Below are 461,373 nucleotides of genomic sequence, written 5' to 3'. Positions count from 1 at the left end.
ACGCTGAACTTTTCTACATCATGAGCCTGTTCTCTTTCTATACCTGATGAACTGAAGGTCGAAAGGTTAAAGTAGGCGAACATCGAGGAGTTGATCAAGCCAGCAATTGCGTACAAAATGTTCAAATCCTTCTTTTTGTGCGCCTTAATAGCCGTAAGCGCGTGTTTGAACACAACATCACACTCGCAAACAGCCGAAACTGATTTTAGTGTATTTGTTACGCCAGTGGTTACCAATAGCATCGGAGCTTGATAGAGTAGTGGATTCCTTGGTCTATGCACCGTTGCAAACTGCCAAGTCTCATTCGGTTGTGGATTAACCCAAAAAGCGGAAATATCCCTTCTTGAATTTAGGAAGGGTTTACCCATCAAATGAGTCGCATCATTTTCATCTCCACCTCCAACCATGGCACCTTGTCCAATCAAAAACTCACTATCATCAGAGATTACCTCACCAATAGATTGAAATGCTTCCTTTAATCTTCGAATCAAATTGAAATCTAAATAGCTTCCGTAAACAAGAACCTTCCATAAGTAATCAAAGTCCTTGAGTTGTCTTTGATTTACCTGTTTATAGTCATTGCGCTGAATGGTAAATACCTTGAACAGAGAAAAGAATCTGCTTGGTTTTAGAGCAATATGCTCAACGACATTAGAATCTGTATCAGATTTCCCGCACAATTGATAAAACAGCACAGTAGCTGGCCCTACCGCCCTATCGTTCGATCTGTCAAAAACTTCCTTCCGAACAGGAGCCAGCTCAAAGACTTTATTTATAATGAAACGATCAAGCAGGTATTGACGGAAGCCCTTGGCATTCAGGTTATACAATATCTTACTGGTTGCAATGAGCGCAATTTTTGTAGTGTTAGCACAAAAATCACTTACACGGAAAACGAAGGCTTGTGCTATTTCCCGATTACTGATTTCTATTTCGATTTCTCCCCCACCCTTTTCTTTCCGCTTTCGATCGGTAATGTATTGAACAAACAAGGGGTTGTTCCCTTCACCTTGTCCCCGTTTCCAAGGTGGGTTACCCAAAATAAAGTCAAATTCAAATTGACTGAATAAAGTATTATAACCAGCTTCGGTATCAAAAAAGTCGGCAGCAAAGAAGTTTTTCTCCAAAAGTGGTGGAAACTTAAACGTTTCAATGTCAGAGGGATTTTGGTAATCGAGCAAAGTGAGGTAGATGGAAAAAATAGCCACATTTACCGCGCTTGGGTCTTTATCTACACCATATATATTTTCGCAAGCCAGTGTTCTTAAATTCTCCTTGTATAATTCAGGATTGGCATTGAAACCGGGGTTGTTTTTCTGAAACTGCTCGATGATCTTTCGTAGTGTCTCTACCAGGAAAATTCCCGAACCACATGCAGGATCGAGCACCTTGCAGGTGGTGGTTTCGGGGAACTGACGAAATCTATTTTCTACCGTTTCAGCTAATATGTAATCGACCAAGAACAACGGAGTGTAATATGCTCCCTGTTCTTCCTGCTCATTCTGACCTATGAACAGTTCGTACACGTTGCTGATAAACTCCACCGGGATAATGGAGAAATCATACAGGTTGAAAAGAGAACGTTGCCCTGTTCCAACCTGATTTCCGGAAAGCAGGTCAATGATGACTGAAAAACAACGATCGGGAATCAGGTCCATTTCATCCTCGCTAATTGGGAAAAGGTCTCCGTTAAACTTCGCCTTTAAGTAGTTGAAAAATGCCTGGACCTGCACTTTGTCATTGAGTAGAGTACAAAACTCATCGTTTGTCCAAGTCCGCGAATTTCCTTTTTGCTCAAAGTCAATTCCGATTTCGCGGTCAATGAGATAACGAACAAAAATGACCTTTCCAATTAAGGAATTTGCCAATTCTTTAGTGATCGGTTCCGAGCCGGATAGGAGCAGGTTTCGGGCTGCCTTTATGTTCTCCAGCAGGTGAAAGTCAATACGCTTATCGTAGCTAAAATCGGCCTGGTGTCGTTCCCAGGTTTTACCAGTTACAAGCTCAAAGTAGCTAAAGTCGGATAGTTGGTCTTCTGCCCCGAACTGCTGTAATGTTTCTTCGCTGTAAATGTAATTATAGCCGTTATAGATTTCAACCGTATCCGCTTGGGTAATAATCACAACTGGGGATTCATTGAAGTTCCAAATCTCCCTTAGCTTTTCTTGCTTGCTTTCAATCCCCTCGAAAAAAAGAATGAAAGGCTTTTTGTCAATGCAAAAAAGCGCATCAGGTTTTATCACGTTGGTAATTAGTCGTTCAACCCGATTTGAAAAGAGCCCTCTCCATTTACCATTTGCGGTAATGTACAGACCATTTTCCTCAGAAAGGCCGAGCCTTTCAAATATTTGGGTTAAGTGATTCAATAGCTACAAAGTGACTTTACAATTTCAAGAATTGGCATAATAACCTATTTACGTTCTTATATCAAGGACATTCGTTCCTTAGTTGGTACTAACAGCTCTCTAATGTCTACATCAAGTGCCAAGGCTATTTCTCTAAGAAGTTTCAAGGTGGGTTGGCTATCATTATTACAAATACGCGTGATGGTGTTTGGTGCTTTGTTTACCATTTCAGCTAATTGCTTTTGCGAAACCTCTTTCTCCGCTAAAACTACTTTCAGCCTATTGATTTTGATTTTATCACTCATAAGGTTGATAATCTAACATATAATGAATTACATATGTAAAAATATGTATTTATCTCTTGATTTTTGAAATCAAAATAAATTCAACATTATATGTATTATTTAATACATATTTTGTATCTTTATTTACAAATATTAAAAGATATGAAAACATACACCAAAGCAGACCTAGAGCAGATCGTTTATACCCAATTGGAGAACCTTAATGCCATGCATGACCTTTTAACAATTATGAAAACCCAAAATGAGTTATTGGAAAAGGCCAATCAAAAACTCAGCAGGGAGATTTCTGATTTCAAGAGTCGCTGCTATAGAACCGGTAAGATGGTTAAGTCAGAATAATTGTTACTCCAATACTGAGAGCCCTGGATCATGAGCTTATAGACATCAAATCAGGCGCTTATTTCGAAAGGCTATACCAGAACCAGATTTAATATACTTTTCAAAGGCAAAAGCTCTGTACTTGTCTTTAAATACAATGTAGGTTTCAAGCTCCAAGGGTCGCCTGTAGCTGGTAGATTTTACTTCCCCATTGCGATGTCTCTTCAATCTGGCCTCCAAATTTGAAGTGCATCCGGTGTAGAACTGGCCATCGGAGCAACGCAATATGTAAACGGTGTGCATACCCCAATCTAGAGAAGCTTTGTGAAGAACTTTCACGGAAGCCCGTTAAAAGACATATTATTCAAGAAAACCTAATGAAGATTCTCCATACGCTGTCGCTGAAGCCTTATGTGATAACTATCGAATAAAGTAAATCGATGCAGATCAACCTGTGGAGATTCTCCACCGAAGCCTGTTGGAAGAAACAACAAAAGTCAGGTAAGTATAAAAACAAGAAAGCCCTCCTACGATAAAGCTTCGGAGGGCGGAGTGGAGCCGGAGGGATTCGAACCCTCGTCCAGCTAAGGAACACTAAGTGCCTTCTACATGCTTATTTGCTGATTAGTTTTCGAGCTCGTTAAGGACAGCAACCATCCTGATCCGAACCTTATCCGCGGTTAATCTTATGCCGGCATCACGACCCTACCAGCACCAGTCCTGCATGATGATGTCTCGGTTCCCTCCCGGCAGGACGTGGGGAGAGAGAGACACATTGCTATCTAATTATTGATTAGGCAGCAAGGGCGTATTGTCTTTCGCCAATTAAAAGGATGAAAGTTTTATTTAAGGGAAATACTAACAACTCCCTGCATGCTTACACTTGCATTACACCTACTGTCAATTCCAGTCGGCCCCTATTCAAGCTCCGTAGCTTCAGCGAAGGAGCTTCAGCGAAGGAGCTTGAGATTTTGCCATCTGCAAAAGGATTACAAAGGTAAAGGCTTTTTTGTTCCGTACTAACGTCCGTTGAAAGTTATCCTTAGCTCAGGTCGATCTTTCGACTGCTCTCAAGATGGAAAAACAGAGCCCTGACTTAGAACCCGCCTCCACTCAATTGATTAATATATTGTATTTTACTCCTTCATTCGATCATTAAGACCCCGTCATGAATAAAAGATCTAACCTCCTCATCGCTCTGATCGTCTTCGCTCTATTCCTCCTGGCTGCCATTATCTACACCATCACCTATTCGGGTTGATGCCGCAAGAACTGACTGACTCAATTCTTTTCACTCATTTTTTTCAAAATTAAAGCAAGAGCTTCCAACATCTGGCTCAAGTTTATATCTTGCGGCAATGGAAAAATTCGTTGTCTCGGCCCGAAAATACAGACCCGTTGGTTTTGAGGAGGTTGTAGGCCAGGAACATATTACCACTACACTGAAGAATGCTATTGACAACCAGCAACTGGCTCAGGCACTTCTTTTTTGTGGACCAAGAGGGGTTGGTAAAACTACCTGTGCCAGAATTGTGGCACGCCTCATCAACGAACAATCCATTGACAATCCGCTACTGGGCAATGATTCCTTCAACATCTACGAGTTGGATGCTGCATCGAATAACTCAGTAGATGATATCAGAAACCTGATCGATCAGGTACGCTACCCTCCTCAGCAAGGTAAGTTTAAGGTGTACATCATAGATGAGGTGCACATGCTCTCTAACCAGGCCTTCAACGCTTTTTTGAAGACCCTGGAAGAGCCACCATCTTATGCAGTGTTTATTCTCGCTACTACTGAGAAACACAAAGTAATCCCTACCATCCTTTCCAGATGTCAAATCTTCGACTTCAACAGAATTGAAGTTTCTGACATTTCAGGGCAGCTTAAAATGATTGCCCAAAAGGAAGGCATTGAGGCAGAAGATGAGGCGCTTAACCTGATTGCTCAGAAAGCAGACGGTGCCATGAGGGACGCTCTTTCCCTCTTCGATTTGATCGTCACTTTCTCCCATGGCAAGAAAGTGACCTATAAGGCCACTATCGACAACCTGCATATTCTGGACTATGACTATTACTTCAGAATGACAGAGGCCCTGGTGAGCCAGAATACTTCTGAAACCCTTCTGATTTTCGATGAGATTCTGAAGAAAGGTTTCGATGGTCATAACTTCATCGTAGGCCTCAGCAGTCATTTCAGAGATCTGATGGTTTGTAAAGACAATGCCACCATCCAGCTACTCCAGGTATCTGATGTGGTGAAAGCTAAATACCAAACCCAGGCCAACGAAGTACCCATGTCTTTCCTGTTGACTGCATTGAACATTGCCAATCAATGTGACATTCAGTACAAGGGAAGCAAAAACCAGAGACTCCATGTAGAATTGGCTCTGTTGAAGATGGCTCACCTGAGCAGTGCCTTACAATTGGCCGATGTGAACGTTTCAGACGATTCATCAAAAAAAAAATTCTAACGCAGCCTGAAGAACAACCTAAAGCTACTGAGCATCAGGAAACACCCCCTACTCCTTCGCCTGAAAAACCCGAACCAGAAGTTGAGGTAAAAGAAACTCCCCCTGTACAGGAAGAAAAAAATACCGTTAGCCGGCCTAAACTGAGGAAACCACTTGGCGGCAAAACCATGGCTATCCCCACAGACCTTGGTGCCCTGAAGCAGGAAATCAATAAGCCCAAGGAGGAAGAGAAGAGTGACGAGAGCGAGACCAATATTCAGCTCAGATCAAAGCAATACAGCGAAGAGTCACTGCTCGAAGTATGGCAGGAATTTACAGCCGGATTCAAAGCGAAAAGCCAGCACCATGAGGTATTGATTCTGGAAGAGAAATTCAGAAGGAATGAGCATCAGATTATTGTAAACATTCCGAATGAAGCGCTGGAATCTACCTTCGAGAAATTCAGAGCCGACCTACTGAAGTTTTTGAGAGACAAGCTGGAGAATGACCACATTACCCTGGCCTCAGAAGTGGTGGAAATTAAGCGTGAGAAAATGCGCTACACAGACAGAGAAAAATTCGAATACCTGAAAGAGAAATATCCAGCCTTGAGAGACTTACAGGAAAAACTGGGCTTAGATCCGGAGTTCTAGAATTTCAGCACGAAACCCACCGTAATCACATTCTTAAGCTGTACGTCCCTGCCCCGTGAGCCATCCGATCGGGTCACTTTCACATCATCATCATAGATTAGCTGAGAGTTGATTTTCGACTGAATAAAGTCATTGACTTTGAGGTTGAGTCCGGCTTCAATATTGACTACCGTATTCGGGAATTTCTCATAGTTGGAGAAGAAGTTATATGCCGTTTTCAGCTCCACATTCTTCATCAAAGTGCGCTCAAAAGTCCCCGTTAAGGAAATACCTGCTTCTGATCTGATTCTCTCTCCGGCCAAAACCCCGAAAGATCCGGCCGTAGCCAAAGAGTCATTCAGCACGAAGGTAAATCTACCGGTAAAGGGAGCCAGAGTGGCCGTCAGCCCAAGGTTGTCTGGTCTATAGGTTAAACCCAGCGAAGCCTGTAAATAACCTGGTGCCATAAAGTCAGAGATCAGTACCCTCCGTTTTTCAGTTTGTCCCTGTACGTTTTCCAGTTTAAAACCCTCATCCATCTGGGTACGGAAGTTAATGGCTGCTGTCATTAGAATTTGCTCACTAAACTTCTGGCTGTATTTGGAGGTAAGGATAACGGCATCATCGGTCTTCTCGAATCGGTTGGTATTGTCTCCGTTTCGAATCACACCATATCCGATTTTCGCCCGGTTCTCCCATACTACTTCTTCTCGTTCGTAATTGGTAAAACCTTCAACAATCGCGCCCAGGGCTAGAGAAGACTCACCCCCTGCTGCCCAGTTGGTAAGGCCTACCTGTTGTACATTCAGGTTAAAAGAACCACCGTTTTTCCAATATTGAATGGTATCAGCCGCATTCACATTGGATGAGTCAGCTGATTGAGACCAACCCCATTGAAAACATAAAATGAATGAAAGAAGTAGAAGAGTCTTTTGAGTCATTCCGGAAATTCTGGTGCAAATGTAAGGGACTCATCCCAAGCCTTGAAAAATAGTGTCAGCTTTTTGCTCTTGATTTCGCACAACCTACTTTGGTTTGCGAATTATCAACTTTTCACCAAGAGACAATGAGTTATCGGATTTGTTATTCCACGATCTTAAATCTTCGATAGCAACGCCATATTTTCTCGATATTGCCCACATGGTCTCACCTTTTTGTACTTCATGAGTAATTACCTCCACTACCGGCTCTAGCTTGGCAAACCTGGTCTTGGAGACCAGAACTTTCACTTCCTGACCTATTTGAAGCCCATCGCTCAGGTTGAGCTGATTCCACTCCAGTATTTCATCAATTTCAACACTGTATTCTCTGGAAATGGCAAAAAAGGTTTCCTGGTAACCCACACGGTGGGTGATTACGGTATCGGTAGCTGTATTTTCAAGGGCTCTGTACTGCACCGGCTCTATAAATAGCTCAGTGTCTTCTCTAAGGGGAAGCTCAACCGTACGCGGTTTGTCCAGCTTTTCCTTCACAGTCTTTTCCGGTTTGGCCGAATGGTCAACCACCAACACTTCCTGGGTCTGTGGTTGATTGAGGTTACTGAATTCAACAGGTATGTCTTTAGGTCGAATAAACCTTAGCCAGAGTACTCTACCTACTTTCAGTTGTTCATTGTCACGCATCCTGTTCTTATGCATCAGCTTTTTCAGCTTGATTCCATAGTCCTGCGAAATGCCCCAAAGGGTTTCGCCAGGCTGCACAATATGATAATGGACTTTACCTTTATTCTTTTTACGCTTAAGGTAATAGTACTGATGAGCCCTGACATTACCCCGATCTCCAATATCATTGAACCTCCTCAGTTTGGCCATTTTCACTCCGGTTCTTGTGGCAAGCGACTGTAGGGTCTCCGTATTCTTAGCGCGAATGGCAGGAATACCGTTCAACTCGATCTGATCCGGCTCATAGGCCTTTGAGGTATTTCCACTAATTCGAGGGAAGGCTCCCACATTACCGGCTATAGGCTTAAACCGCATACGTCTGGTTTCCGCTTTGCTTACCGTTTTGGTATTGCTGGTGCGGGTAGTGGTCGAAGTATTACCCTTAGATCCTGAGCCACCTTCATTCCTCGCTACGACAGGCTGATGATTTCGCTTCTGATCTGGGTAGAACACCAGATAAGACTTGTCATCAGGAATCTTAGACTGGTTAAGCCATTTATTGTAGCTCCTGAGCTGATCATATTCCACTCCGGTAGCACTACTCACCTGTCGAAGGGTTTTGCCCCTGCCTTCATAGTCGTGCAGACTCATATCATCGCGGTACTTTCCACTTCCTACAAAGTCCTGAAAGGCCAGATAGTGCGCCAGAAATTTCTTGATATACCAATGCGTCTTGCTGTTAATGACCATGGTTTTGGCGCCATACAACTTATCATCAACCGACCTTTGTGTACCGGTAAGCCCCTGTAAGTAGGATTGAAGTGATAACACCCAGTTATCGAAGACGAAATTGCTACGCTTAAAGTATTTGGTAGCCCCTACTGTGGCGGCTATGATGTGCTTACGTTCATCAACAATATTATCTACCCGTAAACCCAGCTCCTGAGCCGAGGCTTTTTTGAACTGCCAGAAACCCACAGCATTGGAAGAGGAAACGGTATCAGATACAAACTGACTTTCCTGAATGGGGAGGTATTTAAAATCTTCGGGAATGCCTTCCTGCTTCAACACCTGTTCTACATAAGGCATATAGAGTCTGGACCTGTCTACCAGTCTTTGGAAGTGGTATTGACTGCGGGTAAGCAGGTCAAGGGTCTGCTCAATTTCTTTGCGCGCATCAGCATGAATTTTCAGTTTCACACCAGCAAACTCCATTTCATTGGGGACAGTGATTGGAGCTTGCGCTAACGAGCGTAACGAAGCTAGCAGGAGAATGAGTAGTGCGGTGAAAGTCTTTCTCACTGTTTTCTTCTAACTACCATCAGGCCATCTCTGATGGGTAATAGTACATTTTCAACTCGATCATCATCCTGTACAGAACGATTAAAATCAAGTATGGCTTGCGTATCGGTGTCAATTTTCTTGGCGGTTTGAACCACTTTACCACTCCACAACACATTGTCGGCAATGATAAAACCTCCGATTCGTACTTTTTCAAGTACTAAGTTAAAGTAATTCAGGTAATTTTTCTTATCGGCATCGATGAAAACTAAATCGAAAGGTCCCTCAATATCAGGGATTAAGCTCATGGCATCTCCAATTCGGTAGTCGATCTTATCGGTCAGACCGGCCTCATTGAAATACCCGCGGACCATTTCTTCTACTTCTTCATTTTTATCCAGCGTAATCAAAACACCATCTTCTGCCAGGCCTTCTGCCAGACAAATGGCAGAATACCCTGTATAGGTACCAATTTCCAGAATCCGTTGAGGTCTCATCATATGAGTAATCATAGACAGTACCCTGCCCTGTAAGTGACCCGAAAGCATTCTCGGCATCAATACCTTCTGATGTGTCTCTCGATTCAGTTTAGACAGCAATGCCGATTCCTGATCTGAATGTTCTTCAACGTACTGCTGTATATCTTCCGGTATAAATTCCATTAGTCCTGGGGTAAAAAGGTGAGGTAACTCAGTCGCTCTTCGGCAAACATCTCATTTGCAATATCTAAAAGCTCTGCACTGCTGACATTTCGGATTCGATCGAAAACCTCTTCCAGGGTATCCACTCTGTCCATGTCAAGAATGCTCTTGCCAAGCATCAGCATTAAGCTGGTATTGTTCTCTTCGGCCATGGCCAACTGACCAATAAGCTGCTCCTTGGCTTTGTGCAGTTGCATTACGCCCAGATGTTTCTCCTTCAGGAGCTTCAGTTCCCTGGCAATGATTCGATGGCTTCTGTCTACCTGACTTTTCTCCGTGCCAAAATAAATCGCAAACAGCCCTGTATCGGCAAATGGATGATAGTTGGCTTCTACATTATACACGAAACCATATCGCTCACGCAAAGCCAGGTTCAGTCTGGAGTTCATTCCCGGACCACCAAGAATATTGATCAACATAAAGAATGGAAGCCTCCTGGTATCTGTAAGCGAATAGGCCGTACCACCAATAGCGCAATGAGCCTGAGAAATATTTCTATGGATAATCTCCCGGTTCGGCACATACTCACCAAAGGGTTTGCGGTTGCGCTGCGCAGACGTAGCGGGAATATGGCCGAAGTATTTCTCAGCCAGTCGCTGCACCTTCTTAAAAGGCACATTACCCACACAGGAGAAAATCACTCTCTCTGTATTCAGATTCTCTTTGAGGAAATTCTGGAAGTCTTCTCTATGAAAGGATCGTACACTCTTCTGTGTACCCAGGATGTTTTGCCCTAATGGGTGCTCTTTAAAAACCACCCTGTCGAACTCATCCTGTATCGCATCTTCCGGGCTATCGTGATAAAGAGCCATCTCTTCCAGAATAACTCCTCTTTCATTTTCAATCTGCTTTTCAGGGAAAATAGAGTCGAAGGTTATATCCTGAAGCAATTCGAAAGCACTCTCCATATGCTTATCCAGCGCGGACGCATAGAAACAGATTTTCTCTTTGGTAGTATAGGCATTGAGCTCTCCTCCAACGGAGTCCAGCTTATTCAGAATATGGAAGGCCTTTCGCTTCTTCGTGCCTTTAAAAGCCATATGTTCCCAGAAGTGGGCAATTCCCAGCTGCTCCTCTCTTTCATCGCGACTTCCTATATCGAGTATAAACCCACAGTGCACAATTTTGGTACTGGGCACCTCTTTGTGAATCACTCTGATACCATTGGGTAATGAAATAAGATTATAGTCTACCATCGCCTTCCGTCAAACGGCTGCAAAGTTAAGGCTTTATTAGGCAGAATAAGAACTGTTTACGTTTAAGATATCGGCTGATTTACACCTCTTTGCGAACTCAGCGAACTCAGCGGTGAATTGTAACCGCAAAGGCCGCTGAGAACGCAAAGCTTGAACTTAAAGAATCGACAGACTCCTGTTTTCTCAGGAATGACGAAATGGATTGTTTCTCCTATCTTTGAGCGCTCATGTCAAGGCCCTTTCAGAAAATACTGGTAATTCAGACTGCCTTTATTGGTGATGTCATTCTGGCGACCGGAGTCCTGGAAAAACTGAACCAGCACTACCCAAAGGCACAGTTAGATTTTCTGGTCCGAAAAGGAAACGAGGGTCTGCTGAAAAACCATCCCTTTCTTCATCAAACACTTGTTTGGGACAAGAAAGCGGGCAAGTACAAGAACCTGCTGAAGATGCTCAGGGCCATCAGGAGCGAACGCTATGACCTGGTTATTAATATTCAGCGCTTTGCCAACTCGGGATTTCTTACTGCATTCTCCAAAGCCAAAATCAAGGTTGGTTTTGATAAGAATCCCTTCAGTTGGGCCTTTGATAAAAAGGTACCGCATGAAATCAATAATGGCAAGCATGAGGTTGAACGCAATCATGAGCTGATCGCAGAATACACTGACACCGTAGCGGCCAAACCGAAACTCTACCCCTCAGGTGCCGACTTCGACAAAGTGAGCTCCCTAAAAACGACTCCTTTTATCTGTTTTGCTCCGGCTTCAGTTTGGTTCACCAAACAATTCCCGAAAGAGAAATGGACTGAGTTTCTGGCAAACATCCAGTTCAAGGGGAAGATTTATGCATTAGGTGCCCCCACTGACCAGGCTCTATGCGATGAAATCATTCAGCAAAGCGGCAATACCTCAGCCGAAAACCTCTGTGGAAAGCTAAACCTGCTGGAATCTGCTGCTTTGATGAAGGATGCTCAAATGAATTATGTGAATGACAGTGCTCCCATGCACCTGGCCAGCGCTATGAATGCACCGACTGCCGCCATTTTCTGTTCCACCATCCCGGAGTTTGGGTTTGGCCCGCTGGCGGATCAATCAACAGTCATTCAAATCCAGGAACCCCTGTCTTGCCGGCCTTGCGGATTACATGGTAAGAAAGCTTGCCCGGAAGGACACTTTAAGTGTGGATTGAGAATAAGCATAGACACCATTGTAGATACTGTTGATAATAGCCTCTAACATCTGGTTTCGTTGAAGTCATTTATTAAATTGATGCCATGGATATTCAATCTGAAAAGCTCGATTTGATTCAATGGATAGCAGGGTTAGATGATCTTAGCTTGATCAAGCTGGTAAGCTCAATCAAGCTCAGTGATGAACTCGGTAAGGAAGACTTATCCGATGAATTAAAGTCAGCGCTTGATGAATCCTTAGTTGACATCAAAGAAGGCAAAACACTTTCTCAAGAACACGTGAAAAACCAAACCAGAGAAAAATTCCCCCACTTATTCAAGTAAATCATACAGTTTGTTTTAAATGAAAAAGCAATCTATGCCCCCCTCTATAACAGTTTGAATGTAATTTCTTACAGTCGCTAATACTCCGATTCTCTTAAGCTATTCCAAGATTTAATCAACTCCTCACACTTCACTTTATTTTCTCAATGATTCCTGCTTACTTCGTTGCAAACGAAAATGAGCTTATGAGATACGAACACATCGGGAAAGACCTTTTCATCAAAAACAGAGAGAAACTAAAGGCCAGACTGAAGCCTAATTCCATAGTAATTGTCTGTTCTAATGATATCATGCCTACCAATGCCGATGGCACCATGCCGTTGAGACAAAACAGTAACATGCTTTATTTATCCGGTATAGATCAGGAAGAATCGACCTTGATCATTGCACCGGATTTTCCTGATGATAGATTTAAGGAAGTACTCTTTCTTCGCGAAACGAACGAGCACATTGCAGTCTGGGAAGGACATAAATACACGGAAGCAGAAGCCCAGGATACTTCAGGTGTAAAGACCATTCTCTGGAATGATAAGTTCGAGTTGACATTAAAGACCATATTGGCTGAAACTGAGCACATCTACCTTTACCAAAATGAGCATATCAGAAATGCTACGGAAGTAGAAACAAGAAGCGACCGATTCAATAAGTGGATGCGCAATGCTTATCCTAATTATGAATATGAGCGACTGGCTCCTCTGGTATATGACCTGAGAACAGTGAAGGAAGCCAGAGAAATTGAGCTGATGCAAACGGCATGCAACATCACTGAAAAAGGCTTTAGAAGATCACTCGACTTCATTAAGCCCGGTGTATGGGAATTCGAAATTGAAGCTGAAATCCTCCATGAGTTTGTCAGAAACCGTTCCAAAGGCTTTGCCTATACTCCTATTATTGCCGGAGGTGGTAATGCCTGTGTACTACACTATATAGAGAACAAAGAACAGGTAAAGGACGGTGATCTTATCCTGATGGATGTCGGGGCCGAATATGCCAACTACAACTCTGACTTAACACGGACTGTCCCTGTCAATGGAAAATTCACTAAGAGACAAAGGGAAGTTTATGATGCCGTACTGCGCGTTAAAAATGAAGCAACCAAAATGCTGATCCCTGGCAATAAAATACCTGAGTACCACAAAGAAGTGGGCAAACTCATGACTAGTGAACTCATTGGTTTAGGCCTTTTAGACCAGACGGATGTTAAAAACGAAGATCCGAACTGGCCAGCCTACAAGAAATACTTCATGCATGGCACTTCTCACCACATCGGGCTAGATGTGCATGATGTCGCCAGTATCTATACCGAGTTTAAGCCGGGTATGGTGTTTACGGTAGAACCAGGTATTTACATCCCAGATGAAGGCATTGGTATCAGGCTGGAAGATGATATTCAGATTACGAATGACGGACAGTTTAACCTCATGCGTAATATTCCAATTGAAGCCGATGAGATTGAGGAAATCATGAATTCCTGAAAATGAAAATAACAGAGGGCAGTTTTTCAGAAGCTTTGGAAGTTCTCAGAGGACTGCCCGAGTTTGATCCACTCCTACCGACTGATCATTACCTCGATAGAATGACCGGACGCAAAAAGCTGATTGTGGTGGCCAGGGTTAATGATGAGCCTGCCGGATGCAAAATCGCCTACGACCGATTTGAAGACGGCACCTTGTACAGTTGGTTAGGTGGAGTCATTCCACAATACAGAAAAATAGGACTTGCCAGAAAAATGGCAGATTTTCAGGAAGCTTGGGCATTAGACAATGGCTTTTCTGCCATTCGATTCAAGACATTGAACAGGCACAAAGCCATGCTCACATTTGCGATTAACAACGGTTTTCAGCTTTTCAATGTGAAACCAAAAGACGAAATAGAGAACTATAGAATTGAACTGATAAAAGACTTAAAATGAGCGAAGCCTTTAACAGCAATGAAGCCCCGGAACCAGTAGGTTTGTATCCGCATTCCAGAAAAGTGGGCAACCTTTTGTTTCTCTCAGGTGTAGGCCCAAGAGAAAGAGGAACCAAGAAGATTCCGGGAGTTGAATTATCCGAAGAAGGTGAAATTCTCTCCTACGACATTGCTGAACAGTGTCACTCGGTCTTTAAGAATGTAAGACTGATACTGGAAGCATCTGGCAGCAGTTGGGATCAGCTCATCGATGTAACAGTCTTCCTAACTAATATGAAAGAAGACTTTTCCACCTATAATAAGATTTACGCGGAGTACTTTAAGGACAATCAGCCTTGCAGAACTACGGTGGAAATCAGCTCACTCCCCACACCAATTGCCATTGAGCTAAAGTGCATCGCCACTATTTAATATTCTATTGACTATATTCAGGGAGTACATTCAACCAACTCCTCATGAACTTAGGTCGAAACTACCTTGCTCTGGCAGTCAAAGACATCGCTGTTTCTTATGCATTCTATCAGCAAATGGGATTCGAAGCAGTCCCTGATTGCGGTAGCGTTGAAGAGAAATGGCTCATCATCCGAAACGGAGACATTCAACTCGGGCTATATCAAGACATGTTCCCCACGAATATCATCACCTTCAATCCTCCTGATGTAAGATATATTCAGAAAAGCTTGAAAGCTTCCGGCATTCAGCTGGATCAGGAGTGTGATGAAAGCACCAATGGCCCTGCCTATATTATGCTGAAAGACCCCGATGGTAACTCCATCCTGATAGACCAACACTAAACTCAACCCAAAAAAACCAACCATGAAACGATTCTTCAACAAAGTATGGACCTGGATCAAACGCTTTGTCCAAAAAATCACTCCCGGGCCTGTAGCACAAAAGGGGGCTTTTAAAGCCATCGCAACTACAGCCATTGTCTTCTGGATCATTGCCTCATTAGTGGTTTTCGTTATTGAACCAGGTACTTATTTCGGGTTGATCCCTGTGGTTCTGGGTCCAATTATTGGATTTTTGGTGAGTGCAGGAACGGTCCTAGCGATTGGTCTCATTAAGAAATTACCGAAAAAGTTCTTCTGGTATGTCCCGGGAGCCTTTTTCCTCAGCACCTTCATTTTCAATGCCGGTCAACTGGGCACTCAGTTTCCATTATTCATGGTGGTTTTTTCCGGCTTATCTGGAGCTGGTCTTTATACATTATTAAAGCGAAACAGAGCCCTAAACACCCTGGCCCATAAAATCACAGCCGGACTCGGCTTGTTGATTGGTTTGGCCGGATTAGTCTGGGGAATTACCTGGTTAGCAGACACTGGTTTTGAGCCTGACCCTGAACACATCAATGCAGCGCTCAAATCAGAATACCGACCTGAAAAAATTGACCTGCCCAACCCCGGAGAGCCCGGCCCATACAAGGTCATGTCTCTCTCCTATGGAAGCGGGAAAGATAAGCACAGACCCGAATTTGGAGAAGAGGTCGACATAGTGACTGACTCTGTAGATGGTTCCCGGTTAATTGACAACTGGAAAAAGCTTTCCGGAAAAATCAGAACCTGGTACTGGGGACATGATGACAAGGCACTCCCCCTCAATGGACGTGTCTGGTATCCTGAAGGAGATGGCCCTTTTCCATTGGCACTAATTGTCCACGGTAATCATTCTATGTATGACTACTCCGATGGTGGTTATGAATACCTGGGGGAGTTATTGGCAAGCCATGGCATCATCATGGTCAGCGTTGACGAGAACTTCATCAACAGCGGCTGGTCAGATCTATTTGGTGATGGCTTGAGCGAAGAGAATGATGCCCGAGGTTGGCTGTTACTGGAACATCTAAGGGTTTGGCGCCAATGGAATGAAGAAAATGACAATGCATTCTTCTCCAAAGTCGATATGGATAACATTGCCGTTATGGGGCATTCCCGGGGTGGAGAGGCAGCTGCAGTAGCAGGCTTCTTCAATAAGCTCAAATACTATCCAGACAACGCCAAACAAGAGTTTGATTTTGGCTTCAATATTAAATCAGTTGTGGCCATAGCCCCGGTTGATGGCCAGTACGATCCGGGAGAAAGCGAAACACCATTGGAAGACCTTAACTATCTGGTGATTCATGGTGCCAATGATGGTGATGTTCAGTCCTTTGCCGGCTTAAGGCAATACGAAAGAGTCAAATTCTCCGACAGTACAGACTTCTTTAAGTCCGCAGTATATGTTTATGGCGCCAATCACGGACAGTTCAACACCAGTTGGGGAAATCGTGATGCAGGCATGCCCTATGGTTCTTTACTCAATGTAGACGCCTTGATGCCTATGGAAGAACAGCTTCAGGTAGGCAAAACCTATATCAGTGCATTTCTTCAGGCCACACTTCAATCGAAAACGGATTACCGTCATTTATTCGAAGATTATCGCTCCGGCATAGATTGGCTTCCCGAAACCATATACCTCAATCAGTTCGAGGCCAGTAACTGGCAATACCTGGCCGACTTTGAAGAAGACCTTGACTTAACTACCACTTCTCATGGAGACAGCATCAGTGGAGAAAACTTGACGGTATGGAGAGAACAATTGGTGAGCATGAAATGGGGGAATAAAGGAACCCGGGCAGCATACCTGGGCTGGGACAGCCTGGCATACGAGGCAGACACTGCCAGATATACCTTCCATTTCAAAGAACCCCTCAATGCTGAATCATTATCTACTCTGAGCTTTGAGCTTTCGGAGTCAAAAGAAGGCACCTATCCTGACAAGGAGCGAGACGAAGAAGCCCAAAAGAACAATAATGGAGAGAACAACAGTAATGTTGAAAATGAAGACGTTGATTCTGCAAATGAAGAAGAGGAAGAGAAAAGTGAGGAAGAGGAGGAAGAAGATGATGATAAACCTAAAGCCAAAGAACCTCTGGACTTCAGAATAGAACTAACTGATGAATCAGGCCATAAGACCTCATTCCTATTGAGCGACTATAGCTATCTGCAAAGACAAATCACAGTAGATGTACTCAAGAACCCTGAACTTCAGGACACTAAAACATCCGAAGCCATTTATAATACATTCATGTTTAATCTACGAAACCTCATTGACTCCAACACAGACTTCGATTTAAAAGCGATCAGATCCCTTAGCTTCGTGTTCGATCAAAGCCCCAAGGGAGTTATTATTTTAGATAAGCTGAGTATGCATTAATCTCAACCAAACATCTTCATTTAAGACGTTTTTCCCATATCGGGATTATAATTTGTCGTTCAAATATTTTTTTTCGCTGTTGGTAGGGTTTTATAGGCGAAACACGTAGATGGTATGTGGATTGAAGGAAAGTCCTTAAATCAACCTAGCAATCATGGGTCAGACAGCACTAAGAATAAAGAAAGCCACCTATCCCGCTTTCAACCTGCTCAGCGGGCTGTTCATTCGATTATTTAATCCATTCAAGAAAGGTGATTTCATCGAAATCAACGGACACCTCGGCTCCGTTGAACACAAAGGCTTAAAAAGCACTACACTAAAGAACATTGAAGGCGAAGAAATTCAGATATCTAATACCCTGTTTTATACAAAGCATTTACACAACCTGACTTTAGAAAACATTGTCAATATTGAGTTCAGACTCGATGTGAGTTTCTCAGAAGACATGGCTCAGGTGAAAAAGCACATAGTCGGCTTCCTCGAAGACAACATCAACATACTTAGCAGTCCTTCCCCCAGAATATTTGTGAGCAAGATCAAAAACACCCATGTAGAACTGGGAGTGAAAGCATGGTGCTCCATTGAAAAATACCTGGAGGTAGATGCTGAAACTGAAGTGCACTTAAAAGAGCACTTGAGAGGTAAAGGAGTCAGCCTCGAAATAAAAGACTCTGAAGTAGATCAACTGATGATGGCCTAGGGATGCGTAAGGCTTATATTTGTGCCAAACGAATTTACGCATGGAAATAATCTGGCTTTTATCAGGGACATTATTAGGAGTAATCATAGGATGGTTGGTTGCCAAAACAAAGTTCAACCAGCCTGACGAAGAGAAAGAACAACTAAAGAATCAGCTACAAATAGCTGAGGAAAGACATAAAATGCTATTGCAAGAGATTCAAGACTTAAAACCAGCGCTATCTCAGGAAAGAGAGAAGGGTCTTGAACTGAGCAATCAACTCACCGCTGTTCAAACTGAACACAAAAATCTTCAGCAAAAGCTGGCTGATCAGAAACTTGAAATGGAAAAACTCAATGAGCGTTTCTCCATTGAGTTTAAGAATCTGGCCAATGAAATCCTTGAAGAGAAAAGCAAGAAATTCACAGAGCAGAATAAAGTAAACCTGAGCGAGATCCTTAGTCCGCTGAGAGAACGGATAGGTGAATTCCAGAAAAAGGTAGAAGAAAGCAACAAGGAAGATGCAGAAAGAAATGCCTCTCTGGTGCAACAGATCAAACACCTGAGTGATTTGAATAAACAAATCACCAAAGAAGCCGAAAACCTAACTAAGGCCCTTAAGGGAGATAGTAAAACGCAAGGTAACTGGGGAGAGGTCATCCTCGAGAGAATCCTGGAGAAATCAGGTCTGGAAAAAGGCAGAGAGTATGAAACTCAGGTTTCCGAGGTAGGCGAAGATGGCAGAAGGTATCAGCCCGATGTAGTGGTAAAACTTCCCGACAACAAGCATATCATTATCGACTCCAAGGTGAGTTTAACCTCCTATGAAAGATATGTTTCAGGAGAAAGCGAAGAAGAAAAGCTAACTCACCTCAAAGCCCACATTAGCTCTATAAAGAATCATGTGAAAGGGCTTGGAGATAAAAATTACCAAAACCTGTATGGTTTTGAAGGGCTGGACTTTGTCTTGCTCTTTATCCCGGTTGAACCAGCCTTTACGCTAGCCGTTCAACACGACCCGGAGTTGTTCAATGAAGCCTACAGCAAAAACATAGTCATTGTCAGTCCAACGACATTGATTGCTACGCTTCGAACCATTTCGAGCATTTGGAAACAAGAATACCAGAATAAAAACGCGATAGAAATAGCCAACCAGAGCGGTGCGCTATATGACAAATTCCAGTTGTTTACTGAAGATTTAATCAATATCGGTAAGCACCTGGCAGGTACTCAAAAAGCTTATCAGGATTCAATGAAGAAGCTTTCTGAGGGTAACGGCAATCTTGTAAGGAGAGCCGAGAAGCTTAAGAAACTAGGAGCCAAGGCGAGTAAACAAATAGATAATCGACTCATAGACCGCTCGGAGCTCTAGTTTCAGACTCCTGTTTTGTGTCAGGTTCGCTTAACCTATTTGATTTTCAGTGCCTTGTGTGAAAATAAACAGCATTAAACTGTATATGAAATGCAGTTTTTTATATATTTGCAGACCTTTCACACAAATCCTATCACCTAAACCTCGTTTTAGATTCACGCGTGCATGTGGTCTACAATTGGGTGTAGTAACAATCTGAAATCAGTTTAGGTGGAATAAGCTAACTACATCTTTGACCAAAACACGAGAGTGATGAAACAACCTATGAGCAGGCTTGGCAGAGCATTGCTTCTTATTTTTTTGTGCACAGGGGCCTTAACTAATTGGAGTCATCAGGCGATGGCTCAAGATCAAACCCTCTATCTGAATGCTGATGGAGAGGCCACTTTAGATATGAGCCAATTCAACTTCGATTGTTTCGAAGATGATGGCGCTTGTACACCTGTTGCTGCTGAAGGAGATGGCCACGCCATGTGGTTAAGTGTTAACCCCTTCCCTGGAAGTTCTACAGATTTTATTTACGAAGATGGTGCCCAATTCGATGAGTTCGAAGATGGAAGCGCTATGCTATCAGGCACGCTAATCAATACCAACAATAGTTCAGATAAATGGGAGGTTGTAGTTTATCTGTCAAACAAAATGAGTTGGTCAGAGTGGAGTGCACTCGGAAGAAGCTATAAAGACGAAAAAGGCCTGACAGGCAGCAATTACAATGACTGGAACTATTACATTATAGATCCCAATCAAACCAGTCAAATCATCGGTTTAGCTGATAATACTGGTAAAAGCATAGAGCTGAGCCATATGCCATCCAACTACCATTATGGTTTCCAGGTGGGCAATGCAGCCAACAACAAAAACACTAAATACGGCCTTTCAGGTTGGTTCTCTTATTCATGGGATGGTGTTAATTTCCATCAGGGTGACTTCAACCTTGATTTAACCAATTGCGGCCCCGAAGATATTGCAGACTGTCAGTGTAATGGTAAAATGCAGAACTTCTCCTTTACCTATGAAGGTGAGTCTGGAGTGACTGTGAATGCCTACGATGAAAACAACAATCTGATCGAATCATTTACCAATGTTCAGAATGGACAGTCCATCACTGTAGAGGGTTTTGATTTCAAAGGCCGACTAGGCCCTAAAACTTACATTCAACTGAATGATGGTGAATTGTACAATGTACACACCTCTTGCTCCGAGCAAATCATCGGCAATGTCTATGGTGCATTTACTGTAACCAGCTATACAGATGGTGAAGGTAATTTCTGTGGAGAGAAATCTGAACTGCCTGTTGGCCAGGTTACTTATTCTGCAAGCCAGGTAGACTTTAGCTGTGCTGATTTGGGAACTAACACCGTAATCATTACAGCTACCGATGAAGAAGGCAACACTTGTACTCAGGAAATTTCCGTGACAGTAGAAGACAACATTGCCCCTGTTGTTGCTACTAAAAACATCACCAAGGTGATTACCTCAGGTGGTGCGGTCACTATTACACCTCAGGACATTTTGATCATGAACTGTAGTTCAACAGGGATTTCAGTTCCGGAACCAGTTCCAGGTATTGGTGATGAATCTATCTTCTTTGAAGCCAATTGTACTTATGATAACTGCTCGATTGTCAATTATGAACTTGACAAGGCAACATTCACTTGTAGCGAGGTAGGAGAAAATACAGTAACCATTACAGTGACTGATCAAAGCGGTAACTCTACTACTGCTACCGCTGTAGTGACTATAGTTGATTACTCAGCTCCAACAGCTGAAACCAAAAACATTACTGCTTATCTCGATGCAGATGGTCAGGTAGTGATTACTCCTGAAATGATCGACAACGGCTCTTCCGACTCATGTGGCGATATCGAAATGGAGCTTTCTAAAACGACATTCAATTGCTCTGATATCGGCAATAACACGGTTACTTTAATTGTAAGAGATCAGGCTGGTAATACTGACACTGAAACTGCTGTAGTTACTGTAATAGATAACCTTGGTCCTGCTGTTCAACCGCAGAACATCATGGTTTATCTGGATGAGAATGGTAATGCTAAAATCCACGATAAAGATGTGCTCTATATCTGTGAAGACGCTGTTATCGAAACTGGTGGTTCTACCGGTGGAGGTGGTTTAGGTGGAGGCCTGACTGGTGGACTTGGTGGTACAACTACTACTTCCACTTCCGTACCTGTTGATTACTCTGACTTTGTGGTAACCAGTGACGTCTCTCAGTTCACCTCTTGTACTAAAGACAACTGTAAGATCACTTCCATTGTCACTTCTAAAACTACTTTCAACTGCTCTAACATTGGTGACAACACAGTGACCATTACTGTCAAAGATGCCAAGGGTAATGCTACTACAGCTACTGCCATTGTAACTGTGGTGGACAACAGAGCTCCTGAAGTAGAAGTACAGAATGTGGCTCTTAATCTTGATGCTTCCGGTAATGCTACTCTTACCCTGTCTCAGGTTGAGGTTTCAAGCTCTGACAACTGTAATATCCAGTCTAAAGTGTTGAGCAAAACCAACTTCGACTGTTCTGATATCGGTGAAAATAATATTACCCTTACCGTCACTGACGTGAACGGTAACGTTACTGAAAAGTCTTTTGTAGTCACTATCGCTGACAATGCTGCTCCTTCTGTCATTGCTCAGGATGCTACAGTATACCTCGATGAAAACGGTAATGCTTCCATTACCATTCAAGACATTGACAATGGTTCTTCTGACAACTGCTCTCTTACCCTGAGCCTTGACCAGCTGAGCTTCGACTGTTCTATGGTCGGTGAAAATACGGTGACGCTTACCGGTACTGATGCCAGTGGCAACACGGCCTCTGCTACTGCTACCGTGACTGTGGTGGATAACATCCTCCCTACTGTTGTAGCCAAAGACCTTACAGCTTACATCGATGAGAATGGTGAGCTTTCTATCTCTCAGGAACAGATCATTGAGTCTTTCTCTGATAACTGTGGTATTGCCTCTGTTGAGCTCAGCCAGACTGAGTTTGGTTGTGGTGATTTGGGTGATAATACAGTGACCATCACGGTGACCGATACCAATGGTAATGTTTCGACTGCTACTTCTACAGTTACTGTTGTCGATAACATCGCTCCTACTGTGGTGACTAAGAATGTTACCAAGATCATTTCTGGTGGATCAGTAACCATTACTCCTAATGATGTATTGGTATTGAACTGTTCTTCTACTGGTATCTCTATGCCTCAGCCTGTTCCGGGTGAAGGTGATGAGGAGATGATCTTTGAGGCTAACTGTACTTCTGATAACTGTACCATCACCAACATCACTTTGAGCAAGACTACTTTCTCTTGTGATGATGCAGGACAGAACACCATCACCATTACTGTAACTGACCAGAGTGGTAACTCTACTACGGCTACAACAGTAGTAACCATCGTTGACAACACTAAGCCTGTTGCTCAGACTAAAACAGCCAACCTTTACCTCGATGCTAACGGTAACGCTGTCCTGACTCCTGAAATGGTTAACAACAACTCTTATGATGCTTGTGGTACCATTACACTGGATGTCTCTAAAAAGAACTTCGATTGCTCTAACATTGGAGCTAACACTGTGACCCTTATCGTTACTGACGGTGCTGGTAACGTAGCGACCAAGACTGCTACTGTTAATGTTTATGACAACCTGGCTCCTGTAGTCCAGCCTCAGAACATTACAGTGTATCTGGATGAGAATGGTAATGCTAAAATCCACGATAAAGATGTGCTCTATATCTGTGAAGACGCTGTTATCGAAACTGGTGGTTCTACCGGTGGAGGTGGTTTAGGTGGAGGTGGTTTAGGTGGAGGCCTGGGCGGTGGCTTAGGTGGTGGCCTGACTGGTGGACTTGGTGGTACAACCACTACTACTACTTCTACTCCTGTTGAGTATTCTGACTTTGTGGTAACCAGTGATGTCTCTCAGTTCACCTCTTGTACTAAAGACAACTGTAAGATCACTTCCATTGTCACTTCTAAAACTACTTTCAACTGTTCTAACATTGGTGACAACACAGTGACCATCACTGTCAAAGATGCCAAGGGTAATGCTACTACGGCTACTGCCATTGTAACTGTGGTGGACAACAGAGCTCCTGAAGTAGAAGTACAGAATGTGGCTCTTAATCTTGATGCTTCCGGTAATGCTACTCTTACCCTGTCTCAGGTTGAGGTTTCAAGCTCTGACAACTGTAATATCCAGTCTAAAGTGTTGAGCAAAACCAGCTTCGACTGTTCTGATATCGGTGAAAATAATATTACCCTTACCGTCACTGACGTGAACGGTAACGTTACTGAAAAGTCTTTTGTAGTCACTATCGCTGACAATGCTGCTCCTTCTGTCATTGCTCAGGATGCTACAGTATACCTCGATGAAAACGGTAATGCTTCCATTACCATTCAAGACATTGACAATGGTTCTTCTGACAACTGCTCTCTTACCCTGAGCCTTGACCAGCTGAGCTTCGACTGTTCTATGGTCGGTGAAAATACGGTGACGCTTACCGGTACTGATGCCAGTGGCAACACGGCCTCTGCTACTGCTACCGTGACTGTGGTGGATAACATCCTCCCTACTGTTGTAGCCAAAGACCTTACAGCTTACATCGATGAGAATGGTGAGCTTTCTATCTCTCAGGAACAGATCATTGAGTCTTTCTCTGATAACTGTGGTATTGCCTCTGTTGAGCTCAGCCAGACTGAGTTTGGTTGTGGTGATTTGGGTGATAATACAGTGACCATCACGGTGACCGATACCAATGGTAATGTTTCGACTGCTACTTCTACAGTTACTGTTGTCGATAACATCGCTCCTACTGTGGTGACTAAGAATGTTACCAAGATCATTTCTGGTGGATCAGTAACCATTACTCCTAATGATGTATTGGTATTGAACTGTTCTTCTACTGGTATCTCTATGCCTCAGCCTGTTCCGGGTGAAGGTGATGAGGAGATGATCTTTGAGGCTAACTGTACTTCTGATAACTGTACCATCACCAACATCACTTTGAGCAAGATTACTTTCTCTTGTGATGATGCAGGACAGAACACCATCACCATTACTGTAACTGACCAGAGTGGTAACTCTACTACGGCTACAACAGTAGTAACCATCGTTGACAACACTAAGCCTGTTGCTCAGACTAAAACAGCCAACCTTTACCTCGATGCTAACGGTAACGCTGTCCTGACTCCTGAAATGGTTAACAACAACTCTTATGATGCTTGTGGTACCATTACACTGGATGTCTCTAAAAAGAACTTCGATTGCTCTAACATTGGAGCTAACACTGTGACCCTTATCGTTACTGACGGTGCTGGTAACGTAGCGACCAAGACTGCTACTGTTAATGTTTATGACAACCTGGCTCCTGTAGTCCAGCCTCAGAACATTACAGTGTATCTGGATGAGAATGGTAATGCTAAAATCCACGATAAAGATGTGCTCTATATCTGTGAAGACGCTGTTATCGAAACTGGTGGTTCTACCGGTGGAGGTGGTTTAGGTGGAGGTGGTTTAGGTGGAGGCCTGGGCGGTGGCTTAGGTGGTGGCCTGACTGGTGGACTTGGTGGTACAACTACTACTTCCACTTCCGTACCTGTTGATTACTCTGACTTTGTGGTAACCAGTGATGTCTCTCAGTTCACTTCTTGTACCAAAGACAACTGTAAGATCACTTCCATTGTCACTTCTAAAACTACTTTCAACTGTTCTAACATTGGTGACAACACAGTGACCATCACTGTCAAAGATGCCAAGGGTAATGCTACTACAGCTACTGCCATTGTAACTGTGGTGGATAACAGAGCTCCTGAAGTAGAAGTACAGGATGTGGCCCTTGATCTTGATGCTTCCGGTAATGCTACTCTTACCCTGTCTCAGGCTGAGGTTTCAAGCTCTGACAACTGTAACATCCAGTCTAAAGTGTTGAGCAAAACCAGCTTCGACTGTTCTGATATCGGTGAAAACAATGTTACCCTTACCGTCACTGACGTGAACGGTAACTTTACTGAAAAGACTTTTGTAGTAACTATCGCTGACAATGCTGCTCCTACTGTCATTGCTCAGGATGCTACAGTGTACCTCGATGAAAACGGTAATGCTTCCATTACCATTCAAGACATTGACAATGGTTCTTCTGATAACTGCTCTCTTACCCTGAGCCTTGATCAACTGAGCTTCGACTGTTCTATGGTCGGTGAAAATACGGTGACGCTTACCGGTACTGATAACAGTGGCAACACGGCCTCTGCTACCGCTACCGTGACTGTGGTGGATAACATCCTCCCTACTGTTGTAGCTAAAGACCTTACGGCTTACATCGATGAGAATGGTGAGCTTTCTATCTCTCAGGAACAGATCATTGAGTCTTTCTCTGACAACTGCGGTATTGCCTCTGTTGAGCTCAGCCAGACTGAGTTCGGTTGTGGTGATTTGGGTGATAATACGGTGACCATCACGGTGACTGATACCAATGGTAATGTTTCGACTGCTACTTCTACAGTTACTGTTGTAGACAATGCAGCTCCGATAGCTGTTGGACAAAACATCAGCATCAGTCTTGATGCTAATGGAGAAGCTTCCATCAATGCAGATCAAATCAATAATGGAAGCTATGACAACTGCGGCATCAGTTCTATTCAAATTGATAAAGACCAATTCGATTGTGCTGACCTTGGAGAAAACACTGTAACACTGACTGTAACCGATGCTTCTGGAAATACCTCAAGCACTTCAGTTATAGTGACTGTAAATGATGTGATTACCCCAACCGTGATCACTCAGAACACCACCGTTTATCTTGATCAGAACGGTAATGCATCCATCACTATCGCAGACATTGACAATGGTTCTTCTGATAACTGCTCACTTACACTGAGCCTTAATCAGCTGAGCTTCGATTGCTCAATGGTCGGTGAAAATACGGTAACGCTTACCGGTACTGATAACAGTGGCAATACGGCCTCTGCAACGGCAGTCGTAACAGTAATTGACAATATTGCTCCTGTAATTGAGACCGTTGAAACACTCAATGTAGAATTGGGAGAAGATGGAACTATCAGCATTACTCAATCGCAGATTGTAACCAGCATCACCGGAGAAAATTGCGGTAATGTTAACATAGACATCAGTCAGACAGACTTCGATTGTAGCTCCCTCGGAAGCAACACCATTACGGTGACAGCAACAGACACCAATGGAAATCAAACTACTTCTGAGGTCGAAGTATTCATTATTGACCCATCGGTTCCTGTATGGACCAACCCTGTAACCTCAACCGGCACGGGTTCTAATGGTATTGGAAATCCAACAGCTCCGGCTATGGGCTTCAATGTCTTCATCAAAGAAGATGTTACTTTCAAGAGTAATGAAACTGAAGGTGCTGTCGCACTAGGAGGAAACCTGACAATCGATGGTAACTATCAGGTATCTGTCAATAGTATCGGAAGCTTTGAAGTAAATAATGTACCTGTTACACTTGTAGTAGGTGGCCAGGTAAACTATACAGGTGGTAATGCTCTTCAGATTAACCAAAACGGTTATGTGAAAATTGGAGAAGCTAACAACTCTAAAGTCTGGTATCAGGATATGAACGGAGCCTACTCTCCCATCCGTGTAACTAAAGACAACAATTACAACAGTACACCAAGACTTCACCTGCAGGCCAATGCACAGCAGCTTGGAGTGGATGCTCAGAATAACCCGATATTCGAATCAAACCTGATCGACTTCCAGTCTGCCTTTAGTCAAATGGAAGCCAATGCTCAGGCCATGAGTCAACTGGCCAACAATGCCGATCTGACAGATCCTAATGGCAATCCAATCAGCAATACCAACCTGCCAAATCAGGTGAAGATTAACCTGCATGATGGATTGAATGTGTTGAATGTGAGTGGAAGCGACCTGAACAATGTTTCTGTCTTTACTTTCAACAACCAGCCAAGTGCTGACAAGGTGTTAATCATCAATGTTGATCAACCAGGCAACTTTAATTGGAATGTATTTAATACGGGCGGAATCGGAGAACATGTATCCCCATACATCCTCTACAACTTCTATAATACTACCTACCTGCAAATTCAGGGCAATGGTTCTGTGATCGGTACCCTGTTTGCACCTTACGCTCATTTGAATAAAGTGAGCAGCAATAACCTGGCAGGTCAGGTAATCGGTAAATCCATGGTTCAGGAATCTGGTGAAAACCACTGGTTTGGCTTCGATGCCACTATTGGCTCGGGAGGTGGCAACAATGAAACCACTGAAATCACCAATGGTAGTACTGTGGTGAAATATACAGATGACAATTGCAGCTACACCGTTCAGGGTAATGAATTCAATCCGGGTGTATCTGATACCTTCTGTTCAGAAGTAACCCTGAGCTATGCGCTTAGCGGAGCAACAACCGGAACCGGTAGCGACCTTTCAGGAGTATCCTTCAACATAGGAACTACCCAGGTAACATGGACAGCAACTGATGGACAAAACATAACCACATTCAGCTTTACTGTTGAAGTAGAAGACAATGTAGCACCAACAGCCATCGGTCAGGATATCACAGTTCATGTGGATGCCAATGGCAATGCTTCAATTTCAGCCAACCAGGTAGATGGCGGAAGCTATGACAATTGTGGCACCCCAACACTCAGCGTAGACAAGTTTAACTTTGATTGTTCTGATTTGGGTGAAAACGAAGTAACCCTGACAGTGACTGATGCCGCTGGAAACACTTCAAGCACTACGGTTACTGTAACAGTTGCAGACAACATCGCTCCAACAGTGATGGCCAAGGATGCCACGGTTTACCTCGATGCAAATGGACAAGCCTCTATCAGCATTAATGATATTAATAACGGTTCTTACGATAACTGCTCACTTAACTTAAGCCTGAGCCCGTTGAACTTTGACTGTAATGATCTGGGTGAAAACACAGTTACCCTAACAGGTACTGATGCTTCAGGAAATACGGCTACCGCAACAGCCATTGTTACTGTAGTTGATGTCATTGCTCCGGTCATTACCAATGTACCTCAGGACATTGTTTACCAGGCTACAGATGGTAACTGTGATGCACCTATTATCTGGACAGTCCCTACAGCTAATGACAACTGTTCTGTGACATTGACAAGCTCACACCAGCCAGGAAGCTCCTTCCCTGTTGGTACAACAGAAGTGACTTATACGGCTACAGATGCAGCTGGAAATACGGTAACCGCTTCGTTCGATGTAACTGTCGAAGCGACACCAATCAGCATTGACCTCGATGCTTTGGTTTACAACCAGATAGACAATTACAACATTACCTGTAATGGTGCAGCGGATGGTGAAATCACTGCCACTGTCGAAGGTGGTTGTGGTAACCTGAGCTTCAAATGGAGTAATGGTGAAACCGGCACAAGCATTACAGGTCTTACTGCCGGAACTTACACCCTAACGGTTACGGATGAAAAAGGTAATTCAGCCTCAGAAACTGTTACGCTGACAGAGCCTGCACCACTTGCTTTGGAAACTGCTATTACTCCTCAAATCCCTGGTGGTCAGGGTGGAGAAGAGCACACCATCTATCTGGGTTATGGCCAGCAGACAGTAACACTGACAGCTAATGCTACAGGTGGAAATGGTGACTATACTTATACCTGGTTACCAGAAACCGAAATTGCCTGTTCTTCCCTCAACTCAGTAGTCGTAGCTCCTATGGTTACCACTACTTATGAAGTCATCGTAACTGATGCTGCCGGATGTTCAGTAAGCGAAACCTTTACGGTCTACGTAATTGATGTGCGCTGCGAAAACAACAATGGCGGAGGCAACTCTAATGGTGGTGGAAATAACGGTGGCGGAAACAATGGCGGTGGCGACAATGGAGGCGATGAGTCTTGCCAGTGTGAAGGCAAAATGAAGAACTTCACTGTGGTTTACAATGGCTTCTCAGGAGCAACCATTAAAGCCTACAGAAAAAATAAATCAGACAAGATTGAAACATTCTACAATGTTCAGAATGGAGATGTGCTGAAAGTTGAAGGATTTGACCATAAAGGAAGACTTGACTCTAAGACATTCCTGAAAGTAGGAAGCGCCTACTATGAGATCCATACCTCATGCTCTATCGATATCATGGGCATGGAAGTAGGACCTTTCAAAGTCATCGAATACACAGATGGTGAAGGTAGTACCTGTACTATGGACAATTTTGAAGGAACTGGTGACGATATCACATCTGATGATGACGATAGTGCCGGAGGCGGATATTCCGATGACGATGATGACGACAACAACTACGGTGGTGGTTACTCAGACGATGATGACGATGATGATCATGGCAATGACTCTGATGACGATGACGATGATAAGGGCAAGGGTAATGGCAAAGGTTACAAAGGCTTCAATAGCTCCTGGTCTTCATACTGGTCTTCAGGAGGAACTGCCAGTGGCTTTACCTGGGGATCCGGCTCCAATAACTATGATGATGACGATGACGATGATGATGATTCTGGCTCAGGTTCATCAGGTAGTGGAAACTGCCAGTGCGAAGGCCGAATGATGAACTTCACCGTGATTTATAACGGACCGGCTGGTGCCACGGTAAAAGCCTACAATAAGAAAATGAACTATAAGTTCGATGAGTTTGAAAACGTGCAGCCGGGTGATGAGCTATTCATTGAAGGTTTCGATAAGCATGACAGACTGGAAGCTAAGACTTACCTGAAAGTAAATGGATTTGCCTATGAGATTCATACCTCATGTTCCATTAATATCCTGGGTGAAACCTACGGACCATTCACGGTAATTGCCTATACAGATGGTGCCGGAAGCTCATGCTCTGTAGTAACAGGTGAGCCTCCTGTAGTTGAAGTAGAATCAAGCTGTGAAGCTACTGCGGCCGCCAATGGAGGACATGCCATGTGGTTGAGCAACTACTTCCACAATGGTGGAAATGCCAACTATGTATTCGATGGTGATGCCGGAGACTTCGTGAGATATGACGATGGTACGGCTACTTTGAGCGGTCTCCTGGTGAACAAGAATAATGCAAATGACCAGTGGGAGATTGACTTCATCCTTGAAAATTCAATGGATTGGACAGAATGGTCTTCATTCGGCAGAAGCTATAAAGACGAAAAGAACCTTGCTGGCAATAATTATCAGGACTGGACTTATTTCACATTAAGTGGTGAAAGCAGACTGAAAGGAAAAGGTAGCAACCAAGGTAAGATTGTTCAGGTTAGCCACATGCCTTCAGACATGGAGTTTGGTTTCCAACTGGGTGATGCAGCCAATAATAAGAATGGCAGCTATGGATTATCAGGATGGTTCTACTATAAGAACTACTGCAGCGAATGGGAACAAGGCGATATCAATATCGACCTGACTAATTGCTCAAATGATGATCCGGGAACTCCGGGTGGTTGCGACATTCAGGTTGTAGAGTGGGATGGCAATGTCACCATATGCAATAACGGAGTATCACTTTGTGTAAGTAAAGAAGAAGCAGAAGTATTACTTGCCCAGGGAGCTACTCTTGGAAGTTGCAGCGGAATCACTACAAGCAGTGACGACACAGTCGGTGGTCAGGCTCACGATGCCTCTGACGATAGTAAACTGATTGAAGCAGCACCTGAGCTGGTGAAGGTCAGCGCCTACCCTAACCCAACCAGGGGTAATACCACCATTACCTTTGAAGTAAAGCAGGCCGGTCCTGTGAGAGTAGGCATCTACACTTCACAAGGTATCAGCGTAGGACAACTCTTCGAAGATGTGGCTGAAGCAGATAGAACTTACAGCATAGACTTTGATGGATCAAGCTTACTGGATGGTGTTTACCTCATCCGTGTTAACACAATGGATGTGATAGAAACCAAGAAGCTGATTATTAAGAAATAATTGAATACCCGGCTGGTTGAAATATCTACTGACCGTCACCCTGAACTCGTTTCAGGGTCTCCATTAAACCGAGATGCTGAAATAAATTCAGCATGACGAGCATTAGCTGTCTCAACCAGCTGTTTTTATATAGCCATTTCGTCAAACCCCTCCCCTTCAAATCAAATAGAAACAAAAGCCTCAGATAGCCTTTGAGCATTGATGAAGGTTTATCACTATATTTGTCATCATTTTCATTATGGAGCTAACAGCAGACAACAGACTGAGAAAGCTAATTGTGGTTGGAGATCGGTTACTGATCAGACCCAAAAAACAGCCGGATAAAACAGATAGTGGTTTGTATCTCCCTCCTGGTGTTCAGGAGAAAGAGAAAGTACAAACGGGTTTTGTGCTGAAAGTGGGGCCGGGTTACCCGATTCCTATGCCAACCGATGAAGATGAGCCATGGAAGGAAAGTGATGAAAGGATCAAGTATGTTCCTCTTCAGGCGCAGGAAGGTGATCTTGCTATTTTCCTCCAAAAGGGAGCGGTTGAAGTGGTCTATCAGGGTGAAAAACTCTTTATTGTACCACAATCCTCTGTATTAATGCTTGAGCGTGAGCAGGATTTATAACACTAATTCTGATCAGCCGTTTAAGTAAAAACTTGAAATAAATTTCAAATGCTAAGATTCGATAAGATATCTTGCTAAAAGAATACCTACGGAATGCAATACAAAACAATACGATTCTCAAAAACTAATCAGGCGGAGTTCATCGCTGATTTGAGAAAACAAGTCAAATCTTATTTCGAAACCAATAACATTTCTACTTATGGAAACTATAAGATGGTCATTAAGACAATCTTTATGTTTTCACTTTACTTTCTCCCGTATCTATTGATGCTTACCGGTGTTGTCACTAACATCTGGGTAGTTCTACTGATGTGGACATTAATGGGCTTCGGAAAAAGTGGTATTGGTTTATCGGTTATGCACGATGCTAATCATGGTGCTTATTCCCGCAACAAGCATGTCAATAAGTACCTCAGCTATGTCATGAACATGATTGGGGCCAATTCTTACATCTGGAAGATTCAACATAATGTATTGCACCATACCTTCACCAATATCGATGGTATGGACGAAGATATTGATCCGGGGAAATTGATGCGACTTTCGCCTCATGCACCTAAGCTGAAAGCCCACAAGCATCAGCACATTTATGGCTGGTTCTTGTATGGTATGATGACTTTCCTTTGGTTAACCACCAAAGACTTCAAGCAGCTGGTTCGCTATAAGAAAATGGGACTCATGAAAACCCAGAAGAGGTCATTCGGTGGTGTATTGACTGAAGCCATCATCTCTAAGGTATTGTACTATGCTTATGCGCTGGTACTTCCATTGATTTTCATTCAGGCGCCCTGGTATATCATTCTGATCGGTTTCTTTATCATGCATTTCATCACAGGCTTGATGCTTGGCTTGATCTTCCAGCCTGCTCACGTGATGCCAACTTCAGAATTCCCTATTCCGGATAATACAGGTAGTGTAGAAAATAACTGGGCAGTACATCAGCTCTTTACAACTACCAACTTTGCTCCGGATAGTAAAATATTCTCATGGTTCGTAGGTGGTCTGAACTATCAGATTGAACATCACCTATTCCCAAATATCTGCCACGTACACTACAAGAAAATCTCAAAGATTGTACAGGCCAAAGCCAAGGAATATGGATTGCCTTATAATTCGCAGAGAACCTTTATGGCTGCGGTGTACCAACACGCCAGAATGTTAAAGCAATTAGGTAAAGGAGAAATGGTCGCCTAATCAGCGGCCATTCAGTTGAGCAAACTCCTTAGCATGATAGGTAAGGATAATATCTGCACCTGCTCTTTTAATACTCAGTAAGCTTTCCTGCATCACACGCTCATAGTCGAGCCAACCCTTTTCACCGGCAGCCTTGAGCATGGAATACTCACCACTCACATTGTATGCTGCAATGGGCAGACTATAGTGGTCCTTTAAAAGCTTAATTACATCGAGGTAAGCCAGAGCCGGTTTCACCATCAGGAAATCAGCACCCTCATCAGTATCTAAATCAGCTTCAATTAAGGCCTCTTGCTGATTAGCCGGATTCATCTGGTAAGTCTTTTTATCTCCACTTTTAGGAGCAGAATCCAAAGCATCTCTGAATGGCCCGTAAAAAGCACTGGCATACTTAGCCGTGTAAGACATAATAGAAACATCTGTATATCCATTTTCATCCAGCACTTCACGGATGTAGCCAACTCTCCCATCCATCATATCGGAAGGGCCAATAATATCGATACCGCATGCGGCTTGAGATAGGGCCTGTTTACCCAGCACTTCCAGCGTTCGGTCATTGACAATTTTTCCATCGACCACGATACCATCATGACCATCAGAGCTGTATGGATCAAGCGCTACATCGGTCATAATACAGGCTTCAGGAAACTCCTGTTTAATTCGCTTCAACGCCTTCTGATAGAAGAAACCCTCATCATAGCACCTGGTGGCTGTCTGATCCTTATAATGCTCCGGCACCACAGGAAACACATCAAAAGCCTTGATCCCCAACTTCAGACAGGTTTCAATTTCCTTCAGCATCACCTCGATGCCCAACCTGTAAATACCGGGCATAGAATCAACCTCCACTTTGGCATCGGTACCCTCTAAAAGAAAGAGGGGAAAGATAAAGTCATCGGTAGTCACCTGCGTTTCCTGAACTAAATCACGAATGGCAGCTGATTTTCTATTTCTTCTTGGACGGATATTCATTTCTCTAAATTCTCTATATCGTTAATATCTTTAGGCCTCCCGGAAGCTGTTTTCGCTCTAATTAAATCTTCAAAATCGAGGAAGCGTATAGTCACTCCTTCAAATGTACGCTTTAGCGCTTTTGAATAACATTGAGAAAAGTCAACACCAGCAAGCTCCGTTATAATATCAATAGCAACTGGTGGTCTTCCAAATCGGAATACATCAAACTGATCAATGTCTAAAAATGCATCTTCCGTCATATCAAAAACGGGTAACCTAAACATATCAAAAGCACTTAAAAGTTTTTTGTAATTGTCTCGGTCGCGCCTCACCCAAATATCTAAGTCACCCGTGGTTCTGGGGTATCCATGCAATATCACTGAGTAACCTCCAACTAAGATATACTCTACGTCAGATTTATTGAGGCTTTCACAAAACTCTAAGAAATCAGGATTGAAAATATTATTCATTGCCTCTTATACATTTCGAAAGATGATTTATCCATCTTAGGAAAATCGGTTGGTTCAATATTGTAAGCTGAGCATATCAAATAAAATGCAGCCTGTAATCTTTCGTTGGAATTTTTCTTTGACCAATATGCCAAGTCATTCGACTTTTCCTCAGCCTTGAAAGCCTCAAAACCAGTTCTATCAAACCTGTATTCCGACATCAATACAAAAATAAGACAATGTTAGCGGGATTCAGAACTATACTCTAGTATATCCCCGGGTTGACAGTCCAAAGCCTCACAAATAGCCTCCAGCGTACTGAATCTTATCGCCTTCGCCTTGCCTGTTTTTAGAATGGAAAGGTTGGCCAGGGTAATTCCGACTATCTCTGCCAATTCTTTGCTCTGCATTTTGCGTTTGGCCAACATCACATCAAGGTTTACAACAATTGCCATGATTCAAATAGTTAACTCCTGTTCTTCTTTCAAACCCAACCCATGTGAAAAAGCTTGTGCCAGAATCAGGTTGAATAAACCAAAGAGAAACATGCTACCAAACCAACCCGGAGTTAAACTGAAATGGCTAGCTCCATTAATCAGATGGTCCACTTCAAAGTACTTCTGCATCATCCCCAGTTTAAACCAGTCGATAATACCAGTAGAAACAGACATGATGATGAATGCTATACCGATAATTCTCAGTCGTTTGACATTCTCTCTAATGAAGAACTCTCCTGCCTCTGCCGATCGAACTAATTGACCAAAAATATTGGCCAGGTAAACATATATGGCTACGGCAACGATCATCAGTCCATAACCAAGTTTCATGAGCCAGCCTCCAAGTGTCACCTGAATGGCATAACCATTGGGACTTGCAGTGACAGCCGTAAAATAGTTTGAATATTCTGGCCTCACTTTCACATCAGGGTCTTGATTGAAGCTAATAGCACCTTCCTGCAAATTCAGAGTAATAGTAAAATCTGCTCCTGTCACTATGTAATAGATCATAAAAAGGACGGCAATAACGGCCAACCCTATACTGATATCGACAATCCATTTACAGATTGTATAAAGTATCTTGTTCCAGTTCATTGCTTTAAATTTTTCGAAGTATAATAATTATTTATTGTTTTTCAATAAATAATAACTGTAAAACGAAAACCCAGTACTGAATTAAACCTTAAATGCCATCTAAAGTCTAAAGTGCACGATGAAACTCAAGGTCATATCCATTTCGGTGATGCTGCTACTAGGTAGCTTTTCTGCCACCGCACAGTTCTGGGTTGTTAAAGGCACGGTTGTCGATAGCACGGAACAATTGGCTTTACAATCCGCTACAGTCGTACTTACCCAACTGGCAGACTCCTCTAAAAGGGCCTTCTCTACCAATGAACTGGGTGAATTCAGAATCACTGGAGTTACCAATGGCCAATATCAGCTTCAGGTTAGCTTTGTCGGCTTCAAAACCTTTAATCAACAGCTCACTGTGGCCGATGCTTCGACTGACTTGGGGCAAATTGTTCTGACTCTCGACACCAAGTCATTAGGAGATGTTACTGTCGAAGGCCTTGCTGAACGAGTCATCCAAAATGGCGACACGACAGAATTTAATGCAGCAGCTTACAAAGTAAACCCCGATGCTACTGCAGAAACCTTATTGGAAAAATTACCTGGCGTGGTTATTCAAAATGGTCAGGTTCAGGCTCAAGGGGAAACAGTAAGAAGAGTACTGGTGGATGGGCGCGAATTCTTTGGCGATGATCCCAATGCAGCTCTGCGAAATCTTCCGGCAGAGATCATCGAAAGAATTCAGGTCTATGATCAGGCCAGCGATCAGGCACAGTTTACAGGCTTTATGGATGGAGAAACCTCGAAAGTGTTGAACATCATTACCCGAGCCAGCATGCGGAATGGGGAGTTCGGTAATGTATATGCAGGAGCAGGAACCGATGAAACCTATAATGTTGGTGGTAGCATCAACCTCTTCCGGGAAAAATCTAGAACCACTATACTGGGCCAAATGAACAATGTGAACATCCAGAACTTCTCCACCAGTGATCTGCTGGGCATTACTGCCGGAGGTGGTCGCAGAGGAGGTGGTGGTGGCCGTGGTGGAGCCCGAGGCGGTGGCGGTGGATTTGCTGGAGGTGGGTTTGCCGGGGCGGCTGGTGGCAGTTTTGCCAACGGAGGTAATGCTTCCAACTTTCTCGTAGGCCAGCAGGGAGGTATCTCAGAGACCAAGGCCTTTGGTATTAACTATTCTTACCAGGATCAGGGAGCCTTGAAGTTTAGCGGCAGCTATTTCTTCAACCAAACGGATAATAACGCCAACGAATCAATCTTCAGACAATATACCCTTCCCAGAAATGAAGGACAGACATATAGCGAGATCAGTAGTGCACCAAGTCGCAATATCAATCACCGTTTTAGTGGTGAATTAGAATATACCATCGATGATCGTAATTCAATCATCATGAGACCTCGGTTCACTTTTCAGGATAACTCCGGTTCCGGAATCGTTAACGGTGAAACCAGATTAGACGCTGACCTGATTAACTCGGCTTATACTCAAAATACTTCTTATCTGGAGGCATTCAGTTTCAGCAACAACCTCCTCTACCGACATGCCTTTGAGAAAAGAGGAAGGACTTTCTCCATTAACCTCAATACTGGTCATAATGAGAATTCAGGAGACAGCTATTTACTATCAGAAAACATCTTCTATACCGGCATAGCACAGGATATCACATTAAATCAGTTCGGAGACCAGAAAACGACCGGCTTTAGCCTGAACACTAATGCCACCTATACAGAACCTCTGACTGATCGCAGCCAGTTATCTGCCAGCTACCAGTACGCCTATCAGTTCAATGATTCAGGTCGTGAAACCTTCGACTTCAATGAAGGGCAAGGCGATTTTACCGACCTGAATATTCCATTGAGCAACACTTTTGAAAACGATTATATTTCCCATAACGCTACTTTGGGCTATAACCTCAGAGGCGATAAAGGCACACTTACTTTCAGAGGGAGCTATCAATGGGCCATTTTAGACAATGATCAGACTTTCCCTTTCGAAGACAGAGTAGACAGAACATTCGAAAACTTTATTCCCTCAGTAGTCTATCGCTATCGCATGGAGAATGGGAAAAGCCTCAACTTTACATACAGAGCCAACACGGATGCTCCCAGTGTGAGCCAATTACAAAACGTAATTAACAATACCGATCCGTTGAACATCTCTGCAGGTAACCCTTTGTTAGACCAGAGCTATCAACACTCAGCCACCATCCGTTTCAACCAGATTAATCGTGAAACCAGCCAGGTGTTCTTTGTGCTATTGAGTGGTAGCTTCTCTGACAATAGAATCAGCAGCAGCTCTTTTGTAGCGGGAAATAATGGAGCCACTGTTGATGGTATTACCTTACAACCTGGGGCCAGATATTCCAAACCAGTCAACCTTGACGGCTACTGGAATCTCAGAAGCTTTATATCCTATGGCCTCCCCCTGGGCTTTTTGGAATCTAACCTGAACTTCACGGCTACTCTGGCCTATTCTCAGTCTCCGGAGTTAATCAATCAGGAACTCAATTACGCCAAAACTCCAACAGCAGGACTGGGACTGGTACTGAGTAGCAACATCAGCGAAAAAATCGACTTTACACTATCCAGCAATTCAAGCTTCAGCTCAGTGAGTAATAGTTTGCAATCTCAGAACACGACCAACTACTTCAACCAATCTACCCGCCTCCGCCTCAACTGGATTTTCGGAGAAGGCTTTGTATTCAGAAGTACCGTCAATCATACCGCCAACTCAGGACTTTCCGATGGTTTCAACCAAAGCTTTGTGCTTTGGAATATGGAAGTGGGCAAAAAGCTATTGCAGCAAAAGGCTGAAGTCAAATTCTCGGTTTTCGATTTATTGAAACAAAACCAGAGCATTACCAGAAGTGTAACAGGCTCTTACATTGAAGACAATGAAACACAACTGCTCACACAATACTTTATGCTCTCCTTTGTTTTTAATATCAGAAGTTTTGGAGAAGGGCAAACCATACCGAATGACAGAATGGAAAGATTCCAGCAAATACGTCAGAGATTTGGCAGAGGAGACTAGATTGGCACATTTAGTGAGGAATTGTGAAGCCTAGGATTTAAGATTATTTCACAACTATTTATTTAGGTAAAAGGAGAGTTTACCTATCTTGATAAAAAACACACATGCGATACTTACTCTTTCTTCTCCTTTTCATTAGCAGCCTTCAGCTCGGTTTCGGGCAGGCCTTCAGCGTGAAGGGAGAAGTAAGAGATAGTACTTCCAAAACCCCTCTTCCTTACGCCAATGTAGTCTTACAGTCTACTGCTGACTCTGCAATATATTCGGCAGTTACTGACACTCTGGGCATTTTTCAGATTAATCAGGTTACCCAGGGTCAGTATAAGCTTAACATCAGTTTTATAGGATTTGAAGCTTATACTGACACCCTGGACATTAAGGGTAATATAGACCTGAAACAGCTATTTCTTCGAGAAAGCCTGACCACCCTCGATGATCTGACCATTGAAGGGGAAGCGGTGGACATGATTATCAAAGAAGACACCATAGAATACAATGCTGCGGCCTATCCCATTCCCGAAGGTTCTGAACTGGAAGAGCTGCTGAAGAAAATGCCGGGCGTAGAAGTAGTCGATGGCAGTATTACGGTGAATGGTAAGAAAATCGAAAAAATGATAGTTGATGGAAAGCCTTTCTTCAACCTCCCCATTCAAACACTACTCAAGGAGCTGCCTGCTGACTTTGTCAAAAAAATTCAGGTGATCGATGAAAAGTCAGAAGACGCTCAATTTACCGGACATGATGATGGTGAAAGAACTCCTGTCATTAATGTGGTGAGTAAACCCGAAAAGAAAAAGGGATATTTCGGAAGTATAAGAGCGACCATGAGCCCTCCCAATAGATACAACACCAGTGCCTCTACCAGTTTTCTTAGTGGTAAGCATCGCTACAGCATCAATGGGGATTGGAATAATATGAGTAGCTCTTCAGGGCCTGCAATACCAATTGAGCTTAGTGCCTCAGAAGCAGGAAGAATGATGGCTTTACAAGCAAGCGATGCAGGTACTATAGGCAGTCATCAGGGTCTGGGAGGCTCTTACTCTATAGAAGTGAATGATAAACTGAATATCAGCAGTTCTTTCAGGTGGAGCAATGACAACTCATTTGCCCAGTCCGATATCAGCAGGGAATACATACAGTCGTCAGATCAAGGGCGTATTTACAATGAGCAATCGGAACGGGAGCGCGACAACACCAATATTTACGGCTCGGTCAATGTGAGGTATAATCCATCTGACAAAGATCAATACACCTTCAGCCAGTCTTTGAGTAGTGCTTCTATGTTTACCTCTAACTGGCGAAACGGAGAGACTCTGCTTGGCGGGGAACTACTGAACTCCAGTAGTAACCGGACATATATGGAGAACGAACGCAGGAGTAGTGATACCCGGCTTGGCTGGAGACACAAGTTTGCCAAAGAAGGAAGAACGCTTTCCCTGAGTTTCTCCAATTCCTATAACCGGGCTGAAGGTACTGATACTGTTAAGTCTGTCAACCTGTTCACGGGTGGAACCATCGAAGAACAGGTCTTTGACCAACTATCTAATCCTGATGACATTGGAATCAATCGCAACTTCAGCCTGGCCCTGACGGAAAAAACCGGTGAAAACTCCAGTCTTTCCCTTAGTTATACCAATGAACTGGAGGAGTCGAGAACCGAACAGCTGCTTTATGATTTTAATGAACAAAGTCAGCAGTACACCGACTTAGATCCCTTGCGATCCAGTCAATATGTGCTCAAGAACAAGGATAATAGTATCAGAATGAACTACTCGTTCAAGATCAAAGGCATTAATATAGCTCCACGGCTTACGCTAAAAAGTACCCGAATTCAGAATGATCAGGAATTCCCAAGAGTTTCCGATACTGACAATACATTCACAGGTATCAATCCGGGGCTCTCCTTTTATCGATACTCTGACAAGGGTTCTCAACTTCAATTGAGTATCAGCAGGTCCATGACCGTACCCCGGGCAGAACAGTTGCAGGATGTACTGGACAATTCGAATCCCCTCTTTCTCAGGCAAGGCAATCCTGACCTCAGCTCTGGATTTCGAAACTCAGTGTCTCTCTTTTTCTATAAAACCTATAATGAAGAAAAATCCAGACGGATTAATATCCAGGCAATGGCCAGCAGCTCCGAAAATGCCACAACTAATTATACCATTGTGGGTGATGGCACCAATGGCCCTGACGGCATTGACCTTCCTGTAGGGGTTCGCTATTCCAGACCTGTCAACATCTCAGGTGCTAAGAATTTCAACATCAATGTCTCCTTATCCAGTAAGGTCCTAAAAGACAAATTGAATGTCAGCTATGGTGCCACAGTCGATTACTCCTTTTACCCTCAGTATCTCAACGAACAGATCCAATCTTCTGAAAACCTGACTTATGGTTTGGGAATAGGGTTTAGAAGTGACTTTTCAGAGAAGCTTAATCTCAACCTGAATCTGCTTCCCAGATACTCGATTATTCAAAACTCCAGTCCTGAAGAAGAGGGAAGCGAATACTTTGCATGGACCGGTAGCATGGGTGGTAAGTGGGTGATAGCCGAAGACTTCTACATTACCACCAATATGGCTTACACCTACAATGGTGGAGTCAGTAGCCTGGGCAGCTTCGACCGGTTCATTATGTCAGCTTCTGTAGGCAAGAAAATTCTAAAGAAGAAGCTGGATTTAAATATTCACGCCAATGATATATTGCGACAAGCTTCTGATCAGAATCGTTCTTTAAATGCTGAATACATAGAAAACTCATCTACCACCCTATTGAGGCAGGTGGTGAGAATTACCGTCAGCTACCGCATTAACAAGTTCGGTAAATAAGCAACCTCATATTTTCATCTTGAATAAAAAAGCAACTCCCGGAGCTGGCAGGATCCGGGAGTCAGATGAAGCAACCTAAAAGGGTAAATCAATGACAGTAAAAGAACCTCATTGTATGCACCTTAAATCAAACGTCATGCTTACCCTTTAGATTATCTTAATTTCCTGACTTGCTTATATCTTCTGCGAGTTGTCTCACCTGATTTGTAGGGACTATTTCTGCCGGGATCACCGTCAGATCTTTTGCTTCTGCAAACCCTTTGAATCTATACGCTGTAAGCACCCCGGTCTCAGTGGTATGGAATCGTACCAAATCTCCCTGATAATTGTAGGACTTGGCATTTTCATCCCTTACCAATTCTCCTTTAGCCACCAGATTGAAAGATTTATCACCAATCTTAATCAGATAGGCTGCTTCATCATTCTTTGGAAGCTTAAGGGTCTTCAGTACTTTAAAAGTACTGTCGTTGGGATACTCAAACTGATAGGTATCTCCACTCAGCTCATCGTAGATAAGTTCTTTCCATACCGCATCACTGGCATTCTGAGTAACATACGCACGGTGTACATTATTTCTGAATTCACCATTAACTGCCAACATGGCTCTGTTATTTCCCCAATGAATGACTGCATCCTCCTGATCACTGATGAGCACTCTCACCTTACCATTCTGAATAATCTCCTTGGTCTTATACCCGGTCATTTCATATAGAAAATGACTAACCGAGTCATAAGCCATCATATGATCTGTATCAAAACTGCTAAACCAGCTAAGTCTATTCTGGATATAAGTACCGTTGGCATCGGTCAGGTAAAACACCTGTGTAGACTTGTTATACTCAAGACGGCCGAGGTCTACTGCATCATCGTCTTTCTCAATCTTGAGGTCACGATTTATACCCAGTTCCGTTAGCATTTCATTAATTTCCTTAACCTGGAGGTGGTTGGCATAAATAAAACTACCCGGCTCAACTTCATCAAAATGAGGGAATTGGTAGGCCCTGATTTTTCCTTCTTCATCTTTATAAAAGTGAACTACCTCTTGATTATCGTTTCGCAGTTTGCTGAAATCATAGTTATCAAGTTTCTCTCCTTTTCTGAATATTACCCAACGATTAGCTTCCAGCTTAAGTAAGTATACATTATCGGTGGCGTAAGGCAGCTTTCTCATCTCTCCCATAGTGGCAGGTTGATCGAGGTCATAACGCATACCATAACTTCTGTTTTCGAGTGAATCATAGACCAAAGCACCATAGACATTTCTATTATTATCTAGCTTATGTGCATCGAACTGCTGTTTGGTAATTCGTTCACCCGGCTTATAAAACACTATGCTTTTGCCTTCATTGTACATGTAGTAGGCATAAGCAGCACTGTCTATTAATACCGTCACATTCTGACTGAGATGTTCCTTTCCCTTTTCCAGCTGATAGAAACTGTCCATTCTCAGGTACTGTCTGGTAAGGGGGAAATACACCAGCAATTGATCATCGGGTGTCTTAACTGACTTGGAAGCAATGGTTGTAATGGTCTGTCCATCTTTAGATTTCAATCTATAATTGCCATTGGCCAGCTTATCATACTGGTAAGCACTTAGATCAATATCGATTAGTCTCTTCTCCTTTATTTCCTTTGCCGGATCAATGAGATAGTCGGCTGGAAATATATCTGAAGGCTGACCTTCATTAAAACGCTTTCTGAATTCGGGTAGAGCATACCAATAATACACTCCTCCTGTGTAGTTGTAAGTGAGCTTATTCCCGCTCTTATCCTCAAATTGCTTTTCTATACCAACCGAACGTCCAAAGGCAGTAAGTACATAGGTAGAATCAGTAGCCTTACCCCAGTAATAGGACTCCCCTGTGAGCTCTGCAATAGCTACTCCATCTTCCAGCTTATCTACATGCTCAGCCACAAAGGTTTTATTATCATTACCCCTTACATAGGCTACAGAGCTGGTACCAATATCATAGCTCGAGTAGTTACTATAAGTAGTAGTTCCTGATGTGAGTTTTATGCCATTTCTATAGACATTGATCCCTCCTGAGCTTCCGGCCGATGTATAAACAATCGCATTGGGTTCAGCAGTAACCAATTCCGCTTCACCCCACGAAGTCATATTACTGTTATCATCATAACCTTTTAGCAGATACCAGCTTTTGGTCGATGCTACATAAGTAAGTCTGTCTTTAGAATTAGGAATATCATAAGCAGCTCCATTACTGGCGATTTTGCCGTTAACCGCCAATTGCATCTGCGCATACTTTCTGATAAACTGCCCCCGGTCGTCTTTGGCACTCTCCATTCCTGTTCTCCCCGTCTCAGTGCCATCAGCATAAATAATCTTTCTGATGACCAACCTTGATCGGCCAAACTGCTCATCTATCACTTCTGCTTTGATCCAGTTACCTCGCTCATCATCTACAAAAAGTTGGTTTTGGTGTCCCTTCTGACCCGTACTCACCTTTTTGGTCTCTTCCAATAAATCACGCTCGTTGCTCAGGTCGGTATATTTGGTGATCTCAAACTCACCCTGATCAGTATTTCGTTTTTCAGTTGTAATGCGCTGACCATCTTTAATCTCATAACTATAGGTCGAAATGACACTGGCATTCTCCTCATCAGGCATTTTTCTACTCAGCTGGGTTCTTCTTCCTTCCTCGTCTACTTCATAGTATTCGGTAAGTTGGAGCGTTCCATTCTGCTTCACCTCCACAGAAATAAGATGATCCTTGTTGTCATACTCATAGACCTTTTCCACTGTATTAGGTCCCTGCACCTGCGTGGTCTTTTCAACCAGACCTTTCTTATAGTCATAAGTAGTGGTTTGAAGCGCCAGATTATTGGACGGATTCACAATTTTCATTTCAGTGAGTAAGCCCTTTTTATCCAAAGTGTATACATACTTGTACTGCTGATTATTGGAAACATTGAAGCTCATGATACTACTCAGCCTTCCTTCATCATCATATTGCTCAACATCTTTCTTGACATAAGTCAGTCCCTGATTGTTGACAAACTGATATTGGTACCACTCAATACTTTTCACTTTACCCTGAATTCCTTTCGATTCAAGCGTGGGTACTTCTAAATCCTGTGCCACCACATGAAGCCCTATACACAGTAGAAAAATTACCAGTCTTGCTTTCATGGTTTACTTGTTAAAGTGACTAAATACTTCTTCTGGAATGATCCCTTCGAGAATCATCTTCATACCTTTATCATAGTCCAGCACACGCCAGCCCTCAAAGTCATTTCGCGATACAGCAAACATTTCTCGTTTGGCCTTTACCATGACTAGGTCTCCTTCCATGGTTGCCTCACCAAATTGGGATTTCATACCGTTGTAAAAGATGGGTTTGCTCGCTTCGGGCATCTCGGATACATCATAGTTCAAGGCAAATTTGTAATTCACCAGAGCATAGTCACCCTTTTCTTTTGAGGTGTATATACTACTGACCGAATCAATCTCCATTTGACCAAATGAGGCCTTTTTGAGCATTTCTTCGTATTGCATCAAAAACATCTCTTTTCCGATCATACCGATCAGGTCTGGATGTACCCAATCCAGGGCTTCTGATATTTTTTCTTCCTGCAGCAAACTGAAATAGGTTGCTATGTCTTTTTTAATCTCCTCCTTTTTGTCCTGTGCCTGTAGTGTAAAGGCCATTAACATTAAAAGAAGAATTACTGAGGTTCTTATACTTTTCATATGAGTTGATTTTTGTTGAAAGGTCGAAGAATTAGAGCCTGTATATTATCCCTCATAGCCAGTAATTCTCTATCCGTGCCAGCACGTAGAAGCGTACTGTAATCAGTACTCAATCAAGCAGTTAAGCACCCCTCTGAGTCCGGAAAACTCAAAGCAGGCACTTAACCAAACAGACTGTATTTTGGTATAGCTACCAGCTAATATTGAGGCTCCATTTTAGGGTAAAGGAGTCGGTATCATCAGCCTCATTGACCATGGTAAGAGACTGAAGGTCAGAGCTCAATATGCCATCGGTGATGTCGACATCTACCGTCACTCCGGACTCTGAAATGTAATTCTTCTCTTCTCTGGCATGGCCGGTATTCAGGAAGAACGTCTGATAAAGGTTCAGCTCTCCACTGTTAATGGTAAAGCGATCATCAGTAAATGTAAATGTTCCTGTTTCAGTGGGGCGTGATTCAAAAGCGAAGCCAATGGCAAATGTGCTGGCGGCTCCTCCATCATTGTTGTTTTGGTCCAGCTGATCGCGTGAAGCAAAGTTGATCTGATACCTGAAAGGTCCCGAACCAGCCGGCAATGCTGTTCTGGAAACTATAAAAAATGAATCTGAATTAACCAGCACCCAACTGTCAGGGGCTTCTGTAGTCTCTTCCTGTTCTTCTTCCTCTTCGGGAATTGTTCCATCGTCTTCACCACAGCTGGCTAAAGCAAACAGCACTAGCATGGCGACAAAGAGCATTAGTAATTCTTTTCTTTTCATGGCATTGTTTTTTGAACACTAATGTCCACGCATTCCTGCTGCTAAAACATCCCCATGACGCAGTAATCTGTCGTCAGTGCTGGCACTGACTGAGTGCAAATAATACCCACCAGCACGGATGTTTTACCATCGAAAGACTACTGATTTTTACATACGTTAAGGCTGTGATCAAACCATTCTTTAGCTGAGGAAGGTAAAAAAAGAAAAGACAAAAGGTCTTCGATAGTCTTAAGATAAAACTGAGTAGTGTCAGTTCATTAGTTGATTTGGGAGGCCGCTTTGCAAAAGGTGGCCTTCTGAATTTTGTGGAGATAACTGAACTAGGCCAGGAAAATAAGGGAGAGCACTACCGCAGCAACGAACCCCAACATGGAAGTAATAAAGTAAACAAGGCCCTTTCTAGAAATCTGTTTCTTATTACTCTCAGGCATCAATTCAAAACGAGCAATCAATCGATCATAAGTGCTTTGACGTCCAATAGTGAATTGAACCAGGGGAAGGAATATCAGAAAAGGAATCAGGGCAATGAGCTTACCCACAGTTCTGCTCTGTCTTCTCCCAAAAATATCTCTAACCATATCGCTGAACGCATCAGTAAAGTCTGGAGAGGCTAGCATGGTAAGTATTACCAGTAAGATAAAGTTGAAAGCCAGTGCGATGCCCAGCAGCCGATTACCATTGACCCTGGCTGCCGCTTCCTTGCCTTTGGGTTTGAGTTCATAGTACTGGTTACAGTACAAAGCCTGCAAGATGTTCATATCAGGTTATTAGCATAAGCAAACTTGATGAGGCCTACAATGGAGTTAGTCCTGGTCTTTCTGAAGATGTTTTTTCGATGCGTTTCAACCGTTCTCTCGCTGATAAACAATTCCTCAGCAATATCCCTGTTGGAATATTCCTTAGCAATCAGGTGGAGTATCTCCCGCTCTCTTGAAGTCAATAGCTTGCCCTCATCAGGTTCATACAGGCTTTTCACCAGCATGGCGTTGATGTCATATGACAAATACATCTTGCCTGCCCTTACGGAATAAATAGCTTCGAGCAATTCTTCCTTGGTATCCTTTTTCAGTACATAGCCATTCACTCCTTCTTTCAGAATCTCCTTAACCAAATGAGACTCATCGTGCATACTGAGCACAATGAACTTGGTTTCGGGAAGAATACGCTTCACTTTTTGAACCAGGCTTAATCCATCATCTTCACCCAGGTTATAGTCGGTAATAACCAGGTCGGGTTTGTGCTTATCGATGGTGCGGATGGCATCCGGCAAATTATCTGAAGCAGCCACCACCTCGAGCATATCATCTTCTTCGATCAGCTTTTTTAGCCCATCGAGTAAAATGGAGTGATCATCAACAAGGACTATCTTCATTTGCTCTAATAACTCAACCTTGCCAGAGAAATTCCTAAGCCATTTCATACCAGCAAGATATACTCACTAAACTATCAAAAATATCCGATTAAGACGTCAATTCCTTGTCCGTACTGGTGGGTATTCGCTTACCTAAGGCAGCCGTATTAACCACAACCGTCATCATGGTGCCGTTGACTCCCGGACGGGAATCCAGATCGAATTCTCCTTTGATTTGGTTCAGTCGGGTTTGAATATTCTTCCAGCCATTCCCTGTGCCTTTAAAGAATAGCTGAGGGTCGAAACCTTTACCATTATCTTCTACAGTAAGAGTAGCTTCTCCGTCTTCATGGATCAACTGAATGGTAATATGATCAGCCTCAGCATATTTCAGGATATTGTTAACCCATTCCTGGGTAATTCTAAAAAGTGAAATCTCAACCAACTCAATCAGTCTCTCATTATTGGCAAAGACCAATACTTCGCAACTCACTTTATCCGTTTGATTGACTCTTGCCCCAAATTCTTTCAGTGCAGGCATCAGACCACGCTTAACCAAGGTCTGCGGCATTAAATCGAAGCAAATATTCCGAAGTTCAGCATACATTTCGTTAATCACTGACTCCCCATTTTTATAAACTTCAAAACGCTTCTCTGCCTCTTTAGATGAAATCTCTCCCAACTGAGCGAGGTTAAGTTTAAGCACTGAAATCAACTGACCGAAACCATCATGGAGATCGCGGGCAAATCGGTTTCGCTCTTTCTCCTGCGATGAAATAATGGCATTGATTTCGGCTTCTCTTAATTTCAACTGAGCCTCCTGTCTTTCCAGCTCAATGGCCTTTTCAGTTCTATTCTTCCAAAGCAGGAAGACTATCACAGCCAGCAGTACAATAACGATCAGGGCAATAACCAGTATCTGATTTCTTTGAAGTCTTACTTCCTGAGCAGCCAGCTCAGACAGCTGTAATTCAATCTGCTGCTCCTTTTCCCTGGTCTGAAACTCTTCACGCAGGCGATTAATGGATTCAATATTCTCAGTATTGAGAATATCTTCACTTGTTTCCACATAGCGCCCCAGGTATTGATAAGCCTGATTAAAGCGTCCTCGTTCTGCATTAAACTCTGCTAACTCTAAAAGACTGTTTTTCTTCACTTCATTGGCATCAGAGGCTTCTGCCAGTCGTAGAGCCTCTTCAGCATATCTGATCGCCTCATCTATTCTGGAGCGGTTATAGGCCATATCGGCACGGGCCAGGCTGAGTTCTGCCAATCGTTGATTATCGGAGACGTCTTCGTAAACCTGCTGCGCCTTATCAAAGTAAAGGGATGCCTTAGTGTATTCACCCTGCTCAGAAAACAGCTCTCCCAGGTTATAGTAAGAGGTGCCTATATTTCCCAGAAAGTCGAGCCTCTCTTTCAGCTGAACGGCTCGTTCCAGGTAATAAAGTGCCGAATCCAGTTGATTCAGTTCCTGAAAAGCCGCACCCAGATTACTCAGACTTGACGATATTTCTACACTATCACCCGACTCCAGCGAAGTATTGAGGTATTCTCTGAAATATCGTTTAGCCTCTTCATAATCTTGCTGGAAATAATAGGACTGGCCCAGAATGTTTTGTACCCTGGCCATTCCTCTCAGGTCGCCCAGGCTCTGAAAGCGCTCCAAAGCCATCAGGCTCTGTTCTACACTTTTCTCATAATCAGCTACGGCATTATAATAAGTGGCTATGTTAATCCGGGCCTTCCCAATTTCCAAAGGATCGTTCAGTTCTTCAAAGAGACCGAGACTTTGCTCATAGAACATAAGGGCAGAATCTGCCCTACCGGAATAGTAATAACCAATGCCTTTAAATTTGTAGCCGGATGCCAGACCAAAAGTGTAAGAAGAAACCTCAGAGCGTTCAATGATCTCATCAGAGATTTCCACCGTGAGATAAGGATCACGCAGATTTCTTGAGGCGCTGTCTATGAGTGCATCAATGGTTTCATTGTTCTGAGCAATGGCCCAGTTTGTCAGCAACAGTAACCAACAGAAAAATATTCCAGCCTTCAATGTCAATTTTGGTGTATGCCCTCTAAAATAGGAAAAAATCAAGCATGATGAATACTTGCTTATGTACAGGATACAGTCAGGTAATCGAAATCATCAGGAAAACAGGTCAACAAAAAAGGGCCAATATCGTGGCCCTTTTTTGTTATTTGTCTTTCGTCAGTCAGTCTGGATCTGACAATCTGGACTCTTGCTCTACTTCGAGACCCTGAGTCTTAACATTTTTTACGAGTTCAGATTTTTGTACCGCTTTCACTGCAGCTCCATCATCATGAGCATACTTGAGGAAAAGACCGTATCCAAATACGATCAACGCCAGTGTTACGCTGATGAAATGTAAAATTCTGCGACTCTTGGTTGAAGACAACATACTACACGCTTGTATACAAAGAACGTTTTAGCTGAAGATTACCCTAAATTTTTAGGCGACTTTTTCTGAAAACGTTTGTAAAAACCTTGTATTAGTCAGGGCTCTCTTTGTAAAGTCTAATTAGCTTCTTTCTTTTTCGAAGGCACTAATAGTTCTTTCAATGATATCGCAACAGTCGTGTAATTGCTCTTCTGTCATAACCAAAGGCGGTGCAAAACGAATAATATTACCATGAGTTGGTTTAGCCAACAGACCATTTTCCTTCAGCTTAACGCATATATCCCAGGCCGTGGAACTAGATGGATCGTCATTAATGACAATGGCATTTAACAGGCCTCTTCCTCTCACCAAAGAAACCAACTCGGTAGTTTCAATGAACCTGTTCATTCTCTCCCTGAAAATATCACCCAGCTTTCTGGCATTCTGAGTAAGCTTTTCATCTCTTATTACTTCCAAGGCAGCCATGGCCACAGCTCCGGCTACAGGATTACCACCAAATGTTGAACCATGTGTTCCCGGGGTGATAACGTCCATTATCTCATCATCAGCCAAAACAGCTGAAACCGGGTATACACCACCTGAAATAGCTTTACCAAGAATAAGCATATCAGGCTTCACGTAGGTAGATTGTTTCTCGCAGTGACCTGCACAGTTACAGTTTCCACAAACAGCCAACAGGCCACCGGTTCTACCAATTCCTGTCTGAATTTCATCAGCCATGAACAGCACCTCATACTTTTTACATAGAGCCGCTACTTGTTGCATAAAGTCATCAGCTGGCACATTTACCCCTGCTTCACCCTGAATCGGTTCAATCAACACTCCTACAATATTGTCTAGTTGAAGTGCTTCTTCCAGTGCCTCCTCATCGTTGTACTGAATTTTGATGAAGCCGTTGGTGAACGGCCCAAAGTTTCTTCTGGCATCCTGATCGCTGGAGAAGGAAATAATAGTGGTTGTTCTACCATGGAAATTCTGATCGAACACGATGATTTTACCTTCATTCTCTTCGACACCCTTTTTTTCATATCCCCATTTACGGGCGATTTTAATAGCAGTCTCCACAGCCTCAGCTCCGGTATTCATGGGCAATACCTTGTCGAACCCGAAATATTCAGTCACATATTTTTCATAAGGCCCAAGTACGTCATTATAAAAAGCACGTGAGGTGAGTGTAAGCTGCTCGGCCTGATTCTTCATGGCACCTATAATGCGCGGATGACAATGCCCCTGATTCACGGCACTATAAGCCGAAAGGAAATCATAGTACTTCTTTCCTTCCACATCCCACATAAAAACACCTTCACCTTTAGACAGTACAACAGGTAACGGATGGTAGTTATGGGCGCCATGCTTATTTTCTAAAGCAATCGCTTCTTTACTAGATTGTATTAATTCCATGGTAGTTTACTTTAAATTTGTTCCTCCAAACAATTGTAATCAACCAAAGGTATCAAAATCATTTCAGCCTGAAAACATGAGTAAACGTTCAAAGCAACAATCCTCTTTTGAAACTAAAACTGAAGATTACTACCTTGACGAAAATGGTCTTTTGGTTTTTACAGCACATTACCTGAAAAAACGTGGCTATTGTTGTAAAAACGGTTGCAGACATTGCCCTTACGGTTTTAAAAAATGACAGAAACCTTTCAAAACCTTTCAGTAAACCCGGCAGATTTACCAGAGGTAAAGCATTCAGAATTCCACAGGATTGAACAAAAATACCTGAGGGTAAGCCTGATCAGCAGATCTATTCTCTTCATTGTACTTATCGCGGCTGCGGTATGCATTATTGTGCTGAGCGATGAAATAGAGCCTGGCCTGTTTGAATTTGGGGTGAGCATTGGCCCTTTACTGGCCATTTGGGTTTTTAGTTTGGTTTTTGGCATAAAGGCTTTCCCTAAAAAGCAATACAGCTTGCGAGAAAGAGATATTGTCTACTGCAAAGGGCTCTTATGGCAAAGCCGAACCGCTATTCCTTTTAATAGAATACAACATGCAGAAGTCAAGCAGGGTCCGATTGAGCGGATTTTTGGTTTACACAGCCTGAAGGTATTCACCGCGGGTGGTGATAGCAGCGACCTTGTCATTCCGGGGCTATCTGAGGAGAATGCCTCTCGCATCAAAGAGTTCATCATGGGAAAAACCGCCTTGGATGGAGTCAATCAGTAAAAAGTATGCTGCACCCAGTCGCCAGTCTAAGGTAGCTATCGGTATTATCCTGATCAAGTTCATCAGGTTTACCATCAGAAGTTTCTGGCCCATTCTTTTAAGTTTCTTCATTGGAAGAAAGGTGGGTAACTCCTTCGAAAACATTATTGGGTACATAGCACTAGGGGTTGCCGCACTTAACCTGATAGGTTCTGTACTCACCTACTTCAGATTTTATTTTCATCTGGAAGAGGGTGCCATTGTTATTGATAAGGGCGTATTGAAAAGATCGAAGACAAATATTCCCTTTGAACGAATCCAGACCATCAACCTGCAGCAAAACCTGCTACATCAGATTTTCAATGTAGTGAGCCTGGAAATCGATACGGCAGGAGCCAAAAAATCAGAACTCACTATTGATGCTCTGGATAAAGAAGACGCTGAAGCCTTGAGGAAATTTATCCTTGAGGAAAAAGACCAATTGCTGGAAGAAACAGAAAGCACTACTTCCGAGGTAAGCACTCAGGAGGTAGAAGAAGAAACTCTATTGGAATTGGGCGTAGGAGACCTGATTAAAGTTGGAGTAAGTCAAAACCACCTGCGGTCTATGGCCATACTCTTTGCTTTTGTCTTTTCGACCCTCAATGAGATTACCGATGATGTGAGTGATATGGTACAGGAAGAACTCTCAGGTTATCAAGAAGCCATACTGAATAATGGATGGATTCTCTTTGCTGGTTCTGTCATCATTGTTGCTATTATCTCTTTTGTCTATTCGCTGATCAATACAGTACTCAAGAACTTTGAGCTGAAACTCACCAGTAAGAAAAGCGGACTTAAACTCGTCCGGGGTTTGTTGAACAGGGAAGAGATTTCAATTAATAAATCGAAGGTTCAGACCATCTCCTGGTCGGATAATCCGTTGCGGATGATGTTCAAGATGTTCACCATACAGATTGAGCAGGCCAGCAGTGCCCAGGCCGATCAGTTGAAGTCTAAAATTCGGATACCAGGGGGATATAAAGATCAGGTAAAGAGTGTACTCAAAATTGCCTTTGCGCAAGACCGTATCGAATCAGATATTAAGTATAGGGTAAGCATACTTCTGAAATACCGGATCATAATCTTCTCTGGCCTCCTACCCGCTCTGATAGCCACTGCCATTGGCTATTTCCAAATAGGCTATCAGGGACTATGGTTTTTAGCCTGGATTCCACTGGTTTGGCTTTCTACCACACTTTATTACAAAAAGCGATCTTTCGAACTTGATGACCACCTACTCCAAAACAATCGGGGTACTTTCGGACATCATTTTGAAGTCATACCATTATATAAGGTACAAGCTGTTAGCATTAAGCAAAGCTGGTATCAGCGTAGAAAAGAGCTGGCCACAGTTAAGATTCATACGGCTGCCGGATCGCTCAATATTCCATTTATACCTGTAGAGCAGGCAGAAGCACTTGAGAACCTGATTTTATATAAGGTAGAAAGTGACCAAAGAAAGTGGATGTAGGCCATATTTACCGATATTTGGCTTTTCAGAATTTAAGGCTGATATTTTTAAAAGAATATTGGCAGGTTCAATTTTAATTCAGATATTTGCAGTCCGTTTGAGAAAAGCGGCAAATTTTAAGAGCTATGTCAAGAGTTTGTGATTTAACAGGAAAGAGAGTTCAGGTGGGTAACAATGTTTCTCACGCCAACAATAAAGTGAAGAGAAAATTCTATCCAAATCTTCAGAAGAAGAGATTTTATATCCCTGAAGAAGATAAGTGGATCACTCTGAAAGTTTCTACTTCAGCAATCAGAACCATCAATAAAAATGGTATCTCCGCTGTTCTAAAAAAAGCAAGACAAAACGGTAACATTTTAGTATAATAGCGTCTCAGAACGTTATTATGCTATGATAAAACCAAGTAAAATATATGCAATCCTGATAGTGTTTCTGTCAGGATTTTTTGTTTCTCAGGCTCAGGAAAGAAGGGATGATTATCTGTCTGCAGACTTTCATCAGGACAGAAGGGAGCAACTCAGAAACATTATGCCCGATAACTCTGTGGCAGTCTTCTTTGCCAACCCGGTACGCAACAGGGCCAACGATGTAGACTATGTTTATCATCAGGACCCGAACCTCTACTACTTAACGGGATATAAAGAACCACACGCTGTTCTTCTGATCTTCAAAGACAATCAAACCGATGAAGATGGGCAGACCTACAACGAAATCTTCTTTGTTCAGGAAAAGAATCCTATGGCTGAAATGTGGACCGGCCGAAGAATGGGTGATCAGGGTGTTAAAGAGACCCTGAAAATCAACAATGCCTATAACGGCTCCACCTTCAAGGATTATAACATCGACTTCAGCCAATTCGATAAGGTAATGTTCTACGACTTCAAAAATGATGTGCGCGACAATGCCAGCGATCAGGCTGACCTGTACAGTCTTCAGGAACAGTTTAAGCAGAAGGTGGGCTATGTTACCGATGGTAACACACTGGGAAAGGAGCTTCCTTCAAGAAATATCGACCTGAGTGAACTCAACACCCTCATGGCTTCACTAAGAGGCATCAAAACCCCTGAAGAAATTGACCTGCTGAGAAAAGCGGTATTCATCTCAACCGTAGGACAGGTAGAGGTAATGAAAGCCATGAAGCCTGGCATGTCGGAGTTTGAAATTCAGGGAATTCATGAGTATGTATTCAAAAAATATGGTTCTGAATATGAAGGCTACCCTTCTATTGTAGGTGCCGGTAATAACGGATGTATCCTCCACTACATTGAGAATGAAAAACCAATGATTGAAAGCAAGGAAATGATTCTGATGGATCTTGGTGCCGAATATCACGGCTATACGGCTGATGTAACTCGTACCATCCCGGTTGACGGTGAATTTTCTCCGGAGGAAAAAGCGATTTACGATCTTGTCTACAAGGCCCAGGAAGAAGCTATCCAGATGTGCAGACCGGGAGCCACTTTTGGAGAGATCAGTGCCAAAGCACGTCAGATCATTAACGAAGGCTTGGCTGAACTGGGAATTATTGAGAACCCAGACTCACGCCACATGTATTACCCTCACGGGCTTTCACACCACATTGGCCTGGATGTTCATGACCTGGGACCATATGACATGCTGCGAGAAAATATGGCCATCACTATTGAACCAGGTATTTACATTCCCAGTGGTTCTAAATGCGACCCTAAATGGTGGGGTATTGCTGTAAGAATCGAAGATGACATTTTGATTACCAAAGACGGCTTTGAGTTACTTTCTTCCTTTGCACCTAGAACGACCGAGGAGATTGAAAAAATGATGAAGCAACCTAGCCCGTTAGACGACTTCCAGTTGCCAGACCTCAAGGGTGGGAAATAAATTGATTTGATGATTCAACAACCTTAGATTGAATAGATACAAAAGAAGGAAGCTCGAAAGGGTTTCCTTTTTTCATTCACAACCTTACTTTCATAATACCTTCTACTTGAAAACCAATATTTCAAAGTAAGAGCGCTATTTAGAAATCCTCATTCTTTAACTTCAAGCCTGAAGCACAAAAGTGATCTTGACTTTAAGTTTTCGCTTCAACCTGAACCTTTAGAGGATATTGAAGACTGTTGTTAAGAGAAAGCATGAGCAGTGAGGAGATAGTAAATAAGCTGGGAGAAAAATACAGCCCATTATCCGGTGAATGTCAAAGGGATTTCATCTCTCATTTCAATTACCTCAAAATCAGAAAAGGCGAGGTCGTAGTTCGAGAAGGTCAATATTCAGATAAGGCCTACCTCATACTAGCGGGCTGCTCAAGAGCATATTATATCAAGGATGGCAAAGATATCTCAGATTGGTTTGCTTTTGAAGGTGAGTTTATGAGCTCTATAGTCAGCTTCTTCCAACATGAGCCCAGCCCTCATTATGTTGAGTTTGTCGAAGATTCGACTGTACTTGAATTTACAAGAGACACCATCGACAGCCTCTCTGAAAAACACCATGACTTCGAACGCTTAATTAGTAAAGTAGTCACCCAAACCATGCTCGGCCTTCGTGAACGATTATCCTCTATATTATTCAATAGTGCTGAAGAGCGTTATAATCAACTACTGAGCATTAGACCTGACATCACCAATAGAATGCCTTTGACTCATATCGCCTCCTATATAGGTATCACCCTGGAAACATTAAGTAGAATCAGAAACCACAAAAAGCGAATTTGATATAGATCAAATGAATCTTCCTGAATGCGCTTGAGATTTGCGGATATCAAAACCAACAAACATGAGGAAATTAGGAATCATTGCCATTGCGGTCATTGTATTGAGCTGCAACCCTAACTCAAAACAAGTAACAGAAACGGGTGAGCTTGCTCGTCAAAGTGATGTTAAAACGGACACCCTAACCAAGCATTTAAAGCCCTTTAAACCTGAACTTCCAACCATTGGTCTCCTCATCTTTAGTGGTGTTTTGCAGGGAGAAGTCATAGCCACATCAGATGTCTTCGGAAAGCCAAATCCAAACATGGAGCAGCTGTTCAATGTGGTAACCATAGGAGAAACCATGGCCCCTATCACCACTGAGGAAGGCATGCACTTTGTTCCGGATTACACTTTTGAAAACTGTCCGAAGCTAACGGCTCTCTTTGTCCCCAGCGGCTATGACATGTACGCCCATGTCCGCAACAAGGAGCTGATTGAGTTCATCAGAGAGAAGAATAAAGAAACAGACTATGTCGTGAGTAACTGTGCAGGAGCTCAACTGATAGGAGAATCAGGCATTGCCGATGGCCATAAAATTGTGACCTACATTGGTGGTGGCAAGCAGTTACAAGAAGATTATCCCAACCTGAAAGTCCAGGATGACAGCCTGGTTACTTTCGTAGAAGACGGTAAATTCAGCTCATCTAACGGAAACATGACCAGTTACATTTCTGCCCTCAACCTGCTGGAAAAAATGGCAGGACCCGGGCAAAGAGAATTCGTTGAAGAGTATCTGTACATCGACAGGCTCAAAACCTGGAAAAAAGAATAACCCATTAATTTTCAGTTCTACACAAGGAAGACAGGGCCTTCGGTTGATTTAACCGGGGCCCTGTTTGATTTTATAAGCCCCGACTCTCGTCCTAAATCTCAACTAATGAAATCACAAACTGCCTGAAACCGTCTGTTTCAGGCCCTATCTCCCATCAAAAAAGTCCGGATTTTCATAATGGACGTCCCAATCTAACATGTCGGACATTTAAGCCTTTGGCTCCCCACATCTTTGTCTCATCAACAATTTGAAACAACAAGTAAAACCCATTGATTATGACAAAGAAACTTTTAACACTCGCATTGATCTTAATGGCAAATGCAGCATTTGCCCAAAAGACTTACCTCGATCTTTTAGTGAACTACTCTCCTTCTACTTTTTACTATGGAGATGCCAATGATGACTTAAAGGATTACAGAGAAAACCTTAAGGGATTACAGGCAGGTCTGTCTTTTCAGGCCGGTATTACAGAGCGCTTTACTGCAGTTGCTGAGCTATACTACATGCAAAAAGGAAGTCAGTTTAAGTCAGACAATCCTATCAATCATGCCAAGACTAAGACCAGATTACACATGATTGAAATGCCGGTAATGGCCCGGGTTCATTTTGGCAGGGTTTATCTGAATGCAGGACCTAGTTTGGCCTATCAGTTAGCCGGAAAAGTAAAAGTAGAAGCTACAGAAACTACCCCTAAAACAGAAACCAAAATCAACTTTGGAAGTGGTGCCGATGAATTCAAAAGGTGGGATGCCGGCATGGAAGTAGGTGGCGGATATGAACTACCCTTCAAAAAGACCATGCGTATCACTTTCGATGTACGCTACCATGTTGGCTTGGTGAATATCTCCAATGTATCGGAAATCTATAATCGCAGCTTCCTCTTCAACATTATGATCTCTAAGCCCTGGAAGAAAAACCCTTTAGCCAGAACCAGATAAATCAGAGTCCCGAAGCAACAAAACTCAAAAACAAACAACGATGAAACACTTTATACAACTATTGAGCCTTATGATGGTCACCATGATGGTTGGTTGCAGTAATGATGACAGTACTCCTACAAGCGCATATACCGATGCAGAATCATTCTTCACTGAACTCGATTATCAGGGTACAGTTATCATCAAAAAAGGCGATACTGAAATTCTAAGCCGTGGATTTGGACTGGCCAACCAAACCACTGGAGAAAGTAATGGTCTGAACACTAAATTCAGACTCGCTTCAGTCAGTAAGACACTCACAGCCATGGCGGTAGTACAACTGAAACGCGATGGACTGATCGACAACTTTGACCAAACCATCAGTGAATTTGATGATGACTTCCCGAATGGAGATCAAATTACCCTCAAACAGCTATTGATGCATCAAAGTGGCCTTCCTGATTATGTGGGAGCTATAGAGCCTCTGGCAAAATCGGGGACCTCCATAACATCTGAAGATATTTATGAGGTAATTCAGGAAGAGGTAGCAGAAAATGGTCTATTATTCAGCCCTGGTACCTCAGTAGCTTATAGCAACTCGAACTTCCTTATAACCGCGCTTTTGATTGAAGCATTATCAGAGCAATCATACACTGATTATGTAATGGAGAAAATACTCTCTCCACTGGGCATGGATGCAACAGAGCCAGGCCAGCCTGCCATTGATGGACAGGGTTATGCCCGGGGTTATCAAGGAACCGAGGATGTTTCATCTTACCCCATTCATATTGCCCTCGGTGCTGGCAACTGGACTTCCACCGCTACAGACATGTTACTCTGGTGCGAGGCCATCATGGGTGATTGGCTAACGTCTGAGGAGAAGGCGTTCGTCTTTCCAGGAGATGTGCCTTTAGAAAGCACACTTCTCGGCATGGGTTGGTTCAAAAGTAATATTGGAGGAACTCTATATTACTGGCACGGAGGTGATATTGATGGATTTTCAACCATGATCGGTTTTATTCCAGAGCAACAAGGAATTATCATTACCCTCAGTAATCAGGAAGATCCAACGGGTATGCAAAGAGAGCAAATCATAGAAACATTGCTGAGGAAAGAATTCTAAATTGGCAACTACTATGTCCATATTTGCCAAACAAACAGTATCCAAAGTACGCCTGTTACAGGCACTTTGGATATTTACAGCCCTCTTTCAAATACTGATCCTTCTTGGATTAATAGACTATCGGTTTATCGCGGGAGGAAGACTGGAATCATTGGAACAGGCTCGGCAGCATTTAATACTAGCGATTACCGTGCTATTGGGTTTCATCCTGATCATAGAAAGGTTTTATCAAAGCATTGTCACGAAGGGATGGACAAAGGGTTGGCTGCGAGCAGTAATATTCCTGATCGGACTGTTTTTCATACTCAATACTATTGGAAATTTATTGGCAAAAACAATATTGGAAACCCTCCTATTTACCCCAATCACTTTAATTTCAGCATTTTTCTGTATTCAGTTAGCATCAAAATCTAAAAAGGCATGAAACAAGGACCTAACCCAAATGAAAAATTCCCATTAGAAGGTTACAACAAGCTTTGCTTTCTAAAGAATATCGTGGACCACCCTCAAATAGAAATTGGTGATTACACCTATTATGATGACCATGAAGATGTCAACAATTTCCTGAAGTCTGTTAAGTACAACTTCGACTTTATAGATGATAAGCTTATTATTGGCAAATTCTGTAGCATCGCTTCAGGGGTACAGTTTTTACTGAACGGTGGCAACCACCTGACTTCAGGCATCTCTTCTTTTCCCTTCGCCATTTTCGGAAATGGTTGGGAAGGAGCAATGGAGGGCAAAGAATATCCGGTAAGAGGAAATATTGAGATCGGAAACGATGTCTGGATCGGTCATGAAGCGGTTATTCTACCCGGGGTGAAGGTTGGTGACGGCTGTATCATTGGAGCTCAATCGGTGGTGAGTAAAGACATGGAACCTTATACCATTGCCGCAGGTAATCCTGCTAAAACCATCAGAAAGCGCTTCAGTGAATCAGAAATAGAAAGCCTGCTGGAAATTCAGTGGTGGAACTGGCCTATTGAAACGATCACTGCCAATATTCAGAACCTTACCGCATATAATATCGATGCCCTGAAGGCCATTCACAACCAGTTCAAATAACCAACACATGAAATCACTCAAGAAATTAGCTGCCTATTCAGCACTCATAGAAGCAGCCCTATACATCTTCGGCTTCGCCATATTATTAGGGCCACTGAATCCAGGAGATGTCACCCTAACCCTACCCGAAAGGTTAAGCTTTTACAACGAACACAAGGCCCTCTATCAACTCTGGATCTTGCTCATTTATGTGGTCTTTGGAGTTACTTTGGTTTTCCTAAGCTTCGCTTTAAATGGCCTGATGAAGGAAAAGAACCCCATCCTTTCAGGGATAGCAGCCATCTTTGGCTATATCTGGTCGGTGCTGGTTATTGCCAGTGGTATGCTGACCAATATTGGATTAAGTGCAGCACTCAAGCATCAATCAGAAAATACAGAACAGGCTAATCAGCTATGGTTAACTATAGAAACTATCCAAAACGGACTGGGAGGTGGTGTTGAGGTAGTTGGAGGAATTTGGGTGTTGCTTGTGACCCTTGCCGGCCATAAGGCCAACCTGTTTCGAAAGGCATTCCTGATTTTGGGATGTCTGGTAGGTCTGGCCGGCATACTCACCGCCATTCCCGGTCTAAGCGACTTAGGAGCAGTCTTTGGCCTGCTTCAGATTGTCTGGTTCATTTGGATTGGGTTGAAACTAGTCAGGAATAAAGACTAAAGATCATCACAAAAACAGCAATTAAGTAATATGAAAGCCTGCCAAGTGGTAGATTGCAGACATCATTATGAGTCAGGCCCTTTTCAATCATATCAATCAATTTACTAGCCTTAATAAGGAATCTTTCGAACAAATGATGCTTCGCTTTGATTTGTTGCAAGTTGATAAGAAAGAAATTCTTAGCTCAGCAGGCAGCAAGTGCGATCAGATCTACTTTGTAGTTAAGGGCTGCCTTCACTCCTATTTTGTAGATGACAGCGGGGTTGAAAAGACAGTAAAGTTTGCTCTTGAGGATTGGTGGGTAACAGACTTTCTGGCTTTCCATCATCAAACCACCACGGAGTTTTATATCCAGGCAGTAGAACCGTCAATAGTTTTAAGGATCAATTATTCAGACCTTGAAGAGTTACGGCAAAAATACCCTCAGCTCGAGAGCTACTTCAGAAACGTCTATGAAATAGGTTATGGAGCCGCAATGATGCGCTTCAAATATATTTTCAACTACTCTAAAGAAGAGATTTTTACGCGCTTCTGCGAGCAGTTTCCCGAGTTTGTCAATCGAATCCCTCAATATATGCTGGCTACTTATCTGGGGCTAACACCTGAATATCTCAGTAAAATCAGAGCCAAGAAGCTTTCTTAAACCAGTTTAAGATTTTTCCATTAGGCGGCAGTTACCTTTGCTCACATCAACAACAAAAAGCAAATGGAAAAGAGAATTCAAATTGACGAAATTGAGCCTAAGAGCTTTCAGGGCATGTTTTCACTGGAAAAATATCTCTCAGAAACTCAGCTATCCAAAAGCCAGATGGAACTGATAAAGATGAGGGCTTCTCAAATCAATGGCTGTGCATTCTGTCTGGATATGCATTCAAAAGACGCCATAAACCATGGCGAATCAGCGAAACGGCTCCTCCTCCTCGATGCCTGGAGAGAGTCAGGACTCTTCTCTCAGGAAGAACAGATCATTCTAAAGGTAACAGAAGAAGTTACCCTCATTCATGTGCAGGGCTTAAGTTCATCTACCTATGAGGAAGCGATGGAAGTACTGGGAGAATCACTCCTGGCTCAAACCATCATGGCAGCTACCACAATCAATGCCTGGAACAGGATTGCTATCAGCACCCACAAGCCAATTCCTGAGTAATAGCCGTAAGGAATTTGAATTTGTGCTAAGGTATATGAAACCAGCAAGTTACATTTGCTCTTGAATTAGAAAACGGAAGATTTATTTTCAATAAATTTTAAAGCAAGGGTTTTCATATCACAATGACTTCCGTATATTTGCAGTCCGAATTTTGAAAGCATAGAGAAATGGCTAAGAAAGGCAACAGAGTTCAGGTAATTTTAGAGTGTACAGAGCACAAGGATAGCGGCATGCCTGGTACTTCAAGATATATTACCACTAAGAACAGAAAGAACACAACAGAAAGATTGGAGTTGAAGAAATACAACCCAATCATGAAGAAATATACCGTTCACAAAGAAATTAAATAATCATGGCTAAGAAAGTAGTTGCAACCCTAAAGAAAGAAGGTGGTGTAAAATACGCCAAAGTGATTAAGGCAGTAAAATCTCCAAAAACAGGTGCATATACCTTTAAAGAAGAAATGGTTACTGAAGAAATGGTTAAATCTGTTTTAGCCGATAAATAAGAAATTACCTAATATCATATATATTAAAGTCCCGTTGAGGGACTTTTTTATTACCTGACCTTTACAGGTTATAATGAACTTGTTTCACAAACTAATTGTATCAACAATCAGGGCGTTGAAATAAATTCGGTCAAACGAAATTCAAAGGTCATCACTTACAATTCATTTTGGCTCAAAATTTAAGGCTATGGCACTATTCGGTTTATTTTCTAAAGAGAAAAAAGAGAAGCTGGATCAGGGTTTGGAAAAGACCAAAGAGAACTTTTTCAGTAAACTTGGTCGTGCTGTGTCCGGAAAATCTAAAGTAGATGATGAGGTACTCGATGAGCTCGAAGAAATACTCATCACCTCCGATGTTGGAGTAGACACCACTGTTAAAATCATCGGAAGGATCGAAGAGAGAGTAGCTCGTGACAAGTACATGAATACTACTGAGCTCGACAAAATCCTTCGTGATGAAATAGCCGAACTCTTAGCCGAAAACAATACCGAAGACCTGGCCGACTTCAAACTTCCCGAAGGCCATAAACCACATGTCATTCTGGTAGTGGGCGTTAACGGTGTAGGTAAAACTACCACCATTGGTAAGCTGGCTGCACAATTCAAGAACAAAGGTAAGTCGGTAGTACTCGGTGCGGCCGATACCTTCAGGGCTGCTGCTGTAGATCAGTTAAAACTTTGGGGCGAGCGCGTAGGTGTACCTGTAGTGGCTCATGGCATGAACACTGACCCAAGTGCTGTTGCCTTCGATGCCGTTAAACAAGGTGTGGAAACCAATGCCGATTTGGTGATTGTGGACACAGCCGGAAGACTTCATACCAAAGTAAACCTGATGAACGAGCTCACCAAAATCAAACGTGTGATGCAGAAGTTCATTCCAGAAGCACCGCACGAAATCCTTTTGGTGCTGGACGGTTCAACCGGTCAGAACGCCTTCATCCAGGCCAGGGAATTCACCAAGGCCACTGAGGTTTCTGCTTTGGCCATCACCAAACTCGATGGCACGGCCAAGGGGGGTGTTGTAATTGGCATCTCAGACCAGTTCAAAATTCCGGTGAAATACATTGGGGTAGGTGAAAAAGTAGAAGACCTGCAAGTCTTCAATAAGGCTGAGTTTGTGGACTCATTGTTCAAGAAATAACCGCCCTTCACCAGTTTTAGACGCTTCAATACATTTCGTTTGATGCTTATTCCTTTATCTTTGATTATAGTAGAATTAAGCATTTGCCTTGTTCAAAAAGTCGATAGTAATCTTCTTACTTCCCCTCTACTTCCTGACCTCACTAGGTTCGTTGGCTCCTTATTGGACCATGCTGCACCAGTCTACTTATAGGTTAAGGGTAAGAAGGGGTGAATTCGAAAAGCTAACCACTTTTAAGTTCACCAAACAGGAATACGATCAGCTGGAATGGGAAAGAAAGGGTGAAGAATTCGAATATGGAGGCAAAATGTATGATGTGGCATCCATTGAAAAGACTGATGAAGGCTATACTGTAAAATGTAAGCACGATCAGGCGGAAAGTCTCATCAGAAGGCTTCTCGAAGGCAAAAAGGACAAACAGAAGAACTCCAATTCAAAAAAACGGCCATCGCTTAAATACACCAGCCAGTTTATCGATGGGTCGGCCGGTTTGAAGCCGGCCATCCTCTCCAGCCTGAAAAGGCAGTTTATAGGACCTCTCCGGTTCTACAAAAACATCTATCAAAACATAGAATCCCCGCCACCGGAATTGGGATAATTGATTCGTCCCAAGAAACCCTGGTGCATTGTTTTTCTAGTCGTCATAAGCCAGGGTTTCAACATCAAAACTATTCTAACCATAGCGATAATGGATAGCTCCATCGTGTGCTCTCCATTGTCCGAATGTTAAACCCGATTCTATGAAAAAAATATTTCTAGCGATACTGGGGCTATGCCTGGTATCTACCGTTTTCGCTCAAAATGAGCGAATTAATGGGCGTGTAACAGACGCTTCAACTAACGAACCGCTCATGGCAGCCAATGTGAGAGTAGCCGGTATTGGTGGTACCTCCACCAATGCAGACGGTGAATTCAGTATTCCTTGCTCAGAGGGTGCCGAACTCATTGTTTCCTATGTGGGCTATAAAACCTACAGAGTGAAAATTGAAGACTGTGGCAGCACAATGAAGATATCACTAATGCCTGCCAACCAATTACTGGATGAAGTGCAGATCAGCGCTATTTCCAATACCAATCCATCACAGCTTTATCAACCCACATCAATCTCCAAGCTCAGTCCAAAAGAACTGGAAAGAAGCACAGGATTGTTTTTAGATGATGCTATCAACATGAACGTAACAGGCGTTTATATGACCCGCAGGGCCGTTTCTTCTGGCCAGCAGTTCAACATCAGAGGCTATGGCAACGGTGTGGGTTTCAGAGGCGCCAGCAACAACTTCGATGGACAAGGTTACAAAGTCTACCTGAACGGAATTCCAGTAACTGATGCCGAAGGCGTAACCCTGATGGATGACATGGACTTCGGTTCTATTGGCAATGTAGAGGTAATTAAAGGCCCTGCCGGAACACTTTATGGGCTAGCTATTGCCGGGGCAATCAACCTGGAAACCAAAAAGCCAACTCCGGGACAGGCTTCAATTGGCCAGAACATCATGGTTGGTAATTATGGTTTGAGCAGGTTAACTACTCAACTTCAATTAGGCTTGGAGAAGTCTTCGATCTTGTTGAATTATGGAAGTCAGCATTCTGATGGATTTATGCCTCACAATGCTTCAGACAAAGACTTCGTGAACTTTATGGGCACTTTCAACCCTAATGAAAAGCAGGAAATCTCAACTTATCTGGCTTACAGTAACAGCTACGATCAACGGGCTGGTGAGCTCACTATCGACCAATTTGAGACTGGAGACTACTCAGGAAATGCCCGATACATTAAAAACGATGCCCATTCAGAAGTCATCAGCTTTAGAGCTGGCTTGAACCATACTTATCATTTTTCAAACCAGGTATCTAATACCACTACCATTTTCGGCTCAGGTTCCAGTCTGAATAACAGTTCTGCCGGTGGCTGGACGGACAAGAATCCGACCAATTACGGCTTTCGTTCAACGCTCGATCTGAGTTTCGATACCGGAAGCGGAAGCACCATTAGCGGAATAGTTGGAATGGAAGCCCAACGTCAGCATGCCATGATTGTGGGCTACAGCATGGTAACCAATACAGCCGATCCGAACGGCTACAATGTCATTGGCAACCAAAGAAGCAATCAGGTTACCAATACTTCAACCTCGTCTTACTTTACCGAATGGACACTTTCCTTACCAAGTGACTTGTCGTTCACCGCAGGTATAGGCATCAGCAATATGGATATAGACCTGATGAACAGAGTTTATGATTCCAACAATGGTACTCCCGGTCCAAGATATCAGACTGATTACACCGGCCTGGTTTCACCACATTTTGCCGTTAACAAAGTTTTTAACGATCAGATTTCAGCCTATGTGTCTTACAGCAAAGGCTACAAAGCCCCGGTAAGCTCTAACATTGTCATCTCCACCACCGGAGAATTGAATACCGGTCTTAAGCCTGAAGAAGGCACTCAGTTTGAAATCGGTACCAAGGGCTCCTTGCTCGACAGCAGACTGAACTATCAATTAGCAGCCTTCAGCACTAAATTCGATAATAAAATGACCTCAGTGGCAGTTCCTTTAGATGCCAACACCACCGCTTACACTTACATTGCCAATGGTGGCGGACAGATCAATAAGGGACTTGAAATCGCAGTGAATTATGCCATGTATCAGTCTACTTCCGGTTTCTTCAGTGCGGTTCGGCCATTCGCCAACCTGACTTATTCAGACTTCACTTATGACAACTTCAGCTATGAGTCATCTAACGGGGTATCGAATTATGATGGTAACGATGTGGCGGGCGTTTCTCCAATTGTAGCCAATCTGGGTGTAGATGCCTCTGCCAACAATGGGCTTTACGGAAATCTGAATTTCTCCTATAAAGACTCCATGCCGATAACTTCTGATGGCAATAATGCATCGGCCGATTACAGATTGTGGAATACCAAAATCGGTTACCACAAAATGCTGTCATCGCACTTCGATATGGACTTATACTTCGGTGTGAATAACATCTTCGGAGAGAAATATTATTACATGGTTTTCATCAATCAGTTGGCCGATGCCTACATTCCGGCACCCAAAGAAGCTAACTATTTCGGTGGAGTAAACCTGAAATACATATTCTAAAACATTAGAGGCTAAGGGCATGTCGGGGAAGTCACCCTATTCCGAAAATAATTGATTTTCCCTGGTAACAGTTCAGAAGCGCTTGTCGTACGGATTCACTTCTGAACCTTGCCCACCTCTTTTTCAACCAAAAACCATGAAAAAATTCATTCTACTACTGACTATACTGGCCACTCTTTCTGCTTGCGGGAGATTCTCCAATCAGGACGAAAAAGAAGCCAATTCCGAGCGAATTGTGTGTCTGGCTAAACAGTATAACGAAATTATCTTCGCCCTGAATGCACAGCAGAATCTGGTAGCGGTAGATCTTTCCAGCACCTACCCTCCTGCCATTAAGGAATTGCCAACTGTTGGCTATCACCGGGCACTAAGTACAGAAGGCATTCTATCTATGAAGCCCACCATCATTATTCATGACAATAATGTGGGGCCTGAGCAGGTGATGCAGCAAATGGAAAAGCTAGAAATACCCATGAAGGTGTTCGAAGCTCCGGGCAATGACATCCCGACTACCAAAGCACTCATCACCGAAATGGGGCAGTACTTCGACAGAGCGGAAGAAGCCGTTTCACTCAATGCAAAAATTGACCGCGAGATGGCACAGGCCATGGAAAGCCTGAAAAATTACCCGACCCGACCAAAAGTGGCCATTATCCATTACGGAAGAGCCAGCAACATTTACCTGACCATGACCAGCGGAAGCAATGCCGGTAAATTGATTGAATGGGCCGGGGGTGAAATGGCAATTGATGGAGAAAGAGGCATGATGCAGCTTTCTGCAGAAGTCATTGCTCAGTCCAACCCCGATATCATCTTACTGACCGACTTTGGCTACGACCGATTGAATGGAATGCAGGAAGTGAAGAATCTGCCTGGAGTTTCTACCACCAAAGCCGCTCAAAACAACAGAATATTCAGGGTTGAAGAACACGATATGGTATATTTCGGCCCGAGAACCGGAGAGATTGTAATGAATCTTCAGGAGCTAATTCACAAGAATGAAGGGCTTCAGTAACCAAAGCAAACCCTGGCTCATGACCATGCTCCTACTCATGGTCATCACATTTATTTTCTCCATGAAGCTGGGGGCTGTTTCCATTTCATGGGATGAAATCCAGTCGGCCTTATCTAAATGGGTGGGCGGAGAAGAAATGAATCTGCAGGAAAGGATTTTCTTTCAGATCAGGCTTCCTCGCGCACTGGCGGGTGTTTTGGTGGGAGCGAGCCTGGCCATTGCCGGAGTGCTGATGCAAGCCCTCTTCCGTAACCCCATTGTAGAACCCGGCTTAATCGGCACATCGAGCGGAGCGGCATTTGGAGCCTCTCTCTACTTTGTTTTAGGAGCAGTAATGAAATTCAATGCCGGAGAATGGACCTTACCCCTGGCTGCCTGTTTGGGAGGAACACTTTCAACCGTTCTGGTCTTTCTCCTGTCGCAAAACAGGTCCTCCGGCAAAAGCTCGGTTGTGGCTCTTTTGCTGACGGGAATAGCCATTAATGCGCTCTTTTTAAGTGGAGTAGGCTTTCTCTCCTACCTGGCCCGCGATCCTCAGGCCAGAAGTATTATTTTCTGGAATCTGGGTACACTTTCGGGTGCCAACTGGATTTCCATTTCAATCATAGGCTTTGTTACCGTTGTATGCCTCATCATTTCTTTGCGCTATGCCAAACCGCTCAATGCCCTCATGATGGGTGAAGATGAAGCCGTATTTCTTGGAGTGAATCTCAAGCGACTGCAGATTACCATAATTGCACTGAATGTGCTATTGGTGGCTGTTGCCACTGCCTTTGTGGGAGTCATCAGCTTTGTAGGTCTGGTGGTTCCTCATTTGCTTAGACTCATGAAGGGTTCAGACAACAGGTTCCTTTTGTTAGGAAGTGCCTTGATGGGAGCCATTTTGCTCAGTCTGGCCGATTTGGCTTCCCGACTTTTGTTAGCCCCTGCAGAACTGCCAATCGGTATAGTTACTTCTTTGGTGGGTGTACCTGTATTCATAGCCTTACTTCGTAAAAAACAGTACTTCTTCTAATATGCTTGAAGCCAAAAACATATCCGTACAAATTGGTGAGAAAACCTTGCTCAATGATGTCTCTGTACGCTTTGAGCCGGGTAAACTGAACCTGATTATCGGACCCAATGGAGCAGGAAAATCCACCTTGATCAAGGTCATCAGCCAGCAGATGAGAAAGCATGAGGGGGAAGTCTTCTATAATGGAGAAAATGCCCAGGGCTTATCAGAGCGAAAAATGGCCCAAATGAGGGCGGTACTCTCCCAGAATATAGACCTCGCCTTTCCCATGAAAGTATGGGAGGTGGTGATGATGGGCCGTTACCCTCATTTTGTGGAATCGCCAAGGCAAATCGATCAGCAAGCTGTAGAAGAAGCCATGTCTTTCTTCAACATTACCGATATGGCAGAAAGAGACTACCTCACGCTCAGTGGTGGTGAAAAGCAAAGGGTTCATTTTGCTCGCGTGTTGACTCAGATCTGGTATCCGAAAGAAGGACAGAATCGATTCTTATTGCTCGATGAACCTCTCACTTTCCTGGATGTGCAGTACCAGTTTCAGTTCATGCATAAGATCAGAGATTTGCTGAAAAGTGATGATCTGGTGGTCATTGGTGTCGTACACGACCTGAATTTGGCCGCCAGGTTTGGAGACCTGATTTGCCTGCTACATCAGGGTAAATTGCTGGCTTCGGGAGCTAAATTCGATGTGCTTTCCAAAGAGAATATCAGAACAGTTTTTCAGCTGGAACCTGTGCTTTATAAAGATGAGGAAAGGGATTTGGTGCACTTATTCTTTGAATAGCTGATTCAAAATCGATTTAATATCGTACCGGAAAAGAGCTTCCTGTTCTGCTGATCCGGCATACAGGAACCCTTTCTCTTCATCTACTGAGATACTCCAGATATGGTCAGGGCATGCCAGCTCAGCTCTAAGATTTCCATCCCAATCAAAGACGCGGATAGTGGATGGATGGAACTCCTTGTCCTCATCAAATGTCGCATTATAGTAAAGGGTAAATATGAACTCTTGAGTTACCCAAGAATCTATGTAATAATTCTTCAGGGTACCCATGAAGTACATTTTTGAGTCATAAATTTCACCGTAATCAAACAACCTATATCTATCGTTATCAATATATGAGGCCACTTTATTCCCCACATTGTTAAATATATCCAAACGGTCATAATGCCTCATTGCAACTGCAAAACGAGATTGATCGGGTCTCATGGATAAATTGATGTTATTAAAATTGGCACCGTTTCTCCATTGCTCTGGATTCTGGACATTGGTTACTTCAGGATACTCCCCATAAAGCTGAAATTCACCGTTTCTTAACATCACCAAAGGAGCCATATTTGTACCATTCTGATAACCCGGCTGATGACCTACTAAACCCACTGAGTCAACTACGAAAAGTGCATTCATAAAGTCATATTCAGGTTTATGTGTCACCCTTCTTTCAATCACAGTCCTTCCCTCTTGAAGGCTTTTGGTAATATTGATAAGACTTATCCTAAATCTTGGGGGGTCATTCACCCAAATCAAATACTCTCCTTCTCGCTCGATATGCTGGCCCCAATAACTGGCCCCATAAAAAGTATCTGGTCCTTCTCTTCCTCTTTCACCTAGGCTACCCAGATAACTCAAATCCTTTGAATTGTAAACAGAGAAAACTACCCTATCTACTCTATTCTGATTCTGCTTAATTAGTAAATATGGGCCAACTATATATGGAGCCATACCTATTTCTTGTTCAAGAAACTGTTCAGCAACCAGGCTTTCTTTAATAATACCCGGCTCAACTTCCACATCATTTACGGGAGAACCTGAACAGCCTGCCAAGACGGAGACAATAACGAGGCAGCCCGCTACCTTTAGCTTGTGTATGATCATTTTGAAATTTATAAAAATCCTGAACGTTTACGTACATTTTACTGCTCCTTATCGGTCAGAATTTGTTACTTTAAATATTTAAATAACTGAAAAACAACCACTTACATTAATGGCACCCATCTTGTTCCAAAGAATGTGGATAGAAAACATTTGTACACTAACGAACAACCTATGAGTGCTATAGCTATACAAATTCCGCAAATATCTGGCGAACAGGATATTGAAGTAGAAGTAAAAATCAATGGCCAGAAGCGTTCCTACAATTACAGGGTAGAAGTATTCTACTGGGCCGATTGTGAGAACCCTAGCGATGACCGCGTTGACTGTATTCGTCAGATACTCTCGAAATACGATTCTGACTGGGAACTCTACCAAATCGGTCTTCCAACTGACGAATTAGTACCTATTACTTTCAGAAAGAGAAGAGGATAGTATAAAGTTTTATACCTCTAGAACCGACCATTGAAATTCGTACAACATCCATTGCGGAGGGAGGGGATCCAACATCAGCGTGACCATCGACCGATGTGGTAACCAAAAAGCACCTTGTTTCCCCGGTGGTTTTGATGCCTGCCTGCGCGTAGCTGCTTCGGCAAAGGCAGGTTGGTCGCTTTTTCTTTTGGAGAATCAAAAGAAAAGTAAATCCATTTGATTCAAGGGATATAGATAATCTGAATGAATAAGGAGATTGCCACGTCACAAGTTTGATTCTTATCAAACTTTCTCCTCGCAATGACGGAATCCAACCTCTTAATTATTTGTAACTTGCGCCCTCAAATTTCAATGCATGAAGGTTAAAGGGCTGAAAAAGGATAAAGTCAACATTGTAACACTGGGTTGCTCAAAAAACCTGGTAGACTCTGAAGTAATGTTGACCCAACTGAAGGGTAACGGGATAAAGACCACCCATGAGTCAAAAAAGGATGATGCCAACATAGTCATCATCAATACTTGTGGCTTCATTGACAATGCCAAGCAGGAATCTATCGATACCATTCTGAGATATGTAGATGCTAAGGAAGAAGGTATGGTAGACAAAGTCTATGTCACCGGTTGCCTATCGCATCGCTACAAGGACGATCTGGAAAAAGAAATCCCTCAGGTTGATGCTTTCTTCGGCACCATGGAATTACCTGCCTTGCTGAAGAAATTCAAAGCAGACTACAAACATGAGCTTTTAGGTGATAGAATCACAACTACCTCTAAGCATTATGCCTATCTCAAGATTGCTGAAGGTTGCGACAGACCTTGTTCCTTTTGTGCCATTCCGCTCATGCGTGGTGGGCACAAATCCAGACCAATTGAAGAACTGGTAACCGAAGCTAAAAACCTGGCCAAAAACGGCACTAAAGAGCTTTTACTGATTGCTCAGGATTCTACCTATTACGGTCTCGACCTGTACAAAAAGAGAAACCTGGCAGAGCTGATGAAGCACCTTTCGGATGTTGAAGGCATCGACTGGATCAGGTTACACTATGCCTTCCCAACAGGCTTCCCTTCAGATGTTCTCGATGTCATGGCAGAAAGGCCAAACATCTGCAACTATCTGGACATTCCTCTTCAACATGGTTCAACTAAAATGTTGAAATTGATGAGAAGAGGTACTACTCGTGAAAAGACAGAAGCATTACTCGCTGAGATGAGAGCCAAAGTTCCTGACATCGCGATTAGAACCACCCTAATTGCCGGGCATCCTGGAGAAACTGAGGAAGACTTTGCCGATATGGTAGACTTTGTAGAAAAGTCACGTTTCGACCGGTTAGGCATCTTCACCTACTCACATGAAGAAAACACCCATTCCTATAGTTTTGAAGACGATGTTCCTGATGAGGTGAAACAAGAAAGAGCTAACCACGTAATGCAAATTCAGGAAGAAATTTCTAATGAGATCAATCAGGCCAAAATTGGTAAGACGTTTAAGGTGCTGATTGACAGAAAAGAAAGCGGAAGTTTTATTGGCAGAACCGAGCATGACTCACCAGAAGTAGACAATGAAGTCTATGTGGATGCCAGCAAGCATTACCTGAGAGTGGGAGACTTTGCCGAAATCAAAATAACTGATGCTACTGAATTCGACCTTTATGGTGAACCTGTAGTATAATTAAACGCTTTGTTTTAAACCCAAAGTTATTGAAGGTTGTTACCTTCCACATAAACGAAATATATGAGCACCTTAACTGAGACTGACTGTTTACTATCGAAAGTAGAATTTAATCAAACCAACAGTTTTTCGTCCTTCTTCCTGGACTATATCTCAGATAAAGAGGTACTGAAGCCATTTCATAACGGTATCCCTACCATTGAATCGCTTAAAAGGCAACTAGATGAGCGTAATTTTCCACAGCAGCACAGACAAGTTGTAGCTCAAGTATTGAGTAGTCAATATGAGGGAATTGAGACCTCAGACCTTACTTCAAAGCATATTGGTCTCCTTAAAGAGTCCAACACTTTTACCATTACCACAGGACATCAGCTCAATATCTTCACAGGTCCGCTTTACTTTATTTACAAGATTGTCACGGTTATCAATGCCTGTAAGGAATTAAAAGCCGCATACCCTGACTACAATTTTGTTCCTGTATACTGGATGGCTTCAGAAGATCATGACTTTGATGAAATCTGCCACTTCAGAATGAATGGAAAGAAACTGGTTTGGGAAACAGAGCAAACCGGAGCAGTAGGCCGATTCAACCTGAAAGGCATCAACAAGATCTTTGAACAGGTCATTGGTATGCCCGAGTTCTTTGTTCAGGCTTACCAAAAAAAGAATCTGGCTCAGGCAGTCCTACATTATGTGAATGCCTTATTCGGTGAAGAAGGTTTAGTGGTGATTGATGCAGACCATCATGAGTTAAAGTCACTATTTAAGCCGGTTATAGAGTCGGATATCTTTGAAAACCAACCTCAACAGATCGCCCAGAAAACAACTGATGCACTCGAAGCTGCCGGCTACAGCACTCAGGTATTTCCACGGGAAATCAATTTCTTCTATTTGAAAGATGATCTCCGATCGAGAATTATTGCTACTGACACTGGTTATGAAGTACTCGACACGGAGCTCCATTTTACCAAAGATGAACTTAAACAGGAAATAGATCAATACCCCGAAAGGTTCAGTCCCAACGTATTACTCAGGCCATTATATCAGGAGTTTCTCCTGCCTAACCTGGCTTATGTTGGAGGACCTTCTGAATTAGTCTATTGGCTTCAGCTCAAAGGTATATTCGATCATTTCGAAACTACCTTCCCTATGTTAATGCCAAGGAATTTTGCTGCAGTACTCGACAAAAACACATTGCGCAAAATTGAACAGGTCCAAATGACCTGGGAAGACATTTTCAAGAATGACCATGAATTAGTTAATGAGAAGGTTAGAGATCAAACTACTTTCCAACTAGATCTGGCTAGTCAAAAAGCACAGCTGGAGACAATCTTCCAACAAGCACTTCAGCAAGCAGTAGAGGTTGACACCACTCTGGAGAGAATGGTAAAAGGCGAACACAGAAGAGCTGAAAAGACACTGGAAAAAGTAGAACAGAAGATACTTAAGGCTGAAAGAAAAAATCAGGAAGTACTGGTCAACAGAATCTATGCTATCAAAGAAGCACTCTTCCCCGGAGGCTCACCTCAGGAGAGAAAAGACAATTTCCTTAACTTTTACATGACAGACCCTAACTTTGTACAAGGCTGTCTGGATTCATTCGATCCATTCGACTATAGATTCCACTTGCTTAAAACGAATGAATAAAAAAGTACTTCGCTCCATGTTTCTGGAAAAGAGAATGACGCTCAAGTCAGCGGAATTGTCTGAAAGGAACAGGCGATTACTTGAAAACTGCAAGACGTTCGTCAACGAACAGAGTTCACTGAAACACGTACACATTTTTGTTTCTATGGCTGAACATCATGAGCCAGATACTTTCAAACTTATTGACTGGCTGGCAGCAACCAAAAAGATACAGGTGTACAGCTCAAAAACATTCTACAAAGAAAGAAAGCTCACTCATCACAGAATACTCCACTCAAAAGACTTTACACCGGGAAGAAAAGGAATTCCTGAGCCGAACAGTCTTGATATTGTTGATCCCAGGTTATTCGACCTGGTTTTTATTCCGCTTATTTCCTTCGATGAGTCTGGCAACCGGATTGGCTATGGGGCTGGTTTATACGACCGCTTCTTAAAAGAAGTGAGGAGTGACTGCCTGAAAGTTGGTCTGGCCATCACTCCTCCTCTTAATTTCATTGACTATACCGATACGCATGATATTGCCCTGGATTACTGCATTAACCACCTGGGCATATATCAGTTCTAGCGTGTTCTCTTCAGTAGTTTTACTGTTGCTTTTCTATCACCATTAACGGCCTCGAAGATATATACACCATCAGCCTGGCTAGAAATATCAATCTGGAGATCATCCAGCGGTTGATAGTTCCCAACACTACCCACAGACACACTTAGTCCATTAGAAGTCACAATACTATACTCTACCGGACCAATAAATCCGTCAGGTAAGTACAGGTTAAAGATTCCCGAAGAAGGGTTGGCATCAACCAGAATATCCTTCAGGCTTCTGTTACCAATTTCTTCGCCTGCAACCACATTCTGAATAGTATAGGTCTCCGATGACGTAACGGTACCATCGAATGCATTTCCTGCACCATCGACAATATCCTGCCCGCTGGCAAAGGCCAGCTCCACTGTTCCATCAGAAACGATTTGAGAAATTTCTACTGAGTATGATTTATTATCCTGAACAGCCAATACTCCAACAATTTCTGCATTGGCTAATGCATTCGGAAGAGTAAAGTCTGTTTCATCGACATTATTTACATTTTCAGAAAAAGTCACCAGGAATGTTACTTCGAACTGATCGGTTACTTCGGAAGTAGGATTAGCTCTGGTAATTGCGGCAGTAGGAGCTGTATTGTCAGTCACTGTATACGTTTCAGAGCTTTGTATGGCGCCCTCAAACACATTTCCCGCCAGGTCTGTAATATCAGTTGAGGCTGAAGCAACCAGCCCTAAAGTTCCGCTTCCTCCAATACCAGTCACCGTTACATCGTAAATTGTACCTTCTGTTACCAGGGCTATGCTTTCTACAGTTCCAGAAGCGGTACCGGTTGTAACAAAGTCATCCGGACCAACATTCACTACATCTTCATCGAAGGTAACCTGGAAAGTCGCTTCACTGGCCGACAATGCCTCTGTTGATGGGTTGAACCGCTCAATGGATGTAATGACAGGTGCCTGTCCATCCAGATTGATCGACACTGTATTGGATACGCCACTACCTTCTACTGATTGAATTGAAATTCTCACTTGATAATCACCTCCGTCAGTAACAACTAATGTCTCTTCTGTAGCACCATCAATCTCAACTCCATCCTTTAACCATTGATAAGCTATTGGAAAGTTCGAGTTATAAGAGAGATTAGCTCTCATAGTAACAGAGCGCTGATCATTAGCAAAAGAGTAGTTAATATTTGGAACAACCCCGGTATCATAATATCCGAAGAAAGTACCATTACCATGGGTAGAAACCATGATCATACCTTCTATAGGTCTCGCCATGATATTCGATACCACCACATTACCAATGGCCTGAGAAGCTTGTTGTACCCAGGTAGTATTGTCTCCATCAAGTGTCTGAGTCATAAATAGCCCCACAGATGTTCCTATAAAGTAATAGTTCTGACCACTACCATCAGGCATAATAGCAGCTGACCTTACAGATGGCCCGGCACCCGAACCATTAGCATTTTCTTCCAGGTTACCAGAAATGGAGTTCCAGCTATTACCTCCGTCTTCAGAATACCATACACTCACCACTCCATAATTAGAGAAAGTCACGATCACCTTATCTGCATCGGTTGGATCAACTGCAATACTGGATACGTTACCTATAGGCATACCGGTGGTCGTCAATTGTGTTGCCTGAATATCTCCTTCAATATCTTCCGTACCGGTTACTTTAAAAAGTCTACCAAAGCGGGTACCGAAGTAAACCACACCTTCAGGGTCAACGGACATTCCAAAGGCAGAAACTTGCTGTCCTGTCAGGTTACCGTGAGTAATTTCGTTCCATTCATCTACACCCGGGTTGGTTCTGACATCGTTGGTATAGAATACTCTACCACGAGCTGCAACAAACAACTGGTCTTGTTTAACCGGGTTGATGATATATGGATTAATAAACAAATAGTCATTGTCTTCAGAAGTAGGACTAATATTACCAGCAAAGTTGTATTCGTTGCCTTCCAGTGCAAACCTGATCAAATTACCACGCTGCGAACTGGCATATAGACTATTGTAGGATATTCCAGAGAAGGCGCCATCGCCACCAAATACTTCAGTCCAAACCTCATCTTGTGCTGTGGTAAACTTAGCCCATGTGCCATTGTCTTGCATTCCTCCAACCAATTGTGGGTCACCCAAATCGAACTGATGAATACTGGCTTGATAAAATTGCGAAGTGATATAACCATTATTCAATGGAGTCCACGAGATAGGGTTGACCGTATTGGTATTGGTTGTTACGTTTTCTGCAAGGTGCAAACCACCATCAGTTGCGGTAATCATTCTATTACCATCTGACGGGAAGAATGCGTAAGCATGGTTATCCGGGTGATGGTTAGGGTAACGAGGAAAGCTATTGGGATTGTTGTCATTATTATACCCTCCTACCTGTTGAGTAGCTGCAGAAGTTGCAAAACGGTTCGTAGTTCTCATCAGGTTAACTCCACCTAAAAAGACTATATCTTCATTGGTTGGATGAACCGCAACATAAAGGTCATAACCTCCCTGGGAGCCGTGACCCGAGCCTACATCGGAGGCAGATACCTTAATGTTGGCAGACAAGTCTGTCCATGTATTAGTCGATTCAGAGTAGACAAATAAGCGATCGTCTCCAACAAAATAAACTCTGTTTTCATCATTCGGATCAATGGCTATTTCAAAGCGGCTAAAACTTGAAGGGAAGTTGGTGGCTGGTTCAATTTGAGTCCAACTGATACCATCAGTTGACTTGAACAAACCATCAACACCATTGGCACCATTAAAGCTGGAATTGGCAATTGAGGCATATACCATTCCGGAAGACGAAACGGCAACATCACACCAGTTAGAGCCGGTATTGGTTTCTCCCAATACTACTTCAAAAGTCTGGAAGCCATCAGTACTTCGAATGATTTCACTTAAACCTGCCGCATAAATTTCTGTTCCAGACGCCTCTGAATAGTCAATCGCCAACTGATCAATGATGGTAAATCTTTCAGCATCTGTAATAACGTCTGTGCCAGAAGTCCCAGGCTGGGCTGTTGAGCTAATCAATTGCCATGAGTCTCCATTGTCTACTGATTTGTAAATTCCATTACCAAGGTAGAACGCTCCTGACCCTGAAGCTGAGTTGCCTGAAAACTCACCTGTAGAGTAATACCACTCACTGGTTTTTCCACTTCTCTTATCCTGAACAATACTTGATACTGCCGGATGATGCTCTAAAGCACTGGTTCTTGTCCAGCTGGCACCCTGATCGGAGCTTTTCCATACACCTCCGGAAATACCTCCTGCAATAAGCACATCTTCATCGGCCACATCTATAACAATGGCACGTGTTCTACCACCAATGTTATAGGGCCCCATGTTGAAGAAGTTATCACTATTCTGATTGGTAGCTGTAGGTTGGCTTCCCAAAGTAAAAGGACTCACACCAGAAGGCACTACATTAGTTACATTGAGATTTTGTCTGGCATACTCCAGTTCCTCTTGTAAAATGTTTCTGGGTACTATACCCGTGCCGGGTACAACCAACTGATCCCTTTCAAATTCCAGTCTTTCGATTGGATTTTCACTCTTTGGATCCTCCTCCTCTTCATCCCTCATCATTTCTTCAGGAATTGAAGCAAGGTTAATACTCTTTTCAGATTTGAAATACTTGGCTTTTTGCTGAGGCCTCAGGAAGAGTACTCCACATATAACGAAAGCGACAAAAAGACCAATTGCTACTTTAAATTTGCTCATAACCTAGTTATTCTACCACCATATTTAATTCTAAAATCTCTCCTCTGTTAATTGGAGTCAGTGCGTCAATCAGCACTTCAGCGTTCTTTTTGAACTTAACATCAGCAGGAGTATATAAAGTCGCCATTTCTGCAGTGCGGGGCTCTGCACGGGCAAAGGTATCTCCATGATCTATCACTTCCATTACCTGAATCGTATAGCTGTTCCTGTCACCAACAGACTTATTTCGGCTAATGATCCTGGCCTTTAACCTGACCGCATCTTTGTTCATAGTTTCTTGTTGAGCTTGTATAACACCGCTCTCACTGACGGGAAATTGTGACGAAGCACAATTGACCATCATAAAGCCAATTAATAGAAAAAACAGATATCGCATAGAATTGGAAAATTTCCTTTTCATAAATAGAAATTTAGTATGGAAATATACAATTTAATTAACGAGTGTCAGGAAAATAGCAACTCAATTTATTTAGTTATTGAGTCTTGTTAGCCCTTACCATTTCTTTCTTACCCGGAGGTCCATCCAACGTTTCTACGCTTAAACCCAACTGAGCTAGATTTCTCTTGAACTGACCCTGCGCACAATAGGTCACCAATGTAGAAAGTGAATCCATTACATTATTAATACTACCAAGTGAATCAATATCCCACATCTCCGATTGCTTACTTGGCGCAAAGGCATCATAAAATACGAGATTGAATAGCTGATCAGATTTAAACTCTAATAATGGAGTCTTATGCCGGACAAAGGAAAAATTCGACTCGAGCACAAGATTTTCACTCCAACCGGACTGGTGCATTTTGAGAAAATCAGCATGGGCAAGGCTGGTCTCAAAAGCCTCTACATAATTGAGCTGCTCAAATAAGTCGCTCGTGAGGGGAAAAGGCTCCAGGGTTTCGAAATGAATGGTTATCCCGGGGTTTTTCCTACAGTAGTCCCATACTAACAGAGCATTGAGCCCTGTACCAAAACCTACCTCCAGTATGGAAAAATCTTTAACACCCCGGGCTCTCAGGTAGTCTATCCCTTCTTTAATAAAAACATGTAACGACTCTGTAAGTGCTCCATGAGTTGAGTGATAGGTTTCCCTTAACTCTTCATTATACAAAGAATGAGAGCCATCAGAAGTAGTGATTATTCTGATTGGGGAGTCACTCATGGTTTTTGAATGAGTACGGTGGCATAGGCAGCAACTCCTTCCTCCTTACCCACAAATCCGAGCTTTTCAGTGGTAGTTGCTTTAATGGAGATATCCTCTTCAGGAATATTCATGACTTCTGCCAGGCAGGTTTTCATTTCGGGAATATGTGGATTAACCTTTGGCCTTTGCAAACAAATAGTAGAATCGATATTCGATACTTCATAACCGGCATCTCTTATGAGCATCATCACCTTCCGAAGCAATATCTTACTATCAATTCCTTTGTAGGCAGGATCTGTATCAGCAAAATGATATCCAATATCACGCATGTTGGCTGCCCCTAAGAGTGCGTCACAGATAACATGTATCAAAACATCGGCATCTGAATGACCTACGGCCCCATGGGTATGAGGCACCTTGATACCTCCCAACCAAAAGTCCTGGCCTTCATCTAAGCGATGTACATCATAACCAAAGCCTACTCTTATTTTCATTTAATCTCTTTTTGACTTATACCTTAGTACCGAAGCATTTTCTTTTCGCAGTATCTTCTTCGCCTGATCTGAAATATCAGCTGCTGTCACCCTTCTTATCTTGTCCACTTCTTCATTCACCAAAGAAGCATTACCCATCATTTCTGCATAGGCTAACCCCATGGCTCTATTTAGCAATTCCATCTCCGAAAAAACCAGTGTAGACTCAGCCTTGTTTTTAACTTTCTCTATTTCCGATTCAGCTAACTCTTCTGATTTAAAGTTTTCTATCAATTTCCAGATAGCCTCTTCTCCTTCCTCTATACTTCTTCCCGAGTTCAATTTTCCTTCAATCACAAAGAGTCCCGGGTCTAATGAGCCGGTAACATGTGCTGAAATTGAGTTGAAAATCCGCTGCTTCTCCAACAGTTCATTGTAAAGACGGGAAGATTTTCCTCTACCCAATATATCACTCAATAGGTCAGTCGTATGATAGGCTTCGTCAATTCTCGAGGGCATATGAAAAACCATATAGAGTGCATCCACCGGCACATTTTCCTCCATCTCCAGAAGTCTGTATTCCTTCTGCTCTGGCTCAACGGTCAAATCTCTTTCAACCGGTAAGCCAGCAGGAATAGGACCGAACCACTTTTCTGCGAGAGTTTTGACCGATTCCAGCGTAACATCTCCGGCTACCACCAAAATGGCATTGTTCGGAAGATAATATCTAAAGAAGAAGTCTTTCACATCTTCCATGGTAGCCTTTTCAATATGACTGATATCCTTACCAATAGTAGCCCAGCGATATGGGTGTTTCTGATAAGCCAGCGGTCTCAGCTTCAACCATGCATCGCCATAGGGCTGATTCAGGTAACGCTGCTTAAATTCTTCAATCACCACTGAACGCTGAACTTCCAGTACTTTCGGGTCAAAAGACAGGCTTAACATTCGATCAGACTCCAGCCAGAAGGCTGTCTCTAAATTAGCCGAGGGTAAGGTGATATAGTAGTTGGTAATATCGTTCGAGGTGAAGGCATTATTGTCGCCCCCCACCTTTTGCAGAGGTTCATCATACTCGGGTACATGTCTGGAACCTCCAAACATGAGGTGCTCAAACAAATGTGCGAATCCTGTTTTTTCCTCATTTTCATCCCTGGCTCCTACCTGATACAGGAGGTTCACGGCAGCAATCGGTGCACTATGATCTTCGTGCACGATCACTTTCAGCCCATTACTCAGCGTAAATCTTTCGTAGCTAATCATGTCGGGGCGCCAAGTTAAAAATAATGGCCCTTAATTTTTGCAATTGCCCCTTTACTTTAATTTTGCTCTCTACATCACCACCTATGAGATTTAGTAAAACCGGTTACAAAGAAGAAGAGCTCCTTCACCTCTACAAGGAGCTGATTACACCAAGACTTATTGAAGAGAAAATGCTGATCCTGCTAAGACAGGGAAAAATCAGCAAATGGTTCTCAGGCATTGGCCAGGAAGCTATCTCAGTAGGCGCAGTTCAGGCACTGGAAAAAGATGAGTACATCTTGCCTATGCATAGAAACCTGGGGGTATTTACAGGAAGAAAACTTCCTCTTAACCGTCTGTTTGCTCAATTTCAGGGAAAACTAAGTGGCTTCACCAAGGGAAGAGATCGTTCATTTCATTTCGGTACAAAGGAGCACCATGTAGTTGGTATGATCTCTCATCTTGGACCACAAATGGCACTGGCCGATGGCATAGCCCTGGCCAACACTTTGAAACGGGAACAAAAGGCAACCCTTGTATTTACAGGTGATGGAGCCAGCTCGGAAGGTGATTTTCATGAAGCATTGAACGTAGCTGCTGTCTGGGACCTGCCGGTTATCTTCGTGATTGAGAATAATGGCTATGGTCTTTCCACCCCAAGTCATGAACAGTTCCGATTCAATAGTTTCTTAGACAAAGGTCCTGCCTACGGCATTGAAGCCGTTCAGGTTGACGGGAATAATATCCTGGAAGTCCACCGAACAATTACAAAACTGGCCAAAGAGATTAGAAAAAACCCGAAACCGGTGATTGTTGAAGCGCTCACTTTCAGAATGAGAGGCCATGAAGAAGCCAGCGGTACTAAATATGTCCCTAAAGAATTGATGGAACATTGGGCAAAAAAAGATCCGGTTGAAAACTACGAGCAGTATCTGCTGAAGAATAAAGTACTTACTCCGGACCGTATTGCTCAATACAAAGGTGAAATTAAAGCTGAAATTGAAGCCGGGCTGGAAGCCGCCTATGCAGAAGAACTTCCTGAATTCAATCTGGATACAGAAGTAACCGATTTGTTCGAAGCTTATCAGCAAACCGTAATTCCTCCCGCTACAGAGACTAAAAGCGATAAACGTTTTGTAGACGCGATTTCAGATGGACTCAAACAAAGCCTGGAGAAATACGATCAATTAGTAGTGATGGGGCAGGACATCGGAGACTATGGTGGGGTCTTTAAAATCACCGAGGGCTTTTTGGAAAAGTTTGGAAGGGACAGAATCCGAAACACGCCACTTTGTGAGTCGGCTATTATAGGAGCTGGCCTGGGTCTGTGTATTAATGGTTATAAAGCTGTGGTGGAAATGCAGTTTGCAGACTTTGTTACCTGTGGCTTCAATCAAATCGTTAACAACCTGGCCAAAATCCACTACCGTTGGGATCAGAATGCTGATGTGGTAGTGAGAATGCCTACAGGTGCAGGAGTTGGTGCCGGACCATTTCACTCTCAATCTAACGAAGCCTGGTTCTTCCATACTCCTGGATTAAAGATTGTATATCCATCCAACCCGTATGATGCCAAGGGCCTGCTCAATGCAGCCATTGAAGACCCTAATCCTTACATGTATTTTGAGCACAAGGCCCTTTACCGTTCTTTGACTGAAGCAATCCCTGATGATTATTATACTGTAGAAGTCGGCAAGGCGGCAATTCCATTAACAGGAGATGATATATCTGTCGTTACTTACGGCATGGGAGTACATTGGGCAAAAGCTCTGGCCGAAGAGTTGAAGGAAATATCTATGGAGATAATCGACTTAAGAACTTTGAGCCCTTGGGATCAGGAAACCGTGGGTGAGTCAGTCAAGAAAACCAACAAAGTACTAATCCTCCATGAGGATACACTCATTGGCGGAATTGGTGCCGAAATAGCCGCATGGATTTCCGAACATTTGTTCGAACATCTGGATGCCCCGGTGGCAAGAATAGCCAGTTTAGACACACCCGTTCCATTTACTAAAACACTGGAAGAGAACTTTTTACCGGTAAAAAGGTTGAAAGACAAAATATTGGAATTACACGATTATTAACATGCTCTGGAAAAAGGGAAATAAAGCACCGAAAGAGGGAATGAACTGGCAAGAGTTGAACAACATAGAACAACTCGATACAATTCAGGAAGAAAGCCATCAGCAGCCCGTCTTGATCTACAAGCACAGCACCCGATGTGGCATTTCAGGAATGGCCCTCAGTAGATTGGAAAGAGAATGGACAGGTGAGCTTAATCACATTAAAACCTACTTTTTGGATCTTATTGCTCATAGAGATATTTCCAATGCCGTACAAAACAAGTTTGGAGTTTATCATGAGTCACCCCAGGTAATTCTTCTAGAAAATGGTAATGTGGTGTATAATGATTCTCACATGGGTGTTTCTGCCGAACCTTTAAAACGTATGACCATAAAAAACTCCGACCATTCCTGATCGGAGTCTATATTAACCAACGGTCCAACATCCTTCAATCCAAACTCTCACACCGTTAAAAACTCTATAGTGACCTGGCATCCATCGGTGTTGAGATAGCCTGAGTGACCAATGGCCATCAATCCAGATATCTCTTCTCAGCCTTCTATCATAGTGCCAGTAACCTGAAACCCAGATATGTCTATTGCTGGGCCTGTATCCACGGTTTACTTTTACTCTTCTTCCTCTTTTAAAGTCATAATCGTAGTAAACCCTTGAATTTCTGGTATAGTAGCCTCTATCATTGAAACGCCTTCCGTTGTTTCTGTTCCTAAAGTCTCTGCCATTATCGCGATAAACTCTTCTGTCTACCACTTTAACAGTTCTGCCATACCTGTCTTTGCGACCATCACGATCGTCTCTTCCACGATCATTCCTTCTTACATCTTCCTTTCTGTCGCGTCTTCCGCGATTGTCCTGCCTTCCTCTCTGTGCCAATATATCGGCTGAGAAAAACATGATCAATATTCCTGATAATAGTATTACTCTTTTCATAACCTTGACTTTAAAGTTTCTGACTTATTTCCAAGGTCCGGACCATTTTCTTTAATGCATTGGCTACAGGTATTCCATTACCGTGCCAAAAATGGTCGAGTAAGATGACTACAAGAGTATCTCCTGCCTATTATTGCCGTGTCCAGATTTCTTTGATTGGGCTTCCTGATGAACTCAATCCACTATGCTCCCACTTATTCCCATCTACCTTATAATTGAAGCTCAGGGATGCCCCTACCCTTTCAGAGTTACGTGAAAAGAATTCGATATGCTCAGTGTAGTTACCATTCTCTACAGTTACCGTTCCACCACCCGTACCTGAAAACTGCTTAGTAGCGGGGTTAAATGCAGCCCATTGAAAACGTGAACCTGTGATCATTTTAATGGTCTTCCGATCTCCCTGAGGCATGGCTCGCATTTCATCGTTTTGCATGCGATCGGTAATTCTCCAGGCACCGGCCAGATCACCGGTACCATTATCAATCCTGTCAAAAACCAACGTGGTAGTCTCGCCTTCATTAGTGTAATGGAGTGTAAGCTCATTAGCCTTTAATTCCGCAGTCATCTCCATTTTCACTCCTACCTGATTGCTATCCCAGGTATTGAATTCAGTAGTATAGAAAAGTTTGTTGGCAATGATTTCTACAGCCCCGCCCTGAGAACCCACAAAAGTTTTTTGGTCTACATCAAACTCTGTATAGAAAACATAAGGAGACTCTATCAATAGCACCGCCCTTGAATCTGGGCTTCTTCCATTAACGGCCTTCATTTCCCATGCACCCTCCAGGGCATTGGACGGAAATGCTTCATCAAACCTTTTTACTTCTGGCAGAAAGGTGATGGACAAAATCATAAGTGTTAACAAATACTTCATAGTCAGCTGATTACAATTAAAAGTTAATCATTTTCAACTTGAAAACACGATAAAGTATTGGCTAATCGTAAGATTCTGACCTAACTTTGGCCAGGTCAATTTCGAAGTCACAAGAAGGAATTCCGAAATTTATCTTCAATGCTTTGCAAATAATTGAATTAGACCTATCTTTGCATCCCAATTCAGAAAGCAGAAATATAAATGGCAAATCACAAGTCAGCACTTAAGAGAATCAGATCAAACGAAGCAAAGCGTTTGAGAAACAGATATCAGCACAAAACGACTCGTACTTTTGTGAAGAGGTTGAGAAATACAACTGACAAAGCCGAAGCCCAAGAGCTTTTGAAGAAAGTAATCGGTATGTTGGACAAATTGGCTAAGAAAAACATTATCCATAAGAATAAGGCATCTAACCAGAAGTCTAAGTTGACTAAATTGGTTAACGCGCTTTAATTCTAAAGACTTTAAGTGAAGCCGAACCTGCTAAGGTTCGGTTTTTTTATGTCTCTACTTTATTAATCACATGAATTATTTATATCTTTTCTCCAAATTAAACCATGGAGAAAGCTCTCAAAATATTAAACTGGGCTGTTGAAGACAGGCCCAGGGAAAAGCTACTCTTTAAAGGACGTACAGCTTTATCTGATGCGGAGCTCGTGGCCATCCTCATCGGATCCGGCACTGCAGACCTCAGTGCTGTAGAATTATCGAAAAAAATACTCCTCCATGTAGGCAATGACCTGAATGAATTAGCCAAACTCACCGTAAAAGACCTTACCCACTTTAAAGGTATTGGCCAGGCAAAAGCCATCAGTATTGTAAGTGCCCTTGAGTTGGGGCGAAGAAGAAAGAAAACTGAGATTAAAAGCCGGCTTAAAATCAATAAAGCCAAAGATGCCTATGAAGCTATCGCTCCCGAATTGCTAGACCAACCTGTAGAACAATTCTGGGTCATAATGCTGAACAGAAGTAATCACGTCATCAAAAAACGATTAATTAGCCAGGGAGGGGTTAGCGGAACCATAGCCGACCCTAAGATTATCTTTAAATCAGCGCTGGAAGATCTGGCCAGCGGAGTGATCTTAGTCCATAACCACCCCAGCGGTAACCTCAAGCCCAGTCAGGCAGATATAAAGCTGACTAAAAAACTGGTTGATGCCGGCTCACTTCTGGAAATACCCGTTCTGGACCATATTATTTTCGCTGATGCCGGTTTCTATAGTTTCGCTGATGAAGGCAGACTCTAAAATCTTCTTATTCAAAGCCCTCATTACTCGCATTTTAACATCGCTCAATGTAATTTCACACCATGAAAAAGAGCAACCTGTTCATTATCTTAATCGTGGCCATTGTGGCCGTCACTATTTTCAATTTTCTGACTATTGGGGAAAGTTCAGAAGACTACATTGAAAGAATAGAACAAGAGAGAAAAGATAAGAACGGATTCATGCTCTCGTCCAGTTCTCCACTACTCGAGGAAGAAAAACCTGAATTTAAAGGACTCAATTACTTCCCGGTAAATCCCGACTATAAAGTCACTGCCCGATTGGAAAAAACCGCAAATAAACAACCTATCTTTATTGAGTCCACAACAGGTGAACAATTGAAGTATATTCCATTTGCCAGGGCCACATTTGAATTGCAGGGAAGTGAACACACTGTGATGCTTTACCAGGACTGGGAAGAAAACGACCCCAACAAGCTATCACTAATGTTTGCCGATGAAACCAGCGCAGGAGAAACTTATGGCGGGGGCCGATATATTGACGTGATGTACAGAAACACTAATTCCGTGGTAATCGACTTTAATAATGCCTATAACCCCTACTGTCATTACAATCCGGAATACAGCTGTCCAATCCCCCCCAGACAAAACATGCTAGACATACCCATTGAAGCTGGAGAAAAAAATTACAAAAACTATTAAGCCTGCCAATAGCAGCAATTAATCACTAATTTTGCCCATTCTTTGACAAAGGTTCATCAGTTAATATGAAAATATCACTCAACTGGCTTAAGCAATACATCAATCTCACTGAGAGTCCGGAAGAAATTTCGAAAATCCTTACCGATACAGGACTTGAAGTTGAGGGTCTGGAAGAAGTAGAAAGTGTAAAAGGAGGCTTGAAAGGCCTGGTAGTAGGAGAAGTGCTCACTGCTACACCGCACCCAAATGCCGACAGATTAAAAGTAACAACTGTCGATATTGGTACTGATGAACCCTCTCCTATTGTATGCGGAGCGCCTAATGTAGCCGCAGGACAAAAGGTGATAGTGGCAACAGTTGGAACAACACTTTATCCGAAAGGAGGAGATAGTTTCACGATTAAAAAAGCTAAAATCAGAGGAGAAGTTTCTGAAGGTATGATTTGCGCTGAAGATGAAATCGGACTCGGCACCTCTCATGATGGTATTATGGTACTGGATACCGATTTACCCAATGGTACCCCTGCCGCTGAATACTTCAACCTGGAATCAGACTATGTCATTGAAATCGGGCTTACGCCTAACCGTGCCGATGCTGCCTCTCACCTTGGAGTGGCCCGTGATCTGAGAGCCGCTTTGGGCAAAGCCATTAAACTACCCGAAATCAAAGAAATCGAGTCAGACAGCTCTCAGGAGGGAATAAAACTGACCATTGAAAATACCGAGGCCTGCCCAAGATATTCTGGTCTGACAATAAAAAACGTTAAGGTTCAGGACTCTCCCAAGTGGCTGCAAACCAGGCTAAAAGCTATTGGTATTAACCCTACCAACAATGTGGTAGACGTGACCAACTATGTGCTTCATAGCCTCGGACAACCTATGCATGCTTTCGATGCAGCAGCCATTGAAGGCAATCAGGTGATTGTCCGAACCATGGCTGAGGGCACCAAATTCACCACCCTTGATGAGAAAGAAAGAAAGCTTTTTGCTGAGGACCTCATGATCTGCAATGCCACTAATGGTATGTGCATCGCTGGTGTTTTCGGTGGTATTAAATCAGGGGTAACTGAAAAAACCACATCTGTCTTTCTGGAAAGTGCCTATTTTTCTCCAGACAGTATTCGTAAAACTGCGCAGAAACACCAACTGAAGACTGATGCTTCTTTCCGCTATGAAAGAGGCACCGATCCAAACATGACTATGCTGGCCCTAAAGTATGCCACTCAGCTCATTCAGGAAGTTGCCGGAGGAGAGGTCATTGGAGAAGTTTATGATATTTATCCTGAACCCATTCAAGACTTCAGCATTGAAGTTACCTACCATAGAATCAACCAGTTGATTGGTAAGGAACTGACCAAAGAGCAAATAGAAAGCATTCTGAATGGATTAGACATTCAATTAGAGAATAAAACAGAAGAAGGATTTACAGCCATTGTACCTCCTTACAGAGTTGATGTTCAACGCGAGGCTGACATTGTTGAGGAAGTATTGAGAATATATGGCTACAACAATGTTGAACTGAACCCTCATCTAAGCTCAAGCTTTCTTTCAGAGTTTCCGAAAAAAGATAGTGACTCACTGCAGTTAGAAGTTTCCAGAATTCTTTCTGGCGCGGGTTACAATGAGATAGTTACAAACTCTCTTACCAAGCATCAATATGCTGAGGCTTCTGAATCAATCAATTCAGAGCATGATGTGAAAATACTCAACTACCTGAGTGAAGAACTTGATGTAATGCGTCAATCACTGCTCTTCTCAGGATTAGAAGTCATCGACAGGAATGTAAAGCGTAGGCAAACCAACCTAAAGGTTTATGAATTCGGAACTACTTATCACCTCAAAAAAGAAGGTAAGTACACTGAATTAAGTCGCCTTGGGATCTTTTTAACCGGTGAGAATCAGTCTGAATCATGGTTGGACCAAAGCAGACCAGTAAGATTTCACGATCTGGCACAACTGGTTTATCAGATGCTCAACAAGTTTGGAATGCACAGATTGGAAATCAGTGAAGCAGGCTCTGATCTTTGGAGTTATGCCATTGAAATCAGCTACAACAAGAAGACAGTTGTAACCCTTGGAAAGGTAAATCCGAAGATGGCCGCACAATGCGAAGTAAAGCAGGAAGTATTCTATGCTGATCTTGATTGGCAGATGCTCAAAGAAAACTATCCATTGATCGTTGATTTCCAGCCACTTTCAAAATACCCGGAAGTCAAAAGAGACTTGTCATTGGTTATTGACAAATCAGTAAAATTTGAGGACATTAGAAGGCTGTCTGAAAGAAATGCATCAAAGCTCCTTACTGGTTTAAGAGTTTTTGATGTTTATGAAGGAGACAAAATAGGGGCTAATGAAAAGGCTTATGCTATTAGTTTCTTCCTGCAAGATCAAAGTCAGACCTTAACTGATAAGGTAATTGACAAGACTATGCAGAGATTGATGACGGCTTTTGAAAAAGATTTGGGAGCAACCATCAGAAAATAATGACCAACCATCCGATTGATCAAAAGCTAGTAGGGCTTGAAAAACGTATTCAGGAACTGATAAAAGCCTATCAGTCGGAAAGGTCCAGGAATAATCAGTTAGAACAAACCAACCAAAGCCTTAAAGCAGAGGTTGAAGGCTTACAGGCTAAGCTAACTGATTTTCAAAATCAGTACAAAATCGCTAAAATTGTATCTAGCACAACAGTGGAGAAAGACGAGGCTGTTGAGTTGAAAAATAAGTTAAACGAGTATATAAAAGAGATTGATCGTTGTATAGCTCATTTGAGCTAATTTTAGATAAATGGATCTTCTATCAATAAAACTTAAAATAGGAGACCGCGAGTATCCGATGAAGGTGAAACCGGAAGAGGAAGCCCGGGTACGAAGCGCAGGTAAGTTCATCAATGAAAAACTTAAATCTTACAGAGAAAAGTTTGGAATTGATGACAAAGAAGATTTGCTGGCAATGGTAGCATTCGACAGTATGGTAGCTAAGCTAAAAACTGATGAAGAGTCGACTGCAATCGATAGCACAGCAGAAAGCACTATTGAAAACCTGGATAAACTGATACGCGACACCCTCTCTTAATCATACATCAACTCACAGAATTGTTGGCCTCCTCATAGATTATAAATACTTATGGGAGATACGCTAACTATATTGTTGGTAGCCATCGGAGCGCTGGCTATTGGCTTTTTGCTTGGAAGGTTCCTGCTTCAAAAGCTGAACAAAAAAGCAGCCTTAGAACTGGAAGAAAAGGGAAAACTCATTATCAAGGAGGCTGAACTAACAGCCGAAAATATCAAGAAAGACAAAATTCTCGAAGCTAAAGAAAAGTACTTTAAGCTCAAGGCAGACTTTGAAGAAGAGGCAAACCGAAAGAAAAATCAGATCATTTCTAACGAGAATAAGCTCAAACAACGTGAGTCTAAACTCAACCAGCAACAGTCTGAAATCAATAGAAAAGATGCTGAACTGGAGAGCCTTAAAGAGAATGTAGAAGCCCAGCTTGAGATTGTCAGAAAAAGAAAAGAAGAACTTGAGGGCAAAGTAGAGGAGAAAGTGAAAGAGCTTGAAAAGCTTGCTAACCTTTCTGCCGATGAAGCTCGGGAACAACTGATAGAAACGTTAAAAGACGAGGCCGAAAGCAAAGCTTCAGCACTGGTAAAAGACATCATTGATGAAGCCAAACTATCGGGAGCCAAAGAAGCCAAGAAGATCGTAATAGAATCAATTCAGAGAACGGCAACTGAGCATGCCATTGAAAACTGTGTCTCTATTTTCAATATCGAAAGTGATGAGATTAAAGGTAAAATCATTGGCCGCGAAGGAAGAAATATCAGAGCCCTTGAAGCAGCTACCGGTGTAGAGATCATTGTAGATGATACGCCAGAAGCCATCATTATCTCCGGCTTCGACCCGGTGAGACGGGAAATCGCCAGACTCTCATTGCATCGCCTGGTAACGGACGGAAGAATCCACCCCGCTCGTATCGAAGAAGTGGTCAATAAAACTACTAAGAACATTGAAGAGGAAATTTCCGAGATAGGAGAAAGAACTGTCATTGATTTGGGCATTCACGGTTTACACCCGGAACTGATCAAGCTTGTGGGTAGAATGAGATTTAGATCGTCCTATGGTCAGAATTTACTTCAACACTCAAGAGAAGTAGCGAACCTCTGTGCTACTATGGCTTCTGAGTTGGGCCTAAATCCAAAACGGGCCAAGAGAGCAGGACTGCTTCATGACATTGGTAAAGTATGGCCCGAGGAACCAGAAATGCCACACGCAGTTCTGGGCTTTGAACTGGCAAAGAAATACAAAGAACATCCAGAAGTATGTAATGCTATTGGCGCCCACCACGATGAAATGGAAATGACCTCAATGATCTCTCCTTTAGTGCAGGCCTGTGATGCCATATCCGGTGCCCGACCAGGAGCAAGACGAGAGGTGATGGAATCCTACATTAAGCGCCTGAAAGAACTGGAAACACTGGCTCTCAATTTTGAAGGTGTCAATAAGTGTTATGCGATTCAGGCCGGTAGAGAACTGAGAGTAATGGTAGATGCTGAGTCCGTGACTGATAACCAGGCAGCACAACTCTCCTTCGATATCTCCCAGAAGATTGAAAAGGAAATGCAGTACCCGGGACAAATTAAGGTCACTGTGATCAGGGAAATGAGAGCAGTGAATTATGCGAAATAGTATTGAGCTATTCCAAGATAACTAACTGAGGGGCTGTATTTTAGCCCCTTTTTCTTTTAATACTCAGATAAAAACAACTCAATAACCCTTCAATATACTTGTGTAAATACTCACTTCCCTATATTTTGCCACTGCGTGTGTGTTTCCAGAATTACCCTAATACTACTCCTGGTATGTAGCTCCCTGCTACATGCTCAACGAGACTTTCAAGACCTTAAGTCTGACATTTTACAGGCTGAGACTGAATTGAAACGCCTGGAGGGACTTATTACTCTAGGTAGTGTTTATAATCGCACACAGGTAGACAGTATTTATTTCTATGCCGACTCTCTGGCTAACTCAGATTATCAAAACCCAGACCTTGCTTTAGCAGGTAAGCAATTTCTCGAAGCCATTGCATCCTATCACCAGGGAGACCTGAACAGAGCTATCGGTGAACTTGAAATCAGCAGAAGGGCCTTTCAGGACCTCGGTTTCAAAAGTCTGCAGGTTAGGGCCATGAACTTCCTGGGTATTGCCTACACCAGAACAAATGAACTGGAACAGGCACTGGACATACAAAACGAAATGATTGCTCTCTGCGGAGATGATCCCGAATATACCTCGGCAAAACGATCGGCCTATGGAAATCAGGCCAATGTCTATAAAAGATTAGGTGAATTCTCCAGAGCTATCTACAGTCTCGAAAAGACCATAGAGCTTTCAGAGGGAGACACCATCGGCCCTATCAGTATGAGCTACTTAAGCCTTGGCCAGATGCTCACCAGTCTAAGACTTTATGAAAGGTCTTTAGATGCTTATAGAAATATAAAGGTAGAATATGTACCCTCGGAGTCTGTTGCGGGAGCTGTCTATGCGGGAATGGGGCAGGTCTTTATGGAAATGGACAACCTTGACTCCTCCTATTATTATTTTAACAAAACCTATGAAGTCACAAGTGCTTCCGGCCATTGGCAACAAACACTTAGACCTCAACTCGAAATGGCCAAGATAGCTGTCCTTTGGGAAAAACCCGAACTGGCCCAAAAGCACATTGAAACAGGCACTTCCCTCCTTGCCCAATACAGGTTTCCGCCTCCAGCCAGAATTGACCTTTATCTGGCAAAGATTCAGTTGAAAATGCTCACAGGTGAGCTGGAAGAAGCCAGAGCCTTTGCTGTTGAATTTGAAGAATTCATTAACAGGAATTCAATTGTCCATCTCTCCAAGAATGGTTTCCGCATTATGTCTGAACTATATCAGCAACTGGACGACACCGAGACAGCCCTAAAATATGAAAAGCTTTACAGTGACCTTGAAATCTCTCCTCAGCGAATTTCCGAGAATGCCAGAATTGCTGAGCAAAGATCTCAATTAGCTCTGCTGGAAAAAGATGACATCATAGAGCAAGAGTCTGCTCAAAAAGCCTTTTATCAGGGATTAACTTTCCAAATCGTGGCAGTAACAGTTCTTTTATTGGGAGCTACTATCTTTCTTTTTAGATATTATCGAAAGGAGAAGTCCGAAAACATCAGTAAGGAAAGTCAATTGACAGAAATCAAAAGTGAACTCGATAAACTCGCGAAAGAGAATAATCAGGACATTGAGCATATTACACTAAAAAGCAAAGCACTCATCAGATTGAATGATCTGAATTACATTTCCTCAGATGGCCCCTATCTGGAATTACACCTCATTTCAAAAGAGAAGCCCGAAGTAGACAGGAATACGCTCAAAAATATCATTAGCGAATTACCTTCCAAACGCTTCATTCAGGTTCATCGAAGCCACATCGTTAATATCGACTATGTCAAATCTGTATACTCCAGTAAAGTGGTAATGCAGGACGGCACGGAACTAAGTGTCAGCCGGAGTTTCAGGGAGAAACTTGACTCAATTCTTAATAACAGAGCCTAACCATTCATACCATATTTATTGTCATTCGTGACAATAAATTAGTCAGTGGTGTCTAAAAAGACCATTACCCCCATGTCGTTCATGACAAGGAACAGGTTGATCATAACATTAATCTGAATCTGAGTTTTTCAATCACCAAATTTAGTAACAAGAATAAGTACTCTAATTAGGGTACTTCACCACTGACAATGACCAACAGAATTCAGACTAGAAAGAAGGAAATTCTCGATTCTCTTTCTGCAAGAGAATTAGAGATCCTTGAGCAAATGGCAAATGGCCATTCGCGGAGTGAAATAGCTACAACCTTGTCTATTTCTGTTCTCACTTATGATGAGCATAGAAAAAACATAAGAAACAAGTTGGGACTACAGTCTCATGCAGATTGGGCCCTGGTCATTATGGCAGTCATGTCATAAACTCACTCAAAAGATATTGAAAGCAACACTGACGCAATCATTAATAAGAAATAATAGTCGGTTTAGTTGAGTCTCAAGTCGGGGCCACGAACGGTGGCCCTGACTACTTTACAGCCGAATAGAATAACATCAACAATAGTATCTAGTCACAACCAAAATAAAACGTAATGAAAAAACATCTACTCTTTGTTTCAGCATTGATGCTCTTGCTAGGGCTCAATCCCACCCTGGCTACTCCCTTTCAGGAGGGTGCAGCCACAGTTGCCCCGGAAGGCAAACAAATGAACTTCCAGGGTACTCTATATGAAAATGGAGCCCCGGTTACAGGGGAAAGATCATTTACCTTCTCTATTGACTTAGGAGATGGTAACTCCTGGACGGAGACACAAGCCAATGTACAGGTAATTGAAGGACTTTATGCCGTAATTCTGGGTTCTATCAACCCCATACCGGAAGATCTCTTCTATGATGTACAAGGTAGAACCATGACTGTTAGCATTGGTAATACTGTACTGGGAAGTACCGAGCTTCTTGCTCCCTTCTCTCCCAAGCCAATTGGTCCGACAGACGATCTCCCAAGAAGAATCGACATTGATAATACCACAACAGATTCTGATACTATATTCTTTTATAATATCAGTTCAGACAATATTGGACCCGGTTCACAAAGAGGCTTGCAGATTGATATGACCGGAGCAGGCTTCAAAATGGCCCTGAGAGGTAACGTTAAGTCACAGGCTGGTGATGGCCATGGAGGTATAGCCATTATTGGTAGTGCCATTGGTGAAGGCTCAGGCAACCATGAAGGCGTTAGAGGCCAGGCATTTGGCGCAGGCCAAAGCAATGCCGGTGTACTAGGTCTTGCAGGTGGCCCTGGAAACGGAGCAACAGGATACGAAGAAGGATCATACAACACCGGTGTAGTTGGATACGGACAGAGTAACCCTTGGGGTAATACTGGTGTCACCGGTTACGCAGTTGGTAATCAAGGGGTAGATAATATTGGAGTTGTAGGTATTTCCAGTGTTGGTGCCGAAGGAGATACTGAGGTAGAAAATAAAGGTGTACTAGGCCGCGCAGAAGGCTTAGGCGTTAACAAAGCCATTTGGGGTCGTGCCATGAATGGTGTTGAAAACTGGGCTGGCTGGTTCGAAGGAGATGTAGCCGTTCAGGGAGGAAGTAATCTGAATGTTTACGGCCCTAATCCAGATGACAGTATCAAAGTACAGTTGAACTATTTTGAGCCAAACCATTCAGGTTCGGTACTCACTTTTGGACATAACAAAACAAGAAGATCACTCATTGGTAGTGATGGAGACAGAACTGGTGGACTGTTACACCTGTATGACTCTCTCGATCGCGGAGTAGCACAACTTAGAGCCACCAGAAGAGCAGGCGACTGGGTTACCGATCAAAGACCTCATGGTCAACTTTCACTATGGGGACCAGAAAGTCAGAACTTCTATCTGGGTGCCAGAGTGTGGGAAGAAGACGGTGCCGATGCCGGAACTATGCAGTTATTTGGCAAACCAGTGGAAGACCCTAACAACCCTGGCGTATTCAATCCAGTAGAAGGAATTTTCATGACTGTACAAGACTTTGGTGACGGTCAGCAAGGTATGCTCCAACTCGGTAAAGAAGGTGAAGGCTCTGCGATATTAAACAGAGACAACCTGCTTCAACTGACTGACCTTGTCAGTGGTCAATCCAAGCATAGATTTGAAGTAAACGGACAAAACTCTGGTGTAATCAAATTAATGAGTGCTGTAGACTCTGTTAATGTACTTATTGATTCAAACGGAGAAAAAGCAGGTCTTATTCACCTGAATGACTCCCTTGGCAGAGTGAATGTAGGTTTAAGAGCACATGCTGGAGGCGCAGGTTATATGTACCACTCAGCAGGTGTCGAAGGTATCGGAGAAACCCGTGTGACTGCACAGTACTGGGGTGGTGTTGCACCTTACATTAATCTGATTGGCAGAGACGAAGCAGGAAATGCTACAGGAAGAGCCCAGATGGGTAGCTTAGAAGGTTTCGCAGGTTCAGGCTTCAGAATTACAGATAGTAACTTCAGATGGTTGGCCACTGTACAAGGCGATGCCACCAACGGTGGTTCAATTACGCTGGAAGGCCCTAATTCCTCTAACTTCTGGTTAGGTCAGAAAAACTGGCAAGACAGCAATCTGCCATTCATGGGTATGCGAGGCGGATATTCAGAAGATGATGGTAACGGAGGCAGCTATAACCCAGACCTGCTTCAACTGGAAGTTAACAGAGATGATAGCAATGGTATTGAATGGGGGCAAATCAACTTTGGTAAAGTAACAGAGGCTGGAGTACAAATGCTTTCACTCAGCTATGATGATGTTCAGAGAATCGTAAACCCTGATCAACTCTTTGTAAATGGACCATCTGGGAACGAAGTGGCCGCTTTAAGAAGAAGAGGTGGTGGAGATTTCGGTATGGCCGAATTCAAAAATGGCAACGGTCAGCTAAAAGCAGAAATCGGTTCGTTCGGTGATGATTCAGGTTTCATGCAGCTATACGCACCTAATGGAAGCAAGAACATCCAAATGGGCGGAACTGATGGTAACAGAGACAGAGGTATGCTAAGAATTTCAGGTACTACAGAAAATAATCTGGTAAACCTGGAAGTAGTGGCAGATGAAGCAGGAACTGAGTATGGTGCATTCTATGTACAAAACACCAGTGGTGGCGGATTCGAAACAGGCTCAAGATCATGGGAAAATAATGGCCTGGGAGGTCTTCGCTCATATGCAGCACTTAAAGGAACTCAGGACGTAGACGATGGCAACGGTGGTACTTACCGTCCTTGGTTGGTAGCTCAGGAAGTTCATGACGATGGCAATGGAGAGTATGCTACTTTAAATGTAAACTCAACCAACGGAAGCAATATTAGCCTGAATGGTGCCAATGGAGATATCTATATCTCAGGTGTATTAAATCAGTCATCAGATGCTCGTTTGAAGAAGAATGTGCACACCCTCACCTCAGGTCTTGCCATTGTAAACAAACTGAGAGGCGTAAGATATAACTGGAAAGATGAAGCAAGAACAGAGAATAAGATTGGATTCATCGCTCAGGAAGTGGAGCAGGTTCTTCCGGAACTGGTACAAACCAGAGAAGACGGTTTCAAAGGTGTAAACTATGCAGAAATGACTGCAGTACTGGTTGAAGCTGTCAAAGAACTTACCGCGCAGGTAGAAGCACTTAAGGCCGAAAATGGTCAATTGAAAGCAGAAGCATCGAAAGTTGAAGCCATGGAAGAGCGCTTAGCTAAAATCGAAGCTTTGCTATTGAATAATTCAAAAGTTAACGCTGATCAAAAGTAATCTCAGATGATTAGCCTAAAACGAATTTTTAACCTCAGATACCTGACAGCCACATTGCTGTTGTTCGTCCTGGCATTCCATGCACAAGGGCAAGACAACAATGATGCAGCTAAAAATGAGCGCATGGCCACAACCAGTGGTGGATGGGTGTCAGGGGGTATTTATACCAGCTTTATCTCGGTAGGGCACAATGGTATAAGTTCCTTGATCTCAGTCAGTGAAGGCGACACGAAATACGAAGGAAACTTCGGGTTCATAGTCCCTCTCATTGAGAAGGTCGATCCGAATCAGGCTCCGGTAGCAGTGACTGCCAAGAAGTCCATATTCTATAACCTGGGTGATGTACTCAGATTGAATGGCTTCGATCCTGATGGAGACGAAATAGAGTTTATCATAACCAAAGCACCGGAGAAAGGTGAATTAGCCAGCACAGGTATCAACCCTGGCCGATATACCTTCACCCCTGGCAGTGATTTGCTTCCAGGCAACGGATATAAAGACACCGTCTGGTTCAAAGTAGCCGAAGTAAGTGGTGATATGCTAGAGTCGAATGTTGGTTACTTCCCGTTCATTTTCAATGTTCAGGATGAAGCCCATGAAATCACTAACATGGTTGTGGGTAGCAGTTCAGAGTCGGCCAAAACCTTCGACCTGGAGCTAACCGATAACAGATTCAATGCGAACTATAATGTTAGCGTTAGCTATCTGGACCTGTCGAACCCTACAGCTCCTCAGTCTGTTTCAATTGTTGATGAGACCTTTGCCCTGGCCAATTTCACAGCCGATGGAAATAAGTTAACCACCAGCATTGGAGTTACACAAGCTGAGTATCCATACTTGTTCAGTGCGGAGCAGGTGGTTTTGATCACTCAGGTTTCTACTGCATCAGGATTTGATGATGATGAAGTATTTGTACTGGAGAACACAGGAGAAAGTGGTTCAGGTGGTGCTATCAGAAACCTGGATACAGATGCCAGCTTCTTTACAGATAGTGGAGATGATCCAAAACCATTAGAAAACACTACTTCAGCCGATGGACTTTTCTTTAGTTATGCTTCAGAAAAACAAACGCCAGAGAACACTTCAGTTCTACTGAATCTGTATGCCCTTGAATTAGGTGATTTCGACCTGAGTAATGCCAGCATTGCCATTACGAAAGATCCAAAAACAGGGACAGCAACTTCTCCGGTTTTAGTCAAGTCGAGTGAAAGCCTTGCTCAATGGACTGTGTCTTACAATCCGGTAGGTGAAATAGGTTACCTCGACTCTCTTGAGTTTACCGTAACCAGTGCCGACCGCGATTTTTCAGTAAGCTCTTATGCCAAAGTGCAGGTAGTAGATGTGAATGATGCTCCTACCCTTTCATCAGTGGCAGATCAGTTAATTGACGAGGACGAGGCAGGAACGGTAGATCTTACTTTCGCTGATGTTGATAGTGAATTATCTCTAACAGCTACTTCTTCTGATCCAACCAATGTTGCCGTATCGGTTAATGGAAGCCAGCTCACGTTGACTCCTGCCAGCAACTACACCGGAACAGTAAGCATTACTGTGCTGGTGGAAGAAGTTGAAACGGACGAAGGCTACTCCAAACTGGAAACATTTGAAGTAGAAGTGGCTCCTGTTAATGATTCACCAATCATGGCAGCCATTACAGATCAGACCATCGATGAAGACAATGTATTTACTTACACCTTGTCCGCTTCAGATGTAGATGCTGCGGTGCCGTTATTCACGTTCAAAGCCACACCAGATGTACAGGGAGCTGCTACAGTTGCTATTAATGGAAACATTATGACTGTCACTCCGGCAGCTAACTATAATGGTATCATCAACTTCAGCGTAACAGCTGATGACAGGCTGGGTACTAATACCTCTGTTTCAGAAGTAGAAAACTTTGCCTTGAACATCAATGCTGTTAATGATGCCCCTGTAGCAACGGCTACCATTCCGGCTCAGACTATGCTTGATGAACTACCTGCCTATATCATTGATATGGGAAGTTACTTCGAGGATGTTGAAACGGCCGATGCGGACCTGATCATTACCAATGATGCCAGTGGAACACTGTTTACCCTATCAGCCAATGGCAAAAACGTAACGGTAAGTCCTATCTCAGGACAATCAGGTTCTGAAGACGTTACCTTTACCGTAAGTGATGGAGAGTTGACAGTAACTCAAACAGTAACATTTACTGTGGAGACTAATAATACAGACATCACCACTACTGGTATTCAGGACGTGGCAGTTGATGAAGACTTCACCACATATACAGTTGATCTCAGTGGAGCATTTACTGATACCGGTGATGCTAATGCTGTCTTTACTTATACGGTTGGTGGACTAAGTAATCTCTCTGCTACTGTAAGCGGAACAGACCTTATCCTGACGACTACTGAGGATTTCAATGGAACAGAAAACCTATTCCTGATCGCCTCAGCCAACGGTAAGTCATCTTACACTTCATTCGACATTGTGGTGAACCCTGTCAATGATGCTCCAAGCCTTGGAACAGCAAGCAATCAGAGTATTCAGGAAGATGGTCAACTGAGCGGAGTGTTCATGACCTTTGACGATATAGATACTGATGCAGCTAACCTGACATTCTCGGCTACTTCGTCCGATGAATCAGTGATTGCTACTTCAGACATCTCCATTGTTGAAAGTGCTTCAGGAATAACCCTGTCAGCCAACACTATTGCTAACGCCTCAGGAAATACTACCATTAATGTGGAAGTAAGTGATGGAGAGTTTACTGCAAGCCAGTCATTCAGCATTACTGTTCTTTCGGTCAATGATGCGCCAACAGTTGTAGGCACCACCATTGCCGGAGCTACTGAAGATGCAGCTTATACACAAGACCTGAACGGATTATTCGATGATGTTGATGGTGACAACCTCAGCTTCAGCCTAGAGAATAATCCTGATTGGCTAAGTGTAGCGAATGGTAGCCTTAGTGGAACTCCTGCCAACGAAGATGTAGGAAGCAACAGTTTCTTCATTACGGCAAGTGACGGTTCAGGAGGAACAGTAAGACAGGAATATACTATTAGTGTAACCAATACCAATGATGCGCCTGTGGTAGCCTCTCCGGCAGCGGATATTACTGCTACAGAAGATGTGCTACTCAGCTCATTAATTGCCTCATCAGTATTTAATGATGTAGATGGAGACGATCTTACCCTTAGTGCCAGCTTTAGCGGTGCAGACTGGTTAAGCTTCGATGCTGTTAATAACAGATTCACGGGAACACCAACTAATGATGATGTGGGCACCGTGAATATTACCATCACCGCCTCTGACCCTGATGGCGAAACGGTTTCAGATGATATTGTATTGACAGTTGTCAATGTCAATGATTCGCCAACTGATGTAGCCATTTCAGGACTGAGTGTCGATGAGAACAGTAATATAGGAACCGTAATTGGTGCCTTAACAACCTCTGACGTTGATGCCGGAGATAGCTTCACTTACGAATTAGTTGACGGAAGCGGTTCTGACAATAACGATTCATTTACCATCAGCAATGAAGAACTGGTTTCTAATGCTGATATCGATTTCGAAGCAGCCGCCACCTTGAGCATCAGGTTGAAAACTACTGATGCTGCCGGAGCAACATTTGAGAAAACATTTACAGTTACTGTAAATAATGTCAATGAAGCACCAACAGCACTCGATATCGATAATGTAAGTATCGAAGAGAATGCAGGAGCCAATGCGGCCATTGGTGCACTCAGTTCTACTGACGAAGATAGCGGTGAAACCTTCACCTACTCTTTGGTAACAGGAACAGGTGATACTGACAATGCCAGCTTCGATATCAGCAATGGAGAATTGGTTGCGAAAAACAGCTTCAACTTTGAAACTAAGGCTTCTTACTCCGTAAGGCTGAAGACTGAAGATGCCGGTGGCCTGTCATTTGAGAAAGCCATAAGTATTTCTGTAACCAACGTCAACGAGGCTCCAACTGCCATCGACATCAATGCTACATCAATTGATGAGAATTCAACAGTTGGAAGTGTCATTGGCTCATTGTCTACAACCGATGAAGACAATGGTGATACATTCACCTACTCTTTAGCCTCTGGTGCAAGCGATAACGATGCCTTTGGTATAGACGGTGCTAACCTGATAACAGGAGCTGAGCTCGACTTCGAAGCCAAATCTTCCTATGCCGTAGAAGTAACTTCTACTGATGCCGGAGGAGCAAGCTTTACTAAGTCCATCACCATCAATGTAAACAATGTGGCTGAGCCATCCATTGCTGCCATTGACGGATTGGTATTCGAGCAGATTGATATTGCTGAGACTTCTTCTAAAACCTTCACTGTTGAAAACACAGGTGATACTGAGATTGAAGTGACCAGCATAAACTTACCGGATGGTTATTCTGCCAATACTACGGCATTCACTGTAGCTGTTGGAAGCTCCACCAATGTAGAAGTAACCTTCGCTCCATCTGAAGCAAGGACTTATGCAGGAGATATCGTTATGCAGTCAACAGTTGGTGAAACCAGAATCAGTGTAACTGGTGAAGGAACCATTGTGACTGGCATTGATGACGATATCATCGATAGTGAGGAAGTAGGACTTTATCCGAACCCTGCACAGCATATCGTAACCATAGATTTAAGTGAAATACCACAAATGCTTCAGCCTGACCTGGCCATTGTTGACCTAAGCGGTACTGCCGTTTGGAAGAAAGATGATGTACAGGAGAGAAAAGTTGAAGTTGACGTAAGTCGCTACCCTGCCGGTACCTACCTGGTAAGAGTGGCTACTGAAAGAGGTAGTGTAGTGAAAAAGCTGATTATCATTAAATAGTTATGACAATGAAGAACATAAAAATCAGCCAATCGGTACGCAGTGCCTTTAAACTGATATTTGGATTGCTCATAGTGTTAACCATCGCCTCTTGTGGAGGCGGTGGTGATGACACTCCCACTCCACCAGAAGAAACACCTCAGGAAATTGCTCAGGCTTTACTTGAGAATAACTGGACAGTGGCCAGTGGCGGATCAATCAGTTTAGACGGATCAGATGTTTCCAATCGCTATGATGGATTCAGCCTTGATATTGAAAACGGAACCTTTACCACTACCAATGCTGGAGATCTTTTTCCGGCTACCGGTACATGGCAATGGGTAGGAACAACAGATAATCAGGTGACGACAGGTAATGGAAAAAGTATAACCATTACTGAGCTCAGCACCACGCGATTTGTTTTCAGTTTTCTGAAAACCGATCAGAACGTGGCGGCCGGAGTGCCTGGTAATTATGTAGTTACATTAACCAGATAATACTTCTTCAACCAAGATGTATAAGAAGGCTCAGCAATCAAATTTCAAAAATACCAAGATTACGGTATTGAGACTGGGACTGCCAAATGTGACCTTTATATCGTCAGTAAAGATTCATATAGTAGTCTGATTTAGTTGAGTCTCTTGGAAATGGGAACCGCAGATGGCGGTTCCCGTTACCTCTTCCCTGAAAGCCATGACAGAAAAAGCAATCAATACCATTTCCAAACTAGCCACCAAGATTTCCAACTCTTTCGAAGTGTTGATTCTAATTGCGGTGATCATCTTCATCATCTTTTTTTGAGCATAAAAAAAGGGACCTAAAGTCCCTTCTCAATATCTATTTACAGGAATTACCCTTTTAATACTTTAGCCATTGTTTCACCAATGTCTGCAGGAGATTTCACCACGTGGATTCCACACTCTCCCATAATTCTCATTTTGGCTTCTGCAGTATCTTCAGCTCCACCGATGATAGCACCGGCATGTCCCATTCTTCTACCAGGAGGCGCTGTTTGACCGGCAATAAACCCAACGACAGGCTTCTTGTTACCAGTGCTCTTAATATATTCTGCAGCCTGAGCCTCATAATTACCACCAATTTCACCAATCATTACGATGGCATCAGTTTCAGGATCTTCCATCAACAACTGAACAGCATCCTTAGTAGGTGTACCAATGATAGGGTCACCACCAATACCAATGGCAGTAGAAATACCCAAACCAGCTTTCACCAATTGATCGGCAGCCTCATAAGTCAAAGTACCTGACTTAGACACCAAACCAACTCTACCCTTCTTAAATACAAAACCAGGCATGATACCCACTTTTGCCTCATCCGGAGTGATTACTCCCGGACAGTTAGGTCCAATCAGAACTACATCCTTGCTCTTGATGTATTCTTTAGCTGTAACCATGTCTTTCACCGGAATACCTTCCGTAATGGCAATGATCACTTTTATACCTGCATCGGCAGCCTCCATAATGGCATCAGCGGCAAATGCTGGTGGTACAAATATGATAGACACATTAGCACCAGCTTCTTTTACAGCATCTTCTACTGTATTGAAAACAGGTCTGTCCAGGTGAGTTTGACCTCCCTTACCAGGGGTAACTCCGCCTACGACATTGGTACCATATTCTATCATCTGACTGGCGTGGAATGTACCTTCAGAGCCGGTAAATCCCTGCACAATCACCTTTGAATCTTTATTCACTAAAACGCTCATTGCAACGGGTTTAAATTTGTGGCAAAAATAGAACATAAAATGGGTTGACCAAAGGGAATATTAAGTATCAGGCCTGTTCCATCATGGTAAATAGCCGTTTATAAGTTGAATAAATTCTTTAACACATTTTAACCGAAAATTTTTATTCACAATGAAACTATTCGGTCCATCGGGACGTCTAATAAGCAGAAGTTAATTCTGAAATAAATAAGCAAGTCAGTAATCCACAGAATTAAATTCTAAGAGAAGACGTTTAAAACATAGTTAGTTAGTTTTTAGTATTTTAAGGTTGAAGATGAGAAAAGCCCCACTCCGGGGCTTTTTTCTATTATGGCCAAATGGTCATCTTCATGGCAGTCTGATGAAATATGCTATTTTCGAATTTCATCAAGAATGACCAAAGCTTTGAACCAGCCACAGTTCAATGGAGCAAAACTGTTCGGGCTAATAACCGGACCACTCCTGTTTACCATATTCATGTTCTTTCAACCGGAAGGTGTGCTCAATGAGAATGCCTGGAAGGTCATCGGTGCAGCTTTGTGGATGGTGGTTTGGTGGATTACAGAAGCCGCCCCCATTCCGGTAACTGCCCTGCTTCCCATTATTCTCTTTCCGCTAACTGGCGTATTTACAATAGACGAAGCCACTGCACCTTATGCCAATAAAATCATCTTCCTTTTTATGGGAGGTTTCATGTTAGGACTCGGTATGGAAAGACATAACCTCCATAAACGCATTGCCCTTACCCTGATTAAGAAAACCGGCACCAACCCCAACGGCATCATTCTGGGCTTTATGCTTACAACTGCTTTCATTTCCATGTGGATCAGCAATACGGCTACGGCAGTCATGATGCTTCCCATTGCCCTTTCCATCACCCAGCTGTTGGATATTGATGAACATGCCAGCCAGGGTAAAAGACGCTTCGCCTTAGGCTTAATGTTAGGCATTGCCTATTCAGCCAACATTGGTGGTACAGCCACCATTATCGGAACACCTCCCAATGTAGCGTGGGTGGGGTTCATGAACGATATGCTTGGTTTTGAGGTCACCTTTGCCAAATACCTCATCATAGGTCTACCCATTTGCATCATCATGCTGGTAATTACATATCTGATGATCACTAAAGTCATGTATCCCAGCAAACTAAAGAGCTTGTCAGAATCTGCTCAGGTAATTGATGATCAGCTGAAAGCCCTGGGTAAGGTATCTAAACCCGAAAAGTATGTAGCCATCATCTTTGTTGGTACAGCCCTGACATGGATTCTGAGAGGCTCCATCAATAACTGGCTGGATACTAACCTGCTCAACGACTCCATTATTGCCATAACAGGCGGCATACTGATGTTCATCACCCCGGTAAAACTAAGAGAAAACCAGTTTTTGATGGAGTGGGAATATACCCGAAAGTTACCCTGGGGAATTCTGCTCCTATTTGGTGGTGGGCTGACATTGGCTAAAGCCATGGAAAAGTCAGCTATAGTAGAGTTTGTGGGAGAAAGCATAGCCGGTGGTGGCGACATTAACCTACTGCTACTGACAGCAGCCTTAACCGCCTTCATGCTGTTTATGACCGAAATTATGAGTAATGTCGCCCTGACAGTCATTTTTGTACCCGTTGTTATTGGGGTCTCACAATCGCTGGGGCTTAATGCTATGTACCTAACCATACCGGTTACGCTGGCGGCCAGCTATGCCTTTATGATGCCTATTTCTACACCACCTAATGCCATTGTATTCTCCAGCGGAATGATCAGAATGAAAGACATGATTCGGGCAGGTATACTGCTGAACGTCATTGCCATAATTCTATTAGTGATATTAAGCAAGACCTTAGTTCCTCTGATTTACTGACATGAAAGAAACAGCCAAAGTATTTGACCAACTCATCCGGGAAAGAAGGTCTGTAAGAATCTACGACCCTGAGGCTGAGTTCGATCACGATGCAGTTCAAAGGAGTTTAGAAAGAGCAGTGCTGGCTCCCAACAGCAGCAACATGCAACTTTGGGAATTCTATAGAATTCGGTCTGAAGAAGCTAAAAAAAGTGTTGCCTGGATGTGTATGAATCAGAAGGCAGCCAAAACCGCCCATGAGTTAGTCGTCATAGTCGCGAGAAGAGACCTCTGGAAAAAGAGACAAAAGGCCTTGGTTCAGGAAATGAAACGGGTGTATCCCGATACTCAATCCAAACAGGCCAAAAGAGCCATGAACTATTACCAAAACCTGATACCCAAATACTATTGGAGCGACTGGTTCGATATCTGGGGCCTGATCAAAAAAGGAATTTACTTTTTTGTGGGACTCAAACGCCCTATGGTACGCCATGGAAACAGAACGGATATTAAAATATCTGTCCACAAAAGTGCCGCTTTGGCTGCTCAGAACTTTATGATGAGCATGAAAGCTGAAGGCTATGACACCTGCCCAATGGAGGGAATGGATTCATTGAGAATCAAACGTTATTTAAAGCTCCCTTCGAAAGCTGAGGTGGTGATGGTAATTGGTTGCGGCCCCGCTGCTGAAGAAGGAATCTATTCCGATCGCTTCAGAGTACCGAATAAAGAAGTGATATTTGAAGTATAAATGAAGTCTATGAAAACGAAGTTCTTTATCAAAACATTGGTCATTGTTTGCCTGTTGAGCACTACATCCTGTGTCAGCTTCTGGGAAAAAGTCTTCCTGAAAGCAGATGGCAGCGGCACCTATACCTTTTCTGTAGATATGAGCAACATCATTGGTATGCTAGCCGGCACAGAAGAAGAAATGGATACTGACAACTTGCTGGAAGAACTCAACATGGATGAGGCGGGCACCAAGGCCAGGCTTGAAGCCATTAATGGCGTCAGCAATGTAAGACCGGAGTTCAACAAAGAGACAAATATGCTTTCTATGGTATTTGATTTCGATAATATCGATGCGTTGAATGAAGGCATTAGTACTTACCTACACGATAGTACTCAGACTGAGGTAATCCAATACGAAATCTACAGCATGAATGGCAAGTCGATTGAAAGGTCGGGCATTAACCTATTGATGGATACCTTCCAGAAATCCCTACAGGAGACTTCTGAAGAGGAAGGTGAAGAACTGAGTGAAGAGCTATTGAAGATGATGTTTAGTGATATGTACTTTGCTACTGAACTTCAACTTGAAAAGAAAATCAAATCCTTCTCAAATGAAGAATACGAGCAGGAAGGTGAACACAAACTCGTATGGAAGACATACCCCTTCAATGAGTTGAACAACAAAACCGAAATAGCAGTGAAGGTAAAGGTTAAGTAATTGACCTGTTTCATTAAAAAAGCCCACTGCCTTAACAGGACAGTGGGCTTTTTGCTTTATAACTCTCTATTTATTTCTTCTTCATACTCATATCAGAGTCACGCTTAGCCTTGAACTCTGAACCTTCATTCCATTGAGGCCAATAAGTTTCATTCGCCAGTCGATAGCCAACATTAAAGAGTAGTTTGGCATCCTGAGCTATACCTTTTAAATCCCACTCTTCCGGCTCATAATTATCTTGTGGCTGGTGGTATTTAACAGCCAGATATTCCTTGGTCTTCTCGTCAATAAACTCAATTCCCTTTTCTTTCGACTCGTAGGAACCAGAAGCATACAGTGCAGGAATTCCCACCTTGGCAAAATTGAAGTGATCGGAACGGAAGAAATATCCCTTTCCCGGATCAGGATCGGGGATAACATACCTGCCCTGCTTCTTAGCCTCAGCTGTTGCATAGTTATCCAACTCCGACTGTCCATAACCTGTAATGGTCAAATCCTTCATCTCACCATATGCAGGTAAACCATCGATATTGATATTAGCCACTGATTGGTTGGGTGGGAAGATTGGGTTCTGCGCATAGTAGGCTGAACCTAAAAGCCCCTGCTCCTCAGCAGTAACAAAGAGAAAGACAAATGATCGTTCAGGCTTTGTCTCCAACTTGGCAAAAGCTTCAGCAATGGCCAATAGCCCTGTACTACCTGAAGCATTATCATGTGCTCCATTATAAATTGAATCACCATCAATTGGTTCACCGACACCAAGGTGATCCCAGTGAGCAGAGTAGATAACATATTCGTCAGGTCGGGTTGAACCCTTTAGCAATCCAACCACATTTCTGGAGAGATCCCTTTTCACTTCATTCTTCACGCTAACCGTAGCAGTTAAACCCATGGCAATCGGTTTGAAATCCCTGCTTTTGGCTATACCAGAGTAATCCTTAATGCCTGCTGCTCTGAAAAGCTCAACAGCTGTACTTCGGGTTATCCAACCCTGAATAGCACATTTATACCCTGCATTGGCATCATCAAGGTTCAACTTGGCACCAGTCCAGGAGCTTTGAACCACCAACCAGGGATAACCGGCCGGAACAGTTTCATGAACGATTAACACTCCTGCCGCACCCTGCCGAGCAGCCTCCTCATATTTATAAGTCCAGCGACCATAGTAAGTCATTTCCTCTCCTTTAAAGAAGGTAGAATCGCCTGAACTAAATCCAGGATCATTCACCAATACTACCACTGTTTTCCCTTTGACATCCAAGCCTTCATAGTCGTTCCATCCGTATTCAGGAGCTACAATTCCATAGCCTGCATAGACCAGCTCTGAGTTCTCTATACCTACTTCAGCATCGGTTTGTTCAGTGTAAACCACCACATCCTTATTCGTTTGGAACGTCATGATCTGCCCGGCACCCTTCACAATCATTTCCGGAGATTGAGTACCGGTAATTTCAACCAAAGGCACATCCTGGAAGTAAGAATCCCCATTGCCGGGAGCAACTCCCATAGCCTTTAACTCTGATTCCAAATAGTGAATAGTCTTTTCCTCTCCTTCCGTGAAAGGCTTTCTGCCCATAAAATCATCGGAGGCCAATACCTGCATATGCCTGTCGATAGAAAGTGTATCGATTACAACTTGAGGTTCTGAAGTTTCGGAAGTTCCTCCACAGGCACTAAGTAGTACTAAACTACCGAACAGTATTGAATGCTTAAGGTTTTTCATAAATCTCATGATGCATTGAAGTTATGGAAAATTAAATCCTAAATAAATTGATCTCATTTAACTAAATAATTAGTTTTATTTAATGAGAGCACTTATCAGCCTGAGCTTAATATGTATTTGCCTTAACTCATTTGCCCAAAATGACCTTTTAGGTCTCTGGGAGGTGAACGAAGTCACTGTTGGTGATCGCCAATTGACTCCCACTGCCAAGTGGTTTCTATTTGAGAAAGACGGCACTCTCACCTCGGGAAATGGCAACATCGAAAACTTTGGAGGTACTTTCGAATACAATTCTTCCAACAAAGAGCTGATGCACAGCAATGGGAAAGAACCCGACCCCTATGGGCCATTTAAGACACGGCTCACCGATTCTCAAATGACCTGGGAGCGTATGGAAGATGGAATTAAGGTGGTGGTACAACTATCCAGGGTTGACAAAAAGCCAAAAGCGCCTTGGGACTTACTTCAGGGCGGTTGGCAAATTAGCAAGAGTGAGGGAGTCGATCCGGAAACCGGGAAAGTAAAATCCCTCTATGACATTGACAAAGAACGCTATTTCTTCATGTGGGACCGGGCCTACCGAAAGTTTAACAGCACAGGTCAAATGATAGAAACGGGAGTCTGGCACATAGGCGGCCACTCCAATGAAGTATGGACCATCAGCAATGCAGATAATACCAAAACCAAATGGCAGCTAAGCTTTGAGGATAATGTCATGATTTGGTCTCAGAAAAGAGGAAATGAGATGATCAAGGTTCATTTTGAGAGGAATGAGGATTAAAGCTTCTCACTACCCGCGCCCATGCTGCGAAATGGTCACCGCAGAGTTCGCTAAGAACGCAAAGAATAGAGTAATCATCTAACTCATTTTCAAATCAACTTATTACCAAATTTTCAAATTACTCAATACCCATACTTCTCCTTCCACATGGCTTTAAGACGCTTGCGCATTTCTTCCTCTCTGGCATTAGCTCCCGGATCATAAAGCTTAGTCCCCTTGATTTCTTCAGGTAGGAATTCCTGTTGTACGAAATTGCCCGGATAGTCATGGCTGTACTTGTAACCCTGTCCATAACCCTCTTCTTTCATAAGTTTGGTCGGTGCGTTACGGATGGGCATGGGAACTGACAGATCTCCCGTTTTTCTGACCAATTCCTGAGCCTTACCAATCGCCAGATAAGCCGCATTACTTTTTGGAGATGAGGCGAGATAAGTCACCGCCTGCGAAAGAATAATTCTTCCTTCCGGATAGCCGATCATGTTCACCGCTTGAAAAGCATTGGTAGCAATCACCAATGCGGTGGGGTTGGCATTGCCGATGTCTTCCGAAGCCAGAATCACCAGCCTGCGGGCAATAAACTTAATATCCTCTCCTCCTTCAATCATACGGGCCAGGTAGTAGACTGCAGCATTCGGATCACTTCCCCGAATTGACTTGATAAAAGCGGAAATCACATCATAGTGCATATCGCCCGTCTTATCATAGGTAGCCACCCGTTGTTGGGCAATTTCTTTCACCAGGTCGTCAGTCACGACTGCCGGATCTCCTTCAATATTTTCTACCACCAGATCGAGCAGGTTGAGCAGTTTTCTCGCGTCACCACCCGAAATATTGAAGAGTGCCTGAGTTTCTTTCAGTTCTACCTGGCGCTTGCTCAAAAACTCATCCTTTTGCAGCGCCAATTCCACCAATCTCAGCAGGTCTTCCTTAGACAAGGACTTCAGGGTATATACCTGGCTTCTGGAAAGCAAAGCAGAGTTCACCTCAAACGATGGATTTTCAGTGGTGGCGCCAATCAGGGTAATATCCCCCTTCTCTACTGCCCCAAGTAAAGCGTCTTGCTGAGACTTGTTAAAGCGATGAATTTCATCTATGAATAAGATGGTATTGGATTGGAATCTTGCCCGCTGAATTACTTCCCGCACCTCTTTTACTCCCGAACTGATGGCACTCAGAGTGAAGAAAGGCGCCTCTACAGAGTTAGCGATGATATTCGCAATAGTGGTTTTACCCACTCCCGGAGGTCCCCAGAGAATCATGGATGGTACCTTACCCGCTTTGATCGCTCGTCTTAGCACCCCGTTTTCACCTACCAGATGTTCCTGACCGATCAGGTCATCCAGCGATTGTGGTCTAATTCTTTCGGCCAGTGGTTTGCGGGTAAAATCCATACCGAAAATTAGGAATGTCAGCCGAGACCATCCACATCAGACCAAAGAATTTCTCAAGCTTTCTTGTCACCTGCTCTCTCCCATACCGTCTCTGTTTGCTGTTGATGAGGGCACCACAAAATTTATAGTCATTTCATCAATAAGAAACCGATTTTCAGGAACACCTCGTCCCGTTTATGGGTTAGTTCAGTGTAACAAATGTTACTTCCTTTCAATTGTCACCGCTTACCTTTGAAGGAAACATTGAACATCACAACTGTCAGTTATGGATGTAGAAATCTTAGCCCGAATTCAGTTTGCCTTCACAGTGGCATTTCACTACATCTATCCTCCCCTCAGTATCGGATTGGGTTTGGTGATGGTTTTCATGGAAGGTCAATACCTGCGAACCAAAGACAAAACCTACGAAGTACTGGCCAAGTTCTGGACTAAGATTTTTGCTTTAACCTTCGGTATTGGAGTAGCTACCGGTATTGTGATGGAGTTTGAATTTGGCACCAACTGGGCTACCTATTCCCGTTATGTCGGAGATATATTTGGAAGTGCCCTGGCGGCTGAAGGCATTTTTGCCTTCGCTCTGGAGAGCGGCTTCCTGGGAGTTTTGCTTTTTGGCTGGAACCGGGTAAGTCCGAAAGTTCACTTTATCTCCACCATTGGAGTATGGCTAGGTAGTATGTTTTCGGCCATATGGATTGTAGTGGCCAACAGCTGGCAGCAAACCCCTGCTGGTTATCATGTAGTGGGTGAAGGCATCAATGCCCGAGCTGAAGTGACTGACTTCTGGGCCATGGTTTTCAACCCTTCCAGTGTGGAGAGAATTCTTCACGTTTGGATTGGTGCTTTCCTGGCCGGAGCTTTCCTTATCATTTCGGTTCATGCCTATTACCTGCTAAAAGGAAGACATATTGAGTTGTCCAAGAAGGCCATTAAGATCGCCCTGAGCGTTGCGCTGGTCGCGTCCCTGGCACAGTTGGTTACAGGTCATGCCTCAGCCGAGGTAGTGGCAGAACATCAACCCGCCAAACTGGCTGCCATGGAAGGTCACTACGAAGAGAATGCTCCGGCCGATCTGTACCTGTTTGGCTGGGTAGATCAGGAGAGTAAAGAAGTAACCGGTCTGGCCATTCCTGGTGGACTGAGTTTTTTGACACATCAGGATTTTGATGCCCCTATTCAGGGACTTGATGGTTTCCCTTCAGATGAAATCCCCGGACAAGTCAATGCTGTTTTTCAGTTCTATCACATCATGATTGCCATCGGCATGGCATTGATAGGCCTGACCATATTTGCGGCCTTTCTATGGTGGAGAGGTAAACTCTTTGATCATAAATGGATGCTCAGAATTCTGGTGATCTCGGTACTCTTACCTCAAATTGCCAATCAGGTCGGATGGTTTACGGCTGAAATGGGAAGACAACCCTGGGTAGTATATGGTTTGCTAAAAACCTCTGATGCACTTTCGGAGGTGGTCACTGCCAACCAGGTACTCTTTTCACTCATCTTGTTCTTCCTTATTTATGCCTTACTCTTCACATTATTCATTTATCTATTGAATAAGAAGATTAAAAAGGGTCCTGATGAGTCGCCAATGATTGACCAACGACCCAGACAAAGAGATTTAAGTAACGCATTTACCAGTTAAGTATGGGAGCATTTTTAGGAGTTGACTATGCCACCTGGTGGTTTTTAATTGTAGGAGCCTTATTCTCAGGCTATGCCATCCTCGATGGTTTCGATCTGGGAGCTGGTGCCTGGCATCTGTTTCTTAAAAAAGAAGAAAGCAGACGAATTGCCCTCAATGCCATAGGTCCGGTTTGGGATGGTAACGAAGTATGGCTGGTAATTGGCGGAGGAGCACTTTTTGCCGGTTTCCCTGTGGTTTATGCCAACATGTTTTCCGCCATGTACATCCCCTTTATGCTCTTTCTGGCCGCATTGATCTTCAGAGCTGTCGCCATTGAGTTCCGCTCAAAAGAACCCATGCTCTGGTGGAGAAGGATGTGGGATGTCAGCTACAGTGTAAGTAGCATTCTGCTGGCTGTACTATTAGGTGTGGTACTGGGTAATATTCTGATCGGAATACCGCTGGATGAAAACAAACAGTTTACCGGAAGCTGGCTAGACTTCCTGAACCCTTATGCCATCATGGTTGGCATTACTACCCTGGCTGCCTTTATGATGCACGGTGCTATATACCTGGGACTAAAAACGAAAGGCAAGCTCTATGAGCAGGTATATCAGTTTCTGAAAAGAGCGATTATCTTCTTTATCATAAGTTTCGCTCTGGTTACGGTTTACACACTGATATACATTCCTCACCTGACCGATAAGATTAGCAGAAATCAGTGGATGTTTATTATTCCCGTAATCGCCTTCTTGTCTATTGCCAATATTCCAAGACTGGTTACGAAACGAAAATTTCTGCATGCCTTTTTGTTCTCGGCACTAACATTGGCCATGTTACTGGTGATTGTAGCATTGGAGCTCTACCCGGTGATTATCTTCAACCCTGCCGATCCGGCCAATCACATCACGGTTCATAATTCAGCATCATCATCTAAATCACTAAAGATTATGCTGACCATGGCTGCTATTGGTATCCCTCTTATTGCCACCTACACCTACTTTGTTTATAAAACCTTTTGGGGCAAAGTGGAGCTGGATGAACATAGTTATTAATCAGAAGCCCGAAGATGGCATTATCTTAAAGTGGACCGTATTATCTGCTTTCAGAAACGTTCTGAAAATTAATTATTAGGCTTTCAGCAAGCTCACTTCCACTCCCGAGAGATTTCTTCCGCTCCCTTAAAAGCTAAAAAAGATCAGGCATCAGCATTCTACTTTTGAGCAACACAAAAACTCAAAGTATTATGAAAAAGATAGCCATAACCCTTATGATCACCATAGTCACCATGAGTGCTCTGATGATGATCACACACCATGCCCATGCCTCTACCAATCCTCAGCTTAAGGTGCGTGTCATTGGCAAAGGTCAGCCAATGATTATGATACCCGGACTTACTTGTGATGGAGCAGTTTGGGATACTACCATTGAAGCCTTAGGCGACAAATACGAATATCATGTTTTCACCCTGCCTGGTTTTGCCGGTCAGCCTCCACTGCAAGATTTGGACGCAGGTTTCTTCGCTCAGATCAAAGCCATGCTCTATGACTACATAGAAGAGAATAACATTGAGAACCCAATCATTATGGGACATAGCCTGGGTGGTTTCCTGGCACTTCAAATAGGCATTGAAAAACCTGACTTGGCTCAAAAACTGGTAGTAGTAGATGCATTGCCTTTTATGACAGCTATTCAGATGCCTACCGCTACAGAGGAGAGTGCAAAGCCCTTTGCTCAGAATATGAAAGCGCAAATGCAAGCCGCAGCTAATCAAACCGATGAGCAGAAAAGAGCCTATCAGCAAGCCTCTCTGCAAAGCCTTATCCGTAACAAGGATTACATCAACCTCGCCACAGATTGGGGTGTGAGCAGTGACATGAACACTGTAGCTCAGGCCATGTATGAAATGTACACGACTGACATCCGTGGTAAACTTTCCACCATCAAAACCCCAACTTTGGTACTCGGAGCCTGGGCGGCTTACGAAGCATATGGTTCAACCAAAGAGAGTGTCATGAATATGTATAAAGCCCAGTACGCCAAACATGAACATCTCGATCTCGATATTTCAGACACTGGTTATCACTTCATTATGTGGGATGATCCTGAATTCTTCCACAATTGGCTTAACAAATTCCTTTAAGCACAATCATGAAATTCTCAGCTAAATTGCAGCTTTTCAATGCAGGCCTTTGTGGCCTGCTTGGATTGTTGTCTTCCTTTCTTCCCCAGGAAATACTCACAGAACTGCAATTAGAGCATTCTGATAATAGTGTATTTCTCATCAAAGCATTGGGAGCCTTTTATATCAGCTGGGCATTACTGAATTACATGATCAGAAATCTAACTTTCGGAGGAGTCTATGGAAGACCAATTACCGCTGCCAACCTGACTCATTATGGCATTGGAGCCATTCTATTGATCAAAGAAGCATTAAATTCAGGTGGTCGTAATACATACTTATTCCTGTTCATAGCCCTATATTGCCTGATGAGCCTGGCCTATTTGAAACTCCTGCAACATGACCCTACGAAAACCCACCAAGTATAGACTTACCCTTTACTGGATTCTCCAACTGGGCGGCTGGGGGCTATACACAGTCTTCCTGATTGCCATGATGGGACTTTTTGGTGGGGAAGAGGCCATTAATACTTCCACCATCATTCTTCAGTTGATTGTCTTTGTAGGCCTGGTGGTTTTTTCTCACCTCTTCAGACTGTATATCAAAAAACACAAATGGCTGGAATTGAGTATTGGTCAGTTAATCCCCAGAGCCCTGGTTGGCCTGCTGATTACCTCGCTGATCGTGCAGACCTTCATTCATCTGATCATTTATCACCTTGTACCACTTTCAGGTCTAACCCCATTCAGCTGGGCCGGCTTCGTAGCCTATGTATTCAATGTTTTTGTAGTCCTCATTCTATGGGCTGCCATTTACTTCATCTTCAAATTTGTGGAAAAGAGCAGAAAGAACGAGTTGGAAAAACTGGAGCTCAAAGCAGCCCTCCAGGAAGCGGAACTCATGATTCTGAAAAATCAGGTAAATCCTCACTTTCTCTTCAATGCACTCAATAACATTCGGTCGCTCATTTTGATTGAACCTGAAAAAGCACGAAAAATGGTTACCCATATCTCAGACCTGCTCCGATACTCTATCCAGTTCAACGCCTCTGAGAAAGTAGCACTCCGAGATGAAATAGAGATTGTAAAAGACTATTTGCAATTAGAATCCATTCAGTTCAATGATCGACTCCACTACAGTTTCGACATAAGTCCTGAAACAGAAAAGATTGAAATCCCTCCGATGGCCATTCAACTTTTAGTTGAAAATGCCATTAAACATGGGCTGTCTATTCAAAAATCAGGAGGCGAAATTCAAATCAAAACAAGCATTACCGACCGTGCGCTTCTAATCGAAGTAATCAACACAGGACAGTTAACCCCTCAGAAGAAGAGAGAAGGTATTGGACTGAATAACCTGCTGGAACGCATGAAGATACTCTTCGGCACCTTTGCTGAATTCAAGCTTGAAAACAGCTCGGAAAATACCGTAAAGGCTACTTTAAAAATACCTCAACTATGAAAGCCCTGATTATTGACGATTCTCAACTGGCCCGACAAGAGCTAAAGCATTTACTCAAAACATTCGATCAGGTACAAGTGATTGGTGAGGCAGAAAATGCAGAGCAGGCCTTAACCATGATTGAAGATTTGCAGCCGGAACTACTTTTCCTTGATATTCAGATGCCGGACAAGAATGGTTTTGAATTGCTGGAAGACCTGATTGATGTACCCGAAGTCATCTTTACCACCGCCTTCAATGAATACGCTATGAAGGCATTCGATCACAATGCACTGGACTACCTGCAAAAGCCCATCAAAGAAGAACGATTGGGACTGGCCATTGAGAAAGCTGCCGAAAAGATCAGGCTGAGACAGGAAAGGGAAGCTAAGGTCAAACTACTGGGTATTAACAACCAGGTTTTTGTGAAGGATGGAGAGCAATGCTGGTTTGTTACCCTGGCAGATGTCAGGGTATTAGAAATCATGGGCAGCTATACCAGAATCTACTTTAATGATCAGAAGCCCATGATTCCACGATCACTGAATTATATGGAAACCCGGCTCGATCCGGAGGTATTCTTCAGGGCCAATCGTCAACAGATTATCAATCTGAAGTTTATTGAACGCATTGAACCATGGTTCAGTGGAACACTCAAACTCTATCTCAAAGGAGGAGAAGAGGTAGAGGTAAGTCGCAGACAAAGTATTCGCTTCAGAGAAATTATGAGCTTCTAACCCCAGGAACATGACAACCAAATCATTTCAGGAAATGCGCACCGAAATAATTCTGCGCAACAAGAACGGCATTAACTTCATTCTGGCCGCCAGTATCTGCTGGCTGGGTATCTCGTTTCTATGGACCAGTCATCTGTCTTCAGGTGAACTGGTACTTTACTCCTTTATGGCTACCATGCCTCTGTTACCCCTGGCCTGGCTACTCGGTAAAGTATTTAAAACAGAGTGGAAAATTGCCAACAACCCATTGAACGACCTGGGACTCTGGCTCAACTTTGCACAGTTATTCTATTTCCCATTACTCTTCTTTGTTTTGATGCGAGATAACTACGACATGCCTATGGCTTTAGCCATTATAACAGGTGCCCACTTTTTCCCTTATGCCTGGTTTTATCAAACCAAATCATACGCAGTGATGGCAGGAGTGATCTCTGTTGGTTCAGCCTATATCGGTTATCAGGGTAATGAGCATGCAGGTCATTGGATCGGGGCCTTTGTAGCCGTTTGTTTATGGATACTTGGAATATGGCTTTATGCAGACTACAAGCGCTTTAAGTCAGCAAAGCGCTAAACGATTGAATTCAATTTTCAGATTCTCTTTTGCCTTCCATCGAAAACCACCTAATTTTCCGTCATGAATAAGGTGGAGATTAAGGCCAGGCTGGAAGATTCATATGAGCATTTTCACAAGTTCATCGGAACACTTTCCGAAGATGAATTTGAATATGCTCCTGAAGGCAAATGGAATGCAGGACAGCAGGCAGAACACCTGATTAAGAGTACCAGACCACTAATTCAAGGCCTCGCTCTCCCAAAATTCATGATTAAGTTCAAGTTCGGTAAAGCCAACAGGCCTTCTAAAACTTATCCCGAACTGGTGGAGCGCTACAAGCAGCGACTCACCACTATGGAAGGAGATCCTCCCGGAGCATATGTCCCTAAAAAAGTCAGGTATTCCGATTATAGTAAGCTCTCGAAAACTCAAAAAGAGATTATCGGCAAAATCCAGGACAAGCTCAAAAACTGGACAGAGGATGAGATGGATACTTACATTTTTCCTCACCCTGTATTAGGTAAAGTAACAGTACGGGAAATGCTTTACTTCACCATCTACCATGCAGAACACCATCAGAATGTGGTGAAGATTTATCTAAAGGGGATATAATACTCTACACTCTCCTTCTATAACAAGAACACAAAAGCCCAAACCTTTATAAAACACCATCAATCCATAACCTGACAGACTCCTTCTATTCGAAGAACAAACGTATCGTCTGCAATCCTATCAAAACAGCCATGAGCCGCCAGTTGTGGTGTCCTCACCACGACCTGCACTTTGCATCAGCCCATCCAGCAAAATCTACATCACCAGTCTCTCAGATAAATACTGAGGCCTTACTACGCAATCGGTGAGGACACCGATTGAGGCGGCCCATACTTACTATCAAACAGATAACACAAAACCAGAAACTGATTCTCGGCTTCTTATAATAAACTGAACCATGACCCTCTGATGAAATATGTGATTAAGCAATGAGTTGAGAGACGTGTAATTTTTAAGACTAAGGGGTGAGATTAAGCGAGCTTATAGTAAATTCCTCTATGAAACGCATCCTCACCCTCTTGATGGCCTTAATTTCAATATTCAGCATGAAGGCACAACAACAAAACCCACCTGTTAAAGTAGCCGTCATTGGATTGACACATACTCACGTCCATTGGATATTGGGAAGAGAAGATCGTGGGGATATTGAGCTGGTAGGTATAGTTGAATCGAACAGAGACCTGGCCGAGCGATACACCCAACAACATGGCCTTTCAATGGACATGGTTTACCCCACTATGGAGGCCTTGATGCAGAATGTTCAGCCCGAAGCAGTAACAGCTTTCGGAACCATCTACGACCACCTGGAAGTGGTCGAATTTTTCGCTCCCAGGGGTATTCATGTGATGGTGGAAAAACCACTGGCGGTTTCCCTTGATCATGCCAGAAAAATGCAGGCGCTCGCCAGAAAGCACAACATCCACCTGCTAACCAATTACGAAACCACCTGGTATGGAAGTAATCTCAAGGCCTGGCAAATGGTACATCAGGACAATATGATTGGGGATATCCGTAAGATCGTAGTACATGACGGACACCCGGGGCCAAAGGAGATTGGCGTTAACGAAGAATTTCTGGAGTGGCTGACAGACCCCAGGTTCAATGGTGCGGGAGCACTGACAGACTTTGGTTGCTATGGAGCTAATCTGGCTACCTGGCTGATGAAGGGCGAAAAGCCTCAGTCCGTTTTCGCCATGACGGCAACCAATAAACCGGATATATATCCCAAGGTAGATGATGAAGCCACCATTGTACTTCAGTATCCCAAAACTCAGGTGATTATTCAGGCATCATGGAACTGGCCGGTCTCCCGAAAAGACATGGAAGTTTATGGCGTAACCGGACAAATCTTTGCCGACAATGGTAGCACTCTTCGATACCGACTAGGGGACAATGCGGAAGAAAAGAAGCTCACTAATCTGAAGAAAGAAAGCCCTAATGATGATCCTTTTACCCTATTGGCAGCAGTAGTCAGAGGTGAAATCACACCTCAGGAAGCTGACCTGTCAGCTCTTGAAAATAATATGGTAGTAATGGAAATTCTGGATGCGGCTATGAGGAGTGCTAAGAGCGGGAAATTAGTAAGGCTAAAGCAATGATTCCCACACCCTAGCCTCCGCCAGAGGTCGATAGCTGAGTCCGAACGGCTGCGGATGGCACGAATATCCTCTTGGTGAAGGAAAACAATAATTACAATAAGAACTTAATACAAACCGGAGTAGGCACTTCTTCGATATAGCCGGTATCAATCAATTCACCAGTTTCCTGATTGATCTCATAAGTCATGATAGTGTTGCTGTCCTGATTGGCTACCAGCATAAACTTTCCCGAAGGATCTATCTCAAAGTCTCGTGGTGTTAACCCCTTGGAAGAATAAGCTCCTACCTTAATGAGTTCACCATTATCACCAATTCTAAAAGCTACTACTTCATTGATTTCGCCACGGTTAGAGGCATAAAGGAATTCACCATTAGGATGGATTTTAATAGCAGCGCCTGATGGCTCTCTCTTATCTCCCGGTTCCTGCAGTGAAATCATTTGCACCTTTTGCTGAAAGCGCAGGCTATCAGTGAAAGTAGCCACTTCAATGGTTCCTATTAACTCATTCAGTACATAGGCAATGTCTTTTTCAGGATGGAAAACCATGTGTCTTGGGCCCGCAGTCCTTGGCGGATTAATGAAGTCTCTCAGGTAATTCAGGGTCTGACTCAGGGTATCCAACTCATAGGCATAGATTTTATCGGCCCCTAAATCTACTGCAGCAACCAATCCAGATTTGGGATGCTGAAATATCTGGTGAGCATGAGGTGCATCCTGCCTCGGATGACTTGAACCTCCCTCATGTTTCTTATAGGAGCTGTAAGACCCTAACATGCCATCTTCAATAATCGGAAGTAACACCACACTGCCACCAACATAGTTAGCAGCCATGACAAACTTACCTGTATTGTCAATACTGAGAAAACAGGGATATTGACCAACACTGCTCACTTCATTCAAATAAGTGAGGCTGTGGTCTTCAGGATTGTAATCAAAGGCCGTTACAGCTGCATAGCTATCTTCTCCCCCGTCATATTCATTCACAGCGTAAACATGTTGGCCATCGGGGTGAACCGCCAGGTAAGACGGACTGATCACCACATCACTGGTTGCCTTATAGCTAATGGCTCCAGTATTCTTATTCATGGAGTAAACGTAGACACCTTCACCCTGCCCATCGACATGACCTTCTTTTTTGGTGTAGGTCCCCACAAAGAATATGGCTTCATTAGACTCTTGCTTGGCCACTGACTGTTCTGTTTTCTTTGATCCACAGGCCGTGAAAAGCACCAGTAAACCAAGGAGGCTTATCTTTTTCATTTATAGTTTTTTCAACACCTCAATAGTTTCATTCAGGTGATCATCTGTAAAATCATAGTGAGTCACAAAACGAATCAACTGCGGGCCAAATCCAAAAGCAAGGATATTGTGCTCAGCCAGTTTCTTCAGAAATGCATCATTGGTGTATTTGTCGCTGAGTTTGAAAATCAGAATGTTCGTCTCACAAGGCAAAACCTCTTCTACATAATCCAGTCCTTCCAATACGCTACCAATGGCTTTCGCCTTGTTATGGTCTTCAGCCAATCGGTCGATATGATGATCAAGTGCATAAAGTCCGGCCGCTGCAATATATCCGGCCTGACGCCAGGCACCTCCCATCACTTTCCTGATCCGTTTCGCTCTTTTGATATCGTCATGACCACCCAACAGCAATGAACCAACCGGTGCACCCAGTCCTTTGCTCAGGCAAATGGAAATGGTGTCGAACACTTCTCCGTACTGCTTAGTAGTTTGCCCTGTCGCCACCAATGCATTGAACAAACGAGCACCATCTAAATGCAGTGCTAATCCATGTTCGTGACAGGTTTCCCTAATGGCCCAGATTTCTTCAAAGTCGTAACAGCTTCCTCCCCCTTTGTTCATGGTATTCTCCAGTGAAACCAATCGGGACACGGGTGAATGGATATCATCGGCCTGAATAGCTGCCTCCACATCTTTGGCAGTGATCATACCCCTGGGCCCATCGAGTAAACGCACTGATGCCCCTGCATTAGACATAATTCCTCCCGACTCATAGAGATAGATATGAGAGTATTTATGGCAGATGACTTCATCCTGCAAATTACAGTGGAGCCTGATTCCAATCTGGTTGGTCATGGTACCGGATGCACAATAGATAGCCGCATCCATTCCAAACATTTTAGCCGCTCTGGATTCCAGTGCCGCTACGGTTGGGTCTTCACCAAACATATCATCTCCCACCTCTGCAGACATCATTGCCTCATGCATACCCGGGGTAGGCTTCGTTAACGTATCGCTCCTAAGATCAATAGCCATAAAAATATTCTTGTTTCTTACTCGTCTGAATTAATGATTGAATAGCATCGAAGGCCTCTAATGGCCTGTCTGTTGCCAGTATATCTGCACCACGTTGAATATAGCCCAAATATGTGGAATCTCCTTGTGTTTCGGCCTTACGGTCGAGGTTCCCTAAAACGCCCAGAATGCAGTAAATACCTTTGGCATGCAGGAACTCATACAGCTCTTGTTCCGGTTCCGACACGCCCACGAAGGCAATCATGTTCTCATCAGGTACACCCATATCATGATGTGCCTGGTATGACTCCTCGGAACCAAGACTTACTGAGATCATCAGGTCTGGATCGAGTTGATATACCTGAGCCGCGTCTCTGGCATTATAGGTAATGATGGCCGCATAGTCTTGAGCTTTGGCTGCCTGAACCGCTTCAACTACTTTTTGAAATGGTACTCCGCGCTTCACGTCTAAGGTCAGTATCGCTTTGTCCTTCGCCCACTCCAAAACTTCGTCTAATGTAGGAATGGAATAATCTGTTACAGTTCCATTATTGTCAACCAGATTTAGGCCTTTGATGTACCCGTATGTTACCTCCGCAACCTGACCCGCCCCTGTTGTGGTACGATCAAGGGCATTGTCATGCATCATTATCAAGACCGAATCACTAGTCATGGCGATATCGCACTCTATCACCGTGGGAACCTGAGAAGCCACATGGGTAAAAGTCTCCAATGCATTTTCGGGATAACCGGAATATGGTCCTCCTCTGTGTGCACTGACCATGGGTATCCGATCGGGTGTCCAGCTAAAGAACGTTTTGCCTTCACCTGCAGGAATACGAATCCCCCTTTCTCCGGAAACATCAACATCAGTCTGCTCAGAAGTAGCGGTAGACGGAGAAGAACACTGGGTAAAAAGGAAGAAACCTAAGAAGAGGTTTACGATGTAAGTCCTGGACGACATTTTTTTTCGTGAATGTACAGTGTGTGAGAGGAAAGCACAAGGGGAATTTGAAAGTCATTTCCGAGGCAGCAAATCTTATATTTACTGCCTCGGTAATCATCTCCGTTTCAACCTAAACATATGAAGAGATCAAGGTACTGGGTCTAGCACCTGAAATGACCGGACCGTCTGTCACTTTATGGGTGTGTAATCTCCTAATTGACTTCTCAATTGAAGTAACTCGTTTTTTATCCCATCACGAAATTGTTTGGGTACCTCATTCAGGAACCCACTGAAGTGATTATCGAAAGCAATAATCATTTCATTTTTACTTTTTCTACCCTTCTCGGTCAATTGCACATGAAAAGAGCGACCATCATCCTCATTTTCGACTCTCTCGATCCACCCGTTCTTTTCCATCCGTACCAACATGCGCGAAATGGAGGGTAGATCCTGGAGCGTAACCCTACTGATCTCAGTTGGGGTCACGCTCCCATGGTTCCAAAGAATTATCAATACCTGCCATTGTTCTGGCGTAACAGCATACGCTTTTAAGGCACGAATCAACTCTCTATGAAAGAGTAAATAAGCGCGATACAGATTATAGCCGAGATTGTTATTAAGGTGAAAGAGAGCCTTACTGAAATCCATAAGGTTGTAAGTCAGGTGGAATATTAGCAATAAATACTTGTCTAGACAAGTATTTTGATATATAAATTCCAGACACAACCAATATTTTAATATTACATCATTGAGAATGACTTAAATAAAGCGCAAGACACCTGCAGAATTGGCGTCCTATTTCACACTATTATCTGGTAGACATGAAGAATTACTACTGAATGACACATCCATCGCCAATCAGTGAAAGTATTAAACAAAGGACCTATTAGACTTAAGAAGGGGTGTTTTCTTCCAGATCTTTCAATTCCAGGTTAATAGCTCTTGTGCTGATTTGCGTCTCAACAAATGAAATGAGCAGAGAGCCCAGGAGTAAAAACAGGCTGGCTCCGAAGATATAATCTGCAATTACTTGTCTGCCCAAGTACATGAGCACCATACAGAGTACACAGCAGAAAAAGCTGGCTATTCCAAGGGCCTGCATATTACGGATCAGAAGTAACCGAAGCCTGAGATTCTTGATTTGCCCAAAAAGGGTCTTCCGCATTTCGGGAGATTCCTTATAGCGAACTCTCAGACCTCTTACCAAATTAGCCAGTGCGACAAAGCGGTTGGTGAAGGCCAGAAGCAAAAGTGTAATGGCAGGGAAGAGTAAGGCGGGGGTGGTGATATCAATGTTCATCTTTCTGACTTTTCTTTGAACTGATTTTTCTATCCAGTGTCAATTTCCAGGCTCCGCGGATCGCAACCAGACCAAAAAGATAGAGTAATGAACGTACGACATAATCAGCACTCTCCGGATTCTGAAATCCTTCCAAACCAGTTACATAGATCATAACCAATGCTATTGAACTGATAACCAGCGCTATAATCAGGAGAATGCGTTCGTTTTTAAGACTCATGGCTCAAAGTTGAGGACTCAGACTCAGAAAGATGAAAAAAAAGATAATTTTTTTTTCGTTGGCCTAGATCCAGACCCAATCCGCACTTCGTATATACTTCACCTTTTAGGGAACTCACCTAAACAGAGTGATTAAAGCTCGACTAAATCCACACAGAAAACAACTGCTGTACATACAGCAGAGAAGATAACAATCAAGTCCCAATTCTACTTTGGTTGAGGTGTCGGAGTCTACCGGATGGGTAGACTCCTCTTTTTAACCAGACACTGGACTTCCCCTTTCTGACAACGCTACTATAAAGATTTTAAAGGAAACTTAACTGGAGTAACAGTTTACTTAGGTTGAGGTCTCATAGAGGCTGTCTCAAAAATAGCTGTACGTTATTTTTGAGGCAGCCTCTTCCTTTTAGCCGAGCTCAATGAAAGCACCTCCTTAAAATCCCGGGCACAAAAAAAGCCGGAATATCCGGCTTCACTCATATTTTCAAAAGGCAAGGACTAAACACCTCCGTACACCTGCATTGACTCAAGTGTTGGATTTTCACTGCCTCCTCGCGGCTCGATAGTCACCGCAAAGGCTACCGACTGAGCCATGTTTTTCATACGTACCAGGCCATCTGCATTCCAGTCGAATACACCTGCATCTACCGGCTTACCATCTACAATTGCCCAAAGCTGATATTGCTCGTTTTGAGCCAGTTCCTTTAAGTTTCTGATATCCAGGTAAAGCTCCTGAGAGGTTTGATTCCAATAAACACTGGCAAATGCTTCTTTGGCATTATCTGTTCCCGGCATTTCAATTCTCATGAACTCAGGGTTAGACAGAATATTCAGATCATTTTCCAGTTCATCCAGCTTTTGGTTTACTCTGTTGTATTGCTCAGCCATTTGAGAATTACTGGCCAGTAACTGATCATAGGCCAGTCTGGAATTTTTCCATTTAGACCTGTAATCCATGGCAAGATATCCGCAAAGCAGTGCAATGGTTACTGATGCCGCTACAGCAAACTTCCAAATTGGAGATGGCTGCATGGTTACCACTCTGGCTTCACTCTTCAGGTCTTGCTTAGCAATTTCTTCAGGCTTCTCCTCTACTTCTTCAATCGCATCGAGAATACTTTGCTTCAGGTCTACCGCAGGTTTAACCTGAGCGGCCATAGCCATACCTTCTAAGGTAAGCTCAATTGCCTCGAGCTCATCTCTTAGTTCAGGATACTTTTCAAGCATAGTCTCAACTTCCCTCATCTCTTGTTCAGAGAGGGTGTTGAGGGCATATGCCTCAAGTATTCCGGACGATATGTATTCTTCTATGTTCACTATGCCAATTTCTTTCTCATATGCTTCAATGCAGAACGTAGCCTTGACTTGACAGTACCTAAAGGTATATCATATTCTTCGGCTATTTCCGTATGGGTGAAACCTTCAAAGTAAATTTTATGAAGTACGAATTTCTGATCATCTACGAGGTCATCCATCAGCGATTTCACACCAATCGCATCTGTGCTCATTTCTGTGCTATTTTCGCGATCGAATGTATATACGTAGTCATCAATCGAATCGGTTTTAGACGATCGAGAGAATTCTTTTGACCTCAATTTATCGATAGAAGCATTGCGTGTCAGGTTCATCATCCAGGTAAAGAATCTACCCTTGGCGGCATCGTACTGATCGATCTTATTCCAGATCTTGACGAAAACATCCTGAAGAACCTCTTGCGTGATATCTTCATTCTTAATCACTCTGGAGGCTACCCCATAGAGCGCAGCACTGTACTTATCGTAGAGATAAGACAGCGCAGCCTTGTCCTTATTTTTTAGTCTAAGAACGAGTTCGCTTTCTTCTATATGGATGCCTCCAGGTGCTATAACTCTTTATTAAAGATGTATTACTTCATCGTAAGCTGCTGCTGCTGCTTCCATAACAGCCTCAGACATGGTTGGGTGTGGGTGTACTGTTTTGATGATTTCGTGACCAGTAGTTTCCAGTTTTCTGGCAGCTACTACCTCAGCAATCATTTCAGTTACATTGGCACCAATCATATGGGCACCCAGCCACTCACCGTATTTTGCATCGAAAATCACTTTCACAAAGCCATCGCTTACGCCACCGGCTTTTGCTTTCCCTGATGCAGAGAATGGGAATTTACCCACCTTAATTTCATATCCTGCCTCCTTGGCTGCCTTTTCAGTATAACCCACTGAAGCAATTTCAGGCTGACAATAAGTACAACCCGGGATGTTATTATAATCTAAAGGCTCAACATGCTGTCCGGCAATTTTCTCTACACAGATAATACCTTCCGCTGATGCTACGTGCGCCAGTGCAGGTCCGTGTACGATATCACCTATGGCATAAACACCAGGGATATTGGTTTTGTAGTAGTCATCTACGATCACCTTACCTTTATCGGTAGCTACACCAACATCTTCAAGACCGATACCTTCCAGGTTGGTAGAAACACCCACTGCAGATAGTACTACATCGCACTCCAGTGTTTCATCTCCCTTCTTCGTTTTTACGGTCACTTTACAGCCTTTACCTTTTGTATCTACAGCAGTAACTTCAGCATTGGTCATAATGTTCATGCCTGCTTTCTTGTAGATTCTTTCCAACTGCTTGGACACTTCTTCATCTTCAACAGGAACGATTTTGTCCATGTATTCAACAATGGTTACTTCTGTTCCGATTGAATTATAGAAATAGGCAAACTCAACACCTATGGCTCCTGAACCTACAACCACCATTGACTTAGGTTGCTTGTCTAATACCATGGCCTGACGGTAGCCAATAATTTTTTCGCCATCGATAGGCATATGAGGAAGCTCTCTTGATCTACCTCCAGTCGCTACGATGATATGATCAGCAGAATAGTCAGTTACTGAACCGTCTTCAGCTTTCACTTCTACTTTCTTACCTGCCTTGAGTTTACCAAAGCCGGCAATATGATCGATTTTGTTTTTCTTGAACAGGAACTGAATCCCTTTGCTCATTCCGTTGGCAACATCACGGCTTCTTTTCACCATCGCGCCAAAGTCAGCCGAAGCTTTATCTACCTTCACGCCATAGTCTGCAGCATGCTGGATATATTCAAATACCTGTGCACTTTTCAACAAGGCTTTGGTTGGGATACATCCCCAGTTAAGACAAATACCGCCTAACTCAGCCTTTTCAACCACACCTACCTTCATTCCGAGTTGTGACGCTCTGATGGCTGCCACATAACCACCCGGACCACTACCAATTACAATTAAGTCGTATTTCGTTGCCATATTTTTACTTTACCTGTTTTTGGGAAGGGCAAAGTTAACCCAAATCCGATCACTTCAAAACACGGAAATTGGAGGAGTTGCGGGTTTTGGTTTTATTTGAAGGGTCAAAGCTCAAGGGCTTCATTCGACCTTAAAAAGATAAATAACTGAATATGGGTTTATTAACTGGAAAAACCGCTCTGGTAACCGGAGCATCAAAAGGAATAGGAAAAGCAATTGCTACTAAATTTGCTCAGGAAGGAGCCAATGTAGCCTTTACCTATTTATCTAGTGTAGAAAAAGGACAGGCACTGGAAAAAGAACTGGCAGAATTTGGTACAACCGTGAAAGGTTTCCGTTCCAATGCAGCTGAATTTGCTGCTGCAGAACAACTTGTCAATGACATTGTAGCCGAATTTGGCAGCCTGGATATCATTGTAAACAATGCAGGTATTACAAGAGACAACCTTTTGATGCGTATGACTGAAGAGATGTGGGATGAGGTGATGAACGTTAACCTCAAATCTTGCTTCAACACAGTGAAAGCGGCTACCAGAACCATGATGAAGCAAAGAGCAGGTTCTATTATTAACATCACTTCCGTAGTAGGTATTAAAGGAAATGCCGGACAAGCCAACTATGCAGCTTCCAAAGCGGGTATCATAGGTTTCACTAAATCTGTAGCCCTGGAATTGGGGTCGAGAGGTGTTAGATCTAATGCAGTAGCTCCTGGTTTTATAGAAACCGAAATGACGGATGCTTTAGACGAAAAAACTGTTCAGGGCTGGAGAGATGCTATTCCATTGAAAAGAGGTGGCTCTCCTGATGATGTGGCTAATGCCTGTGTTTTCCTGGCTTCTGATATGTCGAGCTATGTCACCGGGCAGACCATTGTGGTTGACGGTGGTATGCTTACTTAAGCACCGCTCATCAAAACATTATAATTTTCAGTATCGGTTGATGTCCAACTTTCGTAGTAATGCGTTAATATGGCATCAACCGATTTTCATTTCAGATTGAAAAGCATTGCGTAGCCTACCAGCACTACTTGCGAAAATCTCCTTACAGACAGACTTCTCACCATGGTTTATCCCATTGTGTTTGGTGGTCGGTATTGGCTATGCATTTCTACTCTACTCTAAGAAGGCTCCGTGGGGTAAATCTACCAACGGACTACTCTTTGGACTAAGGGCCTTGCTGGTCTCACTGCTCTGTTTTTTCCTGTTAGGCCCACTTCTCAATCAGATCAATTTCTTTGAGGAGGACCCTATAGTAGTGTTAGCCATAGACGATTCGGCTTCTATTGAAGATGCTTATGACTCCATTCGCTTTGAGCAGATTAAAAATACGCTGAACCAACTTGAGTCCGAACTGAGTGAGGCTAATTATGAGTTGAGAATCCGGGGCATCAACCAATACTATGATCGTGTAGATGAGATCAATTTCTCCTCTCAGTCTACCGACCTGCACAAGGTACTTCAAAGTATCAGGCAGGACTTTGAACAGCAAAACCTTGCGGCCACGCTATTGGCCAGTGATGGCATAGACAACTATGGCAGCTCTCCCCAGTTCCTGACATTGAATTACCCTGTTTACAGTTTAGCCATGGGTGATACCGTCCCGGCTCAGGATCTCAGCATCAGCAAAATCAACTATAATAAGATTGTTTATGAGGGGAATCAATTCCCATTAGTGGTAGATATTTTCAACAATGGATATGTAGGCGAAGAAGTATTTGTAGATGTATTGAAATCAGGCACAGTATTACAAACACAGTCCATCAGACTGAATGGAGATCAGGAGGTCAATAGCTTTGAGTTTATACTTGATGCAGAAGTAATTGGTGTAGACACCTATCAGGTAAGGATTAGACCGAAGCAAGGGGAAAGCTCTACCAACAACAATACTCGAACGGCTTTCATAGAGGTAGTAGACAGTAAACAAAAAATATTGATCGCTGCGGCAGCACCTCATCCCGATATCAAAGCATTGCGCGAGGTAATCGAAAGTAAGGAGGGAGTCGAGGTATCATTGTATCTGGATGGCATCACCGATGAAAACCCGGAGGGCCCTTTCGATCTTATCATCCTTCATCAACTACCTGGGCTTACCGATCTGCCAGCCTGGTTAAATTCGGGTATTGAAAACACTAACACCTGGTTTATCAGTGGCATTAATGACTTGAATAATATCAACAGAATCAACCCTGTATTAACTTATAGCAGCTTTGGGCAGTCAGACGCGGTACTCCCCAACCTGAACCCCAACTTCGAGCTATTCCAGATTGATGAAGACCTGAAGTACAGAGCAGCCAACTACCCTCCTGTCAGAGCACCCTACGGCACATTTGAGCTTAAGAATAATGCGGACATCTACCTCTATCAGAAAATTGGAAGTGCGGAAACCAATCGCCCTCTATTGAGCATTTACAATGGCGATGAAAGAAAATCTGCCGTATTCTCAGGTTCAGGTCTTTGGCAATGGAGACTACAGGAGTTCGGCCAGTACGATGATGCCAAACTTTTCGATGAAATCTTCGGAAAGCTTATTCAGTACCTGGCTACAAAAGATGACAAAAGAAACTTTAGGGTAAGCACCACTCAGGAGAGCTACTTCGACAGTGAGTCTGTTGAGTTTATCACAGAAGTATATAATGAACTCTTTGAGAAAGTGTATGACTATAATGTTGACCTGACCATTACTAATGCGCAGGGTGAGACAGAGGAATACAACTATGTAAACTCCCCTACTGAAAACTTTAAGATCAATGGATTGGCTCCAGGCGTGTACAACTTTAGAGCCTCCACCAGTCTGTCAGGCAAGAGAGAAATCGCTGAAGGTAGTTTCTCAGTTCAGGAACTGGCTTTGGAAGACATCAATCTAACGGCTAATCATCAATTGCTAAGAAATATTTCTAATAACTCAGGCGGTGACTTCTACCTGTTGGAAGATTATGCAGAAGCCTTAGCTGCTATTCAGGCGCTCAACCCGAAACCAATCACCCGTTCCAATGAACGCCTCAGCCCTATCATTAATAATCCTCTTTGGCTTATTCTGCTGATTGGACTACTGGCAGCCGAATGGTTCCTAAGAAAATATCACGGTAGCTATTAAAAATCACCGAATCTTTTGGTTATTAAACTAATCAATTAGTTTATTTGTGTATGCGCACAAGGTTTCTCTTATTCAGCTTGTTAACAGCAGTTCTTCTTTCTGCCTGCGATATGTCTGCCACTCGTGAAGAGGCCGATCAGTTTCTGAAAGAAGGCGATTATGAAGCAGCGGTTGCCGCTTATGACCGTGTCATTAAGCTGGAACCCAACGATGCTTTCTCCATTTTCAATCGAGCTAGTGCCAAAGAGAAACTAGGGCTGTATGAAGAGGCCTATGACGACTATGATATTCTGGTGAAGAGAAAGGAGAATGTCAGACTATCTATGTTGGGTCGCTCCCGCTGTCTATTTGAAATGGAGAAATATGAGTATGTAATTCTGGACATGAATTCTTTACTCTATATGGACCCTGACAACATTGAAGGACTGGAACTGAGAGGTCGGTCATATACCAAGACCGGAGATAATGTAAAAGCTGTCCTTGACCTCAACAAGGTATTGAGAGTGGATGACCGCAATGTACAGGCACTAATAAGTCGAGGTGCCGCCTATGCCCGTGGTGGTTTGGGTCCAAAGGCGGTAGACGACTTTAAAGCAGCACTTCGCATTGAACCCAATTTACCAGTGGCTTACTTCAATATGGGGATGGTTTACTTCCTCTATGAGAACTATACTGAAGCGGCTGAGACTTTTGATAAAGCTATAAAATTAGACCCCGAATATGCGGAAGCTTATACCCGCAGAGGAATGTCAAGATTTCAGTCAAAGTGGTTCTCGGAAGAACAAGGTTGTGCTGACTTCAAAAAAGCATCTGACCTCGATGACGAGATTGCGACCGAATATGTAAAGAAGTATTGTAAATGATTGGATAGCCCGTTAAATAGAAGCAAAACCACCACCATGTTAAAAAAGCTTCTAAAAACAGGTAAACATTCTTCCAATATCAACTTCGGTTTACTGATCTTCAGAGTAGGCGTTTCAGCCATGATGATGACACACGGCTGGGGTAAGTTTCAGAAAGTCCTCAACGGAGATTTCACCTTTGGCGACCCACTGGGTATTGGTGTAGAAGCTTCCCTGATTCTGGCTGCCTTTGCCGAATTTATCTGCTCAATCCTGATCATTCTGGGACTCACTACAAGATACGCAGCTGTGCCTTTGATGATTACCATGATAGTGGCCTGGAGAATTGCTCACGGAGATGATCCTTTTGGCACCCAGGAGAAGTCAGTATTCTATCTGCTTTCTTACCTGATGATCTTCATCACCGGTCCGGGGAAATACTCTCTTGATCAGAAGCTTTTTGGGAAGTAGATAGCTCCTGATTGATCAGTTCAATTGTCTCTCTGATGTCTTTAAGTACGGCTTCAAAATAAGCCCTTGTGCTGCTTTTGTATGAAAGCCCAAACTGCACAAGGTGCTTGAATTCATCTTGCTGAACCTGACTGATAAATTCTCGCTGTATCGCCCGGCTGGCCTGGCTGTATTGTAAACCTACTGTAAATGGGAAGTTTTCCTCGACATGAGGAATCAGCCTTCCCCGAACATGTTCGGCATCAATCTGGGTCCAGGTAGTTAATATTTCAAAATCATTTTCATAGAGCCCGATAATTCTGGAAGCCAGTGAATCATTCTTTATCAGGCTGACTGTACCCGTTCCTCTCATTTGTTGATAGGTAATGTCATTACTATTGAAGGGCACATAATTGAGTAGTGAAATCACAGGTATGAGAAGACTATCCAAAGGCGTATTACCATCGCTCAGTAATACCTTCTGTGCATTTTCAACCTGGGTTTTCAGCTGCTTTGAACCACTAAAAAGAGTAAGACTGTCTATGGCCAGATTAGCTTTGAAGTTTTCGAGGAGTTCAACTTCCTGACGGCTTTCCTGCCTTTCAATGCGCCATTCATTCAGGGCAAAGGAGGCAGAAATACCCACAACCAGAATAAGGAGCTCAGCCAGGAAATAGCCAAGACCCCGCGATTTTCTTTCTCTTCTCATTTTGTAAATCGTTGAAAATAAAGCTAGTAAACATTGTTGATACTTGCTTATTTTAGTAGCGGTCGGTTAAATTATATCGTCAAATATATCTTGATTGGCTCAAACTCAAGCAACTATGTATCAACAACACTCATGGTCCACCAGTCAGAAGATTGGTTTCAGGTTCATTTTTATTCTATTCCTATTATTCATTCTACCCTTCCCCTTTTCGATCATCGAAATGGTGTTCAACAGCTATCAGCTTTCTTCCGCTCTGGCAGATTTCTGGAACTGGATAGTGAAGGGGATAGCCAGTGGCATACTGGGTATCGAAGAGCTTTTTATGGGTCCAACCGGTAGTGGTGATACTACAGCCGACTGGATCAGAACGGCACTTTTCCTGACACTCGCCATTGCAGGTAGTGGCTTATGGACTGTGCTCGATAGGAAAAGAGACAACTACTATCGGTTGTGGCGAATCTTCGTCATGATAGTGGTTTACTACCTTGTCTACTTCATGGCCATTTATGGTTTCATTAAGGTCTTCTGGCTACAGATGCCAGAACTGAGCATTCACCGCCTGCTCAATACTTATGGGCAGTCTTCACCTATGGGACTCCTCTGGACTTTTATGGGGGCCTCCAAAACATACTCAGTCTATGCCGGTATGAGTGAAGTCATTGCCGGAGTACTGCTCATTTTCAGAAGAACCAGAACGCTTGGTGGTCTGGTTACTTTCGGGGTAATGTTCAATGTATTTATGCTGAACATGGCCTATGATGTTCCTGTAAAACTCTTCTCAGCTCAATTGATGCTAATGGGTCTGTACATTGCTCTGATCGACTATAAAGCGATCATTGGTCTGTTCCTTACTCAAAAGCCGAAGGAAATTACCCCCTGGCCTCCATTCTTCAAGAAGCCAAGTCACAACTACATTCTATTGGCGCTGGAAGCAGTATTCATTATATATATCTTTTATGTGCGTATTGATGCCGGCCTTTCCGGAAGGAAACAATACGGTGAATTACGACCAAGGGCTGCCCTTTTCGGATTATATGATGTGGAACACTTTGTGAAAAATGGTGACACCATTCCTCCCTTATTGACCGATGATGAGAGGTGGCAAAGGGTCATTTTCGATAGTCCTACCTTAACTAGGGTAGTCTCTATGGATGATCGACTGGTAGTCTATCAATCAGAGATTGACACTACTTCTCAAATAGTCACTTTCACTATTGGTAGAGACTCATTGCAGAAGACTTACAATATGGATTATGAGAAGCTGGAAGATGGTTTGAAGCTTTCAGGAGTTTTCAGGGAAGACACCCTTCAGCTTAAACTCAAGACTTATGATATTGAGAAATTCTACCTGAGAAACAGAGGTTTCCATTGGATCAATGAAACACCATTCCACAGGTATGATCCGAAACCAAAAGAAAACTGGTAACGCTTAATGGGGATTGAGCCTGACAGAGGTTCGGCTCAGTCCTCATTTAATTTTCATTGCCAAAAATCACTAGAACGGCAGCTTGTAAGACTTTTTGATTTCAGACATCACAAAAGAGCTCTGTACATTTCCGATGTTGTCGAGCTCGGCCAGCTTCTGAGCAACAAAATCTCTATAGGCTTCCATATTACTGACTGCCACCTTCAATAGATAGTCAAAACGACCACCAATGTGATAACATTCGGTTACTTCATCCAGCGCCACCACATCACGCTCAAATTGCTCAATGAACTCCTTCTGATGGTCTTTGAGTGAAACACTGCAAAACACCTCTAGCCCAAGATCTACTTTCTGTGGATTGACTATGGCCGAGTAATGACTGATAAAGCCCTCTCTCTCCAGCTTCTTTATTCTTTCATGAACAGGTGTAATGGTTAAGCCTAACATGGCTGCCAGCTCCTTGTTGGTGAGCTTGGCATTTTCCTGCAAAGCGCGAAGTATCTGCTTATCTGTTTTATCCATAAGATAATTTTTCTCTTAACCCAGCCTCAAAGGCGACTGAAAAGATAAATATACTAATTAACAAACTTCAAAAAGATCATTTTCCTACACTGTTGACTATGACCAGACTAATGATCTAAATTGAGTAAAACTTATGGAAATGGACGATAAGAAAAATTTTATGCAGCCCGAGAGTCTCATGATGTCTTATGGCTATAAACCTGAGCTTTCAGAGGGGGCGGTAAAGTGCCCTATCTTTCAGACAAGCACATTTGTATTTAAGACTGCCGAAGAAGGAAAAGCATTCTTTGAAGTCGCTTATGGTATACGCGAAAAGCAGGAATCAGAAGAGCTAGGCCTCATCTACAGCCGACTCAACAACCCTGATCTTGAGATATTGGAAAACCGCCTTACCCTTTGGGATGGAGCCGAAGACTGTGCCGTGTTTGAAAGCGGTATGTCGGCCATTACCACCGTGTTGCTGGAGTTCCTGAACCCTGGCGACTGCCTGCTCTATAGCCAGCCCGTTTATGGTGGTACGAGTCATTTTATTGAGCAGATTATTACCCGTTACGGGATTCATGTCATCGACTTTGACGCTTCTGACTCCAAGGCTGATATTCAAGCCAGAGTAGAAGCCGCAGGCTTGAGTGATCAGGTGACATTGGTTTATGTTGAAACCCCGGCTAACCCTACCAACTCCCTGATCGATTTGGTCATGTGTCGTGAACTGGCCGATGAATATAGCCGTGAAGACAGACCTACACTTGTGGCAGTAGATAACACGTACATGGGGCCTTTATGGCAGCATCCTCTCAAGCATGGCGCTGACCTGGTACTCTATTCCGCTACCAAATACATTGGTGGACATAGCGATCTGATTGCAGGAGCCTGCCTGGGGGCTAAGGACATTATGGCCAGGGTAAAAGGAATGAGAACTTTCCTGGGCAATATGGCTGGTCCATGGACAGGCTGGTTACTGATGCGAAGTTTGGAAACACTCAAAGCCAGAATGAATATTCAGGAATTCAATGCTACCCGGGTAGCAGAATTTCTTCTCAATCACCCGAAAGTAGAGAAGGTTCATTATCTCGGTCATATTGAGGATGAAGAGCAAAAACGCATCTTCGATCAACAGTGTGAGGGTACAGGAGCCATGGTTTCCTTTGACATTAAAGGAGGCGAAAAAGAAGCTTTCCAGTTCCTGAATAACCTCAAGTTGATGAAACTGGCAGTGAGCCTCGGAAGTACCGAATCTCTTGCCGAGCACCCGGCTTCCATGACGCATGCCGGTGTGCCGGAAGAAGACAGAGTGAAATACAAGATTACGCCAAATCTGGTCAGGCTCTCAATTGGTGTTGAAAATGAAAAGGACATTATCTGGGATATTTCCCAGGCACTGGAAAGTGTAAGGTAAATTAGACTTCAGATTTTAGACTTCAGATTTTAGACTTCAGATTTCAGACTTCAGATTTCCGATTTCCGATTTCCGATTTCCGATTTCCGATTTCCGATTTCCGATTTCCGATTTCCGATTTCCGATTTCCGATTTCCGATTTCCGATTTCCGATTTCCGATTTCCGATAAGGCAAACTGATTCTGGTCAGAAGGGTTCTACCTTTTGAGTAATCACTTATTCCAAAGTCCGCTAAGCCATTGAGCCATTAGTCCGGGCCATTGTTGAAGGGAAGGATTTCCCGTACCCAGGCCAAAACCATGTCCGCCAGATGGAAAAACATGCATTTCTACAGGCACCTTATGCTCTTTTAGGGTGCTGTAGAATGCCAAACTGTTTTCTACTTTCACTACGTCATCATCTATAGCATGGAGCAAAAAAGTAGGTGGAGTAAAGGCATCTACCTGCTTTTCATTGGAGAACAAATCCGTGAGCATCTGATCGGCACCCTCACCAATCAGGTTATTCCTTGACCCCTGATGCGTGAGATCTGGCTGCATGGAGATGACCGGATAAATCAACATGAGAAAATCAGGTCTGGCACTCACCTGTTCAATGGCATCATTCATAAATGGGATCTTCTGATTGTAGTGTGTTCCTAAAGTAGACGCGAGGTGTCCACCAGCCGAAAAACCCATGACTCCGATTTTAGCCGGATCGATATTAAACTCTTCAGCTCTTGATCGAATGGTTCTTAGTGCTCGTTGTGCATCCTGAAGAGGCACCCATTCCTTATTTTCCACAGATTCAGATAGCGGAACTCTGTACTTTAATACAAAAGCCGCCACCCCGATACTATTCAACCACTTGGCTACATCGGTTCCCTCCCAGTCATAGGCTAGCCCCGCATAACCTCCGCCCGGCAGTATCATTACAGCGGAGCCATTATTCTTTCTGTTAGGTGGAAGATAAATTTCCAGCTCCGGCTCCTGGATTTTCATAATCCAGAGTATGTCATTGTTGGTTTGGGTTTCCTTTTCGCCAGATTCTATTCTGTTGGGAATTTCATCGGGCCAGACGGGAATTTTGGTTTGTGACTGAAGTCCGTTGAATAATACGGACATCAAAGCCAGGCTCAGTAGTAGAATTCTTGGTTTCATGAGTTAGCGCGTTAGCTAATCAAGTTAATACTTTCTCTTTATTCTGACGTTCATGACAATTTCCTGAGGGTTGATTCAAACTATTTTGATTTTTTAAACATCTGTTAACTATATTGCCTTTCTATTTTATTAACAAATACTAATAATATGAGCGAATACTCATTAGGCACATTGGAAGAAACCATCCTGATCATCCTCTTAATGCAGGAAAAAACCTATGGTGTTGAAATTGCCAAAGTGTATGAACAACACATGAGTCAAAGTATTTCATTGCCTGCCATTCATATTGTTTTAAAGCGTATGGAGAAAAAAGGGCTGGTGAAATCTGATTTCGGGGACCCTACTCCCGAGCGGGGAGGTAAGCGCAAAAGAATCTATCAGGCTACCCAGACCGGATTTAAAGTAGCCAGTGAAATTCAGGAAAGGAGAACCCAGATGTGGTCTAAAGTTCCTAAAGCAACATTCAACTATGGCCTCTCCTAATCACCCTCCCGGCTGGGCCATCAAGCTGCTTCAGCGTATTTGTCCTGACGACCTCATAGAAGAGGTGGAAGGGGATTTACATGAGGCATTTCTCTGGAGATCTGAGGAGAAGGGGCACTTCTATGCCCGCACTCAATATATATGGGAAGTTTTCAGCAGCTTCCAACTTTTCAAAATCAAGGTCAATATTCAAAACTCAAGCATCATGTTACTTCAAAACTATTTTAAAACAGGCTTCCGCTTCTTGTGGAAGACCAGAGGCTATTCAAGCCTCAACATTCTGGGACTGGCCATAGGTATAGCCATCTGCTGGATGGCTTACATCTTCGTGACAGACGAATATTCTTATGACAGCTTCTACGAAAAAGCCGACAGGACCTATCGCATTAAAGCATCTATGACATTTGGCGATCAGGGTGAGCTTTTTGCCGGCTCCTCTTACATTATGGGCGAAGAACTCCCCAAACAGGTTCCCGGCATTGAATTCTCTAGCCGATACAAGAGTGGATTCTTTCTGGGTAAAGTAAATGAGGAGTTTGTCAATGAAGTTACCCATTATGCCGACAAGGGCTTCTTCGATATTTTCGATGTCGAATTCCTTATCGGGTCGGCCGGGGACTTCAACAACACCTCAGGCCTCGTAATCTCCGAAACAACTGCTGCCCGTTACGGCCTTCCTGCCGATCTGAGTGAGCGTGAGATTGTACTGATGGCCGGAACGGAAGAACTCACCTTCAATGTCACCGGTATTTACAAAGACTTTCCAACCAACACGTCAATCAGACCCAACATATTGATGCCCTTTGAATACTGGGCTCAGGCTAATCAGAGAAGAACAACCATTTGGTTCGACATCAATATGAACTGCTTCTTCACACTGAACCCCGGTACTTCTCCTGATCTGGTTTCCGATCAAATGACTGAAATCCTACTACAGAATGAAGAGTTTCAGGCAGAGGTCAGTTTAGGACTTCAGCCCTTGACAGATATTCACCTGAATCCGGAATTACATACCGGTAATGGAATTAACGCACGTGGAGATAATGAGATGATCATGATTACGGCCATCATCGGTGCCTTTTGCCTGCTGATCTCCTGTGTGAATTACGCCAACTTTGCCGTTGGTAATTATCTGGTCAGACTGAAAGAAGTGGCCTTAAGAAAAGTCTTCGGTGCCGAAAAAGGAGGCGTCTTCAAGCAGTTTGTAACTGAGGCCTTTATATCGGCCATGCTGGCCCTTATTCTCTCAGTAGGCATTATTTACATACTGCTTCCGGCTTTTGCCAGTTATGCCAATAAGAGTTATACACTCTCGACCGTCTTCTCTCAAAATGTATTATTAGGTGGTGTTGCCATCCTGGCTCTAAGCACTCTCCTGGCCGGAGTTTATCCCGCTCTCCTTTTATCGAGGTTTAAAACGGTTTATGGACTGAAGGGTAAGGCCAAACTTGGCGGAAAGAACCTTCTGTCCAAATCATTAATTACCCTGCAATTCTGCATAGCGGTATTTCTGCTGGTTGGTATGCTCACATTGGATAAGCAGCTCAACTTTATGCTGAACTATGACATCGGCTACAGCGGAGATAACCTGATCAATATCTTCAGGCCGATAGAAAGTGAACAGGACAGGACTACGTTCAAAAGCAGACTTTTAAGCGTTCCGGGTGTTCAAAGCGTATCCATCAGTTCCGGGTTTAATGGCACAGACTTCCATAATGATGAGGGAGAAAGAGTCATAGTGCGTCATGCCAGAATCGATGAAGACTACATCAAGACCATGGGCATGGAATTGGTTTCCGGACGGGATTTTGACTCGAAAGTTCCTACCGACCTGACCAAAGCCTGTATCGTTAATGAGGCTTTTGTGCGAGAGCAGGGCATGGAGAACCCGGTAGGCACTACCATCAACTTCGACTATGGCGACTTCGAAAAACCAACGATTATCGGTGTGGTAAAAGACTTCAACTTCGAATCGCTTCACACCAAAGTTGAGCCTTTGGTGCTCTATATGGGTGGCTACCTCACGCTGTATGACACACATGTCAAGGCTGATGCCATGAGTCAGTCCATGATCGGTCAAATTGAGAACATCCATACGGACATGTTCTCGCCATACCCTTTGAGCTACACATTTGCTGAAAACAATATTGCCGATCAGTACGAACTGGAAGCCAATATTCAGAAAATCTCGAGAGGTGGTTCTTTAATTGCCATCATCCTCTCCTGTATGGGATTGATGGGCTTTGTGGGGACACAAATCAGGCAGAAACTCAAAGAAGTGAGTATCAGAAAAGTAGTGGGTGCCCAGTCGGCACACCTCTTTAAATTATACCTCGGTAAATACCTGATACTCCTGGTGGTGGGAACAGCGGTAGGTATCTCACTGGCAGTCTGGCTGATGAACAACTGGCTGAGTAACTATCCCGAACATATCAGCCTGGGCATAGGCATTATAGCCGTTTCTATAAGCTGTGTATTTGTGGTGGCTATATTGACGATCTACACCCAACTTCATAGAGCGATTACCCTGAACCCGATTAAGTATTTGAAAGAGGAGTAATAGCTTGAGGTTCAGATATGACTACTGATCCGTCATATCTGAACCTCCCTATTGGAATACAGAGCCATGCATTAGACTTCACCACCTCTAAACTTCCAAACCTCAACTCATCCTCTTAACTTTGCAGCATGCAGAATGATCCTGAGTTGAATGGCAAATACCTCGGCACCATCACAAAAGATTTTGTGGTAGTGGCCGACACCCTGAAAGAAGCAGCTTATCAGGTAAAGAAAAGGGGCTTTTCTGAGTTTCCCATCTTCCCCATTTCAAAAGTGGATATCCCCATTGGCCAAAAGCTGATTGGCAAGGAAGATCTGGCTACCAACTGGAATTACTACATCACCTATATCGATGAATTCGTTCAGCGTAAACTGATTGAGGATGCCGATGCCTTTAAAAGTGCCTACAAAGACCCTGATGAGTTTTGCTGTCTCTTTGTGGTAGAACCTGATTTTACCAACTTCCTTTTTGTACCATATCCTGAAGACGACTAGTAATCCGGACAACCACCGGCATAAAATTTCTCAAACCAATTCTGGCTACCAGCGTTCTCTTATTATATTGTGCAAACGATTACCTTATGATTCAGCTATTTCACGAGAAAAAAGAGACCGTCAGAAGCCTGCTGAACAAGTTGGTGGAGATTGGTAACAACGTGACCTGGCGAATCAACAACACCTACAGCAACGGCATTGACCAGACCATTCTGGAGATTCAAATCTTCGAAAACAGAATGCAAACCGGAAGAATTGCCTTTCAACTGGAAGACGGACATGTCATCAACTATCGCTACAAAGAAATGGAGAAACGCATCCCCGTTCAGATAGTAGATATGTTACTCGATGTCATCGGCTACGAGATTCAGGCGGCCTAAGCCTTCGATAGCTCTGCTTCTATATATTGATCGAAAATTTCAATCATTTGGCGGGTGCTCTTCCCCGGCCTACCATCTCCAATCTGCCTTTCATCTAACTTTACAATCGGCATCACCTTTTTGCTGGTACTGGTGATAAATACCTCATCAGCGGAAAAGAGTTCTTCCAGAGTAATTGGACCAATGGAGATGTCGAAATGCGATTCAGCCGCTTTCAGTACGTGCATCCGGGTAATCCCTGCCAAAACTCCGGCTTCATTGGTTTTGAGCTTACCATCTTTGAAGAGGAAAACATTGCTTCTGGAAACCTCAGAAATCTGCTGACCATCGTGATATAATACATCTACATGCCCCTTCCCTTTCCACTCTGCCTGAAGTGCCACAGTGGTTACATAGTAGAGGGACTTGATGTGAGGAAAATCTCTGTGATACTGGTACATCATCAGACTGGCGCCCCGCTCATAAACCGAGGCTGGCTGATCAGCAAAAGGGGCATTCAATACAATCATCTCCGGTTTACCAGGAGTGAAGCCATCAGAGGAATTACCTCCGCTTACAATGATTTTGATGGAAGAATAGGGCATCTGATTCTTCCCGATCAGTTGAGTCACCACTGCTTTGATCTCTTCTCTCGATAGCGGCACCTCCAGGTTAATTCCACCAGCCGACCTGAAAAGCCTTTCCAGGTGATCGTCCATAAACAAAGGCTTGTTTCCATGTACCTTAAAGAATTCAAACACTCCATAGCCTCTTAGAAAACCTACATTGTCAACCGAGATATGAATCTGGTCCTTTTCAACAAATTGGCCATTGAAGTATTGAATTGGGTTCATGATTTAAGATTTAATATTTTCACTTTTGCAATGAGCTAAACAGCCTGGCGAACCAAAGATATGCCGAAAGACTATTACGCGATACTGGGTATAGAAAAAACTGCTTCCGAAGAAGAAGTGAAGTTTGCCTTCAGGCAAAAAGCCAAGCATCTGCACCCTGACGTGAATAGTGGAGCCGATGCACAATCAGCGTTTCAGGAGCTGAATGAGGCTTATAGCATATTGAGTGACCCCACAACGCGGGTCCAATATGACCGGGGCGATCTGGAAGAACCAGAAGTTACTTTTACCTGGGAAGAAGTAGAGCAGATTTTACGGGAACGCGAATGGAAAAGGCAGCAGGCGAATAGTGGTAACAGACACTTTTACAATGAGTCTGAAGTCCAATACCCACCCATGAACTTCAAGGCCAATGAGAGAGCATCGCAACTGGTTAATCTGGCCATTATGCTCTTTACATTTACTCTTATTCTTGATTTCTTCATTTTCAGTGAGCCATTCAATGACCGGGTCATTGAAAAAAGAGCGCTGGTTGAAGAAAACAGTGGCGTAATTAAAAAGCTGGTTGAAGTCAAAACTACCCACACCAAATTCTATGTCTCGCAGTTTGGCTACGTCCCTGACCTCAACGAAGAAGTGGAGCTAAAAAGCAGCCTATTCTATAAAAGCCACCAATTTAGAACAGCAGGTGATGTGGCATTCAGAAGAGCTTATGACAAACCCATTATTCTCTATGTTCTGGGAGCTCTGGCCTTTATCATTTCCTGGTTAGGCACCACCAAATACCTGAATGCTGAACAGAAGTTCAATGCAGGAGTAATTGCAGGCTTCACGTGCCTGCCCATCATTATCCTAATACTTCACTCAAGATGAGAGATGGTCCCAACCCTGGGCCTTCAATGGCACATGATTACCATTCTTGGTAATGAGCACATTTCCTTTGTCTAAAGTCTGCGCATGGCCGATAAAGTGTATATCTCTATGCTTCTCCAGCTTAGGATGATCTTCCTGTTTGATAGTGAAGAGTAGTTCATAATCTTCCCCCCCATTCAATACAGCAGTAATAGGATCAAGGTTGAATTCTACCGCTGTATCGTAGGTCTGCTTATCAATGGGCAGTTGATCTTCATAAACCGCAAAACCTACCTGAGAGTGTTTAGACAGGTGGAATACCTCTGAAGCCAGTCCATCGGAAATATCCATCATACTGGTAGGCACAATGTCCAGTTCCTTCAGTTCATGGATAATATCCATTCTGGCAGAGGGCTTTAATTGTCTTTGAACTATGTATTGATATTTATCGAGCTGAGGCTGCATATCTGGATTGGCCAGGAAAGTCTGTTTCTCTCTTTCCAATACCTGCAGGCCAATAAAGGCACCACCAAGGTCTCCTGTAGCACAGAGGATATCATTTTGGCCCGAGCCTTTACGGTAGGTGATTTTATTCTTGGCTACCTGTCCTAAAACGGAAACGGAAATCACCAGTCCACTTTTAGAAGCAGTGGTATCGCCACCTACAATATCGACATTGTAGTCATTGGCAGCGGCTTTCATACCAGAGTACAAGGCCTCAATGGCTTCCAGTGAAAAGCGATTGCTTAGAGCCATTGATACGGTAATTTGCTCCGGCTTACCATTCATGGCAGCGATGTCTGAGACATTAACGGCCACGGCTTTATAACCGAGGTGGGGTAACGGACAATAGGACAAGTCGAAGTGAATACCTTCTACCAACATATCGGTTGAGAGTAGAGCGAAATGCTCATCCTTCTCGACTACTGCGGCATCATCACCAATGCCTTTTACAGTACTGCTGTTGTTCAGGCTAATGCCTTCTGCCAGTTTGTCGATCAATCCAAATTCTCCTAAATCTGATAACTCCGTACGCTTCTCTGCCATAAAACTTATTTCAGATGGCAAAGATACGTTCATGTATTGAGGTTTCTAAGCCTGGACGTATTGAAGTTGGATACCACAGGCTAATCAGCTATTACGAATGCCTTCAACCAGCATCCTGGCAAAGCTCAATCAAAACACCATTGGTCGTTTTGGGATGCAGAAAACAGACCAGCTTGTTATCAGCTCCTTTTTTGGGCTCCTCATTGAGCAGAGTGAAGCCTTCTTCCTGCAGGCGTTTCATTTCGGCACGGATGTCATCGACATCAAAGGCGATATGATGAATACCTTCACCCTTCTTTTCTATGAATTTAGCAATGGGACTGTCGGGATTGGTGGACTCCAATAATTCGATCTTGTTAGGACCTATATGAAAGAAGCTGGTATTCACTCCTTCCGAAGCTACTTCTTCGATTTTGTAATGGGCTCTACCGAATAGCTTCTCAAATAACACATTGGAGTTTTCAATACTTTTGACTGCAATTCCGATGTGTTCTATTTTTCTCATTTCGTGGTTTTTAATCAATTGATTTTCATTGGTTATCTTTGCAACATACTTGAACTTAATAGGTAGCTTGCCTGTTAAGTAAATCGCTTCAATATAAGGAAAGAAGCGCTTTAACCCGATAACAAACATGACAACAGGAACGGATATACACGTAGAAAGTGTAAAGCTCCAGAGAAAGATCGAGAGCTACCTGGGCATACAGGGCAGTGAGTTAAGTTTTGAATTCCAAACCGTTGAAGGCAAGATAAAACTCGACCTGATTACCATTAACCCAAGGCACAATCAGTCTTTCCTGTTTCAGTCAGAAATAGGGGTCGATAAGCTCGATGCGCTGAAGAAGATGTATGAATATGTGCAGTCTTACAAAGACAAGTATAATTCTTACACCATTCAGTGGATCGCCAAAGGTGACAATGAACTGCATACTTCATATTTCCGAGCCAGCAACATGTATGATGCACTCGATAAGTTGTACTATGGCAGAGACATAAACACCATTACAGTATTTAGTGTAGTATTAAATCCGGTAGCCTAATGATAACAGTTACAGATACAGCCAAAAACAAGATTGTAGAGCTACGCTCTAAAGAAGGAATGACTGACAACCACAATATTCGCGTGGCAGTACAGGGGGGCGGTTGCTCTGGTTTAATGTATGACCTTGAATTTGATGCAGAGGTCAGAGAAAAAGATGAAGTCTTTGAAGACAAAGGGGTAAAAATCCTGGTGGATAGAAAAAGCTTATTGTACCTCCTGGGTACTACGCTTGACTTCTCAGACGGACTGAATGGCAAAGGCTTTCAGTTCATTAACCCGAATGCTTCCAGAACCTGTGGTTGTGGAGAAAGTTTCTCGGTATAAGAAGACATTAGAAATGAATAAGGAAGCCACTCAATGAGTGGCTTTTTTTTATTGCATATCTGCCGGGATAGGATAATTAGGATTTTCAACCGGAAAGTAATTGTAAACTGCGGGTATGGGTGGGCAGCGGTGTTCATGAATTTCCTTCAGTAATTCATCCAGGCTCATATCATATCCCTCATTGTAAAAAGCCTTTTCCTCCTCTGTAAAAACTCCGGCAGTGTCATATTTTAGAATTTCTGCCATCCAGAAGCGTCTCAGATCTAACCAATGAAGGTCCTGGGCTTCATCTGCCTTTACCGCCTCATAAGGCCTGGCCTCCACGTATATGGTCCGCCTGGCTCCGGGTGACCTCTTCGGTTCCGACCCATGCAGAACCATCATCTCCTGTAGGACAATATCTCCAGCCCTGGCGGGCACCTGGATTACTCCGGGTGGATTCCAACCGTGTTCCCTCTCTACCTCGGCAATGTCCTGCAACTCATGCTGGGTACCTGGCACGTAGCGCAGACAACCATCATCCAAATCGGCATTATCGAGGTAAATACCAATGTTCAGGTAATGTGAATCATGATTTGAAGGAGCTCCCTGATGCCACTTGACCACAGGGTGCGGATGCTGATGCTTGTAAAGAATGTCGGCCTGAAGAGGAACTACTTGAGAACCGCACAAATCTTTCATCAGTTGAAGCAGTTCAGGATGAGCCAGCATCTGGTTAAGCTGTTCTGCATAGTTCAGGAAGAGATCGTCATAGCGCATTAACCGCGGCCCCACCGGATCTTCCAGCACACAAGCACCATGTAAGGGCTGGTCTTTCGCATAGGCTTCCAGTGCCTCCTTTTCTATGGCTTCCGCAATTTCCCTGAATTGCTGAAGGTGATTTTCCGGTAGAGTGATTCCTGTGAGCAGATAACCCTGCTCCTTAAAAAGTGCTAAATCCATGAGTAGAAACTGTGTTTATTTGAAATCCTAATCTAATAAAAAAGGCTTCTCATTGGAAGCCTTAAATTTTATGATTTGACGTGCAGATTCTTTGGTCGTTTCTCTCTATACATAATAGCCTCACCCGAGTGAGAATGACGCTTTTAACAGTTCAGTATGAGTATTCAGATGCAGCAGTCTCAATACTCAATACCCAATACCCAATACCCAATACCCAATACCCAATACCCAATACCCAATACTAGTACGCTCTTACCGTCTTGCCCTCCATAAAGTTCACGAAAGCCTTGTTCACTACTTTCATTCCTCCCTGGGTTGGGTAGTTTCCGGTAAAATACCAGTCGCCTAAATTGTTCGGACAGGCTTTGTGCAGGTTATCCACTGTCTGGTAAACTACTTCCAGTTCAGCCTTCAGGTCATCAGGACGAACAATCTCAGTGATCTTAGCTGAAATCTCTTCATCCGTAAACTCAGCGTAGAGTTTCTGAACGTAGTTCGGCTGGTTATTCGATTCCATGTTTGCCAGTACTTCATGGTAAACATCTTCCAGCAAGTTCTCTTTGTATTTGTCTTTGAGCAATTGCAGCATAGCTCTAAAGGCCACAAACTCACGGATCTTACTCATATCGATACCATAACAGTCAGGATATCTGATCTGAGGTGCTGATGATACCACCACAATCTTTTTAGGCTCCAGTTTATCGAGCATTTTGAGAATACTCTTTTCGAGCGTGGTACCTCTCACGATGGAATCATCGATTACCACCAATGTGTCTACGTTTTTCCTGATCACTTCATAGGTGGTATCGTAGACATTGGCTACCATATCATCTCTGCTGGCATCGTCAGCGATAAAGGTTCTCAGCTTGGCATCTTTAATAACCAGTTTCTCAACCCTTGGCCTGAAGCTTAACATCTGCTCAATATCATCGAGCGATGGTTTCTTATCGATAATGACTTCCTTCTGCTTTTGCATCAGATAGTCATCCAGTCCCTGCATCATACCAAGGAAGGCTACTTCTGCTGAGTTGGGTATGTATGAGAAGACGGTATTCTTCAGGTCGAAATTGATGGCCTTCAGAATCTGAGGCACCAGTAAACGACCGAGTTGTTTTCTTTCCTGATAGATTTCCGGATCATTACCGCGAGAGAAGTAAATGCGCTCGAAAGAGCATGAGGTTCTTTCTCTTTGCTTCATGATGGGCACTTCATCCCACTCACCGCTCTTATGAACGATCAGGGCATGACCTGGCTCTACATCAGTAATCTCGTCATAGTTGACATTGAAGGCTGCTTTGATGGCCTGCTTTTCGGAAGCCACTACAATCACTTCGTCATCAATGTATTTGAAAGCAGGACGGATACCATTCGGATCTCTCACCACAAATGATGCTCCATGACCTAATAGTCCAACCATGGCATATCCACCATCAAAGTCCTTGAACGAACGCTTCAGCACACGCTGAAGGTCCATCTCGGTTTCGATGATGTCGGTGATTTCGAAGTTCTCCTTCTTCTTTTTGTATTTATCGAAAATGCGCTGATTTTCTTCATCGATAAAGTGACCGATCTTTTCCATTACCGTCACTGTATCTGTCTTTTCTTTGGGGTGCTGACCCAGATCGATGAGAATATCGAATAACTCATCTACGTTGGTCATGTTGAAGTTACCGGCCATTACCAGGTTACGGCTTCTCCAGTTGTTTTGTCTTAAGAAGGGATGACAGCTTTCAATATTGTTGATACCGTGTGTTCCGTATCGCAGGTGACCGAGCCACACTTCTCCGGTAAATCCGAGGTTATTCTTGAGCCACTTTGAATTCTTGGGATTATAGCCGTCTTTCTTTTTTGCCTTGGAGAACTTTCTGGCAATTTTGGAGAAAATTTCCTCTACAGGTTCGGAGTTAATGGTTCTATATCGGCTGATATATCGTTGCCCAGGGTCTACTCCCATCTTGATATTCGCAACTCCGACACCATCCTGGCCCCGGTTAGATTGCTTTTTCATCATGATGTACAGCTTATTTACTGCGTAGGTAGCCGAACCATATTTGTCTATATAGTACTGTAGTGGCTTTCTAAGGCGAATGTGGGCTATACCACACTCATGTTTTATAGGCTCAAGCATGTCAAGTTCTCAAAACACAAAATTAATACTATTCAATAGGTCAACAAACCAATCGGACCTAAAGAATAAGAGGAACAAGGGCAAAACTAATAAAGTGCCCCAGACCACCTGCCATTTAAACTGCGGCCTGTCCTGAATAGTTTGTTCGGTGTGTTTGAAGAAAAGCAGGTATGGAATCCTGATATAGTAAAAAAGGGCCACTACCGTATTGAGAAGGCCGATTACCAGAACCCAAAAGAGTATAGTCTGATTGGAAGCTGAGTAGCTTTCATACACTGCTGAAAAAAGATAAAGCTTAGCATTGAAGCCAGCCAGTGGTGGCAGGCCGGTAAGCGAGATCATGGTAACTAGCAGTAAAACAGAAGTATAGGGCATCACCTTTCCCAAACCATTAAAGGTCTCATAACTGACAGAGCCTGTTTTATTTTCGAAAACCTGCACCAGGTAAAACACTGCCAGATTCATTATCAGGTAAACCAGGGCATAGAAGACGGTGGCTTCCAGACCTGCCTGATCGGCCAGTAAAATACCGGAAAGCAAAAAGGCCGCGTGGGCAATAGATGAATAGGCCAGCATTCGCTTGGCATCTCTTTGCCAAAGTGCAGAGAAGTTTCCTACCGTCATCCCGCCAATGGCGATGATTCCCAACCACAATTGCCAGTCAAGTTCAGCTACCTGTGTCGCGGCCACTAACCTGAAAAGGACAAAAACTGCAGCCAACTTGGGCACAATAGAGAAGACGGTTACTGTAGGAAGAGGCGTAGCTTCATAGACATCGGGCGACCAGATATGTAATGGAAATGCGCCCAACTTGAACAAGACTCCCGCCAGCATCATCAAAATAGCCAGAGTGACAGTAGCCGGTTGAGCTGCCGCCAACCCTACGAGAAATGTATCGGTCGATAAATCCAGCGAACCGGTGAGGCCATAGAGCCAACTCATGCCATAGAGCATTACGGCAGAGGCTGCCGCTCCATAAAGGAGGTACTTTAAGGCTGCTTCAGATTTTCTTTTCCCTCTGCCCAATCCTGTAAGCAGGTAAGAGCTAATGGACACTACTTCAATAGAAATGTAGATCATCAGCAAATTGGAGCTGGCAGTCATGAGAAAGGCTCCTAATAGCAGTGCGAAGAGACCAATGAGCCACTCACTGGAACTGAAGTATTCCTGATAGTGCTTTTTAGAATGAACCGCCATCACCAGGGCCACCAGAGCGGTGAGTGTAAAGCCAATTTTGATTAGAGCTGCTCCGGGAGAAACCGTTAAGAGCCCTTCGAAAAGGTCTTTTACTTCGATATCCACCCTGTACAAAATTAGCTGGGCTACCAGTAAAAATGAGGTCACCGAAATTGATATGGTGGCTAATCCAATGTCTTTCCTTTGCTTGAATAGCAAGTCGAATAAGAGTACCAATAGCAGGCCTGCTACCAAAATAATTTCAGGCCATAGATATGCTACCCCTTCCGTCAGGCGCTGCAGCTGCTGACTGAGTTCATCGGCTCTTTGCATATCAGCTCCTGGCATTAGATGGAGGCAGTTAAATGATTAATGAAAGATTCTACTCCTGAATTGATCAGGTCGAGTAACAAGGCCGGGTAAACACCAAAAGCGATTATGAGTATCACCAGTGGCACCAGCATCAGGTATTCATGTAGGGTCAGGTCTTTCAAAGCAGGAAGCCATTTCTTCTCCTTCACCCAGAACTTACCCAGGAACATCTTCTGGAATGTCCAGAGATAGTAACCTGCCGCCAGCACTAAACCCAAAGTCGAAACTACAGCCATCCAGGCAGGAATAGCACCAATCACAGAGGCTGATTTAAAGGCACCGAGGAATACGAATAGTTCAGCCACAAAACCACTGAATCCGGGCAGACCCAGGGAGGCAAAGAAGGCAATACCCACAAAGGCAGTATACCTGGGCAGTTGATGTGCCAGTCCTCCGTAATTTTCAATCATACGGTCATGGGTTCTGTCATAGATCACTCCCGCAATGAGGAAGAGCATCGATGAAATCAAACCATGTGAGAACATCTGGTAAATCGCACCACTCAATCCCTCACTGGTCATTGCTGCCAATCCCAATAGCACAAAACCCATGTGGGATACTGAACTATAGGCAATCAGCTTTTTAAGATCTTTTTGGGCCAGTGCATTCAATGCTCCATAAATAATAGAGAACATACCGATGAAACCTATAAGCCAGGCATAATGAAAAGCGGCATCAGGGAACATGGCATAAGCGGTTCGGATAAGTCCATAGCCTCCTACCTTCAGGAGAATTCCGGCCAAGACCACTGAAATAGGGGTTGGTGCTTCCACGTGAGCATCGGGCAACCAGGTATGGAAAGGGAAAGCCGGAAGCTTAATGGCAAAGCCTATGAGGATGGCCAGAAAGGCAATCCATCGGGCCGGTTGTCCCAGTATGGTAGCCACTGGGCCGTATTTATCGAGCAATGAGCCGGGAATATAATTCGCTGCATCAGCCATATGCAGCATATTGAATGTCTTGACCAAAGCATCTTTTTCAATTTCACCCTCACTCACCATTGACTGAATATCTGAGACAGAGTAGTCGCTTAGGCTAAGGCCTGCTACTTCGGCTGTTTTCACCGGATCGTACACTGAATTGTACAGTCCGATCATTACGATCAGGATCAGAATAGATCCGGCCAATGTGTAGAGGAAGAATTTGATGGCAGCATATTCTCTTCTCGGACCTCCCCAAATACCAATGAGAAAATACATCGGTAAGAGCATAAACTCGAAGAAGAGATAGAAGAGGAAGAAGTCGAGTGCTACAAAACAGCCTAAAACGGATGTACTCAGCAGCAGGTAAAGGCTGAAGTATGCCTTTTGCTTTTCTTTAATATTCCAGCAGGCAATGGCCCCAATAAACAATACAATTGAAGCCAATAAGAGCATGCTGATATTCAGTCCATCGACCCCCATCAAGTAATCGACCGAGAGTGTCCCCAGGTTACCCAGTGAGAGGTTAAACCATTCTGACTTCACCACCATCTGGAGGTTATCTTCCCCACTGATCTGAGGGCTCAGACTTCCATTGAAGCTACTGATGGCATAAAGCGTAAGTAACAGGGTTAAGCCGGTTGAACCTATAGCCAATACTCTGTACAAATGCTGATAAGCTTTTGGCGTCAACAGAATAAGAGCAGCACCAAGCAGCGGAATAAAAACGATATATGACAGTAGATGCTCCATGGGCTAAATTACAAGCAGCAAAATTAAGGTTATTAAGAATACAAAAGTGATCAGTACCTGGGCCTGAATATTTCCCGACTGAATACTTCGGGTCAACTGGCCCACTTTTCCGACTGAAGCAGCGGTAAGGTTGACCAGACCATCTATAAAAACCCGATCGAACCAACCGGTAAGATGAGCAATCACCACATTGATGCGGGCCAGTAAGTTGACCGCACCATCCAGTATGTGCAGATCGAACCAGGCCAGCGCTCTGGACTTAGCCAGAATGCCCTTGAGAATAATATTCTGGTACAGGGAATTCTGATACCAATGATAGAATGAAATCTGCCCCAGTACCCCCACTGGTTCTCTTCTCTCCACAAATGTTCTCTGCAATTTGGCTCCGGGCTTATAAGATATCCAGGCAATGACCAAACCGGCCAGGGCCAGTAGAATGGAAACGGTGTTGACCGTAGCATGCAAGGCATGGAAAGTTTCTTCAGGTACATCTACCAAACTGTAGGCAGCGTAAGCCTGCGGCACCAGATAGATCGGTGTCTGAATGGCCTGCATCACCCAGGTATCATCGGCATTCAATGTGAGGCCGAAGGGGAATCCGATAGAAAGGATGGCAAAGATTACTGCCGGAATGGTTAACCAGAGGTTGCCTTCTTTCAATTTAGCGGCTACTGACTGATCTCCCAGAATGGTTGGCAATCTGAAATCTCCAAAGAACACGAGGAAGATCATTCTGAAAGTATAGAAGGCTGTAAAGACAACCGTCATAAAGGCCAGTACTTCAGGAATATAAAAACCTCCGCCTTTAATATCAGCCCAAACGGCAAGGTCTAAGAGAATGGCATCCTTTGATAAGAAGCCGGAAAAACCCGGTAAGCCGACAAGGGCCAAAGAACAAATGAGAAAGGCGAAGAAGGTAACGGGCATTTTGTTTCTTAAGCCTCCCATGACCCGCATATCTTGCGGATCGAATTTCTGTCCTTCCTTTTCCAGGTGATGTAACTGGTGGATGATAATACCTGCACTGAGGAATAGTCCTGCTTTAAAGAAGGCATGAGTAATCAGGTGGAAGAGTCCTGCGCTGAAAGCTCCTACTCCCATGGCCAGCACCATGTAGCCTAATTGAGAAATGGTACTGTAAGCCAGCACCTTTTTAATATCGAATTGTGAAAGGGCCGCTATAGCCGCCATAAATGCCGTAACAGCTCCTACAATAGCCACTACTTCCAATGCCTGAGCATCTAGCAGCACAAATATTCTGGCCAGCATATATACACCTGCTGCCACCATGGTAGCAGCATGAATCAATGCAGAAACAGGGGTAGGTCCCTCCATGGCATCGGGCAACCATACCTGCAATGGGAATTGTGCCGACTTACCCACAGCTCCACAGAACAGGGCAATTCCTGCAGCACTTAACCATCTGCCGTCAAGGCTATTGATCACTTCCCGGCCACCCTGCATAAAGGCTACCACCCAGTTACCGTCTTCTATTTCAGACATAACCATCAGGCTCTTGACAGCCTGTAGGTCAAGCGAATGAAACTGGGTGAACAGAATCATGAGCCCGGTAATAAAACCCAGGTCACCAATCCTGTTGAGAATAAATGCTTTGTTGGCAGCCATTGAGGCTGATTTCTTTTCAAACCAAAAACCGATAAGCAGGTAGGAAGAAAGCCCCACCAATTCCCAGAAAATAAAGATGAAGAGCAAATCGTGGAAGAGGACGATCCCCATCATGGAGAAGGTAAACAAACCCAGATAGGCAAAATAACGCGGTTTATGCGCATCCTTCCTCATGTATTCTACTGAGAAAATATGCACGAGCAGCGCCACAAAATTGACAATCAATGTCATCAGCAGGCTCAGCTTATCCAGATAGAATGAATAGGTAAACTGATGCTCTCCCAGCTTAAACCAGTTCCCCCTCACCGTTACAGTCTGATTCCATAGCTGGCTGGCCAGGTAGGCTCCAATAGCCAAACTAAGGGTCATAAGCATAGATGACCAGTATGGGGCTCTTTCTTTGAGAAACCCTGTCGTGAGGAAGGAAAAGAGTGGCAACAGCAGCAAGGCCATTATCCAGGGCAGATAAGCTGATGTCTGGGGCGATATGATCTCCTGTAAATTGATCATCCGCGCATGGAGTTGATTTTATCCAGATCGGCCGTTTTGAAGTATTTATACACCTTCACCACAATAGCCAAAGCTACAGCTGCTTCCGCAGCAGCAATGGTAATGACAAAGAGGCTGAATATCTGACCTTGTAGGGCCTGAGGATCGAATCGGCTGAAGGTGACCAGATTGAGATTGGCTGCATTGAGCATGAGTTCAATTCCAATCAATACCATAATCGCATTCTTCTTGGTCAGCACCACAAACAGTCCTGAGCAAAAGAGCAAAGCGCCTAAAAAGAGCATGGTGTTAAGCAGCATCTTCTCCCTCCTTTCTGGCATTGCCTGCAATTCTTACCGCACCAATCAGTGCGACCAACAAGAGAATACCAATCACTTCAAAAGCCAAAACATAGTCCGTCATCAGGCTAAGACCGAACGACTTCAATTCTACTTCCTGCGTGTGCTCCTGATCTATCCAGGGTAAATTAGAAAAGGCCCCTGAATGAATGGACTTAATCATCAGGGCAAAGATTCCGGCTGAAACCAGGAATCCAAGGAACAGCTGATTTCTCCCTGATTTAAGTTTTTGACCCTTTAACCGCTGGGTCAACATAATACCGAATACTAATAGCACTAAGACCCCGCCAACATAGACCAGAATCTGTGTAATAGCAATGAATTCAGCCCCCATGAAAACGAACAATCCCGCCACACCAATAAAAGTGAGAATCAGTGCAAAAGCTGCATAGAGGATGTTTCGGGTAAAGACAATGAACAACACCGAAAGGCCGGTAATGGCAGCAAAGAAATAAAACAGTATAGCTTCCAGTTCCATATTAGTCCTTCTTATCGTTGTCTGTGTCTTTAGGTTTGATTTTCGGTCTCATCACTGGACGAGCCGGCTTTTTGGGTACTTCTTCTTTCTTTTCTTCCGATCCTTCTGTTTTCTGTTTTGGGTGAATCTTTGGTTTGAATACAGGCCTTGGCTTCGGTTTAGCCTCTTCCGCTTTAGGCTTATTGTCCTCCACATCGTCCTTCTTAGGAACCTGTGGCTTCACTGCTACTTTCGGTTTGGCTCCGGGCACTCTTGGCTTGAACACAGGCTTTCCGGAAGCTGATTTGGGCTCCACCGCCACAGCAGGCTTTTCTTTCGGAACTATCTCTTCTTTCCTCACAGCCTTTGCTGCTTCCTTCTGCTTGTTGTACTCTTCCAGTTCCTTTCTTTTCTCAAGAATTTCCAGAGGAGTCATATTAGCGAAAGGCACATTATGCTCTTCAAAGTCATAAGCGCTGAAGTCGTACTCATCGGTCATGGTCAGACACTCCGTAGGGCATACCGTAGTACACAATCCACAGAAGCAACATTTGGCCATATCGATGTTGAACTTCTCGGCATATAGTCTTTTAGGGGTGCCATCGCTGGTTTTTCCGATTTCTTCGACCGCTCTCAGAGGAATAATCTCAATACAATCCACCGGGCATATTTTGGCGCACTTGTCGCAAACTATACAGTCGTCAATTTCATTGTGGAGCTTATAGCGACCGTGTTCCGGTACCGGTAATTTCTCCTTGGGATACTGAACTGTGAAGATGGCATTCTGCTTCTCAAAGTAATTATCAGCAGCAGGCACAATGGCAGTACGCTGTGTACGCGCATCCTTCATATGCTTTGCGGTTACCTTCAACCCTGTTTTCAGGGTGGTTACAGCTGTTCTGATATTTCTCCAATAGCCCTTCATATCATGAGCAGCCTCCATACTGCACTTAGAAGTACCAGAATAATTGATGCGGGAGTCAGGTATTTCCAGCTCAGGTTCATGAGCTGATCAAGTCTTAACCTCGGGTAGGTCCAGCGTACCCACATTTGAACGATCACCAGCAATAATGCCTTGGAAATCATCCAGAATGCTCCCCAGGCATGACCGGCAATGGTTCCCGGCTCACCACTGGTCCATTCAGCCAGCTTCACCGAACCTATGTTTGGCAATATGGAGTTCCATCCTCCAAGGAACAGGATAACGGCCAGGAAAGAAACCAATAGCATCATGCCATATTCTGATAGCATAATCATGGCCCATCTGAAGCCTGAATATTCTGTGTGAAAACCAGCTACCAGCTCCGACTCCGCCTCGGGAATATCGAAGGGGGCACGGTTACTTTCGGCCAGTGATGCGATAAAGAAGATGAGGAAGGCCACCAGCATAATCGGTGACCTGAGTATGTTCCAGGTAAGAATTCCTCCTACATGGGTGGTTTCGATACCCAGGGCTTTAATGCCGAAAAGATAGTTGGCTGCGTCTGAGTCTACAGCAGGCCACCAAACTCCCTGTTGAAAAGAAATCTCCTGCAGGTTAAGCGTTTGTGAGATCATCACCACACAAACCACCATCAGTCCCAGAGGAATTTCATAGGAGATGATTTGTGCTACAGAACGCATGGCTCCCCAAAGGGCATATTTATTATTACTTCCCCAACCTGCCATGAGGATACCCACAACGTCTAGCGAAACTATGGCGAGGAGGTAAAAGATACCTATCTGAGCTGAAGACCCGGCAAAGCCTGAGGTCAGAGGTAACACGGCAAACCCTGCAAAGACGGCCACAAAGATGATAACCGGAGCGGGTTTGAATAATCTCTTGTCTGCCTTAAAGGGAACAATATCTTCTTTTTGAATCAGCTTGAGCAGGTCAGCAACTGTCTGAAGCAGACCATAATAGCCGGTTTCCATGGGACCGTATCTATCCTGAATGAATGCGGATATTTTACGTTCTGCGTAGACAGCAAAAACCGTATAGATGAGTAAAAAATTAAGGAAAAATAAAAATGCGTACACGCTGTTGCTTGCCCTTATTTAATGCAAATTAAACACTTAATTTTTGGATGTGATAATCCTTAGTCTACTGTTCTAATAGACTACTAATCTCACTCACCCAAATTTAGTTCAGAACTTGCTAAAAGAACTTACTCCCAGAGGATATGTTTTTGCAGGGGCACCTTTCTTCCAAAGAACAATTCAGCTGCTTTTTCAAAAGAGGGTGTAATGTCCGAAACCAGGAATTCATGGTCGGCAGCAAGGTTTTCTGCAGAAAGCCCCTCTTCTTCCAGATACTTCTCCAATGCTTCGGCAACAATCACTGAGGAATCAATGACTTCAATCTTTCCCTGATAATAATTATTGATCTCATCTTTAATGAGCGGATAATGCGTACAGCCCAGTATCAATGTATCAATTCCCTGGAGTATCGGATCGCTCAAATATTGCTCAATAATGGCTTCTGAAATATTGTTATTGTGGAAGCCTTCTTCAATCATCGGCACCAGCAAGGGAGTAGCAAGTGCGGAAAAGCGAATGGTCGGATCTTTCAGCTTGAGCTGATACTCATAAACTCCTGAACCTACGGTTTGCTTGGTTCCGATGAGCCCTACATGTTTTCCGGTATATTTATCGGCTACATAGTTCACCACAGGATCAATTACATTGAGCACTTTGGCCTTGGAGCCCACATAGGCCTTCACCAGCTCAAAGGCGGCTGCCGAAGCTGAGTTACAGGCAATCAAAATGAGCTTGCAGCCTTTCTGAAGCAATACATCGCAGATCTTTACAGAGTAAGCCTGAATAGTAGCGGCCGATTTATCACCATAGGGCAGGTGAGCAGAATCACCAAAATAGATCAACTGCTCTTTAGATAATTTTCTATATACCGCATTGGCTACTGTCAGACCTCCCAGTCCGCTATCGAAAATTCCTATTGGCCGCTGTTTGCTCATTGGTACGAAAGTATTTGAAAGAATTCAGAATACTAACGCCAATTACCTAAATTATTCTCTACTCACTCCGCAGCCATTTGACTGGGTTTGACCTGGCAAACCGCATGGCCTGAGAGCAAATGGTGATCACAGCAATAGCGAATGTGACAAGCCCTGCAAGGGAAATAATCCCCGCACCAATGTCGATATGATAAGCAAATGAGTCTAACCAATTCTGAAGCGCATAAACAGATAGCGGTAAGGCAGCGAAAAACGCAATCAGTATGGTTTTGGAATAGCTTTTATTGATCATCAGTAAAATGCTCAGGATGGTTGCCCCAAGTACTTTTCTGACACTGATTTCCTTAGCCCTGAGTTCAAGCGTATAGCTTACCAAGCCCATTAGACCGATACAGGCAATGAAAATAGCCAGGGTGGAAAATACCTTCGAGACCCTGCTCATTTGATTTTCCGGCTCGTATTGACGGTCAAAGCTATCGGTCAAAAAGGAACCATCGAAGCTTCGGTCCGGATTATAAACCTTATAGTTATCCTCTAGAAAACCCAAAGTAGCCGATGTGTTCTCCTTCGCTATTTTCACCGATACAGTCCACTCCATTTCTGGCGAGTTATAAAAAATTATGGGTTCGATAGGGGAATGAAAGGACTCAAAGTGGAAGTCTTTGACCACTCCGGTAATGAATCCTCTCTTGCTCCCATATTGCAACCTTCGGTTTAGGGCTGCTTCCGGAGAGGAAAAGCCCAGCTTTTTTACAGCCGTCTCATTGATCAGAAATGATTGATTACTATCGGAAGGTATAGTGGTCTGAAGTTCCTTTCCGGTTAACAATTCAATACCATAGAGTTCTAAAAAGTCGTCATCTATTCTAATGTATGGAAGCCTGAAGGTAATATCTTTCACTCCGTCAGGGTCGAGAAATGCAGCATCTTGTGAATCTGCTAATCTACCAGTCGGCACTCTGGTTGAAAAGGAAGCTTTAAGCACCTTAGGGTCCGACAATAGTTTGTTTTTGAAGACCTCTCTCTGCTCATTCATATTAGAATTAGCCGAAAAAGTAACCACCATTTCTTTATCGAAGCCAGGGTCTTTATCGCGAATAAAATTCAATTGCTTATCCACTACAATGACCCCGACAATCAGGCAGGTAGTCAGTATAAATTGGAACACTACCATGGAGGTGCGGAACAAAGACCTTTTACCAATATTGAGCTTACCGTTTCTTAGGGCATTAATTGTCTTGAATCTGGACATGAAAAATGCAGGGTAACTACCAGCCAACAAGCCCACAAAAACCGCCATGACCAACAGGAAGACATACAGACTCATATTAGAAAAGAAATCCATCTTTAAAGACTTGTCGGCAAAGCTGTTCAGGTATGGCAAACTTAAGACGGCAAAGAATACACTTAAGCATAGGGAAATGAGCGTATAAACTAAAGACTCGACCAGGAACTGCTGAGCTATACTTCCAGAACCAGCTCCCATGACCTTCCTCACTCCAATTTCTTTCAACCTATTGGCATATTTGGCAGTAGCCAGGTTCATGTAATTGATGCAAGCGATGAGTAAGACCATCAAGCCAATGGCAAAAAACAGATTTACATAGAAAATGCGTTTGGCCCCATCTGTAAGCGGTGTCCCTTTTAGGCGAATCTCTGTAAGCGGTTGAAAAATCATACCATATCGCTTACTCGCCTTTATTCCCTGAAACTCTGCTACGTATTGGTCTATCAACCCTGGAATCTGGGATTCTACGTTTTCAATCTTAGCATCATCTGCCAGCTTGATGTAAGTGGGATAGTTATAATTGCCAAAGTAGTAGGTTCTGCCACTCACATCTTCCCAGGCCGCCACTGTTGCCCATGAGCCCAGAAAGTTATAATTCATGTGAGACTGCTCCGGAAAGTCCTTTACCACTCCGGTGACTTTGAAGAGAAAGTCTCCTCCGTCTATGATCTTCAATGTTTTACCCAGGGCCCTTTCTGCCCCAAAATACTTCTCTGCGGTGGACTGGGTAATGACTACCGAGAAAGGTTCATCAAGAGCTCCCTTAGCTTGCCCTTCGATCCATTCAAAGGAAAAGATATCGAAAATGCTGGGCTCCACCAGGTTGAAGAATCCCTCTTCAAACTTCTTGTCTCCGTATTCAATGACAGGAAAATTATATGGGTTAAACCGAACGACCGATTCGATCTGCGGGAAGTTTCCCCTCAGCAATTCTGCTGTTCTGAAAGAAGCATTACCGAATACTTCTCCCAGTTCACCATCTGAGTTGTAGGTCGGAATCACTACGCGATAAATATCATCTGCATCGGCATGGTACTTATCATAACTGAGCTCATCCTGTATATAGAGGAAAATGAGCATGAAGCAGGTGATCCCAATAGACAACCCCACCAGGTTGATGAGCGCATAGACCTTATGCCGGAGCATATTCCTGAATGATATTTTGAAGTAATTTCTGAACATGATTGTTGATTTGAGTTTATGTTTTCCTTTGGGCCTTTTTAATGCAAATGGACGAAGCATATCAAAAGCATCTATGATAAAATGGAGCCTGGCCCTGACCCGACCTTTTTGCTCCAGACGGAGTTGATACAGTTCTTCCAGATCACCCAGAATCATATCCAGGTGTTCCTCAGCACATAGCCATTCGAGCATTCGAACCGGCCATTTAGGAAGGCCTATGTTTTTACCCATCTTAAATGGAAGTGAATGAGAGATTAGGGATGAGGTCGAACATTTCGTTGCGCAGCTCTTTTGACTTAATCAGCGCCTTTTTTCCTGCCATGGAAATTCTATAAAAGCGCTTTCGTCTGCCACCCCGTTCTTTCGTGGCACCCCCTTCATGCGATTCGATAAACCCTTTTTCCTCCAGGCGATTTAAGGCAGAATGAAGAGCTCCAATGCTTGGTGTTCTCCTGGTTCTCTCTTCGATTTCAAGTTTAATGGCTACTCCATAGGCCTCTTCTCCCAAGATCCCGACCGCGAGAAGCACTATTTCTTCAAACTCTCCCAGGTACGTTCCTTTCATAGTTTTAAATTAGTTTCCTAAATGTAGAGTAAGGAAAATATAATTCCTAATTGTAGAACTAATAAGTAATATCAGGAGGCTATAAAAAATAATCCCACCGCCAGATTGCACTTTGGCGGTGGGAAGTAAACTTAAACGATTGCAAACTTTAGTACCCTTTTCGGGCACGAATGTCTTTATGCTATAGACTCATATTGACCCCGATAATGGTTTGTCTGAAGCCACCCGGAAAAATTCCCGAATTAGCTCTGTTGAGTCTTGAACTTCTGTATATCTGATTGGTGAAATTCTTGGTATTGAGAAATAGCCTGAAGCTATTAAATCCTCTCACTTGCAAGGCATAGCTCAGGTGAGCATCCATGTTGAAGAAAGATGGAAGCTTACCAATAGCACCGTCTGCTGATTCATTCTCAAAATTGGCGAACTCCGCATATTGCTCTCCCACATAATTGAAGGTGAAACCTGCCTCGAACTGGCCAATGCTATAATTGAGTCTACCATTAATGTTAAACTTCGGGGTATAAGGCACCTGAGTATCTTCGATAAAACCATCGCCCATTCTGTAAATGGCCTTGGTAATGTTGCCAAAGTCCGAAGTGCCAATGGTCTGATCGGTTAGTAGTACCTCTCCTCCCTGACCGTCACCTACATAGATATCATAGGCTGCTCTATTGGTATTCACCTTATCAATGAATTCATTTTGAGTAGCCTGAGAATGCACCACCGGACCGAAAAGGTCTCTGTCTTCCACCGCTCCTGCCATTACTTTGGTCCACATCATGGTAGCATTGACATCGAGTTTAAGTTGTGAGCGGCTCGATACCGGCAGCAGCGAAGCAGCCATGGCCGCCTCAATTCCCTGAATATTAACTTCTCCCGGCTGTCTGAAGAGTTCGTTTTCTCCGGCAGCCACAAAATTATCTACCGAAGTATTGAAGTAGGTAACCTGACTCGATAGTGCGTCAGGCAAAAAATTACCCCTCCAACCTACTTCTACATTCGTACTCAACTCAGGGTCAATATTCAGATCCTCTCCCAGGTTAGGGCTGGTGAGTACCCCATTGCGCTCTACAAAAAATCCGAACACTTTTGACGGTGCTATAAAGCCTCTGTAGACACTGGTAAAGAAAGTACCTCTTCCCATTTCGTATTCTACAGTAGCTCCGGGCAGAGCAATGGTGTAATTATTCTTCAGTTTATAGTCATCAGGACCTTGAATATTCGGGTCAGCAGAAAGTGCTAAGAGGTCTTGTCTAGACATTTCCACATGTTCTATCCGCAGAATCGGAGTGATCTTCCATTGATCGAGATTGAACTGATTTCTTACATACCCGGAAGCTGACCACATCTCAAATTCCTGATCTGTAGCAGGGTTTCCACTCCTGGACCAACGTGAGTTGTTAGCTACCAGGAACCTATTATTGTAAGCTTCCTGATGCAGTTTGAAGCTGGCTTCCAGCTCATGCGGACGGGCAACATCTCCCCATTTGGCTTCCAGCAATTCTCTAAACCCACTGACGGTGAAAATCCATCGGCTGTCGGTAGTGCTTTCCATACCATTGATGACACGGCCTACCCTGACAAAATCATCGACACCGATATCGGCCTCGTCCAGATAGCTGTATCTCTCTCTGTAAATCTGATCTCCTACATAGCTCTGCACCTGTGAAGCCTGAATTACAGTATTCACTTGTCTCCACCAGTCTCTTTCAAAGTCGGTAGCAAATATTTTAGAGGTCAGGCTCAGGTTGGCATTTGGCAACCACTTATGGATGATGTCCAGGCCATATCTGCGCATGGTAAACTGATCTGCATCAAATGGATTTTGCGTGGGATCTGTTTCAAAAGTGAATGGCGTAATGGCACTCAATGAGGCCTGATTATCTTCATACTGGCCACTGACTTTAAAGTAAAGACTTTGATTATCTGACAGTTCGGCAAATATCTTAGCATTCAGATTCAGCACCTGTACGGAAGAATTATCGGTGAAGCCGCCAAACTCTTTGTAAACAGCTTCTACCAGGGCTCCCAGTTTGTTCCAGGTTCCTCCATAGGAGAAAAGCCCTGTTCTGTATCCTCTGTCACCGCCTACCAGCTTCAAACGAAGTTCTGGCTTCTGTGGCGGAAGGGCAGTAATATAGTTGACAGCACCATACATATTGTTGGGGCCATACCGGAGCATGTCGGCTCCTTTGTACACTTCAATGGACTGGACTCTATCACTTACCGGATTGTAATAAGCTCCGGGAGCAATGTAGGGTGCCGGTGCGGCTGGCGTACCGTCTTCCATGAGAAGGATCTTCTTGGATCTTCTTCCCCATGATCCTCTGATGCTGATGTTTGGCCGGTTAGACAAGCCCATATCGCCCACGATATTAACTCCGGGAACAATTCTCAGCATCTCTTCAGTATTCAGTGGGTTGCTTAGTTCCAATGATTTCTTGTCCAGAGAAAAATTAGACCCCTTGAATTCGTCATTATAGGTTTGGGAACTACCGGTAACGACTATTTCACTTAGACTGGTGGGATTAAGTTTCAGGTAAATCTCACCCAAGTCAGCATCCTCACCGTTCAGCTCAATAACTTGTTTGAAGTATCCCAGATATGATACAGTAATGGTCTGCACCTGACTGCTGAGGTCCAGCAAAAAATACCCTTGGTCATCGGCCAGGGTGCCCTTACCTTCAGAAGTCAGGATAAGAGCCTTGGGCAAAGGCTCCTTGTCATTTTCAGCCAGAATTTGCCCTCGCACATTAAATGTGTTTTGGGCTCTCAACTGAATTGACAGCAGAACAAAACTGATCAGTATCAAATAAACTTTATTACTCATTACTATTCTTCTTAGTTAGCCCCATCACTCTGCGCTCTGGCTAATGTATAGTTCGCTACATCTATACCCTGGTCAGTACCCACAGTAGCATCGAATGTCCAGTGAATACCTCCATACACTCTTGAAATGGCGGCTTCTTCTGCCCAGGCACGAAACTTTGTGGCTTCGGGAGGAAATACATATGCCAATATCTCTGCAGCGGCAGCTGAGAACACACTATGACCGGAAGTATATGATGGAAAATTGGGTGTACCGGCTATGGTTTCAAAGCCTTCAATCTGCTGAATCGGTCTCGGGTAGTGATAATAGTATTTGGAATCCCAGCAACTGATACCGGCATCCATCATAGCCATATTCAGGTAAGCATAAATTCGGGCAGTCCGTAAAGGGTTTTGGCGATATCCCACCAGGTATCTGTTGGCTATATCATTCCAGTGACCCGGAGGTGTGTAGGTACCCAAACCATCTTGCCAGAAATTGGCAATGGCTCTCCACTCTTCCGTCATGTTATCGGCATAGTACTTCAATAGCTCTATATCCTGAAGGTATTCATCTGATCCTATCGCTGGTGGCGGTGCTACCCTGGTGAGTTCTACATCGGGCACACTCCACATTTCCAATTCACCGTAAAGTGGTGTTAATCCTACCGGTCTTTGTGGCAACTCCTGGTTAATCCACATCCAGCCAAATCTTTCCATGGCCGCATTGGCTATTGAGTCGGAAACACGCTTTGGTGTTTGTGCCTTACTCATACCATCCTGGGCCGCGCGGTTAAGTGCGAGTGTGGCCACTTCCTCACCAATCAACTGGCCGGCTTCAATATCGCTGCTCACATAGCCTCCGGAAAGTAAGATACTGTTCAGGTGTTCATCCGCTTTCTCTTGCAGGTACTCGGCTTCCAGTGGAAACATGGCGGTCAATACTCTTCTCGATGACTCAGCGATAACAGCACCTTCAGAAGGATAGGCCGGAATATTATTATCTGTATAAGCATAATCTATCGATTGGCTCTGGGTAAATGCTGCCGGACGGTTGTAGTTGAATTTATGATGCCATGCCGAGATCATTCCATCGAACTGAGCTACCGACATATAGGCCAAAGCTCTTACAGCATAGGGAGGGTGTGCAAATGGAAATGGTGGCGGGCCGTCAGGGTTATTCGGATTAGGCAAGGTGTATGAGCCATCGTCATTTGGACCAGGAATCAGATTGTACTTAGCGATAAGCTCAAGTGCAATCTCATTCCAACGAATGCCCGGATTGTCCGTCCAGTAGGCCAATGCTTCTCTTTCGGAGTCAGTCATTTCACTGATTTGCATTTCAACATCGGCCAGCTCGGCCAGATAAGCCGCTGAGCTCACATCAGCAGGGGCAGGAATAGCTATATCGGAACCCGCATTGAGTAAAACAGGTGTCCAAGTACCTCCATTAGCATCCATGGTGCTGTACTCAAAGCTTTCATAGGGTAGATAAGTAGGTAGTTCTTTGTCACAGGCTCCAAGAGCCAGTAGTATCAGGAATATTGGGATGAGTTTCAGTTTCTTGATCATGATTTAGGCTTTAGGAAGTTGAAAAAATAGGTAACACCAACACCGACAGTGCTCATCTTGGGTGCATTGCGTCCGCTGATGTTCTGGTTGTAATAGGCCACAAAGCCAAGACCTTCCACACTTTTGATATAGTAGTGAGCCAATACTCCTACCCGACCCCAGTTCACTTTATTGGTAGGTTGAGCCGCATTATAGGCTCTGATATCATCTCCACTCAGGGAATTGCTACTCAGGTAACTTACTTCTACCTGAAGTGCATTTTGCATAAACCATGAGCCAAGAACGGTCTCTATGGTAAATGCATTGGGTACATCCATCCAGGTGGTATAATAGCTACCATTATTATAGTAGTATTCCCTTTCCGCCTCAGAATAGCCTCTCCACAGGTACGCTCCGGCTACCCTTGCATACATTCCTTTATTGTGCTTGTACTGAAAAATTCCCCGGTAACTCAACTCAGGGGCACCGTTTCCGATAGAATACGGTTTATAGTCGGCCAGATAATTAGTGGCAGGAGCAGAAAACCCGATGGTTCCCAAAATTCTCAGCTCGCCATTCATCATTTCCTTTTGAAAGGCCTTATACTTCACCGCAACAGTAAAGTCCTGAAAGCCGCTTACTCCGGCAAATTTTCCTCCATTGGGGGTTGAAGATTCTGTTTTAACATGAGGCAGACCTACATATACATTCAGGTCGTTAGTGATGCCTATGGCTGCCATAGCCAGTATTGACCTTCTGCTTACTTCGGCAATAGTTTGATTTTCTCTTAAGGATGAGCCTTCCCAATATTGATCGAAATTGCCCTGACGATAGTCGAGCAGAATACAGATCATGCGTGACCCCATCATGACAGCGTCACTTGGTGTTTGTGCCTGAAGGCCGGAAGTCAGTAACAAACCGACCAGCAAGCCAATGACTCTTTGTTTTTGTTTTTTCATGGTTAAAGTTGATTCAATGGTTTACCCCATCATCCATTCAAAAAAATCCTGGAAAAAATTCGAGTGTTTGACTGCAAGCAGTCTCCATTCGACCAGGTTGATTCACATTTTCAAAACGGAATACGAGTTTCAGTTTTAGCCCACTCGCTTTTGGCTTGCGGACTCAGTTAAAAAATTCAATGATTAGGTTAACCCGGACAAGGCTTATAAGCACTTTGACCGAATTCAGCCGATTCGACTAAACATTCGAATTGAGGGTGATCAGCGTGTATCAGTTAACGCCCGAAAAAAATCGGATCAGGGCAGGTTAAATGATACCTGTTTACCTTATTTCAAGAAATATCAGTGAAATCAGCAAACGTGAGGGTAAGCACTCTTCTGTAAGAGCGACCTCAGTTTCTTCCAGAGGCCTGATTAAACCTGTTGTGGCGGTTCTGTAGGAACTTCGAGACGTGGGTTAGTGTAGAACTGCTCTAGCTCGAAGTGAGTAAATTCATCAAGTAAACCGAACGATGCACTTCTTTCGATTACGATTTTTGAGATATTAAATTCTTTGGAAAAGACTTTTACCTGTAGTTTACCCATGGTACCGGACTGAAGGTCATTGCCCATAGTAGCCACCCAATCTTTAATGACAGTTTCTAATGAAATTTTGTAGCTATCTGCCACTACCTTCATTTCCAACGTATCATTTCGATAACGCTGCTCCAGCACTCTGTAGAAACGACCATCCTTTTCGTAAGAGGTGTTTACCACTTTAAACTCCTTATCATCGGGCATGTAAGGAACTGTAATGGGTACTTTAATCAATTCGATATTGCTGTGATCAAGGGTCTCAGCATAGATTTGATCTGACCATTTCTTCTCGATATGCTTGCCCACCCAAAAGTCTGCAGCAAAGTATCCGAACTGGTATACTGCCAGGCAAACGAGGAGCGATATGGCGGTTAATTTCTTCAAGAGAAATGTTAATAATCGCTAAATCTAAGTAAAACTGATTAACTAAAAAATAATCGTCCGGTTAATCCTTCGTAGTTTGTCGAAAATTGACCGCTCAAAAAACAAATGGCGAAATGCGCAATGCTCAACAGAAAAGAGCTTCCTTAATCACAAAAAATATTATAGATAGCGGGTGCTTTACGAAAAATAAGGCACAAAAAAACCTCAGAAACATTCTGAGGTTTTGGGAAGTGATCTGGCTGGGGCTCGAACCCAGGACCCTCTCCTTAAAAGGGAGATGCTCTACCAACTGAGCTACCAGATCAAGAAGTTTTAATTGGGTAATTAAGGCCGTTTTCCTTAATTGCGAGTGCAAAGGTAAGACCTTAGAAATAAAATGCAAAACAGGACTTTCAAATTTATAAATTTAATATTCATAGGAATTGTTTTTTCTTTTCAAACAGCTGTATGCCAGTCAGTTACAGAAGATATTAATAATGCAGATTCTTTGTTTTCTGCCAGAAGGTACACGCAATCCCTAAGAATTTATGAGCAGATCTATGAAGAGCAACAGGAAGCTACACCTGCCATGTTACTCAAGATGGCTTATAGTAATGAGGCCATGGAAAACCTGGGTAAGACATTTCTTTACCTCAGCGATTATTACAGACTCACTGGGGATGAGGAAGTTCTGAAGAAAATGGAACAATTGGCCAGTGTCAATGGACTGGAAGGTTATGACATGTCTCAGTTCGATCAGGCCAGGAAAGTAGTTGAAGATTACAAGCTTCAAATACTGGGAGTACTCTTTGCCTTTGCCTTGCTTATACTGGCTATGATTTTTAGAAAATTAAAGAAACACCAGACGAAATCTCCAAGCCTGGCAATTAGTCTAATTATTATTCTGGCGCTCATCTTCTATACTGTTAACCTCAATTCGAACAAGACCAAGGCGCTGATTATACAGAGCAATGCCTATCTCATGAGCGGACCTTCTGCGGCAGCTGAATTGATAGAGGTAGTCGGGCAAGGGCATAGAGTGGAAGTGATTGGCAAGAAAGACATTTGGTACGAAATCAAATGGAAAGGTCGCAGGGCTTATGTCAGAGAGAACAATCTGAGAGAATTACTTTAACGATCTACCTCTCCCAAGACAATATCAATTGACCCAATAACTGCGATCAGGTCAGCAATTTGACCTCCTTTCGCCAACTCATTGATAATAGACAGGTTCACAAAACTGGCTCCCCTCGCTTTACAACGGAAAGGTATATCTGAACGACCATCAGCTCTAAAGTAGAAACCGGTCTCTCCTTTCGGATTCTCAGCACGTACATAAAGATCTTGAGCTTTAGGCCTGATTTTCTTAGGTACCATGGCTCTGGGATCAAAGTCTCTGTCGCGTTTGTGTTCTTTAGTGAGTCTTTCCAGTGACTGTTCAATGATACGAAGTGACTCATAGCATTCCTGTACGCGTACCCAGGTTCTGTCCCAGCAATCCCCCAGCTGACCCATTTCACCCTTGCCAACAGGGATATCGAAATCTATCTCAGGATAAACGGAATATGCATCCACTTTCCTCAAGTCGAATTTTAGCCCGGAACCTCGAAGCATGGGTCCGGTAATTCCATAATTGATAGCTAAATCTTTAGGGAGCACCCCAACATTGGCGGTTCGATTCACAAATATGGTGTTGTCAATCACCACATTTTCCAACTCTTTCAACTTGGGCTTAAGGTACTGAACGAACTCGAGACATCTTTCTTCAAAACCAACAGGAAGGTCATAGAATAAACCACCGACCCAGATATAGTTGTAGAGCATTCTGGCACCGGAAACCCATTCTAATAATCTGAGAATATGCTCACGGTCACGCATCATCCAGAAAAAGGCGGTAACTGCTCCCAGGTCCATACCGTAGCTCCCCAAAGCCACAAAGTGCGAAGCCAGTCGGTTGAGTTCTGCCACGACTACCCTGATATACTCTACCCGCTTAGGTATTTCCTTTTCAATTCCCAGCATACGCTCAACGCCCATCGCAAAGGCCAGCTCATTGTTCATCGCGGCCAGATAGTCCATACGGTCAGTGAAGGGTAGGGTCTGATTGTAAGGCAGGTTTTCTGCATGCTTTTCGAAACAGCGGTGCAGATAGCCGAGATGGGGAACGACCTCTACAATTTGCTCTCCCGAGGTAATGACTTCCAGGCGCAATACGCCATGAGTAGATGGGTGCTGAGGACCAATATTGACAATCATCTCATCGTGCTTCATATCTTCCTGACGGAATTTCTGAGGCTCTGATTTATTCAGATTTTCGTTGTCGAATATGTATTGAACCTGATTTGCCACTAATATTTTACTTTCATTCCTCTGTAATAGGTCTGCTCCTGATAGTCCTTTCTCAGGGGATATCCCTCCCAGTCGGCAGGCATTAAGATTCTTCTCAAATCCGGATGTCCTTTGAAGTCAATGCCATACATATCATAAACTTCTCGTTCCTGCCAATCGGCTGTTTTCCAAATATTCGTGAGTGTACTTACTGCCGGTTTCTCACGATCGAGTATCACCTTAACCATGAGATGGAAGTCATGGGGTATGGAATAGAGATTATAGATTACCTCCATAGTATTAACCTCTGGACCGTTATCGAGTCCGGTGATGCAAGAAAGCATATCGAAGTAGAGCCTGCTGTCAGAATGGAGCCACTGCATGATGGCGATCAGTTGATCTGATGGCACCACCAAACCCTGCGGACTGGCATTTTCAACCAACCCGAATTCAGCTCCACTGAACTCTTTCTCCAGCCATATTTTGATTTCCTCAGCCTTCACTTGCTGCCAATATTTTTTCAACCGCCTTTGGAGCAACTATCGATTCACTTCTGATTTTGTCCTGTAGCTTGATGAGCCCTCCGATCAACGCTTCGGGTCTTGGAGGACATCCGGGCACATATACATCTACAGGAATAATTCTGTCGACTCCCTTTACCACATGATAGCCATGCTCCCAGTATGGCCCGCCACAATTAGAGCAGGAGCCCATGGAAATAACATAGCGTGGCTCGGCCATTTGCTCATAGAGTCTTCTTACCCGATCGGCCATTTTGAAAGTTACCGTTCCGGCCACAATCATAACATCGGACTGCCGGGGACTTGCTCTGGGAATTACACCAAAGCGGTCAAGGTCGTATGGAGTAGACTGGGCGCTCATGAATTCAATGGCACAACAGGCGGTACCGAAGCCCATAGGCCACATAGATGAAAGTCTGGCCCAATTGATCAGGTCTTCCAGTTTGGAGATAATAATACCTCCCTGTCCCAGTTTTTGATCTAACAATCCCATTAATCCATATACTTTTTATAGGCTTCTGAAGGAATTTTGGAAACGAAATCAGCAGGCTTTTGCTGTGGCTTCACCCAATCGAGATATCCCTTTCTCCAGGCATAAACCAATCCGAGCGCCAAAACCACAATAAAAATCACCATTTCTGCCAATGCAAACCATGCCCATTGCCAGTCGGTTCCCTCAATCATGGCCTTATCTCCGAAGATAATGGCCCATGGGAAAAGATATATGATTTCTACTTCAAAGAGCAGAAAGATTAGAGCAACGATATAGAATTTCAGGTTGAACTGCCCCCAGGCTGAGCCAACGGTATCTTCACCAGATTCGTAGGTCGTGAGCTTTTCGAAGTTGGGCCTGTTGGGTCTAAGCAATTTGGCCACAAAAAGCATAGTAAGGGCGAAGACCAGTGCACCCAGAATGAAAAGTAAAATTGTACCGAATTCTGAAAGATTACTTTCGATCATATTTAAAAATTCAGCGGATCGTGATGCTGAAAATGGCCGTTCATCTTAATCTTCTCTTTGGCTCTTTCCATTTCTGTTACCAATGGCAAAGCCCTTTTCAGGTGATTGATCATGTAAGTCTGCCTTTGCGACTCACGAACCATTTGAAGCATATCGTACTCCTGTTCCAAAGATAAGCCTAATTTATGTGCCAACTCAAAGGAATTCTTCACGAGCTCCACATCAAACTTGGCTTCCATTTTGAGCACTTCCATTAAACGGTGTGCCAGTTGCTTCAGTTCAATCCATTGGTTGGGCTGTTGATCATCTACATTTTTGATGCTTTCCACCTCTCCGCCTGAATAAAGCTTAGTGCCCAGCTTATCATTAAATGAAAAAATCTGAACTGCATTAAGACAGCGAGTAATGACATCCATTTCCCCAGTCGGATATCTTTTCACCAGTTCAACTACTTTCATCTCACTACCAAAGTCCATGACATGTTCATTGAACAATGGAATGACGAAGGTCTGGTCATTTTCCAGACATTCATTGATCAATTGTTTATAGCGGGGTTCAAAAATATGGAGGTTCACCTGCTCTCCGGGAAAGGCAACCAGCTTGAGAGGAAAAAATGGAACGACTCTTTTAGACATGGAAAAACTGTTTATTAAAAAAGCCCCTTGACGGGGCTTTTGTTTACATGTTTTTCACAATTTCTTCTCCAAACTCTGAGCATTTGAGCAAGGTTGCTCCCTCCATCAATCTTTCGAAATCGTAGGTAACTCGTTTTGAAGCAATGGCTTTTTCCAGTCCGCTGTAAATCAGATCTGCAGCTTCCTGCCATCCAAAGTACTCCAACATCATAGCTCCTGAAAGAATCACCGAACCAGGGTTTACTTTGTCCTGACCTGCATACTTAGGTGCTGTACCGTGAGTAGCTTCGAAGATGGCGTTACCAGTGAGGTAGTTAATGTTCGCTCCGGGAGCAATACCAATTCCACCTACCATAGCAGCCAAAGCATCTGATACATAGTCACCATTCAGGTTCAATGTAGCGATCACAGAATACTCAGCAGGTCTTAATAAGATTTGCTGAAGGAAAGCATCGGCAATAACATCTTTAATGATTACCTGATGACCATCCTTTTCGATGATTTGCCATGGACCACCTTCATAGTCCTGAGCGCCATACTGATTTTTAGCCAGTTCATAGCCCCATGATTTGAAAGCACCTTCGGTGAACTTCATGATGTTACCCTTGTGAACCAGGGTTACAGAATCTCTCTTCTGAGCAAAAGCATAGTCGATAGCTGCTTTCACCAGTCTATGTGTACCCTCTTCAGATACCGGCTTGATACCATATCCGGCAGTGTCAGGGAATCTAACTTTCTTATATCTGGCAGGGAAGTTCTCTTTCAGCAGAGCAGCAAACTTAGTAGCGTCTTCCGTTCCCTTTTCAAACTCGATACCAGCATAAATATCTTCAGTATTCTCTCTGAAAATAACCATATCACAAAGACCCGGCTCTTTCACTGGTGAAGGAGTTCCTTCGAACCAACGCACAGGACGAACACAGGCATACAAATCAAGCTCCTGACGGAGGGCTACATTCAGCGACCTGATACCACCACCTACAGGTGTGGTCAATGGCCCTTTAATACCCACCAAATACTCTCTGAAAGCATCAAGAGTAGCTGCCGGCATCCATTCTCCGGTTTCGTTAAATGCCTTTTCACCAGCAAGAACTTCTTTCCACTGAATCTGCCTGGCACCATTATAGGCCTTAACAACAGCACTGTCCAAAACATGTTTCGCAGCAGGCCAAATGTCAACACCCGTTCCATCACCTTCTATAAAAGGTACGGTTGGATTGTCGGGAACATTCAGCACACCATTATTGATGGTTATCTTTTGTTCACTCATGATTAAGCTTTTGAATTTTCTTTATTAAAAATTTAGGACGCGCAATGTAATAAAATCTAGCATTTTGGTAGGCTAATAGCTTTCCTTTTCATTGGGGAAGCTACCTGATTTCACGTCCTTCACATAATTCTGAACAGCTTCATTGATCATATCGCCCACCTGGGCATATTGCCGCAGAAATCTTGGTTTGAACTCAGCGGTGATTCCGAGCATATCGTGCATAACTAATACTTGCCCATCGGTATAAGGTCCGGCTCCAATTCCAATGGTCGGAATCTTGATTTCCTCTGATACTCTTTTGGCCAGTTCTGCCGGAATTTTCTCCAGTACAATTCCGAAGCATCCACAGGCTTCCAGTATTTTAGCATCCTCAATTAGTTTTTCAGCCTCTTCTTCTTCCTTCGCTCTAACCGCGTAGGTTCCAAACTTATAAATAGACTGTGGAGTAAGACCGAGATGCCCCATAACAGGTACGCCTGCGCTCAGTACTCTGGTGATAGATTCCTTGATTTCGGCACCACCTTCCATTTTGACAGCATGGGCACCAGACTCTTTCATGATTCTGATTGCAGACCTCAAGGCTTCTGAGGAGTTACCCTGATAAGATCCGAAGGGTATATCTACCACCACAAAAGCTCTGTTGACTGCCCGAATCACTGAACTGGCATGATAGATCATTTGGTCGAGCGTAATTGGTAAGGTCGTCTCATGACCTGCCATCACATTCGAAGCGGAATCACCTACCAGCAGAATATCAATCCCCGCACTGTCAATCAGTTTTGCCATGGAGAAGTCATAGGCGGTTAGCATGGAGATCTTCTCTCCCCGCTCTTTCATAGCCTGTAATTGGTGAGTGGTAATCTTTTTTATATCTGATTTATGAATAGACATGCCGTAAAAGTTAAAGGGGTAAATATAAGCATTTACCCCTTTAACTAAATGACCTACTCTGGCGCTCAAATTTGTACTTGCGAATAGTATTAGGCATCAAGAATGTATTGCACATGGTTAAAACCCGAAGCTTTGAAGAAATGTAGTTTTAAACTATCTATTGACCTTAATTCTTTGATTGGTAAAGAAGCTCAGACTATCCGTGTCTCCATCAATGTTTTGAACAATATAAATATCAACAACCCTGAGAGCCTCATCGGTAATCATAAAGAAGGGCGTGGGAATGAAACTGAAGTTGTCGTGCAAATAATCTCCCTGATCAATGTAGATACGATCTTTAAAGTCATAATAAATCTGATCCTGACCAATATTCGTTTGAAAAGCAATCGGAATAGTAGAAACACCCGCTTCGGATAAATTTCTGATAATTTCAAAGCCCTTCTGAACACAATTGCCACAATCATAGCCTGAATAGTAAAAGTATAAACCATTCTCCTGGAGCTGTTGAGAGTCAATAATCTTACCTAAGAACTTAGCCTGTTTATTTACAATGTTTTTCTTCACTCCTGAGAATTCCCTTGGCGACTTTTCAGGAAAAGATAATTCTTCCTTATTCCTGGTAGTCTTGCCACTGCAATTGATCAAACAAAAAAAGACCAGGCCTAGCACACTAATCCTGAAAAGCAAACTCATGTAACTCATTGGTAAGCGCATCAAAGGCAAACATTCTTTCATTGGAAATGGGAAGAATTTGTTCATACCATCCCCCTCCATTCGACAAGTCAATTATTCTACCTATTTCCATTTCCTCCTTTATGGAGTCGTAGTCTATTCTAATCACTTTATTCAGCAGCCTTTTAAAGCGAATCCCTGAATTGTAATCATCAACTCTGAAATCCTGATAAGTGGCCAAATAGATGGATTGATCAAGACAGAAAACGTCCGCAAAAAGCATCAGAATTGTTGAGTTGTTGTTGAGGTAAATATCCTCAGATCGAAGAATTGAGTTTTTCAATAAATCTAAATCAGTCAAGTCTAGCACTGATAAAAGCTCAAAATTATTGTCCAAGAGCCTTATTTGGGGTTCAGTTGGAAAAACCTGGACAAAAGAACCACCTACTTTAAAAATGTAACCTTCACTTCTAATCCTCCTCTGCCATTTGTTTTCAATTTCGGATAGGAACTCTCCATGATATCTAAAAGTCTCATCTATCAAATCAAATTCAACAATTGGTGCCTCGACTGTGTCATGTGAAGTAGAGTAGTATATTTTATTTTTAAAGCTGGAAAGGTTATAGATATATTCTCCGCTAGTATTTATCCTAATACTTCTAATCAACTCAAACTCTTGGTTATACAACCTCAGTACACTGTGACCCGGATCATGAACATAAATACCCTCATCCGATGGGGCTATAATTCCAATATCACTGAACTCATTTGGACCATCACCAAATCGACCAACAATGGTATCGATGGATAATTCATTTCCCAGTATAAGAACCCTGTTTCTCTCTCTTTCGGATAATACAATAGCGGAATCAAAGAGATTAATATCTGCTATATCTGAAATATAGACGGAGTCCGACTCGGTAAAGTAGGATTCTACTTTGTTCATCTTTAAAGTCAAAGGGTAATCAGTAGACTTTACAGAACATGAGAACAAAGTGAAAAGGGAACACACAGAAATAACAATAGTTAGTTTCAACTCTACCGTTGTCTGCATCAGCTCGTATGATTAAAAGAATCTCCTATTCCGGTGTTGGTCCTTCACAGTAGGTCTTTACTCCATCACACATAACCCAACTGTCACCAGGAAATAATTTGTTCTTTTTTCTCTTGCAACCACTTCCCGAACATTCAATAAAATCATTTTCATTAGACCCACATGAAACGCGCACTGTACAGGTAGCATTCAGCTGGGGAACCCCAGAAATCAGCAATGACAGGGCCAAAACAAACCGTAGTACTTTTTTCATTTTTATTTTAAGTTTAAATCGTTATAACAATTTAATACTAAAACTCAAATGAGAAAGTCTTAAATAGAAAATTTAAATTATTGAAGTATTCGTATGAGTATTCAGCCCAAAAGAAAAAAGCAAAACTCAACACCTGAATGCATGGTTTTGCTTTTCCCTTATGAGTAATTACTTGGTATAAACTAATGATTGTAGACGTGTACGTCTCTTTGAGGAAACGGAATGGAGATACCTTGTTTATCGAATTCTTTCTTCACTTTTTCGATCATATCCCAGTTCAGGTTCCAGTATTCTGCAGTATCTACCCAGGCTCTTACGGTAATATCTACACTACTGTCTCCCAGATTTCCAACTCTTACAAAGGGAGCAGGATCTTTATGTACTCTTTCATCGGCTTCAAGAAAATCCATGATGATTTTCTTTGCCTTGTCGAAATCATCTTCATAACCTATTCCAAAAACCTTATCCCACCTTCTTTTAGGCTCAAGGGTAAAGTTGGTGATGTTAGCACCAGCAACTGATCCATTGGCCAGATAAATTGTTTTGTTATCGGGAGTCTTGAGAATGGTATTGATAATTGTAACCGAGTGCACTGTACCCGATTCACCATTCACTTCCACAAAATCGCCCGCTTTAAAAGGTTTGAGGGTAAGAATAAGAATTCCACCGGCAAAGTTTGATAGTGAGCCCTGCAGTGCCAAACCAATGGCCAGACCTGCCGCACCAAACACGGCTATAAAACCGGAAGTCGGGATTCCAACAATGCCTATTACCGCGAAAATCAATGCAGCCATAAGTGCTACATTAACAACTCCCCTGATGGTTGGAATAATCGTTGGGTCGACCTCTCTCTTCTGTAGGGTCTTCGTGAATTTCTTAACGATTGCCTTTACTATGATTCGTCCAACGACTAATACAGCAATAGCTCCGACAATCTTCAAACCGTATTGGTAAACCATGTCAGATATGCTATTCCATAAATCTTGTAATTGTTCCTTGTCCATAAAGTATGTTTTGGTTTGTTAGTTAGTATAGATAAACTGAATATTCTTCTTCATCCAGCTTAACATGAATGTGCTCTTCAATGGTGGTGCCCAATTCAAACCCCTTATAATCTACAGCTATGGGAAAACGCTTATGAGTTCTATTAACTAAGACCGCTGTCTGAATGTTTCTCACAGGCATTTTTAGAAAAGGATCAAGTGCATACACCATTGTTCTGCCAGAGTTCAGCACATCATCTACTACCACCATAGTGAAATTAGGAACATCGGGCTCTTTGGAGAAGCTTACTACAGGCTGACTCTGCGCATCCTTATCAATATCTATTCTGATCAGCTCTACCTGAATGTCTGAAATGGCATTGACTTCCTTTTTAATCATTTCGGAAATCTTTACTCCATTACTATCGATTCCTGCAAGGAATATCTTTTTGACATCGTAGTTATTTTCATAGATCTCATAGGCCATTCTTCGAATGATCTGATCAATCTGAGCTTTTTCCAGAATTCTTTTTTGGGTGTTTTGCATACAATCTATTCAGGGATTGGCATCACTTTGCTATCCTTAAATGTAGAGAGGATGACCATAGACTGCAAGTTGTCTACCACAGAAATATCACTTACTTTTTCAAGCATCAATTGCTGATATGAGGCAATGTCTTTCGCTATGATTTTCAGCACAAAGTCGCCTGAGCCAGTCACGTGATGACACTCAATGACTTCATCAATTTTGTTAATGGCATCGAGGAAGATCTCAATATTGTGTTTGTTGTGACCTTTCAGTGTGGCATACACAAAAGTGCTCACTCCCATACCAATCTTATCGGTATCTAATTTGGCGTGGTAACTCTTAATGATACCTGAATTTTCCAATTTCTTAACCCTTTCCAGAGTTGGGGCAGGTGAGAGCCCGATTTCTTTAGAAAGCTGCGCATTCGTGATTTTCGCATTCGACTGTAAGATGTCGAGGATCTTTCTATCAATCTTATCTAGTTTGAGATTCACAGTATAAAAGTTAGTGACAAAATATAATTCGGTACAAATGTATAAATATCGAAGAATATTTTAGAAAAGAAAACAAAGAAACCTTCAGCAGAATTATGTCCGTTTTCGAATCACCTTCTTCAGCTCCCTGGCCTTTTCATTGAGACTATCTCTCCTACGGGTATTATCGCGAATAATGTCGATGCGATCAAGGGCCTGATCATACAATCCTTCCTCCACTTCATACTCAGCTAAGTACATCTGAGAATAGAGATAATAGCCTGAATCTTCTTCATCAATCAGGCTTTCCGTATAATCAATTACCTGACGGAAATATTTCCTGGCTTCTTCCTGATTACCTCTCAGCTTACTCATATGACCGAGGTAGAAACTGGCGTATCGGCCACTGACCTCTTCATAGCCGGTCTCTCCTGCTTCAATCCTTTTCAAAATTTCGGCTGACTGCTTAGCCGCAGCATCATACTGACCTGTGGTGTAGAGCATTCGCGCGTAGAATCGATGGAAGTATGGGTTATCGGGATATTTCTTGTGCATATCTTCTCCCAGCCTTAGTGCATCGTAGGTTTCATCCCTCTCGAAAGCCTTAATCCTCATCAGGAAATAAATGGCTTCGATTCTGGTGTAAAAGGCATTTTTGGAAACTTCATCGAGCTGCTTCAGGCCCAGCTCCTTGTCTCCTTTGGGAAAGAAGAAAAGTACCGGCCTTAACATGGGGTAATTCTCTCGAATCCAAATAGAGTAATAGTTGAAAAGTGCATCTCCAAACAGTACTTCAGGACTAAAGCTTTCATTGCCCTGAGTGATTTCGAGATATTTCAGGGCATTCTTTCCTGCCCCAGCTGCCCTCATCCAGTTTTTCTTTTCTGAGTGATACCTTCCTTCGAAGCCATAAGCACCGGCCAAAAAGAAAGCGGCCTCAATATTATCTTCATCCCGATCGTACATAGCTTCTGCCTTCATAATGGTAGAATCCATATAGGCCAAAAACTCTTCGCCTAATGGAGACTCCTTATCAAGATTAGGCATCATTTGCCACCAGGTACTAATGCCGTATAGAAAGTATCCTAGGGGATGTTCGGGGTAGTTGTATTTAATCCAGTTGAATTCAACTTCTGCTTCCCGAAATTTGAAGTTGTACATATTGTCTACTGCATCGGTGATCTGCAACTGCAAAGCCATGTTGAGCAGCAAGTAATTTGTTGAATCGCCCGGGGTCTGAGCAGCCACAGCTTTGGGTGCTTTAAAGGCAAGCACTCCGAATATCAACAGACCTATGTAAATTAATTTCTTCATTATCAGTATTCAGGCAAAATTACAGCCGCTTAATCCAATAGCCATGCACTGACACAAATTTCTTACAGGCTTCGTCCTTAAATCGTACTTTTACCCTAAATAGTTTCGAATGCCAAGAGAATATAGTCCACTGGAACTGAAAGTTAGAGAGTTAACCAGCTTCAACAAGTTTTTCTTTTTTGTTGCGCTATGCCTCATCTACTTCCTGCTGGTCTATGTACAACAGACTGCCATAGTTAACGAAATCGCGGCATTTAAATTTCTGGAAGGTCCGCAAGCTTTGATATTCAGAATCATTGCCGGATTTAAAATGTTGAGCATTCCGGTTGTCTACGGACTCAAATTTACCATTGTAGGTTTTATCTTATGGGTGGGCTGTTTTATGTGGGGCTATAATGTCTCTTACAAAAAGTGCTGGAGCATTGCCATGATAGCCGAGGTAGTCTTTTTTGTACCTACACTCATCAAAATTTTCTGGTTCCTGTTTATAGAAACTGACCCGACTTACTGGGACTATACTGCATTCTACCCACTTTCTTATATGAACTTCTTCGATCACAATGAGGTACGGGACCAATTCTGGTATGCCAATCAACAGCTGAATGTATTCGAAATTATTTATTGGGTAGTACTCAGTTATGGTGTTGACTTTGCCGCCCGTAAGAAAAAATCAGTAGCCAATGCCATAGTCGCCACTTCTTACGTTCCACTCTTTCTACTGTGGCTTTGGTTCTACATTAGCGTTTATTAATAATTGAAGGCAAATTTCAATTTGACCCCGATTAATAATTTTTAACCTGAGCCCTATCATATTTTTACTATTTTCACGCCTTAAATAGGTTTTAAATGACAGATTTCAAGAAGATTAATAATCTCACAGGCTGGGCAGTTTTTGTGATATCAATGATTGCCTATGTGCTTACCGTTGAAAGGACCGCCAGCTTCTGGGATTGTGGGGAGTTTATTGCCATAGCCTACAAATTAGAGGTATCTCACCCTCCTGGTGCTCCACTGTTTATGTTAATTGGTCGATTATTCTCCTTTCTGTCATTTGGAGACGTCACCAAAGTAGCCTACTGGGTGAATATGGCCAGTGTCATGGCTTCAGCATTCACCATTCTCTTTCTCTACTGGTCTATCGTTCTTCTGGGTAGAAAAATACTGAAGGCGAAGCTGGGAGAAGAAACCTCTTTGCAAACCCTATTACTAACCGGTGCTGGTGCAGTTGGTGCACTGGCATTTGCTTTTACCGACTCTTTCTGGTTCTCAGCAGTTGAAGGCGAGGTTTATGCCATGTCTTCCTTCTTTACCGCAGTAGTATTCTGGGCCATCCTCAAATGGGAATTGGTAGAAGATGAGAGCAGGGCTAACAAATGGCTTCTGTTCATTGCCTATATGATTGGTCTTTCGACCGGTGTGCACCTTCAGGTATTAGTAACCTTACCCGCTCTGGGCCTCATCTATTACTTCAAGAAATTCAAAGAGCCCACCTGGTTGGGAGGTATTGCAGCCCTGGGCTTCAGTCTATTCCTGGTACTCTTTATCAACTCATTCATTATTCCCGGTCTGCCAAGTATTGCCGGTAAGTTTGAAATCACCTTTGTGAATACTTTTGGGTTACCATTCGGTTCAGGCGCTTTGTTTCTGACTTTACTGGTGATTGCAGCCATTATCTGGGGACTCCGATTCACTGTAAAACGTGATATGGTGAATCTTAATACCCTCATTCTTTCCATGGCTTTTGTACTAATAGGTTACACCTGTTATGCACTGATCCTAATCAGATCAAGAGCTGATCCACCGATTGACCAGAATAACCCTGAGGATGTAATGACCTTTGTATCCTACCTTAAGCGTGAACAGTATGGAAGCCGTCCTTTGGTGTATGGTCAATACTTTAATGCTCCGGTGAAGGACTATATCGAAGGTGCTCCTGTTTATTACAAAGCCGAAGATTCTTACAAGGTAGCCGACCACAAGTTGGACTATGAATACGATTCACGCTACACCACCTTCCTGCCAAGGATGTGGAGCTCAGCTCCGGGTCATGCGGAAAAATACATGCAGGTCACTGGAGTTCGTCCGAATGAGATTCCAAGTTTTGGAGACAACATTCGCTTCATGTTCTCACATCAAATTGGACATATGTACCTCAGGTATTTCCTTTTCAATTTCTCAGGACGTGAAAGTGACATTCAGGATGCAGACTGGTTAAGCCCGGTCTCTAGCAATAAAGGAGTACCCGATGTAATCCTGAATAACAAGGGAAGGAATCAGTACTATATGATTCCGTTGATCCTCGGGCTGATTGGTTTCTTCTTCCAATTCAACCGGGACCCTAAAGGCTTTAGTGCAACGCTGATGTTGTTTATTCTTACCGGTGTGGCACTGGTAATTTATCTGAATTCCCCGCCAGTTGAACCAAGGGAGCGGGATTATATCTATGCCGGTTCTTACTATGCCTTTGCCATTTGGATTGGTCTGTCAATGATTGCCATTGGTAGCGCCCTAGCCAAACGAGGCAAATCACTGGTCATAGGAACCCTGGCACTTGGGTCTTTAGCACCTATCATTCTGGTTGCCGAAAACTGGGACGATCATGACCGCTCCAACAGATATTTCTCTGTAGACTCTGCCAGAAACTTCCTGGCCTCATGTGCTCCGAATGCCATACTCTTTACCGGTGGTGATAATGACACTTTCCCGCTTTGGTATATTCAGGAGGTTGAAGGATTCCGTACAGATGTGCGCGTGGTCGTGTTGAGTTATTATGCCACTGACTGGTATATCTCTCAGACTGCCACCAAGATGAACGACTCCGAAGCATTTCCTTACTCATTGACTATCGACAATTACAGACAGGGCACTAATGATTTTCTTTATGTACTCGAACAGCCTCAATTCGAAGGTCAGTCAATTGATCTTGAGGACTACATTGACGTAGTAAAAAGAGATGTTCCGCAATTCAAGAGGTCATCTGGTGCGGGAGATGAATTTATGATCATTCCAGCCGAATCACTTAACATGCCTGTAGATACAGCAAGCATACTTGCGAAGGGCTTGGTGCCAGATCACCTGAAGCCCTATCTGACTGATCGTATGTTCTTCGAGTTCAAGAGAAACTCTCAGGGCGAGGTAATGTCCAGAACCGTAGACAAGGGTCAAATGATGTTGTTCGACCTGATTGTGCAGAACAATTGGGAGAGACCTATTTACTTCAACTATACTTCTGTAAACAGCTTAAACTGGAATGCAGACCCTTACCTGGTTCAGGAGGGTATGGCCTACAGACTGTTACCTATCAGAAAACCTCAGGGAATGCGCGAAATGGTGAATACCGATGTCATGTATGATAACCTGATGAACAAGATGCAATTCAGAGGTCTCGATGATCCATCAGCCAACCTCAATGAAGATTACAGAGGTTTTGTTCAAAACCATAGATCAGCAGTAAGCTCCTTAGCAGAAGCACTGATTATGCAAGGTGACACCATTAGGGCCAAGGAGGTCCTTGACTTCGGAATGGAGAAAATGCCTGTTGAGGCTGTTCCATACGATGTGTCGATGGTAGGTTTTGTTGAAGGATATTTCGGTATTGGTGAGATTGACAAAGCAACAGAGATGGCCATGGAAATGGCTGAGCAGTTCAATGATGAGCTCACCTACCAGCAGAATAAGATGCGCTATGATATTAACTTCCGAAATAAGTCAAGAGGACTTAGATATATTCAAATCTTACTGGAAGAGCGGGGCAAAACAGAAGAAGCCAACCGTGTTGGTGAAATGTTGACCGAACAACAGGTTAGGATGAATATTGACAGAAGTGATTTCTAAGAATTCAAATCACCACAAAAAAAGAGAAGGCCTTTCCAATCGGATTGGCCTTCCCATAACACACACACAATAATGTCCAGTTTAATTGAGTCTGATGGAATCCCGCATTAGCTATTCAGTAAATACATGGGTCTTCCAGTAAATGGCAGCATAGCATTGTGTATGCAACAGTCGGTCATAGTTATTTCTCTGAAAAAGTAGAGCAGCTGCATAGGTAGGGCTACTCACTCTCTTATCTCGCATTAATTGCTGAATCAGATTCCAGGCCCTTTCCATTTGTATACCCGCCTTCACATCACCTAAATCAGAGATCAGGCGATCATAACAGTCTTTCATCAAATGAAAAGTAATCCTAGATTCGAAAGTAGACCTGGAAACAAGTGAGTCTCCCTGGGACTGTCCATTAAGCTTTTCCACCGGAAAAATTTTAATGTTCCTTTAAGGTCTATAAGACCTTACCTCTTCTTAAGCCCCAATGACTCCAAACCAGATTGAAATACAAGTCTTGCATACTCAGATGAAGACTTAGGTTGAAGTCCATCGTTTACCAGAGCCTTGTTTTCTTCTTTCATCAGGTGCTCCAGTAATTCGCGTTGTTCCTGATATAGCCTGATCACCAAAGGTTTACCAAGCTTGGCTTTGTTTTCGTCTTTATTGTTTTCCATACCTGATTCTAATAGCACAAGTCTATCCTCATTTCAGAATGAATAGTTTTCCAAGCCAATTTTGTATCATTGTATTCGTGTATTCACACTACAAATATATAGATATTAATCTATAAAATAAACAATTTATTAGTTTTTATTCTAAATAAATTTCAATGTCCTCTATTGTTCAGAGACTCAGTGATTTTATAAAGCATAAAGGGATTTCTGTCAGAAAGTTTGAAATCGCTGTGGGGATGTCGAATGGTGCCATGGGAAAGGCCATTAAAAACGACTCTGACCTTTACATGAAGTACCTGGACAAAATCTTTGTTCAATACCCGGATATCAACCCCTACTGGTTGCTCAAGGGAGAAGGCGAAATGTTAGTGGGTGAAAACTATGTGAATGAACCCCTGGCCAACTACTACAGTCCTGCAGAACTTAAGCAAAGACTTCTCGAAATTCTGACCAGCCCCAGCAAAACGGAAGAAGAACAAATATTGAAACAAGAAGTCCTTCGCTTACAACAGTCGATAGAAGAAATAAGAGAACTCCATGAGAAAAAATTGATGGAAGTACTCAACAATATTGCCGGCAAACAGGATTAAGTCCAATCTACTTTTCCAGAATAAGGAACAAATCAAGTCCTTCCTCTCCTGTTTCGGTTAATACATAATCATCATGTACAATCTCAGCTACCAATCCTGAATTGGCTGTGTTGAGCTTATTTCTATTCACCCGGTTCAGAATATCATAGGGAATCCTCAGTAAAGAGGCAGGTAACCTGTATTGCAGATTGAAAATATCGAAGCGGGTAATCTTCTCAACTGACTTCTTATTCTGCTCATAGTAGGCCATTACCTTTTCATTCCCTCCCACTCCTTTCATCGTCACTTTAGAGAAGTATTTGGAAGCTAGTTGCGTGAGCTCACCAGCTGTATACTCGCGCACATGCCAGGGATTCCGGGTCAGTGTCATTTTAATATTAGGAGTGGTAAGCACTGCAACACCGCCAGGTTTAAGCACACGGTGTATTTCCTTCAGAAAACCAGCATCATCTTTCACATGCTCAATCACCTGAAAACTGACTATTGAGTCAAAGCTGTTGTCCTTGAGCTTACTAAATGGTGGAAAAACTGCCTGTTCAAAAGAGACATCAGGGTATTTCTGTCTTAGCCGATCGATCACTTCCTGAATCTTATCGAGGGCCAGGTAACTATCTGCCAACGGGCTTAGCAGCTCCACCCCACGGCCTTCGCCACAGCCTAACTCCAGTAAATCTCCCTTCACATAGGGTTTAGCCAAATAATACGCCTGCAACAAACGCTGATGTATTGGGTTATCTGAAGGAATAGTATCTGATGCAATTTCTGTGGTGTACGTAGCCATATTGAAAATTTGGCCAAAATTAGGGGATTCTGCCGAATTCACTCAAATTTGTTCCCCGGAAGCTCATTTCTCTTAAATTTGACGGAAAGGCTGGTTATGAAATATCTACTCTCGCTCAGTTTATTATTAACCTCTACCCTACTCAGTGCTCAACAACGCATGAGTTCGGCAGAACTGAGCTATTTATATGATCAGGAGCATGAATTTCTAACCAGGTATAAAGTAGCTGCACTGGGCAACCATTATAAGGTATATTTCAATTTTATGCTCAATAATGGCAACGTGAGGATTTCAGACTATCAGTTGAGCTATGATATCAGAAACAGCTACATCGATGAAAAGCCCGTTTCTGGCAGTGTCAAAATTGATACTACACAGGTGGTCGATGTAGCCTTCCGGCAATTCACCTATGAACTGGAATTCTTCAAGGAAGAAAATGATAAACTGATGGTTATAGACATTTATAATGTCGTAAGAGACGAACATTTCTACCTTGATGTCCCTCTTGTAGAAGGCAATATCAAGCCCACCCCCTTTCTGATTTTCGAAAAAGACAAAGACATACCATTCTTCTCCAAATACATTAACAGAAACTATCAGGTAAGACTGATGAGTCCATTTGATGAGTCGCTGAATTACGAGATTTCAGGTGTTGAAAATAATCGCGGCATTGCTCCTCCACCTTTTGATGAGGTGAACAGGAATGAACCGAGTCTGACTGCACTTGATACCCTCTATGGTACTACCGAAGGAGAAGTTTTTGAATTCTACAATGAAGGCTTCTATACCATTAATGCTTCGGACTATCCTGACCTGAGCTACAAAGTGCTGGTAGCCGATGAGTACTATCCGTACTTTGGGGAATATCCGGAATTAATCCAGCCTCTTATCTATGTAAGCACCAACGATGAGTACAAAGACATGAGGGAATCTGACGATGTCCGCTCCGCATTCGAAGAATTTGTCAACAACACCATCTCCGCCAACGAACGCATTTCAAAAGACTTTATTAAATACTACTTCAGGCGCATCAGAAAATCAGCAAGACTATTCACAGAAGATCGTGAAGGCTGGAAAACCGATAGGGGTATGGTATACCAGGTTTTTGGAAATCCTATCCAGGTTTTCCGCAACGAAAAAACCGAGCTATGGGTCTTCCCTTCAGAAGAAGGAGGCCGTATCAGGTTCATCTTCGATATAGTTTATGAAGATGGTATCACCCGTTATAAACTGATCCGTGGTAAGCGCTACAGAGAAAGCTGGATGTTGGCTGTCTCTCAATGGAGAACCGGAAGAATAATTGAATGAATTCAAATAAACCAACTGACTTCATCTATGGCACAAGAGCCGTCATAGAGGCCATAGAAGCCGGCAAAGAAGTCGATAAGATCCTGCTTCAGAAAGACATTAAAAATGAGCTGATTCTGGAACTCCAGAGTATGGCCAGGGCACATTCCATTCCGGTACAGAAAGTACCTCTGGAAAAGCTTAATAAGGTTACCCGAAAGAACCATCAGGGAGTTGTGGCCTATTTGTCTTCTGTGGTTTATGCTTCGCTGGACAATGTAATTACCGAGGCATACAACAAAGGAGAAAATCCTCTGCTCATTATCCTCGACAGAATAACCGATGTGCGCAATATTGGGGCAATTGCCAGAACAGCAGAATGTGCCGGAGCGCATGCCATTATAGTTCCGAGTAGAAATACTGCTCAGCTGGGTGCCGATGCTATGAAAACTTCGGCAGGTGCATTAAATCACATTGCGGTTTGTCGGGTTGAAAACCTCAAAACCACCATCCAGGAAATTCAATCGAATGGTATCCAGGTATTGGCCTGTTCTGAAAAGGCAGATGATCTGGTTTATCAGGCAGACTTCTCAGGACCTATTGCCATTATGATGGGCTCTGAAGAGGATGGAATTTCACCTGAATACCTGAAATTGTCAGATGCTCATGTGAAACTGCCGATTCATGGACAAATTGAGTCACTCAACGTATCTGTTGCTACCGGAGTCATTATCTATGAAGCTTTAAGACAAAGAGGCTGACCTGGTAGATATACAACCTCTATCCCGGCCATAAAGGATGAGTGAATCAACTTAAACTATTCGTGCGACTAAGTCCACTTTAGGGAATTCAGAGGTCAGCTGAACTGAGCTCCCTTTTCCTTTGCATCGTTGAGAAACTCTCTGAATTTCTTCTCAGCATCCTTCTTACAGATGAGAATCACATTATCTGACTGAGTCACCAGATAACCATCCAGATCCTGAGCTACGATCAGTGTTTCTTTTGGTCCTTTGACATAGCAGTTAGAAGAGTCATACAAGAGAGCATTACCATCGACCACATTGCCATGAGCATCCTTATCCTTGATTTCATGCAGTGAATCCCAGCTACCCAGATCGGACCAGTCAAACTCACCTTTTACCATGTAGACATCTTCCGCCTTTTCCATCACACCATAGTCAATAGAAATACTCTTACACTGGGTGTAAGCCTCATCTATAAAGTCCTGCTCAGCATTCGTGTAGTACTTGTCTTGCCCTTCTTCAAAGATGACTGCAATATCCTTCAGGTATTTGTTGAAGGCGTTGGTAATGGTTTCGATAGACCAGATGAATATACCTGCATTCCACACAAAGTCACCGCTTTCGACAAATTTCTGTGCCAGCTCAAGCTCAGGCTTTTCGGTGAAGGTCTTTACCCGCTTCACCTTTTCCTGAGGGCTTGAATGGTACTGAATGTAGCCATAGCCTGTTTCAGGTCTGCTTGGTACAATACCCAATGTGATCAGCTTCTCACTGCCACGAGCGGCATTAATGGCCGTACTGAGGTTCTCCTCAAAAATATTCTCTTTGAAGACTACATGGTCTGAAGGTGCTACAATCATTACTCCTTCAGGGTCCTTCTGCTTGATTTTAAAAGCCGGATAGGCTACCGCTGCTGCAGTGTTTCTGCCAATTGGCTCCAACAAAATCTGATCATCGCTAAGATCGGGAAGTTGCTCCTTCACCAGGTCGTAGTAACTCTTATTGGTAATTACGTAGATATTATCGCTTGGGCAGATATTCAAAAACCGATCATAAGTCATTTGGATTAATGACCTGCCGGTACCTAATACATCTAAAAACTGCTTGGGTTTATTCGCACGGCTATAAGGCCAGAATCTGCTTCCGATTCCGCCAGCCATGATTACTACATAGTTCTGTGCCATTTTTATACTATTCCTTCGTTGAGAAGATCACTGATGTGCAGAAAGCCAGCTACTTGTTTTTGCTGATCAACAACAATCAATTGATTGATGTCGTGTTGACGCATTTTGTTGAGTGCCCTGATGGCATACTCACCCTTGTTAATAGTTTTAGGATTGCTGGTCATTACCTCACCAATCTTAATCGATGAGAAATCATCATGCTTTTCCAGCATTCTGCGGAGGTCGCCATCGGTAAAAATGCCAACCAGTTCGTTTTGGGTATTCACCACTGCGGCTGCACCTAAACGCTTCTTTGAAATTACTAAAATACTGTCTTTTACCAAGTCAGTTTCCTGAACAATGGGTAATTCATTCTTCGGATAGATATCATCTACTCTCAAATACAACTGTTTTCCAAGTGACCCACCCGGGTGATATTTGGCAAAATCTTCTGAGGTAAATCCTCTCGCCCACAACAGACTTACAGCCAGAGCATCGCCCACAGCCATGTGAACTGTGGTGCTTGTGGTTGGCGCCAGGTTATTAGGATCAGCCTCCTCTCCAATGATCGCCCTAATGACAAAATCGGCATGCCTGGCCACATAGCAATCAGGGTTACTGACCATTCCTATAATTCTGGCCCCGGTTCTTTTGAGCAGAGGCAGCAATACTTTAATCTCTTCGGTGTTACCACTTTTCGATATACACATCACCAAATCCTCTTCTCTGATCATCCCTAAATCGCCATGAATGGCATCGGCAGCATGCATGAAAATGGCTGGTGTTCCGGTCGAATTCAGCGTTGCAACTATCTTATTGGCGATAATTGCACTTTTGCCGACACCGGTTATCACAAGCCTGCCCTTCATGCTCAGAATTTCATTAACTATCAGCTCGAATTCTTCGTCTATATAGTCAATCACGTTTTTAATGGCATCCGCCTCTTTGAGCAGAGTTTCTTTGGCTATTGTTTGAATATTTTTGCTTAAATTCAATTGAAACGCAGGTTACATTTGTGCGACAAATATAAGTAATGGTCTCATTCCAAATGGGTTTAGACAGATTAATATGGTAAGTGTAGACGTCTTAAGGTCAAAGCTCAAAGAAGTATTCGGCTTCGATCAATTCAGGGGAAATCAGGAAAAAATCATTCTGAACATATTAGCTGGCAAAAACACTTTTGTCATTATGCCTACGGGTGCAGGGAAATCCATGTGCTACCAAATGCCTGCGATTGTGCAGGAAGGTACTGCCATAGTGATCTCTCCGCTCATCGCTCTGATGAAAAACCAGGTAGACCAGATGAACGCAGTTGGGGTAAGTGCCAGATTCCTCAATTCAACCCTATCCAAATCTGAAGTCAACAAAATCAAAAAAGCAACTTTGGCAGGTGAGCTTAAACTGCTCTATATAGCACCTGAATCACTGACCAAAGAAGAAAATGTAGACTTTCTCAGACAGGCGAAAGTATCATTTGCAGCCATCGATGAAGCCCACTGTATCTCAGAATGGGGTCATGACTTTAGACCTGAATACAGAAGAATTAAGTCTATTATCAATCAACTGGGAGATATTCCTATCATAGCCCTGACTGCAACGGCCACTCCAAAAGTTCAGCTGGACATTCAGCGCAACTTACAGATGGAGGGTGCAGACTTATTCAAATCATCCTTTAACCGCGAAAACCTTTATTATGAGGTAAGGCCTAAGAAGGGAATCAAGAAACAACTGATCAAATTCATCAGGGAAAACCAGGGCAAATCAGGTATCATCTATTGTCTCAGCCGAAAAAAGGTAGAAGAAATAGCCCAGTTCCTGCAGGTCAATGGCTTTAAGGCCGCACCATATCATGCCGGATTCGACCCCTCTGTTCGAATGAAAAACCAGGATGACTTCCTCAATGAAGAGGTTGATGTTATCGTAGCTACTATTGCCTTCGGTATGGGAATTGACAAGCCTGATGTGCGTTTCGTTATCCATTACGATGTACCTAAATCGCTGGAGGGCTATTATCAGGAAACAGGAAGAGCGGGCCGCGATGGCCTCGAAGGTCAGTGTGTCATGTTCTACAGCTACAATGATATTCTGAAGCTCGAGAAATTCAACAAAGACAAGCCTGTCACTGAGAAAGAAAACGCCAAGATTCTATTGGAAGAAATGTCTTCTTATGCAGAATCGGCCGTCTGTCGAAGGAAGCAACTCCTCCATTACTTTGGAGAAGAATATGACGACACTGCCTGTAAGGAATCAGGCATGTGCGACAACTGCAAATACGAAAGAGAGAAATTCGATGGCCAGGAATATGTAAAGACCACAGTCGAGGCCGTTCAACAAACCGAAGAAAGATTCGGCATGGGACACCTGGTTAGTGTCATCAGAGGTTCGGCCAACCAGTATGTCAAAAGCTATGGCCACGACAAACTACCTGTTTATGGAACCGGTAAGTCTGAAGATGATGCTTTATGGAAATCCGTGATTCGTCAGACCTTGCTGAATGAATTTGTTGAAAAAGACATTGAGAACATCGGTACGCTCAAGTTGACCGATAAGGGCAGGAACTTCCTGAAAAACCCTCATTATGTAGAATTCACTAAAGACCTAGACTTTAGTGATGTAGACGATACTGAAGAAGAGAATAATGAAACTCCTGCCTCACCAAATCTGGGCAATTCATTCGATAAGACACTTTTCGACCTACTGAAAGCTGAGCGAAAGAAAATCGCCAAAGAGAGAAACCTCCCTCCATATGTCATTATTCAGGACCCTTCTCTTCAGGAGATGGCCACCACCTACCCTACTACCGATGAGGCACTGGCCAATGTAAATGGCATCGGGATGGGGAAAGTCCAAAAGTTTGGACAGTCATTTCTTCGACTGATCAAGCAGTATGTCAAAGACAATGAGATTGATATTGAAGATGTGGTGGTGATCAAATCTTCAGGGAACAAGTCGAAAAACAAAATCTATATCATCCAGCAGGTGGATAGAAAAATTGACCTTGAAGAAGTGGCAGAACAAAAAGGCTGGTCAATGGCAGAGCTCATTGACGAAATGGAAATTATCTGCTTTGCCGGAACCAGACTGAACCTGGACTACTACCTCGAACACATCGTTGATGAGGACTTACAGGATGAAATAATGGACTACTTCCTTGATGCTGACTCCGATAATATCCAGGATGCCATGGACGAATTCGATGGAGAAGACATTACCGAGGATGATATGCGCCTGATGCGTATCAAATTCCTGTCAGAACATGCTAACTAATCCAAGCACCTGTTTCTGACCTTTCGAATTTTTCATCATTTAAGCCAAGTTGATTTCTTAGCTTCGGGACGGATTAATTACCTTTGACATCTTTAATAAAAAAGCTTTATCCATGAGAATTCTTGTTTTGGGAAGTGGCGGCAGAGAACACGCCTTCAGCTGGAAAATTGCGCAAAGCCCCAGATGTGAAGCCCTGTTTATTGCCCCCGGCAATGCAGGTACTGCAGCAGTCGGCACCAATGTTAATCTGGCTGTCAATGATTTTGAGGGAATAGGCAGCTTCGTAAAGCAGGAGAATATTGACCTGGTAGTTGTGGGGCCGGAAGATCCATTGGTCAATGGCATTTCCAATTACTTTAAGGCTGACCCCCAACTGGCGGAAATCGGACTGGTAGGCCCTTCCAAAGAAGGTGCTCAGTTAGAGGGCAGCAAAGACTTCTCTAAACAGTTCATGGAGAGACATCAGGTGCCCACTGCACGTTCACGCACCTTTACCAAAGCTACCCTTGAAGAAGGTTTGAACTATGTATCAAGCCATCCGCTTCCTGTTGTATTAAAGGCCGATGGACTGGCTGCCGGTAAAGGGGTAATCATTGCCGAATCTCATGAACAGGCTAGAGAAACGTTGAAAGAAATGTTGGTCGATGCCAAATTCGGAGAAGCTTCCAGCAGAGTAGTTATTGAACAATATCTCGATGGAATCGAGCTTTCTGTCTTTGTATTAACCGATGGAGAAAACTATAAAATCTTACCTGAAGCCAAAGATTACAAACGGATTGGTGAAGGTGATACCGGACTGAATACGGGGGGTATGGGAGCTGTAACACCAGTGCCTTTTGCAAATGCCAGCTTTCTTCAAAAGGTGGAAGACAGGGTAGTCAAACCAACAGTGAATGGACTAAAATCGGAAGGTATAGACTACAAAGGGTTCATTTTCATTGGGTTGATGAATGTAAACGGTGACCCTTATGTCATTGAGTACAACGTGCGTATGGGTGACCCGGAAACACAGGTAGTGTTACCTAAAATCAAATCTGATCTCCTCGATCTACTCCTGGCCACTACCGATGGCACCCTGGGACAAACCGAATATACCACTCACGATGAAGCCTTCACCACTGTTGTGATGGTGTCTGGTGGATATCCTGGTAGCTACCCTAAAGGCTATGCCATTAGGGGCATTGATGAGGTGAATGAAGCGACTGTCTTCCATGCAGGTACCAAAAGCGGAGATGACAAGGCAGTGCTTACCAGTGGCGGACGTGTGCTCGCTGTAACCGGAAAAGGTGATTCAGTAGAAAAAGCACTGGAAAATGCTTATAATGGTGTCAGCAAAATTTCCTGGCAAGATGAATATCATAGAAGAGATATTGGTCAGGATATATTGAAATTAATCAATCAGTAAGTAATAAGGCCTTTTGGCGATATTATATGAGTTGTAGCAGTTGTGGAACAGGTGTCGAAGGAAAAACAGCAGGTTGTAATAACAATGGTGGCTGCGCTACCGGAGGCTGCAATAAACTCAATGTTTTCGACTGGTTGTCTGATATGGATCAACCCTCTCACGAGAAGTTCAACATTGTTGAAGTCAGGTTCAAAAACGGTCGCAAAGAATTCTTCAAGAACGAAAATCACCTCGAACTGGTCACTGGCGAAGCCGTCATTGTCGATGTTCCCGGTGGACATCACCTGGGGCATGTTTCCATGCAAGGTGAATTAGTTCGTCTTCAAATGAAGAAGAAGAACATAGAAGACAATGAAGAAGTCCGCCAGATCTATCGCAAGGCTACACTGAAAGACCTGGAGAAATTCGATCAGGTAAGAAACCGCGAAATGCCGGCTTTATATCGCACCAGAAACATCATTCTGGAGCAAAAGCTGAATATGAAACTTACCGACATTGAGTTTCAGGCAGACAATACCAAAGCCACTTTCTACTACTCAGCTGACGATCGTGTTGACTTCAGAGAACTCATTAAAGTACTGGCTGCTGAGTTTAAAATCAGGGTAGAAATGAGGCAAATCAGTCTCAGACAAGAAGCCAGCCGCCTGGGCGGAATTGGTTCTTGTGGACGGGAACTGTGCTGCTCTACATGGCTCACTGATTTCAAGAGTGTCTCTACCTCGGCAGCGCGATACCAAAACCTCAGCCTCAATCCAAGCAAGCTGTCCGGCCAATGTGGTCGCCTGAAATGCTGCCTCAATTATGAGCTGGATACCTACATGGAAGCTTTGGAAGATATTCCGGAAGTCACCAAAATTAAAACCAGCAATGGTGAAGCCAGGCTTCAGAAAACTGACATCTTCCGCAAGATCATGTGGTTCAACTATGGTGAAGAAAACACCTGGCACCCTATTTCCACACAAAGGGTAAAAGAGATTATCGAGCTCAACAAGAAGGGTGAGGTACCTGATACCCTAACTGAAGATCGTCTCAATATTGAACCGGCTGAAAACAGTATCAATAGCGATCTGGAGCGAATGGATGAGCGCTTCAAAAAGAAAGACGCTAAAAAGAGAAATAATAAACGAAAAGGAAAGGGTAACCCACGCAAGAAGGGACCTAACCCACAAGGGCAAAAGCACCCTCAACAACCCAAGGCACAAGCCAAAGGTGAAAACCAGGGGCACGGGAAACCTCAACAGAAAAGGAAGAAGAGAAACTTCAGAAAGAAGAATAAACCCAACAATGACCAAAAATCTTAAGTACCTTTTCTTCAGCTTCTTTCTGCTGATCTGGTCTTGCGACTCAAGCCGAGTATTTGAAGATGATTCCAGCTTTGGATCTAAAACATGGCATATGGATGTAATGCCTGAGTTCGTCTTTCAAATTAATGACACGGACCCCAAAGACATTATCTTTAAACTAAGAAACGACCTTAACTACCCCAACCAGAACCTCTACATTACTTACTTTCTTGTCAATCAAAATGGTGAAGAGTTAGCTACAGAGTTAGTAAACATTCCATTATTCGATGAGATTACGGGTAAGCCCCTGGGCAAAGGCAATAGTATCTACCAATCGTCAACTACTATCCTGGAAAACTACTCTTTTCCTCAACCTGGTGAATACACTTTTAAAGTTGCGCAGTATATGCGTAGTGAGTCGCTGGCCGGTGTTCATTCTATTGGACTAAGAATAGAAGAGGCTAATTAAAGGGCCTTCTTCATAATCATTTCGCTACTATGAAGCCGTTGCAACGCAACCTCATGTCTAAAATGATCATCTGAAATCAGTACTTGGTAGCTCCGTAGAAGCGGTATGAACCTCTTGTATGATTAGACCTACCCCTCAACCAACTCTATGAATCTGCTGATTTTATCCTTCACATTGACACCATTCTGCCAGTAATCGCGTGAATGCATCATTCGAAAGGGCCATGATTTGTCATTGAGCAAAGCAGGACGGTAAACAAAGGTTTCCTTTACAGAAGCGCTATTGTAGAATGAACTGTCATCCGTGAAAATCAGTCCGAGATACTTATTTCTTCGAGTCAGGGCAATGTCTGCATAAACCGAGTCTGTTTGCATTTTCACAGGTAAGTCTCCTTCAAAAGCTGACAGCTTCTTCTTGAGATACCATTCCGGCTCGAAAGCCTTATCTGACACAGTGGTCAAGCTGAAATCTTTATCCGATACTGCCTTGGCGTACTTGAGGTATGCCTTCAGTAATTTGGGACCCTCATTCTTCGTATCTTCCACTTTCAGTTGTGAAGGTAAGATTGAGGTTACAATTACTACTTTCTGTCGGGCCCTGGTAATGGCCACATTGAGCCTATTCTCTCCCCCTGCCTGATTCAGGCTTCCAAACTGAACATGAAATTTACCCCTGGCATCTGGTGCATAAGCCGTACTGAATATGATGACGTCTCTTTCATCGCCCTGCACATTCTCAATATTCTTCACAAAGAGGCTGGCCTCATTCATTAAGCCTTCTTCTTCAAGTAAGTCAATGATGAGTCCCTGCTGAACGGCATTAAAAGTAACTACACCCAAGCTGTAGGAAGTTTTCTTTCTTAGATAAGCTTTCACCACCTCTGCTACTTCACGCGCTTCTACCAGATTGCTTTGCTTCTCCCACTCTCCTTTTACCTTGATGTACTCTATGGCAGGTTCATTTCCATTGGCTACCTCAAAGTGCGGTAGCATATTCAATTTATTATCATAGAAATGCTCATTGGAAAACTGAATCAGCTCATTGGATTGACTTCGATAATGTCCTCTCAGGTGCACCTGCATCAGAAAATTTCTACTTAACTCAAGTAAAGACTCTACCTCTAAAGCCATGTCTTCACTTTCATCTTCCCACCTTACCCTATATAAATCATTGGGTTTAAGCTGCTGATCGTCTCCGGCAATCACCACTTGCTTACCTCTGTAAATTGCCGGTATTCCCTTCTCAGCAAAGCATTGGCTGGCCTCATCAAAAATGACCAGATCGAAAACCGGCTCCATGGGAAAAATAGCGGAAACTGACTCTGGAGAAGCCAACCAGCAAGGCACCAGGTTGAACAACTCCTGATAAAAATGATTGATCACCCTCCTGATTGGCCATATTCTTCGCTTCTTGGTTACCTGATGCAAGAGGTCGCGATAGGTCACCATATTATTGAGCCTGTTGAACTCAATCCCTTCATAGGTTCTCTCTCTCGCCTTTTGAAGCAAAATCTGGTTACTGGCTTCTGCTTTCAATTCTACGGCCTGCTGAAGCTCCGCAATCATCTTATCGAACTTAAGGGTGGAAACAGCTCTTAAAACGGGGCTTTTACTTTCAAGGTGATCGATCCAGGCGAGACGTAAGCTATTGTCGAACACTTCCAGGAGTTCCTTCTTTGAATCAAGTTGCAAATCGGTAAGTCGATCTACTATGGCCAATTCGTTGGTGGTGAAAGAATCTCTCAGTTTATCCAGCTCACAAAGTGTTTCGAAGTCTCGTTTAACTGTTCTTCTCAGAGCCTTAAGAAAATCTTCATCCGCGAGCATTCTGTCAATCTGTGGAGGCTCAATGTATTTATTCCATCGCTTACGTTTACCCGGCAGGGATTCCAGAGCCTCTCTCAACTCCTTGATCTTAGACCTGAATTCCTTAGCACTAAGCTTATTGAGTTTGAAGTATTCATTGAAGTTGGCAAAGGAGTTAAAGCGGAGCTTGCCATTCACGGCCATTTCGAGTTGATCGATCCAATGGTTAATCTCTTCCTGCGAAAGTGTCTTGGGCACAGAATCAATCCAGCCAACACTGCGGAGTTTAGTGAGTTGGTGTTGCAGGTTGAGTCGGTTATCAATCCGCTCAGTCAGGACCTGGAGAGCAGCCTTATCATCGCGAAGGCCGTTGGCTACCAGAATTCTGGCCAGCCGCAGTTTCTCCTTGGAAAACCTCCATTTGAATGACTTCCAGGCAGAGGTTTTAGCGTCAGATCTTTGTTTCAAAATCTGCTGAACCTCCCCAATTTCTTTGGGCGAAATAGATTGCTCTACTCCATTCCCTTCAAAACACTTGTTGAGCAGGTTTCGGGTATTCTTCAACCAAAGCAACTCCGTCTGTGCATTGGGGAATGCGGTCATCGGACGAAAGAGCTTATAGATTTCTTCATTCTTCAGGTAGGCATTGATCTCCCTCAACCTTTCCAGGCTTTCACTGATAGTTCGACAGGCATCATAATCAACCCCCTCACCTATGATTTTTGAAACCTCTTTAGTAATGGCACTGGCTTCTTTTGGAATTTCATCAAGGCAGGCCAGAATTTCCTGCAAATCGCTGGCCTTAAAACCGGCAAAACTAACCCTGTCAGACCAGGGATGACCAGCAACATCTAACTCGTTCGCATAATCGAAATATAGGTCAAGCTTTCGGTTGAACTTCTCCAGTTGATTAAAGTGAAAGTCTGCATATTCCTGCACCATGCTGATATGCGCGGCTTCAGGGTTGCTGGTCAGGTAAAGTTCTTTGGCCGACAATCCACATTCCGAATTATCAAACAAAGCAGCTTTGTACTCTTCAAAATGTTCGACATGTTCTTCAATGGTCAAACTGGACTGCCTGAATTGCCTGTCTAACTGAAGGGCATCGAGGTTGTTATTACTGCGTTTGTAATCCTGCAAGCGCTCTATTTGACGAGCTATTTTATCATAGATTTCCTTCCTGTCTGCTTTGAAATCGTGAACCAGCGCAGCAAATTCATGGATTTCATTATGCTTCAGTCTATTGTAGACAACATCTAGTGCAGCTCGTTTCTGACTGACCACCAAAACCTTCTTCCCTCTGGCGATAAAGTCTGCTACCAGATTACAAATTAGTTGTGATTTGCCGGTACCGGGAGGGCCTTGAACCACTATTGAGTTCCCCTTCTTTACAGCTTTCAGTGCATTCTCCTGATGAGCATCGAGCGGATAAGGGGTAAATGTCTCGTCTTCCTTCACCGAATGAAGAAAGAAGCTTTGAGGGTCAAAATTGGCATTGGCAGGTGCCTGACTACCCATTACCTTCTCTTCAAAAAATGCATCGAGAGAATCGTACTGCTCTCTGTCCAAAAGAAAGTCGTAGTCTGGTACCAGATACGAGTCAGCCTGAGGGAAAATACCCAGAACTGCCTGCATTTTCAGGCTCAGCTCTCCTACATCATAGTTCTGTTCCAGCTGGTCTTTAACCATATTAGGAAATGATTCCAGCTGTTCGGCATAAAACTCTCTGCTAAAGGGAATGTCGATACTGCTTTCTGAGATCCGCTCATAGAGCTGATTCTTAAAAGTAGTTGCGTGTTTATCGTAGTCATCGAATGTATGTTCTACCAGATCTTCTTCCAGTTGAATTTCATTGTAATGACTGAAAGCCAGCAGCAGACTCTTGTTGAAACTGATGTTTACCTCTTTTTTCAGGCAGAGTGTCCAGTGTTCCTTTTCCAGTTGTAGCTCAACAGGAAAAAAACAGAGTGGTGCTCTGAAAAAAGTGCCGTCATTGAATTTACCTTCTACGAAGGGCCAGCCCACATACATATCTCTGGCACCGGACTCTTCAAATAGGAATCGCTCCCTTCTGTTGAGTTTCCTTAATCGAGAGGCAATTTTATTCGATAACTCATCTCTGGCATCGGATTGAGGCACCAATTTCACCTGGCTCTTTTTTGTAATCAACTGCTCCATGATTTGCCAGGATGGAGCACCGGTTACATGGTCCAGATCATGCAGATCAATAAACTGCTCCACATTCAACTTCAGTAAAAGCAATGACCTGTTGTTACCTGAAAGGTTGGTGAGTCGCTTGAGGTATGACTGGAGTATGTCCTTCATTGGTGCTGTTACAGACTTATCCGAAAATAGGGAAAAGTTATTAGTGTATCAGTGATCAGTTAATCGGAAAACAGAAATCAACTAGTTAGGGCACCCAGTTCTCTACCGCAGTTCTTAACTTCAATTCCTCAGTGTTTGTTGAAATATAGAACTCATGATTATGTATTCGATTTTCACTGCTAAACTGGATAAAATTTCTTCCTCCAGTCTTATAGCTTCGCTTTCCATATACAGGTTTACCATCGTTTTCATTCAATGATAAATGAAAAGCTTTAATACTGCTCCAAGAAAATTGCTCTCCTTTAATATTCACGCCATCTTTCGAAATAATAATCTTACCTTTTCGATAGTCGTAATACCCAATAATAAATGAAAATATAAGTAATAAAATTCCCACAAATCCGATTACTAAACCGAAACCAATAGGTAGTCCAAGATAATCCAATATGCTGATAGATTCAGTACCAGCACTTCTACTACTAACATTCAACAATACAAATACAAAACCTACCCAATACCCAATCATTGATAAAAAATGCCTTCTCCTCCACTCTTTAGAATCACATAGATTAGAGATAAAAGCATATTCATTTAGATTGTCATTATTAAATGGATTCATATTGGAAACCTACTACCCAATTTACAAATCAACTACTTCCCAAAGGGAGAATCAGGTTCTTTCGCGAAAACATTGAAGACAATCTTGTCCATTCGTCCCGGCATCCATTTGTTGAGGAATACTGCAAGTTTGCCTTGTGTAGTGAACACAATATCTCTTTTGCGCCTTTGAATGGCTTTGATAATACCGTCAGCCACTTCTTCGGCTGTCATCATTTTACCTTCATCGCGAGGAGATTCACCCTGAGATGTACCATTAGCAGTCAGGGCGGCATTGCGGATATTGGTTCCGGTAAAACCGGGGCAGGCTACCAGAACGTGTACACCTCTATGCATCACCTCGGTCCGTAGCGACTCGAAGAAACCATTCATGGCATACTTCGAAGCTGTATAAGCGGTTCTGGCTGGGGTTCCACGATATCCATTAATGGATGATATACCTACGATCGAGCCTTTGGATTTGAGGATATACGGCAAGGCATATTTGGTCGCATATAAAGTCCCATAGAAATTGATATCCATCACCTTTTTAAAGACATCGAGTTCAATCTCTTCGAACAGTGCCCGCATACTGATACCAGCATTGTTGATGAGGATATCGAGACCTCCAAAGACTTTGACAGTCTCTTCAATCAGGTGCTTATTGTCTGCTTCTGATGCCACATCGAGCTTTAGGCAAAGGTTTGGTGCTTGGAGTTGGTCGAGTTCTTCTGCTACTTCATTGAGCCTGGCCTCGTTCCTTCCGGTGATGACCACTTTGCTACCCATTTTGGCAAATGTGATAGCCAGTGCCTTTCCTATTCCTGATGATCCACCAGTGATGATGACTACTTTGTCTTTCATTTTTTAAAGATAAAGCAATCGTCAGATTAAGCCTCTGCAGACTTATATTTATTGAAGTTGTCGATCGCCACAAAGTAATCCGGATCTTCAAGAACGTTCACATCGCAAATCTCTTCTGCCTTTTTTATCAGTCTTAAGCAATCTTTACTAAGATGCCGTAGGTGAATAGTCTTTCCCTCTCTTTGATATCGTTCAGCCAATTTATTGATCGCCTCGATAGCAGACTGATCCATGATCCTGGACTCTTTAAAATCAATAATAACTTCATTAGGGTCTCCCTCTAAATCAAACTTTGTATTAAAAAGACTTACAGAACCGAAGAAAAGAGGTCCAAAGATTTCGTAATGTTTAATACCATGATCATCAAGAAATTTTCTAGCCCTAATTCTCAAAGCATTTTGCCATGCGAATACTAAAGCTGAGACAATAACCCCGATTAAAACTGCCTTTGCAAGATCAAGAAATACAGTGAGCACCGTTACAAGTAAAATAACCACTACATCTGTAATTGGCACTTTATTGACAATCTTGAAGGTACTCCAGGCAAAGGTTCCAATCACCACCATAAACATTACGCCTACCAACGCGGCAATGGGCACCATTTCTATATATTCTGAGCCAAAGAGGATAAAGGCTAACAGGGCCACAGCCGCTACTACTCCAGACAGTCTTCCTCTTCCTCCAGACTTCACATTAATAATACTCTGACCAATCATAGCACAACCTCCCATTCCTCCAAAAAATCCGTTGGTGAGATTCGCCAGTCCCTGAGCAATACATTCTCTGTTACCGCTGCCTCTGGTTTCGGTGAGCTCATCCAATAGGTTGAGGGTCATCAAAGACTCAATCAAACCAATAGCAGCCAGAATAAAGGCATAGGGAAATATAAACTCCAGCGTCTCCCAGTTCAGCGATATCAAAGGCACATTAAATGATGGTAGCCCTGCCTTGATGCCATCACCGCCACCATCCTGTATAAAACTCTTTACCGTGGCGGTTTCTACACCGCCAAAAATAACAATGGCTGACACCACCAAAATAGCTACTAAAGCAGCCGGTATCCCTTTGTTAATTCTAGGTAAGATGATCATAATGGCCATGGTAAGCAGTACCAGACCTAGCATAACGAACAAATCAGCTCCTGCCAACCATTCTCCTCCCGACTTAAACATGCCCAACTGAGACATGAAAATCACAATAGCCAAACCATTCACGAAACCCATCATAACTGGGTGCGGCACCATTCTGATGAACTTACCAAGTTTGAGAAAACCTGCAGCCATTTGAATGATCCCCGTCAGAATAAGAGTGGCGAAAAGGAATTGTAAGCCAAAACCTTCTCCCATCTGTTCACCCTCAGACACCAAGTCTACCATTACTACTGCGAGGGCACCTGTAGCTCCTGAAATCATTCCGGGCCTTCCTCCAAAAATAGAAGTAATCAATCCCATCATAAAGGCTCCGTAGAGGCCAATAATAGGAGAAATTCCTGCTACAAAGGCAAAAGCCACAGCTTCGGGAACCAGGGCCAAAGCCACGGTTAATCCTGAGAAAATATCGCTTTTGGCACTAACTCTGTTTTTATCAATAATGGAAAAGGCTTCTCTGAAAGTCATGCTTTTAGAATTAAGCCCGCAAAGGTAGGACTTCTGCTTAGAATGACATGCCTGAGTGCTAAGACTTTATGAAAACGATTGGCTCATCCGAACTATTGGCAAAAAAAAGAGCCTCCAAAATGAAGGCTCCTTTTTTCTATTACTATCTATCTACTAATTCGGTGTAATAATGGTTTGACCCGTCCAGAACACTGAACCATCGGCCCTAAAGAAGGTATAGTCCAGATTAATCGTCTGTGTGGTCTCATCGTATGTACCTTCGGCCTCATATTCATAGGCCGTTGCACAGCAGTCATACAGACCTTTTGGTGCCTCTATGGTTCCATTTGAAGCTCCCTCTGTCGATGGAGTCAGGTAGAAAGTAATCGGTGCGGAAGCTCCACCACCAATCAAGTCTCCTTCAATTACCAATACATCACAATCACCATTGCTGTTGGCACTACCAACACCAGGGTTTGTACTAAACCCAACATCCACCATGGTAAGGTTGCCCCACCAGATGTTAGATTTAGAAGGGCAGTCATCATTTACAATGTTTACTTCTGCTGATTCATTGACCTGTACCCCTATGTCATTACTAACGGAGGTTATGGTAAAAGTCACCTTTCTGGCTTCTGTTTCAAAGTCAGTATTATCGATTGGCTCGATCATAATCGGCACTTCAAACTGACCAGCAGGAATAGTTACAGGGCTTGTAGTAAGGACATTGTAATCCTGACCAGCCACTGCACCTTCAGCATTCACTTCAAAAGAAACCTGTACATCAAAGTCTCTTTTCTGCGAGATCTGCACAACGGCTCCTACCGGAGCACCAGCATTCTCACTCAATGAAATGGATGACTGAGTAAACGAAACGAAGTGAGGTCCATCGAACAAGAAGTCTTGTTCCTCACATCCTGAGAAGCCGATTACTCCGGCCATCAGGATACCGACAAATATTTTCTTCATTAAATTTTTCATCGCGTTTCTTTTTAATAGTTAGGGTTTTGCTGATCCGCTATGCTTGGATTGGCGTCAATTTCATCTTGTGGAATTGGCCAAACAAACCTGAAGTTACCTGCCGGAATAGACTGAGTTACAGCAGGAGCAGCAAAGTCTGGTCCTCTGTTAATTCCATCGCCATATCTTCTTACATCAAACCAGCGATGTCCTTCCATAAACAACTCTTTACGTCTTTCTACCTTAATAGCGTTCATTAAGGCAGCTCCCGTAAGGTTTTCATTTACATATCCATCGATTCTGGCAGCGCGCAAAGTATTCAGGTCGGCAGACGCTTCTGTATTCATATTCTGATTAGCATAAGCCTCCGCTCTGATCAGATACATTTCGCTAAGTCTCAAAGCTTTGAAGCTTAAGAAACCATCGTTTGACTCATATTTGCTAGGGATGATAGCTCCTCCTCTTCTGGAGTCAGCTCTAACGTATGCACCGTAACGAGCATCATCAGATGGTGTAGCACCGAACAGGTCTAACCAAAGGGTTGAAGGCCTGAATGCTACCCTGTTATTAGGCACGAAGTAAATTGGTGAACCAATTCTTGAATCCTGACCGAAAGTGAAAGCAATTTCGAAAACCACTTCTGAGTCTACAGAAGATCCATCCACTTTTTCCTGAGTCCAGACAAGACCATAGTTAGCTCTGGAAACCAACCCGGTTCTTGAGCTATTAATTACTTGTGTTGCATAGTTCACTGCATCTGAATCCAGACCGGCATACAATGAAATTCTTGCCAGTAAAGCCTGAGCAGCCAACTTACTAAAGAAGGTGGTCGGAATATCTGCATCGGCAATATCCATGTTATCATAGAGACCTAAGGCATCATTCAAATCAGCAAAGATTTGATCATAAGTGGCCTGAACAGTGGCTCTGTCCGGTAAACTGATCTCAATGTCTGTCTTAACAGGAACACCAAGTTCTGTAGAGTTTCTGTCGTAAGACTGTCCGAAAGCTCTCAACAAATCAAAGTGAGCATAGGCTCTTAGGGCCAATGCCTGGGCTTTCAATCTGTTCTTTCTTCCGGCTACATCTTCCTCCACATCATCGATTCCATTAATTACCGTATTGGCTCTCAGAATCACCTGATACATTCTTAACCAGGCACCAGAAATGGTACCGTTAGCCGATGTATAAATCCAGTCGGTCATATTTCGACTGTTACCTAGTGACTCTGGTGTTTCATACAGGTCTTCACCCATCATATCCATCAGAGAGCCATAGGTTGAACCATAATAGGCATTCGCCCTCATGGCTGAAAGAATACCGATTGTGGCTCCTTCGTAATCTTCTATGTCAACCAAACCGTTGGAAATCTCTTCCTGATATTGCGGTTCAATGTCAACAAAGTCCTGGCAGGCTGTTGAAACAAACAACAGTGCTGCTATAAATAATATATGCTTTCTCATTGTCCTCATAATTTAAAATCCAACATTCAGACCCACAGTGTATGTTCTAAGAGCCGGATACACCGCACCTACAAAGGCACCGTTCGCTGTCTCAGGATCGGCTCCGGTGAACTTGGTTGAAGTCCACAGGTTTTGACCCTGCACATAAATTCTAACCGTTTTTAAGCTCCAGTTCTGAACCAATGCACTTGGCAGGTTGTAGCCTACGGTTACGTTTCTCAATCTGAGATAAGAACCATCTTCGATATATCTGGTAGTGGCCGATTGGAAAGGACTGGTTGTTAAACCATTCACTGTTTGAATTCTTGGAACATCAGTGATTTGTCCAGGAGTCTGCCATGCATTCAGCAATGAAGCTGCCATACCATCAACAAAATAGGTTGGGTTTTCAATGTTGGTTCTCTCGTTGTTATACACTTCGTTACCATAAACCCAGTTAAAGAAGGCTGAAACTGAGAAGCCTTTGTAACGGAAAGTGTTGGTGAATCCACCAAAGTAAGGTGCCTGTCTTGGCTTACCTACTCTTCTATCGTCCGGATCATATTGGTTTGTGATATTGCCATCAATATCCAGATACAAGGCGTCACCATTGGCAGGATTTACACCTACATAAGGCACTACGAAAGTACTGTTGATAGGCTCTCCTTCTCTGATGATGCTGGTACCACCGATGATATCCTGACCATCGGCTAATTTCACCACTTCATTCCTGATATAAGAGAAGTTGGCCTGAGTTTCCCAGGTGAAATCACCTGACTGAATATTGGTTGTCTTAATCGCAATCTCCACCCCTGAGTTTCTGATCTGTCCAACGTTTTGCAGTTGAGAAGTGAAACCGGTCGTTCTTGAAAGCTGAGCACTCATTAACAGGTCTTTGGTATCATCAATAAAGTAATCGACACTACCACTGATTCTATTGGCAAGAATACCGAAGTCAATACCTACGTTGAATGATTGCTTAGTCTCCCATTTCAGGTTCGGGTTAGGCACATTAGCTAAAGTCTTACCTGGCAGGCCGTCATAAGGGTTACCAGTAAAGGTATTTACCAAAGCAATGTACCCGAAGTCACCAATATTCTGGTTACCTGCTGTACCGAAAGAAGCACGAAGCTTCAGGTTATCGATGGTAGAATTGCCGCTTAGGAAGTCCTCATCAGACACTGACCATGAACCACCAATAGAATAGAAGGTAGCGAACTTGTTGTTATCTCCGAATCTTGATGAGCCATCTCTTCTTACAGAGGCACTAAGGAAATACTTATCCTTAAATCCATAATCAGCCAACATGAAGAATGAAGCCAATGAACTCTGTACTCCATTACCTCCTACCGTAGGAATAAATCCGTTGGTGTTGGTACCGGCTGTAATTGAGTTTTCATTTTCCAATCTCCCTACAAGGCCGAAACCTGTAAAGTTGAATGAACTGAAATCGGTGTAGTTGATCTCCTGATAGAGACCTACGTTCAATTCATGATCATCACCGAAAGTAGTCTCATAGTTCAATGAGTTAGTCCCTACAAAAGAGGCAGTTCTGCTGTTTCCTCTTCCAAGGCTACCCTGATTACCCGTACTTTGCTGGCCTGAGTAAGTAAGCGGATCGATAAAGGTTCTTGATTCAGCATCTCTGAAGTCTACACCCCAGTTGGTATTCAGCGACAGGCCAGGCATGAAAGGGAAATCATAACCCATGTTCACATTGGCCACAACTCTTACCGTGTTATTGGTTCTTGGATTTTCCAACAACTCCTGTACAGCATTCGGCTGACCTGTTCTGATTTGGGTATAATCGCCATTCGCGTCATATGGCGTCTCGTAAGGGTTAGCCCAATAAATGGCGTTCAATGGAGAACCAATGAATGCATCACCTTCTCTGGTGGTTTGCTGCTCGGTATAACCTAAAGAGAAGTTAGTACCGAAGTTGAAATTACCTGAGGTATTCTTCAGGTTGGCTCTCAGCGTATATCGGTCAAGACCTGTATTGATTACGTGCCCTTCCTGATTGAAATAGTTACCTGAGATATAATAAGTAGTGTTTTCATTACCTCCTGAAGCAGTGATCTCATGAGATTGGAGTTGACCAACTCTGAAGATCTCCTGTACCCAGTCAGTATCCACATTTCTCAATTGGTTGAGTACTTCAGTAGAAAGACCATCCAATGGACCTCCTCCGGTGAGCAATTCAAAATCTACCTTTTCTCTACCATTCATTACGGGAAGGAAGTCATCTCTCGTCAGCTGCTTATTCCAGCCATATTGGTAGCTGTAAGTGAAAGCAGTTGTTCCCGGCTTACCTTTCTTAGTGGTGATCACCACTACCCCGTTAGCCCCTCTTGAACCATACATGGCAGTAGCCGAAGCATCTTTCAGGATACTGGTAGATTCAAAATCATTAGGATTCATTGAAGCAAACTGAGCAGCAGAAACAGGCACACCATCCACCACAAATAGTGGCGTTGTGTTGGAACTGATACTGTTGACTCCACGGATAGTAATGGCTGCAGCACTACCTGGCTGACCACTGCTACTTTGTACCAACAGCCCCGGAGCCTGTCCTTGCAGAATTTGCTCGAAGTTAGACATGGGAACATCCTTGACAGATTCTGAAGTAACCTGTGCAGCTGAACCGGCAAACTTCTTCTTGTCATACTCACCATATCCCGTTACTACTACCTCCCCCAAGGACTCTATGTCTGGAACCAAGACTACATTGATAACAGTCTTGTCTCCAACCGTAACTTCCTGAGTGACATAACCCAAATACCTGAATACCAAAACGGCATCGCCTGATGGTACAGTGAGACGGTAATTACCTTCCAGGTCGGTTGGAATACCATTGTTTGTTCCTTTGACAAACACGGACACCTGCGGAAGCGGTAGTCCGTCATCAGATCCGGTCACCTTTCCTGTGATGACCCTATTTTGCGCGGCTAAAGTCGATGCATAGAATAGCATGACTACCACGCTTAAGCATGATAAAATTTTCCTCATAACAGATTAGTTTTTAAATGTAAATGCGCCCTCAACAGACAGGGCTATATTAGATAGTAGATAGTCGGGATGAACGTAGGCCTTAGTCCATTTCGTTAATAAGACAATCAAAGTTCACAATTCCCCTTAATTTAAACATGTCGAAAGTTGTTATTTTTTGCACTTTTCTAGCTCAACAAGTGAGTTTCAAAGACTTATAAACCCAATAAAAATCTACCTAAAGGGTAAATTCGGAGCGATTATTTAATATTCAAATCAATTACCTTTGCCCCATGGCAAAATACAGGGGTAAAAGGAAAGTGCTGGAAAGTATAGTGGTTGAAGGCATCGCTGCCGAGGGTAAATGTATCGCCCGGGTAGACGATCAGGTGGTCTTTATTGAGAAGGCCGCTCCGGGTGATGTGGTTGATGTACTGATCACCAGAAAGAAGCCCAACTTTATGGAGGGAACCCCTGTGAAATTCCATTCTTATTCGAAGGATAGGGTTGAACCATTCTGCGAGCATTTTGGCACTTGCGGTGGATGTAAATGGCAGCATATTCCTTACGAGCTGCAACTGAAATACAAGCATCAACAAGTGGTAGATAACCTGGAAAGAATTGCCAAGGTGGAGTTACCGGAAATCACGCCCATTCTGGGTTCAACTCATACCAAACACTATCGCAACAAGCTGGAATATACCTTTACCAATTGGAAGTGGTTGACACAGTCTGAAATTGAAAGCGGAGAAGAGATTGACCGCAGAGCCTTAGGCTTTCATATTCCTGGCAGATTTGACAAAATATTACAGATCAGGAATTGTTACCATCAGCCCGATCCCTCCAATGCTATTCGACTCGCCACGGAAGCCTTCTGTAAAGAGAATGACATCCCCTTTTATGATCTGGTCAAGAAAACAGGCAATGTCAGGAACCTGATCATCCGAAACTCAGTGAAAGATGAGTGGATGGTGATTGTACAATTTGCCTATGAGGATGATAAAAACCAGTTGCTGCTTGAGTTTCTGAAATCTGAGTTTCCTCAGATCACTTCGCTGCAATATGTGATCAATGACAAACCCAATGAAACCTTCCATGATTTACCGGTTGTAGTTTATCATGGCCTGCCTTATATCACAGAAGTGATGGAGGGTATTGAGTTCAGGGTAGGACCAAAATCGTTCTACCAGACCAATGCTGAGCAGGCTTATGAGCTCTACAAAGTAGCCCGGGTATTTGCAGGGCTTACAGGGAATGAAGTAGTATATGACCTTTATACCGGCACGGGAACCATAGCCAACTTTGTGGCCAATTCGGCAAAACAGGTGGTTGGAATCGAGTATGTTGAGGCAGCCATTGAGGATGCTAAAGTGAACTCCGAAATCAATAACATTACCAATACACTCTTCTATGCCGGAGATATGAAAGACATGCTTAACGATGAGTTTATGTCGAATCATGACAGACCCGATGTAATCATTACTGATCCTCCGAGAGCAGGTATGCATCAGGATGTAGTGGACATGCTGCTGAAAATTGAGGCTAAGAAAATCGTTTATGTCAGCTGCAATCCTGCTACCCAAGCCCGGGATTTATCTCTCCTTGATGCCAAATATAAAGTAACCCGAGTACAGCCGGTAGATATGTTCCCTCAGACTCATCATGTGGAATGCGTCTGCTTGTTAGAGTTAGTAGGCTGAACGGCTAGAATTTGGCCACAACACTATATCTGAAAATCATCGAAAGGGCTTTGTACTAAAAGCAGGCTCTGTTCTGCTACATGCGTATAAATCATAGTTATTTTAATACTGTTGTGTCCACCTCCAGAAAGTATAGTCTCAAAGCATTAACCAATTGCTTTTGAGCCGACCTTGAGACTTTCTTATTGTGGATTTGATTATACACATAACTATGGAGATCGGTTTCAGAGAGTTCTATTATGGGTTGGTTAAGATCACCTTCAACTTTTTTGATAAACGAACAATATATAGCTATGGTATTATCACTATAGCGTTTAACCTCCATATTAGATGGTTAAAAAGTATTATTTAGCTAAGTTGTTTATATATAAACGTTGCCTGCCATTTGGACGACACAACATGCGCTAATCAATTGAAATAGAATGAACATTGACACAGACTTCAAAATGGACGACTTGACACTTATCAAACACTTGAAAAGTATTGACAGTCCTTTTCTTCCTAAGATTCAAGAAGTCTATGAACAAGTCAAAGACATTTTAAATAGTAGGGTGCAACATGTTTTCCCACACTACACACTTCACAACACGGGACACTCTTTCAGGATAATGGAGTATATGAGCAAGTTGGTTGGCGACATCGCCACGCTAAGCGAACTTGAAATTACTCTAATGATTTATTCTGCTCTCCTTCATGACATCGGAATGGCAGTAAGTGAAGAAGATATAAATTCTATAAAGGCAGATTCATTTCCCTTCTGCGAAGTGAAGTTTTCAGCAATGAAAAAAATCATGGGAGGCAATGAAGTATTGGCATTACAGGAATATGTAAGGAGAATCCATGCTTCTTTGTCTGGCAGATATATTCGTGAAAATTTAAAAGACAAATTAGTAATCCCAAAGCTGACCTCACTTGATTTTACCAAAGAACTTGCTTTAATCTGCGAAGCCCATACAGAGGATTATGACTGGATAAAAGCCAATTTGAGGACAAATGAAGTTAGGGGCGACTATTCATTTAATCCGCAGTTCATTGCCGCTATACTTCGTTTGGCAGACATTCTTGACATTGACGGAAACCGAACGCCTTACAATTTATACAAACTGATTTCTCCGAAAGGAGTAAGCGATGAAGAATGGAAACAACATTTCGTAATCTCCAACAATGAGAAAATAGTCATCAACGAAAAAACACAACAGAAAAAAGTTGTCTTTCATGGCAAGGCAACTAATGCAAGTATACACAGAAAAATCCTTGTCTATATTGGCTGGGTAAAAAATGAATTAACTAATGCTACCGCATTAGTTAATGGTATGCCAGCTCAATATAATTTGGTTTATGACACTATTCCCGAAGTCAATATTCAGACAGAAGGTTACACCTTTTCAGATTACAAAATGACTTTGGAGTTCAGGGCAATAAGCTCTTTGCTCATGGGAGAGAAAATTTACGGTAGTAAATCATTAGGGCTCAGAGAACTCATTCAAAACTCTCTTGACTCTTGTAGGATAAGACAAGAAACAGAGGAACAAAAGAAGGAGTTTGGACAAGATGCCTATCAGCCGAAAATCAAAGTCATTTTAGACCAAGAGAGAAATTTAGCCGTAATCAAGGATAACGGTACAGGCATGTCAATGGACATAATCAAGAAGCATTTCTTGAACATTGGTGTTTCCTATTACAACTCTACAGACTTCTTGCTAAAAGATTTTGACTACAAGCCAATCGGAAACTTTGGAATTGGTTTTCTTTCGTGTTTTATGTTGTCTGATGAAGTGAAAGTTTTAACCAGACATTATAAGTCAAAACATAAATACCTGGTTGAACTTGAAAAGGGAAATGAGTGGACATCATTAACAGAAACAGAAGATGTAGAATTTGACGGCACAGAGGTTATTTTAAATTACACAAACTTCATTGAGGTTTTTGATAACAAGCCGCAAAACGTAAAAGCATTTTTAGACAGTTACTTTCTTACAGACGGAATTGACTTCGAATTGATAGACAAGTCCGCAAAGCAAATTGCTAAGATTAACAATCCTATTATTCTATCAACTCCTCTCGCCAAAGGGATTGTAAAAATTGAACTTCAAGACTATCTCAAGGACATTGAAGGTTATGCTTTGATTAAAAACAAAAGTGCCTTTATTAAAAAGTTTGAGGAAATTGATTTTCCAGGAACTCTTTACCGTTATAATGACGAAGAAGGATTTTTAGAAGTTGATGATTTTTCCATGCTCAACATTGACGATTATATTAACGAGAAAGAGATAAAGTACCTTTCAATTCCTTTGGTAGAATCCCAATCAGAGGACGACTTTATTAGCGGAATGAAATTTACAAATGATGACGTTGACGAAGTAATTGAAAAAATGGATAGAGAACTAACTTGGATTTCTGTCATTGTTCCGAAGGAGTATCAAGGTTCTCTTTCTAATGAAACCCTCAACAGGAACGAAAGCATTTTTGACAAGTTCGGATTTGAGCAGTTAGAGGAAATCGGACATTCAGAATCTTGCACTACAAAGGTGTTTGTAAAAACAATCACACTCTTTGAGGGAAGGAAGAATGATTTGTATTTACCTTTTGACAAAACAGACCGTGACAGCAGTTTTTATTGGTGGAGGACACCCGAAAAAAGAAAAGAACTTTTTATGCGAAGTGTGCTTATAAAGGATTTCCGTTTCAACATCCCTGTTTCAGCTTCAATTTTTGAGACAAATATTATTATATCTAATATCAATTCCAGAAAATTCATTCCAGATATTTCAAGGAACAATGTTGACCCCAAAGCAAAGGACTTAATAAACTACATGATTGGGAAAGCTATTCATATTGGTGCTTGTAATGTATTGACATTGGGAACTGATGAGAAGACAACTCTCCAAAACTTTATCAAGACCTTTTATGAGCAACAGACTGACTTTGAAAAATAAAACGGCAGGTAACATCGGCTAAGAAAACATGCGTGCTGACATAGTAAAATGAACATTTTAACACATAACAAAACTCAGTTCTCGGCTGATAAATACGTATTCCAAAACCCGCACGTTTCTTAGCCAAACCGTTGGCCTGTCAATATTCATTGAGTATATGTACTCCTTATTTCTCATCCATTCCTTTTTTTTCAAAAGATGAGAAGCATTTCCCATTTATTTCCCAACTGAGTTGAGAAAACACTGAGAAACGTACATGGCTTTGTCTGAAACTTGTCCACGCACTAGCCTCCAGCGTTAAAAAAACCTCTTAAGGCCTCTAATGAGCGTTTTTCAGCCAAACAAACATATCATATGGAGAACGTGGTTTTGTTGGAGTTGAAAGAATAGAAAAGGGGGACAATAATGTTTTCGTTACTTACTTATATGAACACATAAAGTCACCTGGTTCTAAGGTCCTCGATAACCTTAATATCCACCCAGTAAGGTTTTCCAACCCAATAGGTACTTCCATCTTCCCTCTCCTTCCATTCTCCTCTCGAAAAAAACAGATATTGCCCGTCAGGAGATACACTAACACCACTTTCATTGAGCTCTGTGTTGATCTGGTTTCCCATGTTCATCGCTGGTAACCAGGAGCCATCTTGTGCCCGAAAACTGATATAAATATCAGAACCGCCATATCCATCATTTCTTCGAACATCCCACATTAAGTAAGATTCATCCGGAGCTATATGGGGATGAGCAATCCATGATCCGGTATTGATTTCCTCTCCCATTTTTTGCCTTGGCCCATACTTACCGTCTCTGAAGAGAGAATAGCTGATTGCACCGACAGTATCAGGCCGTTCAAACTCATCGAAAAAGAAAGTCCCTCTATCGGAAACAGATATTCCCATGATAAGCTTATCAGTAAAGGGTGGGCCCATACTCTTTAGTTCGGACCAGCCTGTCGCGGTTCGATCTCTGTATTTATTTCCTCTGTATATAACATTACCATCCTTTGAATAACTTGGATAGTGTATATGGGTCTCAGACTCCTTGCCCCACCTGTTATTTTCATATCGTATGACAAAAAATGTTCGCTCTTTATACTTACCATTTTTTCTGGTGAAGTAATATTCTCTCATGTTAGGTGAATATCTGCCTCCCTCAAAAAGACCATCAGGAGAAAGAATTTCTGGAGCGAAAAGTTTGGGTACCAGACCAGGAGGTTCTGCACCGAAATAGCGATCTGTCAGAACAGGGTAATCTTGATTCCCTCTATCATTCTCCTGAGCAAAACTGGTATTCAGAGATAAGACAAATACCAGTATACAGATATTATTAATTGTTTTCATATGTCCTTCTATGCTGCACCTTTTTCCTACTAAGACTTAATTGGCAAAAGCCGGAATAACCCTTTCTGCTACCAACTGTAAGACACTAATTTCCAAATGATGCACCGTGGTAACCACAATCAAATCAAGCTCATCAATTAAAACGATATATTGCCCGCTACCCCCTTGGGCAGATGTACTGAAGTAGCTCCTATTATTAGCTTTTAAGTCTGCCTGCCACCAGTAATAGCCATAACCGATATTGGAAACACTCCCATAGTCAGAGAAATTTTCATCATCAGCCTGAAGCACAATTCTATTCACCGCTTTGTCAATAAATGCTTCGGGTACCAACTGCTCACCATTCCACTTGCCTTTGTTGGTAGTTAATAAGCCCCACTTGGCCATATCACGAGATGTCATACTTGTGAGCCAACCTGCTTCCGGCACCCCGCTAACATTTAGCTGCCAATTATATCTTGTAATACCCAGTTTATCGAGGAGTTCTTCCTTAATAAATTCCTCTGCCGAACCGGGAACCACAGCATCAATAACCTGCATTATCAGTATTGGATCATCCTGATACTTAAAACTCTGAGATGCGGAGGTAATAGGCTCTGTATTTTCGAGGTAGGTCTGCACCAACCCTTGCCCCTTTAACTGATTTGGGTTCTTCTCGAACTCTTCCTTTTGCTGACTGGTCAGTCGCATACCAGAGCGCATAGTCAATGCATCGTGTAGCGTAATTCTTTCTGCACCATCAACAAGTTTGGTCAGGTCCAGATCTTTAAGAAAGCTAATCAACGGCTTGTCAAGGTCCTCCATGGTGAGATACCCGAGCTGAATAGCACGACCGAGAATGAGGGAAGTGTAGGCTTTAGTCGCAGATGCTTGTGGATGAGGTAAATCGATACGACCCCGCAAATAATAGGACTCAAATACAAGTTTATCCTTGTGGAGAATCAGGAAGCTATCGAAGTTGCCATGTTGACCATCTGCAATCTCCTGGGCTAACTCGACAATCATCTCCTTTTTACCACCATCAACACCTAATTCACCTACCCAAATACCGTCCTTTCCATCCATGGGAGATACATCAATAAATGATTCTTTGAGATACGGAATATCACTGAATGAGAGTGTGCCTTCAGTCCCCGTAGCCTTCGGCACAAGATTTCGGCTGTTACCTTGCCCATAAATAGAGCTCTGGGTCAGACTAAGAATCAGTAGAACCATACTTGGGATATGAACCCTTCTTCCAAACTGTATTTTTTTCATGCTATTAAATTATATTCTCGTGGTTTCAATTGAATGCTCCCACTTCATACCTCAAACTTGTTCTGAGAGTTGTTGAATCGCATCGTTTAACTTGTCAACTGCTCTCTGCATCAATCAACTGCTCTAAACTGCATGAAGAAACTATGTAAGAATGGTTAGCTTGCCTTTAAATCCAATCAAGTGAAACGCAGACCTATAGTCTTCCTTCTTCTGGTTAATACACTACTACTTCTTGTTTCCTGTTCACAAGACCCAGAGAGATTCAAGACATATGAGACATTATACAAAGTTGGTGACCGACCACAGTGGGCTTTGAAAGACTGGAATGATGATGACTGGCAGAGGGGTAAGCCAGAATTAAATAACGGTCAAATATTCTGGTATAGGAAACAAATTGATGTTTTGGAATCACCAGAACCATTTCAGCCTTATGGCCTTCGATTAGAGGTCTATGGAGAGTATGAAGTCTTCTGGGATGGTGTTCTAATCAAGAAAAATGGAAATCCGGGACAGGAGGCAGAACTTCCTCCCGAAGGAAAACTATGGGTGACTTTCAGTATCCCAACTCACCTGACCACAAAAGGTGAGCATATGTTAGCTATCCGGTCAAGTCTTTTTCATTTTCCAGACCATGGCGGCATTTATGATTTAACCATTGACAGCTATGATAAGCTGTTGACTAATGCGTTCATTAAAACCTCTTACATGCATGTTTTTGCAGGGGCCTTTCTTATTATTTCATTCTATTACCTCTTTCTATTTTTCAATAGCAAGAGGGATTATTCTATGCTGATTTTCAGTGTTTGTTGTTTTCTGATTTTCGCCTTGGTAGTAATGGTTTTTAGCCAAGACTATTTCCCTATACATTATGGGCTCCATGTCGTAAGACTACAAATCATCAACTCCTTTTTGTTGGGTATTTCATTTCTGATTCCCTTGTATTTCTCTCGGCAGTTCCCTTTTTCCGGACGAAGACTAGTCCTTATTCTATATACACTAGTCCTCATTTATATATATGTTGTAAACCATAATGCCTTTGATTATGAAGCCATTAGTATGGTATTAAGCATGTGGTGTATTTCGTTTGGTATGGTAGCATATGGGGTTTATCAAAAGATCAGAGGTGCTCACCTTGTTCTTCTTACATTGTTACTGTCAGTAGTAATATTTCTAACTTCTGGTTTTAATACTAGTCTATACACTGGTTTAGGGCTTATACTATTGGGCATGTTGTATTTGCTATCAGTCAATATTAAAGCTCAGCGTCTGGCTTATGAATATTCACTTGTTCAATCAACCCGTCTGCAACTGGAACTGCTGAAAAAGAACCTTCAACCTCATTTTCTAATGAATACCCTGACCTCATTGATCGATTGGGTGGAAGAAGCACCAGAGAAAGGGGTATTGTTTATAGAGGCATTGGCAGAAGAGTTTGACCTTTTCAATCAGATCAAAGACCAAAAATTAATCGCTATTTCTAAAGAGATCTCCCTCTGCAGAACTCACATGGAGATTATGAAATACCGAAAAGAAATTAACTATTGCTGGCATGAAGAAGGAATAGACTATGAGCAACAAATACCTCCGGCAATTTTCCACACCCTATTGGAAAATGGCATAACGCACAGTCTGCCAATGGAAGACAATAGCATTAGTTTTAAGCTCATCTACGAATCCAACAATAATGGCAAGAGCTACACCTTTCTGACTTTTGCAAAGCTTGTAAGACAAACGAACCATATAAAGGAAGGTACCGGGTTAAAATATATAAAAGCCCGACTGACGGAAAGCTATGGTTCAAAATGGGACCTGATTTCAGAACCAACTGAGCATAGCTGGAAGAACGTTATCAAAATATATTCCTGAAGAAATGAGAGCTCTAATAGTTGAGGATGAGGCAAGAGTAGCCAGGAGAATTGAACGGATGACACGTGAACTTCTGACTAACAGGTTAAAATCACTTACTCATGTGGGTACCCTAAACGAGGCAAAAAAACTCATTAGCGATCACTCTTGGGACCTGGTCTTACTGGATTTAAACCTTAATGGCGACAATGGATTTGATCTGCTTACAACAGTGGTTTCCGAGTCTTTTCACACCATCATTATTTCTGCTTATAAGGATCAGGCTATTACAGCTTTTGAATACGGAGTATTAGATTTTGTCCATAAGCCTTTTAACAGAGACAGACTGAGTCAGGCCTTTAGCCGGTTAACTGCTAAGGAAAAAACAGAAACCAATGCAGTCAAGTATTTAGCCGTTAAGAAAAGGCATAGAATTCAACTTATCTCTATTGAAGACATTCGCTATATAAAAGGAGCCGGTACATATTCTGAACTGCTTCTGATGGATGGTACAAAAGAACTTCATGACAAATCCCTCGAAAAGCTGGAACAGCTTTTATCTTATTCCTTTGAACGAATTCATAAATCCTATCTGGTAAAAATGTCCGAGATGAAAGGGATAAGTGTAAGCTCTGGTAGTAAATATCGGGCAGTACTGAAAAATGAGGAATTAATTCCGATCGGAAGAACCAGATACAAAGACCTTAAGGAAAGGTGGGTTTGAGTTTTGAATGTATAGGATGTATGGTATTCTTCAATAGAAATAATATCAACGGACACGGTGGCCTAAATTTCAATGAACATGCTATTGCTTATCCAAAAAACTGCCTGATTTTGGTTAAAGGCTTCAAGGGAATAGTAAGGATACCCGGTTGAAGTCTGTTTCTTTTCCAGGCACAGTAGTCCTCTCTTAGGCTTTTGTATCTTTGGTAGATCCCTCCATCACTGTTGCCTCCATTTCTCATCTTCACTAATACTTCGGGAATATAGCAAGTACTAATCCTATGTTTGTAAAGAAAGCGCAAGATCAACTCATAGTCTCCTGAAATTCTAAATTGGTCATCAAACAAGCCATACTGAATATATATTTCATGCCTTACAAAAAACGTTGGATGCGGAATAGTCCATCCATACCTGAAGTTTTTTAAATTAAATTCCCCCGATCTCCAATTTCGATATATTCTACTTGTATCGTTTCGGTAAACATAGTGTAAATCGCCATAGATGGAATCAACTCCTGTAGAGTTAAATACCTCACTTACCCTAGACAGCACTTCAGAATGTGCGTAAAAATCATCTGAATTAATAATTCCAATTATTTCGCCCGAAGCATGAGTAATAGCCTGATTCATAGCATCGAATATTCCACTATCATTTCCTTGAATCAATCGTATCTTATCGCCATATGATTTCAATATTTCAATAGTACCATCGGTGGATCCGCCATCAAATACTATATGCTCATAATCCCCATAAGATTGAGAAATTACACTTTCTATAGTATCTGTAATGGTTAACTTACTATTGAGACAAACCGTTATAAGAGAGAACTTCATGCCTGGAGACGAGCTCTTTGCTCATGAACTAGGTCAGTTTTGTCTGTAGAGTTATGTAGTTGTTGACTAATCCAATCATATGTCTTCTTCAATCCCTCTTCCAGAGGAATAGATGGCTTCCAATGCAGTTTTTCAAAAATCAGTTTGTTGTCTGACTTTCTTCCCCGAACCCCCTGAGGCCCTTCTATATGATTGATTTTTAGATATTTACCTGACACTTCCATAACTTTTCTGGCTAAATTGTTGATAGATATGAGCTCTTCGGAACCAATATTGACAGGTCCATGAAAATCTGATTGGACCAGCCGATATACAGCTTCTACACAATCATCGATATACAAAAAGGAGCGCGTTTGTAAACCATCTCCCCATACCTCTACTTCATCGGAAGCTAGTGCTACCTTTCTACACATAGCAGCAGGTACTTTCTCTTTACCCCCATCATATGTTCCTTCTGGTCCGATACATTATGAAACCTAGCCACTTTGACATCAATACCGTAATTACGCATAAAAGAAAAGTAGAGTCGCTCACTGAATAGTTTCTCCCAGCCGTACTCACTATCTGGTTGTGCAGGATATACGGAATCTTCTACACAAGTAGGGTTGTCGGGGTCAAGCTGGTTGAACTCTGGATAGACGCAAGCAGAAGAGGAATAAAAAATCTTCTTCACTTTGGTATGAACAGATGCCTTCAACATATTCAGGTTGATCAAAGCTGAATTATGCATCACATCCGCATCATTATCACCTGTGAATAAGTACCCAGCTCCTCCCATATCAGCGGCCAATTGGTAAACCTCATCGACCTGGAAATCAAAAAGGCTATTCACTAGGTCTGGATCGCGCAAATCTCCTTGGACAAACTGATCCGCATGAGTTCTGGAGAATTCTGGCAGTTTCAAATCAACACCTTTTACCTGATAGCCCTTCTCTTTGAGGTATTTTACCAGGTGGCTTCCTATGAAACCTCCTGCACCCGCAACAATCGCTGTTTTCATAAATTAATTATTCAATAAGGTCCACTTGTCTTGGTCAAGGTGTCTTTTCAAATAACACACTTATTAAGATATTAAGAAAGTCATTAAGAACATTATGCTGTTAGTTGATAACAAAACTTAGTATAAGCAACAGGGCATTTACCTGATTCAAATATATTTGTTTGTCTCTCAAATTTTCAACTAGTAGGTTGTTCTAAAAAAGAGTATGTGGCTCCTAGGGAGCGATTTGATTATGAAGAAAGCGCTAATCACAGGAGTTACCGGGCAAGATGGCTCATATTTAGCGGAATTTCTATTAGAAAAAGGCTATAAAGTATATGGCCTTATACGCAAATCCTCGGGCACGAATCAGGAACGGATTAGTAACTTGCAAGATCGTTCCTTGGCAATAAGCCAAAATTTTTCTCTTCACTTGAGTGATTTGACAGACTCCTTAAGCATGATGCGAATCGTAGAAGAGGTCGTACCTGATGAAATCTATAATTTAGCAGCTCAAAGCGATGTTAGAATTAGTTTTGAAACTCCTGAATATACTGCTAATGGTGATGCGCTTCGAGCTCTCAGGCTTCTAGAATCACTAAGATTATCTGGTTTAAGTGACGTTACCCGATTTTATCAGGCATCAAGTTCGGAAATGTTCGGTAAGGCAGTAGAAGTTCCTCAAACGGAGAAAACAGCTTTTTATCCAAGAAACCCATACGGTATTGCTAAACTTTATGCTCATTGGATTACGATCAACTACAGAGAAGCATACAATATGCATGCTTCCTGTGGAATTTTGTTTAATCATGAAAGTCCCAGAAGAGGGCTTACATTCGTTTCCAGAAAAGTAACCAGGGGTGTGGCTGCTATAAAATTGGGTCTTCAGGAATGCCTATTTATTGGCAATTTAGATGCCGAAAGAGATTGGGGTCATGCTAAAGATTATATAAGAGGAATGTGGCAAATGCTGCAACAAGATCAACCAGATGATTACGTACTGGCCACTGGGAAGAAGCATAGTGTAAGAGAGATGATTACAACAGCATTTGCCGTGTTTGATGAACAGGTCATATGGAGAGGTAAAGGTTTGGGTGAAATTGGAGTATTAGTGAGTAGTGGTAAAACGGTAGTCAGAGTCGACCCAAAATACTTTAGGCCAGCAGAAGCTGAGTCATTAATTGGTGATGCAACAAAAGCCAAGAGAAAATTGGATTGGAACATTACTATTTCTTTCTCCCAAATGATTGAAGAAATGGTTTTAAGTGATTTTTATCAATTAAATAAGATTGAGACTTCAATTAAGACTGGTTTCAGAGATAATTAAGCTAACTCATGGTGCAATCCCTATGAATTCTGAAAATTCAAAATGGCATATACTCTGTGAGAAGGATGTTGGTCTGTTCTCACTAATTCAGCAAGTAATTGGGCACATACCTCTTGCATTGATGAATAACCGAATACCTGTTGCTCTATATCGGGATCAATGTTGCTACTGGACCAGCCAAGGTTATATGAATGCTGATAATGTTTGGGAATATTATTTTGAACCCATAATAGCTGACAAACCTGCCTCCTCACTTAATAACGAAATACTTGATCACATTAAATCTCGTCCTCCACATTTCGAGTACCCAGGCTACCTGATCAATAATGATGTGTTTGTTACTAATAACTTTGGTAATCACAAGGCCTTCAAGGGACAAACTTTAAAGATACCTCACCAATGGGACGATCCTGATCGACAACTACGGAACAGAGCCGCCAAGATCATTGCTGATTATGTCCGCCCCAGACAATACATTAAGGAAAAGGTCGACTTATTTTTTGAAGAGCAGATGAAGGGCTATAAAGTGATAGGAGTTCATATGCGGGCAACGGATGTTACAGATGTTGACGAGCACAATATACATCGTAGGAGGTCATATAGTTTTCAATCTTTCGTGGAACAAATTCGAAGGCACCTGGAAGAATGGCCTAAAGCCAGGATATTTGTTGGTACTGATTCGCAGAAAGCACTTAATGGTCTCATAGAGATATTTGGAGAAAGGGTTATACATTCCAGCAGTATATTTCATACTTCTCAAGATTTGGCAGGAACCGGACCAGCAGGTTGGGTCATTCCGGGTTACCTGGCTGAAGACTCTCAAAAAGCAGCAAAAAATGGCGAGGAAGCCATAATTGATTACTTACTTTTGAGTCGATGTCAGCACCTGATTCACAATGGATCAGGGCTTGCCAGGACAGCATTACTGAAAAACCCAAAGCTACCCCATACAAACATCCACTCTAAAGCAGCCTATTTCAGGAGCTTAATCCACTTAGGAAATGGAGAACTTTTTAAGTTTCTGAAGTTCTCTTATCAACACGCAGTTCATGAACTCAAGAAACCTGTTAAGCGATTAATAAAATGGGATCAACCGTGAACAGGAAGGAGTTGTTTCGTTGGAGGGGTAAGCTTCACAGAGGTTTTTTGATTATTCAAAATCATGATCTTCATGCTGGTTTTGGTGCTCTTTTGATCTATGCTCTCAACGGAATACGTAAAGCTGAATCTATGAGTACCATTCCGGTCATCGACTTTAATGATAAAAATTGCCCTTATTTTTTTGATGCAAAAAAGGGAAATCAGGTTTGGGAATATTTCTTTGAGAAAACAAGCCCTTACAGTTATGAAGAGGTTAGAAATTGGGTGTTAGATGGAACAATATCAGAAGAGAAAATTCATTTTATTGATGCTTCAGAAGCTGCTAAATCTCATCAGCATGACCCCGACCGTTTGGCTACTTTCTGGGCATGGCAAGAGCCGGAAGACAAGGCTTTATGGATGAATGAAAAGAGAAGCCTTGGACGTAAGTATATACAGGAATACATTAATCCACAGTCCCATATCCTGGAAAAAGTCACTCACTTTGTCGAAACCCGGTTCAAATCTGATTTAATTATTGGCTTGCACATTAGAGGTACTGACTTTGCCTATGCAAAACCTACCCCTTTAGAAGCTTATTTCAATGAGATTGACGAACAAATCAGAAGTCATGGCCAAGCCAACTATCAGGTTTATGTAGCCACAGATCAGCAACAATATTTAGAAGCCTTCAAAGAGCGATATTCTGATAAAGTTGTTCACCTTGATGCCGTCCGCTCTGAAAATCATATCGCTCCCTTTCGTTTTGAGCAAATCAGTGGTTATCAGAAGGGAGAAGAGGTTTTGATGGATATTCTAATTCTTTCACAATGTCACCATATTATTAAAGGAGCAGCGGCAACAGGAGAATTGGCATCGTGGTTTTGTACGCATAACAACATTAGTGATTTTGCTATCCTTAGTGAATTCAACAAAAGACCATATAGTAAACTGGAGAGCACTTATTCTCAATTAAATATCGACCAAAAAAGTAAGTTGAGGAGAACAACTCACGTACTGCATGAAAGAATGATCAGAAGGTTTATTGAGTCGAAAATTGGCAAAGCCATTTACTATCGATCGGCTTTAGCCAGAAAAATATTGAAACATTGAAAGAATCAAAATCAGATACTATATGGCAAAGACTGATAAGGCAACTACTCAGAACAATATATCCGCTCAAGCTGAGAGAAAAATTATCATATAGACTGCAAGGCCTTTTTCCTGACTTGGGAGAACAAAATGTTTCTTTCGAGTACAATAGATCATTGCGATTTGATCTTTCGAAAAAAGACATCGGCCATATTCCAATTATATATAATGGATTCTATGAGAAAGAGGTTACCAAAGTGGTTTTGAGATTGGCTAAACAAGGAGGGATTCTTATAGACGTGGGTGCTAACTATGGCTACTTTTCTTGCATATGGGCTTATCAAAATAAAAAAAATAGGGCACACGCTTTTGAGGCATCTTCCCTGAACATTACCCCTCTGAAAAACAACATTGACAAGAACAATCTGACCAGTCAGGTTAAAGTTGTTCCATACGCGCTGGGCAAAGAAAATGGGGTATTAAACTTTTGCCATGAAAGAGAAAAACAACAAACCGGATGGGGCGGATTTACGCTTGATAAAAAAAGAAAATCAGAGTTAGTAGAAGTCCAAACCCTTGATACTTACACCCAAATAAATAAGATCACTACCATTGACTTATTGAAGATAGATACTGAGGGGGCCGATGCATGGGTACTTCAAGGAGCAAGTCAACTCTTAAAGGAACAAAGAATAAAACATATATTCTTTGAACATAATCAACCGAGAATGGCACTTTTAAAAGTTGGCCTTGATACTGCAAAAAACCTCCTCGAAGGAAATGGCTATGTAGTACAGGCCCTTTCAGAAATGGAATACTATTCATACCCAAAAGTGGACCTAATCAAATTTGAAAGCATTGATTGAAGAAGTACTAAAATCATACAAAAAACTCCATCCCATTCAAATCAATATGGAAGGGGCGGGATTTGGGGCAATAATTTTAGTCACAATCAATCAATTGCGATACTGCGAACGTGAAAATATATACCCCGTTGTCTCTTATACAGCCGAATGCAAGAACGCTTTTCTAGACCCAACCATGGGTGGAGAGCTTTGGGAACAGTATTTCGAGCCAGTCATGCCTCTGTCGTATCAGATGTTCAAAGAACACTCAAAAACAATAGATCTAAGTAAACACATACTGAAATTAAGCTCTGATGAAGCGATTAAAATATCTGAAGAGCACCCCGAAAGCGTCTATTCCTTCCCCTTTGGAAAATGGCGAACTCAGGACCTTGGCGATTTGGATGAATGGTATGCCAAAGAAAGGGCTAAAGGCCGTGAAACCATTGGTACATACGTAAAGCCTAAAGCACATATTCTTCAAAAAGTAGAATCATTCTATCAGGAGAACTTCTCTAACAAATTTGTTCTTGGGATACATATACGTGGCACTGATTTGCATTACGCTCCGGTGGTAAGTCCGGCAGAGTACTTTCCTCATATAGATGCCTGGCTAGAAAAAGAACCTACTCTTAAAATATTCCTGGCTACTGATCAGGCACAATACATTCCAGTATTTGAACAGCAATATGGAGACCGAATTGTGTATTCAGATGCCTTCAGATCAGATAATGAAGTAGCTCCTTTTCAACGAAACGAACTAAGCCCCTATAAAAAAGGAGAAGATGTACTACTGGATATACTTCTCTTGTCGAAAGTTGATTTCCTCATTAAGGGAAGTTCCAATGTTGGGGAAATGGCCATGTATTTCAACCCCAACCTTGAATGTCTTGATCTGGGATATAAAAAAGAAAAGGCCTTTGGACAAAGCTATGATCAAGGTTGGGACAACCATACCAATCCACCTGCCTGGAAACTTGTAAATAAGAGAGGTCTCCATCAGTTAGCCAAAGACGCCAGCTCACAAAGCATGGCTCAACTCTTTTGGTACCATGCAAGGAAAAGGGCCAAAAGTCTTCGAATCTATTTTGGAAAAATTAAGCAAGGAATTCTCAAGCCTTAAGGCGTCAAGCTGAAGTGTATTTTCAAGTCCTGACTAAGCTTCTTCGTAAATATTTCAGCACCACTCTTATTCATATGCACATGATCAGCATAGTTTTCTTTGGAGTAGGACATCGAATCTGCTGAATAGTCTAAAAAGAGAATATCATTTTTCTCAGCCAGACCTTTCAAGAGCTTAAGGATCAGAGCATCATTATGAAAGTATGGTTGGGCTTCATAATAAATTGGAGGATGTACCAACACAATCTGTATGCCTTCCCTTTTACACTCTTTCAGGTAAACATCCATTGATGTCACTAATTCATTACTGATAGGAAGACTAGTCCCGTCTGGAAATTCATTTTTGAATTTTTCAAAAATCACATCATTCCAGGCCAATTGGGGACTTGGGAAGCCTTTATAGATTTCTTCGTTGGAAGCGCTATTAAACCCACAAAAACTAGCCACACCATGTCTGATTTCACTAGGAAATCCCGAGTATCTGAGAAACGGCAGGTAATAATCCAATTTATCGAAGCCTTTGATGTTCATCGTTGTGGCTCTCACCAGACTATCATCAAGATAAGGAGCAAACTTAATACGTTCAGACAAGCCATCTTCTTTTTCGAATATCCCGTTGCCAACAATATGCACTATGTATTTTGGCTTTTCATTGTGTTTTCGATATAGGTCGTAAATCATTTTTTGAATTGTGAATCCAGTGCCATTCTGACCAAGATTGTAAGAATTAAGGGATAAAACAGAATCTACAATTTTCGGATCTATATGTCTTCTGGCTCTGGAGTTTCCAACAATGATCAAGTCTGCATTAATATTTCCGCTAAAAATTCCGGTAATACTCTGAAAGAGTCGGGCATTACTTTTTCTTAACCCAATTGTTACACAGATGTCTCCAAGAATAAGGATACCTACCGTAAACAATATTAAGATCAGAATATGTTTTAAAAACTTCCTCATACTTTCTTAGAACTGGAAATAAATAAATGCCTGACTTTCACCTCTGAAGCAGACAATAATTAAAATAAGACTTAAATAGGCGATCCATCTCCAAGGCCGGTTAAGTTTTGAAAGGCCCTCTAACGCATGTAATTTTTCTCTACCCATCCATTCCACCAAAAACAAAACTCCTATCAATGGAATAAAGGCTTTACTTTCGTAGACCTGGGGGCGTCCAATTATAGACTCTGAGAACATATTGTTAATAAAAACCCATGCTTCTCCTATGGTATCGGCTCTAAAAATGATTAAAAGAAAACTCAATAGGATGAACGTGGATCCCATTTGAAACAACTCTTTCAAGGAAGGCAAGTGTCTTCCCTGCGCAACTACATCCAGATTTTTCCGATGATTGCCCATTAGAATAAGTAGTATAAAAAAGAAGGCATGCAAGCCTCCCCAGGCTACGAATGTCCAGTTTGCCCCATGCCACAATCCACTCACGAGGAAGATCACAAAAACATTCCTCACATTTTGCCAGATACCTCCACGACTGCCTCCCAATGGAATGTAGAGGTAATCCCTGAACCAAGTGGACAATGAAATGTGCCACCTCCGCCAAAACTCAGCTGTATCCCGCGAAAAATAGGGGTATAGAAAGTTAGGTTTAAGGTCAAATCCAAATAAACGAGCTGTGCCTATGGCGATATCCGAATAGCCAGAAAAATCACCATATACTTGAATTGCAAAAAAGATCGCTCCTATAGCCAGCGTACTCCCATTCAAGTCAGAAGCATGGTTGAAAATGGGGTCTACTATGCCGGCACAATTGTCGGCAATGACAATTTTCTTAAACAATCCCCAAAGGATCTGGCGCATTCCATCAACAGCATTATCATATGAAAAGACTCTTCTTTTATAGAATTGCGGCAGCAGATTAGTGGCTCTTTCAATAGGGCCGGCTACCAGTTGAGGAAAGAAACTCACATAGGCAAAAAATGAAATAAAGTCGCCCGTGGGCTCCAGCTTCCTTTTATACACGTCAATGGAATAGCTCAGGGTCTGGAAGGTATAAAAGCTTATGCCAACCGGAAGTACAATATTCAAGAGTACGGGATCAAGCGGTTTCCCCAATAAGGTAAAAGCTTCAGCAAAACTTTTTGTAAAGAAGTCGAAGTACTTAAATATACCCAGCAAGCCAATATTAACCGAAATACTGGTCCATAACAGCTTCTTTCTTTTCCTTTCTTCAGTGGTGTTTGAAAGCTTTTTGCCTATAAAATAATCAACACCCGAACTAAAAATGATAAGAAATAGAAAACGCCAGTCCCACCATCCATAGAATATATAACTGGCTAGAATCAGAAAGGCGTTGTGAAGCTTCACACTCTTGTTTGATAGGTACCAATAGACCGCAAAGACTATGGGAAGAAATACAGCAAACTCTAAAGAGTCGAATAACATTTTTACTATTTAAAATATTGAGGAAACACTAATCTAATCACCATCAAAAAGTCTATCTCAGCCATAATGACAAATCACGTTTGAGTAGTTCTTCCAGCTCTTGAATAACCGGAGTAAAAATTGGTGTTAGATACTCCTTCGCATCCTCCGGACATTTAACCGGAAGCTTTTCAGACTGATGCACACCCAGCCTCCGGTTCCAGTACCAGGAGTAAAATGAAACTGGTAGTGCTTTCTTCAAACCACCCTTAATTGAGTTAGGTATTAAATTTCTGATTGAATCAGTCCTATAGTCAATTGTCTGAGCCTTCGCAGCATTATATTTTAAAGAAGTATCTATTCTTACCTGTGTAGAAACTCCTAAAAACTCAAATGTATCCTTTAGGAGCTGATCCATATTATCAAGGTCCTCAAACAAAAAACACCTCATTTGATCCTTCGGAAAGACCTCCAAATACCGATTGATATGCTTGCTGTAAAACCTGGTACGTATGAGCTTGGGAAGCTTTTGCAAGTCACAGTCGTTTAGGTCTTCAGCGCTCAAAAGCTCTAAAAAAGTGGTACCCTCGTTAAATTCACCATCCCGTTGATTCATAAGAAACTCTGAGTAAGCTGCATCAAAAGGGTTTCTCAAAACCACCATGATTTTAGCCGATGGAGCAAAATCAAAGATAGCCCCTGGGGTTTCTGAGCCAATGAGATAGTCCGGTGAAGCTTCACCCACAATCTTCTCTTCTCTCACATTCTTGAACATTGCTAAGTATTCATCTCGTGTTGGAAATACTCTTGGTGCATTTTTGATGTTGTTTCTGAATGAGGAACTCATAAGGCCATCCGGTAGTACCAGAGGAGGGGTACCATTTGGGAACAGAAAATAAGAAGGTTCCTTTTCGGGACACATGAATATATCAGGGTGCTGCTTCAGATAGTGATACAAAGAAGTAGTTCCCGATTTACTCGCTCCAATCAGAAAGAAGTTAGGGTGCTTCATTATTTATAAATACGATTCATAATCCAACAAAACTCAGCGTACAGTTTATTTTAGATTGTCAAAATCGCCCACTTTGCCCTTACCAACCAATTTACCCTGTTCTAAATAAATTGCACTTTGACACAACTCGTGTAAAATAGTTGTATCGTGACTGACTATTATAAGTGTTGTTCCCTCTTCCGCCATCTTCTTCATTCTGGCAATTGACTTCTCCCTGAAAGATTTATCACCTACAGATAACACCTCATCCACCAGAAGAATATCTGTTCTTAAGAAAGAAGCCACCGCGAAGGCCAACCGCAAATACATTCCACTTGAGTATCTTTTAATAGGTACATTCAAGTAGCCTTCAACACCTGAAAAGTCAACAATTTCATCAAAGTGCTTATTAATTTGAGTGGGTTTCATACCGAGTAGTGTCCCATTCAGAAATATATTTTCTCTTCCGGTGAGTTCTAAGTGGAAACCAACCCCTACTTCCAGCATACTGGAAATAGATCCTCTTAAAACAAAATTACCTTCCGAAGGATCTGTGATCTCACTCAGAAGCTTGAACAAAGTGGATTTGCCTGAACCATTATTTCCCATCACAGCCATCACGTCCCCTCTTTCTACTTGTAAGTCTATGCCTCTCAGTGCCCAGGAGTCCTCATTTTTTAAAAGAGACGAAGGCTTATGCCAAAACTTAGATCTCCTGTTACGGCCATCTTTTTGGTTAGGTCTGCTCACCTTATATTTTTTGCCTAAGTCAAACGTCTCAATTATTGAACTTCCCATAGACTTAGATCACATCTGCAAATTTTCGTTCATATTTTCCGAAAAGGAACAATCCAGACAGTAGTAAACAAATCAGAGATATCCCGCTAATTATAAGGCATTGTGAATCGGGCAGAAAACTTGACCCAAGTACACAAAACCTCATACTCTCGATGATTCCCACTAAAGGATTCAAACAATAAATCTGCCTCCATTCAACCGGCACACTTTCCAGAGTAAAGGCAACCGGACTAATGAAGAGCCCGGCTCTTAACAGAAAAGGGACAAGTGTCATAACATCACGATAGAATACATTGATTGTACTAAGCCAGAGGTTGACCCCAAAATTCAGCAAAATAGTGCTGAAGTATACCAGGGGAATCATCAAGAGATTCAATGTCATGGGTATCTTATAGTGGAACATGAATGCAATGATGACTATCAAATTAATAACAAGTCCAAGTGTATTTCTGAGGGAGGCATTCAGAGGAAGAATAATTCTTGGAAAACTAATTCGGGTAATCAATCCCCTGTCGTCTATCAGGCAAATACTACCACGATTGACTGAACTGGAGAAAAACTCCCAAAAAGATAAGGCTGGTAAAGCGATTAGTATATAAGGTAGACCGTAACTTGGAAAATTTCCCAGCCTACCGAAGACAAAAGCGATAACCAAGGCCATAATCAATGGCTTAAGTATTGCCCAAAACACTCCTAGAAGAGTCTGCTTATAGGTAACAAGGATATCTCGTTTGATCAAATGAAACAATATACCCCTGGATTGCCAGAGTATTGAAAGCTTCATAAATCTGAAACCAGTATCAGTATGGCTAATTCTCCTTTCCACTTTTGCCTAACTATAGATATGGTTTTCTTCTTAATATTTTGATAAGGTACCAAACATGCTTTATCTGATAATAACTCCATCTTCTGATAGTACCCATCAATATTTTCGATACTAACATGACACCACTGAATTTCTTAGAGTCTTCACTGGTCAAAACCTGATAACTCAAAGCAGACGTAGTGTCGAGGTCATGTGTATTGAGTCCCCAGTCTGTGCCATTTGGGTTCAAAACAGGTTTATCAAAAGACTTTGACCAGGCAGGATTTAATTTTCTGTGGCTATGTCTGAATCTGAATCCATTGGATATATGCTCAAGATGAAAGAATTCATAACCAAACACCTTTCCTATGTTGACAATGGGGTACTTTTTTATAAGGCGGGTGGCAAGGTCTACATCCATAAACCAATAGTAAATGAGCCTTTCATCATAACCTCCGATATCATCCCAAATATCTCTGTGCATCATTAAAATACCCACTGGAGAAGCCCAATGGCAAAATCGAAGCTCTTCACTAATAATCCATTTACTATACTTCTTAATGCATTGATCCAGTTGCTCAATACTCGGTTTCTGCTTAACAAAGGAATATGGCAACTGCTTTCTGGCTGCAAACATGTACGAGTTCTGCATGTCAAAACCAGGGTTTGACCCCTTATCGAATGCATCAAAAAACCTCCCTAGAAACCCAGCGGTAACCAGCGTGTCCTGATCTATACGTCCAATGTAGAGTCCTTCAGATCTCCTGGCTGCCACATTCAAAGCATAAACTTCTCCAAAAGGACTATCCTTCTGGAGTTCCTGAGCCAATTGAGGATTAACATGAACAAACCTTGTGATAGATGCCGCCCTTTTGGTAAGAACAATCACCTGATTAATTGGAGTCTCACTACCCCAATCGCAAACTACAATCTCGACTTGAACCTCGCGATTAAGTTCAAAAATATGTTCTGAAACATAATTGATACTTGTTGCCAACCTCCACATAGGATCTCCCATGTAACCATCATTCCTAGAACAAATAATCAGCGAAAGAACCTTGGACCTTATTTTGCTCAAATCGATCAGCTACTAAATACCCCTTTTCAAAACATCCCCAAATTACCTGAAAATACTAGTGCGTGAAAAAAATTAAGAACGTAAAACAATCCATTCATAACAAAATCTACATAATCACTCCTTGCTGAAGTCACATTTACTAAAATTGGGAATCCATAATATATAAATCGGCAATTAATTTCACCCCTTCTAATGAATCCTTGTATAGTCTACTTAGCTCAGAATACCTCAAAAGATTTACAGTATGGCAGAGACTCCAGATCAATGCTCGAAGAAAGCCTGGATTTGCTTTTCGAGAACTACAATGATCAATTTGGTCATGATGTCTTGATTTTTCACGAAGGTGACTTTGACCCCATCAGTCAAAAAGAGATAGCACGAGGAAGGAAAGAAATCAAGTTTCACACTTTAAAATTCGAACTCCCTGATTTTTTAAACCCATCTGAAATTCCTGATAAATGGGATGGAATTTTTGGTATGGGTTACCGACACATGATGCGGTTCTATTCTCTAACCATATTCGACTTTCTTAAAAACCAAGGGTATGACTGGTTCATCCGCATGGATGACGATTCATTTATTCATTCCAAGATTGACTATAACCTCTTCGAGTTTATGGCCGAAAATGGATTCGAATATGGTTATAGAGTCATTACAAAAGAGCCTGAAAGAACATCCCACGGTTTCTCCGAAATGATTTTGGCATACATTAAAGCCGAGAGAATTAAACCTCATACATTTTTAGAAAATTTTGATGCTTCTGCCAAGCTCAACAATGAGGCTTTTTCCATGAAGGGGAAAATAAAGAGAAAAGTCCTATCTGTGATTGACTACATGGCTACCAAATTAAATCATGATTTGAATAACTGGCCTGAGCCCAGAGAGTGGAATCGTTGGACATTTTATACTAATTTCTTGATCACTCGTATTGATTTTTGGCTTCGACCTGACGTACAGTCTCTTTTACACCATTTTGATAGAGTGGGTGGCGGCTACAAATACCGTTGGGGAGATCACATATTACAAACTGCTGTAACTCAAATCTTCCTTCCTGAATCTAAAGTGTACAAATTCGTTGACTGGACCTATGAGCATGCCACCGTCAAAAACGGAAAACTGGATTGGGGTGGAATTTATCCAGGCAAAGATGACGAAGCCAATCCTGCTGTAATTGATTTTGAAAAAAAATATGGTATACGTAAACTAAATAGCAGTTTCTAGTTCGATATCCCCCACCCAATTTGATACCAACTGAAACACTATTTGGAAATGAGTTTTGATTTACCATCAGGGTTTCTAGCCTGGGTTGTGAATTTCAACCTAACATATCCATCCCAATGCATATCGTCCATTCTCGTAATATTTTTAATTATTGAATATATTTTTGTGTTTTAAAAAGTACTATGTATACTTATATAAATAAACACAATCATGAAATCGGTCATATTATTCCTTATTCTTTCTTTTTTGTTGTACACCTCAAGTAATGCGCAGGTCATCACAGAAGACTTCCTATTGAGAAAAACCTCTTATAGCAACAGCTTTGGTAATGATGTGGCCTCTGCCGGAGATGTGAATGGAGATGGGTTCATGGACATAGTTGTTGGTGAGATATACTATAATAATGATTTAGATGGTGCTGTCCATGTATATTATGGTTCGCAAAATGGCTTCTCAAATAGTCCGAGTTGGACATATGCCCCTCAAGAGTATCGAGCTTATGTAGGAATAAGTGTTGATGGTGCAGGTGATATTAATGGTGACGGATATGATGATATTATTGTTGGTGCTTCTGGTTGGAGAGTAAATTCAACTGGAAAAGGTAACGTACTGGTGTTTTATGGGTCTGCTTCTGGACTTGGGTCCTCGCCAAATTGGAATTTAATAGGGGATTCAGACGGAGCTGCTATGGGATCTGATGTGGCTGGTGTTGGAGATGTTAATGGAGATGGTTATGATGATATTCTTTTTTCAGCCCCCAGATCCAATTATGACAAAAGAGGACATGTATGGCTTTATTATGGTTCATCTACCGGAGTATCATCCAATTTCATCTTTATGTTCGGAACTGTCTCGAATACTCGCCTTGGTGAGTCCTTAGCCGCTGCTGGAGATGTAAATGGAGATGGATATAATGATATTATTGTTGGAGGTCCTGGCTATGATGCTCAAAATGTTGGTAGCGGGCAAGTAAGGGTACACTATGGAAGTCAGACGGGAATCACCTCAATGCCGGACTGGGTCTATGAAGCTCCTCAGGGCCAAAATACAGCTTATCATGTTTCGGGAGTAGGTGACACTAATGGTGATGGCTTCGATGACATCATATTTACTGGATCACATCTTCAAAAATCACAAAAACTGGTGCTTGGCTCGTCCACAGGACTATCTTCCAGTATATCCTGGAGCCTTTCCAATACAAATTTCCCCTACTCAGGTTCTCACATTGCTACAAAAATAGGTGACATTAATGCAGATGGGTTTGACGATATTTTAGCAGCCTCTTCAGGTTCAAACGGATATATCTTCCTGGGAAGTTCAACCGGTCCGGGAAATAGTTATGACCCAATTGTTCAGAATGCTGTTGAAGAAAACTTTGGGACATCCATTAATGCATCTACACTGGGAGACTTAAATGGTGATGGAATAGATGACTTTATAATGGGATTCCCAGACTACCAGCAGTATTACCCTTCCAGCGGGGCTGTTGGTATTTATTATGGCAACACAAATGATGATATGATTGAATCCAGTGACTGGTATGTTGAAGGAAATCTTGACAATGCCAATATGGGTCATGAAGTAGCGAATGCCGGGGATGTTAATGGAGATGGCTGGGAAGATATACTAGTCAGTGCCTGGAAATACAGCAATGGCCATACGAGTGAAGGAGCAGTGTTTCTCTACTATGGTACCTCAAGCGGCATCTCAGATACTCCTGGTTGGAGTGCAGAAGGGAATCAACATAATGCCTTCTTTGGCTATGGCATAAGTACTGCAGGAGATGTTAACAATGATGGCTATGATGACATCATTATTGGCGCCATGGGTTACGATGATGGCCAATCGAATACCGGAAGAGCCTACATATATCATGGCTCAGCCAGTAGATTGAGCAGTTCGGCTAGCCTCATCATCAACGGATTTCAGGTTCAATCATATCTGGGTTCAGATGTTGCTAATGCCGGGGACATTAATGGAGATGGTTACGATGATATAATTGTAGGTGCCTACCAGTATTCAAATGGCACGGATAAAGTTGGGGCAGCCTTTCTTTATCTCGGTTCCAGTACCGGAATTAATATTGCATCGAAAGACACACTGGTATCAGATCAACTGAATTCCTGGTTCGGTAAATCAGTTTCCACTGCAGGAGATATCAATAATGATGGCTATGCAGATGTCTTAATAGGTGCCCCTAAATATGACAGTAATTATACTGATGAAGGTAAAGCCTATCTTTATTTAGGATCAGGCAATGGTATTATAGACACCGCATCCTGGTCCAAAACAGGGAATCAATACAATGCCCAATTTGCATTTGATGTCTCCTGGGCAGGTGACAACAATGATGATGGGTATGATGACATTATTATTGGAGCTTATGGCTATGATGGCGTTTCAGGTTCACTGGAGGGAAGAATTTTTGGGTTTCTTGGTAGCACCAGTGGACTCTCCAGCAATGCTGATTTCGAAGCTTTCTCGCAAGGTAATATTAATGCCCTAGGTAAATCTGTTGCCTATGCAGGCGATTATGACAATGACGGATACGATGACATTGTTGTCGGTGCTGAATCCACCAATTCATCATCAGGGGCGGTTCTAATTTACCAAGGCTCAAGTCAGGGATTAGACTCCATCCCAATCTACCAATACGAGGCCACGCAAACCGGAGCTAAACTTGGGACTAGTGTTTCGTTTGCAGGCGATGTGAACGGTGATGGTGCTTCCGATTTCATTGTTGGAGCTCCTAACTACGATCATGGACATAGCAATGAAGGAGGGGCTTTTTTATTCTATGGTGTCAATTCCTCACAAACCCCACCAAGTCAACCGAATAATGAAGCTATGCTTCCCATTGAAGATAGGGATCCAAAAACTCCAGTATATCCAAACCCATTTCAAAACGAACTTTACTTATACTCTGAAACCGAAATCGAATCGATTATCATGACCAACCTTACAGGTAAAACAGTGTCGGTTGATTTTGCAAAAACCAATGAGAGTGGCTCTTATATAGCTTATGTTGGCACGCTGTCCCCTCAGCTCTATCTACTCACCATTCAAACCAAAGATGGAAAATCGAAAAGAGTAAAAGTGCTGAAGAAATAGGCACTAATTGGGGTCTTAAATCAGTCGGCTTAAAACCTTTTGATCCACTTCACCGTCTTAAAGTCATTATTTGTTTTGTGATCAAAAAACAAATCAATCATGACTCAAGAAATTTTAAGTGGCCAGGAAGAAGTGGTATTACTCTCCGTTGGTAGCCTGGAACCAGAGGCCTATGCTTATGGTCTCAAGAAAGAAATTAAAGATCAGGCCGGATATAATTGGTCTATTGGCACTATTCATACCATACTCTATCGATTGGAAAACAAGGGGCTCTTGAAATCCACCATGGGGGGCTCTTCAGAGAAACGAGGCGGTAGAAGTAAAAGGCTTTACAGTCTCTCAGCCAAGGGGTATCAAATCATTCGTGATATACAGGACACACGACAATCTATGTGGGACAAACTGATCACCAATCGCTCCTAGCCATGTCTTCACCAAAAAGAAGAGAACCACCTGCCCTGGCCTCCTGGCTACTGGATAAACTCCTAGACCATTATTGGTGGCAGGAATTAGCCGGAGACCTGGAGGAACAATTCAGCGATAACTGTGACAACAAGGGGCTGCGAAAGGCGAAATTGATTTTTTGGTTCGAAGTATTCCGTCTCATACGCCCACACCTTTTCAAGAAAAAGCTCAAAAACAACAGTATTATGCTCAGCTACAATCACCTCAAGATTTCATATCGAAACCTGATCAAAAACAAGGTCTTCTCATTTGTCAATATTCTTGGCCTCTCGGTAGGTATTGCCAGTGTTATCCTCATTAGCCTTTATGTTCAGTACGAAACGTCTTATGACAATTTCTTTAAGGATAGTGACAGAATCTACAGGACCGCTCTACACAGGGTATATCCAGATCGGGAAATGTACTTTGGAACCTCACCGGTAACCATGGCCCCAACCTTAAAAGAAAACTACCCTCAGGTTGAATCTGTCACCCGTCTTCACCGGCTTTTCTTCAATAACAACATTACAGTTACTCTTAACGAAAGAAATGAAACTTTTAATGAAACCCGGTTCCTCTATGCCGACTCGGCCTTCTTTGAGGTATTCGACCACAAGTTCTTGGTTGGGAATCCGTTGAATGCGCTTCAGGAAATTGATGCTGTTGTTTTAACCAGAGAAACCGCTATGAAATACTTTGGCACTATTGACATATTGGGTCGAACCATCTCAGCCAATGGTGGTGATCTTAATGTGACCGGTGTAATCGAGAACATTCCCTCGAACTCGCATATACATTTCGACCTTTTAGGTTCTATGTTTTCCTTGCCGTTCATTACCAACGCCATTTCAAGCAATTCGTGGGTCAATCCATGGGTCTATACCTACGTAAAACTCAAAGAAGGTATTTCTGCTGATGAGTTCGAATCCTTATTCCCCAATATGGTCGACCAATTCGGTGGTGCCAATATTGCTCAGAATAACACTCCCGACTGGAAAGCCAAAGGTCACCGTTATGATTACTTCCTTCAGCCGATTGAATCCATTCATTTGGAATCTAATCTCGATGTAGAGGTGGAACCGAATAGTAACCTTTCTTATGTATACATTATTTCAGCTATTGCTGCTGTAATCCTGATTATTTCAACCATCAATTTTATTAATCTTTCTATCGCCAGATCAACGGAAAGAGCTAAAGAAGTAGGAATTAGAAAAGTGGTTGGTTCTCAAAGAGGTACTATTATCAATCAGTTCCTGACCGAAGCTGTTTTCATTTGCTTTATCTCTGCGGTAGTTGCTATAGGGATTGTCTTGTTAGTTGTTCCTCAATTCAATCAAATACTAAACACCAATCTTCAAACTGCACAAATGCTCAATCCGGTGGCTATCGGCTTAATCTTAGCCTTCATTCTTCTGGTTGGTATCATATCAGGTCTGTATCCGGCATTAGTTATTTCGGGCATTAACCCAGCTAAGGTGTTAAAAGGCAATTATAAGAGTTCAGGTAAGGGAGTGTGGCTACGTAACAGCCTCATTACATTGCAATTCATTGTATCGATCATCATGATATCGGGATCGATTGTTATTAGTAGCCAGATGAATTACCTGAGCACCAAGGACCTGGGCTTTAATAAAAGTAACCTCCTACTCATTAAACAATCATTTACCCTGGGGCAAGACTACAACGCATTTAAGAACTCCATCTTACAAAATCCAAATGTTTCCGCTGTTGGCGGGTCCATTTACATGCCCGGAGAGTTTCACGGCAGTAATGTCTTTGAGGTACTGAATAGTGAAGCCTCCGATATCCGGGTGAACACAGTAACCGTAGATGATGACTATATCAACACCATGGAATTCAATATCATAGAAGGACGGGGGTTTGAAAAAGACTTTAATGATTCCCTAAGTATCATTGTCAATCAGGCCGCTTTAAGAGCACTGGGAATTGATAAAGGCGTTGGGGTCAAGTTGAAAAACTTTGCCGGGAACAATACGGGACCATTGCCGGAATTCACCATAGTAGGAGTAGTTAGCGATTATAACTTCTACTCCCTTCACTCCGAAGTGGCACCTATTGCTATCTTCAATGGTAGCACACAGTTTATTCCACCCGTTACGGCAGTAAGACTCAACACACCTGATCCATCTACCGCTATCCAGTATATTTCACAGCAGTGGGAAGAATTTAATGAGGCTGAGTTCAGCTACTCATTTATTGAAGACGACCTGAATATGCAGTATGAATCGGACCGCAAATCGGCCTCTGTTTTCGACATATTTACTATCGTAGCCATTATCATGTCTTGTACAGGCCTCTTCGGGCTGGCAACTTACGTGATTAACCAAAGGATTAAAGAAATGAGTATTAGAAAGGTTCTGGGAGCCTCCTTACCCAACCTGATTAAGGTATTCTCTAAGGAATTTCTATTGCTCATCGGGGTTGCCTTCCTGATTGCAAGCCCTATCTCCTACCTGGCACTGGAAAAATGGCTTGATGGTTTTGCCTACCACATCAGCATCAGCTTTCTGGCCTTTATACTAGCCGGCTCCATTACAATGATATTGGTATTCCTTACTGTGAGTTATCAGGCCATAAAAGTGGCCGTTCTCAACCCTACCAAAACTTTGCGAATGGATTAAAACATATGTTTCCTGAAGGATATCTCTTTTGTTGCCTTATTCAGCTAAATTCAAATTAACTTGAACTGTGCGGCATGATGCTGAGTTCATTTTTTAGAATCAAACAACAATTGAGAATATGAATCAACTTACTTTCAGAAACGGAGATAAAATAGATGCTATCGGTCTTGGCACCTGGAAATCTACTCCGGTAGAGGTTTATAAGGCCATTAGAGAAGCTATTAAAATAGGTTATCGCCATATTGACTGTGCCTGGATATATCAGAACGAGGCTGAAATCGGAGAAGCCTTTCAAGATGCTTTCAAAGCAGGTGACGTAAAAAGAGAGGAGCTTTTCATCACCTCTAAATTATGGAACACCTATCATCATCCTGATGATGTTGAAAGTAATATTAACGAAACCCTTAAGAACCTTCAGCTGGATTACCTGGATTTATACCTGATGCACTGGCCGGTTGCAGTAAAGAAAGGAGTCACCACCGTTGAGTCAGCAGATGACTTCATCAGCCTGAAAGAAATTCCTCTGATTGATACCTGGAGAGCCATGGAAAAACTGGTTGAGAAAGGCCTTACCAAGCATATTGGTGTGTCCAATTTCAATATCCCGAAAATTCAGGGGCTTATCGATGCAGGTGGTATGGTTCCGGAAATGAATCAGGTAGAATCACACCCTCTGTTGGCGCAAAACGAGTTACTGGAGTTTTGCAAACGCAATCAAATACTCTACACAGCCTACTCTCCTCTAGGATCAAGAGATCGTTCTCCCGGAATGAAAAGTGGTGATGAACCGGATATGTTTGAAATACCAAGAGTTAAAGCCATTGCTGAAAATCATGGTGTTCATCCTGCACAAATCCTGATCAAATGGGCCGAAGCACGTGGCACTGCTGTTATTCCTAAATCGGTGAACCCCGAACGTTTAAAAGCGAATCTTGAATCTGCCAACATCCCTCTCAGTGACTATGAAATCATGGAGTTGAATAAGTTGGATATGGGTTACAGGTTCATCAATGGTAAATTCTGGGAAAGAGAAGGAGGTCCTTATACGGCAGAAAGCCTTTGGAATGATTAACGAACAGGCATAAAAAAACCCCGGCTAAGCCGGGGTTGGGTAATCAAAAATCTATAATACTTAAACTATATTTTCTTGACGTTAACAGCATTTACGCCTTTTCTGCCTTCTTCTGTGTCGAAAGAAACTTTGTCGTCTTTTTCAATTGCATCGATCGTACCTGATACGTGAACAAAGACATCTTTTTGGGTTTCATCATCAACGATAAAGCCGAAGCCTTTGTCATCATTGAAGAATTTTACGGTACCTGTTTTCATTGTAACTTGTAATAAATAAAATAATTAATGCATCAAAGCTAGTAATTAGTTTGACACTGCCTACTAAGGAACGATGAAAAGACTGTTAATTGTTCGTCATGCCAAATCAAGTTGGGACTTTCCGCATCTTTCTGATTATGAGAGACCTTTGAATGACAGAGGCCAAAGAGATGTGCCAGATATGGCCAGGCGTCTGTTCTTAACAGACATCCAACCTCAACTCATTATTTCATCACCTGCTAACCGCGCTATCACAACAGCCATGGGTTTTGCCAGCCAGTTGGGCTTCTCAAAATCTGATATCATTCAAGATGAAGACCATTACCATGCTTCAAGCAATACTCTACTCAGGTTGATAAAGGCTTTCGATGATCAATATGACTGCATCATGATCTTTGGTCATAATCCCGGCCTAACCTACCTCATCAATGAATTGTCTGATTTTCAGTTAGATAATCTGCCAACGTGTGCCATTTGCGGTATTGAATTCTCTGTACAGTCATGGCGGGAAGTAAGTAGAGGCTCAGGGCACAAGTTCTTCTATGACTTTCCAAAGTCGAAAGGTTGGTCATAAAAAATGCCATCCTTTTGGGATGGCAATGAATTACTATTTAGCTCTTATAATTACAGAATAAACTCACTCAAATCTTTATTCTGGACCAAACCATCCAATCGATCCTGCACCATTTCTTTGGTCACAACCACTTTGGCATTTGGCGGAATTTGTTCAGGAATATCAAACAGAATATCGTTCAACAGTCGGCTCATCACTGTATGTAATCTTCTCGCTCCAATATTCTCAACCTCTTCATTGATCTTAAAAGCAATTTTTGCAATCTCCTGCAAAGCCTCATCTGTATACTCCAGGCTCACGTCTTCCGAGCCAATCAATGCCATATACTGCTTGGTCAATGCATTTTTTGGTTCTTTCAATATCTGATAGAAATGCTCTTCCGTCAAACTGTTGAGTTCAACCCTGATTGGGAATCGTCCCTGTAATTCAGGAATCAGGTCAGAAGGCTTAGCCACATGAAAAGCACCAGCAGCAATAAAAAGGATATGGTCTGTATTAATAATCCCATACTTGGTGTTTACAGCACTACCTTCGACAATAGGAAGCAAGTCACGCTGCACCCCTTCACGACTCACGTCAGGACCACCTCCGCCTTTTTTCGAAGATCCCGCAATCTTATCTACCTCATCAATAAAAATGATTCCGGTGTTTTCAGCCTTTTTAATGGCCTCTTCCTTCACCTCGTCCATATCGATGAGCTTAGAGCTTTCTTCTTCCAGAAGGAGCTTCTTCGCTTCTTCAATCGTTACTTTTCTCTTCTTACTCTTTTTAGGCAACATGTTTTGCAACATGTCCTGCAGGTTGATCATAGATGCTTCATCCATTCCTCCACCAACCATACCAATACCATTACCCTGAGGAGCCTGTACTGAAATCTCGATTTTTCTATCATCAATCTCTCCGTTTCTGATCTTTTCTCTGAAACGTTCCCGTGTCCTCTCGTTCAATTCAGCATCACTCATTTTCTCTGAGTCTTCCTGCTCTCCGTTGTTTTGGGAAACAGAAGGTCTGGTATTTCTAACCGGTGGAATAAGCGCATCGAGGATGATATCTTCAACAGCCTGTTCAGCCTTTACCTTTACTTCTTCCTTTTTGGTCTGTTTTACCAGTTTAACTGACTGCTCCACGAGGTCACGAACCATGCTTTCGACATCACGTCCCACATAACCTACTTCTGTAAACTTGGAAGCCTCAACTTTAGTAAACGGTGCATCGGCAATCTTGGCAAGCCGTCTGGCAATTTCTGTTTTACCTACACCGGTGGCACCGATCATCAGGATATTGTTAGGTACAATTTCACGCTGCATATCACTTTTCACATGCATACGTCTCCACCGATTCCTTAGGGCAATGGCTACATTCTTCTTGGCCTCGTTCTGACCGATAATATATTTATCGAGTTCCGCCACAATCTGGCGGGGTGTTAAGAAATTCTGATCAATCATTAGTTCTTTTTTTTATAAGTCCATTCAGGTCCATATTGAGCTGAAAGGTATTGCTGCCACCGGCAGCATGATATAGTGCCCTGCTAAAGGCAAATTCAAATCGTTTGGTTCTAAACATAAAGCCAAATGAAAAGCCTGCACCTCCATTGGCTCCGTTTTGATTTTTCAATTCCTGCCTGATGAGGTGATTATACCCCAGTCGGGCCTGGAAATTAGGTGACAATAATATTTCCGTACCAAAAACCAACCTTCTGAAGATTTCCTCAGAAAAGCCCGGTTCATCATCTTCTCCCAATAGGACGTTGCTTGACGCATCATAGTAAACTACATCTGCCCTATTGAGGTTTCTGGCTGCCAGCGAAAACCTAAAAGGCATAAATTCAGGCTTGTAACTGAGCCCCAACTGAACATCAAGAGGTAGCTGGCTATTATTTCCGTCAATATAGTCAGACAGCAGAACTCCCAGATTTCTCACCAGAAAGCCAACTGTAAGATCCTTCTCAGGATGCTTAAAAGTTCCTCCCAAATCGAAAATTAGAGCACTGGCCTGAAAAGAGGCTAAATCTGAAGAGGCCAGCTTAAGATTAGCACCTACCGAAAAGGGACCAAAGCGCTGCATATTTCCTACAGAAAACACATACTCATGTACCTTGAAGCTACCATTTAGAAACCCATCCTGATCGAAGCTTTCAATGTCTCCATAATTCAAATAGCCCACATTGAGCGACCACGTTCCATAGTGTTCAAAATTCCGAATGTAGCTGACTGAAGTATTGGCGATATCGGCAAAATAACTTAGCCTCGATACCACCAACCGATTATGCATTTCACTTCCTAATAATGCAGGATTATAAATGGCCTGAGCCGGATCATCCCAACCCGAAGTCAGGTTCACTCCTCCCAAAGCCGCTAACCTTGCGTTAGAAGGCAGGTTTAGATACTCAAACGCCCTGCTACCTCCCAGCTGTGCTTTTGCCGGAAGTTGAATGGCAAAAGCTGAAAGGACAAGTAACAGTAGACGTTTTTTCATATGCCGGTTTAACGAAAGATAAGCCTTATCAGTCTTCTAATACAAAAGAGATCGGATTGCTTACTTTTTGATTCAATAGAGCAATTTCTAAAACTTCTTCCGCTTTCTCTACAAAATGGAATGTCAATCCTTTGATGTATTGCTCACCAATTTCCTTGATATCCTTCTCATTTCTTTCTGATAGAATAATCTCTTTGATTCCGGCTCTTTTTGCTGCCAGTATTTTCTCTTTGATTCCACCAACCGGAAGCACATTACCTTTCAAAGTGATCTCCCCCGTCATGGCAATCTTATTTCTCACCTTTCTCTGGGTAAAGAGAGAAGCGAGAGCGGTTAGCATGGTAATACCCGCACTAGGCCCATCTTTTGGTACAGCTCCGGCCGGAACATGGACATGAAGGTCATATTTATCAAAAATGCGATAGTCTATATTCAATGACTCGGCATTAGACTTTAAGTAAGAAATGGCCGCCATAGCTGACTCCTTCATCACATCGCCTAGTTGGCCTGACAGAGTAAGTTTACCCTTTCCTCTGCTTAGACTCGACTCAATGAACAGAATCTCTCCACCAACTGCTGTCCAGGCCAGACCCGTCACTACTCCGGCCGACTTATTATCCTGGTAAATCTCCTTATCGAACCTTTTGCCTCCCAATACTTCTTCTATGTATTCCGGAGTGGCCTTTTTCGGGTATTCTTCCTCCATAGCAATGGACTTAGCCACTGACCTCACCACAGATCCTATTACTCTCTCCAAACTTCTTACACCGCTTTCCCGGGTATAACCTTCAATCAAGAATTGAATAGATTTTTTATCCAGGCTAAAATCCTTAGCCTTTAGACCATGCTCCTTCTTTTGCTTAGGAATCAGGTGCCTTTTTGCGATTTCAATCTTTTCTTCGATTGTATAGCCACTCACCTCAATGATTTCCATTCTGTCACGCAATGCAGGCTGAATAGTGTCCAGTGCATTGGCGGTAGCTATGAAAAGCACCTTAGACAGGTCGTATTCAACCTCAAGGTAGTTATCGGTAAACTCGCTGTTCTGCTCAGGGTCCAGTACTTCAAGAAGTGCGGACGATGGATCTCCTCTAAAGTTAGAGTTGACCTTATCGATCTCATCCAGTACAAACACCGGATTAGAGTATTTCGATTTCTTGATATTCTGAATCACCTTTCCCGGCATAGCACCTACATAGGTTTTTCTATGTCCTCGGATTTCAGCCTCATCATGAACACCACCCAATGACATCCTGACATATTGTCTACCCAGGGCCTTTGCAATAGATCGTCCTAATGAAGTCTTACCAACTCCGGGAGGGCCATAAAGGCAAAGGATCGGACCTTTCAGATCATTCTTTAATTTCAGTACTGCTAAGTACTCCAGAATTCTGTCTTTGACCTTTTCAAGACCGAAGTGGTCATTGTCTAATATTTTCTTAGCTCGCTTCAGATCGAGGTTATCTTCTGAGTATTCCTCCCAGGGAAGATCAACCATCATTTCGGCATAATTCATGGCAATCGGATACTCCGCAGCCATATGATTCATGCGTAAAATTTTGTCTAGCTCCTTATCAAAGTGCTTGGCAATTTTTTCAGGCCACTTCTTCTTTCTTCCCTTTTCCCGCAGGGCTTCAACCTCACGTTCTGGGCCATCTTCTCCCAACTCATTTTGCAAGACTTTCATCTGCTGACGGAGGAAGTAATCTCTCTGCTGCTGATCGATATCGGAGTGAACTTTATTCTGGATTTCGCTCTTCAATTCCAGCATTTGCATCTCCTTCATGAGGTATTGAAGCAAACGTGTAGCTCTTTCTACCCCATCATTGATCTCCAGCAAAATCTGCTTATCCTTAGCTTCAGCATTGATATTGGAAGAAAGGAAATGCACAAGGAAGCTAGCCTTCTCAATGTTTTCCAGGGCTACCTGAGCTTCTTTCGGAATTTCAGGGTTAAGGGCCATAATTCTGTTGGCAGTATCTCTGATAGACTGAATGATGGCTTTGACCTCCTTGTTCGGTCGCTTCGGAAAATTCTCTTTCAGGTACTCAACACTGGCTTTAAGTACTGGTGACTCCTGAGTCAGCTCATTCACCAAAAAGCGCTGCTTTCCCTGTACAATAATGGTAGTGTTTCCATCAGGCAAAACCAGCATCTTCACTATTTTGGCTACAGTGCCTATGGCGAAAAGGTCCTGGGATTTGGGGTCATCTACCTTTGGATTCTTCTGGGTAAGAATACCAATGATCTTATCTCCTTTATAGGCTTGTTTTACAACCCTTATTGATTTCTGTCTGCCAATGGTAATCGGAATGAGTACCCCTGGAAACAGTACTGTATTTCTTACGGCAAGAATGGGCAATTCTTCAGGAAGGCCTTCCTGTTCCAGTGAATCGTCTTCATCAGGAGCAATCATCTGGATCAGTTCTTCTCCGTCTTCACTTATTTCACCAGCGAGAATATTGCCTATCATTTGTCTATCTATCTTCATATTCAGATGTCAACATGACACACTGTGTCATACTTTTATGAGGCCAACGTAAATTGCAAGCCCTATGCCAAAGCAAGTTTTGGCAGTAGGTGGCCTTTTGATTGTTGTGAAATGCTCGTAACTTACCTATAATTACTTTCACCTACTTACACAACTAAGCGCGAGATATGCTTAAACGAGGACTCCTATATTCACTCGTTTTACTCTGTTGCTATTGCCCGACAGTCTATGGACAGCTATTCGGTAAAAAAAAGAAGGATCGTAAGGCAGAAAAGGTAGAGCTTAGTTCAGATTCCATCTCTATTGAGATCACCGATCTCAAGTTCAAGAACATCAATGGTGATCCGGTTTACATCAACAAAAAGCTTCAAAATAAAATCGAAGAGCTGGATAAGGCTGAGAAATGGGAGGAACTTTATCCTTTACTCCGGGAGTACGTATCCAATTTCGGCACTCAAAATTTCGCCCATCAAACTTATTACATCTGGCGACTGGCCAAGCTGACTGAGGTCTTTGGTTCACCTGAACAAGCCAAACCACTCTACTCGCTGGTCCTTAAGCATCATCGCAGAGGTTTGAATATCTCAGAAGTATTGGCCAGGTATGACTCTTTGAATCGTGATCGAAAGGAATATTATGTCCCATTAGATTATTACTATGACCTGGTAGAATTCAGAAGACAGGTGGATACTTTAATTCCCCCTCGAGGTATTTTAACCACCATGGGACCTATGGTTAACTCCGATAATGAGGATTATGCTCCTATGGTAGCCAAAGGCGATTCCGTACTGATCTTCACCTCCAAACGCAACTCAGTCAATACTGGCATCAACAAGTACATCAATGAAGACATATTCATTACGAAGCTTGAAAATGGTAATTGGGGAAAGGCCGACATGTTTGAGCGGATCAATTCCCGCTATAACGAAGGTTCAGGTTACCTCACCCGCAACGGTAAAGAATTGTTTTTCTCCCGATGCGAATCTCCTGATGGTTTGGGCAATTGCGATCTCTACTATTCTCAATACCAGGGAGACACGCTCTGGACTGAACCCGAAAATCTGGGTACTACAGTAAACTCCGATGGATGGGATTCTCACCCCACACTCAATGTAACTGAAGACACCCTATACTTTTCTTCAGACCGAAGAGGTGGCTTTGGCCTGGCCGATCTCTATTATTCTGTGAGAGGCAATAAAGGCAAATGGGGTGAAGCCCAAAACCTGGGGCCTATTATTAACACCCGAGGCAACGAAGTCAGCCCATTCTTTCACCCGCAACATAATGTGCTTTATTTCAGCTCAAATGGTCAGTTATTGAACTTTGGAGACTACGACATTTACAAAAGCTATCATATTGAGGGAGGCTGGTCAGAACCTATTAACATTGGCCCCTTAGTCAACGGCATAGGCACAGAATTCTACTTCTCCATTGACAATGAATCTAATTACATCTACTACGCTCGCTCCGAAGAGGAGAGCATGAAGAATCTCGACCTGTATTCCTTTCCCCTCCCCATGGAAGGACAGCCGCTCGCAACTACGCGCTTTTCAGGTCGACTAAAAACGCTTACGGGTAAAGTACCTCAAAATGCAGTCGTATCCATCATTGATCTGGATGAAGGCATAGAGGTAGCTCCTAAATTCGCCAGAGATGATGGTACTTTTGAATTCGATCTGATTAATAATCGTAACTACCTGCTCATCGTACAGGGCGATGACTTCTTTAGACTGGAAAAACTCTTTTTCCTTGAAGGAGATACTGAGTATGAAGGCGTGGTAGAAAGAGTGGCCAGTACAATCGAATTTGCCTCTTTAGAATTCACCAATGGCAGTGCTGAAATTCTTCCAGAGATGCATCAGGATTTACAAAAGGTTATTGACTTCCTGATCGACCACCCGACCTTTAAATTGAATATATCGGGACATACAGATTCAAGTGGTAGTGCTATTCTCAATCTAAAGCTCTCTCAGCAAAGAGCTGATGCCATCAAGCGCTTTATTGTGAATAGGGGAAATATTCAAGAGAATAGAATCTTCGCTATTGGCTATGGAAGTGAGAAGCCAATTATAAAAGAGGAAAAGACAGACGAAGACCGTAAATTAAATAGGCGGGTCGAGTTTGAAATTTACCGCGACCCGCCTAAGGATAATTTATCTTCTACAGGGAATGACTAAGGAATTGTCTAGATTCCGAAAAGCTTTAAAATATCATTACCGAATACAAAGACCATTAAGGCCAAAAGGATAACCATACCTACCTTTTGAGCTCCTTCGAGGAATTTATCAGAAGGTGCTGAACCCGAAACCATTTCATACAACAGGAACATCACATGCCCCCCATCCAAAGCCGGAATAGGCAATAGATTCATGAAGGCGAGAATCATTGAAATGAAACCGGTTGTATACCAGAAAGCATTCCAATCCCAGGTTTTAGGGAACATATTAACGATACCAATAGGACCGCTCAAAGATCTTGGGTTTACATCGCCACTAAACATCTTACCCAATGCTTTAGCATTGAGGATTACAGCTCCGAAAGCTTTTTCTGTGCCCCTTGTAACTGCTTCTCCGAAAGTGTAAGAATCTCTTGCCGGCTCTATTAATCCACCCGCATAGAACCCTAAGGTAGAGTCAGGATTGATAGCGTATGTATCTTCGAAAGTATCATCTCCACGCTGTATTGTCAGCGTAACATCCTGTCCGGCATACTGACCTGTCAAAGCCTGGTATTCATCATAGAATTTAACACCCTGATCGTTGATTTTCAGGATTTTATCACCCTTCTGCAAATTAAGCGTTGAACCTTCAGGTAATTCATTTACCGCAAACTCATATCGTGGGTAGATAAAGTTTAGCTCAAATTCTTCATCATTCAGTTCATTGATAAAGCCTTGGGGTACTTTCACGTCAAGCACTTCACCATTTCGCTCAACAGTCCAATAAGCGTCAGAATTAAGTAAGGTTTCACCACTGTAGATATCCGAAACCCTGTCGTAATCTTCACCATTAACCTTCAGCACCTTATCACCAGTCTGAAGACCCGCTTCCTGAGCAATGCTTCCGGCAACAATTCCTTGTTCTTTAGTGTATTTGGCAGGCAAGTATGTTTCACCCAGATTATAAGTGAGGATTATAAAGGCAATCACACCAGCAACGACATTCACTATAATTCCGCCAAGCATCACAATCAGACGCTGCCAGGCCGGCTTGGAACGAAACTCCCATGGCTGAGGTGGCCCTGCCATCTGCTCTTTATCCATTGATTCGTCAATCATACCGGAGATTTTCACAAAACCTCCAAGTGGAATGGCTCCAAGGCCATATTCTGTTTCGCCTTTTTTAAATGAGAATAGAGTGGGAGGAAAACCGATAAAGAACTTCTCCACCTTCATTCCGAACATTTTGGCAGTAAGCATATGCCCCGCCTCATGTATCCCTACTAAAATTGATAATGCCAGCAGCAGCTGAGCGATTTGAACTATGTTTTCCATTAATTATTTATATGCGTTAGCAAAACGTCTTGACTCCTCGTCCGATCGGACATAGTCTTCATACGAAGGGCTCTTCAGAAAAGATACCTTTTGCATGCAATCTGCAACCAAGTCAGACATTTCCAAAAAGCCAATCTCATCTTTTAAAAACTTTTCTACTGCCACTTCATTAGCAGCATTTAATATACAAGGCATATTCCCCCCCTGATCCAGCGCCTCGAATGCCAGCTTCAGGTTTCTGAAAGTATCCATATCCGGTTGCTCAAAGGTCAGCTGAGGATAGTCGAGGAAGTTGAACCTGGGGAAGTCGGATTTCAATCGCTCGGGATAACCCAGGGCATATTGAATAGGCAACTTCATATCTGGCAAGCCCATCTGCGCTTTCATACTTCCATCTTCAAACTGAACCAGCGAATGGATAATCGATTGCGGGTGAACAATCACCTCTATTTGTTCAGGCCTCAGTGCAAAGAGCCACTTGGCTTCAATGACTTCCAGACCCTTATTCATCAGACTAGCCGAGTCAATCGTGATTTTCGCACCCATCTCCCAATTCGGATGCTTCAATGCCTGCTTCTTGGTTACATGCAATAGCTCATCGCGCGTTTTGCCTCTGAAAGGCCCACCTGAAGCAGTGAGAATAATCTTCTCAATGGGATTATGGAATTCACCCACCAGACATTGGAAGATGGCTGAATGTTCTGAATCTACCGGGTAAATATTAACTGCCTTCTCCTGCGCCAATCGGGTGATTAAATCACCGGCAACCACCAAAGTCTCCTTATTGGCCAGAGCAATATGTTTACCTGCTTCAATGGCCGCAATAGTCGGTTTCAAACCAACATAACCCACCAGGGCAGTCAGCACCATGTGAATGCTATCCATCTGGACCACAGAACAAAGGGCATTGTTACCTGCATACACCTTAATATCCAATGGATCGAGTGCACCGAAGACCTGATCGTACAAATCTTCCTGTCCTATGACCACCACATTGGGCCTGAAAGTTTTAGCCTGAGTAATTAACAGGTCAGCATTTGAACCTGCTGTCAGTACTTCTACCTCAAACTTATCCTGATGTGAACTGATAACTTCCAGTGCCTGGGTGCCTATGGATCCGGTGGAACCTAAAATGGCTATGTGTTTTTTCTCCGAAGTCAAGCAGAAGGTTTTATGATATTGACTGTTAAATCGCTGTATTGTTTGGCAACTACCTCATGAACAGCCCTGCAAATTTAGACCTTTTTCAAAGTGAACCAAACCAAAGAAATAGACCACTGGTTTTAACCCTTAGTGAGGCCTAAGGCCTTTAACCTTAATTAACAATAACCTGAAATCCTTACAGGGTCTGACACGTATTTTTGAATGTCAATAGATCGAAAACTTACAAAATGTCAGTCACCTTGTGCTTTGTATGTTTTTTGTCTGTAGGGCATTGAAGAAAGGAGAAATTTTATGAAAAGTAGTTTCAAAATTATTCTGATAGCATTCCTGAGTGGTCTGGGTGGAGCTTTCCTTTATCAGGAAGTATTGCAACCTACACAGGTCACGGAAGTTGTTCGAGAAGTACCTACCTATCAACAAGCCAATAATCCAAGTACTTACGAACCAGCATATCCATCCACACCAGCGGCCCTTCCGGTAGATTTTCGTGATGCGGCTGAAAAGAGCGTTCATAGTGTGGTATATATTAAGAATCTGCAAAGAGGAAGACGCAGCATGTCATTTATGGATTTCTTCAGCAGGGACATTCCATCTGACGAAGTAGCCGTGGGAAGTGGCTCGGGAGTTATCTATTCAGAAGATGGTTATATCATTACCAATAACCATGTGATCAAAGGTGCAGATGAGATTGAAGTTCAGCACGAGAAAAGAACATACAGAGCCGAGTTAGTCGGAACAGATCCGGATATGGATATTGCAGTACTCAAAATCGATGCTGAGGACCTTCCCGCCATAGACATTGCAAGAAGCAGTTCAGTGAAAGTAGGCGATTGGGTACTGGCAGTAGGTAATCCTTTTAACTTAACCTCTACCGTAACAGCCGGTATAGTTAGTGCATTGGGTGGAGAAGCCAATGCGTTGAGAGAGAACTTCCCTATTGAGCAATACATCCAGACCGATGCAGCCATTAACCCTGGTAACTCAGGCGGTGCCCTGGTAGATATTAATGGAGACCTCATTGGTATTAACACATCCATTATCTCCAGAACAGGCTCTTATGCTGGTTATGGTTTTGCTGTGCCTTCAGACATTGTATTGAAAATTGTTGAAGATCTGAAGAAGTACAAAGTGGTTCAAAAGGCCTTTACCGGAGCTGATGTTCAGGATATTGATGAAAGCATCGCCAGAAAGGCAGGACTCAAAAACCTGAGTGGGGTGCTGGTTGAAAATATCAGAAAAGAGGGAGCTGCCGACAATGCAGGCCTCCGTCCGGGAGACGTAATCAAAAAGATTGAAGGAAGAAGCATCAATAGTAAATCAAGCTTCGAAGAATATATCAGCTCCAAATCGCCTGGTGATGCCGTCAGTGTGCAATATGAGCGTGATGGAAGGATATACGAAACCAACCTTACATTGGAGAATGTTTATGGTGAGACAGAAATAATCTCTGGCGATGAAGCGTTAAGTGCAAGTGATGTTTTCTTCTCTGATTACCTGGGTGCTGAAATGCGCAAACTAAACAGGGCAGAAAAACAGAGATTGAGAACTGAAGTAGGTGTAGTAATCACTGAAATAGATGATGACCGCGGCTTCATGAGACGACTCGACCTGAATGAAGGAGACATCATTTTAGCCATTAACCGCAGAGGGGCAGTAGACCCTGAAGCAGTAGCTAACTTTATACAGAAATATTATGGCCGAATTTATTTCGAGATACTGGATAAAAACGGCAATCAAAGAACACTGACCTATCGGTTTCAGTAATATAGACAGATGAACAAACAAAAACCTGGCTTTTTCTAAGGGCCAGGTTTTTTGTTTTAAAGACTATCAGTCTCTTATTCCTCCACTATAATATTCTTAAACTCCTTCCTATAAGCTGAAGGGCTCTTACCGGTAAACTCCTTGAATGACTTATTGAAGTGAGAGAAATTATTGAACCCGCTCTCAAAGCTTACCTCTGTAATGGGCAATGAGGTTTCGGCCAATAGTTTCGAGGCATGAACTACTCTATATTCATTCACGAACTTGGTAAAGGTCTTTCTGGAGATCTTTTTAAAGTATCGGCAGAAGGCAGGTACAGTCATATTTACCTCATCGGCCATTTCATCTAAAGAGATGTGCTCTTTAAAATTGGTCCGGATATAACTGTAAATTTCATTCATCCGGTCATTGTCCTTGGTATCTACCGCCATAGCCACACCGTCAGCGTTCAGCACAGTGTATTCCTTAGTCATATACAGGTCATGCAGAATTGACAGCAGACCCAACAGCCTTCCAAACTGGTCGCTGTGAGCCAGGCGCTCAATCTTCTTTCCTACTTCTTCCTTGGTTTTACCATGAAAGGCCAATCCCTTTTTCGATAGCTCAAGTAACTGACGAACACCATTCATTTCGGGGATATTGAAAAACTCCTTCCCTAAAAACTCAGGTCTGAACTGAACCACCGTCTCAGAGGAGTTACCGGTAAGCCGGTCTGTAAACCCATAATGAGGAAGGTAAGACCCCATTAAAACTAAGTCTCCATCATTGAAATAAGAGAGGTGACGTCCAATGTGTCTTTTACCTGTTCCACCCTTGACAAAGATTAGTTCTACTTCCGGGTGAAAATGCCAATTGGCCAGAGTGTTCTCACATGACTGATTATACTGCCTTACCAGAAAGCTGCTTCCAAAGGCAGGATGTATTTGCTCTAATGCTGGTTTGCTGGGCATACTCGTTCTCCTTTTCAGGCTTTATAATACAAAATTAGGTAATTCAGTTCCTTCTCACCTATGCTAAATTAACTCATTTATATTCTATTCTACCACATACATTAAACACACACCCTATGTTGGTTAATTTAGCACATATACTTACCAATTGAGTAGTAGTGCAGCTATAGGCCCTACCCTACCTTTGTAATCGTAATTGGTTTAAAACTGAAAACAATTAGCAATATGAAAACAATGAAAAAAGTAATGTTGATTATCATGATGGTCATGATCTCAACACTTGTAATCGCTAATGAAAGACCAACTGTTAAAGTGAAAAGTGTAGAAGCTAAAACTGTAGCAGTTGTTGCCTACGGTTTGGGAGAGGTACAAACAGCAATTCAGCTAAAAAATGGCAATGGAGAAGTTCTTTATACTGCAACTGTAAAACCTGGTGAAAGCTTCGCTAAGAAGCTAAAATTGGCCGCTGTGCCTTCTGGCGACTATACCATCGAGGTTGAAAACAGCGAAAGCTTTACCGCTATTCCTGTTACTTTGAGTGCAGGATCAGTTGATGTAAAAACTGCCGATCAGATCACCATCATGAAGCCAAGGCTGAGTGTAGTTGGAGATAAACTGAACGTTTTGATCTCTGACGAATTCACTAAAGAAGTATGGGTTTCCATTTTCGATAACAAAGCGAACAGGCTGGCATACGAAAGAGTATCTATCGACAATCTTAAGCGTTTTGATCTTTCAAACCTGAAAGAAGGTGAATACACAGTGAGAATGTCTGCCGAAGGTAAAAGTTTCATACAATCCCTATCTCTAGAAAAATAGCAGAAAGGTTGAATAACGGAAAAGGGGCTTTAAGCCCCTTTTTTATTTTATACCAGTTTCATTTTCATTTTCTTCTTCAGCTCTTCAATCGCCTGATTGAACTTCTGATCAATGTCCATCATATCGCTGACGGACTGTACAGCATGAATCACCGTACTGTGATCCCGGCCTCCGAAGTGGTACCCTATAGATTTCAGGGAATGATTGGTGTATTCTTTACAGAGATACATGGCCACCTGACGGGCAATAACAATTTCTTTCTTTCGGGTTTTGTCTTTCAGATCATCCACACTAATCTGAAAATACTCCCCTACCGTTTTCTGGATATAATCTACACCAACTTCAGACTCAATATCATGAACGATATTCTTCAATGTCTGCTTGGCTAATTCCAGGTTAATGTCGGTCTTATTCAAGGTAGCATGTGCGATCAATGAAATAAGTACTCCTTCCAGTTCTCTTACATTGGTATCGACCGAATAAGCCAGGTACTCAACTACATCATCGGGAATATAAATACCATCAGACTGCATTTTACGCATGATAATGGCCATCCTCGTCTCGAAATCAGGCATCTGCAAATCGGCAGTCAATCCCCACTTGAAGCGAGAAAGCAATCTGTCTTGCAGTCCTTTCAGGTCTCTAGGAGCCCTGTCTGAAGACATAATGATTTGTTTACCGCTCTGATGCAGGTGGTTAAAAATGTGGAAGAACATTTCCTGAGTCTTCTCCTTACCAGAGAAAAACTGAACATCATCAATGATTAAGGTATCAACCTGCAGATAATAGTTCGTAAAACTCTGGATGCTGTTATTCTTGATAGCATCGGTGAACTGAGTGGTAAACTTCTCAGAAGAGACATACAGCACAAAGTTATTGGCCGATGCCTCACCAATCTTATTACCGATTGCCTGAACCAGGTGCGTTTTACCCAAACCAACGCCACCATAAATCATGAGTGGGTTGAATGAAGTTATCCCAGGCTTTTCTGCCACAGCGATTCCTGCTGATCTGGCCAGGCGGTTACAATCTCCTTCGATATAATTTTCGAAGCTGTAATTCGGATTAAGATTTGAGTAACGTGAATTCTTATCGAGGGAAGGCATCTCAAAAGGGCTCACAATTTCTTGTCTGCCATTTGAGTTATCCCAGTGGTTTTTATTCTTGTTCTGATTAGGAAGTGTTACCGAATAGGCTTGATTAGAGACACTACCACTATCGACAATTACCGAGTATTCCAGTTTTCCTCCCGGGCCTAGCTCATTTTGAATACATTGTCTCAAAAGATGCACATAGTGCTCTTCCAGATATTCATAAAAGAACTGACTTGGAACTTGAATGGTGAGGGTGTCATTGTCTAATCTGAGCGGTTTGATTGGTTCAAACCAGGTTCTGAAGCTTTGCTCTCCAACTTGTCCCCGAATCAATTCGAGGCAATCTTCCCATACCGAAGTTTCACTTTTCACCATCAACAATTCAAATATTGACCCTTAATTTTTAAAAGGAGGGCAACAAAAATGAAAAAAATCAGAGACAATGGAAAGCTGATTAACCTTTAGAAGGGAAAATAGTTTTCCCCACAAATTCACATGTTATCCACAGTCAAATTTGTTGATAACTTTTTACCAAGAGCCAATTACCTAAGAAAGAGTCGCTTACTCCAGGCAAGGAAAATTTTAGCACTCAAGCTTAAAAAACGTATTTTCGCACAAGTAAAGTGTCATTTATGAGGAATGGATTATTAAACGATTTTGAGCCCCATTCGGCAGAAAGCTGGATGGAACAACTCAAAAAGGATTTAAAGGGTGAACCTGTAGAACAACTCCTGTGGAAAACTCAGGGGCTTTCCGGCAAGCCTTTTTATACGTCAGAAGACATTGATTTTGAACCCTTTAATTACAGTAACTTCAGTAAAGATTCAGGGCTGTTCGGAGACCGTTACTGGGTTAATTATCAGCCATTGAATGGTGACGATCCAGCCGCCAACAACAAAGCCTTAATGGCTCTTGCCAATGGAGCTACCGGACTGTGCTTCTCTCTCAAATCAATTCCCGACTTCAATTCATTACTCAAAGATATTCAGCCTGAGTATTGTCATCTCGCTTTCGAACTGACGGAATCAATAGATAGCTCCGATTTCCTGGATGCTCTCCATACCTACCTCGACCAGTCATCAATAGATGCCAAAAAGGTGTCGGGCTATATATATAGTGGTGAGTCATTGGTCAATGAAACGAGTGGAATCAAGTCCATAGGCGTTTCTGTTGAGAACAGCGGTTACGCTGCACCTGACCTGGCGGTCAGCCTTGCCAGAATGATTGAGCAAATAGATCAGCTGACCACGGAGGGTAAGTCTCTGGAAAACTGTCTGTCAAATACTTTTTTTAAGCTTCAGATTTCAAACGATTTCTTCCTTGAAATAGCCAGACACAGGGCATTGAGAAGGCTTTTTAAATCAGTAAGCAGTGCCTATGGACAAGCCAAATACAACACAGAGATGATTAGTCAGGCCGGGCCATGGACCTCATCTATCGATGACCCACACAGCTTTATGCTTCACGCTACTACCCAGGTAATGGCGGCAATCATGGGAGGAACTGATGCTATTGCCGTACTCCCTTTCTATGAGATATTCCCCAATAAACAATCTCTGGCTGAACGCATGGCAAGAAACATATCGCCCATTCTCAATGAAGAATCTTATCTGGGTAAGGTAGTAGATCCTGCCGCTGGCTCTTATTATATAGAGCAGCTAACCGAAACCCTTTATCGTGACGCATTGACTCTTCTACAAAAAATAGAAGCCGAGGGAGGCATATCGAAAACTGATGTTGAACAATTGAAGAAAGACGCCCAATGAGACCGGATTTAAGTCAGATTAAAACCAGCGAAACAGTGGCTCAACCTACTGAAACATGGAAATCAGCTGAGGGAATTGAAGTTCCATCCAGTTTTGAAGGTGTCCGTTTTGAGGAAATGGAACACCTGGAGTTTGGTGCAGGACAACCACCATACCTTCGCGGACCATACAGTTCCATGTACACGGTGCGTCCGTGGACGATTCGGCAATATGCCGGTTTCTCGACTGCCGAGGAATCCAATGCCTTCTATAGAAGAAACCTGGCGGCCGGACAGAAGGGCCTTTCTGTCGCCTTCGACCTGGCCACGCACCGCGGCTATGACTCCGATCACCCCAGGGTAGTTGGAGACGTAGGGAAAGCCGGTGTTGCCATCGACTCCATTTTAGACATGGAAATCCTTTTCGACCAGATTCCTCTGGATAAGATGTCCGTTTCCATGACCATGAATGGAGCTGTTATTCCTATTATGGCCTTCTATATTGTAGCGGCCGAAGAACAGGGCGTAAGTAAAGATTTACTGAGCGGTACTATCCAGAATGATATTCTTAAGGAGTTCATGGTGAGAAATACCTACATCTACCCCCCTGCTCCATCCATGAGAATCATTGGAGATATCTTCGAATATACTTCCAAACATATGCCCCGCTTTAACTCCATCAGTATTTCGGGCTACCATATGCAGGAAGCCGGAGCCACAGCTGACCTGGAATTGGCCTACACTTTGGCCGATGGGTTGGAGTACCTGAGAACCGGGATAAAAGCCGGACTTGATATTGACAAATTTGCCCCAAGGCTTTCCTTCTTCTGGGCCATTGGCATGAACCATTTCATGGAAATCGCCAAGATGCGTGCCGGCAGATTGCTTTGGGCTAAAATTGTAAAAGAGTTTAATCCACAAAATGCCAAGTCGATGGCATTGCGTACCCACTGTCAGACTTCGGGTTGGTCTTTAACCGAGCAAGACCCTTTTAATAATGTAGCCAGAACATGCATTGAAGCCATGGCTGCAGCCATGGGACATACCCAATCGCTTCATACGAACGCCCTTGATGAAGCTATTGCTTTACCAACTGATTTCTCTGCAAGAATTGCCAGAAATACTCAGATCTTCCTGCAAAAGGAAACCGGCATTACCAGGGTAATCGATCCGTGGGGAGGCTCTCAATATGTGGAATACCTCACAGATCAGTTGGTGAAAAAAGCCTGGAGCCTGATTCAGGAGGTAGAAGAAATGGGTGGAATGGCCAAAGCCATTGAGCAAGGCCTGCCAAAAATGAGAATCGAAGAAGCCGCTGCCAGAAAACAGGCAAGAATCGATTCGGGGAAAGATGCCATTATTGGAGTCAATCGCTATGCAGTCGATGAAAAGACAGACATCGAACTGTTGGAAGTTGATAATACTGCTGTACTGAAGGCTCAGATTGCCCGACTGGAAAAACTAAGAGCAGAACGAAATACAGAGGAGGTTGAAGCTGCATTACAAGCCATTACCAAATGTGCGGAAAGCGGTGAAGGCAACCTGCTCGAACTGGCAGTTGAAGCTGCCAGAAAAAGAGCTTCTCTGGGAGAAATCTCCACGGCCATGGAAAAAGTATTTGGTCGCCATAAAGCTGTGACCAAAACCATTTCAGGTGTATATTCAAGTGAAGTGAAAGAAAACGAAGACTTTATCAAAGCCAGGGCCCTGGCCGACCAATTTGCAGAATTAGATGGCAGACGCCCAAGAATTATGGTGGCCAAAATGGGTCAGGATGGTCACGATCGTGGGGCCAAGGTTATTGCCACCAGCTTTGCAGATCTGGGCTTTGATGTGGATATGGGGCCTCTTTTCCAGACACCGGAAGAAGTAGCAATGCAGGCTGCCGAAAATGATGTCCATATCGTTGGGGCATCCAGTCTTGCCGCAGGTCATAAGACCCTCATTCCCAAATTAATTGAAGAACTAAAAAGAATCGGTCGAGATGATATCATGGTGATTGCGGGTGGAGTTATTCCTCCCAACGACTATGACTTCCTCTACAATGCCGGAGTATCTTTTGTATTTGGACCCGGTACCGTAATTGCTAAAGCTGCTGGAGAAATACTTAAAAAACTGATCGAAGAGTGAGTAATCTAATCGACAAACTAGCCTGGCTTGAAATAGTAGATGGAAAAATACTGGTAGCCCGGTCTGTAGGAAAAGATGCCTTTTACATTCCCGGAGGCAAAAGAGAGCCTGGAGAGGCTGATGATGAGGCCCTTTTAAGAGAAATCGAGGAAGAATTGACCATTTCACTCTTACCTCCTTCATTGGAATACTTTGGCACCTTTACCGCTCAGGCTCATGGCAAACCAGCAGGTATTATGGTGCAAATGACCTGCTATTGGGCCAAATACACTGGCGAAATCCAACCAGCTTCAGAAATTGAAGAAATTCGCTGGGTCAACTATAAAGACAAGCAACTAGTTTCTCATGTCGATCGTCTGATTTTTGATGACTTGAGAAACAAGGGTTTACTGAATTAAAAGCCGCTGACATTTTCAAGATTGATAAATAAAGGATTTCTTTGTCACACGCTTTAAGCGCAAACTATATGCAGATATCGGAGGTAAGCAGTAGCCGCGAACAAAAAGCTTTTTTGGACGTTTCACGCGAGTTGTATAAGAACGACCCTGAATGGGTATGTCCGCTCGATTCTGACATCCAGTCGGTTTTCGATCCTTCTAAAAATACTTTCTACCAACATGGTGTAGCTACCCGCTGGATTCTAAACAACGATCAGGGTCAAACCATCGGCCGAATTGCTGCCTTCATTAATGAAAAGAAGGTCAATTACGGAGACAAGCGCATCGGAGGTATCGGGTTCTATGAATGTATTGATGACCCGAATGCTTCGAAATTGCTCTTCGATACTGCTGTCAACTGGCTAAAGGAAAGGGATATTACTACAGTCGATGGGCCTATCAACTTCGGTGAGAATGATCAGTACTGGGGACTCCTGGTAGAAGGATTCAAACAACCGACATACGGCATGGCCTATAACCATCCATATTATCAGAAGCAATTCGAAGCTTATGGGTTTGAGGTGAAGATGGAGCAAATGACCAATGAATTCTCTTTAGAGAATGGTCTAAGCCCTCGATTCGTAAAAATCGCTGAGTACGTTATGCAGCGTAAGCCTAACCTGACTGTGAAAGAATTCTCTCCTAACAAGATTGACTCTTTTGCCGAAGACTTTACCAGCATTTATAATGACGCATGGGCAGAATTTGAAAACTTCACTCCTATTAAAAAAGACTACGTCATTGAGACCTTCAAGAAGATCAAACCAGTGGTTGACCCCGGATTGGTTCAGTTCGCCTACATGGATGGAGACCCTGCTGCCTTTGTTATGTGTCTGCCGGATGTTAACCAGATCTTTAAGAAATTCAACGGCAAGCTTACCCTTTGGAATAAGTTGAGGTTCCTATACCTCAAAAAGACCAATTTCATTACCCGGGTTAGAGTGGTGGTAATGGGTAGTAAGCCTAAGTATCAGAATATGGGTCTGGAGTCTGTGCTCACCTACAAATGCTTTCAGCATGTGATGAATAATACCAACATGAGAGACATAGAACTTTCATGGGTGGGTGACTTCAACGAAAAAATGCAGGCGATACACAGGGGACTAGGCGCTCATCCTTCTAAGAAGCATATTACCTATAGACTAGACTTAGTTTAAACTGTTCAGCTCGGATACTCTGAGAAGAATATTGTAATACCAAGTTGTGATGCAATCCGCATGGAACTGGAAGAGAAACTCCCTCCACCTCCAGCCGCTTCAGGACTAGTTACAAACCCGATATCTGCAACGTAATCACCTTGTGGTAGTTCATTTTGAACTTTTATTAACCATCTCTCTAAAATTGACAGTTGCATTGGTAGGCCCCACTCATTTTCAGCCAAATATGCGACTTCCTTATAACCTTTAGCTTCATAAATATTTATGGGCATTCCTCAATCAAGTTTTAAAGATCAGTCGATTCAATCTTAGTCCGAAAATCTCAGCTATTACCAGTAGTGTCAATGCACTATATTCAATGATAACCACGTCTAGTCTATCCTGATATACTCCTCCCGAATAGTTGATATAAGTGAGAAAAATCAGGTATGACCACAGCAAGGGGAAGCGAATATTCGAAAAGGCACTCACGGCCAGTAAGGGCAGTATATACCAGGGATGAACAGTGGTGGCGAAGAGTAGATAGAGCAACCATACCCAAACCATTTGTCTCGGCCAATCCGATTTTTTCCTGGCCAAAAGCGAGTAGATCATAATAGTGGCAAATGTGGCATACATCATCCACTTCCCTGATTTAGCAATAATGTTGTGCCCCTCAGTTTCAAAGCCATACCAACGAGCCAGGTAGTAGATACTACCGTTGAATTCAAACTTCTGAAAGTAGAGCTCCATACTCTCCCAAATGGCCCAGACATGAGCAGTATTGATCATCGGAAGGAAAGTAACGGCCAGGGTTGCTACCACAATTAATCCATAAACAGCTGTTTTTTTGATTCCCAACTTTCTAATCAGCAAGGGTAATGCAATGAGCGGTATAAACTTGGTAGCCACTGAAAGTCCGAAGAACATGGCGGATTGATGTAGCTTATTCTGCTCATACAACCAGAGAGCCTGCAAAAGGAAGAATATCATGATCGCTTCAAAATGCAGATTGCCAGTTACCTCTAGAATCACCAAAGGGTTAAGTGCATAGATCAAACCATACTTCTGTGGCAAGCCGTAATGCGATAAGAGTTTTTGGATCAGACGAATATTACCCAACTCAAAAATCAGCAGTACAACTCTGATGATAATGGTAGACCAAATAATAGAATTAGGAGAGAATAGGGCTCCGATAAAGAATATCACCTGATTCAATGGCGGATAAATACTGTAATACTCCTGAGAGTTCAATTGATCGAACAACCCCTGATTCACTCCACTGATACCTTTATCCAGAAAATAGGCAGGCAAATGCTTATATGGGTCTTCCAGAGCCGTTAGCAATCTGCCATCCCATACAAAGCGGAAAATATCGTCAGACAGCTTGGGAACGGAGGCAATGAGTAAAACCCTGAGCAACATCCCCCAGTAATAGGCCAGTTGTTCTTCACCCACTTCCAGCTTTCTGAAAATGATAAGAATGGAAGCAAATAATACGGTGTAAGCTGAAATTAACTCAATAGTAGACTCTCTCGGTACAAAATAACCGATGTAAATGGTGAGGGCAGCACTGAGAATAAAGGCCAGGTTAAGCCAATTGTTTTGCTTAGGCATGACGGGTGTGTTGTACCGAATAGTAGAACACAAGCAAGAAACCCAAACTCAACAATATATGAAAGGGCAACAAGGCAAAATCATTGAAGTAGAAAGCCAGCCCTAAACCAGCAAGGAAGTAGAGACTTAAAAACCCTTCGAGCAAGGTCAGCGGATTGATTCGCTTACTGAAATACTTATTCCCCTTCCAGCTATCCTTCTTGTCGGTAATATTAAATTTCGGAGTTCTGACAAAAGGACTCTTCTTACCAATCAATCCTTCAAATACAGCTACTGCATTATGAACCGAGAGGCCCAGGAAAACAGATAATAGCATGAACATCTGGGGCGCAAAAACTTTAAGGTTTTGCCAGAAGCTGAGCTTATCATCTTTGAACCCATTCCAATAGAATATGACAAGGAAGACGTAGCCCAACAAGAAAATCATTGAGACATTAATGAGTATCTCCCAACTATTAGAGTTGTTGCGGATAAAGAGCACCGGGACACTGAGCAATGCGGTAACCACAATACAGATAAACACTGCAGAGTTCAGCAAATGAAAGGTGGCATGAAACTTTGTTCCGAACGGCAGTGGAGCCTTCAAAACCTTAGGTAATAACTTACGGGTAGTTTCTGCCGCACCCTTAGTCCAGCGATATTGCTGAGATTTAATGGCTCCCATAGCTGCAGGTAATTCTGCAGGGGCCACAATTTCCGGGGTGTAAAATATTTTCCACCCGTTTAGTTGGGCTCTGTAGCTCAGGTCAAGATCTTCTGTCAGGGTATCAGCCTTCCAACCCCCTGCATCCTCTATACACGACTTACGCCAGATTCCGGCTGTACCATTGAAATTCAGAAAATGACCTCCCTGAAAACGGCCGTTTTGCTCCACCCTGAAATGTGTATTGAGACCAAAAGCCTGCAAACGGGTAAGCATAGAATATTTTTCGTTGATGTGTCCCCATCGGGTTTGCACCACGCCAATATTATCATCGGATTCAAAATGAGGTACACTGCCTTTTAAGAAGTCAGGTTGAGGAACAAAATCAGCATCGAAAATGGCGAGGAACTCTCCTTTGGCGATGCTCATACCATATTGCAATGCACCGGCCTTAAAGCCCTTTCTATCTTCTCTCTGGATATGCTGAATATCCAATCCCTTTTCCTGCCAATAAGCTACCCTTGCAGCAATCAACTCGACCGTCTCATCATTGGAGTCATCCAGTACCTGAATTTCCAACTTATCCTTTGGCCATTCGAAATTGGCCACGGCATCAATCAGACGCTCCACTACATACAGTTCATTGTAAATAGGAAGTTGAACGGTAACTATGGGATATTGATAATCTTCAGAAACCTGAGCAGGTTGTCTGATGTTACCTTTCTTCACCGCTTTTCTGTAATGATATACCAGACTTAACTGAGAAATGCTGTAAATAAAAATGAACAGCAAAGCTCCGGTATAAAAAAACAATACGAGTAGTTCCAGCCAGTACATTACAGATACTTAAAGATGGTATATAAAATTTTATATCCGGCCATAACGGTACCCTTAACTGTTCCGGACACCTTGCTAACACCTATTCTGCGCTTATAGTTTACGGCCACTTCTGTGGTTTTTAACTTATGCTTTGCGGCTTTAAGCTGCATTTCTACAGTCCAGCCATAATCACGATCTACCATACCAATGGCCTGCAATTGCTTAAACCCAATGGCTCTGAACGGCCCCAAGTCGGTGTACTTCACTCCGTAGAAAAGACGAAGCAGGGTCGTAGCCAACCAATTGCCAAAGACTTGTGGAAAGGTCATTGAGCCAGACTCTCTCTTTCCCAAAGCCCTCGAACCAATCACCATATCAAAGCCATGATCAATAATCGGCTCCACCAACAGAGGTATTTGATCCGGGTAGTCTGAGTAATCACCATCCAGAAAAACCACTATGTCGGTCTGGGGATGCTGCTCTGTGATATAACTGATTCCTTTCAAACAGGCATTACCATAACCCGGAGTCATTTCATTCAATACCGTGGCTCCGGCCTCTTTGGCTCTGTCAACCGTATTGTCAGTTGAGGCATTATTCACCACAATGATCTCTTTCACCCAGCTTTTGGGTATGTCCCTAACCACCAGGGCAATCGACTTTTCTTCATTAAAAGCCGGAATAATGACTCGGATTTCAGGTTGTTGTCTCTCCAAAACGAAGCGCAAAGCTATAAAATATCACCCTCATCAAAGCCAAAGATTATATAGGAAGTTCCATCTTTGAATAATTGCTGACTCACATGTCGGCTGAAAAACATTTTTAAATGGAACAGACTTACTAGTGGTAAGAAAATCAAACTTGGTGAACTCATTTTTGACAAAGTAAGTTATTTATATGTACATACATATAAAATTAAGGAAGGACAAAAAATGAAAACTGTTGTACATCCATCTGATAGCAGAGGCCTCGCCAATCACGGCTGGCTGAAAAGCAGACATACATTTAGTTTTGCAGGATACTACAATCCTGAGCGTGTTCATTTTGGCGCACTGCGTGTACTCAACGATGATCAGGTAGCTGAAGGAATGGGTTTTGGTACCCATCCACATGACAACATGGAAATAGTCTCTATTCCATTGTTGGGTGATTTGGAACACAAGGACAGTACCGGAAGACATAAAATCATTCGTCAGGGTGATGTACAGATTATGTCAGCCGGAAGAGGAATTAGTCATTCAGAGTATAATCACAACAAGGATGAGGAAGTCCACTTTCTTCAAATCTGGGTATTCCCTAAGGAGCGGGACATTGAGCCTCGCTACGAACAGAAGACCTATGAGGCCGAAGACCGAATGAACAAATTCCAGACTGTAGTTTCACCTGAAGGTGGAGATGCACTATGGATTAATCAGGACGCCTATTTCAGTATGGCAAATCTGGACGCGGGCACTAGTCTGAATTACAAGGTGAACAAACCCGGCAACGGTGTTTACCTTTTTGTTCTGAATGGTGAGCTAGAAGCGGCCGGACAAACACTCAATAGCAGAGATGCTGTTGGTGTCACTGAAACAGACAACTTTGATATCAAAGCAAAGTCTTATGCAGAAGTACTTGCCATAGAAGTACCTATGGAATTCTAAAAATTAAAAAAGTCGGTATCTCCTTTCGGATGATACCGACTTTTCTGTCAAAACCATTCTCGGCCATTCCTTTGTCGCACACCTGACCGGGCCTCCCAAATAAAGCCAGGATTTCCGCTTAATACCTTTCAATGCGGAACATAATCAGCTCGTTTACGATTGAGCAAGCAAGAAAACGACCTGACTATGAACAACTTATTCAATCTCAGAGGAAACCGCTCCTTCCTTGCACTCTCACTCATCTTACTCACAAGTCTAAGCGCCTGCAGTGTAGTTGACCTGGAAAATGGTACACAAAACACAGTTGAATCACCTGTCGGATTACCGGCCACCGCAGCAGAATTAAATGATGCCTTAGTAGGTGATGGTTCACGTATATGGAGTGCCAAATCATTTAACCTTGAAGGAATGGTGGGTGTCCAGGCCTGCCGTCTTGACGATACTTTTCGATTCTTTGCTGATGGTACCTATCGCTATGACGGAGGTGAAACGCTTTGCGGAGGAGAAGACAGCCAACGTATCAGAACAGGTACATGGCAAATGGATTTCGATGAGTTGACCATCACATTCGATGTCACTACCAATCTTCAGTCAGAAGCCAAACTCATTGGCCTCTCAGACGATACCATGGAACTCTCTGGTACAGTGACAGTCTTTGGTGAAAACCTGGACATCAGAGGCATCTATCAATATATCGCAGAACAATAAAACATGAGAAAATATAAACTTTGGATAGTTGCATTCCTGTTGACTGCTCTATCCGTTTCTGCCCAGGCGCAGACCGACAAATTTTTCAAAAACGCAGATCAGTTCTTTAAAGCCCATGTGAATAAAGGAAGGGTAGATTACAAGACTATTCATAGCTCTGATGAATCATTAAATGCTCTACTGAGTCAGATCGATAATTTCCCGCTGAACTCAGTTGATAATAATACCCGACAGGCCTTTATGATCAATGCTTACAACCTGCTGGTGATTAAAGGCATTATCAATGACTATCCAACCAAGTCTCCACTAGATATCGGTGGTTTCTTTGACCAGAAAAAATACTCGGTTGCTGGAGAAAAGATCACCCTGAACACCCTGGAAAAGGAGTGGCTTTTCGCTAAGTACAAAGACGAAAGATTCCACTTTGTGCTGGTTTGTGCCGCACTCAGTTGCCCTCCAATCATCAGCGAGGCGTATTTACCGGGCACACTGGAAAAACAATTAGAGGAACAGACCCGCAAGGCGCTTAATGACCCTTCATTTATCAGAGTTAAATCTGCTGACAAGACCGTAGAGTTATCTCAGATTTTCGAGTGGTACAAATCGGATTTTCCGAAAGATGTTATCCAGTTCATTAACAAATACAGACAACAAGCCATTCCTCAAAGCTATAAAGTGGGTTACTACAACTATGACTGGACTTTAAATGCAGGCAGTTCAGGGCAAAACCCTCGACCGACACCCAGCCCTGGTAACTCTTCCAATCTACAGACTTACACACCTTCGGTTCTCCTCAAAAAGGGGCAATCGGAGGTCAAGCTGTTCAACAGTATTTACACTCAGACTGAATCGAGAGACCGACAAGGAGAGTCCATTCCAGCCAGCATCAGGCAAAGCTACTTCAATGCAACTTTCAATTTTAACTGGGGTGTTTCTAAATCATCGAAGGTTAATTTAGGATTCGATCTCTTGTTTACAACTTATGCCGAGGGCCGTTCTGTTCTGGCTCCCTTGGGTGCCTCCAGTGAGTTTAATGAGTCGGTATTAGCTGCTTTTGGTCCGGCAATCAGGTTTGTACCATTCAAGAATATCAGCCAGATTTCCGTTCGTTCGGCTTTCTGGTTTCCCGGGGAAAGCTCATTGGAAAACCGGGATGGGCGTTTCGTAGCCCACGATCGATACACCTGGTTCACCCAGGTTTTTTTTGATCAAAAGCTTAGTACCCAATGGCGTCTATTCCTCGAAGCTGACTTACTCTACAGATTCTCCAAAAACAGCGACAGGCCGGATTTCTTCCGACTTCCTCTCACCTCAATCCTTTCCTTTTTTCCCGGAAGTAAATCATCCATCTACATTACCTACCAATACTCTCCGAGGTACGAGACCGTTTCCAATGCCTTCGATAGCCAGTTCGGCCTAAGCCAATGGTTTATGCTTGCAGGATTAGGAGCTAAATATCAATTAACATCATCGATTGAATTAGAATTAGCCTACAGTAATTTCTTTGCCTCCCGAAACGATGGAGCCGGCAGCACCTTTAACCTCGGACTGCGCGTAATCCGTTAGTCACTCCCTCCTTTTTCTCAGGCCAACACAAGAGTTTTTTAACTATCATTGTGGCATGAGAACCGACTATAACCTCCGCGAAATCACTCTTCAGGCTTTTGAAGAATTTTTAATGGTTGAAGACAAGGATGCAGCTGTCAAACCTGCTCCAAATAAATGGTCAGCCAAGGAGATTTTAGGTCATTTAATAGACTCTGCCTCTAATAATCATGGACGTTTTGTTCGGGCCCAATTCTCAGACGATCTGGTCGTGACTCCTTATGCCCAAAATGGATGGGTCGAAGTGCAGGACTATCAAAATATGGACTGGCAGGATATCTTGATCACCTGGAGACAGATGAACCTGTTGATCTCAAACCTTATGTACAATACCTCACCAGACATTAGAGACAAGCAACGACAAGAGCATAACCTCCACAAAACTGCCATGAAGCCTATTCCCGATGGTGAACCCACCACACTTGGCTATTTTATGGAAGACTATGTGTTTCATTTAAAGCACCATTTGGGGCAGGTAAGAGATATACTGAACAATGATTAATGACTAGTGGAGAATAAGATGAGACTATTGATAATCATTCCCTTATTAGTATTTATCAACCCTCTCTTTAGCCAAGACTATAAGACAGGTTCTTTTCAATCCATAATTCCTTCTCCCATCTCAACAATTGAATTCCCAAAATTCAAAGGTGGTAAAAAGGGATTGGATCAATACCTTAAAGACCATGTCAAGCTACCAGATTCAACTAAATCAATCAATAAGGAAGGTGTTATAGTACTTCATTACAGAATAGGAACTAAGAATAAAATATTGGAGGTCACTGTTGACGAGAAATATTCAACTATGGACAGAAGGTTGCACAGCTATATTACCAAAGTGCTATTGCAATCGGGACCCTGGCAGCATGGAACTAGCAATGGCAAGCCAATGATCTCGACCAATGAAATAAGTTTTCAATTTAATTAAGCGTTTTGTAAAGCTTAATTAACAAACCTGTCTTCTTTTTTAATATTCCTCAACTTTTGGCGTCCAACTGGCATTGACTTTGCCGACAAATGGCAAACGTCAAAAACATGAAAAAACAACTCATTTGTGCAGTCGCTTTATCTGCTATACTTATTTCTTGCGCAAGTCCTTTACCTATTAGTCAGTTAAGTTCTGATGAAACTCCAGGTCGCTGGGTGGCTGGCCGAAAATATATCACACAAACTCAGGGAGATCAAAGCCTGACCTTGAGCTACTATAGAAATGAAGGGAACATGCTCATCTTCGATGCACTCTTTGAAAATCAGGGAAGTCAGGCCATAGAGTTTTCACCTGGTTATGCTCAGATTATCGGACTGAATGAAGAGAAACAAGAGATCTCAAGGGCATTGGCCATAGACCCTGAAGAAAAGCTCTTAGAATTCGACAAATCTGAATCGAGAGCCAAAGCGCAACTATCGAATCAGATCACTTCCAATGCCTTATTTGCCACAACCGATTTGATTGCCACTGTGGTGGAAGAAACAGATCCGCAAATCAGCAGGGCTGAAACAGACGCCAGCTACAATCGCAGAGAGTGGGATAGAACCGACAGGCTCAATGATATCAATCGTCAGGAGTCATACCTTGAAAGCATCAGAAATACTCGCCTGTATTGGGAAGAGGCTCCGATCAGACGAACTACTGTACTTTCCAATGAGTACATAGAAGGCCGCTTCTTTTTCGATAGGAATAATGACGCCAAATTCTATATCATTAGCTTTGATATACCAGATGCAGGGGTTTTTACCTTTCAGTTTGAACAGCAACTGATCAAACCTTTCAACGAGTAAAAATTCTAAACCTTCACTCTGTGATAAATTCAGGGTGAAGGTTTGAAATACTTAGTCAGCTAGTTTGATGCTGTCATTACCAACAATGATAGCTGGTGCTTCTGCTCTATTTTCATCAGGACCGTTTTCTAGTTTCAGTACGCCTCTTGGACACACGGCCGAGCAGATACCACAACCAACACAAGAAGCTCTCACAATATTCTGTCCTCTTTGAGCATACCAGCGTACATCAATACCTTGCTCACAATAAGTGGAGCAATTACCACAAGAAATACACTGTCCACCATTGGTTGTAATTCTGAATCTGGACTTGAAGCGTTGGATCAAACCCATATAGCCGGCCATCGGGCAACCGAATCGGCACCACACTCTGGAGCCCAGCATGGGGTAAAAGCCCACTCCAATCACTCCGGAGAAAGTAGCTCCAATGAGGAAGCCGTAAGGTTTTTGAAAATTGTTGTAGATGTTCAGCCCGAAAACCTCTCCGGTATTCCAGAAGTAACCATAAACGGTTGCTGCAGTCATCACAAAGACAAAGACCATTACACCATGAATGAGCCAGCGCTCCAGTTTCCAGGCACCCAGCTTTTTCGAAGACAGGTGTCGGAAAGGGTCTCCTGCCGTTTCAGCCAAACCTCCACAGCCGCAGACCCAGGAACAGTACCATCGCTTGCCTACATAATAGGTAAGCACAGGGGTAATCACTAAAAACATAGCAATCCCAATAATCAGATACAGTACCCCTACCGGTTGATAGGCCTCCTGCTGCATAGCATCGAGGTGCCAGTCATAGAAGAAGTCATAGTCCAGTGGCCAGGTGTTTTTAATGTCTGTGTCATAATAGCCGATATATTCACCCTGGGCATTAGTGGCATCATTGTAATTCAGTCCAGCCAGAATTTCGGGGATCAGATAGGCCAGGAATAACTGAGCGGCTATCACCACCAGGGTTCTCTTTATCTGATAAGCATTGTGTCTGTATTTGAACAGGAATTTAATTCCTAAAGCCAATATGGATACTGTATACAAAGTACCGTACAGGAACCATTGCGTTGCAGGTTTCCCTTTAAAAAACTGACTCAACGGATCGAATAGTGCTACGAAGCCTTCGTTGGCACCGCTGGCTTTGTAACCCAGATATTCAGGATACCAGTAGATGATTACATAGAAAGCGGTCAGAATTACTCCGGCAGTCCATCCCAATACGCCTCGACTGGTAAGGCTTTTGAACATGACCCCATTATTCTTGATGCCTTCCGGCTGTTTCATGTATAGTCTCCATGAATAGACTGTTGTGCCAATGATAATCCCTCCAAGGGCGAAGGCCAATCCCAATGTTTTAGGAATGGGCAGGTTGCCCCATGCCATAAAAAGGGTTAGCAGACCCAAGCCAGCCAGGGCAAGCCCTGCCTTCTGAATGGCATCGGTTTGTTTAGGATGTGGATTGGAGATTGATAAACTCGGTTCTGTTGCCGACATATTGCTTAATTAAGAGACTAATTCTAAAATTCTTTTCCAGCTTTTCTTTTTCAGCTTAAGTTGAGTGCCTTGCTGCTGATTAAAAGCATCTATGATTTGCTGCTCATGCTGCTGATAAAATTCAGGATCGAAACTGGCATCACGTAAGTGCTCAAGCACAAAATCAACAGTTTTGGACTGATTAAACCACTTGTCGAAGGCCTGATGCCTCAGTCTGAAACCGAAGTTATTAACGCCAGTGAGTCTACCTGATTCGGTATCCCATCGGAGTCTCAGACAAATTTTGCCCTGCTCATGCTCCCAATAAAAATCCGATTCGGTTTCCTTCTTCTCAGGCCAAACCCAACCATAGGTTTGATATTCTATGTCGAAGAATTTAGCGGAGTTAAACCAGTGTCCCGGACGGTAGGCTGTGATCTTACCCGCCAGAGTCCTGCCCAAAGCCTCCCCCATCATTCTTCCAGTATACCAGACCTGCTCTATCGGGCGTCTTTCACCATTCGGCTGCCTGAACTCAGCACAATCACCTGCTGCATAGACATCGGGGATATTGGTTTGCAGGTTTTCATCGACTAAAATACCTCGGTTCAATTCGATACCGGAGCCCTGAAGAAAGTCGATATTTGGAGACACACCAGCCGTCAATCCGACAAACTGACATTCGATGAGATCACCTGACTTAGTCTTAATGGCTTTAACTCTACCCGAGTTATCACCTACAATTTCTTCCAACTCTTCTCCCAGTCTCAGGTCTACATGATGTTCGCGGATGTGTCGGTTAATCATTTCTGATTCACCCTGAGGAAGCACATTGTTCCAGAAACTCTTTTCGCGTACCAGAAAGGTGACGGGTATATTTCTGGAAAGGAGCATTTCTGCCATTTCAATTCCAATTAAGCCTCCTCCTACAATCACCGCTCTCTGAATTCCTTTGGTATTTTCTTCCATAGTCTCAAGGTCCTGATAACTGTAAAGACCTTGAGCACCCTTCAAATCCTGTCCGGGCCATCCAAATCGGTTAGGTTTAGAACCGGTAGCCAGTACCAGCTTATCGTAACTCATTGATGAGCCATCATCAAAAGCAAGTGATTTAGCCTCAGTATCAACTGAAGACACAAATGCTCTTTTCAACTCAATCTTATTTTTCGACCAAAACCAGTCCTCATAAGGCTTGGTATGTTCGTACTTCATATGTCCCATGTAGATATACATGAGGGCTGTGCGGGAAAAAAAGTGATCTGTTTCGGCTGAAATAACGGTAATCCGCGCATCACTTAGCTTTCTCAGGTGACGAGCCGTAGTGATTCCTGCTATTCCATTCCCAATGATTACGACATGCTGCATATAACATTCATTACACTCAATTAAACTGATTGAGTTCTTAATTTGTGTCAGTTAAAAGACCTAGGTTATTATTCAGTCAATTTACAGGTTTTAGGAACAAAGCACTGTGTCGAAGATTTTTTTGACTTGAATGCAACCTTCGTTTGGTTCACCTATCTTTAGAACAGAAATTAAGATTAAAGCGATGAAAAATTTAGTAGGTAAACGATTAATGGGCTCCATGTTGATCACAGCGATGTTGTTGATCGGTCAGGTAGCCTTAGGCCAAAGCAGAGAACAACGTGATGTTAAAAACTTCAACGCTCTATCAGTAAGCAGCGCTTTTGAAGTAGAGATTAGCGTTGGCAGCACAGAGTCTCTTGAGATCGAAGCCGAAGACCAATATATGGACGACATCATTACTGAGGTAAGAGGCGGCACTTTGGTGATCAGAATCAGAGAATCTCGTGATACAAGAAGAATGAGAGATACTCCAAAAGCTTACCTGACAGTAAAGTCATTGGAAAGAATTAATGCCAGCGGAGCAGTTTCTTTGAGAACCAGAGATATCCTGAAGGGCAGAAAATTAGACCTTGAATTATCAGGTGCTTCTGTTCTGAATATTGAAATGGATGTTGAAGAGCTTTATTTGGAAGCTTCCGGTGCCTGTGTAATCAATTTGGAAGGTGAAGCCGGTGAACAAGTAGTTAAAACCAGTGGTGCTACTGTTTACAGAGCCTATGACCTGAGATCTGAAAGAGCTGACATTCGTGTGAGCGGTGCAGGTTCTGCCAATGTATATGTAACCGGTAAACTAGATGTTCATGCCAGTGGTGCTTCCAGCGTAAGATATAGAGGTGGTGCTTCAGTAAGTGCCGATTCCTCTGGTGCATCAAGCATCAGGAAAGGATAAAGAATTTAAGGTAGCTCAGCTACTTTGAATATGACCGAAACCCCAGCCTATTTGGTTGGGGTTTATTTTTTACCCCGCTGCCCGGGTCCTCACTTTAGACCAGAGGAAGAAATCAGATCGTATTGATTATTCAGTTGCCGGCCAAAAAGCACCAAGCACCTCATGTGCTGCATTGAGGGCAGGAGTCTTTCCCTCCTGAACTTCTTTTAGCTTTTGCTCATAAAGCGTCCTTACTTCAGGTTTTTTGAAAAAGGAGATCTTCAGCAATTCATTCAAATTTTCCTTAAACCAACTGACCTGCTGATCGCTGCGATTCTTGTTGAAGTAGCCATTGGCCTGTACCTGCTGTTCAAATTTCTGTAGCATCTCGAACACACCATCCAGGCCATTTCTGTCTAATGAAGAGCAGGTCTTTACCTGAGGAAGCCAGCCGCTGGGATTGGCCGGAAAAAGATGCAGGGCATTCTGATATTCTGCTTTCGCTCTTTTAGCGGCCTTCAGGTTATCTCCATCAGCCTTATTGATGACCACCGCATCGGCCATTTCCATTATGCCTTTCTTAATACCCTGAAGTTCATCACCCGCACCTGCCAACATAAGCAAAAGGAAAAAATCGACCATGCCACGTACATGCGTTTCTGATTGACCCACTCCGACTGTTTCAATGATAATGAAGTCAAATCCGGCTGCTTCACAAAGCAACATCACTTCTCTGGTTTTTCCACTGACCCCACCCAAGGTAGAGCCCGAGGCTGAAGGACGAATAAATGCATTGGGGTTTCTGGAAAGCTCTTCCATCCGGGTTTTATCGCCCAAAATGCTTCCTCTCGTTCGCTGACTGCTCGGGTCAATCGTCAGTACTGCCAGCTTTTTCCCTTGTTGTGTCAGCAAGGTTCCAAAAGACTCAATAAAGGTACTTTTACCTACACCTGGAACTCCGGTGATACCCAGCCTGAAGGATTGGCCTGTTAAAGGAAGGATTGCTTCCAGTAGTTGTTCGGCCTGTTGAATATCTTCTTCACGTTGACTTTCAACCAGAGTGATAGCCCTGCTCAACACAATCCGGTTACCAGACCGGATTCCATCAATCAATTCCTGAGTGCTGAGCTTTCTTCTTTTCATAGGCTAATAGTGAGCAAAATAATGATTTATTCACGAGCTAATGAAATTTATGGAGTGCCTTCGAATTATGTTCTGATCTGCTCATTACCTATTTTGCGTAGGTGTTAAAAAGAAAGTTTTTTTTGATAGCTACAGGAATCACGGTTTTAATAGTCGCCCTGGGAGTAGTTGCCTTCAAGAAAGGGATTTACTCCCTTTGGGATGCCAATGTCCATCGAATTGACTCAACGGAAGCGAGTGAGCTCCTGAAAGAAAAGAAACCCTTCATTATTGATGCCCGTACCCCTGAAGAATACAATGTGAGCCATATTGACGGAGCGGTCAGGTTTGAAGAAAGCCTGATCGGAAATATTCCGAATGACAGACCTATTCTGATTTACTGCACCCTGGGTGTTAGAAGTAACCGAACAGCCAAAGAGCTGAGTGATTTGGGCTTCAAAGAAATATATGATATGAAAGATGGCATTCTGGGCTGGGCTAATGGAGAACTGCCAGTAGTGAATACCGAGAATGAACCCACGGAGAATATACATACTTACAACAAGAGCTTTGCCCCCCTATTGAAGCGTGGCAAAGCTGTCTATTAGATGAAAAATCAATTACTTATCATTTTTGTGAAAAATCCGGAGCTGGGCAAAGCCAAAACAAGACTGGCTGCTACCGTTGGCGATGAAGCCGCTCTGGAAGTATATAAACGCCTGCTCAACAGAACACGTGATATAACTAAGGATGTCAATGCAGACAAGGTGGTTTTTTACAACCAGTTTGTAGATGATCAAGACCTTTGGCACAATGACGTTTATCAAAAGAAGCTACAAATTCAGGGCAATCTGGGTGAAAAAATGCTGAATGCATTCGAGTGGGCCTTTTCATCGGGTTATGAGCAAGTCTGCATTATCGGTAGCGATTGTTATGACCTGACTACCGAAATTATTGACGGAGCTTTTACCTCACTGCAAAACCATCAGGCCGTAATCGGACCATCCGAAGATGGTGGCTATTACCTCATCGGCATGTCAGAATTTCTACCACAGGTCTTCAAAAATAAGGAATGGAGTACTGAAACGGTTTTCAGCGATACCATCAAGGACTTTGAAGAGGGAGCATTGTCTTTTGAAACACTCACAACCCTCAATGATATAGACACGGAAGAAGACCTGGGCGACTGGGCTTCTGATTTAAACCCAAACACATAATGGTCAGCATCAGGCAAATATTCATCTACCCCATTAAATCCTTAGGTGGTATTGAGTTAAAAACCAGTAGAGTCGAGCGAAAAGGATTGGCTTTCGACAGGAGATGGATGCTGGTAGATGACAACGGACGATTTATCAGCCAAAGAGAATTTCCCAAATTGGCCTTATTGAAACCCTCAATCGTTGAAGATGCATTGTATATAGAAGACACCGTTGGCACTCTTGATCGACTTGAGATAACACTTCATGAACCTGATACGGACCCTATTCAAGTGAGTGTCTGGGATGATCAGATGAAGGCGAAGCCAATGGCTGATGAAATCAACCATTGGTTTTCAACCTATTTAGAACAACCCGTACGGCTGGTGTTTATGCATGCTACCAGTGAGCGAATAGCCGATCAGCGTTATGCTCCGAAACCTGATGACATGGTCAGTTTTGCGGATGGCTATCCTGTACTCATCATTAATCAGGCCTCCATGGACCTATTAAGTAAAAAAGTGGGTCAGGAGATTCCCGTCAACCGATTCAGACCCAACTTAGTCATTGATGGTGTTAAGGCTCATGAAGAAGATACCCTGGCTGAAATCAGTATCAATGGCTTGCGCTTCTTTGGAGTTAAGCCATGTGCCCGTTGCGTCATGACCACCATAGATCAGCAAACAGCAGAAAAGGGCAAAGAGCCACTTAAGACGTTAGCCAGTTACAGATCAGTTGAGCATAAGATTCTCTTTGGAGAAAACTTTATTCCAGACCAATCAGGTGAAATAAATCAGGGCGACCAGGTTCAGATTCTTAAAGTCAAACCAGCACCTATCCAGCTGGTGTAACCGGTGTTACTTAATATGGCTGAGGGTTAGATACTTTTGTATCGATCAATCTCAATTGATATCAGCTTGAAATGACCATTTTAGCTGATTGATCATTACCTTTGCGCCCATGGCCAACTTGTACATCAAGTCACTGCATATCATTTTCATAGTTACCTGGTTTGCAGGGCTGTTCTACATTGTTCGTTTGTTTGTTTACCAAACGGAAGCGCTGGAAAAACCTGAGCCGGAAAGATCGATACTCAGCAAACAACTGGCTATTATGGCCAAAAAACTCTGGATGATCATTACCTGGCCTTCGGCCATTATCACCCTTATCCTAGGCGTAACTATGATTGTTCAATATCCCGATATGCTAAAGCTCCCTTTCATGCATATCAAACTAAGCTTTGTGGTACTGCTTTATGTATACCATTTCTACTGCCATAAAATTTATAAAGACTTACAGAACGGAGTGGCCAAACTCAACTCAATGAAGTTGAGAATACTCAATGAAGTAGCCACCATCATTCTTATTTCTGTGGTCTTCCTCATTGTCTTAAAAAACCAACTCGATTGGATCAAAGGCACCTTAGGATTTGTTGGAGTAACAGTGTTATTAATGATTGCCGTTCAGGCGTATAAGAAATATAGAGAAAGGAAGGAATGAAGAAGCTCACCGTACAAGTCTTGGCAACGCTTATTGTCACCATTGGTTTTTTCCAGGGTTGTTCCAGTTCAACCAACCAAAAGTTGCCCATCATGGGCCAACCAGAGTATAAAGAAGTCAATGGTAAAGTAGATACTATCTATCACACCATTCCTGACTTCAGTTTTGTAGACCAGGATAGCATGGTCGTCACTCCTGCTACTGTCGAGGGCAAAATCTATGTAGCTGATTTCTTTTTTGGTACCTGTCCTACCATATGTCCTATAATGAAACAGCAAATGCTCAGGGTTTACAGTGCCTTCAAAGACAATGACGAATTTGCCATTCTCTCGCATACTATCGACCCGGAACATGACACGGTAGCCTACCTGAAGGATTACTCCGAAAGGTTGGGCATCATGGATAACAACACCTGGCATTTCTTAACTGGTGATAAGGACAAAATTTATGAAATAGGAAGCTCAGATGGCTACCTGGTGCCAGTAGGCGAATCCCCTGACGCTCCCGGAGGATACATTCACAGCGGAGCCTTTATCTTGATTGATAAAGAAAGACGAATCAGAGGCCTGTACGATGGTACTGATCCTAAGCAGGTAACTGCCTTAATTAATGATATTCCAAAGCTATTGGCTGAATATGAGAAGTAAGCGAAATTTCCTTGCCGCTCTGACATTTTTGGTTGTATCAACCCTTTCCTTCAACTCCTGCTCCGAAAGGAAAAAGTCAGATGGAGCCAAAGTTCAGGAACGGCTGAATAATACGGAAATCAAGTATTTCACTAATGGTCGAAAGCTATACACCCAGCATTGCTCCAACTGTCATATGGAGAATGGGGAGGGCCTGGGTCGACTAATTCCTCCTCTCAAAGATTCCGATTACCTGCTGGAAGATATTGGCCGTTCCGCCCGATTAATTGTTAATGGAATTGCTGAACCTATACTGGTCAATGATGTACAGTTTCAACAGCCAATGCCTGGAGTATCCAGCCTCAACTACTCGGAGGTCACCGAAATTCTGACCTACATTACCAATGCATGGGGAAATGAATATGGAGGCATCAACCCTGAGGATATTAAAGAAGCCCTGAAAAAGAATTAAGTCTTGTATCAGGTCTCGTGTTCTATAGAAAAACTGATTACTTCAAAGCTGCCCTGGCCTTTTCAAGAGATTCATTAATGGCCTTTTTCACTTCCTGGACTTTCTCCATTTCTCCGGCCAGATAGGTTTTCTGAGCATCAGTTCCATTTTGCATCTCCATGTATTGACCGGAGTTTTTACTCCAATCCCTCATCCAGGTCATCATCAAATTTGATGCGTCATTGAGCTCTTTGGCAAGATCACGAAGTTCATTCGCCTGAGCCTCCTCCATAGTAGAGGCCTTTTCCAAAACCTTCTTTCTCAGGTTCATCACTTCACCCATTTTAGGCATCACTTCATCATGCACATCAAAAATTTTATTCTTCTCTTCGTTGGCATCAAAACCACCACCGCAAGAAGAAATAGTAAGTAAAACAATGAATAGGAAAGAGAGCTTTTTCATAGGTATTCAATTTGACCGCTAAGCTACGCAGCCTGCAATGGAAAAGCGTAACAAAAGTGACAGTTTATGCAATTAATAACTATCGTCAGCCAATCCCAGGAATTCACCTTCGACCAACTGATACATCAGGTTATCAGGGTCGGTATTGAGTGTAAGTTTACCTCTGAACTTAAGTCGCTTGGTATTGTACTTGTAGCGTTCATCCTTTTTCAAGCGAACCTCCATTACCGTTTCAGGACCTCCGGAACCACAGAAAAAACATTCGCTGATAGGGAGTGAGGAAAGGATTAGGTAGTCATCGGTAAAGGTGATATCTGAAGGAATAATGAAGCCTTCAACTTCTACAATCTGATCCTTAATACTCAGAATATCTTTGCCGAAAACCGGGACATAAACATCACCATATTCGTCCTTTTCGATTTCGTATTTAACATCAGCCAGAGTAGCCCAAACCTTGCTTCCCTTCATCTTGACATCCTGTGCATAAGATGAAACAACTGATAACATCAGGGCAAGTACTAATATCTTCTTCATAATTATTCTTTAGCTAATACTTCAGAAATATCTGTTTTATACGCATTTACGGCAGGAATGATTGAAGCTAAAACTCCTATCCCTACACTAATTAACATCACTATCCATTCCCGGTTTACAAATACCAGGCCTGTAAGCCCTATATCATCTGATTTTTCATAAAGCCCAGCCAGAAATTCTGTTAAGCCATGACCCAAAAGAAAACCGAGAGCACCTCCCAGAACAGTGATGATAATCCCTTCCAGTATAACGTGTACAAATAATTTAGTTCTCGAAGCACCCAGTGACCTCATGATCGCCAGATCATATTTTCTATCCTTAAGTGCATTATATAGTGAAATAAAAATGCTCAACCCAGCGATAATAATGATGATGGCTGCAAAGGCCTTCAGCAAGTCAACCCCAATCCCCAGTAAAGAAAAAAGGCGCTGGGTTTCAAAGGCCGGTGAGGCCGCCTGCATATTGGTATTGGCATTAATCATTCGGGGTAAAGTCACCGCTCCCATGGGTGAGCGAAACTTGATTAGCATAGAAGTAATCTCGGCATCTTCGTCTCCTTCAGGAAAGCCAGACTCATAAGCACTGCCAATCTGTGGTAAACCGTGTGCTCCGTCTTCATGCTCTTCTTCATCATGTTCATGAACAGCCCATACACTTTCAATATTGGTGAGGATGAGGTTATCAATCACACTGTTATTCTTCTCCAGAATACCTACAATGTGATAAGACATTTCATCATGGTCCATGTCTTCAACAGAAAGTCCATGAGCCCCGAAAAACTCATCTCCAATTTTTAACTGAAGCTTTTCAGCAACGTTAGCACCTACCACTACGTCCAGATTATTCTTCCAAAGCTCCCCTTTAGCCACATTGGCCTCATAAAGTTTGATATAATCGTGGTTCGTTCCTACAATTCTGAAACCTCTGTAGTTATCGCCCAGTGCCAAAGGGATGGCCTGTGCGATCAGCCTGTTTCGGGTAAGGTCTTTGGCTTCGTTGAGTTTAATATTCCCGGTCGGAAAATCAATGTGGTAAACGTTAGCCAGAATCAACTGCAAAGGACTGCCCTTGGCTCCGACTACCAGATCGACACCTTTTTTATTCTTCGCCAGATTCTCTTCCAGCTGAGAACTAAGCAGTATGAGCACCAGAATGATGGCAATACCGAGGCCCATCAGCAACATGTTAAGCAACATATTGAGTGGCTTGGCCTTGATGTAATTCCAACTTAATGCAATCAGGTTCATGAGGTAGTCAGATTAAGTTGAAGATCAAATTCATCTTTTACCCGCTGATCATGGGTAGCTATTAACAGGGAAGCTTTATAATGCCCCGCCTGAGTCTTGAGCAGTTCGATCACCTTATGTGCATTCTTATCGTCCAGGCTAGCCGTAGGTTCATCCGCTAAAATAACCCTGGGTCTGTTGAGCAATGCCCTGGCAATAGTCACTCTCTGCTGCTCTCCCTGGCTAAGCTGCCTGACGCTTTTCTTTCTTTTCTCAGCAAGACCCAATTCATCCAATACTTCCTTCACACGTCCCTTATTCTGAGCCATACCTGCCAGGTATTGAGCAAGAAGCAGGTTATCTTCCACAGAAAGAGCCGTTATGAGGTGAGCCTTTTGAAATATAAGCCCTATGTTTTGTCCTCTGTATTTGTCTCGTTGCGAACCTGAAAGCCGATAAAGGTCTGTTTCGCCAATAATCACCTTTCCTTGTTTGGGAGCCAGCAGCCCGCCCAGAATATGTAACAGCGTGGTTTTACCACTACCGGAGCAACCAAGCACCAGTAAATGCTCAGACTCCTTTACCTCCAGATGAGGAATGGATAAAATTTTATGATTAGAATAACCAAATGAGAGGTTATCGATAATGATCATAGACCTTAATTATGCCTCAAAATAAAGGAAGCTACACTAAAAACTGAAACCGCTTACCAGATATGTAATAACCTCTTTCACTTTTCGGTCGTAATGAAAGCATCGGATTCGCTCGAACACCGAAATTTCACAAATAAGTAATACCTTTAAAGCCGACTATTTACCAAACCGAATTATGCTCGATTTCTTAAAGAGAAAGAACAAAGAGGAGAAGAAGGAGAAAGAAAAGAAAGGGTTCTTTCGCGAATTGCTCAACGACATACTTTTTGCTCTGATTGCAGTAACTATTATCAGAGGTCTTTTTGTTGAAGCTTTTGCCATTCCTACCGGTTCCATGGAAAATTCCATGCTCATTGGTGATCACCTGTTTGTGAGTAAATTCCACTACGGAGCCAGAACACCACAAACCCCCATTCAATTTCCTTTAGCACACCAGACATTTTGGGGCATTAAGCTTTTTGGTAAAGAAGTCCCCTCCTATTCTGACATTATTCAACTGCCTTCCTACAGACTCCCGGGGCTGAGAAAACCGAGGAGAAATGAGCCGGTAGTTTTTAACTATCCACCTGATTACAAAAAGGGGTTTCCTACAGATATGAAGACCTTCTATGTAAAGCGTTGTCTTGCTATCCCGGGTGACACATTTGAAGTAAGAAATAAGCAGGTATACATTAACGGTGAGGCCGCAGAGAATCCTCCGCAAATGCTCACCAGCTTTTTTGTAGAGGTAGATCGTGGAGTACACGAAAGATATATGAGAGAATTGGGTATAACTGATTATACAGATGAATACCCACAGGATACATACGCGACCACTGCGCTTCCACAATACACTTACAAAGGGAAAACCGGATTCTACATTCACACGACCCCGGACAGAGCGGAAAAATTAGCTGCTTATAATTTCATCAATAGTGTGGAAGAGGTATTTCACTATGAAGGAGAAGATCGAGGCATATTCCCTCATAGTTCATTATACAATTGGAGCAGGGACTTCTTTGGCCCTTTGGTTATGCCATCGAAAGGAATGACCATTGATCTCACTCCGGAAAACATAGCGCTTTATGGTGAAGCCATTCAGCACTATGAGCATAATGATGATGTGGTGATCAGTGGGGATGAAATTTCTATTGAAGGCCAAAAAATTGATACTTACACCTTCAAGCAAGGTTATTACTTTATGATCGGAGATAACCGTCATAATTCGGAAGATTCTCGCTCATGGGGTCTGGTTCCTTACGACCATATTGTAGGTAAGCCTTTGTTTATTTTCTGGTCTGTTGACCGAACCAATCCAAATGCCGGATTCTTTGAAAGACTGAGATTCAACAGAATGCTCGACCTGATTAAGTAATGCGCAAAAAATTAATACTGATATTATTCATTCTGGCAACCAGTCCTATACTGGCTCAAAACGACAACCTCTGGAAAACACTAGCCAAGGTAGAGATTGAGAAGAAACTGGATGAAACACTCAATTTTGAAGTTGACTTCCCCACCTTCAGTGAAGAAGTCAAGAAGTTGGACGGACAAACCATCGAACTAAAAGGGTGGATGATTCCACTGGAAGAATTACAAGGTGAGTCTTACTTCGTTCTTTCCTCATTGCCTTTTGCCAATTGCTTTTTCTGTGGTGGTGCAGGGCCTGAGACCGTGGCAGAAGTCTTTGCCAGTGATAAAATCAAATACACAGACAAACGAATTACAGTACGAGGGAAACTGAAAATCAATGCCGATGACCCTATGAAACTCATGTATATTCTGCAGGAAGCAGAAATTGTCGATTAAGCTTCAACCATGAAAAAAACTACTATTCTATCCCTGTTATTCCTGATCTCTGTTTCACTTTTTAGTCAGGAGAAAGATGCTGCTTATATCAGAAAGATTTATGATGAAGCACTGGAAAGAGGTGAAAGCTATTCTATGCTGCACTACCTCACCAAAAACATCGGTGGAAGACTCAGTGGTTCTCCCCAGGCTGCAGCCGCAGTAGAGTGGAGCAGACAACAAATGATGGCTTATGGTTTCGACACCGTTTACCTTCAACCCGTTATGGTGCCTCATTGGGTACGGGGCAATGTTGAGGTAGGACGTATCGTGAACTCGAAAAAATTGGGTTCCATGGAAATACCGGTGACAGCGCTGGGCAACTCTGTGGGTACAGGTCCGGAAGGTACTCTGGCGGAAATAATTGAGGTAAATGACTTTCAGGAACTGGCAGAATTGGGAGAAGCAAAAATCAAGGGTAAAATAGTCTTCTTCAACAGGCCTATGGATCCGAAACTGATGGACACATTCTCTGCCTATAGCGGAGCTTCTAATCAAAGAGGTAGCGGCCCCACAGAGGCAGCTAAATATGGTGCCATAGGCGTGATTGTACGTTCCTTAAGCTCATTCAAAGACCAAGTACTTCATACTGGTAGTACAAACTATGGCCTGAATGTGCCTAAAATACCAGCAGTAGCTATCACCACTAAAGATGCTGACTTCCTAAGCGACCTATTGAAAGACGATAAAGGGTTACAGTTCTACTTTGAAACTCATTCAGAAATGTTGGAAGATGTACTTTCCTACAATGTGGTGGGTGAAATTAAAGGCAGTACCAACCCGGAAGAAATCATCGTTGTCGGGGGACACCTCGATTCATGGGATTTGTCTGAAGGCGCGCACGATGATGGTGCAGGCTGTGTGCAATCCATTGAAGCATTAAGGCTATTCAAAGCCCTTGGATACCGACCCAAAAGAACCTTGCGCGCTGTTATGTTCATGAATGAAGAAAACGGATTGCGTGGGGGTAGAAAATATGCTGAACTGGCGGCTCAAAACAACGAAAAGCACATTGCAGCACTTGAATCTGACAGGGGAGGCTTCCTTCCCATTGGCTTCGGTATTACGGGTACCAAGGCTCAGCAAAAGAAAATGATCGACTGGGCACCCCTTTTTCACCCCTTCGGTTTGTATCAGTTCAAAGCAGGTGGAGGCGGAGCCGATATCAGTCCGTTAAGAACCCAGGATGTACCTACCATTGGATATATACCGGACAGCCAGCGTTACTTCAAATACCATCACACGCCTATTGATAATTTTGAAGCGGTAAATCAACGTGAGTTAGAGTTAGGTGCAGCTTCAATGGCTGCATTGATCTATTTGATTGATCAGCACGGCATGTGATTAATACTGAAGAATAAACTGCCGAAATTCAGAGAGCTTATCTGTATTGATAAAATCAACGCCTAATTCAATCAGGGTTTTCCATGTATTGGGCTCATCGGGAATGGCCCAGAACCTTACCTTTTTGCCTTCCGAGTGTGCCAACTGAATCACCTGAATAAGCTTGCTTCTATTCCCTTCATCAATAGTTCCTTCTCCATTCCAGTTAGAAATACTCCAGTAGTTCTGACTGATTACAGGCATTTTTTCCATAGGAATACCTTTGCGCAAATCGGCAGGTCTGCCATCGAGACTCACCAGTTGAGCTCTTCTTTTCATGATCTGCCTTACTGGCCTACTTCCAGAAATAAAAATTAAAACTGGCTTATCCATTTCGCGCTTTCCTTTCACCACCTTTGAAAGCATTTCTTCATAAGGTTTCAGCTGCGCCTTCAATACCTCATAGGTTTGTTTACCTTCAGTTTTAAAGTCAATCATCAGATAGAAAAAACCATTGTAGTTGGCATAAACACTTCCATTGCCTGAAGCGACTCTCTGTTGCAGAGGTTCAAGGTATAACTTCTTTAGTGTTCGTTCGGGATCGGGAATTTCCGGTTTATCATGGTAGACATAAAGTTCACCGTCAATCAGATACACATCCGCTTCAACTGAGGTAAATCCATGAGAAAGGGCATCTCCCAAAGGCAGGTCATGCTCATAGTCATTATGGGCGTGAGCGTTGGTTAAAGGAATAATTTGATTCTGTGCTTTAACACCAACAGAAATCAAAAAAGGAACAATGAGAAACAGGAATCTGATTTTCATGCATTTGAATTCAAAGCAATAATAGTCAACCGGTTCAATAATTGTGTAACCCCCATGTTAAATTAAGAGGTTTACCTCCTGCGTTGCTATAGATATTCTTACCGTGGTACCTGCATTAAAGGAAAGAAAATCCTTTTCAATTCCATCACTAAAAATGACTCCATTGCCTGCCATTCTAGACTCGATTGTTAGGCACTCTTGAGGCTCAATAATCCCAAAACCAATATTGGTTTGACTTGTCACGCTAGCAAAGGGTTCCCTAACAGTAAATATCAAGTCTTCTTTCCTTTGATTCAAATCATCCGTAGAACTAGACATCGGAATACCAAAATGAGCTGCTAAGTTATGAGCCATATTGAGCATTGAGCTGAGCCAACCCGTTGAACCGGCAGAAGTAGAAACGATTATTCCACTCGAAGAATGTATTTCCGATGCTCCTTTGAAAGAAATTTTATATCGGCTTGAAACATGACTATTAGTACCAATAAAGAAATCATTGAATGCCAGCAACTCTTGTCCATCACTCAGTACAGCTTTGGCCAATCGAACAGTTTTGGAGTCTACAGTACCTCTAAAGAGGTTTTTAATAGTACTCACGATGGTTTTAGACGTAAATGGCAGCAAAACACCATCATATGAATCGGGGTCAGGGTTAATCCCGGCCAGGTATTGACCACTAAGATATTTTGCGGTATTTGCCACCAACCCGTCCTGTCCTATAGCCAGAACAACTTCAGAATCACTAAAGATGTATGACATCAAAAACGCCCTGAAGACCACCTTTGTCTTTATTATTCCGTCAAGACCATCTGTAAGGGATTGGAGTTCTTCATAGAAACGATTATGTTCCTTCTCATAAAAATCGAAATTACCACCAGACCTCTCAATATAAAACTTGGCTTGAGCTTTCGAGTTGAACCTTTCTATCAGTTGCTCAAGCCTCGTTTTATCTCTTATTATCACTGCTCTTTCAATCATCTTATCTAGATTTCGTACTTAGAATACTACTGATGAGATCTGGTGAAATATTAAGATTACCAATCTTAGTTGCGTTCTCAGCCAGCTCGCGGAAACCAATAGCCATTTGCATCTTGGGATCTGTTTTAGTTCCATTGATTGCCATGAGCACCCTCCAGTCCAATTCTTTGAGAGGTTTAATTGAAGCATTTAAAACATAACCTTTTAAGTCTGCCTCTTTCCTTTCATTTTGAACCTTTAGATCAATATAATTCCTCGTCTTCTCCTGTACAGAAACCTGAGTTTCGATCTCCATCTCCTTAATCCTTCGAACATTTTCCTGTTTAACCACTTCCGTCTCCAGTTTCTTCTCAGCAATTTGCCTTTGCTTTTCTTCGATGGCAATCTCCGTTTTCAGTTCGCTTTCCTTTATCATCCGTTCCTGTTCAACAGAAAAGTTTCTTCTCTCATAAATAGCCTTGTCAGCATCCTTTTGAAGCTCCTCACGCTTATGAGCCTCCAATGCTCTTGCCATTTCAGGGGTTGGCTTTATCCCTACTAGGTTAATAGTTAAGACTTCAATACCAAGTTGGTCATATAAAGAGGACTGCAATACCATTTCAAATAGCTGACTTTCTATATCTGTCAGTTTAGTCAAAGCTAGTTTCAACTCGAGCCTTTTCAGAATAGATGAAGCAGATGACTGAAGTTGACCTATGATTCGCTGTTCTAGCTTTTCGAAATCATTGGAGAGGTATTGGCCTTTAGTATTAACTGATAAGTTAAGATTATCTATTACCTTCTTTGGTGAGTTTACTTTATAAGTAACCTGGCCTTGAAGAGTCACTTCCTGATAATCCAGAGTCGTTTCCTGAAACATAAAATGACAGTCACTGCTCGAAAGCGGGACAACACTGATTGAGCTACTAGGAGCAAAATACCAAAACGACAGGCCCTTCCCTTCCTTACGAATTCTCCCATTTTTGAAAAGGAACACATACTGAGATGAGTTAAACTTGGTGTAATTGTAACCTAACATGATCTTATTTTTTAATTTGCGTTATATATACGCAAATATAGTTAAGGTTAATGCGTTAATCCAAACTATTTGCGTAAAAAAAACGCAAATCTATGAGAATTGGCTAAAGCTCGAAGTAAAGGCCGTTTTTCTGATAGGATTTGTATTTACTCATTTGGAATTTAAACAAGCTAGCCGGCCGGCCAGGTCCCTCTTTTCGTTGTTCATCTAATTGTTCAAGAAGTCCAAAGCTTAATATCTTCTTTCTGAAATTTCTCCGATCAATTGGTCTACCAAGAAGAGTAGTGTATAAATTCTCCAACTCGGAAAAGCTGAATTTCTCATTTAGTAATTCAAAACCAATTGGCTCATAGGTAATTTTAGCCCTGAGCCTACTAATTGCTTTATCTATAATTAGCTTGTGATCAAAAGCGAGTTCAGGCAACTTATTTACCCTGAACCATTGTGCTTCTGCGGCATCTGTAGACGGCTTGAGTTCTAATCCTTTAGGCTTTATCAAACCAAAATAAGACACGCTCACAATTCTTGCTCTTGGATCTCTGTCTGGAGCGCCAAATGAGTAAAGCTGTTCAAGATAGTCCACCTGCACTCCAGTCTCTTCCTGTAGTTCTCTCTCTACACCTTCTTCAAGGCTTTCCTCCTCTTTTACAAACCCTCCCGGAAGAGCCCAGAAATCCTTATACGGGTCTACTCCCCTTTTTATTAACAAAATCAGGAGATTATCTGGTGCCTCATAGCCAAAAACGACCGCATCCACAGTCAGAAATATATGCCCTTGCTTCATATGCGTAAAATTAACACATTCTCGACAAATAACTACCTTGCATAAAAAGGTACTGATTATTACAACATATTGATTCAATAGTCGTTATTCAGAACACCACGTCAAAAACTCAATACTATGAATTCCATCAAACAATTCTTTTGGTTCTGTTCGGGAGCCAACATCCCTTTATTAAAACGCTGCCCTACAGAATCTTCGAAGTTTACTGGTATAGGAGCCACTGTATTCTTCACCGGAGTTTTAGCTGCATTATCGGGAGGCTATGCTTTCTATACTGTCTTCGAAAATTCATGGTGGTCTCTTGGCTTTGGTCTGCTTTGGGGCACTATCATTTTTAACCTTGACCGTTTCATTGTCTCCACAATGAAAAAGAGTAAGAAGGGTAAATGGCAGGAATTCCTGATGGCCTCTCCCCGAATACTCCTGGCGGTTATGCTGGCCATTGTCATCTCCAAACCGCTGGAACTTAAAATCTTTTCCAAAGAGATCGACAGAAAGCTGGTACTACTGGAAGAAGACATCTATCAACGAGAAATTGCCTCAATCGATCAGCGTTTCATGGATCAGACTCAATTGCTACAAGCAGAAATTAATGGATTAAAAGCAGAGATTGAGGACAAACGTACTCAGCGCAATACACTGGCAGAAATCGCCAGAAAAGAGGCAGATGGTACCGGAGGTTCTATGCAACGCAATGCTGGCCCCATCTATCAACTGAAAAAAGCGGATGCGGATAAGGCCCAGGTAGAACTGGATGCCAGTCTGCTAAACAATCAGCCTCAAATCGACAGACTTCAAACCGAGCTTGTGAATCTGAACAGCCAAAAGGCCAATGAGCTGGCAGCTATTCAGAGAAACCCCTGGGACGGGATGGCCGCCCAACTGGAAGCATTGCGTCAGATATCACTGGAGAATAGAGCCATTTATCTCGCTAACCTTTTTATCATAGCCCTGTTCATTATGCTGGAGTGTTCTCCTGTTATTGTGAAAATTCTCGCACAACGTGGTCCGTATGATGAACTGCTGGAAATCAGGGAGCACTTCTTTAAGAACCACAACCTGGAAAGAATTGCCCAGATGGATTACGAGACCAAAGAAAGACTTAAGCCATTGCTGGGTTAGTCTTCTATAAAAAAGAGGTTATCTCAAGAGCCCGCTTAACGTCACCCTGAACTTGTTTCAGGGTCTGCATAGATTCTGAAATAAATTCAGAATGACGAGCTCCGGCACTTTTGAGATAACCTCTTTACTTTAAGCTATATGCTTACTTATCTTTTTACTCTCTCCAGATAAACATCACCTCTTTCCATTCTTCCGTGTCTGTGGTATTCGAATTGAACGATCTTTCCATCTTCCATCAACCACACATCATCATCACCTCCGAAGCTTACATGGCTGTTTTTCCATCTTCTGTTGTCTTCATCAAAGATCATTAGTTCTCCGTCTTTGTTGATTCTCCACTCGGCATATTCGCTTTCTCTTTCACCGAAAGCCTCTACCATAATTTTAACTTCTCCATTGCTACGGAAATCCATGTGGATATCAATTTCATCGAGAATATCTGTGACTAAAGAGGTAACCGAACTGGCAATTCTTCTGGCTAACCAGTTTTCGTTTTCCAGGTCTTCTTCGATTTCGTCCATGTCTACGTCAATGACCATACGCCACTCTCCCAGTAAGTCCTTTTCTGTAACTCTTGATTGTGCAAAAGCACCGGTGGAAAGCAGGGTTAAACAAAGTAATGTGATGAGTTTTTTCATTTTGACCTAAGTTTTGATTTGATGTAAGAAAGACGCCATAAATTGTCAAAGGTTACTGAATAGCTTTGGAAAAATGCTCATCGGTCGATAAGTTGCCTCAAAGGAAGGAATTAACAATCCGTTGAAACTGAATTGAACTTCAGTTGAAATGAATGGTTTATCTTTCAGTAAGATAGAGTACGATGAAGGTAAAGCTCGTCAAATCCAAGACCAACGACAGATGGTATTCTGAAGAGAAGCAGAATCTGCTTGGCAAAATATTCCAAGTGCATTTCTCAGAAACCGAATCTAAAAATCTGGAACGTAGCGTTTACGAGATACTTACAGGGAAATATAAGGGACGATTACTTGATGTCAAGGACACTCAAATTGTCATTAAGAAAGTCTAATCTTCTATTGGCAGCTCCTGGAGTTTCTTGCTGCTTCTTACAAATACTCCGTTTCCTCTACCCACTAACTTCCCCTGTTCATTTAGTATTTCCGACTGAGCATGAAAGACGCCTTCTTCTTCACTAATCAATTGGCCTTTAGCAGTTAGTTTACCAGCGACTACCGGTCTCAAAAAGTCCAGGGAGAAACTCTTGGTGACTAAAAAGGCATCGTCTACCTGAGTAGATACTGCAAAATAGGCCGCATCGTCCAACATCTTGAAATAAACGGCTCCATGCATGGCTTCTGCTCCATGATAGTACTCTTCTTGAACCGTCAGACTGTATTCAGCTTTTCCATCACTCAGCTTGAGTTCGGAACTGTCAAAGACCTGTTGATTGATGGGAGCGGAATGGAACAGGCGTATGAGGTATTGATAGTGGTCTTCCTTATTCATAATCAGGAATCAATTCAAACTGAATCAAATGATGCTTGATATGCTTATGGTGTACGAAAAGCCACTCCTTAGCCGTCATTGGTCCTCCATAAGGATGGTTCATGACCTGGTCTGGATGTTCTTCCATCAATTGTAAGAACTTGTCCTTTTCGGCCAGAAGCTTGTCAATAGCTGCCTGTAAATCAGGAGAGCGTAGCGGCACCAGTTCATCATTGCCCACCGGAGATCCTACATTGCGCCTCATGGGGCTATCTTCCATCAGGTAAACTCTGATTCTGGGCCAGTCTTCTTCCTTGGTGATAACGGGGATATTGATTCTACCCAGCGACATCTTAAACACCACAATAAGGTGCTCTATCATGTGCTGAGGAGTCATTTTACCCCATAATGGTTTTTGTTCTGCTGTCAGCTCTGACAAATGCTGAGGCAACTGCTGGTTTAGAAAATTCTCTACAGTTCGTTTCTCCATAAAAAAAGAACCCCGTTCCGGAGTTCGAAACGGGGTATAGTTTATATGTTCTAATTAATCTTCACCCAGGAATGGATATCTATAGTCAACCGGTGGCACAAAGGTCTCTTTGATTAGTCTAGGAGACACCCAACGCAACAGGTTAATCATTGAACCCGCTTTATCGTTAGTTCCTGAGCCTCTGGCTCCACCAAACGGCTGTTGTCCTACTACAGCACCTGTTGGCTTATCGTTGATGTAGAAGTTACCTGCTGATTGCTCCAGCGCCTTCACTCCTACTTCCAGTGCATATCTGTCTTGTGAGAAAATAGCTCCAGTCAATGCGTAGGGAGAAGTCTCGTCAACCAGCTTCAAGGTAGCTTCAAAGTCTTCCGGCTCATATACATAAATGGTAATTACCGGTCCAAAGATCTCTTCACACATGGTAGTGTATTTTGGATCAGTGGTCAGCAATACGGTTGGCTCAATGAAGTAACCTTTCGATTTATCATAGTTACCACCAGCGATTACTTCTACTTTGTCACTTGCCTTAGCGTTATCGATGTACTTAGCAATTTTGTCGAAAGACTTCTCATCAATTACAGCATTGATGAAATTGGTGAAGTCTTCAGTACCTCCCATTTTGAAAGTCTTAAGATCTTCCACCACATAGCTTTTCACTTCTTCCCACATATTTGAAGGAATATAAGCCCTTGAAGCAGCTGAACACTTCTGGCCCTGGAATTCAAAAGCTCCTCTTGAGATAGCTGTTGCCACAGGCTTAGGTAATGCAGACTTATGGGCAATGATAAAGTCCTTTCCACCAGTCTCTCCTACAATTCTTGGGTAAGACTTGTAGTTGTAAATATTCTCTCCAATGGTCTTCCAAATGTGTTGGAACACTCCGGTACTTCCTGTAAAGTGAATTCCACCAAAATCTCTGTGCTTGAAGATGACATCACCAGCAGTTGGTCCGTCAACGAAGAACAGGTTAATTACCCCTGGAGGTACGCCCGCTTCATTAAAGACTTCCATCAACACATTGGCAGAATAGATCTGAGTATATGCTGGTTTCCAAACCACTGTATTACCCATCATGGCCGGAGCTGTTGGCAGGTTACCGGCAATGGCCGTAAAGTTGAATGGAGTCAGCGCGAACACAAAACCTTCCAATGGTCTTTGCTCCACTCTGTTCCAGATACCTGCGGCTGAGTCTGGCTGCTGCTTATAAATCTCAGTCATGTACTGCACATTGAATCTGAGGAAGTCAACGATCTCACAGGCAGAGTCAATTTCGGCCTGGAAAGCGTTTTTAGACTGCCCCAACATGGTAGCAGCATTGATTTTATCTCTGTATGGTCCGGCAATCAGTTCAGCAGCTTTTAGGAAAATAGCAGCTCTGTTTTCCCAGCTCATAGCTCCCCAATCTTTCTTGGCAGCCATAGCTGCATCAATTGATGCCTTAACATGTGAAGCATCTCCTTCTGAGAAATACCCTAAAATATGTTGATGATCATGTGGGGGTGAAAGTGATACTTTCTTTTCGGTTCTCACTTCTTCTCCATTGATGTACATCGGAATATCTATTTGCTTAGAACGAGCCTCGGCAAGAGCTGCCTGCAGACTGGCTCTTTCTTTAGTTCCTGGAGCGTAACTGTTAATTGGTTCGTTCTTCGCTACCGGAACATTAAAAAAACCTGTTGCCATAGTTTACTTTTTAGGGTTATACATTTCTATTGCGGCAAATATAAGAGTTCACCTAGGGATCGAAAACGATTCCCTGATTATAGAATGGATTTGAGTTGTAGAAGGTTCGAAATCTCATGTTGCACCGCAACATTTGTAGCAATTTTGTTGGGGTTGAACCAAACGTGATCCATCTCCACTCTCTTGGCTCCCGCTATATCCGCATCGAGATTATCGCCAATCATCATACAATGAAAAACATCTGCTCCGGTCAATTCCAGTGCCACTTCAAAAATCCGAGGATTGGGTTTTCTCGCTTTGGACGACTCTGATGTAATCACATACCCGAAATAGGGCTCCAGCTTCGAATGTTTGAGTTTACTCTGCTGAATGTCATTAAACCCATTAGTGATTAAGTGCAGCTGGTACTTCCCGGCCAGGTAATCCAATACCTCGAAAGCATGAGGAAATACCGCAGGCTTGGTAGGTGCCAATGCGATATACTCTTTTTCAAGATTTTCGGGCAAGTGCTCCTCAGACACTCTGAGTTTTTGGAAAATCTGTGGAAAGCGCCTCTTCCTGATATCTCCTCTCCCAATGCGATGCTGGTTATACAAATCCCATAAATGGTGATTCACCTCAAAGAAGGTAGCTACCAGCTCCTCTTTGCTGAAGGCATTGAGTTGGGCAAACTGATAATGATCGTAAAGTTCGAAGAGGGCTTCTGATGCATTGGTATCATAATCCCAAAGGGTATGATCGAGGTCGAAGAAAATATGTTGATAATAGCTCAAGTTATCTGTAGAACTCTCTGTTTTGAAAACGGTTTTGAGCCAGCTCCCGATTTGACGCTAAAATTTCGTAAGTCTCCTGATCCTTCTGCAATGTTCCATCCTTGACCAGAAATTCAAAAATACGGTGAATGATTTCCTCCACCTCTTCACGAATACTGTAAAACACCCATTGATCGACTTTTCTGGCATTGATGATCCCCGAGTTCTTAAGGTAAGTGACATGCCTGGAGGTCTTAGTTTGGGTAAAGTCCAGAATATGCTCCAGATCAGAAATAGTCAACTCTCCGTTTCTGTAAAGCAGGTGCAAAATGCGCACACGTGATTCTTCCGAAACTGATTTAAATATCTGGCTACCAAAACTGAGGCTGAAATTCTTAAGACGCATAGCGGGTTAATTCTTGTTAATTTGGGGAGAATAAATCGAATACACCAATCAATTTTCCTTAACTCTTGGTTAAGTTTGTACCGTTCAGAACATCAGAAAGACATATCTATTTGATTTTCTTTACGTTTGTAATCTCAATATGCTGAAAAACCTGAAATACACATTAGCCAAAACTTTCGCTCTGACACTGGTCTTTCTTCTGTGCTTAGGACAGAAATCGCAGGCTCAGGATGGGCCTAAGTTGCAGGTTGTTCAGGTTTCAGGTCTGGTCATGAATTCAGATAGCACAATGACCATTCCCGGAGTACACATTTATGATCAAAGAGGTCGGGGTATTCCTACAGATTTTAAAGGATGGTTCAGTAAGGCATTCATTGCCGGTGACACGCTGACCATTAGTGCCATTGGTTTCAAAAATCAGAAAGTGGTTGTTCCTGATTCCGTTGGAGATCGCGCTACAGTCATCTTCTCTCTGGAAGAAGAAGTGACGCAACTGGCGGATGTTGAGGTTAATCCATTCCCCACAGAAGAACTCTTTAAGGAAGCCATTCTGGCCATGAACCTGACACAAGATCAGGAGAATGTACTCAATAACTATGAGCCTGATATTGTAAGAGAACTGGTAAGAACCATGCCATTGGAAGGTTCCCCCAGTATGAACTATCGGTACATGATGAATCAGCAGTTCCAGAATTTGCAGAACAGTCAGGGTCCCCGCACCAACCCATTGCTCAACCCCTTTGCCTGGGCGCAGTTTATCAACTCTTTGAAAAGGAAGAAGTAAAAATTTAGACTGATCCTGTTGAATTAAACAATTCTCCCAACCTTATTTTACCTTTAGATCTATCAGGTAATCAGTGCCCAGAAGTCGATCTTCCGCATTAGTATACCAGGTTCGATTCTTAGGAATCCGTATTCCATTTTTGATCTCCAACCCCTCCAGCACAATGTACTCTCCATCATTGGCAGCCTCATCATGATAGAACCTATACCCTACCATAGCATAAGTTTCAGGATGGAAATAGAAATACCAGATATCAGATCCTACTTCGGCATCATAGGTAGCTTTTAGTGCCAGAACCTCCTGATTTAGAAACTGAGTTCTCTGAACAACGGGATCAATTTTGGTACCCGGATCATTCAGTTTCATCGGTAAGCCATACAAGTAAGAATAATAGTTTCTCCAGCGTAAGGCCCGCTCGGGTGTCAGGTTCAGGCTATCGGCTTGAATAGAATCTGTAGGCGCCATAAAATTGTAAAGAGCCCTGGTAGAGTCATTCGCATCAACCCAAAATTCGGATAGATTACCTCTGTTGAGTATCTTGATATAAAATGTACTGGCTTCGTTGTCAATAGTCAGCTGACTTCTCCTGACAGGCCTGCCTGGTGTTTCCATATCGATGGTGAGTTGCAACTCCGCCTTTTCCCAGCGGCCGGAAGGGTTATGAAAGGCAAGGGCTCGATCGAGCAATTCCTCACCGCTTATTTCCTGAGCATTGGCCAATCCGAAGGTCATCAGGCCCATCAATAGCATTAGTAGATATCTCATAACTTAAATTAAGTACAATGATTGAAAGGGTCGATTCCACATTGGTAATCCACTTTACATTTCGACATACAAATTCCGAAAAAGCAATGTTAAACCCTTAATAATCCTTAAATCTATAAAGGTGGCTGTCTAATTCTAACAGATGTTCTTATTTTTGCCCACTATCCCGACAAGACTCAATGAATATACCAGCCTGGAGCACGACTTTTTTAGAACCTGTTTTGGCTTTTGCCCTGGTCACCATAGGGTTTAGCATTTATCACTTCGTATCTATCTCCACTGGTGTTAAGTCGAAGTATATCAGTAAGTTTGGCAAAGAAAGAGGTAATACCCGATTTCTCTGGATGACCCGCTACCTGGGTGCCATGACCATTGGTGTTCTTCCTGCCATTTTACTTTTAGTCATTACCGGAAAATCTCTGGAAGATTATGGTGTAGCCTTCAAGAACCATGGACTAAGTCTGGCCTGGATTGGCGGTCTGGCCTGCATTATTATCCCCATGAATTTCTTCAACTCTAAAAAAGAGAAGAACCTTGCTTTCTATCCTAATGTGAGGGAAAAGGAATGGACCAAAAAGATGGTAGCTACGAATGCCTTCAGTTGGGTGGCCTATTTGTTTGGTTATGAGCTAATGTTCAGAGGTCTGTTGCTATTCGCGACTGTACCATTGTTAGGTGAATGGCCGGCCATTATACTCAATGCGGCTATCTATGCCCTGGTACACGTACCTAAAAATCTGGAAGAAACTATTGGTGCCATTCCATTAGGCGTAATTTTGTGTTTAATTACCCTGACCACGGGTACCATTTGGGTGGCTTTCTTCGTCCACATTACATTGGCACTGTCCAACTTCTTCTTCTCGTTGAAGCATCACCCTGAAATGAAAGTGATTTAATGTCGAAAAGAATATTTATAACAGGAGGCACTGGCTTTATCGGCCAAAAGTTAGCCAAAAGTCTGGCTGATGAAGGTCATGAAGTGGTGGCTCTTATCCGTTCAAAGAACAAAGCCAAAGACCTGGAACATGAGAGAATTTCCTTTGTGGAAGGTGATCTGTTCTCGAAAGATGCTCTAAACCAGGGCATGGAAGGTTGCGATGAAGTCTATCACCTGGCCGCTTTTGCCAGCGTATGGGCCAAAGACGATACATTCGAACGGGTTAACATTGATGGCACACTGAACATACTGAATGCTGCCAAGGCACAGGGAGTTAAAAAATCACTGGTTACCTCAACTGCCGGTGTCATAGGCCCGGCCATAGATGGCCCGGTACATGAGGAAACTCCCAGAAAGGTAGATTTCTTCACGCCTTATGAGAGCTCAAAATATGAGTCTGAGCTCAAAATCAGAGAGTACGTTGACCAAGGTCAACATGTAGTGATTGTCAATCCTACCCGGGTTTATGGTCCGGGGCCTCTCAATGTCAGCAACTCCGTGACCAAACTGGTTAAGCAATACATCGAAGGAAAGTGGAAATTCATGCCGGGCGATGGCATGAGCACCGGTAATTATGTTTATGTAGAAGATGTAATTAACGGGCACAAGCTGGCGATGGAAAAAGGAAGGGCCGGTGAACGCTATCTGCTCGGAGGAGAAGATGCTACCTATCACGAACTTTTCGATACCATTGCTGATATTGGAGGTAAGAAACATAAGCTCTACAAGATGCCATTAGGCGTTATGCTCACCTTTGGTAAGATGCAACTCTTCATGGCTGAAAACTTTGGCCGACAACCCATGATTACTCCGGGCTGGGTGAGAAAATATCTTTATGAATGGAGAGTATCGAGCGAAAAAGCCAAAAATGAACTGGGTTATCAGATTACTCCTTTGAAAGATGGAATTCAGGAAACTGTAAACTGGCTGAACAATGAGTAGTCTGGTTTACACATTGGTAACCGGTGCCAGTAATGGTATCGGAAAGGCTTTTGCCGAAGAATGTGCTGCTCGTGGGCAAAATATCTTGCTGGTAGCTTTACCGGAACCTAAACTAGAAGAAGTAGCCAATCATCTCAAAGAAAAATATCCACAACAGGCTTTCCACCACCTGGGTATTAACCTGATGGAGAAGGATGCACCACAACAAATTCTGGACTGGTGTCAAAACCATGATTTCACGGTAGATATTCTGATCAACAATGCCGGCTTGGGTAATTCAGGTCCGTTTACCAGCCTGCCTACGGAATTTTATCAGGGTCAGATGCAGCTTAATATGTTGTCGCTGGTAGGTCTTACGCACCTTTTCTTACCCATGCTATTGGCTAAGCCTAAGGGGTACATTATCAATGTTGCCAGTATGGCCGCATTCTATGACATTCCCTTCAAAGGGATCTATTCAGCCAGTAAAAAGTTTGTCTACTCCTTCTCGCGATCTTTGAACAAAGAGCTGGAAAGCACATCAGTCAATATCACGGTGCTTTGTCCGGCCTCGGTACCCACCAATCCCGATGTGATGCTTCGGGAAAAGGAGTTGGGCCTCATGGCCAGATTAACCAGCCAGACTCCGGAACAAGTGGCTCAATATACCCTTGACAAAATGTATCAGGGTAAACAGGTGGTAATTCCCGGCTTCTTCCCAAGACTCTATAAGCGAATAGGGACCATAGTCCCTTATCGGGCCAGACTGAATATCCTTGCTAAGCAATTCATTAAGAACAGTAAGTAAATACCATTTTGCTTTAACTCCTTTCTATAATCCTTTTAGGGTCTTGATACATGGAAAAAATATCAGTGACGAAAACAGACTGAGCAATAACCCTGTAAATAATTTTGTAAGGCCCTTCGATAACATACCTATGGTCCTGGTTCAATACTCTTAGCTCTTCGACCAAACGGCCACGATGGTAATTCTCCTCGAGCAGTTCGATTCTATTAAGGATGCGATCAACGACCCTTACAGCTACCTCGGCTGAAACTTCTTTAAGAAAATAGTGATAAATATAATTGAGACTTCGTTCTGCCGGGAGGGTAATATTGACAGACTTTGCCTTCAATTCTCACCAGGATTTTACATCGTTCTTCAGTTGAGAGATGCTTTTATGATTACCCATTTCAATGGCCCTGTTTGCTTCTTCCGCTCTTTTTATAAGAGCGTCATTAGAAATTGGAGAACCTTTATCGTAGGCAGATTGATGAATCTCTTCTGCCTTCAACAACAACTTTATTTTCTCCAGTGTCCCTGAGTCCTTAACCTTAAGCAGCTTTTCTATTAACAGAAGTTTTTCGGCATGAACATCCATACTCTAAAATTAAGCATTTTCCACTATTTAGTTACGAGGTCTTCCCATTCATGTTTTACGGTTTTAATTCTTAGTCAGTCTCACTATCTTCTCGGCAATTTGCTCCATGAAGACAGAACAAAAGCCCGAGATTAAATTTTATCACGCGGTATTACCTGTAGCTTTTTTATCTATCATGATTGGCTACGGATTAATCATTAGGCCTCAGTTTCAGGATAAATCCGCATTTCCACTGGAAATTGTATTCCTGGTTTCCTCCCTATTCGTTATCGGTCAATTGTTGATCATGGGATTTCGATGGGACGATATTCTGGCGGCTATTGTGAAAAAACTATCCAAAGGGTTACCCGCCCTACTGATCCTCTTAGCCATCGGCATAATTATCGGTTCCTGGATTATTTCGGGCACCATACCCATGTTCATTTATTATGGCATTAAGCTGATCAATCCCGATTACCTCTATGTACTGGCGTTTATCATCCCCATCATCTTCTCTACACTGACAGGGACTTCCTGGGGCGCTATTGGAACTATTGGAGTAGTATTGATTGGAATTGCTCAGGCAGTCAATGCCGACCTGGCCATTACGGCAGGCGCAATTGTTGGAGGTGCCTACTTTGGTGATAAAGTCTCCCCTCTGAGTGACACCACTAATCTGGCAGCCATGGCTGCTGAAACTGACCTTTATGCGCATATCAGGTCTATGATGAACACGACACTACCTTCCGCCCTCATAGCCATGACCATCTACTTTGTCATTGGTCTTGTGAACCCAATTCATTCAGGAGAAGTGAACAATTTAAAGGTTGAAGAAACTTTAGGCGCTATTGAGCAAATGTTCAACTTCAACATACTACTGCTGATCCCGCCTGCTATAGTCCTCTATGGTTCAATCACCAAAAAGGGAACACTTCCAACTTTGCTCACTTCCTCAATAGTTGCAGCCCTACTGGCATTAATCTTTCAGAACTATAGCCTGGAGCATGTGATTCAAGCACTTAATACCGGTTTTGAAACACCCATGGCCCATTGGGTCGCAGATGTACCCGATAACATTACTACCTTATTCACAAGAGGTGGTCTCTATGAATTAAGTACCGCATTTATGACTGCCATAGTGATCTTCATATTTGTAGGTTCCATTGATATCATAGATGCTATGCCGAGGTTGGTAGACCGTCTTTTTGCTTTTGCCAAAAAGAGACAGTCCGTGATTATATCTTCATTGATAGCTACAGGGTTCACCAACGTCACCACCTCCAATCAAACAGCTACAAGTTTTATTATTGGTGATGCTTTCGCCAAAAAGTACGATCAATATAAAATACCGAGAAAAGTACTTTCACGCTCCATTGAAGATTATGGCACCATGCTGGAAAACTGTATTCCCTGGACGGCCACGGGAGTATTTATTGCCGCAACTTTGGGAGTAGCTGTAGAAGAATACTGGCATTGGCAATTGATGACCATGACCAACCTGATTATTGCGCCATTACTGGCCATTCTCGGGAAAGGCTGTTTTTACCATGAAATTGAATCTAAAAATTGAAAAGATGAGTGATTCCGGAAAGCCATCCGCAGAAACCCTTCTTGCCCATGACGAGGCAAGAAACCCTAATGGAGCAGTGGTACCACCTATCTACCAGAACTCTCTCTTTACGTTTGAGGGTTGGGACGATATTGACAAAGCATTTGACGAACGCCTGGATAGTTTCATTTACAGCCGCGGGAAAAATCCTACGGTAAAACTGGTAGAAGAAAAGCTCGCAGCACTTTGTCATGGTGAAAAAGCGCAGTTATTCCCATCAGGTATGGGGGCCATCTCGGCAGGAATTATGCACTGCGTGAATTCAGGTGATCATATCATCACTATCAAAAATCTATATGGCCCTGCCAATAACTTCATAGCGGCTTACCTCAAGCCTAAATTCAATGTTGAGGTAACTTATGTTTCAGGAAAAGATATAGCAGAGTTTGAAAACGCCCTTCAGGAGAACACCCGACTCATTTACCTGGAAAGTCCCTCATCGGCAGTTTTCTCCTTGCAGGATATTGAAGCTGTAGCAACACTGGCCAAAAGCCGGGGGATCAAAACCATGATTGATAATACCTGGGCAAGCCCGTTATTCCAAAAGCCTCTGGATATGGGGATTGATCTGGAAATGCATTCCTGCTCCAAATACATTGGAGGGCACAGCGATGTCGTTGCCGGAGTGTTGGTTGGATCAAAAGAGGATATTGATGCCATTACCCTGAGAGAATACGAATGGATAGGGGCGAAAATGGCTCCGTTCGAAGCCTGGTTACTGCTGAGAAGCCTGCGCACACTTCCTGTCAGAATGAAGCAACATCAGGAAAATGCCCTGGCAGTAGCCGAGTTTTTAGAGAGCCATCCAAAGGTTCAACTGATCCGTTACCCCGCTGCGAAATCTTTTGATCAGAGAGAACTGGCTGCCAAACAAATGATAGGTTTGACCGGACTCATGGGCTTTCAATTAAAGACTGAAGACCTTGACAAGATCAAGTCTTTTGTCAATGGACTCAAATACTTCCACCTGGGTGTAAGTTGGGGTGGACACGAAAGCCTGATCTATGCTCCAGCCATCAGCTATCTCAAGGAACTAAGTCCCGATCAGTTTGCCGGTTTAGGTATCTCTCTGGGAGACATGAGAATCTCGGTTGGACTGGAAAACAAAGAGGATTTAATCGGTGATTTGGATAAGGCTTTGGAGCTGATTTAGTATTAACCAACTCCAAAGCACTAATCAACAAGCCATCCCCATCTCTTGAAAATGGGCTTCACTTCCTCAGACTGAAGGAAGTCATAGAACGCCTCCACTAGTACACCACTTTTGGCATTATTAGTCAACGCGATTCCACAATCTCTATAAATAGTGTAGCGATCATCCAATTCCACAAACTCGGCTAGTTCAGCATTGGCTACCTGCCAGATATTCCAGGTTAACCAGACATCTATGTCCTGCTGATTCTGCCATTGTGCTTTAGCCATTCTACTATTTGCAGCAAAATAGACAATGTTCTCCCTCAGTTTTTTCAGCTGATCAATGTCCCTGGCCTGTCCAATCATACTCTCCCATACTCCGGTCAAACCAGCTCCATTCACCACCATGAGATTGACACCTTTCTTCTGAAGGTCTTTTATTGAGTGAATCTGTTTTGGATTACCAGGACGAACCAGCAGACCGGATTTCCTGAGATATAAGGGCTTTACTGTCTCCGAATCTATATTTGGAAGTTCCTGAATAAAATGGGTCATCATGAATTCCGCTCCGCTATAAATCAGATCGGCATTCTGCTGAGCTGCCGACTTCCATTGGCCAAAAGGCCCACGAATCACTTTCACATAAACGTGCTCCTGCTCGCTAAACATTTGCGCAGCTTCTGCCATAGCAGGGTAAGGGCCACCAGGCCCATAGACATAAATTGTATCAACCTGGGCCTTCAGACTCATTGTACTGACTAAGACAGCCAACAGGATCAAATTCAATCTCATTTCAACTGAAAGGTTCTTGAAATATTAAATCCAAAGTGAATATCCCCATTGAAGAAGTCGCCCGTTGTTTCGGTCAGGAAACCTTTTTCAATCATCGACTGGGCATTGGTTAAATGAAGCTGAAAAACATGGCCTCCGGTTTCAATATCGAAGCCAATCGCTAAGGCATCTTTCAATCCTGACTGCTTCTTTTGAAGTTGGTAGTAATATTCCACGTTCAGGGATACCCTTGGTGTCAGTTTCATTCTGCCCCCTACCCCGGCTATGTACAAATCGTTTCTGTTTTCATCCGGATATATGGTATTGAAATGCACATAGGAAGGCATCAGCTGCATGGAAAATGAAGGGCTGAATTTTCTGGCAATCAGTACCTGATGGGTATAAGACAATCTGTCTGTGAACATCACCTGATCTTCAAACTCTCTCTCTTTCAGCGTTTTTATGGCCACTGAGGAGAACAAAGTAGCTGAAAAAGGAAATGATTTTGATCCTGTGGCCTGATGCAGAAAAGCATACTTGAAATAGCCATCTAAGGTCTTTTCAAATGAGCTTCTTCCAATGCCAAGGTTAATATGGTCTGTTAATCCGTAATCGAATCCCAGCCGAACATTGGCCTGATCGAGTCCGAAGAATTCGTAAGCCCCACCATTGATTCTACCAAAACGGTGTGAAATCAGAAAGTCGAGATTGTGCTGCCTTCTGGTCTCTACCGTGTGACCGTTAATGAGTCTGGTACCTTTGAAGATCGCTTCAACAGCGAAAGAGCTTACATCAGATTCTTCATCTAAAATTGACAGCAAATCTTCCTGGGCAACAGCCATCGGCCCTGTTAACAGTCCAATGAAGATCATGAGTTTCCAAAGCTTATTCATGCCCTGTCAAATTAAAGTTAGCCGTTACCTCCACCTCTTTGGCAATGTTATTTCTGACCAGCTTGGGGATTTCAATTTTATAATCTGCCACTGTCAGGTTAAACTTTGACTCCACTAGAATGGCATCTGATGTCACTTCAATCTCAGCTTTCATAGTGATCTCTTTGGTGACACCATGTACTGTCATTTTACCCTTGATATCGGCCTGAAACTTGCCATTCTCCTGTAGCTTCTCCGGGTTCTCAATCTTACCAATGAAGGTAGCTTTTGAGAATTTATCGGACTCCATGTAGTTTTCATTGAAGTGCTCTTGCATAAGGGCCTTTTCAAACTGAAATCCCTTAATGAGAATAGATACTGCCACTTCTCCGGATGGCAATTCAATAATTCCCAGTGCAGATTGGTTAATAGCTTCGATGTCTTCCATTGGGGCTGAAGAAAAAAAACGAACGGTACCTGACCTGTCAATCAATCTGGTTTGAGCAAATGAAAGGGAATTGATCAGAAGTAATAGTGATAATATTTTGAAGATGTTTTTCATGGTTTGTTATTCTATGGTGATACAATCGGAGAGTACAACATCGAGAAGGGATCCAGAACATACGCCTTTTACTTTCACGGTCTCTCCGGCTTTTAATTCAGGCTGTCTGCCTGTCAGTAATTCTGCCCTGATATTAACCAGGCCGGTACCTTCTAGAGTCAGTACCCAAAATTCTCCGGTCTCTTTTCCAAGCAAAGTGCCTTCTACCTGAATGACCTTACCCAAATATTTCTCATTCGCCATAGCCTCATCAGTGGCAAAAGCAGTCGATAATTCAGAAGCTTTAAGTATGTATTCAGGCTTCTGCCTGATAGTGCTGTTAGAGGTTCTGTTAAACTGATATAAACCGTAACCGGCACCAATGGCTGCCAGCAATCCGGCAATGATTAATAGTCTTTTCATGATTTCTCTATTAATTGTTTAAAGCGCCATCATTCACCCAGCAGGCAATTGCCGCTATCTCATCATCTGACAAAGGGCCTGATGGTGGCATTGTTTTTTGTGAAGTCCTGAACCTGATTCTGTCAGCATTCTGTTTGATACTGGCAAAATCATTCATTCTGGGACTTATGGCATCGGCATGACAGCCGCTAATGGCACAGTTCGTAGAAATGATTTCGGCCACCCGGTCTCCAAAACTGATTCCTGTGAGTACTGTCACGGACTGGGTAACCTCACAACCCGAAGCATCCCTGGCCACAATCGTGTATTCACCTGCACTCAACTGATCGAAATTACCTGTGGATGTAAAGCTGCTGCCATCAATACTGAAGCTGTATGGCTGAACACCATCAGTGGCTACAATATTGATTTGTCCCAGTGAGGTATCACAACCACTCTCAGATACACTGACATTGATGTTGAGTCCGTCTTCATTAAGAATAGTAACCTCGGTAGTGGCAGTACAGCCATTGGCATCCTGCACAACTACCTGATATGTGCCTGAAGTCAATTCGGTAAAAACTCCTGAATCCTGAAAATTATCTCCATCTACAGAATATCTGTAGGGAGCTTCTCCAAGAGAAGCCAGGACAGTAAGGCTTCCATCGGCAATACCACAATGTGAATTAGCCTGGCTTTGCAGGCTGATACTTAAGGTACTTGACTCACAATCGAATTGCGGGGTGAGCTGGTTATTCTCACAGCTGCTCACAATCAGTACGATCAGAGCTAACCTAAAAATGTTTACTAATGCTTTCATATTTAACTATTTAAGAGCCGGGAGTGACTCCCGGCTCTTTTGTCAACTAACCAAAAACGCCAAACGAATTATTGTGCCTCAGTCAGGCTATTGTTGATAACAGGCCAGACTCCCGGGGCAGGGAAACTGACACCTTTATTATCACCCCGATTGCTATCTTGTCCGAAGTAGTAGACAGGCCAGCCTTTGAAAGTCAATTGCTTTCTGCCAAATACATCGATTTCACCAAAGTCTGCTTTATCCATTGAAGAAGGCAGATCCAACTGGCTCAGGTCTGTGTAATAGATCGGCCATACACCATCATTGCTGAAATCCTGAGCTGTGAAGTTGTTATCATTCCTTGTATCATTGGTGAAGGAATAGAGCGTTCTGCCTTTATCATCAGTAAAGTAAAGTGTGATCTCTTCACCCTGAGTGTAATCACCTTTGTAAGACATACCATCATGACCAACCAATTGCTCATTGGCCTGCATCAGTCCATAGTTTTCTTTGGCAACAAACCAGACATTGTTAAAACCATCGCCTGACACTGTACCGGTAGCTTCCAATTCACCATTGGCATTAGGTGAATAGTAGTATAATGGCCAGCCTTTGTAAGTGGTTTGTTTGGTAGTACCGTCAGATAGGGTGATTTCGCTAAAATCTTCCATGTTCAGATCGCTACCCGCTTCGAGAATGATCTCTTCTTTATGGAATACTGGCCACAGGGCCGCACAACCTCCAGAGCAGTTATTTGCACCATTGGCATCTCTGGCAAAGAAGTATAAGGTCTGACCATCAGTGTCGGTCATGATTTCTCCAAAAGTGCTATTCTGCGCAAGCTTTACTGATGCAGCCGGAGTGGCTTCCGTTGTAGAAGTATTGACAATCGGCCATACACCTGGAGCCGGAAAGCTGACGCCCTTGTTGCTACCTCTGGTCATATTGTCCTGACCGAAGTAGTATAATGGCCAACCTTTAAATGTCAATTGCTGCTGTCCAAAAACTTCGATTGAACCAAAGTCTTCGCTATTAACAATTGATGGTACTGCACCTAAATCTTCAAAGAAGATTGGCCACACACCATTATTGCTGAAATCCTGAGCAGTGAAATTGTTGTCGTTAAAACGATCATTCATAAAGCTGTAAAGTGTTCTACCTTCAGCATCTACAAAAAACATGGTTTCACCATCTCCCTGAGTATAGTTAGAGGTGTAATTATTCCCGTCATGACCTGTCAGTTGAGCATTGGCAATCATGATTGAGTAGTCAGGCTTAGCAGTAAACCACACGTTGTTGATGGCCTCGCCTCCGAATGAACCGGCTGCTTCTACTTCACCATTTCCAGCGGAAGAGTAGTAATACAGAGGCCAGCCTTTATAAGTAGTCTGTAATTCACCATCAGTTCTGGTAATTTGTCCAAAATCAGCCTGGTCTAAACCAGCGCCAATCTCAAGGTTCTCTACATAAAATGTAGGCCAGATCTGAGAGCATCCATCAGTACACTTGCTGGTACCGTCAAAGTCTTTGGAGAAGAAATAGAGAGCCCTGCCCTGGTCATCGGTCATTACCGTTCCCAATTGTTGATTGGTACTGAGTTGAACACCTGAAGCCAGTCCGGCAGTTGGTTCTGTTTCTACATCATCGTCATTTTTACAGCCTGTTACCTGCAAGACAAAAGCAGCAAGCAAGACTGTGAGCAATAATTGAATTCTAGTTTTCATTATACATTAGTTTTAATTAGGCATAGTTCTTCTGTTCTCACAAAGCATAAATCTTTGTAAGTATCTGTTTTTTAAATACTTATACTGAAATTAGATCTAACCCTAGCTCATATAGTTATTGGTCAGCTCTTGAAAAGATGTTGTAGGTTAAACCCACATTGACCCCTGAAGACAGGAGGTTCACATTTCCGTGCCCCAAGGGTTTAATAGAGGTCTTGAAGTAAGGCTCTACCATTAATGAGTATCTGTCAGAAAGGCGATGCGCATAGGTAAAGGAGAAGTTTAGTCCTGCAGCAAAATGCCGGTTCGCATTCTTCCCTTCCCAACCTTGAATCAGATCAGGCTCATTTACATTGTAGTAATAATTATATTCTTCATTCAGAAACAGATATGAGGACAAGCCCAGGTTTGTCCAGATATCTCCCCGATTGGTCTTTAATACCTTCCAACTCACTGACACTGGAATTTCCAATACCAGACAGCGAGCATCAATGGAATTAGGTTCAATGCCCCTGGTCCAGTATCCGGATCTGGGTAAATACTCTCCTTGACCGGCACGATAGACCTTATTATTTAAAGCCAGTCCGGCACGAACGCTTAGTCTATCTCCGAAGTGTCGGCTAACAAGGACACCAAAAGATTCTCCGATACTGTTATAGAGTTCTGAAAAATTGGTACTGTTAAAGTCTGGTGCTGCAATGACAGATATTGACCATGTTTTCTTTGGCAGCGTATCCTCCTCAGAGGCCCGCAGGGCATTGATTGTATCATATGGATACTGAAGATTCACTTCTCCTAAACCATAAGCATTCAGAATTATTGGGGCCTTTGTAAAAGTGAAATATACTGGTCTGTCTGTTCCCTCACCCAAAACCTGACTTTCCGGATTGGCTGTTTCCATAACCTCACTTCTGACATCAGTCATATAGCTGCTTGTCTGTCTGTCTTTGGTTACAATAATTTGGGTGGGTTCATCTGTAAGCTTTTGATTGGCAGCTGTATTATTTAAATGTTGATCTGCATCTCTTTCTGTGGCCAAAGGCTGTCCAATCTTAATCTCTACATCGGCACTTAGCGTATCTTCAGGGACAACAGGAATTACCGACTCTTTTCCATTGGTGTCTTCCAGATTTCCTCTCATAGGCTGCAAATACCAGCCAATTAAGAAGGTGAGCAGCGGAATAACAATGAAGCCAATCACCTTTCTGAATCTGGTCCAGAAACCTACCCTCCTCGGCAATTCATTATCCAGTCTTTCAGACATTTTCTCCCATTGCTCTTCTTCGAATGGAAATTCTTTGTCTTTCAGACGATTGATAAAGAACTTTTCAATATCGTTTCTCTCTTCTTCCATCAGATCGTTTCAAAGTAGACGTCCAAATATTGCTGCAACTTCTTCTTGGCCCGTGCATAATTAGATTTTGATGTACCGACCGAAATACCCAGTATTTCGGCAATCTCATCATGCTGATAACCTTCAATTGCCCTAAGATTGAAAACTGTCCTGTATCTGGCAGGCAGCTTCCTGACTATCTCCAGTATTTCTTCATAGGCAATGTCTTCTTCGACTGATTGTCGAGACTCAAAGTCTGTGGAATCATCAATTCGTGTTTCCATGGCCATGAGCTTTTCCTTCTTTCTAAAACTATCTATAGCCGTATTAATCAGAATCCGGGTAAACCAGGGTTTGAATGGTTTATCGAGTTGGTAACCCTTAATATGTTTAAACACCTTCATAAACCCATCATTCATTATTTCCTGCGCCTCTTCCTTGGAGTCTGAATACCTCATACAGATGCCCATCGCATAACCATAGAAACTTTTGTATAGCTCCTTTTGACTGGCTCTGTCCTGCTCTTTGCAACCTTTTATAAGTTTCTCAATTCTGAGCATTTCTTGTGAGGTGTGTTGGTTTTAATTATTCGGCCTTACTATTCAATACCAGCCACTATGAAGAATTGGTTGCGTGACAAAAAAATAATTTTTCAAAAGTGGAGAAAACCACCTTAAACCAAAAAGAAAAGGCCATCATTGCTGATGGCCTTCCCTGATTTATATATAGGTAGACTAGTTGTCTAATAAGTATCTCGAAAAGCTTCGACCGTTTACTTCGGCATACTTGGTAATGATATCCCATCTTACTTCCATGTCTTTCAAGTCGAAATCACCTCTTACTTTAGTGTATTTCATATCGAGTGAGCGCTCGAATTTGGCCGCTTTAAAACTGGCTCCATCTCTGAACTTGGTGTATTTAAAAATAGCGTCTTCATCGAACAATGTATTAGAGAAGTCTGCTTTGTATTCGAACTCAGCATATTTGAAGGTAGTTTCATCATCGAAAGTTGAACCCGCAAAAATGGCCTCTCCTTCAAAGTTTGAGTACTTGAACATAGCATCACGCTTAAACTGGCACTTCTCAAACCTTACATCTCTTTCGAAATCAGCTGTAAAAGTGTACTCTGAACGATTGTCATGATAATAGGCTATCACATCATCTTCGAAAGTACAGTTCACGAATGAGATTTTGGATTCTACCAGTTCGTTGACGGTATTGTCTCCACCGTCTCTCCACCATTTGCGTCTCACCGGCAAGTCAGGAAGCTTTTCTTCCATAAATGTGAGATCGAGCTTACCCACAACAGTTACATTGGTATAGTTAATATCCTCTCCCTTTTTAATAGCCGCCATAATATCAGAAGCATTGACCGTGGTTTGAGCCTTTGCTGAAGTAGCAAATAAGCAAAAGAGAAGTGTTAGTAGTGTCGTTTTTAAGAGTTGTTGTTTTTGCATGACCTTTTTAGTTTGTGATTTTACTTTAGACTGATAAATAGTGAATTCGTTACACCAGCCATACAACAAGGATGGGCATCTTATGGGAATAGTTGCATGGAGAGCAAAAAAAGAAGGCTGATCCGGCACTCACTTACAGTGATAAACCAGAGCAGCCCTCTGCTGATTCTTTATCAATTCGACTATTCAGTCGCTTCTTGTTCTCCTTTGTAAATGATTACACCATTGGCTACAAAGGCTAATTCTTCTTTAGGCTCGGTAATCGCCAAAATTTCCTCTTCAGGCTTTCCTGCATCAGCAGCATAGTGCTTCAAGGTTTCCACATCCGTCAGCGTTTTGGTTACTACCCCTTCAATCAGCGCATAGTTACCTTCCATTCCTTCTTTTGGCACAAAGAAACCATAGTCCTTAAAGGTAACTCTCATTTCTTCACCGTTAGGGAGTACCAGATTCATCCAGCACCCTTTCATGGCGCAGCTAGCAGTGATTTCACCTTTTACTTTTACCATTACTGAATCAGAACCATTTAACTGTGCCATCATGTCGTTGACAGAGATTGCACCCTCTTCTGAAATTTCAGCACCATAAGTACCCACAACATCAGCTTTTGCTTCTTGTTGCTCTTCCTTTTTTTCCTGGCAAGCCCATACCAACATTACCATTAGGGCTGCAAAAAATACTTTCTTCATGTTGTTCTAGTTTGTGGCGAATTTAATAACAACTTGTGCTTCAGACTAATAAAGACTCAAATTTCATCAGCACTAGTGATTTTTTCTCAAGGCTTCGATGGACTGTTTAAGAAATTCAAGTGCTTCCTCTGGTGTAGCTATTGAAGCACCTTCACTAAACATCTCTCCTCTCCCACGCATGAGCCATTCGGCAGATACCTGTTTGCCATCAAGTTCAAGCGCCAATAGTTTTTCCAGAACAGGACCACTAGGATAACTCATTCTTCCTTTGGGATTGACAATGTTAAACATCACCGAAGAGCTAACACCCAATCTTTTGGCAAAGCCACTTTCACTATCGCCAAAGGCTTTGATGATTTCTGTAATTCTAACGTTGATAGACATGAATTGGTAAAATTATACGTTTCGGGCTAAAATCCTTTGAGATCAATGTGCCCTGAACAAGCCGAATGCCAAAGGGTTTATTATTTTTGCCATCACGCGTTGAACATGAGGAAAAAAGGCCAGTCCATTTTTATTAGCTCACTACTACTCTTTATCTCCATTTATAGCCTGGAGATACCGAAACGGGCTTTCCGTATGTATGAACGTGGAGATATTGAAAAGACTATTGAGGCCCTTGACAAATCTCTGGAGAAAGACAGTTTAAATCCCGCAGCTTACTACCTCTATTCAGTTTTACATACCGATACAGCTTATCAGGAATATGATGTCGATGAAGCCTATGACTTTGTAGTCAAAGCCATTGGGCAGTATAAAACCGTTACTGATCCGAAAGATCTGGAAGACCTCAATGAACTAATGGTTGATTCAGCTCATATGGAGCAGCAGAAAGACCTGATCGACAGCCTGAAATTCGAAATGGTAAGGCAGGTTCATACCATAGATACCTACGAGGCCTTTATTGATCGCCATAACGATGCCAGGCAAATTCCCCGGGCTATTGAAGGTATTCACAGTATTGCCTACTTAGGTACCCAGGCAGTTCATACCTGGGAGTCATATAAAGAGTTCATGGACACCTTTCCCGAAGCACAGCAATTCAGCGAAGCGGATTCTCTATACAAACTGCTGATCTATCAGGAACGCACTGCTGATGGTAAGCTGGAATCTTATAAAGGTTTTCTGGAAGAATTTCCCGGCACGCCCTATCGGGATGAAATCGTACCGGAGATTTTCAAAATTGCCACAGCCTCTAATCGCATTGCTGACTATGAAGGTTTTCTAAGAGAATATCCGTCAGAAGAATTCCAGCAGATTGCCTATCAACGCATATATCACATTTTCAAAGAAAAGTATGGTAGTGAGGAGTTTCTTAACTACTTCCCCTCTTCAGAGTTAGCAGACTCGATCAAAGAAGTTCAGGCACTGGAGGCTGGGTTCTGGATTCCCAAGCTAACCGATAATCAGATAGAGTTTGTCGATTCAGACGGACAGTCCAAGCTAAAGACCAAGCTCACAGCTATCCCTAAAAACTGTCTTTGCGAGCCTATTACAGATGATTTTGTAGTTGGTAGCTATTATGAGCAAAGTGCCATCATAGCCCGAAACGGACAATTGCTTTACACTGGTGATTTTGACAATGCCAGGGATGCAGGATACGGGTTCATTGTGCTGGAGAGTGAGGCTGGTGAACAACTGATCCATAAGTCAGGTGAAATGATCATTGAGCAGCCTCAGGAATCAATCACCCTAATAAATGAAAGTCTGATCAGAACTTTTCAGAGAGGCTTCTATGGTTTACAAAGTATTCACAAACTTCCTTACCTGGAAAATGAGTTTGTACAGATAGATACCCTTGGCCAACTCTTGTGGCTCGAAAAGGAGGACGGCATTGCACTCATTTCTCCCGAAATCTTAATCCCGGCATTAGACGGCCAGTCGATCCCATTAGAGTTCGCCTATGACGATGTAGCCGTTCTTGACAACGGTCGTATCTGGGTGAGCAGAAATAATCAGGAGGCCATTCTGGATGATCAACTAAGGAGTATTATCCCATTCGGTGACTATGCCATTTATGACGAAGCCTATGGCTGGAGAATCAAGAGCAAAGAAGGCACAAGGATTTTACATGATCAATATCCACAGTTAAGAACGAGGCAGTATAAAGAGGTAAAGAGTAACCAGCAATGGCTGGCCCTCAGAGAAAACGATCAGTGGAAACTATATGATCAAATGGGCAATATTGATCCACAGGAAGGTATCGACTCGCTATCCTTTCTGGGTGAAAATATCGTCATGTTGCAAAAGGGAAATCGGTTATTGGCTCAGTTCAAGAATGGTAAGCAGCTGACTATGGAGAAGGACTGGTCGTATAAGTTGTTGGTTCCTCAGAACTATATCAAGACCGGAGAGCCTGCCATTCATGACTACTTCATGCTCTCCAATACCAAGAACTTCAGAAAGATCTATAATGCCTATGGTCGTGAAATTCTGGCAGCCACCTTCAACGAAGTAGTGGCACTTGGACCAAATATGCTGCGCTTACAAAAACGCAATGCAGCCCTGGCCGACAGTACAGGTCATTACCTGCTGAATTTTGTTTATGACGGAATTGGTTCGAATGACAATGGCTACGTAAGCACTTTGGACAAAGGCAAGTTTGGGGTGATTAATCCTGCCCGACAAATCAACATTGCTCCTGAATATGAAAAGTTGCTTGAACCATACTCCGACACCGTCTTACTGGCAGTGAAAGAACGCTACAAAGGATTTATCACGAACAAAAATAAGGTACTCACCGCCTTCGAATTTGATGAGGTAACTTATTTCAACGACTCCATAGCATTAGTCAGAATTGACAATGAATGGCTTCTGGAGAACATTCGCAATGAAGAAATTCTATACGAACGCATAACGGATTTAGAAATCATTGATGTTGGAGAAGAAGACAAAACACTCTTCATTAATACTGAAAGCGGACAAGGCATTTACAGCGAGACCATGGGTGAAATTATTGAGCCTACCTATACCTTCATTAAGATATTAGGCACTCAAAAAGACCCGATCTACTTTGCTGTAAAACTGGTTGCCGAAGCCAACATTTATGTAGTCATTTATTACGACAAAAAGGGTAATAAACTCTTCACACAAAGTTTCAGACAGGAAGAGTATTTTAAAATAGCTTGCCCCAGCAATTGATAAAGAATTATGAAACGAATAGTACTCAGCATTTTTGCACTAGGCCTGATTTTTAACCTCAAAGCCCAAAACGAGCAACCTAAGCTGGTTGTAGGGATTGTGGTAGATCAAATGAAACAGGAATACCTCTGGAGATTCGAAAACGACTTTGGTGATGGAGGTTTCAAAAGATTGATGTATGACGGCTTTATGGCTAAGAATGCTCACTATAACTATTCCAACACCAGCACAGGACCTGGTCACGCTTCAGTTTACACCGGAACTACCCCGTCCATTCACGGTATAGTGAACAATAGCTGGTACAGCAAGAAGCTGAAAAGGGGTGTTTATTGCGCTGAAGACAAGTCAGTAATCGCAGTAGGTGGAAGTGCTGACAACGGGCTTATCTCACCAGTTAACCTTTACAGCTCTACCATTACGGATGAGTTGAAAATGTCTACCCAACAAAAGGGAAAAGTCATTGCCATGTCTATAAAAGACAGAGGCTCAGCCCTACCGGGTGGTCACTTATCTGATGGCTCTTACTGGTACGATTCCAAAACCGGAAACTTCATGACTTCTTCTTACTACATGGATGAACTTCCGGGTTGGGTGAAGTTTTTCAATGACAATAAATATGCAGATCAATACCTGAACGAAACCTGGAATCTGGTCAAGCCGGTATCAGCCTATACTGAGAGTGGAGAAGATAACTCTCCCTATGAAGGAGGCTTCAGAGGTAAAGACACTCCTACTTTTCCATATAATCTGAAAGAGCTAAGAAGCAGCAATGGCAATTTCAGTATGCTGCCAAGTACCCCATGGGGAAATACCATTCTGACCGAACTGGCATTGACTGCGCTAAATGTTGAAGATCTTGGTAGCGATGACATTCCTGACTTCCTGGCTATTAGCTATTCTTCTACGGACTATGTAGGACATAACTTCGGACCACAGTCTAAAGAAGTACAAGATATGTACATCAGACTGGACATGGAAATCGAGAGACTGTTGAATGAGCTGGATGAAAAAGTAGGCAAAGGCAATTATGTGGTTTTCCTTTCTGCAGATCATGCCGTAGCAGAAAATTCAAAGAGAATGAACGAGTCAGGCTTTAAGTATGACAACCTGAATTCACGAGGCTTTAGCAATTATATAAAAGAAGAGCTTACTAAAGAATATGGTGAAGGTGAACTGATCGAAAACTTTGGTTTAGACCTTTTCTTCGATCATGCTCAGTTGAAAGCTAAAGGCATTGACTTATATGAGATACAATTATTCGTGGCACAAAAAGCCATGCAATACCCTGGCATTTATATGGCCATTCCAGGTATCGACTTAACCAGGAACTCTTACAATCAACATATTCAGCAGCTAATGCAAAATGCTTATCACCCAAAAGAAAGTGGTGATGTCAAAATGGTACTGGAGCCAGGCTGGCAAGGAGGCGGTTCCAGAGGAACAGGCCATGGTAATCCCTGGACCTATGACACACATATTCCGGTGTTGTTTTATGGTTGGGGAATTCAGTCAGGTAATTCGGTGAGAGAAATACATATTACGGACATTGCACCCACCATTAGCATGTTGCTGAATATGCGTCTGCCAAGTGGTGCTACAGGACAACCTGTTTATGAGGCTATCAAGTAAGAGGAAATTATCAATCCGGTGATTCTTTCAGAAACAGTATTTTTTTAGCCTCGCTATTTTTACATAAGAATTCAAAGCTTATATTTGCCCTCCGTTTGAAGAGTTAGAGGGAAGTGAGCTTCTTCGCTAAAGCTTCGAAGCTCGAAGGGGGTTTAGCTCAGCTGGCTAGAGCGCTACACTGGCAGTGTAGAGGTCACCGGTTCGAATCCGGTATCCTCCACAATATCAAAAGCCTTGCAGAAATGCAGGGCTTTTTTGTTAAAGATTCGATTTACCCCAAGTACTTATCCAGATAGGTGACAAAATTCCTATCCAAGAAAAGGGGTCCTGAACTGAGAACTATCAAAAGTTGGGTAACTTATAGCTGAGTAAATTTGTGGTCTCCCTCTCCTCATCCAAAGCTATTAGAATCTCATCCGATTGATCAACTGTAATAACCCTGGTATTCTTTTCCAGATTTAACAGAGCAAGAAAATTTCCATCCCAATCCAAAACATAAACGCTACTTCCAAGCAATGCATCATCACCATTTTTCTCAAAGGAGCGCCCACTATAGAGAAGATAGATGAAATTATTAGTCACTTCTAAATCTATAAATCCCATCTCATTTTTATCGGACACAGTAATTCCAACCAACTCGGCATCACCCGAAGCAAGCTTTCCCGAATTATCAAAAACCTTAGGCTCACGTACATGTATTTTCGACAGAGAAGTGAGGCCCTCGGAATACTCCATTAAATCGATGTTTGGACCATATATTGAAGCAAATACAATTCTATTGTCCTCTGGTCTTTTCTTCATTAACCCTTGATGAACCATATTCCATAATTTCTCAGGTAAGGCTGTTTCTTTCTCAAAAGGGTAATCGATGGCTGATTCAATATGATTGCCAAATTGATCAACTACATCAAATCTATTCCCAAAGTCAATCACATATCCTGAATCAACATGAGCAAAATTGGATGGATTATATCCCAGCTCTCCTACTTTATTTAGTTTAACATCACCGTTTCTAAGCGATTTTAAATCCACCGAGTAAATTACTCCACCGGCATTTGGAACGATTATTTCTAACAAATCAGCTTCCTTATTATTGAGATTTGCATTGGAATAATCAGGTAACTCTTCGGGTCCCTGGCCTTGCACTCCAAACTCCACGAACTTCTCTGCTGTGCGAGTATTATAGACGGAATAATAGAATGGACCCGGGAAGATTTTATTAACAATCAATAATGAGTCTTTCAACACCAGGTCACGAATGGGGGACAGCTCGTTTCTTAAGAAATCCCAACTATTGTCAGATGAAAGATTGAATACTTTAGGCACCACAATATCGCTCTGATCAAAGAGAACATTCTCTTCCTTACATCCCAGGAGCAGTAGTACAATAAAAATACATGTCTTTTTCATAATATAGCCCCCGCCTAAGGTGACGGGGGTGTGAAGTTTGAATTGAGTTTATTCAATGATCTCTTCTTCCTTCTTGATCTCAGTACCTGGTACTTTAATCTCAGTACTGCCGTATTTAATAATATGGCAAGTTGAAATTGATACTTTACATTCGGTCGTTCCAGGACCTTCCTCCTCTTGTGCAAGTATTATTGAGCCGAAAAGCAACAAAGCACTAAAGGATAAAATAAGTGTTTTAACTTTTTTCATTCTTTAATAATTAAAATTGAACATGATATAGATGGATCACTATCTAAGTAGACCAGACAGCAATCACTTGTGTTTATTGTTCGTGAGCCTGATGGCAGGATGAACTTCCCTTACTTTTCCAGAAAAGAATTACGGGTTGAAAATTCAAAATTATTTAATGAAAATCAATAAATAACATAAATAATATTTTCAAATTCAAAATACTGCATTTATCAACACATTAAAGTAATCCATTAGAATACTTCCATTATATATCCTATTCAATATTAGTTAAAATCATATATTAAAATCACATGCGGTTTTGAAAATACCCTTAAAAGAATCGATCGAATACCTCTAGTTCCAAAGAAGTTTAACTGCCTAAATATTAGCTCATATTTTATTTCAACAAAGTTTCAAAACACCCTTCTGGCCCTTCTGAATCTTTCCCTGTAATAATTAGAGTAGAGGTTACTCTCAGTTACACCCAGTGAGGTAGAGGCATGAATAAAACGAACATCATTTTTACCTCTTACCGCAGTGACTATACCGGCATGATTGATCTCTCTGCGCTTCTTACCTGTGGCGAAGAACACCATATCACCTACCTGCAGGTCTTTAATATTTACTCTTTTCCCTTTCTTGGCTTGTTGTTCAGAAGTACGGGGCAAATTCACCTTAACGCTGTTAAATGAATGAAAAAGCAGTGCCGAGCAGTCGATTCCTACTCGCGTGGTACCACCGTATTTATAAGGAGTTCCGGTATATGACCTGGCCGTTTGAACGACCAGATTCACTTTTTTGGCCCGGGAAAGGTGACCACTACAGCCGGAAAGAATAATGAATAGCAATGACAAGGCAAGGGCCTTGCTGAAAGTTCGATTTCTCATGAGTAGTTTGGTGTCGGTTATCAAATTTAAAAATTTTCATTTTAATCTGCCTTTTCTCAAGAGCTCAATCACCGATTCCTTATCTTTCCTCCCTATGAAAACCATCGTGTTTTGTGCATTCTCGCTTTGGCTGCTTTGGGCACCAGTAGATCTCCATGCTCAGCGCAAATGGAAAGCAGAGTATTATCAGGAGCTCAACGATGATAATTTTCGCGACTTCAAACTGTTCAAAAAGACGATTGATCTGAACAAAATAGATTACCCCTTGCTAAACGCAGCTATCTTCTTTGTGACCAATGAAGCTCGTTTGGAACAAGGATTAACCTTGCTTGAGTATCAGCCTAATTTAGAGATCATGGCCTATAATCACTCTGTATCTATGGCCAAAGATGATTTTTTCGACCATGAGAACTCAAAAGACCGTAAAAGAAAAACACCAACTCAACGGGCTAAATTAGCCGGCATAAAGAATCCGCACATTGGAGAAAATATTCATGCCGCAGGTGGAAGACAGTTTGGTACCTATATCGAATTAGCCGATTATGTCGTTCAAAGTTGGATAGACTCTCCGCCACACCGAGTAACCATGTACTCGCCCGATGCTGTCCAGTTAGGGTGCGGCATTTACTTTTATGATGGTAAATGGCAGAATTATAAGGATGTCTATAAACAAGGGAACGGTTTTTGGATAGCAACTCAAAACTTTCAGTTGTTCACAAAAGTTGAGAGTGGACCGTCAAAGGATAAAGGACCTAAAGAATGATGAAAAAAGTGATTTTGATTGGGCTGTTGATCATGAGTACAGTGGCCCTGCGTGCGCAAGGATTGAGTTCAAAAGATGATGCTGCCATTGACAATAAGGTAGAGCAGTTTCTCAAGCTAATAGAACAAAAAAATTATACCAAGGTACTCGACTTTATGTACCCACCCATTTTCGAGCATACTTCAAGAAAAGACATGTTTCAGGTTTTCAATATGCTGGAGCAATCGGGCATTGAACTGAAGTTTAAAAACATGGAAGTATTGAGTAAGCAGTCGCTTAAAAGTGTAAATGACACCAAGTATGCACTAATCAAATACAACCTGGAAATGGAGCTGCCTTTGAATACCGATGACCTGAAAGGCATTGCCCCTCTGCTGGTTCCTGTACTTCAAGGTAATTTTGGTAAAGAGAATGTGGTTTATAACAAAGCAGAGAATTACATCAATGTAAAGGGCCAGAAATTCCTGATGGGGGTTATGGATCCTGACTACAGCGATTGGCTGTTTCTCATCTACGACAGTAGTTTCAAATCTGCCATAGAGAAAACCATTCCGGCAGCTGTCAATCAGCAGGCTGCTTCTTCAGCTTATTAATTCTAATTCATTGAGATAACTCTCCATGAAGATGGGAGGCATCATAAAAAAAGACCATCCGTCCGATGGTCTTTAGCCAAACTCTATCTCAGTATGAGAATGAGTGAATTAAACTTTGGCAGTGTGCATTTTAGCCTCTGCCAATTTTTTTGCTCTAAGTTGAAGGTCTGCTTCCTCCACTGGTACTAATATCTCCTGAAGAATCTGCATCATGCCTTCATCATGCGGACGACTCTTCAGTGTCTTGAGGTCATAATGCACGAACTTTGACCATAGCACCGCCTTAATATGACTTTCCTCTTTATCTAACATCACCATTTCGGCCTGTACGTAACGCTCTGTGAAGTCAATCAGACGACTCTGGATTTTAACTTCTTCCATTACTAAGGCTGGCTTCATATAAACTATTTCAGAGTGACCTACTACCCAGGACCTCCCTTCATGACGGGCCATCCTGAATATGTCGAGATCATATTCCTGAATCAGGTGATCCTCCCTGGCATTGATCATATAATCCAGGTATTTCGAGTTATTCAGGTGACCAAACGGATCGCAGTCCTGAAATCTAATTGTTGCTTTGGTAATCGGTTGTTGATTGTACTTCATTGCTCTTGATTTTACAGACCAGTCGGTCTAGACCTTTCTAAATTTTTTTAAGATTCGATAATCAGTTTTAATAGTTTCTTTTGGGAAGTCAGGTAATTCACGTCCTTATGAGCTTTGCTTAAAACAAAGCCTCCTTCGATGAGTGCATAAATCTGTTCTGCCTTTTCTTCGCTCTTCGATATGCCCCTTCTGTCCAGGTAACCGGCCAGATCATTCTGCCAGCCTTTAAACACTTTTGCACATGCCTTCCTGATATCTTCATCAATAGCCGAAGAAGCCATCGCTACGGCCGCAATAGGGCATGCATCCTCAAAATTCGACTCTTCCAGCTCCTTTACCATCACATCTATCATGGCAGAAAGCCCCTCATCCACCGACTTTCCTCGTAAGGCATCTCCATACTTTCTCATCTGGATTTCTCCACCAAAGTAAACCGCTTCACGCACCAGTTCATCCTTCCCTTTAGGAAAGTGATGATACAAACTACCCTTAGGCACTCCTACAGTTTTTAGTATTTCATTAATACCTGTACCATAGTAACCTTTCTTTCGAATGAGATCAGATGTAATACGAATAAGCTTATCGCGAGTAGTCACGATTCAAAGATATAAAAATAGACCAAAAGGTCTAGTGTTTAGTTTATTTTGTTTCCATCATTCCGTCTGGTATTGGATTGGGCAGGCTGCAAAGAACAGACGAATTGCTTTCTCGCAATGAAGGACCCTTGAACTGGCAATAAAAAAACCCTGACCAGCTTTCGCTGTCAGGGTTCTAATTTATGATTAATCGAGTATCTGGGTTATTTCACCTCTTCATACTCTACATCTGATACATCACCAGATCCACCTTCAGATCCTGAAGCATCACCTGCATTGGCATCAGCACCTGGCTGAGCTCCTGCAGCATCACCTTGAGAGGCAGCATACATTTCCTGAGCTGCACCTTCCCAGGCTTTGTTCAATGCTTCAACAGCCGGGTCGATTGCATCGAGGTCTTGCTTCTGGTGTACTTCTTTCAGGTGAGCAAGTGCTTCTTCGATTGGCTTCTTGTTACCTTCAGAAAGCTTATCACCATAATCTTTCAGTTGTTTCTCTGTCTGGAAGATTAAAGAATCAGCAGTGTTCAGTTTTTCAACTTTCTCTTTTTCTTTCTTATCAGCTTCAGCATTAGCCTCTGCTTCCTGCTTCATCTTTTGGATTTCCTCATCAGTCAAACCTGAAGAAGCTTCAATTCTGATTTTCTGCTCTTTACCAGTTCCTTTGTCTTTAGCAGACACGTTCATGATACCGTTAGCGTCAATATCGAATGTCACTTCAATTTGAGGCACTCCTCTTGGTGCTGGTGGAATATCACTCAGGTGGAACCTACCAATAGTTCTGTTATCCTTCGCCATTGGTCTCTCACCTTGAAGCACATGGATTTCAACTGAAGGCTGGTTATCAGCCGCTGTTGAGAATACCTCAGACTTCTTAGCAGGAATGGTTGTGTTAGCCTCGATCAGCTTAGTGAACACACCACCCATGGTTTCAATACCGAGTGAAAGTGGAGTTACATCAAGCAACAACACGTCTTTAACTTCACCAGTCAATACACCACCCTGGATTGCCGCACCAATCGCAACAACCTCATCAGGATTCACTCCCTTAGAAGGCTTCTTACCGAAGAACTTCTCTACTTCTTCCTGAATTTTAGGAATTCGAGTTGAACCACCTACCAGGATTACTTCATCAATATCTGAAGTGCTGTAGCCAGCATCTTCCAAAGCTTTCTTAACTGGAGCCATTGATCTCTTCACCAGATTATCTGCCAGTGATTCAAACTTGGCTCTTGAAAGTGTTCTTACTAAGTGTTTTGGCACACCATCAACCGGCATGATATATGGCAGGTTGATTTCAGTAGAAGTTGAAGAAGAAAGCTCAATCTTCGCTTTTTCTGCAGCTTCTTTCAAACGCTGAAGGGCCATTGGATCTTTTCTCAGATCAATACCTTCGTCTTTGTTGAACTCGTCAGCTAACCAGTCGATGATTACCTGGTCGAAGTCATCACCACCCAGGTGTACATCACCATTGGTAGATTTCACTTCGAAAACACCATCACCCAACTCAAGGATTGAGATATCGAAAGTACCTCCACCTAAGTCATAAACTGCGATTTTCTGATCCTGATCTTTTTTATCGAGACCATATGCCAAAGAGGCAGCAGTTGGCTCGTTGATAATTCTTTTCACTTCAAGACCGGCAATCTGACCTGCTTCTTTAGTGGCCTGACGCTCAGCATCGTTAAAGTAGGCCGGAACAGTAATTACTGCTTCGGTTACTTCTGTACCCAAATAATCTTCAGCAGTTGACTTCATTTTCTGAAGTATCATTGCTGAAAGCTCCTGAGGAGTATAATTTCTGTCACCGATCTTTACTCTTACGGTGTCATTATTTCCTTTTTCTACATTGTATGAAATACCTCTCAGCTCTTCCGAAACATTCGAGAATTTCTTACCCATAAATCTCTTCACAGAGCTTATAGTGTTGATTGGGTTGGTGATGGCCTGACGCTTGGCAGGATCACCTACTTTTCTCTCTCCATTACCATTATCCAAGAATGCCACAATTGAAGGAGTGGTTCTTCGGCCTTCACTGTTAGGGATCACAACAGGCTCATTACCTTCCATCACTGCGACACATGAATTGGTAGTACCTAAGTCTATTCCAATAATTTTTCCCATGATCTATCTGTAAATATTTTTCTGATTCTAAACTGTCTCCCTTTGAACAAGGGTTATGCCAATCGGATTTTTATGACATATGGTGACACATTGACAGAAACGCGCCAAAATGAAAAGTCATTTGCCTGACATTACTTACTTTTGAAGGTTAGATGATGAGACTCACTTACTATTTATTCCTGAAACCCATCTCCCTGCTACCCTGGCCATTACTTTATGGTTTCTCTTCCTTTTGCTATTGGCTGGTTTATAAGATCTTCAGGTACCGATCGAAAATAGTGACAGGTAACCTGACCCGGTCATTTCCCGACAAGAGTCATTCTGAAATCAAAAGACTTAGAGATCAGTTCTACAGACATTTTTTCGATGTGACACTGGAGTCTATTAAAACTTTTAGCATCAGTCGAAAAGATATGTTCGAACGATTCAAGGTCAGAAATCCTGAAGTAGTCGACCAATTCCTTAAAGAAGGCCGAAGTGTAATTTTAGCCGGAGGCCACTATAACAACTGGGAGTATCTGGCACTGGCTATTGACCCCTATCTGGAGATGCAGACAGCGGGTATTTACCACCAGTTCAAGAATAAATTCTTCCAGGAAAAGATGCTTCAACTGAGGGGTCGCTTCGGAATGAAACTGATTTCACGGTCAGAAGTAAGAGAGGGCTGTCTTGATAACTCTGATGAACAACTGGCCTTGTTCTTCGCGAATGACCAATCCCCTACCATAGCCAAGAAAGTGTACTGGACTACCTTTCTGAATCAGGAGACCGCTGTGGCTTTTGGTATAGAGAAATATGCCAAACAGTTAGATGCTCCGGTTGTCTACTTTGAAATCGAAAAAGTAAAACGAGGCTTTTATGAAACCAGCTTCCGCCTGCTCAATGATAACCCTCTGGAAGCAGCTCACGGTGAATTAACCGAATTGCATACTCAGGCACTCGAGGCTACCATCCTTAAAAACCCTGTTTACTGGCTATGGACCCATAAACGCTGGAAAAGAAAGCGTAAAGAGGGGGAATAAAGCTACCAGACAATTAAGCCTGTAGTTTAGTTTTCAATAGTTTCCAGTACTTCTGACTTACATTGAGAGAATGTCCATTATTCAGGGATAGAACGGCTCCGTAAGTGCTTTTTTCAACCTGACTGATTTGATCGGTCCTTACAATAAACGAACGATGGATTCTGACAAACTCAGCCGGAAGCTCTTGTTCTATAGTCTTCATAGGCTTTCGAATCAGGTGAATCCTCTTGTCTGTGTAAAGCTTACAGTAATAATCAAAAGCTTCGACCCAGATAATATCTGCAAAGGGCACAAAATGAATTCGGCCCTGCTCTTTGATTAAAAACCGGTCTTTCTCCGTCTGAAGAGGCTTACCCTGATCTTCATCTCCCAATTGTTGTTGATGGTAATTAAGGAGCCGTTTAATGGCAGCCTGATCGTTTTGAAGCGAGCGTGATAAAATACTGGCCCTTACCTTTGCCAGGGCTTCTTTCAGCCTTTCCTCAGCATATGGTTTCAGTAAATAATCAATAGCATTGATCTCAAAAGCCTTCAGTGCGAATTCATCATAGGCTGAGATGAAGATCACTCCGGGCATCCATTGCTCTTCAATACTACTGAGCACCTCAAACCCCGTTGCTCCTGGCATTTGAATATCAAGCAGAATCAAATCGGGTCTGAGCTCATTGATCATTTCAATAGCTTCTATACCGTTTTTGGCCAGCGCTACTACCTCAAAGTCAGGCTCATTCGCCATCAGTTGATTGAGACCTTCTCTGGCTACTGATTGATCTTCTGCTATAATGGTTCTAATCTTCATGCTTCCGCAGGTATTTCAATCTTCACTCTTACCTGATTCTTTGCTGCATTGGCAATCTCGAACTGATGGTCATTGGGAAAGAGGTTCCTCAATTGGGAAACAACATTATTCAGACCTATACCCTTGCTATCAGTCCATTCCCAGTTTTCGGGTAATTCTGACCCGGAGTTAATCACTTCAACCACAAATCGGTCCGCCTCTCTCCTTGCCTTTATTTCAATTCTAGCCTTTGACAGGCTATTGGAAATACCATGCTTAAAGGCATTTTCGATGATTGGCTGAAGCATGAACTGTGGAAACTTCAGGCCCCTTACCTCATCAGGAACATCTATTCGAATTTCTAGCTGATCGCTATAAAGCTTCTCTTCCAACTCCAGGTACTTTCTACAGAATTCCATCTCTTCTGAAAAAGGAATAAGCCTTCTTTGGTCGCCTTTGAGGGTTGTTCTCAATAAATCGGATAAATCAGTAATAATTTCAACTGCCTGGTCATTCTTCTGTGCTCTTACTGACATGCTAATGGCATTGAGCGTATTGAATAAAAAATGTGGCCTCAATTGATAGATCAATGACTCCAATTTAGTCTGATGCAAGCTATTAGAAAGTTCCAAGTTGATAATCCTCTCCTCTCGATAACGCTGAAAGTAATCAAAGGCAAATAAGGCTACTATGAATAACCAATAGCTGATACTTGTTCCCAGAAGCGCAATTAAGACTACCAACCAACTGACCTGAGCACGCAGCAAAAGAAAGAAATTTGGTCCACTGCTAATATTCATCCATTCGCCTGCCAATGCCTGTAAAACAGCATGCAAGAGGCCTGCTGCAATCAACCCTATTGCCAGCTTAAATACTGCCCAATGCTTGATACGGAAGAAGACGAACATGATTCCGAAACCCAAAACCCATAGGATTAAATATTTCGGAATCGAGTTGCGAAGAATGTAATCCCAATACTGCTCCAGGACAGTAGCGTCCCATTGAGGCACCTGCCTGCTCTGAGAAACCTTTAAGGTAATGCCCGGGAAAAAGCCTACAGCTTCCAGCACTCCTACAAAAAGCCAATAGGAGGTGTTTAATAACAAGTAGACTTTAAAGGACTTATTCACTTCTTAATACATTGGCAGGGTTGGCTGAACTGGTTTTCCTGATTACAAAGAGTATTAAGATAGCAGCTGTAGCCGTAACAATCAGTCCGATAGACAAATAAATAGCCGGACTCTGGATAGTCCTGACATTAAAGTTAGCCAGCCAGCCTTCCAGATAGATAAAGGCTAAGGGCCAGAAAATAACGGCTGAAATAAACAGAAGCTTTCCGGTTTCCTTTAGAAACAGAAGCATCACACTCAACATATTGGCACCGAGTACTCTACGTAAGCTGATTTCTTTCACCCTTCTGTTCAGATTCAGGTTACAAAGACCTATCAAACCAATGAAAGAAGTAATCATGGCAAAGAATGAGGCATAGCTTACAACCGACTTAAAATTAGACTCTGATACATATTGTCGATTCAAGTCATCTTCAAAAAAATGAAATTCATAGCTCGGCTGTTTCATATTTAACTGTTCCCAGGTGTCCTTTAAATGGCCTAATGCCTGAGCCGTATTTCTACCATCAATTCTAGTCAGTATGGCTGTATTAGGGGAACCAGGTCTTAAGTTCAGAATCAACGGACTGACAGCTGTTCGCAATGACTTAAACCTGAAATCCTCCACCACACCTATCACCAGTGGAGAAACGGAGCCCAGATTAACCGTCTTACCTACGGGGTCTTCCAACTCCATCACTTCCACAAAAGCCTGATTGACTATAATGGCCTCAGCGTCTGCCGGACTTTCGCGTGAAAAGTTGCGCCCTTCGGCCAGGCTAATGCCCATCATCGGAATGAAGTCATAACCCACTTTGACTGACGGAATAAACAGACTTTCATCGTTAATGGTAACTGACCAAAGTGTTTCATCTTCATTTTCAATCAAGCCTCCACGAGTACCACTCATGCCCAGTACTGAAGGGTCCTTCATGGCCTCTTCCATAAACCTTCTGACCTCAGCATCGGAAGGTGAAAGACTATAATCGAAAGTCTGATAAATCAGGTGCTCCTTATCGAATCCCAAATCGTAGTTGGCCATATGCCTGAGCTGTGACTGCATTATCAAAGCAATGATGACCAACAGCATGGAGATACCAAACTGAAAAACAGTCATACTATTAGGTAGCCATTTATGTTGAATGCTGGCTTTGCCCTTCAATGAAGTCAGCACCTTTTGAGACGCTATTACATAAGCCGGGTACATACCTGACAACAGACTTGTGACGATTCCAATCAAGAGAATAGCCAATAGTGTCTCAGGGGCTTGAAAAAAATTGAGTGAAAGCTGTTTGTCAAGCAGACTATTGAACTGTGGCAGGTAGAGATAAGCCATCAGCATGCCCAATAATAAACTGATACCCACCGTGGCTGAACTCTCAAAAAGGAACTGCTTTCTCAGGCTGAATTGACTTGAGCCCAACACTTTTCTAACGCCTATTTCCTTACTTCTAACCACAGAAAGTCCCAGTGAAAGGTTAGCGAAATTCATGGCCGCTACCAGAAGAATGAGAACAGCGATTGAGGAAAGAATATAGAGATAGTTGAGATTCCCTCTTTCCTTTAGAAAACGGACATCTGGGTTATTCTTGAAATGTACATCCGTTAGCCTCATAATGGGTAGTCTTTCAGGCTGACTCTTGCTATTCAGTCGTTGCGACAGTCCATTGAGATCGGCAATCTCATTCAATCCATTGACCAGGACCTCCCTGTCCGTATTTTCTATTGACTTAAAAAAGGTAACTACATTGCTCTTAAAGGGCGTCCAGCTATTCATGATTGACTCGCCCATAAATTGAGGCGCATTAAGGTCTGAGATCAACAGATCGAATTCTATGCTTGAATTCTCTGGAACATCCTGAGCTACTGCCCCAATTCGGAAAACCTTCTTTTCCTGATTGACATGAACAGTAATTGATTCATTAACTACTTCACTACCGCCAAAGACCTCTCTGGCCAGGCTTTCGCTAATAATGACCGTATTAGGGTCTGAAAGAGCTTGTTGACCATCTCCCTGAGTCATCTTGAAATTGAACATTTGTAGAAACCCGCGGTCAGCTAAATGGACTGGAGTTGTGTAAGTATCAGCTCCCCTGCTCAACTCCATCCCTCCGATGTAAATCAAATGAGAGGCCTTCTGCACTACAGGCATATTTTCCAGCATACTCTCCGCCAGCAGGAAAGGGGTGCCTTCTGACTCCATACCGCCTCTAAAACCGATATATGTAGCCACCCGGTAGATATCTTCGGGGTCATCATGGAATCGGTCGTACCCCAATTCACTCTTTACAAAAAGAAAGACCAGTATACCGAACATGAGGGCCAGAGAAAGCCCCGCAACCTTGATTAGAAAATAGGAGAATCTCTTTCTGACAGAGCGGAAAAATACTTTAAGCAACATGACACTTTAATTTTATCTGGCTTAAAGTAGCGCATTGCTTTCCCGGTCTAAAGCTATTTGCAGGGAGCACCCTATTCTATGCAGCGAAACACATGCACACCTTAAAGTTCACTTTCCTTTCTCCTGAATTAAGGTGATGGGTAGTTACCTGAATTCGCTACTGAAAAACAATGGTCTCAGTAACAACCTTGAGGTATTTATAAATACAGTAAGTTCTGTATAAACACTGGAAATAATTACTTTTGCACCTCAATTTCAATGAGATGAGTATAGCGCAGGAGATAGAGAAACGGAGAACCTTCGGAATCATTAGTCACCCGGATGCTGGTAAAACCACACTGACAGAAAAGCTTTTGCTCTTTGGTGGTGCCATTCAAAAAGCCGGAGCAGTGAAGTCGAATAAAATCGATATGCATGCCCGTTCCGACTGGATGGAAATTGAAAAGCAAAGGGGTATTTCCGTAGCAACTTCAGTTATGGCCTTCGAATACGAAGGTTCAAAAATCAACCTGCTCGATACACCTGGTCACCAGGACTTTGCCGAAGATACCTATCGCACCCTCACCGCGGTAGACTCAGTCATTATGGTAGTTGACTGCGTGAAAGGTGTGGAGATACAAACTGAGAAACTGATGGAGGTTTGTAGAATGCGAAGTACTCCGGTAATCTCATTCATTAACAAGCTGGACCGTGAAGGGAAAGACCCTTATGATCTACTGGATGAAATTGAGAACAAGCTGAACATTGATGTCCATCCTTTGAGCTGGCCTATTGGAATGGGAAAAACCTTCCAGGGAGTTTACAGTCTCTATGATAAGAGTCTCAGGCTCTTCAAGGGAGGTCAGCAATTGCATGAGGAAGCCACACGCTTCTCTGACATCAATTCACCTGAACTAGAGAAAATCATTGGTGAGCGCTATGCTGCCCAGTTACGTGAGGATGTTGAAATGATTCAGGACCTTTATGGTGACCTTCCGGTTGAAGATTACCTGACCGGCAAGGTAGCTCCTGTTTTCTTTGGCTCGGCTATCAATAACTTTGGCGTGAAAGAGCTATTGGATACCTTCCTTAAGATATCACCCAATCCGAAACCAAGAAAGCTTGATGAAGTAGCCATTGAACCTACTCATAAGGAGTTTTCTGGCTTCATCTTTAAAATACACGCCAACATGGACCCCAAACACCGAAACAGAATCGCCTTTCTGCGCATCTGTTCAGGTAAGTTTGAAAGGGGCTCTAACTACTACCATACCCGACAGGATAAGAAATTCAGAATCTCTCAGGCCACAGCCTTCATGGCACAGGATAAGGAGACTATTGATGAGGCCTATCCGGGAGATATTATTGGTCTATATGACACTGGTAACTTCAAGATTGGCGATACCCTCACCGAAGGTATGAAGGGAGTTTATAGAGGTATTCCGGCCTTCTCTCCTGAGATTTTCCGTGAGGTAATCAATAAGGACGCTATGAAAACCAAGCAGTTGGAAAAAGGCTTAACCCAGTTGATGGATGAGGGTGTGGCCCAGCTATTCAACTTTGAACTAGGCTCCAGAAAAGCCGTGGGTGTTGTAGGTCAATTACAGTTTGAGGTAATTCAGTACCGACTGAAGCACGAATATGGAGCTTCCGTGGAGTTTGCCCCTATGCAACTCTACAAAGCTTGCTGGATCTCTGCTAAAGACCCTAAAAAACTGAATGAGTTCATCAGCTCCAAGCAAAGACATATTGCCAGAGATAAGGATGATAAGCTTGTGTTTATGGCTGAGTCTAAGGCCTGGTTGCAGATGGTTCAGGATAATTTTCCCGATATTGAGTTTCACTTTACTAGCGAATTCTAATGGAAAAGATAGTTCAACCTTTGTACGAAGACAATCACCTGTTGATTGTCAATAAGCCTGCTGGTTACCTGGTCCAAGGTGACAATACGGGTGACAAAACACTACTGGATTACTGCAAGGAATATATCGCTGAAAAGTATAAGAAGCCCGGAGCAGTATTCCTTCATCCTGTTCACCGACTCGACAGACCCGTGAGTGGAGTGCTGGTATTTGCCCGTACCTCAAAAGCACTGGAACGCATGAACAAAATCTTTGCTTCCAGAAAGGTGCAAAAAACCTATTGGGCCATAGTAAAGAAGAGACCAAGCCAGAGCAAAGGTAAACTGGTAAGCTGGCTGAAAAAAGACGGTCAGAAGAATACGGTGACGGCCTATGCCGAGCCGGTTGATGGTGCACAGAAAGCCGAAACCAACTTCAGGGTTATGGGTAAACTGAACAACCACTATCTGATAGAATTGGAGCCTTTGACCGGAAGACCTCATCAGCTGAGGGTTCATATGTCTGAGTTTGGCTGTCCGATTAGAGGTGACCTGAAATACGGCTTCCCCAAACCTAATCCTGACAAAAGCATTAATCTACATGCACGAAGACTCTTCTTTGAGCATCCGGTTAAGAAAGAACCCCTGATTGTACTGGCAGGATTACCAAACGATCAGTTCTGGGAGCAGTTCCTCACCCTGGATGATTTAAAGGTCAAAGACAAGTACATCGACAACATGTTCTCCTGATCGAAAGTCAATCGATTGCTTGGGTCTAAGGCCTTTCGGCTGGTACTGACAACTTCTTTTTACTTACTTCATAGGGAAACCTAACCCTATGCGTCAACCCCTGGTCAGTCCCGGAGCTTCAGAGCTCAGCTATGAGATTCGAGAAATCGTTATCAAGGCCGACCAATTGGCGGCAGTCGGACAGACCATCTATTGGGAGAATATTGGTGACCCCATCCAAAAACATTGGCATATACCTCAATGGATCAAGGACATCATTTCAGAAACCGTTCAGGATGATAAGAGCTATGGCTATGCACATAGCATGGGACAGTTGGAGACCCGTCAGTTTATAGCCAACCAGACCAATCAGTTAAAAGGAGCCAAAATCACCGCTCAGGATGTCCTCTTCTTTAATGGCCTGGGTGATGGCATTGCCACATTCTATCAATTCATTGAACCAACGGCCAGAATTATAGGTCCTTCACCTGCCTATTCAACACACAGCAGTGGAGAGGCTGCTCATGCCAACTCTGAGCCTCTTACTTATCAATTAGATCCTACTAATGGATGGGCTCCGGATATTGATGACCTCTATAATCAGGTACAATATAACCCGAGCATTGTGGGGATACTGATCATTAACCCAGATAATCCTACCGGCATGGTGTACACCAAAGAGATGCTCAGACAAATAGTGTCCATCGCCAGAAAATTCGATCTATTCATCCTGAGCGATGAGATTTACGGATCAATCACCTATAATGGGGCACGGCATTATCCACTGTCCGAAGTCATTGGTGATGTGCCGGGTATAGCCATGAAAGGGATGTCAAAAGATATGCCCTGGCCGGGTTCAAGATGCGGCTGGATGGAGTTTTATAATCGCGGTTCCGATGCCCATTTCGGAAGACTCTATCAAACTTTGGTAAGTGCTAAAATGCTGGAGGTTTGTTCCACCACCTTGCCACAAATGGCCTTACCTAAGATCTATGGAGACCCTCGATTCAAAGCCTACAATGAAGAGGTAAAAACTAAAATTGGCAAGCGTAGTGAGAAGATCACCGCCATACTAAAAGACATTCCTTATTTATACTTCAATCCAACCTATGGAGCCTTTTACAATACCATCATCTTCAAACCGGGAACATTGAATATGAACCAAAGTCTGCAGGTGGAAAATCCAAAAGCGGCTGAATTATTGTCAGGCTGGCTCAAAGAGCGAAACATGAAAGCCGACAAGCGATTTGTCTATCACTTATTGGCTGCGAAAGGGGTATGTGTTGTTCCAATCTCCTCTTTCTGCTCCGACCTGCTAGGTTTTAGAGTTACGCTGCTTGAAGAGGACGAGGACTTGTTGATAGAAACATTCACCAAAATCAAAGAGGCCGTTCTTGAGTATTGTAGTTGAGATTGCTCCGGTTTTGATTAATTTGAATGCTGTATCCACCCAGATAACACAATGAAAAAAACACTCCGTATTGCCAGTTTAGTTTTTCTAGGGTTTATTCTCCTGCTCTTCGTATTTTATCTGGTAAATAATGAAAAGTTACCTGAAGGCAAGGCAGGCCCAGAAGCTGATCGCCTGGCTAATCAAATGATGGCATCTCTGAATGTGGAAGCCTGGGAAAACACTCAATCGGTAAGCTGGACATTCAAAGGCATACACTCGTATGAATGGGACCGAAATGAAAATATTGTGGTGGTTCGCTGGGACGATCATGAAGTGATACTAGACCCCACCAATAAATCAGGCATCGTGCAAAATGGTGAAAACTATGGCTCCACTGAAATAGAGGGAATGATTGATACGGCCTGGGACTATTTTAACAATGATAGTTTCTGGCTTTGTGCCCCTTTCAAAGCCTTCGATCCGGGAACGGAAAGAAGTATTGTGCAGCTCAAGGATGGACGGCAGGGACTCAAAGTGACCTACACTTCAGGCGGTTCTACTCCCGGTGATTCCTATGTCTGGATTCTTGATGAAAACCATCGCCCGACATCCGTTAAAATGTGGGTTTCTATTCTACCTTTAGGCGGAATGGAGTTTACCTGGGAAAACTACCTAACCCTATCTTCAGGTGCTATGATTGCCCAGGATCACATCGCTTTTGGTGGGTTGAATATTGACATTACCGACATTGACTAATTCACCCAATGATTAAAAACACTTACAGAAAATGGAATGGAAAAATGAGGCCCAATTCTATCCTAATTATTCTTTTTGTTTTAAGTAGCAGCCTAAGTCAACCACTTCAATGTCAGGACTCAAAAGAAAGAGTAAATACTCATGTCCTGGAATTATTAGTAGGGAACGATCAACCAATCCCGGTTAACTTCAAAATTGGTCAAGTCATTGACAAAAGAGAAAACACCTCAGACACTCTTTCGATTTGGAAGCGGAATAACAGAAAAGAGGTTTTTTTGATTAATTGGAACCTCAGTGAATCGATCTTCAATTACTTAAGCCGGGCCTTCCAATCACTCCCTGATAGCCATACATATAATCTTGAGATTAATGCGATTACGATCTTTCCAAAACAGCTTTATAATGGCCTTGCCCAAATAATGATCTCATTTGTCGACCCAGAAAGTAATGAAACCGTCATGACTCTGGCTACTTGGGAAGACAGGGTGATAGTTAATGAACCTGGGGATGAGAGATATCTTTTAAATTCTGTCCTTTCAAAGGCTGCTGTTAGTTTTCATTTATTTCTAAATTCCAATGGATACAATTCATCTAACGAGACTATTGGTACCGGATTCTATTTGTCATCAAAAGACTACCTTAATGAAAGGCCAGCTTTCGATTTACCTGTTAATATTGAAGTCATTAAAAAAAGAAATAAAGAAACTCAGGCCTATACAATAAAGACTCAAGATGAGAACATCTACAATAGCAACCTGGGAGATTTGGTTTTTGCATATTCAGATGGAGAAAATCTTTACTACAGTTCAAGAAACTATCACAATACAACCTCATTCAGTAAAGCGGTGTTCTACGACAAGGACTACATCATCTTCTATCATGAAAAAACACCTGCGGATGCTAGCCTGGTAGCTGGTACTACTGCTGTTGGACTAATATTGGGAGTGCTAACCGGAGTTTACATTATTCCAATATTCAAAAACTATGAAGGTTTGGCCATTCATGACTTAAAAAACAATGTCGTTTTCCCTGGTTCTTTGGAAGAATTCAGAGTAAGAGTCAGAAAAAACCCGAAGTCGCCAAAAGCATTAAAAAGGATCAGTCCGGTTGAATTTAAAAGAGACCCAGTCTATTATTGGACAAATTTTCTCAAGCTCCAATAGGCTTAGAGTTATCTGTTATTGGCGCTTGTTTAAGTCTCATTAAGCTTCTGGCAAAGTAATTGCCAATGTCAGTGGAAACATTGACGATATGAAAAAGCAGATATTAATACTCGCCTTACTACTTGTTGTAGCTGTTGTTCAGGCTCAGGATTCCAAAAATTTTATAGATCAGAATTATATAGAGGTTACAGGAGTCGCCTACAAAGAAGTAGTTCCTGACGAGATATTCCTCACTGTTGAGATCAACGAGAAAGACAATAAGGGTAAAGAGTCATTAGAGAGGTTAGAAAGGGACATGTTAGCCAAACTGAAAAGCCTCGGCATCAACACCAAAGAAGACGTAATGCTTAATGACTTGACCAGTAATTTCAAATTTTACTTTCTGAAAAAAACCGACATTTTCTCTTCCAAAGAGTATACCGTAAAAGTTAATAATGCCGCTTTGGCAGGTAAGGTTATTTCAGGTTTGAGTGAAATCGGTATTTCCAACATTGGATTAAATAGGGTCGAATATTCAAAACTGGAAGAGCTCAAACTAGAAGTAAAAAGAATGGCCATTCTAAATGCCAAAGGAAAGGCAAATATGTTGGTAGAAGCACTTGATCAACAATTAGGCAAGGCCTTACATATTCAAGAATTTGACAACCCACGTGTCTATAGACCACAAATTATGGAGATGAAAGTCAGAGATGCAGAGTCGTGGAATCCATCTAATGCTGCAACTCCAGAATTCGAATTCGACAAAATCAGAATAGACGCCACCATTCAAGTGAAGTTTGCGATTGATTAAGTATACACAAGGCCGAAACCTTCAGTCATCATAAAACTCTAAATTATTATTTACTTTAAATAATATAATTAATTATTGATTTAGAATTGATTATCTGTAAATTCAATTCTAAATCAATTCTTATGAAGAGACTCAACCTCATACCTACAATGATTTTTTCGACCTTACTGATATGCCTGGCTGATCTTAATACCACTGCTAAGAATATTCCAGAGTTAAGAAGGTCTGAAAGAATAGTGATAACCAACGATAGTGGAGACCCCATTGGTACACTTTGTATATTCTGTGACCCGAAAGGGTTATGTGCTGTAATTGAATGCGTAGGTGGTCCAATCATCAGATTTTAACCTAGGCTCATGCAGACGAATCGCTTAGGACTGATTATGCTGATTACAACACTTGGTGTCTTCACCAATTCCAAGTCAGCACCAGATGCTAGAGAATATGTACTTCCTGTCAGATCAATAGAAAGGACAATACTAAATCCTGACGGCACGGTGAATGGATATAAATGCCTGATATGTGATCCAAAAGCCTGGTGTTTTGTAGTTAAATGCGGTTCCATCAAGCCTTACTAAGCTTTTCCGCCTTTTACATGAAGCCTGATATAAAGAAATTGATGATCCCGGTAGTAATTATTGGGATACTTGCCTCTTGTTCAGGAAGTAGGGAACCATCAGACACCATATTTGATCCCCATTACTCAATCACCATAGTCGACTCCATCAACCTTGAGCCTCAGGGAACCAACGTACTTCAATATGGTGCGACCGAACTTGACAGCCAGATTATATTCCATTATCACAATGGATTAGACCATATCTATTTTTTCAACCAGAAGGGAGAAAGCATCAACACCATTGAACTCCCCAATATTGCTGATCCTCATGGCGTCAATATGATCAGTGACTATTACTATCTCAACAAAGACACGACTTTCGTTTATGATTCAGAATTCAATAGAATCCTGATTGTCAATGATGAATCGTCCATCGTTGGTTTCTTGGATTTAATGGGAGAGACTTACCATATAGGCAGATCTGCAGCTGGTAAGATTATCTCGGTTGGTCTTGAGCAAAGTCACTATTTTGTTGATGTCAACTCGAACCTTGAAGACCACTTCCCCTCTTCGAAAGAGTATACCGAAAGTAATCAGATGGTTTTTAGGATCAACCTAAAAGACCTGAGTATATCGTCCGGGGTTAATTATCCACCTGGAAGCCCTTATCGCAAGTATCTCTTTTGGAATGCCCGAGATCCGGATGTGGAGAAATTTGAAAGTCAATATCTGGTCATTTATCCACTAGACCCTGACTTGTATATATATGATACCGCATTCAATCTTGTACAGGTAGTAAAGAGTAGCCCTACTCATTTTCCTGAAGCCATTGGAAATAAATTTGGAAGTTATCAGACACAAGACTGGGTAAGCATTAACGTAAAATTAAATGCCCTTGGGCTACGAACTAAGGGCATCTTCTTCTTTAATGAAGAAATTGTGTTCGCCCGAGTATACAGAGCTCCATTGGGAGATGATCCTTCTATACCGAATGATCTGTCAACATTTATATCACAGAACTATCAATACGATTATTACCTACAATTATTCAAGAGAGAGAACGGTCTATGGAAACAAATGACGCCAGATATTCTTCTACCCCCTGGCAAGATGTCCAACCTGATTCACATCGATAAACAAGGGTTTTTATACTTTGTGGGTAAAGATGATTCTCGGGAGAGAGAGTTCATTTATAAATGTAGTCTCGGGTCAAACTGACTACCGATACGGATGCCCGGCTAACCATGCTACAATGGACTGTCGAACGCCCTTTGTGATTGGTGTAACACGATGCATGATAAAGGAGGGGAAAATAACCACAGTCCCTTTCGTCCGGGGAGCATTGTAAAAGTTCTTATTGATCATAAACTGCAAATCACCCCCCTCATACTCATTGGGATCAGACAACTGAACGGAAATACTCAGTTTACGGTGCGATATCTCACCGGCCCCAAAGTCGAGGTGCCAATCAAAGAAGTCTCCTTCTCCATATTTGGCCAGCTGCAATTCATGATGAAAACCCAGCAGGTCGAATCCATACCTCTCCTGATTACTCTGAATACCCAATTGACCCAACTTTTGGTAAAGCCATACATTCTCCGGTGAGTCCAGAATAAAGGTAAGCCTGGTTTTTCTCAGAGTCTCATCTGTTTCTTTTCCTCCTCCACTCAAGGTCGCATCAACCTCTTCCTGAGGATTCCAAAGGTTCCTGATCCTGTCTACCTCTGTGGCATTGAAGAAGTTCTCATAACAAACATATTCTGCAAAATGAGGTCTTGTGGGTTGGTTAAATGGAAAAACAACTGGTCTCATGTGATGTCTAAGTATAAACTGTTGGGAAGCTATTATTTTTTTATGCAACAAAAAACCCTGACCGTTGTCGATCAGGGTTTTTCAATATCTATTTATTTAGACCTTAGTCTTCAATCACTGATTCAGCGAGTACTACTACTTTGTTGTTGAGTACTTCAACCACTCCTCCATCAATCATCACTACTTCATCTTTTCCTGAAGCTTTGATAATCATTTTTCCTCTTCCTAAAGAAGAAATCATAGGAGCGTGATTTCCGAGTACCTGAAACTCACCGTCACTACCAGGGAAGGTTACGGCAGAAGCCTCTCCTTCGAAAACCTTTTTGTCGGGTGTAACAACTTCTAATAGCATACTCAATTATTTAGCGGCCTCAGCCAATAGTTTTTCACCTTTCTCTCTGGCATCTTCGATAGTACCTACCAGGTTGAAAGCTGCTTCAGGAAGATCGTCATGCTTACCATCAAGGATTTCGTTGAAACCTTTGATAGTGTCCTTGATGTCTACCAGCACACCTTTCAAGCCGGTGAACTGCTCAGCTACGTGGAATGGCTGAGAAAGGAATCTTTGAACACGTCTTGCTCTTGATACAACCAATTTATCTTCGTCAGACAATTCGTCCATACCAAGGATAGCAATGATATCCTGAAGTTCTTTGTATCGCTGAAGTGTTTCCTTCACTCTTTGTGCACAGTTGTAGTGCTCATCACCCAGAATGTCTGGAGTTAGGATTCTTGAAGTTGAATCCAATGGATCTACCGCAGGATAGATACCTAGCTCAGCAATCTTTCTTGAAAGTACAGTAGTAGCATCCAAGTGAGCGAAAGTTGTTGCAGGAGCAGGGTCAGTCAAGTCATCCGCAGGTACATAAACCGCCTGAACCGAAGTAATCGAACCGTTTTTGGTTGATGTAATTCTTTCCTGCATGGCACCCATTTCAGTAGCCAGGGTTGGTTGGTAACCTACCGCTGAAGGCATACGTCCAAGAAGGGCAGATACCTCAGAACCAGCCTGAGTGAAACGGAAAATATTATCGATGAAGAAAAGGATGTCTTTACCTTGTCCGTCACCTTCACCATCACGGAAGTACTCAGCAATGGTAAGACCTGAAAGGGCCACTCTTGCTCTCGCACCTGGAGGTTCGTTCATCTGACCGAACACGAAGGTTGCCTTAGACTCCGCTAGTTTGTCTTTATCTACTTTAGAAAGGTCCCATCCACCTTCTTCCATTGAGTGCATGAAGTCATCACCGTAGGTTACGATACCAGACTCAATCATCTCACGAAGCAGGTCATTTCCTTCTCTTGTTCTCTCACCAACACCAGCAAATACAGAAAGACCTGAATAAGCTTTTGCAATGTTGTTGATCAACTCCTGAATCAATACAGTTTTACCTACACCGGCACCACCGAACAATCCAATTTTACCACCCTTGGCATAAGGCTCAATGAGGTCAATTACTTTAATACCTGTGTAAAGTACCTCTGTTGAAGTAGAAAGATCCTCGAATCTAGGAGCTGGTCTGTGGATTGGGAGTCTTTTGTCTCCTTTAGGCTGGTCGATACCATCGATAGCCTGACCTACCACGTTGAACAGTCTACCTTTGATGTCATCACCAATTGGCATAGCGATAGCAGTACCAGTGTCTACTACGTCCATACCTCTGGTAAGACCTTCAGAAGAGTCCATCGCAATGGTTCTTACTCTGTCTTCTCCAAGGTGCTGCTGACACTCCAGCACAACCACCTGGCCATTTTCTTTTGTTACTTCAAGTGCATCTAAGATGTTCGGCAACTTGGCTCCAGCAGCGTCAAAGCTAACGTCTACAACCGGACCAATTACCTGCGTGATCTTTCCAATATTCGCCATCTGTTATTCTTTAATAGAAAGGAAAAACGGGGTTATTTTTTCTGGGTGCAAAGGTAAGCGGATAATGTATTAAACCAAAAGGTTATCAAGAAAATAGGACTTAATATTTGCCTGACATTTAAGGCCTTAAAATGATACGGAACGTTGTTCCCACATCTACCTGCGAAGACTTAACAAATATTTTCCCCTGATGGTAATTCTCAATAATTCTTTTGGCCAATGCCAGGCCTAAGCCCCAGCCTCTCTTCTTGGTAGTAAAACCGGGCTTGAAGACCTCCTTTACCTTACTCTTGGCCATTCCTTTTCCATCATCTGTCACATCTACATAAACTTCCTGAGCATTATCCTGACCAATGATCACCTTGATGTTTCCTATGCCACTCATGGCGTCAACGCCATTCTTCACAATGTTTTCAATCACCCATTCAAACAGTGGTTTGTTCAATTTTGCTGTGAGAGACTCGGCATCCGTTTGAACCTCCATTGTGACCTTGGAAGACAGACGTGGTCTCAGGTAATTCAGGCAATGATGCACCACTTCATAAACCGGTTCATCTTTGAGAACAGGAGCAGAACCTATATTGGAAAAACGCGAAGTAATTCGCTCCAATCGCTCTACATCCTTATTTAGTTCCTCGATAAGCTCTGACTTACCTTTCATCTCAGGCATGGTTCTCAGGTACTCTAACCAGGCCATCAGAGAAGAGAGTGGCGTTCCTAACTGATGAGCAGTTTCCTTGGCCATTCCCACCCAAACCCTGTTCTGTTCAGCCCTTCTTGAATAGGAGAAAGCCAAATAGGCAATGAATGCAAAAATGGCTATTACTGTTAACTGAATGTAAGGATAAGCCCTTAACTGCCTTAGAATAAAGGAATTACGAAAGTAAACGTATTGAATATCTGTAATGGCTCCGTTAGGCCCGTTTCTTAACATAATTGGAAAAGGATCATTCTCACTTTTCATCTTTTCCAACACTCTTTCGAGCTGGGCTTCCCGTTTGTCTATGCTTGACAGAGAGTCTACTACATTCCTTGAGAGGAGTATTTGCTGAGATGCAGAATCGACCAGGATAACGGGTAGTGTATTCGCTGGTGTAATGATATTGTTGGTAATGAAGGTGAGGGAGGATTCATCGGCTAAAGCGGAGCCGGAAAACTCAACGGCCTTAGCCCAGAGTCTGATTTTTTCTTCTTCTCCCTCTTTCAGCCGATCTACCAGACGATTGGTGTAGATGATAGACCCTACACCGATAATCATAGCGACTATCAGGATAAACCATTTAATCTTCGATTGATTCGTGTAGAAATCAATCTTAAATGATCCTTTAAAAGGGTTCTGCATACTTCTCTTAACGTGTAACGGCTCCGTTTCTTCTCTGAAAGCCCGAACCAAAAGTTAATGATATTTGAAGATAATCTGCTCCTGAGAGGTTTACCAAAGGACACCTATATCTACCTATCAACAAATCAACTACTTAGCAGCCACTCTTTCTGCATCCAGGTCCATCAGGAATCGGTCTAATATCCCTTGTTGAACATGATCCATCACCACAATCTTCCACCACTTTACATCATCGCCATGGGCATCGGGAACCAGCATATACTTGGAAGCGAGTTCAGCAGAGATATACTCAGCCTTAATGGTCACAATATTGACATCAGGGTTTCTGAAGTACTCAATCCCTCTCTCATCAAGGCTGCTGCAAAGCCTACTGGTCTTGGAGAGTAGCTTTTGAATTTTGGCCTTCCAACCATCGGAACCATAAGTTCTCATGATCATCCAAACGGCAACAGCATTTGCCCCTGACCTGCTTCCCACCAAGGTATAATCTTTACCCTTCACATAGTTAGCTTCTTCGGTAAGGGCATATTCCATAAAACCCTTTCTTGTAAGATATATACCGGTACCGTAAGGAGATTGGAGCATCTTATGGCCATCGAGTGTAAAGGAGTTGATCTTAGGATTCTGGAAAGTATAAGCCATGTTTTTGGTAGAAAACGGATAGATAAATCCGCCAAAAGCACCATCTATATGCACTTTGTAATCCACCTCCAAATCGTCTAGCCAGCCCGTGATTTCTTCAATATCATCTACCGACCCAAACATGGTTGTAGACATATTCATAATGACAATGAGATGCTTAATCCCTTTTTGTCGTGCTTCAGCCACACACTGCTCAATACTCTCTTTAGTTACCTTTCTGGTTGCACCATCAACCTTACTTACCAGACTATTCAGGCTCAATAGTCTACAAGCCTTTGGCATAGAATAATGTGCATCTTCTGAGTACAATACACCTATCTCTGTTGGCTTAGCATCAAACTCTACCTCATAATACCTTTTCAGAATCCAAATGGCCTGAATGTTAGCTTCGGTTCCTCCCGAGGCCACATAACCATCGAATGCCTCTTCCCCTCCATGAAATATTTGTTGAGCACAAAGGTCTATCAGTTCCTTTTCGATCTGGTGTGTTCCGGTAAAGGCTGCCTCTGATTCATTTAGCGTATGACAGCCAATGTGATTAGGGTTGGCAATGAGCGTATTGAGGAAGGGAGCGTCTTTTAAAAAAGGAGCATCATGATAAAATACTTCAGTATCCAGATAAGAAGCGGGCAATCCTAAAACTGCTTTCTCCCTGTAATCTAGGTTTTGCTTTAGGGCATCGCCTATGATTTGCTTTATTTTCTGATGCGAATAACTCTCCCAATACATGCCTGCTTCTTTGAAATGGTCGTCAGTTGAACTGAGTGCAAATATAAAAGGCTGAATTAGTATTCAGCCTTTTATTCATTTTTACCATGAGTGTTACACTTTCATGGTGAACCATTTCTTCATGATTTTCCAGTTCACTTTAACACCATACATGAGGATACCGATTCGATAGATCCTTCCGGCCACATAGGTTGTCCCTACAAAACCAGCGATCAAAAGCACCATAGATAATGCTAACTGCCAATCCGGAACCCCGAAAGGAATCCGTGCCATCATAATGATGGGAGAGGTGAAAGGTATCAGAGAAAGGGTTACGGCAAGCCCCCCGTTCGGATCGTCCAGCACAAAGAACATGGCCATGATTGAAGCAATAATTGGAATAATGATAGGGAACATAAACTGCTGTGCATCTTGCAAGCTGTCTACTGCAGAACCTACCGCGGCATAGAGTGCGCCATATAAGAAATAGGCCCCAAGGAAATAGAACAGAAAGCAGAGTAAAATCTTCATGACAGGAACAGAAGAAATCATATTCTGAATATTGGCGGCCATTTCCTGTTGCTGACTCAGAGCCTCCTGAGGCACCTGCTGTGAAGCAGCTTCCATGACAACCTCATTACCTCCTGACAAAACACTAATACCAACTGTTGAGAGCGTCACCATCAGTACAATCCAGATCAATATCTGCGTAAAACCAACAGCCCCTACTCCTAACACTTTACCCATCATGAGTTGGAAAGGACGTACAGAAGAGACGATCACCTCTACAATACGATTGGTCTTTTCATCCAATACAGATTGCATGATCTGACTGCCATAAACAAAGATGAACATGTAAATGAGAAAGCCAGTACCATAACCAATGGCAAAGCTGAGCCCACTATTACTCTCTTTTGCTTCACCCGACTCTGTAATGTTGAAAGTATCCAGGTCTGCATTGACCTGCAGGTTTTCGATGACAGAATGATCCAATCCGGACCTTTGCAGCTTCAGGTCTTTAATCCGCTGCTCAATCGACTCCTCAATCCGCTCCATGGTCCGAATACTGGCATTCGTTTCAGAATAGAACTGAAAACCTTCAAACCTTCTCACCGAAATATCAGAAAGATCTAACTGAGGGATGTATAAAACGCCAAAAGCACCTTTATCTGCAAATGTTGTTTTCAGCTCTTCTATGTCTCCGGTTACGTATTCAAAGTCATAACCTGAGGCCCCGAAAACCTCACCAAAGTATCCGCTTTCGTCAAGAACAAGGATCTCTTCATGTCGGGAATCCTTATCTCTGGTAGCAAAGTAGGCAATGGCGAAAATAATGGTTGGTAAAACCAAAGGGGTTAGTAAAGTTGCCAGCAGGAAAGATTTCTTCTTAACCCTGGTTAAATATTCTCTTTTAAGAACTAGGAAAATCTGATTCATGACTGGCCTCCTTTCACTATACTGATGAAAATGTCGTTGATGGATGGAATAACTTCTATAAAGGAATGGACCTCAATCTTGCTGATGAGCTCCTGAAGCAGGTTATTGGGTGACTCTGAGTTCTTAGCCTTAACAGTGGCTTTATTAAGGCCCAGCTCCGACTTTTCTTCTTTCAGAATAGAAAAACTCGGGCTTTCCTTCAATTCCCCTTTGTATATAACTTCATACTGGTTGAGCTTGTACGAATTTTTGATCTCTGTTTTAGGGCCGTCCAATATCTTCTGTGATTTATTAATCAGGGCGATATGGTCGCACAGTTGCTCAACGGATTCCATTCTGTGAGTAGAGAAAATAACCGTTGCCCCCTTTTCACGAAGTTCGAAAATTTCATCTTTAATGAGATTAGCGTTCACAGGGTCGAAACCCGAAAAAGGCTCATCCAAAATCAACAAATCCGGTTCATGCATTACGGTAGCAATAAACTGAATCTTCTGCGCCATACCTTTGGAAAGGTCTTCTACTTTTTTGCCGGCCCATTCGGTTAACCCCAGTTTTTCGAGCCAGAACTTAATACGTTTTCTCGCTTCTCCTGTTGAAAGACCTTTGAGCTGTGCCAGATACATCAGTTGCTCTCCAACCTTCATCTTTTTATACAGACCTCTTTCTTCGGGTAAATAACCGATTACCCCAATGTGCTTGGGCTCCAGTTTTTCTCCGTTGATGAAGACATCGCCTTCATCGGCCATGATGATCTGATTTACAATTCTAATGAGCGTGGTTTTACCTGCTCCGTTCGGACCCAGCAAGCCAAAAATTGACTGCTTGGGAATGCTGATGCTGACGTCATTCAGAGCGGTGTGTTCAGCGTACCGCTTGGTGACATGATTAGCCTCTAGTATGTTCAAAACAGTTTGAGTTTTAGTTGTTTCAGATTAATGTGCTTAAAGCTGATAAGCAAAATGCACAAACTAATTTGAACAAAAGCTATGAACTAGAGTGAAGTTATCCGCTAAGCGGATTATTCAAAAGCTTTGTGGAATATGAAAGAGATGGGAAGGACTTAGTTCGTGTTGAATATCACACTTCCCATAGAAAGATCAATGTTGAAAATCAGCATATTCTCTGCTTCATTGGTGTAAGAAGAGCTTACAAATACATTGTCGCTGACCTTCTCAAAACCTTCCGGTACCTTGAATTTCCTGTAAGATGTATCTTTCATTCGAACGAGCACCGGCACATTATTCTTAGGCAGATTGATGGTCAGGTTTCCTGCTCCTACCCGAGCCCATATAGAACTTGACATACTGGGTTGTTCATCAAAGTCTAACGTGAGGTTACCAAAACCGACTTCAGCCAGAATATTCTTAGCACGTGCCAGGTCGATGCGCTCAATTTCCACATCACCCAGGTCGACAGATACAATCATGGTATCCATTTCAGTTCTGTTTTGCACCTTACTGAGGTAGCCTACTTTAACGTGAGCATTACCTGAGGTAATTCTGCAGTTTTCCACTGCTATATCAGAAAGGTCGATGTAGGCTTTACCTACTCCATAATTCAGGTCTAATGTATAAGGCCTGTAATCGGTGAAGTAAATGTTCCAATAGTTTTCTGTATCCGTAGTCTTCTTTCCAAAGATTTTAGTCAGCTTGGATCCGAAACCTTCTTTGCCATTATCCTTCAGATTGAGCCAGGCATGGAGTGTTTTCCCCTCCATTTGCTCACCAAAGTCGGAGGTAATATATTCTTCGTTGTGGTAGCCCATGATATTAATAGGCAACTCACCCATACGGGTTCGGATTTCGCAGGTACCTGAAGAGGCTTTGAGTGAGAAGTAGATTTTCTCACAAGATTCATTGCCCTTGACGGTAAAGTGCTTCTTCGTCTGTGCCAGCCCTTCTATCCCAACTGCACCTAAGATGGCTAACAGAAAAAGTATTTTTTGCATGCTCTAGCTTACGGTTTGTTTAAAGATTGGGTTGCAATCCTTTACAAACCGAATAATACGGGTTTTATCGGGAAATAGTTAGAAGTTTTTTGTGAGGGAATTAGCTCCACCTCAAACCCCTCATCTGTTGGAGGAGTTTAGGGTGGAATACTTAATTACTTATTCAGAAGGTTTATCTAAAAGAACTCCTTAATCTTTTCAAAGAAGCCTTTTTCTCCTTTTCCAGGGCTTGGTGCAAAGTTTTCTGATGCTCTAAGCTTCTCCAGAATTTCAGTTTCTTCTTTGCTTAGCTTCTTGGGAGTCCACACGTTAACATGAATCAACTGGTCTCCTTTGCCGTAACCGTTAATGTCTTTGATTCCCTTACCTCTCAAACGTAGGATTTTACCACTCTGGGTTCCCGGATCAATCTTAATTCTCACCTTACCATCGATGGTAGGGACTTCCATGGAACCTCCCAAAGCTGCATCTATAAAGCTTACATAGAGATCATAGACAATGTTATTGCCATCTCTTTTCAGTTGCTCATCTTCAATCTCTTCGATAACAATCAACAAGTCACCCGGTATTCCTCCACCTGGAGCCATGTTTCCTTTGCCTGACATTGAAAGCTGCATTCCATCAGATACACCCGCAGGGATTTTGATTGGAATCACTTCTTCCTTCATTTCAAGACCGGTGCTATCAACTCCCGGAGGACGGTGATCTATGGTTTTACCAGAACCATTACATGTTGAACAGGTACTGGCAGAAACCATCTGACCCAACATGGTATTGACCACCTTCTTCATCTGACCTGTACCTCCACAGGTATTACAGGTTTTGAAGGTTACACCTTCGGCATTGATCAGTCTGTTGACCTTAATTTTCTTTTCAACCCCATTGGCAATTTCATCGAGGTTGAGTTTGAGCTTAATACGTAGGTTGGAACCTTTGCGCTGTCTGCGACCACCACCGCCTCCAAAGAAGCTTTCGAATGGGCTGCCTCCACCGAAGATATCTCCAAATTGAGAGAAGATATCATCCATGTTCATACCGCCACCCTGGCCTCCGAAGCCACCGCGCATACCATCATGGCCAAAACGATCGTATTGAGCACGCTTGTCTTTGTTGCTCAGTACATCGTACGCCTCTGCTGCTTCTTTGAATTTCTCTTCAGCTTCCGGATTATCTGGATTCTTATCAGGGTGATATTTGATGGCCAACTTTCGATAGGCCTTTTTCAGCTCTTCTTCAGTTGCCCCTTTACTAACCCCAAGAATTTCGTAGTAGTCTCTTTTTGCCATATTAAGCTCCTATCACCACTTTAGCGAAACGAATTACCCTGTCACCCAGATAGTAACCCTTTTCTACTGTATCAATAATTTTTCCTTTTAAATCTTCCTCCTCAACCGGGAATTGAGTAACCGCTTCATGCAAGTCAGCATCAAAGGCAGTTCCCTTTTCTGTCTCCATCAACTTCAATCCCTTAGCCTCTAAGGTCTTCATGAGTTTGGAAGAAATCAGACCGAAGCCTTCTTTTACGGCTTCAATATCATCTTGATTTTCGTTGGCCTTTTTGGCTCTTTCGAAATCATCTATAGTTGGAAGTAACTCTACCATTAGATCAGAAGAGGCCGTTTTAATCAGCTCAATTCTTTCCTTGGCATTTCTTCTTCTGAAGTTCTCGAACTCAGAATAAAGTCGAAGGTATTTGTCTTTGGCTTCAGCCAATTCTATCTCTAACTTTTCTTCTGCTGAAAGTTCTGCTTCAGCAGATTCTTCAACCTTTTCTTCGGTCGATTCTTCAGCTACAGTCTGGTTCTCCGCTTCCAATACTTCGTTCTCTTCCTGATTCTTGCTTGCTTTCTTATCCTTTGCCATTGTTACACTTATAAACCGCGTGCCCATGAGCAATTTTTTTGCCAAGCCAGACGATTGTGTCATTATGGCATAAAGCACCCAGCACCGTTAATTTTGATGTCAGTTTATTGTTTCTATTTCTTTTAAAAAACTTCTTAAATACCTGAAAAATGAACCTGGATAACGCTTCGGTCGGTACCTCTGCCCTCAAGGATGACAATAAGTGACCTAAAGGGTTTTATCTGGAATTCAAGAGGCATTCAATTTTCATTTTTCAGCCTCTAAATTCAGAGGCTCTTCGGTTATTGGTTAATCTTTTTCCAGATCAGGTCTTTCAGAGGTTGAAGCCCCATTTGAGCTACCGATGAAATAAACACTGTTTCGATATCCTGAGGCAGAAGTGCCTTCATCTCTTCCATCATTTCTTCATCGAGCATATCACATTTGGAAATAGCCAGTAACCTGTCTTTATCGAGCAGCTCGGGATTATACTTTTTGAGCTCTCCCAACAAAATATCATACTCCTTTTGGATATCGTCTGCATCTGCCGGAATAAGGAACAGAAGAATAGAGTTTCTCTCAATATGTCTGAGGAACCTGATGCCCAATCCCTTTCCTTCAGCTGCTCCTTCAATGATACCCGGGATATCAGCCATTACAAACGACTTGTGGTCCCGATAAGCTACCACCCCCAGATTCGGTACCAATGTGGTAAAAGGATAGTCTGCAATTTCCGGTTTAGCCGCTGACACAACAGAAAGCAAGGTCGATTTTCCTGCATTCGGGAAACCTACCAGTCCTACATCGGCCAGTAACTTGAGCTCTAGTACGATAAGTTCTTCCTGACCAGATTCTCCCGGCTGCGCAAACCTTGGCGTCTGATTAGTAGCAGTCTTAAAGTGGGTATTTCCCAAACCACCTCTACCTCCCGGCAATAGCACTACCTCCTGACCATCTTCGGTAATCTCAAACATGAATTGCTCTTCAGGCTCGGCAATTTTGGCCACTGTACCCAGAGGTACCTCAAGGATAATATCCTTTCCATCTGCTCCTGTGCTGCCGTGACCACTACCTCCTTCACCGTTTTCAGCGAAAACGTGTTTTTGGTATCTGAGGTGTAGCAGGGTCCACATCTGTTTGTTCCCTCTCAGGATGATATGACCGCCACGACCGCCATCACCACCATCTGGCCCGCCTTTGGGCACGTGCTTTTCTCTTCTGAAATGAACAGATCCTGCCCCTCCGCTTCCCGAGCGACAGTAAAGCCTTACGTGATCGATAAAATTGGAACCAGCCATAAGTTGATAATAACAAAAAAGATGACCAAAGCGGTCATCTTCAATCATTTATAATTTCAGATATCTTTAAAGGTGTGCTTCAATTGCACTCGAAATCTCCTCGAAAATTCCATCAATGGTTCCTACACCATTGATTTTATTGGTTTTGCCCTGCTCTTCGTAGAAGGCTGCAACCGGTAGGGTTTTATTCAGGTATTCCTGAATCCTGACATTGATCTTTTCTTCGTTCTGATCGTCAGCTCTTCCTGAAGTTTTACCTCTTTCGAGTAATCGCTTTTTCAATTCATCCTGAGGCACATCGAGCATAATCATGCTATTGATCTGAGTGTTATGATTACCCAGTAATTCGTCTAGTGCTTCAGCCTGAGCCACAGTTCTTGGAAAACCATCGAAAATAAAACCTTTTGCTCCCGTATTGGCATTAAGAAAATCTTCTACCATGCCAATTACCACATCGTCCGGAACGAGTTTTCCATTGTCCATATATGATTGAGCTTTTTTACCAAGCTCAGTCCCCTCTCCTAAATGCTTTCTGAATAAATCTCCTGTAGAGATGTGTTTAAGCCCAAAGGTGTCAATGATTTTCTCACTCTGTGTTCCCTTTCCCGCGCCCGGAGGGCCAAACAAAACTATATTAATCATGAAGATTGATTTTATAACAAGGCCACAAATATAAGGATAATCGCTAGTCGTGCTTTAATTGATAGATATCTTTCAGATTTCTACCCAGTCCGTCATAATCCAGTCCGTAACCAACCACAAATTTTTCAGGAATTTCGAACCCGGTATACTTCACGGTGACTTCTCTTTGCAGGCAGTCGGGCTTGACCAAAAGCGAAGCAACAGCCACAGATTTAGCTTTCGCGCTATGCAACTGAGACACAATGCCTTCCATGGTAATACCGGTATCTACTATATCCTCTACCACTACCACATGTCTACCTTCAATGTTTTCCTTCAGACCAATCAATTCCCTGGTTTTACCTTCGGACTTCATACCTGAATAAGAGGCTACCTTGATGAAAGTTATTTCTGCCGGCACACTGACATTTTTCATCAAATCGGAGGCGAACATAAAAGAACCGTTCAATATGCCGATAAAAAGAGGTTTCAGGTCCTTATAATCATCACTCAGTTTTTTGCCCAATACCTGAATCTTCGATTGAATTTCCTCATCAGCAATAAAGCATTCAAAGGTCTTGTCATGTATAGAAACTGTGGATAGAGACATTATAGTTTTTCCATTAAAACCGAATATAACTGAATCATACTGGCAATGTCTGCCTTATGTACGATTTCATCCGGGCTGTGAACATTATCTTCAGGTGCTCCCACAAAACACCAATCGAATGGATAGGGTGCTGACTGTAATTCTTTACCGTCACTTCCTCCGGCTCCTTCAACTTCCAGTTGAAACGGAATGCCTGAATCTTCAGCAATTTCTATGATCTTATTGACAAAAGACCTTCTCGGAATACTCCGGTCACGCATAGAAATAGCTACCCCATCGCCATGAACAACACCTTCGGTAACCCAGGTGATGTCTGAAATTAAGGCTTGCATCACGCCTAACTCTTCTGCCATGTACCTGGCCAGATAGGCTACTGAGCCACCACCATGCTCTTCCCAGCAAGAAAAAACAATCAATCCGTCAGTGAGGGTTTCGGCTACTTTCAGCGCATTGAATACTCCGAGGCGATTGTCCATATAGCAGGACTGAACATAGTCTTCTGTTTCTCTGAAGTCGCATTTAAAGACCAGCTCTGTGCCTCTCTGAATAGCCCTCGGAAACTTATAATGTAAGTCTCCTTCGTTTTCTATCAGTTCACACTCAATTGGTCCTAATTTATCTTCACCCACTAACTGGTATCCTGTTTCGGCTTTTGGTCCGCCTATGGGAACCAGCTGATCATGGTATCTCACCGTAAAACCTATGCTATCCATATGAGCATAAATCGCAGTACGTGGAGTGCCGAATTTCAGAATAAGACAGTCTTGAAATGCCTTCCCGTGAATTATCTCCGGCTGAACTTTCCATTGGCTTTGGTGAGCTTCTACATATTCCAGCAGGAAGTCTTTCATAGCCACTTCATTGCCAGATGGGGCATGAACCTGGCAAAGTTGTTTCAACAGCGAGAAGTCAGTCATTTGCATGGTGCAAAAATAGCGTTCACTTTAAGATTATTAGCGGGAGGCTGAATAAAAGTATAAATTGAAGCCGATTTACAAGAGCATGTTCATACTAGATCAGCAAAGTTCAATTGCCAGTCAATTTCTGGCAGAAATCAGGGATGTTAATACCCAGAAAGACCCATTACGGTTCAGACAGAACATGAGAAGACTCGGGCAGCTACTGGCCTATGAGATCTCCAAAGAACTGAATTATCAGACTAAAGCCATTGAAACGCCTCTGACGGTCAGCACTGCCAGGGTACTGGAAGATGAATTGGTGGTTATTAGTATACTGAGAGCAGCATTACCTTTCAGTCAGGGTTTTCAGGATTTATTCGACCGGGCTGAATTTGGATTTATTGGCGCAGCCAGAAAGCCTCATGCTGAACATGAACCCGTTGAAATTGCACTGGATTATCTTGCCACTCCCGAACTCAACAACAAAGTGGTAATTATCGTTGACCCTATGTTGGCAACGGGTAAATCGATTGTGAAAAGCATAGACAGCATATTGAAGAACGGGGCACCAAAAGCGCTCCATATTGCTACGACTATAGCCGCTCCGGAGGGCGTTGAATACTTAAAGCAAAATCTCAACACGCCATACAGCCTATGGTCATGTGCCCTTGATGAAAAACTCAACGAAAAGTATTATATCGTGCCCGGATTAGGAGATGCCGGAGACCTTGCCTTCGGTGAGAAATTGTGAGTGAATGCTGCTTGAGATAATCATTTTAATTTTGGGATTGGCCTTGTTAATTACCGGAGGTGACCTTTTGGTAAAAGGGGCTTCTCGTATTGCCTTAAGGTTCAATGTGAGCTCAATGGTCATCGGTTTGACTATTGTGGCCTTTGGTACATCGGCTCCGGAATTACTGGTAAGCCTGAACGCAGCCATTAAAGAAGTTCCTGACTTTGCTATGGGCAATGTGGTTGGTTCCAATATCTCCAACCTGGGGCTGGTATTGGGTATTACATGCCTGTTCGGCTTTATCCCCATACACAAAGGCACTGCGGCCCGTGACTGGACTACAGCCATGATTAGCAGTACTCTGCTCTATTTTTTCGCCAAAGACGGCCAACTGGAATCATGGGAAGGGTTGATCCTGTTCATCTGCCTGATCGTCTACCTGACCATTCTGTACATTAAAACCCGGAAAGATAAAATCAAGCTCGATTATGAGATTGACCCTGAAACCGACAACCGTTTTGAAAGGACGAAAGACTTCTTCCTTCTTCTACTGGGCGCAGCATGTCTTTATTTTGGATCAAATTGGTTCATTGATGGAGCTGCAGGCATTGCAGTAGATTTTGGAGTGTCTCAACGCATCATTGGGCTAACGATTCTGGCCATTGGGACAAGCCTGCCAGAACTATTTACCTCGGTTATTGCTGCCAGAAAAGGAGAAACCGATCTGGCCTTGGGCAATTTATTAGGCTCCAATATCTTCAACGTACTTTCTATTCTGGGAATCACCAGTATGATTCATCCACTGGATGTTAATGAGATTATCATTTCGAGCGATATGTTCTGGATGCTGGGAGTCACTTTATGTATCCTTCCGCTCATGTTACTTCGTAAAAGACTGGGAACACCTTCGGGTGTCATCTTGTTGCTGATTTATGTCAGCTATATGGTGACTATTCTTTAACATGTTAACAGAAATTCTCAAATACCTTGGCCTCTATCTATTGGCCTGCCTGAAGTCAATCTTCCCTCCGCTGTTAGGTCCTGCAGCCGGACTAAATCCTTTGGAAATCATTCTCATCACCATCGCAGGCTTAATGACGAGTGTCTTCATTTTTACCTTTCTGGGTGAAAAGATTAAAAAGCAGGTTATTCCTTTTTTCGTTAAAAACCCAAAACGATTTTCTAAGAAAAGCAGAAGAATGGTGACCATTTGGAGAAGGTACGGCATCATAGGAGTCTGTTTTCTAACCCCGCTTATTTTATCTCCTCCGGGAGGGGCCCTGTTAGTTGCTGCCGTAGGAGCTCCACGAAAACAGGTTTTTCTTTACATGCTCCTGTTCGGAATCTTCTGGTCAGTGATCTGGACCTTTTCCGTTGACTGGCTGATGGATATAGGTTTATTAAGGTTTAAAGGTTGAGAAGTTGAAAAGTTAAGAGGTTGAGAGGTTGGCATGTCGATAGTGTTCAACACCTATACACTTCTAAACCCAGAAACTATTCGTGGTCCTCATCAGGTAACATCTCAATATCCTGAATCAATACCCGTTTTGAAATAGACTGCCCCGTAGTTGTAGCAGCAAGTCCGCCCAAGGCTGTTTCTTTATATCGGGTTTCCATGCTCTGACCAACTTCACCCATGGCTTCAACACATTCATCAACCGGAATAACTCCACTTACATTGGCGAGGGCAATTTGTGCCGAACTATTGGCAATAGCCGCTGCACTGGCATTGCGCACAACACAAGGCACTTCTACCAAGCCTGCCACAGGGTCACAAATCAACCCGAGCATACATTGAATGGTTATCGCCACCGCATTAAAAACCTGATCGACTGACCCTCCCATACAATATACCATAGCACCAGCAGCCATGGCCGCAGCACTTCCTGTTTCTGCCTGACATCCGCCAACCGCTCCGGCAATTGAAGCTCTCTTTTCCATAATCAGGGCAATACCGGCACTCACCAGCAAACCCTCATGTATTTTTCTGTCGTCTACCTGATGTAGCTCCTGAAAGGTGACCATCACTCCGGGGATAATACCCGATGCTCCGGCAGTTGGAGCCGCTACTACACGGCCCATGCATGAATTCACTTCCTTGGCGGCCAAAGCCCGGGAAATAAGCACCTGAAACTCCTTGGAAAGTATTGGTGTGGGATAATTATAGACCTTTTTCGCTCCGTTATTAATCATCCCCGAACGGGAGGTCATATCCTGAGTTAAACCGGTTTGAACCGCGTCTTTCATTACCTTGTAGGCATTTGAAAGACCGTTCCAGATCATATCTTCAGTGGTTTCCTTTTCTGAAACTTCGTACTCAATCACCGCCTCATAAAGCTCCATATCGTGATCTTCACAATAGGCTTTCCAATCCTTAAAGTTTTCGAACAAAAAACACATAATTTCCTCCTTTGTCGCAAAGCTAATCAATAGATAGCAAACGATTGAATAATCAGAGAGGAGTCCTTATGCAGCACCATTTTGAGTGCTATTCAGGTATTATTGAAACTGCTCAATGAAGCTTCTAAAGCTCAGTTTATAGCTTTGGCTAACAGGCAGGAATTCACTTCCTACTTTCACCTTATCATTGGAAATGGAGATAATGTGATGGGCATTAATGATATAAGACTGGTGAATTCTGACGAATGCTTTCCCTGCCAGCTCCTGCTCAAGGTCTCTCAGATTCATGAGGCTCATCACTCTCCTATCCCTCATCACAAACATCACATAATCCTTTTGTCCTTTGATGTACAACACATCACTCAACTGAAGTTTGGTGAGTTCACGTCCATCTTTCACAAAAATAAAACCTGAAGAAGCCCCCTTTTCTTTGTCAGCAGGTTCCTGGGGAAGAGTTGATCTTACCTTATTAATGGCCTTCAGGAACCTGGAAAAATCAAAGGGCTTCAGCAGATAGTCTATTGCATCCAGTTCGAAGCCATCGATGGCATATTCGGCAAAGGCGGTAGTGAAAATAACTTTAGGCGGGTTCCGCAGACTGTTGATCATCTCAATGCCTGTAATGCCCGGCATCTTTATATCCAGAAAAATAAAGTCCACCGGATGTTGACTCAAATATTGCATCGCGTCCAGACCATTGGAGAAATCCCCTTCAACCTGCACATCGGGCAATCGGCCACAGAAGTCGAGCAAAAGCTTTCTGGCAAAGGGTTCGTCATCAATGATCAGACAAGTCAGGCTCATGAAATATCCAGTTTTAAGTTCACCTTGAAATTATCTTTACTCTCCTGAATGATGAGTTGGTGCTTCTTTGGGTACGAGAGGGTCAGTCTCCTTCTCAAATTATTCAAACCAAAACCAGAGGCTTCTTCCTTTGCCGTTTCCTTTTTCTTAATACTGTTTTCAACATTGAATGTCAGTTGATTCCCCTCGCTTTGCAAATCAATCTGAATCCAGTTCTTAAGCTCCTGATCACTAATTCCATGTTTAAAGGCATTTTCAACCAGAGGAATTAAAATAAGAGGCACAATTTCCAATTGCTGATCAACCCTGGAAATATTGAACCGGAGATCAAAAGCTTTATTCAGTCGAATCGCTTCCAGATCAAGGTAATCCTGAATATAGCTGATCTCCTTGGCCAAAGTTACCTTCAGCTTATTCGATTCATAAATCATGTAGCGCATGATATTGGAGAGCTTCAAAATGACTTCGGTGGCCTGATCACTCTTAATCTGACTGAGATAATTCAGGTTATGAAGGGTATTGAAAAGAAAGTGTGGATTGATTTGTGCCTTCAGGTAATTGAGTTCAGCATTCAGCTTTTCATTTTCCAGCTCCCTCTTCTGATTTTCCAATACAAAGCGGTCAATAGTGAATTTGATCAGTGAGATAAACACTACAAAAGAACCGAGCGTCCAAACCATACTGGAGACTCTCGCGAAAGTCCATGTATCATAATAGTCAGTATTGAATATTCCACTGATAAACCTCGATTCAAGCAAACCTCTTCCCACTATACAGACTGCCAGTAAACCCAGCAACAGTAAAATGTAGAGGGCAATTTTCTTCCTTTCAATCAGTAAAGGAAGAAGGAAAAAGTAATGAACATAAGCCCCAACCACACTGAATGTATGTTGACAAATCACCAGTGTAATGGCCATTCTGGTCGGTATATCATTCGCATAGTCAAATACCTTAAAGGCAAAGAACAATACCCAGAAAGACAGGTGTAGTAGAAAAATATTTCGCTGGTCGGCCCACTTCATCAGTTGCAAATAAAGCAATGTGAAGTTAAGGAAAACCAATCATCGACATTCGATAGATTTTAATCGACATCTCACAAGTGACCTCCCCCAATAACGAACTGCCGATTTGATGAGCCAAAAGGTCTATTTAACGGACTTCAAAGTTCCAAATCCCTGTTCTTGTGCACATGAAAAGGTCAATACTCATTACTATCACTTTATGCCTGTGCCTGACTGTTGTCAAAGCTCAGGACGCCAAATCCATTCTGGCCGATGTTATTCAGGCCATGGGCGGCATGGATACCTGGAAAGACATCCGGCAAATTCAGATGACCCATGTAGGTCACAAGCACTGGATGGAGCAGTCGGAAAATCCCAACGGCCCCTTCATTACTTCCTATCAGGTGGTAGACGAAACCAGAGGAATCTGGAAAACCATGCTCCATCGAAAGGAATCTACCAGGCAGTTTCAATCTGCCGGAGCTTCAGAAACAATGCTTGTCCTTAATGAAGATAAAGGTCTCTTGAAATTCGGAGATCGGTCGTTTCCCATGCCGGCCAGTTACAGAACCAGCTACGATGAATGGCTGCGCTATGCCCCGGAACGATTGATTTTCGAAGCGCTCAATCATCCGCTGAAACTGGAAAAAGATGCTGTTGTAGAGGGTACACTACACCATGTAATCAGCTATCAAAAAGAAGGACTTGACCATAAACTCTTTATCAACACAAACACGCTTCTATTATATCAGGCCGAAATTGAAAGCTTTCTACCTCAGGATGTTTTCAATTACCCCTGGGGAAAATTCAAAACAACAATTATCTATTCCTTGCAATGGCTCTACCCCGGAGAAATCCGCTATCCGGCTCAATGGTCAATTTACAAACTGGGGAAACTCTACCAATCCAGTACCATCATTTCCATCAGCTTTCAGTCTGAACTGGATAGTGATTTATTTGAAATACCTGAAAACATACCGGCTTCACCACCAGCACAACCTGTAGAGGAAACCGCTCTGCCCATCGATCAGACGATCAAAGTGGCGGATAATCTGTATACCATTCCGGGGAGCTGGTATGTAGGTCATATTATTCAGGCAGATGGCATTCTGATTATTGAATCGCCCATTTCATCAGGTTACAATGCACAGCACCTCGACTATCTGAAAAAGCAATACCCTGACAAACCCATCAAGGCGGTTTTTTCCACTTCTGATGCCTGGCCACACATTGGTGGTATCAGAGAGTTTGCTGCCAGAAAGGTCCCCATCTATACCCATCGACTCAATGAAGAGATTATTCGAAAGGTTTTAGATGCTGATCATTCCCCTCTTCCAGATTTATATGAAGAAGCCCGCCAAAAGCCCAGGTTCAAACTGGTGGATAAACCTATGTTGTTGGATGATCCCGAAATACCCGTTCAGGTCATTCCTGTGAATGGAGAAGGCGGTGAGCGGATGATTATGCTCTACATGCCGAAACAGAAAGTACTCTATGCGAGTGACCTGGTGCAATATATAGCTCGGAACAAAAGCTTTTTCTCACCGCAATACCTCACTGAAGTAAAAGCCGCAATCGACCGCCATGGACTGGAAGTCGAAACTGTTTTTGCTTTCCATACTTCACCTCTCGCCTATTCTGAAATTTTAGCATTCCTTGAAAAACTCTGATATGAAACTGATCAAAACCATCACACTGCTTTTCATTCTGACCATAAGTTCACTTCATGCTCAAAAGGTCGACACCATTCGTGTAGGACATCGATTCAAACAATTTAAGAACCTGGAAATGGGTACCGTAACCGACCTGGTTTACAATGAAGCGAATGGCAGGCTCAATGCTTCCATCAAAACCAGAACTACCGAAATGGTGAACATTAACGGAAAGGAATACGTGCGCATCCGTCATGAGTGGAACTCTCCCAATCAACAATGGGTCGGTCACTTTGAATATTTCTGTGAACCCTACACTATGAAACCGGTTCAACATATTCGCTACACCAAAACTCAGGGTAAAGAGGCTTTCAGTTTCGAAGCGAATCAGGTAACCGGCCTGGACAGTGCCCTGGATAACAAACAGGCAGACTTCGAATTGGCTCTTACCGAAGGTACCTATAACTGGGAAGTAGACCTGGAGACTTACTCTCTTATTCCCATGAGTGAAGGAAAAAAAGTAGTCATGAACTTTTATCACCCGGGTGGACAAACACCACCCGACTTTTACACCCTTGAGGTTGAAGGGAGTGAGAAGCTCAAACTCGCCAATGGTAAAACCATGGATTGCTGGATCATCTATACGGATTATAGAGGCACCCAACCCACCAGATTCTGGTACACCAAACGAGGTCAGAATTTTGTGAAAATGGAAAGTCAGTATAACCAGATGAAGATTCGCAAAGTGAGGTTATACGAGTAGAAACAATTCCTATCTTTGCCGCATGGAATTACAGAATGATCTGCTGATCAGAGCGGCAAAGGGAGAAAAAGTAGAAAGAACTCCGGTTTGGCTGATGCGCCAGGCCGGCAGAATTTTACCTGAATACAGAGCAGTTAGAAACAGCCTCAGTGGCTTTATCGAGTTGGCTCAAACTCCGGAACTGGCAGCCGAGGTAACCATTCAGCCGGTGGATATTCTGGGCGTAGATGCCGCCATCATTTTCTCTGATATTCTGGTGATTCCTGAAGCCATGGGACTTCCCTATGAGATGGTGGAGAAAAAAGGTCCATGGTTCCCTAAAACAGTCTCTACAGATGAAGATCTGAAAGCGCTGAAAAAAGCCGATGTTCAAAGTGATCTGGGCTATGTTTTAGAAGCCATCAAAATCACGAAAAAGGAATTAAACGGACGTGTACCATTGATTGGTTTTGCAGGTGCTCCCTGGACTATTTTCTGCTACATGATTGAAGGTCATGGCAGCAAAACTTTCTCCAAGGCCAGAAGGATGCTATACAATGATCCGATGATGGCGGATCAGTTACTGAAACTGATCACAGACTCTACAATTGACTACCTGAAGGCGCAGGTAGAGGCAGGTGCAGATCTGATACAGGTTTTCGATTCATGGGCAGGTATTCTTGGACCAGAGCAATACAACAGGTTCTCCATGAAATATATCGCCCAAATCTGCGATGCTATCACTGATGTGCCGGTCACGGTCTTCTCGAAAGGAGCATTCTTCGCCCGTTCCGAAATGAGACACCTCAACTGCGAAACCATCGGTCTGGATTGGAGCATGGACATACAGAACTCAAGGAGACTTATTGGAGAGAATAAGACCTTACAGGGCAATCTTGATCCATGTGCTTTATACGCTCCTGATGCTGAACTGGAAAAGGCCACCAAAAAGATGCTTGATGAATTCGGTACCAGCCGACACATCGCTAACCTCGGACATGGTGTTTACCCGGATACCGATCCTGAAAAAGTAAAAGTCTTTATCAAGACAGTAAAAGAGTATAGCGCTAAGCTTCGCTCCGCTGAAATAGGTTAAGCTTTTCTGAACTTCAGGAATATGATTATTTTCATGGAAATAATTAGCCATGAAAAGATCACTCCTTGTTCTCAGCCTGTGTATCCTTACAACATTCAACGGTTTTACCAACTCAGGTGGTAATCCTGAAAAAGATGCTTTATCTGACAAAGTCCTTGAACTAGCCAAAGAAGTAGAACCCAAGGTCATTGAATGGCGCCACTGGATTCACCAGAACGCTGAGCTTTCCAACAGGGAGTTTAAAACGGCCGCCTATATAGCCGCTCACTTAAAGTCTTTGGGCATAGAGGTACAGGAAGGTGTAGCTAAAACCGGAGTGGTAGGCATTCTCAAAGGAGGCAAGCCCGGGCCGGTTATCGGCCTGCGAGCAGATATGGATGGCCTCCCGGTAAAAGAAAGGGTAGATCTTCCCTGGGCATCTAAGCAAATCGGTGAATACAATGGTGAAGAAGTACCGGTTATGCATGCCTGTGGACATGATACTCATGTCGCCATTCTAATGGGGGTTGCAGAAGTGCTTAGCCAGGTCAAAAAGGATATTCGTGGCACAGTAAAATTCGTTTTTCAACCGGCTGAAGAAGGCGCTCCTGCGGGAGAAGAAGGCGGTGCTGAACTGATGGTTAAGGAAGGTGTCACTCAGGGAATGGATGTGATTTTTGGATTACACATCAATGCACAAACCGAGGTGGGTAAAGTGAATTACCGCCCTAATGGAATTATGGCTGCAGTAAACAGCTTCGAGATCAACATCAAAGGAAAACAAACACACGGTTCAACACCATGGACCGGAATAGACCCGATTGTTACTGCTGCACAAATCATCAACAATGCACAAACCATTGTGAGCAGGAGTATGCCTTTAACCACCGCAGCCGCGGTATTGAGCTTCGGTAAAATTGAAGCAGGCGTTAGAAGCAACATCATTCCTGAAGAGGCCAAACTGGTAGGTACTATCCGCACACTGGATGCTGACATGAGAGAAGTCCTCTTCGAAAGATTCCGAACCGTGGTGCAAAACACAGCAGAAAGCAATGGTGCAGAAGCTACATTAAGTATCGACAAAGGTTACCCGGTTACTTATAATGACCCTGAATTAACCGCTATGATGGGCAGCACCTTCGTTGATGTTATTGGTGCAGAAAATGTAAATGCCAATATGAATGCCATTACGGGAGCCGAAGACTTCTCATTCTTCCAACAGGAAATTCCGGGCCTATTCTTCTTTTTGGGTGGTATGCCCAAAGGACAAGACCCGGCTACTGCTGCACCGCATCATACACCAGACTTTTATGTAGATGATGAGGGAATGCTTACCGGAATCCAATTGATGAGTCGTCTGGTCGTGGATTACGCTGACAAGAAGAAATAAACCTTATCGTCCTATCAGGGGAGGAGATCATTTAAAATCGGCCGAATGTGATTCCTGATCAGGGAGAAGTGTCCTTCATTCTCAATCAGATTAAGCCTGGTATGAGGAATACGTCTGTCATAGAACTCAGCCCTGGCGGGTGGAGCCATTTTATCGCTTGTACCATACCATAAGGTTAAAGGATGTTCAATGCGGTCGAAATCGATCTCCCAATCCCTTACATACATTTGCCATTCCTGAACAACTCCGTCAATACCCTGGGTATAGGCTTCCAGAGCCCCTCTTATAAATTCCATACCATAATCGGGATTGGTATTCAACAGCACACGATCAGGTCGCGGTAAATGCTTTTGTAGTTGTTTCAACCTCTTTTCAGGACTATCCCTGAGTTCACGATAGTCATAGTCAATGGCTTTACTCAAAAGCGCATTGTTCTTGAACCTTGCCATATAATGCATCATCTGTACTGGAAACCACATCCCTTTCAAACTTCCCTTAAAATTGTAGGGAGCAGCACCGGAAACCACAGCAGCCTTTGAAAGACCCTTAAGCTGTGCACTTACACAGGCCAATACATGTGGTGCTCCTCCTGATAAACCAAATATTGAATACTGTGGTAGCTGAAGATGCCTTACCAGTTCCTGAATATCAGAAGCCCAATGGGAGAATTTCCTTTGAGGGTGAAAGGTAGACAGTCCAATGCCTGGTCTCTCGGGTGAGATAAGTCTAATACCGATAGAACAGCAGGCCTCATGCATAAAAGTACTAGACAAACGACTCTCCTGCCCTCCATGAAAATACAATATTGGATAGCCATTCGGGTCACCGTAAAGTGCATAACCTAGGTAGCGCCCATCGGGAAGCCAACAGACTCCGTTGGACTCCATTAATCCTTTTTCCATTCACGCTGATTCACCAGCTCTATATCGAGAGAGGCAGCAGGAACATGAAACCTGACAATTGTTCTCGGGGACTTTTTGCTCACCCAGATCTTGTTTTCAGGCATTTTGCCATCAGTCTTCAACCAGTAGACATCGCATCGAAATTTGCCATATTCGGTTGTCACACGCTCTTCCCCCGTATAATAAAGCTGCACTTTGGAGACATTCAAACTATTCGGCACCAATACATCCAGACTTAGGGTATCTCCTCTGGGGAGGCTCAGCGTATGCAGAAGCATATAAATCTCACTTCTTACAATGGTATAGGCATAGTCATCATCAATAGGAATGTGATTGTTATTTCCATTAGCCCTTTTTACATCAGCCTGTCCGGTCACCTTCTTACTATCGAAGTTCAGGTCTATTTTAATATCTGCATTGGGAGTCTGCATATCTGTTTTATCCGTCCTGAGTTCCATGCTGGTGGTATCCATACTAAATTGGGCCACCTCATATACACTGCCATCATCAAAACTCGAAGTGTCTCTGGCCCAAAGTCTGCCTCCTTCAAACCAGAAACCAAAAATCATTGATCCAACCTTATTCCTGTCTGAGTTATACATGTGGTATTCATTAACCACTTCCTGAATATGCTGAAGATCTATCTCTCTGCCAGCCCATTGCTTTTGAGAAGATGATGATTGAGCCAGAGTCTGACTGACAGGTAAGATGAAAATGAGGGTAAATAATAATTTCTTCATTCTTTTCTAATTGTGGCTATAGAACTATTGTGAGCTCATATATACCTAGTCTACTGTTTATAATTAGCAATTCTCAACAGATTAAAGTAGCGGGCAGTAAATCGCTTCAGAACCCTTTGACAAACTCACAGGTGAGTTCCCGATCTGCATTCATAATTCAAGCAAACCAATGAGGTTTTGAACAATCGATCATCTGCCTGTAAGAAAGATCCGCTCATTGATAAGGATATCGACCTACATGCCCGCCAATAACTACCAGCCTCGCCCTCCGGCAGGCTTAACTCCCTTCAGTCTTGCATAAGTTATTACCTTTCCATATTCCCGCTCCACATGATCGGTCATGCTAAGAATGGCCTTGAGACGGGTCATCTTACTGCCAAACCATTCTATTTCATCATTCAAATTATCGTCTGAGAGCTGATCAATTGCATCGGCAATGTATTTGAAAGATTTCTCCATGTTTTCTACTACCTCTTTTTTATTGGCAGCATCAAATTCTGGTCGCTCTACTTTCGGTCCATTGACTGTTGGGCCGAAGAGATAGTTGGCTCCAATGGTATGCCCAACCAAATCACCAAAAGGGGCGATGTCTTTGGTGGGTTGAAAACTAAAATGCTCAGCTGGCATATCCCTGGTTGTGGTGAGAAACATATTAGTCATTTTGCTCCAGGCATTGACAAGGTCAGCCTTCTTAATGGCCTGAGCATTGCCCACATGGGTAACACATAAAAGGCATAGTGCAAAAAACAGTGTACTTAACTTCTTCATGGCTTGATATTTTGTTTCTGTGAATTACGCTCCCTGGGGAAGGGCCTCCGAAACAAAGGGACATACCGCATGAATTGTGACGAAAGAAGAAAAGTCGGGCAGCTTTATGCAATCTGTCACATAATCTGCCATTCACCTCATCTTTCCAGACTAATCAGGGTCAATGAATAGCTTTGAAAATGTTATGATCAGAATAACCAGGTACTTTATAAAAACCTACTGGCTGTCAGGTGCCTTCCTGTATTTGATTGCTGGTCATGTTTCCGGCCAAACCATACTGTTTTCGGGTGAGAAAAATCAAAACTGGGATTTATACGCATTAAACATAGAAACCGGAGAAATAAGCCAACTGGCCTCACATGAGTTAAAGGACTTTCAATCAGATTATAGTCCATCCAATCATGAAATCGTATTCGATTCATACAGAGATGCCAATCACAGAAATATTTTCAGACTGGATTTAACCACCCAGAACCTTTTCCAATTGACAAGCCTGAGCTCCCGAGATGGTCACCCGGTTTGGTCTCCTAATGGACAAAAGATTGCCTTTCAATCTTCGAGAACCGGTGATTCAGAGGTATTCATTATGGATCGTAATGGACGGAATATCACTCAAATGACAGAAAGTGCTGGATTTGATGGTATTCCCAAATGGTCTGCCGATGGTCTTCATATCGCTTTCAATAGTAATCGAACTGGTTCTCCTCAAGTCTTTGTCATCCATCTGGCTGACCATAAAATTGATCAGGTCAGCAATGGGAATTATCCCTGTTTTATTCAGGACTGGATTTCTAAGGACGAGCTATTGGTGACTGCTAAAGTCGATGGACAATCTCAATTGCAGATTGTTCACATCACTAATGGAAGTCGCATTACACTTGATACCCCTGGACATGTGACTTATGCCAGGAGCAATGGTAAAGGGAAAATCGTTTTCACTCAGGAAAATGAAGAGGGAATAGCCGAGGTTTTTCTAATGAATCAAGACGGTAGCCATCTGACCCAGCTTACGACTGATAATATGAACAAGAGATTTCCGGCTTTCGCTGCTTATTGATAGTCTTTCCTTGCCGGACTAAAGACATCCAGTAATCGGCAATCGGTAATGGCCTTACCTGAGTGTTTAACGTTTGAAGGAATGACCGCCACGTCACCAGCCTTCATCAGTTTGGTTTCTCCCTGCAAGGTTAGTTCGAACTCTCCTGAGATTACCTGCGCAGCTACCTGCTCATGTACATGAGAGTGCTCAGGCAGCACGCTTCCGGCTTTGATATCCCAGTAAGCCAGGGTCATATTTTCCGTATGAATCATTTTGCCTGAAAAACCAGGGAGTAACTCTTTAGCCGGGACGTCTTTGAGATTTATGAAGGGCATTATTGAAAGATTTTCTGTTCCTCGGCTTCCTGCAACAAATCATCCTTATTGATTGGAACAACGCCTACATACTCACAAACCAAACCTCCTCCGAGATTGGCTAATGCTGCCGTACGTTTTGCATCAAGCCCAGCTGCCAGTGCACAGGCCACAATACTGATTACAGTATCCCCCGCACCAGATACATCTGAAATCTGGCGGATATGTGCCGGAATATGGTGGGTTTCTCCATTGTCTTTGATGAACACTCCATGTTCAGAAAGGGTAACCATAACCATTTTAGCTCCCAAAGCCTCCTGAAGTGCCTTTGCTGCTAACTTCACTGATTCCATATCCTTCGGATCAACGTCCACTTTCAAGCCTTCTCTCAGTTCCTTCAAATTAGGCTTAAAGAGTGTGGCTCCTTTGTAATCCAGGAAGTTTCTCTTTTTTGGATCAACTACAGTAGGGATACCTAATTCATTAGCTGCAGCTATGGTTTCCGAAATAATGGTCTTGTTAATGACTCCTTTGTCATAATCTTCGAAAATAACCACATCACATTCTGGCAACAGGTTTTTGATATGAGCCAAGAGGCTTTTCTGCTCAATTTCGCTCATGTCTTTGTCCGACTCAGAGTCAACACGCAACATCTGATGAGATCCGGCCAGTACTCTTTCTTTTACTGTAGTGACCCGTTCAGAGCTGGTAATTACTCCTTTGTCAGGAATACCCCTTTCGCGAAGTCTTTCCAAAAAGAACTCACCATCAATATCGTCACCAACAATAGCACAGGGAATTGGTGTAGCACCAAGCGACTGAACGTTCAGTGCCACATTCGCAGCTCCCCCCAGTCGCTTTTCCTTGCTTTTAGCCAATACAACAGGCACAGGGGCCTCCGGTGAAATTCTGCTGACAGCTCCCCAGATATATGAGTCGACCATTACATCGCCAATGACGAGGACCTTGAGTTTGCTGAAAGCTTCAAAAAGTGATTCCGCGTTGTTAAAAGTCATTTATTGCAATTTTGCTAATGCTGTTTTCATCTGACTGATAGCATTTCTCAGGTCTTCTTCTGAAGCAGCATAAGAAAGTCTGATACAGTCAGGATCTCCAAAAGCCCCTCCGGTTACCACTGAGACATGTGCATTTTCAAGAATGTACATGGCCAGATCATCGGCATTCTCTACCGTTGTGCTGCCATCAGATTTACCAAAGTAAGAGCTCACATCCGGGAAGAAATAGAAAGCCCCCTGAGGCATATTGGTTTTGAAACCGGGTATTTCATCTAAAAGCTCTTTCACCAGGTTTCTGCGTCTCAAATACTCATCGGCCATGGCTTTGGTCGGACCCAAATCGGTAGTCAATGCGGTAAGAGCGGCTCTTTGTGCAATAGAACAGTTGGCGGAAGTAAACTGACCCTGAATTTTATTACAGGCCTTAGCCAACCAGGTTGGGGCACCAATATACCCAACTCTCCAGCCGGTCATGGCAAAACCTTTAGCCATACCATTCACGGTGGCTGTTCTTTCCAACATACCAGGCAATGCCCCTATACTGGCATGGGCCCCGGTATAATTGATATGCTCGTAAATCTCATCAGAGATGACAATCATATTTTCATGCTGAAGCACTACTTCGGCAATGGCTTCCAGCTCTTCTTTTGTAAATACAGAACCTGTCGGATTACAAGGAGAAGAGAAGATCATGGCCTTGGTTTTCGGACCAATGGCTGAAGCAAACTGCTCAGCAGTTACCTTAAAATCATTTTCGATACTTCCCTTTACATAGACAGGAATTCCTCCTGCCAATTCAATTAGGGCAGAATAGCTTACCCAGAATGGAGAGAACACCACTACTTCATCACCTTCATTAATAATGGCCTGAAAGATATTGGCAATGGACTGTTTGGCTCCGTTAGACACTACTATCTGATCGGCAGTATAGTCGAGACCATTCTCATTTTTGAATTTGGCAGCAATAGCTTCTCTAAGGTCGAGGTAACCATTTACGGGCGGATAAGCGAAATATTTTCCCTCATCGATCGCCTGTTTAGCACCATCCTGAATATGTTGAGGTGTTTTAAAATCCGGCTCACCCAGACTTAGGCTGATTACATTAATACCTTTGGCTTTATACTCTCTGGCCTTGGCTGCCATGGCCAACGTAGCCGATTCGGCCATGTTTAAGATGCGGTCTGAAACCATGTTCATTTTAAAAATCTAATCGTAAATCGTTCTTGTTAATATACTTCGACCCAGAGTAAGTTCATCGGCATACTCCAACTCGCCTCCAATAGGTATTCCTCGTGCAATAGTAGTGACTTTTATGCCCAAAGCCTTCAACTTTTTAGTGATATAGAAAGCAGTTGTATCACCTTCCATAGTCGGACTCAGGGCCAGAATCACTTCTTCAATCTTAGGATCACTTTTATCAATCCGGCTAAAGAGTGAATCGATGTGCAGATCTTCAGGCCCAATGCCTTCAATAGGTGAAATGACTCCTCCCAACACATGATATAATCCTTTATACTGTGCTGTATTTTCAATGGCCATTACATCAGGAGTATCCTGCACTACACAGATGGTAGACAAATCTCTGGTTATCGTTCTGCAGGTACAGTCGGTGGTGTCTGAAATCATATGACAAGTACCACAGTACTGTATATCTTCTCTCAAATGATTTAAAGCAGAGGTCAGATTGGAAGTAGATTCCTTGTCCTGCTTCAACAGATGCAACACCAATCTCAGAGCTGTTTTCTTTCCAATTCCTGGCAGCTTTGAAATCTCTTCTACGGCATTCTCAACAATTTTCGGAGGGAAGTTCAATGTCGGTTCGGGGAAATAATTACATGACTGTTGCGGTGATACCCGCATCCAAAATACTTTCGCACAGAGGTCTAAGCTCCTTGAATGTACCGTGCTTTACGGTGCATTTCCCCTTGTAGTGAATCAGGAGTGTACACTGTTCTGCCTGTTCGGCTGAATGTTTACAGACCTTCATTAAGATATTGATTACATGCTCAAAAGTATTTACATCGTCATTGAATACAACCAGATCACACAGGTCTTCTTCAATCACCTCTTCCAACACATCAACGCTTTCTTGCTCTTGGTAGCTTAATCGCATATCTATCTAAATTTGGGTCAAATTTAATGAAAATCATCTGCATAACCAGTTGGTGGGCATTGGTTAATCGGAAATCAGTAATCAGTGTATCAGTGATCTGTCTCTTCTCAGTCATTGCGAGGAACAAACTTCGCCATAGCGGAAGGTTGTGACGAAGCAATGACCGTAACCAAGGATCAAAGTGAAATACTCGTGCCCTGATTTCCGATATACTGTTTTCTGATCGCTGATATACTGATATATTTACCCCATGAGTCCAACCCTGGTTATTGCCCTAATAGGTGGCTACTTCCTGATGTTGATTGTTATTGCACGATTGACTTCGAGAGGGGCCAATACACAGACTTTCTTTACTGCCAACCGCCAGAGCCCATGGTACCTGGTGGCTTTTGGTATGATTGGGGCTTCTCTTTCAGGGGTAACCTTTATCTCCGTGCCGGGCGAAGTAGGTAATAGCTTCTTCACTTACTTCCAGGTGGTGATCGGCTATTTACTGGGCTATTTTGTGATTGCCACAGTACTCATGCCCCTTTACTATCGGCTCAACCTGGTTTCCATTTATGGTTATCTGGAGCAGCGATTTGGTTTCTGGTCCTATAAAACGGGCTCCGCTTTCTTTCTGCTTTCAAGGGTAGTAGGAGCCAGCTTCCGTTTATTTCTGGTAGCTATCGTTTTGCAAACTGCCTTATTTGATGCCTTTGGTGTCCCCTTCTGGGTAAGTGTGATGACCACCATTTTGCTCATTTGGGTCTATACTTTTAAGGGAGGCATTAAAACCATTGTCTGGACAGACACTCTTCAAACATTGTTCATGCTCACGGCTGTAACAGTGACTATCTTCATTATTACCCGTGAAATGAACTGGTCTATTGGTGAGGCATTTGCGCAAATCAAAGAGAGTGAAATGTCCCAAATCTTTGTCTGGGACTGGAGCAATAAACTATTCTTTCCCAAGCAATTCATCTCCGGTGCCCTGATCGCCATTGTGATGACAGGACTCGATCAGGATATGATGCAAAAGAATCTGACTTGCCGAAACCTGAAGGAAGCTCAAAAAAATGTCTTTGGCTTTAGCGTAGTATTGATTTTCGCCAACCTGCTGTTTTTAGGGATGGGGGCCTTACTCTTTCTATATACCAACAGTCAGGGAATTGCCATACCTGAGAGAACAGACACGCTTTATCCCATGCTGGCCCTGAATCATCTGGGGACTTTTGCCGGAGTTGTCTTCCTGCTTGGAATCATTGCCGCAGCATACTCCAGTGCTGATTCTGCTCTGACAGCCTTAACAACCGCTTTTTGTGTCGATTTTCTGAATTTTGAAAAGAAGGAAGAAGAAGAGAAGAAGAAAACACGACTGAAAGTTCATATCGGTTTTTCTGTACTGCTGTTTCTGGTGATTCTCATCTTCAACGCCATTAATGACGATAGCGTTATCAACTCCATCTTTAAGGCAGCAGGATACACCTATGGTCCATTACTGGGCCTCTTCAGTTTCGGATTGCTTACCAAGAGGTCGGTTATAGACAAGTATGTCCTTCCGGTGTGTTTAGCAGCACCTATTTTATCTTATTTCATTGAAGTAGCCAGTGACAATTGGTTCGGTTTCTTTATCCTTGCCCTGAATGGAGCTCTGACCTTTATCGGCTTGTTGCTGATCTCAAGGAAGTCTTAATTCTCCGCGGTTACTTTTACCACCAAGGTCGCTGAGAGCGCAGAGTTTTACTGTGTAATCCGCTTTCTCAGTTTCACTTTAGATGCATTTCTACGCCTACGCATGTTGAGCAGTTCAACGGTCAATGAGAAGAACACGGCAAAATAGATATAGCCCTTTTCAATATGCTTTCCTATACCTTCAAGTACCAGCATAAAGCCGATCAGAATCAGGAAGGACATGGCCAGCATTTGTAATGTCGGGTGCTTATTGATGAAAGAACTGATCTTTCCGGCAAAAGTCATCATAACGATCATGGCCAGAACCACTGCCACAATCATGATCATAATATGCTCTGTTAAACCTACAGCTGTAAGAATGGAGTCGAAAGAGAATACCATGTCCAAAGCAACGATTTGTAGGATCACCTTACCCATCGTGGTAACCGTTTTGGTTTTCTCCTCATGTTCATCCAATTCCAGCGATTCATGAATTTCAGTTGTACTCTTACCAATCAGGAATAAACCACCAAGAATTAGAATCAGATCTTTAATACTCACATCATGATCGAGTAAATTAAATAGGGGCTCAGTAAAACCAATAATCCAGCTGATCCCTAACAGCAGGCCTATACGCATTACCAAAGCAAGGGCAAGCCCTATATTCCTGGCAGTTCCCTGCTGTTTCTCAGGCAATCGATTAGAAATAATTGAGATGAATATGATGTTATCGACTCCCAGAACAATTTCGAGAAATGTCAGGGTAAGTAATGCGATAACACCTTCAGAGGTTAAAAGAGCTTCCATTGAATCGTTTTATTCTTCCTTTTGATTTTTTGCTTCACTTGAATAATTCAAGATCGACTTGTTGATAAATCTTCGAACTGGTTTTTCCAGGTCTTTCTGTCTGCGGTCTAAGGTAACGTGCAATTTGAGCGCAATGGCATCTTTCTTAATTGAATCTACCTTCAAACTGAATTTCTCCAGGTTGATATTTTTAAACTCAGACTTTAATGAGTCAACCAGGTAGTTTTCCAGATGATCTACATTTTTCAGTACATCCGGCAGAAACTCAAAGTCAAAGCTGAGCTTCTTGAAATTTTTCTTGGAGCTATTGACAACGAAAGACGAGGCCATCAGAGAATTGGGAATGTAAACAATCTCGTCTTCATCATTGAGCAGCACAACATTGAGCAGAGTAATATCCAGAATTCTACCACTATGCTCTCCAATCTTCACATATTCATTCAGTGAGAACTGATTCGAGAACATGAGAATCAGGCCATTGATCATATTCACAATGTAGTCTCTGGATATAATGGCAATTGCAGCTGCTACAATGCTGATTGAAGTAAAAAACTCCTTGGTTTCAATGTTGAAGTAATAGAGCAGAGAGATCAGCAGAATGATTACCTGCAGAATTGAGGCAATGCGGTTGATACCTACAATGAAGTTGTCTTTATAATCTGACTCCTTATGCTTTCTCTTCAGGTATAAATAGACCAAAGAAATTCGGCCGAAAGAAACCAGCAAAACACTGGTGAAATAGTAGAACAGAGCGGGCAGTATATTCCTGTCCAGGTGAAGTCTGTTGAAACTCTCTTCATAAAAGACCCTCCACCCCAGTCCTATCAATAGGATAGCAAGTTTTAAAACGAAAAAGAATCTCCGTTTGCCTTCCTGACGAGATTGCTCGATGGGCCGATTGGTTTTTGTGCTTCTGCTCAACTCAAATAATTATACCCGCGAAATTAGTTGAAAAAGAGGAAACTAAAGTGCCAGCTCCTCGTTCGGGTCCCAGAAAACCTCCCTGAAGTTTTGGACCTTATCATTTTTCACTTCAACGCCTTCTGCCTCGAGGCGTTCCTGCATACGGCTTGGCGTTTCAAAATGATGTTTACCGGTTAATATACCAGCCCGATTGACTACCCGATGGGCGGGTACATCGTCCAGGCCATGAGCTGCATTCATCGCCCAACCTACCATACGGGCACTCCCTTTAGTTCCCAGGTAATTGGCAATTGCACCATAGCTGGTTGCTCTTCCTTCCGGAATTAGTTTAACCACCTCGTAGACGTCATTAAAAAAATTACTGTGGTCTTTGGCCATGGTTTGAAACTACAAAAAAGTCCTGCACTTTTCGGTACAGGACTTTCAATTTCAGTTGGCTAAAGTCAATTAGCCGCCACCAGCAAAGAACCCTAGTAGTCCCATCATATTGAGGAGCACCAAAAGGATGGTTATTGGACACACGTAGCGGATAAAAAACACAAAAGCATTGGAGGCGAATGTCTTGGGCTTCCACATGGGAGAACCTGTATCCAGCTCATTAACTATTCGCTCAATTGGCATTTTCCAGGCCACATAAATACAGGTAATGAAGGCCACTACAACGATGAAGAAAGTACCGAAGAAGAAGTCGAGAATATCCTGAAAACCCGTATAGGTGCTTCCAAACATGGTCATATTCATTTCACTAAAGAAGGCTGAACCGCCCTGTGATAAGGCTGAAGGAATTCCTACAATGAATAAGAGTATACCCACTACCCAGGCTGATTTACTTCTACTCCACTTCTTCTCATCCATGAAATAGGAGGCAGGTACTTCCAGCATGGATATAGATGAGGTCAAGGCGGCTACAGTAAGTAGCAGGAAGAAAAACGCTCCGATAATGGCACCGCCAGGCATACTACTGAAAATCTCAGGCAATACCTGAAATACCAATGTAGGGCCTGCCGCAGGGTCTTTGCCAAAAGCAAAAACTGCCGGAAAAATCATAAAGCCTGCTAAGAGGGCCACTCCGGCATCCATTAAACCCACCCAGATACCTGAGCTGATAATACTGGTCGACTTGGGTAGATAGGAACCATAGGTGATCATGATACCCCAACCGATACTCATGGAGAAGAAGGCTTGTCCCAGTGCCACCAAAAAGGTGGTCGCTGAAATTTTACTGAAGTCAGGGTTCATATAGAAATCTACCCCTTTCATAGCTCCTTCCAGCGTAAGAGACCTTACGGCCACAATAGCGATGAGCAGGAACAGGATAGGCATCAACACTTTGGCTGCCTTTTCAATTCCTCCGGAAACACCTCCCCGTACAATAAAAATAGTGATGAGAGTAAAGAGCCCCATCAGCGGGATAGTGTTCATAGGGTTTGAGGCAAATTCCTCAAAAGTACCACCTGAGCCACTGATTGATTTGAAGATGTAGCCGATTGTCCAGCCTGCAATATTACCATAGTACGACAAAACGAAAAAGCTAACGCATAGTGCTAAAATAGCTCCAACCCCCATAAAGAAAGGGTTAGCTCCGGTGTCTTTAAAGGCACCTATCGTACCTTTTTTGGTCATTCGACCGAATCCCATTTCTGTAAAAAGTAGTGGCACACCAATCAGCACCACACAGAGCAAGTACACTAAAACAAAAGCGCCTCCCCCATTTTCACCTGTGATGTAAGGAAAGCGCCAAATGTTACCGAGCCCTACGGCTGAACCGGCAGCTGCCATGATAAATCCGAACTTGGATCCCCATTGGCCACGATTTTCATCGCTCATTTTAACGGCCATATAAAAGTCTTTAAGGTTAAGTTTGAAAAGTTTTAACAAAGAATATTCTTCAATTTCTACATAAAAACCAAGCAAATTTTATCAGATGAGTTATTACCAAAGAGAAGTCTGTTTCAGGAGGTTATGAATGGCAATCGATTATCTGCCGTTCTCAATTAAAACTTGAGTTTCTGCCCAAAAAAATTAGTTTGTCCGGCTTCATAAACATTGATATTGAACAAAATCTAATCCTAACAGTAGATTTTTTATGGCAGAGAAAAAGGAAGAATTTAGTAATCGGTGGGGGATCATTCTTGCCGCACTGGGTATGGCCATTGGTGCCGGTAACCTTTGGAGGTTTCCAAGGATAGCCGGAGAGCATGGGGGTACATTCATTATTTTATGGATGTTCTTTCTGGTCATTTGGTCAATCCCATTGTTGATGGCAGAATTAGCCATCGGTAAACATTACAGAAAAGGAACACTAGGTTCGCTCGGGAGCCTATCGGGAAAGAAGTTCAACTGGATGGGTACATTCGTTACTCTGGTGACGGTTGGAATTGCCTTTTATTATTCAGTAGTAACAGGCTGGTCGTTTAGGTACTTCCTTCTGAATACCGAAAACCTGGTGAATTACATTTTTGGCTCAGGGGCTATGAATGAGAAGTTCGCAGATCCTAATGTGAACTTCATGGAGAATTTCTGGTCCAGCCTATCGAATTCAAGCTGGCAGGCAGTACTCTGCTATATGTTCACCATTACCATAGCCATCTGGGTGCTGGGTAAGGGTATTAAAAAAGGGCTGGAAAAGACAAACAAGATTTTAATTCCAACCCTGTTTATACTGCTTTTAGTAGTATCTGCTTTTGCGATCCAAATGCCGGGAGGTGTTGAAGGACTTGAATACCTGTTTACCATAGATGTCGCAAAGTTTAAAGATCCAATTATATGGATTGAAGCGATTACCGATTCTGCCTGGAGTACAGGGGCTGGTTGGGGTTTAATGATTACCATCGGGTCCTTCTCAAGAGATAAGGAAGATGTTACATTAAACACCTTTCTTGGTGCATTTGGTAATAATACAGCAGCACTTTTGGCAGCTATGGCCATTCTGCCAGCGGTTTTTGCAATGGCTGCTACACCTAATGAAGCCATTGACTTCCTGCATGGAGGAAATACAGCCCTGGTATTTACTATTCTACCTCAATTATTTGCACAGATGCCGGGAGGGCCTTTCCTCTCCTGGATTTTCTTCGGAGCCTTTGCCATGGCGGCCTTTAGCTCCATATTACCCATGATGCAACTGATTATCCGTAATCTTACCGACTATGAGATACCTAAGAAAAAGGCAGCCATCATTGCCGGTGCTTCTTGTTTCATCATAGGATTCCCATCTGCTTGGTGGCTCGACTTCTTTGAGAATCAGGACTGGGTCTGGGGCGTAGGTCTTTTAGTGAGTGGAATCTTTATCTCGTTCCTGATTATCAGATACGGACCTATGAAGTTCAAAAAGGACTTTATCGATCAGAACTCTGACTTCAAAGTATCCAAACTATACTTTGCCGGAATGATCTACTTCAACTTTGTCGCAGGCTTATTCCTCGTTTATTGGTGGATGAATCAAGGATACAGTGACTACCCTTGGTTCGATGCTGAAGGCAACTGGAATCTGTTCGACAGATTCAGCAATGCTACCATTGTAACACAATGGGCTGTGGCACTCATTATTGCCGTAGTATTTAACAAATGGTTCTACAAAAAATTCGTGAAAAAATGAGTCAGGAAGCAATAATCGGAATGATCATATGCCTTACAATTACGGTAGGGGGATTCTTAACCTTTCTTTGGATAGCCTTAAATGCTGACAAGAAAGAGAAGAAGGAAGAAATGAATTAGTAATCAACCGGAGCGGTTTAAGCTAAGCCTTGATTTGCTCAGCAACAACCGCTATCCCTTCATCAAAAGAATGAGGCTCGTATCCTAAAACGGTACGGGCCTTTTCTATTAAGAGGCCTGTCCTGGGAGGGCGCTTCGCTGTTTGAGTAAAACTACTGGCATCTGCCCTCTGCATAGTACTCGTGTCCAGATGAAAGAAGCTGGCCGTTTTTATAGCCATCTCATAAGGGTTGAGCAGATCCTTTCCACAGATGTTAAAAACTCCCGGTGCCTTTTTCTTAGCAATCAGATAACAGCCCATGGCCAGATCTTCAGCCAGGGTTGGGCTTCTCAACTGATCATCAACCACCTTAATTTCTTTACCCTCTTCCAGGCTTTTCTTCACCCATAAGATGATATTACTTCTGCTCATATCATGAGCAATTCCATATACCAGTACTGTTCTGGCTATAGCATATTGAATAGTGGAGTTCTGAAGTAGCTTTTCCGCAGCCAGTTTACTTTCGCCATAATAGCTCACGGGATTTGGCTTTGCCTTTTCATCATATGGCCCCTCTTCACCATCAAAGATGAAGTCTGTAGAAAGATGAAGCAGAAAGCAGTTATTCCTGGTCGATGCCTCTATAAGGTAATTGACAGCATTCACATTTTGGTCCCAGCAGGCTTCCTTTTCCAGTTCACACTGATCTACATTGGTCATGGCGGCTGTATGGACAATTACTTCAGGTTGATAGGTTTCAATTACCCTCAGCACCTGATCTCTATCGGTAATATCCATCTGATCATAGGTGTAATCTGCTTCAGGGAAAGGCAATCGGTTTACGCCTCTTGCCGTAGCAATTAGCTCATCTTCACCTTTATCTAGCAGGAGTTTGACTAGTTTTTGACCTAACAAACCATTAGCACCTGTGATTAGTATTTTCATGCTTATTGTTCTTCTGGATATTGGATTCCGTACTTCTTTGTGATTTCTGACTTGGGCATCTCTACTACTTTCCCGGTCATGCGAACTTCCTGTACAGGTCTGTCTCCCCTTCCGGTTTGAACTGCCGCAATCTTATCAATTACATCGAGGCCTTCTACTACCTTCCCGAAAACAGTATACTCTCCGTCTAGGTGTGGCGTGCCTCCTGTAGTAGCATAAATTTCTCTGGCCCAATCGGGATAACCCGGATCAGTCTGGTCACCAAATTCCTTTTCAATGGTTTCAATTGAATTCCATACCAGCTGTTGATAGGCTTCATTGAAGTTATAAGTAGAATCTTCTTCACTTTTGGTTCTATGATATTCTACCTTCTCTATCAGTTCAGGGTATCTCTCAGACCGATACATTCTGGTGAATAACCCATTGAGCTTAAGGTATTGCCTGCGCTCTGCACGACTGGCCAGTCCCTCATCATCATAGGTTTCTCCCTGTACAATGTAAAACTGTGATCCGCTGGATTTTTTCTGAGGGTTGGTAGCATCGCCTGTTCTTGCCGCTGCCAAAGCTCCCTTCTCATGGATATATTTTTCAGGACGGAATTCAGCATCAAGCATGTAGTCTACTGCTTCCCCTGCTACACCGGTAGAAACATCGCCAGTCTGAATCATGAAATTTTCAATTACCCTGTGAAATAGTACCGAGTCGTATTGTCCTGATTTCACCAGCCTGAGAAAGTTTTCCTTATGGATTGGCGTGTCATCATACAAGACTGCCGTCATTTCACCATATGGTGTTGAGATCACCACGAGCTCATCTTTTTCAGAAGAGCATGAATTGGCGAAGAGCACCACTGCCACCAACAGGGTGGCAAGGCTTAGTCTTTTATTGAATAATGAAGTCATATCCATACTTTTCAGCGATTTCCTGTTTAGGCATTTCTTCTACAGTCACAGTCATGACTACATCTTCTACCGGTCTGTCACCAGGTCCTGTTTGTGTTCCGGCAATTTTATCCAGGACATCAAGTCCGTCAATCACTTGTCCAAAAACAGTGTAGGCACCGTCCAGGAAAGGAGCACCTCCAATAGTCTGATAAGTTTCTTTCTTATTGGCTGTCATTTCAGGACTCTTCACCTTGATTCCTGTTGCCTCTTCTAACTGATCGAGGGTTGACATAATTTTCTCTTCATACGCCTTATCTCCACCTTGCTCGTAGGCTTCGCGGTAGATTCTGTTCAGGTCATGGTCGGGTAGAGCGTTCATTAAATACTGAACGGCACTTCCAACCGCCTGGAAGTTGGTTCCGGAGAACTGAGAAATACTGGCATCATTCAACACCTGGCCCTGTACAATATAGAATTGGCTTCCGCTGGAAGCTCTTTCCGGATTAATCTCGTCTGCTTGTCTGGCAGCAGATAATGCTCCTTTCTTGTGGTAGAACTCCGGATTGATTTCAGCCGGTACAGTATAGCCCGGGCCACCATTTCCTAGTCTGGCACCTCTTTCTGCTCCTTTGGAATTGGGATCACCTCCCTGAATCATAAAGCCCTGAATCACGCGATGAAATAACAAGCTATCGTAAAAACCTTCATTCACCAGTTTCAGGAAATTGGCTTTGTGCTGTGGTGTCTCATCGTACAGTACCGCCTTCATTTCACCCAGATTTGTCTTAATTGTAATCAGATAGTCATTTCCGGTCAAATCGACTTCTCTGGCAACATCACCCGTTGAAGATTCAGTTTTTGAACCTTCACATGCCATTACAGATAGAATAACTGCTACAAAAAGGCCTAAAACTTTAACTTTATTCATCATTGAGTTTCTCTTTAATCTCTTCTAAAATCTCTTTTCCACCCGAAGATAATACTTCATTCGCAAGTTGCTCTCCCAACTTCTCCGCATTGGTCACCGGGCCTCTTTTTTCCTTAAGAATTCTTTGCCCACCATCCAGACTAATGATTCCGCCTTTAATTTCAATCTCTTCGCCAGTTAGTTGAGCCAAACCGAACACAGGGATACTGCAACCGCCATCCATGGTTTTCAGATAGGCTCTTTCAGCGATGAGGCAGGAGGCTGTATCGTCATGGTTAAGGATCTCTTTTACCCTATCTCTCTTTTCAGAAGAAAGTGTTTCATGCACCTCTATAGTCACACTGCCTTGCCCAACTGCAGGGATAAATTCATTCAGATTGAGCTTGGTTTTGATTTTGTCATCATAGCCCATTCGGTGTACTCCAGCATAGGCGAGCAATAGTGCATCACATGCTCCTTCTTCCATCTTCCTGATTCTGGTCTGTAGATTTCCTCTTACCGGGACCGTTTTCACATGGGGATAAAAATGACGAAGTGTTGCCACACGTCTGGTACTGGAAGTTCCCAGCAGTAAATCAGGATCTGACAGAGAAACATTCTCCTTATGACTGATCATCACGTCATTAACTTCTTCGCGCTCCATAAAGGCAATCAGTTCAAAGCCATCGGGTAAGCTGGACTGCATATCTTTAGCGCTGTGAACGGCTATATCAATGTGGCCATTGGCCAGTTGCTCTTCAATCTCTTCAGTGAAAACCCCTTTGCTACCAATTTTCGCAATTGAAACATCGAGCACTTTATCTCCCTTTGTTTCTATGGTGATAATCTCTGTGGTTAAACCTGCAGCCTCCAGCATATCTCTTACATGATATGCCTGCCAAAGTGCCAGTTGACTTCCCCTCGTTCCTATTCTAATATTCATCAGGCCTTTAATTTGGAAATAGTCCCTTTCTTTTTGGGTTGATTTCTTTCGATGTATTCCACAATCTTTCCGGCAATATTCACTCCCGTGGCTCTCTCAATACCTTCCAGTCCCGGAGAGGAGTTTACTTCCAGAATCAGTGGCCCACGGCTAGACTGCAACAGGTCTACACCTGCCACTGATAGTCCCATGGCGTTGGCAGCTTTTACCGCTACAGTTTTCTCTAATCTGGATAGCTTGACTACTTCAGCTTTACCCCCGCGGTGAAGGTTACTTCTGAATTCACCTTCCTGTCCGGTACGCTTCATAGCTCCCACGACTTTGCCATCTACTACAAACACTCTTAAATCAGAGGCTTTGGCTTCTTTGATAAACTCCTGGACAATGATTCTGGCTTTCAGGCCATGAAAGGCCTCGATTACCGATTGGGCTGCCTTTCTGGTTTCGGCCAACACCACTCCCAGCCCTTGCGTGCCTTCTAATAATTTGATGATTACCGGAGCTCCGCCTACGTGATCGATCAGACTCTTTTCTTCTCTGGAATAATTAGTGAAAGCTGTTTTAGGCATAGGAAGACCGGCTCCACCTAAAAGCTGTAAACTTCTGAGTTTATCTCTCGATCTGACAATGGACTGAGAGTAGGTAGTGCTGAAAACACCCATCATTTCAAACTGTCGGACAACAGCAGTACCATAGAATGTAACGGAAGCTCCAATTCTGGGTATCACCGCATCGATATCGGTTAGCTCTTCCCCCAAATAATACACCTTTGGACCTGTTTCCTCTATGGTGAGGTCACATTTCAGGTGATCAATCACCCGGGCTTCATGTCCTCTTTCTGTAATAGCTTCTACCAGTCGTCTGGTAGAGTACAATTGACTATTTCTTGAGAGTACTGCTATCTTCATTTTTATATTTCTTTTGAAATGACAGGTTCTTTTTCCTTACGTCAACCACAAACCCCAATCGGAGTAGTTTTCTGCCTAACAATATAGGGTACTTCATCTTGCTTCTGTCAGAAAGAGAGAATTCCGCAAGAATTTTATGCCCAAAAAGCTCTACATGTGTCCTGACGACATAGCGTTCTTCTATTTCTCCATTAGAACTTTTTATCCTTTTCTGGACGAAATTGGTCGTTGAAAACTTTCTGGCCTTCTTTTCATGAATGCGATTACCCGGAATATAGAAGCTGAGGACAGACTCTCCATTCACCTTTTTCACCTTTACTCTTGAGCAATTAATGGCAGAAGTATAAGCCCCTGAGTCAACTTTTGCATCAATATCAAAGAGTTGAAAGTCAGGCAAGTCTATTTTATCTGCCCTACCAATAGTAATCGCTTTCTTAAACATCTAATTGCTTTTGGCCCTCGCAATTTGTGCAATGGAAAGCGATAAATCAAGGAAGAGGATTTTAGGGTTGGCATTACGCTCAACATGATACTGTGCTTCATCGAAGCTGGGGGAAATTCGGGCAATCTTTTCCGGGATAAAAACTCCGGCAAACTTTTCAATAAAGCCTTTCTCAAAATCGGGTAATCGCGAAATGTTCTCTGCATCAACACCTTTCAGCATGGTTTCACGCATATAATTGCTGGCCACTGACAACACATTGATTTGAAATTCCTTCCCTCGCTTCTGAAAATCATCAGCCAGCTTCACCAATGATTCAAAGTTGTAGGTGAAGCATTGCCTCATCCAGTCCTTGAAATAGTCATTAGTATCGTTGGTACTTCCTTCGATCTCAGAAAGTGCCAAACGCAGATTTCCATTAGCCCGATAGGCTATACGGCTGATTTCTTCTTCTGACAAGCTGCTTTTTTCGATGAGAACATTTCTCACGTTTTCATCACTGAAAGAAGGAATGCGTAATTGCTGTGCCCGGGAGAGGATAGTGGTCAGTAACCTATTGGAATCATTGGCTACAAGCAGGAAAATGGTATCCTGAGGTGGCTCTTCCAAAATCTTAAGGATACCATTAGCAGCATTGACATTCATCAATTCCGGTTGCCAAATGATCATTACTTTGTACTTACCCTCGAATGATTTGAGCGATAATGCTCTGATGATATTTCTACTCTCCTGACGCGGGATCATCAATAGCTTATTCTCCCAACCGAAGTGGTTGCTCCAGTCACTGACGTTACCATAAGGAGTTTGAGTAAGAAAGCTTCTCCACTCTACCAGAAACTTCTCGCTGGTAGCGTCTTCCCGTTTGAACTTTGGAGTTGCTGCTGATGGGAATACAAAGTTCACATCAGGATGAATGTATTTACTATTCTTAACACAGCTGGGACATGCTCCACAGGCATCCGTTTCACCGGGAGCCTCACAGTTAAGGTAAGTAGAAAAGGCCAGTGCCATAGCGAGATTGGCAGATCCTTCGGTACCCACAAACAACTGTGCATGGGCCACATGATTTCCTTTTACTGCTTCAATCAGCTGACTTTTAGTGCTTTCTAATCCTGGTATATCCTGAAACCTCATGACTTTTCCCAAATTCTATATTGAGCAGTTTCATCAAATATATGTTGAATCATTTCCTGCTCCACCTGATCGTACTCCTTATTTCTTCTATGCATTACAGCTTCGGCTACCTCTTTAAACTTTCTGATCTGGAAAGTCACAAAGCCTGAAGCCCCTCCCCAGGAGAAAGAAGGCACGAAGTTGCGAGGGAAACCGGAACCGAAAATATTGGCTCCTACTCCAACCACGGTTCCTGTATTAAACATGGTATTGATTCCGCATTTGGAATGATCGCCCATCATTAAACCACAGAACTGCAATCCGGTATCGGCAAATCTTCCGGTAGAATAATCCCAAAGCTTGACCTTAGCATAGTTATTCTTGAGATTGGATGTATTGGTATCGGCACCAAGGTTACACCATTCTCCCAGTACGGAGTTCCCCAGGTAACCATCATGGCCCTTATTAGTGTATCCGAAAACGACAGAGTTGCCTATTTCTCCTCCTACTTTAGAATGAGGACCGATGGTGGTATCTCCCTTGATCTTAGCCGCCATGTTCACATGTGATCCTTCACAAAGAGCAAAGGCTCCGCTAATAATAGCTCCTTCATGCACCTGTGCATTTTTACCTATATACACCGGGCCGTTCTCTGCATTGATAATAGCAGCTCTGATTTGTGCTCCTTCTTCTATGAAAAGATTCTCCTTTCCATAAACAATGGTATGTGGATCTGACAAGGGCTGAGAAGTCCTCCCTGAGGTAATCAACTTATAATCTGCAATGATCTGCTCTCTGTTCCTGGAGAAGATATCCCAGGTGTGCTGGATCAAGGTAACCGGCTCGGGATAGGCAATTGACTTACCTCCACCAGAGTGTCTAGCGAGAATATGATCGCCTGCCACCAATTCTTCGCCTTCTTTCAGGCTATTAATAGCAGCAACTACTGCACCATCAGGGCATAGCGCTCCATTGACTTCAAGAGCGGTCTGAATTGGTTCAAACTTGTTTTGTAAATATTCCTGCGTGCTGAAACCACACAGAAACCCTCTCCTTTTCCACTTTTCAGTGATGGTGAGAATACCTACACGGATTTCAGCTACCGGACGGGTAAATGTGAATGGCAGTAACTGTGTTCTGATCTGGGGAGAATCGAAAAGCGAAATGTCCATGCACAAAAATAAAAAAGTCTCCATCTGAAAAAATGGAGACTTCAAATAATGCTTTGTGTATTTTCAGATACTTACTTCTTGTAACGTCTGTTGAATTTCTCAACACGTCCTGCAGTATCAACAAATAGTTTCTTACCAGTGTAAAAAGGGTGTGAAGCAGAAGATACTTCCACTTTAACTAATGGATAAGTGTTTCCATCTTCCCACTCGATAGTTTCGCTGGAATTCATTGTAGACTTCGTCAAAAATTTGAACTCGCTTGACGTATCGTAGAATACAACTGGTTTATAATCAGGATGAATGTCTTTCTTCATGGCTTCTAAATTATATCTCCCTCAAAAAGGACTGCAAATGTAGTGACTTGCTGAATATTTCACAAACTTCTCAGTTTTATAATTAAATAAAAATCAATCAATTGAGTTTTTTCTATCTGTATAGCCCTACTAACTATTATCTTCACCGCGACATGCTACTATGAAAAAGCTATTTTTTGTCCTTATTCTGAGTTTATCTGCTCATATGCTTTGGTCGCAAAGCACATTCATTCCCTATAATCGAGATTACTATCATTTGATCGATCGGTTTCAAATCAGGTATAGTGGTGGAGAAAACATTATTCAAACCTCGTTCAAGCCCATCAGAAGGATTGAATTAGCCAACTTCCTGGAGACCTTGAAAGAAGAGTATCAAAATATGTCTCCGCAGGACCAGTTCAATTACGAGTTCCTGATGAATGACAACTGGCGATATACCGGTTCGGAATACAACAAGAATCCGAAACACTGGTGGAACCTGGCTTATGAGCGTAAATCAGATCTGTTTGTTTATGAAAGCGGGGACTCATATGTGAGAATCAACCCGGCCATGACTTTTACAGTGGGTAAAGAGACTGATTCTGATAAGTTGCTTTACACCAATACCAGGGGGATTGAAGCTCAGGGAGCCATTGACAACAAAATTGGCTTCTATACCCTATTGACGACTTCCCAATCACAGTTTCCAGGATACGTATACGACAGGGCCTTTCCGAATGGAGCTTTGGCCCATGAAGCCTCATGGAAAAAGTTTGGCGATACCGGAGTGGATTACTTTCATGTGCGAGGCTATTTCACTTTTAATCTAACCAAAAGCATTGATGTTCAGGCAGGATACGATAAGCAGTTCATTGGTAATGGACTGCGCTCGATGATCATGTCGGATTTTTCGTCCCCTTTTCTCTTTGCCAAGACCAATACGCGAGTGGGCAGACTGACCTATACCAACCTGTTCAGTCAAATGACCAGCGATATTATCTTCAATCAGGGATTTCCTGAAGAAGGTAATTATCCCACTAAATTCTTTGCCATGCATCGCATTGGTGTCGATGTGAATAGCAGACTGACTATAGGCCTTTCGGAGTACATTGTTTCACAGAAATCTGAAATAGAATATTTCAACCCTATCATTTTCCTTCGGGCTGTTGAGCTCTTCCAGGGAAGTCCCGCCAATGTGCTCATTTCTATGGATGCGAAATATGATTGGAATAGGAAGCTAAGAATCTATGGTCAGCTTATTTTCGATGACTTTGAGATTGATGCCTTAAGGTCTGGAGACAAGGGCTGGGAGATTAAATTCGGTACTCAGTTAGGTGTGGAATATTTCGATGCGTTTGACATCCAAAACCTGGACCTTCAGATAGAGACGAATATTTCAAGACCTTACTTCTATGCGCATGAAGAACCACAAATGAGCTATACCAATGCCAGAAACCCTTTGGCGCATCCAATGGGCTCAAACTTTAAGGAGATCATATTGGCAGGAAGATATCAACCGCTTCCTAAACTATTCGTACAAGGAAAACTGATCAGGACCAGTTATGGAGAAGACCGGGACGACCTCAATTTTGGTGGAAATCCACTTTTAGATACTGATACCCGGATCGGCCAGACAGGAATCGAGATTGGTCAGGGTGTATCCACTACCAATACTTATCTGGAACTAACCGGAAGCTACATGTTGTTGCACAACGTATTCCTGGACTGGAAGAATGTTTACAGAAAGAAGGACAGTGAAATTGAAGCACGTTCTTCCAATACATTCATCACCATGCTCTCCTTGCGCTGGAACCTGCCACAAAGAGAGCATGAGTTCTAAACAAAGCTTTTAATTACCTAACTTGCCCGCTGATTAGCGCATGAGTACTTACGGTCGGATTATTTCATTTGCCAAGCCCTATCACAGGTATTTTCCACAATACATCGTGTTTGCGTTGTTGGCCATTATTTTCAGCCTAACAAACCTGGCTCTTCTTGAGCCCCTTTTCACGGTTATTTTTGAAACCAAAACTCAAGAAAAATTAGCCAAGCTGGCAACAGTCGGTGACTTTGAATTTAGCGGCTCTTATTTCAAGGGGCTGTTCTACCAAAAACTGATTGCGGTAAGAAATACCTATGGTAAAAGCAGTATGCTGATTTACGTCAGTATTGTTATTGGTACTTCAGCACTCCTCTCCAACCTATTCACTTATTTCTCTAACGTCATCATGGGTTACATGAGGGCTGAGGTGATCCAGAAAATCAGAGATAAGGTTTTTCACAATACTTCCGGTCTGCACTTAGGCTTCTTTGCCGGTGAAAGAAAGGGCGACATCATGTCGCGCATGACTAACGATGTTCAGGAAATCGAAGTAACCCTGATCAGTTCTATTAAGGTATTCTTCCGGGAGCCGGCTACCATCATTATTTACCTCGCTTTTCTTTTTGCTACTTCCTTTAAGCTTACGCTTTTCACTCTGGTGTTCTTCCCCGTGATGGGAACCATCATTTCGGAGATTGTCAAAAGACTGAAGAAGAAGGCCCTCCTCAGCCAGGAATCACTGGGCAGAATTGTTAACCTGATGGATGAGGTTTTTGGAGGAATGAGGGTGATCAAAGCCTTTAACGCCAAGGGTTATGTGAATGATCTCTTTAATAAGGAGACCAATCAATATAAGAAGATCAGCATGTCAATGTCTCGCAAGAACGAATTGGCATCACCAGTATCGCAGTTCTTAGGAATCATTGTGGTTGCCACCTTACTAGTTGTTGGTGGTAATCTGGTCTTAAGTAATGAAAGCGACTTAGAAGCTGAGCAGTTGCTCACCTATATTATTGTATTTAGCCAGATTCTGAATCCTGCCAAAAGCATTTCGCAAAGTGTGAGTAATATTCAAAGAGGACTGGCATCGGCAGAAAGGATTTTCAAACTGATAGATGAAAAAGCTAAAATTGAGAACAAGACCAATCCGGTAATCATAGATCAGTTCAGTCAGCATATTGAATTCAAGCAGGTTGGTTTCACTTACGAGAAAGAACCTGTACTACAGAACATAAACCTGAAAGTCAATAAAGGTGAAACGGTGGCCCTGGTTGGTTCTTCGGGAGCTGGCAAATCGACATTGGCTGATTTAATTCCTCGATTCTATGATGCCACTGAAGGCAGTATCTCCATAGATGGCCATGAGCTGAGGGATATTGAAATTAAGTCGCTAAGGCATTTGATGGGCATTGTCACACAGGAGTCTATCCTGTTTAATGATACAGTAGCCAAGAACATTGCCTTTGCCATGCCCGATGCCAAAGAAGAAGACATTGTTCAGGCAGCCAAGATAGCCAATGCACATAATTTCATCATGGAGCTAGAGCATGGTTACCAGACCAATATCGGTGAAAGAGGCGGAAAGCTTTCGGGTGGACAGCGTCAGCGAATCAGTATTGCCCGGGCCATTATGAAAAACCCTCCCATCCTTATTCTTGATGAAGCAACATCTGCATTAGATACAGAATCAGAAAAACTGGTGCAGGAAGCCTTGAGCAACCTGATGAAAAACAGAACATCAGTTGTCATTGCTCACAGACTAAGTACCATTCAGCATGCTGACAAAATTTTGGTTATGGAAAAGGGCCGAATTGTAGAACAAGGTACACATCAGGAGTTGCTAAAGCTGGGAGGCATCTACCACAAGCTAATTAATATGCAATCTGTTTAGACTTATTCAAGTATTTTTTGGCTTATTATGCTAAATAATTTAAATTCAACCCAATGGAGAACAAGGAGCTAATCGTAAGTGAGTTAAATGAAGCAGCAAAGGTTTTAGACCAGTTCCTTTCTAATGATGCTAACATTATGGCTATTGAAAATGCTGCCATGCTCATGGTCGATGCCATTAACGCAGGCAACAAAATTTTCAGCTGTGGCAACGGTGGTTCTCATTGTGATGCCATGCACTTTGCTGAAGAATTGACGGGCAGATATAGAGAAGATCGAAAAGCATTGCCAGCCATAGCGATTTCTGATCCCAGCCATATTTCTTGTGTATCGAATGACTTTGGATATGACGCCATATTCTCGCGTTATATCGATGGGCTTGGTAAAGAAGGTGATGTATTGCTAGCCATTAGCACCAGTGGTAACTCCAATAATATTCTCAGGGCCAGTGCCATGGCCAGACAGAAGAAAATGAAAGTGGTGGCCCTTACCGGAAAAAACGGTGGTGAATTAGCAGAATTGGCTGATGTAGAAATCAGGGTTCCGCACTTCGGTTATGCCGACAGAATTCAGGAGATCCACATCAAAGTCATTCACATCATCATACAATTAATCGAGAAGCACACGGTTGGAACTGTCTAAAGGATATGGAAGTGCCGTCTTTGGCGTAGATGCTCAGATTATCAGCATTGAAGTCAACATAGTTGATGGCACCAAATTCTACCTTTCAGGCTTACCAGACAGCGCAGTCAAAGAAAGTGAACACCGCATTGAGTCGGTCTTCAAATACTTTGAGTATCGTATGCCCCGCAAGAAGGTAGTGGTTAATATGGCTCCTGCCGATATTCGCAAAGAGGGATCTGCTTATGATTTACCCATTGCCTTGGGGGTACTGAATTCTTCAGGGCAAATTATCGCCAAGGAACTGGAGCGCTATGTGGTGATGGGCGAGCTTGCTCTCGATGGCACCCTTCGCCCCATTAAAGGAGCTCTACCAATTGCCATAGAAGCCCGCAAGAAGGGTTTTAAAGGGTTTATACTTCCTCTTGAAAATGCCAATGAGGCGGCTATAGTCAATAATTTGGATATCATAGGAGTAACCAATCTGGTAGAAGCCATAGAGTTTCTGGAAGGTAAACGCAGCATAGAGCCTATCTTCTATGATACCCGTGATAGTTTCTTCAGTCAGCTCAATGATTATGAAGCGGACTTTGCTCATGTGCAAGGTCAGGAAAATATTAAACGAGCTCTTGAAATTGCGGCCGCAGGTGGACATAATGTAATTATGATTGGTCCTCCTGGCGCAGGTAAGACCATGCTGGCCAAAAGGCTCCCCTCTATATTGCCCCCATTGAATTTGCAGGAGGCTTTAGAAACCACAAAAATTCACAGTGTGGCAGGCAAGCTGGGTTCTAATGCACAGCTGATCACCCAACGTCCCTATCGAAGTCCACACCATACTGTTTCAGATGTCGCCTTGGTAGGTGGTGGTGGAGTACCACAGCCTGGAGAAATCTCTTTAGCCCATAACGGAGTGCTCTTTCTCGATGAGCTTCCTGAGTTCAAGAGAACGGTGTTAGAAGTCATGCGACAACCACTCGAAGAACGAAAAGTCACCATCAGTCGCGCGAGGCTATCTGTTGAGTTTCCGGCCAACTTTATGCTGGTGGCCAGCATGAACCCCTGCCCTTGTGGTTATTATAATCATCCTGAAAAAGAATGTGTCTGCGGTTCAGGACAAGTTCAACGCTACCTCAATAAGGTTTCAGGACCATTGCTTGACAGAATAGACCTGCATGTAGAGGTAACTCCTGTTTCCTTCGATCAAATGACCCAAAACAGAAAAGCTGAAAGCAGTGAAACGATAAGAGAAAGAGTGATTGCTGCCAGAGAGGTTCAACAGGCGAGATTTAAGGAGCATGGAATTCACTCCAATGCGATGATGGGCAGTCAAAAGGTAAAAGAAGTCTGCCAAATCTCAGAAGCAGGTAAGACCTTGCTGAAGACTGCCATGGAAAGGCTCGGCCTTTCGGCTCGTGCCTATGACAGGATTCTTAAAGTAAGCAGAACCATTGCCGATCTTGACAGCAAAGAAAACATCGGAATAGAACATCTGGCAGAAGCCATTCAATACCGCAGTCTGGACAGAGAAAACTGGGCAGGATAAAGATTTCCGACTTTCACCCATCGTTAATGATGTCGTATGATCACGCTCCATTGAGCTTCTGAAAAGGCCAAATTCTGATCAAGAGAAGAATTTTTACACGGATACCCGTGATTTTTAAGGTAAATACTGACTTTTAAAGCACAGATTAATCAAACAAATTCAGCGATAATTATAATTGATGGAGTTAATTGAAAACATCCATCACCATGAAAACAATGAACCTGTTTGGCATTTTGCCAGTGATTGTAGCTTTTCTGGCTGTAGCCTGTCAAACATATCCAGAAGATACTCTAACTGAACTTCCTCAATCAAAATATGAACAAGAATCAGATGATTTCGAAAACTACGTAAAACAAGTTTTAACTTCTTCAGATCAGGTTCATGAGTCATTTGGTCAGGTTGCCTTTCATGAGGCTTCCAGGTTTAAGGCGAAGAATGGAACGGAGGTAATGACATTGCCCGTATTCAGGACAGACAGTCAGTATATTGAAGCTTTAATCATTGCCACTGAAAGTGATGGAAAAAGGAGAATAGGCATGCTTCAGCATGGTCAACTATTTAGTCTACCACAGAATGTCGTTTCGCATTACCTACTAGCCAATCTATTTTTGGCTTACAATGAAGTCATCTTCCCTGATCATCAGGAAAGCTATTCTTCAGTTATTGGCTACAAAAATCAATCTAGAGGGGAAAGAAATCTTACCCCGCTGGAAGATGATGAAAATACCTATGGGCTAGTTGAATATGAGAACTGCACCTTGTACTTTTTAGGGACAAAAGACGATCCATATCGGTATTTCATGTATGCCGACTGCTACACTGATGTCTACTGGGAAGAGAGTCCAAATCATGATGTCATTATCGATGCCGGTGGCTCAGGAGGTGGGGGAGGTTCGGAATATAGAAACTGTTCAGGCTCCATCATCTGTTTTCCATTAGTCAAATATCCTAAGGGATCTGATTATGCAACCAAATACCCCAAACTCACAGAATATCTTAAAAATCAAATACCAACTATCGCTTCCAACACCTTGATCGTTGAAGCCATCAAGAAATATACAGGCCTATCTGCAGAAGTTATAAAAAAGCAACTTAGGTGGGGTGAAGGCCCTGAAATAAGAGTAAAGCAACTGGATAACTTTTGTGCTACCTGTAATTCTGATACTTACGGTATTTTCGATGGGAACAAAGAACCTAATGCCATATATATCGATTCCGACTTAGTAATGGATTTAGAGAGTTCAATACCTAGCACAGGAATTGCCGATTCTTTTGCATTTCTTGTTGGGGTTACATTGTTACACGAGCTAGTTCATCTTGGCGATTGGACAGACGGATCGGATTATCCTGGTGAGGAAGGACATCTTTTCGAAAAGGATGTTTATGGTCAATCAGTCTGGAGAAGCAATGCTCAGGCAATTTTAAAAAAAGGTAAGTAGTTAGTTATGTTATTTGTCATTGTATTTCTCTCTCTTTTTGGAATTTCAACAGCTCAAGAAAGCTCCACTTCAGAAGATCAATTGATTCTGTCAAGCGTCCTTTTCCAATCCGATTTCAAAAATTACTTGCATTTAGACTTGAATGACGAACGAAAGAAAATCTTTATAGTCAAATCTCAGATAACTGAAGAACTAAAGGGTTTTGAAAGGGATGGGACACAAATTATGGTAGCGTCTAAAAGTGATATAACAGGAAAAAATTACATTGAAATTCTTGAGTTCAAAATCACCCAAGACCTTGCATCCATTCATTTTTTCTACGCAATAGAAAATGTTGAAGTACAAGCAAAACTTTTAAAAAAGGGTACATGGAGCGTAAGTGATATCCGAATTATTGAGCCGTAAAACTTCATCTCTACAATTTTCTGTCAAACCAATCGAATGGGTTAGAGAAGATGGTGCTAAAGCTTTTGAAGAATTCAACAATCGTGCGGCAGGTGTGGATAAATCAGGTAGTTGCTTTCAGCCAGGCAGCAATATCATGCAATCAATTTACTCAGCTTATGCGAATCATTCTCATATTACTGCTATGTTCTAACCTATTAAAGGCACAGGTATTTCAGGCTGGTATTGAAAAGTTTGAATTAACAGATAGTGCTTTAAGGTCATCCATTGAAACCGTTATTAAGATGGAAGAAAAAAAGGATAGCCTGTTTGCCAACGGCAAGGGGTATCTGATCATTAGTGTTGATGAGTCTATTCGCGAGGGCGACAGAAGCTCCGGGCTTGGACTTGACACCCTAGTGACTTATCAAATCAACATCTCATTCGCTCATCCGGAAGAAGATATTAATGATTTAATGATGCTTTATCCAACACACTATTCTCAGGTGAACGGGAGGGTTCTGGCCTATCAAACAGGAAACCGCATTTTCTCATTTACACCTGAGGGTAAACAAGCTTACCTTGAAGACCTTAAAGGAAATCTGGAGCCATTCCCTGCTGAGTCATTGAGGAAAACCTGGAACCTGAAAGGTTTTTATCTGATCCATATACTCGAGAACAGAGTATCACAAGAAACTGCACCTCCAGCAATAGAGTACAGAACATATAAGCAGAATTAGCCTTTACCTATGAAACTACTTCTATTTCTGATAGTCAGCTCTTTCCTATATGATCAGGAAACTAAGATTAAAGAAGTAACTGATATTTCCACTGTTCAACTGATCAGTTCTATTCAGTCCTGTAGTAATTATAGTACAAAGGCGTTTATATTCAGTAGTCATAGAAAAACTAACCCTTATAGATCAGCACAGAACGATAGTGGAGAGATAATTCAGTCCTACTGTTTTGCTATTTCTAACATAGATGGGTACCCTAAAACCTCTGTATTTGAAGTTGGAGCCCTTTATAAACCAGAGATTACTGAAGTCAGGCCATTTAATGAAAATATTGAGGTTGATGTATCTTACTTTGCCAAGTACCAAAAGGGCAAAAAGACTTTAAAAGTTATCAATCACCAAATTGCCCAAAAGTAACCTAAACAACCTCTTGCAAATGAATCCATCTACAAATAGGAGAACTCAACTATGCTAAAATCTTTTACCTCTTCCAGATTCAGCATCATACTAGTGGGGTTTATTTTCTTGAGTTCTTGCTCCGGCAGCCATAGTCCATTGAAAAGTGCCGAAAGAGAATTAAACAAGCTGGTCTACGACCTTTCTCTCACTGAGACTGAACTTCAAAACGTTTATGAGAATCATTTTCATGTACAACCGGATCGACAGGCTCTGGCCATTGAGCTACTTTCAGAGATGAGGAATACGCTTCTGCAACAAAAAGTGTTTATAAATAGTATCGTTGAGCTTGATTCAAATAGTGAATTCAATCAAAATATGATCTCCTTTGCAAGAGACATGAACATACAAGTAGTTTATATGGCACAATTCAATAATCAGGATTTCAAAATTTATTTTAGTCTGAATGACTCAAAACTGGTGCTTTTCATTCCAATGAATAACGGACAGAAGGGCATTATTACCTTTTAAGCCACATCACATGGAAAACAAAGGCGTTTCAATAACAACCAATCCAATATTCATATATGTTACGGTTCTTTTTATGACAACAGGTTGTAATTTACTGCCAAACAAAAATGAAGTAATTCTAATCCCAACTGACAATAATGGGGGATATCAACTAAAAGAATACAATTTAAACCGTGGAGAATCAAGTGACTCAATTATCATTTTTGGATCCGTCAATTCCATCATTAGTAAGAAGCCCTTACCGGCAAGCTTTGTTAAATGGGGATGCTTAACAGAGATCACTGATGGCTCTGGAAACTTTAAGATTAGCATTTCGAGAAATATAGATGTCCCTTTAAGACTTTCAGCCAGTAGCATGTTGTATCAGGAAATTATTACCAGAGAAATAAACATTAAGGATTATGACTCATTAAGAATAGACTTTCACCTCGACCTGAGCAGGAAATCATTTCCTGATTGCAATTGACATCAGCAACCCATGAATAAAGGGTAAACAAAAAATCCCCGGCTCTCACCGGGGATTCTACATCCAAACCTTATGGGTATTACTTATTCAGTTTCTGACTGGCAAAATAGGAGACTAAAAATCCTACCCCTATCATTATAAAGATGGCAGTGAAGTATGGCATGGGGTTACCATCGTGTCGAATCCAACCCATATCATAAGCCACGCTGGCAAAAACAGAACCCAAAACAATCCCTAAGCCCAGGCAGATAAATACAATTCCCATTACTACAGTAAAGAAGTAATTTCTCTTCCTCGGCTCAGTTTTAAAGAGTTTGGCGTCTGCTCCTTTTTCAATAAGCATCATTCTCTCTTTGTGTCTGGTGTGATAATAGTAGTATATCAAGCCAACCGTTCCCGTAATCGAGAAAGTGAAGAATAATGCTGCAACTAAAGCTCCGTCCATGACATTCAAAATTTAAGTTCTATCCCCTTTGATTTAGGCTTGCTCAAATTGGTTACACCCTGGACCATAATTTTCCTGGCCACTCAGGTAGAATGAATATAAAACCATAAATTCCATTTCATCTGTAACCTCGAAAGGATCCGCTTAGTCCAAGTCAAAAAATGAAAGGGCACAATGAATCTTATGCAATGGAACTGATTATCGCTAAAGTAAAGCAAGGCGATATGGTTGCATTCAATGCCCTGATTGACGAATACAAAGGCATGGCATTTACCCTGGCCCTTAAAATGATGAAGAACAGGGAAGATGCAGAAGAGGTAGCTCAGGATGCTTTTGTCAAAGCCTATAAGTATATCAACCAGTTTGAGGGAAAATCAAAATTCTCCACCTGGCTGTATACCATAGTCTATAACACTGCACTAACCAGGCTCAAGAAAAAAAAGCTGGATATGCAGGATATAGAAGGACATGTGATTGAAGATTCCAGTGCTTATGCCGAGTCCGGATCCGAATGGAGAAAGCTTCAGAAAGATGAACGGAGCAGCTATATTCAGCAAGCTCTTGAATTATTGGTAAGCGAAGATCAGATAGTGATCACATTATTCTATCTGAATGAAAACTCCCTGGCCGAAATCTGCGAGATTACTGGCTGGGAATTGTCTAATGTAAAAGTTAGATTGCACAGAGCCAGAAAAAGACTGCTGGCAGCCCTTGAAAAACTGTTAGATACGGAGGTTAAATCTCTGCTATGAGCAAATTTGAATTATCAGATAAAGAACTGAAGCAATTGCTTCAAAATGAGGGAATGGACGAGCCTTCATTGAGCTTCAATAGGTCCATTATGGATGAGATTGCTGCTTATGAGCGAACCAGATCTATTAAAACTCCCCTACTCCTTAAGGTGCTGTTTGCAAGTTTTATGATTATTCCGGTGGTACTAATTTTTGCCCTGGGAGGCATAGACCTTGGCTTGAAAGACACTCTTGGGGTAGAAGACTTTACCGTAACAACTCCGGACCTTACCTTTACTGTAGACAATAACTACATCTACTTTATGGCCTTTCTGGTAGGTATTGCCTGGCTGTCGGTTTTTTTCTACAGAATGCTTACTCATTCAGGTAACCACTCGGTTAAAAACAGTTAATCGTTTCATTCAGGACAGGCTATTCACCAATTTTAGGTGTCTTACCTGTAATGAAGTTTGTATTAATCATATTCTTCTTTCTGGCATCCTCGCTGATGGTTCAGGCCCAAACTGAACGATTGAGTGGTAAGGTAGTTGATGCTGAAACCGGATTCCCTGTACCCTATGCCAGTGTTTTGGTTTCCAATAAAGGCCAGGGCATTGGTGCCTCTGTCGATGGAAGATTCCAGTTTAGGGTTGAAAAAGGAGATACACTGCAGATATCATCTATCGGATTCGAAACACTCAGTATCGCGCTCAACTTTGACGAGATTGATTTTTCAGAAACCGTTATTTTCAAACTCAAGCCTGCTGCCTACGAACTGGACTCCATACAGGTGATTCAACTAACCGACAATTTCTATCTCAAACGGCCAAAATTCGACACACTGGATATCGGTATCAGAATCCCCAAGAACGTGACAGACTGGAACGAAATTCAAGTAGACCCTGTCGTCAAAAACGGGGAAATCGGTTTTGTTATCTCAGGTGTCTTCAATGACTTTGACAAGCGAATTCAGCAAAGTCGTATTATCAATGAATACAAGAAGTCAAAAGAATTTCAGGACAAGCGCCAGGCCGAAAGAGAGAAATACTTCAACAAGAAACTGGTGAAACGGGTAACCCGAATAGATGATCGGGTGATTGATGAGTTTATGGAGTTCTGCAATTTTCTCGATGGGCAAATCATCGGTAAAAGTGAATATGAAATCACTAAACTAATTCTGGAAAAGTATAAGGCCTTCCTCAGGCGTTAGAGCATCGGTTTCAGATAACTCCAAACTGTCTTGGCCACGATTTCATGTCCCTTCTGATTAGGATGAATACCATCAGATAAATTCAACTGTGGGTCACCTCCCACTCCCTCCAATAAAAAGGGAATCAATTCGGTATCCATTTCTTTGGCAATTTCGGGAAAGAGATTTTTGAATTGATCAGTGTAGTCCTGCCCCAGGTTTGGCGGAATCTGCATGCCCGCCAATATGATTTTTGCCTTAGGGTTAGCTGCTCTAACCTTCTTTATCATGGCCTTGAGATTCTTCTCAGACTCTTCCAGGCTTAAACCCCGTAGCCCATCGTTACCTCCCAACTCCAGCACAAAGACATCCGGCCTGGCCCGCAAAATCCAATCGATTCTGTTCAATCCCCCAGCTGTAGTTTCACCACTCAGGCCCGCATTAACCACTTCGTAATTCATTCCGGCTTCCTCAATCCTTTCCTGTATTAGCGCGGGAAAGGCATTTTCCATATTGATACCATAACCAGCCGTGATACTGTCTCCAAAAAAGACGATTCGCTTCTTGCTGTCCTGAATAAGACAAGTGGCTACAATAAAACTTAGTACCAGACTACCTACCTGAAGCACTTTAAACATTTGTCGAGCAATTTTTCTTATCTATAAAAACCATTGAACTAAATATTAGTTCTTGCGTCTTTTGAATATAAATCATCCACTAAATCTATGACCAACATTCTGGAAGTTTCGCAACTCTCCAAAACCTACCAAAGCGGAACCAAAGCATTAACGGTACTCTCTGACATAAGTTTCTCCATTAACTCGGGAGATAAACTCAGCATTGTAGGTTCTTCGGGAAGTGGAAAAACAACATTGCTAGGACTCTGTGCCGGTTTAGACCGTGCTTCTTCGGGAAGTGTAAGACTGAATGGCACCACCCTGGACAGGCTAAACGAAGACCAAAGAGCCAGAGTGAGAAATGAACATGTTGGCTTCGTATTTCAAAACTTTCAGTTACTCCCTACTCTCACAGCGCTGGAGAATATTATGGTACCCATGGAACTTAGGGGAGAAAAAGGCATTAAAGCCAGAGCGATGGAATTGCTTTCAAGGGTAGGTCTGGCAGAAAGACATGATCATTATCCCACCCAGCTTTCAGGTGGGGAGCAACAAAGAATCTCCATTGCCAGAGCATTCTCAAATAACCCCAAAATACTCTTTGCCGATGAGCCTACCGGAAATCTTGATGAGGAAACCTCCATCAAAATTGAATCGCTCCTGTTCGATTTAAATAAAGAACTGGGCACCACCCTGGTGTTGGTGACGCATGATCCGGAATTAGCCAAAAAGACTGATCGCATCATCCAGCTGAAAGGAGGTAAAGTGATCAGTGACAGTCATGGACAAGAAGCTGCGACTGTCTGATGGCGAATAAACGAAAAACAGATTGGGCCTGGCTTATTCGAATGGCCTGGAGAGATAGCCGGAGAAGTAAATCCAGACTCCTGCTTTTCATATCTTCTATTATCATCGGTATTGCCGCATTGGTGGCCATCAATTCCTTTAGTGATAACCTGAAAGATGACATCAATGCCCAGGCCATGGAATTGCTGGGTGCCGATCTGGAATTAGGAAGTAATGATTCCACCTTTCATTATGGCCTGGTCGATACATTGGAGCATGACGTCTCTTTCGAAAATTCCTTTGCCTCTATGGCCTTCTTTCCTAAAAGCCAGGGAAGCCGGCTGGTTGATGTAAGGGCGCTTGAAGGCAGGTTTCCCTACTATGGCAAGATAGAAACTGAACCTGCTGAAGCAGAAAGCACATTCAGGGATGGTGACAGAAAAGCATTGGTCGACCAAAGTGTCATGATTCAGTATGATGTTCAGGTTGGCGACTCCATCAGAATTGGCCTGGTCACTTTTAAGGTAGAAGGAGCTTTAATCTCATCCCCTTCTCAAACCTTAGGCGCCACTTTAGTTGCTCCGGCCGTCTATATCCCCATGAAATATCTGGACGATACTGAGCTCATTCAACGGGGAAGCCGGGTTTACTACAGACGTTTTTACAAGTTTACCAATCCTCCGGAGGATTTCGATATTGCCGATCAAATTGCCATAGATAGTGACACGCTGAGAATGCATGACATTAGCAGCGAGACCGTTAAGGAAAGAAAAGAAGAAACAGGGGAAACCTTCGACAACCTCGCTGACTTCCTCAATCTCGTGGCCTTTGTCGCTCTGCTATTAGGCTGCGTAGGTGTGGCTAGTGCTGTTCATATCTACATGAAAGATAAAATCAGATCAGTGGCCATTCTGAGGTGTCTTGGTGCCTCGGGTAAAGATACTTTTCTCATCTACCTGATTCAGATTGGTGCTGCAGGTTTTGTGGGTTCATTACTTGGAGCCATTGCAGGTACCTTCATACAGACCATTCTACCCAAAGTATTCGCTGGCTTCTTACCGGTGGAAGTCAATATCGCCTTATCATGGCCATCTATTATTGGTGGAATGCTGACCGGAATATTCGTTTCTGTACTCTTTGCTTTAGCGCCACTTGTCAGTATTCGCAAAGCATCGCCACTGATTACACTTAGAGGAGTCGATTCTGATCCCAACTCTCATAAAGATCGCCTGAAGTGGCTGGTCTACACTGCCATCTTAATCTTTGTAATTGCCTTCGCCTTTATCCAGATTGGAAACCTTGGCGAGAGCCTGATCTTTACTTTCTTTATTGCATTCTCTTTTGGATTCCTGGCCATGGTAGCCAGGTTCAGCATGTGGCTGGTGAAAAAATTCTTTCCTTCAAAATGGAGTTACGTTTGGAGACAAAGCCTGGCCAACCTTTACCGTCCTAACAATCAAAGTCTGGTACTGATTGCCTCTATCGGCTTGGGTACGGCATTAATTACCACACTCTACTTTATCCAGGCATTACTCATAAATCAGGTAGAAATAACTACAGACAATGAGCGGCCGAACCTCATGGTCTTTGATATTCAAAGTCATCAGATAGAGGAACTCGCCTCGATGGCCAGGTCTTATGATCTGCCTGTATTACAACAAGTACCCGTTGTCACCATGCGCATGGAGTCTGTCAATGGCTATACTCTGCAACAAGTCGTGAATGACTCCACCCTCGAATTAAGGAGCTCTCCTTTCCGAAGGGAGTGGCGGGTTACCTACAGAGATAGCCTGATTGAGTCAGAAACACTTTCCAGTGGATTCTTTGGCATTAATGAGGACATGAATGACTCTGTCAAAAACCTCTATTCGCAGAACATCATGGTGAGTCTCGATGAAGATTACGCCCGAAGAAATCGAATCAGATTAGGAGACACTATTGTGTGGGATGTGCAGGGAGTTCCTGTTGAGACCATTTTAGGCAGTACCCGCGAGATTGACTGGGAAAGGGTACAAACGAACTTTTTAGCACTTTTCCCAACGGGAGCACTGGAGCCTGCTCCTCAATTTCATGTACTCATTACCAGGGTGAAAGATGCAGAGCAAGGAGCTCTATTTCAAAGAGAGGTGGTGAAGAACTATCCGAATGTATCCGTCATCGACATCGGTCTTATTCTGAATACACTCGACAATATTTTGAGCAAGATTTCATTTGTCATACGTTTTATGGCTCTATTCAGTATCCTTACCGGCCTATTGGTTTTGGTTAGTTCTGTGATTCTTTCCAAATATCAGCGTATCAGAGAAAGCGTATTACTTCGAACAATGGGGGCAAGCAGAAACCAAATTTTTAGCATTAACAGTCTTGAGTACTTCTTCCTGGGTAGTCTGGCTTCCCTGTCTGGGATTATTCTCTCATTATTGGCAAGCTGGGGATTGGCCTATTATACCTTCGAAACGCCCTTTGTTCCGAATTTACTTCCAATCATTCTGGTCTATCTGGTCATTACCGGCCTGACAATTCTTATTGGTTTGGCCAATAGCAGGGGAATTGTGAGTAAACCACCTCTTGAGGTACTGAGAAGTGAGGTGCAGTAAAAAGTAAACAAGCCTTTGAGTCCATGCTCTGAGAAATCAGTTTGGTACAATTTTCGTAATTTGCAAGCAAATTGAAATTGCTATGAAAGCTGTTATTACCTTATTATTCGGTCTCTTATTATTCTTTCCTCAAGACACAGATTTGAATGAAGCTGCCGGTAACTGGCAAGGTTCTATCGATGTGCAGGGAAAGAGCATGAGAATAGTCTTTCATGTGGTAAACAGTGAAGGTAAGCTTTCGGCCACCATGGATAGTCCCGATCAAAATGCATTCGGTTATAAAATGGATGAGGCCAAATACAGTGACAAGACTTTGGAATTAACCATCAATCAGGCTGGAGGTCATTACAAAGGCACACTGAAGGATGAGAAATTTATTGGTGAATGGTCACAGGGAGGCCAAAAATTCCCCTTAGTGCTTACCAGAATCAAAAGAACCGGGTCCAGCGAGTAAGCTGCTCATATAAAGCATATTGTTAAAGGTTGATGAAATCAATATCTTGATATCGTCAACCTTTAATTTTATGAAGAAACTATCACTTCGTCTGTGCTTCATGGCACTGACATTTCTGACCTTCCAACTAGGATTTGCCCAAATACAAAAAGCACCTCCAAGGGCTGAAGGTGAAGGTCCCTTCACCCGACTGATCATTCGTGGTGTTACCCTCATCAATGGTAATGGAGCTCCTCCAACAGGCCCTGTAGATATTGTAGTCGAAAAGAACATCATCAAAGGCATTTACAATGTAGGTTATCCCGGTGTGCCAATCCGAGACAGAGACAGACCTAAGGCCAATCCCGGAGATCAGGAGCTGGATGCGGAAGGCATGTACCTGCTTCCAGGACTGATCGATATGCACGGACACATTGGAGGCACCGCTCAAGGCACTCCGTCTGAATATGTTTTCAAACTCTGGTTAGGACATGGTATAACCACCATTCGTGACCCTTCAGCAGGAAATGGACTGGACTGGGTACTGGAGCACAAGAAGAAAAGTGCCAACAACGAAATTACCGCCCCCAGAATTTTCGCCTACACCGGTTTTGGGCAAGGCTCACAGGAGCCTATTTCAACACCAGAACAAGCCAGAGCCTGGGTGAGACAAAACGCAGCCAATGGCGCTGATGGAATCAAATTTTTTGGAGCAGCACCAGATATTATGCAGGCTGCGCTGGAGGAGAATAAAAAACTAGGGTTAAGATCGGCCATGCACCATGCACAAATGGATGTAGTACGATGGAATGTTTTGAATTCTGCCAGAGCCGGGCTCACTTCTATGGAGCACTGGTACGGACTCCCAGAAGCTATGTTCACCGATAAGAAAATTCAGAACTATAGTCTGGATTATAATTATAGAAATGAGCAGGATCGTTTCGGGGAAGCGGGCAGATTGTGGAAACAGGCAGCACCTCCTTACTCAGAGAAATGGAATGAGGTAATGAATGAGCTGTTGGAACTGGATTTCACACTCGATCCTACTTTCAACATCTACGAAGCCAGCCGGGACCTGATGCGGGCATATACGGCTGAGTGGCACCAGTCATACACTTTGCCAAGTCTGTGGGATTTCTATCGCCCAAGCAAGAGATCACATGGTTCTTACTGGTTCTCATGGGGAACTGAGCAGGAAGTGGCCTGGAAAGAGAACTATCAGCTATGGATGACTTTTGTAAACGAGTATAAAAACCGTGGTGGCCGTGTGACCGCAGGGTCTGATTCAGGATTTATCTATCAGCTTTACGGCTTTGGGTTTATCCGGGAGTTGGAGTTATTGAGGGAAGCAGGCTTCCATCCGCTCGAAGTGATTATGTCTGCCACCCTGAATGGAGCTGAAGCGCTTGGGGCTGATGATATGCTGGGTTCAGTAGAAGTCGGTAAGTATGCCGATTTCGTAATTCTGGAAGAAAACCCGCTGGAAAACCTCAAAATGCTCTATGGTACTGGTTTTATCAGACTCAATGATGCCAACGAAGTAGAAAGAGCTGGCGGGGTAAAATACACCATTAAAGATGGTATTATCTATGATGCCAAAAAACTGCTGGAGGATGTGAGAAGAATGGTTGATGAGAAGAAAAATGGCATGTCTTTTAAGCTAACAACCAAATAACCATGAACAAGATATTTGTAAAAGGGCTGATTCTATCAGCCTTTTTTTGTCTCCTGGGCTGTGGACAAAAAGAAGAAACCTACCAGTTAAAAGATTTTCAAGCCATGTCTCTTCTGGGAGATTCATTGAAAATCCCGAACCGATCGGCAGAACAGCTCGCTGCGCTGGAAGCTAATTTGAACGAAGCACAAGCCAATTATGAAGCTGACCCTTCGGAAATGAATACCATCTGGTTAGGACGAAGGTATGCTTACCTTTCTGACTACCGAAAGGCCATTGAAGTGTTTTCTGATGGACTGAAGCAGTATCCGGATTCACACAAACTCTATCGACATAGAGGACATCGCTATATCAGTCTGAGGGAGTTTAATAAGGCGATTGCAGACTTCAAAAAAGCACATGAACTGATGCCCAAAGGCGTAATGGATACGGAGCCTGATGGTGCACCAAACCGATTGAACATTCCACTTTCCAATACCCAGTTCAATATCCTTTATCACTATGCTCTGGCCCACTACCTCAAAGCCGAATTTGACAAAGCTGAGCCCATTTACAGGGAATGCATGGAGTACTCCAAAAACCCTGACCTGATAGTGGCTACTGCTGACTGGCTATATATGACACTGAAAAGACAAGGTAAGTCGGAAGAAGCCAACGAGGTGCTTGGGCTAATCAATGCCGACATGGAAATTATTGAGAATGACAGCTATCTGAAGAGGCTTCTCATGTATAAAGGAGAACTACCGGTTGAAGAGTTATTTAAAACCGATAATGAAGATGTAGCCTTGAGTCTCGCTACGCAGGGATATGGTGTGGCTAACTGGTACTTGTACAATGGTGATACCGCCAGAGCGAAACAAATTTTAGCTGATGTTTTAGATGGAACCAGTTGGGCAGCCTTTGGCTACATAGCAGCCGAAGCTGATATGAACAGACTCAGGTAAGATCACTAACAAAATCAACCCTGTACGTCATTCCCGCATAGGCGGGCATCTCTATGGGCTTGAAATAAAAAAGCGGTATCAATAGTTACTTTGGTGGCGTCACCCTGAACTAGTTTCAGGGTCTCTGTGAGGAACATAGATTCTGAAATAAATTCAGAATGACGAGCCTTGGGCAATTATTGATACCGTCTCTAGATTATCCTTTCTTTCTGGCAGCCTGAATTTGATCTGCCAGCAGTCTGATACTTTCTTTCAGGTATGGGTCTTTGATATCGTCAAGAGAGCGGTCGTCTACCTGATTAGCTTCCAACTCAGTCAGAGAAGCACCTACTTTCACACGGGCTGCCCTTCTTTTTTCTAAGTCTTCCTGCTCTTTCTTACGCACATCATAGTTCAGAGAAATCTCTTTTCTCGCTCTCGACTTCTTCATCTCCTCAATATCGAACTGAAGATCTACCAACAACTGATCTTCCTTCATTCTCTTATCATACTGCTTTCTTAGAGAAGAGATCAAATTCGCATCCACGTAATTCAATGGCTTGAAATTAGTCGGATCGATTTTATCCCAAGGAAGGGCACTTGGCTGAGAGCTCTCACCGAACTCCGAAGCGCTATAAACTGAAGGGAACTCAATATCAGGAGTAACTCCTCTATGTTGAGTACTGCTGCCCGTAACTCTATAGAACTTAGCAATCGTATATTTGATCAAACCCAGGTCATCGCCAGTCGATTGTCTCAGGAAGTCATTCAAGCCTCTTACCTGCTGCACTGTTCCCTTACCGTAGCTTTGCTCTCCTACAATCACTCCTCTTTTATAATCCTGAATTGCACCGGCAAAAATCTCTGAAGCAGAAGCGGAGAATCTGTTAATCACCACACTCAAAGGACCATCATAGAACATTTGAGCATTGTCAGAATCGAGCACTTCTTTTCTGTCTTGCGGATATCTCACCTGAACAACAGGGCCACCCGGAATGAACAGTCCAGATAGGTTGATGGCTTCGAACAAAGCGCCTCCACCATTATTTCTCAGGTCTAGCATAACACCATCAACTCCCTGTGCTTCCAGGTCCTTGATGAGCTTTTTCACATCGTTGGTTGTACTGGTATAATCTTCAGGATTGGTTTCCATCTCATCGGCATTCAGATAGAAGTCTGGAACGGAAATAATTCCCAATGTGTACTCCTGACCATTTTCAGTCATTTGAACCACCTGGCTCTTTGCCTTGGCATCGTCCAGATTGATTTTATCTCTTACTATAGCCACTGTCTTGGTTTCAGCTCCGGCACTGGCCCCTGCCGGTAATAACTCCAGTCTTACCAGCGTACCTTTTGGTCCTCTGATCTGGCCGGCAACCTCATCAGATCTCCATCCGATTACACTAACCATTTCTCCATCAGCACCCTGAGCTACACCAACCACTCTGTCATCTTTATCTACTTCACCGCTTTTGAAAGCCGGACCGCCTGGTCTTAGCTCCACAATTTTTGTGTAGTCATTATCCTGTTGAAGGGTGGCACCAATTCCTTCCAGCGACTTCTTGCTGTTCATTTCAAAGTCTTCAGCATTCAATGGGGTGAAGTAGTTGGTATGCGGATCGAAGGATTCCGTCAATGAATTCATAAAGATTTCAAAGACATCGTTGCTATTATACTTTTCTACATTGCTTTGGAAACGCTCATAGCGCTTCGTTAATAAGTCTTTGATTTTATCATCTTCAGAGCCACTCAATTTCAGGCTTAGGGCCTGGCTCTTCAGTGTTTTTCTCCAGAGTTCATCCAGTTCCGCTTCAGAAGCAGCATAGGGCACATCCTCTCTATCCACCATGAATGACTCATTTTTATTAAAGTCGAAACGATCGCCAGCATGAGCAATGGCGTAATCGAGACGCGATAAAATTCTATTTCTATAAATATTGAAGATATAGAAGGCAGGAACGAGGTTACCCCGCTTTAAATCTTCATCCAATGTAAATCTGTACTTCTCAAATGATTTGATGTCGCTCTGCAGGAAGTAGTTTTTGTTTCCGTCCAGCGATTCAATGAAGTTGTCAAAGATGACTGAAGAGAGCGAATCATTCAGATCAATATCACGGTAATGCACATAATCGAGAATCTGAACAATGATCCTCGCCTCTTTCATGTGCGATTCTGTAGGCTGTAAATATTGTGTGGTATCTCTCTCTGCCCAGGATGCCTTTACGGCTAAAAGCATCAGGGTATATATCATCAACTTTCTCATCATCTTCATTTCAACGCTGTTAACAGTCAAACGTTATTTAAAACGCAAGAATCCAATGTAAAAATTTCAATCGAATTCTCACGATCCTATTCTAGGAATGGACACAATTATAATACCATCCACTACAAGGTTAGTTTCAATGGATGGATTATTACTTGTTAAAATTTGCAAATTATTGATATCTGAGCGACCTGGAGGGGTTGATACTAGCCACCTTAACAGATTGATACACCACTGTTATCAATGCAATCAACAAGGCCAGCGCAGCAGAAACAACAAACCACATCCAACTAATATCCACTCGATATTCATAATCACTCAACCATTGATCCATCAGATAGTAAGCGACCGGAATCGCCAATACCACGGCAATCATTATCAGCTGAGAGAACTGTTTTGAAAGGAGTAGAACAATACCTCCCACACTTGCGCCCAACACCTTTCTTACACCAATTTCTTTCGTCTTTTGCTCGGCTGTAAAGGCAGACAATCCAAACAGTCCCAGACAGGCAATGAAAATAGCCAGCCAGGTGAAACTAAATACCAGACGGCCAAATCGCTCGTCAGAAGCAAACTGCTGACCAAATTCCTCATCAAAAAACTGATACTCCAGAGGACTGTTAGGAAAGACTTCATCCCATGCAGATTGAATGAAGGCTACTGTCTCACTGGCATTATTCGCATTAAACTTTACTGCCAGGTTGCCCCCTCCGGTCGGGTTAAAGAACATGGCCAAAGGCTCAATCTTATGTCTCATATTGGCGAAGTGGAAATCTTTGACTACACCAATGACTGTTCTCTCAGTTTGTCCAAAAGTTATCTTTCTCCCAACAGGTTCATCCCAGGTTAGTTCTCTGGCCATAGCTTCATTAATGAGTATAGCCTGTTGCTGGTCTGTTTGCATTTCGCGATCGTATGCCCGACCATCAACTATTTCCATATCCATCAGCTCCATGAATTTCTCATCAAAACTGAAGACTGATATAATCCAGGTGTCTTCCTGAGGCACTCCCTCAGGCTGCACCCCATTTCTACCAAATGTTCTCCCCGGCATACTGGCTGTTCTGGCTGTTCCAATAATCTCAGGACTCTGCTCCAGCTTATTCACCAGAACAGGCAATGATTGTTGCAAACTCGGATGTCCTACATTAATGGTCAGAACTTGCTCAGGATCGAAGCCTTTGTCTATATTTCTTTGGTGTTGAAGCTGGTCGTAAACTATGGCCGTTCCAATAATCATGATGATGGAAATGGTGAACTGGAAAATTACCAGAGACTTTCTCAGCATCACTCCCTTGGAGCTGGTTTTGAATGAACCTCTAAGAATAGAAATGGGATTAAAACCCGATAACAAGAGAGCCGGATAGCTACCGGAAAATAAGCCCAAAACGATAACAAAGAGTAATGCTCCCCCGATCCACACAGGATTGCCCACAAAGTATAATGCCAGGTTTTGCTCAATAGGCAGGTTCACTACACCGCCAGTAAGGCTTACCAGTACCAGAGCAATGAAAAATGAGAGCAGACATAAGACCACGGATTCAATCATAAACTGATTGATGAGGTGTGTTCTCAGAGCCCCAAAAACTTTCCTGACGCCAACCTCCTGAGCCCTGTTGACCGACCTGGCCGTTGAAAGGTTCATGAAATTGAACGATGCAATAAGGATCACAAACAGACCTACAGCAGCCAGAGTGTAGACATAGCTGATGTCCGTCTTGTTGAGGTTATAGTTTTCGAAGAGAATACCGCTCGACTTAAGGTGAACATCTGAAAGAGGTTGAAGGGTCACCTTAAAGTTGTCTCCCACATCATTCGCGCGGATCATCTCCTCCATTTTGGCTTCCACATTTTGCTCGCTGTCAGGATTGGCCAGCTCAACATAGGTAACCATGCTAATGCTCTGCCAGGAACGAAGGAACTGTGCAAACCCCGAAGTGGTATCTGCCTGCTGCATAGAAACCACTACATCAAAATTCAGATGAGAATTCTGAGGTACATCTTCCATAATACCCACCACTTCTAATCCTGACTGATTACCGATATCAATGCGCTTGCCTATGGCAGGCTCACCACCAAAAGTCTTGGATGCCATGGATTGAGACATCACCACAGTATTGGGTTCAGTCAGGGCCTTATCTGTATCTCCATCGATCAGTTTAAAATCAAACATAGAAAAGAGTGTGGGCTCGGCATAAGCAAAGTGCTCTGTATAAAAGCCTTGTTGTTCGTAGTTTATGAGTTGCCTTCCCTGTGGGATCATTCTTACCCTCTGAACTACTTCGGGGAAGTTATTATCCATCGCTTCACCCAAAGCAGGTAGTGTAATACCTACCAGGTTACTACTAACTCCCAAGGCTTCGTCTATAGTGAGTACCCTGAATATATTATCAGACTTGGAGTGGAATTTATCATAACCCAATTCATTTGAACGAAGAGGAAAATGATGATGCAGCAGGCCATTCCAATGGAAAGACCCACAATATTAATAACAGAAGTCCCCCTGCTTTTCATCAGGCTTCTGAAGGCAATTTTGAGATAATTTTTGAGCATAGTGATGACTTTAACGACTTTGAAATAGTGTCGATAAACAGAGGGAAAATAATGAAATTATGTAATCGGTTACTTTTTAACGTCCAGTGAAATGGCGTTTCTTGCTAATTCAAGGGCTTTGTTCAAAGCATCCTCAGCCTCAATTTCAATATCGGGCTTAACCCCTACACCTTCCCAATTGGTTTCGGTGACAGGATTGATGGCTCTGCCCTGGGGCACATTGACATAAAAGCCCTGATTGATTACAATAGGTCCACCGGGGTGAGCTCCTCCACCGGTTACCTCTCCTATGATAGTCGCTCTTTTCAGATTCTTTAAGTCGTAAGTGAATTCTTCAGCAGCGGAAAAAGTGTAGTCGCTGGTGAGCACATAGACCGGAATGTCTTCTTTGACCAGGGAGGCTAACTTTGGATCAGTCCATGTTTCCGAATAATTATTGGCAGGTCTCCAGTAGAAGGTATTGAGGTGAGTGGGTTTGGAGAACAGATAACTACAAATGAAGCGAACCATAGACGGTGACCCTCCTCCATTTTTTCTCAGGTCGAATATGATGGCATCGGCCTGAATAAGTTTGTCCATAGCCGGGACGGCCACCTCTTCGGCAAAGCGGATGTCCATGAAACCTCTCAGGTCCAGATAACCAATATTGCCTTCCAAAATTTCCACTTCCTGAAAGCCAAAGTTGGCCGGTGGCTTTCTACCTCCTGTAGGATCAGAGTTTTCCAGGGCCTTTACCCGTTCGGGATCGAAAGCCACTCTAATATGCTTATCGTGAATTACTGACCTCAGGTCATCCTCCAGTGCTTTGGCAAAGTCAGCGGCTGATTCATACTGATCATATGCTCCATTTTTCAGTTTCTTACTAATGAGATCATGCATGCCTTTCCCTTTTTCCGGATAGACATAGTTACTGTTCATGATATTAGCCAGACGGTTAACTACTTTGGCCCGATCAAAGTCCTGACCGAATATGGATAAGGAACAAAAAAGAAGGAAAGTTGTGATTTGAGTTTTCATGAGTATTAATTTAAGTAAGTGCTTACGTTATTGACTTAACAAGGTTGATCAAATAACACTCATTAACACAGCGCTGGAATTTCTTACTGGCTCTTAACCCTTTCTTTCATTGACTTTGCATCGAGGGCCTTCTCCACGGCTTCCAGATTGGTGAGAAGGTCATTATTGGATTCCTTGAGTAACTCATCATTAGCAGCCTTTATTTTGGCCCAAAGCGGTTCCATTTGAGCTGCCAGATTCAAACCTTTTTCAGAAAGCTTCAGTAATCTTTTCCTTTGGTCAGACTCATCCTTTCTTTCTTCAATGAATCCTTTCTTCACCAGTACATTAGCCACCTGATTAACCGCAGGGTGCGTTTGTTGAAGCATAACCGAAAGCTCAGTTAAGGGCAATTCATCACCATCCTTCAGGGCATAGAATAAAGTGAACCAGCGTGGCTCAAAGTCGAAGGCAGATTCTTTATAGATCTGTGCCACATCTCTTGCCAGTCTTTCACTCAGGTTTTTAAGACGGGTAGCCAATGCCAGGCTACCCAAATCGTTGATGATATTTCTTTCCAATTAGTTCTTCTTTTTAGGTGCAATGAATGGCACTTCTTCGGTTCTGATTAATTCCATAAGACTATCCAGCATTTGTTGTACCCTTCTGCCTTCATCCATAGCATTATAAGCATCAGCAATCACATCATCGGCCCGTGCTTTTTGTCCATCTGTCATTGGTGGTTCAATGCCGTCAATGGTTCCATAAATATGTAATAACTGTGCCTCTATCTTGTTTGGAAAATTAATAACATCCTGAAAAGTCTTTTGGTTAGGTTGAATCAATAAGTCTTCAACCTTCGTCAACTCGGTTACTATCGAGTCTGCCATTTCGTGAACCTGCGGATAATCTTCATCTGAGATTCTGCTCTTAAGGTCTTTCAATTGTGCTCTGACAGACCTGACTTCATTAGCCATGGTTTGCAATTCATCGATAACGCCTCTCACTTTGTTGAGGTAGCTCTGCTGTTCGGCATACTGGGCATCAGTAGCTTCCCACCTTGGGTCTGGCAACAATTCCACCTCTAGCTGTTTTTGCTCATCGCCATAAGTAACCTGTACAGTATATTTACCAGGAGCTACTCTGTGGCCTCCGGCTCCAAGCCCCATAAAGACTCCTTCCACTCCTTCCGGATTGGTCATTGAAAGGTTCCAATTCAATCTGTTCATCCCCGATTTCTTTCTCAGCTTTTCCTGAGCCTTATCTGCATCGGTAGCAAAATGTCTGACGAGGTTCCCATCTTCATTAAGAAAGTCAATCGTCATATCAACACTATCAGCATTTTCTTTGAGGTAGTACATAATGGAAAAGCCCGGGTATGGGTTTTGACCTGCAGATGGGTTCCCCGTCCTGAATGCATTATCCCGAATCGCATTCTCCGGTTGATAGACATAGAAACTACTTTGTGCTGCTTCATCCAATTCATAAAGTGGATTCAAATCATCCATTACCCAGAAGGCCCGGCCCTGAGTGGCTACAATAAGGTCATTGTCTTTCACCATCAGATCAGTGATAGGTACGATAGGCAAATTCTGCTGGAACGCATTCCATTTTATTCCCCCATCGAATGACACGTACAGTCCTGTTTCTGTACCGGCATACAGCAGGTCCTTCTGATTAGGATCTTCCCTAACCACCCTCACATGAGCATCGGGTGCAATACCATTGACCAGTCGGGTCCAGCTTTCACCGTAATCAGTCGACTTAAAAATGTGTGGGGTAAAGTCATTGAACTTATAGCGGTTGTAGGCTACATAAACCGTAGCGGGATCATGTGGAGATACTTCAATCTGATTCACCATTCCCTCGCCAACATCCGGTATGGTTATATCTCCCCAGGTAAGGCCACCATCTCGGGTCATATGCAACATACCATCGTCAGCTCCCACATAGAGTACAGCCGGAGTATGAGGTGATTCAGCGATGTAATAGATGGTATGATAAATTTCTCCTCCGGCTCCTTCATTGGTAATCGGCCCGCCACCCCAACTAATGTGGGTGGAGTCGTTTCTGGTTAAATCATCACTAATCTCTTCCCAGGTGATACCACGGTTTGATGTCTTCAGCACCTTGTTACCTCCATGGTAGATCACACTTGGGTCATGCTTAGAGGCTACGATAGGTGCATTCCAGTTGAAGCGATATTTAAGATCGGCCGGGTTGGTTCCCAGGCCCTGGAACGGATAGGCCATCACATCTTTTAGTTGCTCAGTTTTGGCATTCCACTCGTGGATAATTCCCTGATAGCAACCTGAATAGACATACTTCGGATCATCCGGGTCGAAGGCAGAATAGGCACTCTCACATCCACCGACAGGGAAAAAGTCTTCATTGGATATTCCTCCACCGTCTACTCTGGAAGCGATAGAAACCGAACTATTGTCTTGTTGTCCTCCATAGATGCGGTAAGGGAATTGATTATCGGCATTGACCCGGTAAAACTGAGCTGTTGGTTGATTGCTCTGTGTAGACCAGTTGCTTCCTCCATCTACGGAAACATTGGCGCCTCCATCATTGGCATTGATCATATATTGTGGCTGATTCGGATTTACCCAGAGCTGGTGGTTGTCGCCATGTGGCGTATTTAAGTTGACGAATGTTCTACCATTATCGGTTGACTGCACCAGAGGAGCATTCATAATGAACACACTTTCCGGATCAGTCGGGTGAGCCAGAATATGCATATAGTACCATGACCTGGCTCTTAGTAACCTGTCAGGGTTAATGAGTCTCCAGTTTTTACCGCCATTGTCTGATCTATACAAGCCACCATTATCAGCTTCGATAATTGCCCAGACCTTGTTGGGGTTGGCTCTTGAAACCGACACACCGATTTTCCCCATCACCCCTTTGGGTAAACCTTCGGTCATCTTATTCCAGGTTTTACCTCCGTCTACAGATTTCCAAAGACCACTGCCCGGTCCGCCACTTTGCACTTTCCAGGGGAATCTTCTGTGATCCCAGTAAGCTGCATAGATGATTCTCGGGTTGGTCATGTCCATACTAAGGTCGCTCACCCCTGAGTTTTCATCTACATAATGCACCTTTGTCCAGGTTTGTCCTCCGTCTTCTGAGCGATAAATTCCTCTGTCTTCAGTGGCTGCATAAGGACTACCCTGTGCTCCTACCACTACCACATCGGGATTTCTTGGATCGACTACAATTTTTGAAATCTGGCGCGTCTTTTCCAGGCCCATATGCTGCCAGGTTTTACCGCCATCGGTAGATTTATAAACGCCATCGCCATGAGAAGTCATTACCCCTCTCACCGGGGCTTCTCCCATACCCACATAGACTACATTCGGATCTGACTCGGCTACAGTAATGGCTCCAACCGAAGCAGTTTTCATAAATCCATCAGACACATTGTACCAGCTCTCCCCGGCATCATCAGTCTTCCAGACCCCTCCGGTTGCACCCATATAATAAGTCATAGGGTCCTGTACTACCCCGGCAACTGCCGTAGCTCGGCCTCCCCTGAAAGGGCCTACCAAACGGAATTCCATGGCGTTATAAAGCGTGGTATCATAGCTGATGCCGGTCGGTTCCTGATTTCTTTTTCTTCGTTGAGCGCGAGCATCGGGCAGGATTAAACCAATGCCCAATAGAAACAGGACCAATATGCGGAGGCTTTTCATAGCTTATTCGTTTAAGGTTGAAGGAGTAAGATACACAAGGCGAGTACTATTTGCCAAAGACATTCTGATTTCAACTTTCTATATTCACCAAAAAATACGCCTATGAAACCTCGTCCATTGCTCTACTTTCTTTCTGTTCTGGTCCTGGCACTGATCTTTATTTTCAGTGGTTCGGGCAAGGTTGAAAGATTCGACAGACCTGACTCTTCTATCCTGAAAGGCGTGAAGGTTCCCTCAGAAAAAGACCTCTACCTGGCCAGTGGCATAGTGGCTTATCCAAAAAATGAGGATTTGCCCGCTGGAAACAGAGAGCGATTTGGCAATACTTATGAACAAAGCGTAAGTGCTTTAAAACGCATAGAAGAATATCTAGGTGAGGAAGGGCTCAGTCTTAAAGACGTAGTGGCCATGAAGGTTTATGTGGCCCCCGATCCGCTCAACGACAACCGACCTGATTTTGATGGTTGGTTCAAAGCTTATTCAGAATTTTTCAACAACGAAGAGAATCCCAATAAAGTAGCACGATCGACCATTGGCGTATATACCCTGGTAAATCCTGATATGTTCGTTGAAATTGAAGTGAGAGCGGTCTACCCTTAAAGACAGACATAAGCTCGATTCAACACTTTAAGCTGAGAACAAAAAGTTAACTTAGACCCTGTTTCATAAAACTCGAATTACAGCAACCCAAAAAGAATGAAAAAATTAACCTTACTACTTTTTAGCCTGATGGCCCTGAGTATTCAGGCCCAAACCTATAACGAATACGAGATGTCATTCGACAACCGTGTTCATCATGAAGCACGTATAAAAGTCACTTTCAGCAATCTGGAAAACAAGGTTCTGGAAGTGCGCATGAGTCGTAGCTCCCCTGGTAGATATGCTGTCCATGAATTCGCCAAGAATGTCTATTCTGTCAGAGCTACTGATGGACAGGGAAATGAACTACCTGTTACCAGACCTAACCCACATCAGTGGGACGTGGCCAATCATGACGGTACTGTGCACTTTGAGTACACGTTGTTTGCCAATAGAGCGGGAGGAACTTACTCTGGTATTGATGAACTACATGCTCACCTGAACATTCCTGCCACTTTTGTATGGGCCAGAAACCTGGGACATCGTCCGGTGAGAGTGAAATTCAATCTTCCGCAAGGTGCCAACTGGAAAGTCGCCACCCAACTGAAGGACCTGGGCAATAATACCTTTGAGGCCATGGACACCTATTATTTCATGGATAGCCCGATAGAAATTGCTGACCTCCATATGAGAGAAAGAATGGTTGATGGCCAGAACGTGCGTCTGGCACTTCATACACAAGCTACCGATGAAGAGGTTGATGCTTATTTTGAAGAGGTAATGGGAATAGTGGAGCAACAAAGAGCCGTATTCGGTGGCTTACCTGCATACGATTATGGAGAGTATACCTTCCTTTCCTGCTACATGCCTAACGCCAGTGGAGATGGTATGGAGCATAGAAACTCTACCTTCGTGGTATCAGGAAAACCACTAAGCCGTCCTTTGGGCAGTACCTCTATGGGTACTATCTCTCACGAGTTTTTTCACTCATGGAACGTAGAGCGAATTCGTCCGGCTTCTCTGGAACCTTTTGGTTTCGAAGATGCCAATATGAGTGGTGAGCTTTGGTTTGCCGAGGGCTTCACCAGCTATTACACCAACCTGTTCAGAGCCAGATCAGGTAGCATTACGGCAGAACAATATGTCAATGGTCTTGGCGGTGCAGTGAGCTATGTCATGAACGCACCTGGAAGAGAATACTTCAATCCGATTGAAATGAGCTACAGAGCTCCATTTGTTGATGCTGCTTCGTCTATAGATCCTGACAACAATGCCAATATCTTCATCTCTTACTATACCTATGGGTCTGTTCTGGGATTGGCACTGGATATGTCTCTGAGAAGCATGGATAATGGAAAGAACCTGGATGACTACATGAAGCATGTCTGGGAAACGCATGGTAAGCCTGAAATCCCTTACAGTGTACGCGACCTGCAAGCCAGATTAGCTGAATATGCAGGGGAGAAATTTGCGACCGACTTCTTCAACCGTTTCATTTTTAATAGTGAAATGCCCGACTATGTTGGTCTATTCAAACAAATGGGAGTAAACTTTGAAAACCCAAGTCCAAATAACCCTACCCTGAATGCTTTTGTCAGAGTGAACGATGGTGTTGGCCAGCTTGCTCAAAATGCCATTGTAGGTACTCCCCTCTATAATGCAGGTATTGAAAAAGAAGATCATATTCTGAGCATAGCCGGAACCTCCCTCTCTGAATTCAAAGGAAGAAATGTCGATGATTTGATTGCCGATAAAAAACCTGGTGATGTCATTGAAGTAGAAATTGAAAGATGGGGCAACAAAATGACCAAACAAGTAACCATCGCAGCCAGTCAAAATATGAGAACCAGCTGGGATAACAGTGCGAACTCTGCTGCTCAGGCCAGAAGAGAAGATTGGTTAAAGAAAAAGTAGATTAGGCTTAGTGCCTTTAGCTGAGGAGGCTGTTTGAGAAGTTTGTCATCAGGACGCTTTTCAAACAGCCTCTTTCTGTTAACACTCATCAAGTACTGAGTTAACGTGTGTTAAGGTTGCTTTCATTTCGAAACCGTATTTGTCAGCTCCACGTCAAAAGCAGGTAAACAGCACTAAAACATGAAAAAACTACTACTATCCGGACTAACATTTCTCTTGATACTAGCCGGAAATTCAGATCAACCAAACATCCATGATACCACAGTAAAACTGAACAAGCGACCTTTCTACGAAGTACATTATGGCTTCTCTCCTGTTCCTATTGCACCCTATCAGGAGACTTATAACCTTCGTGAAAACAGTGGCAAGTTTAAATCTGTAAGAACGATAATTCCTGATTCCGAAAAAGAACATGAAAACGGAATAATACAGGTTTTCTTTCGGGGAGGAAAAGCAGATGAACCGGTTCTTCTTTTCATCGCTGACTATCAATCGACCGAGGCAAGGGTATATGTAGATCATAACCAGGATTATGACTTCACCAATGACGGTGCTCCCTTAAGATTACAGAATGACGCCATAGACATCTACCTGTCTAACCAAAATAATAAAGCCGGGAAATTCATGACGACATTACAGCGAATGACTATCCAGGATGAGGAGACAAGAAATAACTGGAAAAAGAATATCCGATACAAACCGGCATACAGCACCATGGAATTGACTGCTCCCGATTTCTGGTTCCGCGAGTTAAGACACAATATCATATCAGCCAATGTGCAGCTCAATGATATTCGCTTCCAAATAGGGCTGATGGATTTCAACCTGAATGGCATTTACAATGAACCGGAGGATAGAGTATTAGTCGGTGACTATGGGGCAGACACCCTTTCCACAGATTTGAACGACAATAACTACAAGGTGGGTGATAATACTCCCTTTGCTGTTGGCAACCTGGGATATAAGATCACATCCATCGATCCGGCCGGTACCAGCATCAGCTTTGAGCCAATTGATTTTAGTGAAGTGACTTCCCGGATATCAGAAGGTTCTGACTTCCCGGATATCACCATTGAAACACTGGAGAAAGAAACAATTAATCTGAAAGAGCAAATAATTGCTGGTCAATACAACTACATTGAATTCTGGGGTACATGGTGTAAAGGTTGTGTCGAAGAAATACCCAATATCAAGGCTGCTCATGAGAAGTATCAGGGCCAACTTAATATTATCGGACTACATAGCGGTAGTTCGGGAGCAGCCTTAAAGAAATTCATAGAAAGAAAAGGCATTAACTGGACACAGTTTGTAGCCAGTGATGAGTCACTCAAGACACTCAAAGTCTCAGGTTTCCCCTATGGTATACTCATCAACCCGGAAGGTAAGATTGAAGCCTTTAATGTGCGCATTGAAGACGTGTTGAAGTTGATCCAGTGATCAGATCCTTGGATTGTGACAAAACATTAATGGTTTTTGTATTTTTGACAATGTTCAAAGTTGAAGTCTATAGCGATCTTAGCCAAAAGAAGCCCTCTCAAAGCAAGCCTTTGCTTTCAAAAGAGGAGGCTTTGATCAGAACATTAGAATTAATGGACTTTTATGCTGCAATTTCACCAGAAAAGCCATCGATAAAACAGGTTGACCGGCCAGATATAGAGTGGATTGAACTCAAGTGGAAATCCAATGATCAATAACGATTTAAGAGATTCTTTGAGGCAAGTTTGCCAAACCCTTAATAAGCATCAGGTTCAATATATGATCATTGGTAGAGTAGCTGTAGGTTTTTATGGGCATTACAGGTAGATATCAGTGACCTCGAAGACATTGTCTTTGATAAGAAGCAGTATATAAGATTAAAGAAAGACAATTTTAAAATGGAGTTCCTACCTGACATAACGGGATTGAGCTCATTTGATCAAAGTTTTAAAAACTGCGAAAAGCTAAATCTAGACGGAAATGAAATTTCTATTCTGAGCTACGAAGACTTAATCTCTAATAAAAAAGCCGTAGGTAGAGAAATAGACAGGTCTGACATCGATGAACTAGAAAAGAAAAAGAAGGATAATTCGAAAGCAGAGGAATAATGGGGCTAGTTAAAAAACCTCTTATAAACTGAGTCGCCACCCTAAACTTGACTCAGGGTGGCGATTCCATTTAAACAACCTATCAGGAAGATTACACCTCCTCTACTTTCTCAATATTCAAAAACTCAATTTCCTTATCAGGACCAAGTTCAACGCTCACTACTGAGTCTTTGGCAATTTTACCTGCCAGAATCTGCTTGCTCAATTCGTTCAGCACTTTGCGCTGAATTACCCTCTTCAATGGTCTGGCTCCAAACTGTGGATCCCAACCTAATTCACCCAGGTAATCCAGTACCTCATCAGTTGCCTCAATTTCAACACCATTTTCTTTCAGCTGCTTCTGGATGAGTCCGAATTGTATGCGAACAATCTGACGGATGTTGTCTCTATTCAGCGGCATGAACATGATGGTCTCATCAATCCTGTTCAGGAATTCCGGCCTTACTGACTTCTTCAACAAATCGAAAACCTGAAGCTTGGTCTCGTCAATTATCTCGAGCACATTCTCTTCATTGATTTTCTCAAAGTTCTCCTGAATCAGTCCTGAGCCAATGTTGGTAGTCATGATGATAATGGTATTCTTGAAGTTGGCTACACGACCTTTGTTATCCGTCAAGCGACCATCATCCAACACTTGCAGGAGGATGTTAAAGGCATCGGGGTGCGCTTTCTCAATCTCATCCAGCAGTATGACAGAATATGGTTTTCTACGAACCGCCTCTGTCAACTGCCCTCCTTCGTCATATCCAACATAACCCGGAGGTGCTCCAATGAGTCTCGAAACAGCATGGCGTTCCTGATATTCTGACATATCGATTCGCACCATGTTGTTTTCATCGTTGAAGAGATACTCCGCCAATGCTTTCGCCAATTCTGTTTTACCTACACCGGTTGTACCCAGGAAGATAAATGAACCAATCGGTCGCTTAGGGTCCTGCAAACCGGCCCTACTTCTTCTTACTGCATCAGATAAAGCCGCTATTGCTTCCTTCTGACCAGCGACCCGCTTGCCTAATTCCTCCTCCAGATGTAGTAGTTTCTCACGCTCTGACTGCAGCATTTTCGATACCGGAATGCCAGTCCACTTCGCCACTACCTCTGCAATATCTTCAGAGTCAACCTCTTCTTTCAGCAGGGATTTTTCACCCTGCATTTCTTTCATCTTCTGCTTATACTCTTCGAGTTTACGCTCTGACTCTGTGATCTTACCGTATCGAATTTCAGCTACTCGACCAAAATCACCCTCTCTTTCCGCCTTTTCGGCCTCAGACTTATACTTGTCTATATTCTCCTTTTCAGCACGAATTCCGACAATGACTTCTTTTTCATTCTCCCATTTGGCCTTGAGGTCATCCCGCTTTTCGGAGAGGTCGGCTATCTCCTTAGAGAGCACAGATTCTTTGTCCTTGTTTTTCTCTCTACGGATAGCTTCGCGCTCAATTTCAAGCTGCATGATCTTTCGATTCAGCTCATCGAGTTCTTCGGGAAGCGAGTCAATCTCTATTCTCAACTTAGAAGCCGCTTCGTCCATCAGGTCAATGGCCTTATCCGGTAAAAACCGGTCTGAGATATATCTGCTGGAAAGCTCTACTGCTGCAATCACCGCATCATCCTGAATCCTTACCCCATGGTGTACCTCATACTTCTCCTTGATACCACGAAGAATAGAGATAGCGTCTTCCTGGTTAGGTTCATCGACAATCACCGACTGGAACCTACGCTCCAGGGCCTTGTCTTTCTCAATGTACTTCTGATACTCTTTCAGTGTAGTGGCACCGATGGCATGAAGCTCTCCTCTGGCCAGCGCTGGTTTCAGCAGGTTAGCAGCATCCATAGCTCCTTCTCCACCTCCACCGGCTCCAATGAGGGTATGAATTTCATCGATGAAGAGGATGATCTCCCCATCGGAATCCTGTACTTCCTTAATTACTGCTTTAAGTCTCTCCTCAAATTCACCTTTATACTTGGCACCGGCCACCAGTAAACCCATGTCCAATGAGATCAGGGTTTTACTTTTTAGGTTTTCCGGCACGTCACCATCTACAATACGTTGTGCCATGCCTTCTACAATGGCGGTTTTACCCACACCTGGTTCACCCAATAAAATCGGGTTGTTCTTCGTCCTTCTGGAAAGAATCTGAAGTACTCTTCGAATCTCTTCATCACGACCAATCACCGGATCAATTTTACCGGATTTCGCCAGTTCATTCAGGTTTTTCGAATAACGGTTCAGAGATTGATACTTCGCCTCAGCATTAGGATCTGTTACTGTATTACCTCCCCTGAGTTCCTTAATAGCAGCTACCAACTGTTTTTCAGCAAATCCGAGTTCTTTCAGCAGCCCTCCTACTTTGTCTTTACCTTTCAACAAACCAAGTATGATATGCTCTATGGCTACGAACTCATCGCCAAATTCTTTCAGATAATCCATCGACTTGGTCAATGCCGCATGGGCATCGTTTGACAGATAGGGTTGCTGACCACTTACCTTAGGATATGCGTTGATAATTTCATCCAACCGTGTGTCGAGCAGCCCTTTGTTTACGCCTAGTTTCTTCAACAAAAACGAGATCACGTTTTCATCGATGAGCAGGATGGCTTTTAACAGATGGCCCGGCTCAATAGCCTGTTGCTGATTTCCACCAGCAATCTCCGCAGCCTTCTGTATCGCCTCCTGAGACTTGATTGTATATTTCTTGAAATCCATTGTTTTATTTTTTCTCCTCTGTGAGTCTGTTTGCTCAGGGCCTCTACATCAAAAGGAACTCCAATGGGAAAAATCGGAAATTTTGACCGAGAAAAGCGCCCTCATAGGGCTAATCGCGACACAATGACATTAAAAACTGGCTTTAACCCCAATCATGAATGAGCGGGATGGCAGCCATTCTTGCGTTCTCTGAATACCAAGACGGTTGAAATAATAGAAGTCAACGGGTAGGTCACTGAGGCGTGCACTAGGATCGTTACCTCTGAAATGGCTGAGGGTAAACAGATTGTTCACGACACCAAAGATCTGAAGATCATATTCTCCCAAGGTTAGTTGATGTTCAACTGATAAATACCTTAGCCTGATATAATCGGCATTTTCGACAAAGGGAGAACTCAGAAAATTCTGGTTGTTATAGAAACTATACCGGTCTTCCAGCACATTAAGGTTTCCACCTTCAATGTCATTGATTCCTCTCTCGAAGTTGGCACTATTCACCATGTAGTGTCCGAATACCCCTTCCATTAAAAACGAGAGGCTGGTTTTGCCTATGCGGAATTCGTTTCTCCACCCCAGCCACATTTGAGGCAGTGCCTGACCCAGAGTGGCTTTATCGTCCATGTCTATATCACCATCACCATTGAAATCGAGAAATACGTTCTGACCATTTGAAAAATATGAGGGATAACCAATGAGCGCACCATAGGGCTCTCCTTCCTGGAACAGAAGTGGTTGATCATTTCTATAGGTTAAGAAACTTGTCTCCAGACCGCTGTAAGGAAAATCAATCCACTCTGTGGTAAGAGTGGAAAAGGAAATGGTAGAGCGAAAGCTTTTATCAGTCCAGCTATGGGTATAACTTCCCATTAGCTCCCAACCTGTGTTCTTCAATTCGGAGTTATTCAATAGCATTTCAGGAGGTGCTTCTCCGAGAAAGCCTGCACTTACACCTCCACCCATAATATCCTTGACATTTCTACTGAATCGAACCGCAGACACTGAGATGGATTTATCCAGACTCAAGAATGTCAACCCGATATCGGAATTCAGGCTTTTCTCAAAGGTCAGGTCTGGGTTGATCAAGTTCAGTCCTAAAGGGGCATCAGCTGCATCCGAGTTATAATCTTCATCATATAAAGTGAGCCCGGCCATGCCATAGCTTCCACTGAGTTTAAAGTTCTTCCATGAAGGGAAAATAGATCCTAATTCTAAATCCAAAGCTATAGAAGGAAAGATGGCACTCTGTTGGTTGGCACCCAAAGTACCGGAGTTTTCATATCGCAAATAAACCTCGGCACTTAGAACATTAGGAATTGAAGCATTGACAGTGGCATCGAAATGGTAAAGATCAAAATCATCAGCGTCTTCTATCTCTCTCAAGGCCCCATTGAAAATACTTCTTTCCAAAAGCTCAGTATGCCGACTCAGATAGCCAGCACTAAAAACCTCACTCACCTCAAAAACGCCAAGCTGCTGCTTATGAATGCTGTAAGTGGCCCCAAGGTTGACCTGTTCTGAAGAATAAGCTGAAGCTTTGTAGGCATTGTTATTATAGTTGTAAAAGAACAATGGGTTGAAGTCTTCATTGTAGTTGGATGTGTTATTGAAATAATTAGCCCTCACCTTCAGAGTTGATCTTTCGAAGTTCTTTTCCAAACCCAGCTGCTGACTGAACAAAGAACTCTCTCTGGTTTTACTGGCATATTCAATAAAGCCTACCGGATTATAGTAGTCGAAGAAAATAGCCTGATACAACGCCCCGCTTTCGAACCTGACAGGTTGAGTTGGGTTCATGCGATACGCCTGTTTGAAAGCCTCACCAAAGCCTAAATCGGCATCTCTTTCTGTCAATGAACCACTGTAGCTCAGAGATACACTTTCATTCAAAGACCACTTTAATCTTCCCAGCAAGTTATACTGATCGAAGCCTGACTCTTTCAGTATACCATTCACCAACCTTACATTACCAGAAACATTATACTGAATGGGACCTGTAGCTCCTTTAACATTCACATGGCTCAGACTCGACACGGAAGTGGTAGTAATCTCATCGACCCAGGTGGTATTAGATCCCAGATCATTGCCTCCCAGTGCCAGAAACCCATCCCTGCCCAATAGCTTGTCTTTGTATATTCTGCTATCGGCAAAGAGACTCTGCTTTACGCTCACAACCAGCTTCTCACTGGTAAATCCTTTGGTGGTTATTTCCAATACACCGTTCCCTCCCTGCATGCCATATTTAGCTGTTTCATGCCCTTTGAGCAGTTTTATCGATGCAATATCATTCAGGTCGATCAGGCTTAAAGGGGCACCAATCATACCATCAATTACCACCAGAGGACTTTGAGGGCCCATGATAGTCCCTGCTCCTCTTACCATAGCATCATGGGTTTGATTAGGATCAGCTCCGGACCTGGAAATCATCAACCCGGGGTAGAGCCCGCTGATCAGGCCAAAAACATCCTGCTCATTGCCTTTATTAAGATAAGCTTCATCCAGACTAAGTCGGGTTGTATCTTTGGGACTTTCAGATTGCTGAAAAGCCTGAAGAGGAATTTGAAAGAGTCCGCAAAAAAGGGCCAGCAGAAGAAGGGTTGATCTTTGAGAATGCATGATATTGAGAAATAACCTTCTTTGAAAATAGGAATAATAAGCTGATAATCAGAGAATATTTACCACAATGGCACGAATCAAACTTGAGCTTCCACAAGAATTTTCTTTTGAAACCACACTACCGGTAAGAATTTCAGATATCAACTATGGTGGACATTTGGGCAATGACCGAGTACTAAGCTTAATTCACGAAGCCCGGTTCCAATACTATAAGTCTCTGGGCTATCGCGATGAATTAAGCATTGACGGTGTAGGGACTATTCAGGCCGATACCGCCATTGTTTATAAAGGCGAGGCATTTCATGGCGATGAAATCAAAGTTCAGATAGCCATTGCCGACATCACCAGAAAGAGTTTTGATGTCTTATATGCTCTGAGCTGCGAAGGAAAAGAAATTGCCAGAGCTAAAACTGGAATAGTCATGTTTAATTATGAGGAGGGAAAAGTTTGTAACATCCCGGAACCCTTCCTGAATAAGATTCAAAACTAGAGTGCTACCTTTGCAACATGGAAACTGAGATCAAGAAGCAGGATATTCGAAAACTAAGTCTGGAAGAAATTCAGGATTTCTTTGTTTCCATTGGTGACAAGCCATTCCGTGCCAAGCAGGTTTATGAGTGGCTCTGGAAGAAATCGGCTAAGGATTTCGACCAGATGACCAACATTTCTCTGCAAACCCGGGAGTTGCTCAAGGAGCATTTTGCCATCAATCATATCAAGGTAGATCAGATGCAACGTAGTGCTGACGGCACTATCAAAAATGCCGTGAAGCTTCACGATGGTATGATTGTGGAATCTGTACTTATTCCAACTGACACGCGAATCACTGCCTGTATTTCATCACAGGTAGGTTGCAGCCTCGACTGTAACTTCTGTGCTACAGCCAGACTGAAACGCATGCGTAACCTGAATGCAGACGAAATCTACGATCAGGTTGTAGCCATTAAGGAAGAAGGTGAATTGTACTTCGACAGGCCTTTGACCAACATTGTCTATATGGGCATGGGGGAGCCGTTGCTGAATTATAAGAATGTGCTGGAGTCTATTGAGAAAATCACATCTCCGGAAGGCTTGGGAATGTCACCAAGGCGCATTACGCTTTCTACAGTTGGTATTCCCAAAATGATCAAGCAACTGGCTGATGATGAGGTGAAGTTTAACCTGGCCGTCTCTTTACACTCCGCCATAGATGAGAGCCGAAGCAAAATGATGCCGATCAATGATGTCAGCAACCTGGCCGAATTGGCCGAATCGCTTCAGTACTGGCACAGTAAGACCAAGCGCAAAGTAACCTTCGAGTATGTGGTTTGGAAGGGCATCAATGACGATGAAAAACACGCCCGTGCTCTAGCCAGATACTGTGGCAAAGTAGCTTCTAAGGTGAACATTATTGAATACAACCCAATCGATGATGGTGAATTCCAGCAGGCACATCCGGCCAGTCTGGATATGTATAAGCGGATTTTAGAAGAGAAGGACATTATCGTGAATGTTCGCAGAAGCCGGGGAAAGGATATCGATGCTGCCTGCGGACAGTTAGCGAATAAGAGCTAGGCCAGAGATTTCAGATTTCAGACGTCAGATTTCAGACTTCAGACTTCAGACTTCAGATATTAGATATCGGACTGATGTGAGGGGTTTGCATTTGACCTTTAGAGTTTCCTCTGCTGATTAACCGACAACCTTTAACTAATCTTTGCTGGCATTGAAGAGCTTTTGCTTTTCCTCTTTGCTCAGGGCATCATAACCCTTTTCAGAAATCTTATCGAGAATAGTATCAATTTCATCCTGTGCAGTTTTACTCTGAGCAGAGCTTTTCGCCTTGGCTTTGCCTGTACTTCTTGAAGAACTTGTCTTGGCCTTTTTGTAACTGACTTTAATTTTAGGCTGCGGCTTGAAAAGACTCTTTATCCAAAGCACAAAACTCACAACAGGCTTACTCCAGTCATTTCCTTGTTGTAGCTGTTTGATCATCAGAAAACCTACCAAAGCTCCTCCCAAGTGCGCTATTTCGCCTCCGGCATTAGTCCCGGTACTCTGAATAAATGAAACAAAGACCGTAAAAGCAGCAATGTACTTTAACTTAACAGGTCCCAGCAATAACAGATGAACCGAAAAATTCGGTTGAAAAGTAGCTGCACCTACAACTATGGCAACCACGCCTCCTGAAGCACCCAATAAATAAGATGAGGCTACCTGATTCTCAAAATAGGGCATTAAGTTATAGGCAAGAATGTAGAGAATACCTCCACCAATTCCACCCCAGACATAAAGTCCAAGTAGTTTATTCTGTCCCAGGTATTCAGAAATGATTCTTCCAAACCAATACATAAACAGCATATTCCATAGAATGTGGAAAAAGCCTTTATGGAAAAAGAAATAGGTGATGATAGTCCAGGGTTGAGAAATCAGATTATCCGGATGTGCCGGTAACATCAAATATCTGGATATCAAAGCAAAGGTTTTGCCCTCACCTGCAAATGTGAAGAAGACATTGACAACGGCAAAAGCCAGAAAAATCACCACATTAATGATGATAATCTGGTTCAGGATATTCCCTGTTCTAAAGGCTAACTTAAAGTCGTCTAAGAAGCTGTTCATTAGTAGAAATCTGATCGTTGTTTTTTCCAGTACCTCACCAGGAAGAAGGCTATCAATGCTCCTCCAATATGGGCAAGGTGTGCGACATTATCTCCCGGGGCTCTTTGTAATTCCGCATAGACTTCATACAGAATATAAAAAGTCACCAGGTATTTCGCCTTGATTGGAAACGGTATAAACAAGAGGAAAAGTTCAGTATTAGGAAAGAAGAGTGCAAAGGCTGCCAGTATACCAAAGACCGCTCCCGAAGCCCCTACCATATTGTACTGCCCGTATAAACTGTATAATTGTCTTGCCAGGCTTACAGAGTTTGCTCTTAACCTTTCCGAACCAGGGTTTCTGGAATACTCATCGACAAAATCATAAATCTCCGGATTGAGGTTAGTACCGTGATCTATCAGTAATCTGTTGAAATCATCCGGGTTAGGATTCGTTACATATGCTTCCACATCACGCTGCACAGAGCTTACTTCAAGGTAATTAACTCCCGTATAGAAGAAGCCTGCTCCAACCCCTGTCACCATGTAAAGGATCAGGAACTTCTTGGGCCCCAGAAATTGCTCAAGCAAAGGACCGAAGATGAAAAGAGCGAACATATTCCCCACAATGTGCATGATATGCGTGGTACTATGGAGGAACATGTAGGTAACAAACTGGTAAGGCTTAAATTCAGGTGCAGAAATGTAATACAGACCGAAGTAGTCACCTAAATCTATTTTCATAAAGCCCTGGATAAGCGCAATTCCGATATTGATTATCAGGAGGTTTTTTACCAGGGGAGTAAGTCTTCCAAACATAAATACGAGTTAAAAAAACTGGTCTATTTTATCTAATTCCAGGATGAAGGTAGTCTTTTTACCCTCAGGAGAATAATTCGGGCTTTTGCAGGCAAACAGCTGATCTATGATCGAGCTCATTTCCTCGGCATTGAGGGTTGTCCCTACTCTGATAGCCGAACGCTTGGCAATAGCCCTGGCGATATTCTCATCATTTGATATACTCAATTCAGACTGATTAAGTTTAAACTGCTCAATAAAGCCTTCAAAGAGCACCTTTTCATTCACCGATTTTAAATCGGCCGGCACTCCATTAATCACAATAGAATTGTTTCCAAAGTCAGAAAACTCAAAGCCTATAGCGTTGAGTTCTTCCTGTATATCATGTATAAGACTGAAGTCTGCACCATTCAGTTTCAGTGTCTGAGGAAAAAGTGCCTGTTGCGAAGCACCATTCCGTTTTGAAATCTGATTGAGAAACTTCTCATAAAGTATTCTTTCATGTGCCGGTTGTTGGGCAATGAGCATTAACCCCGATTTAACCTGAGTGGCAATATATTTTTTGTGTATCTGGAAATAAGTAGAATCAGGCTTAGGAGCAGCCTTTTGTTCTGAAACATTCGCAGCACTACCTAAAGTAATAGTGCTTTGTGCTTCGGGGTGTATTTCCATCTGCTTATTAGCTTCCTCCTGCTGAGAAATCTCCGTCTTCAATCCCTCATAAAGCTTTTCCCAATGGCTGGTGTCCTGCTTCCTTTCAAAAGTTCTGAATTGAGAATAATCCCGGTCGGCTGAAGAAGTCCGTTGAGCCGGTTCGGGCCTTGGACTAAAGCTGGCAAAATTCACGTCCTGACTGAAGTCAATGGCCGGAGCGATATTGTGCGTTCCTAAAGCCTGCTTAACCGCAGCACGAACAACTGCATAGACCGTGCGCTCATCGTCAAACTTAATTTCTGTTTTAGTCGGGTGGACGTTGATATCGATATGCTTCGGATCGATTTCTATGAATAGTGTATAGAAAGGGAAACTGCCCTCGGGTAAAAGACTCTCAAAAGCAGTCATAACTGCATGATTGAGGTAATTACTCTTAATGAATCGATTATTAACGAAGAAAAACTGCTCTCCCCGGGTCTTTTTGGCAAACTCAGGTTTACCTACATAGCCATAGACCTTTAGCAAGTCGGTCTCTTCTTCGCAAGCAGCCATCTGATCCTGATACTTCTTCCCGAAGATACCTACCACCCTGCGGCTTAGTTTACCGGAGGCCAGCTTATACATTTCCAGATCATTCTGGTAAAGCGACATGGCTATTTCGGGATTGGCCAAAGCTACCCTTTGAAACTCATCGACTATGTGTCGCATCTCTACTGCATTAGATTTGAGGAAGTTTCTTCGGGCCGGAACATTGAAAAAGAGATTCTTCACGCAGGTGGAAGTACCCACCGGGGCAGAAACAGGCTCTTGCTTCTTGATCTCAGAAGCCTCAATCTGAATCATCACCCCCAGTTCGTCTTCTTCTCTTCTTGACTTGAGTTCTACCTGGCCAACGGCTGCAATGGAAGCCATGGCTTCTCCGCGAAAACCCATGGTTTTAATTGCGAACAAGTCATCTGCGGTTTGAATCTTTGAGGTAGCGTGGCGCTCAAAGCACATTCTGGCATCGATATGTGACATACCAATGCCATTGTCGACCACCTGAATCAGTGCTTTACCGGATTCTTTGACGATCAACTTCACGTCTGTGGCACCCGCATCGATAGAGTTCTCAAGCAGTTCTTTCACCACAGAAGCAGGTCGCTGAACCACTTCACCGGCCGCAATCTGATTCGCAATGTTATCAGGAAGTAATTTTATTATATCTGACATCTACCAGGCAGCGTCATTTTTTCAAACGCTTCCAAAGATAGAATGGAATGATCAGCAAGACCAGATAAAAGATTTCTTTACCTACATAGACGTAGCCGCCAATCATAAAGACAAGAATCACCATAATCAACAGTCGGAGCATAACTGTCTGATCGACACCACCTCCGGTGGCATGCTTCATGTTTTTTCGGAAAGAGCCTTCGATTCTGGATCTGTAGCCAGGGTCCAGCACTTCTCCATCAGACAAACCCATTTCAGCCTTAATCCGCGAAGTACGGTTTTCTATGTCCTCCTTCACCGGATCATAGTATCTTGGCTCAATGTGAAATCTCTGATATCTCGCTTTTTTAAATAGTCCTGGTAAGTTCATTATATCAATACTGCCCTCCTGGCGTTCTGTTAATACGTAAAAATATAGTTTATTTGCTCTTACTAAAAGCCTAACGCCCTGATGTTTAAAAAAGTTACCCTGCTTCTTAGCCTCTTCTCCCTTTCAATCAGTTCGCTTTCAGCCCAAAAATTCTATCATAAGATAGATACGGTAGCACAGCAAGCCTGGGCAGACAGTGTTTTTAATGCATTGACTCCGGAGGAAAGATTGGGTCAGCTTTTTATGGTTGCTGCCTATTCTAACAGGGATCAAAAGCATGTCAATGAAATCAGGGAGCTCATCTCTGAGTATAACATTGGCGGACTGATCTTCTTTCAGGGTGGCCCTTACAGACAAGCCAGGCTAAATAACGAGTATCAATCCATTTCCAAAGTGCCATTGGCTGTTGCCATGGATGCAGAATGGGGCATTGGTATGCGCCTCGACAGTATTTACGACTTCCCCAAGCAAATGACTCTGGGTGCAATTCAGGATAGAAAGTGGATTTACGAGATGGGTAAAGAAGTGGCCAACCAATTCCATCTGCTCAACATGCATATCAACTTTGCTCCTGTAGTCGATGTGAATGTCAACCCGAACAACCCGGTAATTGGCTACCGGTCTTTCGGTGAGAATAAAGAAGAAGTAGCTCTAAGAGGTGTGGCCTACATGAAGGGCCTGCAAGACCATGGCATTATGGCCAATGCCAAGCATTTCCCTGGTCATGGCGACACGGGAGTTGATTCCCATTATGACCTGCCGGTTATCAGTCATTCCCGAACCCGCATGACGGAAACTGAGCTCTATCCTTTTAAAGAGCTGATGAAAGACAGCCTCATGAGCCTGATGGTGGCTCATTTACAGGTTCCGGCATTCGACAGTGCTAAAAACATGCCTACCACCCTTTCTAAAAATGTGGTAACTGAACTGCTGAAAAACGAAATGGGCTTTGAAGGACTGGCTTTTACCGATGCCATGAATATGCAAGGCGTTGCCAAATATTACGATCCGGGAGAGGCAGATGTCAAAGCACTGCAGGCGGGTAACGATGTCATCCTTTTTCCACTGGATGTGCCTAAAGCCATGAAGCAGATTCAAAAGGCTTTGAAAAAGGGAACACTCACTCAAAGCATGCTCGATGAGAGAGTAATGAAAATCTTAAAGGCTAAATACTGGTTTGGGCTCAATGACTATCAGCCTATTGAAATGGCTAACCTCACCAAAAGGCTCAATAATGATTACGCCAGGTACCTGAACAATATACTTTATCAAAAAGCCATTACGGTGGTTGACAATAGCGATCAGCTGATCCCGACCATTCAATTAGAAGAAAAAACCTTTGCCTCCATTAGCCTGGGTAAAGGAAATGATGATGTATTCCGCAACACCTTAGACAAGTATGCCAGGTTTACGCACTTCGGCATCGACAGCCTCGACAGTAAAACGGTTGACTCCCTGGCCCGATTCGATGAGGTAATTGTTGCTGTGCAAGGCATCACTAATTCTCCAAGAAATCAGCATGGAGTGAATAGTGAAGATGTTAACTGGATCAAATCCCTTCAGGAAAAAACCAATGTGATTGTTGTCGCGATGGGTAATGCCTACTCCCTGCAATATTTTGATGGAGTTAAAAATCTCATTTGCACCTACGAGGACAATGACATCACTCAGGACATTACTCCTCAAATTATTTTCGGAGCGCTGAAAGCAGAAGGCAAACTACCCGTTACCGCAGGCACCGGATTCAAAGCGGGAATGGGTATTGAAACCTTAACTACTAATCGACTGAGCTATGGCCTACCTGTAGAAGTTGATATGAGCATTGACACGCTTAGAAAGATTGATTCTATTATTGAAGAGGCTATTCGCGAGAAAGCAACACCGGGTGCCCAATTCCTGGTGGCGAGAAAAGGTAAAGTGATTTACCAGAAGAACTATGGCTATCAGACTTATGATGAAGACAAAGCTATCGATGACAAAACCATCTATGACATTGCCTCTGTTACCAAGGTAGCTGCTACTACCCAGATATTGATGAAGCTATATGATGAGCAAAAAATCGATATCAATAAACCGATTGGTTATTACCTGACTGAGCTGCAAGGCTCCAACAAAGAACCTCTTCTGATTCGTGATATCCTTACGCACCAGGCAGGGCTTAAACCCTACATTCCTTTCTGGGAAAAAACAGTGAATGAAGGCCAGTTGAATACCGATTACTTTTCGGATGCTCCGGGTCCTAATCACAATTACAGAATTCAGGAACGCACACTCCCATTGGCACTGGCTGATTCAATTTGGAAGTGGACGGTAGATTCAGACCTGAGAGAGCTGCCTAAAAAGAAAAAGCACTATGACTACCTCTACTCAGACCTGGGCTATGAGCTCATTTTCAGATTGGTGGAGAACATTATTCAGGAGCCTATTGAAGCATATCTGAACCGGGAATTCTATCAGCCCCTGGGTATGAGCCGTACGATGTATCTCCCCACAGAAAAGGGCTACTACGATGAGGTGGCACCTACTGAAGTTGATGCTTATTTCAGAAACACAGTGGTATGTGGTACAGTACATGATCAAAATGCAACACTTATGGGAGGCATTGCCGGTCACGCAGGTCTGTTCAGTAATGCCAATGACCTGGCCATTCTCATGCAAATGAATATGCAAATGGGGCTCTATGCAGGCCGTCAGTATTTCAATGCCTGGACCATTCCTATTTTCACCAGCGCTCAAAATATGGAGAACCGCAGGGGCTTAGGATGGGACAAACCCATTACCGGAACCGATGAGGGTCCTACCAGCCGATTTGCTTCAGCAAGCACCTTCGGCCATACCGGTTTTACAGGAGCTTCAGTCTGGGCTGATCCTGCTGAAGAACTTGTTTTTGTATTCCTTTGTAACCGCACATATCCAGATAGTGAAAACTTCAAATTGATTGAGGAAAATGTCCGCACCCGGATACAGGACCTGGTCTATCAATCAATCATGGAACCTTAGTGGTAGTTTGTGAGTTTAAACCACCAAGCACGAATTTGATTCAATGAAGATAGGTATTGTATGTTACCCCACCTTTGGTGGTAGTGGCGTTGTAGCCACAGAATTAGGTAAAGGATTGGCCAAGAACGGTCATGAGGTTCACTTCATCACTTACTCTCAACCAACCCGGTTGGATTTCTTTAATGAAAACCTCTTTTACCACGAAGTTAACATCCGATCTTATCCTCTCTTCAAATACCCACCATACGAGTTAGCGCTGGCCAGTAAAATGGTTGATGTAGCCAAAAATGAAAAGCTCGACTTATTGCATGTACACTATGCTATTCCGCATGCTTCGGCAGCGGTTTTGGCCAAGCAAATATTACAATCCGAGGGTATTCGTATTCCGGTAGTGACTACACTTCACGGTACTGACATTACACTGGTTGGTAAAGATCCGTCATACGAGCCGGTGGTGACCCATAGTATCAACTTATCCGATGGTGTAACTGCCGTATCTGAAGATCTTAGAAACGATACCTACAAGCATTTCAATATCACCAGAGACATTAAGGTGATTCCCAACTTTATTGACCTGGAAAAATTCCAGAGACAAAGAAAGGATCACTTTAAAATGGCCATATGCCCGAATGGTGAAAAGCTCATTGTTCACACTTCTAACTTCAGAAAGGTGAAGCGGGTAGACGATGTAGTTCGCATCTTCAAGAAAATCTCTGAAACCATCCCAGCCCGTCTGCTTCTGGTAGGCGATGGGCCTGAGCGTGGACATATTGAAGGACTTTGCCGTGAATTAGGAATCTATGAGGAAGTTCGTTTTCTGGGTAAGTTGGAAGCCGTAGAAGAAGTACTTTCGGTTGCTGACTTATTCCTGATGCCTTCAGAAAAAGAAAGCTTCGGTTTGGCGGCTTTGGAAGCTATGGCTTGCGAAGTTCCTGTGATCTCATCCAATGCCGGAGGTATTCCTGAGCTTAATGTCGATGGTGTAACCGGTTTCACTTCTAACATAGGAGATGTAGAAGACATGACCAGCAAAGCACTGCATATTCTTAGTGAAGAGCACCTGGATACGTTCAAGAAAAATGCGCTGGAAAGAGCAAAGGAATTTGATATAGAGAAAGTCTTACCTGTTTATGAAAGCTACTATAACCAGGTGCTTGAATCTGTATTAGCGACTCCTACTCCATGAGTAAAATCAGTATTATCGGTTGTGGCTGGTTAGGCTTTTCTCTGGGCGAAGCCCTTATTCAATCAGGTTATGAAGTAATTGGCAGTACTACAACTGAAGATAAACTTCAAAAACTGACTGATGCTGGTATTCAACCCGTCTTGTTCAGGCTGGAGCCCATGCCTATGGGTAAGGACTTTAACCAGCTTTTTGATGCTGATTTATTAATAGTCAATATCCCTCCCGGAAGAAAAACCAATCCTCCTCATTATTACGAAGAGCAGATTAAATACCTGAAATACCAATTGAAGCATGCAGGAATCAGGCGTGTTATTTTCATCAGCTCAACTTCTTACTACCCCAACACCAATGACGTGGTGACCACTGATACTGCTTTCGATTATGAGGCAGGTTCTTCAGAGGCCGTAGTAAAAGGAGAGCAACAAATCACGCAAATTGAGCAGGACCTGGTGATTCTAAGATGTGGTGGACTTATGGGCGGTGATCGTATTCCGGGACGCTGGTTTTCAGGAAAGGAAACTAAAGGGGCTGATACTCTGGTCAATTATATCCATAGAGACGATGTTATTAAGGTCATTCAAGAGTTCATCAAAAAATGGCCTGAAGCGAAAAGGACAATGAATCTGGTTTCCGATGATCACCCCACCAGAAAAGAAGTTCATGAGACTATGGCGAGGCAATACGGATTTGAACCGCCAGTTTGGATAGCTCCTGAAAAGGTAGCCTCAAAGGTGGTAGAAAGTGATTTTAAAAACTGGAATCTTAAATCGCCTTTGGCTTATTAAGCCGCTTCAATCAGGTCGAGAAAAGCTTCTCCCCTTTTCAAATGCTGATAAGCTTTGATTTGGTTTAACCTTTTCTTTACTAATTCGAAGTGTTCGTATTCTTCCAGAGCTTCCTGAAATCCTTTCTGATAAACTTTAGGTGAAAGTATTTCTTTTTTCGTTGTGGTCGGAATCATAGCTTTTTAACTAGAATAACTCCTGTTAAGTTTTTCCCTAGCCCCATCAACGCTGTTTCTCTAAAAAAAGGTTCAAAACAGATAAAAAATAAAATTAAGTCGGTCCGAAGACCAAAAATCTACGGACCAACATCATTTTACTGCCAGGCCGCTAAAATTATACCTACTACAACATAGGCAACAACATGATAGAAAGAGTCTATCATCATAAGAGAGGCCGACTTTCTGGCGAACAGATAATTCATACAGGTAGATGGCAGAACGAAGAAGATGCCTGTCATGGCACCATACATTACACCATCGGAAATCGTCATGGGATTATTTGGGTCTGTCCCCATGCCAAAGAAGAACATAGCCATTCCCACAGCAATAATAAGAGCAAAAATAAATGCAGAGCCAAACAGCTTGCCCATGTTGGCCGATTTGATTTCTTCATCGGTCAGACCGACACCTCGTTGCCAGGCCTTGCCAAAGACAGGTCCGTACCATAGAGCACCTAATGCGAAAAAAGCGATAGCAGCTACTACCACCGCTAACCAGTTGATAGTGGATAGATCCATTGTGATTAGATTTGGTTTAAAGTTGATTTATTTCTTAATCTGGATTCCAGAATAAAAATCATCCGCTATACCATCACTGTCCCAATCCAGATAACCTCTGAATTCGCCTTTCCCTTCTTGCCATTCGAAGTGATAACCAGTTGTCATCCCCTGAGAGGTTAGAAATAAGCTATCTCCTCTCATCATCCACTCCCCTGAAGACTTCTGTAGTAATGAACCGTCTAATTCACGGTAAATTGATTCATAGGTACCATCCTTTTTGTAGGTGGTAAGTATGGGTTGTATCTGCAGAATTTCTTCCCACTTGCCTGCCGGAACAGAAAAAACTGAATCCACCTCTCCATCTAAGGCATCAATATCTACTCTGACGGATTCGTTGTACCATTCCCCTAATAAATGTTCCTCGTAGTTGTTATCAGCACACCCCGCTACGAGAATAGCGAGAAGCCCCATGAGCATTGACCTTTGACCCATTTTAAAAAATTTACGGAATATAATGATTTCAACCGATTATAACTTATTTAATCCGCTAACATTTCTATGAGGTCTTCAACCTCCAAAATGAGCAAGACATTTTTGGGGTACTCAAGCTCTTCCATGAAGTAAGGATTGCCTCCTATCAATATCTGCTTATCGGCAAACTTCTCCGACAGCTCATAGATATATGCCTGGGTATCTATTTTCGAAGCGGGAGCCTTAACAAAGGTAAACAGGACATCAGGATTGGTAATTTCAGTAACCTGTGTCAGGTCGCGAAAAGGAATGTCCGCACCAAGGTAAATACACTGCCTGCCACGGTTCTTCAGCACATAGGTAAACAGGAGAATCATCAGGTCACTGAACTCCGATTTGGGCAGGAATAAGAGGTACTTTTCTCCTGTCTTTTTTCGATCTATCAGAGAATCAATGGCTACAATAATTTTTTGCCTGATCAGCTGATAAATGAAGTGCTCCTGAGCTGTAGAGACCTCTCCTATTCGCCACATTACTCCAATTCTCTTGAGAAACGGATAAATAATTCTGGTGAGTGTCTCTTCAAAATTGCGCTGCAAAAGGCTTCCGCTGAGTATCTTCTCAAACCTCTGTTCATCCAGCTCAAGCATGGCCAACACCAGCTCATTGATAGCTACATTGAGCTGATTATCTTCCTTAGATTCTATGCCTTTTTCTGCTACTTCTTTCAGATGCTCATTGAACTCTTCTTCAGACATGGCACATATCTGGGAAATCCGATAACCATTTTCAACCAGTAGAGTAACGTTCAAAAGGTATTTGAGCTGACGTTCATCGTAGTAGCGAATATTGGTTTCAGTGCGTTTAGGGGTAAGTAATTGGTAGCGTTGCTCCCAAATACGGATGGTATGGGCTTTGATGCCCGTGAATTTTTCTAAGTCTTTGATTGAATACTTAACCAAGAGTCCCTCTTTTTCTACTTTGGAATATAGTAAAAGCGTTTACTCAAAGAAAGCTTCCTAATGACGAATGAGCCTCAGTTCCACTCTGCGGTTCAATGCTCTACCAATTCGGTCATCATTGTTGGCAACAGGAAGCTCTTCTCCAAAACCCTCTACCTTAATTCTCGATTCATCAAGTCCTTCTCTTTGCAGGAAGTCTGCGATGGCCCTGGCTCTTTGCAATGAAAGCGTAAGGTTGTATTCTTCCGAACCGGAACTATCAGTATGACCTTCAATGTAGATTACATATTCAGCACTTTTTCCCAGAGAGGAAATAATTTCCTTTAATTCATTAGCCACCTGAGGATCAAACGTGGCCCGATCTGTCGCATAGTAGAAGGTATAATCGAACTCAACTTCAGCCATAGCTAAAGGCTCCTTTAGCTGTGGTGGATTTGGTTCAAACTTCAGTATGGCTGGTGGCGGACTATATGGCACATAGGGTTTTATTGGCCATTCCGGAATCTCTTTCCGAGCTGTTTTTGTCTGAGCAGGAGCGGATGGTCTGCCACTTCTCTTTCTCCTTTTTTGTTTTGGCCTGACATCTCCCATGATCTTCATTCCGAATTCAAAAGCTCCAAAGTTAGCCGCATTACTTCCGTTCACCGGAATATCATAAGAAACTCCAAAGACCATATTACCCTTCTGATACTCGAAAACTGCTATCAATTCCCTATTCACCAGATACCTCGGTTTAAAGGAGACACTCTGTTCTCTGTCCATGGTATATGTAGTTTCTACACTCGCATTGTACAACATTCTACCGGATTGCTGAACCAACAAAATGGCTGGATAAACATGTATCTTTCGATCGCCATAAGCCAACAAACCCGCTGTTAAAAAGTAGGTTGGGTTGAAAGTAGATTGATTATCATAGAAGGTATCTCTGGCCTCATTTATATCGAAAGCCGAAATACCAAAATGCCCGGCTTTCTGCTTCTTCAAAGTGAGCTTTTGCCAGAAGATACCTGCATTCAGACGATAGAAACTCTGATTGAAATCTATCAGGTTTTCACCACTGGCCAGACTCAGATCAAAACCTCTGTTGGTTACGTACTGGCTGTTGGTAGTAATCTGGCTATAATCAAATCCCCGGTTCTGATAGAAGAGACTTACACCCAGGTTGAACGACTGTAATTCCTCATCGACAATACGCAGGGCATAGCTTAAACCTGCTTCCCGTACCCGGAATGAGTTGTTCAATCCGGAAATATCATTCATCAGATCAATGCCAAGGGCACCCCTTACATTGCCTCTTCGTGGAAATAGCTGTGGATAGGCTCCTGAAAATGCCGTGCTCCTGATTTTAAAATCAGCTCCCCGATTTTGCTCCCGGTGTACCACCGAGGCATACCACTGGTTGTTCAAACCAATAGTTGCCGGATTGATACGATGATGGGTAAAGTCGAGCAATGAATAATTGAACTGCTGCCCTCTCATAGTGAGCGGAGCCAGAATCAATATAAAAATCAGGAGCCGGCTTCTCATTAACGAATCAATGTAAATGAGCCCTTCTGTTCACCATTGAGTAAGACCCGCTGCCCGCTTTCATAATTTCCCGATACTCTCCAATAGTAAACCCCTGTGGGCATATTTTCTCCCGAGTAACTACCATCCCAGCCTCTATTCATCGCCTCCAGGGCATCATTGGTAGCGTATACCAACACCCCTGACCTATTGAAGATCTGAAACTCAAACTGACTCGGTTGCCCTGTCAGAAACACCTTCAACTCATCATTATTACCATCCCCGTTAGGTGAAAAAAGATTGGCGATATTTCCTTTCTGTTGCACATTGACCGTTACCTCAAGAAGCTGAGTACAGCCTTGTGAATTGGTAATAATTACCGTGTAGACCACTGTAGCTGTGGGGCTGGCCAATGGGTTGGCAATGGTAGTATGACTTAAGCCTATAGCCGGTGACCATTCGTAGCTATTTCCTCCGAAGGCATTCAATTCTATACTGGCTCCTGCCTCTATGGTCAAAACACTATCTCTGACACCAGGCTCAAAAAGAGAGTAGTCTATTTCAGTGGTGAAAGATACGGGGCAGCCCAGGTTATTGGTAGCTGATACTTCTATGGTCTGATCCTCTACAGGCTCAAAGCTCATCTCATTGGAGGTACTCAAGACTCCGGTCGTACTTGAATTCCAGGAAACATTGGTGAAGCTGGCAGGAATAGACAAACTCAATGCTTCACCCGAGCAAACCACATAGGATGGCTGCAAATCGATTGACTCTCCTTCAGGGACGTTAATGGCTATCTTCAATTGACCTTCCCCGCAGTCCACATTTCTGGTCACAGATCCATACAGCACATCATTGCCTGAAGCCACATATTCAATCACATCAGTGGTGCCAATAGGTCCATAAAGACTGGAATACCAATGCCTGATAACTCCGGCTTTACCAAAGCTCAACACCTCTCCTGGACAGGCAGTGACCTCTGACTCGCGCATGGCACTAAGCTCACAGACAGTAAACTTGCATTCACCGGTGCCATTGAGAGGCTGTAGGTTAAATGCATTGTCTACACCACGCAATACATAATAATAGTCCCCGGCATTGAGCTCATTGTAAATGATTTTTCGATTGTATTCCAATGCACCATGATATGGAATGGTCAATAGCTCGCTGAGGAAATTAGCATTCGGTTCACTCAGCAACATGGGATTATCTTCAAAATTGAGACTTAGATCATAGCTAATCAGTGAGCTTTCAGTGAAGTCATCAGTCGTAGCAGACCAAACGAGGATCTCTTCTGTTCCATCCTGTACAGCGGTCAGTAATCCCGGAGTCAACGGACCTTCATTTTCAAAAGCCAAATCGTTTTTATAGATGATTACCTGAAGTGAATCTGTATTCAGTAGCTGTAGCTGAAACAAGTCGAGATGACCATCAAGGTTCCAGTCACCAAATCGTGTCAAATAAGTATTGGGAGATGCTAACCTAACCGTATCGGTCAATTCAGGGCTCTCTTCCAAAAAGTAGCTTATGCCTTCGCTGCCCTGAATGAACACATCTGTTGAGCCATTGGAATTAAAGTCGGCCAGAAAGATTTCCTGAACGAGCGAGTCTTTGAATACCTGACGCTGCATTTTGAGGCTGTCACCCGTATTTTCAATCAACCAGGCTTCAGGCCGGTTATCTTCTTGCTGTAAGATGGTAAGGAAATCAGGGAAGGGGCTGTCTTTCCACTTGCCGATGCTTACTGTCTGAACGAGTAAGCTGTCTGCCAATGGCTCCACATAACCAACTTCCCATTCCAGCCCTCCCTGATTCAGGTAAATTCTATTCAGAGTATCCGGGTCTTCCGGAGTAGTTAAAACCCAGTCTTTCAGTCCATCGCTATTCAAGTCAGTGAGTAGCAGTTGGCCCACTTTATGCCTGTTTAGTTCAACTGATTCTGTGGCCAAACCAAGGGCAGAGGCTTCGAAGAGCCTTAGGGCTGAATCTTTCAAATAGAGCAGGTCTAAATCCGTATCATTATCCAGGTCAGTCAGATAATAATCTGTTACCAGCGAATCGAGTAATCGGGTGGCAATCTCAGTGAGTGCCATTTCATTGTTAATAGTAAATACTGACACCAGGCTATCCGTCAGGTTTTTTATCCCCGTAAAGCTCAAGTCGACCTGACCATCTCTTTGGTAATCAAGCACCTTTAATTGCCTGATATCGTAGCTGGAAAGACTGTTGAACTTAGAGGTAAACGTATCATCACCGTTATTCCGAATAAGATAGATACCAGTTCCTCCATTAATGGTATCCTTTCCATAAACCACCAGATCAAAATAGGTATCTGAATTAAAGTCTACCCAAAAGGCTCTTGGATTGTCAAGCCCGTGAATACCGATAGAATCTTGCTTGACATACTGCTGTGCTGTCGAAAAATTTAGGCAAAAGAATGCCAGGATACTTAAAAAGTATCGAGTGGACTTTTCCATTTTTTACGAATGTTTACTTAATCTGAAATCTTACTGTGAAGTGTAGGTAACTGTCTACTGCCTCTCCATTGTAAGTGGCTGGTTGCCACTGCTTGTAAGCCCTGATCACCCGAATCGCCTCGTTATCAAAAGCTTCACCTAAAGACTTGCTGATTTTAAAATCTTCAGTTTGTCCCTTCTTGTTGACTTTGAACCTTACCTTAACATAACCTTGTATAGAATCTCCCAGGTGCTGTACAGGATAGCTGACCTTGTCATTTATATGTGCTAAAAATCTATTCTTATCTGGCAAAGGATATGCCCCTACTATCACATCGGCTGATAGTAACAATAGTGGTTCTTCCTCCTCTTCTACGGGTGCAGTTGTTTTAACCACGGAATCCTTTTTGACTGGCTGCTCTACTGGTGGTTGACTGGCAACACTATTCAATTGAGCTGTATCAGGATTCATGACTTCCTCTTTATAGAGGCTATCGATAGTTATCGGAGCTTCCATCTCAACTTTAGGTTCCTGAATGGAGGATTCCTGTTGAGTAAACAGCTCCGGATAAGCCACATAAGTTGAAGTGGCCACAACAGCAACCGAAACGGTGCTGACTACTGCAGTCTTCACTGCAGTTACTCCTTTTAAGACCGAGGAGGTAATCTTGGCGCCAACAAAAGCCTTGCTGTTTGCTGCCACCTTGCCAAAATTCATGGTGCTTTTGATCTGCCCCGGATCAGGTACCTTTCCCTTTCTCACAAAATTATACTTCATCTTGTACCCTTTTTAAAATGCTTCTTCATTCGCTTCAACACCCGATAGGTTCTCGTTTTCGCATTACCCTCGGTGATATCTAAAATGTAGGCGATCTCGGCAAAACTCTTGCCCTCAAAAAACCTCATTTCAATAAGCTCTAATTCCTTTGGCTTAAGCTCTTCAAGAATCTCCGGCAACATCGCCAGCCAAAGCTCTTTGTCATTATCTTCCAGTTCCACTTCAAAGGCGATGTCGTGGCTGGTATATTTCTCGAGGCTGACTGTTCTGTTTCTTTTCAGCGCCCGGAAGTGATCATAGCAACAATTAATAGCGACCCTGGTAAGCCAGGCAGAAAACGGATAGCCCTTGTACACAAATTTATCTATGTTGGCCAGTGTTTTACTAAATGCTTCTGATGTGATTTCGGCAGTCAACTCCATATCCTGCACCCGGTTAAATACCAGGCGAAAGACCTGCTCATAGTATTTTTCATACAATGGTTTGAAATAGCTCTTATCCTGCTTAGATTTCTCGATAAGCTCAATTTCTGTGAGGTCAGAATATTTCGTGTTGTCCAAAGTTTTGATCAGAGAAATTGTCAAAATGTTCGGTTTAATAACGAATAGGCATTTAAAAGGAACAAGGTCCGGGAAATTTTAACAACATACTTTATGTCTAATGAAGTATGAAGTAAGTTAAACCAAATTTGCGAGAGCTGCGTTGTGTAGTTGCTTATGAAAGGATACCGCTTTTCAAAATACATTCCCCAGAAAGCTCAGGGAGAATCAGCCTTCGATAACCTGCTGGACATGTTTCTCCAGCTGGTGAGTATCACCGGAGGTGATGTGGCAGAGGCTCTTGCCTGGCTTACCAATCTGGATAAACAGTACAATCTAACCGATGGTCAATATGGCATTGGTAACTTTATCGATGACCTGAAAGAAAAGGGTTATATCTCAGAAGAGAATCCCGATGGAAGCTTTGAAGTAACCGGAAAAACCGGTCAGGAAATCAGAAAATCGGCATTGGAAGAAATATTCGGGAAGCTGAAAAAGTCGGGTAAAGGACAACATAAAACCAACCATTCCGGAACGGGAGATGAATTGGGAACAGACAGACGACCCTTTGAATTTGGCGACTCGTTGCAACAAATTGCCATGACCGATTCCATTAGAAATGCCCAGATCAATCATGGTTTTGGTGATTTCATGATGACCGAGAATGACCTGGAAGTACTGGAAACAGAATACAAAACCCAGACTTCCACTGTCCTCATGATCGATATTTCTCACTCCATGATTCTTTATGGAGAAGACAGGATTACCCCGGCCAAAAAAACGGCCATGGCCCTGGCGGAGTTAATCACGACCAAATACCCTAAAGACACCCTGGATGTGATTGTATTTGGAAACGATGCCTGGCAAATAGAAATCAAAGACCTTCCCTATTTACAGGTAGGTCCTTACCATACCAATACCATTGCCGGTCTGGAACTGGCCATGGATATTCTAAGAAGAAGAAAAAATACCAACAAACAGATATTCATGATTACAGATGGAAAGCCTACCTGTATGAAAGTGGGTATCAAGTATTATAAAAATGCTTTCGGATTAGACCCAAAAATCCTCAATAAAACTTTAAACCTGGCAACCCAGTGCCGAAGACTGCATATTCCGGTAACCACCTTTATGATTGCTTCAGACCCTTATCTGAAAGAGTTTGTGAAGGAGTTTACCAAAGCCAATAACGGCAATGCCTATTACAGCAGCCTGAAGGGACTGGGCCACCTGATATTCGAAGACTACAAACGCAATCGCAGAAAAAACTTCTAAGATGACATATAAACAATTGACCGCAGATCAATTACTAAAGATAAAAGGCCTTGGTGAACTGAAAGCATCTGGTTACCAAAGCAAATCTGTTAAACAAGAGCTGAGAGACAACCTCATCGAAAAACTCAAGAAGAAAGAGCCCACTTTCGAGGGTATCTGGGGCTATGAAGACACGGTTATTCCAGACATTCAACGTGCCATCCTCTCCATGCACAATATGAACCTGTTAGGCTTGCGTGGACAAGCGAAAACGCGGATTGCCAGGCAAATGACGGACCTGCTCGATGAGTATGTTCCAATTATCAAAGGTTCAGAATTGAATGATGACCCACTTGCTCCACTTAGCCGATACGGCATTGATCAGGTAGCTGAGCATGGCGATCAGACCGAGATTTCATGGCTGCACCGATCAGAAAGGTATGCGGAAAAGCTGGCTACTCCCGATGTTTCAATTGCTGATTTGATTGGAGATGTTGACCCCATTAAGGCTGCTTCATTGAAGCTCCCTTATTCAGATGAAAGGGTGATTCACTATGGCCTGGTACCCAGATCTCACCGATGTATTTTTGTCATCAACGAATTACCCGACCTTCAGGCCAGAATTCAGGTTGCCCTATTCAATATCCTTCAGGAAGGCGACATTCAGATTCGAGGATTTAAGCTGAGGTTACCGCTGGATATTCAATTCGTATTTACCGCCAATCCGGAAGACTATACTAATCGAGGAAGTATTGTTACTCCATTAAAGGACCGTATAGACAGTCAGATTATTACTCACTATCCAAAAAGCAGGGATATCGGTAAACAGATTACTGTACAAGAGGCCAATATCAAGGCCCCTCAGAAAGAAATTGTGGTGGTCAATGAATTGGCGCAGGACCTCATTGAACAGGTAGCTATAGAAGCAAGAGACAGCGAATATGTAGATGAAAAAAGTGGAGTATCTGCTCGTTTGACTATTTCTGCCTATGAAAACCTCATTAGCTCTGCCGAGCGAAGAGCCTTAATGAATGGTGAGAGCCAAACCTACATACGTGTTTCTGACTTCATTGGAGTTATTCCTGCGATCACAGGCAAGGTAGAGCTGGTATATGAAGGAGAGCAGGAAGGTGCAGGTATTGTGGCTCACAACCTGGTTGGCAAGGCCATAAGAACCCTGTTTTCTGACTACTTCCCTAAACCAGATGATAAGAATAAAGAGCAAAAAGAAAATCCGTATCAGGCCATCACGGAATGGTTTGGCGAGGGCTATACGCTTGACCTGATCAATGACCTCAGCAACGAGGATTATGAAAAGGCTTTGCAGGCTGTTCCCGGTTTGTCTGACCTCGTGAAAAAACATCATAAAAAACTCAGCAGTCATGAACAACTGTTCCTGATGGAATTTGTACTTCATGGCCTGGCAGAATACAGCAAACTAAGCAAATCGGCTCTCGATACTGGTACCCGCTTCAAAGATCTCCTGAGCAGCATGTTCTCCATGCCGGACTTCGGTGAGTTCGATGAAGACGATGACGAATAGTTTATTTTCCGGAGTACCAATTATCTTTAGGCATGACCCGACCGGAGTTACAGAAACTGGTACAGTCTGGCGAAGGCGAAAAGCTGGAATTCAAGAAGAAAGCCAACTATCCTGAAAAGATAGTGAAGGAGCTTGTCGCCTTTGCCAATACTCATGGTGGTACATTATTGCTGGGGGTTGACGACAATGGTGAACTTACCGGAACCAGAGACATTGAAGGAGAAGCCTTTATTCTGGAACAGGCCATCAATGAGCTTATCAGGCCCCGACTTGAATATGAACTCAACTATCATTCACTTACTGAAAAAAAGGGAATTGCCATTTTTCATATTCCAGAGAGCAGTAGAAAGACTCACTTCGTTAGAGAAAACAAGCATACCAGAAAGGGTAAGGCCTATGTACGGGTGAATGATGAAAGTGTACAGGCCAGCCGGGAAGTGCGCGAAATACTACAGAGACGCCTGAAAAACAGAGATATTCAATTCACATATGGGGAAAAGGAGAAACACCTTTTGAACTATCTGGGGGAGCACCCCCATATTACGCTTGAAGAATTCGTTAAGCTCATCAATTGTTCGCGATACTCAGGATCCAGAACCTTAATCAGGTTGGTGCTCGCGAATGTATTGGAAATCACCCCGCACCCAAAAGGAGATCTTTACAGCTTGAAAGGATGATTAACAAAAAGCCACCCTTTTCAGGTGGCTTTACAGATAGAAAACACTTGTTCTTACTAGACTATTAGATTCCCAAGTTGCTTTACTTAATAAGTCACTGCGGTGCCGCTGGCCGTTACCATCAGCATACTTCCGTTATGACCTATAGTTTCATAATCCAAATCAATGCCCACAACTGCATTGGCTCCCATATTCCTGGCATTATATTCCAGTTCTTTCAATGCATTGTCTTTTGCTTCGCGAAGTACTCTTTCGTAGGTACCGGAACGGCCACCTACTAAGTCGGTAATACTGGCGAAAATATCTTTGAAGAGGTTGGCACCGATAATGGCTTCACCGGTTACCACACCATGATAGGTATTGATGGTGTGACCATCAATGGTATTCGTTGTTGATAATAGCATGTTCGTTTTTGATTTTGTTTTGAGTTTACCTTCAGGCTACCCTCTGTTATTCGTGAAGCGTTCAACCAGGGTTAGGTGCTGCGGATAAGCGGAAGATAGGGCTGTGCGATCGGCCAATTCAAAATCTTCAAACTCAAAACCGGGGGCAACCGTGCAACCCAAAAGGATAAAGTCACCTTCAACGACTTCAGCAGCAAACCAGGTGTGTTTAGGAATTGTCAACTGAAACCGCTCATGTCGATCAAAATCTGCCCCAACCAGATGTGTGCTGTGATTTCCATTCTTGTCTATAAAATGAACCCTGGCTACGCCACCCGTATGAAAGTGCCATATCTCATCAGAATTCAGCCGGTGGAAATTAGATACACTTTTAGTGGTTAAAAGGAAGTAAATGGATGTACCAAAAACCCTTGGCGATTCATATCTGTCGGGTAATTTAGACTCATGTAGCCGGTCTTTAGATCGGTATGTTTCTGCAAAGAAACCTCCCTCAGGATGCTCCTGAAGGTTTAATTTTTCAATCCAGTAATTAGCGTTTTTCATTATGGTTCGATATTTCTTCAGCTGTAAATAACAAAAAAAGAGGCTTTCCAGGAGCCTCTTCTATTACATAATGAATTTAAGCAGAATCTCTGTTATTGCACAGCCATTTCCACATTACAGATGATTTCAATAGTGGGTGCTACTGAACCTCCGGCACCGGAGACACCAAAGTCATTTCGGTTTACTTCTCCTTTCAGCTGAAATCCAGCCAGGTCATTTCCTTGTCTGGTCTTGGTTGAGCCGATGTGAGTTGCCGTCAATGTAACCGGCTTGGTATTACCTCTCATAGTCAGATTACCCTTTACCTCGTAGGTACCATCACCTGTCTTCTTAAATGAAGTACTCTCAAAAGTGATCGTTGGGTGGTTCTCCATATCGAAGAAATCGGCTGACTTCAAGTGATTATCTCTCGGAGTAACATTGGTATTGATACTTTCTACCATGGCCGTGAAAGATACTTTTGCACCACTAAAATCGTCAATGCTTCCTCCTTCAACAGAACCCTCGAATTTGTCGAAGCGACCATGTACAAATGAAATTCCATTGTGCTTGGCGCTAAATAAAATGCTTGAGTGGGCAGGGTCAACCTTCCAGGTTTGAGCCTGCATCTGGCTTAATGATGCAATCATCATCAGCCCCAATATTATACTGAATACTTTTCTCATGATTAGCTAGGTTTCTTTATGTGTACATACATTATAAAAAATAGTTATGCAAAACTGCTTGTTTACGGGGGAAAACTGTGATGAGGAGTAATGACCTGATTTAAAAGGCAGCATGCATCAACTGAAGAATCTTCAATTGATTTCTGGTGCGTATAAGATTCTCTTCAGGATAGCTGATCTTGTAGTAGATATCCCCATTTAGATAATCTGTCAGAAAGCGAACAGCCATAATATAAGTCATGTACAATCCACCGAAAGTCAGTGTCTCCTTTTCCATCTGGCTTAACAAGTCACCACATTCCTGAAGAAAAGACTCAAGAATGGTTTCTGTTCGCGATGCATCATAGACCAGATCATTCAGGTCAGCATGATTTTCAGGAATATTAAAGAGCATGGAACGGAGTATATCTCCCAGGTCAAACAGTACATAGCCGGGTCCCACAGTATCCAGATCGACTATTTTGAGGAAGTCTCCTGTTTTTTTAGACAGCAGGCAATTCCCTGCCTTTGCATCATTATGACACACTCTTTGAGGCAGACCATTCTGAACCATCTGATCGAATTCACTCGCAATCCAGGCGAAACCCTTGATTTGCTCAATCTCCAATGACGACAGATCCATGCGGTTGGCCTTGTTTGTCTTCACCGCCTCTTCAAATTGCTTTAATCTAAAATGCAGGTCATGAAAGCCCTGGATCGCCTCAAGATACTGGTCGGTCTTCTCAGAAGTGAATTGAGCAGTATACCTCCCATATCCTTTGGCAATTTCTCTAAGTTCATCAATCGTCAGTTCGATAGGTGAATAGCTGTCTGCCACAAATTCCTGAACCCGCCAGGTGTTTTCTCCATCCGACTGATGGTACTGACCATTGGGACCCTTAACGTGTTGGGGGAAAAGTTCGGGGCTATGTTCAAGGAGTCTGCTAAGATTAGACTCTACCACCCGTGGCTCCAGAAATACCCTGGTATTCAGTCGCTGTAAAAGGTAGCTATGGCCACCAATCTCTACTGAATAAGAATCATTGATATGCCCAAAACCTAAAGGAGCAATCGAATCGACTGCTCCTTCTATCTTGAATAATTTGAGTGTTTCGGAAGCGATGACCATTACTTCACTTCTTCCGGATATTTACCATCTGCAATCATCTGGTTAATTCCGGCCACTACGTGTTCTTTATCTTCTTTATAGGTAACTCCTAACCATGATGCCGTTGTAGGTACCACTTTAACCACAGCTTTACCTTCATTCATGAGGTTACCAACCTCTACCGGCATAAAGCATTCTGCCTTTGGATTCTCATGATTCTCCTTCACAAAGTCGATGAATTTCTCTTCGAAATGAGGTAATACTGATGGAGGGAATCCAAAGAAGTTCATAGAAACATAGGTGTCTGCACTAAGGATGTGTCGTTCCCCATCCTCTTCATAAGAGATTTCCCCATTGTCTTCTTTACCAATGGCCAGTGTTTCTTTGATCCCCACCAGGTGCATGTTTTCGTCTACCTGACAAACACCTCGGTTCACTGTCCCATGATCAGAAAGTGTGTTTTCCAATCGATACCCCATAATGAGGTATTCGTTTTCCTTCATCCCTTTCATGGCTTCCACCACTTCAGCGAATGACTCTTGTCCATAGTAGTCATCGGCATTGATTACTACAAAAGGCTCGTTGATCAAGTGTTTGGCAGCCAAAACTGCATGGGTAGTACCCCATGGCTTTTTGCGATTCGCTTCATAAGGAGCCGTATGTTCGGTATACTCATTTTGGAAAGCATATTCCATCTTGATCTTACCCTTGAATCGTTCGGCATAGTGGTTCTCAAAGGCCTCTTTTATATCGGTACGAATAATGAATACCACTTTAGTAAAGCCAGCTTTGATGGCATCATGGATGGAATAATCCATAATGATCTCACCATTTGGGCCAATTCCATCTAATTGTTTGTTTCCTCCATAGCGGCTACCCATACCCGCTGCCAATACCACTAGTGTTAAATCCATATTATCCTCTTAAATTTTTCTATTATTGTTGGTTCGAAAATGGACAAAAACTTCAGACAAATCAATTTAACTTTTCATTAAGTATGAATATTTCTTCTCTCGATTGGATCATCATTCTGCTCTTTTTTGCTGTTTTTCTTGCCATAGGATTAAGAGTATCAAGAAAAGCAGGTTCCTCTTCAAAAGAATTTTTCCTGTCGGGAAGAAACATGCCCTGGTGGCTATTGGGAGTCTCTATGGTGGCAACTACCTTCTCAGCAGATACACCCAACCTGGTAACAGATATTGTTCGTCAGAATGGGGTAGCCGGTAACTGGGCATGGTGGGCCTTTCTGATCACGGGTATGCTTACCGTTTTTGTCTATGCCAAGCTTTGGAGAAAATCGGGTGTATTGACTGATCTGGAGTTCTACGAAAAAAGATATTCCGGGAAGGAAGCTGCTTTTTTAAGAGGTTTTAGGGCCATCTATTTAGGCGTATTTTTTAATATCATGATTATGGCATCGGTCTCGCTGGCAGCCATAAAAATTGGTGAAGTCATGTTCGGTCTGGAACCATGGAAAACTGTTGTCTATGCCTCTGTTATCACTGTGGCCTATAGCTCCCTTGGTGGACTCAGAGGTGTAATTCTGACTGACTTTCTACAGTTTTTAGTAGCCATGGTTGGTTCAGTTGCTGCAGCCATTTACATTATCAATCTACCTGAAATTGGCGGGTTGGAGGCGCTACTAGCCCGACCCGAAATTGCTTCTAAATTAGATCTGGTACCGAGCTTCAGTAACAGAGAGTTATTCATTACACTTCTGGTTATACCCATTGCCGTTCAATGGTGGAGTGTCTGGTATCCGGGAGCAGAGCCTGGCGGGGGTGGTTATATAGCCCAGAGAATGCTGTCTTCAAAAAATGAGAAGCATGCTGTTTCAGCTACTTTCCTCTTCAATATTACACACTATGCACTAAGACCCTGGCCGTGGATTTTAATAGCCCTGGCCTCCCTGGTTGTTTATCCAGACCTCGCTTCTATTCAAGAGGCATTCCCGGGTATCAGCGAAAGTAAAATAGGCCATGACCTCGGCTACTCCGCCATGTTGCTCACCTTACCTAAAGGCCTGTTAGGTATTGTCATTGCTTCATTGATAGCGGCCTATATGTCCACCATTTCAACCCACCTGAACTGGGGCTCATCTTATGTGGCTTTCGATTTTTATCAGCGATTTGTGAAGCCGGATGCTTCTGAAAAGGAATTGGTTAATGTGGGAAGAATCTCTACAGTAATCCTTATGATTTTGGCAGGACTATTTGCCCTGGTACTCACCAGTGCCTATGATGCCTTCCAGATTCTGCTTTCGATCGGTGCCGGAACAGGCTCAATCTTTATTCTTCGTTGGTTCTGGTGGAGAATTAATGCCTACTCTGAAATTGCCGGTATGGTCGTTTCATTCATCCTGGCCCTACTGTTCAAATTTGGACCTGAGAGCCTTACATCTATTCCAAGTGATTATCAATTGCTGCTCAGTGTAGGCGTGACCACTTTAGCCTGGGTACTGGTTACCCTTGCGACTAAGCCAACAGATTACAAGACACTAGTAAGCTTTTTCAACTCTGTAAAACCCTATGGCAGTGGTTGGAATGGCCTGAAGCGACAGGCACAACAACAAGGTGATTCGCTGGAACCGGGCGTGGGAAGGTTCAGTGTAGATTTGCTGGCGCTATTTCTCGGTATTATTATCGTTTATGCTACACTGTTCTCTATGGGTATGTTCATTTATGGTGAAATGGTAAATGGATTGATATTGCTATTCATTGCGCTGGGAGCAGCCGCATTGCTTAGAAATACCTGGAAAAAGTTAAGCTTTTGATTTAATCAATCCCTTATCCCAAGGTTAAATCAAACCGCTTCTGACTTGTGTTTCCAGGCCTTTAGCAATAAAACAGCTATGGCCATGCTACTGACAGCTATGGCCAATGCGCCTATGTGACCAAGGACCACAAAGAACAGGCTGGCCGAAATAAAGAACACTTGTTTCGTGAACCTTTCCTGATGCATTCCCGGCTGATAAACCAGGCCCATAAAAAACAAGAGTAGACAAGGAATAACCAGTAATAAGCTAAGTAATTCGATTGGGCCAATTTGTAAACTAAGTTGACCTAACAGAATCACAAATTCGGGTATTGACAGTAGAATAAAAGTAAGCCAGAAGGCCAATATCCTACTCATAAAACTCAAGGGTAAATTCCTGAACAGGAATAATTGACTTCTTTCAAACCTCACATAATCAAAGGCAAAAAAGCTATTGGCAGTAGCTGAAAGGAGGGCTCCCAGCGTCAGATACCTCAAATCAATTGCTTCTTCAAAAAAGACCTGAATAGCTATATAAAGAATAACCAGTGATAACAGCTTGATCATGATAAGCCTCAATCCCTGAAGCCGGGTCAGATAGTGCAGATAGAATTGAAAATAGTATTTCGGGCTCCAATGGAATCTGGATTTTCTGGCAACCAGACCGAACTCCCTTGGCTGAAGCAAGTCATTGAAATGCCAATAGGCTAAAACCGATACGAGTAAGAAAAGAAAGGATACTACCAGCAAGACAGAACCTATAGCTCCCTCTTCCACAGCCACATAGGCCATGAAAAGTCCATACCCAAAGACCGGAAACATCAGGTTAAGCTGTACTTTAAAGGCAGACCGGAAAATTGATGACCTCCCGGCAAGGGAAATCCACCCAAGCATGGCCGAAGTCCTTTCACGGTTTACTATTGAACAGAACCTGGCCACTTTGACAGCATAGAGTACCCAAAGACTGAAAGGGATCAGATACAGCACAGGTTTATCAGCCAATGCAGCATTTAAGTCAAAATGTTGAGGGGCCTTAAGAAAGCCAAAACAGACACCCAGTAGCACCAAAAAGAATCCGGTGTTTTCACTGTAAAAGCGTTTGACAAAAACCTTGGACAAGACCTGATCAACTGCCCTCATTCCTCTCTTATCGTCTTGTTACTTACTATCCAGTTCCTGGTTTTTAAATCCAGCTCAGAACCAAAATCATGATGGGTTGAGAGCAGGAAGGAGCAGCCTTCTTCAAGCCTCTCCTCAATCAGGTTGAACAAGGTTTGGCGCGAAGCAACATCCAGTGCGTTAAACGGCTCATCCAAAATAATCAGCTTAGGATTGCCCAGAAAGGCAATTGCCAAAGCCAATTTCTTGGTCATTCCGCTGGAATAGGCTTTGATTGGCTCATTGATAAATGGTTCAAGTCCAAACTTCAGCTCTAGTTCTTTTGACTGATTTTTCGAAGACTTTTTCAGCTTACTGAAATATTCAAAGACATGGATTCCATGCAAAGACTCAGGAAATACAGGTTCTGCCTGGGCATAATTGACCACCCGTTTATAATCTACAGGGCTCTTCTTCAAATCAATTCCGTGGCAGGCAATCTTTCCCTCGAATGGACTTAAACCTGCAATACACTTAAACAGGCTTGATTTTCCTGAACCGTTAGCCCCTTTTATCCAATGAATCCCCTCTGGGAATTCAAGCTGATCGCAGGTCAGAATAAGTTTTCCGGAGTAGTCTTTCCTGAAGCTTTGAATACTAAGCATAAAAGCAGTTTACGGCAGGCGAATTGAACATGTTCGAATTAATTTTCGGGTCTTTCAAAACTAATCATCTCATTTCCAACTGTTTGACCTACTTCCAAAATTAATTCTGTATTAACCTTTATCATCACACTTGTTTGCACCGAATATTTACTAATTTAAAACAACGTTCTATTCATTATTGAATCCCACATTGTAGTATGCCGAGAGCGAAGAAGACCGACCGGAAGATTTTTGTACTAGACACTTCAGTTATCCTTTACGAACATATTGCCGTCATGAATTTTGAGGAGCACGACATCGGGCTCCCCATCACAGTTCTTGAGGAATTAGATACCTTCAAAAAAGGAAATGATACCAAGAACTTTGAGGCAAGAGAATTTACCCGCTTGCTGGACAAACTGGCAAAGGACAAATCGCTGCAAGACTGGATTCCTCTCAACGGAAAAACCAGAGGAAGCTTTAAAGTGGTGATGGAAGCCGGCAGTGGTGAAAGTAAACTCGATGCCAATGTGGTTTTCGGAGAAAAAAAGAACGACCATAGAATTCTGAATGCCGCTCTAAGGCTGAAGGAAGAGAATCCGGATAGAAAAGTCATTCTGGTTTCTAAAGACATTAACCTTCGCATGAAGGCCAAATCAATTGGTCTGCCGGCAGAAGATTATGAAACAGGAAAAATCAAGAATGTCGACTCACTAAGAAAGGGCAAGATTGAAATTGAGAAAGTCGACTCTGAATTGATCAATCACCTCTATGAAGATGGTACCCTGAATCCGAAAGAGGTATTGAAGAGAAAGAAACCTCAGCCGAATCAATACTTCATTCTCAAGAGCGATAAAAACTCTGTACTGTCTTACTACAACGCTATGGAGCAAACCATAGAAAAGGTAGATAAGCGACCAGTCTCTGGTATCAAGCCCAAAAATGCGGAGCAGACCTTTGCCATTCATGCCATCATGAATCCTGAGGTGAAATTGGTGACTATTCAGGGTGTAGCGGGAACCGGAAAAACCTTACTCACCCTGGCTGGAGCGCTGGAACAAAGAAGAGAGTTTAAGCAGATCTATCTGGCCCGACCTATTGTGCCTTTAAGCAATAAGGACATCGGATACCTTCCGGGTGATATTAAATCCAAGCTGAACCCTTATATGGAGCCGCTCTGGGACAACCTGAAGTTTATTCAAAATCAATACAAAGAAACCGACAAGGAGTTCAAGGCGATTACCGAAATGGTGAATAAAGAAAAGCTACTGATCACTCCTTTGGCCTATATCCGTGGTAGAAGTTTATCAAACATCTTCTTTATAGTAGATGAAGCCCAAAACCTGACGCCTCACGAGATCAAAACCATTATTACCAGAGCCGGAGAGAATACCAAGATTGTCTTTACTGGAGATATCCACCAGATTGACACGCCATATCTGGATTCTCAGTCCAACGGACTTTCATACCTGATTGACAGGGTGCAGGATCATCCACTCTACGCGCATATCACCCTTGAAAAAGGGGAAAGATCTGAGCTGGCGAATCTGGCCAATGAGTTGTTGTAGGGGATTCATGGATACTTTAAATGTCATTGGATTAAGTACTTTACCCGCGACAATTGTTGTACTTATTTCCTTCATATGGAAGCAAGCAGTCATACAGAAATTTCAGAGTGAGAATATCAAATTGAAGGCCGATTTGGATAGCATAGTTAATGAAAACAATGTTAGGTTTTCACAAGCGTACTCCATTAGAACCATGGCGATGCGTGACTTATATAAAAAGCTCATTCAAGCAGAACACAATCTAAAGGTATATATCAATCCACACCGTCCTTCTAAAAATAAGCTTGCTGAATTAGAAGTAAAATTTAGAGAATCGAATTCTGAATTCTATGACTATTTTAAAGAGAATGAAATTCTATTCGACAGTGATGTTTGCGGATTAATTGAAGATATCCAAATGATTTTTATAAACAGCGTTATCGAAATGGAAGATATCGATAGAAGCGCAACCGTAATTTCGAAAGAAGATAGAGTTAGAAATTGGGAGAAGTACAACGAAGATTTTGAAAAGGTAATTCCCGAAATAAAAGTGAAACTGAAAACAAGCTTCAGAGCAGAATTAGGGATTAAATAATATCCATCAGAAATTTATGCATTGAAAGCCATCCTCACCTCAAACCTACTCCCCTCCTCACTCTCCAACAACTTCAAATCCCCTCCATGGGCTTTGATAATTTGTCTGGAAAGGCTTAGTCCAATACCAGTCCCTTGTTCCTTGGTAGTAAAGAATGGCACAAAGATATCGTCTCTGAGATGCTCTGGTACACCATGGCCATTATCAGAAACAGTTACCACAAGGCCGGCTGTTTCACACGAAAGTCGAATTGAAACCAAAGGATTTTCGATACCTGAAACTGCTTCTCTGGCATTCTTCAACAGATTGAGCAAGACCTGACTGATTAACTTACTATCAACCATGATGGCCCTATCGCCTGCCAAAACAGATGACTCAAACTTCAGATTCACTCCTGATGTACTAAATTCTTTGTTTACCAGAGTTACTGCCTGCTCCACTATTTCAGAGAGGCTTACCTCCTCCAATTTAAGTTCAGGTAAGCGTGTATAGTTTCTATAAGCATTGACAAAGTTGAGCAGGCCTTCTCCACGCTTTTCAATAGCCGAAATGCTCCGGTGAATATCATTGACTTCTTCCTGAACTATGGATTCAACTGCCTTTGGACCCCCTTCATCATCTACCATTTGTTTAATGGCAGTGGTAAGGGAAAGCACAGGCGTCATTGAGTTCATAATTTCATGGGTCAACACCCTGATCAGTTTCTGCCAGGCGTCTATTTCGTTTTGCTGAAGCTCCTGCCTGATATCCTGTAAAGCCACCAGTGTGTATTCCTTTTCCGACAGCTTGAATTTCTTGGCAACCAGAGCAAGATTCATTTCATCACCCCCTAAACGGGTCTTATAAAGTTGCCTTTCTCCGGTTTTAAGACCTTTTATTACCTGCAACAGACCCTGGTCATAATTTCGAATCGCATCGATATTATAAAGCAGTGGAGACCTTAAGAGGTGCTGTGCAGATTTATTCATCAGGTCAATCCTGCCATCTGATTTGAAACTAATCAACGCCACCTCTACATGTTCATTAACCTGCCTTACATATTGATAATACTCTTCCTTCTCCAGATTCAGTTGGGCATAGTCTTCCATGATCTGATTTAAACTATCAGCTACTTGTTGGAATACTTTACCTGAAAACTGTGGAGTAAATTTCCTGGTGTAATCCTTGTCAAAGAAGGAATGTAAAAAATGATTCACCTGCTTGTTTCCCTTCTCTACATAACTAATCAGTAGAAAAACCTGAATGAGCATAAGCAGGCCAAAAACAATAGGAGTCATTAGAAACTCGGTCTCATAAATAGACCAGGCCAGGGCCAGAGTAGCGATGAGTATTCCTAAAGTCCTCAGGACCAATTGAACACGAAAGTGCTTAAAGTCCATATTTCTCTATTTTTCTGTAGAGTGTTGTTCTACCAATGCCCAGCTCCTTCGCCACCTGACTCATATTGCCATCGAAGCGTCTGATTACCTCCTCAATAGTTCGCTTCTCTATCTCTTCCAGATTAGTGGTGTCTGATTCAAACTGACTTTTCTTTCTTGGTTTAAGGAGTAAGTCATCAGCCTCAATCTGATTCCCGGAAGCCATGATGACGGCCCGCTCCAGGGTGTGTTCCAACTCTCTGATATTTCCAGGCCAGTGATATTCCCGAAGAGCAGAAAGAGCCCTGTCTGAAAGATCAACGGTCTTTTTATCATACTTACGTCTATGCTTTTTTAAGAAATAAGATGATAGTAGTTCAATGTCTCCTATCCTTTCACGTAACGGAGGAAGTTGAATCTCAATAGTGTTCAGTCGATATAGCAGGTCTTCTCTGAAGGAGCCTTCTTTAACCATTGACTCCAAATCCATATTTGTAGCCGCCAAGACTCGTACATCAATAGGCCTTTCTTTATTTTCCCCAACCCTTATGACCGTCCTCCTTTGCAGGATACTCAGAAGTTTAGATTGCATGGCAGGGCTAAGATTTCCTATTTCATCCAGAAAAAGTGTCCCACCATTAGCTGCTTCGAACTTACCTTCCCGATCAGATCTTGCGTCAGTGAATGCTCCTTTGACATGTCCAAAAATCTCCGATTCAAACAGGCTTTCTGTTAGGGCACCCATATCGACAGTGACAAAAATATTGGAAGCTCTGTGGGACTGATCGTGAATCGCTCGGGCAACTAGCTCCTTACCGGTACCATTCTCCCCCAATATCAGCACATTAGCATCGGTAGGAGCCACTTTGGAAATCATGCTGAGTACTGTCTTTAGTTTGGGTGACTCCCCAATCAGGTTGACTGTTGAATTTTTGTCTTTCTGACCATTGAGAACCCTTACCTCCTCCACTTTCTCTTTTGTTCTGGAAAGCTGGAAAGCCTTCATCACCGTTTCCTGAATTTCAGCATATTGCCAGGGCTTGGTTACAAAATCAACTGCTCCCCGCTTCATGGCTTCAACCGCAAGATTTATCTCTCCATAAGCCGTGATCATGACTACCTGAATTTGAGGCTGATGGCGATAAAGCCAATCAAGCCATTTGAGTCCCTCTTTACCCGTTGAATCTCCCACTGAATAATTCATATCCAGCAAGACAATCTGATACTCCTTTTTAGTAATGATATCAGGGATTTGATTAGGGTCTGAAGTAGTATCGACCGTTTTAAATCTTTGCTTTAAAACCACTTCTGCTGTGATGAGAACATCCTCATCATCGTCTACTACAAGAATATTTGCCTGTTCTTTCAAAAATTGAGTTGTTTGACCTGGTTCTCTGATTCTGAACACATCAGTGTTTCACATCGGAACAGTTTGAAGATATCTATTTTTTTGTTCAAATTTTATCTTCCTGTTTTCCAGACACTTAAACCAACTGGTCTGGCACTTGTTTCGGGAAGATTGGTCAAAATCAATCAGCTATGTTTAAAAGTTATCTCAAAACTGCCATTAGGGCTTTGGTGAAAAGCAAAGGGTTCAGCTTTATCAATATTTTCGGTCTGTCTTTGGGTGTTGCCATGACACTTCTCTTGGGAAAGCTCATCCAACAGGAACTGTCTTACGATCAATTCTATGAAGCAAAAGACAGAATCTACCGTGTTTACCAGCAAAACGTAATCAATGGCAGAGAAAGAACCAGCATAACTAACTCCGGTTTGCTTGCTCCTACACTGAAAGCTGGTTTTCCAGAAGTAGAAGTTAGTGGAAACGGCCACAGGGTCGGTTCTGCCGTGGTGGAAATGGGAGACAACAAATTCATTGAGAACTCATTCTACTATGCCGATAATGGCTTTCTGGAAATTTTCGAATTGAACTTCCTTTCTGGTAATAGAGCCGATGCCCTAAGTAATCCGGATAACATCGTGATTAGCGAGAGCCTGGCTAGTCAATTGTTTGGCGAAATCAATGGAGCTGTAGGTAAAACAATCAGGGTTAATAACAGCGACCTGATGATTACCGGTGTGTATGAAGACATGCGAAAAAATATGCATATGGTTCAGAAGAAGGCTTTTCTTTCCAATAAGGCCATGACTGAATTTTCATGGAACAGGGTTGGCCATTTGGTATATATAAAAGTAAGAGAAGGTACTGATCTGGAAGCTTTTCAGTCCAGATTCCCGCAACTGGTTAGAGACAATATTCTACCTATTCTACCCGAAGATTCAGAGGTACAATTAAAGCTGATTCCTGTTACTGACATCTGGCTTTCAGATGATCCTAGTCAAGCCGGAGGAGGAAGTTGGCAGGCCATCCGGTCATACATTACCATTGCCGTCTTCATGATTCTAATAGCTACTATCAACTACATTAATTTAACCACAGCCAAATCACTTAAAAGGGTCAAAGAAATTGGCATGAGAAAAGTGATGGGAGCAGACCGCACAAACCTTATTGGTCAGTTTCTACTGGAATCCACTCTACTTAGCCTAATATCTGTCGTTATTGGTGGGTTTTTGGCAGAAATCTTCACCCAGATGTTTAACGACCTCTCGGGTAAAACCATTGAAATTGGCTTTTTACAAAATCCTGAACTACTGCTTCTTCTCGCGGCCTTTGGGGTGATACTTGGCCTGATTTCAGGACTTTATCCAGCCGTTTATCTATCGCGGATCAGGGCAAATCGAATTTTGCAAAATGCCGCCATTGGCAGTAAAACAAATACAACCCTCCGGAGAATTCTGGTTTCCTTCCAGTTTATTGTATCCATTGGACTCATGATCCTAACTCTGGTGGTTTACAAGCAGATCAACTTTCTACACACCAAAGACTTAGGTTATGACTCAGATCAGGTGCTTTCCTTAAGGTTGGCTGAACCTGATACTTCTCAAGTGATGAAATCAGCCTTGCTAAAAATCCCCGCAGTACTTTCAGCTTCAGCAGTGAATCTGCAACCAGCGACTGGTGATTCAGGAGCTACTTTTGAGATTACAGATGAATCTGGTGAGAAACACCGAGATATTGTGAGCATGGCCACCATAGATTTCGATTACCTGGACTTGATGGAAATAGACCTTCTGGAAGGAAGAAATTTCGATCCTGATTTTGGTAATGAAACTTCGAAGGTAATTGTGAATCAGACCTTTATTCAGAAATATAACTGGGAAGAACCGATTGGCAAACAAATTCATATTGGGGAATGGGAAGAAGGAGAAGGGCATACATTTACTATCGTGGGAGTTGTAGAAGATTTTCACATGTTAAGCCTTTATGAGGAGGTTAAACCTTTCGCCTTTTTCCTCTCTCCTCAGTTCAATTGGGGACCCCAATACCTTATGGTTAAGCTTGAGAGCGAAAACTATGAAGCCACATTGGAGCAAATTCAGGCTACATATGAGTCTATTGAAAAAAACAGACCTTATAGTGCTATTTTCCTCAATGACTATTTCGAACTTATTTATGCTCAGGAAAATCAAAAGGCTAAAACTTACCTGACCTTCTCGGCCCTCACCATCCTTGTCGCCTGTATTGGCTTGTTCGGTTTGGCCACATTCATTCTTCAATCCAGAATTAAGGAAATAAGCATAAGAAAAGTACTGGGAGCTCAAATGAAAGATATTGTTGGGCTGGTTTCGAAAGAGTTTATCCTAATCATTGTAGTCGCCAGCATTATTGCTACTCCTTTGGCATATTATTATGCTCAGGATTGGCTTAATTCCTTTGCGTATAGAACCAGCTTCGGCCTGGAATTACTATTTATCAGCTTGGCAGCAACGCTCACCATCGCATTAGCTTCAATTTCAATTCAAGCGATTAAAACCGCCAGGGCTAATCCTGCAGAAACACTCAGAGATCAATAATACAGGTAAGGATGTCTGCTATCCATGAGCTTAATATCTCTGATACAAAAAAGTGTTCCTCTTTGGAACACTCTGCTGTTTCAGGCCGAAACATCTCTGTCTTAATGAGGTTATTTATCAAAATTCAACCTATTCATAAACAAGTACTTACGGAACCAGGCATATACTTTGGCATAGGTCTGACAAAACAAGCAACACTATGTTAAAGAGTCTATTTAAAACATCCATCAGACATATCAGGAGGAACGGTTTGAATACCGGCATCAATGTTCTGAGTCTGACTATTGGTATGACCATCAGTATTGTCATCTATACCATCATTCAATACCAATACTCTTTCGACTATTTCCATGAAAATGCAGATCGCGTTTATCGGGTCAACTTTCATGAACAAAGGGAGTGGGGTATTAGCTATGGTAGTCAGACACCTGAACCTTTGCACAAGGCCCTTCGTGCAGACTATCCACAAATTGAAGCAGTCTCCAGAACCATTGGTCCAATGATGCTCAATGTTTTTATAGAGGAGCAGAAATTCAGACAGGATGAAATCCTATTTGTGGATCAGGGTTACTTCGAAATGTTCGATCAGGAATGGGTAATGGGCAATGCAGAAGAAGCCTTTAAAGACCCCAAGGCAGTGGTACTATCTGAGTCTATAGCCAGGAAGTTTTTTGGAGACGAAAACCCCATGGGTAAAACGGTAGACTTTATGCACCGCGACCACGGCACAGTGAGGGGCATTGTTAAAGACGCCAGAAAAAACACCAATATGCCTTATCAAATCCTGGCCAATGTAGAAATGATGAAGCAGATTGAAGAATTCTATGTACGGGATAACTGGGGAGCCATGAGCATAGGCACTACCTGGGTAATGCTTCCGGAAAATGTTAATCCTGAGTCTCTGGCTAATCAATTCGATGAGATCATTGAAAAAAACCTGGGAGCCGAATCTGCCGAAGTCCTTTTCTTTGAACTGGGACCATTAAAGGAAATTCATACTGATGATCGCTATGGAAATGGAGTTAATTATACCATTCCGGGAGACTCGATTTATATCCTCAGTGCTATCGCATTCGTCATCCTGATCACATCCATTATCAACTTTGTGAACCTGACTACGGCACAAGCACTGAAGAAAAGCCGTGAAATCGGACTCAGAAAGATTCTGGGTAGCAGAAAAAAGGAATTGGCACTTCAAAACTTTATGGAGTTGGGCATACAGGTATTCATTGCTGCCTTTCTGTCCATCTGGTTGGCGGAGGTATTACTATATCAGGTCAACATTATGATTACCCAGGTATCTATTGACCTGAGGGTTGAATGGTTCTCTGTGGCATTTGCCATTGGGCTTTCTATAGTGATTCTGGTTGCAGCGGGTATGTATCCAACAGGAATGTTGATGGCGCTCAACCCTCTTCAGGTACTTAGGGGTAAGTTCAATCAGGTTAAGGGAAGCAAAGCCAATGTAAGAAACTCACTATTGATTATACAGTTTGTTTTCGCTCAGGTATTGGTGATTGTATTACTGGTTTTCAATGCGCAATTCAGATATATAGAAACCAAGGATCTTGGTTATTCAACTGAAAACATTGTCGCATTCAGCGATTTCATGAAGTCCAGGTATATGGTAGATGAAACTCAACTGAATACGGTCAAGTCTCTGTTGACTGAGAGTCCATACATAGAAGAAGTATCTTATGGCACCGGTGGACCCAATGCTAACTTTGCCTGGAATACCATGGTTTATACTCCTGAGATAGGAGAAAAGGCGGCCATCAACTCAGACTATAAACATGTGGATATCGACTATCTGGAAATGTTCAACCTTGAAATGGTAGCAGGTAATTGGTTCACACAATCGAACTACTATGACACTACCCAGAAGGTAATAGTCAACGAGCTTATGGTAGAAAAACTGGGGATTAAAGATCCCGAGAGTGCCCTGGGACAAAGGCTTTTCGTCAACGGCTCAACGGGACTTATCATAGGTGTGTTAAAAGACTTCCATACCGGAGCCCTTACTTCTGAGATCAGACCTTCGATCTTTGAAGGAGATTATGAAGGGTACAATCAGGGTTTTCTAAAGCATAAGCAGGGGTATTTCAATGAGGCTATGGCTCATTTCGAAAAAGTATCCACTGAGTATAATAGTGACTACACTCCCTTCTACCAAACCTATACAGATGAGTTAGCCACTAATTATGAACTGGACCGACTGATTTACAAGTTTGTCAACTTTGTGGCCATTCTGGCTTTGTCTATCGGTAGCCTTGGTCTCTACAGCCTCATCTCCTACATCGTTCAGCAGAAAACCAAAGAGTTGGGAATCAGAAAGGTTATTGGAGCCAACACCAACAGCCTGATGTTCCTGCTTTCCAAGAAGTATGTGCTATTTATACTGCTAGCCACAGTTCTTGCCGCACCATTAGGCTTTATGGGAGCCGAATTCTGGTTGAAGTCATTTGCCTACAGAACAGACATTGGCATTTACATCTACCTGCTGGCCTTTCTGATTACAGGAGTAATTGCGCTCGGCTCTATCTCCTACAGAACCTTCAAAGCAGCGAGTGTCGATCCGGTCAAGTCGCTGAGATATGAATAGCAAAGTGTACTAATATCAATCAAAGGGTGTACGTTTTTAGTACACCTTTTTTCGTTCATAATCGTTCACTCAATTTTATTTATCTGATATTCAATAAGTTATAAGTATTGGCACAGCCATTGACTATTATATGGCACAACAAAAACAGAAAACAACAACGATTAAAAATACGGTCATGAATAGCTCAAAGGTCAAAACTCAAAACAACTCAAGAAAAAGGATCAAAAACATCAGTACGGTAATGGCTATGTTATTAGCCATGGTAACGCTTTTCGAAGCCAGTGCTAACAAGCCTGTTAATACTTCAAGAGAAGTTTCTGTAATGGAGGCCAATACAATTGCCGAAATCGAAGCTTTCCTGATGGACAAAGAAGAGCAAGGTCTGGAAGAAATCATCATGGATGAATTGGAAGCCGAGGAAGTAGAAAGTGTAAAAGTCTTCGATAATGAAGGCAAGCTACTTGCTTCTGGTAACCCAGCTACCAACGATGAACTTAGAGAGCTGGCTAATCAGGCAGATTATCTGACAAGCTTCGGAAGCAAAAAATACTACCGTATCGCGAAATAATATTACAGTTTTAGTTAGGGTTAATTTTGGTTGAAGCCGGTTCCGATTTGTCGGAATCGGCTTTCTTTATTCTGATACTTCAAACAAGTCGTGCGAGGGCCAGCTTCTGACTTGTTTGATACCTTCTCTGATTGCCCAGCGACTGGTACCTGGAAAACTCCCTCTTCGGGGGGTTGTATTGGAAACGATCACCCAGGAATAACCATCCTCATCTCGAGTCAGAAGTGCCGAGGTTCCACTCAATGTTCCGGTTCTCCACCAATGCTCTCCCCTGACACTTCTCCAACCCAAAGGCCTGTTGATCCCTCCTACTCCATTAACCATTTTGTTAATGAGATCTGAACTCAGGATATCTTTATGTCTCCTGGAATAACCATCGACCAGCACCAGCACTCTCATGAGGTCAATTGAATTGGCGACCCAACCACCAGCTGGTCCCAGCATTTCAATATCATCTGCTCCATAAGGCTTGTAAACCATCTTACCTGAACCCGTAAAAGAAAGCTGTTGATTGTCTACACTATAATCATAGTACTTTACCTCATTCCTGAGTCGATCTTTTTCAAAATTGCCGGCAATAGCCATGTGCTCAATTCCATTGGGCTCCAGAATATGGTCTACCACCCATTCTTCATAATCATCTCCTGTTACCTCTTCTATCACTCTTCCGAGTAGGCAATAACCAAAATTAGAGTAGTCGAAACGGGTACCGGGACGGTAAGGCAGATGCCTGGTTAGGACAAACTTCACCACATCATCAAAATCGATAGGATAGCTCACCTTATCCATTTTGTGAATTTTATGCGGGATGAACATGGGATCTCCGTAGGTAATCAAACTCCATCCCCCAGTATGATTCAGTAGGTGTTTAACTTTAATCTGGTAAACATTTCTGTTCGAGACCTTATCATAAGGCTTGCCTTTCAGCAGTCCCTTTTCTCCAAAAACATAGTCATCGAGGCTTATTTTACCCTCATCTACCAGCTTGAGCACAGCAATAGCAGTGATGAGTTTGGATACTGAACCTATTCTAAACCGATGGAATGGTTCTACGGCTACCTTGTTTTCCTTATCTGCATAGCCAAAGCCTTTGGCATAGACCAGTTTCTCATTCTTAACCAGGGCTACTGTAGCTCCTTCAAGCCTCAAACTTCTCATGACTCTGTTGACCATAGAGTCTAAAGGTTTAAGGGCAGGTAAATCAGAATATTTATTGGTTAGCAGAACGCCTTCATGTGGCATCGGTTTCTCAACTATTTCTTCAGAAGGCACATCTTCTGAGAAGGATGTAAAGAGCAGAAAAACCGTTAAAAAGAGTGCTGAAATCAGCCAGTTTCTTAATCGCATAGTGAGTTTCGACCTTTTCGAAAGCTACAATTATAAGAAATTAAATAATGAAAAAAGACCGCTATAGCTAACGGTCTTTATTAAACAATATATCACGCAAATTTTAGCTTAGTTAGTATCATTTAAAGCCCAGTCATAATCCATATGATCTACGTCTGCCTTTGGATTAATTTTAACTTTTGAATACTTATTCAAAAATTCAATAAGCGACTGATTTTCAGTGAAATCTCCTTTGAACCAACTGAATATCTGTGAAATTTCAACTTGGTCGGGAGCTATTTTGTTTCGAACGGGGTCATTGATAAAGACTCTGGCTTGTTCATCTAACTGCCTGTCTACTTTGTCGGCCACAAAGGCTTCATTTCTTAGAGGAGGGCAGGAAAAAGAGGCACAATTCACTGCAAAATGAATTCGCGGTTCTTCAAATTCCCGTCTGAGAATCTTATGCTCAATCCGGTCGAGGCTGAAATCTTCTCCACCGATCTGAAACCACTTTTTAGTCCAGACAGTACTTACGGTCGGAATGGCTATGGTTGGATTTAAATCTTTGATACTTTCCAGTGGATAATTCTCAACAATGAGTTTCACGGTGAAAGCATTGTAGGCATTGATCCAATAGGCCAGCCTTTCATTTTCGGACCAGCTATCTTGCGGGGGATTGTCTGAAAGGTCTGTTGTGTATTCATTGAGTTTAACCTTGTCTTCGATCATGCCTTTGTAGTCTACAAAACCACGTTCATCCACGTGTCTTTGAAGCAGTGCAGTCCATAAAGAATGATCTGGCTGTCCTTCTCCCACTCCTGCAAAAGTACTTTGATTGCCAGTGCATGACATTAGAAGCACCATCAGGGAGAGTATATATATGTTTTTTGTTCTCATAGCTCGTATTGAATTAAATACTTAACCAATAAACGAAAAAAGAGGTTGTCATAGATTACTAACAACCTCTTTCTCAAGTCATTTATGAGACAAGTTAGAATTGCACCTCCAGTCCGATATTGAAATTTCGGCCCATGGTTGTATAGCCCTCTACTCCAATAAAGTCTTCATCGAACAGGTTATTAACTGCACCAAACACACTAATTTTTTGATTCAGTAATTCCTTTCTGGCAGTGAAGTTAACCAGCCTGTAATCGTTGAGAAAAACATCGGAAAACGGTGATGATCTTCTTTCACCCGTGTACTGATATGCCACCTGAACATGTGTAGTCTGATCAAGGCTATAGCCTACAGCCAGTCCCCACTTTTCTTTTGGAATCCTGGCAAATGAAGCGTCATTATTGGTAGCGAGTTTAGAATAATTACCTGTCAGGGTGAACTTCTCATTGAATTTCCAGGTAAGGTCTGACTCCAGTCCTTGTACCTCTCTCCTTCCATCAAGATTAAAGTATTCTCCTCCAACGAAGTTGCCATTATTATCGAAGAATGACCTGAAGTCGATGGCACTGTCTTCATTTCTTCTGAAGAAAGCTGCATTTAGGGTCAGCTTATCATTGGCATAGAAAGAAGTACCGAACTCAATGTTTAAAGTCTCTTCCGGGTTCAGCTCTGAATTACCATAAAACTGGTTATTCAGCTGGTAGAGTGATGGTGTATTATAAGCTGTTGAAAGGGAAGCAAATGGTTTAACTTTCAAAACATCATTCAATTCAATTAACCATGAAGGGTTAACCGTAGCCAATAGCTTATTGTCATAGTCGCTGTGCGTATTCAATCGAACACCAACATGAAGATTCAGCCCTTCTTCGCTCTCAAAAAGTAATGAGGCATATGGATCAAAAATGGTGAAGTCAGCCTCCTGGCCTTCTGTCTGATCTTCCAGGTATTGCAGGTTCCAGCCAAACATGGCTTTGATGTATTTGGAAAGCTCAATGCTGTTCGACTGATCGACCTGTACATTCTTGCCCTCATAGGTATTTGGGAAGGCCGTTCTGAAATCTCTTTCATTGGCAATGAGTTGAACATTCAGTACTGAACGGCCATAGGCATGATTGAATTCGGGCTTCAACCCAACTCTCAATTGTTGGTAATCTGAATATGCATCAGGATCATCAGTGAAGGCAAACGCGTCCAGGTCAGCCGTGAACTCATCGTATGCGGTCAATACATCCAGTTTCCATTGCTGATTGAACTTGTAACCACCTTTAAAAAGCAGGTTGTTCTTCTCAAATCCGTCCTTATCAAAGTCTGCTGCAGGATCAGTTTCCTGTGCAGCAGAGAAACCATCGAAAGTCTGTCGGTTGATGCTTAGTCCATAATTCCAAGCGCCACTTGTCCCATTGACATTTCCATTGAGGCCGAGGGCACCAAACGAACCGCCATTCACTCCAATGCTTCCGGCAACCGGTCGACTGGCATTGTCTTTCAGTTTAATATTAATCACTCCGGCTGCAGCATTACTTCCATAAAGAGCACTAAGACCTCCTTTAACCACTTCGATAGATTCAACCTGATTGATAGGCAGATATCTGAGGTCATAAAAGAGATTAATACCGGTGGGGTCGTTCATAGGCACTCCATCTATCAGCACCAGGGTATAGCGGCTTCTTGATCCTCTTACATAGTATTCCAGATTGGTTCCTGGAGTTGAAAAGTTACCATCGGTCTGGATGGCAGGAATATCATTGATCAGGTCAGCTACGCTTCGGCCGGCTGAGTTCTTAATGGCCTCCTGATTAATTTTGTACACCATCTTCCCTGATTTCTCAATCGGTGTCAGGAAACGTGTGTCAGTAATCACATACTCTCCGATGTCGGTAGTATCTGTTTTTTGAGCAAAAAGTTGAAGTCCTGCGAGTAATAGACAAAGACTAAGTGTTAATCTCTTCATGTTGTTTAAGTTGAATAAGTAGTTGTTCAATTGATTTGAGTACGCTTTCTGACTTGTTGAAATAGAAAGCATATCCGGACTGCTCCTCAACAGCCCTGATATGATATTTTGAGTTCTTGCTATCGGAAACTTCATGGCCATTTCGCTCCAGTGCCGACCTGAGCCATTGTGTGATCATAGATGGTCCTTCGACCCATACTTTATCTTTCGATGGCAGGGCCTTCTTTCTAAACCGTGCCCTTTCATAATCGAAGGAGAACTGATCCTGGGCAAAGGCATTTTCCAGGTGGCCGGATAGCACTAAA

Annotated in this window: 419 protein-coding genes, 2 tRNA genes, 1 other RNA gene and 1 pseudogene (2 of these 423 running past the window's edge); 201 read left to right on the top strand and 222 right to left on the bottom strand. The window is 42.8% G+C overall.

Going from position 1 to position 461,373, the window contains the following annotated elements; genetic code table 11:
• Both ACOOEY_RS14280 and ACOOEY_RS14275 read right to left on the bottom strand, forming a co-directional pair.
• Positions 1-2,123, bottom strand: the 5' portion of a protein-coding gene (locus ACOOEY_RS14280) for an Eco57I restriction-modification methylase domain-containing protein (protein ID WP_420385399.1). It extends 670 nt beyond the left edge of the window; 2,123 of the gene's 2,793 nt are visible here — the first part of the coding sequence; its start codon is at positions 2,121-2,123; its stop codon lies off the left edge, out of view.
• A 299-nt stretch (positions 2,124-2,422) separates the two neighbouring features.
• Positions 2,423-2,650, bottom strand: a complete 228-nt coding sequence (locus tag ACOOEY_RS14275) for a helix-turn-helix transcriptional regulator (protein ID WP_420385398.1) — start codon at positions 2,648-2,650, stop codon at positions 2,423-2,425.
• 141 nt (positions 2,651-2,791) lie between these two features.
• Here ACOOEY_RS14275 and ACOOEY_RS14270 point away from each other — a divergent pair, with 141 nt between their 5' ends.
• On the top strand, positions 2,792-2,989 hold the full coding sequence (locus ACOOEY_RS14270) for a hypothetical protein (protein ID WP_420385397.1): 198 nt from the start codon (positions 2,792-2,794) through the stop codon (positions 2,987-2,989).
• A 45-nt stretch (positions 2,990-3,034) separates the two neighbouring features.
• Here the strand turns inward: ACOOEY_RS14270 and ACOOEY_RS14265 are convergent, their stop codons facing one another.
• Together ACOOEY_RS14265 and ssrA are read right to left on the bottom strand one after the other, a co-directional pair.
• Positions 3,035-3,307, bottom strand: coding sequence for a GIY-YIG nuclease family protein (locus ACOOEY_RS14265; RefSeq protein ID WP_420385396.1), 273 nt, complete (start codon positions 3,305-3,307; stop codon positions 3,035-3,037).
• A 211-nt stretch (positions 3,308-3,518) separates the two neighbouring features.
• Positions 3,519-3,886, bottom strand: a transfer-messenger RNA (tmRNA) gene (gene ssrA / locus ACOOEY_RS14260).
• A gap of 440 nt (positions 3,887-4,326) precedes the next feature.
• On the opposite strand from ssrA, the gene dnaX reads away from it, so the two are divergent.
• Positions 4,327-5,442, top strand: coding sequence for a DNA polymerase III subunit gamma/tau (gene dnaX / locus ACOOEY_RS14255; protein ID WP_420385395.1), 1,116 nt, complete (start codon positions 4,327-4,329; stop codon positions 5,440-5,442).
• A gap of 167 nt (positions 5,443-5,609) precedes the next feature.
• The gene (locus ACOOEY_RS14250) at positions 5,610-6,074 is read left to right on the top strand and encodes a hypothetical protein (RefSeq protein ID WP_420385394.1); all 465 of its coding nucleotides are present in this window, start codon (positions 5,610-5,612) and stop codon (positions 6,072-6,074) included.
• Here ACOOEY_RS14250 and ACOOEY_RS14245 read toward each other — a convergent pair.
• The 4 genes from ACOOEY_RS14245 to ACOOEY_RS14230 all read right to left on the bottom strand — a co-directional run bounded on the left by ACOOEY_RS14245 (position 6,071) and on the right by ACOOEY_RS14230 (position 10,832).
• Positions 6,071-6,994 carry a DUF3078 domain-containing protein gene (locus ACOOEY_RS14245; RefSeq protein ID WP_420385393.1) on the bottom strand — a complete coding sequence of 308 codons (924 nt, stop codon included), beginning with the start codon at positions 6,992-6,994 and terminating at the stop codon, positions 6,071-6,073. The genes ACOOEY_RS14250 and ACOOEY_RS14245 overlap by 4 nt on opposite strands.
• 84 nt (positions 6,995-7,078) lie before the next feature.
• A complete protein-coding gene (locus ACOOEY_RS14240; RefSeq protein WP_420385392.1) occupies positions 7,079-8,956 on the bottom strand; it encodes a LysM peptidoglycan-binding domain-containing protein in 1,878 nt (625 codons plus the stop codon).
• The gene (locus tag ACOOEY_RS14235; protein WP_420385391.1) at positions 8,953-9,597 is read right to left on the bottom strand and encodes an O-methyltransferase; all 645 of its coding nucleotides are present in this window, start codon (positions 9,595-9,597) and stop codon (positions 8,953-8,955) included. The genes ACOOEY_RS14240 and ACOOEY_RS14235 overlap by 4 nt, the downstream gene beginning before the upstream one ends.
• Positions 9,597-10,832, bottom strand: a complete 1,236-nt coding sequence (locus ACOOEY_RS14230; RefSeq protein WP_420385390.1) for a M16 family metallopeptidase — start codon at positions 10,830-10,832, stop codon at positions 9,597-9,599. Before ACOOEY_RS14230 ends, ACOOEY_RS14235 begins: the two co-directional genes overlap by 1 nt.
• Positions 10,833-11,059: 227 nt before the next feature.
• On the opposite strand from ACOOEY_RS14230, the gene ACOOEY_RS14225 reads away from it, so the two are divergent.
• The 12 genes from ACOOEY_RS14225 (at position 11,060) to ACOOEY_RS14170 (ending at position 33,210) form a co-directional block, all read left to right on the top strand.
• Positions 11,060-12,067, top strand: a complete 1,008-nt coding sequence (locus tag ACOOEY_RS14225) for a glycosyltransferase family 9 protein (RefSeq protein WP_420385389.1) — start codon at positions 11,060-11,062, stop codon at positions 12,065-12,067.
• A 38-nt stretch (positions 12,068-12,105) separates the two neighbouring features.
• Entirely contained in the window at positions 12,106-12,345 is a 240-nt protein-coding gene (locus ACOOEY_RS14220; protein ID WP_420385388.1) for an addiction module component, read from the top strand.
• Positions 12,346-12,530: 185 nt separating this feature from the next.
• Positions 12,531-13,820, top strand: coding sequence for an aminopeptidase P N-terminal domain-containing protein (locus tag ACOOEY_RS14215; protein WP_420385387.1), 1,290 nt, complete (start codon positions 12,531-12,533; stop codon positions 13,818-13,820).
• Positions 13,821-13,822: 2 nt separating this feature from the next.
• On the top strand, positions 13,823-14,257 hold the full coding sequence (locus ACOOEY_RS14210; RefSeq protein ID WP_420385386.1) for a GNAT family N-acetyltransferase: 435 nt from the start codon (positions 13,823-13,825) through the stop codon (positions 14,255-14,257).
• On the top strand, positions 14,254-14,667 hold the full coding sequence (locus tag ACOOEY_RS14205) for a RidA family protein (protein ID WP_420385385.1): 414 nt from the start codon (positions 14,254-14,256) through the stop codon (positions 14,665-14,667). The genes ACOOEY_RS14210 and ACOOEY_RS14205 overlap by 4 nt, the downstream gene beginning before the upstream one ends.
• A 44-nt stretch (positions 14,668-14,711) precedes the next feature.
• Positions 14,712-15,050: a VOC family protein gene (locus ACOOEY_RS14200; RefSeq protein ID WP_420385384.1), complete on the top strand. Its 339-nt coding sequence runs from the start codon at positions 14,712-14,714 to the stop codon at positions 15,048-15,050.
• A gap of 22 nt (positions 15,051-15,072) precedes the next feature.
• On the top strand, positions 15,073-17,451 hold the full coding sequence (locus tag ACOOEY_RS14195) for an alpha/beta hydrolase family protein (RefSeq protein ID WP_420385383.1): 2,379 nt from the start codon (positions 15,073-15,075) through the stop codon (positions 17,449-17,451).
• Positions 17,452-17,605: 154 nt separating this feature from the next.
• Positions 17,606-18,151: a mechanosensitive ion channel family protein gene (locus ACOOEY_RS14190; protein ID WP_420385382.1), complete on the top strand. Its 546-nt coding sequence runs from the start codon at positions 17,606-17,608 to the stop codon at positions 18,149-18,151.
• A gap of 40 nt (positions 18,152-18,191) precedes the next feature.
• The gene (gene rmuC / locus ACOOEY_RS14185; protein ID WP_420385381.1) at positions 18,192-19,502 is read left to right on the top strand and encodes a DNA recombination protein RmuC; all 1,311 of its coding nucleotides are present in this window, start codon (positions 18,192-18,194) and stop codon (positions 19,500-19,502) included.
• A 339-nt stretch (positions 19,503-19,841) separates the two neighbouring features.
• Positions 19,842-31,403 carry a collagen-binding domain-containing protein gene (locus tag ACOOEY_RS14180; RefSeq protein WP_420385380.1) on the top strand — a complete coding sequence of 3,854 codons (11,562 nt, stop codon included), beginning with the start codon at positions 19,842-19,844 and terminating at the stop codon, positions 31,401-31,403.
• Positions 31,404-31,641: 238 nt separating this feature from the next.
• Positions 31,642-32,016, top strand: coding sequence for a co-chaperone GroES (locus ACOOEY_RS14175; protein ID WP_420385379.1), 375 nt, complete (start codon positions 31,642-31,644; stop codon positions 32,014-32,016).
• 93 nt (positions 32,017-32,109) lie between these two features.
• On the top strand, positions 32,110-33,210 hold the full coding sequence (locus ACOOEY_RS14170; RefSeq protein ID WP_420385378.1) for a fatty acid desaturase family protein: 1,101 nt from the start codon (positions 32,110-32,112) through the stop codon (positions 33,208-33,210).
• Here the strand turns inward: ACOOEY_RS14170 and hemB are convergent, their stop codons facing one another.
• The 4 genes from hemB to ACOOEY_RS14150 all read right to left on the bottom strand — a co-directional run bounded on the left by hemB (position 33,211) and on the right by ACOOEY_RS14150 (position 35,704).
• The gene (gene hemB, locus ACOOEY_RS14165) at positions 33,211-34,182 is read right to left on the bottom strand and encodes a porphobilinogen synthase (RefSeq protein ID WP_420385377.1); all 972 of its coding nucleotides are present in this window, start codon (positions 34,180-34,182) and stop codon (positions 33,211-33,213) included.
• Complete coding sequence (locus ACOOEY_RS14160; RefSeq protein WP_420385376.1) at positions 34,179-34,634, bottom strand: DUF6036 family nucleotidyltransferase; 456 nt, start codon at positions 34,632-34,634, stop codon at positions 34,179-34,181. Before ACOOEY_RS14160 ends, hemB begins: the two co-directional genes overlap by 4 nt.
• A 221-nt stretch (positions 34,635-34,855) precedes the next feature.
• The gene (locus tag ACOOEY_RS14155; RefSeq protein WP_420385375.1) at positions 34,856-35,068 is read right to left on the bottom strand and encodes a helix-turn-helix domain-containing protein; all 213 of its coding nucleotides are present in this window, start codon (positions 35,066-35,068) and stop codon (positions 34,856-34,858) included.
• A 3-nt stretch (positions 35,069-35,071) separates the two neighbouring features.
• Entirely contained in the window at positions 35,072-35,704 is a 633-nt protein-coding gene (locus ACOOEY_RS14150; RefSeq protein WP_420385374.1) for a DUF2975 domain-containing protein, read from the bottom strand.
• 118 nt (positions 35,705-35,822) lie between these two features.
• Here ACOOEY_RS14150 and ACOOEY_RS14145 point away from each other — a divergent pair, with 118 nt between their 5' ends.
• On the top strand, positions 35,823-38,729 hold the full coding sequence (locus tag ACOOEY_RS14145; protein ID WP_420385373.1) for an outer membrane beta-barrel protein: 2,907 nt from the start codon (positions 35,823-35,825) through the stop codon (positions 38,727-38,729).
• Positions 38,730-38,833: 104 nt separating this feature from the next.
• On the top strand, positions 38,834-41,557 hold the full coding sequence (locus ACOOEY_RS14140; protein ID WP_420385372.1) for an outer membrane beta-barrel protein: 2,724 nt from the start codon (positions 38,834-38,836) through the stop codon (positions 41,555-41,557).
• Between the two features lie 157 nt (positions 41,558-41,714).
• Here the strand turns inward: ACOOEY_RS14140 and ACOOEY_RS14135 are convergent, their stop codons facing one another.
• The 7 genes from ACOOEY_RS14135 to rocD form a co-directional block, all read right to left on the bottom strand.
• Positions 41,715-44,708, bottom strand: a complete 2,994-nt coding sequence (locus ACOOEY_RS14135; protein WP_420385371.1) for a hypothetical protein — start codon at positions 44,706-44,708, stop codon at positions 41,715-41,717.
• A 3-nt stretch (positions 44,709-44,711) separates the two neighbouring features.
• Positions 44,712-45,269, bottom strand: coding sequence for a hypothetical protein (locus ACOOEY_RS14130; RefSeq protein ID WP_420385370.1), 558 nt, complete (start codon positions 45,267-45,269; stop codon positions 44,712-44,714).
• Positions 45,270-45,459: 190 nt separating this feature from the next.
• Entirely contained in the window at positions 45,460-46,029 is a 570-nt protein-coding gene (locus ACOOEY_RS14125) for a hypothetical protein (RefSeq protein ID WP_420385369.1), read from the bottom strand.
• A 320-nt stretch (positions 46,030-46,349) separates the two neighbouring features.
• Positions 46,350-46,787: a hypothetical protein gene (locus ACOOEY_RS14120; protein ID WP_420385368.1), complete on the bottom strand. Its 438-nt coding sequence runs from the start codon at positions 46,785-46,787 to the stop codon at positions 46,350-46,352.
• The gene (locus ACOOEY_RS14115; protein WP_420385367.1) at positions 46,784-47,449 is read right to left on the bottom strand and encodes a response regulator; all 666 of its coding nucleotides are present in this window, start codon (positions 47,447-47,449) and stop codon (positions 46,784-46,786) included. The genes ACOOEY_RS14120 and ACOOEY_RS14115 overlap by 4 nt, the downstream gene beginning before the upstream one ends.
• Positions 47,450-47,489: 40 nt before the next feature.
• Positions 47,490-49,403: a tetratricopeptide repeat-containing sensor histidine kinase gene (locus ACOOEY_RS14110; RefSeq protein WP_420385366.1), complete on the bottom strand. Its 1,914-nt coding sequence runs from the start codon at positions 49,401-49,403 to the stop codon at positions 47,490-47,492.
• Between the two features lie 520 nt (positions 49,404-49,923).
• Positions 49,924-51,204, bottom strand: coding sequence for an ornithine--oxo-acid transaminase (gene rocD, locus ACOOEY_RS14105; protein WP_420385365.1), 1,281 nt, complete (start codon positions 51,202-51,204; stop codon positions 49,924-49,926).
• On the opposite strand from rocD, the gene ACOOEY_RS14100 reads away from it, so the two are divergent.
• The 22 genes from ACOOEY_RS14100 (at position 51,203) to ACOOEY_RS13995 (ending at position 69,442) form a co-directional block, all read left to right on the top strand.
• Positions 51,203-51,442: a DUF5522 domain-containing protein gene (locus ACOOEY_RS14100; RefSeq protein WP_420385364.1), complete on the top strand. Its 240-nt coding sequence runs from the start codon at positions 51,203-51,205 to the stop codon at positions 51,440-51,442. The two genes, rocD and ACOOEY_RS14100, sit on opposite strands and share 2 nt — an antisense overlap.
• On the top strand, positions 51,439-51,975 hold the full coding sequence (locus ACOOEY_RS14095) for a PH domain-containing protein (RefSeq protein ID WP_420385363.1): 537 nt from the start codon (positions 51,439-51,441) through the stop codon (positions 51,973-51,975). The genes ACOOEY_RS14100 and ACOOEY_RS14095 overlap by 4 nt, the downstream gene beginning before the upstream one ends.
• Positions 51,959-53,467, top strand: a complete 1,509-nt coding sequence (locus ACOOEY_RS14090) for a PH domain-containing protein (protein WP_420385362.1) — start codon at positions 51,959-51,961, stop codon at positions 53,465-53,467. The genes ACOOEY_RS14095 and ACOOEY_RS14090 overlap by 17 nt, the downstream gene beginning before the upstream one ends.
• Positions 53,468-53,592: 125 nt before the next feature.
• Positions 53,593-53,832: a 50S ribosomal protein L28 gene (gene rpmB, locus ACOOEY_RS14085; RefSeq protein ID WP_420385361.1), complete on the top strand. Its 240-nt coding sequence runs from the start codon at positions 53,593-53,595 to the stop codon at positions 53,830-53,832.
• Positions 53,833-53,857: 25 nt separating this feature from the next.
• On the top strand, positions 53,858-55,324 hold the full coding sequence (locus tag ACOOEY_RS14080; protein WP_420385360.1) for an aminopeptidase P family protein: 1,467 nt from the start codon (positions 53,858-53,860) through the stop codon (positions 55,322-55,324).
• Positions 55,325-55,578: 254 nt separating this feature from the next.
• Entirely contained in the window at positions 55,579-56,160 is a 582-nt protein-coding gene (locus ACOOEY_RS14075; protein ID WP_420385359.1) for a Crp/Fnr family transcriptional regulator, read from the top strand.
• Positions 56,161-56,221: 61 nt separating this feature from the next.
• A complete protein-coding gene (locus tag ACOOEY_RS14070) occupies positions 56,222-56,971 on the top strand; it encodes a DJ-1/PfpI family protein (RefSeq protein ID WP_420385358.1) in 750 nt (249 codons plus the stop codon).
• 275 nt (positions 56,972-57,246) lie between these two features.
• Complete coding sequence (locus ACOOEY_RS14065) at positions 57,247-57,909, top strand: porin family protein (RefSeq protein ID WP_420385357.1); 663 nt, start codon at positions 57,247-57,249, stop codon at positions 57,907-57,909.
• 40 nt (positions 57,910-57,949) lie between these two features.
• The gene (locus ACOOEY_RS14060; protein WP_420385356.1) at positions 57,950-59,011 is read left to right on the top strand and encodes a serine hydrolase domain-containing protein; all 1,062 of its coding nucleotides are present in this window, start codon (positions 57,950-57,952) and stop codon (positions 59,009-59,011) included.
• Between the two features lie 13 nt (positions 59,012-59,024).
• Positions 59,025-59,435 carry a hypothetical protein gene (locus ACOOEY_RS14055; RefSeq protein ID WP_420385355.1) on the top strand — a complete coding sequence of 137 codons (411 nt, stop codon included), beginning with the start codon at positions 59,025-59,027 and terminating at the stop codon, positions 59,433-59,435.
• Entirely contained in the window at positions 59,432-60,076 is a 645-nt protein-coding gene (locus tag ACOOEY_RS14050) for a CatB-related O-acetyltransferase (RefSeq protein ID WP_420385354.1), read from the top strand. The genes ACOOEY_RS14055 and ACOOEY_RS14050 overlap by 4 nt, the downstream gene beginning before the upstream one ends.
• A 7-nt stretch (positions 60,077-60,083) precedes the next feature.
• A complete protein-coding gene (locus tag ACOOEY_RS14045; RefSeq protein WP_420385353.1) occupies positions 60,084-60,731 on the top strand; it encodes a hypothetical protein in 648 nt (215 codons plus the stop codon).
• 67 nt (positions 60,732-60,798) lie between these two features.
• On the top strand, positions 60,799-61,374 hold the full coding sequence (locus ACOOEY_RS14040) for a Crp/Fnr family transcriptional regulator (RefSeq protein WP_420385352.1): 576 nt from the start codon (positions 60,799-60,801) through the stop codon (positions 61,372-61,374).
• A gap of 63 nt (positions 61,375-61,437) precedes the next feature.
• The gene (locus tag ACOOEY_RS14035) at positions 61,438-61,878 is read left to right on the top strand and encodes a carboxymuconolactone decarboxylase family protein (RefSeq protein ID WP_420385351.1); all 441 of its coding nucleotides are present in this window, start codon (positions 61,438-61,440) and stop codon (positions 61,876-61,878) included.
• 167 nt (positions 61,879-62,045) lie between these two features.
• Positions 62,046-62,228: a 50S ribosomal protein L33 gene (gene rpmG / locus ACOOEY_RS14030; protein WP_420385350.1), complete on the top strand. Its 183-nt coding sequence runs from the start codon at positions 62,046-62,048 to the stop codon at positions 62,226-62,228.
• 2 nt (positions 62,229-62,230) lie between these two features.
• Positions 62,231-62,386, top strand: a complete 156-nt coding sequence (locus ACOOEY_RS14025; RefSeq protein ID WP_420385349.1) for a DUF4295 domain-containing protein — start codon at positions 62,231-62,233, stop codon at positions 62,384-62,386.
• Positions 62,387-62,573: 187 nt separating this feature from the next.
• Positions 62,574-63,527 carry a signal recognition particle-docking protein FtsY gene (ftsY, locus tag ACOOEY_RS14020; RefSeq protein ID WP_420385348.1) on the top strand — a complete coding sequence of 318 codons (954 nt, stop codon included), beginning with the start codon at positions 62,574-62,576 and terminating at the stop codon, positions 63,525-63,527.
• Positions 63,528-63,615: 88 nt separating this feature from the next.
• Positions 63,616-64,125, top strand: coding sequence for a hypothetical protein (locus tag ACOOEY_RS14015; RefSeq protein WP_420385347.1), 510 nt, complete (start codon positions 63,616-63,618; stop codon positions 64,123-64,125).
• A 142-nt stretch (positions 64,126-64,267) separates the two neighbouring features.
• Positions 64,268-66,628, top strand: coding sequence for a TonB-dependent receptor (locus ACOOEY_RS14010; protein WP_420385346.1), 2,361 nt, complete (start codon positions 64,268-64,270; stop codon positions 66,626-66,628).
• A 136-nt stretch (positions 66,629-66,764) separates the two neighbouring features.
• The gene (locus tag ACOOEY_RS14005; protein WP_420385345.1) at positions 66,765-67,643 is read left to right on the top strand and encodes a heme/hemin ABC transporter substrate-binding protein; all 879 of its coding nucleotides are present in this window, start codon (positions 66,765-66,767) and stop codon (positions 67,641-67,643) included.
• A gap of 19 nt (positions 67,644-67,662) precedes the next feature.
• Entirely contained in the window at positions 67,663-68,658 is a 996-nt protein-coding gene (locus ACOOEY_RS14000) for a FecCD family ABC transporter permease (RefSeq protein ID WP_420385344.1), read from the top strand.
• Between the two features lies 1 nt (position 68,659).
• The gene (locus tag ACOOEY_RS13995) at positions 68,660-69,442 is read left to right on the top strand and encodes a heme ABC transporter ATP-binding protein (RefSeq protein ID WP_420385343.1); all 783 of its coding nucleotides are present in this window, start codon (positions 68,660-68,662) and stop codon (positions 69,440-69,442) included.
• Here the strand turns inward: ACOOEY_RS13995 and ACOOEY_RS13990 are convergent.
• A complete protein-coding gene (locus tag ACOOEY_RS13990; RefSeq protein ID WP_420385342.1) occupies positions 69,428-70,534 on the bottom strand; it encodes a hypothetical protein in 1,107 nt (368 codons plus the stop codon). The genes ACOOEY_RS13995 and ACOOEY_RS13990 overlap by 15 nt on opposite strands.
• A gap of 171 nt (positions 70,535-70,705) precedes the next feature.
• Between ACOOEY_RS13990 and ACOOEY_RS13985 the strand changes: the two genes are divergently transcribed.
• From ACOOEY_RS13985 to ACOOEY_RS13970, 4 genes are all read left to right on the top strand, one after another.
• Positions 70,706-70,966: a hypothetical protein gene (locus ACOOEY_RS13985; protein WP_420385341.1), complete on the top strand. Its 261-nt coding sequence runs from the start codon at positions 70,706-70,708 to the stop codon at positions 70,964-70,966.
• Positions 70,967-71,321: 355 nt separating this feature from the next.
• Positions 71,322-72,635 (top strand): 30S ribosomal protein S12 methylthiotransferase RimO, encoded by a 1,314-nt coding sequence (gene rimO, locus ACOOEY_RS13980; RefSeq protein WP_420385340.1) that lies wholly within the window; start codon positions 71,322-71,324, stop codon positions 72,633-72,635.
• A gap of 63 nt (positions 72,636-72,698) precedes the next feature.
• The gene (gene bshC / locus ACOOEY_RS13975; RefSeq protein WP_420385339.1) at positions 72,699-74,282 is read left to right on the top strand and encodes a bacillithiol biosynthesis cysteine-adding enzyme BshC; all 1,584 of its coding nucleotides are present in this window, start codon (positions 72,699-72,701) and stop codon (positions 74,280-74,282) included.
• Entirely contained in the window at positions 74,275-74,847 is a 573-nt protein-coding gene (locus ACOOEY_RS13970; protein WP_420385338.1) for a 5-formyltetrahydrofolate cyclo-ligase, read from the top strand. The genes bshC and ACOOEY_RS13970 overlap by 8 nt, the downstream gene beginning before the upstream one ends.
• Here the strand turns inward: ACOOEY_RS13970 and ACOOEY_RS13965 are convergent.
• The 5 genes from ACOOEY_RS13965 to ACOOEY_RS13945 all read right to left on the bottom strand — a co-directional run bounded on the left by ACOOEY_RS13965 (position 74,844) and on the right by ACOOEY_RS13945 (position 81,432).
• On the bottom strand, positions 74,844-78,554 hold the full coding sequence (locus tag ACOOEY_RS13965; protein ID WP_420385337.1) for a hypothetical protein: 3,711 nt from the start codon (positions 78,552-78,554) through the stop codon (positions 74,844-74,846). The genes ACOOEY_RS13970 and ACOOEY_RS13965 overlap by 4 nt on opposite strands.
• 7 nt (positions 78,555-78,561) lie before the next feature.
• Complete coding sequence (locus ACOOEY_RS13960; protein ID WP_420385336.1) at positions 78,562-78,954, bottom strand: hypothetical protein; 393 nt, start codon at positions 78,952-78,954, stop codon at positions 78,562-78,564.
• Between the two features lie 73 nt (positions 78,955-79,027).
• On the bottom strand, positions 79,028-79,714 hold the full coding sequence (gene mnmD, locus ACOOEY_RS13955; RefSeq protein WP_420385335.1) for a tRNA (5-methylaminomethyl-2-thiouridine)(34)-methyltransferase MnmD: 687 nt from the start codon (positions 79,712-79,714) through the stop codon (positions 79,028-79,030).
• Positions 79,711-80,190: a 2-C-methyl-D-erythritol 2,4-cyclodiphosphate synthase gene (gene ispF / locus ACOOEY_RS13950; protein ID WP_420385334.1), complete on the bottom strand. Its 480-nt coding sequence runs from the start codon at positions 80,188-80,190 to the stop codon at positions 79,711-79,713. The genes mnmD and ispF overlap by 4 nt, the downstream gene beginning before the upstream one ends.
• Positions 80,191-81,432 (bottom strand): M16 family metallopeptidase, encoded by a 1,242-nt coding sequence (locus ACOOEY_RS13945; RefSeq protein WP_420385333.1) that lies wholly within the window; start codon positions 81,430-81,432, stop codon positions 80,191-80,193.
• 83 nt (positions 81,433-81,515) lie between these two features.
• Between ACOOEY_RS13945 and ACOOEY_RS13940 the strand changes: the two genes are divergently transcribed.
• Together ACOOEY_RS13940 and ytxJ are read left to right on the top strand one after the other, a co-directional pair.
• Positions 81,516-83,495: an alpha-ketoacid dehydrogenase subunit alpha/beta gene (locus ACOOEY_RS13940; protein WP_420385332.1), complete on the top strand. Its 1,980-nt coding sequence runs from the start codon at positions 81,516-81,518 to the stop codon at positions 83,493-83,495.
• Position 83,496: 1 nt separating this feature from the next.
• Entirely contained in the window at positions 83,497-83,889 is a 393-nt protein-coding gene (gene ytxJ / locus ACOOEY_RS13935) for a bacillithiol system redox-active protein YtxJ (RefSeq protein WP_420385331.1), read from the top strand.
• Between the two features lie 12 nt (positions 83,890-83,901).
• On the opposite strand, the gene ACOOEY_RS13930 is transcribed toward ytxJ, so the two are convergent.
• Both ACOOEY_RS13930 and ACOOEY_RS13925 read right to left on the bottom strand, forming a co-directional pair.
• Positions 83,902-84,423, bottom strand: coding sequence for a hypothetical protein (locus ACOOEY_RS13930; protein ID WP_420385330.1), 522 nt, complete (start codon positions 84,421-84,423; stop codon positions 83,902-83,904).
• A 130-nt stretch (positions 84,424-84,553) separates the two neighbouring features.
• Positions 84,554-85,297: a membrane or secreted protein gene (locus ACOOEY_RS13925; protein WP_420385329.1), complete on the bottom strand. Its 744-nt coding sequence runs from the start codon at positions 85,295-85,297 to the stop codon at positions 84,554-84,556.
• A gap of 201 nt (positions 85,298-85,498) precedes the next feature.
• Between ACOOEY_RS13925 and rpsT the strand changes: the two genes are divergently transcribed.
• From rpsT to ACOOEY_RS13865, 12 genes are all read left to right on the top strand, one after another.
• The gene (rpsT, locus tag ACOOEY_RS13920; RefSeq protein ID WP_068218253.1) at positions 85,499-85,750 is read left to right on the top strand and encodes a 30S ribosomal protein S20; all 252 of its coding nucleotides are present in this window, start codon (positions 85,499-85,501) and stop codon (positions 85,748-85,750) included.
• 104 nt (positions 85,751-85,854) lie between these two features.
• A complete protein-coding gene (gene radC, locus ACOOEY_RS13915) occupies positions 85,855-86,544 on the top strand; it encodes a RadC family protein (protein ID WP_420385328.1) in 690 nt (229 codons plus the stop codon).
• A 62-nt stretch (positions 86,545-86,606) separates the two neighbouring features.
• Positions 86,607-87,224 carry a DUF1684 domain-containing protein gene (locus ACOOEY_RS13910; protein WP_420385327.1) on the top strand — a complete coding sequence of 206 codons (618 nt, stop codon included), beginning with the start codon at positions 86,607-86,609 and terminating at the stop codon, positions 87,222-87,224.
• Between the two features lie 65 nt (positions 87,225-87,289).
• The gene (gene pheT / locus ACOOEY_RS13905) at positions 87,290-89,707 is read left to right on the top strand and encodes a phenylalanine--tRNA ligase subunit beta (RefSeq protein WP_420385326.1); all 2,418 of its coding nucleotides are present in this window, start codon (positions 87,290-87,292) and stop codon (positions 89,705-89,707) included.
• Positions 89,707-90,000: a hypothetical protein gene (locus tag ACOOEY_RS13900; RefSeq protein ID WP_420385325.1), complete on the top strand. Its 294-nt coding sequence runs from the start codon at positions 89,707-89,709 to the stop codon at positions 89,998-90,000. The genes pheT and ACOOEY_RS13900 overlap by 1 nt, the downstream gene beginning before the upstream one ends.
• A 10-nt stretch (positions 90,001-90,010) precedes the next feature.
• A complete protein-coding gene (locus ACOOEY_RS13895) occupies positions 90,011-90,298 on the top strand; it encodes a cell division protein ZapA (protein ID WP_420385324.1) in 288 nt (95 codons plus the stop codon).
• 51 nt (positions 90,299-90,349) lie between these two features.
• Complete coding sequence (gene rny / locus ACOOEY_RS13890) at positions 90,350-91,915, top strand: ribonuclease Y (RefSeq protein ID WP_420385323.1); 1,566 nt, start codon at positions 90,350-90,352, stop codon at positions 91,913-91,915.
• 135 nt (positions 91,916-92,050) lie between these two features.
• A complete protein-coding gene (locus ACOOEY_RS13885) occupies positions 92,051-93,811 on the top strand; it encodes a LytTR family transcriptional regulator DNA-binding domain-containing protein (protein WP_420385322.1) in 1,761 nt (586 codons plus the stop codon).
• Positions 93,812-93,999: 188 nt separating this feature from the next.
• The gene (locus ACOOEY_RS13880; RefSeq protein WP_420385321.1) at positions 94,000-94,227 is read left to right on the top strand and encodes a response regulator transcription factor; all 228 of its coding nucleotides are present in this window, start codon (positions 94,000-94,002) and stop codon (positions 94,225-94,227) included.
• Between the two features lie 167 nt (positions 94,228-94,394).
• On the top strand, positions 94,395-97,580 hold the full coding sequence (locus tag ACOOEY_RS13875) for a tail fiber domain-containing protein (RefSeq protein ID WP_420385320.1): 3,186 nt from the start codon (positions 94,395-94,397) through the stop codon (positions 97,578-97,580).
• A 6-nt stretch (positions 97,581-97,586) separates the two neighbouring features.
• Entirely contained in the window at positions 97,587-102,404 is a 4,818-nt protein-coding gene (locus ACOOEY_RS13870) for a tandem-95 repeat protein (RefSeq protein WP_420385319.1), read from the top strand.
• 8 nt (positions 102,405-102,412) lie between these two features.
• Positions 102,413-102,880, top strand: coding sequence for a hypothetical protein (locus ACOOEY_RS13865; protein WP_420385318.1), 468 nt, complete (start codon positions 102,413-102,415; stop codon positions 102,878-102,880).
• Positions 102,881-103,233: 353 nt separating this feature from the next.
• Here ACOOEY_RS13865 and sucD read toward each other — a convergent pair whose 3' ends face one another.
• Entirely contained in the window at positions 103,234-104,109 is an 876-nt protein-coding gene (gene sucD / locus ACOOEY_RS13860; protein ID WP_420385317.1) for a succinate--CoA ligase subunit alpha, read from the bottom strand.
• A 393-nt stretch (positions 104,110-104,502) separates the two neighbouring features.
• Between sucD and ACOOEY_RS13855 the strand changes: the two genes are divergently transcribed.
• Genes ACOOEY_RS13855 through ACOOEY_RS13845 form a run of 3 tightly spaced genes read left to right on the top strand, consistent with a single transcriptional unit; the run spans position 104,503 to position 107,392 of the window.
• On the top strand, positions 104,503-105,963 hold the full coding sequence (locus tag ACOOEY_RS13855; RefSeq protein ID WP_420385316.1) for an SLC13 family permease: 1,461 nt from the start codon (positions 104,503-104,505) through the stop codon (positions 105,961-105,963).
• Between the two features lies 1 nt (position 105,964).
• Positions 105,965-106,693, top strand: coding sequence for a nitroreductase family protein (locus ACOOEY_RS13850; RefSeq protein ID WP_420385315.1), 729 nt, complete (start codon positions 105,965-105,967; stop codon positions 106,691-106,693).
• A gap of 9 nt (positions 106,694-106,702) precedes the next feature.
• On the top strand, positions 106,703-107,392 hold the full coding sequence (locus ACOOEY_RS13845; RefSeq protein WP_420385314.1) for a hypothetical protein: 690 nt from the start codon (positions 106,703-106,705) through the stop codon (positions 107,390-107,392).
• Between the two features lie 70 nt (positions 107,393-107,462).
• Here the strand turns inward: ACOOEY_RS13845 and ACOOEY_RS13840 are convergent, their stop codons facing one another.
• A complete protein-coding gene (locus ACOOEY_RS13840) occupies positions 107,463-109,115 on the bottom strand; it encodes a M28 family metallopeptidase (RefSeq protein WP_420385313.1) in 1,653 nt (550 codons plus the stop codon).
• An 82-nt stretch (positions 109,116-109,197) separates the two neighbouring features.
• Here ACOOEY_RS13840 and ACOOEY_RS13835 point away from each other — a divergent pair, with 82 nt between their 5' ends.
• Complete coding sequence (locus ACOOEY_RS13835) at positions 109,198-109,896, top strand: hypothetical protein (protein WP_420385312.1); 699 nt, start codon at positions 109,198-109,200, stop codon at positions 109,894-109,896.
• Between the two features lie 122 nt (positions 109,897-110,018).
• On the opposite strand, the gene ACOOEY_RS13830 is transcribed toward ACOOEY_RS13835, so the two are convergent.
• Positions 110,019-111,287 (bottom strand): replication-associated recombination protein A, encoded by a 1,269-nt coding sequence (locus tag ACOOEY_RS13830; protein ID WP_420385311.1) that lies wholly within the window; start codon positions 111,285-111,287, stop codon positions 110,019-110,021.
• 265 nt (positions 111,288-111,552) lie between these two features.
• On the opposite strand from ACOOEY_RS13830, the gene ACOOEY_RS13825 reads away from it, so the two are divergent.
• From ACOOEY_RS13825 to ACOOEY_RS13785, 9 genes are all read left to right on the top strand, one after another.
• Positions 111,553-112,929 (top strand): cytochrome ubiquinol oxidase subunit I, encoded by a 1,377-nt coding sequence (locus ACOOEY_RS13825; protein WP_420385310.1) that lies wholly within the window; start codon positions 111,553-111,555, stop codon positions 112,927-112,929.
• Between the two features lie 2 nt (positions 112,930-112,931).
• Positions 112,932-113,966: a cytochrome d ubiquinol oxidase subunit II gene (cydB, locus tag ACOOEY_RS13820; protein ID WP_420385309.1), complete on the top strand. Its 1,035-nt coding sequence runs from the start codon at positions 112,932-112,934 to the stop codon at positions 113,964-113,966.
• Between the two features lie 191 nt (positions 113,967-114,157).
• Positions 114,158-115,054 carry an alpha/beta fold hydrolase gene (locus tag ACOOEY_RS13815; protein WP_420385308.1) on the top strand — a complete coding sequence of 299 codons (897 nt, stop codon included), beginning with the start codon at positions 114,158-114,160 and terminating at the stop codon, positions 115,052-115,054.
• 8 nt (positions 115,055-115,062) lie between these two features.
• Positions 115,063-115,461 (top strand): hypothetical protein, encoded by a 399-nt coding sequence (locus tag ACOOEY_RS13810; RefSeq protein WP_420385307.1) that lies wholly within the window; start codon positions 115,063-115,065, stop codon positions 115,459-115,461.
• Positions 115,433-116,494 (top strand): sensor histidine kinase, encoded by a 1,062-nt coding sequence (locus tag ACOOEY_RS13805; RefSeq protein ID WP_420385306.1) that lies wholly within the window; start codon positions 115,433-115,435, stop codon positions 116,492-116,494. The genes ACOOEY_RS13810 and ACOOEY_RS13805 overlap by 29 nt, the downstream gene beginning before the upstream one ends.
• A complete protein-coding gene (locus tag ACOOEY_RS13800) occupies positions 116,491-117,210 on the top strand; it encodes a LytR/AlgR family response regulator transcription factor (RefSeq protein ID WP_420385305.1) in 720 nt (239 codons plus the stop codon). The genes ACOOEY_RS13805 and ACOOEY_RS13800 overlap by 4 nt, the downstream gene beginning before the upstream one ends.
• 10 nt (positions 117,211-117,220) lie before the next feature.
• The gene (locus ACOOEY_RS13795; RefSeq protein ID WP_420385304.1) at positions 117,221-117,781 is read left to right on the top strand and encodes a DUF7010 family protein; all 561 of its coding nucleotides are present in this window, start codon (positions 117,221-117,223) and stop codon (positions 117,779-117,781) included.
• 63 nt (positions 117,782-117,844) lie between these two features.
• Positions 117,845-118,375: a DinB family protein gene (locus ACOOEY_RS13790; protein WP_420385303.1), complete on the top strand. Its 531-nt coding sequence runs from the start codon at positions 117,845-117,847 to the stop codon at positions 118,373-118,375.
• A 437-nt stretch (positions 118,376-118,812) separates the two neighbouring features.
• Positions 118,813-119,913 (top strand): Gfo/Idh/MocA family protein, encoded by a 1,101-nt coding sequence (locus ACOOEY_RS13785; RefSeq protein ID WP_420385302.1) that lies wholly within the window; start codon positions 118,813-118,815, stop codon positions 119,911-119,913.
• 91 nt (positions 119,914-120,004) lie between these two features.
• On the opposite strand, the gene ACOOEY_RS13780 is transcribed toward ACOOEY_RS13785, so the two are convergent.
• The 9 genes from ACOOEY_RS13780 to lpdA form a co-directional block, all read right to left on the bottom strand.
• Entirely contained in the window at positions 120,005-121,174 is a 1,170-nt protein-coding gene (locus ACOOEY_RS13780; protein WP_420385301.1) for a lactonase family protein, read from the bottom strand.
• Positions 121,175-122,191, bottom strand: a complete 1,017-nt coding sequence (locus ACOOEY_RS13775; RefSeq protein WP_420385300.1) for a threonine aldolase family protein — start codon at positions 122,189-122,191, stop codon at positions 121,175-121,177.
• Positions 122,181-123,134, bottom strand: coding sequence for a glycerophosphodiester phosphodiesterase family protein (locus tag ACOOEY_RS13770; protein WP_420385299.1), 954 nt, complete (start codon positions 123,132-123,134; stop codon positions 122,181-122,183). Before ACOOEY_RS13770 ends, ACOOEY_RS13775 begins: the two co-directional genes overlap by 11 nt.
• A gap of 171 nt (positions 123,135-123,305) precedes the next feature.
• Positions 123,306-123,764, bottom strand: a complete 459-nt coding sequence (locus ACOOEY_RS13765) for a MarR family winged helix-turn-helix transcriptional regulator (RefSeq protein WP_420385298.1) — start codon at positions 123,762-123,764, stop codon at positions 123,306-123,308.
• Between the two features lie 244 nt (positions 123,765-124,008).
• The gene (locus tag ACOOEY_RS13760; protein WP_420385297.1) at positions 124,009-124,416 is read right to left on the bottom strand and encodes a DUF2721 domain-containing protein; all 408 of its coding nucleotides are present in this window, start codon (positions 124,414-124,416) and stop codon (positions 124,009-124,011) included.
• Positions 124,406-124,636 (bottom strand): hypothetical protein, encoded by a 231-nt coding sequence (locus tag ACOOEY_RS13755; protein WP_420385296.1) that lies wholly within the window; start codon positions 124,634-124,636, stop codon positions 124,406-124,408. Before ACOOEY_RS13755 ends, ACOOEY_RS13760 begins: the two co-directional genes overlap by 11 nt.
• A 497-nt stretch (positions 124,637-125,133) precedes the next feature.
• On the bottom strand, positions 125,134-125,952 hold the full coding sequence (locus ACOOEY_RS13750; RefSeq protein WP_420385295.1) for an anti-sigma factor: 819 nt from the start codon (positions 125,950-125,952) through the stop codon (positions 125,134-125,136).
• Positions 125,952-126,479, bottom strand: a complete 528-nt coding sequence (locus tag ACOOEY_RS13745) for an RNA polymerase sigma factor (protein ID WP_420388658.1) — start codon at positions 126,477-126,479, stop codon at positions 125,952-125,954. Before ACOOEY_RS13745 ends, ACOOEY_RS13750 begins: the two co-directional genes overlap by 1 nt.
• Before the next feature lie 30 nt (positions 126,480-126,509).
• On the bottom strand, positions 126,510-127,904 hold the full coding sequence (lpdA, locus tag ACOOEY_RS13740; RefSeq protein ID WP_420385294.1) for a dihydrolipoyl dehydrogenase: 1,395 nt from the start codon (positions 127,902-127,904) through the stop codon (positions 126,510-126,512).
• 152 nt (positions 127,905-128,056) lie between these two features.
• Here lpdA and fabG point away from each other — a divergent pair, with 152 nt between their 5' ends.
• The 4 genes from fabG (at position 128,057) to ACOOEY_RS13720 (ending at position 132,310) form a co-directional block, all read left to right on the top strand.
• Complete coding sequence (gene fabG / locus ACOOEY_RS13735; RefSeq protein WP_420385293.1) at positions 128,057-128,803, top strand: 3-oxoacyl-[acyl-carrier-protein] reductase; 747 nt, start codon at positions 128,057-128,059, stop codon at positions 128,801-128,803.
• A gap of 106 nt (positions 128,804-128,909) precedes the next feature.
• Entirely contained in the window at positions 128,910-130,997 is a 2,088-nt protein-coding gene (locus ACOOEY_RS13730) for a VWA domain-containing protein (RefSeq protein WP_420385292.1), read from the top strand.
• A 50-nt stretch (positions 130,998-131,047) separates the two neighbouring features.
• Positions 131,048-131,860: a tetratricopeptide repeat protein gene (locus ACOOEY_RS13725; protein WP_420385291.1), complete on the top strand. Its 813-nt coding sequence runs from the start codon at positions 131,048-131,050 to the stop codon at positions 131,858-131,860.
• 36 nt (positions 131,861-131,896) lie between these two features.
• Positions 131,897-132,310 (top strand): DoxX family protein, encoded by a 414-nt coding sequence (locus tag ACOOEY_RS13720; RefSeq protein WP_420385290.1) that lies wholly within the window; start codon positions 131,897-131,899, stop codon positions 132,308-132,310.
• Here ACOOEY_RS13720 and ACOOEY_RS13715 read toward each other — a convergent pair.
• Entirely contained in the window at positions 132,261-132,998 is a 738-nt protein-coding gene (locus ACOOEY_RS13715; RefSeq protein ID WP_420385289.1) for a hypothetical protein, read from the bottom strand. The two genes, ACOOEY_RS13720 and ACOOEY_RS13715, sit on opposite strands and share 50 nt — an antisense overlap.
• A gap of 115 nt (positions 132,999-133,113) precedes the next feature.
• Between ACOOEY_RS13715 and ACOOEY_RS13710 the strand changes: the two genes are divergently transcribed.
• A complete protein-coding gene (locus ACOOEY_RS13710; protein ID WP_420385288.1) occupies positions 133,114-134,424 on the top strand; it encodes a hypothetical protein in 1,311 nt (436 codons plus the stop codon).
• Between the two features lie 69 nt (positions 134,425-134,493).
• On the opposite strand, the gene ACOOEY_RS13705 is transcribed toward ACOOEY_RS13710, so the two are convergent.
• Positions 134,494-134,946 carry an Lrp/AsnC family transcriptional regulator gene (locus tag ACOOEY_RS13705; protein WP_420385287.1) on the bottom strand — a complete coding sequence of 151 codons (453 nt, stop codon included), beginning with the start codon at positions 134,944-134,946 and terminating at the stop codon, positions 134,494-134,496.
• Between the two features lie 139 nt (positions 134,947-135,085).
• On the opposite strand from ACOOEY_RS13705, the gene ACOOEY_RS13700 reads away from it, so the two are divergent.
• Complete coding sequence (locus ACOOEY_RS13700; protein ID WP_420385286.1) at positions 135,086-136,342, top strand: cystathionine gamma-synthase family protein; 1,257 nt, start codon at positions 135,086-135,088, stop codon at positions 136,340-136,342.
• 212 nt (positions 136,343-136,554) lie between these two features.
• On the opposite strand, the gene ACOOEY_RS13695 is transcribed toward ACOOEY_RS13700, so the two are convergent.
• Positions 136,555-137,481 (bottom strand): alpha/beta hydrolase, encoded by a 927-nt coding sequence (locus ACOOEY_RS13695; protein ID WP_420385285.1) that lies wholly within the window; start codon positions 137,479-137,481, stop codon positions 136,555-136,557.
• A 147-nt stretch (positions 137,482-137,628) separates the two neighbouring features.
• On the opposite strand from ACOOEY_RS13695, the gene ACOOEY_RS13690 reads away from it, so the two are divergent.
• The 4 genes from ACOOEY_RS13690 to ACOOEY_RS13675 all read left to right on the top strand — a co-directional run bounded on the left by ACOOEY_RS13690 (position 137,629) and on the right by ACOOEY_RS13675 (position 141,398).
• Positions 137,629-137,964 (top strand): PadR family transcriptional regulator, encoded by a 336-nt coding sequence (locus ACOOEY_RS13690; protein ID WP_420385284.1) that lies wholly within the window; start codon positions 137,629-137,631, stop codon positions 137,962-137,964.
• On the top strand, positions 137,951-140,524 hold the full coding sequence (locus ACOOEY_RS13685) for an ABC transporter permease (protein WP_420385283.1): 2,574 nt from the start codon (positions 137,951-137,953) through the stop codon (positions 140,522-140,524). Before ACOOEY_RS13690 ends, ACOOEY_RS13685 begins: the two co-directional genes overlap by 14 nt.
• 128 nt (positions 140,525-140,652) lie before the next feature.
• Positions 140,653-141,018, top strand: a complete 366-nt coding sequence (locus tag ACOOEY_RS13680; RefSeq protein ID WP_420385282.1) for a hypothetical protein — start codon at positions 140,653-140,655, stop codon at positions 141,016-141,018.
• Between the two features lie 86 nt (positions 141,019-141,104).
• Complete coding sequence (locus tag ACOOEY_RS13675; RefSeq protein ID WP_420385281.1) at positions 141,105-141,398, top strand: hypothetical protein; 294 nt, start codon at positions 141,105-141,107, stop codon at positions 141,396-141,398.
• Here the strand turns inward: ACOOEY_RS13675 and ACOOEY_RS13670 are convergent.
• The gene (locus ACOOEY_RS13670; RefSeq protein ID WP_420385280.1) at positions 141,395-142,231 is read right to left on the bottom strand and encodes an aminotransferase class IV; all 837 of its coding nucleotides are present in this window, start codon (positions 142,229-142,231) and stop codon (positions 141,395-141,397) included. The two genes, ACOOEY_RS13675 and ACOOEY_RS13670, sit on opposite strands and share 4 nt — an antisense overlap.
• A gap of 60 nt (positions 142,232-142,291) precedes the next feature.
• Here ACOOEY_RS13670 and ACOOEY_RS13665 point away from each other — a divergent pair, with 60 nt between their 5' ends.
• On the top strand, positions 142,292-143,104 hold the full coding sequence (locus ACOOEY_RS13665; protein WP_420385279.1) for a J domain-containing protein: 813 nt from the start codon (positions 142,292-142,294) through the stop codon (positions 143,102-143,104).
• Here ACOOEY_RS13665 and thiL read toward each other — a convergent pair.
• Positions 143,096-144,130: a thiamine-phosphate kinase gene (thiL, locus tag ACOOEY_RS13660; RefSeq protein ID WP_420388657.1), complete on the bottom strand. Its 1,035-nt coding sequence runs from the start codon at positions 144,128-144,130 to the stop codon at positions 143,096-143,098. The two genes, ACOOEY_RS13665 and thiL, sit on opposite strands and share 9 nt — an antisense overlap.
• 103 nt (positions 144,131-144,233) lie before the next feature.
• The gene (gene mce / locus ACOOEY_RS13655) at positions 144,234-144,635 is read right to left on the bottom strand and encodes a methylmalonyl-CoA epimerase (protein WP_420385278.1); all 402 of its coding nucleotides are present in this window, start codon (positions 144,633-144,635) and stop codon (positions 144,234-144,236) included.
• Positions 144,636-144,762: 127 nt separating this feature from the next.
• On the opposite strand from mce, the gene ACOOEY_RS13650 reads away from it, so the two are divergent.
• Positions 144,763-145,170, top strand: a complete 408-nt coding sequence (locus ACOOEY_RS13650) for a hypothetical protein (RefSeq protein WP_420385277.1) — start codon at positions 144,763-144,765, stop codon at positions 145,168-145,170.
• Complete coding sequence (locus tag ACOOEY_RS13645; protein WP_420385276.1) at positions 145,170-145,496, top strand: HesB/IscA family protein; 327 nt, start codon at positions 145,170-145,172, stop codon at positions 145,494-145,496. The genes ACOOEY_RS13650 and ACOOEY_RS13645 overlap by 1 nt, the downstream gene beginning before the upstream one ends.
• A 48-nt stretch (positions 145,497-145,544) precedes the next feature.
• Here the strand turns inward: ACOOEY_RS13645 and ACOOEY_RS13640 are convergent, their stop codons facing one another.
• From ACOOEY_RS13640 to ACOOEY_RS13560, 17 genes are all read right to left on the bottom strand, one after another.
• Positions 145,545-146,438, bottom strand: a complete 894-nt coding sequence (locus ACOOEY_RS13640; protein ID WP_420385275.1) for a phytanoyl-CoA dioxygenase family protein — start codon at positions 146,436-146,438, stop codon at positions 145,545-145,547.
• 241 nt (positions 146,439-146,679) lie between these two features.
• The gene (locus ACOOEY_RS13635) at positions 146,680-148,566 is read right to left on the bottom strand and encodes an amidophosphoribosyltransferase (protein WP_420385274.1); all 1,887 of its coding nucleotides are present in this window, start codon (positions 148,564-148,566) and stop codon (positions 146,680-146,682) included.
• A 9-nt stretch (positions 148,567-148,575) separates the two neighbouring features.
• Entirely contained in the window at positions 148,576-150,090 is a 1,515-nt protein-coding gene (locus ACOOEY_RS13630) for an NADH-quinone oxidoreductase subunit N (RefSeq protein WP_420385273.1), read from the bottom strand.
• Positions 150,090-151,787: a complex I subunit 4 family protein gene (locus ACOOEY_RS13625; RefSeq protein ID WP_420385272.1), complete on the bottom strand. Its 1,698-nt coding sequence runs from the start codon at positions 151,785-151,787 to the stop codon at positions 150,090-150,092. Before ACOOEY_RS13625 ends, ACOOEY_RS13630 begins: the two co-directional genes overlap by 1 nt.
• A 3-nt stretch (positions 151,788-151,790) precedes the next feature.
• Positions 151,791-153,923, bottom strand: a complete 2,133-nt coding sequence (gene nuoL, locus ACOOEY_RS13620; protein WP_420385271.1) for an NADH-quinone oxidoreductase subunit L — start codon at positions 153,921-153,923, stop codon at positions 151,791-151,793.
• Complete coding sequence (nuoK, locus tag ACOOEY_RS13615) at positions 153,920-154,243, bottom strand: NADH-quinone oxidoreductase subunit NuoK (RefSeq protein ID WP_420385270.1); 324 nt, start codon at positions 154,241-154,243, stop codon at positions 153,920-153,922. Before nuoK ends, nuoL begins: the two co-directional genes overlap by 4 nt.
• The gene (locus tag ACOOEY_RS13610) at positions 154,212-154,739 is read right to left on the bottom strand and encodes an NADH-quinone oxidoreductase subunit J (RefSeq protein ID WP_420385269.1); all 528 of its coding nucleotides are present in this window, start codon (positions 154,737-154,739) and stop codon (positions 154,212-154,214) included. The genes nuoK and ACOOEY_RS13610 overlap by 32 nt, the downstream gene beginning before the upstream one ends.
• A gap of 1 nt (position 154,740) precedes the next feature.
• A complete protein-coding gene (locus tag ACOOEY_RS13605; protein WP_420385268.1) occupies positions 154,741-155,661 on the bottom strand; it encodes a 4Fe-4S dicluster domain-containing protein in 921 nt (306 codons plus the stop codon).
• Positions 155,640-156,737, bottom strand: coding sequence for a complex I subunit 1/NuoH family protein (locus tag ACOOEY_RS13600; RefSeq protein WP_420385267.1), 1,098 nt, complete (start codon positions 156,735-156,737; stop codon positions 155,640-155,642). Before ACOOEY_RS13600 ends, ACOOEY_RS13605 begins: the two co-directional genes overlap by 22 nt.
• A 128-nt stretch (positions 156,738-156,865) precedes the next feature.
• Positions 156,866-157,672 (bottom strand): glutamate racemase, encoded by an 807-nt coding sequence (gene murI / locus ACOOEY_RS13595; protein WP_420385266.1) that lies wholly within the window; start codon positions 157,670-157,672, stop codon positions 156,866-156,868.
• Between the two features lie 58 nt (positions 157,673-157,730).
• A complete protein-coding gene (locus tag ACOOEY_RS13590; protein WP_420385265.1) occupies positions 157,731-160,373 on the bottom strand; it encodes an ABC transporter permease in 2,643 nt (880 codons plus the stop codon).
• 1 nt (position 160,374) lies between these two features.
• Positions 160,375-160,707: a PadR family transcriptional regulator gene (locus ACOOEY_RS13585; RefSeq protein WP_420385264.1), complete on the bottom strand. Its 333-nt coding sequence runs from the start codon at positions 160,705-160,707 to the stop codon at positions 160,375-160,377.
• A 181-nt stretch (positions 160,708-160,888) separates the two neighbouring features.
• On the bottom strand, positions 160,889-163,537 hold the full coding sequence (locus tag ACOOEY_RS13580; protein WP_420385263.1) for a TonB-dependent receptor plug domain-containing protein: 2,649 nt from the start codon (positions 163,535-163,537) through the stop codon (positions 160,889-160,891).
• A gap of 11 nt (positions 163,538-163,548) precedes the next feature.
• Positions 163,549-165,087, bottom strand: coding sequence for a phosphatase PAP2 family protein (locus tag ACOOEY_RS13575; protein ID WP_420385262.1), 1,539 nt, complete (start codon positions 165,085-165,087; stop codon positions 163,549-163,551).
• On the bottom strand, positions 165,084-166,025 hold the full coding sequence (locus ACOOEY_RS13570) for a transporter (protein WP_420385261.1): 942 nt from the start codon (positions 166,023-166,025) through the stop codon (positions 165,084-165,086). Before ACOOEY_RS13570 ends, ACOOEY_RS13575 begins: the two co-directional genes overlap by 4 nt.
• Positions 166,026-166,439: 414 nt before the next feature.
• Positions 166,440-166,985 carry a hypothetical protein gene (locus ACOOEY_RS13565; protein WP_420385260.1) on the bottom strand — a complete coding sequence of 182 codons (546 nt, stop codon included), beginning with the start codon at positions 166,983-166,985 and terminating at the stop codon, positions 166,440-166,442.
• A gap of 231 nt (positions 166,986-167,216) precedes the next feature.
• Positions 167,217-167,289 (bottom strand) — tRNA-Lys (locus ACOOEY_RS13560).
• A gap of 183 nt (positions 167,290-167,472) precedes the next feature.
• Between ACOOEY_RS13560 and ACOOEY_RS13555 the strand changes: the two genes are divergently transcribed.
• A complete protein-coding gene (locus ACOOEY_RS13555) occupies positions 167,473-168,099 on the top strand; it encodes an SH3 domain-containing protein (protein ID WP_420385259.1) in 627 nt (208 codons plus the stop codon).
• Here the strand turns inward: ACOOEY_RS13555 and ACOOEY_RS13550 are convergent.
• From ACOOEY_RS13550 to ACOOEY_RS13490, 13 genes are all read right to left on the bottom strand, one after another.
• Entirely contained in the window at positions 168,096-169,313 is a 1,218-nt protein-coding gene (locus tag ACOOEY_RS13550; protein ID WP_420385258.1) for an NADH-quinone oxidoreductase subunit D, read from the bottom strand. The two genes, ACOOEY_RS13555 and ACOOEY_RS13550, sit on opposite strands and share 4 nt — an antisense overlap.
• Positions 169,313-169,816: an NADH-quinone oxidoreductase subunit C gene (locus ACOOEY_RS13545; protein WP_420385257.1), complete on the bottom strand. Its 504-nt coding sequence runs from the start codon at positions 169,814-169,816 to the stop codon at positions 169,313-169,315. The genes ACOOEY_RS13550 and ACOOEY_RS13545 overlap by 1 nt, the downstream gene beginning before the upstream one ends.
• Positions 169,785-170,306: an NADH-quinone oxidoreductase subunit NuoB gene (nuoB, locus tag ACOOEY_RS13540; RefSeq protein WP_420385256.1), complete on the bottom strand. Its 522-nt coding sequence runs from the start codon at positions 170,304-170,306 to the stop codon at positions 169,785-169,787. The genes ACOOEY_RS13545 and nuoB overlap by 32 nt, the downstream gene beginning before the upstream one ends.
• Positions 170,306-170,773: an NADH-quinone oxidoreductase subunit A gene (locus ACOOEY_RS13535; RefSeq protein ID WP_420385255.1), complete on the bottom strand. Its 468-nt coding sequence runs from the start codon at positions 170,771-170,773 to the stop codon at positions 170,306-170,308. Before ACOOEY_RS13535 ends, nuoB begins: the two co-directional genes overlap by 1 nt.
• 2 nt (positions 170,774-170,775) lie before the next feature.
• Positions 170,776-171,408 carry an LON peptidase substrate-binding domain-containing protein gene (locus tag ACOOEY_RS13530; protein WP_420385254.1) on the bottom strand — a complete coding sequence of 211 codons (633 nt, stop codon included), beginning with the start codon at positions 171,406-171,408 and terminating at the stop codon, positions 170,776-170,778.
• Between the two features lie 43 nt (positions 171,409-171,451).
• Positions 171,452-172,678: an NADP-dependent isocitrate dehydrogenase gene (icd, locus tag ACOOEY_RS13525; protein WP_420385253.1), complete on the bottom strand. Its 1,227-nt coding sequence runs from the start codon at positions 172,676-172,678 to the stop codon at positions 171,452-171,454.
• A gap of 72 nt (positions 172,679-172,750) precedes the next feature.
• Positions 172,751-173,569, bottom strand: coding sequence for a 3-methyl-2-oxobutanoate hydroxymethyltransferase (gene panB, locus ACOOEY_RS13520; protein ID WP_420385252.1), 819 nt, complete (start codon positions 173,567-173,569; stop codon positions 172,751-172,753).
• A gap of 153 nt (positions 173,570-173,722) precedes the next feature.
• Positions 173,723-174,262: a hypothetical protein gene (locus tag ACOOEY_RS13515; protein ID WP_420385251.1), complete on the bottom strand. Its 540-nt coding sequence runs from the start codon at positions 174,260-174,262 to the stop codon at positions 173,723-173,725.
• The gene (locus ACOOEY_RS13510) at positions 174,240-175,187 is read right to left on the bottom strand and encodes a hypothetical protein (RefSeq protein ID WP_420385250.1); all 948 of its coding nucleotides are present in this window, start codon (positions 175,185-175,187) and stop codon (positions 174,240-174,242) included. Before ACOOEY_RS13510 ends, ACOOEY_RS13515 begins: the two co-directional genes overlap by 23 nt.
• A 543-nt stretch (positions 175,188-175,730) precedes the next feature.
• Positions 175,731-176,552 carry a mechanosensitive ion channel family protein gene (locus ACOOEY_RS13505; RefSeq protein WP_420385249.1) on the bottom strand — a complete coding sequence of 274 codons (822 nt, stop codon included), beginning with the start codon at positions 176,550-176,552 and terminating at the stop codon, positions 175,731-175,733.
• 22 nt (positions 176,553-176,574) lie between these two features.
• On the bottom strand, positions 176,575-177,078 hold the full coding sequence (locus ACOOEY_RS13500; RefSeq protein WP_420385248.1) for a phosphoribosyltransferase family protein: 504 nt from the start codon (positions 177,076-177,078) through the stop codon (positions 176,575-176,577).
• Positions 177,079-177,083: 5 nt separating this feature from the next.
• Positions 177,084-177,554 (bottom strand): Lrp/AsnC family transcriptional regulator, encoded by a 471-nt coding sequence (locus ACOOEY_RS13495; RefSeq protein ID WP_420385247.1) that lies wholly within the window; start codon positions 177,552-177,554, stop codon positions 177,084-177,086.
• A 93-nt stretch (positions 177,555-177,647) separates the two neighbouring features.
• On the bottom strand, positions 177,648-178,847 hold the full coding sequence (locus ACOOEY_RS13490) for a tetratricopeptide repeat protein (RefSeq protein ID WP_420385246.1): 1,200 nt from the start codon (positions 178,845-178,847) through the stop codon (positions 177,648-177,650).
• A 109-nt stretch (positions 178,848-178,956) separates the two neighbouring features.
• Between ACOOEY_RS13490 and ACOOEY_RS13485 the strand changes: the two genes are divergently transcribed.
• Positions 178,957-179,598 carry a hypothetical protein gene (locus tag ACOOEY_RS13485; protein WP_420385245.1) on the top strand — a complete coding sequence of 214 codons (642 nt, stop codon included), beginning with the start codon at positions 178,957-178,959 and terminating at the stop codon, positions 179,596-179,598.
• A gap of 95 nt (positions 179,599-179,693) precedes the next feature.
• The gene (locus ACOOEY_RS13480) at positions 179,694-182,681 is read left to right on the top strand and encodes a DUF2723 domain-containing protein (RefSeq protein ID WP_420385244.1); all 2,988 of its coding nucleotides are present in this window, start codon (positions 179,694-179,696) and stop codon (positions 182,679-182,681) included.
• A gap of 111 nt (positions 182,682-182,792) precedes the next feature.
• On the opposite strand, the gene ACOOEY_RS13475 is transcribed toward ACOOEY_RS13480, so the two are convergent.
• Positions 182,793-183,098: a hypothetical protein gene (locus ACOOEY_RS13475; RefSeq protein WP_420385243.1), complete on the bottom strand. Its 306-nt coding sequence runs from the start codon at positions 183,096-183,098 to the stop codon at positions 182,793-182,795.
• Between the two features lie 38 nt (positions 183,099-183,136).
• Complete coding sequence (locus ACOOEY_RS13470; protein WP_420385242.1) at positions 183,137-183,346, bottom strand: hypothetical protein; 210 nt, start codon at positions 183,344-183,346, stop codon at positions 183,137-183,139.
• Positions 183,347-183,501: 155 nt separating this feature from the next.
• Here ACOOEY_RS13470 and ACOOEY_RS13465 point away from each other — a divergent pair, with 155 nt between their 5' ends.
• The gene (locus tag ACOOEY_RS13465) at positions 183,502-183,936 is read left to right on the top strand and encodes a hypothetical protein (RefSeq protein WP_420385241.1); all 435 of its coding nucleotides are present in this window, start codon (positions 183,502-183,504) and stop codon (positions 183,934-183,936) included.
• 7 nt (positions 183,937-183,943) lie between these two features.
• Here the strand turns inward: ACOOEY_RS13465 and ACOOEY_RS13460 are convergent, their stop codons facing one another.
• Positions 183,944-184,717 (bottom strand): class I SAM-dependent methyltransferase, encoded by a 774-nt coding sequence (locus ACOOEY_RS13460; RefSeq protein WP_420385240.1) that lies wholly within the window; start codon positions 184,715-184,717, stop codon positions 183,944-183,946.
• A 96-nt stretch (positions 184,718-184,813) separates the two neighbouring features.
• Between ACOOEY_RS13460 and ACOOEY_RS13455 the strand changes: the two genes are divergently transcribed.
• Both ACOOEY_RS13455 and rlmB read left to right on the top strand, forming a co-directional pair.
• Positions 184,814-186,025, top strand: coding sequence for a GWxTD domain-containing protein (locus ACOOEY_RS13455; protein WP_420385239.1), 1,212 nt, complete (start codon positions 184,814-184,816; stop codon positions 186,023-186,025).
• Positions 186,022-186,765, top strand: a complete 744-nt coding sequence (gene rlmB, locus ACOOEY_RS13450) for a 23S rRNA (guanosine(2251)-2'-O)-methyltransferase RlmB (RefSeq protein WP_420385238.1) — start codon at positions 186,022-186,024, stop codon at positions 186,763-186,765. The genes ACOOEY_RS13455 and rlmB overlap by 4 nt, the downstream gene beginning before the upstream one ends.
• Before the next feature lie 95 nt (positions 186,766-186,860).
• Here rlmB and ACOOEY_RS13445 read toward each other — a convergent pair whose 3' ends face one another.
• Both ACOOEY_RS13445 and ACOOEY_RS13440 read right to left on the bottom strand, forming a co-directional pair.
• Positions 186,861-187,931 (bottom strand): mannose-1-phosphate guanylyltransferase, encoded by a 1,071-nt coding sequence (locus ACOOEY_RS13445; RefSeq protein WP_420385237.1) that lies wholly within the window; start codon positions 187,929-187,931, stop codon positions 186,861-186,863.
• 2 nt (positions 187,932-187,933) lie between these two features.
• A complete protein-coding gene (locus tag ACOOEY_RS13440; protein WP_420385236.1) occupies positions 187,934-188,905 on the bottom strand; it encodes a KpsF/GutQ family sugar-phosphate isomerase in 972 nt (323 codons plus the stop codon).
• Between the two features lie 73 nt (positions 188,906-188,978).
• Here ACOOEY_RS13440 and recQ point away from each other — a divergent pair, with 73 nt between their 5' ends.
• The 4 genes from recQ to ACOOEY_RS13420 all read left to right on the top strand — a co-directional run bounded on the left by recQ (position 188,979) and on the right by ACOOEY_RS13420 (position 194,334).
• Positions 188,979-191,177, top strand: a complete 2,199-nt coding sequence (gene recQ, locus ACOOEY_RS13435) for a DNA helicase RecQ (protein ID WP_420385235.1) — start codon at positions 188,979-188,981, stop codon at positions 191,175-191,177.
• A gap of 112 nt (positions 191,178-191,289) precedes the next feature.
• Entirely contained in the window at positions 191,290-192,582 is a 1,293-nt protein-coding gene (gene purD / locus ACOOEY_RS13430; RefSeq protein WP_420385234.1) for a phosphoribosylamine--glycine ligase, read from the top strand.
• A gap of 26 nt (positions 192,583-192,608) precedes the next feature.
• A complete protein-coding gene (locus ACOOEY_RS13425) occupies positions 192,609-193,883 on the top strand; it encodes a PSP1 domain-containing protein (RefSeq protein ID WP_420385233.1) in 1,275 nt (424 codons plus the stop codon).
• Positions 193,867-194,334 (top strand): gliding motility lipoprotein GldH, encoded by a 468-nt coding sequence (locus ACOOEY_RS13420; RefSeq protein ID WP_420385232.1) that lies wholly within the window; start codon positions 193,867-193,869, stop codon positions 194,332-194,334. The genes ACOOEY_RS13425 and ACOOEY_RS13420 overlap by 17 nt, the downstream gene beginning before the upstream one ends.
• A 128-nt stretch (positions 194,335-194,462) precedes the next feature.
• Here the strand turns inward: ACOOEY_RS13420 and ACOOEY_RS13415 are convergent, their stop codons facing one another.
• From ACOOEY_RS13415 to ACOOEY_RS13385, 7 genes are all read right to left on the bottom strand, one after another.
• Complete coding sequence (locus tag ACOOEY_RS13415; protein WP_420385231.1) at positions 194,463-198,464, bottom strand: AAA domain-containing protein; 4,002 nt, start codon at positions 198,462-198,464, stop codon at positions 194,463-194,465.
• An 85-nt stretch (positions 198,465-198,549) separates the two neighbouring features.
• A complete protein-coding gene (locus ACOOEY_RS13410; protein WP_420385230.1) occupies positions 198,550-199,083 on the bottom strand; it encodes a hypothetical protein in 534 nt (177 codons plus the stop codon).
• 32 nt (positions 199,084-199,115) lie between these two features.
• Positions 199,116-199,925 (bottom strand): SDR family oxidoreductase, encoded by an 810-nt coding sequence (locus tag ACOOEY_RS13405; protein ID WP_420385229.1) that lies wholly within the window; start codon positions 199,923-199,925, stop codon positions 199,116-199,118.
• 26 nt (positions 199,926-199,951) lie between these two features.
• Positions 199,952-201,541, bottom strand: a complete 1,590-nt coding sequence (locus tag ACOOEY_RS13400; protein ID WP_420385228.1) for a SulP family inorganic anion transporter — start codon at positions 201,539-201,541, stop codon at positions 199,952-199,954.
• 153 nt (positions 201,542-201,694) lie between these two features.
• A complete protein-coding gene (locus ACOOEY_RS13395) occupies positions 201,695-202,489 on the bottom strand; it encodes a hypothetical protein (RefSeq protein WP_420385227.1) in 795 nt (264 codons plus the stop codon).
• 23 nt (positions 202,490-202,512) lie between these two features.
• On the bottom strand, positions 202,513-203,943 hold the full coding sequence (locus ACOOEY_RS13390) for a RagB/SusD family nutrient uptake outer membrane protein (protein WP_420385226.1): 1,431 nt from the start codon (positions 203,941-203,943) through the stop codon (positions 202,513-202,515).
• Positions 203,944-203,955: 12 nt separating this feature from the next.
• Positions 203,956-206,931, bottom strand: coding sequence for a SusC/RagA family TonB-linked outer membrane protein (locus ACOOEY_RS13385; RefSeq protein WP_420385225.1), 2,976 nt, complete (start codon positions 206,929-206,931; stop codon positions 203,956-203,958).
• 272 nt (positions 206,932-207,203) lie between these two features.
• Between ACOOEY_RS13385 and rlmD the strand changes: the two genes are divergently transcribed.
• Positions 207,204-208,610 carry a 23S rRNA (uracil(1939)-C(5))-methyltransferase RlmD gene (rlmD, locus tag ACOOEY_RS13380; protein WP_420385224.1) on the top strand — a complete coding sequence of 469 codons (1,407 nt, stop codon included), beginning with the start codon at positions 207,204-207,206 and terminating at the stop codon, positions 208,608-208,610.
• A 97-nt stretch (positions 208,611-208,707) separates the two neighbouring features.
• Here rlmD and ACOOEY_RS13375 read toward each other — a convergent pair whose 3' ends face one another.
• Positions 208,708-208,935, bottom strand: coding sequence for a phage integrase N-terminal SAM-like domain-containing protein (locus ACOOEY_RS13375; protein WP_420385223.1), 228 nt, complete (start codon positions 208,933-208,935; stop codon positions 208,708-208,710).
• A gap of 97 nt (positions 208,936-209,032) precedes the next feature.
• On the opposite strand from ACOOEY_RS13375, the gene ACOOEY_RS13370 reads away from it, so the two are divergent.
• Entirely contained in the window at positions 209,033-211,546 is a 2,514-nt protein-coding gene (locus ACOOEY_RS13370; protein ID WP_420385222.1) for an HD domain-containing protein, read from the top strand.
• A 440-nt stretch (positions 211,547-211,986) separates the two neighbouring features.
• On the opposite strand, the gene ACOOEY_RS13365 is transcribed toward ACOOEY_RS13370, so the two are convergent.
• Positions 211,987-212,886, bottom strand: a complete 900-nt coding sequence (locus ACOOEY_RS13365; RefSeq protein ID WP_420385221.1) for a hypothetical protein — start codon at positions 212,884-212,886, stop codon at positions 211,987-211,989.
• A 36-nt stretch (positions 212,887-212,922) separates the two neighbouring features.
• The gene (locus tag ACOOEY_RS13360) at positions 212,923-214,143 is read right to left on the bottom strand and encodes a serine hydrolase domain-containing protein (protein WP_420385220.1); all 1,221 of its coding nucleotides are present in this window, start codon (positions 214,141-214,143) and stop codon (positions 212,923-212,925) included.
• A gap of 180 nt (positions 214,144-214,323) precedes the next feature.
• On the opposite strand from ACOOEY_RS13360, the gene ACOOEY_RS13355 reads away from it, so the two are divergent.
• Positions 214,324-216,009 carry a histidine kinase gene (locus tag ACOOEY_RS13355; protein WP_420385219.1) on the top strand — a complete coding sequence of 562 codons (1,686 nt, stop codon included), beginning with the start codon at positions 214,324-214,326 and terminating at the stop codon, positions 216,007-216,009.
• Between the two features lie 4 nt (positions 216,010-216,013).
• Positions 216,014-216,712, top strand: coding sequence for a LytR/AlgR family response regulator transcription factor (locus tag ACOOEY_RS13350; protein ID WP_420385218.1), 699 nt, complete (start codon positions 216,014-216,016; stop codon positions 216,710-216,712).
• Positions 216,713-216,800: 88 nt separating this feature from the next.
• Here ACOOEY_RS13350 and ACOOEY_RS13345 read toward each other — a convergent pair whose 3' ends face one another.
• Both ACOOEY_RS13345 and ACOOEY_RS13340 read right to left on the bottom strand, forming a co-directional pair.
• On the bottom strand, positions 216,801-217,544 hold the full coding sequence (locus tag ACOOEY_RS13345; RefSeq protein WP_420385217.1) for a glycosyltransferase family 2 protein: 744 nt from the start codon (positions 217,542-217,544) through the stop codon (positions 216,801-216,803).
• Positions 217,541-218,544, bottom strand: a pseudogene (locus tag ACOOEY_RS13340) (NAD-dependent epimerase/dehydratase family protein). The gene ACOOEY_RS13345 and the pseudogene ACOOEY_RS13340 overlap by 4 nt, the downstream one beginning before the upstream one ends.
• 232 nt (positions 218,545-218,776) lie before the next feature.
• Between ACOOEY_RS13340 and gmd the strand changes: the two are divergent.
• From gmd to ACOOEY_RS13315, 5 genes are read left to right on the top strand one after another with little or no spacing between them, the layout of a single operon-like run.
• Positions 218,777-219,850, top strand: a complete 1,074-nt coding sequence (gmd, locus tag ACOOEY_RS13335; protein ID WP_420385216.1) for a GDP-mannose 4,6-dehydratase — start codon at positions 218,777-218,779, stop codon at positions 219,848-219,850.
• Between the two features lie 22 nt (positions 219,851-219,872).
• Positions 219,873-220,949, top strand: coding sequence for a nodulation protein NodZ (locus tag ACOOEY_RS13330; protein ID WP_420385215.1), 1,077 nt, complete (start codon positions 219,873-219,875; stop codon positions 220,947-220,949).
• Positions 220,934-222,043, top strand: a complete 1,110-nt coding sequence (locus ACOOEY_RS13325; RefSeq protein WP_420385214.1) for a hypothetical protein — start codon at positions 220,934-220,936, stop codon at positions 222,041-222,043. Before ACOOEY_RS13330 ends, ACOOEY_RS13325 begins: the two co-directional genes overlap by 16 nt.
• Positions 222,040-222,888: an FkbM family methyltransferase gene (locus ACOOEY_RS13320; RefSeq protein WP_420385213.1), complete on the top strand. Its 849-nt coding sequence runs from the start codon at positions 222,040-222,042 to the stop codon at positions 222,886-222,888. The genes ACOOEY_RS13325 and ACOOEY_RS13320 overlap by 4 nt, the downstream gene beginning before the upstream one ends.
• The gene (locus ACOOEY_RS13315; protein WP_420385212.1) at positions 222,872-223,990 is read left to right on the top strand and encodes a hypothetical protein; all 1,119 of its coding nucleotides are present in this window, start codon (positions 222,872-222,874) and stop codon (positions 223,988-223,990) included. Before ACOOEY_RS13320 ends, ACOOEY_RS13315 begins: the two co-directional genes overlap by 17 nt.
• Here ACOOEY_RS13315 and ACOOEY_RS13310 read toward each other — a convergent pair.
• From ACOOEY_RS13310 to ACOOEY_RS13285, 6 genes are read right to left on the bottom strand one after another with little or no spacing between them, the layout of a single operon-like run.
• Entirely contained in the window at positions 223,987-224,946 is a 960-nt protein-coding gene (locus ACOOEY_RS13310) for a hypothetical protein (RefSeq protein WP_420385211.1), read from the bottom strand. The genes ACOOEY_RS13315 and ACOOEY_RS13310 overlap by 4 nt on opposite strands.
• A 6-nt stretch (positions 224,947-224,952) precedes the next feature.
• Entirely contained in the window at positions 224,953-226,389 is a 1,437-nt protein-coding gene (locus ACOOEY_RS13305) for an MBOAT family O-acyltransferase (RefSeq protein ID WP_420385210.1), read from the bottom strand.
• A 52-nt stretch (positions 226,390-226,441) separates the two neighbouring features.
• Positions 226,442-227,380, bottom strand: coding sequence for a sulfotransferase domain-containing protein (locus tag ACOOEY_RS13300; RefSeq protein ID WP_420385209.1), 939 nt, complete (start codon positions 227,378-227,380; stop codon positions 226,442-226,444).
• 45 nt (positions 227,381-227,425) lie between these two features.
• The gene (locus tag ACOOEY_RS13295) at positions 227,426-228,157 is read right to left on the bottom strand and encodes an ABC transporter ATP-binding protein (RefSeq protein WP_420385208.1); all 732 of its coding nucleotides are present in this window, start codon (positions 228,155-228,157) and stop codon (positions 227,426-227,428) included.
• Between the two features lie 4 nt (positions 228,158-228,161).
• Entirely contained in the window at positions 228,162-228,941 is a 780-nt protein-coding gene (locus ACOOEY_RS13290) for an ABC transporter permease (RefSeq protein ID WP_420385207.1), read from the bottom strand.
• Positions 228,942-228,993: 52 nt separating this feature from the next.
• A complete protein-coding gene (locus tag ACOOEY_RS13285) occupies positions 228,994-229,980 on the bottom strand; it encodes a glycosyltransferase family 2 protein (RefSeq protein ID WP_420385206.1) in 987 nt (328 codons plus the stop codon).
• Positions 229,981-230,232: 252 nt separating this feature from the next.
• On the opposite strand from ACOOEY_RS13285, the gene ACOOEY_RS13280 reads away from it, so the two are divergent.
• The 5 genes from ACOOEY_RS13280 to ACOOEY_RS13260 all read left to right on the top strand — a co-directional run bounded on the left by ACOOEY_RS13280 (position 230,233) and on the right by ACOOEY_RS13260 (position 238,530).
• Complete coding sequence (locus ACOOEY_RS13280; RefSeq protein ID WP_420385205.1) at positions 230,233-231,261, top strand: hypothetical protein; 1,029 nt, start codon at positions 230,233-230,235, stop codon at positions 231,259-231,261.
• 210 nt (positions 231,262-231,471) lie between these two features.
• Positions 231,472-234,372, top strand: coding sequence for an FG-GAP-like repeat-containing protein (locus ACOOEY_RS13275; RefSeq protein ID WP_420385204.1), 2,901 nt, complete (start codon positions 231,472-231,474; stop codon positions 234,370-234,372).
• Between the two features lie 99 nt (positions 234,373-234,471).
• Positions 234,472-234,795 carry a PadR family transcriptional regulator gene (locus tag ACOOEY_RS13270; RefSeq protein ID WP_420385203.1) on the top strand — a complete coding sequence of 108 codons (324 nt, stop codon included), beginning with the start codon at positions 234,472-234,474 and terminating at the stop codon, positions 234,793-234,795.
• A gap of 2 nt (positions 234,796-234,797) precedes the next feature.
• On the top strand, positions 234,798-237,458 hold the full coding sequence (locus ACOOEY_RS13265; RefSeq protein ID WP_420385202.1) for an ABC transporter permease: 2,661 nt from the start codon (positions 234,798-234,800) through the stop codon (positions 237,456-237,458).
• Positions 237,459-237,576: 118 nt separating this feature from the next.
• A complete protein-coding gene (locus ACOOEY_RS13260) occupies positions 237,577-238,530 on the top strand; it encodes an aldo/keto reductase (RefSeq protein WP_420385201.1) in 954 nt (317 codons plus the stop codon).
• 65 nt (positions 238,531-238,595) lie between these two features.
• On the opposite strand, the gene ACOOEY_RS13255 is transcribed toward ACOOEY_RS13260, so the two are convergent.
• The gene (locus ACOOEY_RS13255; protein ID WP_420385200.1) at positions 238,596-238,787 is read right to left on the bottom strand and encodes a cold-shock protein; all 192 of its coding nucleotides are present in this window, start codon (positions 238,785-238,787) and stop codon (positions 238,596-238,598) included.
• 73 nt (positions 238,788-238,860) lie between these two features.
• Here ACOOEY_RS13255 and ACOOEY_RS13250 point away from each other — a divergent pair, with 73 nt between their 5' ends.
• The gene (locus ACOOEY_RS13250; protein ID WP_420385199.1) at positions 238,861-239,361 is read left to right on the top strand and encodes a SixA phosphatase family protein; all 501 of its coding nucleotides are present in this window, start codon (positions 238,861-238,863) and stop codon (positions 239,359-239,361) included.
• A gap of 50 nt (positions 239,362-239,411) precedes the next feature.
• On the opposite strand, the gene hslU is transcribed toward ACOOEY_RS13250, so the two are convergent.
• From hslU to lon, 3 genes are read right to left on the bottom strand one after another with little or no spacing between them, the layout of a single operon-like run.
• A complete protein-coding gene (gene hslU / locus ACOOEY_RS13245; RefSeq protein WP_420385198.1) occupies positions 239,412-240,806 on the bottom strand; it encodes an ATP-dependent protease ATPase subunit HslU in 1,395 nt (464 codons plus the stop codon).
• Positions 240,799-241,836 carry a type IX secretion system protein PorQ gene (gene porQ, locus ACOOEY_RS13240; protein WP_420385197.1) on the bottom strand — a complete coding sequence of 346 codons (1,038 nt, stop codon included), beginning with the start codon at positions 241,834-241,836 and terminating at the stop codon, positions 240,799-240,801. Before porQ ends, hslU begins: the two co-directional genes overlap by 8 nt.
• 28 nt (positions 241,837-241,864) lie before the next feature.
• Positions 241,865-244,309, bottom strand: coding sequence for an endopeptidase La (lon, locus tag ACOOEY_RS13235; RefSeq protein ID WP_420388656.1), 2,445 nt, complete (start codon positions 244,307-244,309; stop codon positions 241,865-241,867).
• Between the two features lie 185 nt (positions 244,310-244,494).
• On the opposite strand from lon, the gene ACOOEY_RS13230 reads away from it, so the two are divergent.
• Positions 244,495-246,504, top strand: coding sequence for an OmpA family protein (locus tag ACOOEY_RS13230; RefSeq protein WP_420385196.1), 2,010 nt, complete (start codon positions 244,495-244,497; stop codon positions 246,502-246,504).
• 8 nt (positions 246,505-246,512) lie between these two features.
• Here ACOOEY_RS13230 and rseP read toward each other — a convergent pair whose 3' ends face one another.
• A complete protein-coding gene (gene rseP, locus ACOOEY_RS13225) occupies positions 246,513-247,820 on the bottom strand; it encodes an RIP metalloprotease RseP (RefSeq protein WP_420385195.1) in 1,308 nt (435 codons plus the stop codon).
• Between the two features lie 3 nt (positions 247,821-247,823).
• A complete protein-coding gene (locus ACOOEY_RS13220) occupies positions 247,824-248,981 on the bottom strand; it encodes a 1-deoxy-D-xylulose-5-phosphate reductoisomerase (protein WP_420385194.1) in 1,158 nt (385 codons plus the stop codon).
• Positions 248,982-249,275: 294 nt separating this feature from the next.
• On the opposite strand from ACOOEY_RS13220, the gene ACOOEY_RS13215 reads away from it, so the two are divergent.
• Positions 249,276-250,748: a S1C family serine protease gene (locus tag ACOOEY_RS13215; RefSeq protein WP_420385193.1), complete on the top strand. Its 1,473-nt coding sequence runs from the start codon at positions 249,276-249,278 to the stop codon at positions 250,746-250,748.
• Positions 250,749-250,822: 74 nt separating this feature from the next.
• On the opposite strand, the gene ACOOEY_RS13210 is transcribed toward ACOOEY_RS13215, so the two are convergent.
• On the bottom strand, positions 250,823-251,698 hold the full coding sequence (locus ACOOEY_RS13210; RefSeq protein WP_420385192.1) for an AraC family transcriptional regulator: 876 nt from the start codon (positions 251,696-251,698) through the stop codon (positions 250,823-250,825).
• 225 nt (positions 251,699-251,923) lie between these two features.
• Between ACOOEY_RS13210 and ACOOEY_RS13205 the strand changes: the two genes are divergently transcribed.
• Positions 251,924-252,517, top strand: coding sequence for a hypothetical protein (locus tag ACOOEY_RS13205; protein ID WP_420385191.1), 594 nt, complete (start codon positions 251,924-251,926; stop codon positions 252,515-252,517).
• 47 nt (positions 252,518-252,564) lie between these two features.
• On the opposite strand, the gene dnaA is transcribed toward ACOOEY_RS13205, so the two are convergent.
• Positions 252,565-253,986, bottom strand: a complete 1,422-nt coding sequence (gene dnaA / locus ACOOEY_RS13200) for a chromosomal replication initiator protein DnaA (protein ID WP_420385190.1) — start codon at positions 253,984-253,986, stop codon at positions 252,565-252,567.
• A gap of 257 nt (positions 253,987-254,243) precedes the next feature.
• On the opposite strand from dnaA, the gene ACOOEY_RS13195 reads away from it, so the two are divergent.
• From ACOOEY_RS13195 to ACOOEY_RS13180, 4 genes are all read left to right on the top strand, one after another.
• Positions 254,244-255,377, top strand: a complete 1,134-nt coding sequence (locus tag ACOOEY_RS13195; RefSeq protein ID WP_420385189.1) for a methylmalonyl-CoA mutase family protein — start codon at positions 254,244-254,246, stop codon at positions 255,375-255,377.
• Positions 255,374-257,485, top strand: a complete 2,112-nt coding sequence (scpA, locus tag ACOOEY_RS13190) for a methylmalonyl-CoA mutase (protein WP_420385188.1) — start codon at positions 255,374-255,376, stop codon at positions 257,483-257,485. Before ACOOEY_RS13195 ends, scpA begins: the two co-directional genes overlap by 4 nt.
• Entirely contained in the window at positions 257,482-257,883 is a 402-nt protein-coding gene (locus ACOOEY_RS13185; protein ID WP_420385187.1) for an NUDIX hydrolase, read from the top strand. The genes scpA and ACOOEY_RS13185 overlap by 4 nt, the downstream gene beginning before the upstream one ends.
• A gap of 68 nt (positions 257,884-257,951) precedes the next feature.
• Positions 257,952-259,079, top strand: coding sequence for a hypothetical protein (locus tag ACOOEY_RS13180; RefSeq protein WP_420385186.1), 1,128 nt, complete (start codon positions 257,952-257,954; stop codon positions 259,077-259,079).
• A 5-nt stretch (positions 259,080-259,084) separates the two neighbouring features.
• Here the strand turns inward: ACOOEY_RS13180 and ACOOEY_RS13175 are convergent, their stop codons facing one another.
• From ACOOEY_RS13175 to ACOOEY_RS13160, 4 genes are read right to left on the bottom strand one after another with little or no spacing between them, the layout of a single operon-like run.
• Complete coding sequence (locus tag ACOOEY_RS13175) at positions 259,085-259,351, bottom strand: hypothetical protein (RefSeq protein ID WP_420385185.1); 267 nt, start codon at positions 259,349-259,351, stop codon at positions 259,085-259,087.
• A gap of 7 nt (positions 259,352-259,358) precedes the next feature.
• Entirely contained in the window at positions 259,359-260,675 is a 1,317-nt protein-coding gene (locus tag ACOOEY_RS13170; protein WP_420385184.1) for a hypothetical protein, read from the bottom strand.
• Complete coding sequence (locus ACOOEY_RS13165) at positions 260,668-262,155, bottom strand: cellulose synthase family protein (protein ID WP_420385183.1); 1,488 nt, start codon at positions 262,153-262,155, stop codon at positions 260,668-260,670. The genes ACOOEY_RS13170 and ACOOEY_RS13165 overlap by 8 nt, the downstream gene beginning before the upstream one ends.
• Positions 262,155-262,865, bottom strand: coding sequence for a glycosyltransferase family 2 protein (locus ACOOEY_RS13160; protein WP_420385182.1), 711 nt, complete (start codon positions 262,863-262,865; stop codon positions 262,155-262,157). The genes ACOOEY_RS13165 and ACOOEY_RS13160 overlap by 1 nt, the downstream gene beginning before the upstream one ends.
• Before the next feature lie 204 nt (positions 262,866-263,069).
• On the opposite strand from ACOOEY_RS13160, the gene ACOOEY_RS13155 reads away from it, so the two are divergent.
• The 6 genes from ACOOEY_RS13155 (at position 263,070) to ACOOEY_RS13130 (ending at position 267,872) form a co-directional block, all read left to right on the top strand.
• Positions 263,070-263,780, top strand: coding sequence for a pirin family protein (locus tag ACOOEY_RS13155; RefSeq protein WP_420385181.1), 711 nt, complete (start codon positions 263,070-263,072; stop codon positions 263,778-263,780).
• A gap of 159 nt (positions 263,781-263,939) precedes the next feature.
• Positions 263,940-264,488: a lipocalin family protein gene (locus ACOOEY_RS13150; RefSeq protein ID WP_420385180.1), complete on the top strand. Its 549-nt coding sequence runs from the start codon at positions 263,940-263,942 to the stop codon at positions 264,486-264,488.
• Between the two features lie 3 nt (positions 264,489-264,491).
• Positions 264,492-266,054 (top strand): DUF547 domain-containing protein, encoded by a 1,563-nt coding sequence (locus ACOOEY_RS13145; protein WP_420385179.1) that lies wholly within the window; start codon positions 264,492-264,494, stop codon positions 266,052-266,054.
• A gap of 55 nt (positions 266,055-266,109) precedes the next feature.
• Positions 266,110-266,595, top strand: coding sequence for a DinB family protein (locus ACOOEY_RS13140; RefSeq protein WP_420385178.1), 486 nt, complete (start codon positions 266,110-266,112; stop codon positions 266,593-266,595).
• 18 nt (positions 266,596-266,613) lie between these two features.
• Complete coding sequence (locus ACOOEY_RS13135; RefSeq protein WP_420385177.1) at positions 266,614-267,021, top strand: hypothetical protein; 408 nt, start codon at positions 266,614-266,616, stop codon at positions 267,019-267,021.
• A gap of 107 nt (positions 267,022-267,128) precedes the next feature.
• Positions 267,129-267,872: a hypothetical protein gene (locus tag ACOOEY_RS13130; protein ID WP_420385176.1), complete on the top strand. Its 744-nt coding sequence runs from the start codon at positions 267,129-267,131 to the stop codon at positions 267,870-267,872.
• Positions 267,873-267,923: 51 nt separating this feature from the next.
• Here ACOOEY_RS13130 and ACOOEY_RS13125 read toward each other — a convergent pair whose 3' ends face one another.
• Positions 267,924-269,351 carry a 4Fe-4S binding protein gene (locus ACOOEY_RS13125; protein ID WP_420385175.1) on the bottom strand — a complete coding sequence of 476 codons (1,428 nt, stop codon included), beginning with the start codon at positions 269,349-269,351 and terminating at the stop codon, positions 267,924-267,926.
• Between the two features lie 9 nt (positions 269,352-269,360).
• Entirely contained in the window at positions 269,361-270,695 is a 1,335-nt protein-coding gene (locus ACOOEY_RS13120; protein WP_420385174.1) for an NAD(P)/FAD-dependent oxidoreductase, read from the bottom strand.
• Positions 270,696-270,879: 184 nt separating this feature from the next.
• Here ACOOEY_RS13120 and ACOOEY_RS13115 point away from each other — a divergent pair, with 184 nt between their 5' ends.
• A complete protein-coding gene (locus ACOOEY_RS13115) occupies positions 270,880-271,587 on the top strand; it encodes a head GIN domain-containing protein (RefSeq protein ID WP_420385173.1) in 708 nt (235 codons plus the stop codon).
• A gap of 126 nt (positions 271,588-271,713) precedes the next feature.
• Here ACOOEY_RS13115 and meaB read toward each other — a convergent pair whose 3' ends face one another.
• A complete protein-coding gene (meaB, locus tag ACOOEY_RS13110; RefSeq protein WP_420385172.1) occupies positions 271,714-272,709 on the bottom strand; it encodes a methylmalonyl Co-A mutase-associated GTPase MeaB in 996 nt (331 codons plus the stop codon).
• Positions 272,710-272,831: 122 nt separating this feature from the next.
• Between meaB and ACOOEY_RS13105 the strand changes: the two genes are divergently transcribed.
• The 6 genes from ACOOEY_RS13105 to ACOOEY_RS13080 all read left to right on the top strand — a co-directional run bounded on the left by ACOOEY_RS13105 (position 272,832) and on the right by ACOOEY_RS13080 (position 276,482).
• Complete coding sequence (locus ACOOEY_RS13105) at positions 272,832-273,296, top strand: rhodanese-like domain-containing protein (RefSeq protein WP_420385171.1); 465 nt, start codon at positions 272,832-272,834, stop codon at positions 273,294-273,296.
• Positions 273,297-273,905 carry a TIGR04282 family arsenosugar biosynthesis glycosyltransferase gene (locus tag ACOOEY_RS13100; protein WP_420385170.1) on the top strand — a complete coding sequence of 203 codons (609 nt, stop codon included), beginning with the start codon at positions 273,297-273,299 and terminating at the stop codon, positions 273,903-273,905. It abuts the gene before it with no gap.
• A complete protein-coding gene (locus tag ACOOEY_RS13095) occupies positions 273,905-274,735 on the top strand; it encodes an MOSC domain-containing protein (RefSeq protein WP_420385169.1) in 831 nt (276 codons plus the stop codon). The genes ACOOEY_RS13100 and ACOOEY_RS13095 overlap by 1 nt, the downstream gene beginning before the upstream one ends.
• 109 nt (positions 274,736-274,844) lie before the next feature.
• Complete coding sequence (locus ACOOEY_RS13090) at positions 274,845-275,384, top strand: CopD family protein (RefSeq protein WP_420385168.1); 540 nt, start codon at positions 274,845-274,847, stop codon at positions 275,382-275,384.
• Positions 275,381-276,031 (top strand): SCO family protein, encoded by a 651-nt coding sequence (locus ACOOEY_RS13085; protein ID WP_420385167.1) that lies wholly within the window; start codon positions 275,381-275,383, stop codon positions 276,029-276,031. The genes ACOOEY_RS13090 and ACOOEY_RS13085 overlap by 4 nt, the downstream gene beginning before the upstream one ends.
• Positions 276,021-276,482: a c-type cytochrome gene (locus tag ACOOEY_RS13080; RefSeq protein ID WP_420385166.1), complete on the top strand. Its 462-nt coding sequence runs from the start codon at positions 276,021-276,023 to the stop codon at positions 276,480-276,482. Before ACOOEY_RS13085 ends, ACOOEY_RS13080 begins: the two co-directional genes overlap by 11 nt.
• Before the next feature lie 37 nt (positions 276,483-276,519).
• Here the strand turns inward: ACOOEY_RS13080 and ACOOEY_RS13075 are convergent, their stop codons facing one another.
• The 4 genes from ACOOEY_RS13075 to ACOOEY_RS13060 all read right to left on the bottom strand — a co-directional run bounded on the left by ACOOEY_RS13075 (position 276,520) and on the right by ACOOEY_RS13060 (position 279,337).
• Positions 276,520-276,924 (bottom strand): hypothetical protein, encoded by a 405-nt coding sequence (locus ACOOEY_RS13075; protein WP_420385165.1) that lies wholly within the window; start codon positions 276,922-276,924, stop codon positions 276,520-276,522.
• Between the two features lie 72 nt (positions 276,925-276,996).
• Positions 276,997-277,458 (bottom strand): hypothetical protein, encoded by a 462-nt coding sequence (locus ACOOEY_RS13070; RefSeq protein ID WP_420385164.1) that lies wholly within the window; start codon positions 277,456-277,458, stop codon positions 276,997-276,999.
• Positions 277,459-277,460: 2 nt separating this feature from the next.
• Positions 277,461-278,705 carry an ABC transporter permease gene (locus tag ACOOEY_RS13065; RefSeq protein WP_420385163.1) on the bottom strand — a complete coding sequence of 415 codons (1,245 nt, stop codon included), beginning with the start codon at positions 278,703-278,705 and terminating at the stop codon, positions 277,461-277,463.
• The gene (locus ACOOEY_RS13060; protein ID WP_420385162.1) at positions 278,702-279,337 is read right to left on the bottom strand and encodes an ABC transporter ATP-binding protein; all 636 of its coding nucleotides are present in this window, start codon (positions 279,335-279,337) and stop codon (positions 278,702-278,704) included. The genes ACOOEY_RS13065 and ACOOEY_RS13060 overlap by 4 nt, the downstream gene beginning before the upstream one ends.
• A 175-nt stretch (positions 279,338-279,512) precedes the next feature.
• Between ACOOEY_RS13060 and lepB the strand changes: the two genes are divergently transcribed.
• From lepB to ACOOEY_RS13045, 3 genes are read left to right on the top strand one after another with little or no spacing between them, the layout of a single operon-like run.
• Complete coding sequence (gene lepB / locus ACOOEY_RS13055; protein ID WP_420385161.1) at positions 279,513-280,691, top strand: signal peptidase I; 1,179 nt, start codon at positions 279,513-279,515, stop codon at positions 280,689-280,691.
• On the top strand, positions 280,691-281,125 hold the full coding sequence (locus ACOOEY_RS13050; protein WP_420385160.1) for a hypothetical protein: 435 nt from the start codon (positions 280,691-280,693) through the stop codon (positions 281,123-281,125). Before lepB ends, ACOOEY_RS13050 begins: the two co-directional genes overlap by 1 nt.
• Before the next feature lie 9 nt (positions 281,126-281,134).
• The gene (locus ACOOEY_RS13045; RefSeq protein ID WP_420385159.1) at positions 281,135-282,508 is read left to right on the top strand and encodes a M20/M25/M40 family metallo-hydrolase; all 1,374 of its coding nucleotides are present in this window, start codon (positions 281,135-281,137) and stop codon (positions 282,506-282,508) included.
• Here the strand turns inward: ACOOEY_RS13045 and ACOOEY_RS13040 are convergent, their stop codons facing one another.
• The 4 genes from ACOOEY_RS13040 to ACOOEY_RS13025 form a co-directional block, all read right to left on the bottom strand.
• Positions 282,509-283,312 carry a phosphatidylinositol-specific phospholipase C/glycerophosphodiester phosphodiesterase family protein gene (locus ACOOEY_RS13040; RefSeq protein WP_420385158.1) on the bottom strand — a complete coding sequence of 268 codons (804 nt, stop codon included), beginning with the start codon at positions 283,310-283,312 and terminating at the stop codon, positions 282,509-282,511.
• A 57-nt stretch (positions 283,313-283,369) separates the two neighbouring features.
• Positions 283,370-284,290 carry a sugar kinase gene (locus tag ACOOEY_RS13035; RefSeq protein ID WP_420385157.1) on the bottom strand — a complete coding sequence of 307 codons (921 nt, stop codon included), beginning with the start codon at positions 284,288-284,290 and terminating at the stop codon, positions 283,370-283,372.
• Between the two features lies 1 nt (position 284,291).
• Positions 284,292-285,308: an SPFH domain-containing protein gene (locus ACOOEY_RS13030; RefSeq protein ID WP_420385156.1), complete on the bottom strand. Its 1,017-nt coding sequence runs from the start codon at positions 285,306-285,308 to the stop codon at positions 284,292-284,294.
• A 103-nt stretch (positions 285,309-285,411) separates the two neighbouring features.
• The gene (locus tag ACOOEY_RS13025; RefSeq protein WP_420385155.1) at positions 285,412-286,092 is read right to left on the bottom strand and encodes an NUDIX hydrolase; all 681 of its coding nucleotides are present in this window, start codon (positions 286,090-286,092) and stop codon (positions 285,412-285,414) included.
• A gap of 117 nt (positions 286,093-286,209) precedes the next feature.
• Between ACOOEY_RS13025 and ACOOEY_RS13020 the strand changes: the two genes are divergently transcribed.
• Positions 286,210-287,214 carry a DUF4407 domain-containing protein gene (locus ACOOEY_RS13020; protein WP_420385154.1) on the top strand — a complete coding sequence of 335 codons (1,005 nt, stop codon included), beginning with the start codon at positions 286,210-286,212 and terminating at the stop codon, positions 287,212-287,214.
• Positions 287,215-287,360: 146 nt separating this feature from the next.
• Here ACOOEY_RS13020 and ACOOEY_RS13015 read toward each other — a convergent pair whose 3' ends face one another.
• Entirely contained in the window at positions 287,361-287,852 is a 492-nt protein-coding gene (locus ACOOEY_RS13015; RefSeq protein WP_420385153.1) for a hypothetical protein, read from the bottom strand.
• A 182-nt stretch (positions 287,853-288,034) separates the two neighbouring features.
• On the opposite strand from ACOOEY_RS13015, the gene ACOOEY_RS13010 reads away from it, so the two are divergent.
• Positions 288,035-288,241 (top strand): hypothetical protein, encoded by a 207-nt coding sequence (locus tag ACOOEY_RS13010; RefSeq protein WP_420385152.1) that lies wholly within the window; start codon positions 288,035-288,037, stop codon positions 288,239-288,241.
• On the opposite strand, the gene ACOOEY_RS13005 is transcribed toward ACOOEY_RS13010, so the two are convergent.
• The 5 genes from ACOOEY_RS13005 to ACOOEY_RS12985 form a co-directional block, all read right to left on the bottom strand.
• The gene (locus ACOOEY_RS13005; RefSeq protein ID WP_420385151.1) at positions 288,238-288,678 is read right to left on the bottom strand and encodes a PaaI family thioesterase; all 441 of its coding nucleotides are present in this window, start codon (positions 288,676-288,678) and stop codon (positions 288,238-288,240) included. The genes ACOOEY_RS13010 and ACOOEY_RS13005 overlap by 4 nt on opposite strands.
• Positions 288,671-289,147 carry a DinB family protein gene (locus ACOOEY_RS13000; RefSeq protein WP_420385150.1) on the bottom strand — a complete coding sequence of 159 codons (477 nt, stop codon included), beginning with the start codon at positions 289,145-289,147 and terminating at the stop codon, positions 288,671-288,673. Before ACOOEY_RS13000 ends, ACOOEY_RS13005 begins: the two co-directional genes overlap by 8 nt.
• 54 nt (positions 289,148-289,201) lie before the next feature.
• A complete protein-coding gene (pruA, locus tag ACOOEY_RS12995) occupies positions 289,202-290,833 on the bottom strand; it encodes an L-glutamate gamma-semialdehyde dehydrogenase (RefSeq protein ID WP_420385149.1) in 1,632 nt (543 codons plus the stop codon).
• Positions 290,834-290,910: 77 nt separating this feature from the next.
• The gene (locus ACOOEY_RS12990) at positions 290,911-291,606 is read right to left on the bottom strand and encodes a YjjG family noncanonical pyrimidine nucleotidase (protein ID WP_420385148.1); all 696 of its coding nucleotides are present in this window, start codon (positions 291,604-291,606) and stop codon (positions 290,911-290,913) included.
• Between the two features lies 1 nt (position 291,607).
• Positions 291,608-291,991 (bottom strand): metalloregulator ArsR/SmtB family transcription factor, encoded by a 384-nt coding sequence (locus ACOOEY_RS12985; protein WP_420385147.1) that lies wholly within the window; start codon positions 291,989-291,991, stop codon positions 291,608-291,610.
• 139 nt (positions 291,992-292,130) lie between these two features.
• Between ACOOEY_RS12985 and ACOOEY_RS12980 the strand changes: the two genes are divergently transcribed.
• On the top strand, positions 292,131-292,775 hold the full coding sequence (locus tag ACOOEY_RS12980) for a carboxypeptidase-like regulatory domain-containing protein (protein ID WP_420385146.1): 645 nt from the start codon (positions 292,131-292,133) through the stop codon (positions 292,773-292,775).
• A gap of 42 nt (positions 292,776-292,817) precedes the next feature.
• Here ACOOEY_RS12980 and ACOOEY_RS12975 read toward each other — a convergent pair whose 3' ends face one another.
• Entirely contained in the window at positions 292,818-293,540 is a 723-nt protein-coding gene (locus ACOOEY_RS12975; RefSeq protein WP_420385145.1) for a DUF6503 family protein, read from the bottom strand.
• Positions 293,541-293,719: 179 nt separating this feature from the next.
• On the opposite strand from ACOOEY_RS12975, the gene ACOOEY_RS12970 reads away from it, so the two are divergent.
• Genes ACOOEY_RS12970 through ACOOEY_RS12960 form a run of 3 tightly spaced genes read left to right on the top strand, consistent with a single transcriptional unit; the run spans position 293,720 to position 296,206 of the window.
• The gene (locus ACOOEY_RS12970; protein WP_420385144.1) at positions 293,720-294,436 is read left to right on the top strand and encodes a CPBP family intramembrane glutamic endopeptidase; all 717 of its coding nucleotides are present in this window, start codon (positions 293,720-293,722) and stop codon (positions 294,434-294,436) included.
• Positions 294,436-295,419 (top strand): SDR family oxidoreductase, encoded by a 984-nt coding sequence (locus tag ACOOEY_RS12965; protein WP_420385143.1) that lies wholly within the window; start codon positions 294,436-294,438, stop codon positions 295,417-295,419. The genes ACOOEY_RS12970 and ACOOEY_RS12965 overlap by 1 nt, the downstream gene beginning before the upstream one ends.
• Positions 295,412-296,206, top strand: a complete 795-nt coding sequence (locus tag ACOOEY_RS12960) for an SDR family NAD(P)-dependent oxidoreductase (protein WP_420385142.1) — start codon at positions 295,412-295,414, stop codon at positions 296,204-296,206. The genes ACOOEY_RS12965 and ACOOEY_RS12960 overlap by 8 nt, the downstream gene beginning before the upstream one ends.
• Positions 296,207-296,219: 13 nt before the next feature.
• On the opposite strand, the gene ACOOEY_RS12955 is transcribed toward ACOOEY_RS12960, so the two are convergent.
• Together ACOOEY_RS12955 and ACOOEY_RS12950 are read right to left on the bottom strand one after the other, a co-directional pair.
• On the bottom strand, positions 296,220-296,534 hold the full coding sequence (locus ACOOEY_RS12955; RefSeq protein ID WP_420385141.1) for a type II toxin-antitoxin system RelE/ParE family toxin: 315 nt from the start codon (positions 296,532-296,534) through the stop codon (positions 296,220-296,222).
• Between the two features lie 3 nt (positions 296,535-296,537).
• Positions 296,538-296,780, bottom strand: a complete 243-nt coding sequence (locus ACOOEY_RS12950) for a hypothetical protein (RefSeq protein ID WP_420385140.1) — start codon at positions 296,778-296,780, stop codon at positions 296,538-296,540.
• 106 nt (positions 296,781-296,886) lie between these two features.
• On the opposite strand from ACOOEY_RS12950, the gene ACOOEY_RS12945 reads away from it, so the two are divergent.
• Entirely contained in the window at positions 296,887-298,329 is a 1,443-nt protein-coding gene (locus ACOOEY_RS12945) for a Na+/H+ antiporter NhaC family protein (RefSeq protein ID WP_420385139.1), read from the top strand.
• 4 nt (positions 298,330-298,333) lie between these two features.
• Complete coding sequence (locus ACOOEY_RS12940; RefSeq protein WP_420385138.1) at positions 298,334-299,521, top strand: trans-sulfuration enzyme family protein; 1,188 nt, start codon at positions 298,334-298,336, stop codon at positions 299,519-299,521.
• 20 nt (positions 299,522-299,541) lie between these two features.
• On the opposite strand, the gene ACOOEY_RS12935 is transcribed toward ACOOEY_RS12940, so the two are convergent.
• The 11 genes from ACOOEY_RS12935 to ACOOEY_RS12885 all read right to left on the bottom strand — a co-directional run bounded on the left by ACOOEY_RS12935 (position 299,542) and on the right by ACOOEY_RS12885 (position 308,474).
• Positions 299,542-300,252, bottom strand: coding sequence for a substrate-binding domain-containing protein (locus ACOOEY_RS12935; RefSeq protein WP_420385137.1), 711 nt, complete (start codon positions 300,250-300,252; stop codon positions 299,542-299,544).
• 38 nt (positions 300,253-300,290) lie between these two features.
• Positions 300,291-301,166, bottom strand: coding sequence for a DUF5777 family beta-barrel protein (locus tag ACOOEY_RS12930; protein WP_420385136.1), 876 nt, complete (start codon positions 301,164-301,166; stop codon positions 300,291-300,293).
• Entirely contained in the window at positions 301,159-301,707 is a 549-nt protein-coding gene (locus ACOOEY_RS12925) for a YceI family protein (RefSeq protein WP_420385135.1), read from the bottom strand. The genes ACOOEY_RS12930 and ACOOEY_RS12925 overlap by 8 nt, the downstream gene beginning before the upstream one ends.
• Before the next feature lie 6 nt (positions 301,708-301,713).
• Positions 301,714-302,109 carry an OB-fold protein gene (locus tag ACOOEY_RS12920; protein ID WP_420385134.1) on the bottom strand — a complete coding sequence of 132 codons (396 nt, stop codon included), beginning with the start codon at positions 302,107-302,109 and terminating at the stop codon, positions 301,714-301,716.
• 10 nt (positions 302,110-302,119) lie between these two features.
• Complete coding sequence (locus tag ACOOEY_RS12915; RefSeq protein ID WP_420385133.1) at positions 302,120-302,908, bottom strand: c-type cytochrome; 789 nt, start codon at positions 302,906-302,908, stop codon at positions 302,120-302,122.
• A gap of 68 nt (positions 302,909-302,976) precedes the next feature.
• Entirely contained in the window at positions 302,977-304,611 is a 1,635-nt protein-coding gene (locus tag ACOOEY_RS12910) for a hypothetical protein (protein WP_420385132.1), read from the bottom strand.
• 115 nt (positions 304,612-304,726) lie between these two features.
• A complete protein-coding gene (locus ACOOEY_RS12905; RefSeq protein WP_420385131.1) occupies positions 304,727-305,965 on the bottom strand; it encodes a hypothetical protein in 1,239 nt (412 codons plus the stop codon).
• Positions 305,965-306,504 (bottom strand): RNA polymerase sigma factor, encoded by a 540-nt coding sequence (locus tag ACOOEY_RS12900; RefSeq protein WP_420385130.1) that lies wholly within the window; start codon positions 306,502-306,504, stop codon positions 305,965-305,967. Before ACOOEY_RS12900 ends, ACOOEY_RS12905 begins: the two co-directional genes overlap by 1 nt.
• Before the next feature lie 174 nt (positions 306,505-306,678).
• Positions 306,679-307,401, bottom strand: a complete 723-nt coding sequence (locus ACOOEY_RS12895; RefSeq protein ID WP_420385129.1) for a pentapeptide repeat-containing protein — start codon at positions 307,399-307,401, stop codon at positions 306,679-306,681.
• A gap of 182 nt (positions 307,402-307,583) precedes the next feature.
• On the bottom strand, positions 307,584-308,090 hold the full coding sequence (locus ACOOEY_RS12890; protein WP_420385128.1) for a DUF4920 domain-containing protein: 507 nt from the start codon (positions 308,088-308,090) through the stop codon (positions 307,584-307,586).
• Between the two features lie 72 nt (positions 308,091-308,162).
• Positions 308,163-308,474, bottom strand: a complete 312-nt coding sequence (locus ACOOEY_RS12885; RefSeq protein WP_420385127.1) for a hypothetical protein — start codon at positions 308,472-308,474, stop codon at positions 308,163-308,165.
• 105 nt (positions 308,475-308,579) lie between these two features.
• On the opposite strand from ACOOEY_RS12885, the gene ACOOEY_RS12880 reads away from it, so the two are divergent.
• From ACOOEY_RS12880 to ACOOEY_RS12870, 3 genes are all read left to right on the top strand, one after another.
• On the top strand, positions 308,580-311,231 hold the full coding sequence (locus tag ACOOEY_RS12880; protein WP_420385126.1) for a WG repeat-containing protein: 2,652 nt from the start codon (positions 308,580-308,582) through the stop codon (positions 311,229-311,231).
• A 9-nt stretch (positions 311,232-311,240) separates the two neighbouring features.
• Positions 311,241-312,860, top strand: a complete 1,620-nt coding sequence (gene pafA, locus ACOOEY_RS12875) for an alkaline phosphatase PafA (RefSeq protein ID WP_420385125.1) — start codon at positions 311,241-311,243, stop codon at positions 312,858-312,860.
• Positions 312,861-313,006: 146 nt separating this feature from the next.
• Positions 313,007-313,080, top strand: a tRNA-Ala gene (locus tag ACOOEY_RS12870).
• 122 nt (positions 313,081-313,202) lie between these two features.
• On the opposite strand, the gene ACOOEY_RS12865 is transcribed toward ACOOEY_RS12870, so the two are convergent.
• The 3 genes from ACOOEY_RS12865 to ACOOEY_RS12855 form a co-directional block, all read right to left on the bottom strand.
• Positions 313,203-314,270: a BF3164 family lipoprotein gene (locus tag ACOOEY_RS12865; RefSeq protein WP_420385124.1), complete on the bottom strand. Its 1,068-nt coding sequence runs from the start codon at positions 314,268-314,270 to the stop codon at positions 313,203-313,205.
• 48 nt (positions 314,271-314,318) lie between these two features.
• On the bottom strand, positions 314,319-314,519 hold the full coding sequence (locus ACOOEY_RS12860; protein ID WP_420385123.1) for a hypothetical protein: 201 nt from the start codon (positions 314,517-314,519) through the stop codon (positions 314,319-314,321).
• A 395-nt stretch (positions 314,520-314,914) separates the two neighbouring features.
• On the bottom strand, positions 314,915-315,388 hold the full coding sequence (locus tag ACOOEY_RS12855; RefSeq protein WP_420385122.1) for a C40 family peptidase: 474 nt from the start codon (positions 315,386-315,388) through the stop codon (positions 314,915-314,917).
• A gap of 94 nt (positions 315,389-315,482) precedes the next feature.
• Between ACOOEY_RS12855 and ACOOEY_RS12850 the strand changes: the two genes are divergently transcribed.
• Together ACOOEY_RS12850 and ACOOEY_RS12845 are read left to right on the top strand one after the other, a co-directional pair.
• Complete coding sequence (locus ACOOEY_RS12850; RefSeq protein ID WP_420385121.1) at positions 315,483-316,151, top strand: CAP domain-containing protein; 669 nt, start codon at positions 315,483-315,485, stop codon at positions 316,149-316,151.
• Complete coding sequence (locus ACOOEY_RS12845) at positions 316,148-316,744, top strand: hypothetical protein (RefSeq protein WP_420385120.1); 597 nt, start codon at positions 316,148-316,150, stop codon at positions 316,742-316,744. The genes ACOOEY_RS12850 and ACOOEY_RS12845 overlap by 4 nt, the downstream gene beginning before the upstream one ends.
• A 108-nt stretch (positions 316,745-316,852) precedes the next feature.
• Here the strand turns inward: ACOOEY_RS12845 and ACOOEY_RS12840 are convergent, their stop codons facing one another.
• From ACOOEY_RS12840 to dnaK, 3 genes are all read right to left on the bottom strand, one after another.
• A complete protein-coding gene (locus ACOOEY_RS12840) occupies positions 316,853-317,350 on the bottom strand; it encodes an acyl-CoA thioesterase (protein WP_420385119.1) in 498 nt (165 codons plus the stop codon).
• Positions 317,351-317,397: 47 nt separating this feature from the next.
• On the bottom strand, positions 317,398-317,946 hold the full coding sequence (locus tag ACOOEY_RS12835; RefSeq protein WP_420385118.1) for a TetR/AcrR family transcriptional regulator: 549 nt from the start codon (positions 317,944-317,946) through the stop codon (positions 317,398-317,400).
• Positions 317,947-318,149: 203 nt separating this feature from the next.
• Positions 318,150-320,069, bottom strand: a complete 1,920-nt coding sequence (gene dnaK / locus ACOOEY_RS12830) for a molecular chaperone DnaK (protein ID WP_420385117.1) — start codon at positions 320,067-320,069, stop codon at positions 318,150-318,152.
• 152 nt (positions 320,070-320,221) lie between these two features.
• Here dnaK and ACOOEY_RS12825 point away from each other — a divergent pair, with 152 nt between their 5' ends.
• On the top strand, positions 320,222-321,091 hold the full coding sequence (locus ACOOEY_RS12825) for a lysophospholipid acyltransferase family protein (protein ID WP_420385116.1): 870 nt from the start codon (positions 320,222-320,224) through the stop codon (positions 321,089-321,091).
• 13 nt (positions 321,092-321,104) lie between these two features.
• Here the strand turns inward: ACOOEY_RS12825 and ACOOEY_RS12820 are convergent, their stop codons facing one another.
• From ACOOEY_RS12820 to ACOOEY_RS12810, 3 genes are read right to left on the bottom strand one after another with little or no spacing between them, the layout of a single operon-like run.
• Entirely contained in the window at positions 321,105-321,890 is a 786-nt protein-coding gene (locus ACOOEY_RS12820) for a LytR/AlgR family response regulator transcription factor (protein WP_420385115.1), read from the bottom strand.
• On the bottom strand, positions 321,887-322,999 hold the full coding sequence (locus tag ACOOEY_RS12815; protein ID WP_420385114.1) for a sensor histidine kinase: 1,113 nt from the start codon (positions 322,997-322,999) through the stop codon (positions 321,887-321,889). Before ACOOEY_RS12815 ends, ACOOEY_RS12820 begins: the two co-directional genes overlap by 4 nt.
• Positions 322,992-325,379 (bottom strand): ABC transporter permease, encoded by a 2,388-nt coding sequence (locus ACOOEY_RS12810; RefSeq protein ID WP_420385113.1) that lies wholly within the window; start codon positions 325,377-325,379, stop codon positions 322,992-322,994. Before ACOOEY_RS12810 ends, ACOOEY_RS12815 begins: the two co-directional genes overlap by 8 nt.
• A gap of 263 nt (positions 325,380-325,642) precedes the next feature.
• Here ACOOEY_RS12810 and ACOOEY_RS12805 point away from each other — a divergent pair, with 263 nt between their 5' ends.
• The 9 genes from ACOOEY_RS12805 to ACOOEY_RS12765 all read left to right on the top strand — a co-directional run bounded on the left by ACOOEY_RS12805 (position 325,643) and on the right by ACOOEY_RS12765 (position 333,806).
• Positions 325,643-327,220, top strand: coding sequence for a peptide chain release factor 3 (locus ACOOEY_RS12805; RefSeq protein WP_420385112.1), 1,578 nt, complete (start codon positions 325,643-325,645; stop codon positions 327,218-327,220).
• Positions 327,220-327,948, top strand: coding sequence for an RluA family pseudouridine synthase (locus ACOOEY_RS12800; protein WP_420385111.1), 729 nt, complete (start codon positions 327,220-327,222; stop codon positions 327,946-327,948). The genes ACOOEY_RS12805 and ACOOEY_RS12800 overlap by 1 nt, the downstream gene beginning before the upstream one ends.
• Before the next feature lie 88 nt (positions 327,949-328,036).
• Positions 328,037-329,338 carry a pyridoxal phosphate-dependent aminotransferase gene (locus tag ACOOEY_RS12795; protein WP_420385110.1) on the top strand — a complete coding sequence of 434 codons (1,302 nt, stop codon included), beginning with the start codon at positions 328,037-328,039 and terminating at the stop codon, positions 329,336-329,338.
• Between the two features lie 51 nt (positions 329,339-329,389).
• Positions 329,390-330,076 (top strand): hypothetical protein, encoded by a 687-nt coding sequence (locus tag ACOOEY_RS12790; protein ID WP_420385109.1) that lies wholly within the window; start codon positions 329,390-329,392, stop codon positions 330,074-330,076.
• A gap of 458 nt (positions 330,077-330,534) precedes the next feature.
• Positions 330,535-331,239 carry a hypothetical protein gene (locus ACOOEY_RS12785; protein WP_420385108.1) on the top strand — a complete coding sequence of 235 codons (705 nt, stop codon included), beginning with the start codon at positions 330,535-330,537 and terminating at the stop codon, positions 331,237-331,239.
• Between the two features lie 88 nt (positions 331,240-331,327).
• Entirely contained in the window at positions 331,328-332,029 is a 702-nt protein-coding gene (locus tag ACOOEY_RS12780; protein WP_420385107.1) for an SIMPL domain-containing protein, read from the top strand.
• Between the two features lie 122 nt (positions 332,030-332,151).
• Positions 332,152-332,376: a hypothetical protein gene (locus ACOOEY_RS12775; protein ID WP_420385106.1), complete on the top strand. Its 225-nt coding sequence runs from the start codon at positions 332,152-332,154 to the stop codon at positions 332,374-332,376.
• Between the two features lie 9 nt (positions 332,377-332,385).
• Positions 332,386-332,607, top strand: a complete 222-nt coding sequence (locus ACOOEY_RS12770; protein ID WP_420385105.1) for a hypothetical protein — start codon at positions 332,386-332,388, stop codon at positions 332,605-332,607.
• Positions 332,608-332,624: 17 nt separating this feature from the next.
• A complete protein-coding gene (locus ACOOEY_RS12765; RefSeq protein ID WP_420385104.1) occupies positions 332,625-333,806 on the top strand; it encodes a hypothetical protein in 1,182 nt (393 codons plus the stop codon).
• On the opposite strand, the gene ACOOEY_RS12760 is transcribed toward ACOOEY_RS12765, so the two are convergent.
• The 14 genes from ACOOEY_RS12760 to ACOOEY_RS12695 all read right to left on the bottom strand — a co-directional run bounded on the left by ACOOEY_RS12760 (position 333,807) and on the right by ACOOEY_RS12695 (position 347,632).
• Entirely contained in the window at positions 333,807-334,400 is a 594-nt protein-coding gene (locus tag ACOOEY_RS12760) for a 2OG-Fe(II) oxygenase (RefSeq protein WP_420385103.1), read from the bottom strand.
• Positions 334,401-334,503: 103 nt separating this feature from the next.
• A complete protein-coding gene (atpC, locus tag ACOOEY_RS12755) occupies positions 334,504-334,752 on the bottom strand; it encodes an ATP synthase F1 subunit epsilon (RefSeq protein ID WP_420385102.1) in 249 nt (82 codons plus the stop codon).
• 6 nt (positions 334,753-334,758) lie between these two features.
• Positions 334,759-336,267, bottom strand: a complete 1,509-nt coding sequence (gene atpD / locus ACOOEY_RS12750) for a F0F1 ATP synthase subunit beta (RefSeq protein ID WP_420385101.1) — start codon at positions 336,265-336,267, stop codon at positions 334,759-334,761.
• Between the two features lie 118 nt (positions 336,268-336,385).
• Entirely contained in the window at positions 336,386-337,609 is a 1,224-nt protein-coding gene (locus ACOOEY_RS12745) for a sensor histidine kinase (RefSeq protein WP_420385100.1), read from the bottom strand.
• A gap of 129 nt (positions 337,610-337,738) precedes the next feature.
• Positions 337,739-338,980, bottom strand: coding sequence for a pyridoxal-dependent decarboxylase (locus tag ACOOEY_RS12740; protein ID WP_420385099.1), 1,242 nt, complete (start codon positions 338,978-338,980; stop codon positions 337,739-337,741).
• Positions 338,981-339,073: 93 nt separating this feature from the next.
• The gene (locus ACOOEY_RS12735; protein WP_420385098.1) at positions 339,074-340,396 is read right to left on the bottom strand and encodes an ABC transporter permease; all 1,323 of its coding nucleotides are present in this window, start codon (positions 340,394-340,396) and stop codon (positions 339,074-339,076) included.
• Positions 340,393-341,301, bottom strand: a complete 909-nt coding sequence (locus ACOOEY_RS12730; protein WP_420385097.1) for an ABC transporter ATP-binding protein — start codon at positions 341,299-341,301, stop codon at positions 340,393-340,395. Before ACOOEY_RS12730 ends, ACOOEY_RS12735 begins: the two co-directional genes overlap by 4 nt.
• Positions 341,302-341,456: 155 nt before the next feature.
• Positions 341,457-342,344: a hypothetical protein gene (locus tag ACOOEY_RS12725; RefSeq protein ID WP_420385096.1), complete on the bottom strand. Its 888-nt coding sequence runs from the start codon at positions 342,342-342,344 to the stop codon at positions 341,457-341,459.
• 176 nt (positions 342,345-342,520) lie between these two features.
• Complete coding sequence (gene dnaJ / locus ACOOEY_RS12720) at positions 342,521-343,630, bottom strand: molecular chaperone DnaJ (protein WP_420385095.1); 1,110 nt, start codon at positions 343,628-343,630, stop codon at positions 342,521-342,523.
• 1 nt (position 343,631) lies between these two features.
• A complete protein-coding gene (locus ACOOEY_RS12715) occupies positions 343,632-344,207 on the bottom strand; it encodes a nucleotide exchange factor GrpE (protein WP_420385094.1) in 576 nt (191 codons plus the stop codon).
• Positions 344,208-344,488: 281 nt separating this feature from the next.
• Positions 344,489-345,484: a GTPase ObgE gene (obgE, locus tag ACOOEY_RS12710; protein ID WP_420385093.1), complete on the bottom strand. Its 996-nt coding sequence runs from the start codon at positions 345,482-345,484 to the stop codon at positions 344,489-344,491.
• A 66-nt stretch (positions 345,485-345,550) separates the two neighbouring features.
• Positions 345,551-346,126: an adenylate kinase gene (locus ACOOEY_RS12705; RefSeq protein ID WP_420385092.1), complete on the bottom strand. Its 576-nt coding sequence runs from the start codon at positions 346,124-346,126 to the stop codon at positions 345,551-345,553.
• 43 nt (positions 346,127-346,169) lie between these two features.
• The gene (gene hpt, locus ACOOEY_RS12700) at positions 346,170-346,715 is read right to left on the bottom strand and encodes a hypoxanthine phosphoribosyltransferase (RefSeq protein WP_420385091.1); all 546 of its coding nucleotides are present in this window, start codon (positions 346,713-346,715) and stop codon (positions 346,170-346,172) included.
• Entirely contained in the window at positions 346,715-347,632 is a 918-nt protein-coding gene (locus ACOOEY_RS12695; protein ID WP_420385090.1) for a M20/M25/M40 family metallo-hydrolase, read from the bottom strand. The genes hpt and ACOOEY_RS12695 overlap by 1 nt, the downstream gene beginning before the upstream one ends.
• A gap of 85 nt (positions 347,633-347,717) precedes the next feature.
• On the opposite strand from ACOOEY_RS12695, the gene upp reads away from it, so the two are divergent.
• Genes upp through ACOOEY_RS12680 form a run of 3 tightly spaced genes read left to right on the top strand, consistent with a single transcriptional unit; the run spans position 347,718 to position 349,765 of the window.
• Complete coding sequence (upp, locus tag ACOOEY_RS12690; RefSeq protein ID WP_420385089.1) at positions 347,718-348,365, top strand: uracil phosphoribosyltransferase; 648 nt, start codon at positions 347,718-347,720, stop codon at positions 348,363-348,365.
• A gap of 4 nt (positions 348,366-348,369) precedes the next feature.
• Positions 348,370-349,308, top strand: coding sequence for a calcium/sodium antiporter (locus ACOOEY_RS12685; protein ID WP_420385088.1), 939 nt, complete (start codon positions 348,370-348,372; stop codon positions 349,306-349,308).
• Position 349,309: 1 nt separating this feature from the next.
• Positions 349,310-349,765 carry a hypothetical protein gene (locus ACOOEY_RS12680; RefSeq protein WP_420385087.1) on the top strand — a complete coding sequence of 152 codons (456 nt, stop codon included), beginning with the start codon at positions 349,310-349,312 and terminating at the stop codon, positions 349,763-349,765.
• A gap of 76 nt (positions 349,766-349,841) precedes the next feature.
• On the opposite strand, the gene sdaAA is transcribed toward ACOOEY_RS12680, so the two are convergent.
• The 3 genes from sdaAA to ACOOEY_RS12665 all read right to left on the bottom strand — a co-directional run bounded on the left by sdaAA (position 349,842) and on the right by ACOOEY_RS12665 (position 352,573).
• Positions 349,842-350,747: an L-serine ammonia-lyase, iron-sulfur-dependent, subunit alpha gene (gene sdaAA / locus ACOOEY_RS12675; RefSeq protein WP_420385086.1), complete on the bottom strand. Its 906-nt coding sequence runs from the start codon at positions 350,745-350,747 to the stop codon at positions 349,842-349,844.
• A 99-nt stretch (positions 350,748-350,846) separates the two neighbouring features.
• Entirely contained in the window at positions 350,847-351,551 is a 705-nt protein-coding gene (locus tag ACOOEY_RS12670; RefSeq protein ID WP_420385085.1) for a LytR/AlgR family response regulator transcription factor, read from the bottom strand.
• Complete coding sequence (locus ACOOEY_RS12665) at positions 351,548-352,573, bottom strand: sensor histidine kinase (RefSeq protein ID WP_420385084.1); 1,026 nt, start codon at positions 352,571-352,573, stop codon at positions 351,548-351,550. Before ACOOEY_RS12665 ends, ACOOEY_RS12670 begins: the two co-directional genes overlap by 4 nt.
• Positions 352,574-352,740: 167 nt before the next feature.
• Here ACOOEY_RS12665 and ACOOEY_RS12660 point away from each other — a divergent pair, with 167 nt between their 5' ends.
• The 4 genes from ACOOEY_RS12660 to ACOOEY_RS12645 are packed head-to-tail and all read left to right on the top strand — an operon-like array spanning position 352,741 to position 357,411.
• Positions 352,741-354,222: a hypothetical protein gene (locus ACOOEY_RS12660; RefSeq protein WP_420385083.1), complete on the top strand. Its 1,482-nt coding sequence runs from the start codon at positions 352,741-352,743 to the stop codon at positions 354,220-354,222.
• 1 nt (position 354,223) lies between these two features.
• On the top strand, positions 354,224-354,967 hold the full coding sequence (locus tag ACOOEY_RS12655; protein WP_420385082.1) for a hypothetical protein: 744 nt from the start codon (positions 354,224-354,226) through the stop codon (positions 354,965-354,967).
• A 22-nt stretch (positions 354,968-354,989) separates the two neighbouring features.
• Positions 354,990-356,042, top strand: coding sequence for a uroporphyrinogen decarboxylase (gene hemE, locus ACOOEY_RS12650; RefSeq protein ID WP_420385081.1), 1,053 nt, complete (start codon positions 354,990-354,992; stop codon positions 356,040-356,042).
• 49 nt (positions 356,043-356,091) lie between these two features.
• Entirely contained in the window at positions 356,092-357,411 is a 1,320-nt protein-coding gene (locus ACOOEY_RS12645) for an amidohydrolase (RefSeq protein ID WP_420385080.1), read from the top strand.
• Positions 357,412-357,425: 14 nt separating this feature from the next.
• Here ACOOEY_RS12645 and ACOOEY_RS12640 read toward each other — a convergent pair whose 3' ends face one another.
• From ACOOEY_RS12640 to ACOOEY_RS12630, 3 genes are all read right to left on the bottom strand, one after another.
• Positions 357,426-358,313 (bottom strand): alpha/beta fold hydrolase, encoded by an 888-nt coding sequence (locus ACOOEY_RS12640; RefSeq protein ID WP_420385079.1) that lies wholly within the window; start codon positions 358,311-358,313, stop codon positions 357,426-357,428.
• Positions 358,298-359,053, bottom strand: a complete 756-nt coding sequence (locus ACOOEY_RS12635) for a hypothetical protein (protein WP_420385078.1) — start codon at positions 359,051-359,053, stop codon at positions 358,298-358,300. Before ACOOEY_RS12635 ends, ACOOEY_RS12640 begins: the two co-directional genes overlap by 16 nt.
• Positions 359,054-359,305: 252 nt before the next feature.
• The gene (locus ACOOEY_RS12630; RefSeq protein WP_420385077.1) at positions 359,306-359,821 is read right to left on the bottom strand and encodes a DinB family protein; all 516 of its coding nucleotides are present in this window, start codon (positions 359,819-359,821) and stop codon (positions 359,306-359,308) included.
• Positions 359,822-359,984: 163 nt separating this feature from the next.
• Here ACOOEY_RS12630 and ACOOEY_RS12625 point away from each other — a divergent pair, with 163 nt between their 5' ends.
• Complete coding sequence (locus ACOOEY_RS12625; RefSeq protein WP_420385076.1) at positions 359,985-360,878, top strand: TolB family protein; 894 nt, start codon at positions 359,985-359,987, stop codon at positions 360,876-360,878.
• Here the strand turns inward: ACOOEY_RS12625 and ACOOEY_RS12620 are convergent.
• The 5 genes from ACOOEY_RS12620 to ACOOEY_RS12600 are packed head-to-tail and all read right to left on the bottom strand — an operon-like array spanning position 360,872 to position 364,303.
• A complete protein-coding gene (locus ACOOEY_RS12620; protein WP_420385075.1) occupies positions 360,872-361,195 on the bottom strand; it encodes a cupin domain-containing protein in 324 nt (107 codons plus the stop codon). The two genes, ACOOEY_RS12625 and ACOOEY_RS12620, sit on opposite strands and share 7 nt — an antisense overlap.
• Complete coding sequence (locus ACOOEY_RS12615) at positions 361,195-362,190, bottom strand: bifunctional heptose 7-phosphate kinase/heptose 1-phosphate adenyltransferase (RefSeq protein ID WP_420385074.1); 996 nt, start codon at positions 362,188-362,190, stop codon at positions 361,195-361,197. The genes ACOOEY_RS12620 and ACOOEY_RS12615 overlap by 1 nt, the downstream gene beginning before the upstream one ends.
• A complete protein-coding gene (locus tag ACOOEY_RS12610) occupies positions 362,191-363,387 on the bottom strand; it encodes a pyridoxal phosphate-dependent aminotransferase (protein ID WP_420385073.1) in 1,197 nt (398 codons plus the stop codon). It lies immediately after the preceding gene.
• 9 nt (positions 363,388-363,396) lie between these two features.
• Positions 363,397-364,002 (bottom strand): recombination mediator RecR, encoded by a 606-nt coding sequence (gene recR / locus ACOOEY_RS12605; protein ID WP_420388655.1) that lies wholly within the window; start codon positions 364,000-364,002, stop codon positions 363,397-363,399.
• 19 nt (positions 364,003-364,021) lie between these two features.
• A complete protein-coding gene (locus ACOOEY_RS12600; RefSeq protein WP_420385072.1) occupies positions 364,022-364,303 on the bottom strand; it encodes an ATP-dependent Clp protease adaptor ClpS in 282 nt (93 codons plus the stop codon).
• Positions 364,304-364,553: 250 nt separating this feature from the next.
• Here ACOOEY_RS12600 and ACOOEY_RS12595 point away from each other — a divergent pair, with 250 nt between their 5' ends.
• Positions 364,554-365,978: a sodium:solute symporter gene (locus ACOOEY_RS12595; RefSeq protein WP_420385071.1), complete on the top strand. Its 1,425-nt coding sequence runs from the start codon at positions 364,554-364,556 to the stop codon at positions 365,976-365,978.
• 47 nt (positions 365,979-366,025) lie between these two features.
• Here the strand turns inward: ACOOEY_RS12595 and ACOOEY_RS12590 are convergent, their stop codons facing one another.
• The 4 genes from ACOOEY_RS12590 to ACOOEY_RS12575 all read right to left on the bottom strand — a co-directional run bounded on the left by ACOOEY_RS12590 (position 366,026) and on the right by ACOOEY_RS12575 (position 369,514).
• On the bottom strand, positions 366,026-366,763 hold the full coding sequence (locus ACOOEY_RS12590; RefSeq protein ID WP_420385070.1) for a TerC family protein: 738 nt from the start codon (positions 366,761-366,763) through the stop codon (positions 366,026-366,028).
• Positions 366,764-366,772: 9 nt separating this feature from the next.
• Positions 366,773-367,684, bottom strand: coding sequence for a mechanosensitive ion channel family protein (locus ACOOEY_RS12585; RefSeq protein WP_420385069.1), 912 nt, complete (start codon positions 367,682-367,684; stop codon positions 366,773-366,775).
• A 42-nt stretch (positions 367,685-367,726) separates the two neighbouring features.
• Positions 367,727-368,065: an MGMT family protein gene (locus ACOOEY_RS12580; RefSeq protein ID WP_420385068.1), complete on the bottom strand. Its 339-nt coding sequence runs from the start codon at positions 368,063-368,065 to the stop codon at positions 367,727-367,729.
• A 69-nt stretch (positions 368,066-368,134) separates the two neighbouring features.
• On the bottom strand, positions 368,135-369,514 hold the full coding sequence (locus ACOOEY_RS12575; RefSeq protein WP_420385067.1) for a sodium-dependent transporter: 1,380 nt from the start codon (positions 369,512-369,514) through the stop codon (positions 368,135-368,137).
• Positions 369,515-369,773: 259 nt separating this feature from the next.
• Here ACOOEY_RS12575 and ACOOEY_RS12570 point away from each other — a divergent pair, with 259 nt between their 5' ends.
• Positions 369,774-371,282 carry a sodium-dependent transporter gene (locus ACOOEY_RS12570; RefSeq protein ID WP_420385066.1) on the top strand — a complete coding sequence of 503 codons (1,509 nt, stop codon included), beginning with the start codon at positions 369,774-369,776 and terminating at the stop codon, positions 371,280-371,282.
• A gap of 141 nt (positions 371,283-371,423) precedes the next feature.
• Here ACOOEY_RS12570 and ACOOEY_RS12565 read toward each other — a convergent pair whose 3' ends face one another.
• The 9 genes from ACOOEY_RS12565 to ACOOEY_RS12525 form a co-directional block, all read right to left on the bottom strand.
• Positions 371,424-372,326: an SDR family oxidoreductase gene (locus ACOOEY_RS12565; RefSeq protein ID WP_420385065.1), complete on the bottom strand. Its 903-nt coding sequence runs from the start codon at positions 372,324-372,326 to the stop codon at positions 371,424-371,426.
• A gap of 2 nt (positions 372,327-372,328) precedes the next feature.
• Entirely contained in the window at positions 372,329-373,228 is a 900-nt protein-coding gene (locus ACOOEY_RS12560; RefSeq protein WP_420385064.1) for a peptidylprolyl isomerase, read from the bottom strand.
• Positions 373,209-374,141: a peptidylprolyl isomerase gene (locus ACOOEY_RS12555; RefSeq protein WP_420385063.1), complete on the bottom strand. Its 933-nt coding sequence runs from the start codon at positions 374,139-374,141 to the stop codon at positions 373,209-373,211. The genes ACOOEY_RS12560 and ACOOEY_RS12555 overlap by 20 nt, the downstream gene beginning before the upstream one ends.
• Positions 374,131-375,060, bottom strand: a complete 930-nt coding sequence (hemC, locus tag ACOOEY_RS12550; protein WP_420385062.1) for a hydroxymethylbilane synthase — start codon at positions 375,058-375,060, stop codon at positions 374,131-374,133. The genes ACOOEY_RS12555 and hemC overlap by 11 nt, the downstream gene beginning before the upstream one ends.
• The gene (gene rimK, locus ACOOEY_RS12545; RefSeq protein WP_420385061.1) at positions 375,060-375,968 is read right to left on the bottom strand and encodes a 30S ribosomal protein S6--L-glutamate ligase; all 909 of its coding nucleotides are present in this window, start codon (positions 375,966-375,968) and stop codon (positions 375,060-375,062) included. The genes hemC and rimK overlap by 1 nt, the downstream gene beginning before the upstream one ends.
• On the bottom strand, positions 375,940-376,410 hold the full coding sequence (locus ACOOEY_RS12540) for an ATP-dependent zinc protease (RefSeq protein WP_420385060.1): 471 nt from the start codon (positions 376,408-376,410) through the stop codon (positions 375,940-375,942). Before ACOOEY_RS12540 ends, rimK begins: the two co-directional genes overlap by 29 nt.
• Positions 376,411-377,544 (bottom strand): ATP-binding protein, encoded by a 1,134-nt coding sequence (locus ACOOEY_RS12535; protein WP_420385059.1) that lies wholly within the window; start codon positions 377,542-377,544, stop codon positions 376,411-376,413.
• Positions 377,541-378,695 (bottom strand): GlmU family protein, encoded by a 1,155-nt coding sequence (locus tag ACOOEY_RS12530; protein ID WP_420385058.1) that lies wholly within the window; start codon positions 378,693-378,695, stop codon positions 377,541-377,543. Before ACOOEY_RS12530 ends, ACOOEY_RS12535 begins: the two co-directional genes overlap by 4 nt.
• Before the next feature lie 71 nt (positions 378,696-378,766).
• A complete protein-coding gene (locus tag ACOOEY_RS12525; protein ID WP_420385057.1) occupies positions 378,767-379,009 on the bottom strand; it encodes a type B 50S ribosomal protein L31 in 243 nt (80 codons plus the stop codon).
• 160 nt (positions 379,010-379,169) lie between these two features.
• Between ACOOEY_RS12525 and ACOOEY_RS12520 the strand changes: the two genes are divergently transcribed.
• From ACOOEY_RS12520 to ACOOEY_RS12475, 10 genes are all read left to right on the top strand, one after another.
• On the top strand, positions 379,170-380,828 hold the full coding sequence (locus tag ACOOEY_RS12520) for a capsule assembly Wzi family protein (protein ID WP_420385056.1): 1,659 nt from the start codon (positions 379,170-379,172) through the stop codon (positions 380,826-380,828).
• Between the two features lie 40 nt (positions 380,829-380,868).
• Positions 380,869-382,701, top strand: coding sequence for an ABC transporter ATP-binding protein (locus tag ACOOEY_RS12515; protein ID WP_420385055.1), 1,833 nt, complete (start codon positions 380,869-380,871; stop codon positions 382,699-382,701).
• Between the two features lie 53 nt (positions 382,702-382,754).
• The gene (gene lpcA / locus ACOOEY_RS12510) at positions 382,755-383,342 is read left to right on the top strand and encodes a D-sedoheptulose 7-phosphate isomerase (RefSeq protein WP_420385054.1); all 588 of its coding nucleotides are present in this window, start codon (positions 382,755-382,757) and stop codon (positions 383,340-383,342) included.
• A complete protein-coding gene (locus tag ACOOEY_RS12505) occupies positions 383,329-384,867 on the top strand; it encodes a YifB family Mg chelatase-like AAA ATPase (protein WP_420385053.1) in 1,539 nt (512 codons plus the stop codon). Before lpcA ends, ACOOEY_RS12505 begins: the two co-directional genes overlap by 14 nt.
• A 206-nt stretch (positions 384,868-385,073) precedes the next feature.
• Positions 385,074-386,306, top strand: coding sequence for a hypothetical protein (locus tag ACOOEY_RS12500; RefSeq protein ID WP_420385052.1), 1,233 nt, complete (start codon positions 385,074-385,076; stop codon positions 386,304-386,306).
• A 6-nt stretch (positions 386,307-386,312) separates the two neighbouring features.
• On the top strand, positions 386,313-386,711 hold the full coding sequence (locus ACOOEY_RS12495; protein ID WP_420385051.1) for a hypothetical protein: 399 nt from the start codon (positions 386,313-386,315) through the stop codon (positions 386,709-386,711).
• A 158-nt stretch (positions 386,712-386,869) separates the two neighbouring features.
• Positions 386,870-387,430, top strand: a complete 561-nt coding sequence (locus ACOOEY_RS12490; protein WP_420385050.1) for a hypothetical protein — start codon at positions 386,870-386,872, stop codon at positions 387,428-387,430.
• Positions 387,431-387,439: 9 nt separating this feature from the next.
• Positions 387,440-387,844 carry a hypothetical protein gene (locus ACOOEY_RS12485; protein ID WP_420385049.1) on the top strand — a complete coding sequence of 135 codons (405 nt, stop codon included), beginning with the start codon at positions 387,440-387,442 and terminating at the stop codon, positions 387,842-387,844.
• Between the two features lie 51 nt (positions 387,845-387,895).
• On the top strand, positions 387,896-388,354 hold the full coding sequence (locus ACOOEY_RS12480; protein WP_420385048.1) for a hypothetical protein: 459 nt from the start codon (positions 387,896-387,898) through the stop codon (positions 388,352-388,354).
• A gap of 10 nt (positions 388,355-388,364) precedes the next feature.
• The gene (locus ACOOEY_RS12475; protein ID WP_420385047.1) at positions 388,365-388,820 is read left to right on the top strand and encodes a hypothetical protein; all 456 of its coding nucleotides are present in this window, start codon (positions 388,365-388,367) and stop codon (positions 388,818-388,820) included.
• A gap of 79 nt (positions 388,821-388,899) precedes the next feature.
• Here ACOOEY_RS12475 and ACOOEY_RS12470 read toward each other — a convergent pair whose 3' ends face one another.
• On the bottom strand, positions 388,900-389,265 hold the full coding sequence (locus ACOOEY_RS12470) for a DUF6249 domain-containing protein (protein ID WP_420385046.1): 366 nt from the start codon (positions 389,263-389,265) through the stop codon (positions 388,900-388,902).
• A gap of 161 nt (positions 389,266-389,426) precedes the next feature.
• On the opposite strand from ACOOEY_RS12470, the gene ACOOEY_RS12465 reads away from it, so the two are divergent.
• The 3 genes from ACOOEY_RS12465 to ACOOEY_RS12455 are packed head-to-tail and all read left to right on the top strand — an operon-like array spanning position 389,427 to position 391,206.
• Positions 389,427-390,017 (top strand): RNA polymerase sigma factor, encoded by a 591-nt coding sequence (locus ACOOEY_RS12465; RefSeq protein ID WP_420385045.1) that lies wholly within the window; start codon positions 389,427-389,429, stop codon positions 390,015-390,017.
• Positions 390,014-390,409 (top strand): hypothetical protein, encoded by a 396-nt coding sequence (locus tag ACOOEY_RS12460; RefSeq protein WP_420385044.1) that lies wholly within the window; start codon positions 390,014-390,016, stop codon positions 390,407-390,409. Before ACOOEY_RS12465 ends, ACOOEY_RS12460 begins: the two co-directional genes overlap by 4 nt.
• 50 nt (positions 390,410-390,459) lie before the next feature.
• Complete coding sequence (locus tag ACOOEY_RS12455) at positions 390,460-391,206, top strand: carboxypeptidase-like regulatory domain-containing protein (RefSeq protein WP_420385043.1); 747 nt, start codon at positions 390,460-390,462, stop codon at positions 391,204-391,206.
• Here the strand turns inward: ACOOEY_RS12455 and ACOOEY_RS12450 are convergent.
• Positions 391,203-391,823, bottom strand: a complete 621-nt coding sequence (locus ACOOEY_RS12450) for an arylesterase (RefSeq protein WP_420385042.1) — start codon at positions 391,821-391,823, stop codon at positions 391,203-391,205. The genes ACOOEY_RS12455 and ACOOEY_RS12450 overlap by 4 nt on opposite strands.
• An 87-nt stretch (positions 391,824-391,910) precedes the next feature.
• Between ACOOEY_RS12450 and ACOOEY_RS12445 the strand changes: the two genes are divergently transcribed.
• The 5 genes from ACOOEY_RS12445 to ACOOEY_RS12425 all read left to right on the top strand — a co-directional run bounded on the left by ACOOEY_RS12445 (position 391,911) and on the right by ACOOEY_RS12425 (position 398,237).
• Positions 391,911-392,609, top strand: coding sequence for an ABC transporter ATP-binding protein (locus ACOOEY_RS12445; RefSeq protein WP_420385041.1), 699 nt, complete (start codon positions 391,911-391,913; stop codon positions 392,607-392,609).
• Positions 392,609-395,185: an ABC transporter permease gene (locus ACOOEY_RS12440; protein WP_420385040.1), complete on the top strand. Its 2,577-nt coding sequence runs from the start codon at positions 392,609-392,611 to the stop codon at positions 395,183-395,185. Before ACOOEY_RS12445 ends, ACOOEY_RS12440 begins: the two co-directional genes overlap by 1 nt.
• 82 nt (positions 395,186-395,267) lie before the next feature.
• A complete protein-coding gene (locus ACOOEY_RS12435) occupies positions 395,268-395,639 on the top strand; it encodes a hypothetical protein (RefSeq protein ID WP_420385039.1) in 372 nt (123 codons plus the stop codon).
• 100 nt (positions 395,640-395,739) lie between these two features.
• Positions 395,740-397,293: an amidohydrolase family protein gene (locus ACOOEY_RS12430; protein ID WP_420388654.1), complete on the top strand. Its 1,554-nt coding sequence runs from the start codon at positions 395,740-395,742 to the stop codon at positions 397,291-397,293.
• A gap of 2 nt (positions 397,294-397,295) precedes the next feature.
• Positions 397,296-398,237, top strand: a complete 942-nt coding sequence (locus ACOOEY_RS12425) for a hypothetical protein (protein ID WP_420385038.1) — start codon at positions 397,296-397,298, stop codon at positions 398,235-398,237.
• 196 nt (positions 398,238-398,433) lie between these two features.
• Here ACOOEY_RS12425 and ACOOEY_RS12420 read toward each other — a convergent pair whose 3' ends face one another.
• The 5 genes from ACOOEY_RS12420 to ACOOEY_RS12400 all read right to left on the bottom strand — a co-directional run bounded on the left by ACOOEY_RS12420 (position 398,434) and on the right by ACOOEY_RS12400 (position 407,726).
• Positions 398,434-400,488 carry a carboxy terminal-processing peptidase gene (locus ACOOEY_RS12420; protein ID WP_420385037.1) on the bottom strand — a complete coding sequence of 685 codons (2,055 nt, stop codon included), beginning with the start codon at positions 400,486-400,488 and terminating at the stop codon, positions 398,434-398,436.
• Positions 400,489-400,651: 163 nt separating this feature from the next.
• Positions 400,652-402,901, bottom strand: a complete 2,250-nt coding sequence (locus tag ACOOEY_RS12415; protein WP_420385036.1) for an ABC transporter permease — start codon at positions 402,899-402,901, stop codon at positions 400,652-400,654.
• Between the two features lie 200 nt (positions 402,902-403,101).
• Complete coding sequence (locus tag ACOOEY_RS12410; RefSeq protein ID WP_420385035.1) at positions 403,102-404,049, bottom strand: S41 family peptidase; 948 nt, start codon at positions 404,047-404,049, stop codon at positions 403,102-403,104.
• An 83-nt stretch (positions 404,050-404,132) separates the two neighbouring features.
• Complete coding sequence (locus ACOOEY_RS12405; RefSeq protein WP_420385034.1) at positions 404,133-404,609, bottom strand: MarR family winged helix-turn-helix transcriptional regulator; 477 nt, start codon at positions 404,607-404,609, stop codon at positions 404,133-404,135.
• Complete coding sequence (locus ACOOEY_RS12400) at positions 404,610-407,726, bottom strand: VPS10 domain-containing protein (RefSeq protein WP_420385033.1); 3,117 nt, start codon at positions 407,724-407,726, stop codon at positions 404,610-404,612.
• A gap of 102 nt (positions 407,727-407,828) precedes the next feature.
• Here ACOOEY_RS12400 and ACOOEY_RS12395 point away from each other — a divergent pair, with 102 nt between their 5' ends.
• The 5 genes from ACOOEY_RS12395 to ACOOEY_RS12375 all read left to right on the top strand — a co-directional run bounded on the left by ACOOEY_RS12395 (position 407,829) and on the right by ACOOEY_RS12375 (position 412,303).
• Positions 407,829-408,326, top strand: coding sequence for a RidA family protein (locus ACOOEY_RS12395; RefSeq protein ID WP_420385032.1), 498 nt, complete (start codon positions 407,829-407,831; stop codon positions 408,324-408,326).
• A 96-nt stretch (positions 408,327-408,422) separates the two neighbouring features.
• Positions 408,423-410,219 carry a M61 family metallopeptidase gene (locus ACOOEY_RS12390; RefSeq protein WP_420385031.1) on the top strand — a complete coding sequence of 599 codons (1,797 nt, stop codon included), beginning with the start codon at positions 408,423-408,425 and terminating at the stop codon, positions 410,217-410,219.
• Positions 410,220-410,399: 180 nt separating this feature from the next.
• The gene (locus ACOOEY_RS12385) at positions 410,400-411,656 is read left to right on the top strand and encodes a TlpA family protein disulfide reductase (RefSeq protein ID WP_420385030.1); all 1,257 of its coding nucleotides are present in this window, start codon (positions 410,400-410,402) and stop codon (positions 411,654-411,656) included.
• Positions 411,657-411,685: 29 nt separating this feature from the next.
• The gene (locus ACOOEY_RS12380) at positions 411,686-411,913 is read left to right on the top strand and encodes a hypothetical protein (protein ID WP_420385029.1); all 228 of its coding nucleotides are present in this window, start codon (positions 411,686-411,688) and stop codon (positions 411,911-411,913) included.
• Positions 411,914-412,024: 111 nt separating this feature from the next.
• Entirely contained in the window at positions 412,025-412,303 is a 279-nt protein-coding gene (locus ACOOEY_RS12375; protein WP_420388653.1) for a nucleotidyltransferase, read from the top strand.
• A gap of 91 nt (positions 412,304-412,394) precedes the next feature.
• Here the strand turns inward: ACOOEY_RS12375 and clpB are convergent, their stop codons facing one another.
• Together clpB and ACOOEY_RS12365 are read right to left on the bottom strand one after the other, a co-directional pair.
• Positions 412,395-415,010: an ATP-dependent chaperone ClpB gene (gene clpB, locus ACOOEY_RS12370; protein WP_420385028.1), complete on the bottom strand. Its 2,616-nt coding sequence runs from the start codon at positions 415,008-415,010 to the stop codon at positions 412,395-412,397.
• Positions 415,011-415,139: 129 nt separating this feature from the next.
• The gene (locus tag ACOOEY_RS12365) at positions 415,140-417,623 is read right to left on the bottom strand and encodes a TonB-dependent receptor plug domain-containing protein (RefSeq protein WP_420385027.1); all 2,484 of its coding nucleotides are present in this window, start codon (positions 417,621-417,623) and stop codon (positions 415,140-415,142) included.
• A 67-nt stretch (positions 417,624-417,690) separates the two neighbouring features.
• On the opposite strand from ACOOEY_RS12365, the gene ACOOEY_RS12360 reads away from it, so the two are divergent.
• Positions 417,691-418,113, top strand: a complete 423-nt coding sequence (locus ACOOEY_RS12360; RefSeq protein WP_420385026.1) for an acyl-CoA thioesterase — start codon at positions 417,691-417,693, stop codon at positions 418,111-418,113.
• Positions 418,114-418,130: 17 nt separating this feature from the next.
• Entirely contained in the window at positions 418,131-419,177 is a 1,047-nt protein-coding gene (rlmN, locus tag ACOOEY_RS12355; RefSeq protein ID WP_420385025.1) for a 23S rRNA (adenine(2503)-C(2))-methyltransferase RlmN, read from the top strand.
• A 135-nt stretch (positions 419,178-419,312) separates the two neighbouring features.
• Here the strand turns inward: rlmN and ACOOEY_RS12350 are convergent, their stop codons facing one another.
• The 4 genes from ACOOEY_RS12350 to ACOOEY_RS12335 are packed head-to-tail and all read right to left on the bottom strand — an operon-like array spanning position 419,313 to position 423,236.
• Entirely contained in the window at positions 419,313-420,224 is a 912-nt protein-coding gene (locus ACOOEY_RS12350) for a rhomboid family intramembrane serine protease (protein WP_420385024.1), read from the bottom strand.
• A complete protein-coding gene (locus tag ACOOEY_RS12345) occupies positions 420,224-421,021 on the bottom strand; it encodes a rhomboid family intramembrane serine protease (protein WP_420385023.1) in 798 nt (265 codons plus the stop codon). Before ACOOEY_RS12345 ends, ACOOEY_RS12350 begins: the two co-directional genes overlap by 1 nt.
• Before the next feature lie 9 nt (positions 421,022-421,030).
• Positions 421,031-422,866: a DNA mismatch repair endonuclease MutL gene (gene mutL, locus ACOOEY_RS12340; protein WP_420385022.1), complete on the bottom strand. Its 1,836-nt coding sequence runs from the start codon at positions 422,864-422,866 to the stop codon at positions 421,031-421,033.
• Positions 422,867-422,879: 13 nt separating this feature from the next.
• Positions 422,880-423,236, bottom strand: coding sequence for a hypothetical protein (locus ACOOEY_RS12335; RefSeq protein ID WP_420385021.1), 357 nt, complete (start codon positions 423,234-423,236; stop codon positions 422,880-422,882).
• Positions 423,237-423,317: 81 nt separating this feature from the next.
• Here ACOOEY_RS12335 and ACOOEY_RS12330 point away from each other — a divergent pair, with 81 nt between their 5' ends.
• From ACOOEY_RS12330 to ACOOEY_RS12320, 3 genes are read left to right on the top strand one after another with little or no spacing between them, the layout of a single operon-like run.
• The gene (locus ACOOEY_RS12330; protein WP_420385020.1) at positions 423,318-426,236 is read left to right on the top strand and encodes a glycoside hydrolase family 3 N-terminal domain-containing protein; all 2,919 of its coding nucleotides are present in this window, start codon (positions 423,318-423,320) and stop codon (positions 426,234-426,236) included.
• A 43-nt stretch (positions 426,237-426,279) separates the two neighbouring features.
• Positions 426,280-427,422: an N-acetyl-alpha-D-glucosaminyl L-malate synthase BshA gene (gene bshA / locus ACOOEY_RS12325; RefSeq protein ID WP_420385019.1), complete on the top strand. Its 1,143-nt coding sequence runs from the start codon at positions 426,280-426,282 to the stop codon at positions 427,420-427,422.
• Complete coding sequence (locus tag ACOOEY_RS12320; protein ID WP_420385018.1) at positions 427,419-428,207, top strand: NAD(P)-binding domain-containing protein; 789 nt, start codon at positions 427,419-427,421, stop codon at positions 428,205-428,207. Before bshA ends, ACOOEY_RS12320 begins: the two co-directional genes overlap by 4 nt.
• Here ACOOEY_RS12320 and ACOOEY_RS12315 read toward each other — a convergent pair.
• The 8 genes from ACOOEY_RS12315 to ACOOEY_RS12280 form a co-directional block, all read right to left on the bottom strand.
• Complete coding sequence (locus tag ACOOEY_RS12315; RefSeq protein ID WP_420385017.1) at positions 428,204-428,383, bottom strand: hypothetical protein; 180 nt, start codon at positions 428,381-428,383, stop codon at positions 428,204-428,206. The genes ACOOEY_RS12320 and ACOOEY_RS12315 overlap by 4 nt on opposite strands.
• A gap of 137 nt (positions 428,384-428,520) precedes the next feature.
• Positions 428,521-428,943, bottom strand: coding sequence for a DUF1761 domain-containing protein (locus tag ACOOEY_RS12310; protein ID WP_420385016.1), 423 nt, complete (start codon positions 428,941-428,943; stop codon positions 428,521-428,523).
• A 27-nt stretch (positions 428,944-428,970) separates the two neighbouring features.
• Positions 428,971-429,417 (bottom strand): hypothetical protein, encoded by a 447-nt coding sequence (locus tag ACOOEY_RS12305; RefSeq protein ID WP_420385015.1) that lies wholly within the window; start codon positions 429,415-429,417, stop codon positions 428,971-428,973.
• Positions 429,418-429,464: 47 nt separating this feature from the next.
• Positions 429,465-430,358, bottom strand: coding sequence for a MerR family transcriptional regulator (locus tag ACOOEY_RS12300; RefSeq protein ID WP_420385014.1), 894 nt, complete (start codon positions 430,356-430,358; stop codon positions 429,465-429,467).
• 57 nt (positions 430,359-430,415) lie between these two features.
• Positions 430,416-431,885 (bottom strand): PorP/SprF family type IX secretion system membrane protein, encoded by a 1,470-nt coding sequence (locus ACOOEY_RS12295; RefSeq protein ID WP_420385013.1) that lies wholly within the window; start codon positions 431,883-431,885, stop codon positions 430,416-430,418.
• The gene (locus ACOOEY_RS12290; RefSeq protein ID WP_420385012.1) at positions 431,885-434,341 is read right to left on the bottom strand and encodes a gliding motility-associated C-terminal domain-containing protein; all 2,457 of its coding nucleotides are present in this window, start codon (positions 434,339-434,341) and stop codon (positions 431,885-431,887) included. Before ACOOEY_RS12290 ends, ACOOEY_RS12295 begins: the two co-directional genes overlap by 1 nt.
• Positions 434,342-434,354: 13 nt before the next feature.
• Positions 434,355-435,098, bottom strand: coding sequence for an energy transducer TonB (locus ACOOEY_RS12285; protein ID WP_420385011.1), 744 nt, complete (start codon positions 435,096-435,098; stop codon positions 434,355-434,357).
• Positions 435,095-435,658: an RNA polymerase sigma factor gene (locus ACOOEY_RS12280; RefSeq protein ID WP_420385010.1), complete on the bottom strand. Its 564-nt coding sequence runs from the start codon at positions 435,656-435,658 to the stop codon at positions 435,095-435,097. The genes ACOOEY_RS12285 and ACOOEY_RS12280 overlap by 4 nt, the downstream gene beginning before the upstream one ends.
• 156 nt (positions 435,659-435,814) lie before the next feature.
• Between ACOOEY_RS12280 and ACOOEY_RS12275 the strand changes: the two genes are divergently transcribed.
• From ACOOEY_RS12275 to ACOOEY_RS12265, 3 genes are read left to right on the top strand one after another with little or no spacing between them, the layout of a single operon-like run.
• On the top strand, positions 435,815-436,912 hold the full coding sequence (locus ACOOEY_RS12275) for a vWA domain-containing protein (protein ID WP_420385009.1): 1,098 nt from the start codon (positions 435,815-435,817) through the stop codon (positions 436,910-436,912).
• Between the two features lies 1 nt (position 436,913).
• Complete coding sequence (locus ACOOEY_RS12270) at positions 436,914-438,434, top strand: magnesium chelatase (RefSeq protein ID WP_420385008.1); 1,521 nt, start codon at positions 436,914-436,916, stop codon at positions 438,432-438,434.
• Between the two features lie 32 nt (positions 438,435-438,466).
• Complete coding sequence (locus ACOOEY_RS12265; protein ID WP_420385007.1) at positions 438,467-439,111, top strand: helix-turn-helix domain-containing protein; 645 nt, start codon at positions 438,467-438,469, stop codon at positions 439,109-439,111.
• Positions 439,112-439,197: 86 nt separating this feature from the next.
• Here ACOOEY_RS12265 and ACOOEY_RS12260 read toward each other — a convergent pair whose 3' ends face one another.
• From ACOOEY_RS12260 to ACOOEY_RS12240, 5 genes are all read right to left on the bottom strand, one after another.
• Positions 439,198-439,515 (bottom strand): heavy metal-binding domain-containing protein, encoded by a 318-nt coding sequence (locus tag ACOOEY_RS12260; protein WP_068217669.1) that lies wholly within the window; start codon positions 439,513-439,515, stop codon positions 439,198-439,200.
• A 36-nt stretch (positions 439,516-439,551) separates the two neighbouring features.
• A complete protein-coding gene (locus ACOOEY_RS12255) occupies positions 439,552-440,058 on the bottom strand; it encodes a cupin domain-containing protein (RefSeq protein WP_420385006.1) in 507 nt (168 codons plus the stop codon).
• 92 nt (positions 440,059-440,150) lie between these two features.
• The gene (locus tag ACOOEY_RS12250) at positions 440,151-440,723 is read right to left on the bottom strand and encodes a YceI family protein (protein WP_420385005.1); all 573 of its coding nucleotides are present in this window, start codon (positions 440,721-440,723) and stop codon (positions 440,151-440,153) included.
• A 100-nt stretch (positions 440,724-440,823) separates the two neighbouring features.
• On the bottom strand, positions 440,824-441,831 hold the full coding sequence (locus ACOOEY_RS12245; protein WP_420385004.1) for a phosphotransferase enzyme family protein: 1,008 nt from the start codon (positions 441,829-441,831) through the stop codon (positions 440,824-440,826).
• Entirely contained in the window at positions 441,831-442,724 is an 894-nt protein-coding gene (locus ACOOEY_RS12240; RefSeq protein ID WP_420385003.1) for a nucleotidyltransferase family protein, read from the bottom strand. The genes ACOOEY_RS12245 and ACOOEY_RS12240 overlap by 1 nt, the downstream gene beginning before the upstream one ends.
• 83 nt (positions 442,725-442,807) lie before the next feature.
• On the opposite strand from ACOOEY_RS12240, the gene ACOOEY_RS12235 reads away from it, so the two are divergent.
• Positions 442,808-444,583 (top strand): sodium:solute symporter family protein, encoded by a 1,776-nt coding sequence (locus ACOOEY_RS12235; RefSeq protein ID WP_420385002.1) that lies wholly within the window; start codon positions 442,808-442,810, stop codon positions 444,581-444,583.
• A 29-nt stretch (positions 444,584-444,612) separates the two neighbouring features.
• Here the strand turns inward: ACOOEY_RS12235 and ACOOEY_RS12230 are convergent, their stop codons facing one another.
• Positions 444,613-445,704, bottom strand: a complete 1,092-nt coding sequence (locus ACOOEY_RS12230; RefSeq protein WP_420385001.1) for a hypothetical protein — start codon at positions 445,702-445,704, stop codon at positions 444,613-444,615.
• Positions 445,701-446,327 (bottom strand): ABC transporter ATP-binding protein, encoded by a 627-nt coding sequence (locus ACOOEY_RS12225; protein ID WP_420385000.1) that lies wholly within the window; start codon positions 446,325-446,327, stop codon positions 445,701-445,703. The genes ACOOEY_RS12230 and ACOOEY_RS12225 overlap by 4 nt, the downstream gene beginning before the upstream one ends.
• Positions 446,328-446,524: 197 nt before the next feature.
• Here ACOOEY_RS12225 and ACOOEY_RS12220 point away from each other — a divergent pair, with 197 nt between their 5' ends.
• Positions 446,525-447,874: a PhoH family protein gene (locus ACOOEY_RS12220; RefSeq protein ID WP_420384999.1), complete on the top strand. Its 1,350-nt coding sequence runs from the start codon at positions 446,525-446,527 to the stop codon at positions 447,872-447,874.
• A gap of 133 nt (positions 447,875-448,007) precedes the next feature.
• Positions 448,008-448,448 (top strand): hypothetical protein, encoded by a 441-nt coding sequence (locus ACOOEY_RS12215; protein WP_420384998.1) that lies wholly within the window; start codon positions 448,008-448,010, stop codon positions 448,446-448,448.
• Positions 448,449-448,462: 14 nt separating this feature from the next.
• On the opposite strand, the gene ACOOEY_RS12210 is transcribed toward ACOOEY_RS12215, so the two are convergent.
• Entirely contained in the window at positions 448,463-449,827 is a 1,365-nt protein-coding gene (locus tag ACOOEY_RS12210) for a sensor histidine kinase (protein ID WP_420384997.1), read from the bottom strand.
• Entirely contained in the window at positions 449,817-451,175 is a 1,359-nt protein-coding gene (locus ACOOEY_RS12205) for a sigma-54-dependent transcriptional regulator (protein WP_420384996.1), read from the bottom strand. The genes ACOOEY_RS12210 and ACOOEY_RS12205 overlap by 11 nt, the downstream gene beginning before the upstream one ends.
• A 170-nt stretch (positions 451,176-451,345) precedes the next feature.
• On the opposite strand from ACOOEY_RS12205, the gene ACOOEY_RS12200 reads away from it, so the two are divergent.
• The 3 genes from ACOOEY_RS12200 to ACOOEY_RS12190 all read left to right on the top strand — a co-directional run bounded on the left by ACOOEY_RS12200 (position 451,346) and on the right by ACOOEY_RS12190 (position 456,891).
• Positions 451,346-453,721 carry an ABC transporter permease gene (locus ACOOEY_RS12200; RefSeq protein WP_420384995.1) on the top strand — a complete coding sequence of 792 codons (2,376 nt, stop codon included), beginning with the start codon at positions 451,346-451,348 and terminating at the stop codon, positions 453,719-453,721.
• Positions 453,722-453,920: 199 nt separating this feature from the next.
• Positions 453,921-456,323 carry an ABC transporter permease gene (locus ACOOEY_RS12195; protein ID WP_420384994.1) on the top strand — a complete coding sequence of 801 codons (2,403 nt, stop codon included), beginning with the start codon at positions 453,921-453,923 and terminating at the stop codon, positions 456,321-456,323.
• A 175-nt stretch (positions 456,324-456,498) separates the two neighbouring features.
• On the top strand, positions 456,499-456,891 hold the full coding sequence (locus tag ACOOEY_RS12190) for a hypothetical protein (protein WP_420384993.1): 393 nt from the start codon (positions 456,499-456,501) through the stop codon (positions 456,889-456,891).
• A 66-nt stretch (positions 456,892-456,957) separates the two neighbouring features.
• On the opposite strand, the gene ACOOEY_RS12185 is transcribed toward ACOOEY_RS12190, so the two are convergent.
• The 4 genes from ACOOEY_RS12185 to ACOOEY_RS12170 form a co-directional block, all read right to left on the bottom strand.
• A complete protein-coding gene (locus tag ACOOEY_RS12185) occupies positions 456,958-458,238 on the bottom strand; it encodes a serine hydrolase domain-containing protein (protein WP_420384992.1) in 1,281 nt (426 codons plus the stop codon).
• Positions 458,239-458,346: 108 nt separating this feature from the next.
• Entirely contained in the window at positions 458,347-459,117 is a 771-nt protein-coding gene (locus tag ACOOEY_RS12180) for a DUF547 domain-containing protein (protein ID WP_420384991.1), read from the bottom strand.
• 94 nt (positions 459,118-459,211) lie between these two features.
• Positions 459,212-461,068, bottom strand: a complete 1,857-nt coding sequence (locus ACOOEY_RS12175) for a TonB-dependent receptor plug domain-containing protein (protein WP_420384990.1) — start codon at positions 461,066-461,068, stop codon at positions 459,212-459,214.
• Positions 461,049-461,373: the end of an ABC transporter ATP-binding protein gene (locus ACOOEY_RS12170; protein WP_420384989.1), read on the bottom strand. It continues 701 nt past the right edge of the window; only the last 325 of its 1,026 coding nucleotides appear in the window; its start codon lies off the right edge, out of view; its stop codon occupies positions 461,049-461,051. The genes ACOOEY_RS12175 and ACOOEY_RS12170 overlap by 20 nt, the downstream gene beginning before the upstream one ends.

The sequence above is a fragment of the Roseivirga sp. genome (assembly GCF_965216855.1).
In the GTDB taxonomy this organism is placed as follows: Bacteria; Bacteroidota; Bacteroidia; order Cytophagales; family Cyclobacteriaceae; genus Roseivirga.
The sequence above is the reverse complement of the archived record's forward strand: the minus strand, read 5'-3'. Positions and strand labels throughout refer to the sequence as shown.

Excerpts from the sequence above, each read along its gene's own strand:
- ACOOEY_RS13675 (WP_420385281.1), top strand. The coding sequence starts at position 141,105 with ATGATTCAGCTATTTCACGAGAAAAAAGAGACCGTCAGAAGCCTGCTG.
- ACOOEY_RS14220 (WP_420385388.1), top strand. The coding sequence starts at position 12,106 with ATGGATATTCAATCTGAAAAGCTCGATTTGATTCAATGGATAGCAGGG.
- ACOOEY_RS13045 (WP_420385159.1), top strand. The coding sequence starts at position 281,135 with ATGAAAAAAACTACTATTCTATCCCTGTTATTCCTGATCTCTGTTTCA.
- ACOOEY_RS12395 (WP_420385032.1), top strand. The coding sequence starts at position 407,829 with ATGAAACCTCGTCCATTGCTCTACTTTCTTTCTGTTCTGGTCCTGGCA.
- ACOOEY_RS12920 (WP_420385134.1), bottom strand. The coding sequence starts at position 302,109 with ATGAAAAGACTATTAATCATTGCCGGATTGCTGGCAGCCATTGGTGCC.
- purD (WP_420385234.1), top strand. The coding sequence starts at position 191,290 with ATGAGAATTCTTGTTTTGGGAAGTGGCGGCAGAGAACACGCCTTCAGC.
- ACOOEY_RS12735 (WP_420385098.1), bottom strand. The coding sequence starts at position 340,396 with ATGAATCAGATTTTCCTAGTTCTTAAAAGAGAATATTTAACCAGGGTT.
- ACOOEY_RS13090 (WP_420385168.1), top strand. The coding sequence starts at position 274,845 with ATGGCCAACTTGTACATCAAGTCACTGCATATCATTTTCATAGTTACC.
- ACOOEY_RS13295 (WP_420385208.1), bottom strand. The coding sequence starts at position 228,157 with ATGGGAAGTTCAATAATTGAGACGTTTGACTTAGGCAAAAAATATAAG.
- ACOOEY_RS12670 (WP_420385085.1), bottom strand. The coding sequence starts at position 351,551 with ATGAGCCTGACTTGTCTGATCATTGATGACGAACCCTTTGCCAGAAAG.
- ACOOEY_RS13780 (WP_420385301.1), bottom strand. The coding sequence starts at position 121,174 with ATGAAAAAGATAAGCCTCCTTGGTTTACTGGTGCTTTTCACGGCCTGT.
- ACOOEY_RS12820 (WP_420385115.1), bottom strand. The coding sequence starts at position 321,890 with ATGAAGATTAGAACCATTATAGCAGAAGATCAATCAGTAGCCAGAGAA.
- ACOOEY_RS12450 (WP_420385042.1), bottom strand. The coding sequence starts at position 391,823 with ATGTTTAAAGTGCTTCAGGTAGGTAGTCTGGTACTAAGTTTTATTGTA.
- ACOOEY_RS12680 (WP_420385087.1), top strand. The coding sequence starts at position 349,310 with ATGTTAACAGAAATTCTCAAATACCTTGGCCTCTATCTATTGGCCTGC.
- ACOOEY_RS12270 (WP_420385008.1), top strand. The coding sequence starts at position 436,914 with ATGACATATAAACAATTGACCGCAGATCAATTACTAAAGATAAAAGGC.
- hemE (WP_420385081.1), top strand. The coding sequence starts at position 354,990 with ATGGAATTACAGAATGATCTGCTGATCAGAGCGGCAAAGGGAGAAAAA.
- ACOOEY_RS13510 (WP_420385250.1), bottom strand. The coding sequence starts at position 175,187 with ATGAACAAAGTAGAATCCTACTTTACCGAGTCGGACTCCGTCTATATT.
- ACOOEY_RS13690 (WP_420385284.1), top strand. The coding sequence starts at position 137,629 with ATGAGCGAATACTCATTAGGCACATTGGAAGAAACCATCCTGATCATC.
- ACOOEY_RS12175 (WP_420384990.1), bottom strand. The coding sequence starts at position 461,068 with ATGAAGAGATTAACACTTAGTCTTTGTCTATTACTCGCAGGACTTCAA.
- ACOOEY_RS13480 (WP_420385244.1), top strand. The coding sequence starts at position 179,694 with ATGACAGATTTCAAGAAGATTAATAATCTCACAGGCTGGGCAGTTTTT.
- ACOOEY_RS12290 (WP_420385012.1), bottom strand. The coding sequence starts at position 434,341 with ATGGAAAAGTCCACTCGATACTTTTTAAGTATCCTGGCATTCTTTTGC.
- ACOOEY_RS13000 (WP_420385150.1), bottom strand. The coding sequence starts at position 289,147 with ATGGAGAAACGAACTGTAGAGAATTTTCTAAACCAGCAGTTGCCTCAG.
- dnaK (WP_420385117.1), bottom strand. The coding sequence starts at position 320,069 with ATGGGAAAAATTATTGGAATAGACTTAGGTACTACCAATTCATGTGTC.
- ACOOEY_RS13960 (WP_420385336.1), bottom strand. The coding sequence starts at position 78,954 with ATGAAAAGGAAATTTTCCAATTCTATGCGATATCTGTTTTTTCTATTA.
- ACOOEY_RS13115 (WP_420385173.1), top strand. The coding sequence starts at position 270,880 with ATGAAAAATTTAGTAGGTAAACGATTAATGGGCTCCATGTTGATCACA.
- ACOOEY_RS13630 (WP_420385273.1), bottom strand. The coding sequence starts at position 150,090 with ATGCCAGGAGCTGATATGCAAAGAGCCGATGAACTCAGTCAGCAGCTG.
- ACOOEY_RS13760 (WP_420385297.1), bottom strand. The coding sequence starts at position 124,416 with ATGAACATTGATATCACCACCCCCGCCTTACTCTTCCCTGCCATTACA.
- ACOOEY_RS12180 (WP_420384991.1), bottom strand. The coding sequence starts at position 459,117 with ATGAGAACAAAAAACATATATATACTCTCCCTGATGGTGCTTCTAATG.
- ACOOEY_RS13280 (WP_420385205.1), top strand. The coding sequence starts at position 230,233 with ATGAATCCTTGTATAGTCTACTTAGCTCAGAATACCTCAAAAGATTTA.
- ACOOEY_RS12255 (WP_420385006.1), bottom strand. The coding sequence starts at position 440,058 with ATGAAAAACGCTAATTACTGGATTGAAAAATTAAACCTTCAGGAGCAT.
- ACOOEY_RS13270 (WP_420385203.1), top strand. The coding sequence starts at position 234,472 with ATGACTCAAGAAATTTTAAGTGGCCAGGAAGAAGTGGTATTACTCTCC.
- ACOOEY_RS14115 (WP_420385367.1), bottom strand. The coding sequence starts at position 47,449 with ATGAAATGGCTTAGGAATTTCTCTGGCAAGGTTGAGTTATTAGAGCAA.
- scpA (WP_420385188.1), top strand. The coding sequence starts at position 255,374 with ATGAGACCGGATTTAAGTCAGATTAAAACCAGCGAAACAGTGGCTCAA.
- ACOOEY_RS12265 (WP_420385007.1), top strand. The coding sequence starts at position 438,467 with ATGACCCGACCGGAGTTACAGAAACTGGTACAGTCTGGCGAAGGCGAA.
- hslU (WP_420385198.1), bottom strand. The coding sequence starts at position 240,806 with ATGATTGATCAGAATTTCTTAACACCCCGCCAGATTGTGGCGGAACTC.
- ACOOEY_RS13070 (WP_420385164.1), bottom strand. The coding sequence starts at position 277,458 with ATGAAGAAGATATTAGTACTTGCCCTGATGTTATCAGTTGTTTCATCT.
- ACOOEY_RS12190 (WP_420384993.1), top strand. The coding sequence starts at position 456,499 with ATGAATAGCTCAAAGGTCAAAACTCAAAACAACTCAAGAAAAAGGATC.
- ACOOEY_RS12460 (WP_420385044.1), top strand. The coding sequence starts at position 390,014 with ATGAGCAAATTTGAATTATCAGATAAAGAACTGAAGCAATTGCTTCAA.
- ACOOEY_RS12785 (WP_420385108.1), top strand. The coding sequence starts at position 330,535 with ATGACTCTGGCTACTTGGGAAGACAGGGTGATAGTTAATGAACCTGGG.
- ACOOEY_RS13015 (WP_420385153.1), bottom strand. The coding sequence starts at position 287,852 with ATGAAAAAACTCATCACATTACTTTGTTTAACCCTGCTTTCCACCGGT.
- ACOOEY_RS12565 (WP_420385065.1), bottom strand. The coding sequence starts at position 372,326 with ATGAAAATACTAATCACAGGTGCTAATGGTTTGTTAGGTCAAAAACTA.
- ACOOEY_RS13535 (WP_420385255.1), bottom strand. The coding sequence starts at position 170,773 with ATGATCGAAAGTAATCTTTCAGAATTCGGTACAATTTTACTTTTCATT.
- rimO (WP_420385340.1), top strand. The coding sequence starts at position 71,322 with ATGAAGGTTAAAGGGCTGAAAAAGGATAAAGTCAACATTGTAACACTG.
- ACOOEY_RS12930 (WP_420385136.1), bottom strand. The coding sequence starts at position 301,166 with ATGAATAAGCTTTGGAAACTCATGATCTTCATTGGACTGTTAACAGGG.
- lpcA (WP_420385054.1), top strand. The coding sequence starts at position 382,755 with ATGGAGAACAAGGAGCTAATCGTAAGTGAGTTAAATGAAGCAGCAAAG.
- nuoB (WP_420385256.1), bottom strand. The coding sequence starts at position 170,306 with ATGGGATTGTTAGATCAAAAACTGGGACAGGGAGGTATTATTATCTCC.
- ACOOEY_RS13605 (WP_420385268.1), bottom strand. The coding sequence starts at position 155,661 with ATGGAGGCTGCTCATGATATGAAGGGCTATTGGAGAAATATCAGAACA.
- thiL (WP_420388657.1), bottom strand. The coding sequence starts at position 144,130 with ATGGCAGAGAAGCGTACGGAGTTATCAGATTTAGGAGAATTTGGATTG.
- cydB (WP_420385309.1), top strand. The coding sequence starts at position 112,932 with ATGGGAGCATTTTTAGGAGTTGACTATGCCACCTGGTGGTTTTTAATT.
- recQ (WP_420385235.1), top strand. The coding sequence starts at position 188,979 with ATGGTAAGTGTAGACGTCTTAAGGTCAAAGCTCAAAGAAGTATTCGGC.
- ACOOEY_RS13900 (WP_420385325.1), top strand. The coding sequence starts at position 89,707 with ATGACCAACCATCCGATTGATCAAAAGCTAGTAGGGCTTGAAAAACGT.
- ACOOEY_RS13645 (WP_420385276.1), top strand. The coding sequence starts at position 145,170 with ATGATAACAGTTACAGATACAGCCAAAAACAAGATTGTAGAGCTACGC.
- ACOOEY_RS12240 (WP_420385003.1), bottom strand. The coding sequence starts at position 442,724 with ATGGATTTAACACTAGTGGTATTGGCAGCGGGTATGGGTAGCCGCTAT.
- ACOOEY_RS13075 (WP_420385165.1), bottom strand. The coding sequence starts at position 276,924 with ATGAAAAAGCTCTCTTTCCTATTCATTGTTTTACTTACTATTTCTTCT.
- ACOOEY_RS14215 (WP_420385387.1), top strand. The coding sequence starts at position 12,531 with ATGAGATACGAACACATCGGGAAAGACCTTTTCATCAAAAACAGAGAG.
- bshA (WP_420385019.1), top strand. The coding sequence starts at position 426,280 with ATGAAGATAGGTATTGTATGTTACCCCACCTTTGGTGGTAGTGGCGTT.
- ACOOEY_RS13855 (WP_420385316.1), top strand. The coding sequence starts at position 104,503 with ATGACCAAAGCTTTGAACCAGCCACAGTTCAATGGAGCAAAACTGTTC.
- ACOOEY_RS12285 (WP_420385011.1), bottom strand. The coding sequence starts at position 435,098 with ATGAAGTATAATTTTGTGAGAAAGGGAAAGGTACCTGATCCGGGGCAG.
- ACOOEY_RS12760 (WP_420385103.1), bottom strand. The coding sequence starts at position 334,400 with ATGAGACCAGTTGTTTTTCCATTTAACCAACCCACAAGACCTCATTTT.
- ACOOEY_RS12980 (WP_420385146.1), top strand. The coding sequence starts at position 292,131 with ATGCTGAAAAACCTGAAATACACATTAGCCAAAACTTTCGCTCTGACA.
- ACOOEY_RS12410 (WP_420385035.1), bottom strand. The coding sequence starts at position 404,049 with ATGAAAACTCAAATCACAACTTTCCTTCTTTTTTGTTCCTTATCCATA.
- ACOOEY_RS12495 (WP_420385051.1), top strand. The coding sequence starts at position 386,313 with ATGTTATTTGTCATTGTATTTCTCTCTCTTTTTGGAATTTCAACAGCT.
- ACOOEY_RS14275 (WP_420385398.1), bottom strand. The coding sequence starts at position 2,650 with ATGAGTGATAAAATCAAAATCAATAGGCTGAAAGTAGTTTTAGCGGAG.
- ACOOEY_RS12880 (WP_420385126.1), top strand. The coding sequence starts at position 308,580 with ATGAGGAAAAAAGGCCAGTCCATTTTTATTAGCTCACTACTACTCTTT.
- ACOOEY_RS12305 (WP_420385015.1), bottom strand. The coding sequence starts at position 429,417 with ATGGGTCAAAGGTCAATGCTCATGGGGCTTCTCGCTATTCTCGTAGCG.
- ACOOEY_RS12660 (WP_420385083.1), top strand. The coding sequence starts at position 352,741 with ATGAAAAGGTCAATACTCATTACTATCACTTTATGCCTGTGCCTGACT.
- pheT (WP_420385326.1), top strand. The coding sequence starts at position 87,290 with ATGAAAATATCACTCAACTGGCTTAAGCAATACATCAATCTCACTGAG.
- ACOOEY_RS13670 (WP_420385280.1), bottom strand. The coding sequence starts at position 142,231 with ATGAACCCAATTCAATACTTCAATGGCCAATTTGTTGAAAAGGACCAG.
- ACOOEY_RS13490 (WP_420385246.1), bottom strand. The coding sequence starts at position 178,847 with ATGAAGAAATTAATTTACATAGGTCTGTTGATATTCGGAGTGCTTGCC.
- pafA (WP_420385125.1), top strand. The coding sequence starts at position 311,241 with ATGAAACGAATAGTACTCAGCATTTTTGCACTAGGCCTGATTTTTAAC.
- ACOOEY_RS13040 (WP_420385158.1), bottom strand. The coding sequence starts at position 283,312 with ATGAAAATCAGATTCCTGTTTCTCATTGTTCCTTTTTTGATTTCTGTT.
- ACOOEY_RS12195 (WP_420384994.1), top strand. The coding sequence starts at position 453,921 with ATGTTAAAGAGTCTATTTAAAACATCCATCAGACATATCAGGAGGAAC.
- sucD (WP_420385317.1), bottom strand. The coding sequence starts at position 104,109 with ATGAGCGTTTTAGTGAATAAAGATTCAAAGGTGATTGTGCAGGGATTT.
- ACOOEY_RS14225 (WP_420385389.1), top strand. The coding sequence starts at position 11,060 with ATGTCAAGGCCCTTTCAGAAAATACTGGTAATTCAGACTGCCTTTATT.
- ACOOEY_RS12310 (WP_420385016.1), bottom strand. The coding sequence starts at position 428,943 with ATGGATCTATCCACTATCAACTGGTTAGCGGTGGTAGTAGCTGCTATC.
- ACOOEY_RS13470 (WP_420385242.1), bottom strand. The coding sequence starts at position 183,346 with ATGGAAAACAATAAAGACGAAAACAAAGCCAAGCTTGGTAAACCTTTG.
- ACOOEY_RS12530 (WP_420385058.1), bottom strand. The coding sequence starts at position 378,695 with ATGGACATTTCGCTTTTCGATTCTCCCCAGATCAGAACACAGTTACTG.
- ACOOEY_RS12595 (WP_420385071.1), top strand. The coding sequence starts at position 364,554 with ATGAGTCCAACCCTGGTTATTGCCCTAATAGGTGGCTACTTCCTGATG.
- ACOOEY_RS13765 (WP_420385298.1), bottom strand. The coding sequence starts at position 123,764 with ATGGATTTCAGTAAGGCTCTCTTTCACCTTAATAACAATCTCGGCTAT.
- ACOOEY_RS12455 (WP_420385043.1), top strand. The coding sequence starts at position 390,460 with ATGAAGTTTGTATTAATCATATTCTTCTTTCTGGCATCCTCGCTGATG.
- ACOOEY_RS13650 (WP_420385277.1), top strand. The coding sequence starts at position 144,763 with ATGACAACAGGAACGGATATACACGTAGAAAGTGTAAAGCTCCAGAGA.
- ACOOEY_RS14060 (WP_420385356.1), top strand. The coding sequence starts at position 57,950 with ATGAAACACTTTATACAACTATTGAGCCTTATGATGGTCACCATGATG.
- ACOOEY_RS13205 (WP_420385191.1), top strand. The coding sequence starts at position 251,924 with ATGAAAACAATGAAAAAAGTAATGTTGATTATCATGATGGTCATGATC.
- ACOOEY_RS12845 (WP_420385120.1), top strand. The coding sequence starts at position 316,148 with ATGATGAAAAAAGTGATTTTGATTGGGCTGTTGATCATGAGTACAGTG.
- ACOOEY_RS12225 (WP_420385000.1), bottom strand. The coding sequence starts at position 446,327 with ATGCTTAGTATTCAAAGCTTCAGGAAAGACTACTCCGGAAAACTTATT.
- ACOOEY_RS13990 (WP_420385342.1), bottom strand. The coding sequence starts at position 70,534 with ATGATCATACACAAGCTAAAGGTAGCGGGCTGCCTCGTTATTGTCTCC.
- ACOOEY_RS12725 (WP_420385096.1), bottom strand. The coding sequence starts at position 342,344 with ATGCAAAAAATACTTTTTCTGTTAGCCATCTTAGGTGCAGTTGGGATA.
- ACOOEY_RS13455 (WP_420385239.1), top strand. The coding sequence starts at position 184,814 with ATGAAATATCTACTCTCGCTCAGTTTATTATTAACCTCTACCCTACTC.
- ACOOEY_RS13300 (WP_420385209.1), bottom strand. The coding sequence starts at position 227,380 with ATGAAGCACCCTAACTTCTTTCTGATTGGAGCGAGTAAATCGGGAACT.
- ACOOEY_RS13720 (WP_420385290.1), top strand. The coding sequence starts at position 131,897 with ATGTTAAAAAAGCTTCTAAAAACAGGTAAACATTCTTCCAATATCAAC.
- ACOOEY_RS13210 (WP_420385192.1), bottom strand. The coding sequence starts at position 251,698 with ATGCCCAGCAAACCAGCATTAGAGCAAATACATCCTGCCTTTGGAAGC.
- rlmN (WP_420385025.1), top strand. The coding sequence starts at position 418,131 with ATGGAAACTGAGATCAAGAAGCAGGATATTCGAAAACTAAGTCTGGAA.
- ACOOEY_RS13085 (WP_420385167.1), top strand. The coding sequence starts at position 275,381 with ATGAAGAAGCTCACCGTACAAGTCTTGGCAACGCTTATTGTCACCATT.
- rlmD (WP_420385224.1), top strand. The coding sequence starts at position 207,204 with ATGGCAAAATACAGGGGTAAAAGGAAAGTGCTGGAAAGTATAGTGGTT.
- gmd (WP_420385216.1), top strand. The coding sequence starts at position 218,777 with ATGAAGAAAGCGCTAATCACAGGAGTTACCGGGCAAGATGGCTCATAT.
- ACOOEY_RS12865 (WP_420385124.1), bottom strand. The coding sequence starts at position 314,270 with ATGAAAAAGACATGTATTTTTATTGTACTACTGCTCCTGGGATGTAAG.
- ACOOEY_RS12230 (WP_420385001.1), bottom strand. The coding sequence starts at position 445,704 with ATGAGGGCAGTTGATCAGGTCTTGTCCAAGGTTTTTGTCAAACGCTTT.
- ACOOEY_RS12855 (WP_420385122.1), bottom strand. The coding sequence starts at position 315,388 with ATGAGAAATCGAACTTTCAGCAAGGCCCTTGCCTTGTCATTGCTATTC.
- ACOOEY_RS13580 (WP_420385263.1), bottom strand. The coding sequence starts at position 163,537 with ATGAGTAATAAAGTTTATTTGATACTGATCAGTTTTGTTCTGCTGTCA.
- ACOOEY_RS13230 (WP_420385196.1), top strand. The coding sequence starts at position 244,495 with ATGCTTAAACGAGGACTCCTATATTCACTCGTTTTACTCTGTTGCTAT.
- ACOOEY_RS12385 (WP_420385030.1), top strand. The coding sequence starts at position 410,400 with ATGAAAAAACTACTACTATCCGGACTAACATTTCTCTTGATACTAGCC.
- ACOOEY_RS14025 (WP_420385349.1), top strand. The coding sequence starts at position 62,231 with ATGGCTAAGAAAGTAGTTGCAACCCTAAAGAAAGAAGGTGGTGTAAAA.
- radC (WP_420385328.1), top strand. The coding sequence starts at position 85,855 with ATGGAGAAAGCTCTCAAAATATTAAACTGGGCTGTTGAAGACAGGCCC.
- ACOOEY_RS13895 (WP_420385324.1), top strand. The coding sequence starts at position 90,011 with ATGGATCTTCTATCAATAAAACTTAAAATAGGAGACCGCGAGTATCCG.
- ACOOEY_RS13255 (WP_420385200.1), bottom strand. The coding sequence starts at position 238,787 with ATGAAAACAGGTACCGTAAAATTCTTCAATGATGACAAAGGCTTCGGC.
- ACOOEY_RS13810 (WP_420385307.1), top strand. The coding sequence starts at position 115,063 with ATGAAATTCTCAGCTAAATTGCAGCTTTTCAATGCAGGCCTTTGTGGC.
- mnmD (WP_420385335.1), bottom strand. The coding sequence starts at position 79,714 with ATGAGTGACTCCCCAATCAGAATAATCACTACTTCTGATGGCTCTCAT.
- hemC (WP_420385062.1), bottom strand. The coding sequence starts at position 375,060 with ATGAATATTAGAATAGGAACGAGGGGAAGTCAACTGGCACTTTGGCAG.
- ACOOEY_RS12220 (WP_420384999.1), top strand. The coding sequence starts at position 446,525 with ATGCCGAGAGCGAAGAAGACCGACCGGAAGATTTTTGTACTAGACACT.
- dnaX (WP_420385395.1), top strand. The coding sequence starts at position 4,327 with ATGGAAAAATTCGTTGTCTCGGCCCGAAAATACAGACCCGTTGGTTTT.
- ACOOEY_RS13610 (WP_420385269.1), bottom strand. The coding sequence starts at position 154,739 with ATGGAACTGGAAGCTATACTGTTTTATTTCTTTGCTGCCATTACCGGC.
- ACOOEY_RS12540 (WP_420385060.1), bottom strand. The coding sequence starts at position 376,410 with ATGTTTAAGAAAGCGATTACTATTGGTAGGGCAGATAAAATAGACTTG.
- ACOOEY_RS12790 (WP_420385109.1), top strand. The coding sequence starts at position 329,390 with ATGAAAAAAACACTCCGTATTGCCAGTTTAGTTTTTCTAGGGTTTATT.
- ACOOEY_RS13025 (WP_420385155.1), bottom strand. The coding sequence starts at position 286,092 with ATGAAGCAAGGGCATATATTTCTGACTGTGGATGCGGTCGTTTTTGGC.
- ACOOEY_RS13290 (WP_420385207.1), bottom strand. The coding sequence starts at position 228,941 with ATGAAGCTTTCAATACTCTGGCAATCCAGGGGTATATTGTTTCATTTG.
- ACOOEY_RS13350 (WP_420385218.1), top strand. The coding sequence starts at position 216,014 with ATGAGAGCTCTAATAGTTGAGGATGAGGCAAGAGTAGCCAGGAGAATT.
- ACOOEY_RS12895 (WP_420385129.1), bottom strand. The coding sequence starts at position 307,401 with ATGCAAAAACAACAACTCTTAAAAACGACACTACTAACACTTCTCTTT.
- ACOOEY_RS14245 (WP_420385393.1), bottom strand. The coding sequence starts at position 6,994 with ATGACTCAAAAGACTCTTCTACTTCTTTCATTCATTTTATGTTTTCAA.
- lepB (WP_420385161.1), top strand. The coding sequence starts at position 279,513 with ATGCTCGATTTCTTAAAGAGAAAGAACAAAGAGGAGAAGAAGGAGAAA.
- ACOOEY_RS12945 (WP_420385139.1), top strand. The coding sequence starts at position 296,887 with ATGAAGACAGAACAAAAGCCCGAGATTAAATTTTATCACGCGGTATTA.
- ACOOEY_RS12425 (WP_420385038.1), top strand. The coding sequence starts at position 397,296 with ATGAACAAGATATTTGTAAAAGGGCTGATTCTATCAGCCTTTTTTTGT.
- ACOOEY_RS13945 (WP_420385333.1), bottom strand. The coding sequence starts at position 81,432 with ATGATTAGCTACGAAAGATTTACGCTGAGTAATGGGCTGAAAGTGATC.
- ACOOEY_RS13710 (WP_420385288.1), top strand. The coding sequence starts at position 133,114 with ATGTATCAACAACACTCATGGTCCACCAGTCAGAAGATTGGTTTCAGG.
- ACOOEY_RS14120 (WP_420385368.1), bottom strand. The coding sequence starts at position 46,787 with ATGAACATCTTGCAGGCTTTGTACTGTAACCAGTACTATGAACTCAAA.
- ACOOEY_RS12975 (WP_420385145.1), bottom strand. The coding sequence starts at position 293,540 with ATGAGATATCTACTAATGCTATTGATGGGCCTGATGACCTTCGGATTG.
- ACOOEY_RS14150 (WP_420385374.1), bottom strand. The coding sequence starts at position 35,704 with ATGAACTGGAACAAGATACTTTATACAATCTGTAAATGGATTGTCGAT.
- ACOOEY_RS14140 (WP_420385372.1), top strand. The coding sequence starts at position 38,834 with ATGCGATACTTACTCTTTCTTCTCCTTTTCATTAGCAGCCTTCAGCTC.
- ACOOEY_RS12465 (WP_420385045.1), top strand. The coding sequence starts at position 389,427 with ATGAAAGGGCACAATGAATCTTATGCAATGGAACTGATTATCGCTAAA.
- ACOOEY_RS12250 (WP_420385005.1), bottom strand. The coding sequence starts at position 440,723 with ATGAGAAAAGTATTCAGTATAATATTGGGGCTGATGATGATTGCATCA.
- rpsT (WP_068218253.1), top strand. The coding sequence starts at position 85,499 with ATGGCAAATCACAAGTCAGCACTTAAGAGAATCAGATCAAACGAAGCA.
- rny (WP_420385323.1), top strand. The coding sequence starts at position 90,350 with ATGGGAGATACGCTAACTATATTGTTGGTAGCCATCGGAGCGCTGGCT.
- ACOOEY_RS13140 (WP_420385178.1), top strand. The coding sequence starts at position 266,110 with ATGAGAACCGACTATAACCTCCGCGAAATCACTCTTCAGGCTTTTGAA.
- ACOOEY_RS13940 (WP_420385332.1), top strand. The coding sequence starts at position 81,516 with ATGAGATTTAGTAAAACCGGTTACAAAGAAGAAGAGCTCCTTCACCTC.
- ACOOEY_RS12235 (WP_420385002.1), top strand. The coding sequence starts at position 442,808 with ATGAATATTTCTTCTCTCGATTGGATCATCATTCTGCTCTTTTTTGCT.
- fabG (WP_420385293.1), top strand. The coding sequence starts at position 128,057 with ATGGGTTTATTAACTGGAAAAACCGCTCTGGTAACCGGAGCATCAAAA.
- ACOOEY_RS14175 (WP_420385379.1), top strand. The coding sequence starts at position 31,642 with ATGGAGCTAACAGCAGACAACAGACTGAGAAAGCTAATTGTGGTTGGA.
- ACOOEY_RS12525 (WP_420385057.1), bottom strand. The coding sequence starts at position 379,009 with ATGAAGAAAGACATTCATCCTGATTATAAACCAGTTGTATTCTACGAT.
- ACOOEY_RS12590 (WP_420385070.1), bottom strand. The coding sequence starts at position 366,763 with ATGGAAGCTCTTTTAACCTCTGAAGGTGTTATCGCATTACTTACCCTG.
- ACOOEY_RS13840 (WP_420385313.1), bottom strand. The coding sequence starts at position 109,115 with ATGAAAAACCTTAAGCATTCAATACTGTTCGGTAGTTTAGTACTACTT.
- ACOOEY_RS14170 (WP_420385378.1), top strand. The coding sequence starts at position 32,110 with ATGCAATACAAAACAATACGATTCTCAAAAACTAATCAGGCGGAGTTC.
- ACOOEY_RS13985 (WP_420385341.1), top strand. The coding sequence starts at position 70,706 with ATGAGTGCTATAGCTATACAAATTCCGCAAATATCTGGCGAACAGGAT.
- ACOOEY_RS13170 (WP_420385184.1), bottom strand. The coding sequence starts at position 260,675 with ATGCCTAAGCAAAACAATTGGCTTAACCTGGCCTTTATTCTCAGTGCT.
- ACOOEY_RS12705 (WP_420385092.1), bottom strand. The coding sequence starts at position 346,126 with ATGATTAATATAGTTTTGTTTGGCCCTCCGGGCGCGGGAAAGGGAACA.
- ACOOEY_RS13640 (WP_420385275.1), bottom strand. The coding sequence starts at position 146,438 with ATGGATTTAGCACTTTTTAAGGAGCAGGGTTATCTGCTCACAGGAATC.
- ACOOEY_RS12555 (WP_420385063.1), bottom strand. The coding sequence starts at position 374,141 with ATGATGAATAAAGTTAAAGTTTTAGGCCTTTTTGTAGCAGTTATTCTA.
- ACOOEY_RS12610 (WP_420385073.1), bottom strand. The coding sequence starts at position 363,387 with ATGAACATGGTTTCAGACCGCATCTTAAACATGGCCGAATCGGCTACG.
- ACOOEY_RS13725 (WP_420385291.1), top strand. The coding sequence starts at position 131,048 with ATGCGCACAAGGTTTCTCTTATTCAGCTTGTTAACAGCAGTTCTTCTT.
- bshC (WP_420385339.1), top strand. The coding sequence starts at position 72,699 with ATGAGCACCTTAACTGAGACTGACTGTTTACTATCGAAAGTAGAATTT.
- ACOOEY_RS13875 (WP_420385320.1), top strand. The coding sequence starts at position 94,395 with ATGAAAAAACATCTACTCTTTGTTTCAGCATTGATGCTCTTGCTAGGG.
- ACOOEY_RS12795 (WP_420385110.1), top strand. The coding sequence starts at position 328,037 with ATGCGTCAACCCCTGGTCAGTCCCGGAGCTTCAGAGCTCAGCTATGAG.
- ACOOEY_RS12800 (WP_420385111.1), top strand. The coding sequence starts at position 327,220 with ATGGAAAAGATAGTTCAACCTTTGTACGAAGACAATCACCTGTTGATT.
- ACOOEY_RS13870 (WP_420385319.1), top strand. The coding sequence starts at position 97,587 with ATGATTAGCCTAAAACGAATTTTTAACCTCAGATACCTGACAGCCACA.
- ACOOEY_RS12645 (WP_420385080.1), top strand. The coding sequence starts at position 356,092 with ATGAAAAGATCACTCCTTGTTCTCAGCCTGTGTATCCTTACAACATTC.
- ACOOEY_RS13700 (WP_420385286.1), top strand. The coding sequence starts at position 135,086 with ATGGACGATAAGAAAAATTTTATGCAGCCCGAGAGTCTCATGATGTCT.
- ACOOEY_RS12685 (WP_420385088.1), top strand. The coding sequence starts at position 348,370 with ATGCTGCTTGAGATAATCATTTTAATTTTGGGATTGGCCTTGTTAATT.
- ACOOEY_RS12900 (WP_420385130.1), bottom strand. The coding sequence starts at position 306,504 with ATGCTCAGAATTGAGAAACTTATAAAAGGTTGCAAAGAGCAGGACAGA.
- ACOOEY_RS13685 (WP_420385283.1), top strand. The coding sequence starts at position 137,951 with ATGGCCTCTCCTAATCACCCTCCCGGCTGGGCCATCAAGCTGCTTCAG.
- ACOOEY_RS13405 (WP_420385229.1), bottom strand. The coding sequence starts at position 199,925 with ATGAAAGACAAAGTAGTCATCATCACTGGTGGATCATCAGGAATAGGA.
- dnaA (WP_420385190.1), bottom strand. The coding sequence starts at position 253,986 with ATGGTGAAAAGTGAAACTTCGGTATGGGAAGATTGCCTCGAATTGATT.
- ACOOEY_RS12985 (WP_420385147.1), bottom strand. The coding sequence starts at position 291,991 with ATGCGTCTTAAGAATTTCAGCCTCAGTTTTGGTAGCCAGATATTTAAA.
- ACOOEY_RS14075 (WP_420385359.1), top strand. The coding sequence starts at position 55,579 with ATGAGCAGTGAGGAGATAGTAAATAAGCTGGGAGAAAAATACAGCCCA.
- rimK (WP_420385061.1), bottom strand. The coding sequence starts at position 375,968 with ATGAAGATAGCAGTACTCTCAAGAAATAGTCAATTGTACTCTACCAGA.
- ACOOEY_RS13365 (WP_420385221.1), bottom strand. The coding sequence starts at position 212,886 with ATGAAAACAATTAATAATATCTGTATACTGGTATTTGTCTTATCTCTG.
- mce (WP_420385278.1), bottom strand. The coding sequence starts at position 144,635 with ATGAGAAAAATAGAACACATCGGAATTGCAGTCAAAAGTATTGAAAAC.
- ACOOEY_RS13415 (WP_420385231.1), bottom strand. The coding sequence starts at position 198,464 with ATGAAGGACATACTCCAGTCATACCTCAAGCGACTCACCAACCTTTCA.
- atpD (WP_420385101.1), bottom strand. The coding sequence starts at position 336,267 with ATGGCGAATATTGGAAAGATCACGCAGGTAATTGGTCCGGTTGTAGAC.
- ACOOEY_RS13825 (WP_420385310.1), top strand. The coding sequence starts at position 111,553 with ATGGATGTAGAAATCTTAGCCCGAATTCAGTTTGCCTTCACAGTGGCA.
- ACOOEY_RS13485 (WP_420385245.1), top strand. The coding sequence starts at position 178,957 with ATGCCAAGAGAATATAGTCCACTGGAACTGAAAGTTAGAGAGTTAACC.
- nuoK (WP_420385270.1), bottom strand. The coding sequence starts at position 154,243 with ATGCCAGAAAGGAGGGAGAAGATGCTGCTTAACACCATGCTCTTTTTA.
- ACOOEY_RS14250 (WP_420385394.1), top strand. The coding sequence starts at position 5,610 with ATGGCTATCCCCACAGACCTTGGTGCCCTGAAGCAGGAAATCAATAAG.
- ACOOEY_RS14045 (WP_420385353.1), top strand. The coding sequence starts at position 60,084 with ATGAAATCACTCAAGAAATTAGCTGCCTATTCAGCACTCATAGAAGCA.
- clpB (WP_420385028.1), bottom strand. The coding sequence starts at position 415,010 with ATGGATTTCAAGAAATATACAATCAAGTCTCAGGAGGCGATACAGAAG.
- ACOOEY_RS13515 (WP_420385251.1), bottom strand. The coding sequence starts at position 174,262 with ATGAGTTTGCTTTTCAGGATTAGTGTGCTAGGCCTGGTCTTTTTTTGT.
- ACOOEY_RS14195 (WP_420385383.1), top strand. The coding sequence starts at position 15,073 with ATGAAACGATTCTTCAACAAAGTATGGACCTGGATCAAACGCTTTGTC.
- ACOOEY_RS12910 (WP_420385132.1), bottom strand. The coding sequence starts at position 304,611 with ATGAAAACTAGAATTCAATTATTGCTCACAGTCTTGCTTGCTGCTTTT.
- ACOOEY_RS12935 (WP_420385137.1), bottom strand. The coding sequence starts at position 300,252 with ATGAGTCTGAAGGCCCAGGTTGATACAATTTATGTCTATGGGCCTGGT.
- ACOOEY_RS12445 (WP_420385041.1), top strand. The coding sequence starts at position 391,911 with ATGACCAACATTCTGGAAGTTTCGCAACTCTCCAAAACCTACCAAAGC.
- pruA (WP_420385149.1), bottom strand. The coding sequence starts at position 290,833 with ATGGCAACAGGTTTTTTTAATGTTCCGGTAGCGAAGAACGAACCAATT.
- ACOOEY_RS14070 (WP_420385358.1), top strand. The coding sequence starts at position 56,222 with ATGAGGAAATTAGGAATCATTGCCATTGCGGTCATTGTATTGAGCTGC.
- ACOOEY_RS14080 (WP_420385360.1), top strand. The coding sequence starts at position 53,858 with ATGATAAAACCAAGTAAAATATATGCAATCCTGATAGTGTTTCTGTCA.
- ACOOEY_RS12765 (WP_420385104.1), top strand. The coding sequence starts at position 332,625 with ATGAAGCCTGATATAAAGAAATTGATGATCCCGGTAGTAATTATTGGG.
- ACOOEY_RS13835 (WP_420385312.1), top strand. The coding sequence starts at position 109,198 with ATGAGAGCACTTATCAGCCTGAGCTTAATATGTATTTGCCTTAACTCA.
- ACOOEY_RS14010 (WP_420385346.1), top strand. The coding sequence starts at position 64,268 with ATGAAAAAAATATTTCTAGCGATACTGGGGCTATGCCTGGTATCTACC.
- ACOOEY_RS12520 (WP_420385056.1), top strand. The coding sequence starts at position 379,170 with ATGAAAAAGCTATTTTTTGTCCTTATTCTGAGTTTATCTGCTCATATG.
- nuoL (WP_420385271.1), bottom strand. The coding sequence starts at position 153,923 with ATGATCAATTTACAGGAGATCATATCGCCCCAGACATCAGCTTATCTG.
- ACOOEY_RS12780 (WP_420385107.1), top strand. The coding sequence starts at position 331,328 with ATGAAAAAGCAGATATTAATACTCGCCTTACTACTTGTTGTAGCTGTT.
- ACOOEY_RS13465 (WP_420385241.1), top strand. The coding sequence starts at position 183,502 with ATGTCCTCTATTGTTCAGAGACTCAGTGATTTTATAAAGCATAAAGGG.
- murI (WP_420385266.1), bottom strand. The coding sequence starts at position 157,672 with ATGAGCAAACAGCGGCCAATAGGAATTTTCGATAGCGGACTGGGAGGT.
- ACOOEY_RS13410 (WP_420385230.1), bottom strand. The coding sequence starts at position 199,083 with ATGAATCCATTTAATAATGACAATCTAAATGAATATGCTTTTATCTCT.
- ACOOEY_RS12335 (WP_420385021.1), bottom strand. The coding sequence starts at position 423,236 with ATGAACTTACCAGGACTATTTAAAAAAGCGAGATATCAGAGATTTCAC.
- ACOOEY_RS13805 (WP_420385306.1), top strand. The coding sequence starts at position 115,433 with ATGACCCTACGAAAACCCACCAAGTATAGACTTACCCTTTACTGGATT.
- ACOOEY_RS13195 (WP_420385189.1), top strand. The coding sequence starts at position 254,244 with ATGAGGAATGGATTATTAAACGATTTTGAGCCCCATTCGGCAGAAAGC.
- ACOOEY_RS14000 (WP_420385344.1), top strand. The coding sequence starts at position 67,663 with ATGACCATGCTCCTACTCATGGTCATCACATTTATTTTCTCCATGAAG.
- sdaAA (WP_420385086.1), bottom strand. The coding sequence starts at position 350,747 with ATGTGTTTTTTGTTCGAAAACTTTAAGGATTGGAAAGCCTATTGTGAA.
- panB (WP_420385252.1), bottom strand. The coding sequence starts at position 173,569 with ATGTCTATTCATAAATCAGATATAAAAAAGATTACCACTCACCAATTA.
- lon (WP_420388656.1), bottom strand. The coding sequence starts at position 244,309 with ATGATAGGCAATATTCTCGCTGGTGAAATAAGTGAAGACGGAGAAGAA.
- ACOOEY_RS12825 (WP_420385116.1), top strand. The coding sequence starts at position 320,222 with ATGATGAGACTCACTTACTATTTATTCCTGAAACCCATCTCCCTGCTA.
- ACOOEY_RS13625 (WP_420385272.1), bottom strand. The coding sequence starts at position 151,787 with ATGGAGCATCTACTGTCATATATCGTTTTTATTCCGCTGCTTGGTGCT.
- ACOOEY_RS12715 (WP_420385094.1), bottom strand. The coding sequence starts at position 344,207 with ATGGCAAAGGATAAGAAAGCAAGCAAGAATCAGGAAGAGAACGAAGTA.
- ACOOEY_RS13695 (WP_420385285.1), bottom strand. The coding sequence starts at position 137,481 with ATGAAACCAAGAATTCTACTACTGAGCCTGGCTTTGATGTCCGTATTA.
- ACOOEY_RS13215 (WP_420385193.1), top strand. The coding sequence starts at position 249,276 with ATGAAAAGTAGTTTCAAAATTATTCTGATAGCATTCCTGAGTGGTCTG.
- ACOOEY_RS13390 (WP_420385226.1), bottom strand. The coding sequence starts at position 203,943 with ATGAGAAAGCATATATTATTTATAGCAGCACTGTTGTTTGTTTCAACA.
- ACOOEY_RS13665 (WP_420385279.1), top strand. The coding sequence starts at position 142,292 with ATGCCGAAAGACTATTACGCGATACTGGGTATAGAAAAAACTGCTTCC.
- ACOOEY_RS12695 (WP_420385090.1), bottom strand. The coding sequence starts at position 347,632 with ATGACTGACTTCTCGCTGTTGAAACAACTTTGCCAGGTTCATGCCCCA.
- ACOOEY_RS13285 (WP_420385206.1), bottom strand. The coding sequence starts at position 229,980 with ATGGGAGATCCTATGTGGAGGTTGGCAACAAGTATCAATTATGTTTCA.
- ACOOEY_RS12320 (WP_420385018.1), top strand. The coding sequence starts at position 427,419 with ATGAGTAAAATCAGTATTATCGGTTGTGGCTGGTTAGGCTTTTCTCTG.
- ACOOEY_RS14065 (WP_420385357.1), top strand. The coding sequence starts at position 57,247 with ATGACAAAGAAACTTTTAACACTCGCATTGATCTTAATGGCAAATGCA.
- ACOOEY_RS12345 (WP_420385023.1), bottom strand. The coding sequence starts at position 421,021 with ATGTTTGGAAGACTTACTCCCCTGGTAAAAAACCTCCTGATAATCAAT.
- ACOOEY_RS12470 (WP_420385046.1), bottom strand. The coding sequence starts at position 389,265 with ATGGACGGAGCTTTAGTTGCAGCATTATTCTTCACTTTCTCGATTACG.
- ACOOEY_RS12185 (WP_420384992.1), bottom strand. The coding sequence starts at position 458,238 with ATGCGATTAAGAAACTGGCTGATTTCAGCACTCTTTTTAACGGTTTTT.
- ACOOEY_RS12390 (WP_420385031.1), top strand. The coding sequence starts at position 408,423 with ATGAAAAAATTAACCTTACTACTTTTTAGCCTGATGGCCCTGAGTATT.
- ACOOEY_RS13715 (WP_420385289.1), bottom strand. The coding sequence starts at position 132,998 with ATGAGAAGAGAAAGAAAATCGCGGGGTCTTGGCTATTTCCTGGCTGAG.
- ACOOEY_RS13505 (WP_420385249.1), bottom strand. The coding sequence starts at position 176,552 with ATGGACAAGGAACAATTACAAGATTTATGGAATAGCATATCTGACATG.
- ACOOEY_RS14055 (WP_420385355.1), top strand. The coding sequence starts at position 59,025 with ATGTCCATATTTGCCAAACAAACAGTATCCAAAGTACGCCTGTTACAG.
- ACOOEY_RS12770 (WP_420385105.1), top strand. The coding sequence starts at position 332,386 with ATGCAGACGAATCGCTTAGGACTGATTATGCTGATTACAACACTTGGT.
- ACOOEY_RS13755 (WP_420385296.1), bottom strand. The coding sequence starts at position 124,636 with ATGAGTCTTAAAAACGAACGCATTCTCCTGATTATAGCGCTGGTTATC.
- ACOOEY_RS12330 (WP_420385020.1), top strand. The coding sequence starts at position 423,318 with ATGTTTAAAAAAGTTACCCTGCTTCTTAGCCTCTTCTCCCTTTCAATC.
- ACOOEY_RS12435 (WP_420385039.1), top strand. The coding sequence starts at position 395,268 with ATGAAAGCTGTTATTACCTTATTATTCGGTCTCTTATTATTCTTTCCT.
- ACOOEY_RS13770 (WP_420385299.1), bottom strand. The coding sequence starts at position 123,134 with ATGTCGTCCAGGACTTACATCGTAAACCTCTTCTTAGGTTTCTTCCTT.
- ACOOEY_RS13800 (WP_420385305.1), top strand. The coding sequence starts at position 116,491 with ATGAAAGCCCTGATTATTGACGATTCTCAACTGGCCCGACAAGAGCTA.
- ACOOEY_RS12745 (WP_420385100.1), bottom strand. The coding sequence starts at position 337,609 with ATGCAGAACCCTTTTAAAGGATCATTTAAGATTGATTTCTACACGAAT.
- ACOOEY_RS12640 (WP_420385079.1), bottom strand. The coding sequence starts at position 358,313 with ATGGAAAAAGGATTAATGGAGTCCAACGGAGTCTGTTGGCTTCCCGAT.
- ACOOEY_RS12925 (WP_420385135.1), bottom strand. The coding sequence starts at position 301,707 with ATGAAAAACATCTTCAAAATATTATCACTATTACTTCTGATCAATTCC.
- ACOOEY_RS12775 (WP_420385106.1), top strand. The coding sequence starts at position 332,152 with ATGAAGAGACTCAACCTCATACCTACAATGATTTTTTCGACCTTACTG.
- ACOOEY_RS13275 (WP_420385204.1), top strand. The coding sequence starts at position 231,472 with ATGAAATCGGTCATATTATTCCTTATTCTTTCTTTTTTGTTGTACACC.
- ACOOEY_RS14100 (WP_420385364.1), top strand. The coding sequence starts at position 51,203 with ATGGTAGTTTACTTTAAATTTGTTCCTCCAAACAATTGTAATCAACCA.
- ACOOEY_RS12850 (WP_420385121.1), top strand. The coding sequence starts at position 315,483 with ATGAAAACCATCGTGTTTTGTGCATTCTCGCTTTGGCTGCTTTGGGCA.
- ACOOEY_RS13060 (WP_420385162.1), bottom strand. The coding sequence starts at position 279,337 with ATGATCATTATCGATAACCTCTCATTTGGTTATTCTAATCATAAAATT.
- ACOOEY_RS12295 (WP_420385013.1), bottom strand. The coding sequence starts at position 431,885 with ATGAGAAGCCGGCTCCTGATTTTTATATTGATTCTGGCTCCGCTCACT.
- ACOOEY_RS14125 (WP_420385369.1), bottom strand. The coding sequence starts at position 46,029 with ATGAAAAGAAAAGAATTACTAATGCTCTTTGTCGCCATGCTAGTGCTG.
- rmuC (WP_420385381.1), top strand. The coding sequence starts at position 18,192 with ATGGAAATAATCTGGCTTTTATCAGGGACATTATTAGGAGTAATCATA.
- ACOOEY_RS13020 (WP_420385154.1), top strand. The coding sequence starts at position 286,210 with ATGAATTCCATCAAACAATTCTTTTGGTTCTGTTCGGGAGCCAACATC.
- ACOOEY_RS12245 (WP_420385004.1), bottom strand. The coding sequence starts at position 441,831 with ATGGTCATCGCTTCCGAAACACTCAAATTATTCAAGATAGAAGGAGCA.
- ACOOEY_RS13325 (WP_420385214.1), top strand. The coding sequence starts at position 220,934 with ATGGGATCAACCGTGAACAGGAAGGAGTTGTTTCGTTGGAGGGGTAAG.
- ACOOEY_RS12350 (WP_420385024.1), bottom strand. The coding sequence starts at position 420,224 with ATGAACAGCTTCTTAGACGACTTTAAGTTAGCCTTTAGAACAGGGAAT.
- ytxJ (WP_420385331.1), top strand. The coding sequence starts at position 83,497 with ATGCTCTGGAAAAAGGGAAATAAAGCACCGAAAGAGGGAATGAACTGG.
- ACOOEY_RS12475 (WP_420385047.1), top strand. The coding sequence starts at position 388,365 with ATGGAAAACAAAGGCGTTTCAATAACAACCAATCCAATATTCATATAT.
- ACOOEY_RS13180 (WP_420385186.1), top strand. The coding sequence starts at position 257,952 with ATGCAGATATCGGAGGTAAGCAGTAGCCGCGAACAAAAAGCTTTTTTG.
- ACOOEY_RS12570 (WP_420385066.1), top strand. The coding sequence starts at position 369,774 with ATGGCAGAGAAAAAGGAAGAATTTAGTAATCGGTGGGGGATCATTCTT.
- ACOOEY_RS12380 (WP_420385029.1), top strand. The coding sequence starts at position 411,686 with ATGGTTTTTGTATTTTTGACAATGTTCAAAGTTGAAGTCTATAGCGAT.
- ACOOEY_RS13360 (WP_420385220.1), bottom strand. The coding sequence starts at position 214,143 with ATGAAAAAAATACAGTTTGGAAGAAGGGTTCATATCCCAAGTATGGTT.
- ACOOEY_RS13530 (WP_420385254.1), bottom strand. The coding sequence starts at position 171,408 with ATGTCTAAAAGAGTCGTTCCATTTTTTCCTCTCAAGCTGGTTGCCTTT.
- ACOOEY_RS14145 (WP_420385373.1), top strand. The coding sequence starts at position 35,823 with ATGAAACTCAAGGTCATATCCATTTCGGTGATGCTGCTACTAGGTAGC.
- ACOOEY_RS13135 (WP_420385177.1), top strand. The coding sequence starts at position 266,614 with ATGAGACTATTGATAATCATTCCCTTATTAGTATTTATCAACCCTCTC.
- ACOOEY_RS13260 (WP_420385201.1), top strand. The coding sequence starts at position 237,577 with ATGAATCAACTTACTTTCAGAAACGGAGATAAAATAGATGCTATCGGT.
- atpC (WP_420385102.1), bottom strand. The coding sequence starts at position 334,752 with ATGCTATTAGAAGTTGTTACACCCGACAAAAAGGTTTTCGAAGGAGAG.
- ACOOEY_RS13250 (WP_420385199.1), top strand. The coding sequence starts at position 238,861 with ATGAAAAGACTGTTAATTGTTCGTCATGCCAAATCAAGTTGGGACTTT.
- ACOOEY_RS12440 (WP_420385040.1), top strand. The coding sequence starts at position 392,609 with ATGGCGAATAAACGAAAAACAGATTGGGCCTGGCTTATTCGAATGGCC.
- rocD (WP_420385365.1), bottom strand. The coding sequence starts at position 51,204 with ATGGAATTAATACAATCTAGTAAAGAAGCGATTGCTTTAGAAAATAAG.
- ACOOEY_RS13790 (WP_420385303.1), top strand. The coding sequence starts at position 117,845 with ATGAATAAGGTGGAGATTAAGGCCAGGCTGGAAGATTCATATGAGCAT.
- ACOOEY_RS13065 (WP_420385163.1), bottom strand. The coding sequence starts at position 278,705 with ATGAACCTGATTGCATTAAGTTGGAATTACATCAAGGCCAAGCCACTC.
- upp (WP_420385089.1), top strand. The coding sequence starts at position 347,718 with ATGTTCATACTAGATCAGCAAAGTTCAATTGCCAGTCAATTTCTGGCA.
- ACOOEY_RS14005 (WP_420385345.1), top strand. The coding sequence starts at position 66,765 with ATGAAAAAATTCATTCTACTACTGACTATACTGGCCACTCTTTCTGCT.
- ACOOEY_RS14230 (WP_420385390.1), bottom strand. The coding sequence starts at position 10,832 with ATGGTAGACTATAATCTTATTTCATTACCCAATGGTATCAGAGTGATT.
- ACOOEY_RS12885 (WP_420385127.1), bottom strand. The coding sequence starts at position 308,474 with ATGTCTATCAACGTTAGAATTACAGAAATCATCAAAGCCTTTGGCGAT.
- mutL (WP_420385022.1), bottom strand. The coding sequence starts at position 422,866 with ATGTCAGATATAATAAAATTACTTCCTGATAACATTGCGAATCAGATT.
- ACOOEY_RS13500 (WP_420385248.1), bottom strand. The coding sequence starts at position 177,078 with ATGCAAAACACCCAAAAAAGAATTCTGGAAAAAGCTCAGATTGATCAG.
- ACOOEY_RS14190 (WP_420385382.1), top strand. The coding sequence starts at position 17,606 with ATGGGTCAGACAGCACTAAGAATAAAGAAAGCCACCTATCCCGCTTTC.
- ACOOEY_RS14155 (WP_420385375.1), bottom strand. The coding sequence starts at position 35,068 with ATGGCAATTGTTGTAAACCTTGATGTGATGTTGGCCAAACGCAAAATG.
- icd (WP_420385253.1), bottom strand. The coding sequence starts at position 172,678 with ATGAGTGAACAAAAGATAACCATCAATAATGGTGTGCTGAATGTTCCC.
- ACOOEY_RS12580 (WP_420385068.1), bottom strand. The coding sequence starts at position 368,065 with ATGGCCAAAGACCACAGTAATTTTTTTAATGACGTCTACGAGGTGGTT.
- ACOOEY_RS12490 (WP_420385050.1), top strand. The coding sequence starts at position 386,870 with ATGCGAATCATTCTCATATTACTGCTATGTTCTAACCTATTAAAGGCA.
- ACOOEY_RS12430 (WP_420388654.1), top strand. The coding sequence starts at position 395,740 with ATGGCACTGACATTTCTGACCTTCCAACTAGGATTTGCCCAAATACAA.
- ACOOEY_RS13400 (WP_420385228.1), bottom strand. The coding sequence starts at position 201,541 with ATGACTTTCAGAGAAGCCTTTTCCATTATTGATAAAAACAGAGTTAGT.
- ACOOEY_RS13925 (WP_420385329.1), bottom strand. The coding sequence starts at position 85,297 with ATGAAGTATTTGTTAACACTTATGATTTTGTCCATCACCTTTCTGCCA.
- ACOOEY_RS12260 (WP_068217669.1), bottom strand. The coding sequence starts at position 439,515 with ATGCTATTATCAACAACGAATACCATTGATGGTCACACCATCAATACC.
- ACOOEY_RS12275 (WP_420385009.1), top strand. The coding sequence starts at position 435,815 with ATGAAAGGATACCGCTTTTCAAAATACATTCCCCAGAAAGCTCAGGGA.
- ACOOEY_RS14160 (WP_420385376.1), bottom strand. The coding sequence starts at position 34,634 with ATGAATAATATTTTCAATCCTGATTTCTTAGAGTTTTGTGAAAGCCTC.
- ACOOEY_RS13145 (WP_420385179.1), top strand. The coding sequence starts at position 264,492 with ATGAGAAAATATAAACTTTGGATAGTTGCATTCCTGTTGACTGCTCTA.
- ACOOEY_RS13845 (WP_420385314.1), top strand. The coding sequence starts at position 106,703 with ATGAAAACGAAGTTCTTTATCAAAACATTGGTCATTGTTTGCCTGTTG.
- ACOOEY_RS13155 (WP_420385181.1), top strand. The coding sequence starts at position 263,070 with ATGAAAACTGTTGTACATCCATCTGATAGCAGAGGCCTCGCCAATCAC.
- ACOOEY_RS12890 (WP_420385128.1), bottom strand. The coding sequence starts at position 308,090 with ATGAAGAAAGTATTTTTTGCAGCCCTAATGGTAATGTTGGTATGGGCT.
- ACOOEY_RS13420 (WP_420385232.1), top strand. The coding sequence starts at position 193,867 with ATGACCAAAAATCTTAAGTACCTTTTCTTCAGCTTCTTTCTGCTGATC.
- ACOOEY_RS12200 (WP_420384995.1), top strand. The coding sequence starts at position 451,346 with ATGTTTAAAAGTTATCTCAAAACTGCCATTAGGGCTTTGGTGAAAAGC.
- rpmG (WP_420385350.1), top strand. The coding sequence starts at position 62,046 with ATGGCTAAGAAAGGCAACAGAGTTCAGGTAATTTTAGAGTGTACAGAG.
- ACOOEY_RS13795 (WP_420385304.1), top strand. The coding sequence starts at position 117,221 with ATGACAACCAAATCATTTCAGGAAATGCGCACCGAAATAATTCTGCGC.
- ACOOEY_RS13880 (WP_420385321.1), top strand. The coding sequence starts at position 94,000 with ATGACCAACAGAATTCAGACTAGAAAGAAGGAAATTCTCGATTCTCTT.
- rseP (WP_420385195.1), bottom strand. The coding sequence starts at position 247,820 with ATGGAAAACATAGTTCAAATCGCTCAGCTGCTGCTGGCATTATCAATT.
- ACOOEY_RS13445 (WP_420385237.1), bottom strand. The coding sequence starts at position 187,931 with ATGGCACAGAACTATGTAGTAATCATGGCTGGCGGAATCGGAAGCAGA.
- ACOOEY_RS12635 (WP_420385078.1), bottom strand. The coding sequence starts at position 359,053 with ATGAAGAAATTATTATTTACCCTCATTTTCATCTTACCTGTCAGTCAG.
- ACOOEY_RS14270 (WP_420385397.1), top strand. The coding sequence starts at position 2,792 with ATGAAAACATACACCAAAGCAGACCTAGAGCAGATCGTTTATACCCAA.
- ACOOEY_RS13910 (WP_420385327.1), top strand. The coding sequence starts at position 86,607 with ATGAAAAAGAGCAACCTGTTCATTATCTTAATCGTGGCCATTGTGGCC.
- hemB (WP_420385377.1), bottom strand. The coding sequence starts at position 34,182 with ATGAATATCCGTCCAAGAAGAAATAGAAAATCAGCTGCCATTCGTGAT.
- ACOOEY_RS13165 (WP_420385183.1), bottom strand. The coding sequence starts at position 262,155 with ATGTACTGGCTGGAACTACTCGTATTGTTTTTTTATACCGGAGCTTTG.
- ACOOEY_RS14210 (WP_420385386.1), top strand. The coding sequence starts at position 13,823 with ATGAAAATAACAGAGGGCAGTTTTTCAGAAGCTTTGGAAGTTCTCAGA.
- dnaJ (WP_420385095.1), bottom strand. The coding sequence starts at position 343,630 with ATGGCAAAAAGAGACTACTACGAAATTCTTGGGGTTAGTAAAGGGGCA.
- ACOOEY_RS12420 (WP_420385037.1), bottom strand. The coding sequence starts at position 400,488 with ATGAAGATGATGAGAAAGTTGATGATATATACCCTGATGCTTTTAGCC.
- ACOOEY_RS12210 (WP_420384997.1), bottom strand. The coding sequence starts at position 449,827 with ATGGACTTTAAGCACTTTCGTGTTCAATTGGTCCTGAGGACTTTAGGA.
- ACOOEY_RS13425 (WP_420385233.1), top strand. The coding sequence starts at position 192,609 with ATGAGTTGTAGCAGTTGTGGAACAGGTGTCGAAGGAAAAACAGCAGGT.
- ACOOEY_RS12535 (WP_420385059.1), bottom strand. The coding sequence starts at position 377,544 with ATGAGGTTTCAGGATATACCAGGATTAGAAAGCACTAAAAGTCAGCTG.
- ACOOEY_RS12840 (WP_420385119.1), bottom strand. The coding sequence starts at position 317,350 with ATGAAGTACAATCAACAACCGATTACCAAAGCAACAATTAGATTTCAG.
- ACOOEY_RS12600 (WP_420385072.1), bottom strand. The coding sequence starts at position 364,303 with ATGCGATTAAGCTACCAAGAGCAAGAAAGCGTTGATGTGTTGGAAGAG.
- ACOOEY_RS14135 (WP_420385371.1), bottom strand. The coding sequence starts at position 44,708 with ATGAAAGCAAGACTGGTAATTTTTCTACTGTGTATAGGGCTTCATGTG.
- ACOOEY_RS12860 (WP_420385123.1), bottom strand. The coding sequence starts at position 314,519 with ATGAAAAAAGTTAAAACACTTATTTTATCCTTTAGTGCTTTGTTGCTT.
- ACOOEY_RS12365 (WP_420385027.1), bottom strand. The coding sequence starts at position 417,623 with ATGCATTCTCAAAGATCAACCCTTCTTCTGCTGGCCCTTTTTTGCGGA.
- rpmB (WP_420385361.1), top strand. The coding sequence starts at position 53,593 with ATGTCAAGAGTTTGTGATTTAACAGGAAAGAGAGTTCAGGTGGGTAAC.
- ACOOEY_RS13970 (WP_420385338.1), top strand. The coding sequence starts at position 74,275 with ATGAATAAAAAAGTACTTCGCTCCATGTTTCTGGAAAAGAGAATGACG.
- ACOOEY_RS12315 (WP_420385017.1), bottom strand. The coding sequence starts at position 428,383 with ATGATTCCGACCACAACGAAAAAAGAAATACTTTCACCTAAAGTTTAT.
- ACOOEY_RS12905 (WP_420385131.1), bottom strand. The coding sequence starts at position 305,965 with ATGGAAGAAGAGAGAAACGATATTGAAAAGTTCTTTATCAATCGTCTG.
- porQ (WP_420385197.1), bottom strand. The coding sequence starts at position 241,836 with ATGAAAAAACGTCTACTGTTACTTGTCCTTTCAGCTTTTGCCATTCAA.
- lpdA (WP_420385294.1), bottom strand. The coding sequence starts at position 127,904 with ATGGCAACGAAATACGACTTAATTGTAATTGGTAGTGGTCCGGGTGGT.
- ACOOEY_RS13010 (WP_420385152.1), top strand. The coding sequence starts at position 288,035 with ATGAAGGTAAAGCTCGTCAAATCCAAGACCAACGACAGATGGTATTCT.
- ACOOEY_RS14035 (WP_420385351.1), top strand. The coding sequence starts at position 61,438 with ATGGAAAAGAGAATTCAAATTGACGAAATTGAGCCTAAGAGCTTTCAG.
- hpt (WP_420385091.1), bottom strand. The coding sequence starts at position 346,715 with ATGTCTCTATCCACAGTTTCTATACATGACAAGACCTTTGAATGCTTT.
- ACOOEY_RS12740 (WP_420385099.1), bottom strand. The coding sequence starts at position 338,980 with ATGTATTGGGAGAGTTATTCGCATCAGAAAATAAAGCAAATCATAGGC.
- ACOOEY_RS13850 (WP_420385315.1), top strand. The coding sequence starts at position 105,965 with ATGAAAGAAACAGCCAAAGTATTTGACCAACTCATCCGGGAAAGAAGG.
- ACOOEY_RS14180 (WP_420385380.1), top strand. The coding sequence starts at position 19,842 with ATGGCTCAAGATCAAACCCTCTATCTGAATGCTGATGGAGAGGCCACT.
- ACOOEY_RS13030 (WP_420385156.1), bottom strand. The coding sequence starts at position 285,308 with ATGTTAGGTTACAATTACACCAAGTTTAACTCATCTCAGTATGTGTTC.
- ACOOEY_RS14095 (WP_420385363.1), top strand. The coding sequence starts at position 51,439 with ATGACAGAAACCTTTCAAAACCTTTCAGTAAACCCGGCAGATTTACCA.
- meaB (WP_420385172.1), bottom strand. The coding sequence starts at position 272,709 with ATGAAAAGAAGAAAGCTCAGCACTCAGGAATTGATTGATGGAATCCGG.
- ACOOEY_RS14090 (WP_420385362.1), top strand. The coding sequence starts at position 51,959 with ATGGAGTCAATCAGTAAAAAGTATGCTGCACCCAGTCGCCAGTCTAAG.
- ACOOEY_RS13310 (WP_420385211.1), bottom strand. The coding sequence starts at position 224,946 with ATGAGGAAGTTTTTAAAACATATTCTGATCTTAATATTGTTTACGGTA.
- ACOOEY_RS12480 (WP_420385048.1), top strand. The coding sequence starts at position 387,896 with ATGCTAAAATCTTTTACCTCTTCCAGATTCAGCATCATACTAGTGGGG.
- ACOOEY_RS12940 (WP_420385138.1), top strand. The coding sequence starts at position 298,334 with ATGAGTGATTCCGGAAAGCCATCCGCAGAAACCCTTCTTGCCCATGAC.
- ACOOEY_RS13100 (WP_420385170.1), top strand. The coding sequence starts at position 273,297 with ATGAAAAATCAATTACTTATCATTTTTGTGAAAAATCCGGAGCTGGGC.
- ACOOEY_RS13375 (WP_420385223.1), bottom strand. The coding sequence starts at position 208,935 with ATGGAGGTTAAACGCTATAGTGATAATACCATAGCTATATATTGTTCG.
- ACOOEY_RS12665 (WP_420385084.1), bottom strand. The coding sequence starts at position 352,573 with ATGAAGTGGGCCGACCAGCGAAATATTTTTCTACTACACCTGTCTTTC.
- ACOOEY_RS14205 (WP_420385385.1), top strand. The coding sequence starts at position 14,254 with ATGAGCGAAGCCTTTAACAGCAATGAAGCCCCGGAACCAGTAGGTTTG.
- ACOOEY_RS12810 (WP_420385113.1), bottom strand. The coding sequence starts at position 325,379 with ATGTTGCTTAAAGTATTTTTCCGCTCTGTCAGAAAGAGATTCTCCTAT.
- ACOOEY_RS13635 (WP_420385274.1), bottom strand. The coding sequence starts at position 148,566 with ATGCTTGAGCCTATAAAACATGAGTGTGGTATAGCCCACATTCGCCTT.
- ACOOEY_RS13830 (WP_420385311.1), bottom strand. The coding sequence starts at position 111,287 with ATGGATTTTACCCGCAAACCACTGGCCGAAAGAATTAGACCACAATCG.
- ACOOEY_RS12950 (WP_420385140.1), bottom strand. The coding sequence starts at position 296,780 with ATGGATGTTCATGCCGAAAAACTTCTGTTAATAGAAAAGCTGCTTAAG.
- ACOOEY_RS13775 (WP_420385300.1), bottom strand. The coding sequence starts at position 122,191 with ATGGCTATTGATCTTAGGAGCGATACGTTAACGAAGCCTACCCCGGGT.
- ACOOEY_RS13590 (WP_420385265.1), bottom strand. The coding sequence starts at position 160,373 with ATGGGTAAAAACATAGGCCTTCCTAAATGGCCGGTTCGAATGCTCGAA.
- ACOOEY_RS12965 (WP_420385143.1), top strand. The coding sequence starts at position 294,436 with ATGTCGAAAAGAATATTTATAACAGGAGGCACTGGCTTTATCGGCCAA.
- ACOOEY_RS12970 (WP_420385144.1), top strand. The coding sequence starts at position 293,720 with ATGAATATACCAGCCTGGAGCACGACTTTTTTAGAACCTGTTTTGGCT.
- ACOOEY_RS13005 (WP_420385151.1), bottom strand. The coding sequence starts at position 288,678 with ATGAATAAGGAAGACCACTATCAATACCTCATACGCCTGTTCCATTCC.
- ACOOEY_RS13305 (WP_420385210.1), bottom strand. The coding sequence starts at position 226,389 with ATGTTATTCGACTCTTTAGAGTTTGCTGTATTTCTTCCCATAGTCTTT.
- ACOOEY_RS13575 (WP_420385262.1), bottom strand. The coding sequence starts at position 165,087 with ATGATCAAGAAACTGAAACTCATCCCAATATTCCTGATACTACTGGCT.
- ACOOEY_RS12620 (WP_420385075.1), bottom strand. The coding sequence starts at position 361,195 with ATGCCCTTCATAAATCTCAAAGACGTCCCGGCTAAAGAGTTACTCCCT.
- ACOOEY_RS13370 (WP_420385222.1), top strand. The coding sequence starts at position 209,033 with ATGAACATTGACACAGACTTCAAAATGGACGACTTGACACTTATCAAA.
- ACOOEY_RS13865 (WP_420385318.1), top strand. The coding sequence starts at position 102,413 with ATGAAGAACATAAAAATCAGCCAATCGGTACGCAGTGCCTTTAAACTG.
- ftsY (WP_420385348.1), top strand. The coding sequence starts at position 62,574 with ATGGCACTATTCGGTTTATTTTCTAAAGAGAAAAAAGAGAAGCTGGAT.
- ACOOEY_RS12400 (WP_420385033.1), bottom strand. The coding sequence starts at position 407,726 with ATGAAAAGCCTCCGCATATTGGTCCTGTTTCTATTGGGCATTGGTTTA.
- ACOOEY_RS13785 (WP_420385302.1), top strand. The coding sequence starts at position 118,813 with ATGAAACGCATCCTCACCCTCTTGATGGCCTTAATTTCAATATTCAGC.
- ACOOEY_RS12960 (WP_420385142.1), top strand. The coding sequence starts at position 295,412 with ATGAGTAGTCTGGTTTACACATTGGTAACCGGTGCCAGTAATGGTATC.
- ACOOEY_RS12805 (WP_420385112.1), top strand. The coding sequence starts at position 325,643 with ATGAGTATAGCGCAGGAGATAGAGAAACGGAGAACCTTCGGAATCATT.
- ACOOEY_RS13265 (WP_420385202.1), top strand. The coding sequence starts at position 234,798 with ATGTCTTCACCAAAAAGAAGAGAACCACCTGCCCTGGCCTCCTGGCTA.
- ACOOEY_RS12485 (WP_420385049.1), top strand. The coding sequence starts at position 387,440 with ATGAAACTACTTCTATTTCTGATAGTCAGCTCTTTCCTATATGATCAG.
- ACOOEY_RS12625 (WP_420385076.1), top strand. The coding sequence starts at position 359,985 with ATGAATAGCTTTGAAAATGTTATGATCAGAATAACCAGGTACTTTATA.
- ACOOEY_RS12560 (WP_420385064.1), bottom strand. The coding sequence starts at position 373,228 with ATGACTTCATTATTCAATAAAAGACTAAGCCTTGCCACCCTGTTGGTG.
- ACOOEY_RS12575 (WP_420385067.1), bottom strand. The coding sequence starts at position 369,514 with ATGAGCGATGAAAATCGTGGCCAATGGGGATCCAAGTTCGGATTTATC.
- ACOOEY_RS13680 (WP_420385282.1), top strand. The coding sequence starts at position 140,653 with ATGCAGAATGATCCTGAGTTGAATGGCAAATACCTCGGCACCATCACA.
- ACOOEY_RS13125 (WP_420385175.1), bottom strand. The coding sequence starts at position 269,351 with ATGTCGGCAACAGAACCGAGTTTATCAATCTCCAATCCACATCCTAAA.
- obgE (WP_420385093.1), bottom strand. The coding sequence starts at position 345,484 with ATGGCTGGTTCCAATTTTATCGATCACGTAAGGCTTTACTGTCGCTCG.
- ACOOEY_RS13705 (WP_420385287.1), bottom strand. The coding sequence starts at position 134,946 with ATGGATAAAACAGATAAGCAGATACTTCGCGCTTTGCAGGAAAATGCC.
- ACOOEY_RS12915 (WP_420385133.1), bottom strand. The coding sequence starts at position 302,908 with ATGAAAGCATTAGTAAACATTTTTAGGTTAGCTCTGATCGTACTGATT.
- ACOOEY_RS14130 (WP_420385370.1), bottom strand. The coding sequence starts at position 45,269 with ATGAAAAGTATAAGAACCTCAGTAATTCTTCTTTTAATGTTAATGGCC.
- ACOOEY_RS13035 (WP_420385157.1), bottom strand. The coding sequence starts at position 284,290 with ATGATTGAAAGAGCAGTGATAATAAGAGATAAAACGAGGCTTGAGCAA.
- ACOOEY_RS13330 (WP_420385215.1), top strand. The coding sequence starts at position 219,873 with ATGAATTCTGAAAATTCAAAATGGCATATACTCTGTGAGAAGGATGTT.
- ACOOEY_RS13460 (WP_420385240.1), bottom strand. The coding sequence starts at position 184,717 with ATGGCTACGTACACCACAGAAATTGCATCAGATACTATTCCTTCAGAT.
- ACOOEY_RS13175 (WP_420385185.1), bottom strand. The coding sequence starts at position 259,351 with ATGCCCATAAATATTTATGAAGCTAAAGGTTATAAGGAAGTCGCATAT.
- ACOOEY_RS12500 (WP_420385052.1), top strand. The coding sequence starts at position 385,074 with ATGAAAACAATGAACCTGTTTGGCATTTTGCCAGTGATTGTAGCTTTT.
- ACOOEY_RS13095 (WP_420385169.1), top strand. The coding sequence starts at position 273,905 with ATGGTCAGCATCAGGCAAATATTCATCTACCCCATTAAATCCTTAGGT.
- ACOOEY_RS13995 (WP_420385343.1), top strand. The coding sequence starts at position 68,660 with ATGCTTGAAGCCAAAAACATATCCGTACAAATTGGTGAGAAAACCTTG.
- ACOOEY_RS13120 (WP_420385174.1), bottom strand. The coding sequence starts at position 270,695 with ATGCAGCATGTCGTAATCATTGGGAATGGAATAGCAGGAATCACTACG.
- ACOOEY_RS12655 (WP_420385082.1), top strand. The coding sequence starts at position 354,224 with ATGAAACTGATCAAAACCATCACACTGCTTTTCATTCTGACCATAAGT.
- ACOOEY_RS14040 (WP_420385352.1), top strand. The coding sequence starts at position 60,799 with ATGAGTCAGGCCCTTTTCAATCATATCAATCAATTTACTAGCCTTAAT.
- ACOOEY_RS13345 (WP_420385217.1), bottom strand. The coding sequence starts at position 217,544 with ATGAAGTTCTCTCTTATAACGGTTTGTCTCAATAGTAAGTTAACCATT.
- ACOOEY_RS12615 (WP_420385074.1), bottom strand. The coding sequence starts at position 362,190 with ATGACTTTTAACAACGCGGAATCACTTTTTGAAGCTTTCAGCAAACTC.
- ACOOEY_RS13570 (WP_420385261.1), bottom strand. The coding sequence starts at position 166,025 with ATGAAAAAACAAAAACAAAGAGTCATTGGCTTGCTGGTCGGTTTGTTA.
- ACOOEY_RS13930 (WP_420385330.1), bottom strand. The coding sequence starts at position 84,423 with ATGAAAAGAGTAATACTATTATCAGGAATATTGATCATGTTTTTCTCA.
- ACOOEY_RS12360 (WP_420385026.1), top strand. The coding sequence starts at position 417,691 with ATGGCACGAATCAAACTTGAGCTTCCACAAGAATTTTCTTTTGAAACC.
- rlmB (WP_420385238.1), top strand. The coding sequence starts at position 186,022 with ATGAATTCAAATAAACCAACTGACTTCATCTATGGCACAAGAGCCGTC.
- ACOOEY_RS13585 (WP_420385264.1), bottom strand. The coding sequence starts at position 160,707 with ATGAAAGGAACGTACCTGGGAGAGTTTGAAGAAATAGTGCTTCTCGCG.
- ACOOEY_RS13050 (WP_420385160.1), top strand. The coding sequence starts at position 280,691 with ATGCGCAAAAAATTAATACTGATATTATTCATTCTGGCAACCAGTCCT.
- ACOOEY_RS13080 (WP_420385166.1), top strand. The coding sequence starts at position 276,021 with ATGAGAAGTAAGCGAAATTTCCTTGCCGCTCTGACATTTTTGGTTGTA.
- ACOOEY_RS12630 (WP_420385077.1), bottom strand. The coding sequence starts at position 359,821 with ATGAAGAAGTTAAGTACACTGTTTTTTGCACTATGCCTTTTATGTGTT.
- ACOOEY_RS13815 (WP_420385308.1), top strand. The coding sequence starts at position 114,158 with ATGAAAAAGATAGCCATAACCCTTATGATCACCATAGTCACCATGAGT.
- ACOOEY_RS14200 (WP_420385384.1), top strand. The coding sequence starts at position 14,712 with ATGAACTTAGGTCGAAACTACCTTGCTCTGGCAGTCAAAGACATCGCT.
- ACOOEY_RS13965 (WP_420385337.1), bottom strand. The coding sequence starts at position 78,554 with ATGAGCAAATTTAAAGTAGCAATTGGTCTTTTTGTCGCTTTCGTTATA.
- ACOOEY_RS13395 (WP_420385227.1), bottom strand. The coding sequence starts at position 202,489 with ATGAAGAAAATATTTGTCGGTATCCTGATGGCCGGAGTAATCGGCTTC.
- ACOOEY_RS13130 (WP_420385176.1), top strand. The coding sequence starts at position 267,129 with ATGAAAAAACAACTCATTTGTGCAGTCGCTTTATCTGCTATACTTATT.
- ACOOEY_RS13385 (WP_420385225.1), bottom strand. The coding sequence starts at position 206,931 with ATGAGGAAAATTTTATCATGCTTAAGCGTGGTAGTCATGCTATTCTAT.
- ispF (WP_420385334.1), bottom strand. The coding sequence starts at position 80,190 with ATGAAAATAAGAGTAGGCTTTGGTTATGATGTACATCGCTTAGATGAA.
- ACOOEY_RS14050 (WP_420385354.1), top strand. The coding sequence starts at position 59,432 with ATGAAACAAGGACCTAACCCAAATGAAAAATTCCCATTAGAAGGTTAC.
- ACOOEY_RS14235 (WP_420385391.1), bottom strand. The coding sequence starts at position 9,597 with ATGGAATTTATACCGGAAGATATACAGCAGTACGTTGAAGAACATTCA.
- ACOOEY_RS12515 (WP_420385055.1), top strand. The coding sequence starts at position 380,869 with ATGAGTACTTACGGTCGGATTATTTCATTTGCCAAGCCCTATCACAGG.